The sequence below is a fragment of the Lentzea sp. DG1S-22 genome, assembly GCF_036321065.1.
GTDB classification, from domain to species: Bacteria; Actinomycetota; Actinomycetes; order Mycobacteriales; family Pseudonocardiaceae; genus Lentzea; species Lentzea jiangxiensis.
Genome location: NZ_CP143276.1, coordinates 740,615 through 1,201,987 on the forward strand (window position 1 = coordinate 740,615; position 461,373 = coordinate 1,201,987).

401 protein-coding genes, 10 pseudogenes and 1 riboswitch (2 of these 412 only partly in view) are annotated in these 461,373 nt (G+C 71.3%); of the genes and pseudogenes, 215 read left to right on the top strand and 196 right to left on the bottom strand.

Annotated features, from left to right (window positions below; translation table 11 throughout):
* A protein-coding gene (locus tag V1227_RS03245; RefSeq protein WP_329790960.1) for a trypsin-like serine protease crosses the window boundary here: on the bottom strand, positions 1–404 show its start. The gene continues 448 nt to the left of window position 1, outside the view; only the first 404 of its 852 coding nucleotides appear in the window; it begins with the start codon at positions 402–404; the stop codon falls past the left edge of the window.
* A 124-nt stretch (positions 405–528) separates the two neighbouring features.
* On the opposite strand from V1227_RS03245, the gene V1227_RS03250 reads away from it, so the two are divergent.
* Positions 529–1,545, top strand: a complete 1,017-nt coding sequence (locus tag V1227_RS03250) for a Ppx/GppA phosphatase family protein (protein WP_329790961.1) — start codon at positions 529–531, stop codon at positions 1,543–1,545.
* Here V1227_RS03250 and V1227_RS03255 read toward each other — a convergent pair whose 3' ends face one another.
* From V1227_RS03255 to V1227_RS03265, 3 genes are all read right to left on the bottom strand, one after another.
* Positions 1,546–1,758: a hypothetical protein gene (locus tag V1227_RS03255; RefSeq protein ID WP_329790962.1), complete on the bottom strand. Its 213-nt coding sequence runs from the start codon at positions 1,756–1,758 to the stop codon at positions 1,546–1,548.
* An 80-nt stretch (positions 1,759–1,838) separates the two neighbouring features.
* On the bottom strand, positions 1,839–3,176 hold the full coding sequence (locus V1227_RS03260; protein WP_329790963.1) for an alpha/beta hydrolase family protein: 1,338 nt from the start codon (positions 3,174–3,176) through the stop codon (positions 1,839–1,841).
* A gap of 54 nt (positions 3,177–3,230) precedes the next feature.
* Positions 3,231–3,503 (bottom strand): helix-turn-helix transcriptional regulator, encoded by a 273-nt coding sequence (locus V1227_RS03265; protein WP_329790964.1) that lies wholly within the window; start codon positions 3,501–3,503, stop codon positions 3,231–3,233.
* 26 nt (positions 3,504–3,529) lie between these two features.
* Between V1227_RS03265 and V1227_RS03270 the strand changes: the two genes are divergently transcribed.
* Entirely contained in the window at positions 3,530–3,703 is a 174-nt protein-coding gene (locus V1227_RS03270) for a hypothetical protein (protein WP_329790965.1), read from the top strand.
* Positions 3,704–3,953: 250 nt separating this feature from the next.
* Here the strand turns inward: V1227_RS03270 and V1227_RS03275 are convergent, their stop codons facing one another.
* Both V1227_RS03275 and V1227_RS03280 read right to left on the bottom strand, forming a co-directional pair.
* Entirely contained in the window at positions 3,954–5,294 is a 1,341-nt protein-coding gene (locus tag V1227_RS03275; protein ID WP_329790966.1) for an endo-1,4-beta-xylanase, read from the bottom strand.
* Positions 5,295–5,617: 323 nt separating this feature from the next.
* Positions 5,618–6,232, bottom strand: a complete 615-nt coding sequence (locus tag V1227_RS03280; protein WP_329790967.1) for a TetR/AcrR family transcriptional regulator — start codon at positions 6,230–6,232, stop codon at positions 5,618–5,620.
* A gap of 471 nt (positions 6,233–6,703) precedes the next feature.
* Here V1227_RS03280 and V1227_RS03285 point away from each other — a divergent pair, with 471 nt between their 5' ends.
* From V1227_RS03285 to V1227_RS03290, 3 genes are all read left to right on the top strand, one after another.
* Positions 6,704–7,855, top strand: a complete 1,152-nt coding sequence (locus V1227_RS03285) for a pyridoxamine 5'-phosphate oxidase family protein (protein ID WP_329790968.1) — start codon at positions 6,704–6,706, stop codon at positions 7,853–7,855.
* Positions 7,856–8,066: 211 nt separating this feature from the next.
* Entirely contained in the window at positions 8,067–8,318 is a 252-nt protein-coding gene (locus V1227_RS40520) for a 2Fe-2S iron-sulfur cluster-binding protein (protein ID WP_442916516.1), read from the top strand.
* A gap of 123 nt (positions 8,319–8,441) precedes the next feature.
* The gene (locus V1227_RS03290; RefSeq protein ID WP_329790969.1) at positions 8,442–9,248 is read left to right on the top strand and encodes an SAM-dependent methyltransferase; all 807 of its coding nucleotides are present in this window, start codon (positions 8,442–8,444) and stop codon (positions 9,246–9,248) included.
* 45 nt (positions 9,249–9,293) lie between these two features.
* Here the strand turns inward: V1227_RS03290 and V1227_RS03295 are convergent, their stop codons facing one another.
* A complete protein-coding gene (locus V1227_RS03295) occupies positions 9,294–10,742 on the bottom strand; it encodes a hypothetical protein (RefSeq protein WP_329790970.1) in 1,449 nt (482 codons plus the stop codon).
* A gap of 138 nt (positions 10,743–10,880) precedes the next feature.
* Positions 10,881–12,305: an FAD-dependent monooxygenase gene (locus V1227_RS03300; RefSeq protein ID WP_329790971.1), complete on the bottom strand. Its 1,425-nt coding sequence runs from the start codon at positions 12,303–12,305 to the stop codon at positions 10,881–10,883.
* A gap of 144 nt (positions 12,306–12,449) precedes the next feature.
* Here V1227_RS03300 and V1227_RS03305 point away from each other — a divergent pair, with 144 nt between their 5' ends.
* On the top strand, positions 12,450–12,851 hold the full coding sequence (locus V1227_RS03305; protein ID WP_329790972.1) for a PGPGW domain-containing protein: 402 nt from the start codon (positions 12,450–12,452) through the stop codon (positions 12,849–12,851).
* Here V1227_RS03305 and V1227_RS03310 read toward each other — a convergent pair.
* From V1227_RS03310 to V1227_RS03335, 6 genes are all read right to left on the bottom strand, one after another.
* Positions 12,840–13,490: a uridine kinase family protein gene (locus V1227_RS03310; RefSeq protein WP_329790973.1), complete on the bottom strand. Its 651-nt coding sequence runs from the start codon at positions 13,488–13,490 to the stop codon at positions 12,840–12,842. The genes V1227_RS03305 and V1227_RS03310 overlap by 12 nt on opposite strands.
* Before the next feature lie 13 nt (positions 13,491–13,503).
* Positions 13,504–14,988 (bottom strand): family 43 glycosylhydrolase, encoded by a 1,485-nt coding sequence (locus V1227_RS03315; protein WP_329790974.1) that lies wholly within the window; start codon positions 14,986–14,988, stop codon positions 13,504–13,506.
* Between the two features lie 154 nt (positions 14,989–15,142).
* Positions 15,143–15,880: a D-Ala-D-Ala carboxypeptidase family metallohydrolase gene (locus tag V1227_RS03320; RefSeq protein ID WP_329790975.1), complete on the bottom strand. Its 738-nt coding sequence runs from the start codon at positions 15,878–15,880 to the stop codon at positions 15,143–15,145.
* A gap of 118 nt (positions 15,881–15,998) precedes the next feature.
* The gene (locus V1227_RS03325) at positions 15,999–17,204 is read right to left on the bottom strand and encodes an RNA polymerase sigma factor (RefSeq protein ID WP_329790976.1); all 1,206 of its coding nucleotides are present in this window, start codon (positions 17,202–17,204) and stop codon (positions 15,999–16,001) included.
* Positions 17,201–17,524 carry a YciI family protein gene (locus V1227_RS03330; RefSeq protein ID WP_329790977.1) on the bottom strand — a complete coding sequence of 108 codons (324 nt, stop codon included), beginning with the start codon at positions 17,522–17,524 and terminating at the stop codon, positions 17,201–17,203. The genes V1227_RS03325 and V1227_RS03330 overlap by 4 nt, the downstream gene beginning before the upstream one ends.
* A gap of 21 nt (positions 17,525–17,545) precedes the next feature.
* The gene (locus V1227_RS03335; protein ID WP_329790978.1) at positions 17,546–18,160 is read right to left on the bottom strand and encodes a dihydrofolate reductase family protein; all 615 of its coding nucleotides are present in this window, start codon (positions 18,158–18,160) and stop codon (positions 17,546–17,548) included.
* Between the two features lie 212 nt (positions 18,161–18,372).
* On the opposite strand from V1227_RS03335, the gene V1227_RS03340 reads away from it, so the two are divergent.
* Positions 18,373–19,284, top strand: coding sequence for a hypothetical protein (locus V1227_RS03340; RefSeq protein ID WP_329790979.1), 912 nt, complete (start codon positions 18,373–18,375; stop codon positions 19,282–19,284).
* 48 nt (positions 19,285–19,332) lie between these two features.
* On the opposite strand, the gene V1227_RS03345 is transcribed toward V1227_RS03340, so the two are convergent.
* Complete coding sequence (locus V1227_RS03345) at positions 19,333–19,644, bottom strand: transcriptional regulator (protein WP_329790980.1); 312 nt, start codon at positions 19,642–19,644, stop codon at positions 19,333–19,335.
* Positions 19,641–20,489 carry a hypothetical protein gene (locus V1227_RS03350; protein WP_329790981.1) on the bottom strand — a complete coding sequence of 283 codons (849 nt, stop codon included), beginning with the start codon at positions 20,487–20,489 and terminating at the stop codon, positions 19,641–19,643. Before V1227_RS03350 ends, V1227_RS03345 begins: the two co-directional genes overlap by 4 nt.
* A gap of 17 nt (positions 20,490–20,506) precedes the next feature.
* Here V1227_RS03350 and V1227_RS03355 point away from each other — a divergent pair, with 17 nt between their 5' ends.
* Complete coding sequence (locus V1227_RS03355) at positions 20,507–20,893, top strand: MmyB family transcriptional regulator (protein WP_442916456.1); 387 nt, start codon at positions 20,507–20,509, stop codon at positions 20,891–20,893.
* Here the strand turns inward: V1227_RS03355 and V1227_RS03360 are convergent.
* On the bottom strand, positions 20,859–22,268 hold the full coding sequence (locus V1227_RS03360; RefSeq protein ID WP_329790982.1) for a sensor histidine kinase: 1,410 nt from the start codon (positions 22,266–22,268) through the stop codon (positions 20,859–20,861). The two genes, V1227_RS03355 and V1227_RS03360, sit on opposite strands and share 35 nt — an antisense overlap.
* Positions 22,265–22,935, bottom strand: a pseudogene (locus V1227_RS03365) (response regulator). The gene V1227_RS03360 and the pseudogene V1227_RS03365 overlap by 4 nt, the downstream one beginning before the upstream one ends.
* 494 nt (positions 22,936–23,429) lie before the next feature.
* Between V1227_RS03365 and V1227_RS03370 the strand changes: the two are divergent.
* The 7 genes from V1227_RS03370 to V1227_RS03400 all read left to right on the top strand — a co-directional run bounded on the left by V1227_RS03370 (position 23,430) and on the right by V1227_RS03400 (position 30,987).
* Positions 23,430–24,938 carry a sugar ABC transporter ATP-binding protein gene (locus V1227_RS03370; protein ID WP_329790983.1) on the top strand — a complete coding sequence of 503 codons (1,509 nt, stop codon included), beginning with the start codon at positions 23,430–23,432 and terminating at the stop codon, positions 24,936–24,938.
* Complete coding sequence (locus V1227_RS03375) at positions 24,935–25,966, top strand: ABC transporter permease (RefSeq protein ID WP_329790984.1); 1,032 nt, start codon at positions 24,935–24,937, stop codon at positions 25,964–25,966. The genes V1227_RS03370 and V1227_RS03375 overlap by 4 nt, the downstream gene beginning before the upstream one ends.
* A gap of 45 nt (positions 25,967–26,011) precedes the next feature.
* Positions 26,012–27,037, top strand: coding sequence for a substrate-binding domain-containing protein (locus V1227_RS03380; RefSeq protein WP_329790985.1), 1,026 nt, complete (start codon positions 26,012–26,014; stop codon positions 27,035–27,037).
* 47 nt (positions 27,038–27,084) lie between these two features.
* Positions 27,085–28,221, top strand: a complete 1,137-nt coding sequence (locus tag V1227_RS03385; protein ID WP_329793950.1) for a Gfo/Idh/MocA family protein — start codon at positions 27,085–27,087, stop codon at positions 28,219–28,221.
* A 14-nt stretch (positions 28,222–28,235) separates the two neighbouring features.
* The gene (locus V1227_RS03390) at positions 28,236–29,243 is read left to right on the top strand and encodes a sugar phosphate isomerase/epimerase family protein (protein ID WP_329790986.1); all 1,008 of its coding nucleotides are present in this window, start codon (positions 28,236–28,238) and stop codon (positions 29,241–29,243) included.
* Between the two features lie 53 nt (positions 29,244–29,296).
* Positions 29,297–30,520: an ROK family transcriptional regulator gene (locus V1227_RS03395; protein WP_329790987.1), complete on the top strand. Its 1,224-nt coding sequence runs from the start codon at positions 29,297–29,299 to the stop codon at positions 30,518–30,520.
* A gap of 167 nt (positions 30,521–30,687) precedes the next feature.
* Positions 30,688–30,987 (top strand): LuxR C-terminal-related transcriptional regulator, encoded by a 300-nt coding sequence (locus V1227_RS03400; protein WP_143022578.1) that lies wholly within the window; start codon positions 30,688–30,690, stop codon positions 30,985–30,987.
* Positions 30,988–30,990: 3 nt separating this feature from the next.
* Here the strand turns inward: V1227_RS03400 and V1227_RS03405 are convergent, their stop codons facing one another.
* Positions 30,991–31,560 carry a TetR/AcrR family transcriptional regulator gene (locus V1227_RS03405; protein ID WP_329790988.1) on the bottom strand — a complete coding sequence of 190 codons (570 nt, stop codon included), beginning with the start codon at positions 31,558–31,560 and terminating at the stop codon, positions 30,991–30,993.
* Positions 31,561–31,668: 108 nt separating this feature from the next.
* Between V1227_RS03405 and V1227_RS03410 the strand changes: the two genes are divergently transcribed.
* Positions 31,669–32,106: a DUF6069 family protein gene (locus V1227_RS03410; protein ID WP_329790989.1), complete on the top strand. Its 438-nt coding sequence runs from the start codon at positions 31,669–31,671 to the stop codon at positions 32,104–32,106.
* Here the strand turns inward: V1227_RS03410 and V1227_RS03415 are convergent.
* Positions 32,103–32,939, bottom strand: coding sequence for a hypothetical protein (locus V1227_RS03415; protein WP_329790990.1), 837 nt, complete (start codon positions 32,937–32,939; stop codon positions 32,103–32,105). The two genes, V1227_RS03410 and V1227_RS03415, sit on opposite strands and share 4 nt — an antisense overlap.
* Before the next feature lie 178 nt (positions 32,940–33,117).
* Here V1227_RS03415 and V1227_RS03420 point away from each other — a divergent pair, with 178 nt between their 5' ends.
* Positions 33,118–35,007, top strand: coding sequence for a serine/threonine-protein kinase (locus tag V1227_RS03420; RefSeq protein WP_329790991.1), 1,890 nt, complete (start codon positions 33,118–33,120; stop codon positions 35,005–35,007).
* Positions 35,008–35,103: 96 nt separating this feature from the next.
* Here V1227_RS03420 and V1227_RS40525 read toward each other — a convergent pair.
* Positions 35,104–35,426, bottom strand: a pseudogene (locus V1227_RS40525) (DUF4387 domain-containing protein).
* A 209-nt stretch (positions 35,427–35,635) separates the two neighbouring features.
* Between V1227_RS40525 and V1227_RS03435 the strand changes: the two are divergent.
* On the top strand, positions 35,636–35,890 hold the full coding sequence (locus V1227_RS03435; protein ID WP_329790993.1) for a hypothetical protein: 255 nt from the start codon (positions 35,636–35,638) through the stop codon (positions 35,888–35,890).
* 27 nt (positions 35,891–35,917) lie between these two features.
* On the opposite strand, the gene V1227_RS03440 is transcribed toward V1227_RS03435, so the two are convergent.
* The 3 genes from V1227_RS03440 to V1227_RS03450 form a co-directional block, all read right to left on the bottom strand.
* Positions 35,918–36,733, bottom strand: coding sequence for a helix-turn-helix domain-containing protein (locus V1227_RS03440; protein ID WP_329790994.1), 816 nt, complete (start codon positions 36,731–36,733; stop codon positions 35,918–35,920).
* Between the two features lie 73 nt (positions 36,734–36,806).
* Positions 36,807–37,208 carry an SsgA family sporulation/cell division regulator gene (locus V1227_RS03445; protein ID WP_236223943.1) on the bottom strand — a complete coding sequence of 134 codons (402 nt, stop codon included), beginning with the start codon at positions 37,206–37,208 and terminating at the stop codon, positions 36,807–36,809.
* Positions 37,209–37,526: 318 nt separating this feature from the next.
* Positions 37,527–38,468, bottom strand: coding sequence for a pirin family protein (locus V1227_RS03450; RefSeq protein ID WP_329790995.1), 942 nt, complete (start codon positions 38,466–38,468; stop codon positions 37,527–37,529).
* A 32-nt stretch (positions 38,469–38,500) separates the two neighbouring features.
* On the opposite strand from V1227_RS03450, the gene zapE reads away from it, so the two are divergent.
* The 4 genes from zapE to V1227_RS03470 all read left to right on the top strand — a co-directional run bounded on the left by zapE (position 38,501) and on the right by V1227_RS03470 (position 42,460).
* Positions 38,501–39,439: a cell division protein ZapE gene (gene zapE / locus V1227_RS03455; protein WP_329790996.1), complete on the top strand. Its 939-nt coding sequence runs from the start codon at positions 38,501–38,503 to the stop codon at positions 39,437–39,439.
* Positions 39,440–39,503: 64 nt separating this feature from the next.
* The gene (locus V1227_RS03460; RefSeq protein ID WP_329793951.1) at positions 39,504–40,277 is read left to right on the top strand and encodes an ion transporter; all 774 of its coding nucleotides are present in this window, start codon (positions 39,504–39,506) and stop codon (positions 40,275–40,277) included.
* A 247-nt stretch (positions 40,278–40,524) separates the two neighbouring features.
* Positions 40,525–41,379 (top strand): geranyl diphosphate 2-C-methyltransferase, encoded by an 855-nt coding sequence (locus V1227_RS03465; protein WP_329790997.1) that lies wholly within the window; start codon positions 40,525–40,527, stop codon positions 41,377–41,379.
* A 7-nt stretch (positions 41,380–41,386) separates the two neighbouring features.
* A complete protein-coding gene (locus V1227_RS03470) occupies positions 41,387–42,460 on the top strand; it encodes a family 2 encapsulin nanocompartment cargo protein terpene cyclase (RefSeq protein WP_329790998.1) in 1,074 nt (357 codons plus the stop codon).
* Between the two features lie 187 nt (positions 42,461–42,647).
* Here the strand turns inward: V1227_RS03470 and V1227_RS03475 are convergent, their stop codons facing one another.
* The 5 genes from V1227_RS03475 to V1227_RS03495 are packed head-to-tail and all read right to left on the bottom strand — an operon-like array spanning position 42,648 to position 48,166.
* The gene (locus V1227_RS03475; RefSeq protein WP_329790999.1) at positions 42,648–43,481 is read right to left on the bottom strand and encodes a carbohydrate ABC transporter permease; all 834 of its coding nucleotides are present in this window, start codon (positions 43,479–43,481) and stop codon (positions 42,648–42,650) included.
* Positions 43,471–44,358, bottom strand: coding sequence for a carbohydrate ABC transporter permease (locus V1227_RS03480; RefSeq protein WP_329791000.1), 888 nt, complete (start codon positions 44,356–44,358; stop codon positions 43,471–43,473). The genes V1227_RS03475 and V1227_RS03480 overlap by 11 nt, the downstream gene beginning before the upstream one ends.
* Positions 44,355–45,551, bottom strand: a complete 1,197-nt coding sequence (locus V1227_RS03485) for an ABC transporter substrate-binding protein (RefSeq protein ID WP_329791001.1) — start codon at positions 45,549–45,551, stop codon at positions 44,355–44,357. Before V1227_RS03485 ends, V1227_RS03480 begins: the two co-directional genes overlap by 4 nt.
* 15 nt (positions 45,552–45,566) lie before the next feature.
* On the bottom strand, positions 45,567–47,162 hold the full coding sequence (locus tag V1227_RS03490; RefSeq protein WP_329791002.1) for an FAD-dependent oxidoreductase: 1,596 nt from the start codon (positions 47,160–47,162) through the stop codon (positions 45,567–45,569).
* Positions 47,163–47,176: 14 nt separating this feature from the next.
* On the bottom strand, positions 47,177–48,166 hold the full coding sequence (locus tag V1227_RS03495) for a LacI family DNA-binding transcriptional regulator (protein WP_329791003.1): 990 nt from the start codon (positions 48,164–48,166) through the stop codon (positions 47,177–47,179).
* A 134-nt stretch (positions 48,167–48,300) separates the two neighbouring features.
* Between V1227_RS03495 and V1227_RS03500 the strand changes: the two genes are divergently transcribed.
* From V1227_RS03500 to V1227_RS03510, 3 genes are all read left to right on the top strand, one after another.
* Positions 48,301–48,438, top strand: coding sequence for a hypothetical protein (locus V1227_RS03500; RefSeq protein ID WP_329791004.1), 138 nt, complete (start codon positions 48,301–48,303; stop codon positions 48,436–48,438).
* Between the two features lie 347 nt (positions 48,439–48,785).
* Positions 48,786–48,962, top strand: a complete 177-nt coding sequence (locus V1227_RS03505) for a hypothetical protein (RefSeq protein WP_176959647.1) — start codon at positions 48,786–48,788, stop codon at positions 48,960–48,962.
* An 80-nt stretch (positions 48,963–49,042) separates the two neighbouring features.
* Positions 49,043–49,870, top strand: a complete 828-nt coding sequence (locus V1227_RS03510; RefSeq protein ID WP_329791005.1) for a mechanosensitive ion channel family protein — start codon at positions 49,043–49,045, stop codon at positions 49,868–49,870.
* 49 nt (positions 49,871–49,919) lie between these two features.
* Here the strand turns inward: V1227_RS03510 and V1227_RS03515 are convergent, their stop codons facing one another.
* A complete protein-coding gene (locus V1227_RS03515; RefSeq protein WP_329791006.1) occupies positions 49,920–50,276 on the bottom strand; it encodes a DUF6401 family natural product biosynthesis protein in 357 nt (118 codons plus the stop codon).
* Positions 50,277–50,389: 113 nt separating this feature from the next.
* On the opposite strand from V1227_RS03515, the gene V1227_RS03520 reads away from it, so the two are divergent.
* The 4 genes from V1227_RS03520 to V1227_RS03535 all read left to right on the top strand — a co-directional run bounded on the left by V1227_RS03520 (position 50,390) and on the right by V1227_RS03535 (position 52,053).
* Complete coding sequence (locus V1227_RS03520; protein ID WP_329791007.1) at positions 50,390–50,731, top strand: hypothetical protein; 342 nt, start codon at positions 50,390–50,392, stop codon at positions 50,729–50,731.
* 57 nt (positions 50,732–50,788) lie between these two features.
* A complete protein-coding gene (locus tag V1227_RS03525) occupies positions 50,789–50,977 on the top strand; it encodes a DUF3072 domain-containing protein (RefSeq protein WP_308102927.1) in 189 nt (62 codons plus the stop codon).
* A gap of 116 nt (positions 50,978–51,093) precedes the next feature.
* On the top strand, positions 51,094–51,549 hold the full coding sequence (locus V1227_RS03530) for a general stress protein (protein ID WP_329791008.1): 456 nt from the start codon (positions 51,094–51,096) through the stop codon (positions 51,547–51,549).
* A 3-nt stretch (positions 51,550–51,552) separates the two neighbouring features.
* Positions 51,553–52,053 carry an MSMEG_6728 family protein gene (locus tag V1227_RS03535; RefSeq protein WP_329791009.1) on the top strand — a complete coding sequence of 167 codons (501 nt, stop codon included), beginning with the start codon at positions 51,553–51,555 and terminating at the stop codon, positions 52,051–52,053.
* Here the strand turns inward: V1227_RS03535 and V1227_RS03540 are convergent.
* Positions 51,987–52,907: a sensor histidine kinase gene (locus tag V1227_RS03540; protein ID WP_329791010.1), complete on the bottom strand. Its 921-nt coding sequence runs from the start codon at positions 52,905–52,907 to the stop codon at positions 51,987–51,989. The two genes, V1227_RS03535 and V1227_RS03540, sit on opposite strands and share 67 nt — an antisense overlap.
* A gap of 58 nt (positions 52,908–52,965) precedes the next feature.
* Here V1227_RS03540 and V1227_RS03545 point away from each other — a divergent pair, with 58 nt between their 5' ends.
* Positions 52,966–53,451, top strand: coding sequence for an STAS domain-containing protein (locus V1227_RS03545; RefSeq protein ID WP_329791011.1), 486 nt, complete (start codon positions 52,966–52,968; stop codon positions 53,449–53,451).
* A 75-nt stretch (positions 53,452–53,526) separates the two neighbouring features.
* Here the strand turns inward: V1227_RS03545 and V1227_RS03550 are convergent, their stop codons facing one another.
* From V1227_RS03550 to V1227_RS03570, 5 genes are read right to left on the bottom strand one after another with little or no spacing between them, the layout of a single operon-like run.
* A complete protein-coding gene (locus tag V1227_RS03550) occupies positions 53,527–53,910 on the bottom strand; it encodes a VOC family protein (RefSeq protein WP_329791012.1) in 384 nt (127 codons plus the stop codon).
* A 29-nt stretch (positions 53,911–53,939) separates the two neighbouring features.
* Positions 53,940–54,344, bottom strand: a complete 405-nt coding sequence (locus tag V1227_RS03555; RefSeq protein WP_329791013.1) for a PRC-barrel domain containing protein — start codon at positions 54,342–54,344, stop codon at positions 53,940–53,942.
* Positions 54,345–54,379: 35 nt separating this feature from the next.
* Positions 54,380–54,808, bottom strand: a complete 429-nt coding sequence (locus V1227_RS03560) for a hypothetical protein (RefSeq protein ID WP_329791014.1) — start codon at positions 54,806–54,808, stop codon at positions 54,380–54,382.
* A 38-nt stretch (positions 54,809–54,846) separates the two neighbouring features.
* Positions 54,847–55,395 carry a DUF305 domain-containing protein gene (locus V1227_RS03565; RefSeq protein WP_329791015.1) on the bottom strand — a complete coding sequence of 183 codons (549 nt, stop codon included), beginning with the start codon at positions 55,393–55,395 and terminating at the stop codon, positions 54,847–54,849.
* Positions 55,380–56,234 carry a lytic polysaccharide monooxygenase gene (locus V1227_RS03570; RefSeq protein ID WP_329791016.1) on the bottom strand — a complete coding sequence of 285 codons (855 nt, stop codon included), beginning with the start codon at positions 56,232–56,234 and terminating at the stop codon, positions 55,380–55,382. The genes V1227_RS03565 and V1227_RS03570 overlap by 16 nt, the downstream gene beginning before the upstream one ends.
* Positions 56,235–56,486: 252 nt before the next feature.
* Here V1227_RS03570 and V1227_RS03575 point away from each other — a divergent pair, with 252 nt between their 5' ends.
* Complete coding sequence (locus tag V1227_RS03575) at positions 56,487–56,732, top strand: DUF2630 family protein (RefSeq protein ID WP_236223922.1); 246 nt, start codon at positions 56,487–56,489, stop codon at positions 56,730–56,732.
* 1 nt (position 56,733) lies between these two features.
* Here the strand turns inward: V1227_RS03575 and V1227_RS03580 are convergent, their stop codons facing one another.
* Positions 56,734–57,222: a GtrA family protein gene (locus V1227_RS03580; RefSeq protein ID WP_442916458.1), complete on the bottom strand. Its 489-nt coding sequence runs from the start codon at positions 57,220–57,222 to the stop codon at positions 56,734–56,736.
* Positions 57,223–57,296: 74 nt separating this feature from the next.
* Positions 57,297–58,217, bottom strand: coding sequence for an AraC family transcriptional regulator (locus tag V1227_RS03585; protein ID WP_329791017.1), 921 nt, complete (start codon positions 58,215–58,217; stop codon positions 57,297–57,299).
* A gap of 70 nt (positions 58,218–58,287) precedes the next feature.
* On the opposite strand from V1227_RS03585, the gene V1227_RS03590 reads away from it, so the two are divergent.
* The 3 genes from V1227_RS03590 (at position 58,288) to V1227_RS03600 (ending at position 61,699) form a co-directional block, all read left to right on the top strand.
* Complete coding sequence (locus V1227_RS03590) at positions 58,288–58,914, top strand: class I SAM-dependent methyltransferase (protein ID WP_329791018.1); 627 nt, start codon at positions 58,288–58,290, stop codon at positions 58,912–58,914.
* Between the two features lie 268 nt (positions 58,915–59,182).
* Positions 59,183–59,950, top strand: a complete 768-nt coding sequence (locus tag V1227_RS03595; protein ID WP_329791019.1) for a hypothetical protein — start codon at positions 59,183–59,185, stop codon at positions 59,948–59,950.
* A gap of 51 nt (positions 59,951–60,001) precedes the next feature.
* Positions 60,002–61,699, top strand: coding sequence for a cation:proton antiporter (locus tag V1227_RS03600; RefSeq protein WP_329791020.1), 1,698 nt, complete (start codon positions 60,002–60,004; stop codon positions 61,697–61,699).
* Here V1227_RS03600 and V1227_RS03605 read toward each other — a convergent pair whose 3' ends face one another.
* Complete coding sequence (locus V1227_RS03605) at positions 61,700–62,464, bottom strand: GntR family transcriptional regulator (protein ID WP_329791021.1); 765 nt, start codon at positions 62,462–62,464, stop codon at positions 61,700–61,702.
* A 179-nt stretch (positions 62,465–62,643) separates the two neighbouring features.
* Here V1227_RS03605 and V1227_RS03610 point away from each other — a divergent pair, with 179 nt between their 5' ends.
* The 6 genes from V1227_RS03610 (at position 62,644) to V1227_RS03635 (ending at position 68,682) form a co-directional block, all read left to right on the top strand.
* Entirely contained in the window at positions 62,644–63,879 is a 1,236-nt protein-coding gene (locus V1227_RS03610; protein ID WP_329791022.1) for an extracellular solute-binding protein, read from the top strand.
* A complete protein-coding gene (locus tag V1227_RS03615) occupies positions 63,876–64,820 on the top strand; it encodes a carbohydrate ABC transporter permease (protein WP_329791023.1) in 945 nt (314 codons plus the stop codon). The genes V1227_RS03610 and V1227_RS03615 overlap by 4 nt, the downstream gene beginning before the upstream one ends.
* Entirely contained in the window at positions 64,817–65,638 is an 822-nt protein-coding gene (locus V1227_RS03620; RefSeq protein ID WP_090096437.1) for a carbohydrate ABC transporter permease, read from the top strand. The genes V1227_RS03615 and V1227_RS03620 overlap by 4 nt, the downstream gene beginning before the upstream one ends.
* Positions 65,635–67,038: a beta-N-acetylhexosaminidase gene (locus V1227_RS03625; protein WP_329791024.1), complete on the top strand. Its 1,404-nt coding sequence runs from the start codon at positions 65,635–65,637 to the stop codon at positions 67,036–67,038. The genes V1227_RS03620 and V1227_RS03625 overlap by 4 nt, the downstream gene beginning before the upstream one ends.
* Positions 67,023–68,390, top strand: a complete 1,368-nt coding sequence (locus V1227_RS03630; protein ID WP_329791025.1) for a cellulose binding domain-containing protein — start codon at positions 67,023–67,025, stop codon at positions 68,388–68,390. The genes V1227_RS03625 and V1227_RS03630 overlap by 16 nt, the downstream gene beginning before the upstream one ends.
* A 121-nt stretch (positions 68,391–68,511) precedes the next feature.
* Entirely contained in the window at positions 68,512–68,682 is a 171-nt protein-coding gene (locus V1227_RS03635) for a hypothetical protein (protein ID WP_329791026.1), read from the top strand.
* Positions 68,683–68,688: 6 nt separating this feature from the next.
* Here V1227_RS03635 and V1227_RS03640 read toward each other — a convergent pair whose 3' ends face one another.
* Both V1227_RS03640 and kstR read right to left on the bottom strand, forming a co-directional pair.
* Complete coding sequence (locus tag V1227_RS03640; RefSeq protein ID WP_329791027.1) at positions 68,689–70,098, bottom strand: hypothetical protein; 1,410 nt, start codon at positions 70,096–70,098, stop codon at positions 68,689–68,691.
* 35 nt (positions 70,099–70,133) lie between these two features.
* On the bottom strand, positions 70,134–70,709 hold the full coding sequence (kstR, locus tag V1227_RS03645) for a cholesterol catabolism transcriptional regulator KstR (protein WP_236223994.1): 576 nt from the start codon (positions 70,707–70,709) through the stop codon (positions 70,134–70,136).
* 159 nt (positions 70,710–70,868) lie between these two features.
* On the opposite strand from kstR, the gene V1227_RS03650 reads away from it, so the two are divergent.
* Genes V1227_RS03650 through V1227_RS03675 form a run of 6 tightly spaced genes read left to right on the top strand, consistent with a single transcriptional unit; the run spans position 70,869 to position 77,243 of the window.
* Positions 70,869–72,770 carry an acyl-CoA dehydrogenase family protein gene (locus V1227_RS03650; protein ID WP_329791028.1) on the top strand — a complete coding sequence of 634 codons (1,902 nt, stop codon included), beginning with the start codon at positions 70,869–70,871 and terminating at the stop codon, positions 72,768–72,770.
* Positions 72,771–73,733 carry an acyl-CoA dehydrogenase family protein gene (locus tag V1227_RS03655; RefSeq protein ID WP_329791029.1) on the top strand — a complete coding sequence of 321 codons (963 nt, stop codon included), beginning with the start codon at positions 72,771–72,773 and terminating at the stop codon, positions 73,731–73,733.
* A complete protein-coding gene (locus tag V1227_RS03660) occupies positions 73,723–74,850 on the top strand; it encodes an acyl-CoA dehydrogenase family protein (RefSeq protein WP_329791030.1) in 1,128 nt (375 codons plus the stop codon). The genes V1227_RS03655 and V1227_RS03660 overlap by 11 nt, the downstream gene beginning before the upstream one ends.
* Positions 74,850–75,734 (top strand): bifunctional MaoC family dehydratase N-terminal/OB-fold nucleic acid binding domain-containing protein, encoded by an 885-nt coding sequence (locus V1227_RS03665; protein WP_329793953.1) that lies wholly within the window; start codon positions 74,850–74,852, stop codon positions 75,732–75,734. Before V1227_RS03660 ends, V1227_RS03665 begins: the two co-directional genes overlap by 1 nt.
* The gene (locus tag V1227_RS03670; RefSeq protein WP_329791031.1) at positions 75,721–76,104 is read left to right on the top strand and encodes a MaoC family dehydratase; all 384 of its coding nucleotides are present in this window, start codon (positions 75,721–75,723) and stop codon (positions 76,102–76,104) included. Before V1227_RS03665 ends, V1227_RS03670 begins: the two co-directional genes overlap by 14 nt.
* On the top strand, positions 76,101–77,243 hold the full coding sequence (locus V1227_RS03675; protein ID WP_329791032.1) for a lipid-transfer protein: 1,143 nt from the start codon (positions 76,101–76,103) through the stop codon (positions 77,241–77,243). Before V1227_RS03670 ends, V1227_RS03675 begins: the two co-directional genes overlap by 4 nt.
* Here V1227_RS03675 and V1227_RS03680 read toward each other — a convergent pair.
* From V1227_RS03680 to V1227_RS03700, 5 genes are read right to left on the bottom strand one after another with little or no spacing between them, the layout of a single operon-like run.
* Positions 77,223–78,056 carry a MaoC/PaaZ C-terminal domain-containing protein gene (locus V1227_RS03680; RefSeq protein WP_329791034.1) on the bottom strand — a complete coding sequence of 278 codons (834 nt, stop codon included), beginning with the start codon at positions 78,054–78,056 and terminating at the stop codon, positions 77,223–77,225. The genes V1227_RS03675 and V1227_RS03680 overlap by 21 nt on opposite strands.
* 10 nt (positions 78,057–78,066) lie before the next feature.
* Positions 78,067–79,035 (bottom strand): ferredoxin--NADP reductase, encoded by a 969-nt coding sequence (locus V1227_RS03685; RefSeq protein WP_329791035.1) that lies wholly within the window; start codon positions 79,033–79,035, stop codon positions 78,067–78,069.
* On the bottom strand, positions 79,028–79,234 hold the full coding sequence (locus V1227_RS03690) for a hypothetical protein (protein ID WP_329793954.1): 207 nt from the start codon (positions 79,232–79,234) through the stop codon (positions 79,028–79,030). The genes V1227_RS03685 and V1227_RS03690 overlap by 8 nt, the downstream gene beginning before the upstream one ends.
* A 29-nt stretch (positions 79,235–79,263) precedes the next feature.
* Complete coding sequence (locus tag V1227_RS03695) at positions 79,264–80,400, bottom strand: Rieske 2Fe-2S domain-containing protein (RefSeq protein WP_329791036.1); 1,137 nt, start codon at positions 80,398–80,400, stop codon at positions 79,264–79,266.
* Positions 80,397–81,968, bottom strand: a complete 1,572-nt coding sequence (locus tag V1227_RS03700) for an FAD-dependent oxidoreductase (protein WP_329791037.1) — start codon at positions 81,966–81,968, stop codon at positions 80,397–80,399. The genes V1227_RS03695 and V1227_RS03700 overlap by 4 nt, the downstream gene beginning before the upstream one ends.
* 131 nt (positions 81,969–82,099) lie before the next feature.
* Here V1227_RS03700 and V1227_RS03705 point away from each other — a divergent pair.
* The 8 genes and pseudogenes from V1227_RS03705 to hsaB all read left to right on the top strand — a co-directional run bounded on the left by V1227_RS03705 (position 82,100) and on the right by hsaB (position 89,605).
* Positions 82,100–83,556: pseudogene (locus V1227_RS03705) on the top strand (FAD-binding protein).
* Positions 83,550–84,320, top strand: a complete 771-nt coding sequence (locus V1227_RS03710; protein ID WP_329791038.1) for a 2-keto-4-pentenoate hydratase — start codon at positions 83,550–83,552, stop codon at positions 84,318–84,320. The pseudogene V1227_RS03705 and the gene V1227_RS03710 overlap by 7 nt, the downstream one beginning before the upstream one ends.
* A 9-nt stretch (positions 84,321–84,329) precedes the next feature.
* Positions 84,330–85,208: an acetaldehyde dehydrogenase (acetylating) gene (locus V1227_RS03715; protein WP_329791039.1), complete on the top strand. Its 879-nt coding sequence runs from the start codon at positions 84,330–84,332 to the stop codon at positions 85,206–85,208.
* A complete protein-coding gene (dmpG, locus tag V1227_RS03720; RefSeq protein WP_329791040.1) occupies positions 85,174–86,184 on the top strand; it encodes a 4-hydroxy-2-oxovalerate aldolase in 1,011 nt (336 codons plus the stop codon). Before V1227_RS03715 ends, dmpG begins: the two co-directional genes overlap by 35 nt.
* The gene (gene hsaA, locus V1227_RS03725) at positions 86,181–87,347 is read left to right on the top strand and encodes a 3-hydroxy-9,10-secoandrosta-1,3,5(10)-triene-9,17-dione monooxygenase oxygenase subunit (protein ID WP_329791041.1); all 1,167 of its coding nucleotides are present in this window, start codon (positions 86,181–86,183) and stop codon (positions 87,345–87,347) included. The genes dmpG and hsaA overlap by 4 nt, the downstream gene beginning before the upstream one ends.
* 10 nt (positions 87,348–87,357) lie before the next feature.
* Positions 87,358–88,167, top strand: a complete 810-nt coding sequence (hsaD, locus tag V1227_RS03730; protein ID WP_329791042.1) for a 4,5:9,10-diseco-3-hydroxy-5,9,17-trioxoandrosta-1(10),2-diene-4-oate hydrolase — start codon at positions 87,358–87,360, stop codon at positions 88,165–88,167.
* Entirely contained in the window at positions 88,167–89,069 is a 903-nt protein-coding gene (gene hsaC, locus V1227_RS03735) for an iron-dependent extradiol dioxygenase HsaC (protein WP_329791043.1), read from the top strand. The genes hsaD and hsaC overlap by 1 nt, the downstream gene beginning before the upstream one ends.
* Positions 89,033–89,605 (top strand): 3-hydroxy-9,10-secoandrosta-1,3,5(10)-triene-9,17-dione monooxygenase reductase subunit, encoded by a 573-nt coding sequence (gene hsaB, locus V1227_RS03740; RefSeq protein WP_329791044.1) that lies wholly within the window; start codon positions 89,033–89,035, stop codon positions 89,603–89,605. Before hsaC ends, hsaB begins: the two co-directional genes overlap by 37 nt.
* Here hsaB and V1227_RS03745 read toward each other — a convergent pair.
* Complete coding sequence (locus V1227_RS03745; RefSeq protein ID WP_329791045.1) at positions 89,591–90,406, bottom strand: class I SAM-dependent methyltransferase; 816 nt, start codon at positions 90,404–90,406, stop codon at positions 89,591–89,593. The two genes, hsaB and V1227_RS03745, sit on opposite strands and share 15 nt — an antisense overlap.
* A gap of 42 nt (positions 90,407–90,448) precedes the next feature.
* Here V1227_RS03745 and V1227_RS03750 point away from each other — a divergent pair, with 42 nt between their 5' ends.
* Entirely contained in the window at positions 90,449–90,868 is a 420-nt protein-coding gene (locus tag V1227_RS03750) for a helix-turn-helix domain-containing protein (RefSeq protein ID WP_329791046.1), read from the top strand.
* 9 nt (positions 90,869–90,877) lie between these two features.
* Here V1227_RS03750 and V1227_RS03755 read toward each other — a convergent pair whose 3' ends face one another.
* From V1227_RS03755 to V1227_RS03775, 5 genes are read right to left on the bottom strand one after another with little or no spacing between them, the layout of a single operon-like run.
* Positions 90,878–91,900: an acyl-CoA dehydrogenase family protein gene (locus tag V1227_RS03755; protein WP_329791047.1), complete on the bottom strand. Its 1,023-nt coding sequence runs from the start codon at positions 91,898–91,900 to the stop codon at positions 90,878–90,880.
* Complete coding sequence (locus V1227_RS03760) at positions 91,897–92,700, bottom strand: acyl-CoA dehydrogenase family protein (RefSeq protein ID WP_329791048.1); 804 nt, start codon at positions 92,698–92,700, stop codon at positions 91,897–91,899. Before V1227_RS03760 ends, V1227_RS03755 begins: the two co-directional genes overlap by 4 nt.
* A complete protein-coding gene (locus V1227_RS03765; protein ID WP_329791049.1) occupies positions 92,697–93,788 on the bottom strand; it encodes an acyl-CoA dehydrogenase family protein in 1,092 nt (363 codons plus the stop codon). The genes V1227_RS03760 and V1227_RS03765 overlap by 4 nt, the downstream gene beginning before the upstream one ends.
* Positions 93,788–94,618: an enoyl-CoA hydratase gene (locus V1227_RS03770; RefSeq protein ID WP_329791050.1), complete on the bottom strand. Its 831-nt coding sequence runs from the start codon at positions 94,616–94,618 to the stop codon at positions 93,788–93,790. Before V1227_RS03770 ends, V1227_RS03765 begins: the two co-directional genes overlap by 1 nt.
* On the bottom strand, positions 94,615–96,135 hold the full coding sequence (locus V1227_RS03775; protein WP_442916459.1) for a FadD3 family acyl-CoA ligase: 1,521 nt from the start codon (positions 96,133–96,135) through the stop codon (positions 94,615–94,617). Before V1227_RS03775 ends, V1227_RS03770 begins: the two co-directional genes overlap by 4 nt.
* Here V1227_RS03775 and V1227_RS03780 point away from each other — a divergent pair.
* From V1227_RS03780 to V1227_RS03795, 4 genes are read left to right on the top strand one after another with little or no spacing between them, the layout of a single operon-like run.
* On the top strand, positions 96,134–97,207 hold the full coding sequence (locus V1227_RS03780; protein WP_329791052.1) for an acyl-CoA dehydrogenase family protein: 1,074 nt from the start codon (positions 96,134–96,136) through the stop codon (positions 97,205–97,207). The genes V1227_RS03775 and V1227_RS03780 overlap by 2 nt on opposite strands.
* Positions 97,204–97,947, top strand: coding sequence for an SDR family oxidoreductase (locus V1227_RS03785; protein WP_329791053.1), 744 nt, complete (start codon positions 97,204–97,206; stop codon positions 97,945–97,947). The genes V1227_RS03780 and V1227_RS03785 overlap by 4 nt, the downstream gene beginning before the upstream one ends.
* Positions 97,948–97,961: 14 nt before the next feature.
* Positions 97,962–98,558 (top strand): TetR/AcrR family transcriptional regulator, encoded by a 597-nt coding sequence (locus V1227_RS03790; RefSeq protein WP_236223885.1) that lies wholly within the window; start codon positions 97,962–97,964, stop codon positions 98,556–98,558.
* A gap of 13 nt (positions 98,559–98,571) precedes the next feature.
* On the top strand, positions 98,572–99,717 hold the full coding sequence (locus V1227_RS03795; protein ID WP_329791054.1) for an acetyl-CoA C-acetyltransferase: 1,146 nt from the start codon (positions 98,572–98,574) through the stop codon (positions 99,715–99,717).
* Here V1227_RS03795 and V1227_RS03800 read toward each other — a convergent pair.
* The 4 genes from V1227_RS03800 to V1227_RS03815 are packed head-to-tail and all read right to left on the bottom strand — an operon-like array spanning position 99,701 to position 102,996.
* The gene (locus V1227_RS03800; RefSeq protein ID WP_329791055.1) at positions 99,701–100,750 is read right to left on the bottom strand and encodes an NAD(P)H-dependent flavin oxidoreductase; all 1,050 of its coding nucleotides are present in this window, start codon (positions 100,748–100,750) and stop codon (positions 99,701–99,703) included. The two genes, V1227_RS03795 and V1227_RS03800, sit on opposite strands and share 17 nt — an antisense overlap.
* Entirely contained in the window at positions 100,747–101,460 is a 714-nt protein-coding gene (locus V1227_RS03805) for a CoA-transferase subunit beta (RefSeq protein WP_236223882.1), read from the bottom strand. Before V1227_RS03805 ends, V1227_RS03800 begins: the two co-directional genes overlap by 4 nt.
* Positions 101,457–102,254 carry a CoA transferase subunit A gene (locus tag V1227_RS03810; protein WP_329791057.1) on the bottom strand — a complete coding sequence of 266 codons (798 nt, stop codon included), beginning with the start codon at positions 102,252–102,254 and terminating at the stop codon, positions 101,457–101,459. The genes V1227_RS03805 and V1227_RS03810 overlap by 4 nt, the downstream gene beginning before the upstream one ends.
* Positions 102,229–102,996, bottom strand: coding sequence for an enoyl-CoA hydratase family protein (locus V1227_RS03815; RefSeq protein WP_329791058.1), 768 nt, complete (start codon positions 102,994–102,996; stop codon positions 102,229–102,231). Before V1227_RS03815 ends, V1227_RS03810 begins: the two co-directional genes overlap by 26 nt.
* Before the next feature lie 63 nt (positions 102,997–103,059).
* Here V1227_RS03815 and V1227_RS03820 point away from each other — a divergent pair, with 63 nt between their 5' ends.
* The 3 genes from V1227_RS03820 to V1227_RS03830 are packed head-to-tail and all read left to right on the top strand — an operon-like array spanning position 103,060 to position 105,627.
* Positions 103,060–103,821 carry an SDR family oxidoreductase gene (locus V1227_RS03820; protein WP_329791060.1) on the top strand — a complete coding sequence of 254 codons (762 nt, stop codon included), beginning with the start codon at positions 103,060–103,062 and terminating at the stop codon, positions 103,819–103,821.
* On the top strand, positions 103,818–104,672 hold the full coding sequence (locus tag V1227_RS03825) for an SDR family oxidoreductase (RefSeq protein WP_329791061.1): 855 nt from the start codon (positions 103,818–103,820) through the stop codon (positions 104,670–104,672). Before V1227_RS03820 ends, V1227_RS03825 begins: the two co-directional genes overlap by 4 nt.
* Positions 104,673–104,682: 10 nt before the next feature.
* Positions 104,683–105,627, top strand: a complete 945-nt coding sequence (locus V1227_RS03830) for a hypothetical protein (RefSeq protein WP_329791062.1) — start codon at positions 104,683–104,685, stop codon at positions 105,625–105,627.
* On the opposite strand, the gene V1227_RS03835 is transcribed toward V1227_RS03830, so the two are convergent.
* On the bottom strand, positions 105,611–106,738 hold the full coding sequence (locus V1227_RS03835; protein ID WP_329791063.1) for a steroid 3-ketoacyl-CoA thiolase: 1,128 nt from the start codon (positions 106,736–106,738) through the stop codon (positions 105,611–105,613). The two genes, V1227_RS03830 and V1227_RS03835, sit on opposite strands and share 17 nt — an antisense overlap.
* Before the next feature lie 126 nt (positions 106,739–106,864).
* On the opposite strand from V1227_RS03835, the gene V1227_RS03840 reads away from it, so the two are divergent.
* The gene (locus V1227_RS03840) at positions 106,865–108,091 is read left to right on the top strand and encodes a cytochrome P450 (RefSeq protein WP_329791064.1); all 1,227 of its coding nucleotides are present in this window, start codon (positions 106,865–106,867) and stop codon (positions 108,089–108,091) included.
* A 54-nt stretch (positions 108,092–108,145) separates the two neighbouring features.
* Here the strand turns inward: V1227_RS03840 and V1227_RS03845 are convergent, their stop codons facing one another.
* The 5 genes and pseudogenes from V1227_RS03845 to V1227_RS03865 form a co-directional block, all read right to left on the bottom strand.
* The gene (locus V1227_RS03845) at positions 108,146–108,586 is read right to left on the bottom strand and encodes a nuclear transport factor 2 family protein (protein WP_329791065.1); all 441 of its coding nucleotides are present in this window, start codon (positions 108,584–108,586) and stop codon (positions 108,146–108,148) included.
* Positions 108,583–109,443, bottom strand: a complete 861-nt coding sequence (locus tag V1227_RS03850) for a TIGR03619 family F420-dependent LLM class oxidoreductase (RefSeq protein ID WP_329791066.1) — start codon at positions 109,441–109,443, stop codon at positions 108,583–108,585. Before V1227_RS03850 ends, V1227_RS03845 begins: the two co-directional genes overlap by 4 nt.
* Positions 109,440–110,582, bottom strand: a complete 1,143-nt coding sequence (locus V1227_RS03855) for a thiolase domain-containing protein (RefSeq protein WP_329791067.1) — start codon at positions 110,580–110,582, stop codon at positions 109,440–109,442. Before V1227_RS03855 ends, V1227_RS03850 begins: the two co-directional genes overlap by 4 nt.
* Positions 110,582–111,636, bottom strand: a pseudogene (locus V1227_RS03860) (thiolase domain-containing protein). Before V1227_RS03860 ends, V1227_RS03855 begins: the two are co-directional and overlap by 1 nt.
* Positions 111,637–111,643: 7 nt before the next feature.
* Positions 111,644–112,588: a Zn-ribbon domain-containing OB-fold protein gene (locus V1227_RS03865; protein ID WP_329791068.1), complete on the bottom strand. Its 945-nt coding sequence runs from the start codon at positions 112,586–112,588 to the stop codon at positions 111,644–111,646.
* A gap of 45 nt (positions 112,589–112,633) precedes the next feature.
* On the opposite strand from V1227_RS03865, the gene V1227_RS03870 reads away from it, so the two are divergent.
* The 5 genes from V1227_RS03870 (at position 112,634) to V1227_RS03890 (ending at position 117,944) form a co-directional block, all read left to right on the top strand.
* The gene (locus tag V1227_RS03870; protein ID WP_329791069.1) at positions 112,634–113,662 is read left to right on the top strand and encodes an LLM class F420-dependent oxidoreductase; all 1,029 of its coding nucleotides are present in this window, start codon (positions 112,634–112,636) and stop codon (positions 113,660–113,662) included.
* 25 nt (positions 113,663–113,687) lie between these two features.
* Positions 113,688–115,202 carry an acyl-CoA synthetase gene (locus tag V1227_RS03875; RefSeq protein WP_329791070.1) on the top strand — a complete coding sequence of 505 codons (1,515 nt, stop codon included), beginning with the start codon at positions 113,688–113,690 and terminating at the stop codon, positions 115,200–115,202.
* Positions 115,195–115,647: a pyridoxamine 5'-phosphate oxidase family protein gene (locus tag V1227_RS03880; protein ID WP_329791071.1), complete on the top strand. Its 453-nt coding sequence runs from the start codon at positions 115,195–115,197 to the stop codon at positions 115,645–115,647. The genes V1227_RS03875 and V1227_RS03880 overlap by 8 nt, the downstream gene beginning before the upstream one ends.
* On the top strand, positions 115,644–117,350 hold the full coding sequence (gene kstD / locus V1227_RS03885) for a 3-oxosteroid 1-dehydrogenase (protein WP_329791072.1): 1,707 nt from the start codon (positions 115,644–115,646) through the stop codon (positions 117,348–117,350). Before V1227_RS03880 ends, kstD begins: the two co-directional genes overlap by 4 nt.
* 111 nt (positions 117,351–117,461) lie before the next feature.
* Positions 117,462–117,944 carry an RICIN domain-containing protein gene (locus V1227_RS03890; protein WP_329791073.1) on the top strand — a complete coding sequence of 161 codons (483 nt, stop codon included), beginning with the start codon at positions 117,462–117,464 and terminating at the stop codon, positions 117,942–117,944.
* Between the two features lie 45 nt (positions 117,945–117,989).
* Here V1227_RS03890 and V1227_RS03895 read toward each other — a convergent pair whose 3' ends face one another.
* Positions 117,990–118,781: a crotonase/enoyl-CoA hydratase family protein gene (locus V1227_RS03895; protein ID WP_329791074.1), complete on the bottom strand. Its 792-nt coding sequence runs from the start codon at positions 118,779–118,781 to the stop codon at positions 117,990–117,992.
* A 73-nt stretch (positions 118,782–118,854) separates the two neighbouring features.
* Here V1227_RS03895 and V1227_RS03900 point away from each other — a divergent pair, with 73 nt between their 5' ends.
* Complete coding sequence (locus V1227_RS03900; RefSeq protein WP_329791075.1) at positions 118,855–120,441, top strand: acyl-CoA synthetase; 1,587 nt, start codon at positions 118,855–118,857, stop codon at positions 120,439–120,441.
* On the top strand, positions 120,422–121,510 hold the full coding sequence (locus tag V1227_RS03905; protein ID WP_329791076.1) for an NAD(P)H-dependent flavin oxidoreductase: 1,089 nt from the start codon (positions 120,422–120,424) through the stop codon (positions 121,508–121,510). Before V1227_RS03900 ends, V1227_RS03905 begins: the two co-directional genes overlap by 20 nt.
* Here V1227_RS03905 and V1227_RS03910 read toward each other — a convergent pair.
* Both V1227_RS03910 and V1227_RS03915 read right to left on the bottom strand, forming a co-directional pair.
* Entirely contained in the window at positions 121,494–122,408 is a 915-nt protein-coding gene (locus V1227_RS03910) for an acyl-CoA dehydrogenase family protein (protein WP_329791077.1), read from the bottom strand. The two genes, V1227_RS03905 and V1227_RS03910, sit on opposite strands and share 17 nt — an antisense overlap.
* A gap of 9 nt (positions 122,409–122,417) precedes the next feature.
* Positions 122,418–123,578, bottom strand: a complete 1,161-nt coding sequence (locus tag V1227_RS03915; protein ID WP_329791078.1) for an acyl-CoA dehydrogenase family protein — start codon at positions 123,576–123,578, stop codon at positions 122,418–122,420.
* A gap of 45 nt (positions 123,579–123,623) precedes the next feature.
* Here V1227_RS03915 and V1227_RS03920 point away from each other — a divergent pair, with 45 nt between their 5' ends.
* From V1227_RS03920 to V1227_RS03955, 8 genes are all read left to right on the top strand, one after another.
* Positions 123,624–123,815, top strand: coding sequence for a ferredoxin (locus V1227_RS03920; protein WP_329791079.1), 192 nt, complete (start codon positions 123,624–123,626; stop codon positions 123,813–123,815).
* 78 nt (positions 123,816–123,893) lie between these two features.
* Positions 123,894–124,979 carry an alcohol dehydrogenase catalytic domain-containing protein gene (locus tag V1227_RS03925; protein WP_329791080.1) on the top strand — a complete coding sequence of 362 codons (1,086 nt, stop codon included), beginning with the start codon at positions 123,894–123,896 and terminating at the stop codon, positions 124,977–124,979.
* 10 nt (positions 124,980–124,989) lie between these two features.
* Positions 124,990–125,838, top strand: a complete 849-nt coding sequence (locus V1227_RS03930; RefSeq protein ID WP_329791081.1) for an SDR family NAD(P)-dependent oxidoreductase — start codon at positions 124,990–124,992, stop codon at positions 125,836–125,838.
* Between the two features lie 100 nt (positions 125,839–125,938).
* Complete coding sequence (locus V1227_RS03935) at positions 125,939–127,351, top strand: aldehyde dehydrogenase family protein (RefSeq protein ID WP_329793955.1); 1,413 nt, start codon at positions 125,939–125,941, stop codon at positions 127,349–127,351.
* A complete protein-coding gene (locus V1227_RS03940; protein WP_329791082.1) occupies positions 127,352–128,098 on the top strand; it encodes a glucose 1-dehydrogenase in 747 nt (248 codons plus the stop codon).
* A gap of 53 nt (positions 128,099–128,151) precedes the next feature.
* Positions 128,152–129,270, top strand: coding sequence for a MalY/PatB family protein (locus V1227_RS03945; RefSeq protein WP_329791083.1), 1,119 nt, complete (start codon positions 128,152–128,154; stop codon positions 129,268–129,270).
* A 67-nt stretch (positions 129,271–129,337) separates the two neighbouring features.
* Complete coding sequence (locus V1227_RS03950) at positions 129,338–130,288, top strand: ATP-binding cassette domain-containing protein (protein WP_329791084.1); 951 nt, start codon at positions 129,338–129,340, stop codon at positions 130,286–130,288.
* Positions 130,285–131,058: an ABC transporter permease gene (locus tag V1227_RS03955; protein WP_090096495.1), complete on the top strand. Its 774-nt coding sequence runs from the start codon at positions 130,285–130,287 to the stop codon at positions 131,056–131,058. Before V1227_RS03950 ends, V1227_RS03955 begins: the two co-directional genes overlap by 4 nt.
* Before the next feature lie 21 nt (positions 131,059–131,079).
* Here V1227_RS03955 and V1227_RS03960 read toward each other — a convergent pair whose 3' ends face one another.
* The 4 genes from V1227_RS03960 to V1227_RS03975 all read right to left on the bottom strand — a co-directional run bounded on the left by V1227_RS03960 (position 131,080) and on the right by V1227_RS03975 (position 136,980).
* Positions 131,080–134,109 (bottom strand): BTAD domain-containing putative transcriptional regulator, encoded by a 3,030-nt coding sequence (locus tag V1227_RS03960; RefSeq protein ID WP_329791085.1) that lies wholly within the window; start codon positions 134,107–134,109, stop codon positions 131,080–131,082.
* A gap of 30 nt (positions 134,110–134,139) precedes the next feature.
* Positions 134,140–134,994, bottom strand: coding sequence for an aminoglycoside phosphotransferase family protein (locus V1227_RS03965; protein WP_329791086.1), 855 nt, complete (start codon positions 134,992–134,994; stop codon positions 134,140–134,142).
* A gap of 67 nt (positions 134,995–135,061) precedes the next feature.
* A complete protein-coding gene (locus V1227_RS03970; RefSeq protein WP_329791087.1) occupies positions 135,062–136,066 on the bottom strand; it encodes an LLM class flavin-dependent oxidoreductase in 1,005 nt (334 codons plus the stop codon).
* A 41-nt stretch (positions 136,067–136,107) separates the two neighbouring features.
* Positions 136,108–136,980, bottom strand: a complete 873-nt coding sequence (locus tag V1227_RS03975; protein WP_329791088.1) for a LysR substrate-binding domain-containing protein — start codon at positions 136,978–136,980, stop codon at positions 136,108–136,110.
* A 76-nt stretch (positions 136,981–137,056) separates the two neighbouring features.
* On the opposite strand from V1227_RS03975, the gene V1227_RS03980 reads away from it, so the two are divergent.
* The 4 genes from V1227_RS03980 (at position 137,057) to V1227_RS03995 (ending at position 141,250) form a co-directional block, all read left to right on the top strand.
* Positions 137,057–138,286, top strand: coding sequence for an aspartate aminotransferase family protein (locus V1227_RS03980; protein WP_329791089.1), 1,230 nt, complete (start codon positions 137,057–137,059; stop codon positions 138,284–138,286).
* 134 nt (positions 138,287–138,420) lie between these two features.
* Positions 138,421–139,374 (top strand): sensor histidine kinase, encoded by a 954-nt coding sequence (locus V1227_RS03985; RefSeq protein ID WP_329791090.1) that lies wholly within the window; start codon positions 138,421–138,423, stop codon positions 139,372–139,374.
* Positions 139,371–139,997, top strand: coding sequence for a response regulator transcription factor (locus tag V1227_RS03990; RefSeq protein ID WP_236223844.1), 627 nt, complete (start codon positions 139,371–139,373; stop codon positions 139,995–139,997). Before V1227_RS03985 ends, V1227_RS03990 begins: the two co-directional genes overlap by 4 nt.
* Positions 139,998–140,137: 140 nt before the next feature.
* A complete protein-coding gene (locus V1227_RS03995; protein ID WP_329791091.1) occupies positions 140,138–141,250 on the top strand; it encodes a glycosyltransferase 87 family protein in 1,113 nt (370 codons plus the stop codon).
* Between the two features lie 172 nt (positions 141,251–141,422).
* Here V1227_RS03995 and V1227_RS04000 read toward each other — a convergent pair whose 3' ends face one another.
* Positions 141,423–141,965, bottom strand: a complete 543-nt coding sequence (locus V1227_RS04000; protein WP_329791092.1) for an SMI1/KNR4 family protein — start codon at positions 141,963–141,965, stop codon at positions 141,423–141,425.
* Between the two features lie 283 nt (positions 141,966–142,248).
* Here V1227_RS04000 and V1227_RS04005 point away from each other — a divergent pair, with 283 nt between their 5' ends.
* On the top strand, positions 142,249–144,573 hold the full coding sequence (locus V1227_RS04005) for a DUF7617 domain-containing protein (RefSeq protein WP_329791093.1): 2,325 nt from the start codon (positions 142,249–142,251) through the stop codon (positions 144,571–144,573).
* Here V1227_RS04005 and V1227_RS04010 read toward each other — a convergent pair.
* A complete protein-coding gene (locus tag V1227_RS04010; protein ID WP_329791094.1) occupies positions 144,550–145,809 on the bottom strand; it encodes an APC family permease in 1,260 nt (419 codons plus the stop codon). The genes V1227_RS04005 and V1227_RS04010 overlap by 24 nt on opposite strands.
* A 111-nt stretch (positions 145,810–145,920) precedes the next feature.
* On the opposite strand from V1227_RS04010, the gene V1227_RS04015 reads away from it, so the two are divergent.
* Positions 145,921–146,394: an Lrp/AsnC family transcriptional regulator gene (locus V1227_RS04015; protein WP_329791095.1), complete on the top strand. Its 474-nt coding sequence runs from the start codon at positions 145,921–145,923 to the stop codon at positions 146,392–146,394.
* A 7-nt stretch (positions 146,395–146,401) separates the two neighbouring features.
* Here the strand turns inward: V1227_RS04015 and V1227_RS04020 are convergent, their stop codons facing one another.
* The gene (locus V1227_RS04020) at positions 146,402–146,569 is read right to left on the bottom strand and encodes a PaaX family transcriptional regulator C-terminal domain-containing protein (protein ID WP_329791096.1); all 168 of its coding nucleotides are present in this window, start codon (positions 146,567–146,569) and stop codon (positions 146,402–146,404) included.
* Between the two features lie 217 nt (positions 146,570–146,786).
* On the opposite strand from V1227_RS04020, the gene V1227_RS04025 reads away from it, so the two are divergent.
* The 3 genes from V1227_RS04025 to V1227_RS04035 are packed head-to-tail and all read left to right on the top strand — an operon-like array spanning position 146,787 to position 149,787.
* Entirely contained in the window at positions 146,787–147,854 is a 1,068-nt protein-coding gene (locus V1227_RS04025; RefSeq protein WP_329791097.1) for a helix-turn-helix domain-containing protein, read from the top strand.
* The gene (locus V1227_RS04030; protein WP_329791098.1) at positions 147,851–148,447 is read left to right on the top strand and encodes a transcriptional regulator; all 597 of its coding nucleotides are present in this window, start codon (positions 147,851–147,853) and stop codon (positions 148,445–148,447) included. The genes V1227_RS04025 and V1227_RS04030 overlap by 4 nt, the downstream gene beginning before the upstream one ends.
* Positions 148,441–149,787 carry a PEP/pyruvate-binding domain-containing protein gene (locus tag V1227_RS04035; protein WP_329791099.1) on the top strand — a complete coding sequence of 449 codons (1,347 nt, stop codon included), beginning with the start codon at positions 148,441–148,443 and terminating at the stop codon, positions 149,785–149,787. Before V1227_RS04030 ends, V1227_RS04035 begins: the two co-directional genes overlap by 7 nt.
* Positions 149,788–149,790: 3 nt before the next feature.
* Here V1227_RS04035 and V1227_RS04040 read toward each other — a convergent pair whose 3' ends face one another.
* Together V1227_RS04040 and V1227_RS04045 are read right to left on the bottom strand one after the other, a co-directional pair.
* Positions 149,791–150,621 (bottom strand): ion transporter, encoded by an 831-nt coding sequence (locus V1227_RS04040; RefSeq protein WP_442916517.1) that lies wholly within the window; start codon positions 150,619–150,621, stop codon positions 149,791–149,793.
* A 90-nt stretch (positions 150,622–150,711) separates the two neighbouring features.
* Complete coding sequence (locus tag V1227_RS04045; RefSeq protein WP_329791100.1) at positions 150,712–152,040, bottom strand: TIGR01777 family oxidoreductase; 1,329 nt, start codon at positions 152,038–152,040, stop codon at positions 150,712–150,714.
* A gap of 126 nt (positions 152,041–152,166) precedes the next feature.
* Between V1227_RS04045 and V1227_RS04050 the strand changes: the two genes are divergently transcribed.
* From V1227_RS04050 to V1227_RS04060, 3 genes are read left to right on the top strand one after another with little or no spacing between them, the layout of a single operon-like run.
* Positions 152,167–152,763 carry a lipocalin family protein gene (locus tag V1227_RS04050; RefSeq protein ID WP_329791101.1) on the top strand — a complete coding sequence of 199 codons (597 nt, stop codon included), beginning with the start codon at positions 152,167–152,169 and terminating at the stop codon, positions 152,761–152,763.
* Positions 152,764–152,787: 24 nt separating this feature from the next.
* A complete protein-coding gene (locus V1227_RS04055; protein ID WP_329791102.1) occupies positions 152,788–153,141 on the top strand; it encodes a hypothetical protein in 354 nt (117 codons plus the stop codon).
* Between the two features lie 50 nt (positions 153,142–153,191).
* On the top strand, positions 153,192–154,103 hold the full coding sequence (locus V1227_RS04060) for a helix-turn-helix domain-containing protein (RefSeq protein WP_329791103.1): 912 nt from the start codon (positions 153,192–153,194) through the stop codon (positions 154,101–154,103).
* A 3-nt stretch (positions 154,104–154,106) separates the two neighbouring features.
* Here the strand turns inward: V1227_RS04060 and V1227_RS04065 are convergent, their stop codons facing one another.
* The 3 genes from V1227_RS04065 to V1227_RS04075 all read right to left on the bottom strand — a co-directional run bounded on the left by V1227_RS04065 (position 154,107) and on the right by V1227_RS04075 (position 156,188).
* Positions 154,107–154,463, bottom strand: coding sequence for a hypothetical protein (locus V1227_RS04065; protein WP_329791104.1), 357 nt, complete (start codon positions 154,461–154,463; stop codon positions 154,107–154,109).
* 16 nt (positions 154,464–154,479) lie between these two features.
* Positions 154,480–154,983 (bottom strand): TetR/AcrR family transcriptional regulator, encoded by a 504-nt coding sequence (locus V1227_RS04070; protein WP_329791105.1) that lies wholly within the window; start codon positions 154,981–154,983, stop codon positions 154,480–154,482.
* A 284-nt stretch (positions 154,984–155,267) separates the two neighbouring features.
* Complete coding sequence (locus V1227_RS04075; RefSeq protein ID WP_329791106.1) at positions 155,268–156,188, bottom strand: LysR family transcriptional regulator; 921 nt, start codon at positions 156,186–156,188, stop codon at positions 155,268–155,270.
* Between the two features lie 97 nt (positions 156,189–156,285).
* Here V1227_RS04075 and V1227_RS04080 point away from each other — a divergent pair, with 97 nt between their 5' ends.
* Complete coding sequence (locus V1227_RS04080; RefSeq protein ID WP_442916518.1) at positions 156,286–157,116, top strand: aldo/keto reductase; 831 nt, start codon at positions 156,286–156,288, stop codon at positions 157,114–157,116.
* Here V1227_RS04080 and V1227_RS04085 read toward each other — a convergent pair.
* From V1227_RS04085 to V1227_RS04105, 5 genes and pseudogenes are all read right to left on the bottom strand, one after another.
* Positions 157,111–157,773 carry a Type 1 glutamine amidotransferase-like domain-containing protein gene (locus tag V1227_RS04085; RefSeq protein ID WP_329791108.1) on the bottom strand — a complete coding sequence of 221 codons (663 nt, stop codon included), beginning with the start codon at positions 157,771–157,773 and terminating at the stop codon, positions 157,111–157,113. The genes V1227_RS04080 and V1227_RS04085 overlap by 6 nt on opposite strands.
* A 78-nt stretch (positions 157,774–157,851) precedes the next feature.
* The gene (locus tag V1227_RS04090; RefSeq protein WP_329793957.1) at positions 157,852–159,798 is read right to left on the bottom strand and encodes an ABC transporter ATP-binding protein; all 1,947 of its coding nucleotides are present in this window, start codon (positions 159,796–159,798) and stop codon (positions 157,852–157,854) included.
* A 20-nt stretch (positions 159,799–159,818) separates the two neighbouring features.
* Positions 159,819–160,391 (bottom strand): TetR/AcrR family transcriptional regulator, encoded by a 573-nt coding sequence (locus tag V1227_RS04095; RefSeq protein ID WP_329793958.1) that lies wholly within the window; start codon positions 160,389–160,391, stop codon positions 159,819–159,821.
* 136 nt (positions 160,392–160,527) lie between these two features.
* Positions 160,528–160,740 (bottom strand): hypothetical protein, encoded by a 213-nt coding sequence (locus tag V1227_RS04100; RefSeq protein WP_329791109.1) that lies wholly within the window; start codon positions 160,738–160,740, stop codon positions 160,528–160,530.
* Between the two features lie 38 nt (positions 160,741–160,778).
* Positions 160,779–161,099: pseudogene (locus V1227_RS04105) on the bottom strand (response regulator); the annotation flags it as partial.
* 44 nt (positions 161,100–161,143) lie between these two features.
* On the opposite strand from V1227_RS04105, the gene V1227_RS04110 reads away from it, so the two are divergent.
* Together V1227_RS04110 and V1227_RS04115 are read left to right on the top strand one after the other, a co-directional pair.
* Positions 161,144–161,404, top strand: a complete 261-nt coding sequence (locus tag V1227_RS04110; protein ID WP_329791110.1) for a UBP-type zinc finger domain-containing protein — start codon at positions 161,144–161,146, stop codon at positions 161,402–161,404.
* Positions 161,405–161,519: 115 nt separating this feature from the next.
* On the top strand, positions 161,520–161,696 hold the full coding sequence (locus V1227_RS04115) for a CsbD family protein (RefSeq protein WP_090096525.1): 177 nt from the start codon (positions 161,520–161,522) through the stop codon (positions 161,694–161,696).
* 36 nt (positions 161,697–161,732) lie between these two features.
* On the opposite strand, the gene V1227_RS04120 is transcribed toward V1227_RS04115, so the two are convergent.
* Positions 161,733–161,891 carry a hypothetical protein gene (locus V1227_RS04120; protein WP_329791111.1) on the bottom strand — a complete coding sequence of 53 codons (159 nt, stop codon included), beginning with the start codon at positions 161,889–161,891 and terminating at the stop codon, positions 161,733–161,735.
* 133 nt (positions 161,892–162,024) lie between these two features.
* On the opposite strand from V1227_RS04120, the gene V1227_RS04125 reads away from it, so the two are divergent.
* From V1227_RS04125 to V1227_RS04140, 4 genes are read left to right on the top strand one after another with little or no spacing between them, the layout of a single operon-like run.
* The gene (locus V1227_RS04125) at positions 162,025–162,798 is read left to right on the top strand and encodes a DUF7662 domain-containing protein (RefSeq protein ID WP_329791112.1); all 774 of its coding nucleotides are present in this window, start codon (positions 162,025–162,027) and stop codon (positions 162,796–162,798) included.
* Positions 162,799–162,850: 52 nt separating this feature from the next.
* Complete coding sequence (locus V1227_RS04130) at positions 162,851–163,978, top strand: sensor histidine kinase (RefSeq protein WP_329791113.1); 1,128 nt, start codon at positions 162,851–162,853, stop codon at positions 163,976–163,978.
* A complete protein-coding gene (locus tag V1227_RS04135) occupies positions 163,975–164,688 on the top strand; it encodes a response regulator transcription factor (RefSeq protein ID WP_329791114.1) in 714 nt (237 codons plus the stop codon). The genes V1227_RS04130 and V1227_RS04135 overlap by 4 nt, the downstream gene beginning before the upstream one ends.
* A 53-nt stretch (positions 164,689–164,741) precedes the next feature.
* Positions 164,742–165,410 (top strand): DUF2306 domain-containing protein, encoded by a 669-nt coding sequence (locus tag V1227_RS04140; protein ID WP_329791115.1) that lies wholly within the window; start codon positions 164,742–164,744, stop codon positions 165,408–165,410.
* 16 nt (positions 165,411–165,426) lie between these two features.
* Here V1227_RS04140 and V1227_RS04145 read toward each other — a convergent pair whose 3' ends face one another.
* Positions 165,427–165,768, bottom strand: a complete 342-nt coding sequence (locus V1227_RS04145) for an MmcQ/YjbR family DNA-binding protein (protein ID WP_329791116.1) — start codon at positions 165,766–165,768, stop codon at positions 165,427–165,429.
* Positions 165,769–165,897: 129 nt separating this feature from the next.
* Here V1227_RS04145 and V1227_RS04150 point away from each other — a divergent pair, with 129 nt between their 5' ends.
* Both V1227_RS04150 and V1227_RS04155 read left to right on the top strand, forming a co-directional pair.
* Complete coding sequence (locus tag V1227_RS04150; protein ID WP_329791117.1) at positions 165,898–166,947, top strand: TerC/Alx family metal homeostasis membrane protein; 1,050 nt, start codon at positions 165,898–165,900, stop codon at positions 166,945–166,947.
* A 163-nt stretch (positions 166,948–167,110) separates the two neighbouring features.
* On the top strand, positions 167,111–168,301 hold the full coding sequence (locus tag V1227_RS04155; RefSeq protein ID WP_329791118.1) for an MFS transporter: 1,191 nt from the start codon (positions 167,111–167,113) through the stop codon (positions 168,299–168,301).
* A gap of 15 nt (positions 168,302–168,316) precedes the next feature.
* On the opposite strand, the gene V1227_RS04160 is transcribed toward V1227_RS04155, so the two are convergent.
* The 5 genes from V1227_RS04160 to V1227_RS04180 all read right to left on the bottom strand — a co-directional run bounded on the left by V1227_RS04160 (position 168,317) and on the right by V1227_RS04180 (position 172,044).
* Positions 168,317–168,565 carry a hypothetical protein gene (locus V1227_RS04160; RefSeq protein ID WP_329791119.1) on the bottom strand — a complete coding sequence of 83 codons (249 nt, stop codon included), beginning with the start codon at positions 168,563–168,565 and terminating at the stop codon, positions 168,317–168,319.
* 272 nt (positions 168,566–168,837) lie between these two features.
* Complete coding sequence (locus V1227_RS04165) at positions 168,838–169,407, bottom strand: GNAT family N-acetyltransferase (protein ID WP_329791120.1); 570 nt, start codon at positions 169,405–169,407, stop codon at positions 168,838–168,840.
* Between the two features lie 31 nt (positions 169,408–169,438).
* On the bottom strand, positions 169,439–169,771 hold the full coding sequence (locus tag V1227_RS04170; protein ID WP_329791121.1) for a hypothetical protein: 333 nt from the start codon (positions 169,769–169,771) through the stop codon (positions 169,439–169,441).
* Between the two features lie 93 nt (positions 169,772–169,864).
* A riboswitch (cobalamin riboswitch) is annotated at positions 169,865–170,007 on the bottom strand.
* A 30-nt stretch (positions 170,008–170,037) separates the two neighbouring features.
* Positions 170,038–171,174, bottom strand: coding sequence for a serine/threonine-protein kinase (locus V1227_RS04175; protein ID WP_329791122.1), 1,137 nt, complete (start codon positions 171,172–171,174; stop codon positions 170,038–170,040).
* Between the two features lie 120 nt (positions 171,175–171,294).
* On the bottom strand, positions 171,295–172,044 hold the full coding sequence (locus tag V1227_RS04180) for a GH12 family glycosyl hydrolase domain-containing protein (RefSeq protein WP_329791123.1): 750 nt from the start codon (positions 172,042–172,044) through the stop codon (positions 171,295–171,297).
* A gap of 314 nt (positions 172,045–172,358) precedes the next feature.
* On the opposite strand from V1227_RS04180, the gene V1227_RS04185 reads away from it, so the two are divergent.
* On the top strand, positions 172,359–173,264 hold the full coding sequence (locus V1227_RS04185) for an AAA family ATPase (protein WP_329791124.1): 906 nt from the start codon (positions 172,359–172,361) through the stop codon (positions 173,262–173,264).
* 30 nt (positions 173,265–173,294) lie between these two features.
* Here V1227_RS04185 and V1227_RS04190 read toward each other — a convergent pair whose 3' ends face one another.
* Positions 173,295–174,251: an alpha/beta fold hydrolase gene (locus tag V1227_RS04190; RefSeq protein WP_329791125.1), complete on the bottom strand. Its 957-nt coding sequence runs from the start codon at positions 174,249–174,251 to the stop codon at positions 173,295–173,297.
* A 62-nt stretch (positions 174,252–174,313) separates the two neighbouring features.
* On the opposite strand from V1227_RS04190, the gene V1227_RS04195 reads away from it, so the two are divergent.
* Together V1227_RS04195 and V1227_RS04200 are read left to right on the top strand one after the other, a co-directional pair.
* Positions 174,314–174,754, top strand: coding sequence for a helix-turn-helix transcriptional regulator (locus V1227_RS04195; protein ID WP_329791126.1), 441 nt, complete (start codon positions 174,314–174,316; stop codon positions 174,752–174,754).
* A complete protein-coding gene (locus V1227_RS04200) occupies positions 174,691–175,260 on the top strand; it encodes a helix-turn-helix transcriptional regulator (RefSeq protein WP_329791127.1) in 570 nt (189 codons plus the stop codon). Before V1227_RS04195 ends, V1227_RS04200 begins: the two co-directional genes overlap by 64 nt.
* 62 nt (positions 175,261–175,322) lie before the next feature.
* Here V1227_RS04200 and V1227_RS04205 read toward each other — a convergent pair whose 3' ends face one another.
* Both V1227_RS04205 and V1227_RS04210 read right to left on the bottom strand, forming a co-directional pair.
* Positions 175,323–176,141, bottom strand: coding sequence for an SDR family oxidoreductase (locus tag V1227_RS04205; protein ID WP_329791128.1), 819 nt, complete (start codon positions 176,139–176,141; stop codon positions 175,323–175,325).
* A gap of 40 nt (positions 176,142–176,181) precedes the next feature.
* Positions 176,182–176,880, bottom strand: coding sequence for a nitroreductase family protein (locus V1227_RS04210; RefSeq protein ID WP_329791129.1), 699 nt, complete (start codon positions 176,878–176,880; stop codon positions 176,182–176,184).
* Positions 176,881–176,966: 86 nt separating this feature from the next.
* Between V1227_RS04210 and V1227_RS04215 the strand changes: the two genes are divergently transcribed.
* Positions 176,967–177,440 carry a winged helix-turn-helix transcriptional regulator gene (locus V1227_RS04215; protein WP_329791130.1) on the top strand — a complete coding sequence of 158 codons (474 nt, stop codon included), beginning with the start codon at positions 176,967–176,969 and terminating at the stop codon, positions 177,438–177,440.
* A 187-nt stretch (positions 177,441–177,627) separates the two neighbouring features.
* On the opposite strand, the gene V1227_RS04220 is transcribed toward V1227_RS04215, so the two are convergent.
* Positions 177,628–177,759 carry a hypothetical protein gene (locus tag V1227_RS04220; protein WP_329791131.1) on the bottom strand — a complete coding sequence of 44 codons (132 nt, stop codon included), beginning with the start codon at positions 177,757–177,759 and terminating at the stop codon, positions 177,628–177,630.
* A 26-nt stretch (positions 177,760–177,785) separates the two neighbouring features.
* Between V1227_RS04220 and V1227_RS04225 the strand changes: the two genes are divergently transcribed.
* Entirely contained in the window at positions 177,786–177,974 is a 189-nt protein-coding gene (locus V1227_RS04225; RefSeq protein WP_329791132.1) for a hypothetical protein, read from the top strand.
* 716 nt (positions 177,975–178,690) lie between these two features.
* Here V1227_RS04225 and V1227_RS04230 read toward each other — a convergent pair.
* From V1227_RS04230 to V1227_RS04275, 10 genes are all read right to left on the bottom strand, one after another.
* Positions 178,691–179,521, bottom strand: a complete 831-nt coding sequence (locus V1227_RS04230) for a MerR family transcriptional regulator (protein WP_329791133.1) — start codon at positions 179,519–179,521, stop codon at positions 178,691–178,693.
* 120 nt (positions 179,522–179,641) lie between these two features.
* Positions 179,642–188,170 carry a non-ribosomal peptide synthetase gene (locus V1227_RS04235; protein ID WP_329791134.1) on the bottom strand — a complete coding sequence of 2,843 codons (8,529 nt, stop codon included), beginning with the start codon at positions 188,168–188,170 and terminating at the stop codon, positions 179,642–179,644.
* Positions 188,171–188,186: 16 nt separating this feature from the next.
* Positions 188,187–189,416 carry an MFS transporter gene (locus V1227_RS04240; protein WP_329791135.1) on the bottom strand — a complete coding sequence of 410 codons (1,230 nt, stop codon included), beginning with the start codon at positions 189,414–189,416 and terminating at the stop codon, positions 188,187–188,189.
* A gap of 14 nt (positions 189,417–189,430) precedes the next feature.
* Positions 189,431–190,606: a cytochrome P450 gene (locus V1227_RS04245; RefSeq protein WP_329791136.1), complete on the bottom strand. Its 1,176-nt coding sequence runs from the start codon at positions 190,604–190,606 to the stop codon at positions 189,431–189,433.
* Entirely contained in the window at positions 190,587–191,354 is a 768-nt protein-coding gene (locus V1227_RS04250) for a thioesterase II family protein (RefSeq protein ID WP_329791137.1), read from the bottom strand. The genes V1227_RS04245 and V1227_RS04250 overlap by 20 nt, the downstream gene beginning before the upstream one ends.
* Positions 191,351–191,641, bottom strand: coding sequence for a phosphopantetheine-binding protein (locus V1227_RS04255; protein WP_329791138.1), 291 nt, complete (start codon positions 191,639–191,641; stop codon positions 191,351–191,353). Before V1227_RS04255 ends, V1227_RS04250 begins: the two co-directional genes overlap by 4 nt.
* A 1-nt stretch (position 191,642) precedes the next feature.
* Positions 191,643–191,837 (bottom strand): MbtH family protein, encoded by a 195-nt coding sequence (locus V1227_RS04260; RefSeq protein WP_090096553.1) that lies wholly within the window; start codon positions 191,835–191,837, stop codon positions 191,643–191,645.
* A 34-nt stretch (positions 191,838–191,871) separates the two neighbouring features.
* On the bottom strand, positions 191,872–196,275 hold the full coding sequence (locus V1227_RS04265) for an amino acid adenylation domain-containing protein (protein ID WP_329791139.1): 4,404 nt from the start codon (positions 196,273–196,275) through the stop codon (positions 191,872–191,874).
* Positions 196,272–200,906 carry a non-ribosomal peptide synthetase gene (locus V1227_RS04270; protein ID WP_329791140.1) on the bottom strand — a complete coding sequence of 1,545 codons (4,635 nt, stop codon included), beginning with the start codon at positions 200,904–200,906 and terminating at the stop codon, positions 196,272–196,274. Before V1227_RS04270 ends, V1227_RS04265 begins: the two co-directional genes overlap by 4 nt.
* A 45-nt stretch (positions 200,907–200,951) precedes the next feature.
* The gene (locus tag V1227_RS04275) at positions 200,952–201,074 is read right to left on the bottom strand and encodes a hypothetical protein (protein ID WP_329791141.1); all 123 of its coding nucleotides are present in this window, start codon (positions 201,072–201,074) and stop codon (positions 200,952–200,954) included.
* 23 nt (positions 201,075–201,097) lie between these two features.
* Here V1227_RS04275 and V1227_RS04280 point away from each other — a divergent pair, with 23 nt between their 5' ends.
* Genes V1227_RS04280 through V1227_RS04290 form a run of 3 tightly spaced genes read left to right on the top strand, consistent with a single transcriptional unit; the run spans position 201,098 to position 204,578 of the window.
* A complete protein-coding gene (locus V1227_RS04280) occupies positions 201,098–202,138 on the top strand; it encodes a TauD/TfdA family dioxygenase (RefSeq protein ID WP_329791142.1) in 1,041 nt (346 codons plus the stop codon).
* Positions 202,135–203,805 carry a non-ribosomal peptide synthetase gene (locus tag V1227_RS04285; protein ID WP_329791143.1) on the top strand — a complete coding sequence of 557 codons (1,671 nt, stop codon included), beginning with the start codon at positions 202,135–202,137 and terminating at the stop codon, positions 203,803–203,805. The genes V1227_RS04280 and V1227_RS04285 overlap by 4 nt, the downstream gene beginning before the upstream one ends.
* Positions 203,806–203,813: 8 nt before the next feature.
* On the top strand, positions 203,814–204,578 hold the full coding sequence (locus V1227_RS04290; RefSeq protein WP_329791144.1) for a thioesterase II family protein: 765 nt from the start codon (positions 203,814–203,816) through the stop codon (positions 204,576–204,578).
* Between the two features lie 72 nt (positions 204,579–204,650).
* On the opposite strand, the gene V1227_RS04295 is transcribed toward V1227_RS04290, so the two are convergent.
* Complete coding sequence (locus V1227_RS04295) at positions 204,651–207,476, bottom strand: AfsR/SARP family transcriptional regulator (RefSeq protein ID WP_329791145.1); 2,826 nt, start codon at positions 207,474–207,476, stop codon at positions 204,651–204,653.
* Positions 207,477–207,643: 167 nt separating this feature from the next.
* Between V1227_RS04295 and V1227_RS04300 the strand changes: the two genes are divergently transcribed.
* From V1227_RS04300 to V1227_RS04320, 5 genes are all read left to right on the top strand, one after another.
* Positions 207,644–208,009, top strand: coding sequence for a nuclear transport factor 2 family protein (locus V1227_RS04300; RefSeq protein ID WP_329791146.1), 366 nt, complete (start codon positions 207,644–207,646; stop codon positions 208,007–208,009).
* Between the two features lie 100 nt (positions 208,010–208,109).
* Complete coding sequence (locus V1227_RS04305; protein ID WP_329791147.1) at positions 208,110–208,547, top strand: cobalamin B12-binding domain-containing protein; 438 nt, start codon at positions 208,110–208,112, stop codon at positions 208,545–208,547.
* Entirely contained in the window at positions 208,544–209,779 is a 1,236-nt protein-coding gene (locus tag V1227_RS04310) for a methylaspartate mutase (protein WP_329791148.1), read from the top strand. The genes V1227_RS04305 and V1227_RS04310 overlap by 4 nt, the downstream gene beginning before the upstream one ends.
* 29 nt (positions 209,780–209,808) lie before the next feature.
* On the top strand, positions 209,809–210,801 hold the full coding sequence (locus tag V1227_RS04315; protein WP_236221414.1) for an asparagine synthetase A: 993 nt from the start codon (positions 209,809–209,811) through the stop codon (positions 210,799–210,801).
* The gene (locus tag V1227_RS04320) at positions 210,798–212,060 is read left to right on the top strand and encodes a glutamate synthase-related protein (protein WP_329791149.1); all 1,263 of its coding nucleotides are present in this window, start codon (positions 210,798–210,800) and stop codon (positions 212,058–212,060) included. Before V1227_RS04315 ends, V1227_RS04320 begins: the two co-directional genes overlap by 4 nt.
* A gap of 64 nt (positions 212,061–212,124) precedes the next feature.
* Here V1227_RS04320 and V1227_RS04325 read toward each other — a convergent pair whose 3' ends face one another.
* A complete protein-coding gene (locus V1227_RS04325) occupies positions 212,125–212,478 on the bottom strand; it encodes a hypothetical protein (protein WP_329791150.1) in 354 nt (117 codons plus the stop codon).
* Between the two features lie 121 nt (positions 212,479–212,599).
* A complete protein-coding gene (locus V1227_RS04330; RefSeq protein WP_329791151.1) occupies positions 212,600–213,751 on the bottom strand; it encodes a helix-turn-helix domain-containing protein in 1,152 nt (383 codons plus the stop codon).
* Between the two features lie 232 nt (positions 213,752–213,983).
* Between V1227_RS04330 and V1227_RS04335 the strand changes: the two genes are divergently transcribed.
* Positions 213,984–214,121 (top strand): hypothetical protein, encoded by a 138-nt coding sequence (locus V1227_RS04335; protein ID WP_329791152.1) that lies wholly within the window; start codon positions 213,984–213,986, stop codon positions 214,119–214,121.
* A gap of 22 nt (positions 214,122–214,143) precedes the next feature.
* On the opposite strand, the gene V1227_RS04340 is transcribed toward V1227_RS04335, so the two are convergent.
* On the bottom strand, positions 214,144–214,455 hold the full coding sequence (locus V1227_RS04340; RefSeq protein WP_329791153.1) for a hypothetical protein: 312 nt from the start codon (positions 214,453–214,455) through the stop codon (positions 214,144–214,146).
* A gap of 73 nt (positions 214,456–214,528) precedes the next feature.
* Between V1227_RS04340 and V1227_RS04345 the strand changes: the two genes are divergently transcribed.
* Positions 214,529–215,323: a DNA-formamidopyrimidine glycosylase family protein gene (locus V1227_RS04345; protein ID WP_329791154.1), complete on the top strand. Its 795-nt coding sequence runs from the start codon at positions 214,529–214,531 to the stop codon at positions 215,321–215,323.
* An 86-nt stretch (positions 215,324–215,409) separates the two neighbouring features.
* Here the strand turns inward: V1227_RS04345 and V1227_RS04350 are convergent, their stop codons facing one another.
* The gene (locus V1227_RS04350) at positions 215,410–215,652 is read right to left on the bottom strand and encodes an acyl carrier protein (protein WP_329791155.1); all 243 of its coding nucleotides are present in this window, start codon (positions 215,650–215,652) and stop codon (positions 215,410–215,412) included.
* A gap of 391 nt (positions 215,653–216,043) precedes the next feature.
* Between V1227_RS04350 and V1227_RS04355 the strand changes: the two genes are divergently transcribed.
* The 3 genes from V1227_RS04355 (at position 216,044) to V1227_RS04365 (ending at position 217,537) form a co-directional block, all read left to right on the top strand.
* Positions 216,044–216,682 carry a DedA family protein gene (locus tag V1227_RS04355; protein WP_329791156.1) on the top strand — a complete coding sequence of 213 codons (639 nt, stop codon included), beginning with the start codon at positions 216,044–216,046 and terminating at the stop codon, positions 216,680–216,682.
* 176 nt (positions 216,683–216,858) lie between these two features.
* Positions 216,859–217,104 carry an isoamylase gene (locus V1227_RS04360; RefSeq protein WP_374237228.1) on the top strand — a complete coding sequence of 82 codons (246 nt, stop codon included), beginning with the start codon at positions 216,859–216,861 and terminating at the stop codon, positions 217,102–217,104.
* A gap of 226 nt (positions 217,105–217,330) precedes the next feature.
* Positions 217,331–217,537, top strand: a complete 207-nt coding sequence (locus tag V1227_RS04365; protein WP_329791157.1) for a hypothetical protein — start codon at positions 217,331–217,333, stop codon at positions 217,535–217,537.
* Positions 217,538–217,541: 4 nt separating this feature from the next.
* Here V1227_RS04365 and V1227_RS04370 read toward each other — a convergent pair whose 3' ends face one another.
* Entirely contained in the window at positions 217,542–219,554 is a 2,013-nt protein-coding gene (locus V1227_RS04370) for an ATP-dependent Clp protease ATP-binding subunit (protein ID WP_329791158.1), read from the bottom strand.
* Positions 219,555–219,839: 285 nt separating this feature from the next.
* Here V1227_RS04370 and V1227_RS04375 point away from each other — a divergent pair, with 285 nt between their 5' ends.
* On the top strand, positions 219,840–220,505 hold the full coding sequence (locus V1227_RS04375) for a hypothetical protein (RefSeq protein WP_329791159.1): 666 nt from the start codon (positions 219,840–219,842) through the stop codon (positions 220,503–220,505).
* 25 nt (positions 220,506–220,530) lie between these two features.
* Here the strand turns inward: V1227_RS04375 and V1227_RS04380 are convergent, their stop codons facing one another.
* Complete coding sequence (locus V1227_RS04380) at positions 220,531–221,715, bottom strand: epoxide hydrolase family protein (RefSeq protein ID WP_329791160.1); 1,185 nt, start codon at positions 221,713–221,715, stop codon at positions 220,531–220,533.
* 102 nt (positions 221,716–221,817) lie between these two features.
* Here V1227_RS04380 and V1227_RS04385 point away from each other — a divergent pair, with 102 nt between their 5' ends.
* The 6 genes from V1227_RS04385 (at position 221,818) to V1227_RS04410 (ending at position 224,735) form a co-directional block, all read left to right on the top strand.
* A complete protein-coding gene (locus V1227_RS04385) occupies positions 221,818–222,447 on the top strand; it encodes a TetR/AcrR family transcriptional regulator (protein ID WP_329791161.1) in 630 nt (209 codons plus the stop codon).
* A 9-nt stretch (positions 222,448–222,456) separates the two neighbouring features.
* The gene (locus V1227_RS04390; protein WP_329791162.1) at positions 222,457–222,849 is read left to right on the top strand and encodes a TIGR03618 family F420-dependent PPOX class oxidoreductase; all 393 of its coding nucleotides are present in this window, start codon (positions 222,457–222,459) and stop codon (positions 222,847–222,849) included.
* 225 nt (positions 222,850–223,074) lie between these two features.
* Positions 223,075–223,284: a hypothetical protein gene (locus V1227_RS04395; protein ID WP_329791163.1), complete on the top strand. Its 210-nt coding sequence runs from the start codon at positions 223,075–223,077 to the stop codon at positions 223,282–223,284.
* Positions 223,285–223,329: 45 nt separating this feature from the next.
* Positions 223,330–223,884, top strand: coding sequence for a hypothetical protein (locus V1227_RS04400; protein WP_329791164.1), 555 nt, complete (start codon positions 223,330–223,332; stop codon positions 223,882–223,884).
* Positions 223,881–224,207, top strand: coding sequence for a hypothetical protein (locus V1227_RS04405; protein WP_329791165.1), 327 nt, complete (start codon positions 223,881–223,883; stop codon positions 224,205–224,207). Before V1227_RS04400 ends, V1227_RS04405 begins: the two co-directional genes overlap by 4 nt.
* 111 nt (positions 224,208–224,318) lie before the next feature.
* The gene (locus V1227_RS04410) at positions 224,319–224,735 is read left to right on the top strand and encodes a DUF6892 domain-containing protein (protein WP_329791166.1); all 417 of its coding nucleotides are present in this window, start codon (positions 224,319–224,321) and stop codon (positions 224,733–224,735) included.
* A gap of 43 nt (positions 224,736–224,778) precedes the next feature.
* Here the strand turns inward: V1227_RS04410 and V1227_RS04415 are convergent, their stop codons facing one another.
* Complete coding sequence (locus V1227_RS04415) at positions 224,779–225,963, bottom strand: fumarylacetoacetate hydrolase family protein (protein ID WP_329791167.1); 1,185 nt, start codon at positions 225,961–225,963, stop codon at positions 224,779–224,781.
* Between the two features lie 419 nt (positions 225,964–226,382).
* Between V1227_RS04415 and V1227_RS04420 the strand changes: the two genes are divergently transcribed.
* The 4 genes from V1227_RS04420 (at position 226,383) to V1227_RS04435 (ending at position 229,632) form a co-directional block, all read left to right on the top strand.
* A complete protein-coding gene (locus V1227_RS04420) occupies positions 226,383–227,162 on the top strand; it encodes a 3-keto-5-aminohexanoate cleavage protein (RefSeq protein ID WP_329791168.1) in 780 nt (259 codons plus the stop codon).
* 78 nt (positions 227,163–227,240) lie between these two features.
* Positions 227,241–228,041, top strand: a complete 801-nt coding sequence (locus tag V1227_RS04425; RefSeq protein WP_329791169.1) for an alpha/beta fold hydrolase — start codon at positions 227,241–227,243, stop codon at positions 228,039–228,041.
* Positions 228,041–229,264 carry a SpoIIE family protein phosphatase gene (locus tag V1227_RS04430; protein WP_329791170.1) on the top strand — a complete coding sequence of 408 codons (1,224 nt, stop codon included), beginning with the start codon at positions 228,041–228,043 and terminating at the stop codon, positions 229,262–229,264. The genes V1227_RS04425 and V1227_RS04430 overlap by 1 nt, the downstream gene beginning before the upstream one ends.
* The gene (locus V1227_RS04435; RefSeq protein ID WP_329791171.1) at positions 229,261–229,632 is read left to right on the top strand and encodes an STAS domain-containing protein; all 372 of its coding nucleotides are present in this window, start codon (positions 229,261–229,263) and stop codon (positions 229,630–229,632) included. The genes V1227_RS04430 and V1227_RS04435 overlap by 4 nt, the downstream gene beginning before the upstream one ends.
* Positions 229,633–229,733: 101 nt before the next feature.
* On the opposite strand, the gene V1227_RS04440 is transcribed toward V1227_RS04435, so the two are convergent.
* Positions 229,734–229,934, bottom strand: a complete 201-nt coding sequence (locus V1227_RS04440; RefSeq protein WP_329791172.1) for a hypothetical protein — start codon at positions 229,932–229,934, stop codon at positions 229,734–229,736.
* Positions 229,935–230,531: 597 nt separating this feature from the next.
* Positions 230,532–230,759: a hypothetical protein gene (locus V1227_RS04445; RefSeq protein ID WP_329791173.1), complete on the bottom strand. Its 228-nt coding sequence runs from the start codon at positions 230,757–230,759 to the stop codon at positions 230,532–230,534.
* 144 nt (positions 230,760–230,903) lie between these two features.
* Here V1227_RS04445 and V1227_RS04450 point away from each other — a divergent pair, with 144 nt between their 5' ends.
* The gene (locus V1227_RS04450; RefSeq protein WP_329791174.1) at positions 230,904–231,311 is read left to right on the top strand and encodes an ATP-binding protein; all 408 of its coding nucleotides are present in this window, start codon (positions 230,904–230,906) and stop codon (positions 231,309–231,311) included.
* A gap of 179 nt (positions 231,312–231,490) precedes the next feature.
* Complete coding sequence (locus tag V1227_RS04455; protein WP_329791175.1) at positions 231,491–232,828, top strand: FAD-dependent oxidoreductase; 1,338 nt, start codon at positions 231,491–231,493, stop codon at positions 232,826–232,828.
* Here V1227_RS04455 and V1227_RS04460 read toward each other — a convergent pair.
* The gene (locus tag V1227_RS04460; RefSeq protein WP_329791176.1) at positions 232,825–233,226 is read right to left on the bottom strand and encodes an arsenate-mycothiol transferase ArsC; all 402 of its coding nucleotides are present in this window, start codon (positions 233,224–233,226) and stop codon (positions 232,825–232,827) included. The two genes, V1227_RS04455 and V1227_RS04460, sit on opposite strands and share 4 nt — an antisense overlap.
* Positions 233,227–233,346: 120 nt before the next feature.
* Between V1227_RS04460 and V1227_RS04465 the strand changes: the two genes are divergently transcribed.
* The 3 genes from V1227_RS04465 to V1227_RS04475 are packed head-to-tail and all read left to right on the top strand — an operon-like array spanning position 233,347 to position 235,733.
* A complete protein-coding gene (locus V1227_RS04465) occupies positions 233,347–233,676 on the top strand; it encodes an ArsR/SmtB family transcription factor (protein ID WP_329791177.1) in 330 nt (109 codons plus the stop codon).
* 25 nt (positions 233,677–233,701) lie between these two features.
* A complete protein-coding gene (gene arsB / locus V1227_RS04470; RefSeq protein ID WP_329791178.1) occupies positions 233,702–234,775 on the top strand; it encodes an ACR3 family arsenite efflux transporter in 1,074 nt (357 codons plus the stop codon).
* On the top strand, positions 234,762–235,733 hold the full coding sequence (locus V1227_RS04475; protein ID WP_329791179.1) for an ArsO family NAD(P)H-dependent flavin-containing monooxygenase: 972 nt from the start codon (positions 234,762–234,764) through the stop codon (positions 235,731–235,733). Before arsB ends, V1227_RS04475 begins: the two co-directional genes overlap by 14 nt.
* 3 nt (positions 235,734–235,736) lie before the next feature.
* Here the strand turns inward: V1227_RS04475 and V1227_RS04480 are convergent, their stop codons facing one another.
* The 8 genes from V1227_RS04480 to ctaD form a co-directional block, all read right to left on the bottom strand.
* On the bottom strand, positions 235,737–236,093 hold the full coding sequence (locus V1227_RS04480) for an ArsR/SmtB family transcription factor (protein WP_329791180.1): 357 nt from the start codon (positions 236,091–236,093) through the stop codon (positions 235,737–235,739).
* Positions 236,094–236,304: 211 nt separating this feature from the next.
* A complete protein-coding gene (locus V1227_RS04485) occupies positions 236,305–236,841 on the bottom strand; it encodes a hypothetical protein (RefSeq protein WP_236221375.1) in 537 nt (178 codons plus the stop codon).
* A gap of 29 nt (positions 236,842–236,870) precedes the next feature.
* Positions 236,871–237,269: an AfsR/SARP family transcriptional regulator gene (locus V1227_RS04490; RefSeq protein ID WP_329791181.1), complete on the bottom strand. Its 399-nt coding sequence runs from the start codon at positions 237,267–237,269 to the stop codon at positions 236,871–236,873.
* A 105-nt stretch (positions 237,270–237,374) separates the two neighbouring features.
* Positions 237,375–238,973 carry a cytochrome bc1 complex cytochrome b subunit gene (qcrB, locus tag V1227_RS04495; RefSeq protein ID WP_329791182.1) on the bottom strand — a complete coding sequence of 533 codons (1,599 nt, stop codon included), beginning with the start codon at positions 238,971–238,973 and terminating at the stop codon, positions 237,375–237,377.
* The gene (gene qcrA, locus V1227_RS04500) at positions 238,970–240,091 is read right to left on the bottom strand and encodes a cytochrome bc1 complex Rieske iron-sulfur subunit (RefSeq protein WP_329791183.1); all 1,122 of its coding nucleotides are present in this window, start codon (positions 240,089–240,091) and stop codon (positions 238,970–238,972) included. The genes qcrB and qcrA overlap by 4 nt, the downstream gene beginning before the upstream one ends.
* Complete coding sequence (qcrC, locus tag V1227_RS04505; RefSeq protein WP_329791184.1) at positions 240,088–240,879, bottom strand: cytochrome bc1 complex diheme cytochrome c subunit; 792 nt, start codon at positions 240,877–240,879, stop codon at positions 240,088–240,090. Before qcrC ends, qcrA begins: the two co-directional genes overlap by 4 nt.
* Before the next feature lie 97 nt (positions 240,880–240,976).
* On the bottom strand, positions 240,977–241,264 hold the full coding sequence (locus V1227_RS04510; RefSeq protein ID WP_329791185.1) for a DUF3040 domain-containing protein: 288 nt from the start codon (positions 241,262–241,264) through the stop codon (positions 240,977–240,979).
* A 3-nt stretch (positions 241,265–241,267) separates the two neighbouring features.
* Positions 241,268–243,022, bottom strand: a complete 1,755-nt coding sequence (gene ctaD / locus V1227_RS04515) for an aa3-type cytochrome oxidase subunit I (protein ID WP_329791186.1) — start codon at positions 243,020–243,022, stop codon at positions 241,268–241,270.
* A gap of 198 nt (positions 243,023–243,220) precedes the next feature.
* Here ctaD and V1227_RS04520 point away from each other — a divergent pair, with 198 nt between their 5' ends.
* Positions 243,221–243,379, top strand: a complete 159-nt coding sequence (locus V1227_RS04520; RefSeq protein ID WP_329791187.1) for a hypothetical protein — start codon at positions 243,221–243,223, stop codon at positions 243,377–243,379.
* A gap of 49 nt (positions 243,380–243,428) precedes the next feature.
* On the opposite strand, the gene hflX is transcribed toward V1227_RS04520, so the two are convergent.
* The 4 genes from hflX to V1227_RS04540 all read right to left on the bottom strand — a co-directional run bounded on the left by hflX (position 243,429) and on the right by V1227_RS04540 (position 246,526).
* Positions 243,429–244,577, bottom strand: a complete 1,149-nt coding sequence (hflX, locus tag V1227_RS04525; RefSeq protein ID WP_329791188.1) for a GTPase HflX — start codon at positions 244,575–244,577, stop codon at positions 243,429–243,431.
* 141 nt (positions 244,578–244,718) lie between these two features.
* Positions 244,719–245,084, bottom strand: a complete 366-nt coding sequence (locus V1227_RS04530) for a hypothetical protein (RefSeq protein ID WP_329791189.1) — start codon at positions 245,082–245,084, stop codon at positions 244,719–244,721.
* 58 nt (positions 245,085–245,142) lie between these two features.
* Entirely contained in the window at positions 245,143–246,000 is an 858-nt protein-coding gene (locus V1227_RS04535) for a metallopeptidase (RefSeq protein WP_329791190.1), read from the bottom strand.
* A gap of 70 nt (positions 246,001–246,070) precedes the next feature.
* The gene (locus V1227_RS04540; protein ID WP_329791191.1) at positions 246,071–246,526 is read right to left on the bottom strand and encodes an Hsp20/alpha crystallin family protein; all 456 of its coding nucleotides are present in this window, start codon (positions 246,524–246,526) and stop codon (positions 246,071–246,073) included.
* A 150-nt stretch (positions 246,527–246,676) separates the two neighbouring features.
* Between V1227_RS04540 and V1227_RS04545 the strand changes: the two genes are divergently transcribed.
* Complete coding sequence (locus tag V1227_RS04545; RefSeq protein WP_329791192.1) at positions 246,677–246,937, top strand: DUF3253 domain-containing protein; 261 nt, start codon at positions 246,677–246,679, stop codon at positions 246,935–246,937.
* 60 nt (positions 246,938–246,997) lie between these two features.
* Here V1227_RS04545 and V1227_RS04550 read toward each other — a convergent pair whose 3' ends face one another.
* Positions 246,998–247,567 carry a TetR/AcrR family transcriptional regulator gene (locus V1227_RS04550; protein WP_329791193.1) on the bottom strand — a complete coding sequence of 190 codons (570 nt, stop codon included), beginning with the start codon at positions 247,565–247,567 and terminating at the stop codon, positions 246,998–247,000.
* 57 nt (positions 247,568–247,624) lie between these two features.
* Here V1227_RS04550 and V1227_RS04555 point away from each other — a divergent pair, with 57 nt between their 5' ends.
* Positions 247,625–248,038, top strand: coding sequence for a DUF3995 domain-containing protein (locus V1227_RS04555; RefSeq protein WP_329791194.1), 414 nt, complete (start codon positions 247,625–247,627; stop codon positions 248,036–248,038).
* A gap of 14 nt (positions 248,039–248,052) precedes the next feature.
* On the opposite strand, the gene V1227_RS04560 is transcribed toward V1227_RS04555, so the two are convergent.
* Positions 248,053–248,718, bottom strand: a complete 666-nt coding sequence (locus V1227_RS04560; RefSeq protein ID WP_329791195.1) for a TetR/AcrR family transcriptional regulator — start codon at positions 248,716–248,718, stop codon at positions 248,053–248,055.
* Positions 248,719–248,819: 101 nt separating this feature from the next.
* Here V1227_RS04560 and V1227_RS04565 point away from each other — a divergent pair, with 101 nt between their 5' ends.
* Together V1227_RS04565 and V1227_RS04570 are read left to right on the top strand one after the other, a co-directional pair.
* The gene (locus V1227_RS04565; protein ID WP_329791196.1) at positions 248,820–249,734 is read left to right on the top strand and encodes an SDR family NAD(P)-dependent oxidoreductase; all 915 of its coding nucleotides are present in this window, start codon (positions 248,820–248,822) and stop codon (positions 249,732–249,734) included.
* A 694-nt stretch (positions 249,735–250,428) separates the two neighbouring features.
* Positions 250,429–251,226, top strand: coding sequence for a hypothetical protein (locus tag V1227_RS04570; RefSeq protein WP_329791197.1), 798 nt, complete (start codon positions 250,429–250,431; stop codon positions 251,224–251,226).
* 85 nt (positions 251,227–251,311) lie between these two features.
* On the opposite strand, the gene V1227_RS04575 is transcribed toward V1227_RS04570, so the two are convergent.
* On the bottom strand, positions 251,312–252,928 hold the full coding sequence (locus V1227_RS04575) for a RecQ family ATP-dependent DNA helicase (protein WP_329791198.1): 1,617 nt from the start codon (positions 252,926–252,928) through the stop codon (positions 251,312–251,314).
* Positions 252,929–253,248: 320 nt separating this feature from the next.
* Between V1227_RS04575 and V1227_RS04580 the strand changes: the two genes are divergently transcribed.
* From V1227_RS04580 to V1227_RS04590, 3 genes are all read left to right on the top strand, one after another.
* Positions 253,249–253,620: a hypothetical protein gene (locus V1227_RS04580; protein WP_329791199.1), complete on the top strand. Its 372-nt coding sequence runs from the start codon at positions 253,249–253,251 to the stop codon at positions 253,618–253,620.
* Between the two features lie 22 nt (positions 253,621–253,642).
* Positions 253,643–254,026 carry a hypothetical protein gene (locus V1227_RS04585; protein ID WP_329791200.1) on the top strand — a complete coding sequence of 128 codons (384 nt, stop codon included), beginning with the start codon at positions 253,643–253,645 and terminating at the stop codon, positions 254,024–254,026.
* Between the two features lie 73 nt (positions 254,027–254,099).
* Positions 254,100–255,338 carry a hypothetical protein gene (locus V1227_RS04590; RefSeq protein WP_329791201.1) on the top strand — a complete coding sequence of 413 codons (1,239 nt, stop codon included), beginning with the start codon at positions 254,100–254,102 and terminating at the stop codon, positions 255,336–255,338.
* A gap of 6 nt (positions 255,339–255,344) precedes the next feature.
* On the opposite strand, the gene V1227_RS04595 is transcribed toward V1227_RS04590, so the two are convergent.
* From V1227_RS04595 to V1227_RS04620, 6 genes are all read right to left on the bottom strand, one after another.
* On the bottom strand, positions 255,345–257,552 hold the full coding sequence (locus V1227_RS04595; RefSeq protein WP_329791202.1) for an ATP-binding protein: 2,208 nt from the start codon (positions 257,550–257,552) through the stop codon (positions 255,345–255,347).
* Positions 257,549–258,337, bottom strand: a complete 789-nt coding sequence (locus tag V1227_RS04600) for an AfsR/SARP family transcriptional regulator (protein ID WP_329791203.1) — start codon at positions 258,335–258,337, stop codon at positions 257,549–257,551. The genes V1227_RS04595 and V1227_RS04600 overlap by 4 nt, the downstream gene beginning before the upstream one ends.
* Positions 258,338–258,754, bottom strand: a complete 417-nt coding sequence (locus V1227_RS04605) for a hypothetical protein (RefSeq protein ID WP_329791204.1) — start codon at positions 258,752–258,754, stop codon at positions 258,338–258,340.
* A gap of 228 nt (positions 258,755–258,982) precedes the next feature.
* Positions 258,983–259,345, bottom strand: coding sequence for an STAS domain-containing protein (locus V1227_RS04610; protein WP_329791205.1), 363 nt, complete (start codon positions 259,343–259,345; stop codon positions 258,983–258,985).
* 128 nt (positions 259,346–259,473) lie between these two features.
* Positions 259,474–259,821, bottom strand: coding sequence for a hypothetical protein (locus V1227_RS04615; RefSeq protein WP_329791206.1), 348 nt, complete (start codon positions 259,819–259,821; stop codon positions 259,474–259,476).
* Between the two features lie 183 nt (positions 259,822–260,004).
* A complete protein-coding gene (locus V1227_RS04620; protein ID WP_329791207.1) occupies positions 260,005–260,736 on the bottom strand; it encodes a ZIP family metal transporter in 732 nt (243 codons plus the stop codon).
* 297 nt (positions 260,737–261,033) lie between these two features.
* Here V1227_RS04620 and V1227_RS04625 point away from each other — a divergent pair, with 297 nt between their 5' ends.
* The 7 genes from V1227_RS04625 (at position 261,034) to V1227_RS04655 (ending at position 266,632) form a co-directional block, all read left to right on the top strand.
* On the top strand, positions 261,034–261,405 hold the full coding sequence (locus V1227_RS04625; protein WP_329793959.1) for an STAS domain-containing protein: 372 nt from the start codon (positions 261,034–261,036) through the stop codon (positions 261,403–261,405).
* A gap of 54 nt (positions 261,406–261,459) precedes the next feature.
* The gene (locus tag V1227_RS04630) at positions 261,460–261,636 is read left to right on the top strand and encodes a hypothetical protein (protein ID WP_329791208.1); all 177 of its coding nucleotides are present in this window, start codon (positions 261,460–261,462) and stop codon (positions 261,634–261,636) included.
* A gap of 80 nt (positions 261,637–261,716) precedes the next feature.
* Positions 261,717–262,712 (top strand): non-homologous end-joining DNA ligase, encoded by a 996-nt coding sequence (gene ligD, locus V1227_RS04635; protein ID WP_329791209.1) that lies wholly within the window; start codon positions 261,717–261,719, stop codon positions 262,710–262,712.
* 120 nt (positions 262,713–262,832) lie between these two features.
* Positions 262,833–263,378 carry a hypothetical protein gene (locus V1227_RS04640; RefSeq protein WP_329791210.1) on the top strand — a complete coding sequence of 182 codons (546 nt, stop codon included), beginning with the start codon at positions 262,833–262,835 and terminating at the stop codon, positions 263,376–263,378.
* Positions 263,379–263,385: 7 nt separating this feature from the next.
* Positions 263,386–264,651 (top strand): ATP-grasp domain-containing protein, encoded by a 1,266-nt coding sequence (locus V1227_RS04645; protein ID WP_329791211.1) that lies wholly within the window; start codon positions 263,386–263,388, stop codon positions 264,649–264,651.
* Positions 264,644–266,050 carry a pyridoxal phosphate-dependent decarboxylase family protein gene (locus tag V1227_RS04650; protein ID WP_329791212.1) on the top strand — a complete coding sequence of 469 codons (1,407 nt, stop codon included), beginning with the start codon at positions 264,644–264,646 and terminating at the stop codon, positions 266,048–266,050. Before V1227_RS04645 ends, V1227_RS04650 begins: the two co-directional genes overlap by 8 nt.
* A gap of 45 nt (positions 266,051–266,095) precedes the next feature.
* A complete protein-coding gene (locus V1227_RS04655; protein ID WP_329791213.1) occupies positions 266,096–266,632 on the top strand; it encodes a hypothetical protein in 537 nt (178 codons plus the stop codon).
* Positions 266,633–266,695: 63 nt separating this feature from the next.
* Here the strand turns inward: V1227_RS04655 and V1227_RS04660 are convergent, their stop codons facing one another.
* On the bottom strand, positions 266,696–267,334 hold the full coding sequence (locus V1227_RS04660; RefSeq protein ID WP_329791214.1) for a carbonic anhydrase: 639 nt from the start codon (positions 267,332–267,334) through the stop codon (positions 266,696–266,698).
* Positions 267,335–267,418: 84 nt separating this feature from the next.
* On the bottom strand, positions 267,419–268,276 hold the full coding sequence (locus tag V1227_RS04665; protein ID WP_329791215.1) for a YihY/virulence factor BrkB family protein: 858 nt from the start codon (positions 268,274–268,276) through the stop codon (positions 267,419–267,421).
* A 224-nt stretch (positions 268,277–268,500) separates the two neighbouring features.
* On the opposite strand from V1227_RS04665, the gene V1227_RS04670 reads away from it, so the two are divergent.
* Complete coding sequence (locus tag V1227_RS04670) at positions 268,501–269,142, top strand: hypothetical protein (protein ID WP_329791216.1); 642 nt, start codon at positions 268,501–268,503, stop codon at positions 269,140–269,142.
* Between the two features lie 51 nt (positions 269,143–269,193).
* On the opposite strand, the gene V1227_RS04675 is transcribed toward V1227_RS04670, so the two are convergent.
* Positions 269,194–269,610 carry a DUF2231 domain-containing protein gene (locus V1227_RS04675; protein WP_329791217.1) on the bottom strand — a complete coding sequence of 139 codons (417 nt, stop codon included), beginning with the start codon at positions 269,608–269,610 and terminating at the stop codon, positions 269,194–269,196.
* Positions 269,611–269,625: 15 nt separating this feature from the next.
* On the opposite strand from V1227_RS04675, the gene V1227_RS04680 reads away from it, so the two are divergent.
* Positions 269,626–269,748, top strand: a complete 123-nt coding sequence (locus V1227_RS04680; protein WP_329791218.1) for a hypothetical protein — start codon at positions 269,626–269,628, stop codon at positions 269,746–269,748.
* Positions 269,749–269,837: 89 nt separating this feature from the next.
* On the opposite strand, the gene V1227_RS04685 is transcribed toward V1227_RS04680, so the two are convergent.
* Positions 269,838–270,728: an alpha/beta fold hydrolase gene (locus V1227_RS04685; protein ID WP_329791219.1), complete on the bottom strand. Its 891-nt coding sequence runs from the start codon at positions 270,726–270,728 to the stop codon at positions 269,838–269,840.
* Positions 270,729–270,833: 105 nt separating this feature from the next.
* On the opposite strand from V1227_RS04685, the gene V1227_RS04690 reads away from it, so the two are divergent.
* The 4 genes from V1227_RS04690 (at position 270,834) to V1227_RS04705 (ending at position 272,791) form a co-directional block, all read left to right on the top strand.
* Positions 270,834–271,388, top strand: a complete 555-nt coding sequence (locus V1227_RS04690; RefSeq protein WP_329791220.1) for a TetR/AcrR family transcriptional regulator — start codon at positions 270,834–270,836, stop codon at positions 271,386–271,388.
* A 99-nt stretch (positions 271,389–271,487) separates the two neighbouring features.
* Positions 271,488–271,925 carry an SPW repeat domain-containing protein gene (locus V1227_RS04695; RefSeq protein ID WP_329791221.1) on the top strand — a complete coding sequence of 146 codons (438 nt, stop codon included), beginning with the start codon at positions 271,488–271,490 and terminating at the stop codon, positions 271,923–271,925.
* A gap of 70 nt (positions 271,926–271,995) precedes the next feature.
* On the top strand, positions 271,996–272,400 hold the full coding sequence (locus tag V1227_RS04700) for a four-helix bundle copper-binding protein (RefSeq protein WP_329791222.1): 405 nt from the start codon (positions 271,996–271,998) through the stop codon (positions 272,398–272,400).
* A gap of 13 nt (positions 272,401–272,413) precedes the next feature.
* The gene (locus V1227_RS04705; RefSeq protein WP_329791223.1) at positions 272,414–272,791 is read left to right on the top strand and encodes a sensory rhodopsin transducer; all 378 of its coding nucleotides are present in this window, start codon (positions 272,414–272,416) and stop codon (positions 272,789–272,791) included.
* Positions 272,792–272,833: 42 nt separating this feature from the next.
* On the opposite strand, the gene V1227_RS04710 is transcribed toward V1227_RS04705, so the two are convergent.
* Both V1227_RS04710 and V1227_RS04715 read right to left on the bottom strand, forming a co-directional pair.
* Positions 272,834–275,056, bottom strand: coding sequence for an MMPL family transporter (locus V1227_RS04710; protein ID WP_329791224.1), 2,223 nt, complete (start codon positions 275,054–275,056; stop codon positions 272,834–272,836).
* Positions 275,057–275,315: 259 nt separating this feature from the next.
* The gene (locus tag V1227_RS04715) at positions 275,316–275,441 is read right to left on the bottom strand and encodes a hypothetical protein (protein ID WP_329791225.1); all 126 of its coding nucleotides are present in this window, start codon (positions 275,439–275,441) and stop codon (positions 275,316–275,318) included.
* A 158-nt stretch (positions 275,442–275,599) separates the two neighbouring features.
* On the opposite strand from V1227_RS04715, the gene V1227_RS04720 reads away from it, so the two are divergent.
* Positions 275,600–276,430: a S1 family peptidase gene (locus V1227_RS04720; RefSeq protein ID WP_329791226.1), complete on the top strand. Its 831-nt coding sequence runs from the start codon at positions 275,600–275,602 to the stop codon at positions 276,428–276,430.
* A gap of 441 nt (positions 276,431–276,871) precedes the next feature.
* Here V1227_RS04720 and V1227_RS04725 read toward each other — a convergent pair whose 3' ends face one another.
* Complete coding sequence (locus tag V1227_RS04725) at positions 276,872–277,579, bottom strand: B3/B4 domain-containing protein (protein WP_329791227.1); 708 nt, start codon at positions 277,577–277,579, stop codon at positions 276,872–276,874.
* Between the two features lie 336 nt (positions 277,580–277,915).
* Between V1227_RS04725 and V1227_RS04730 the strand changes: the two genes are divergently transcribed.
* Both V1227_RS04730 and V1227_RS04735 read left to right on the top strand, forming a co-directional pair.
* Positions 277,916–278,692: an arylamine N-acetyltransferase family protein gene (locus tag V1227_RS04730; RefSeq protein ID WP_329791228.1), complete on the top strand. Its 777-nt coding sequence runs from the start codon at positions 277,916–277,918 to the stop codon at positions 278,690–278,692.
* A 64-nt stretch (positions 278,693–278,756) separates the two neighbouring features.
* Complete coding sequence (locus V1227_RS04735) at positions 278,757–279,578, top strand: 2OG-Fe(II) oxygenase (RefSeq protein WP_329791229.1); 822 nt, start codon at positions 278,757–278,759, stop codon at positions 279,576–279,578.
* A 46-nt stretch (positions 279,579–279,624) separates the two neighbouring features.
* On the opposite strand, the gene V1227_RS04740 is transcribed toward V1227_RS04735, so the two are convergent.
* Entirely contained in the window at positions 279,625–280,356 is a 732-nt protein-coding gene (locus V1227_RS04740; RefSeq protein ID WP_329791230.1) for a class I SAM-dependent methyltransferase, read from the bottom strand.
* A 155-nt stretch (positions 280,357–280,511) separates the two neighbouring features.
* On the opposite strand from V1227_RS04740, the gene V1227_RS04745 reads away from it, so the two are divergent.
* Both V1227_RS04745 and V1227_RS04750 read left to right on the top strand, forming a co-directional pair.
* The gene (locus tag V1227_RS04745; RefSeq protein WP_329791231.1) at positions 280,512–282,272 is read left to right on the top strand and encodes a CocE/NonD family hydrolase; all 1,761 of its coding nucleotides are present in this window, start codon (positions 280,512–280,514) and stop codon (positions 282,270–282,272) included.
* Between the two features lie 76 nt (positions 282,273–282,348).
* The gene (locus tag V1227_RS04750) at positions 282,349–284,844 is read left to right on the top strand and encodes an excinuclease ABC subunit UvrA (RefSeq protein WP_329791232.1); all 2,496 of its coding nucleotides are present in this window, start codon (positions 282,349–282,351) and stop codon (positions 284,842–284,844) included.
* Between the two features lie 49 nt (positions 284,845–284,893).
* On the opposite strand, the gene V1227_RS04755 is transcribed toward V1227_RS04750, so the two are convergent.
* From V1227_RS04755 to pabB (V1227_RS04770), 4 genes are all read right to left on the bottom strand, one after another.
* The gene (locus V1227_RS04755) at positions 284,894–286,678 is read right to left on the bottom strand and encodes an ABC transporter ATP-binding protein (RefSeq protein ID WP_329791233.1); all 1,785 of its coding nucleotides are present in this window, start codon (positions 286,676–286,678) and stop codon (positions 284,894–284,896) included.
* Positions 286,675–288,354, bottom strand: coding sequence for an ABC transporter ATP-binding protein (locus tag V1227_RS04760; RefSeq protein WP_329791234.1), 1,680 nt, complete (start codon positions 288,352–288,354; stop codon positions 286,675–286,677). Before V1227_RS04760 ends, V1227_RS04755 begins: the two co-directional genes overlap by 4 nt.
* Before the next feature lie 217 nt (positions 288,355–288,571).
* A complete protein-coding gene (locus V1227_RS04765; protein ID WP_329791235.1) occupies positions 288,572–290,035 on the bottom strand; it encodes a 4-hydroxyphenylacetate 3-hydroxylase family protein in 1,464 nt (487 codons plus the stop codon).
* Positions 290,032–291,930, bottom strand: coding sequence for an aminodeoxychorismate synthase component I (gene pabB, locus V1227_RS04770; protein WP_329793960.1), 1,899 nt, complete (start codon positions 291,928–291,930; stop codon positions 290,032–290,034). Before pabB (V1227_RS04770) ends, V1227_RS04765 begins: the two co-directional genes overlap by 4 nt.
* A gap of 456 nt (positions 291,931–292,386) precedes the next feature.
* Here pabB (V1227_RS04770) and V1227_RS04775 point away from each other — a divergent pair, with 456 nt between their 5' ends.
* The 4 genes from V1227_RS04775 to V1227_RS04790 are packed head-to-tail and all read left to right on the top strand — an operon-like array spanning position 292,387 to position 296,585.
* Positions 292,387–293,289, top strand: a complete 903-nt coding sequence (locus tag V1227_RS04775) for a thiamine pyrophosphate-dependent dehydrogenase E1 component subunit alpha (RefSeq protein WP_329791236.1) — start codon at positions 292,387–292,389, stop codon at positions 293,287–293,289.
* Entirely contained in the window at positions 293,286–293,516 is a 231-nt protein-coding gene (locus V1227_RS04780; protein WP_329791237.1) for an acyl carrier protein, read from the top strand. The genes V1227_RS04775 and V1227_RS04780 overlap by 4 nt, the downstream gene beginning before the upstream one ends.
* Entirely contained in the window at positions 293,513–295,561 is a 2,049-nt protein-coding gene (locus V1227_RS04785) for a 2-oxo acid dehydrogenase subunit E2 (protein WP_329791238.1), read from the top strand. Before V1227_RS04780 ends, V1227_RS04785 begins: the two co-directional genes overlap by 4 nt.
* Positions 295,562–295,574: 13 nt before the next feature.
* Positions 295,575–296,585 carry a 3-oxoacyl-ACP synthase III family protein gene (locus V1227_RS04790; RefSeq protein ID WP_329791239.1) on the top strand — a complete coding sequence of 337 codons (1,011 nt, stop codon included), beginning with the start codon at positions 295,575–295,577 and terminating at the stop codon, positions 296,583–296,585.
* A gap of 57 nt (positions 296,586–296,642) precedes the next feature.
* On the opposite strand, the gene V1227_RS04795 is transcribed toward V1227_RS04790, so the two are convergent.
* From V1227_RS04795 to V1227_RS04815, 5 genes are read right to left on the bottom strand one after another with little or no spacing between them, the layout of a single operon-like run.
* Positions 296,643–305,843: a non-ribosomal peptide synthetase gene (locus tag V1227_RS04795; protein ID WP_329793961.1), complete on the bottom strand. Its 9,201-nt coding sequence runs from the start codon at positions 305,841–305,843 to the stop codon at positions 296,643–296,645.
* Positions 305,844–305,885: 42 nt separating this feature from the next.
* Entirely contained in the window at positions 305,886–306,527 is a 642-nt protein-coding gene (locus V1227_RS04800) for a class I SAM-dependent methyltransferase (RefSeq protein WP_329793962.1), read from the bottom strand.
* A gap of 5 nt (positions 306,528–306,532) precedes the next feature.
* Positions 306,533–308,527 carry an amino acid adenylation domain-containing protein gene (locus V1227_RS04805; RefSeq protein WP_329791240.1) on the bottom strand — a complete coding sequence of 665 codons (1,995 nt, stop codon included), beginning with the start codon at positions 308,525–308,527 and terminating at the stop codon, positions 306,533–306,535.
* A gap of 31 nt (positions 308,528–308,558) precedes the next feature.
* Positions 308,559–309,635 carry an ornithine cyclodeaminase family protein gene (locus tag V1227_RS04810; protein ID WP_329791241.1) on the bottom strand — a complete coding sequence of 359 codons (1,077 nt, stop codon included), beginning with the start codon at positions 309,633–309,635 and terminating at the stop codon, positions 308,559–308,561.
* Between the two features lie 21 nt (positions 309,636–309,656).
* A complete protein-coding gene (locus tag V1227_RS04815; protein WP_329791242.1) occupies positions 309,657–311,600 on the bottom strand; it encodes an AMP-binding protein in 1,944 nt (647 codons plus the stop codon).
* 296 nt (positions 311,601–311,896) lie between these two features.
* On the opposite strand from V1227_RS04815, the gene V1227_RS04820 reads away from it, so the two are divergent.
* The 16 genes and pseudogenes from V1227_RS04820 to V1227_RS04890 all read left to right on the top strand — a co-directional run bounded on the left by V1227_RS04820 (position 311,897) and on the right by V1227_RS04890 (position 335,599).
* Positions 311,897–312,670, top strand: a complete 774-nt coding sequence (locus V1227_RS04820) for a thioesterase II family protein (RefSeq protein ID WP_329791243.1) — start codon at positions 311,897–311,899, stop codon at positions 312,668–312,670.
* Positions 312,667–315,750, top strand: coding sequence for a condensation domain-containing protein (locus V1227_RS04825; protein ID WP_329791244.1), 3,084 nt, complete (start codon positions 312,667–312,669; stop codon positions 315,748–315,750). Before V1227_RS04820 ends, V1227_RS04825 begins: the two co-directional genes overlap by 4 nt.
* Positions 315,751–315,794: 44 nt before the next feature.
* Positions 315,795–315,998 (top strand): MbtH family protein, encoded by a 204-nt coding sequence (locus tag V1227_RS04830; protein WP_329791245.1) that lies wholly within the window; start codon positions 315,795–315,797, stop codon positions 315,996–315,998.
* A 40-nt stretch (positions 315,999–316,038) separates the two neighbouring features.
* Complete coding sequence (locus tag V1227_RS04835; RefSeq protein WP_329791246.1) at positions 316,039–320,496, top strand: non-ribosomal peptide synthetase family protein; 4,458 nt, start codon at positions 316,039–316,041, stop codon at positions 320,494–320,496.
* A 72-nt stretch (positions 320,497–320,568) separates the two neighbouring features.
* A complete protein-coding gene (gene gntD / locus V1227_RS04840; RefSeq protein ID WP_329791247.1) occupies positions 320,569–321,627 on the top strand; it encodes a guanitoxin biosynthesis L-enduracididine beta-hydroxylase GntD in 1,059 nt (352 codons plus the stop codon).
* A 129-nt stretch (positions 321,628–321,756) separates the two neighbouring features.
* A complete protein-coding gene (locus V1227_RS04845; protein WP_329791248.1) occupies positions 321,757–324,216 on the top strand; it encodes an amino acid adenylation domain-containing protein in 2,460 nt (819 codons plus the stop codon).
* Positions 324,213–325,472, top strand: coding sequence for a hypothetical protein (locus V1227_RS04850; RefSeq protein ID WP_329791249.1), 1,260 nt, complete (start codon positions 324,213–324,215; stop codon positions 325,470–325,472). The genes V1227_RS04845 and V1227_RS04850 overlap by 4 nt, the downstream gene beginning before the upstream one ends.
* A 294-nt stretch (positions 325,473–325,766) precedes the next feature.
* Positions 325,767–326,096: pseudogene (locus tag V1227_RS40530) on the top strand (prephenate dehydrogenase dimerization domain-containing protein); the annotation flags it as partial.
* 61 nt (positions 326,097–326,157) lie between these two features.
* Positions 326,158–326,298 carry a hypothetical protein gene (locus V1227_RS04855; protein WP_329791250.1) on the top strand — a complete coding sequence of 47 codons (141 nt, stop codon included), beginning with the start codon at positions 326,158–326,160 and terminating at the stop codon, positions 326,296–326,298.
* A 92-nt stretch (positions 326,299–326,390) separates the two neighbouring features.
* Entirely contained in the window at positions 326,391–326,720 is a 330-nt protein-coding gene (locus V1227_RS04860; RefSeq protein WP_329791251.1) for a chorismate mutase, read from the top strand.
* Between the two features lie 500 nt (positions 326,721–327,220).
* Positions 327,221–329,224, top strand: a complete 2,004-nt coding sequence (locus V1227_RS04865) for an AfsR/SARP family transcriptional regulator (RefSeq protein WP_329791252.1) — start codon at positions 327,221–327,223, stop codon at positions 329,222–329,224.
* Positions 329,208–329,798, top strand: a complete 591-nt coding sequence (gene ssuE / locus V1227_RS04870) for an NADPH-dependent FMN reductase (RefSeq protein ID WP_329791253.1) — start codon at positions 329,208–329,210, stop codon at positions 329,796–329,798. Before V1227_RS04865 ends, ssuE begins: the two co-directional genes overlap by 17 nt.
* Positions 329,791–332,103, top strand: a complete 2,313-nt coding sequence (locus V1227_RS04875; RefSeq protein ID WP_329791254.1) for a M28 family peptidase — start codon at positions 329,791–329,793, stop codon at positions 332,101–332,103. Before ssuE ends, V1227_RS04875 begins: the two co-directional genes overlap by 8 nt.
* Positions 332,104–332,150: 47 nt before the next feature.
* Positions 332,151–333,545: an aldehyde dehydrogenase family protein gene (locus V1227_RS04880; RefSeq protein WP_329791255.1), complete on the top strand. Its 1,395-nt coding sequence runs from the start codon at positions 332,151–332,153 to the stop codon at positions 333,543–333,545.
* Between the two features lie 59 nt (positions 333,546–333,604).
* Positions 333,605–334,195, top strand: a complete 591-nt coding sequence (locus V1227_RS04885; protein WP_329791256.1) for a hypothetical protein — start codon at positions 333,605–333,607, stop codon at positions 334,193–334,195.
* A gap of 789 nt (positions 334,196–334,984) precedes the next feature.
* Positions 334,985–335,599, top strand: coding sequence for a hypothetical protein (locus V1227_RS04890; protein WP_329791257.1), 615 nt, complete (start codon positions 334,985–334,987; stop codon positions 335,597–335,599).
* 205 nt (positions 335,600–335,804) lie between these two features.
* Here V1227_RS04890 and V1227_RS04895 read toward each other — a convergent pair whose 3' ends face one another.
* The 4 genes from V1227_RS04895 to V1227_RS04910 form a co-directional block, all read right to left on the bottom strand.
* Positions 335,805–336,794, bottom strand: a complete 990-nt coding sequence (locus V1227_RS04895) for an RNA polymerase subunit sigma-70 (RefSeq protein WP_329791258.1) — start codon at positions 336,792–336,794, stop codon at positions 335,805–335,807.
* A gap of 64 nt (positions 336,795–336,858) precedes the next feature.
* Positions 336,859–337,608 carry an isocitrate lyase/PEP mutase family protein gene (locus tag V1227_RS04900; protein WP_329791259.1) on the bottom strand — a complete coding sequence of 250 codons (750 nt, stop codon included), beginning with the start codon at positions 337,606–337,608 and terminating at the stop codon, positions 336,859–336,861.
* Positions 337,609–338,130, bottom strand: a complete 522-nt coding sequence (locus V1227_RS04905) for an MFS transporter (RefSeq protein ID WP_329791260.1) — start codon at positions 338,128–338,130, stop codon at positions 337,609–337,611. It abuts the gene before it with no gap.
* Positions 338,055–338,981 carry an MFS transporter gene (locus tag V1227_RS04910; protein ID WP_329791261.1) on the bottom strand — a complete coding sequence of 309 codons (927 nt, stop codon included), beginning with the start codon at positions 338,979–338,981 and terminating at the stop codon, positions 338,055–338,057. The genes V1227_RS04905 and V1227_RS04910 overlap by 76 nt, the downstream gene beginning before the upstream one ends.
* A gap of 387 nt (positions 338,982–339,368) precedes the next feature.
* Between V1227_RS04910 and V1227_RS04915 the strand changes: the two genes are divergently transcribed.
* The gene (locus V1227_RS04915; RefSeq protein ID WP_329791262.1) at positions 339,369–339,929 is read left to right on the top strand and encodes an EF-hand domain-containing protein; all 561 of its coding nucleotides are present in this window, start codon (positions 339,369–339,371) and stop codon (positions 339,927–339,929) included.
* Positions 339,930–340,360: 431 nt separating this feature from the next.
* On the opposite strand, the gene V1227_RS04920 is transcribed toward V1227_RS04915, so the two are convergent.
* Together V1227_RS04920 and V1227_RS04925 are read right to left on the bottom strand one after the other, a co-directional pair.
* Positions 340,361–340,723 (bottom strand): hypothetical protein, encoded by a 363-nt coding sequence (locus V1227_RS04920; protein WP_329791263.1) that lies wholly within the window; start codon positions 340,721–340,723, stop codon positions 340,361–340,363.
* Between the two features lie 14 nt (positions 340,724–340,737).
* The gene (locus V1227_RS04925) at positions 340,738–342,114 is read right to left on the bottom strand and encodes a helix-turn-helix transcriptional regulator (protein ID WP_329791264.1); all 1,377 of its coding nucleotides are present in this window, start codon (positions 342,112–342,114) and stop codon (positions 340,738–340,740) included.
* Between the two features lie 360 nt (positions 342,115–342,474).
* On the opposite strand from V1227_RS04925, the gene V1227_RS04930 reads away from it, so the two are divergent.
* From V1227_RS04930 to V1227_RS04950, 5 genes are all read left to right on the top strand, one after another.
* Positions 342,475–342,858, top strand: a complete 384-nt coding sequence (locus tag V1227_RS04930; protein ID WP_329791265.1) for a hypothetical protein — start codon at positions 342,475–342,477, stop codon at positions 342,856–342,858.
* Positions 342,855–343,082 (top strand): hypothetical protein, encoded by a 228-nt coding sequence (locus V1227_RS04935; RefSeq protein ID WP_329791266.1) that lies wholly within the window; start codon positions 342,855–342,857, stop codon positions 343,080–343,082. Before V1227_RS04930 ends, V1227_RS04935 begins: the two co-directional genes overlap by 4 nt.
* A gap of 300 nt (positions 343,083–343,382) precedes the next feature.
* Entirely contained in the window at positions 343,383–343,823 is a 441-nt protein-coding gene (locus tag V1227_RS04940) for a glycine-rich domain-containing protein (protein ID WP_329791267.1), read from the top strand.
* 89 nt (positions 343,824–343,912) lie between these two features.
* Positions 343,913–344,548, top strand: coding sequence for a methyltransferase domain-containing protein (locus V1227_RS04945; RefSeq protein WP_329791268.1), 636 nt, complete (start codon positions 343,913–343,915; stop codon positions 344,546–344,548).
* Between the two features lie 84 nt (positions 344,549–344,632).
* Positions 344,633–345,118: an NUDIX domain-containing protein gene (locus V1227_RS04950; RefSeq protein ID WP_329791269.1), complete on the top strand. Its 486-nt coding sequence runs from the start codon at positions 344,633–344,635 to the stop codon at positions 345,116–345,118.
* A 557-nt stretch (positions 345,119–345,675) separates the two neighbouring features.
* Here V1227_RS04950 and V1227_RS04955 read toward each other — a convergent pair.
* The 5 genes from V1227_RS04955 to V1227_RS04975 form a co-directional block, all read right to left on the bottom strand.
* Entirely contained in the window at positions 345,676–346,797 is a 1,122-nt protein-coding gene (locus V1227_RS04955) for a hypothetical protein (RefSeq protein ID WP_329791270.1), read from the bottom strand.
* Positions 346,798–346,825: 28 nt separating this feature from the next.
* Entirely contained in the window at positions 346,826–347,194 is a 369-nt protein-coding gene (locus V1227_RS04960) for a hypothetical protein (RefSeq protein WP_329791271.1), read from the bottom strand.
* A 64-nt stretch (positions 347,195–347,258) separates the two neighbouring features.
* Positions 347,259–358,142, bottom strand: coding sequence for a hypothetical protein (locus V1227_RS04965; protein ID WP_329791272.1), 10,884 nt, complete (start codon positions 358,140–358,142; stop codon positions 347,259–347,261).
* A complete protein-coding gene (locus V1227_RS04970; protein WP_329791273.1) occupies positions 358,139–361,489 on the bottom strand; it encodes a hypothetical protein in 3,351 nt (1,116 codons plus the stop codon). The genes V1227_RS04965 and V1227_RS04970 overlap by 4 nt, the downstream gene beginning before the upstream one ends.
* A 13-nt stretch (positions 361,490–361,502) precedes the next feature.
* Complete coding sequence (locus V1227_RS04975; RefSeq protein ID WP_329791274.1) at positions 361,503–362,207, bottom strand: hypothetical protein; 705 nt, start codon at positions 362,205–362,207, stop codon at positions 361,503–361,505.
* Positions 362,208–362,789: 582 nt separating this feature from the next.
* Here V1227_RS04975 and V1227_RS04980 point away from each other — a divergent pair.
* From V1227_RS04980 to V1227_RS04990, 3 genes are all read left to right on the top strand, one after another.
* Positions 362,790–365,576 carry a toll/interleukin-1 receptor domain-containing protein gene (locus tag V1227_RS04980; RefSeq protein ID WP_329791275.1) on the top strand — a complete coding sequence of 929 codons (2,787 nt, stop codon included), beginning with the start codon at positions 362,790–362,792 and terminating at the stop codon, positions 365,574–365,576.
* A gap of 236 nt (positions 365,577–365,812) precedes the next feature.
* On the top strand, positions 365,813–366,073 hold the full coding sequence (locus V1227_RS04985) for a hypothetical protein (protein WP_329791276.1): 261 nt from the start codon (positions 365,813–365,815) through the stop codon (positions 366,071–366,073).
* 85 nt (positions 366,074–366,158) lie between these two features.
* The gene (locus V1227_RS04990) at positions 366,159–366,587 is read left to right on the top strand and encodes an STAS domain-containing protein (RefSeq protein ID WP_329791277.1); all 429 of its coding nucleotides are present in this window, start codon (positions 366,159–366,161) and stop codon (positions 366,585–366,587) included.
* Between the two features lie 656 nt (positions 366,588–367,243).
* Here V1227_RS04990 and V1227_RS04995 read toward each other — a convergent pair.
* The 6 genes from V1227_RS04995 to V1227_RS05020 form a co-directional block, all read right to left on the bottom strand.
* A complete protein-coding gene (locus V1227_RS04995; RefSeq protein WP_329791278.1) occupies positions 367,244–368,473 on the bottom strand; it encodes a cytochrome P450 in 1,230 nt (409 codons plus the stop codon).
* Between the two features lie 191 nt (positions 368,474–368,664).
* A complete protein-coding gene (locus tag V1227_RS05000) occupies positions 368,665–369,636 on the bottom strand; it encodes an aldo/keto reductase (RefSeq protein WP_329791279.1) in 972 nt (323 codons plus the stop codon).
* 222 nt (positions 369,637–369,858) lie between these two features.
* Positions 369,859–370,758, bottom strand: a complete 900-nt coding sequence (locus V1227_RS05005; RefSeq protein ID WP_329791280.1) for an SDR family NAD(P)-dependent oxidoreductase — start codon at positions 370,756–370,758, stop codon at positions 369,859–369,861.
* A gap of 218 nt (positions 370,759–370,976) precedes the next feature.
* Positions 370,977–375,695, bottom strand: coding sequence for an SDR family NAD(P)-dependent oxidoreductase (locus V1227_RS05010; protein ID WP_329791281.1), 4,719 nt, complete (start codon positions 375,693–375,695; stop codon positions 370,977–370,979).
* Positions 375,692–378,595: an SDR family oxidoreductase gene (locus tag V1227_RS05015; RefSeq protein WP_329791282.1), complete on the bottom strand. Its 2,904-nt coding sequence runs from the start codon at positions 378,593–378,595 to the stop codon at positions 375,692–375,694. The genes V1227_RS05010 and V1227_RS05015 overlap by 4 nt, the downstream gene beginning before the upstream one ends.
* A complete protein-coding gene (locus V1227_RS05020; protein WP_329791283.1) occupies positions 378,592–379,914 on the bottom strand; it encodes an acyltransferase domain-containing protein in 1,323 nt (440 codons plus the stop codon). Before V1227_RS05020 ends, V1227_RS05015 begins: the two co-directional genes overlap by 4 nt.
* 933 nt (positions 379,915–380,847) lie before the next feature.
* Between V1227_RS05020 and V1227_RS05025 the strand changes: the two genes are divergently transcribed.
* The 3 genes and pseudogenes from V1227_RS05025 (at position 380,848) to V1227_RS05035 (ending at position 385,621) form a co-directional block, all read left to right on the top strand.
* Positions 380,848–382,602 (top strand): aminotransferase class V-fold PLP-dependent enzyme, encoded by a 1,755-nt coding sequence (locus tag V1227_RS05025; RefSeq protein ID WP_329791284.1) that lies wholly within the window; start codon positions 380,848–380,850, stop codon positions 382,600–382,602.
* A pseudogene (locus V1227_RS05030) lies at positions 382,601–382,877 on the top strand (ATP-binding cassette domain-containing protein); the annotation flags it as partial. The gene V1227_RS05025 and the pseudogene V1227_RS05030, both read left to right, overlap by 2 nt.
* 1,436 nt (positions 382,878–384,313) lie before the next feature.
* Complete coding sequence (locus V1227_RS05035) at positions 384,314–385,621, top strand: alpha/beta hydrolase (RefSeq protein ID WP_329791285.1); 1,308 nt, start codon at positions 384,314–384,316, stop codon at positions 385,619–385,621.
* Between the two features lie 302 nt (positions 385,622–385,923).
* On the opposite strand, the gene V1227_RS05040 is transcribed toward V1227_RS05035, so the two are convergent.
* Both V1227_RS05040 and V1227_RS05045 read right to left on the bottom strand, forming a co-directional pair.
* Complete coding sequence (locus V1227_RS05040) at positions 385,924–386,724, bottom strand: hypothetical protein (protein WP_329791286.1); 801 nt, start codon at positions 386,722–386,724, stop codon at positions 385,924–385,926.
* A gap of 79 nt (positions 386,725–386,803) precedes the next feature.
* Positions 386,804–387,367, bottom strand: a complete 564-nt coding sequence (locus V1227_RS05045) for a papain-like cysteine protease family protein (protein WP_329791287.1) — start codon at positions 387,365–387,367, stop codon at positions 386,804–386,806.
* 649 nt (positions 387,368–388,016) lie between these two features.
* Here V1227_RS05045 and V1227_RS05050 point away from each other — a divergent pair.
* The gene (locus tag V1227_RS05050) at positions 388,017–388,268 is read left to right on the top strand and encodes a hypothetical protein (protein ID WP_329791288.1); all 252 of its coding nucleotides are present in this window, start codon (positions 388,017–388,019) and stop codon (positions 388,266–388,268) included.
* Between the two features lie 235 nt (positions 388,269–388,503).
* Here V1227_RS05050 and V1227_RS05055 read toward each other — a convergent pair whose 3' ends face one another.
* Both V1227_RS05055 and V1227_RS05060 read right to left on the bottom strand, forming a co-directional pair.
* Positions 388,504–389,973 carry a hypothetical protein gene (locus tag V1227_RS05055; RefSeq protein WP_329791289.1) on the bottom strand — a complete coding sequence of 490 codons (1,470 nt, stop codon included), beginning with the start codon at positions 389,971–389,973 and terminating at the stop codon, positions 388,504–388,506.
* A gap of 84 nt (positions 389,974–390,057) precedes the next feature.
* Positions 390,058–390,666, bottom strand: a complete 609-nt coding sequence (locus V1227_RS05060; protein WP_329791290.1) for a TetR/AcrR family transcriptional regulator — start codon at positions 390,664–390,666, stop codon at positions 390,058–390,060.
* 83 nt (positions 390,667–390,749) lie between these two features.
* Between V1227_RS05060 and V1227_RS05065 the strand changes: the two genes are divergently transcribed.
* Both V1227_RS05065 and V1227_RS05070 read left to right on the top strand, forming a co-directional pair.
* Positions 390,750–391,901, top strand: coding sequence for a DUF418 domain-containing protein (locus V1227_RS05065; protein WP_329791291.1), 1,152 nt, complete (start codon positions 390,750–390,752; stop codon positions 391,899–391,901).
* 44 nt (positions 391,902–391,945) lie between these two features.
* The gene (locus V1227_RS05070) at positions 391,946–392,740 is read left to right on the top strand and encodes an APH(3'') family aminoglycoside O-phosphotransferase (protein ID WP_329791292.1); all 795 of its coding nucleotides are present in this window, start codon (positions 391,946–391,948) and stop codon (positions 392,738–392,740) included.
* Positions 392,741–392,913: 173 nt separating this feature from the next.
* Here the strand turns inward: V1227_RS05070 and V1227_RS05075 are convergent, their stop codons facing one another.
* Together V1227_RS05075 and V1227_RS05080 are read right to left on the bottom strand one after the other, a co-directional pair.
* Positions 392,914–393,051, bottom strand: a complete 138-nt coding sequence (locus V1227_RS05075) for a hypothetical protein (RefSeq protein WP_329791293.1) — start codon at positions 393,049–393,051, stop codon at positions 392,914–392,916.
* Positions 393,052–393,182: 131 nt separating this feature from the next.
* Positions 393,183–400,703: a type I polyketide synthase gene (locus tag V1227_RS05080; protein ID WP_329791294.1), complete on the bottom strand. Its 7,521-nt coding sequence runs from the start codon at positions 400,701–400,703 to the stop codon at positions 393,183–393,185.
* 454 nt (positions 400,704–401,157) lie between these two features.
* Here V1227_RS05080 and V1227_RS05085 point away from each other — a divergent pair.
* The 3 genes and pseudogenes from V1227_RS05085 to V1227_RS05095 all read left to right on the top strand — a co-directional run.
* Positions 401,158–406,332 (top strand): annotated as a pseudogene (locus V1227_RS05085) (type I polyketide synthase); the annotation flags it as partial.
* An 86-nt stretch (positions 406,333–406,418) separates the two neighbouring features.
* Positions 406,419–410,612 (top strand): annotated as a pseudogene (locus tag V1227_RS05090) (SDR family NAD(P)-dependent oxidoreductase); the annotation flags it as partial.
* A 99-nt stretch (positions 410,613–410,711) separates the two neighbouring features.
* The gene (locus V1227_RS05095) at positions 410,712–411,641 is read left to right on the top strand and encodes an ACP S-malonyltransferase (RefSeq protein WP_329791297.1); all 930 of its coding nucleotides are present in this window, start codon (positions 410,712–410,714) and stop codon (positions 411,639–411,641) included.
* 4 nt (positions 411,642–411,645) lie between these two features.
* On the opposite strand, the gene V1227_RS05100 is transcribed toward V1227_RS05095, so the two are convergent.
* The 3 genes and pseudogenes from V1227_RS05100 to V1227_RS40535 all read right to left on the bottom strand — a co-directional run bounded on the left by V1227_RS05100 (position 411,646) and on the right by V1227_RS40535 (position 414,899).
* The gene (locus tag V1227_RS05100) at positions 411,646–412,431 is read right to left on the bottom strand and encodes an IclR family transcriptional regulator (protein ID WP_329791298.1); all 786 of its coding nucleotides are present in this window, start codon (positions 412,429–412,431) and stop codon (positions 411,646–411,648) included.
* Between the two features lie 1,154 nt (positions 412,432–413,585).
* Positions 413,586–413,813 carry a hypothetical protein gene (locus V1227_RS05105; RefSeq protein ID WP_329791299.1) on the bottom strand — a complete coding sequence of 76 codons (228 nt, stop codon included), beginning with the start codon at positions 413,811–413,813 and terminating at the stop codon, positions 413,586–413,588.
* Positions 413,814–414,231: 418 nt separating this feature from the next.
* Positions 414,232–414,899 (bottom strand): annotated as a pseudogene (locus V1227_RS40535) (winged helix DNA-binding domain-containing protein).
* A gap of 66 nt (positions 414,900–414,965) precedes the next feature.
* Between V1227_RS40535 and V1227_RS40540 the strand changes: the two are divergent.
* Entirely contained in the window at positions 414,966–415,247 is a 282-nt protein-coding gene (locus V1227_RS40540; protein WP_442916460.1) for a hypothetical protein, read from the top strand.
* On the opposite strand, the gene V1227_RS05115 is transcribed toward V1227_RS40540, so the two are convergent.
* Positions 415,218–417,479, bottom strand: coding sequence for a hypothetical protein (locus V1227_RS05115; RefSeq protein WP_329791301.1), 2,262 nt, complete (start codon positions 417,477–417,479; stop codon positions 415,218–415,220). The two genes, V1227_RS40540 and V1227_RS05115, sit on opposite strands and share 30 nt — an antisense overlap.
* Positions 417,476–418,117 (bottom strand): peptidoglycan-binding protein, encoded by a 642-nt coding sequence (locus V1227_RS05120; protein ID WP_329791302.1) that lies wholly within the window; start codon positions 418,115–418,117, stop codon positions 417,476–417,478. Before V1227_RS05120 ends, V1227_RS05115 begins: the two co-directional genes overlap by 4 nt.
* Before the next feature lie 398 nt (positions 418,118–418,515).
* Here V1227_RS05120 and V1227_RS05125 point away from each other — a divergent pair, with 398 nt between their 5' ends.
* Complete coding sequence (locus V1227_RS05125) at positions 418,516–418,824, top strand: hypothetical protein (RefSeq protein ID WP_329791303.1); 309 nt, start codon at positions 418,516–418,518, stop codon at positions 418,822–418,824.
* A gap of 1 nt (position 418,825) precedes the next feature.
* The gene (locus V1227_RS05130; RefSeq protein ID WP_329791304.1) at positions 418,826–418,990 is read left to right on the top strand and encodes a hypothetical protein; all 165 of its coding nucleotides are present in this window, start codon (positions 418,826–418,828) and stop codon (positions 418,988–418,990) included.
* 101 nt (positions 418,991–419,091) lie between these two features.
* Here the strand turns inward: V1227_RS05130 and V1227_RS05135 are convergent, their stop codons facing one another.
* From V1227_RS05135 to V1227_RS05160, 6 genes are all read right to left on the bottom strand, one after another.
* Positions 419,092–419,511: a DUF1761 domain-containing protein gene (locus V1227_RS05135; RefSeq protein WP_329791305.1), complete on the bottom strand. Its 420-nt coding sequence runs from the start codon at positions 419,509–419,511 to the stop codon at positions 419,092–419,094.
* 392 nt (positions 419,512–419,903) lie between these two features.
* A complete protein-coding gene (aroF, locus tag V1227_RS05140; RefSeq protein WP_329791306.1) occupies positions 419,904–423,020 on the bottom strand; it encodes a 3-deoxy-7-phosphoheptulonate synthase in 3,117 nt (1,038 codons plus the stop codon).
* Positions 423,020–423,949 carry a GHMP family kinase ATP-binding protein gene (locus tag V1227_RS05145; RefSeq protein WP_329791307.1) on the bottom strand — a complete coding sequence of 310 codons (930 nt, stop codon included), beginning with the start codon at positions 423,947–423,949 and terminating at the stop codon, positions 423,020–423,022. Before V1227_RS05145 ends, aroF begins: the two co-directional genes overlap by 1 nt.
* Positions 423,946–425,463 carry an argininosuccinate lyase gene (locus V1227_RS05150; RefSeq protein WP_329791308.1) on the bottom strand — a complete coding sequence of 506 codons (1,518 nt, stop codon included), beginning with the start codon at positions 425,461–425,463 and terminating at the stop codon, positions 423,946–423,948. Before V1227_RS05150 ends, V1227_RS05145 begins: the two co-directional genes overlap by 4 nt.
* Positions 425,460–428,669: an amino acid adenylation domain-containing protein gene (locus tag V1227_RS05155; protein ID WP_329791309.1), complete on the bottom strand. Its 3,210-nt coding sequence runs from the start codon at positions 428,667–428,669 to the stop codon at positions 425,460–425,462. Before V1227_RS05155 ends, V1227_RS05150 begins: the two co-directional genes overlap by 4 nt.
* A 144-nt stretch (positions 428,670–428,813) precedes the next feature.
* Complete coding sequence (locus tag V1227_RS05160; protein WP_329791310.1) at positions 428,814–430,043, bottom strand: MFS transporter; 1,230 nt, start codon at positions 430,041–430,043, stop codon at positions 428,814–428,816.
* A 143-nt stretch (positions 430,044–430,186) separates the two neighbouring features.
* Between V1227_RS05160 and V1227_RS05165 the strand changes: the two genes are divergently transcribed.
* Positions 430,187–430,729 (top strand): GNAT family N-acetyltransferase, encoded by a 543-nt coding sequence (locus tag V1227_RS05165; RefSeq protein WP_442916461.1) that lies wholly within the window; start codon positions 430,187–430,189, stop codon positions 430,727–430,729.
* Between the two features lie 15 nt (positions 430,730–430,744).
* On the opposite strand, the gene V1227_RS05170 is transcribed toward V1227_RS05165, so the two are convergent.
* Positions 430,745–431,740 carry an ATP-grasp domain-containing protein gene (locus tag V1227_RS05170; protein WP_329791312.1) on the bottom strand — a complete coding sequence of 332 codons (996 nt, stop codon included), beginning with the start codon at positions 431,738–431,740 and terminating at the stop codon, positions 430,745–430,747.
* Between the two features lie 2 nt (positions 431,741–431,742).
* Positions 431,743–433,431 (bottom strand): class I adenylate-forming enzyme family protein, encoded by a 1,689-nt coding sequence (locus V1227_RS05175; protein WP_329791313.1) that lies wholly within the window; start codon positions 433,429–433,431, stop codon positions 431,743–431,745.
* 202 nt (positions 433,432–433,633) lie between these two features.
* Between V1227_RS05175 and V1227_RS05180 the strand changes: the two genes are divergently transcribed.
* The 6 genes from V1227_RS05180 to V1227_RS05205 are packed head-to-tail and all read left to right on the top strand — an operon-like array spanning position 433,634 to position 443,503.
* Positions 433,634–434,983: an AMP-binding protein gene (locus V1227_RS05180; RefSeq protein WP_329791314.1), complete on the top strand. Its 1,350-nt coding sequence runs from the start codon at positions 433,634–433,636 to the stop codon at positions 434,981–434,983.
* A gap of 17 nt (positions 434,984–435,000) precedes the next feature.
* Positions 435,001–435,300 carry a chorismate mutase family protein gene (locus tag V1227_RS05185; protein WP_236224526.1) on the top strand — a complete coding sequence of 100 codons (300 nt, stop codon included), beginning with the start codon at positions 435,001–435,003 and terminating at the stop codon, positions 435,298–435,300.
* A 32-nt stretch (positions 435,301–435,332) separates the two neighbouring features.
* Positions 435,333–437,417: an aminodeoxychorismate synthase component I gene (gene pabB, locus V1227_RS05190; protein ID WP_329791315.1), complete on the top strand. Its 2,085-nt coding sequence runs from the start codon at positions 435,333–435,335 to the stop codon at positions 437,415–437,417.
* Positions 437,414–439,546, top strand: coding sequence for an aminotransferase class I/II-fold pyridoxal phosphate-dependent enzyme (locus V1227_RS05195; protein ID WP_329791316.1), 2,133 nt, complete (start codon positions 437,414–437,416; stop codon positions 439,544–439,546). Before pabB (V1227_RS05190) ends, V1227_RS05195 begins: the two co-directional genes overlap by 4 nt.
* A complete protein-coding gene (locus V1227_RS05200) occupies positions 439,543–440,409 on the top strand; it encodes a N5-glutamine methyltransferase family protein (RefSeq protein WP_329791317.1) in 867 nt (288 codons plus the stop codon). Before V1227_RS05195 ends, V1227_RS05200 begins: the two co-directional genes overlap by 4 nt.
* Before the next feature lie 7 nt (positions 440,410–440,416).
* Complete coding sequence (locus V1227_RS05205) at positions 440,417–443,503, top strand: amidohydrolase family protein (protein ID WP_329791318.1); 3,087 nt, start codon at positions 440,417–440,419, stop codon at positions 443,501–443,503.
* Between the two features lie 38 nt (positions 443,504–443,541).
* Here the strand turns inward: V1227_RS05205 and V1227_RS05210 are convergent, their stop codons facing one another.
* Positions 443,542–444,657 (bottom strand): helix-turn-helix transcriptional regulator, encoded by a 1,116-nt coding sequence (locus V1227_RS05210; protein WP_329791319.1) that lies wholly within the window; start codon positions 444,655–444,657, stop codon positions 443,542–443,544.
* 1,428 nt (positions 444,658–446,085) lie between these two features.
* Here V1227_RS05210 and V1227_RS05215 point away from each other — a divergent pair.
* Positions 446,086–446,550: a hypothetical protein gene (locus V1227_RS05215; protein WP_329791320.1), complete on the top strand. Its 465-nt coding sequence runs from the start codon at positions 446,086–446,088 to the stop codon at positions 446,548–446,550.
* A 116-nt stretch (positions 446,551–446,666) separates the two neighbouring features.
* Here V1227_RS05215 and V1227_RS05220 read toward each other — a convergent pair whose 3' ends face one another.
* From V1227_RS05220 to V1227_RS05230, 3 genes are all read right to left on the bottom strand, one after another.
* Positions 446,667–446,855: a hypothetical protein gene (locus tag V1227_RS05220; protein WP_329791321.1), complete on the bottom strand. Its 189-nt coding sequence runs from the start codon at positions 446,853–446,855 to the stop codon at positions 446,667–446,669.
* A 243-nt stretch (positions 446,856–447,098) separates the two neighbouring features.
* On the bottom strand, positions 447,099–447,755 hold the full coding sequence (locus V1227_RS05225) for a response regulator transcription factor (RefSeq protein ID WP_329791322.1): 657 nt from the start codon (positions 447,753–447,755) through the stop codon (positions 447,099–447,101).
* Positions 447,743–448,957: a sensor histidine kinase gene (locus tag V1227_RS05230; protein WP_329791323.1), complete on the bottom strand. Its 1,215-nt coding sequence runs from the start codon at positions 448,955–448,957 to the stop codon at positions 447,743–447,745. The genes V1227_RS05225 and V1227_RS05230 overlap by 13 nt, the downstream gene beginning before the upstream one ends.
* Before the next feature lie 272 nt (positions 448,958–449,229).
* Between V1227_RS05230 and V1227_RS05235 the strand changes: the two genes are divergently transcribed.
* Positions 449,230–450,363, top strand: coding sequence for a serine hydrolase domain-containing protein (locus tag V1227_RS05235; RefSeq protein ID WP_329791324.1), 1,134 nt, complete (start codon positions 449,230–449,232; stop codon positions 450,361–450,363).
* 119 nt (positions 450,364–450,482) lie between these two features.
* Entirely contained in the window at positions 450,483–451,697 is a 1,215-nt protein-coding gene (locus V1227_RS05240) for a serine hydrolase domain-containing protein (RefSeq protein ID WP_329791325.1), read from the top strand.
* Between the two features lie 603 nt (positions 451,698–452,300).
* Here V1227_RS05240 and V1227_RS05245 read toward each other — a convergent pair.
* The gene (locus V1227_RS05245) at positions 452,301–452,540 is read right to left on the bottom strand and encodes a hypothetical protein (RefSeq protein ID WP_329791326.1); all 240 of its coding nucleotides are present in this window, start codon (positions 452,538–452,540) and stop codon (positions 452,301–452,303) included.
* 302 nt (positions 452,541–452,842) lie between these two features.
* On the opposite strand from V1227_RS05245, the gene V1227_RS05250 reads away from it, so the two are divergent.
* From V1227_RS05250 to V1227_RS05270, 5 genes are all read left to right on the top strand, one after another.
* Positions 452,843–453,115 carry an SAM-dependent methyltransferase gene (locus tag V1227_RS05250; RefSeq protein WP_329791327.1) on the top strand — a complete coding sequence of 91 codons (273 nt, stop codon included), beginning with the start codon at positions 452,843–452,845 and terminating at the stop codon, positions 453,113–453,115.
* A gap of 179 nt (positions 453,116–453,294) precedes the next feature.
* Positions 453,295–455,220: an FAD/NAD(P)-binding protein gene (locus V1227_RS05255; protein WP_329791328.1), complete on the top strand. Its 1,926-nt coding sequence runs from the start codon at positions 453,295–453,297 to the stop codon at positions 455,218–455,220.
* A 15-nt stretch (positions 455,221–455,235) separates the two neighbouring features.
* Positions 455,236–456,951, top strand: coding sequence for an AMP-binding protein (locus V1227_RS05260; protein WP_329791329.1), 1,716 nt, complete (start codon positions 455,236–455,238; stop codon positions 456,949–456,951).
* A gap of 49 nt (positions 456,952–457,000) precedes the next feature.
* Positions 457,001–457,420: a cupin domain-containing protein gene (locus tag V1227_RS05265; protein WP_236224483.1), complete on the top strand. Its 420-nt coding sequence runs from the start codon at positions 457,001–457,003 to the stop codon at positions 457,418–457,420.
* A 95-nt stretch (positions 457,421–457,515) separates the two neighbouring features.
* Positions 457,516–458,808, top strand: coding sequence for an MFS transporter (locus tag V1227_RS05270; protein WP_329791330.1), 1,293 nt, complete (start codon positions 457,516–457,518; stop codon positions 458,806–458,808).
* A gap of 139 nt (positions 458,809–458,947) precedes the next feature.
* Here V1227_RS05270 and V1227_RS05275 read toward each other — a convergent pair whose 3' ends face one another.
* The 3 genes from V1227_RS05275 to V1227_RS05285 form a co-directional block, all read right to left on the bottom strand.
* Complete coding sequence (locus V1227_RS05275; RefSeq protein WP_329791331.1) at positions 458,948–459,157, bottom strand: hypothetical protein; 210 nt, start codon at positions 459,155–459,157, stop codon at positions 458,948–458,950.
* 136 nt (positions 459,158–459,293) lie between these two features.
* The gene (locus V1227_RS05280) at positions 459,294–460,103 is read right to left on the bottom strand and encodes an isocitrate lyase/PEP mutase family protein (protein WP_329791332.1); all 810 of its coding nucleotides are present in this window, start codon (positions 460,101–460,103) and stop codon (positions 459,294–459,296) included.
* Positions 460,104–460,110: 7 nt separating this feature from the next.
* Positions 460,111–461,373 carry the 3' portion of a class-II fumarase/aspartase family protein gene (locus tag V1227_RS05285; RefSeq protein WP_329791333.1) on the bottom strand. It continues 162 nt past the right edge of the window, so only the last 1,263 of its 1,425 coding nucleotides appear in the window; its start codon lies off the right edge, out of view; the stop codon is at positions 460,111–460,113.

Here is a 461,373-nt window from a genome sequence, read left to right on the forward strand (position 1 = left end):
ATGTCGTGCGTGTCGGCCGCCGTGCCGGGGTAGGCCGGGTGGTTGTGCGCGGTGCCGGGGACGCCGACGGCCGCGGCGATCTGCGCCGGGGTGCCGGTGGCGTTGTCGAGCGCGGACTGGACGTCCTGGTGCAGCGAGACGTAGAACTTCACGTTCGCCGGCCAGTCGCTGGTGCAGTGCGCGGCGGTGAGGAAGGTGTCGGCGTCGGCCATGGTGCCGCTGCAGACCCAGTCGACGCGGTCCGGGGTCGCCGGGTCGTCGTCGTTGTCCCAGGTGGCGACGAGTGCGCCGACCTCGGTGCGTTCGGGCGCGGGCGTGGCGTTGTAGGAGTTGATCGCGGACGCGGGAAGCGCTGCTGCGACGAGGATGGCGGCGGTGGCCGCGGTTGCCCTGATCAGACGCATGGAGTTGCTCCTTCGACGGCTGCGCGGATTCAACCTCCGCGCGCGCCGTCCCGGAAGCGTTCACAGATGACTGGCATGGCCGCCGCGGGCGAATAACACCCTCGAACGCGGGTACGCGCTCCCCATGCGTCTTGGTGTGCTGGACATCGGGTCGAACTCCGCGCAGCTGCAGGTCGTCGACGTCCGCCCCGGTGCGCCACCCCTGCCCGCGCACTCGGTGAAGGAGCCGACGCTGCTCGGTGAGGAGATCGAGCCGGACGGGTCGGTCAGCCCCGCCGGGGTCGAGCGGGTGGTCCGAGCCGTGGCGGACGCGGTCGGCGCCGCCTACCGGCACGGCGTCGACCAGCTCTACACGTTCGCGACCTCGGCGGTGCGCGACGCCACCAACCGCGACGAGATCGTCGACCGCATCCACGCCGACGTCGGGATGCGGCCGCAGTTCCTGTCCGGCGAGCACGAGGCACGCCTGACGTACCTCGCCGCGCACCGCTGGTACGGGTGGTCGGTCGGGCGGTTGCTGGTGCTCGACATCGGCGGCGGGTCCATGGAGATCGCGCTCGGGCGGGACGCCGACCCGGAGCTCGCCCTGTCGCTCCCGCTCGGAGCGGGTCGCCTGACCAGGGCGTTCCTGCCGAGCGACCCGCCGCGGCCCCCGGAGTTGAAGGCGTTGCGGCGCCACGTGCGCGAGACGCTGGCCGAGGTGGTCGACCGGCTGCGCTGGGAGAGCGTGCCGCGCAAGGTCGTCGCCACCTCCAAGACGTTCAAGCAGCTGGCCCGGCTCGCGGGGGCGCCGCCGCAGCGCGAGGGCCCGTTCGTCGACCGGGACCTCACCGTCGAGGACGTCCGCCGCTGGATCCCGCGGCTGGCCAGGATGTCCGCGGCGCAGCGGGCGAGGTTGCGCGGTGTGTCGCAGCCCCGGGCCAGGCAGATCCTGGCCGGTGCCGTGGTCGCGCACGCCACGATGAGCGCGCTCGGTGTGGAACGGCTCCAGGTCTGCCCGTGGGCGTTGCGGGAGGGGATCATGTTGCGGCACCTGGAAACCACGGCGGACAGCGCGGTCGCCCTGCCGTTGCAGCCGCTCGTGCGCCTGCCCGAACAACCCGATGCCACGGTGACCCCGTTGCACCAGCCCTCGGAGTAGTCACGGCACGGGCGGGGAGGGCGTTCCGCACTCCTTCGGTGGTGAACGCCCGGGCCGATCAGCCGTGGCCTGCGGCCCCGGGGCCGAGGTGGGGGACAGCAGCAGGTGCAGCGCGCCGAACGCCGGTTCGGACTCGACGCCGGCACCGCGCACCACCCGCATGCCGGGGACACGGGCCGCAACCGCTGGGAGGCCGAGCTCCTCATCGGGCATCGGTGCCGTAGTCGTACCACCGGCTCCCGGTCGTGCTCTCACGCCACCGCCGCCGGGAGCCGGACCGCGGGGAACTCCTCTCAGGGACAGGCGGAGAACAACTTCCGGGTGCCGGGACCCGCGTACGCCGCCCGATCGGTGAACCGGCACCCGAACGTCTCCGAGGCCACCGCGGACCGGTCACCGACGGCGTCACCGGCGGGCTTCCTGCCGCGGTCGGTCCACGCCACCAGGTCGTCCCAGGCCGCACCGACCTCCGAGGGCGAGAACTCGCAGTGGTCCACCGTGCGGATCGCCCGCTGCACCAGCCACCTCGACTGGCCGTTGCGGGCGACGTCGCCGCGGTACTCCTGCTCCATCGAGAACGGCACGAACAGGTCGCCCAGACCGTGCAGGGAGACCACCGGCACCCGCGGCTTGCCCGCGATCCTCGGGACCTCGGTGAGCGCGGGGGACAGGCGTGAGCGCCAGTCGGCCGGCAGGACCCGTTGCACCGCGCGGTTCAGGTCGACCGGCGAGCTGGGCTGGTAGCGGGTGCCGAGGTTGGTCGCGAGGCGGCCGGGGTCGAAGGCGAGCGGCGCGTCCGGGGCGGGCGGGGAGGCGAGGCCGAAGAGGAAGTTCTTCCAGAACGCGAACGCGGGGGTCGCGCCGGGACGGGGGCCGCCGCTGCGTTCGACCGTGACCGCGCGGAACTGGGCGCCGCGGGCGGTCACGGTGTCGGGGCCGCCCGGTACGAGGGTGGTGAGCCCCAGTTCCTCCTGGATGCGCGGCACCACCGCGGTGAGGTAGTCGGCCGCGACCGGGTAGGTGCCGATGCCGGAGAGCTTCTGGGCCGTCAGCTGGTAGTCGAGGAAGAAGTCGAACAGCTCGTGGTCGCCGAGCACGCCGCACATCGGCAGGGCGCCGTCGTAGAACCCGGGGTACTGCTCCAGCGAACGGCCGATCACGTGGCCGCCCATCGAGACGCCCGCGATCAGGACCTGCTCCGGCCTCGCCACCAGCGTGCCGAAGTGGCGAGCCAGGTCGTGCGTGGCCTGGACACCGGCGCGGACGTCGTACCCGTTGCCGTAGTAGGAGGACGCCGCCCACGCGTAGCCCTGGCCGAGCAGGCGGGTGCGCAGTCCGTAGGCGGGCGGGTCCACGGTGAGGACGGTGCCGGTGCCCCGGTAGCCGTGTGCCCACATGGCCAGCCGGCCGTTCCAGTTCGGGGGCACCTCGACGATGTACGCGGAGTGCCTGTGCACGCCCTGCAGCACGCGCGTCGGCTTGCCGCCGACGACCTCGGGCTTCAGCGGCGGGTTCGAGATGGTGTAGCCCGGCAGGGGCTGGTCACCGGGCGTCGGTGGTGACGCCAGCGCGGGAGCACCACCCGCGAAGAGCACCAGTCCGAGCAACGACACCACGAGCCGTGTACGCATGCCACACCTCCGTCGGGCTCCATTCCACCCGCCGGACGCGTCCCGGTCACCCCCTCAACGGCCGAATGACGAACCGGTCCGGTCGTCGCCGAGGAGGCCGGGGTGGTCCTTGAGCCGGCGGCGCGAGGCCACGCCGAGCTTGCGGAAGATCGCGCGCAGGTGCGCGTCGACCGTGCGCTTGCTGATGAACAGCTGGGTGGCGACCTCGGTCGACGTGGCACCGGCGGCGCAGCCACTCGCCGTGGAGCAGGTGCGCGCGGCCCTGGTCCGGGCGCAGCGGCGCCTCCGCCAGGCACTCGACGGCTTCGCGGTAGTCGTCCTCAGCACCGGTCACGAGGCCGCGGGCGTACGCCGTGACGCCCCGGCCGGAGCTCGCCTGGTCCGGTGACGTCGCCCGCCGCGCGAAGGAACTCGAGAAGGGCAACGGGGGTGCGCGGGTGATCGCCGCAGCGGTCCTGAGGATCACCGCGGCGATCACCGCGTCCACCGCCGCGGTCACGGCGGTCGTGGTGACCACCGTGACCTGACGGCTGCCGGGCGCTCGGAACACGAGCGCGGGCAGGGGGTGCGGTTCGAGCCGCGGGAGGGTGGTGCGGTCGAGCCGCGGAAGCGGGCCGGGCGGTGCCGTGGCAGTGCTTGCCACTGCCACGGCACCGCCCAATGCCGCAGCGCCTTCCACGCGCTGGGGCTGCGGGCATCACGGCCACCGCCGTCAGCCGCGATGCCCTGCCCGGTGCGGGAGGTCCCCGACGGGAGCCGGGGACCTCCCGCCCCCGATCACGCGGCCTGGCAGGAGATGCTCGGCCAGTTCCAGTTGCCGCCGTGCTGGATCGTGAACCCGAACGTGTTGCCGCTGCCGTTGGGCCGTGCGGTCATGACGTTCGCCGACGGCCAGGTCGCGCTGGTGTTCCAGGTCGCGATGATCCGCTGCGGTGAGCTGACGGTGACCGTGACGACCCAGTTGTCCGTGCCCGAGACGGTGACGTTGCCGTTGAAGCGGTCATTCCACTTCTCGCCCTCGGAGTACGTCGCGGTGCAGCCCCCGCCGCCGGGGTTGCTGGACGTGGTCGTCGTCGTGGTGGGCGGCGTGGTGCCGGTGCCGCTGTTCAGGGCGTTGAGGACCGAGTTGTACGCGGCCTTCTTGTTGCCGCTGCCGTCGAACAGCAGCGGGGTGCCCGAGGCACGCCACGAGTCGGTGTCGCGGATGCCCCACACCGTGATGCCCGTGCAGCGGGCGACCGCGAGGCACGCCTGCGTGACGCCCTGGTACTGCTGGGCCTGCGTGCTGCCGGAGCCCTCGATGTCGAGCTCGGTGATCTGCACGTCCACGCCGAGGTTCGCGAAGTTCTGCAGCGTGGTGTGGTAGTTGGACGGAACGGGGTTGCCGCTGTTGAAGTGGGCCTGGAAGCCGACGCAGTCGATCGGCACGCCGCGGGACTTGAAGTCCTGCACCATCCGGTAGACGCCCTGGGTCTTGGCGTGCGACCAGTTGTCGGTGTTGTAGTCGTTGTAGCAGAGTTTGGCGCCGGGGTCGGCCGCGCGGGCGGCGCGGAACGCCGCCTCGATCCAGTCGTTGCCGGTGCGCTGGAGGTTCGAGTCACGACGGCCGCCGCTGCTGCCGTCGGCGAACGCCTCGTTCACCACGTCCCAGGCGTAGATCTTGCCGCGGTAGTACGTGGCGACCTGGGTGACGTGGTTCAGCATCGCGTTGCGCAACGCCGTGCCGGACATGTTCTGCATCCAGCCCGGCTGCTGCGAGTGCCACGCCAGCGCGTGGCCGCGGATCCGCTTGCCCTGGCCACGGGCCTGGTTCACGATCCGGTCCGCGTTGCCGTAGCTGAACTGGTTCTGGTTCGGCTCGGTCGCGTCCATCTTCATCTCGTTCTCGGCCGTGACCATGTCGAACTCACGGTTCAAGATCCCGACGTAGGTGGAGTCGCTCAACTTGTTCGCCGCGACGGCGGTGCCGAAGTACCGGCCGCTCTGCTGAGCGGCGGCGGCGAGGGTGGAGGCGGCACCACTGGCGGGCGAGGCCGCGAGGACCGCGGCACCCACGGTCGCGGCGACCAGGGTCGACACGAGCGATGCTCGTGCAACTGACTTCGCTGTCAGCGTCATTTTCGGCGCTTTCTGGAGAGCACCCGCGAAAATACGGGTGGAAACGGTATTCGGGCGAGGAGAACCCGGTTCGAGCGGGCGGATCGCGCCAAATCCGCTCCCCGCTCGACTCAGGTCCCCAGCAGTATCAGCAGACGCGCTCGGCCCGATCAAGGCCTGTTCACCCGGCTGGTCTCCCGTCGCAGGGGATCGGGAACGGGTGAACCGGAGTCGAATCACCGTCGAACGCGCAAGTCGGCGGGTCGATCGGTGTCAGGCCGTTCGACGCGGTGGTTGTGAATGTTTCGAAAACTTCCGGGCCGTGGATTCACCACCCGGTTCTGTCAGGAGGGACCGGCGAGGTAGCGGGTCACCATGTCGACGAGCTCCTCCTCGATCTTGCCGACGGGCTGCTCGAACGCCGCCAGGCGGTGCGTGTTCAGCTCCACCGTGAAGACGACGAGGTCGACGGCCGCGTCGAGGTCCCGCACGCGCACGTCCGGGTGGCGGGCGAACACGGCACGGACCTCGGCGGTGCGCTGCTCGCCGTGCCGGGTGATCGTCTCGCGCAGCTCCGCGGAGAGCTGACCTTCCTCGATCATGATCCGCAGCAGCCGCGGGTCGTCGCGGTGGTTGTCGATCGCGTCGCGGACCAGCGCCCGCACGACCGACTCCAGCGAGCCCGGTGAGAAGTCGAGCCGGTCGGCCCGCGTCCAGGTGCCGCGGTCGATGTGGCGGACCATCAGCTCGGCGAGGATCGCGTCCTTGTTCGGGAAGTACTGGTACAGCGACCCGATCGACACGCGGGCCTGCTCGGCGATGCGGTTGGTGGTGCCCGCGGCGTACCCGTGCTCGGAGAAAACGTGAGCAGCCGCGGTCAGGATGCGGTCGCGGGTCAGCTCCGCGCGCACCTGCCGGGGCTTGCGACGTGGCTCGACATCGCGGTTCGACGACGGCATGGCGTCCTTCCCGAAGGCAGGGCGAAAGCGAGCACCCAGAACATGAGCAAAAGCTCATAATAGCGCGATGAGCTGCGGAAACGAGGTGACACACCGGCTCGGTACCGTGGAGGAGGTCGAAGCCGTCATCGGACGCCCGGCGTCGGTGGTCGTGCTGAAGCAGCTCTCCGCGCTCGACGACGGCTGCCTCGACGTCCTCGCCCGCAGCCCGATCGCCGGCTTCGGCCACCGGGACTCCGCGGGCACGAGCAGGACCACGTTCATCGGTGGCGCCAAGGGTTTCGTGCGCTTGCACTCGCCAACGCGGATCTCCTTCCCGCTGGACGGGGCCGCCGACGGCCCGGCGTCGCTGGTCTTCCTCCTGCCGGGAGCGGGGGAGACGTTGCGGGTCAACGGTGTCGTGCGCCGAGGCGGTTTCGACGTCGAGGAGGTGTACGTGCACTGCGCCCAGGCCGTGCTGCGGTCCGGGCTGTGGCAGGCGCCCGCCGCGGCACCGCCCGCCCCGAGGTGGGGGACGGGCCGCTCGCGGCGCCCGGCGTCGCGGACTTCGTCGCCGCCGCACCGTTCCTCGTGCTGTCCACCTGGGACTCTTCCGGCGGGAGCGACACGAGTCCGCGCGGCGACCAGCGGCAGGTGGCGCGGATCGTCGACGGCCGCACGCTCGTCATCGCGGACCGCCGGGGCAACCGGCGGGCGGACACGCTGCACAACCTCTTGAGCGACAACAGGATCTCGTTCGCGGCGCTCGTGCCGGGACGCAACGGCGTGCTGCACGTCCGCGGCAGGGCGACGATCACCGTGGACCCGGCCGTGCTGGAACCGTGGTCGCTGCGCGGCGTCCCGCCGCACGCCGCCTTGCCGATCGACGTCGAGGCCGCCGAGTTGACCGCGAACGACGCGGTGACGCGTTCCCGGCTGTGGAACCCGGCCGCCCGCGGGGAGGTCCCGGACCTGATGGCCCTCGCGAGCCGGCACCTCGCCGCGAACTCCCCGAAGGGGCGCTCCGTGCTGCTCGGGATCGCGGCACGGGTGCCGGTGCGGTGGTTGCGGGCGTTGGTGAACCTCGCCTACCGCTCGGGCCTGCGCAAGGAGGGCTGCGAGGTCGCCCCGCTCGAAAGCCGGGCGACCGCACCGGAAGCCGATCCGGTGCGGGAGGTGCGCGTGGTCGAGGTGCGGCACGAGACACCGAGCGCCGTGACGCTGGTGCTGGAGGACGGCAGGCCGTTCGACTTCCTGCCCGGCCAGTTCTTCACGCTGGTGACCGACGTCGACGGCGAGCAGGTGCGCAGGCCGTACTCGGCGTCCTGCGCACCGGGTGGCACGCGCCTGGAGGTCACGGTCAAGCGGGTCGGCCGGTTCTCCACGCACGTCCGCTCGCTGCGGCCCGGCGACCGGCTGGGCGTGCGCGGCCCGTCCGGTGCCTTCCGGGTGGGGATCGGCCACGACGTCGTGCTGGTCGCGGCGGGCAGCGGCATCACGCCGGTGATGAGCGTGATCCGCACTCTGCTGGCCGGACCGGGCGGCGACCGGATCGCCCTGCTCTACAGCAACCGGACCGCCGAGGACACGATCTTCGCCGCCGAGCTCGCCGCACTGGGGGAGGAGCACCCCGATCGGTTCTAGGTCACGCACGTGCTGACGTCCCGCGACGGACGCCTCGACGGCCCTCGTTTCCGGAGCTGGACGCGAGAACTCGCGCTCGGACCGACCGCCCGGTTCTACCTCTGCGGGCCCGAACCCCTCGTGGAGAGCCTGCGGCGAACGCTGGAGCAGCTCGACGTCCCGGACGACCACATCACGCCGAGAGCTACACCAGCGCCTCAGCCTCGGCTGGATCCGCCACGCCGCAACGGATGCGGGTCGAGAGCGGTGGCCGCGCCGTCGGCACGGCGGTGGTCGAACCGGGCCGGACGCTGCTCGACGCCGGCCTCGCCGCGGCCTGCCGATGCCCTGCAGCTGCACGGTCGGCAGCTGCCGGGAGTGCGCGGTGAAGCTGCTCAGAGAACAGGTCTCCCACCAGACGCCGGACGGCCGTGTGCTCACTTGCACGAGTGCACCGCTGACGGACGTGACGCTGGAGGTGTAGCCCTCGTCCGGTTCGCCCAGGTCCCCGGTCTGGCGGAGCTCGGGGTCCACGGCCCGTGGGTTGATCTTTTCGCGGCAGCGGGTAGCGTGCGCCGCACGACTGCGAGCAACGTTGGGGGCGTGGATGACGGACGAGACTGCTGCTCCGGGCGGGGTGGACCTGACCCGCCCGAGCGCGGCGCGCGTGTACGACTACTACCTGGGCGGCGCGCACAACTTCGCCGTGGACCGGGAGATGGCCGAACGGGCGATCGGGCTGTGGCCGGACCTGCCGCAGATCATGCAGGCGAACCGGGCGTTCCTGCGGCGCGCGGTGCAGTTCTGCGTCGACGCCGGCATCCGCCAGTTCCTCGACCTGGGTTCCGGCATCCCCACGGTGGGCAACGTGCACGAGGTGGCGCAGAACCTGGCGCCCGACGCCAGGATCGTCTACGTCGACAACGACCCCGTCGCCGCCGCGTACAGCGAGAACATCCTGCGCGGCAACGACCGCACGGCCGTCGTCCAGGCCGACCTGCGCCGGCCGGACCAGGTCCTGGACCACCCGGCGGTGCGGTCGCTGCTCGACTTCGACGAGCCGGTCGCGGTCATGATGGTCGCGGTGCTGCACTTCGTGCCGGACAGCGACGACCCGGCGGGCATCATCGCCCGGTACCGCGAGGTGATGGCGCCCGGCTCCTACCTGGTGCTGTCCCACGCGAGCCAGGACGGCCAGCCGGGGCAGGCGGACTCCCACCAGGACCTGTACCGCCGCACGGCGACCCCGATGACCATGAGGTCCAAGTCGCAGGTCGCCGCGCTGCTGGAGGACTTCGACGTCGTCGAGCCGGGAATCGTGTTCTTCCCGCAGTGGCGGCCCCTGTCGCCCGAGGACGTCGACGACAACCCCGAGCGCTTCACCGGTCTCGCGGCGGTCGGCCGCAAGGCCTGACCGGTCCGGGCACCGTCCTGTGCGGACGGTGCCCGGCTCCCGCCACTACCGCGCCACGACCACGGTCGTCTCCGCCACCCGCTCGTTGTCGGTGGGGTTGTTGTCGTCCCGGCCGTCGAGGCGCACCCGCGCCTTGAGCGTCGCCTTGCCCAGCGCCGCGTCGTCCGCGGAGTAGGTGTAGGGGAACGCCACGACCTCCGTGCCGTCCTTCGCCACGGTCCGCCGGGTCGTGCCGACGACGGTGTGGTAGCCGTCCGCCCTGCGGCGCAGCAGCTCCACGACCACGGCCTCGTCGTAACGGGTGTTGGTCACCGACACCACGACCTGGCCGGTCTCGCCGGCCTTCGCGGAGGCGGGTGCGGCGATGTTCGACACCGTGACGTCGTGCGTCTCGATCTTCACCTTCTGGGGCGTGGTGCCGGTGCGGCCGTCCGCCGTGTACCCGGTGATCGTGAGCTCGTACTCGCCGTCGGCGGCGTAGCGGTGCGACACCTCGGCCTGGCCGGGAACCGCGGGGATCGGTGCCGACGTGCCGTCGCCGAAGCGGACCTCGCCACCCGCGAGCCAGCGACCGGCCGGGTCGCCGGGGTCGATGCCGAAGCGGACCTGGTCGAAGACGCCGGGCTGCTGCGGCAGCACCCACGACGCGAAGGGCTTGACCTGCGGCGCTTCCTCCAACCGCACCGTCAGCGGTGCCGAGCCGTACACGTCGTCCGAGACCCGGACGTAGTAGGTCTCGCCGGGCGTGACGGCGAAGACCACCGGGTGGTGCGAGGTGTGCCGGCAGTCCACTTCGGACAGCGAACCGAGTGCGGTGCCGCGGAAGACGGCGACGGCCGCGCCGCTGCCGGGCTGGGTGACCTTCGCCGCGAGGAACCCGCTGCCGCCCGCGGTGTGGCGGTACCACACCGACCGCGTGGAGGGGTACTGGCACGCGGGCTTCGGCTCGCCCGGCTCGAGCGTGGAAGGGCTCGGGTCACCGGCGACGTCGGTGTTCAGCGGCAGGTCGGCGGCCGACGCGAAGTCGTCGTTCGCCGCTCTCGGCACGAGCTCCAGCCCGAACGTCACAGGCCCGGCGAACGTCGTGTCCTGCACCAGGAAGTGGTAGGTGGTGCCGGCGGTGACGGCCAAGGTGGTGGAGCCGCCGCCGTGCGGGGCCTGGCAGGCGTCCGTGACCCACGTCAGCGCGCCGCGTTCGCCCGTGTGGGCGGAGATGGCGGGCTTCTCACCGTCGGGCCGGTCGGTCGACATCTTGACGAACCCGTCGACGGGCGCGGTGTAGCGGTACCAGACGCTGCTGGTGCCCCACCAGCAGTGCGACGGGTCGTCGCTGCCCGTGGTGGCCCCACGCGTGTCCACAGTGGACGCGAACGGCAGTGAGGTGACCGCCGTGGCGTCGGCGAAGTCGTCGTTGGACGGTGGTGCCGCGTGGGCGGCACCCGGTGCCAGCGCGGCGGTCAGCAGGACCGCCGCACCGATCATCAATGCGCGCAAGGAAGAACCCCAGTGTCCGTGGGCCGCTCCGGCGCGGCCCCTCATGGGCAGAAACGCGCGCCACGGCACCGGGGATGGCTCCCCGCGCAAATTCGATCATCCGCACCAACGGCGCGGGGCCAACGGGAGGCGTCCCGCCTACGCCGCGCCGAACCAGCGGGCGAGGTGGTCGTCGAGGTCCTGCTGGAGCTCACCGGCCCAGGCCACGTACCCGTCGGGCCGCACCAGGACGGCCGGGACGTCCAGCTCCGCGGCGGGATCGGTGACGAGGTCCACGCGGTCCCGCCAGGCCCCCGCCGCCAGCCGTCCGGTCCGGTCGAGCACCAGGCCGCGGCCCCCGCGCAGCCGCTCGTGGAGCCGGCCCTCGTCCAGGGTGACGTCCGGCATCCTGCGTCCGACCAGGTCGTGGCCGGAGCCCAGGTCGTAGCGGATCCCGAGCCCGGTGATCTTCTCGGTCAGGTGCCGGTTGACCTCCTCGAAGCCGACCAGTTCGGTGAGCAACCGCCTCAGCGCCCGCGCGCCGGGTTCGGGGGAGTGCAGCGCCACCTGGGCGCGGGTGTTGTCGAGGACGTCCGCGGCGACCGGGTGGCGTTCGGCGTGGTAGGTGTCGAGCAGCGTCGCGGGCGCCCACCCGCGGACCTGCGCGGCGAGCTTCCAGCCGAGGTTGACGGCGTCCTGCAGGCCGAGGTTCAGGCCCTGGCCACCGGCGGGCGGGTGGACGTGCGCCGCGTCGCCCGCCAGCAGCACGCGTCCGACCCGGTACCGGTCGGCCAGCCTCGTCGCGTCGCCGAAGCGGGACAGCCAGCGCGGTGAGTGCACCCCGAAGTCCGTTCCGGCGACGGCCCGCAACTCCCGGCGGAAGTCGTCGACGGTGGGCGGTTCCGCGCGGTCCTCGCTGACCGCCGCGCAGGGGACGACGACCCGGTAGATCCCCTCGCCGAACGGCGCGAAGGAGAACACCCCGCTCGCCCGGCTGACCTCGGCGGCTCGGGCGGCGATCTCCTCCGGCGGCGCGCTCGCGGCCATCTCGCCCATCAGCGTGTCGTTGCGCGAGGGTTCGCCGGGGAAGCCGACACCGAGCAGCTTCCGCACGGTGCTGCGCGCGCCGTCGCACCCGACGAGGTAGCGCGACCGCAGCCGCTCGCCGCCCGCCAGTGCGACCGTGACGCCCTCGTCGTCCTGCTCGACACCGGCGACCGCGTCGCCGCGCCGGACCTCCGCGCCCAGGGCGAGCGCGTGGTCCTCGAGCAGGCGCTCGGCGACCGGCTGCGGGATGCCGAGCAGGTGGGCGTGCTCGGAGTCGAGGCCTTCGGGCGCCGGCGCCGGGATGGCGGCGAAGAGACCACCGGCCGGCCGCCGCCTCCCGCGTTCCAGGAAGCGGTCCAGCAGGCCGCGCATCGCCAGGATCTCCAGGCTGCGCACGTGGAGGCTCACCACGCGCACGAACGACGACGCGGGCTCGGGCTCCTTCTCCAGGACGAGCACCCGCACGTCGTGCAGCCGCAGCTCGGACGCGAGCACCGCGCCCGTCGGCCCGCACCCGGCAATGATCACATCGAACATGAACCACCCGTTCGCACAGAGTTCCCCTTGATCACGGCGGCCGATTGTTCGGCAGCCCGGTGACCGGTCGCAACCGATATCGCGCGGTCCGGCGTGCGGGTCCGGGCCACACCGGAGATCCTGGACACGACGGGGGAGGTCACCGTGAAACGCGTGGGCGTGGTCGTGCTCGGAACAGTGCTGCTCCTCGTGGGGATCGCGCTGCTCGTGCTGCCCGGACCCGGCCTGCTGCTCGTGCTCGCCGGCCTGGTCACGCTCGCGTCGGAGTTCCCGAAGCTGGAGCGCTACGTCGACCCGGTCCGCGACCGCGCGATGAAGGCGGCGGAGGACAGCGTCTCCACGCCGCTGCGCATCGCCTTCTCCGTGGCGGCGGGCCTGGGGCTGATCGCGGCGGGCGTGGTGTGGGGCGTCGTGGAGTGGGTGCCCCTGGCGGGGTGGAGCACCGGCACGAGCCTCATCCTCTCCGGGCTGGTGCTGCTGGGCCTGCTGGGGTGGAGCTACCGCAAGGTCCGCGCGCGGCGGGGCACCGCGAGGTCACGCGGCTGACCGGTCCGGATCACCGACGACGACCTCGGTGGCGGGGTCGTGCCGCAGCCGCGCCGTGCCGTCCACCACGAGCGTCGCCCTGCGCCAGGGCTGTTCGCGGAGCAGGAACGGCAGTTCCTCGGCCAGCCACGCGGCGACGTGCCGCCGTTGTTCGGGGGAGTCGCCGTCCCGCGCCACCAACCGCCGTTCCTGCTCGTCCAGGTCGCCCTGCACCCAGAGAGCGGCGTCGAACCACGGCGCGAGCGCCTCGCGGACGACCCCCGTGCCCTCCACCCACACGACGTCCACGCCCGCGGGGACGCCGATCGCGCCGGGTCGGCCGTGCGCGGCCCAGGCGGGCGGCCGGAACCGCACCGCCTGGCCCCGGTGCAGCGGCCGCAGCACGTTGTCCGCCAGCAGGTCCGCCCAGTCGAAGAACGCCTGGTTCCACGCGATGTCGTCGGTGTGCACCACCGCGGACGAGGTGACGACCGACCGCAGCCGCCGCACGAGGGTGGACTTCCCGGCGCCACCGCGGCCGTCGACGGCGATGAGCACCGGCCGTCCCTCCACGCCGGGTGGGCGCAGCCGGGCGACCACGTCGGACAGCCGCTCGACCCGCCAGCCCGTCGCCTCGGTCTCCCCGGGGTGCAGCCGCACGTCACCCTCCCCGTCAGCGGTGGGCGACGGCGAAGTCGTCGAACGCCGCACCGGTGTTGAAGACGCGGACACCGTTGGCGCCACTGGCGAAGCTGGTGTCCGTCACGGAGATCCTGGGTGTCGTCAGGTCACCGGCGTAGACCTTGATCGACGAGCCGATCGCCTCGACCCGCAGGTGGTGCCGGGCGTTCGGCCGCACGGTCACCGGCGCCGACGCCAGCTGCGTCCAGCTGCCGTCCGCCTTGCCGAGCACGACCCGCCCGTTGCCGGTGATGCCCGCGTAGTAGCCGCGGTAGGCGTCGGTTCCCGTGCTCGCGGCCGTCGCGCGGAACACGACGCCGCTGTCCCCGGAGGCGGACCTCGGGATCACGGTGACGTCCTGGACGAAGTCCGAGAAGTTCGTGTCCAGCAACGACTTCCCGCCGAAGGAGTGGCCGGTCTCGTACCGGCCGGTGCTCGCCGACCAGGTGCCGCCGTGCGTGGTCCAGCCGAGGGCGTTGCGGTCGTCGAAGTCGTCCTGCACCCGCATGGTGACCGGCTGGATGGTGCCGTCGGCGTTGAACGTCATGCGGTCGTAGGCGAGCTGCCGGTCGTTGGCGCCGGTGCGGCTCAACGGCCTGCGGTGGTAGACGATGTACCAGATGTCCGTGCCCGGCACGTTGATCACGGAGTTGTGGCCGGAACCCCGTGCCACGGCGGCGTCCTGGGCGAGCACCCGGCTGATCTTGGTGAACGGGCCGGTGGGGGAGTCGGAGATCGCGTAGGACACCGCGTAGTTCGGGCCGGTCCAGCCGTCCTCTGACCACATGAAGTAGTACTTGCCGTCGCGCTTGAACATCTGCGAGCCCTCGGTGAAGTTCGCCGGGGTGATCTCCTTGTACGTGCTGCCGTCCGGGAACTGGCCCAGGCTCGTCATGTCCGCGTTGAGCTTGACAACGTTGGCATGGCCCCAGCCGCCGTAGTACATGTACGCCTGGCCGTCGGTGTCGATGAAGACGTCCTGGTCGATCGGTTGCGCGCCGTTGACGAACTGGCTGATCAGCGGCTTGCCGATCGCGTCCCGGTACGGGCCCTCCGGCCGGTCGGCGACCGCGACGCCGATGCCGCCGAGCTCGGAGTTGCTCTGGATGTCGTTCGCGCCGAAGTACAGGTAGTACTTGCCGTTGCGCTGCACGGGTGCGGGGGCCCACACGGCCCGGCGTGCCCATGAGACGTCCGCCTTGGTCAGGACGTTGGGATGCTTGGTCCAGTTGACGAGGTCGGCCGAGGAGAAGGCGTCGAGGTAGGTCTGCTCGTCGTAGGGGCGGGACGAGGTGGGGAAGACCCAGTACCTGCCGCCGTAGACGGCCACGTCGGGGTCGGCGTACCACCCGTCCACGAAGGGGTTGCCGGCCTCCGCCGTCGAGAAGTCGGGCACGGCCGCCGCAGAGGAGGCCACGGCGGGCGCACCGCCGAGCAGCAGGGCGGCCAGAGCGGCGCTGATCAGCCTTGACGTCAACGTCTTGTCCAATCTGCAGGGTCGGACAGCTTTACAACGTTGTAAGCACGCTGCGCATCGATCCAAACACCCGCCGTGCGGTGCTGTCCAGGCCGGAGAACGACAACGCGGTGGCCGGCAGCCCGCCGGTCACCGCGTCGTGGGTGCTCCGGCGTCAGATGCCGCAGCTCGGGGCGGACCAGAAGCGGGATGACCTGTGCGCGACGTGCACGTGGTCGTTGTGGCCGGTGTAGCCCGGGCCGAGGATCTCGTTGAAGCCGTGGTTGCGGGCCTGCCGCGCCAGCGCGCAGAAGCCCTGGGCGCCGGCGCCCAGGTCGACGGCGTCACCGTAGAGGTGGCGGCTGCCGGCCGCGCCGCCGACGGCGTTGTTGCAGGAGACGCTGCGGAAACCGCCGTTGACGTCGATCGGGCGGTCGCCCATGGCGTGCCGCATGGCCTGCAGCTTCCACATCGACACCAGGGCGTTGGCGCGGGCGGTCGCGGCGGAGACGTTGCCGCCCGACCAGTCGGAGTTGCAGTTGTTCAGCTCGTCGTAGGAGAAGTTGACCGGCGTGCAGTCGTCGTCCTGCAAGGCGTAGAGCTTCGAGAACGTCGCCGACCCGGCGATGCCGTCCGCGCCGAGGCCGTAGGCCTGCTGGAACCGCGTGACGGCGGCCTTCGTGGCGGGCCCGAACTGGCCGTCGATGCCGAGCACGGCGCCGTAGCCCGGGTAGCCCGCCACCCGGATCTGCAGCTGGCGCACGTCCTCGCCCGACGCGCCTTCCGACAGGGTGCGTCCCCAGGTGTAGCAGGCGTCGGCGGCCGTCACCGGGTCCGCCTGTGCTGTCGCGGCGGGGGTGACGACGACGGCGGAGAGCAGGGCGACGACCGGTAAGAGGAAGCGGAGTTTCATGACAAGCGGCACCTTTCGATCACAGGGAGGTGCAGCTTTTCGAGTCCGCGCCGGATCTGTCAACGAGCCACCAAATGAACTCTGAGTTCGACGAAGAGAAACCACCTGGATGGCCCTGTCACGCCGGCTGGTCGCGGCGCCGGACCAGGTGCGCGATCTCCGCCGTGTTGCCCGTCAGCTCGACGGCCCGGTCGTAGGCCGCCCGGGACTCCGCCGTGCGTCCCAGGCGGCGCAGCAGCTCGGCGCGCGTGGCGTGGAACGCGTGGTAGCCGGCCAGTTCCGGCTCCAGGCGGTCGACGACGGCCAGCGCGACCTCCGGCCCGTCCAGCTCGGCCACCGCGACGGCCCGGTTGAGCGCGACCACGGGGGAGGGGTCGATGCGGACGAGCTGGTCGTAGAGCGCGAGGACCTGAGACCAGTCGGTGTCGTGCATGTGGCGGGCCGAGGTGTGCACGGCGTTGATCGCGGCGAGGACCTGGTAGCGGCCGGGAGCCACCCCGGCGGCGAGCCGTTCCCGCACCAGTGCGTGCCCCTCGGCGATCAACGCGTGGTCCCAGGCGCCGCGGTCCTGTTCGTCCAGCGGGACCAGCTCGCCCCCGGCGAGGCGGGCCGGGCGGCGGGCTTCGGTGAGGAGCATCAGCGCCAGCAACCCGGTCACCTCGCCGTCGTGCGGCAGCAGCGCGTGGAGCAGCCGGGTCAGCCGGATCGCCTCGGCGGTCAGGTCCGGCCGCACGGGGCCGGTGCCGGGCCCGGTGGCGAGGTAGCCCTCGTTGAACACCAGGAAGAGGACGGTGAGCACGCCCGACACGCGGGCGGGCAGGTCCTCGGCCGACGGCACCCGGTACGGGACGCGCGCCGCCTTGATCTTGGCCTTCGCGCGCGTGATCCGCTGTCCCACGGCGCTTTCCGCCACCAGGAACGCGCGCGCGATCTCGGGCACGGTCAGCCCGCAGACGAGGCGCAACGTCAGCGCCACCCGCGCCTGCACCGCCAGCGCCGGGTGGCAGCACGTGAAGACGAGCCGGAGCCGGTCGTCGTCGACGGCGCCGACGGGCTGCGGCTCGTGCACCACGAGTGCCTCCCGGTGCTTGTCGTCGCGCTTGGCCTCCCGCCGCAGGCGGTCGACGGCCTTGCGCTGAGCGGTCGTGGTCAGCCACGCGCCGGGGTTGGGTGGCACGCCGTCGGCCGGCCACCGTTCGACGGCGGTCGCGAACGCCTCGGCGGCCGCCTCCTCGGCGAGGTCGAGGTCGCCGAACCGCCTGGTGAGCGCGGAAACCACCCGCGCCCACTCGTCGCGGTGGGCGCGGGTGACCGCCTCGGTCACCGAAATGGCCGGACCTCGACCCTGCGGTGGCAGCTGCGCGACCCTTCGGAGGCGAGCGCCAGCGCCACGTCGAGGTCGGGCGCCTCGACGATCCAGAAGCCGGCGAGGTACTCCTTGGACTCGAGGAACGGCCCGTCGGTGACCAGCGCCGCGCCGTCCCGGTTGTCGACGACGGTGGCCGCCTCCGGCGAGGCCAGCCCGCCCGCGAACACCCAGTGGCCCCCGGCCCGCAACCGGTCGTTGAAGACGTCGATCGCGGCGTCCACCTCGGGGGTGGTGATGCCGGTGCCGTCGTCGACCACGGAGAACAGGTACTGCATCGAACGATCCTCTCCTGTGCTTCAGCGGCCCGCGTACCGCGGCCGTCCGGCGGGCCGGTACACCTGCGTCACCACGCCCTTCGAGTCGGCGCGCGACCGCACGAGGTCGAGCGCGAGGTCCGGCCCGTCGTCCGGGAACAGCCGAGCGCCCTGACCGACGACGACCGGGACCACGACCAACGTCATCTCGTCGACCAGCCCGTTCGCCAGCAGCCACCGGACCAGCGTGCCACTGCCGTGCACCTGCAGCTCGCCGCCGGGCTCCTCCTTGAGCTCCGCGATGGCGTGCGCGTCGGACAGCACGGTGGTCCCCGCCCACCGCGCGCTGCCGAGCGTCTTGGACACCACGTACTTGGGCCGCGCGTGCAACGCCCGCCGCACGGGTTCCCAGTCCCCGGCGTCCTGCTCGGTCATGGACCCCCACGACGCGGCGAACAGGTCGTAGGTCCGCCGCCCGAACAGGAACGCGTCGGCGCGTGCGTAGGTCTCCTTGATGAACGCGTGCGTGTCGGCGTCACCTTTCCCGAGGGCCCAGCCGCCGCGCTCGAACCCGCTCGCGCGGTCCTCGTCGGTCGCGCCGCCGTTGCCCTGCACCACACCGTCGAGGGTGATCTGCGTGGTGGTCGTCAGCTTCATGGTCGAGTGGTCTCCTGTCCGGGTGCCGTCCGTTCGTGGACGGCCTCACCCTTGCTACGAACGCGGCCGGCCCGATCCGACACCGCCTCCGGGATTTCTTCGGCGACCTTCCCGCGGCGGCTGCTGGAGGACGACACCGGACGACTCGCCTCCAGGTCGCGATCACTGCCAGGATCGGAAGCCGGTGACGCGACCATCCGGAGGGGCAAGTGGTGCGGAACAAACGCCGATCGGCACGCGCGACCAGGAGGGCGGCGGCCGTCCTGGCGGCGTTCGTGGCGATGTCCTCGTCGGCAGCTGCGCCGGCACGAGCGGCGACCGGCTCGGTCGAGTACCTCCCGGCGACGCCGGTGGTGGTCGCGCCCGCCGGGGAGGCGGTGGGCACGGCCGCGGAACGGTTCTGGGAGCTCCAGCTGAACCTGTGCAACAGCGGGATCGCCGGCTGCTACTCGCAGGGCCGGGCGATCCCCGAGGCGGCGAACCTCATCCGCCAGGTGCGCCCGAACCTCGTGACGCTCAACGAGATCTGCTCCGGCGACCTGCCCGCGCACCTGGTCCCGGCGATGGTGCAGGCGTGGCCGGGCGACGTGGTCTACCAGGTGTTCGCCCCGGCCGTCCGGCGCGACACCGGCACGCCGGTGAAGTGCACCAACGGCCAGGACTACGGCAACGCTGTCGTCGGTCGCGTGGCGGCGGCGAACCACCGGGGCGTGAAGGCGTGGACCGGCCGCTACACCAGCCAGGACAGCGGCAACGAGCAGCGCACGTTCGCCTGCGCGTACGCCGTGGGGGACCACCTGGGCTGCGCGACGCACCTCTCGGCGAGCAGCGAACCGGTCGCGCTGGCCCAGTGCCGGGCGCTGCTGTTCGACGTGGTCCCGGACATCCGGTCCGCCGAGGGCCTGAGCGGGAAGACGGTCGTGGGCGGCGACTTCAACCTGGAGTACGACACGTCCGACCCGGAGAACGCGCAGAACTGCGTCCCGCCCGGCCACGTCCGCAAGGGTGACGGCGACGTGCAGCACGTGGTGTTCTCCAACGACAACGCGTTCGTCGGCACCTCGAAGTACGGCCTGGCCCACACCGACCACGACGGCTGGCTGGTGCGGCTGACCAAGCCGTGACCCCGGGCGTGTCAGTCCATTTCGGACTGACACGCCCACCCCCAGGGGTCATCCGCGTTTGCCGTGGCGGTCCAGCAGCGCGCGCAACGCGGACATCTCCTCGGACAGCGCGGTGCGTCCCGCGGCCGTGATGCTCACCCAGGTCCTCGGACGCTTGCCCTCGTACCCCTTCTCCACCACGAGCAGCCCGGCCTCCTCCAGCACCGCGATGTGCCGCGACAGGTTGCCCGCGGTGAGGCCCAGGGTGGACTTCAGGTACCCGAACTCCACCTTCCCGGCCTCGTCCGCGATGGTGAGGATGCCCAGCCGGTGGCGCTGGTGGACGACGTCGTCCAGCGCCGCTGTGGGGTGCTCGCTCATGCGGCGCCCCGGCGCGCGGCGAGCGCACCCAGGCCGCCGAGCACGAGCACCGTCGCGGGGAGCAGGACGTCCTGGGCGAAGCCCAGCGCGGGGAGGGTCACGGCTGAATTGTTGACGATCAGCACCGTCGCCGTGAACACGGCAGTGATCACGGCGCACAGCACGCTGCGTTCGAGCCACGCCAGGGTCGCGAGCCCGAACGCCATCACCGTGAACTGCGCCATGCCGCCCATCCCGAGATCGACGTCGACGTCAGGCACCTGCAGCAACGACAACGACATCGACAGCAGCAGCAGGCCCACCGGGACGAACAGCGGCCTGCGGTGCCGGGCGCGCAGGGCGAACACGGCCGGCACCAGCAGCAGCGCCATCGCGATCGCGACCACGAGCGGTGTCGGGTAGACCGGGCTGTACTCGTAGAACAGCGTGAGGCTGAGCGGCAGCCCGAACAGCACGGCGATCATGCCGAACACCGCGGCGAGGACGTACGTGCGGGTCGGGGTCTCCACCCCGACCCGCCGGGCCCGCCACCGGTACCACCAGACGGTGGCGACCACCCCGACGACCAGGACCGCGAGCCAGTACAGCGAGAGCGGCAACGGGTGCAGCACCTCAAGTTCAGACCTCGGTCCGAGATGGACCAACGGGTTGAGGAAGCTCCACGGATCGCCCTGCGTCATGTGGTCGGTCGGGTTCGGATCGGGCCGCGTGAGCGGGATCGCGCCGAGCGACAGGACACCGAGGAGCAGCAACGGGAACCAGTACCCGTGCCGGTCGTCGCGGGCCCGTCTGCGCAGCCCCGCCAGTTCGTCGAGCAGTTCCGCCGGATCGCCTGCCATCGTCATCCCCCAAGTTGACTGTGATGCCATCAGGTTTGCATCGCAAACCTGATCCGTCAACCCGGAGGAGCGCGGCGAGCGCGGAGTTCACCTCGATGTGGGCCGACCACCGCGTCCAGGCCTGCGCCACGGCGGTCTACGGCCTGCGGCACCCGGTGGTGGGGCCGCTGGCGGTCACGCAGCAGACCCGGGCAACGGAGCTGGGCCGAACGCCGTGGTCGCCCCCGCTGTGCCGGGTCACCCTCCCAAGGCCGCGCTGGATCACCACTTGTCACTATTACTTCAGTGTTGATCAAAATCAAACCTCTGCCGAGGGACGCCCACAGCAGCGCCCACCGGTCACTGAGCTGCCACGACGAAGGACGCCGGCTGACGTCAGGTGGACACCGGCCGGTGCTCGCCGAAGATGAGGTCCCAGTCCAGTTCCGGCACAGGCGCCGGGCGTGGTTCGGGGAGGTGGCCGTGCGCCGGGACGATCGAGCCGTTGAGGAACTGCCACACCTCGTCACCGACGCGCTGCTGCGCGAGGACGGCGGCCGTGCGCTGCTGGGGGATGCCGGTCGGGATCGTCGCCACGAAACGGATTCCGCGGAACCCCTCGGCGTCGGTGGCCTCCAGCGTGCCCTGGTGCCGGGTGGCGATGCGCCGGGCGATCGCGAGCCCGAGGCCCGCGCCGCCCGCGGCACGGGTGCGGGCCTCGTCGAGGCGGGTGAAGCGGTCGAAGACGCGTTCGCGGTCGGCCTCGGGGATGCCGGGGCCGTCGTCGATGACCTCGAGCGTCGCCGTGGTCCCGCCGCGCAGCCGCACGACCACCGCGGCGCCGGCGTGGCGTTCGGCGTTGTCCAGCAGGTTGCCGAGCAGGCGGGACAGCTGGGCGCGGCGGCCGGGGACGAGCACGTGCTCGTCGGCGTCCAGGGTGACCATGGCCCGGCGGGAGACCTCGCGTGCCACGACGGCGCTGAGGTCGACGGTGTCCTGCTTGTCGAGGGCGTCGGCGTCCAGCCTGGCCAGCAGCAACAGGTCGGTGGTCAGCTCCTGCAGCCGTTCGGCGTCCTCCAGCGCGGCCTTGACGACCGTGGGCCAGTCCGCCATGTGCGGGTGCGACAGCGCGATCTCCAGCTCTGCCCGGAGTGCGGCCAGCGGGCTGCGCAGCTCGTGCGAGGCGTCCGCGACGAACCTGCGCGTGTCCTCGACGCCGCGGTGGACCCGGTCGAGGGTCTCGTTGAGCGTGGCGCCGAGGCGGGCGATCTCGTTGTCGGCGGACGGCACCGGGACGCGGCGGGTGAGGTTGTGCTCGTTGATCTCGGCCAGTTCGGCGCGCATCACCTCCACCGGCCGCAGGACCCGCACGGTCGTGGCCAGCACCGTGATCGACACCAGGGCGGTGACGGAGGCGAGCACGCTGAGCAGGGTCAGCGCGGCGCGGTTCAGTTCGTCCTGGGCCTGCGACGCGATCGACCGGGCGTTCTCGGCGACGGGCTCCGGTCCCTCCCCGGCCACCTGGTACGGGGTCCCGGCCGGGTCGGAGAGCGGCCACAGCGACAGCTTCGGCCGTATCTCGGTGCTCGCGTAGTGGACGGGCGACACGGGCGTGGTCACCGGCGTCCGCGTGTGCAGCGGGACGCAGACCACGACCGAGCACATGTAGTGCCGGCGCGAGCTGTCCGCGGTCTGGGCGGTGATCTGGTCGCGCTGCGCCACGAGCATCAGCGACCCGGCGAGGGCGATCAGCAGCGCGGTGATCACCGTGGCCAGCGCGGTGACCTTGAACTGCAGCGACCTCACCGGTCCACCAGCCGGTAGCCGACACCGCGCACGGTGGTGATGCTCCGCCGGTCGAACGGGGTGTCGATCTTGCGGCGGAGAGAGCTGATGTAGACCTCGACGAGGTTGGGGTCGGGGTCCTGCGCCGAGTCCCACACGCCGTCGATGATCTCGGACTTGGTGACGACCTCGTTGGTGTGCCGGAGCAGGAAGTTCAGCACCGAGAACTCCTTCGCCTTCAGGTCGATCCGCGTGGTTCCCCGGTGGCACTCGCGGCTGACGGGGTCGAGCACCAGGCCGCCGGCCCGCAGCAGCACCGGCTGGGCGGTGCGCGACCGCCGCGCCAGTGCCCGCAGCCGCGCCACGAGCACTACGTAGGAGAACGGCTTGGTCAGGTAGTCGTCCGCGCCGGTGTCGAGGCCCTCCGCCTCGTCGAACTCGCCGTCCTTCGCCGTGAGCATGAGGATCGGCGTCCACACGCCCGCGTCCCGCAGTTCCTGGCAGACCCGGTAGCCGTTGAGGCCGGGCAGCATGATGTCGAGGACGATGACGTCGTACGGGTGCTCGCGCGCCCGCCACAGCCCGTCGGTGCCCGTGCGCTCCACGTCGACGGCGAACCCCTCGGCGGTCAGGCCGCGGGTGAGCAGGTCGGCGAGGCGGGGTCATCTTCCACGACGAGCACGCGCATGGGAGCAGGGTGCCGCATCGATCATGATCGCGTCCTGAAATCCGGTTCAGGATCGTTCAGCGTCCCTTCAGGTTCACCCTGGCAGGCTCTGCACCGTGGACGAGGGGGGTCCACGATCGGGGGAGGAGGTGGCGGCGCGGTCCGGGGGGAAGAGGCGCCGCCACCTCCTGGTCGTCGGCCGGGGGCCGGTGACCGGATGCGTGCGCCCGTCTGCCGCGTCCGGCTCGCCCACCACCTCGCCGCGGCCTGCGCTCGCTTCCGCGGCTCCGCCCGAGGCGGCGGACTGGCCTCCGCCACCCCTTCCGGTCAAGGGAAAAGATGGCCGATATGTGCCACTTCAACTACCTTGACCGGCCCGAAACCCGCTCCTACCGTGAGTCCTCGTAAGGCCGAATTCCTTCTGGCACAACGGTTGCCAGTCCCCCGGAGGACTCAATGGCGAGCTCACCCGCGCGTTGCCGCGCGCTCGACCGGCCGTGGACGGGAGTGTCCCGATGACGGCCGCCGCACTGCTGTCCGTCCGGGGGGTCGTGAAGCGCTTTCCCGGCGTGACGGCCCTGGGTGGCGTGGACTTCGAGGTCCGCGCCGGCGAGGTGCACTGCCTGCTCGGGCAGAACGGTGCCGGCAAGTCGACGCTGATCAAGGTGTTGTCCGGTGCTCATCGGCCCGACGAGGGGGAGATCCGCTGGCGGGGCGAGGTCGTCGAGTTCGGCAACCCGACCGCGGCGATGCGCAGCGGTGTGGCCGCGATCTACCAGGAGCTCGACCTCGTCTCGGGGTTGTCCGTGGCGGACAACGTCTTCCTCGGGCACGAACTGTCCACGGCGGGCTTCACCAAGCGAGCCGACGCACGGCGCAGGACGCGGGCGTTGCTGCGACGGCTCGGGCACCCGGAGATCTCGCCCGACCGCGACGTCGGCCGGTTGTCGGTGGCGCACCAGCAGATCGTGAGCATGGCGCGGGCGCTGTCGCTGGACGGGCAGCTGCTCATCATGGACGAGCCGTCCGCCGTGCTGGACCCGGACGAGGTGCGGGTGCTGTTCGGGATCATCAGGGAGCTCACCGCCCAGGGGGTGGCGGTGATCTACATCTCGCACCGGCTGGCCGAGATCAGGGAGATCGGCGACCGGGTGACCGTGCTCAAGGACGGCCGCACCGTCGCAACTGGACTGGACGCGCGTGAGGTCAAGACGGCGGAACTGATCGCGTTGATGACCGGCCGGGTGCTGGAGAACGTGTACCCGCCGCGGAAACCGGTCGATCCGGCCGCGCCCGTGGTGCTGGAGGTGCGCGGACTCGCCGACGGGGACCGCTTCCGCGAAGTGGACCTCACCGTCCACGCCGGGGAGGTGGTCGGGCTCGCGGGCCTGGTCGGGTCCGGGCGGTCGGAGATCCTCGAAACCGTCTACGGCGCGAGGAAAGCAGCCGAGGGAACCGTTGCGGTCGACGGCAGGAGGCTGCGGCGCGGCAGTGTCGGCGCGGCCGTGCGCGCGGGAATGGGCTTGTGCCCGGAGGAGCGCAAGAGCCAGGGGCTGCTGCTCGACCAGGCCGTGTACCGCAACATCACCGTCAGTTCGATGTCGTCGTTCGCCCGCTTCGGGTTCCTGGACGACCGCGCCGAACGCGCCCGTGCGGCCGCGCTCACCGAGTCGCTCGACGTGCGGCCCGCCGGCGTCGACCGCGTCGTGCGCGGGCTGTCGGGCGGCAACCAGCAGAAGGTCGTGCTCGCGCGGTGGTTGCTGCGGGAGTGCCGGGTGCTGCTGCTGGACGAACCCACCCGCGGCGTGGACGTGGGTGCGCGCAGCGAGATCTACGAGCTCATCCGCGCGCTGGCGGACTCCGGTGTGGCCGTGGTCGTCGTGTCGAGCGACGTCGAGGAGGTCCTCGGCCTGGCCGACCGGGTCCTGGTGGTGCGCGAGGGACGGGTGGTCCACGACGGCCCGGCCGACGAGATCGACGAATCCCGGGTCCTCGACCTGGTCATGGAAGGACACGCCGCATGAGCGAGGACACCGCCGCCGTGCCCGCGCAGCAAGTGAAAAGTGCTCCGGCGAAGAAGGAATCCGGCATCTCGGCGCTGCTCGGCTCGCCGGCCGGGCGCAACACGGGCCTCGTGGTCGCCCTGGTCCTGCTGTGCCTGGGCGGTGTCGTCACCGCCGGGGACCGGTTCGCCGACGTGGACAACCTGCTCACCATCCTGCGGCTCGCCGCCGTGATCGGGGTCGTGAGCGTCGGCATGACGTTCGTGATCACCGGTGGCGGGATCGACCTGTCGGTGGGCGCGATCGTCGCGCTGTCCTCGGTGTGGGCCACGACCCTTGCCACCCAAGGCATCGCGAACGACTCGCACTGGATCGTCATGGTGTTCACCGCGTTGCTGGTGGGCGGTGCGTGCGGGCTGGTCAACGGCGCGCTCATCGCCTACGGCCGGGTCGTGGCGTTCATCGCGACCCTGGCGAGCCTCGCCGCCGCACGCGGGCTGGCCGAGATCATCTCCAACCGCAAGACGCAGATCGTGAACGTGCCCGGCTTCACCGCGTTCTTCGACGCGTCGGTGCTGGGGGTACCGGTGCTCGTGGTGATCTTCGTGCTGGTCGCCGCCGGTGGCTGGGTGCTGCTCAACCGCACCACCTTCGGGCGCCGCACGTTCGCCGTCGGCGGCAACCCGGAGGCGGCGCGCCTGGCCGGCATCGACGTGCGGCGCCACACCGTGATGCTCTACACGCTGCTCGGCCTGTGCTGCGGGCTGGCCGCCGTGATGCTCATCGCCCGCACCACCACCGGAAGCGCGACGCACGGCGGTCTGTACGAGCTCGACGCCATCGCGGCGGTCGTCATCGGCGGCACGCTGCTCTCCGGCGGGCGCGGCACGATCGCCGGCACCGTCTTCGGCGTCCTGATCTTCACCACGCTGTCGAACGTCTTCACCCTCAACAACCTCTCCATCTCCGCCCAGGCCGTCGCGAAGGGGGCGATCATCGTCGTCGCCGTCCTCCTGCAGCAGCGGCTAGCCCGACGCAGCGGCGCTTGACGCCGCACCTCACGACCGCTGCCACCCGAGGAGACAAAGAAACCCATGCAGCTCAAGAGAATCAGCCTTCTCGTCGCCGCGTCCGCGCTCGCGCTCACCGCCTGCACCGGCAACACGCCGCAGAGCCAGGGCGGTGACCAGGGCGGCGGCGCGAGGGTCGCCAACGACGAGCCCGGCGACAAGGTCGTCATCGGCTTCTCCGCCCCGGCGGCCGACCACGGCTGGATGGCCGCGATCACCGACGCCGCGAAGAAGGAGGCCGGCAAGTACTCCGACGTGGAGCTGCGCGTCGTCGAGGGCACCAACGACGTCAACCTCCAGATCAGCCAGGTCGAGACGTTCATCAACGACAAGGTGGACGCGATCGTCCTGCTGCCGTTCGACGGTGCCGCGCTCACCCCGGTCGCGCTGAAGGCCATGAAGGCCGGCATCACCGTGATCAACGTCGACCGGCAGTTCGACAGCCCGTTCGCGGCCCGCTCCACGGTGCTGGGCGACAACTACGGCATGGGCGTCTCCGCGGGCACGTACGTCTGCGAGCGGCTCAAGGACAAGCCGAACGCCGTCGTCGCCGAGATCGCGGGCATCGACTCGCTGCCGCTGACGCAGGAGCGCAGCAAGGGCTTCGCGGAGGCGCTGTCGGGCTGCGGGCTGAAGGTCGGCAACCGCGTCGCCGCCGAGTTCACCGTCGAGAGCGGTGAGCGGGCCGCCGCGAACCTGCTGCAGGCCGCGCCCAAGATCGACGCGCTCTGGAACCACGACGACGACCAGGGCGTCGGCGTCACCGCCGCGATCAAGAACTCCGGCCGCAGCGAGTTCTTCATGGTCGGCGGCGCGGGCTCGGCGAACGTGATGCGCGAGATCAAGGCGGACAACGGCCCGCACAAGGCGACCGTCATCTACCCGTCCACCCAGGGCGCGGACGGCATCCGCCTCGCCCGGCTCGCCGTGCAGAACAAGAGCCTCGGCGACCTGGTCGAGGTGGAGATCCCGCGCCAGGTGCAGCTCTACGCGCCTGTCGTGACGAAGGACAACGTCGACCGCTACCTGCCGACCGCCTTCGAGTCCTGAGAACCTGAGAGGACCGCATTGTGACGACGCAGGACCTTGGCATCGCGATGATCGGCCACGCCTTCATGGGAGCCGCGCACTCCCAGGCGTGGCGGGTCGCGCCGCGCTTCTTCGACCTGCCGCTGCGGCCGGTCATGTCCGTGCTGGCCGGCCGCGACGCGGACCGCACCGCGGCGGCCGCCGAGCGCCTCGGCTGGGCGGAGGCCGTGACCGACTGGAAGGCCGTGCTCGACCGCGACGACGTGCACGTGGTGGACATCTGCACGCCGGGCGACACGCACGCCGAGATCGCGATCGCCGCGCTGGACGCGGGCAAGCACGTGCTGTGCGAGAAGCCGATGGCCAACAGCGTCGACGAAGCGGTCGCGATGGCCGAAGCCGCCGCACGCGCCGCACAGCGCGGTGTGCGCGCGATGGTCGGCTTCAGCTACCGGCGGGTTCCCGCCCTGGGCCTGGCCCGCGACCTGGTCGGGCAGGGCAGGCTCGGGCGGATCCACCACGTGCGCGCCCAGTACCTGCAGGACTGGATCGTCGACCCGGCCGCGCCGCTGTCGTGGCGGCTCGACAAGGACAAGGCCGGTTCCGGCGCGCTCGGCGACATCGGCGCGCACATCGTGGACGCGACCCAGTTCATCCTCGGTGACACCATCGGCGAGGTGATGGGGACGCTCGTGACGTTCGTGCCGGAGCGCCCGCTGGCCACCAGCCACTCCGGGCTGTCCGGCACGGCTTCCGACGAGACCGGGGCGGTCACCGTGGACGACGCCGCGTTGTTCCTGGCGCGGTTCGCCGGCGGAGCGCTCGGCTCGTTCGAGGCCACGCGGTTCGCCAACGGCCGCAAGAACGCGCTGCGCATCGAGGTCAACGGCTCGGCGGGCAGCCTGGCGTTCGACTTCGAGGACATGAACGTGCTGCAGTTCTTCGACGGCACGGAGGACTCGTCCGTCGCCGGGTTCCGCCGGATCGTGGTCACCGAACCGGAGCACCCGTACGTCGGTGCCTGGTGGCCCGCCGGGCACGGGCTCGGGTACGAGCACGCGTTCACCCATCAGGCCGTCGACCTCGTGCGGGCCATCGCCGAGGGCACCGACCCCGCACCGACGTTCGCCGACGGGCTCCAGGTGCAGCGCGTCCTCGCCGCCGTCGAGGCGAGCGCGGAGTCCCGCACCTGGCAGCAGCTCTGAGGAGGAGACCCCAGATGGCACGTCCGATCACGCTGTTCACCGGCCAGTGGGCCGACCTGCCGTTCGAGGAGGTCTGCCGGCTCGCCTCGGGCTGGGGCTACGACGGTCTGGAGATCGCCTGCTGGGGCGACCACCTCGACCCGTGGCGCGCGGCGGAGGACGACGACTACATCGCCGGCAGGCTCGCGATCCTCGCCAAGCACGACCTGCGGGTGTGGGCGATCTCCAACCACCTCACCGGCCAGGCCGTGTGCGACGACCCGATCGACGAGCGGCACCAGGGCATCCTGTCCGCCCGCAACTGGGGCGACGGCGACCCCGAGGGCGTGCGGCAGCGCGCGGCCGAGGAGATGAAGATGACCGCGCGGGCCGCGGCGAAGCTCGGCGTCGACACCGTCGTGGGCTTCACCGGCTCGTCGATCTGGAAGACCGTCGCGATGTTCCCGCCGGCGCCCACGTCGATGATCGACGCCGGCTACCAGGACTTCGCCGACCGCTGGAACCCGATCCTGGACGTGTTCGACGAGGTCGGCGTCCGGTTCGCGCACGAGGTGCACCCGTCGGAGATCGCCTACGACTACTGGACCACCGTGCGCGCGTTGGAGGCCATCGGGCACCGGCCGGCGTTCGGGCTGAACTGGGACCCGTCGCACTTCGTCTGGCAGGACCTCGACCCGGTCGGGTTCCTGTGGGACTTCCGCGACCGGATCTACCACGTCGACTGCAAGGACGCCCGGCGTCAGGTCGGCAACGGCCGCAACGGCCGGATGGGCTCGCACCTGCCGTGGGCGGACCCGCGGCGCGGCTGGGACTTCGTCTCCACCGGACGCGGCGACGTGCCGTGGGAGCAGTCGTTCCGGATGCTCAACACCATCGGCTACTCGGGGCCGATCAGCGTCGAGTGGGAGGACGCGGGCATGGACCGGCTCGTCGGCGCCCCCGAGGCGCTCGAGTTCATCCGCCGCAACGCCTTCGCCCCGCCGTCGGCGTCGTTCGACGCCGCGTTCAGCTCCGGCGGCTGACCGGGGCGCGGGACGAGAGCCCCGCCGCGCGGAGCCGATGGGACAATTGATCGATGGAGAGCACCTTGGGTGTCGAGGCGGGATCGCCGGCCGCTGTGCTGCGCATGCTGATGGACGGCGGCCCGAGCACCCGTGCGGAGATCGTGGCCGCGACCGGCCTCGCCCGGTCCACGGTGCGGGCGAGGCTGGACCTGCTCGTGGCCGCGGGCCTGGTGACCGGCAGCGGTACGGGGGAGTCGACCGGCGGCCGTCCCGCCGGCCGGTTCGGCTTCAACCCCGGCGCCCACCTGGTGCTGGCGGCCGAGGTCGGCGCCACCCACGCCACGGTCGCGGTCTCCGACCTCTCGTGCCGCCTGCTCTCGGTCGAACAGGTGGACCTCGACGTCGCGGACGGGCCGGAGGCGATCCTGCCGCTGCTCGTCGCCACCTGGCGCTCGTTGCTGAAGACCGTGCCCGCCGCCGAGGTGGCGGGCGTGGGCATCGGCCTGCCCGGCCCCGTCGAGCACTCCACCGGCCGCCCGAACAACCCGCCCATCATGCCCGGCTGGGACGGCTTCGACGTGCCGGCCGCCATCACGGCGGAGTTCGGCGTGCCGGTGCTCGTCGACAACGAGGTCAACCTGATGGCGCTGGGCGAGCACACCGCCTCGCACCCGGACGTCCGCCACATGATCGTGGTGAAGGCGGCGACCGGCATCGGCGCCGGCCTGATCAGCAACGGCGTGCTGCACCGCGGCGCGGCGGGTGCGGCGGGCGACCTCGGGCACATCAGGGTTCCCGACGACGGCGAGGTGCTCTGCCGGTGCGGCAACACCGGGTGCCTGGAGGCGGTCGCCGCCGGTCCCGCGCTGGCCGCGAAGCTCCGCGGTCTGGGACATCCCGCGCACTCGACGGCCGACGTGGTGAACCTGGTCCGCGGCGGCAACCTCGAGGCGGGCCGCGTCGTGCGGCAGGCGGGCCGTGACATCGGCGAGGTGCTCGCCGGGTGCGTGAGCATGTTCAACCCGTCGCTCGTGGTCATCGGCGGTCTGCTCGCGGAGGCCGGTGAGATGCTGCTGGCGGGCGTGCGCGAGTCGATCTACCGCCGCTCGCTGCCGCTGGCCACCGAGAACCTGCGGATCGTCGCCTCGGGCGCCGGGGTGACGGCCGGGGCGCTGGGGGCCGCCGCGATGGTGGTGCGGCACGTGCTGTCGCCCGAGGTGCTGGACGCGCGGCTCGGTGAGGTCGCGGCGGGTGTCGCGACGCGCGAGGTGCAGCTGTCGTCCCACGCCACCTAAGACGCGTTGTTGCTCGTCCAGGAAGGCCTTCGTGCACCCGCACGGAGGCCTTCCTGGCGTTCGCGCACCTGGGTAATGACGGCGATCATCCTTAAGATCGGTGCTATATGACAACAAGCCAGCGACTTTTGATTGACAGTCGCCAATAGTCTGCCTACGGTCACCTCATGACTGTGACCCGCGCTACACCGGGGGTGGCCGCACACCCCGCTGGGCGAACGCGCGCGCTCGTGGCAGCCGTGGGCAAGGAGCCCACGACGGCGACCCAGCACCTTCTGGGTCTCATGCGCACCGGCGCGACGGACCGGGCGATCGCCCGTGAGCTCGACGTCAGCCTGCGCACCTTGAACAGGCGGATCTCGCGACTGCAGTCGTTGCTCGGCGTGCAGTCGCGGTTCCAGCTCGGCGTGCTCGCTGCCGAGCTGGACTGGCTGTCCGCGGTGCCGCCGCGGGCAGTGGGGGAGTAGGGCTCAGGTGCCCGCCGGCCGGTGGCCGTCGAGGAACCGCCGCACCACGGTCACGGGGTCGGCGGGCGCCTGGGTCGCCCGCCGGTCGACCCGCCGGGCCAGCGATCGCATCATCAGCGGGCCGACCAGCGCGAAGAACGTGTGCCGCGGCGGCTCCACGACCAGGGCGCCTCGCCGCTGGTGGTGCAGGATCACCTCGTCGACCCGTTCGAGCAGCTTCTCCGGCTCGGCGAGCACCGCCGCCACCTCGGGGCTGAACTTCGCCTCCCGCATCAGGGTGAGCACCACGCCGCCCCGCGTCTCGTAGAGCCTCGCGTAGTAGCTCACGATCGTGACGAGGTCGGCCTCCACGTCGTCGCCCGGTGAGCCGAGGTCGAGCGCGAACCCCTTGAAGTTGCCGCGCACGGCTTGGCGCAGCAGGTTCTCCTTCGAGGTGAAGCGCCGGAAGAGCGTGGCCTCGTTGATCCCGGCGGCGTCGGCGATGGCGCGCGTGGTCGCCCGCTCGTAGCCCTGCTCGGCGATCACCGCCAGCACGGCGTCGAACACCTTCTCGTCGGGCACCCGGCCGGCCACGCGCTCCTCCTCGCTCAAATGCAAGTGGGCACTTGCGCAAGTGTGGCCGGGATGGCTACGTTGGTTGCAAGTGACCGCTTGCAATTCAGCCTATCGAAGGACAGGGCCATGGCCGACACCAGCCTCCCCGCACGCTCCTCAGTTCTCGCGCCCTCCGCCGGCGAGATCGCCGTCAGCCTCCTGGGCGCCGCGGTCGTTGCCGTGGCCGTCAACGCACTGATCGCGTTCGTCGCGGGCAGGTTCATCCCCGAGGGCACCGAACGCGTGGGGCTCGCGCTGGCGGAGTACGCGCCGGCCACGGTGATCGGGATCCTGCTCGGCACGCTCGGCTGGTACCTCGTCCGGCGGTTCGCCGTCCGCCCGCGCCGGGTGCTGCGGACGGTCGTGCCCGCGGTCGTCGTGGCCTCCTGGATCCCGGACCTCGGCATCCTCGCGGGAGGCGCGAGCATCGTGAACTCGCTCGCGCTCATCGCCATGCACGTCGTCGTCGCGGCGGTCGCGGTGCCCACGCTGTCGCGCGTTCTGCCGCTCGGCAACAGGAGCTAGCCGAGCAGGCCGGCGACGTCCTCCTGGCCCGGCGGCTTGGTGCCCACCCGGTGCAGCCAGCTGTCGAACAGGTCCCGGTAGCGCGCCGCGCGAGGGGAGGGGTCGTCGGTGCCGATGCGGTCGTAGAACTCGAACGGCCGGATGCGCCCGTTCTCGGTCCATTGCAGGTACGACAGGAAGACCGTGCCGTCACCGAAGCGGAAGCCGTGCACGACGGGCACGCACGCGTAGGGCTTCAGCTCCACGGTGATCTTGCGGCGCGCGAGGTCGTCGGCCTCGTCGGCGAGGAACGACCGGATGCGGTGCTGGCTGCGCCGCGCCTCGGCGGCCCAGTCCGCGGGCAGTTCGCCGGACCGTGCGAGGAAGTCCGGGTCCAGGCAGTGCAGCGTCACCTTCCAGCCGTGCGGAGGGTCGTTCGAGGTGAGCCACGCGGCCAGCGCGGGCCACGTCGTGTTCAGCGTCAGCCCCAGCACTTCCACCTGCCGCGCCCGCCGCCCGGTCCCGGTCGCGCCCATGACCGCCAGCACGTCGGTGAGGGAGTGCGTGACGTCGCGCCGCTCCCGTTCGGTGATCAGCGCCCGCAACGCGCGGACGTCCCTGCCGTGCTGGTAGATCGCGATGGTGGCGATCTCCAGCATCACCGCGACCAGCGCGACCAGCCCCTGCAGGTCGAGCTTGCCGACGTAGCGCTCCAGCACGATCCGCGTCGGCTCGATGGTCGTGAGGACCAGGTAGACGCCGGCGAGCAGCGCCAAGGTCGTGGTGACGAGCTCCCACCCCCGCCGAACCCGAGCCGAGATCGCGCCGCGGACCCGCCGTCTCTTGATCGCCACCGTCGCATCCTCACCCACCCGGCCGCGAGGCACGACGCCCGAACGGATGAGACGGGTTCTCGCACTCCGCCACCTCGGCGGATCACGACTTTGTAGGCTGCTCCCCGCAGGTTGCGGAACCCGAGCCGGTCGGCGCGCGTCGACACGGACGGACATGGCGCTCGGGACTACGAGGACGATGACGGAAGAGACGTTCGGGCCGTACCGGATCGAGGAGCTGCTCGGTCGCGGCGGGATGGGCGAGGTGCACCGGGCCTACGACACGGCGCACGACAGGATCGTGGCGCTCAAGAGGCTGTCGCCCGGCTACCACGACGACGAGGAGTTCCGCGCCCGCTTCCGCCGGGAGGCGCAGATCGTCGCGCGGCTGCGCGAGCCGCACGTCATCCCGATCCACGCCTACGGCGAGATCGACGACCGCCTCTACCTCGACATGCGACTGGTCGAGGGCGCCGACCTCTCGGACCTGATCAGCGACGGCCCCATCGACCCGTCCCGCGCCGTGCGCATCGTCGAGCAGGTCGCGAGCGCCCTCGACGCCGCGCACGCCGACGGCCTCGTGCACCGCGACGTGAAGCCGTCCAACATCCTCGTGACCTCCGGCGACTTCGTGTACCTGGTGGACTTCGGCATCGCCCGCAGCGCCTCGCCGGCCGCGACGAGCCTGACCGCGTCCGGTTCCGTCGTCGGCACCCTCGACTACATGGCCCCGGAACGCTTCGAGAGCGTGCCGGTGGACGGCCGCGCCGACGTCTACGCCCTGGCGTGCGTGCTGTTCGCCTGCGTGGCGGGGCGGCGCCCGTTCACCGCCGAGGGCACGGCGGCGCAGATCTGGGCGCACATGAAGGAGGAGCCGCCCAGGGCCTCGCCGTTGAACCCGGCGGTCCCGGCGGCCCTGGACGACGTCATCGCGAAGGGCATGGCGAAGGACCCGGCTGATCGGTACGCCACGGCCGGGGAGTTCGCCCGTGCGGCGGCGTTCGCCCTGACGGCTCCGGCCGCGGGGTTCGGGTCGCCGGGCGCGCCGGTGACTCCGCCCGGTGGGCAGCCGGGGTTCGGCGCTCCCGGGACTCCGCCGGGGTTCGGCACGGCGGCACCGTTCGGCGCTTCCGCTCCCGGCCGGCCCGGTGCTCCCGCAGGACCGCGTGGGCCGTCGGCCCCCGGCACGCCACCCGGCGGTCAGCCGATGCCCGGCGGCCCCGGCACCCCGCCCGCGGGACTCGCCACCCCGCCAGGCGGCCAGTTCCCGCCCGCCGGCCGACCCCCGCTGACCGCTCCGCCGCACCCCGCGACGACCGGTCCGCAGCACCAGCCCTCGTGGCTCCCGCCCGGCTTCGGGCACACCACGACCGGCCCCCGGCCCCAGTACCCGCCGGCCCGGTCCCAGCCCGGCTCCCGCTCCCGCGCCAAGCAGCTCGCCCTCGTCGGCGGCGCCCTCGCCGTCGTGGCGGCGGTCGTGACAACGCTGCTGATCGCCGCGAACGGCGACAGGAAGCTCGGCTCGGGCACCTCCAGCACCACCCCGACCAGCTCCACGACGACGACCACGACCACCACGAGCGCGTCGAGAACCACCACCACGACCCGCTCACCCCAGGACGACACCCTGATGAACGCCCTGCCGGGCGTCTACAAGACCGCCAACTCGTGCGTGTCCGCCACCCCGGAGAACGGCGTGGCCGCCGCGGTCCGCTGCGGCAACCCGAACACCGCCGACGACCCCAGGCTCGCCACCCCCGAGGTGGCCGAGTTCCGCCTCTTCGCCGACCGCGCCGCCCAGGACGCGTACTTCCAGGCGCTGGTGACGAGCCGGGGCATCCCCCGCAGGGACGACCGCGGCGGCTGCCGACCGCAGGACGACCCCGTCCACTACGCGCTCTTCTGGCGCGACACGTCCGGCCCGCTGCCGGGCGAGTTCACGACGTGCTTCCTCGAGGCCGGCACCGCCCAGGTGTGGTGGGTCGACTCGAAGACCCTCACGATCGGTGCGCTGAAGAAGCCGGGCGACATCAACGTCCTCGACAAGCTCGGCCTGTGGTGGAACACCTCGATCCTGACGAAGTACTAGGGCCGCGTTCCTCGCACCGCACCTGGCCCGCTCACTCCTCGGCGGCGGGTACGCGCATGTCATCACCGTCCGCAGTGCAGCCTGCGCAAGGGTTTCTCAGGCCCCGGTCGCCAGCGCGGCCAGCGGGACGTGGTGCTGCCCCGCGTGGACGTCCCGGTCGAGCAACCCGCCCTGCGCGACGGGCCGGGGGAACGAGATCTTGACGACGTTGAGCGACGGGATGCGGAAGATCTGCACGTCCCCGGCGGGCACGCCGTACAGCCGGGCGACGACCTCCTCGTCGAGGACGCGGGGTCGGCGGCGAGCGCGTAGCCCGCCTCGTCGCGCAGGAACAGCTCCATCGTGACCCAGAACGGGCCCGCGTTCTTGGAGCGGACCTCCAGCGCGAGGTCGCCAAACCTCTGCGCGGACTCAGTCATGGGCCGGGGCCTTCCGGTGCTCGATGCGGAACACCTCGGCTGGGGGTGCGGGTACCGACGACGTGGCAGGACGAACTCGTGGACGGGGCCGCGCTCGGTCTCCGCCTGCTGATCGTCATCAAGCAGCGCGACGCCGAGGGCCGGTCCGTCGAGAAGCACCTCGACGCGCTGCTGGACACCATGCAGCGCTTCAACGACGCCGTGGCGGAGTGCGCGGGCACGCCGTCCTGGTCCGGCTCCTCGACCAGACCAGGGTGTTCACCCGCGCGGAACGCCGCACGCGGACGGTGGAACGGGTGCTCGCGGACCACCGGCACGGGCTCGACCGCTACACGAAGCACCGCGCGTTGGTGCGGGCGTTGCGCGCGGGGGACTCGGTGGCCGCGGAGCAGATCGCCCTGGACGACGTCCGGGGCGGGCTCGAGGACCTGCGGCGGGAGCCGGGTCAGGTCTCGGCGCGCTGACGGCGGGCGTGGTGCCGCCGCGGGCGGCTACCGAGTCCTGGCCAGGGCGCGCAACGGCGTGGGCCCGCGGTACTCGGCGAGCCGGCGCCGCGACTGGTTCTCGTCCAGCGCGACGGAGTCGAGGAGCTCGAAGAGGTTCCTGGTCCGCTCCACGGCCGCCTCGTCCTGCGCGAACACCTTCGCGAGGTCGGACTCCGCGTAGACCAGCGGCGTCGCCTTCTCGAACTCGAACAGCGTGCACGTCGACTGGAACGCGGCCGTCGAGGCCTCCGCGGGCACGATGCGCACGAGGTTCGAGTTCGCCATCAGCCACGCGCACTGCTCCGCCATCACGTGGGCGTCCCCGAGCCGCAGCCGCAACGCGAGCTCGTGGAGGTAGAAGACGCAGTCGGGCCGCGTCGGCCGGCGCAGCACCGCCTGCCGGTCGACGTCGTCGGGCGTGGCGCCCGTCGCCGCCTGCAGGGCCTGCGCGTAACCCGGTGTCTGCAGGAGGCTGTTCACGGTCAGCACGTCGTACGCCGTGATCTTGGTGGCCATCGCCTCCGTCATCACGAGCGTGCGCGGGTTGTCCGGCACCTGGGCGAGGTAGGGGTCGAAGGCGTTGCGGTAGCGGCGGAAGAAGTCCTCGATGAAGTCGATGTCCTTGCCGCAGGCCGTGAGGTACTGCACGAGGTCGATCTCGCTCGCCCGGACCTTGCCGTGCTCGATGTTGGACACCTTGCTGGGATCCCAGCCGAGCTGCACGGCGAGCCCGCGGCCCCTCAGCCCGGTGAACCTCTGCCGGAGCCGGCGCAGTTCGTCGCCCAGATCCCTGCTGTACGCGGTGGAAGTCGTCACGGTCACGACCTCGAACGTATGGGTTGGAAACAGTCCAAGGTACGCGCTCGTTCGGGTGAAAACGACCTTTCGTGACGCCCTAGTCGAGCAGCTTGCGCAGCTCCGCGTCGAAGTCCACGAAGTCGTTCTCGCAACCGGGGGCGACCACGTCGTAGGTGGAGTTGAGGAACTCCTGCAGCTCGGACGACCGCACGTGGAACACCGCGTGCGACACGTCGGACTGCAGCTCGAGCACCGCGGTCGTCGAGTTGTGCGGACGCAGCCGCACGTCACCCGCGCCGCTGGTGGTGATCAACCCGTCGGCGAGCAGGTCGCGGCTCACGAGCCACACGGTCTCCTGGCGGCCCATGCGGAACGTCATGGTCACGGCGTGCGGGTCGTCGGCGCGGTAGCCGAGCTCGACCTCGACGGGCATGGGGCGCCCGGAGGGGGCGATGAAGGCGAAGACCGACTCGGCACCCACTCGTGTCACGTTCGTCATGCCCCCTTGGACGCGCGGCACCCTTCGTGGATGCCTCGATCAGGAAAAGCGATCGGAACGTGATTTTCAATGGTCCCGAAGTATGACTTTTGACAACCGGGGCCGAACACCGGGTGAGACGGGTCGCCTCACCTGGCCTGACCTGGTGCTTTCGCCACTTTGCGCTGGTGGTGTTCGGTCATCTGTGGATGGGATCACGGCCTCGGTTGCCCGAATGTCGAGACCGTGGGATGACGCCACCTTAGATTCGACTTAAGGAATTCGGCGCTTTCCGTAGGTGATTCGGCACGGAAAGTGAGGGGTGCTCAGGTGGCGCTGTCAGGCCGGGTTGCCGCGCGGCCGCAACCGCCCGCCCGGCAGCGGCGGCGCCGGCAGCCGGTCACCGGGGTAGCCCTCGACCCGGCCGAACCGGTCTGCCCCCGCCTGCCACTCGTCGCGGAACACCACGATCTCGTCGTGCGTGCGGCCGACGAAGTTCCACCACATGACGATCTCCTCGCCGAACGGCTCGCCGCCCAGCAGCACGATCCGCGCGCCCTCGGCCGACGACAGGGTGAGCGTGGAGCGGCCCGTGCCGACGTACCCGAGGTCTCCCGGCCGCAGAGGCGTCTCACCGACCGCCACGTCGCCCGTGTCGAGCAGGACGCCGTGTTCGAACGCCGGGTCGACGTCCAGGGTCAGCTTGCTCCCGGCCGGCAGGACGACCTCGGCGCCGAGCAGCGGGGTGAACGTGCGGACGGGGGACGTCGAGCCGGCGAGCGAGCCGAGGAACACGCGGACGGCGGCGCCGTCCACCTCCACGGCCGGCGGGGCGTGGTGCTGGAAGTCGCGCGGGGCGTCGCGGTGGGCGTCGGGCAGGGCCAGCCACAGCTGGACGCCGTGCAGCACGGTGGAGGACGGCGTGGACACCTCGGAGTGGGCGATGCCGTGGCCGCCGGTCATCAGGTTCAGCTCGCCGGGGCGCACGTGCGCGTGGACGCCGAGGCTGTCGCGGTGCTCGATCTCGCCGGTGAAGAGCCAGCTCACGGTCTGCAGGCCGGTGTGGGGGTGCGGGGCGACGTCCATGCTGACCTCGTCGGGGCCGTAGTGGTCGCAGAAGCACCAGGCGCCGATCAGCGAGCGCTGCTTCTGCGGCAGCGTCCGGCGCACCGTCATCGCGCGCGGGCCGCCCAGCGGAACGTCGCGCGGGCCCAGGACCTCCACGCCGCCGGGGGTGGAGGTGCACGTCACTTCTGCGGGCTCGGCCTCGACATTGCTCACGGGTCCGATCGTAAGCTGGCGCGGGGGTGGCGGTGGATCTTCGGGCACACGTGTCGAGCAGCGGGTACGTGCTCGACGAGGCGCAGCTGGCGGTGGTCGCGCGGCTGGAGGAGCTGGGGGAGCGGCGCCGGGGCGTCTACCTGCACGGCCCGGTGGGGCGGGGCAAGAGCTTCCTCGCGGACGCGTTGTTCGACGTGGTTCCGGGCCCCAAGAAGCGGGTGCACTTCCACGCGTTCTTCCGGGAGCTGCACGCGCGGATCTCCGAACGGCTGCACCGGCGCGGCGCCGTCGAGAAGGCGGTGGAGGAGCTCGTCGGCAAGGCCGAGGTGCTGGCGTTCGACGAGTTCCACCTGCACGACGTCGGTGACGCGATGCTGATGACCCGGCTGCTGGAGGTCCTGCGGCGGCGGCGGGTGATGATCATCGCCACCTCCAACTACCCGCCGGACGGCCTGCTGCCCAACCCGCTCTACCACGACCACTTCCTGCCCGGCATCGCGCTGCTGAAGGAACTGGTGGACGTCGTCGAACTCGACGGCCCCACCGACTACCGGCACCTGCACGGGACACCGCGGTCGCGGTTCGAGACGGGGGAGATCCGCAGGCACGCCGAGGTCCCCGCCGCACCCGTCGCGCTCGACGTCCACGGCCGGGCGATCACCGCCCTCGGCGTCGAGGGGTCGCGGGTCTGGTTCGACTTCGGCGACCTGTGCGAGAAACCGACGTCCACGCACGACTACCTCGCGCTCGCCGCGCGTTTCGACGACTGGGTGCTCGTCGGCGTGCCGCGCATGAGCACGTGCGACCGCGAGGCGCAGCAACGGTTCGCGAACGTCGTGGACGTCCTCGTGGACGCCGACGTGCGGCTGACACTGGTGAGTGACCACGCCCTCGCCGAGATCATCGGCGGCGACGCCCTCGACCTCGCCCGCACCGCCAGCCGGTTGGAGCTGATCAACTCGACCGGGTGAACAGTTGGGCCGCTCCCACCGCCGATAGGGAGCAAAACCCCTGTCGTAGGAGCAGCAAGTGAAGATGGTGCGCGCCCGCGTCGGTGAGCTCGTGGAGAGCAACCGGTTCCAGATGTTCGTCATCGGCGTGATCGTGGTCAACGCGATCACGCTGGGAGCCGAGACGTCGACCGTGCTGCAGGCGGAGTTCGGGCCGCTGCTGACGACGATCGACCACCTGGCGCTCGCGATCTTCGCGTTCGAGCTCGCGGCGAGGCTGTACGCGTCCGGCTGGAGGTTCTTCAAGGACCCGTGGAACGTCTTCGACTTCGTGGTCGTCGCCATCGCGCTGATCCCGACCGCGGGTCCGCTGTCGGTGCTGCGCAGCCTGAGGATCCTGCGCGCGCTGCGGCTGGTGGCGATGGTGCCGAGCATGCGCCGCGTGGTGGCGGCGCTCGTCCGGTCCATCCCCGGCCTGCTGTCGCTGTCGGGCCTGCTGGTGCTGCTCGTCTACGTCGGCGGCGTCATCGCGAGCAACCTGTTCGGCGACACCGGCGACCCGCGCTTCTCCGGCCTCGGCCCGACGCTGCTCACCCTGTTCCAGATCACCACCGGCGACGGCTGGTCCGACGTCCTGCGCGACCTCATGGACCAGAAGCCGTTCGCGTGGATCTTCTTCCTGGTCTACCTGATGGTCGGCTCGTTCACGATGCTCAACCTGTTCATCGCGGTGGTGTGCAGTGCGATGCAGGAGGAGATCACGGTGCCGGCACCGCGGTCGGCGTCGCACGACGACCTGCTGCTGCAGGAGGTCCGCGCGCTCAGGGAGGAGGTGCGGGCGATCCGGCAGAACGCCTAGGGCCCGTTCTTCTCGAACCGGCGCCGGATCCCAGGCCGTCCTGTCATCCGGTAGAGCGCGGCAACCCCACGAAAGTGGGGCTCCTAGACCCGTCGGCCAGGTTAAGGGACCTGTACGCAGAAGCATTCCGGCCTACCCGTTCGTGGCCGAACCAAGCCTGAACGGCGGATCGCCCGTTGGGCCGGAAGCTGCAAAGGTCAGTTGCTGTTCGGCAGTAAGTGTTCCAACGAACAGGAGCCACCCAGGTATGGCGAGCCCCACTGTGAAGCCGGTCCTGCGCACCGACTACCAGCGTTCCGTCGCGGACTACTGGAACAGGGAGAAGGACCCGGTCAACATCAAGCTCGGCGAGGTCGACGGGCTCTACCACCACCACTACGGGCTCGGCCAGTACGACCCCGCGGTGCTGGAGGCCCCGCCCTCGGTGCGCGACCAGGTGGTGATCGCCGAGATGCACCGGCTGGAGACGGCCCAGGCGGAGGTGCTGCTCGACGCGTTCGGCGACCTCCCGGCCAACCCCCACCTGATGGACGGCGGCTCCGGCCGCGGCGGCACGAGCTTCATGGCCAACGCCCGGTTCGGCGCCCGCATCGACGGCGTCAGCATCTCCGAGGAGCAGGTGGCGTTCGCCAACAGGCAGGCCGTCGAGCGCGGCGTCGCCGACCAGGTGAAGTTCCACTTCAAGAACATGCTCGACACCGGCTTCGAGACCGGCTCGTTCAACGGCATCTGGACCAACGAGACCACGATGTACGTGGACCTCCAGCAGCTGTACGGCGAGTTCGCGCGGCTCATCGCCCCCGGCGGCCGGTACGTCTGCATCACCGGCTGCTCCAACGACCTGACCGGCCTGCGGTCGCGCGCGGTCAGCCAGATCGACCAGCACTACATCTGCAACATCCACCCGCGCAGCGAGTACTTCCGCGCGCTGGCGGACAACGGGTTCGTGCCGATCAGCGTCGTCGACCTGACGCCGGACACCATCCCGTACTGGGAGCTGCGCGCCCAGTCGTCGGTCGCGACCGGGGTGGAGGACCCGTTCCTCACCGCCTACCGGGAGGGGTCGTTCCACTACCTGCTGATCGTCGCCGACAGGATCTGACGCCACCGTGTCCGACTCGAGGGATCTCCTCACCAGGCCGTCCGGGCTGGGCACCTCCGCTGCCCGGTTCGGACGGCCCGCGGCCGTCGAGCTGTCCGCGGACGCCGGCTACGCCGAACGCCCGTGGGGTGACGGCACGGCGCCGCCGCTGTACGTGCCGGTGCTCGAGCGCGAGGACGCCCTGCTGGCGGCCGCCGTGGACGAACGGCTGGTCGCCTGGGCGCGGGAGTGCGGCTTCGAGGAGCCGGAACGGTTCCTGGCCGGCCTTTTCGGCCGGCTCGCGGTGCTCACGCACGTGGACACCGACGACGTCGACCAGCTGCTGATCGCGGCGAAGCTGAACGCGGCCTGGTGGGCCGCGGACGACCTGTACGCCGACGACACCGAGATGGGCGCCGTCCCGGCCGAGCTGCCGCCGCGCCTGGCGCTGGCGATGGCCGCGATGGACCCGGTGGCCCCCGCCGCCGAGTTCACCGAGGACCTCGAGGGGAGGATCGGGTCCGACCCGGTGCTGGTCGGCCTCAGATCGGGCATCGCGCACCTGGCTTCGCGCAGCACGGCGACCGTCGTGCAGAGGGTCTGCTACTCCACGTTCGCGATGTTCGTGTCGTGGGGCGCCTACGCGGCCTGGCGTCACACGGGCGACTACCCGCCCGCGTGGCAGTACCTCGCGACGAGGCAGCACGACACCTTCTACACGTCGATGACGCTGATCGACGCCGTCGGAGGCTACGAGCTGCCCGCGCCGCTGTACTACGACCCTCGCGTGCGACAGCTGCTCACGGCCGCGGGCACGGCGTCGGTGGTCGTGAACGACCTGGTGTCGGTGGAGAAGGACGCCGCCGACGAGAAGCCGGTCTGCAACATGGTGCTGCAGATCGCCGCGGACAGGGGCTGCTCGATCGCCGAGGCCACCGCGCGGACCGTCGAGCTGCACAACCAGCTGGTGCGCGACTTCGAGGCCGGGCACAGGGCGCTGCTCGCCGTCCCGTCGCCGGAGCTGCACCGGTTCCTGAAGGGCACCAAGGCCTGGATGGGCGGCGGCTTCGAGTGGCACACCACCCACCCGCGCTACCGGTAGCCGCCACGCCCCTCGCGGGTACCCGCGAGGGGCTCGGGCGAGGGAGCAGACCCACGCACCGGCCGGCCGCAGCACGAGCACCGGCACGCCGTTCGCATGCCCTCGGTGAACGTCGCCGCACCACCCCGGGGTAGCTCGGCGTCGGTGACCACCCGCCCGGAGGCTCACCCTTCCGCGACGGGATCGATCACCCCTTCACGCCCGTGTGCGCGAGACCCTCGATGAACTGCCGCTGCGCCAGCACGAACACGACCAGGATCGGCACCGCCGTCATCGTGGCGGCGGCCAGCTGCACGTTCCACATCGGGCCGCCGTAGATGTCCACGAACTGGGTGAGCGCCTGCGGCAGCGTGAACATGTCCGGTGTGGACAGGTACACGATCGGTTCCAGGTAGAGGTTCCACGAGTGCAGGAACGTGAAGATCGCGACCGCGCCCAGGGCGGGCCGGGACAGCGGCAGCGCGATCCGGTAGAAGATCCCGGCGCGGCCGAGGCCGTCCATCCGCGCGGCCTCCTCGAGCTCCGGTGGCAGCGCGATGAAGAACTGGCGCATGATGAAGATCGCCAGCACGCACGGCGCACCGAAGACCGGCACGACGATCAACGGCCAGTGCGTGTTCGTCAGCCCCAGCGTCTGGAAGAGCTGGAACAGCGGCACGATCGTGACCTCGCTCGGGATGAGCAGACCGGTCAGCACCACCACGAACAGCACGTTCTGGCCGGGGAACCGGATGCGGGCGAACGCGTACCCCGCCATCGCCGCGACCGCCATCGTCCCCGCCGTGACGATCACGGCGATGTAGAGGCTGTTCCAGTACTGCTGCCCGAAGGGCTGCATGCGGAACACCTGCTCGTAGGTGGAGAAGGTCCACTCCGACGGCAGCAACGACTCCGAGAAGATCTCGCTGATCGGCTTCATCGACGAGGTGACCATCCACCACGTCGGGAACACGAACGGCACGCACAGCAGGCACAGCAGCCCGTAGAGCGCGACCTCCCGCTTCGAGGCGCTACGACTCATGGAGCACCCACTTCCGGCGCATCCGCCACTGCAGCAGGGTCAGCGCGGCGACGATGGCGAACAGCAGCACCGAGATCGTCGCGCCGTAGCCGAAGTGGTGGAACTGGAACGCCTGCTGGTACAGGTAGTAGATCAACACGGTCGTGGACGTGCCGGGTCCGCCCTGGGTGAGGACGGCGATCTGCGCGAACACCTGAAGCGAGCCGACGATCGTGATGATCGACGTGAGCAGGATCGTCGGGCTGATCAACGGGATGGTGATCCGCAGGAACCGCGTCCACGCGCCGGCACCGTCGATCTTCGCCGCCTCGTGCAGCGGCGCCGGAACCCCCTGCAGCGCCGCGAGGAACAGCACCATGTTCAGACCGACGTTCTTGATCACCTGCACCACGACCACGGAGATCATCGCGGTCGACTCGCCCCGCAGCCAGTTCGGCCCGTCGACGCCGAAGAACCCGAGCAGCCCGTTCACGCTGCCCTCCGGTTGCAGCATGAGCTGCCAGACCAGCGTCCAGGCCACCAGCGACACCAGCACGGGGGAGAAGAACAACGTGCGGAACAGCGTGGTGCCGCGCAGCTTCTGGTTGAGCAGCACCGCGAGCAGCAACGCGAGCGACAGGTTCAGCACCACCAGCCCGGCCGCGAACCAGGCGGTGGCGACGAGCGACTCGCGCAGCTTCTCGTCGTCGAGCAGCTGCTTGTAGTTGTCGGCGCCGACGAACTCGAACGTCCCGCCGAGCACGTTCCACTCGTTGAGGCTGTACCAGCCGACCATCGCCAGCGGGACCAGCACGAACGCGAGGCTGCCGAGCAGAGCGGGCGTGACGAACAGGTACCCGACCAGGGCGTCGCGCCTGCGATACGTCCAGAACGTCACGAGCGCTCCAGCAGCGGCTTGATCTTCGCGCACACCCCGTCGAGCACCTCGCCGACGTTCGCGTCCGGCTTCCACAACGGGTCGAGCGCGGCGCGGATCGTCTGGTTCAGCTCCTCCTGGCCCCGGTGGCTCGGCTTCACGACGCCCTTGCCGATGCCGTCGACCACCACGGACTGCAGCTGCTCGGGCTTGATCAGCGGGTTGCTCTTCGCCAGCGTGTCCGCGTTGAGCAGCGACCGCCGCGCAGGCGGGAAGAACTGCGCGAGCTTCGCGGAGTTGGCGGCGTTGGTGAAGAAGCCGAGGAAGTCCGCGGCGGCCTCGGCGTTCTTCGAGCGCTTCAGCACGCCGACGCCCGCCTGCCCGATCACCGCGTAGTCACCCTTCGGACCCTTCGGCAACGGCAGGAGCGTCCAGCCGAACTTCGCGTCCTTCAAGGCACCCGCCCGCGAGATCTGGCTGATCGCCATCGCCGCGTCGCCCGCGAAGAAGTCGACGGTCGTGCCGGGACCGGGGATCGCCTTGTCCGTGAAGATCGCCTTGTGGATGAACGCCATCGCGTCCTTCATCTCGGGGCCGGCGAAGCCGCACTGCCTGCCGTCCTCGCTCCACGCGTTCGCGCCCCAGCCGCGCCAGATCGCCGACAGCACGGCCCAGTTCTGGTACTTGAAGTCCGGCAGCACGAGGTTCTTGCCGGCCGCGGCCGCGACCGCCTGCTCCCAGGTGGCCGGCAGCTCCTTCACCAGGTCGGTGTTGACGAACAGCCCGAACGGCGAGGTGGAGAACGGGTAGGCGTAGAGCTCGCCGTCGGACTCCCACAGCTTCGTGGCGGACGGCACCAGCTCGTCGGCCTTCTCGACCTCGCCCCTGATCGGGACGAGCGCGCCGGAGGAGACGAAGTCCGGTGCCGACTCCTCCAGGATCCACGCGAGGTCCGGCGCGTTGCCCCCGGCGATCTGCGTGGTGAGCGTGGTGGTGTAGCCGTCGGCCGGGATCGTGTCGAACTTGATCTCGGTGACGTCCGGGTGCGACGCCCTGTACTCGGCGGCGATGTCGCCGAGCAGCTTGAGGTGTGCCTCGTTGGCGGTCCACACGGTCATGCGCAGCGACTTCGGACCGGACCGGCCGGAGGACCCGCCGCCGCACGCGGTGAGGGCGAGGGCGGCGGTGATGACGAGCGCGAGAAGTCGGGACATCGTTGTCTCCCAGGACTAGTAGCCGGACACGTCCGGCCAGCGGAGCTCGACCCCGTCGCGTTCCAGGCGGTGCTGGAAGTCCGCGAGCAGGCCGGGGGTGTTGCGCACCGCGCGAGGGGTGACTCGGTGCGCCAGGCAGAAGTCCGCGAGCGCGCCCGCGACCTCGCCGACGTTCCACTCGACCGGGTGCAGCCGGTGGGAACCGTTGGTGATGTGGGTGGTGCCGATGTTCTTGCCCGCGGGCAGGAGGTTCTCGACCCGCTGGTGGACGAGCGCGCCGAGCGGGATCTCGAACGGGCAGCTCGCGACGTCGAGGTAGTTGTCGCCGCCGGTCGAGGGGTGCAGGTCGATGCGGTACATGCCGACACCGACGGCGTCCGCGTGCCGCACCGCGCCCTTGCCGCCGCGCACGGCGAGCGAGAGGTCCTGCTCGACGATCGTGTACTCGGTCCTCATCCGCCGCGACTCGCGGATGTAGGGCGCCTGGGCGAGGCCGTCCGCGCTGCCGGTGACGTCACCGCGCAGGCGCAGGCCGGGGAAGCCCGTGCCGCCGTCCGCGCGGGGCGCCTCGGTCTGCAGCCAGTACAGGACCGATCGCGACAGCTCCCGTGCCGCCGCGACGTGGGCGTCCGCGTCCGGGACGTCGATCACGGGCGACTCGAAGTAGTCGATCATCGGCCAGTTCACCAGGCAGATGTCGCTGTCGTAGGCGCCCTCGACGAAGTTGCGCCGCGCGGCGATGCGGCGGAACGTCCACAGGTTGCTGTCGCCCGCGCTGACCCGCTGGTCGGAGACGACGCCGAGCGGGTCGTCGTCCGGGTTCGGGGTGAAGGTGCGCTCGGCGGTGGTGAGCGTGCGCGGGTCGGGGGAGCGGAACGACAGCATCCGGTCGCCCCAGTAGTCCGGCTGGTACTCGCGCCAGAAGTCGTACCGCGCGGGCTTGTCGATCGTGTGGTCGCCGTCGACGTGGTCGATCGCGAAGCACACCGACATCGCCTGCATGTTGGCCGGTTGGGCGACCTCGGGCGCGCTGGGCTCACCGGTGTCCAGGGTGGACTCGAAGCCCGTCACGTACTCCGCGCCGGACAACGGGAGCAGCTCGCCGGTCTCGGTGGCGTCGAGGACGTACGGCGCGTGCAGCTCGACCTGCTCGCCGTGGTGCTCGACGGTGACGGACACGACCCGGTCGCCGTCGGTGCGCGCGGCCACCGGCCTCGCGGGCTGCAGGACGGTGAGCCTGCCGCTGCCCCGGTACGGCGCCAGCATCTCGTCGATGACGGCGACGGCGACGCGGGGTTCGTGGCAGAGCCTGCTCACGTTGCCCGCGCCGGGGTTCAGCTCCCGCCACGCCCGCGCCCGCGGGGTCAGCGGGTAGTGGCGGCGGTAGTAGTCGCGGATGCCGTCGCGCAACGCCCGGTAGCTCGCCGTCACGCCGAAGCGCTCGACCCAGCTGTGCTCGTCCGGCGGTACCGCCTGGCTGGTCAGCTGACCACCGAGCCACTCGAACTCCTCGGTGAGCACGACCCGGCGACCGGCGCGCAGCAGCGCCAGCGCGGCGGCGACCCCGCCGAGTCCGCCGCCCACTACGACGACGTCAGTGTTGTGCAGCAACAGGTTCCTCCTGGTCAGCCGAGCGTCGAGCCGGCGACGGGCTCGCAGGACAGCAGCTCCTGCGGGGTGGTGCCGTTCTCCAGCACCTCGGTCAGCGCCTGCACCGCCCTGCGTCCCATCTCGCGGCGTGGGATGCGGAACCCCGTGAGGTCCACGTCGTCCGGTGCGGGCCGGGTGGCGGCGCCGAGCATCAGGACGGACAGGTCACCGGGGACCGACAGGCCGCGCTCGCGGGCGGTGAGCACGAGCGCGGCACCATCGGAGACCTCCTCGGTGAGCACGCACGTGACGCCTGCGTCGAGCAACTGGTCCAGCTCGCCGAACGGCACGTGCGTTCCTTCGGCTCCGTGCGCGGCCACGGCCTGCTTGAAGCCGCGCAGCCTGTCGGCCGAGGACTCCGCGCCCACGCCGGCGCCGAGGTAGGCGAACCGGCGGTGACCGAGGGCGGCCGCGCGGTCCACCAGGTCCCGCACGGCCGAGACGTAGTCGGCGCCGACGTGCGGTACCGGGCCGCCCGCGTCGTCGCGCCGGCCGATCGAGACGAACGGGATGCCCTCGCTCACGAGCTGAGCGAGGTCGTCGCGGTCGACCGTGCGACCGAGCAGCACGCACCCGTCCGCGAGGCGGATCCTGCTGTCGTCGCTGAAGATCCGCCGTCGGCTGCCCGCCGCCTTGGCGCTCGTGAACAGCAGCAGGTCGCAGCCCGCCTCCTCCGCCTGCTCCTCGATGCCCTCCAGGAACGGCTGGTAGAAGTCGGCGCGGGTGCTCGGGAAGACGGCTTCGTAGGTGAACACGCCCAGGATGCGGTTGCGCTGGTCGTGGAGCCTGCGCGCGATCGGGTTCGCGACGTAGCCCGTCCTGCGGATGACCTCGAGCACGCGGGCACGGGTCTCCGGCGCGATGCGGACGCCGCTGTCGGTCCGGTTGTTGAGCACCAGCGACACCGTGGCCTGGCTGACGCCTGCCATCCGGGCGATGTCCTGCTGGGTGAGCCTCTTGGCCATGAGCACCTGCCAATTCGAATTGGCACGGAGTCTGCGACACCACGCCGCAGGCAGTCAACCCTGTAATAATTCGAATTAGCATCGTGACGGGCGCGGGCGGCGGGAGCGAAGGTCCTCCGGCGAGGGGTAGACCCGTGATCGCGTTCCGCCGTCGCAGCCCGGCCACCGGTGCCGCCGCGATCGGACTGCTCGCCGCCCTGCCGTCGTCCGCGCGCCGTTCCGCGGTCCCGCCCGGCAGGCAGCGGTGGCGGGGACGTCCGTGCAGTCGTTGAACAACAGCTACGCGTGCTGTTCCCGGCCAGGACCCGGACTCGGACGGGCCGCGGCGGTCGAAGTTCCTCGGCGGTGAGCCCTACCGGTTCCGCTGTCGCACGCCGTCCGGCTCACGCGGCCTCACGTTCACCTGAGGACGCGTCCTCGTGCCGCGCGGCGGGACCTCCACTCTTGCGATCACGGCGAGTTAGTCCACTGTGGACGGATAGGTTCACTCTGATGTCGCAACGGCAAGACGCATGTTCGCGCAGCTCACGGGGTATTCGATGGTCCCAAACCCCAGGTCCCCCGTTCGGGTAACTGCCCGGACGCGTGTGTCCTCCGTCGGTCGTGAGGAGTGGTTGTCATGGCACACGTGCGTCATCTCGTCGACGTTCGCACCGGTGACGAGTTCGATCAGCCGGTTCCCTTCGGCCTGGTGTACCCCGTGTGCACCGCGGACGGCTCCGCGCCGCCCAGCCAGCGCGGGCGGACCTGGGAGCACCTCGTGGCGAGCGACCGCGAGCTGCGCCAGGTCTCGTGAAAATCGTGTGAAGTCCACCCTCGCCGGGTACTGCCTGGTGAGGGTGGCCCCGCCGGGCGCCCGTGCGAAGGGAGCTCGACATGGACTTCCAACAGGGGCTGACCGACGCCTGGCGCGCCGTGGCCACCTTCGTGCCGAAGCTCGCGGCGTTCCTGCTGATCCTGCTGATCGGCTGGTTCGTCGCGAAAGCGGTCTCGAAGCTCGTCGACAAGGTCCTCGAACGGGTCGGCTTCGACCGGCTCGTGGAGCGCGGCGGTGTGAAGCAGATGCTGGCGCGCAGCAAGTACGACGCGTCCGACCTGCTCGCCAAGCTCGTCTACTACGCGCTGATCCTCATCACGCTGCAGATCGCGTTCGGCGTGTGGGGCCCGAACCCCGTCTCCGAACTGCTGACGGGCATCGTGGCGTGGCTGCCCAGGGCCGCGGTCGCGATCATCATCGTCGTCGTGGCTGGCGCCGTGGCCACCGCGGTGAAGGACTTCATCGGTGGTGCGCTCGGCGGCCTGTCCTACGGCCGGATCCTCGCCAACATCGCCTCGGTGTTCATCTGGGCGCTGGGCATCATCGCCGCGCTGAACCAGATCGGCGTCGCCACCACGGTGACCACGCCGGTGCTGATCGCGGTGCTCGCGACGGTCGGCGGCATCCTGGTCGTCGGTGTGGGTGGCGGTCTCGTGCGGCCGATGCAGCAGCGCTGGGAAGGCTGGCTGGGTCGTGCGGAGCAGGAGCTGCCCCAGGCGCAGGCTCAGGCGCAGGCCTACCAGCGCGGACGTGAGGACGCCGTGCGCGGTGGGGTCCAGCCGGCCCCGGCCGCGGCCGAGCCCATGACCGAGCCGGTCCCGGCGGTGGGCCGGCAGGTGCCGGCGGAGGACCCGGTGCTCGGCACGCGCAGGCCTGAAGACCGCTGACCGAGGTTCACCGGACGAGGCGCATCCCGCTCGGGGTGCGCCTCGTCGTTCAGGTGAGGCGAGGGAGCGCCGCGACGTCGTCGTTCAGCGGCTTCACGTCGTGCAGGTGCGCGAGCTGGCAGACGGCCATGAGCCGGACACCGAGCCAGGACGTCGGCGTCCAGTCCGCGTCGGTCACGTCGGCGAGCAGACCACGTCCGTACGCCGCCAGGAGCACGACCGCGCCCACGGTGCCGGCGCCCTCGACGCCGAGCAGCAGGATGTCGCGCACGGCCGCGCCGTGCTGGTCCACCTCGGCGGCGAGCGCGGGCGTCATCGCCAGCGCCGTCCACCCGGCCAGCCCGATCCGGCCGGACAGTTCCGAGATCCACTGTCGCGCGTTCTTCTCGCGCCAGGTCGCACGCATCCCGCCACGGTAGCCAAAGTTCCTCCAGCGTCGGTTTCGGGGTGCTCGAAAGGGGGTGTCCGGTCCAATTGCGTCAAGCAGTCGGCGCGTACCCACGGCTGTGAAGGCGGGCGATGACCATGACCACGGAACTCGACGACACATCACTGCGGCAGATCCGCGTGACCGCGCTGGAGAAGCTGGACAACGCCGTCTGCTCGGCGCTGGCCGACGTCGAGGGGGACGATGCGCGAAGAGGCCTCAGGGAGGCCGTGGCCGCGTGCACCGCTGCCGGGGCGGTGATGTCTCCGCAGGTCATGGGGTGTGTCAAGGCTGCGGAGGAGCACCTGGGCTACGGCGAGCGGATGGAGGCGCGAATGCTCCTGACCGTCGCGCACCGCCTGCTCACCGGTGTGCGGTCCGCGATGGTCGTGCCCGGTCCGTCCACTCCGGGGGACGTCGTCCTGGGCCGGTGATTGAGCCACCGCCACCCCGGGTATCTCGAACGGGCGTTCGAGTGAAAGGGGACGGCAGTGAACCGCACGCCCGAGAAGGACCCGCAGGACTGGACGACCGGTGACGAGCCGATGACCGGTCCGCAGGAGTCGTACCTGCACACCCTCGCCCAGGAAGCGGGCGAGGAGGTGCCCGCCGAGCTCACCAAGGTCGAGGCGTCGCAGCTCATCGACCAGCTGCAGGAGAAGACCGGCCGGGGGAACTGACCACCCGGACGGACCTGGCCCGACAGCGCCGGGCCGGACGGGCGTCGCCTCGTCCGCCCGGCGGGGCCGCGGCCCCGCCGCCGTTTGCTCTGCGTGATCGGGGGAACCCGGTCCGCGTGGACATCAAGCACGAAGTGACCAGGACCGAGTCGAGCCTGCTCGCGACCTTCGCCGACTACCTCGGCGCCCAGCAGCTCGTCGACAGGATGTCCGACGACGGCTTCCCCGTGGAGAGCGTGCGGATCGTCGGCGACGGCGTGCGCACCGTCGAGCAGGTGACCGGACGGCTGACCAGGGGCCGCGCGGCGTTGGCCGGCGCGGCCAGCGGTGCGTGGTTCGGCGTCTTCATCGGCCTGCTGTTCGGGTTGTTCTCCGCCGACACCACCTGGGTGTGGTTCGTGCTCATCAGCCTCGTGATCGGTGCGTTCTGGGGAGCGGTGTTCGGCTTCGTCGCGCACTGGAGCACGCGCGGCCGGCGCGACTTCTCCAGCGTGATGACGCTGGAGGCCCAGCGGTACGAGGTGCACGTCGACCGGGAGCGGGCCGCGGAGGCGGCGCGTTACGTGCTCTGAGCCGTGCAGACCTTCTTGCCCTACCCCGACTTCGCCGCTTCAGCCCGTGTGCTGGACCGGCGGAGGCTCGGCAAGCAGCGGGTCGAGACCCTTCAGGTGCAGCGGGCGCTGGTGGTGCCGGGCCACGGCTGGCGCCACCACCCCGCGGTGAAGATGTGGGTCGGGTTCGAGGAGGCGCTCGTCCGGTACGGCGTCGAGATCTGCGCGGAATGGCGTGCCCAGGGGTTCGCCGACACCTGCGAGGCCACGATGCGCACCGACCTCGCCCGGGCCAGGGGCATCGCGGTGGTGCGCACGCAGGCCGAGCTCGCCGCCGCGGGTGAGCTGCCGGGGTGGCTCGGCGACGAGGCGGTGCACCGCAGCCACCAGTCGGCGCTGGTCCGCAAGGACCCCGGGCACTACCGCCGGTTCTTCCCGGACGTGCCCGACGACCTGCCCTACGTCTGGCCGCCCACGCTCACCCGCACGGTGAACCCGTCGGTGTCGCGGCCCATCGACACGTAGTCGCACGTGCGGTGCAGGATCCACAGACCGAGCCCGGCTGACAGGGTCTCGGTGGTAGGCACGAGACCGGCCAACGGGTCGGACGGTCCGCTTCCCTGATCGGTCACCGAGACGACCACGCGCTTCTCGTCCGCCCACAGGCGGAACCGCACCGGAGCGGCGCCGTGCGTCAGCCCGTTCGTGACGATCTCGCTGGACGCGTAGACGACGTCGTGCGCCTCGTCCGCGCCCAGGCTCAGCCGATCGATGACCGAGCCGACGGCCTCGCGCACCGCACAGGCGGTCGGGTCGACGAGCTCGACCAGCGGACTGCGCCGCTCCAGCAGGTCGGGGACCTGCGCCGAGCCGGGGACGCCTTCGCGGTAGCCGGGGTTGACCTCGTGCGTGCCGGGTGCGGTGGCCACGTTCGGGTGCGTCCTGGTGACGTCGGCCAGCACCTCGGGCGGGGTGGTCCTCGTGTCGTACGGGCACAGGCCCCACACCGGGAACTCCGCGTAGACCTGGTTCACGGCGGCCTCGTACCGGGCCCACCAGTCCCACCGCACGCCCACGCCGGGGTGCGGCACGTCGCCGACCACGCGCATCTGCCGCGAGCCCGCCTCGGTGTGCTCGCGGAACAGGGCGCGGTACTGCGAGATGGCCTCGGACGGCCGCGAGTACTGGTCGGCACCGGACAGGTAGAGAACAGCCGTGTCACGGCCGAGAGCACCGCGCACCAGGGAGGTGTTCCACTCGCCGCACGCCACCACCGACGGCTCTCCCGCGCGCAGCCCGTTCTCGAGGAACGGAACGACATGCGCGAGGAAGTCGTCGTCTGAGCCGTAAAAGGCGGTCTCGTGGAAGAAACCGGTCACGACGACCGATGGTACCTCGGAATTCCACCGTCCAATCGCGGCAGCCGGGGCGCGGTCGATGTCGGAGAACCGGTCGCACCGCGTGCACACGGGGACTGCGCTACGGTCGGGGCGGGTTGAGCAACCAGCCCGTGCGACGGCCGTTCGCGCCGGTCCGACTGGAGGTTGCCTCGTGCTCAGCGACGGTGAAGTCCCCTTCCGAGCCACCCGCGAGCGCGTGGGCGACGCCGTCCTCGTGCACGTCGCCGGCGAGGTCGACTGCACGACGGCCGACCACCTGTCGGAGTGCCTCGCCGAGGCGGTGGGTGCCGTCGTGCCGCCCGCGCCGGTCGTGGTGGACCTGACGGGCCTCGCGTTCCTCGGCGCCCAGGGCATCGGCCTGCTGCTCGACCACCAGGACCTGAGCCTGCGCCGCGGCAGCGCACTGGTGGTCGTGGCGAACTCCGCCGCGGTGCTGCGGCCGTTGCGGGCGCTGGAGCTGACCGGCGTGCTGGGGGTGCGGTCGTCCGTGAGGGACGCGCTCCTGCCGCCCGCCGTGGCCTGATCCCGTCGGGTTCGGCGTTCTTCCCCTGCGTGCAGGAGGTCGGCATCCCCGCCGTGGTCCGGGGTGGCGAGGACGTCAGGCCTCGGTCCTGGCCCGTTCCTCCGCGCTGCGCAGCACGCAGAACTCGTTGCCCTCCGGGTCGGCGAGGACCGCCCACCCGGTGCCGTCGGGGTTGCGGTGGTCGCCCACGAACGTGGCGCCGAGGCCCAGCAGCCGTTCGACCTCCTCGTCCCGCGTGGTCTCGGGCCGCAGGCACAGGTGCAGGCGGTTCTTGACCTGCTTGGGCTCCGGAACCTGGTTGAAGTACAGCACCGGGCCCCCGGCGAGCAGCACCTCGGTCTCCGCGTCACCCGGCTCGGCGTCCGGGTGCATCGGGCGGCCGGTCACCTCGCTCCAGAACCGGGCGAGCTCGTAGGCGTTGGCGCAGTCGATCGCCACGTTCTGCAACACCGAGACCATGCGGGACAGACCAGAACTCCTGCGGAGGACTAGAGCATCGGCGGCATCAGCCGGTAGCTGTCGGCGTAGTACTCGTCGGTGCGGCTGCGGTAACCGTCGTGGTCGTCGGCGTCGTACTCCGGAGCGTTCTTGATCTGCTCCTTGGTGCGGTCGACGTGGACCTTCCGCTCGGCGTGGTCCACGTGCCGCACGGTGCCGACCGGCAGCACCACCTTGCGGCCGAAGATCCACGGACCGGTGTCGACCATCAGGCAGTCGTGCGGGACCTTCGCGTTGTCCTCGTCGACCTTGCCGATGCCGCCGTCGGTGGCCTCGACCTCGTAGCCGATCAGGCCGGTGTCCGGGCGGTCGGCGAGTCCGTCCTGGTCGTGCTCCGGCGGGTCCACCCAGGACGGGTCGCGCCAGACCCACGGGATGAACGGGACGGGTTGCATGTCGGCCTCCTCGCTCAGGCTGGTGGTGTCGGGGCTCAGCGGTGGTCGGAGCGCGGCACGCCGTCGATCACGAGGGACAGGCCGATGCCGAGCAACCACACGTCCTTCGCGAGCCCGGTGCCCTCGTCAGTCGGCCAGATGCTGCCCTCCTGCCGCATCCCGGGCGTCTTCGCGTAGAGGCCGAGCAGGGCCCCGGCGAACCCGGTGAGCGCCAGGCCGGCGACGGCCGCCGGGACGAAGGGCGCCAGCAGGACCGCGCCGACGGCGATCTCACCCGCGGACAGCAGCTTCGCGAACCGCTGCGCGTCGATCCCGCGCAGCACCGGGTAGGTGCTCGACGCCCAGCCGTGCATGCGTTCGGCCGTCTCCCGGTCGGCGCCGCGCTTGCCGAGTCCCGAGTGCAGCACGAACGCCCCGGTGACGGCCCGCACGGGCAGTTGCCTCAGCAGTGAGCGGCTGATCATGGCCCGACCTCCTCGGTGGCGTGACCACCGAGTACCCGTCACATCGCGCCGAGGAACTTCTTCATCATGCCGATCTGGGCCGTGCGGGACTTCTCGATCCGGTCCGCGAGGTCCTTCACCTCCTGGTTCGCACCGCTGCCGACCTCCCAGCGCGCCATCTGCACGGCGTCGTCCTGGTGGGCGATCATGACGTTGAGCAGGCGTTCGTCGAACTCCGCCCCGCGCAGCGCCGACAGCCGCGCGACCTCCTCCGGGTCCGACTGCCGCATGCCGCCGTGACCCGCGTGCGAGTCCGGCGGTGCCGTCAGCGGCTCTCCCCACGACGTGAGCCAGTTCCTCATCGTGTCGGCCTCGGCCACCTGGGTCTTCTCGATGGCGGCCGCGAGCATGCGGAGCTCCTCGTTCCGGGCGCGGTCGCGGGCGAGCGCGACCATCTCCACTCCCTGCCGGTGATGGGGGAGCATCATCTGCAGGAACATCACGTCGAGCGGATCGCCGCGCAACACGGCGTCCGGCTGCGTGGTGGCGCAGCCGGACGCCACGAAGGCGAGCACCAGCAGGAACAACCGCATCAGAGGCGTCGCCACAGGGCGGGTGTGTTCGGCGGTTCCCAGCCGGCGAGGGCGGTGTGCGCGAGCTGGCACTCGTAGTTCACGCCGCCGTAGGTGACGCGGTTGCCGACCGAGTACGTCGTTCCCGCGGCCCACGCGCCCCCGGCGGGCGGGGGAGTCGTCGTGGTGGTCGTACCCGGCGGGGGTGTGGTGGTCGTCGTGGTCGGGGGCGGCGTGCCGCCACCGCCGTAGTCGACGTCCGAGCAGGTGTAGAAGGCCTCGTTGCTGCCGACCACGCGCTGCCAGATCGAGTAGAGGACGTGGCGACCGGAGCGCTGCGGCAGGTTCAGCGTCCAGTTGGTGAACGTGCTGGGGTTCTGGTTGTTGAACGTCTGCAGGTGCACGAGGTCCGACCACCGCAGCGGCTGCGTCGGGTTCCAGCCGTCCCTGGTGATGTAGAACTCGAAGTTGCTGTTCGAGTGCGGCGCGGACGCGTGGTAGGTCACCGTCAGCGGTCCGGCGGAGACGCGCTTCGCGGGCCAGTCGGCGCGTTGCAGGTCGAGGCCGCGGTACTTGTCGCGGCCCGCGCTGCACAGCTTGCCGTCGGGGATGAGCTGGCGGTGCCGGCCGTCGGCTTCGAGCAGCGACACCTCGTTCCAGTCGTAGTACGCCTGGGTGCCACCCGCGGCCACGGCCGCCTTGCACGCGTCGGACTTCGGCGTCTCGGGGCCCTCGTTCTTGCACGTGTAGACCCGGCTCGCCGGGTCGGACATGGTGCCGTGCGCGATGGCGGGGGTGGTGGGGACGATGAACGCGACGACCACGGCGGTGGTGGTCGTGAGGCTCGCAAGGGCAAGCCGATTCCGTGTCTTCACAACGCCTCCTGGCAGGCGGAGGTGGGCGAACACCCCACGGGGAGGTGGTCGCGCGTCGGGTTCGGCGGCCCTGTTCACGAGTGTAAAACAGGTGGTTGAACCATTTCACTGCACCGACCGGACGAATCGCCCTCGCTCGGACACCGTCCACAACGCACTCGCGGTGTGCGGCACACCGAGGTGCTTCGACGACCTGCCGCAGCCGCGCCCGTCCTCCCGCGAGCGCGGCGGGATCGTCGTAGAGTCGGGCAGATGAGCGACGAGAACGTGCTGGGCCGCATCAACGAGCTGGTCGACGAGGAGCACAGGCTGCGTGAGCAGCTCGCGGCCGGCGAGATCACGTCCGACGAGGAGCACGCCCGGCTGCGGTCCGTCGAGGAGGCCCTGGACCAGTGCTGGGACCTGCTGCGCCGGCGCCGGTCGGCACGGGCGCGGGGCGAGGACGCCGACGACGTCCCCGCCCGCTCGGTCGGCGAGGTCGAGGGCTACCTGCAGTAGGTCAGGCCTTCGCGTCGCGGAAGACGACCCACCGCATCACGCTGTACATGAACGCGGCCTCGCACGCTCCGGCGGCGATCCGGGACAGGTGGTACTGCAGGCCGAGTCCGGTCAGCGCGCTGCCGACGCCGAGGACGAACGCCAGGTAGTTGACCAGGATCGCGACCGCGTAGAGCCCGGCCTGCGGCCCGACCGGCGCGTGCGAGCGGAAGTTCAGCGCGCGGTTGAGCACGAAGCTCAGGCCGAACGCGATCACGTAGGCGACGGTGAACGCGATCGGCACCGGCAGGCCGAGGCCGCCGCGGAAGAGCGTGAGCAGCAGCAGGTCGACGCCGAACGTGAACCCGTTGATCAACGCGAACCCGAGGAGGCTCGGCGCCACGACGCGGGAGAGGCCGAACGGCAGCCACCTCACGACGACTTCCATCAGGTCGTGGAACCTCGCACCGAGGTCTCGTCGGCCGTCGTGCACGGTGGTGGTGCCGGTCATGTCCGCGACAGTGCCATGCCGCAACGGGACGAATCCGGCGAACCGCGGGTGCTCGACAGGCCGTCCCCAGGAGTTCAGCGCCCGTTCAGCTGGTTCGACCCGCGCCACCGCGTCGGGCTCGTCCCGTGCACCTTGCCGAACGTGCGCGCGAAGTAGCCGGCGTCCGGGAAGCCGACCTGCCGCCCGATGTCGCCGATCGGCAGGTCCGTGACGGCGAGCAGCCGCCGCGCCTGCACCATCCGGCGCTCGGTGATCCACTCCTGCACCGTGCGGCCGGTCCGCCTGCGCACCGTCGAGGTGAGGTGACCGGGGGAGAGGCGCACCGCAGCGGCGACCTCGCGCAGCGACAGCGGTTCCGGGTAGCGCCGTTCGATCACGTCGAACACCTCGGCCAGCAGCGGTTCCGCGTTCTCGCGCAGGTCGCCGACGACGTCCGCGGCGAGCCTCGACACCGCGACCAGCAGCAGGACGAGGTGCGCCGAGACCGCCTCCCGGTAGCCCTCGCGGCGGTGCCGCAGCTCGTCGTGCAGCGCCTCGAGGCGGGCGGTCCACTCGTCGCGCTGCCGCTCGGGAACCTTGAGCCGCAAGGCGTCGACCGCCCGGCCGTGGACGAACGGGAACAGCAGCGGGTGCGTGCGCCAGGCCAGGTGCGCGCCGGGGGTGTCGGGGCCGAGCGCGTCGGCGGTGAAGAAGACGCCCCAGCCGTGCGCGTCGAGCAGGTCGCCGCTGTGGGCCCGGCCCATCACGTCGCCGGGCGCGATGACGAACAGGTCGCCGGCCTCCACGTGGCGGACCTGCTTGCCGGTGCGCACGACGCCACCCGGCTCGGCGAAGTACGCGAGGCCCGGGAAGTCGTGGGCGTGCGCCTCGTGAGCGCCGTTGACGTCAGCGCCGTGGCCGAGCCGCATGGCCGCGACCGCCAGCTCACCGGGGGCGGGCTGCCAGGTGTAGGTGGCGGGCTCGTCGGCGTTCGGTGCCGATCGTCGGGTGCGCACCGTCAAATCATCCCACTCAAACCGTCAATCGACGCAGAAACCTTGCTGTCATGCGCGCCAGAATGGGTTCATGACCGAAACATCGTCCCAGGAGCGGGACTACCTCCCCGGCATGGGCAAGCACTACCTGCTGCCCTTCTACGAGGTCGTGCACCGGGTCTCCGGTCTGGGACGCGTGCACGGCAAGATGGCCGCGGCGGCGGGGCTGCGGCCGGGGCAACGTGTTCTCGACGTCGGCTGCGGCACGGGGAACCTGTTGCGCACCATCGGCAAGCAGCACCCCGGTGTCGAGCTCACCGGCGTGGACCCCGACCTGAAGATGCTCGCGAGGGCGGAGAGCAAGCTGCGCCGCGCCGGCCTGCGCGTGCGGCTGGACCGCGGCTTCGCGCAGGAGCTGGACTTCCCCGACGACTCGTTCGACGCGGTGTTCTCCAGTCTGATGCTGCACCACCTGGACACGTCGTCGAAGGACGAGATGCTGCGCGAGGTGCACCGCGTGCTGCGGCCGGGCGGGGTGCTGGTGCTCGCCGACGCCGTGTTCCACGACCACGGGCACATGAGGGAGCACCTGCGCGACAACGTCGGTGACGCGGTGCCGGAGCGGATCGCCGCCGCCGGCTTCTCCGTCGAGCCCACTACGCGGCACCGGCTGCGGCTGTTCGGCGAAGTCGGCATCGAGGTCGCGACGGCCCGCTAGCGACAAGTCCGCTGTGGACCGGTTGATGGATGCGGCACCGGCGGCATGGGCCGGGCGTGACTCGGCCGCGAGGTGGCCGTGCAGGCCGGATCAAGAGGGGTGGCCTTCTCGCCGGACGGCAGGGGAGTCGCCGCCGGTGGGAACGACGAGGTCACCCGGATCCGGACGCCGGGAAGCCGGAACGCCGGGACACCGGTGAACACAGCGTCATCGTCCGGACACAAATGGTGCGACCGCGCGAAACGAGCGCTTCCTGGCGTCGAGGCCCATGACCGTTGACCAGGTTGTGGATCGCGCGTCGGTCCCCGCGGCGTCCAGGGAGACGCTCGAGGACTACACCCTGCGGTTCGCCCCGAGGACGTACCGGCGCTGGACGCCGGCCGTCGTCGGGGCGTCCGCGCTGGGGGGCATCGCCTACATGGCGGACTTCTCGATCGGTGCGGGCATCGGCCTCACCCACGGCCGGCTGGTGTTCGTGCTGGTGAACCTCGCCATCGCGCTCGTGCTGATGGAAGCGGACATGTTCAGCTTCCTCAACAACCTGCTCAGCTTCTACTCCAACTGCGCGATGGCGTGGGTCGTCACGGTCGCCGCGGACATCGCGATCAACAAGTACGTGCTGAAGCTGTCGCCCAGGCAGCCCGAGTTCCGGCGCGGCATGCTGCACGCGGTGAACCCGGTGGGCGTCGGCTCGTTCCTCGCGTCGTCGGTCCTGTCCATCTCGGTCTACTTCGGACTCTTCGGTGCGGCGGTCCAGCTGTGCTCACCGCTGGTCGCCGTCGGCATCCCGGTCGTGCTGGCGCCGTTGCCGGCGGTGCTCACGCGCGGCCGGTTCTACCTGCGGCGCACCGACGACGGCATCGCGGAACCGGTGCTCGACGCGGACGGCAACCCGAGCGGCACGCGGTACGAGTGCGTCGTCTGCCGCGAGTCCTACGAGCGGCCGGACATGGCGGCCAGCGCGGAAGGAGGGGAGATCTGCTCGCTGTGCCTGAGCACCGACCGTGACGGCCGCCACGTGCTCCCCGCTCCCTGACCGGCGTGGCTGCACGGGTGAAGTCCGTCCTGATGGGACAAACTGCACGTCATGCAGGAATGGGCCTTGCTCGCCGTCGCGGCCGTGCTGATCATCGTGGTGGTGTCGTACGCCGCGCCCAGGCTGGGCGTGGCGGCGCCCGTGCTGCTGGTGCTCGTCGGCATGGGGTGCAGCCAGCTGCCCGGCGCGCCGCACCTGGTCGTGGAACCCGAGTGGATCCTCGTGGTCGTGCTGCCACCGATCCTCTACTCGGCGGCCGTGAACGTGCCGGTGGTCGACTTCCGGCGCGACTTCGCCACGATCGGCTCGCTGTCGGTGCTGCTGGTGGCGGTGTCGGCGTTCGGCACCGGCCTGCTGATCTGGTGGCTGCTGCCCGAGATCGGCTTCGCGGCGGCGCTGGCACTCGGCGCGGTGATCAGCCCGCCGGACGCGGTCGCCGCGACGTCGATCGGCAAGAAGCTCGGCCTGCCGCCCAGGCTCGTCACGATCCTGGAGGGTGAAGGCCTGGTCAACGACGCGACCGCGCTCGTGCTGCTGCGCACGGCCGTCCTGGCGATCACGGCGAGCGTGACGTTCGGCGGCGCGCTGGGCGACTTCGCGTACGCGGTATCCGTCGGTGTCGTGGTCGGCGCCGCCGTCGGACTCGTGTCGGTGTGGGCGAGGTCGAGGATCCAGGGCCAGCCGGTCCTCACGACCGCGATCTCCTTCGTGGTCCCGTTCCTCGCGTTCATCCCGGCCGAGGAGCTGCACGCGTCGGGCGTGATCGCCGTCGTCGTGGCGGGACTCATCACCGGTCACCTGAGCGCCCGCCGGTTCAGCGCGCACGACCGCATCTCCGAACGCACGAACTGGCGCACCGTCCAGCTGCTGCTGGAGAACGGCGTCTTCCTGCTGATGGGCTTCGAGCTCACCTCGGTCGTCGGTGCCGTGGCCGGCGACGGCGTGACGAGGGCCCTCGTCATCGGCGTCGTGGCCACCGCGGCTCTCGTCGTGCTGCGCGTGGCGTTCATGGTTCCGCTGATCGCCTTGCTGCGCCGCCAGCAACGCCGCGCCGACGCGGTCACCGGCAAGCTCGACTCCTTCGTGGACCGCTTCACCGCCCGCGGACCGCGGCCCGGTGAGGAGCGCAGGTACGACCGCGGGATCCGGATGCTGCGGCGCAAGCAGGCCGACGTCGCCTTCTACGCGAGCGAAGGCCTGAGCTGGCGCGGTGGTGCGGTGCTCGCCTGGTCGGGCATGCGCGGGGTGGTGACGGTCGCCGCCGCGCAGACGTTGCCCGAGGACCTGCCGTTCCGCTCCGAGCTGGTCCTGATCGCCTTCACGGTCGCGATCCTGACCCTGGTCGTGCAGGGCGGCTCGCTGCCGCTGGTGATCCGCTGGCTCGGCATCCGCGGCAACGACGCCGAGCACGAGCGCCGCGAGTACGCCCGCCTCGCCGGGGAACTCGTGACGGCCAGCAGGACGCTGCTGGAGAGCTCGGCGCTGTGCCGCGAGAACGGCGAGCCGTTCGACGACGAACTGCTGGAGCAGACGCTGGAGCGGACGATCGCGATGAGCGAGAGCATCGAGAAGAAGCTGGTCGAGCAGGACGGGGACAGCCGGCTGCACCAGCGGTTCGAGCTGCAGCGCCTGATGCTGGACGCGCAGCAGAACGCCCTGCTGGACGCGCGGGCGAGCGGGACCTACGCCTCGCACACGCTGGAGAAGGCGCAGAACTTCATCGACAGCCAGAGCGCCCGCTTCACGTGATCAGAACGGGTCGGAGCCGCCGATCCGCGCCTGCACGTCCACGGTGCCGCGCGGCGACGCCCCGAGCGTCAGCCGCGACATGATCCGGTACCGGTCCCCGCGGTAGATCGAGTGCACGTACTCCACCTGGCGCCCGTCGGCGTCGGTGGTCAGCCGCTCGAACAACAGCGCGGGCGCCAGCACGGGCACCCCGAGCAGCGACGCCTCGGACTCGTTCACCACGGTCGGCTCGATCGACTGCACGGCCTCAAGGACGTGCACCCCGTGCTCCCGCAGCCGGTCGTAGAAGTCGCCGGACTCCATGTCGTGCAGCGTCAACGACGGCGCGACGGCGGCGGGGACGTGCAGGTGCTCCAGCGCCATCGGCTCGCCGTCCACGAGGCGCAGCCGGGCGATGTAGTGGATCTCGGCGGCGGGGGAGAGGCGCAGGCGCCGGCCCACCCGTGCGCCCGCCGGGATGCGGGCGTGCTCGAGCACGCGCGACGCCCAGGTGCCCGACGCCCTGGGCAGGGACATGGACCCGGTGCCGGAGACCATCTCCTGGGTGATCTTGGCGCGGGCCACGAAGGTGCCGCGGCCGTGCTGGCGGACGAGCAGGCCGGTGTTGACCAGTTCCTCCACGGCCGAGCGGACGGTCGGGCGCGAGACCGAGAGCTGCTGGCACAGCACGCGTTCGGCCGGGATGGGGGCGCCCGCCGGGTGGGTCTCGATGAGTTCGAGCAGGTAGTCGCGGACCCGCTCACGCTTGAGGATCGCCTCGCCCATGCCTCCCCGCTTCGTCGGCGGCCAGTATGGCATACCACTGGTAAGTAACCAGACTGATGAAGTGCGGAAGCGCTCTCACGCATCCAAGCAGGGGATTGACCTGAGAAGTGGTCTATGCCACTTTCTAGTTCACCCGTCGAGACCTGACCAATTGGTCATATCCCAGCGAGAGGTGAGTCGTGCCGCGCTCCGCTGCCCTGTTAGTCCTCGCGCTCACGTTGTCCGCCTGCGGCACGTCCGCGGGAGGGGGTGAGAAGCAGGAGATCACCGTGTGGCTGATGAAGGACACGGCCACCGAGGAGTTCGTGTCGAAGTTCGAGAGCGAGTTCGAACGCGATCACGCGAACCTCGACCTGAAGATCCAGATCCAGGAGTGGAACGGCATCACGCAGAAGGTGACCAGTGCTCTGGCCAGCACGGATCCGCCCGATGTGATCGAGGTCGGCAACACCCAGGTCGCGCAGTACGTGGCCAGCAAGGGCGTCACGGACCTGTCGGCGCGCAAGGCCGAGCTGCGGGGTGAGGACTGGATCCCCGGCCTCGCCGAGCCCGGCGCGGTCGACGGCAAGCAGTTCGGCATCCCGTTCTACGCGGCCAACCGGGTGGTGATCTACCGCAAGGACCTGTTCGAGGCCGCGCAGGTGACGCCGCCGAAGACGCGCGCGGAGTGGCTCGCCGCCACCGCGAAGCTCGACCAGGGCGACCAGCAGGGCATCTACCTGCCCGGCCAGAACTGGTACACGCTGTCCGGGTTCGTCTGGGACGAGGGCGGTGACCTCGCGAAGAAGGACGGCGGCAGCTGGAAGGGCTCGCTGAACACGCCCGAGGCGTTGGCGGGCATGGACTTCTACAAGCAGCTGCAGGCGCTCGGCGACGGCCCGAAGGACTCCGACGAGGCCAAGCCGCAGCAGACCGACGTGGTGGCGGGCGGCAAGGTCGCCCAGTTCATCGCGGTGCCCGGTGCGGCCAAGCTCGTCACGAAGGCCAACCCGGAGCTGGAGGGCAAGATCGGCTTCTTCCCGATCCCCGGCAAGACCGCGGACAAGCCCGGCGCGGTGTTCACCGGAGGTTCCGACCTGATCGTGCCGCTCGCGTCCAGCAGGCAGGACGGCGCGTACGAGGTCGTCAAGGCGCTCGCCGGCGACAAGTGGCAGGTCGAGCTCGCGAAGGCGATGAACTACGTGCCGAACCGCAAGTCCCTGGCGTCCTCGGTGGGCGACGACCCCGGCACGGCGGCGATGGCCGTCGGCGCGGCCAACGGCTTCGCCACCCCGAACTCGCCCAACTGGACGGCGGTCGAGGCCCGCAACCCGATCAAGGAGTTCCAGACCGCCGTGCTGACGGGCGCCGACCCGAAGACCGCGGCCGCCAAGGCCGACGAGGTCATCACCCAAGCGCTCAACTCGGGCAAATGACGTTGCTCGCCGAACGGCCGGTGCGGGAGACCGCGCCGACCGCCCCGAAACGCCGCAAGCGGCCGGTGCTGCCGTACCTGCTGATCGCACCGACCGTCCTCACCACCGCCTACCTGCTGCTGTACCCGTTGGTCCGCAACGTGGTCATCTCGCTGCAGGAGTTCGGGCTGCCGCAGCTCGTGCGCGGGGACGCGAGGTTCGTCGGCCTCGCCAACTACGCGCGGGTGCTGTCCGACCCCGAGTTCTGGGCGGTGGTGAGGCGGACGCTGTGGTTCACCGCGATCAACGTCGTGCTGATCATGGTGCTGTCCACCCTGGTCGCCCTGCTGCTGACCCGCCTCGGGAAGTGGCTGCGGCTGCTGGTAATGGGCGGGCTCGTGCTCACCTGGGCCACGCCGATCATCGCCGCCACCACGGTGTTCCAGTGGCTCTTCCAGTCCCGGCTCGGCGTCGTGAACTGGGCGCTGGTCGCACTCGGTTTCGAGGAGTACCGCGACTACACGTGGTTCGCCGACGGCGAGGCGACGTTCGGCATCCTCGTGGCGCTGATCGTGTGGCAGTCGATACCGTTCGCCGCGCTGTCGCTGTACGCGGCGATGATCACCGTGCCGCAGGAGCTGTACGAGTCCGCGCGGATCGACGGCGCCGGGGCGTGGAGGGTGTTCACCACCATCACCTTCCCCCTGCTGCGGGCCATGTTCGGCCTGATCACGTGCCTGGAGGTGATCTGGGTCGTCAAGGCGTTCGTGCAGATCTGGGTGATCAGCCAGGGCGGCCCGGGTCAGGCCACGACGACGCTGCCGGTCTACGCCTTCCAGGTCGCGCAGTCGTTGCAGCGCTACGACCTCGGCGCCGCGGTGTCGATGCTCATGGTGCTGCTGCTCGTGCTCGCCCTGCTGGCGTACTTCCGCCAGCTCTACCGGCAGGAGCGGGAAGCATGATCGGACGGATCTCCCGCACCACGGCGGCGCTGCTCGTGTTCGCCGTCTCGGTGTTCCCCGTGTACTGGATGGTCCTCACGGCCTTCAAGCCCACCCGGGACATCCAGAGCGCCACCCCGACGTTCCTGCCGATCCCGATCACGTTCGACCACTTCGGCACCGCGGTCGCCGCGAAGGGGTTCTTCTCCTTCTGGCGCAACAGCCTGCTGGTCGCGGGCGGGGCGGTGCTGCTCGCGCTGCTCGTGGCGCTGCTGGCGGCGTTCGCGATCGCCCGGCTGCAGTGGAAGGGGCGCAGGGGGTTCGTGCTCATGGTGTTCATCGCGCAGATGACGCCCTGGGAGGCGTTGCTGATCCCGATCTACGTCATCGCCAGGGACACCGGCATGCTCGACACGCTCTGGATCCTCACGCTGGTCTACTTCATGATGACGCTGCCCTTCACGATCGTGACGCTGCGCGGGTTCCTCGCGGCCATCCCGGTCGACCTGGAGGAGGCGGCGCAGGTCGACGGCTGCTCGCGCGGGCAGGCGTTCCGCAAGGTCGTGTTCCCGCTGCTCGCGCCGGGGCTGCTGGCGACGTCGCTGTTCGGGTTCATCACCGCCTGGAACGAGTTCGCCTTCGCCAACGTGCTGATCATCAAGGACCAGGACGACCGCACGCTGCCGGTCTGGCTGTCCTCGTTCAACAACACCTTCGGCACCGACTGGGGGGCCACCATGGCCGCGTCGACGCTGTTCATGCTGCCCGTGCTGCTGATCTTCATCGTCCTGCAGGGCCGGGTGACGACCGGCATCGTCGGAGGGGCGGTGAAGGGGTGATCGTCCCGCTTCCCAGCAGGATCGTGCGCCGCGGCAAGGGGTTCACGCTGGACGCCGGCACCGGTGTCCGGGTGACGCCGGGCGCCGAGCCCGCCGCGAGACTGCTGCGCACGCTGCTGCGGCCCGCCACGGGCCTGCCGCTGCCCATCACCGACCACGGCCAGGTCCTCGTCACCCTCGACGCCAAGCTCGTCGGGCTCGGCGCGGAGGGCTACGCGCTGACCGTCACCGAGCACGGAGTCCTGCTGCGGGCCGGCACCGCGGCCGGCCTGGCGCACGGCGTCCAGACGATCCGCCAGCTCCTGCCGGTCGAGGCGCTCCGGTCGCAACGCGTGTCCGACGTGGACTGGACGTTGCCCGGCGTCGACATCCGGGACCTGCCGAGGCTGCCGTGGCGCGGGTTCATGCTCGACGTCGCCCGGCACTTCCAGCCGGTGCCCGTGCTGCGCCGGTTCATCGACCTCATGGCGTTCCACAAGCTCAACGTCCTGCACCTGCACCTGACCGACGACCAGGGCTGGCGCATGCCGGTCCCGAGGCACCCGCTGCTCACCTCGATCGGCGGATGGCGCACCGAGACCAATGGCGACGGCGTCCCGCACGGCGGCACCTACTCCCGCGCCGAGCTGGAGGGCCTGGTCGCCTTCGCCGCCGAGCGCGGCGTCCGGATCATGCCGGAGATCGAGATGCCCGGTCACGCCCGCGCCGCGCTCGCCGCCTACCCCGACCTGGGTGTCGCGCCGGAACCGCTGCCCGTCTGGACCCGCTGGGGCATCAGCGATGCCGCGTTCGGACTGCACGCCCTGGGGTTCGTCCGCGAGGTGCTGGACGAGGTGCTGTCCGTCTTCCCCGGCGAGCACGTCCACCTCGGCGGCGACGAGTGCCTGCTGCCCGAGGACGTGCACGGCAGCTTCCTGCGCCAGGCCGCCCAGTACCTGCTCGACCACGGCCGCGTCCCCGCCGCCTGGGAACCGACCGGTGACCCGCGTTCGGTCGTGATGCCGTGGAAGGACGAGACCCAGGCGGAGAAGGCCCTCGAACGCGGCCAGCCGGTCGTGATGACCCCGCACACCTCCACCTACCTCGACTACCCGCAGTCGGACGGCACGCACGAACCGCCCGGCCAGCCCGGGTACGTCGTGACCAGCCGCGACGTTTACCACGTGCCGCTGCCCGACGGCGTGCTCGGAGCCCAGTGCCAGCTGTGGACCGAGCACGTCCGCACCCGCAACCACCTCGAGTACCTGGCGTTTCCCCGCCTCGCGGCGCTGGCCGACACCCTCTGGTCCCAGCGTCCCGAGTGGGAGGGCTTCACCACCCGGATGCGCTCCCACTCCTCCAGGCTCGCCGCCCTGTCCATCCCTGCCGAAATGAGGAGAGAACGTTGCGAGCACTCCTAGCCGCGTCCTGCGCGGCGCTCGCCGTGGGGGCGCTGGCCGTCGCGCCGAACGCCTTCGCCGCCGACGCGATCACCGCCCAGTACCGGACCAGCGCGTCCGGTGCGACCGCCGACCAGGTCGAGCCGTGGCTCAAGCTGGTCAACTCCGGCACGACCAGCGTGCCGCTGTCCGACATCAAGGTCCGCTACTACTTCAAGAGCGAGACGCCCGACGTCGGCTACCGCTTCGCCTGCTCCTGGGCGGTGCGCGGTTGCGGCAACGTCACCGGCCAGTTCGGCACGTTCACCGGCGGCCCGGCCGACCGCTACCTGGAGGTCGGCTTCACCTCCGGCGCCGGCACCCTGGCCCCCGGCCGGGACTCCGGTGACCTCCAGCTGCGGTTCTACCGCACGAACTGGGGCCCCATCACGCAGACCGACGACTACTCGTTCCGCGCCGACAGCTCGTACACGGCGTGGAACCGCGTGACGGTCCACCGCGGCGGCACGCTGCTGTGGGGCACCGCCCCCGGCGGAACCCCGCCCACCACCACGACGACGTCGTCGACCCCGCCGAACCCCAACGGCCCCAAGATGTTCGACGACTTCGCCTACACCAACTCGAGCGACTCGCGGATCAGCCAGCGCGGCTGGACCGTCCGCTCGGGCGCGGGCGGCCCCGGTGTGCCGGGAGCCGAGTGGGACGCGTCGCGCGTGACGTTCCCGACCGTCGACGGCCAGAAGGTCCTGCGCCTCGACTCGTGGAACAACGGTTCCGCCGCGAAGCAGACGGAACTGTTCCACCAGCGCAAGTTCTTCGAAGGCACCTACGCCGCCAGGGTCAGGTTCAGCGACGCGCCGGTCTTCGGCCCCGACGGTGACCACGTCGTGCAGACGTTCTTCACCATCACGCCGCTCGACGCGCCGATGGCCCCGAACTACGGGGAGATCGACTTCGAGTACCTGCCCAACGGCGGCTGGGGCGAGCAGGGCAACATCATGTTCGAGACCACCTGGGAGACCTACCAGAACGAGCCGTGGGTGGCGGACAACATCCACAACTCCCAGCGCCAGAGCTACAACGGCTGGCACGACCTCGTGTTCCAGGTGTCGAACGGCCGCGTGAAGTACTACATCGACGGCACCCTCGTCGCCGACCACGGCGACAAGTACTACCCCGAGACGCCGATGTCGATCAACTTCAACCTGTGGTTCATCTCGGGCGGCCTGCAGGGCAGCTCGGCCGAGCGCGCCTACCAGCAGGACGTCGACTACGTCTACTTCGCCAAGGACCAGGTGCTGAGCCCGGCCCAGGTGAGGACGGCGGTGCAGGACTACCGCAACTCCGGTGTCACGCACGTCGACAACGTGTGACCGTCCGGGCGCCCCGGTAACCGGGGCGCCCGTTCACCCGTCGGGTTTGACCCGGCACGCCACCGCGAACCCCGGGGGAGTCGCCGGCCGGTGCGGCCGGCCCGGGGGAAGGGGCGGCTCCGTGCTGCGCAAGATCCGCGTGTGGGAAGTGCTCGGCCTGGTCCTGCTCGGGTTGGTCCTCGGGATGGCGATGGCGCTGCTGGGCGTCGAGCCGCCCTGGACCTACGTCGTGGTGGGAGTGGTCGTCGTCATCGTGGTGCCGGTGCTGCTGCGGCGGCAGGAGCGCCGGTGACCAGGCCTAGGCGCCGCGCTCCAGGTACTTCTTGATGCAGTGCACGACCCCCTGGCGGCTCGCGAAGGCGTTGAAGTCGCCCAGCCGGTGCACCGTGAACCCCAATCCCGTCCACAGCCGGTCCATCTCGTCGTCGATCGCGGTGAGGTCGGCGTTCTCGCCGTGGCCGAACGTCGGCAGGTAGACGTTCTTGCCTGCCTCGGCGCTGTTCTCGACGAGGCAGTTGTTCCAGGTGATGTGGTGCCACGCGCGCACGTTGATCGTCGTGTCCGGTTGCGCGCCCGCTGCGGCGAACTCACCGACCACTTCGCGCAGTTCGGCACCGTCGGGCGTGTCGGCGAACGCGCGCAGGGCTTCGAACGACAGCCGCTGGGAGATGTGCGGCCGGTGCACCAACGGGTTGCGCACGACCTCGAAGCCGCGCGTCTCGAAGTCCGCCGCGATCTCGTCGTAGGCGTTCTGGAGCCCGAACGGCGAGGTGGTGCCGAGAACGGCGTCGGCGAGCGCGGGACTGCCGACCAGCACCCGGAAACGCCCGTCCTCCCGGCCCGCGAGCGTCACGAACATGTCGATGTGGAAGATCGGCTGGACGTCACCGACACCGCCGCCCGGGATGTCGAGGTGGTACTCGCCGGCCTCGGCGGTCGCGTAGTACGGCTTCAGCCCCAGCGGCCGCTTCGTGCCGACGAGAACCAGCTCACGCGCGCTGTCGACGTGCCGGCGGAACAGCTCGCCGACGAACTCCACGGCGGTCCGGCCCGGCGGCACCGAGATCGGCAGCTCGCCGCTCTGCACCAGCTCGAGCGTGTCGAGGAAGTAGTCCGTGCCGAGCAGCCAGAAGTCGTCGCCCACCAGGCAGTTGCCGCCCTGGAACACGAGCGGCGCCTGGGTCGCGCGCACGGGGCCGTGCTCCTCGACGGCGTCGGCGATCAGCGAGTCGCCGGAGCGCGGGAACGACCACGGCTCCAGCAGGTACGTCCCGGTCTCGCCCTGGTCGGTCAGCGCGAGGTAGCCGTCCTCGGCCCAGTCCGTGAAGTCGACGTAGTCGGGCATCGGGACGAGCTGGGCGCTGTGCCCGGCCTCGCGGAACCAGCCTTCGACGGTCTCGCGGTCGCTCTCGTGGTGCACCACCACGAACCCGGTGCCCGGCCGCAGCGCGCCGATCACCGAGCGGTAGCCCGCGGCCAGTTCCGGGCTGTGCACGCCGTAGGACGGGAACGCGAGCAGCACCCGGTCGATCGACCCCGACCAGGAGGAGACCAGGCTCGGGTTCACGATGCCGGGCGTGGTGCGCAGCTGGTTCAGCGTGCCGATGCGGGACGGCGCCAGGGCCGGGGCACCGTCGCCCTCGGTGCGCCGGTGGCGGGGAGCGTCGGGAACGAGGAACCGGAAGGCGGCGTCGCCGTGCAGACCCATGCCCCGATCCTAGTGACCCGGCCGGTGCGGCGAGGTCACTTCAGCAGCAGGCGGACCGTCAGCTCCAGGCGGTTCGCCACGTCCGTCGCCGTGGCCCGCCGCGTCACCCACGCCACCAGGTTCGACAGCCACACGTCGCCGATCACCCGCGCGATCGCCTTCTGCTCGTCGGTCGGCTCGTCGTCGCTCATCGCCTTGGTGAACATGCTCTCCATCAGCAGCGAGACGCGGTCGATCTCGGCGCCCGCGGAGGCGTCGGCGAACGTGAACGCGCGCGTCATCGCCTCGGTGAGGTGCGGGTTGCGCTGCAGGCCGCGGGTGATGCGGCCGAGGACGAACAGCACGCGCTCGTACGGCGACTCGCCGGGAACGGTGGTGCGGTCCATCTTCTCCTGGGCGCGCTCCAGCTCCACGGCGAGGCTCGACACGAGCAGGTGGACCTTCGACGGGAAGTAGCGGTACAACGTGCCCAGCGCCACGTCCGCCCGGTCCGCCACGGCGCGCATCTGGACGGCGTCGAACCCGCCCTTGGACGCCAGCGCGATGGTCGCGTCGACGATCCGCTTGCGACGTTCGCGCTGCGCCGCCGAGCTCAGCTCTTCGCCCGCCATCAGCGCGTCCGCGCGCGACTTCGAAGGTGACACGGAGATGATCCTCCTGGAACGTGTTGCAGCGGCGCGCTCATCGTACTCGATCGGTTTCGCGGCCATGATCTGTTGCCCGAAATAGAACACGTTCTATAAACTTCTTCACGTACTGGAGGAGGCCGCATGCCGATCGCCACGACCGGGGACCAGCGAGCGTTGCGCGACAGCGTGGACGCCGCCAAGGGCGAGTGGGCCGATCTGGTTCGGGTCGGGTTCTTCGAGATCACGCGGGAGGGCGGCACGGTCGCCGATCTCGCGGTGGTGCTGGAGCGGGCGGCCGAGACCCTCGTGCCGGGGCCCCTGCTGCCGACTGCGCTGGTGTCGGTGCTGTTCCCGGACTTCGAGGGCGTCGCCGGGTTCGGCTTCACCTCCCGGCACGTGGTCGGTGCGGCCGAAGCGACGCACCTGTTGCTCAGAACGGACAGGTGGCTCCTCGTGCCGGCCGCCCAGGCCGAGATCACGCCCCTCGAAGCCGTGGACCACTCACGTTCGCTCGCTCGGGTGGTGGTCACGGGGTCCGGTGAGGAGACAGCGGACCCGGCCGACCTCGCGATCACGCTCATGGCCGCCGAGGCGAGCGGGGTCGCCGCGTGGTGCCTGAACACCGCTGTGGAGCACGCGAAACAGCGCCGGCAGTTCGGGCGTGCCATCGGGTCGTTCCAGGCCGTCAAGCACCTGTGCGTCGAGATGCTGTGCCGCGCGGAACAGGCGTCCTCGGTCGCGTGGGACGCGGCGCGTTCCTTCGGGGAGGACGAGCACCCGCTGGCGGCCGCCGTCGCCGGGGCGGTGGCGTTCGACGCGGCCGTGCGCAACGCCAAGGACTGCATCCAGGTGCTGGGCGGCATCGGGTTCACCTGGGAGCACGACGCGCACCGGTACCTGCGACGGGCGCTCGCGTTGCAGCAACTCGCGGGCGGTGTCGCGCGGTGGCGCCGGCGCGTCGCGGAACTGGTCCTGGCCGGCGCGCGGCGTTCGCTGTCGGTCCGGCTCGACTCCGATCCGGACGTGGCGGCGTTCGCGCGGGAGATCGCCGGGCTCGACCCGGCCGCCCAGCGGGAACGCCTGGCGGACAGCGGGTACCTGGTGCCGCACTGGCCGAAGCCGTTCGGGCGGGACGCCGGTCCCGCGCGGCAGATGGTTCTCGACGCCGAGTTCGCCCGCGCCGGGGTGCGCAGGCCGGACCTGGTCATCGGCGGCTGGGCGGGGCCGACGATCCTCCGCCACGGCACGCCCGAGCAGCAGGAACGGTTCGTGCGGCCAACGTTGCGCGGCGAGCTGACCTGGTGCCAGCTGTTCAGCGAACCCGAGGCGGGCTCGGACCTCGCGTCGTTGCGCACCAGGGCGGTGGAGGTCGACGGCGGCTGGAGGCTCACCGGGCAGAAGGTGTGGACTTCGCTCGCGCACGAGGCCGACTGGGCGATCTGCCTGGCCCGCACGGACTCCGGCGTCCCCAAGCACAAGGGCATCACGTACTTCCTGGTCGACATGCGGTCCGACGGCGTCGAAGTGCGGCCGTTGCGGGAGATCACCGGGGAAGCGCGGTTCAACGAGGTGTTCCTGGACGACGTGTTCGTGCCGCACGACTGCGTGGTCGGCGAGGTGGGCGACGGCTGGCGGCTGGCCCGCACGACTCTGGCCGACGAGCGCGTCGCGATGGGGTCGTCGCTCGGCGAGCCGTTGGAGAACGTGCTGAGGTCACCGGCCGCCGCGGACCACGCGGAGCGGCTGGGGGCCTTGGTGGCGCAGGGACTCGCCGTCTCGGTGCTCGACCTGCGCGCGAGCCTGCGGGTGCTGAGCGGGCAGGAGCCGGGCGCGGAGTCGAGCGTCCGCAAGCTCGTCGGTGTGCGGCAACGGCAGGACGTCGCGGAGTTCGCCGTCGAGCTGCTCGGCCCGGACGGTGCCGTGGACGGCGGCGAGATCCACGAGTTCCTGCTGTCGCGGTGCCTGAGCATCGCGGGCGGGACGACGCAGGTGCTGATGAACCTGGCGGGAGAGCGGATTCTCGGCTTACCGAGGGAGCCCTAGATGGACTTCGAGCTCGACGAGACCCAGCGCGAGATCGCCGCCCTGGCGGCCGACGTGCTGGGCAGGGAGAGCGACACCCCCTGGAAGGCGCTGGGGGAGGCGGGGCTGCTGGCCCTGGCCGTTCCGGAACGGCTCGGCGGTGACGGGCTCGGCGTGCTGGAGACGGCCGTGCTGCTCACCGAGGTCGGCAGGCGGGCGGTGGACGTCCCGGCGCTGGCCACGCTCGCGCTCGGGGTGCTGCCGATCGCGCGGTACGGGACGGCCGAGCAGCAGGACGCCTTGCTGCCGTTGGTGACGGAACAGCACGGGGTGTTCACGGCGGCGTTGAGCGAGCCGTCGAGGCCCCTGCCAGCAGCGCCGCTGACCACGGCGGGACCGGACGGCATCTTCGGTGTGAAGATCAACGTGCCGCACGCCGCCGACGCGCGGCGGATCCTGGTGAGCACCGGCAGCGGCGTGTTCATCGTCGACCCGGCGCAACCTGGAGTGTCCACATCGGACGACATGGTGCGCTTCGAAGGCGCGCGGGGCGAGCTGCTGGAAGGCGCCGAGGAGGGGATCCGCCGGTTCGCCCTGGCCGGGGCTTGCGCGGTGGCCGACGGAGTGCTGGCCGGAGCCCTCGACCTCACCGTCCGGCACGTCGGCACCCGGCACCAGTTCGGCAAGCCGCTGGCGGCGTTCCAGACCGCCGCCTGCCTGGTCGCCGACGTCCACATCGCTTCCCGCACACTGCACCTGGCCGCGGTGACCGCCTGCTGGAGCCTCGACGACGCCGACCTCGGCACCGCGGCCTACTGGCTCGCGGCCGAGGCGCTCCCGGCCGTGCACACCTGCCACCACCTGCACGGCGGGCTCGGGCTCGACATCACCTACCCGCTGCACCGCTACTACGGCATGGCCAAGGAGCTGACGCGGTTCGTCGGCGGGGTGGAGCACCGCTTGGGGGCCATCGATGTTCATTGACCTCACCGACGACCAGCGCGAGCTCCGCGACGAGCTGCGCGAGTACTTCGCGGGCGTCATGACCGCCGCCGACCGCGAGGTGATGCTGACCGAGCGGCACGGCGAGACCTACCGCGCGCTGGTGCGCAGGCTCGGCCGCGACGGACGGCTCGGCGTCGGCTGGCCGCGCGAGTACGGCGGCCTCGGCTTCGGCCCGGTCGAGCAGCAGATCTTCGTCAACGAGGCCGCGCGCGCCGACGTCCCGCTGCCGTACGTGACGCTGCAGACCGTCGGCCCGACGCTGCAGTCGTACGGAACGCAGGAGCAGAAGGACTTCTTCCTGCCGAAGATCCTGAGCGGCGACCTGCACTTCGCCATCGGCTACACCGAGCCGGACGCCGGCACCGACCTGGCTTCGTTGCGCACCAGGGCTGTTCGGGACGGTGACCATTACGTCGTCAACGGCCAGAAGACGTTCACGACCGGTGGCCACGACGCGGACTACGTCTGGCTGGCCTGCCGCACCGGAGCGCCGGACTCGCGGCACAAGGGCATCACGATCCTGATCGTCGACACGAAGGACCCCGGTTACTCGTGGACGCCGATCATCACGTGCGACGGCGCGCACCACGTCAACGCCACCTACTACAACGACGTCCGGGTGCCTGAGAACCGCAGGGTCGGCGAGGAGAACAGCGGCTGGCGGCTCATCACCACGCAGCTCAACCACGAGCGCGTGATGCTCGGCCCGTCCGGCCGTCTCGGCGCACTGGTCGAACGCGTCCGAGGCTGGGCCCGCGAGCGCGGGCTGCTCGACGAGCCGGACGTGCGGCGGGCGCTGGCCGAGGCCCGGGCCGTGGTCAGGGTGAACGAGCTGCTCAACTGGCAGGTCGCGAGCGGTGAGCTGGAGGTCGCGGACGCCAGCGCCACCAAGGTGTTCGCCGCCGACCGCACCCAGCGCGTCGGCAGGCTGCTGGAGGAGCTCGTCGGACGCCACGGCGCCGACGCGGAGCTGGTGCGGTGGCTCGACGTGCAGGCCCGGCGCAACCTCGTGCTGACCTTCGGCGGGGGAGTGCAGGAGATCCAGCGCGAGCTGATCGCGAACATCGGACTGGGTCTGCCACGGGTGGTGCGATGATCGACATCGAGAAGGAAGCCGCACGCGTCGCCGAGCAGGGCGAGAGCGCACCGCGCCTGGCACGCGACCCGGTCAACCTGCCGATGATCCGCAACTGGCTCGAGGCACTCGGCGACGAGCACCCCGGCTACACCGAGGTCGCGCCGCCCGCGATGGTCCAGGTGTGGACGATGGCCGGCCTGCACGGCCAGCGGTCGGCGGACGACCCGCTCGGGCAGATGATGGCCATCCTGGACGAGGCCGGGTACACGTCCGTGGTCGCGACCAACAGCGACCAGACCTACCACCGGTACCTCAGGGTGGGCGAGCAGCTGTCGGTGACGACGAGCCTGGAGGACGTGACCGGGCCGAAGAGGACCGGGCTCGGCGAGGGGTGGTTCGTCACGACGCGGAGCACGTGGTGGGTCGGCGACGAGGCCGTCGCGGAGATGCGCTTCCGGGTGCTGAAGTTCAAGCCCGCGCGAAAGCCCGAACCGCGGAGGCAGGAGCCGGGGGCGCAGGCGATCAGACCGACCGTCAACCGCGACACCGAGTACTTCTGGGAGGGCGCACGGCGGGGCGAACTGCGCGTCCAGCGCTGCGGCGGCTGCGGCCTCCTGCGCCACCCGCCGGGCCCGATGTGCCCGGAGTGCGGCGCCACCAAGCCGACTTACCTCGTCTCGGACGGCTGCGGCGTTGTCTACAGCTACGTCGTGCACCACCACCCGCAGGTGCCCGGCAAGCAGACGCCGTTCGTCATCGCCCTCGTGGAGCTGGACGAGGGTGTGCGGATGCTGGGCGAGCTCGACGGCGAGCCGAGCATCGGGCAGCGGGTCGAGGTCGTGTTCACGAAGGTCGACGACGAGCTGACGATGCCGAGCTGGAGGCCCCGTGCGGATCGGTGATCCCCTGCCCGAGTGGCACGTCGAGGCCACGCCGACGTTCGTGATCAGCACCGCGCTGGCGACGCGCGACTTCCAGGACGTCCACCACGACCGCGACCTCGCGGTCCGGCGCGGTTCGAAGGACATCTTCATCAACATCCTGACCACCACCGGCCTCGTGCAGCGGTACGTGACGGACTGGGCCGGCCCGCACGCGCTCGTGCGCCGGGTGGACATCAGGCTCGGCGCGCCCTGCTTCGCCTACGACACCCTGAAGTTCTTCGGCCAGGTCGTCGGGCGTGAGCAGCAAGAGCTGACCATCGAGGTCATCGGCCGGACCGCCCACGGCGACCACGTCACCGGCACCGTGAGGATCGAGGTGCCCGCGTGAACGCCGCGATCGCCGGGATCGGCGCGACCGACTTCTCCAAGTACTCCGGCCGCAGCGAACTGCAGCTCGCCGCCGAGGCCGTGAGAGCAGCGCTGGAGGACGCCGGCCTCGAACCGTCCGATGTAGACGGACTGGGCAGCTTCACCATGGACACCAACGCCGAGATCGCGGTCGCGCGCGAGCTGGGCATCCCGGAGCTGACGTTCTTCAGCCGCGTCCACTACGGCGGCGGGGCGGCGTGCGCGACCGTCCAGCAGGCCGCGATGGCCGTCGAGACCGGTGCCGCGAAGGTCGTCGTCTGCTACCGGGCGTTCAACGAACGCTCCGGGCACCGGTTCGGGCAGGTGCAGACCGCGGCCGCCGCGAACGTCGACAACAGCTGGTCGTACCCGATGGGCCTCGGCACGCCGGCCGCGATGGTCGCCATGTTCGCCCGCCGGTACATGCACGAGTACGGCGCCACGAGCGAGGACTTCGGCAGGATCGCGGTGATCGACCGCAAACACGCCGCCACGAACCCGCACGCGTGGTTCCGCAACCGGCCGATCACCCTGGAGGAGCACCAGTCGTCGCGCTGGATCGCCGAGCCGCTCCGGCTCCTCGACTGCTGCCAGGAGAGCGACGGCGGCGTCGCGCTCGTGGTGACCTCGGCCGACCGGGCGGGGGACCTGCCGAACAAGCCCGCGCACGTCAGGGCCGCCACCCAGGGCAGCGGCCCCGGCCAGTTCACGATGACGAGCTACTACCGCGACGACCTGACCGGGCTGCCCGAGATGGGCGTCGTCGCACGGGGCCTGTGGGAGAGGTCCGGCATCGGTCCGTCCGATGTGGACGTCGCCGTGCTCTACGACCACTTCACGCCGTTCGTGCTGGTGCAGCTCGAAGAACTGGGTTTCTGCGGCAGGGGCGAGGCCGCGGACTTCGTCAGGACGGGCGCGCTCGAACTGGACGGGAGCCTGCCGCTCAACCCGCACGGCGGCCAGCTCGGCGAGGCCTACCTGCACGGCATGAACGGCATCGCCGAGGGTGTTCGCCAGATCAGGGGCACCGCGGTGAACCAGGTTCCGAACGTGGACCACGTCCTCGTCACCGCCGGCACCGGCGTCCCGACGAGCGGCCTAGTCCTCGGCCGGGGTTAGCACCGCGTCCGCGAGAACGGGACGGTCCCCGGCCGAGGTGGTCAGCACGAGCCGTGGACCGTCCCGCCACACCCGCGTCGTCAGCGTCTCGCCGGGGAAGACCACTCCGGCGAACTTCGCCCCGAACGTCGACACCCGCTCCGGCCCGTCGAGCACCGCGTCGACCACCGCCCGGCACACCACGCCGTAGGTGCACAGGCCGTGCAGGATCGGCCGGTCGAACCCCGCGCGCCGCGCGAAGGCGGGATCGGCGTGCAGCGGGTTGCGGTCACCGCAGAGCCGGTAGAGGTAGGCCTGCTGCGGCAGGGTCGGGGTCTCGATCACGAAGTCGGGCTCGCGGGAGGGCGGCTCCACCTTTCCCGACGGCCCGCGGTCGCCGCCGAACCCGCCCTCACCCCGGGTGAAGATGCTCGACCGCGTCGTGAACAGCGCCGTCCCGTCCGGGGTCACGGCCGTGGCCTCCTGGACGATGACCGCGGCCTTCCCCTTGTCCCACACGTCCGCGATCCGCGTCCGCAAGACCGCCTCACCGGAGGCGGGCAGAGGCGTGTGCACGGTGATCTCCTGCGTTCCGTGCAGCACCCGCGCGAGGTCGATGTCGACTCCGGGGAACGACACGACCGGTGGCGCCGTCTCGTGGAACCGGGGTGCGACCACGCCGAACGTCGGCAGCACCCGCAGGCCTTCCTCGTAGACGTAGCGGAGTTCCGCGGCGCCCAGGGCCAGGTGGTAGAGCAGCACGTCCGAGTGCGTCCAGGCGAACTCGACCTCGGGCAGTTCCGCCCCGATCGCGACGGCGGGATCGATCGGCATCAGGCGCCTCTCACTCGTAGGTGATCTTCACGGTGTCGGTGACCGGAACCGCCTGGCACGCCAGCACGATGCCCTCGGCGACGTCCTCGGAGTCGAGCACGTCGTTGTTGAGCATCTTCACCTCGCCCTCGACCAGCCGGCACGCGCACGCGCTGCACGCGCCCTCCCGGCACGAGTAGGGCGCGTCGATCCCCCTCTCCAGCAACAGGTCGAGCAGCTTCGTCCGCGCGGGCCACGCCAGCCGGTGCTCCTCGCCGTCGAGGGAGACCTCGACCACCGCGTCCGGCCGGTCGCCGGCCACCGGCACCACCTCGGCGAACGGATCGCTCGACAGCGACACGAACTTCTCGACGTGGACGATCGGGACGTCGTGCAGCGCCTTGCGGGCGACCTCCATGAACGGCCCCGGACCGCACACGAACGCCTCGTCGCACGACCGGACGAACGCGCGGAGCCCGGCCGCGGAAGGCAGCCCCTGCACCGACTCCAGCCAGTGCACGACGGTCAGCCGGTCCGGGTGGGACCGGGCCAGCCCGGAGAGCTCGCGCGCGAAGATCACCGAAGCCTCGTCCCGGTTGGCGTAGCACAGGAACACCCGTCCCGAGCCCCCGGCCAGCACGGCCCGGATGATCGACATCACCGGCGTGATCCCGCTGCCCGCGGCGAACGCCAGCAGCGAGGAGTCCAGCGACGACGGCGTGAACACTCCGGCTGGCGCCAGCACGTCGAGCTCCATGCCCGCCCTCAACGACGAGCACATCCACGCCGAGCCGCACCCGTCCGGCGTCCGCTTCACCGTGATCTTCAACGGCTCACCGGGCGCGCTGGACAGCGAGTAGCAGCGCGCCACGTCACCCGCCCGCACCGTCAGGAACTGCCCCGGCTTCACGTCGAACGACGCGCCGGACAGCACGAACGAGCGCGCGTCGGCGGTCTCCTCGATCACGGCGTCGACCCGGAGCCTGTGCACCTCAGCCATCGGCGACCTCCAGCGTCCCGTCGCGCACGGCCTTCTCGATGCTGTCGCGCAGCCGCAGGCACGTCGGCACCAGCGCGGCCCGCGCGCCGCACAGCTCGGGGCAGTCGCGGGTGTCGGACAGCCACTGCACGCTCGTGTGCCGGTGGCTGTTCTTCTTGACCAGCACCCGGTTCCCGCAGTCGCAGCCCACGGGGACCATGCCTCCGGCGAGGAACTCGTCGCGCTCGCTCACGTGGCCTGCTCCTGGGGCTGCTGCCTGGCGAGGTTCTCCGCGACCTCCTTCTCCCACACCTCGATCGCGCGGCTCGTGTCGACCTCGAACTCGAAGCGCCGCACCATGTCGTCGGTGACGTCCTCGACGTCGACGTAGAACTGCTCGTACCAGCGCCGGAGCTGGTAGACCGGCCCGTCCTCCTCGCACAGCAGCGGGTTGTCGACGCGGGTCTTGTTCTGCCAGATCTCGACGTCCTGCAGGAACCCGACGCCGATGCCGCGCGCGAACTTGGCCGCGATCCTGTCGGCGTGCTCGTCGTCCACACCCGGCAGCTTCTTCACGATCGCGCCCCACTGGAGCTTGAACGACGTCGGCGAGATCGGGTAGTGGCAGTTGATCAGCACCGTCTCGATCTCGAGGCCCTTGTAGTCGTTCCACAGGTAGTCGATCATGTAGGACGGCCCGTGGTAGGCGGCCTCCGACCGCACCTCGACGTCGCCGGTGTAGTTCGAGCCCATCGCCACGTCCGGACGGCCGCGCGTCGTCAGGTACTGCGAGGCGACGTGGCCCTCCATCACGTTCTTGAAGTACGTCGGGAACGCGAAGTGGATGTAGAAGAAGTGGGCCATGTCGACGACGTTGTCGATGATCTCGCGGCAGTTCGCGCCGTCGATCACCACCGAGTCCCACGTCCAGTTGCTCCACTCGTCGCTGAACGCGGCGTCGATGCGCGGGATCGTCACGTGCTCCGGCGGCGGGTTGCCCTGCGGGTCGTTCCACACGAAGAGCTGCTTGTTCTCCTCGAGCGTGATCCACGACCGGGTGCGCGCCCGCAGCGGAACCCTCTTGGCGTAGGGGATGTCGACGCACCTGCCGTTGCCCGCCCAGCGCCAGTCGTGGAACGGGCAGGCGATGGTGCCGCCCTTGATGGTGCCCTGGGTGAGGTCGCCGCCCATGTGCCGGCAGTACCCGTCGAGCACGTTGATCTTGCCGTCCCCGGTCGCGAACACCACCAGCTTGGTGCCGAACGCCTCCACGGCGTGGGGTTCGCCGTCGCGGAAGCTGTTCGCGAGCCCGAGGCAGTGCCAGCCGCGCGCGAACCGTGCCGGCGGCGTGCCCGCGTCGATCGTCCGCACGCTGTCCTGCGTCATCGCTCTCCTCCAGAGATGTCGAGGCCGGCGAGGTACCCGAACGTCATCGCCGGTCCGAGGGTGGCGCCCGCGCCCGCGTACGTGTGGCCCATGACCGAGGCGCTCGTGTTGCCCGCCGCGTACAGGCCGTCGATCACCGAACCGTCCTCGCGCAGCACCCGCGCCCGCGCGTCGGTGCGCAGGCCACCCTTGGTGCCGAGGTCACCGGGGACGATCCTGACCGCGTGGAACGGGCCGGTGGTCAGCGGTGCCAGGTTGGGGTTCGGCTTGTTCCGGGGATCGCCGTAGTAGCGGTCGTACGCGCTGTCGCCGCGGCGGAAGTCGGTGTCCCGGCCGTCCACCGCCATCGCGTTGAAGCGCCGCACGGCCTCCGTCAGCTCCGGGAGTCCGGCCTGCCGGGCGAGCTCCTCCAGGCTGGGAGCCGTCAGCACGGAGTCCTTCCAGCGCCGGGGAAGTGGGCGGCGGGGCGGGATGCCGCAGAACGGGTAGCGGCCGCGGTAGGTGTGGTCGAAGACGAGCCAGGTGTCGCCGGTCATCGCGTTCACCACGTCGATGTAGGGCGCCGCCTCGTTCACGAACCGGCGCCCGGCCCCGTCGACGAGCACGCAGCCGGGCAGGGAGCGCTCGGCGAGGAGGAAGAACGGGCCGCGCGGCAACGGGACCGACGGCCCCCACCAGGCCTCGTCCATCAGCCCGACCGCGGCACCGGCCCGTTGGCCGGCCTCGATGCCGTCGCCGGTGTTGGCCTTCGCGCCGACCGTCCACTCGGTACCGGTGTTCTGGTGCCGCTTGCGCATCTGCTCGTTGTGCTCGAACCCGCCGCAGGCCAGCACCACGTGCTCGGCCAGGACCAGCCGGTCGCCGGTCAGAACCCCCGCCACCCGGCCGTTCTCGTGGTGCAGGTCGGTCATCGCGGTGTTGAGGCGGACCTCGACGCCGAGCGCCTTCAGCCCGGCGCGCAGTCCCGCGACCAGCGCCTGGCCCATCGTGAGGCGGCGGCCGGGCAGGAACCGGCGGCCGAACACCTTGGCGGCGGTGAGGACGCCGCGCGGGTGGCGGCCGATCAAGGTCAGCCAGCGGTAGTCGGTCTGGGTGATCACGATGCCCGCCGGGGTCGGCACGTACGGCGGTTCGAGGTCCCGGACCTCCTCGCCGAGCAGCTTCACGTTGAACGGCAGCGGTTCCACGGAGCGGCCGCGCGGCTGCCCGCCGGGCGCCTCGGGGTAGTAGTCGGCGTAGTCGCGCACCCAGCGGAACCTCAGCGGCGTGTGGTCCTGGACGAAGGCGAGCATCGCCGGGCCGGCGTCCAGGAACGCCTGCCGCAGTTCGGCCGGGACCTCGGGAGCGATGTGCGCCAGGTAGGTGGCGGCCCGCTCCGGCGAGTCGGCGATGCCGCCGGTAGCGACCACGGCGTTGTTCGGCACCCAGATGCCGCCGCCGGACCGCGCGGTGGACCCGCCGTAGTGCCCGGCCTTCTCGACGACCAGGGTCCGCAAGCCGTGCCGAGCGGTGCAGAGCGCGGCTGTCATGCCCGCCGCGCCGCTGCCGACGACGATCACGTCGTACATCGCACCTCCCCGAGGCCAGGACTAGAACAGGTTATAGTTCTGAGGCGGTTTGGCGCTATGGTGTAGGAGTTCCAGGCAAGCCGACTCACCAAGAACCTGTTTCTGGCAAGAACCTGTTCCAGGAGGGTTGCGTGGAGGTCACCGCTGACGTGGTCGTCGTCGGGTTCGGTGCGGCGGGTGCGTGTGCCGCGATCGAGGCCGCGACGGCCGGTGCGTCGGTGGTGGTGCTGGACCGGTTCGCCGGAGGGGGCGCGACCGCGTTGTCCGGCGGGGTCGTCTACGCGGGTGGCGGCACGCGGCAGCAGGTCGAGGCCGGGATCGGCGACTCGGTGGACGCGATGGTCGCGTACCTGCGGCACGAGGTCCGGGACGCGGTGTCGCCGCAGACCCTGCGGCGGTTCTGCGAGGACAGCGCCAAGTCGCTGGCGTGGCTGGAGGACCAGGGCGTCCCGTTCGACGCGCGCGTGTCGCCGTTCAAGACGTCGTACCCGACAGACGACTACTACCTGTACCTGTCCGGCAGCGAGGACGCCTGGCCCGACCCGGCGCCGCGCGGGCACCGGACCAGGGCGAAGGGCACCTCGGGCAAGGTCCTCTTCGCCCGGCTGGCCGAGGCGACCCGGCGCGCGGGCGCGCGGATCATGCCGCAGACGCGGGCCGTCGACCTGGTGGTCGAGGACGGCCGGGTCACGGGCGTGCGGTGCCGGACGCTGACCGGACTGCCGCGCGTCCTGCACCGGGCTCTGTCCAGGGCGGGCGCCAAGCCGTGGCTCTACCACCCGCCGTTGGGCAGGAGGCTGTTCGGGCTGGCAGCGCGGCTCGAAAGGTTCAGCCGGCCGCTGGTGGTCCACGCCGGGCAGGGCGTGGTCATCGCGGCCGGCGGCTTCATCGCGAACCGCGCCCTGGTGCACGAGCACGCTCCGGCGTACCGCGGCGGACTCGCCCTGGGCACGCCCGGCGACGACGGCAGCGGGATCCGGCTCGGTGTCGCGGCCGGGGGAGGACCGCGCGGATGGACAGGATCTCGGTGTGGCGGTTCGTCACGCCGCCCAGCGCGTTGCAGCGCGGCGTCTTCGTCGACCCGGCCGGGCAGCGGTTCGGTGACGCGACCCGGTACGGCGCGGCCAACGGGACCGAGATCGTCGAACGCGGTGGCAGGGCCTGGCTGCTGGTCGACGACGAGATCCTCCGGGTCGCCCGCGCCCAGGTGAAGACCCAGACCGCGCCGTTCCAGCGCTGGCAGGTCCGCCACCTGCTCCGCCGCGGCCTGGTCACGGCGCCGACGATCGAGGAGGTCGCGGCGAAGGCGGGCATCGCGACGCCCGAACCGTTCGGGACGCCGCCCTACTCGCTGATCAACGTCTCGGTGCGCGCGGGGTTCGGCTACCCGTGCCCGATGCTCACGCTCGGCGGGCTCGTCGTGGACGAGGACACCGGTCAGGTGCGGGGCGTGCCCGGCCTGTACGCGGCCGGGCGGTCCGCGGTGGGTGTCTGCTCGGAGTCCTACGTCAGCGGTCTCGCGCTGGCCGACTGCGTCTTCTCGGGCCGCCGCGCCGGGCACCACGTCGTGAAGGAGGTCAGGTGCTGACGAGCCAGAACCGGGAGGCGGCCGCCGAGCTGCTGCGGGCCGCGGAACGCGACCGCGTGCCGATCAAGCCGCTGGTCGAGCTGTACCCGGACATCGACGTGGTCGACGCGTACGAGATCCAGCTGCTCAACGTACGCCACCGCAACCGGGACGTCATCGGCCACAAGGTCGGGCTCTCGTCGCTCGCGATGCAGCAGATGATGGGCGTGGACGAACCGGACTACGGCCACCTGCTCGACGACATGCAGCTCGCCGGCACCGCGGACGCGTCGGCGTACCTGTACCCGCGCGTCGAGGTGGAGATCGCGTTCCTGCTGGCCCGCGACCTGCCCGGTGAGGGGTGCACGGTCGAGGACGTCCTGGAGGCCACGGAGTTCGTCGCCCCGGCCATCGAGCTGATCGACAGCCGGATCGAGAACTGGCGGATCGGGTTGCAGGACACCATCGCCGACAACGCTTCCTCGGCCGGGTTCGTGCTCGGCTCCGGACGCGTTCGTCCCTCCGAAGTGGACATCGACGCGGTCGTGGCCACCCTGCGGCGCAACGGCGAGGTCGTCGCCGAAGGACGGGGTGACGCCGTGCTGGGCGACCCGGCGATCGCGGTGGCGTGGCTCGCCGCGAAGGTCGCGAGCTTCGGCGTCCGGCTGCTCGCGGGCGACATCGTGCTGCCCGGCTCGTGCACGCGGGCCGTCGACGCGAGACCCGGTGACGAGTTCCACGCCGAGTTCGCCGGACTCGGCTCCGTTGACCTGAAATTCGAATGAGGTGACTGGGTGAAGGCGGCCATCGTCGGCTCCGGCAACATCGGCACCGACCTGCTCTACAAGCTCCGGCGCTCGTCCGTGCTGGAACCCCGCTGGATGGTGGGCGTCGACCCGGCCAGCGAAGGGCTCCGGCGCGCGGCGGACCTCGGGCTCGAGGTCTCGGTCGACGGCGCGGACTGGTTGCTGCGCCAGGACGAGCTGCCGGACGTCGTGTTCGAGGCGACCTCCGCGGCGGTGCACCGGGCCAACGCCCCGCGCTACGCCGAGGCGGGCGTCCGGGCGATCGACCTGACCCCGGCCGCGGTCGGCCCGTACGTCGTCCCGCCGGTGAACCTCGGCGAGCACCGGGACGCGCCGAACATCAACCTGATCACGTGCGGTGGCCAGGCCACGATCCCGATGGTGCACGCGGTCTCGCGGGTGGTCCCGGTGTCGTACGCGGAGATCGTCGCGAGCGTGGCGTCGGTGTCGGCGGGACCGGGGACACGGGCCAACATCGACGAGTTCACCCGCACGACCAGCCGCGGCATCGAGGCGATCGGCGGTGCCGCGAAGGGCAAGGCGATCATCGTCCTGAACCCGGCCGACCCGCCGATGATCATGCGCGACACGATCTTCTGCGCGATACCGGAGAACGCCGACCCCGATCCGATCACCGACTCGATCGCCCGGATGGAAACCGACATCCGGTCGTACGTCCCGGGATTCCGGCTGCTGCGCGAACCGCAGTACGACCCCGGCCGCGTCGCGATCTTCGTGGAGGTCGCGGGCGCGGGCGACTTCCTGCCGGAGTACGCGGGGAACCTCGACATCATGACCGCCGCCGCGACGAGGGTGGGGGAGGAGATCGCCCGTGCAGCTCAGGTTGACCGACACGTCACTGCGTGACGGCTCGCACCACAAGCGGCACCAGTTCACGGCCGGCGACGTGCGCTCGATCGTGGCGGCGCTCGACGGTGCCGGCGTGCCGGTCGTCGAGGTGGCGCACGGCGACGGGCTGGGCGGGTCGTCGTTCAACTACGGCTTCAGCCGCACGCCGGAGCAGGAGCTCATCAAGGTCGCGGCCGAGACGGCCACGCGGGCCAGGATCGCCGTGCTGATGCTGCCCGGGGTCGGGGTGAAGGACGACATCCTGGTGTCGCAGGACAACGGCGCCTCGATCGTCCGGATCGCCACGCACTGCACCGAGGCCGACGTGTCCGTGCAGCACTTCCAGCTGGCCCGCGACCGCGGTCTGGAGACCGTCGGCTTCCTGATGATGGCGCACTCGCGGCCACCGGAGGCCCTGGCGAAGCAGGCGCGCATCATGGCCGACGCCGGGTGCCAGTGCGTCTACGTGGTCGACTCGGCCGGAGCCCTCGTCCTGGAACAGGTTTCCGAGCGCGTCGAGGCGCTGGTCGCGGAACTGGGGGACGACGCCCAGGTCGGCTTCCACGGGCACGAGAACCTGGGGCTGAGCGTCGCGAACTCCGTGGCCGCGGCACGGGCGGGCGCGAGGCAGATCGACGGCAGCGTACGCGGGTTCGGTGCGGGCGCGGGGAACACGCCGCTGGAGGCGTTCGTCGGCGTCTGCGACAAGCTGGGTTTCACCACCGGCGTCGACTTCTTCAAGATCGTGGACGCGGCCGAGGACGTCGTGCGGCCCGTCATGCCCGAGGAGTGCCTGCTCGACCGGATGGCGCTGATGATGGGTTATGCGGGCGTCTACTCCAGCTTCCTCAAGCACGCGTACACGCAGGCCGAGCGCTACGGCGTGTCCGGCGCGCAGATCCTCGTGCGCGCGGGCGAGCGCAAGCTCGTCGGCGGGCAGGAGGACCAGCTGATCGACATCGCACTGGAGCTGAGCAGGGAGAACGTCCGATGAGCGAGGAGATCCTCGGCAAGGTGCGGGAGCTGCTGCCCTCCCTGAGGGAACGCGCGGCGGAGGCGGAGGAGCTGCGCAGGGTGCCGCCGGAGTCGGTGAAGGCGTTGCAGGAGACCGGGTTCTTCCGGATGCTGCAGCCCGCCCGGTACGGCGGCTTCGAGTCGCACCCGCTGGACTTCTACACCGCCGTCCGGCTGATCGGCAGCGCCTGCGGGTCGACGGGCTGGGTCGCGTCCGTGCTGGGCGTGCACCCGTGGCACGTCGGGCTGTTCGACGTGAAGGCGCAGGACGAGGTGTTCGGCGAGGACCAGGACACCCGGATCTCGTCGTCCTACGCGCCGACGGGCCGGGCGACGCCGGTCGAGGGAGGGTTCCGGTTCAGCGGCAAGTGGAGCTTCTCGTCAGGCTGCGACCACGCCACGTGGGTGCTGCTCGGCGGTCTGGTGATGAACGACGAGGGCAAACCGGTCGACTTCCGGACGTTCCTGCTGCCGATCTCCGACTACCTGATCAACGACGTGTGGGACGCGGTCGGCCTGCGCGGCACGGGCAGCAACGACATCGTGGTGGAGGACGTCTTCGTGCCGGAGCACCGGGCGCTGAGCATGGTGCACACCGCGCGGTGCAGCTGCCCCGGCCAGGAGGTCAACCCCGGCCCGCTGTTCCGCATGCCGTACGGGACGATCCACCCGTACGCGATCACCGCGCCGATGATCGGCATGGCGACCGGCGCGTACGAGCTGCACGTCACCGCGACCCGCGAACGCGTCCGGGCCGCCTACCTGGGCGAGAAGTCGGTGGACGACCCGTTCGCGCAGGTGCGCATCGCCACGGCGGCCGCCGACATCGACACCGCGTGGTGGCAGCTGGAGAAGGACATCACCGAGGAGTGGGAGCACGCCGTCGCCGGCACGAAGATCCCGGTCGAGCTGCGCCTGCGGGCGCGGCGGGACCAGGTGCTGGGCAGCGCGCGGGCGATCTCCGCGATCGACCGGCTCTTCGAGAGCGCGGGCGGCAAGGCGATCAACGCGGGGCTGCCGCTGCCCCGGTTCTGGCGCGACGCGCACGCCGCACGCGTGCACGCGGCCAACGACCCGGAGCGCGTGCTGGTGCTGTACGGCAAGAACGAGCTCGGCATCCAGGTCCGCGACGGGTTGTTCTGAGAGGGCGTCGATGAGCGTGCGGTTGCACTACCACGAGGCGGGTGCGGACAACGCCGAGACGCTGGTCCTGCTGCACGGCGGCGGGCCCGGTGCGTCGGCGATGTCGAACTTCCGCGCGAACATCCCGGTGTTCGCGAAGTCGTTCCGGGTGCTGGCGGTCGACCTGCCGGGCTACGGCCAGTCGGACAAGCCCGCCGAGCACGACCAGTACTTCTCCTTCGCCGCCAAGGCGTTGAAGGACCTGCTGGACTCGCTGGAGGTCGAGCGGGCCCACCTCCTCGGCAACTCGCTGGGCGGCGGCACCGCGGTCCGGTTCGCGCTGGACAACGGCAAGCGCGCCGGGCGGCTCGTGCTGATGGGGCCGGGCGGGCTGTCGTTGAACGTCTTCTCACCGGACCCGACCGAGGGGGTGCGCAAGCTCGGCGCGTTCGCCAGGACACCCACGCGGGAGAAGATCGAGGAGTTCCTGCGGATCATGGTCTTCGACCAGTCGCTGATCACCGACGAGCTGGTCGACGAGCGGTTCGAGGCCGCGTCGAACCCGGAGTCGTTGCGGGCCATGGCCGCGCTCGGCAGGTCGTTCTCCGGCGCGGACTTCGAGCAGGGCATGCTCTGGCGCGAGGCGTACAGGCTGCGTCAGCGGGTGTTGCTGGTGTGGGGCCGTGAGGACCGGGTCAACCCCCTGGACGGCGCGCTGGTGGCGCTGAAGCTGATCCCGCGCGCCCGGCTGCACGTGTTCGGCGGCTGCGGGCACTGGGCGCAGCTCGAGAAGTTCGACGAGTTCAACAGGCTGGCGCTCGACTTCCTCGGGGAGGCGTGATGGGCATCCGTTCACTGGGCTACCTGAGGATCGAGACGACCGACATGGCCCGGTGGCGCGAGTTCGGCCTGAAGGTCCTCGGCATGGTCGAGGGCAAGGGTTCGGCGGAGGGCGCACTGCACCTGCGCATGGACGACTTCCCGGCGCGGCTGGTGGTCGTGCCCGGCTCGCGGGACCGCCTGCAGGTGTCCGGCTGGGAGGCCGCCACCGAGGCCGAGCTGGAGGACGTGGCGAAGCGCCTGGCCTCGGCCGGGGTCACCTACGTCGAGGGCATGGCGGAGGACCTGGCGGAACGGCGGGTGAACGGACTGATCCGGTTCGACGACCCGTCGGGCAACACGCTGGAGGTCTTCCACGGCGCCGCGCTGGAGCACCGGCGGGTCGTCTCGCCGTACGGGCACCGGTTCGTGACGGGGGAGCAGGGGCTCGGGCACGTCGTGCTGTCCACTTCGGACGACGAGGCCGCTCTGCACTTCTACCGCGACGTGCTGGGCTTCCGGCTGCGCGACTCGATGCGCCTGCCGCCGCAGCTCGTCGGCAGGCCCGAGGACGGCCCGCCCGCGTGGCTGAGGTTCTTCGGCTGCAACCCGCGCCACCACAGCCTCGCGTTCCTGCCGATGCCGACTCCGAGCGGGATCGTGCACCTCATGGTCGAGGTCGAGAACACCGACGACGTGGGCCTGACGCTCGACCGCGCGCTGCGCCGCAAGGTGCCCCTGTCGGCGACCCTGGGCCGGCACGTGAACGACCTGATGCTGTCGTTCTACATGAAGACACCCGGCGGGTTCGACGTCGAGTTCGGTTGCGAGGGACGGCAGGTGTCCGATGAGGACTGGATCGCACGGGAAAGCACGGCGGTGAGCCTGTGGGGACACGACTTCAGCGTGGGGGTCCGGAAGTAGCGGCCCGCTACCGCTCCGTCCTCGGCCACTTCTGCACGGGGGTGGCCGTGGTGACCGGCACGTCCCCGGACGGACCGGTCGGGTTCGCCTGCCAGGCGTTCGCCGCCCTGTCGCTCGACCCGCCGCTGGTGCTGTTCTGCCCGCAGCGGACCTCGCGCAGCTGGGCCGCGATGGCGCCGGCCGGCTCGTTCTGCGTGAACGTGCTGGCCGAGGACCAGCGCGAGGTCTCGACGGTGTTCGGCAGGGCGGGCGCGGACAAGTTCGCCGGCATCTCCTGGACGCCGTCGCCCACCGGGGCCCCGGTGCTCGACGGCGCCCTGACGTGGGTGGACTGCCGCGTGACGGCCGTGCACGACGAGGGTGACCACCACGTCGTCATCGGCTCGGTCGTCGAGCTGGGTCCGGTGCGCGAGGCGCGGCCGCTGCTGTTCTACCGCGGCCGCTACGCCTCGCACGCCGAGCTGGACCCGCGCGGCTGGTCCGGCGAGGTCCTCGACAACCTCCTGACCTGGCAGCGCCAGTCAGAGTGGAGCTGACGCCGTGACGTGCCAGCACGCGCCCGGGATCCGCACCTCGTCGTCGTGCACGAACCCGTCGAACGCGCTCCGCACGCCGGCGAGGATCCCGGCCCGGTCCTCCTCCGGCGCCTCCCGCAGCGCGCGGGCGATCGGGCCGAGGTTGCCCAGGTACGTGCCCAGCAGCTTCTCGGGCATCGTGCAGGTCCGGTCCACCGGGCTGAGACCGACCTCGCCCCACCCGGCCCGTTCGAGGATCTCGCGGGTCCTGCCGGCGTCCGCGAGCGAGAACGGCCCCGGCCCGTCCGGGTCCGGCGCGGGCGCGTCGGGCACCAGCTCCGCCGCGGCCTTCGACGCGGTGGTCATGAACGGGTTCTCCTCCGCCGTGCGCCAGACGACCAGGCTGAGCTCACCGCCCGGCGTGGTGGCGTCGAGCAGGTTGCGGAAGGCCGCCTCCGGATCGGCGAAGAACATGACCCCGAACCTGCTGAGGACCAGGTCGAAGCTCTCGCCGAACGCGTGCACCTGCGCGTCGGCCTCGACGAACCGCGCCACGCCGTGCTCCCGTGCCGCGGCGAGCATCGTCGAGGAGATGTCGACGCCCAGGCAGTCCGCCCCGGTGGCCTCGGTGACCGCCCTGGTGACGCCGCCCGTGCCGCACCCGACGTCGAGGACCTTGACGCGCGGCCGCTCCAGAGCGTGCCGCACCAGCACGTCCTGGAACGGCCGCAGCACCATCTCCACGACGTCCTGCGCGTTCGCCCAGCCCCGGCCCGCCGCGTTCCACCAGGCCGCCTGCTCGCTGTTGACCTCAGATGTCATGCTCACACCGTCCTACTTCAAGTCGGCTTGAGGTCAAGTGTCGTGGACTTCGCGGAAATCGGCATCGGTGAGGTCGTCCGCCGCTCCGGCGTGCCCGCCTCGACCCTGCGCTACTACGAGGAACGAGGCCTGATCGCGTCCCTGGGCCGCCGCGGCCTGGCCCGCGTGTTCTCGTCGGCCGTGCTGGAACAGCTGGCGCTGATCGCCATCTGCCGCTCGGCGGGGTTCTCCCTCGACGAGATCACGCTGATGTTCTCGCCCGACGGCCGTCCGTCCCCGAACCGCGCGATGCTCGCGGCCAAGGCGGACGAGCTGGACGCGACCATCCGCAGGCTCACCTCCATGCGCGACGACCTGAGGCACGCCGCGGCCTGCCCGGCGCCGTCGCACCTGGAGTGCCCGACGTTCCGCCGCGTGCTGAGGGAGGGGTTCAGGCGGCCGGACGGCGACGCGGGTCCGTGACCGCCGCGATCACCCGCGGGTGAGGCGGGCGAGTCTTTCCAGGTGGACCTGCGGACTGCCGAACAACTGCCCGCTCCCGTGCGCCCGCTTCAAGTACAGGTGCGCGTCGTGCTCCCAGGTGATCGCGATACCGCCGTGCATCTGCACCATCTCGGCCGCGACCTTGAAGAAGGCCTCCGAGCAGTACACCTTCGCCACCGCCGCCGACACCTCGTCCACCGCCGCGAGCGAGGCCGACCGCGCCGTCTCCACGAGCACGTGCAGATCGGCCATCCGGTGCTTCAGGGCCTGGAACGACCCGATGGGCTTCCCGAACTGGACCCGCGTCCTGGTGTGCTCGACGGTGAGCTCGAGCGCCCGTGCGGCAGCACCCACCTGCTCCGCGCTCAACGCCGCCAGCGCGATGTCGCGCACGCCGGGGGACCACGGCCCGAGGTACGCGGCGGCACCACCGGTCAGCCGGACGGAGGCGAGGCGGCGCGTCGGGTCCATCGCCGGGGTGTGCGAGCGGGTGACGCCGGCCGGGTCGGCCTCGTACAGCGAGACGCCGTCCGTGACGAGCAGGATCTCGGCGGTGTCCCCGTCCAGGACGTAGCGGACGCTGCCCTCCAGCGGACCCCCGGAGGCCGCCGTGGTGATCTCCGGGTGGTCGGGCGGCGCGGCGGTCACCCCGTCGCCGGCGGCCCACGGCCAGGCGAGAGCGGCGATCTCCCCGCCGGCGATCCGGGGCAGCAACCGGGCGCACGCCTCGACGTTCCCGCTGGCCAGCAACGCCTGCGAGGCGAGCGTCGAGGCGAGCAGCGGTGCCGGGGTGAGCGTGCGGCCGAGTTCCCCCAGCGCCACGCGGGTCTCCGGCAACCCGGCGCCGGAGCCGCCGTACTCCTCGGGGATCGGGAGCACGCCGATGTCGCACAGCCGCGCCCATAGCGCCTTGTCGTGGCCGTGCGGTGCCTCGATGGCCGCCCGGACGTCCGAGTGCCTGTCGAGCATGCCGCGGACGGCGTCGCGCAACGCCAGTCGTTCCGGTGTCACAACGCCTCCAGCACTCGGGCCCGGTGCGTCGACGGGCTGCCCCACGCCGTGCGCAGGGCTCGGGTCTGCAGCAGGAACCTGCCCAGCTCGTGCTCGGCGGTGCAGCCGATGGCCCCGTGCACCTGCAGGGCGGTGCGGGCGGCTCGCCAGGCGGCGTCGGAGGTGGCCACCTTGGCGGCGGACACGTCCCTGGAGGTCAGGGTGACCGCGGCGCCGAAGACCAGGGGCCGCGCCATCTCCAGGCCGACCAGGACGGTCGCGAGGTGGTGCTTGACGGCCTGGAACCGGCCGATCGGCTGGCCGAACTGCGCGCGTGCCCCGGCGTACGAGGTGGTCATCTCGAGCATCGCCCGGCCCAGGCCGAGGAGCTGCGCCGAGCAGGCCAGGACGCCCAGGTCGAACGCGCGGGCGGCCTGCGCGCCGGTGGCGACGACCGGGCCCGCGGCCAGTTCGGCCAGGCGGCGGGACGGGTCCACGGACCGCAGGAACGAGGTGGGGGACGCCTCGTGCACGTCGGAGCCCTGGACCAGGAAGTACCGATCGGCCTCGACGGCGTGGGGCACCAGGGGCGGGAAGGCGACGGAGCCGGGACCCACCCCCAGGGCGGGCAGCACCGCGAGGGACTCGACCAGGGGCCCGGCCGACGCGTGGTGCCCCAGCTCCTCGAACACCACCACCAGGTCCACCGGGTCGGTCACCTCGTCCAGACCGAGCGCACCGAGGTCGGTCCGGCCCGCGGCCAGGAAGTCGTGCAGCACGGAGGCGAGGTCCGCCTGCTCGGCGGACAGCGTGAACATCATCGCGGCAGCCCCAGGAGTCGTTCGGCGATCACGTTGCGCTGGATCTCGTTGGTGCCGGCGTAGATCGGTCCCGCCAGCGAGAACAGCCACCCGTCCCGCCAGCCCGGCGCCACCTCGCCGAGCAGGTCGAGCGCGGTCTCGTGCAGGGCCACGTCGAGCTCGGACCAGAACACCTTCGTCACGCTCGCGGCAGGCCCGCTCACCGGCTGCGCCAACGCGCCGAACGTGTGGAGGCGGTAGGCCTGCGCGCCGATCCACGCGTCCACGACCCGGTCGCGCAACGCCGGATCGGGGTTCTCGCGGTACAGCTCCACCAGGCGCGCGGCCGCGGCGGTGAAACGGCCCGGGCTGCGCAGGGTGAGGCCGCGCTCGTTGCCCGCGGTGCTCATCGCCACGCGCCAGCCGTCGCCGGGTTCGCCCACGACGTCGTGGTCCGGCACGAACACGTCGTCGAGGAAGATCTCGGCGAAGCCCGGCTCGCCGTCGAGCTGGGCGATCGGCCGGACCGCCACGCCGGGGGCGCGCAGGTCGAACAACAGGTAGGTCAGGCCCCGGTGGCGTTCGCCGGGGCCGGTGCGGAAGAGCCCGAACGCGCGGTCCGCGAACGCCGCCCGGGAGCTCCAGGTCTTCTGGCCGCGCAGCAGCCAGCCGCCGTCGCGGCGGACGGCCGTGCTGCGCAGCGACGCCAGGTCCGACCCCGCCTCGGGTTCGGACCAGGCCTGCGCCCAGACCTCGTCGGCGCGTGCCATGGCGGGCAGGATCCGAGCGCGTTGCTCGTCCGTGCCGTGCGCGAACAACGTCGGTGCGAGCAGGAAGATGCCGTTCTGCGAGACGCGGCCGGGTGCGCCGGAGGCGTGGTACTCCTCCTCGAACACCAGCCACTGCAGCAGCGAGGCCTCCCGGCCACCGAACTTCTCGGGCCACGAGACGACCGACAACCGGGAAGAGGCGAGGAGACGTTCCCAGGAACGGTGTTCCTCGAAGCCCTCCGCGGTGTCCATCGAGGACAGCGGACGGACGTGCGCCGCCAGCCACGAGCGCACCTCGGCCTGGAACTCGAGGGTCGACGCGTCAAGGGAGAGGTCCATCAGCCGGAGGCCTTCTTCATCGTGCGGGCGTCCATGCCGGCCAGCGCGTCGGTGCCGACCTCGGCGTTGTGCGCGTGCGCGAAGTGGTGCAGCCCGAACACCGAGTCCATCCCGGCACGCATCCCCATCAGGTCCTCGGCCTGGTTGACCGCCTTCTTCGCGAGAGCGAGCCCGAACCGCGGCATCGCCGAGATCCGTCCGGCCAGCTCGAAGACGGTCGCCTCCAGCGACTCCCGGGGCACGACGCGCGACACCATGCCCCACTCGTGGGCGCGCTGGGCTGAGAACCGGTCGCCGGTGAACAGCACCTCCTTCGCGGCACGAGGGCCGAGGACCCACGGGTGCGCGAAGTACTCGACACCGGGAATCCCCATGCGCACCACGGGGTCGGCGAAGAACGCGTCCTCGGAGGCGACGACCAGGTCGCAGACCCACGCCAGCATCAGGCCACCGGCGACGCACGCGCCCTGCACCATCGCGATCGTCGGCTTCGGGATCTCCCGCCACCGCCGGCACATCCCGAGGTAGACCTCCATCTCGCGCGCGAACCGGAGGTCGCCGCCCTCACGGCCGACGTGGTCCCACCACAGGACTGCCTTGCGCTCGAACGAGGTGTCGACGTCACGCCCCGGCGAGCCGATGTCGTGGCCCGCGGAGAAGTGGTCGCCGGCACCGGCCAGGACGACCACCTTGACCTCGTCGTCGTCGACCGCGCGGGTGAAGGCCTCGTCCAGCGCGTAGGTCATCGCCGAGTTCTGCGCGTTGCGGTACTCCGGGCGGTTCATGGTCACGACGGCGACCGCGTCCCGCCGCTCATACGACACAGTCACGCGTTCTCCTCGCGCAGTCGGGTTTTGAGGACCTTGCCCATGGCGTTGCGGGGGAGCGCGGGGTGGAACTCCACCGCACGCGGCACCTTGTAGTTCGCGAGCCGCTCCCGGCAGAACGCGATCACCTCGTCCGCCGTCAGCGCGGAACCGGGCGCTGTGACGACGTGCGCCACGCCGACCTCGCCGAGCCGCGCGTCGGCCGTCCCGACCACCGCCGACTCCGCGACCCCCGGCAGGCGGGCCAGCGCCTGCTCGACCTCCGCCGGGTAGACGTTGAACCCGCCGCAGATGTACATGTCCTTGAGCCGGTCGGTGATCGAGAGGTACCCGTGCTCGTCGACCGTCCCGACGTCACCCGTGTGCAGCCAGCCGTCGGCGTCGACCGCGGCAGCCGTGGCCTCGGGATCGTCGAGGTAGCCGAGCATCACGTTCGGGCCGCGCAGCAGCACCTCGTCCCGCTCGCCCAGCCGCAGCTCGAACCCCGCCAGGGGTCGCCCGCACGTGTGCGCGACGGTCTCCGGCGAGTCACCGGGCCGGCACATGGTGGCGACGACCGCCTCCGTCAGCCCGTAGGCGGTGAGAACGGTCAGCGACAGCTCCGACCGCATGCGCTCGACCAGCGCCACCGGGACGACCGCGGCACCGGTGACCGCCAGCCGCAGGCTCGACAGGTCGAACGAGTCGCGCCCGGGGTGGTCCAGCAGCGCCTGGAAGATCGTCGGCGGCCCCGGCAGCACGGTGATCCGCTCCCGCTCGACCAGCCGCATCGTCTCGACGACGTCGAACACCGGCTGCGGCACGATCGTGGCGCCGCTCGACAGGCACGCCAGGATCCCCGCCTTGTAGCCGAAGGTGTGGAAGAAGGGGTTGACGATCAGATAGCGGTCCGCCGAAGTCAGTTCGCCGCACGAAGCCCACGCCTCGGCCACCCCGAGCGACTGCCGGTGCGCGCTCATCGCCCCCTTGCTGCGCCCGGTGGTCCCGGACGTGAACATGACGTCGCACAGCTGGTCCCCGGTCAGGGCGGGCAGGCCGACGTCGGCCGGGACCCAGGACGCCGGCAACCGCACCACCTCCGGGAGGTCCGGCGACAACGCCCGCAGCTCCGCCTCCCTGTCACGCCCCAGGAACTCGCCCTCCACGACCAGCACGCGGGCGGCGCTGCGCCGCAGCACGTCCAAGGTCTCCACCGCGGTGAACCGCGTGTTGATCGGCACGAGCGCCGCGCCCGCGTGCAGCGCCCCGAGCCCCGCGACCACCCACTGAGCCGAGTTGGGCGCGCACAGGGCGACCCGGTCACCCGGCCGCACGCCCATCCCCACGAGCGCGCGAGCGGCGTCCAGCACCGCGGAACGCAGCCCCGCCCAGCCGATCCGGACCTCGCCGTCCACCAACGCCTCCGCGTCGGTGTACGAAGCAGCGGCCCGGTCGAGCACGGCTGAAACCGTGTGCCTGCTTGGATCTACGGCCACAACGCCCTCCAAAGCAAGTGCTTGGTAGGTTAGAGTATGGCGCATGGAGTCCTTCCGGCGCGAGGTGCGGGAATGGTTGTCCGCCAACCTCGTCGGTGAGTTCGCTGAGCTGCGCGGCCTGGGAGGACCGGGCCGCGAGCACGAGGCGTTCGAGGGGCGGTTGCGCTGGCACCGGCACCTCGCCCGGAGCGGGTGGACGTGCCTCGGCTGGCCCGGCGAGCGCAGCGTCGAGGAACAGGTGGTCTTCCACGAGGAGTACGCGCGGGCCGACGCCCCGGCGAAGGTCGACATCGTCGGCGAAGGCCTGCTGGGCCCGACGCTCGTCGCGTTCGGCACGCCGGAGCAGAAGGAGCGCTTCCTGCCCAAGATCCGCACCCTCGACGAGCTGTGGTGCCAGGGCTACTCCGAACCGGGCGCGGGATCCGATCTGGCGTCCGTGCAGACCAAGGCGCGGCTCGAAGGCGGCCGATGGGTGATCGACGGCCAGAAGATCTGGACGTCGAACGCGCACCACTCGGACTGGATCTTCGTGCTGTGCCGCACCGAACCGGGCTCGCGGCGGCACCGGGGCCTGTCGTACCTGCTCGTCCCGCTGCGCCAGCCGGGGATCGAGGTGCGGCCGATCCGCCAGCTCACCGGCACGTCCGAGTTCAACGAGGTCTTCTTCGGCGGCGCGGTCACGGCGCGGGAGAACGTCGTCGGCCGCCCCGGTGAGGGCTGGAAGGTCGCGATGGCCACCCTCGGCTTCGAGCGCGGTACGGCGATGCTCGGCCACCAGGTCGCGTTCCGGCGTCAGCTCGACGCGATCACGGCGCGGGCCCCGGACGACGAGAGGCTCACCAGGGCGTGGGTGGAGCTGCACGTCATGCGCTCGCACACGCTGAGGACCCTGAACGACGAACCGGGCTCGGAGGCGTCCGTGCTGAAGCTGTTCTGGGCGGGCTGGCACCGCAGGCTCGGCGAGCTCGCCGTGGACTCGCTCGGGCCGGAATCGATGATCGACGACAACGAGTGGCAGCGCCTGTTCCTGTTCAGCCGCGCGGAGACCATCTACGGCGGCTCGGACGAGATCCAGCGCGAAATCATCGCGCACCGGATCCTGGGGCTGCCGCGATGACCGGCCACGACCTGCTGACGGGCAAGGTCGTCGTGGTCACAGCCGCGGCGGGCACCGGCATCGGCTCGGCGACCGCGAAGCGGTGCCTCGAAGAAGGCGCCACGGTCGTCATCAGCGACTGGCACGAACGCCGCCTCGGGGAGACCCACGAAGCACTGGGCACCGCCCACGCCATCCCGTGCGACGTCACCGACGAGCAGCAGGTGCAACGGCTGGTCGACGAGACGGTCGAGCGCTGCGGCCGCATCGACGTGATGGTCAACAACGCCGGTCTCGGTGGCGAGAAGTCGGTCCTCGACATGTCCGACGAGGAGTGGTCGCGGGTCCTCGACGTCACGCTGAACGGCACCTTCCGCTGCACCAGGGCCGCACTGCGCCGAATGGTCGTCCAGCGAAGCGGTGTCGTCGTCAACAACTCGAGTGTGATCGGCTGGCGCGCCCAGAGGGGTCAAGCCCACTACGCCGCAGCGAAAGCGGGCGTCATGGCGCTCACCAGGTGCGCCGCGATGGACGTCGCCGAGCACGGCATCCGGGTGAACGCCGTCGCGCCGAGCTTGGCGGCGCACCCGTTCCTGGCCAAGGTCACCAGTGAGGAGTTGCTGACCGAACTGGCGTCCCGCGAGGCTTTCGGGCGCGCCGCCGAGCCCTGGGAGGTCGCGAATGTGATCGTGTTCCTCGCCAGCGACTACTCGTCCTACCTGACGGGCGAGGTCGTCTCGGTGAGCAGTCAGCACCCGTGAGAGAGGAACGACCGATGAGCACCCGGAGGGCCGAGCTGCTGGAGCTCGCCGCGAAGATGTTCGCCGACCGAGGCTACGGGCAGACCACGGTCAGGGACATCGCGGATGCGGCCGGCATCCTGTCCGGCAGCCTCTACCACCACTTCGACTCGAAGGAGTCGATGGTGGACGAGATCCTGCGGACGTTCCTGGACGGGCTGTTCACCCGGTACCGGGAGATCGTCGAGGCCGGCGCCGGTCCGAAGAAGACCCTCAAGGCGCTGGTCGTGGCGTCGTTCGAGGCGATCGACACCCGGCACGCCGCGGTCGCGATCTACCAGAACGAGGCCAAGCACCTGGCGCCGCTGGAGCGGTTCTCCTACATCGAGGACCGCAGCGCGGAGTTCCGCAAGCTGTGGACGGTGCTGCTGGAGGAGGGCATCAGCGCGGGCGTGTTCCGCGCAGACCTCGACGTCGACGTGGCGTACCGGTTCATCCGCGACACGGTGTGGGTGGCCGTGCGCTGGTACCGGCCGGACGGCGACCTGTCCGCGGAGACGGTGGCCGACCAGTACCTCGCCATCCTGCTCGACGGCATCGCCACGGGACGCCGGACGAACTCGAAGACGTAGAAGGAGGGCCCTCGTGGCCGAGGCGTACATCATCGAGGCTGTGCGGACCCCGGCGGGCAGGCGCGGTGGCGAGCTCAGCCACGTGCACCCCGCCGATCTCGGCGCGCACGTGATCACCGCACTGCTCAACCGGGTCGACGTCGACCCCACGGACGTCGACGACGTGATCTTCGGCTGCGTGGACACCGTCGGCCCGCAGGCGGGCGACATAGCGCGCACGTCGTGGCTCGCGGCGGGGTTCCCGGAGCAGGTGCCGGGCGTGACGGTCGACCGGCAGTGCGGCTCGAGCCAGCAGGCGCTGCACTTCGCGGCGCAGGCGGTCATGAGCGGCACGGCCGACGTCGTGGTCGCGGGTGGCGTGCAGAACATGTCGCAGGTGCCGATCGGGTCGGCCATGACGGCCGGTCCACGGGCAGGCGGCCCGTTCGAGGGCTGCGAGGGCTGGCAGCACCGCTACGGCGACGAGGAGGTCTCGCAGTTCCGCGCGGCGGACCTGATCGCCGTGCGGTGGGACCTGTCGCGGCGCGAGATGGAGGAGTTCGCGCTGCAGAGCCACCTCCGCGCGATCACCGCGATCAAGGAGGGCCGGTTCGACCGCGAGATCGCCCCGGTCAACGGGGTGGCGGCCGACGAGTGCCCGCGCCCGGACACCAGCGCCGAGAAGATTGCGAAGCTGGCGCCGTTGCGGCCGGGCGGCCGGACCACCGCCGCGCTGTCGTCGCAGATCTCCGACGGCGCCTCCGCGGTGCTGGTGGTGTCGGAACGGGCCGTGCGCGAGCACAGGCTGACGCCGCGGGCGCGCGTGCACCACCTGTCGGCGCGCGGGTCCGACCCGATCTACATGCTGACCGCGCCGATCCGGGCCACCCGGTACGCGCTGGCACGCGCCGGGATGTCCCTCGCGGACATCGACCTGTTCGAGATCAACGAGGCGTTCGCGTCGGTGGCGCTGGCGTGGGCCAAGGAGCTGGAGATCGACCTCGGCAGGGTCAACGTCAACGGGGGAGCGCTCGCGCTCGGCCACCCGATCGGCGCGACCGGCACGAAGCTGCTCACGACGTTGCTGCACGAGCTGGAGCGGACGGGCGGCCGGTTCGGGTTGCAGACGATGTGCGAGGGCGGCGGCCAGGCGAACGTGACGATCATCGAACGGCTCTGAGCCGGTCGATCGCCGCCTCGGCGTCCCGCACGATCCCCTCGACGAGGTCCGCGCACGTCGGCAGGTCGCCGAGCAGTCCGGCGACCTGGCCGGACGCGAGCACGCCCGCGTCGGTCCTGCCCTCGACCAGGCCCGCCTTGAGCAGCATCGGCGTGTTCGCGGCCATGACGACCTGCGACCACGTGAGGTCCCTGCCGTGCCTGAGGGCCAGGCCCTCGCGGATCATCGCGCGCCACGACAGCCCGGTGTGCCGCCGGAACCGGGCCGCGTTGGCGACGGCCCTGGCCAGGCCGCTGATCGGGCCGGACCTCTCGAGGTGCTCGACGAGGCCGGACCGCAGGACCCGGTGCGGCAGGCCGTCGACGCGGGTGGTCACGACCGTGCCGTTCAGATCCCGTCGCAGGTAGGCCTGTTTCACCGCGTCCGGCACCGTGCTCTCCCGCGTGAGCAGGAACCGGGTGCCCATCGCGATGCCGGCCGCGCCGTACGCGAGCGCGGCGGCCAGTCCGCGTCCGTCGAAGAAACCGCCGGCCGCGACCACCGGGATGTCCACGGCGTCCAGCACGCTCGGCAGCAGCAGGGTCGTCGCCACGCCGCCGGTGTGGCCACCACCCTCACCGCCCTGGACGATCACGGCGTGCGCGCCCCACTTCGCGACCTTCTCGGCGTGCCGGGCCGCGCCGACCGACGGGATCACGACGACACCGGCGTCGTGCAGCTTCGCGATCATGTCCGGTTTCGGGGCCAGCGCGAAGGAAGCGACCCGGACCCGTTCGCGGATGAGCAGGTCGACCCGCTCCGGTGCGTCGTGGGCGTCCGCGCGGAGGTTCACGCCGAACGGCGCGGTGGTGCGCGAGCGGGTCTCCCTGATGGCGGCTTCGAGCTCCGGGTAGGTCATCGTGGCCGAGGCGAGGATGCCGAGCCCGCCGGCCTCGGCGGTCGCGGACACGAGCCGCGGTCCCGCGACCCAGCCCATGCCGGTCTGCACGACCGGGTGCCGCACGCCGGCCAGGTCGGTGAGCGCGGTCCTCACCGCGGCACCTCCCCGTCGCGCGTGCCGTGCGGGTCGAGCCTCGTCCTGATCAGGTCGAGCTCCTCGCCGGTCGGGAGCCTGGTCTCGGTGACCCCGTCGGCGGCCAGGGGGAACGACGTCTGCCTCCGCACCTCGTCGACGGACACGCCGGGGTGCGCGGACACGATCCGCATCGAGCGGTCCGGGGTGGCGAAGTCGAGCACGGCGAGGTTCGTGACGACGCGGTGGACGTCGTGGAAGGGCCCCACGGCCCGGTCGTAGCCGACTCCGGACACCACGTCGACCGCCTCGACGAGCACGCGCGGGCTGTGCCGCGGCACCCAGTAGCTGGTGCGGTGGTTGATCGTGTTGCCCGGCGCGCCCCGGAAGCCGAGGAGCTGGCGCGTGGGCCGCGCGTGGTCGCCGATCGCGGAGATGTTCTGGTTGCCGAACCGGTCGACCTGGTTCGCGCCCATCACGACGTGCCGGCGGCCGTGCGCGACGACGTCGAACACCTTCCGGTACGGCAACCAGCCCTCCACCGCGGACTCCGGCGTGAGCAGGAACGCCTCGCCGTCGCTGAGCAGCAGGCCGGGTTCGGTCGTCAGCCGGGCGAGCTTCGCGCCGAGGGACGGGATGAGGCCCATCGGGCTGGCGAGCGTCTCCCCGGCGCCGAGGAACAGGTCGGCGCACGCGGCGACGCAGACTTCGGCGCGCGTGATGTCGCTCAACCGAGGAACCTCTCGTAGAAGTCCGGCCACTGCTCCGGGTCCGTGGCGGCGTTGGCGTACTCGCGCTGGAGGGCCTCGTCACGGCCGTAGTCGGGCACGCAGCTCGTGAACCCCGCGCCACCTGGTGCCTCCACCACGCCGTCGACCATCATCCGGTTGAGCAGCAGGGTTTGCGGCGGTCCGTCGAACGTCTCGACGACCTGCTCGCACGAGACGTACCTCCTGTCCGCGGCCAGGCAGAACAGGTCGTCGAAGTACGGGTCCGGCCCGAGGTACTGGGCGTTGCCGTGCCTGTCCGCGCGGTTGAGGTGCACGAGGGCCACGTCGAGCTTGAGCGCGGGCATCGCGACCAGCTCCTCGCCGTCGTCGTAGGGTGATCGCACGGTCTTGAGCTCCGGCGCGTACGTCAGCACGTCCGACCCGAGGCCCGCCCGGATGGGCAGGAACGGCAACCGGTGCCCGGCGGCGCGCAGCCCTGTCTGGAGCATGCCCTCGTCGAGCTCCAGCACCTCGATCGCACCGGTCTCGCGCGCCCGCTTGAACCACGGGTCGTACGGGATCGAGTCGAGCGAGACGAAGCCGTAGACCAGCTTGCGGACCTTTCCGGCCGCGCACAGCAGACCGGCGTCCGGGCCGCCGTACGTGACGACGGTGAGGCCGGTGACGCCGGACCGCAGCAGAGCCTTGACCAGGGTCATCGGCTTGCGCCGCGAGCCCCAGCCGCCGATGCCGACGGTCATCCCGTCCTCGATCTCGCCGACGGCCTCGTCAGCCGTCATTCGCTTGTCGCGCATGGTCTCCGTCCAGGAAGGCCTGCCGGGCGTGGTCCGACACGCCGGTGAGGTTCAGCTCGAAGGTGAAGCCCTGCTCGAAGCGGTAGCTCCGGTGCACGCGCTGCGGGTCGATGCCGTTGATCGCCTCCTTGGCGGCGCGGATCACCGTGGTGTCCTTCCTCGCGATCTCCTGCGCGATCTCGCGCGCCGCGTCGTCGAGCTGTGAGCGGGGCACGACCTCGACGACGCTGCCGTGGTGGTGCAGGGTCTGCGCGCTGACGTTGCGGGCCGTGTAGTAGAGCGTGCGCATGAGGTGCTGCGGCACGAGCCTCGCGAGGTGGGTGGCCGCGCCGAGCGCACCGCGGTCGACCTCGGGCAGCCCGAACGTGGCGTCGTCGGACGCGACGACGACGTCCGCGTTGCCGACCAGTCCGACACCGCCGCCGAGGCAGAACCCGTTGACGGCGGCGATCACCGGCACCTCGCAGTCGTAGACGGCCGCGAACGCCTTGGCACACCCGCGGTTGGCCGCCACGAGCGCGTTGTAGTCCTCCGCGCGCTGGATCTCCTTGAGGTCGACGCCCGCGCAGAACCCGCGGTTCTCCGCGCGGAGGACCACCACCCGCGCTCGCGGGTCCTCGCCCGCGGACGTGACCGCCGCGGCCAGGTCGAACCAGCCCCGAGAGGGGACGGCGTTGACCGGGGGGTAGTCGATGGTGACTTCGACGATGCCGTTTTCGGTGTGGCTGCTGGAGATCCCCATCACGCCGCCTTCCGAACCAAGCGATTGCTTGGTAATTTAGCAGTGCCGGAGCGACCGGGGTAGGTGCTGGTGGAACTGGACCTCGACTCAGCGGTGGTCCTGGTGACGGGCGGCGTGCGGGGTGTCGGTCTCGGCATCACCCGCGCGTTCCTCGCCGCCGGAGCCGTCGTCGTCACGTGTGCGCGGCGTCCCGCGGAGGTCGACGGCGCGTCGTTCGTGCCGTGTGACGTCCGCGACGCGGACCAGGTGGCCGGCCTGGTGTCCGGGGTCGTGGCCGAGCACGGCCGGCTCGACGTCGTGGTGAACAACGCCGGCGGAGCGCCGTTCGCGTGGGCGGACAGCGCCTCGCCGCGGTTCCACTCGAAGATCGTCGAACTGAACCTGCTGGCGCCGCTGCTGGTCTCCCAGGCGGCGAACGCCGTGATGCAGACCCAGGGCTCCGGTGGCGCGATCGTGAACGTGAGCAGCGTCAGCGGCCGGCGTCCGTCACCGGGAACCGCCGCCTACGGTGCCGCGAAGGCCGGGCTCGACAACCTGACCTCGACGCTGGCCGTCGAGTGGGCGCCGCGGGTCCGGGTCAACGCCCTGGCCGTCGGCATGGTGCGCACCGAGCAGTCGCACCTGCACTACGGCTCCGAGGCGGGGATCGAGGCGGTCGCGAAGACCGTGCCGCTGGGGCGCCTCGCCACGCCGGACGAGGTCGGGGCGTGCGCCGTGTTCCTGGCCTCGCCGCTGGCCTCCTACGTGAGCGGCGCGACCTTGGTCGTCCACGGCGGGGGAGAGGCACCCGCGTTCCTGACCGCAGCCGAGGGGGGATCTGCATGAGCCGGGTCGTGATCGTGACGGGGGCCGGCCGGGGCATCGGCCGAGCCCACGCGCTGGCGTTCGGCGCCGCCGGAGCCAGGGTCGTGGTGAACGACCTGTCCGCGGCGGTCGCGGGCGAGGTGGCGGAGCTGATCGGGCCGCGGGCGGTGGTCAGCACCGACGACGTCGGCACGTGGGCCGGTGCGCAGCGGCTCGTCCGGACGGCGGTCGAGACGTTCGGCGGGCTGGACGTGCTCGTGAACAACGCCGGCATCGTGCGCGACCGCATGGTCGTGAGCTGCGGTGAGGACGAGTGGGACGAGGTCGTCCGCGTCCACCTCAAGGGCCACTTCGCGACGCTGCACCACGCCGCCGCGCACTGGCGGGCCGTGCACAAGGCCGGGGGCGCGGTGAGCGGCCGGGTCGTCAACACCTCGTCCGGCGCGGGCCTGTTCGGCAGCGTCGGCCAGGCGAACTACTCGGCGGCCAAGGCGGGCATCGCGGCGATGACCCTGGTGGCGGCCGCCGAGCTGGCCCGCTACGGCGTCACGGTCAACGCCATCGCGCCGGCCGCGCGCACGCGGATGACCGAGGCGACGTTCGCGGAGGAGATGGCCGCGCCGGAGGACGGCTTCGACGCGATGGCACCGGAGAACGTCTCGCCGCTCGTGGTGTGGCTCGGCAGCGAGGAGGCCGGGGACGTGACCGGGCGGATGTTCGAGGTCGACGGCGGACGCGTCTGCGTGGTGCACGGCTGGCGGCGCGGCCCGGAGGTCGACAGGGGTGAGCGCTGGACGCCGGACGAGCTGGGCGACGTCGTGCGCGGGCTGGTCGCCGACGACCACCCGACCCCGGTCTACGGCGCCGGGTAACGTCGGCCGCGTGACCCGTCCGGCCTCCCACGCCGCCGTCTCGGCCGCGTTGTCCCAGCTCGGCGACGACGACCTGCTCGCTCTGCTGGAACGGGCCAGACCGGCGGGAAGGGGCATCGGCGGGCCGACGGCGGTGCTGGAGGTCGAGGGCACGCCGGTGTTCGTGAAGCGGTTGCCGCTGACCGACCTCGAGCTGCGCGACGCCGGATCGACCGCGAACCTCTTCGGCCTGCCCGTGCACACCCACTACGGCGTCGGGTTGGTCGGGGCGGCGGGCTTCGGGGCGTGGCGGGAGCTGGCCGTGCACACGATGACCACGAACTGGGTGCTGGAGGGCGAACACCAGGGCTTCCCGCTGATGTACCACTGGCGCGTCCTGCCGCACCCCGGCCAGACCTTGCCCGGGGAACTGGAGCAGGCGGTCGGCTACTGGGGACCGGAGATCGCTCCCCGCATCGAGGCGCTCCGGGCGTCCACGTGGAGCATCGCGCTGTTCCTGGAGCACTTCCCGCACGACCTGCACGACTGGCTGAACGGCGTCGCCGACCTCGAAAGCGCCTGCGAGATGGTCGAACGGGAGCTGGCGGCCGGGGTGGAGTTCATGAACTCCCGCGGCCTGCTGCACTTCGACGCCCACTTCCGGAACGTGCTGACCGACGGCGAACGCCTCTACTTCGCCGACTACGGCCTCGCGATCTCCTCCGCGTTCGACCTGTCCGAGGAGGAGATCGCGTTCTTCGCCGAGAACGTCGACTACGACCGCTGCTACACCGTCACGCACCTGGTGATGTGGTTCGCCCACGCCCTGCGGGCACGGGGGGTCCCGCCGCGGATCGCCGCGGTCCTGAACCGCCACAACGAGGTCGCGGCGGTGATGAAGGACTTCTACCGCCGCTTCCAGCACGAGAGCAGGCGCACGCCGTACCCGGCAGGGGACCTCAGAGCCGTTCGATGATGGTGCCCGTCGCCATCGCCCCGCCCGCGCACATCGTGATCAGCGCGGTCGACGCGTCCCGGCGTTTCAGCTCGTGCAGCGCGGTCGTGATGAGCCGCGTCCCGGTGCTGCCCACGGGGTGCCCGATGGCGATGGCCCCGCCGTTGACGTTGACGCGGTCGAGGTTCGGCCGGTGCACCGCCGCCCACGACAGGACCACGGACGCGAACGCCTCGTTGACCTCGAACAGGTCGATGTCGGCCATCTTCATGCCGCTGCGCTCAAGGAGCCTGGTCGTGGCGTCCACCGGCCCGTCCAGGTGGTAGTACGGGTCGGAGCCGACCAGGCACTGCGTCACGATCCGGGCGCGTGGCCTGAGCCCGTGCGCCCGCGCGAACTCCTCGCTGACGACCATGACCGCCGAGGCGCCGTCCGAGATCTGCGACGACGTCCCCGCGGTGTGCACGCCGTCCGGGACGACGGGCTTCAGCGCCGCCAACGCCTCCAGCGACGTCTCGCGCAACCCCTGGTCGGTGTCCACGAGGTCCTCCCCGGCCTTCACCGGCACGACCTCGGCGGTGAACCGCCCGGCCGCCCAGGCCGCCCGCGCCCGGTTCTGCGACTGCACGCCGAACCGGTCGACCTCCTCGCGCCCGATCCCGCGCCGCGCGGCGACCCGTTCGGCGGCGACGAACTGGTTCGGCAGGTCGACGGCCCACGACTCGGGCCGCGGCGTGCCGGTCTCGCCGATGTTGCTGCGCAGCGGGACGCGGCTCATCGCCTCGACCCCGCAGGCGATGCCGGCGTCGATCGCCCCGGCCGCGATCAACCCGGCGACGAGGTGCGTGGACTGCTGCGCCGAGCCGCACTGGGCGTCCACGGTGGTGCAGCCGGTGCCCTGCGGGAGGCCCGCGTGCAGCCAGGACGTCCGGGTGATGTTGGTGGACTGCTCACCCGCCTGGGTGACGGTGCCGCCGATGACCTGTTCCACCGTGGACGGATCGACGCCGGTCCGGTCGAGCAGGCCCCGCTGGGCCGCGCCGAGGAGCTCGGCGGCGTGCACCCCGGCCAACCAGCCGTTGCGCCTGCCGATGGGGGTGCGCACCGCTCCCACGATCACCGGACTGCCCACGCGAGCCTCCTCGCCTAGAAAGTAGAACACGTTCCTGAGTTGCTCCAGATTGGCCGCATGGGGGCTTCAACACAAGGCGCAACCGTGTTTGAATCGGATAGAACGCGTTCCACCAAGGAGGTGCCCGTGGGCAAGCCCCGCATCCCGGAAGGCTTCGACTTCACCGACCCGGACATGTACGCGACCCGGCTGCCGTTCGAGGAGTTCGCCGAACTGCGCCAGACCGCGCCGATCTGGTGGAACTCCCAACCGCTGGGCCGGGGCGGGTTCCCCGACGAGGGCTACTGGGTGGTGACCAAGCACCGCGACGTCAAGGAGATCTCGCGCAACAGCGAGCTCTTCTCCAGCCGCGAGAACACGGCGATCATCCGGTTCAGGGACGACATGCCGCGCGACAACATCGAGATGCAGCGGCTGCTGTTGCTGAACATGGACCCGCCCACGCACACCAAGCAGCGCGGCATCGTCTCGCGCGGGTTCACGCCCAGGGCGGTCAACAGCCTGCGCGAGGCCCTGACCGAACGCGCCGAACGCATCGTGTCCGAGGCGCTGGAGAAGGGCAGCGGGGACTTCGTCACCGACGTGGCGTGCGAACTGCCCCTGCAGGCGATCGCCGAGCTGATCGGGATCCCGCAGGAGGACCGGCGCAAGATCTTCGACTGGTCCAACCAGATGATCGCCTACGACGACCCCGAGTTCGAGATCGAACCGCTCGCCGCCGCCACCGAGCTCCTCGGCTACTCGTGGACGATGGCGGAGGACCGGCGCAGGTGCCCGCGGTCCGACATCGTCACCAAGCTCGTCCAGGCCGATGTGGACGGTGCGGGCCTCGCCTCGGAGGAGTTCGGCTTCTTCGTGCTGCTGCTGGCCGTCGCCGGCAACGAGACCACCCGCAACGCGATCACGCACGGCATGAAGGCGTTCTTCGACCACCCCGAGCAGTGGGAGCTGTTCAAGGACTCGAGGCCCGCCACCGCCGGGGACGAGATCGTCCGGTGGGCCACGCCGGTCGTGTCGTTCCAGCGCACCGCGATGGCCGACACCGAGCTCGGCGGCGTCGAGATCAAGCAGGGCCAGCGGCTCGGCATGTTCTACTCGTCGGCCAACTTCGACGAGGAGGTCTTCGCCGAGCCGGAGAAGTTCGACATCCTCCGCGACCCCAACCCCCACCTCGGGTTCGGCGGCAGCGGCGCGCACTTCTGCATCGGCGCCAACCTGGCCCGGCTGGAGATCGACCTGATCTTCAACGCCATCGCCGACGCCATGCCGAACATCAGGCAGGTGGCCGAACCGCGGCGGCTGCGGTCCGGGTGGCTCAACGGGATCAAGGAGTTCCAGGTCCAGTACGCGTGAGAGACGACCGAGGCCCCTCCACCCGCGGATGGAGGGGCCTCGTGCTGTGCCGGGTCAGGATTCGACGCGGAACGTGGCCATCGCGCGTTCGGTCTCCCAGAACGCGCGCACCGACCTGATCAGGCCGTCTTCGCGCACGTCGTAGACGAACACGCCCTCGGTGTCGACGCGTGCGCCACCGGGCAGGAACGCGCTGATGGTGCCGACGTTCGCGCACTCGGAGCCCGCCGCGAACGAGTCGTGCACAGCGAACTCGAAGCGCTCCACGTTGGCGATCGCAAGGTCCCAGAAGGCGGCGATCGCCTCCTTGCCGTGGTGGCCCTTGCCCTCCTCGTCGAACATCGAGGGGCCCACCGGGTCCTCGACGACGGCGTCCTCGGCGAACAGGGCGAGCCACTCGTCCTTGGCGCCGCGCGTCACGCAGTCCATCGAACGCCACGAGGCCACGCGGGCGGGCGTTTCGGTCTTGGAGGCCGTCCAGGTCACCGCGGTCATGCGAACTCTCCGATCACCTCGTCGGCGAAGCGCCGAAGTCCGTCCTTCTTGGCCTGGAGGCTGCCGTCGAAGCCGACGCCGTAGAACAGCCAGGGCACCACGATCGTGTCGGTCACGCCGATCTCGGCGAGCTGCCGGTAGCCGTCGAGGCCGAAGCGGTCGACGCACACGGCCTGGATCTCGAACGGGCGCTCGAAGGCCCCGAGATCGGTCAGGTCGGCGATGACCTGCTTCAGGTCATCGAACTTGATCATCGCCGAGGTCCAGCCGTCGCCGGCGCGGGCCGCGCGCCTCAGCGCCGCGGGGGAGTGGCCGCCGACGTAGAACGGCACCGGCTCGGTGGGGGCCGGCGACATCTGCAGGCGGCCGAAGTCGAAGTAGTCGCCGTGGTACTCGACCATCCCGCCGCCCAGCACCAGCTTCAGGACGTCGATCATCTCGTCGACGCGCGGCCCGCGGTTGCGGTACGGGACGCCGCACCACTCGAACTCCTCGGGCGACCAGCCGAGACCCACGCCGAGACCGAAGCGGTTGCCGGTCAGGTGGGCGACCGAGCCGACCTGGCGGGCGAGCAGCAGCGGGTTGCGGGAGCCGAGCTTGAGGACCTGCGTGTAGAAGTGGATGCGCGACGTCACGGCGCCCATCGCGGCGGCGGCGACGAACGGGTCCACCCACGGGGTGTCGGCGTTCCACATCCGGGAACCGTCCGGGGTGTACGGGTAGTCCGCGGACACCTTCTCCGAGAAGAACAGGGAGTCCGGGAGCGCGATCGAGGAGTAGCCGCACTCCTCGGCGCACCGGGCGAGCTCGGTCAGCTGGTCGAGCGGGCTCATGGCGATGCCGACGGTGAACTTCATGGCTCCTCCGATCCGACCACCCACATGGCGAAGAACTGCGACCCGCCGCCGTACGCGTGGCCCAGCGCGACCCGGGCACCGTCGACCTGGTGCTCTCCCGCGGTGCCCATGACCTGCATGGCGGCCTCGGCGAAGCGCAGGAGCCCGGACGCGCCGATCGGGTTCGAGGACAGCACGCCCCCGCTCGGGTTCACCGGCAGCAGCCCGCCGATCTCGGTTTGGCCCGCCTCGGTGAGCTTCCAGCCCTGGCCGGCGTCGGTGAAGCCGAGGTTCTCGAGCCACATCGGCTCGAACCACGAGAACGGGACGTAGATCTCGGCGGCGTCCACCTCGGACAGCGGGTCGGTGATGCCCGCCTGCTTCCACAGCGCCTTCGCCGCGTCCCTGCCCGCCCGCGGGTTGACCTGGTCGCGGCCGGCGAACGTCGTCGGCTCCGTGCGCATCGCGGTCGCGCGGATCCAGGCGGCACGCCCCGACGTGGGTGCGGAGGAGATGACCACGGCGCAGGCGCCGTCCGAGGACGGACAGGTCTCGTCGTAGCGGATCGGGTCCCACAGCATCGTGGACGCCCGCACCGACTCGACGGTGATGTCCGGCTGCTTCAAGTGCGCGTAGGGGTTCTTGGCGCCGTTGCGGCGGTCCTTGGCGGCGACCATCGCGCCGACGTGCTCCGGAGCGCCCGCACGGCGGATGTAGGAGCGGACGTGCGGGGCGAAGTAGCCGCCCGCGCCCGCGTGGACGGGCATGGTGAACGGCGTCGGCACCGACAGGGCCCACATCGCGTTCGACTCGGACTGCTTCTCGAAGGCCACGGCCAGCACCCGCTCGTGCACACCGGACTGGACGAGGCTCGCGGCCACGTTGCCGGTGCTGCCGCCGACCGAACCCGCGGTGTGCACGCGCAGCAACGGTTTCCCGACGGCGCCCAGCGCGTCGGCCAGGAACAGCTCGGGCATCATGACGCCCTCGAAGAGGTCCGGCGCCTTGCCGAGGACCACGGCGTCGATGTCCGGCCAGTCGACCCCGGCGTCGGCCATCGCGCGGTCGACGGCCTCGCGGCACAGGCCCGCCATCGACACGTCGAGGCGCTTGGCGGCGTGGTGCGTCTGGCCGGTGCCGACCACTGCTGCCGGTCGCATCACTCACGCCCTTCCATCACGCAGACGAGGTTCTGTTGCAGGAGCGGCCCGCTGGTGGCGTGACCGAGGACCTTCGACGCGGTGCCGTCGTGGACGCGCCTCGCGGCCTCGCCGATCCGCGCGAGACCGGCCGAGAACATCGGGTTGCCGGCCAGCACGCCCCCGGACGGGTTCACGTTCACGTCGTCGCCGAGCCCGAGGGCCTGGCGCAGCAGGATCTCCTGGTGGGTGAACGGCGCGTGCAGCTCCGCGACCTCGACACCGTCCGCCCCCGCGGCCTTGCCCGCGGCCACGGCGGACGGGGAGGTCGTGAGGTCGCGCGTGCCGAACGACGGCGAGTCGGTCCGGTGCTCGAACCCGGTGATCCACGCCGGGCGCTCGCACAGCTCTCGTGCCCGGTCACCCGCCGCCAGCACGATCGTCGCGGCACCGTCCGTGATCGGCGCGCAGTCGTGGCGGCGCAACGGGTCCACGACGTACGGCAGGTCCAGCAGTTCGTCGGCGGAGACCGTCCCGGACAGCTGCGCCAGCGGGTTGGACAGGGCGGCGGCCCGGCTCCGCGCGGCCACGGCGGCCATCGACCGTTCGTCCCAGAGCCCCGCCTCGATGCCCATCCGCGCCTGGATCCCGGCGAGGCCGAGCGTGTCCGGCCACAGTGGAGTGACGAGGTAGGGGTCGAGCTGCATCGCCAGGACGCGGCGCAGCTGACCGGCCGACGACTTGCCGAAGCCGTAGACGAGAGCGGTGTCGACCTCGCCGCACAGCAGTTTCACCCACGCCTCGTAGAGCGCCCAGGCCGCGTCCATCTCGACGTGCGACTCGGTGATCGGGGGAAGGCGCCGATGGCGTCGACCGCCGAGACGAACGAGAACGCGCGTCCCGCCAGGTAGTCCGAGGAGCCCGAGCACCAGAACCCGATGTCGGTCTTGGTGAGCCCGAGGCCGCCGAGGACCTCGTGGAAGATCGGCACCAGCATCTCGACGCCGTTGGTGGTGCCGTCGGTCTCGCGCACGCAGGGCGTCTGCGCGAAGCCGACTACCGCGATGTCACGCACGTGAGCCTCACAGGTGCTGGGAGTAGGAGTCGAACGGGGCGTCCGGTTCGCCGGAGGGCTTGAAGTGGTCGATGTTCTGCATCGTCGGGCCCCACTCCTCGCGCGGCTTCCACACCGCCTCCACCCGCATGCCCATCCGCACGTCCTCCGGCGCGACGCCGAGCAGCAGGTGCAGGAACGGGATGTCCGCGCCGTCGAGCAGCACGTACGCCGAGACGTACGGCGGCGGGATGCGCTGACCGAGGAACGGCACGTTGACCACGCAGAACGTGGTGACGGTGCCGCGGTCGGCCAGTTCGACCCGGTCCGTCGTCGGCACGCCGTCGGTGGGGCAGGCCGGCCGCGGCGGGAAGTAGACCTTCTCGCACTCCGGGCAGCGCTGCGCGATCAGGCGGCCCTCCATGAGCCCGCGCAGGAACGGGTCCTCGGTCGGTGACGCCGAATGCGTGTAGTGGAGGTTCACGGGCGTGGTGACCATCGTGACGTCGTCCGCCTCGGCCGGTGGGTCGGCGGGGGCGTCGGAGATCTCGAAGCACTCGATGTCGGTGATGGCGCCGGCGCGGTCGCCACGCCACCTGGCCCGCACGCGTGCTCCCGTGGAGATCCCCTCCGGAGAACCGGCGTCGACGGCGTGCAGCAGCGAGGTGTCCGCTCCGTCGAGCTGGATCAGCGCCCACGCGAACGGCCGGTCGAGCGGCTGGCCCTCCAGGGGTTCGGGGATCCACGACCAGCCGCGCACGACGCCGGTCGCCGCCACCTCCACGAACTCCGACAGGCGTTCGGCGGTCACGGGGTCGTACTCGAGCGGCGGCACGTGCACGCGCCCGTCGCTGCCGCGGATGCCGGTCACCCTGCGGCGGCGCAGATCGGAGAGGAACCGGCCCAGCGTCGGGCCGAGGGAGCGCGTGTAGTCGAAGCCAACGTCGAGCGGAGCACTCAGCGGCCGAGTCACAGATCAAAGTGAAACAGGTTCTCGAAATGGTGGCAAGATGGGTGCATGAAGCTCGGTTTGCAGCTCGGGTACTGGGGCGCCGGTCCGCCCAGGAACGCCGCCGAACTCGTGGCGGCGGCGGAGGAATTCGGCTTCGACGCGGTGTTCGCCGCCGAGGCGTGGGGGTCGGACGCCTTCACCCCGCTGGCGTGGTGGGGGCCGGGGACGCGGCGGGTGCGACTGGGCACGTCCGTCGTGCAGATGTCGGCGCGCACGCCGGCGGCCTGCGCGATGCAGGCGCTGACGCTCGACCACCTGTCGGGCGGCCGGTTCGTGCTGGGTCTCGGCGTCTCCGGGCCGCAGGTGGTGGAGGGCTGGTACGGCAGGCCGTTCGCGAAACCCCTGGCGAGGACCAGGGAGTACGTGTCGATCCTGCGGCAGGTGATGGCGCGGGCGGCGCCGGTGGTCAACGACGGCCCGCACTACCCGTTGCCCTACCGGGGTCCCGGCTCGCTCGGCCTGGGCAAGCCGCTGAAGCCCATCACCCACCCGCTGCGCGCCGACCTGCCGATCTGGCTCGGTGCCGAGGGTCCGAAGAACGTCGCGCTGGCAGCGGAGATCGCGGACGGGTGGCTCGCGATCTACTACGCGCCCCGGCTCGCCGGCATGTACGACGAGTGGCTCGCCGAGGGGTTCGCGAAGTCCGGCCGGAGCAGGGAGGACTTCGAGGTCGCGGCCACCTGCCAGGTCGTCGTGACGGACGACCCGGCGGCGGTCAGGGCGGTGCTCAAGCCGTTCGTCGCCCTCTACATCGGCGGGATGGGCGCCCCCAGCATGAACTTCCACGCCGAGGTGTTCACCCGCATGGGGTACGGCGAGGTCGTGCGGGACGTCGGCGGACTCTTCCAGGCGGGTCGAGAGGAGGAGGCGGCACGGGCCGTTCCGGACGAGTTGGTGGCCGAGATCAGCATCGTCGGGACGGCGGACCACGTTCGGGCGGAGATCGGCCGGTGGGAGAAGGCGGGCGTCACGATGCTGCTCGTCGGATGCCGTGACGTCGCCTCGATCAAGGCCGTCGCGGAGGCTTGTCAGTAAGTGAAACGCGTTCTACTTTGAGGGTGTGGTCACAGGACTCTGGAACATCGCCGCCGATCAGCCGGACCTGACCGCGCTGGTGGATCCGAGCGGCCGGGAGATCAGCTACTCCGGGCTCGCGGACGCCGCGAACCGCTACGGGCGGGGGTTCCGGTCACTGGGGCTGCGACCCGGGGACAGCATCGTGCTGATGCTGCCCAACAGCGCCGAACTGGTGGCGGTGTACTTCGCCGCCTACCAGACCGGCCTCTACGTGGTGATGGCCAACTGGCACCTGACCGGGGCCGAGGTCGCGTACCTCGTGCAGGACAGCGGTGCCAAGGCCTTCGTCGGCCACGAAAGCTTCGCGGCGGCGGCCGTGGAAGCCGCGGCTAGCCTGCCTGCGGGAGCGCGGTTCGCCGTGGGCGAGGTCGACGGGTTCGAGCCGCTGACCGCGCTCGGCGAGGGCGAGGAGGGCAGGCCCGACGGCCGCACCACCGGTTCGCCGATGCTCTACACCTCGGGCACCACGGGACGGCCCAAGGGCGTGCGCCGGCCGTTGACCGGAGCCGACCCCGACGTCGTCCCGCCGTCCGCGGCCTGGTTCTTCGGCATCTTCGGGATCAAGCCGCACGACGGGCACGTGCACCTGTGCGGTTCTCCGCTCTACCACACGGCCGTGCTCAACTTCGTCACCATCTCCGTCCAGTTGGGCCACACCGCGGTGCTCATGGACCACTGGGCGCCGGAGGAGATGCTGCGGCTGATCGAGCGGTACGGGGTCACCCACAGCCACATGGTGCCGACCCAGTTCCACCGGCTCCTCGCGCTGCCGGACGACGTGAAGTCCAAGTACGACATGGGTTCCCTGCGCGCGATGATCCACGGCGCCGCGCCGTGCCCGGTGGAGGTCAAGCGCCGCATGCTCGACTGGTGGGGGCCGGTCGTGATCGAGTACTACGCCGCCACCGAGGGCGGCGGCACCGCGATCACCGCCCGGGAGTGGCTGCGCAAGCCGGGCTCCGTCGGGCTGCCGTGGCCGACGTCCGAGATCAAGATCCTCGCCGAGGACGGCACGGAGCTGCCGGCGGGCGAGCCGGGTCTCGTCTACATGCGGATGGGCGACTCGACGTTCGAGTACCACAAGGACTCCGAGAAGACCCGCGCCGCACGCGTCGGCAAGCTGTTCACGTTGCAGGACATCGGTCATCTGGACGAGGACGGCTACCTGTTCCTGTGCGACCGCAAGAACGACATGATCATCTCCGGTGGGGTGAACATCTACCCGGCGGAGATCGAGGGCGAGCTCGTCTGCCACCCGAAGGTCGCGGACGTCGCCGTGTTCGGCGTCCCGCACCCGGACTGGGGCGAGGCCGTCAAGGCGGTCGTGCAGCCCGCGGACGGGGTCGCCGGCGACGACGCGCTGACCGAGGAGCTGCTGGAGTTCGCCCGCACGCGTCTCGCGAAGTTCAAGCTGCCGCGCACGGTCGAGTACGTGGCCGAGCTGCCGCGCGACCCGAACGGCAAGCTCTACAAGCGGAAGCTGCGCGAGCGTGCGTGACGCGATCAGGATGACGGCCGCCGAGGTCGAGGACTTCCTGCGCGGGCAGAGGACGTTGGTCGTGGCCACCATCGGCCGCACCGGGCTGCCGCACCTCGCGCCGATGTGGTTCGCGTGGGTGGACGGCGAGATCGTGTTCTGCACCGACCGCAAGTCGCAGAAGGTCGTGAACCTGCGGCGGGACCCGCGCTGCAGCGTGCTCGCCGAGGCGGGGGAGTCCTACGAGCAGCTGCGCGGCGTCCACATGGAGGGCGTCACCGAGTTCACCGACCTCGGCCCGGTCGTGGACGCCGTGGTGGAGCGCAACTTCGGCGAGGTCGGCGACGACCCCCGGGCCCGTGACGCCCTGCGCAAGGCGATGGCGAGGCGCGTCGCCGTGATCTTCCGTCCGACCAGGACCGCCAGCTGGGACCACCGCAAGACGATGCCGGGAGCGACCCCATGACCGTGAACCGCCGCCAGGTGCTCGCCGGAGCCGGCCTCGCGCTGGCCTCCGGACTGGCCAGACCCTCCAGCGCTGCTGCCGGCCTCGGCGAGTTCGACGTCGTCGTGGTCGGAGCGGGCGCGGCCGGCATGACCGCCGCCCTCACCGCCGCGAAGCGCGGCCTGAGCTGCGTGGTGCTGGAGAAGGCGCCGACCTACGGCGGGTCCGCCGCCCGGTCCGGCGCGGGCATCTGGATCCCGAACAACGAGGTGATCCTCGCCGCCGGGGTGCCCGACACCCCGGCCAAGGCCGCCCAGTACCTCGCGGCGGTCGTCGGCGACGTCCCGGTGGCGCGCCAGCAGGCCTTCCTGGCGCACGGGCCGCGGATGATCTCGTTCGTCATGCGCAACAGCCCGCTGCGCTTCCGGCACATGGACGGCTACAGCGACTACTACCCGGAACTGCCCGGCGGCATCGCGAAGGGCCGGTCGATCGAACCGGAGATGATCGACGGCCGCATCCTCGGCGCCGAGCTCGCGAACCTCAACGCCCCCTACCTCGCCACCCCGGCCGGCATGGTCATCTACGGCGCCGACTACAAGTGGCTCGCCCTCGCCCTGGTCAACGCGAAGGGCGCCGCCACCGCCGCCGCCGCTCTGGCCCGGGGCGCCGCCGCGGCCGTGGCGGGCCGGAAACCGCTGACGATGGGCCAGGCCCTGGCAGGCGGTCTGCGCGCGGGCCTGGTGCAGGCCGGGGTGCCGGTGTGGCTGAACACCGGCCTGCTGGACCTGGTGGTGGAGAACGGCGCGGTCAGGGGAGTCGTGACCACCCGAGGCGTCGTGCGCGCCCGCCGCGGCGTGATCATGGGCTCCGGCGGCTTCGAGCACAACGCGGCCATGCGCGCCCAGTACCAGCGCCAGCCCATCGGTACGCAGTGGACGGTCGGCGCCGCGGAGAACACCGGCGACGGCCACCTCGCGGGCGAGCGCGCGGGTGCCGCCCTCGACCTGATGGACGACGCCTGGTGGGGTCCCGCGATCCCGACGCCCGGCTCCCCGTACTTCTGCCTCGCCGAACGCACCCTGCCCGGCGGGCTGATGATCAACGCGGCCGGTCGCCGCTTCGTCAACGAGGCCGCGCCCTACAGCGACGTCGTGCACGTCATGTACGACAGGAACCCCGCCGATCCCTGCATCCCGGCCTGGCTGGTCGTCGACCAGAACTACCGCAACAGGTACCTGTTCGCCGACGTCGCCCCCGCCCTGCCGCTGCCGGACGGCTGGTACCGGTCCGGTGCCGTGGTGAGGAGCTCCTCGCTCGACGGCCTGGCGTCGGCGATCGGTGTGCCCGGCGCCGCCCTGAAAGCCACCGTCAGCCGCTTCAACACCCAGGCGCTGACGGGCCGCGACACCGACTTCCGGCGCGGCGACAGCGCCTACGACCACTACTACACCGACCCGGCGGTCATCCCGAACTCGTGCCTCGCGCCGCTGTGGCTGGCGCCGTACTACGCCTTCAAGATCGTGCCCGGTGACCTCGGCACCAAGGGCGGGCTCGTGACGGACGCGCGGGCCCGTGTGCTGCGGCCGGACGGGTCGGTGATCCCGGGGTTGTACGCGGCGGGCAACGTGAGCTCCGCGGTGATGGGGCGGAGCTACGCCGGCGCGGGGTCGACGATCGGGCCGGCGATGACGTTCGGGTTCATCGCGGCCAACGACGTCTGAAGGCGATGGTGGACTGAAACCCTTCTTCGCTACGGTGGTGGGCGAGGGCCCCGTCGATCGGGGCTCACCTGGGGGATAGAAGGGTTTCACGTGAGCAATCGATGTTTCGCCATGCGCGTTTTCGGCTTGCTGGCCGCAGTGGCGCTGTTGCTGGGACTGTCATCGGGGATCGCGGCGGCGTCGCCGGGGCACCAGGGTGACCCCGTCAACGCCGCGGCCTTCACGATCTGGCGCAACGCGGGCTTGCCCAACATGTGCATGGCCAACCACGATCCGAAGGTGTTCATGCACTACGGCCCGAGCACGGGCTCCGGCTTCTGCGGTCAGTACGACGACCAGTTCTGGTCCATCGGCAGCAGCGGCATGGTCCAGAACCTGTTCAGCGGCAAGTGCCTCGCGACCCACGGAGCCGAGGTCTTCACCTCGACGTGCGACTCCGGCTACCGCGACCAGCGCTGGATCGGCTACCCGCCGGACCCGGGGCTGCTGGAGAACCGGCAGTACCCCGGCATGTGCCTCGCGGCGCACGCCAACGGGTACGTGTTCGTCTCGGCGTGCAATTCGAACTACGAGGACCAGCGCTGGATCAGGTAGGTCCTCGGTGGAGCACCCGGCCCGCGAGGCCGGGTGCTCCACCGCCTAGCGGCCCTTGAACTCCGGCTTGCGCTTCTCCGCGAACGCCCGCGGGCCCTCCTTCGCGTCCTCGCTGGAGAACACCTCCATCCCCAGCCGGGCGTCCACTGTGAACCCGTCGTTCTCGTGCATCGCCTCGGTCTCCCGCATCGTCCGCAGGATGTTGCGCACCGCGATCGGCCCGTTCGCCGTGATCAACGCCGCCAGCTCCATCGCCTTGGCCAGGGCTTGGCCGTCCGGTACGACGTGCCCGATCAGCCCGATCTCCCTGGCCTCCGCGGCCCGGATGTGCCGTCCGGTCAGCAGGAGGTCGGCCGCGACCGTGTAGGGGATCTGGCGCGGCAGCCGCACCGCCGAGCCGCCGAGGGGGAACAGGCCCCAGCGGGCCTCCGAGACGCCGAAGCGGGCGCTCTCGCCGGCTACGCGGATGTCCGTCGCCTGGAGGATTTCCGTGCCACCCGCGACGGCGGGTCCCTCCACCGCGGCGATGAGCGGTTTCGTCAACCGGCGACCTTTGAGCAGTGGTTCGATGACGGAGAAGTCGAACTCGCCCGCGTGCTCGCCGGGGTGGTGGGACGTCATGGCCTTGAGGTCGGCGCCCGCGCAGAACGAGCCGCCCGCGCCGGTCAGGACGCAGACGCGGACGTCCGGGTCGGAGTCGACGCGGTCCCAGGCCTCCCGCATGATCGCGAGCATCGGACCGGACAGCGCGTTGCGGACCTCCGGGCGGTTCATCGTGACGACCAGAACGTTGTCGACCAAGTCCACCAACGCGTGTGGTTCCGTCGTGGTCGTCATTCGCGCGCCTCCTGGATCGAGTCTGACCGCACGGGGGATTGTCGAGAACAGTAACACGTTCTACTTTCGTGCTATGGCCCTCAACGTCGCAGACCTCGTTGAACACGCCGCAGACACCGTGCCCGACCGGACCGCGCTCGTGTGCGGGGCCAAGAGGGTCACCTACGCCGAGCTCGAGGCGCGAGCCAACAAACTGGCTCACCACCTGGCGAAGAACGGCGTGACGCAAGGTGCGCACGTGGGGCTCTACGCGCGCAACTCGATCGAACTGGTCGAAGCCATGATCGCGGTCTACAAGCTTCGGGCCGTGGCCATCAACGTGAACTACCGCTACACCAAGAACGAGTTGCAGTACCTGTTCGGGGAAGCGGACCTGACCGCTCTCGTGCACGAACGGCGGTACTCGCCGTTGGTCGCGGAGGTCGGCGTGCCCGGCCACGCGGTCGTGATCGACGACGAGACCGAGGAACCGTTCGAGGGCGCGGACTACGAGACCGCGCTGAGCGAGGAGTCCGGTGAGCGGGACTTCGGGCCGCGCAGCCCGGACGACCTCTACATCCTCTTCACCGGCGGCACGACCGGCATGCCCAAGGGCGTGATGTGGCGGCACGAGGACGTGTGGCGCACGCTCGGCGGCGGCATCGACTTCGTGACCGGCGAGCGGCTGACCGACGAGTGGCACCAGGCGAGGTCCGGCAAGGACTTCGGGCTCGTCCGGCTGTGCCTGCCGCCGCTGATCCACGGCGCCGCGCAGTGGGCCGTGCTCGGCGCCCTGTTCTGCGGCAGCACGGTGGTGCTGGTGCCCAAGTTCGACCCCGCCGAGATCTGGCGGGTGATCGAACGGGAGAAGGTCCAGGTCGCCGCGATCACGGGCGACGCGATGGGCCGGCCGCTCATCGAGGAGTTCCAGCGCGGCGACTACGACGGCTCCTCGCTGTTCATCCTCAACAGCAGCGCCGCCCTGTTCTCCTACCCCGTCAAGAAGATGTACCAGGAGCTCCTGCCGCACACCACGCTGCTGGAGTCGATCGGGTCGAGCGAGACCGGGTCCACCGGCATCGGCGCGGTGCCCAAGGAGATCGTCAAGACCGACGGCACCAAGGTGAAGCTCAACGAGGACACCATCGTCATCGACGAGGACGGCACCAAGCTCGAACCGGAGCCCGGTGTCGTCGGCAGGCTGGCGCGCGGCGGGCACATCCCGCTCGGCTACTACAAGGACCCCGAGAAGACCGCCCGGATGTTCGTGGAGGTCGACGGCAGGCGGTTCACGGTGCCCGGCGATTTCGCGCGGTTCGAGGAGGACGGCGACATCACGTTGCTGGGGCGCGGCAACACCTGCGTCAACACCGGTGGCGAGAAGGTCTTCCCGGAAGAGGTCGAGGGCGTGCTGAAGTCGCACCCCGACGTGTTCGACGCGCTCGTGATCGGTGTGCCGGACGACCTGCTCGGTCAACGGGTCGGCGCCATCGTGCAGCCGCGCGACGGGGCGACGCCCACGCTGTCCGAACTGGACGCCCACGTCCGCGAGACGCTCGCGGGCTACAAGGTGCCGCGGTCGCTGTGGCTCGTGGACGAGATCGGCCGCACCCCGAGCGGCAAACCCGACTACCAGTGGGCCCAGCGCCACGTGGAGGACCATGCGCACCAGCCTGTGTGACGAACTGGGCATCGAGCACCCCGTCTTCGGCTTCACGCCCTCCGAGCACGTGGCGGCGGCGATCAGCCGGGCCGGGGGACTCGGTGTCCTCGGGTGCGTGCGGTTCAACGACGCGGAGGACCTCGACCGCACGCTGACGTGGATGGACGAGAACACCGGCGGCAAGCCGTACGGCGTCGACATCGTCATGCCCGCGACCGTGCCGGAGGAGGGCACGCAGATCGACCTCGCCGGGCTCATCCCGCAGAGCCACAAGGACTTCGTGCAGCAGACGCTGCTGAAGCTCGGCGTGCCACCGCTGCCGGACGGTGAAGGTGGCGAGGGCGTGCTGGGCTGGCTGCACAGCGTCGCCCGCTCGCACGTCGACGTGGCGCTGGAGCACCCGATCCGGCTGATCGCGAACGCCCTGGGCTCGCCGCCCGCCGACGTGATCGAACGCGCGCACGCCCGCGACGTCCCGGTCGCCGCGCTGGCCGGGAAGGGAGAGCACGCACGACGGCACGTCGCCAACGGCGTCGACATCGTGGTGGCGCAGGGCTACGAGGCCGGGGGCCACACGGGTGAGGTCGCGACGATGGTGCTGGTGCCGGAGATCGTCGACGCCGTGGACGTCCCGGTGCTCGCGGCCGGTGGCATCGGCTCGGGCCGCCAGGCGGCCGCGGCGATGGCGCTCGGGGCGTCCGGCGTGTGGATGGGCTCCTGCTGGCTCACCACCGCCGAGTACACCCTGGGCAACTCGAGCACCCAGGAGGCATTGCTGGCGGCCGGGTCCGGCGACACCGTCCGCACCCGCATCTACACCGGCAAACCCGCGCGGCTGCTCAAGACGCGGTGGACCGAGGCGTGGGCCGCCGCCGAGGCTCCGGAACCGCTGCCGATGCCGTTGCAGAACCTGCTGGTGAGCGAGGCGCACCTGCGCATCGCCCGGTCCGAGGACCCGTCCGTGGTCTCGATGCCGGTCGGGCAGGTCGTCGGGCGGATGAACGAGGTCCGCCCGGTCGCCGCGGTGGTGGCGGACCTGCTGGCGGAGTTCGACGCGACGGTCGAGCGCCTCACCAAGCTGCGCTGAGCGCGAGGAGCTGGGCGGTCGCCCCGCCCAGCTCGAACTCGTGGCGCTTGGCCGCGGTGAAGTACCGGTGCACCTCGTGGCTCAGGTCGATGCCCGTGCCGCCGTGGACGTGCACGGCGGTGTGGGCCACGCGGTGCCCGGCGTCGGCGGCCCAGAACTTGGCCGTCGCCACCTCCTCGTCCGCGTCGAGGCCCTCCGACAGGCGCCAGGCGGCCTGCCAGAGCGTCAACCGGATCGCCGCGACGTCGATGTACGCATCAGCGAGGCGTTGCGCCACGGCCTGGAAGCTGCCGATAGGACGATCGAACTGCACGCGGGTCCGCGCGTGCTCGGCCGTCAGCTCCAGCGCCCGTTCGGTCACACCGAGCTGCAACGCGCACAACCCGAGCGTGTACCGCGTGATCAGCCAGCCGGGGGAAAGTCCGGGCACCACCTCGCCGGTGCCGCCGAACTCGAAGCAGCCCGCGTCCGAGCCGTCGACCAACTCCTGCGGGAGGACCTCCAGCCGGTCCGCTTCGACGAGGAACACCTGCTCCTCGTGCGCGACGAGGAAAGCGGCCGCGGTGCCGGCGAACGGCACGGTCGTCTTCACTCCGTCGGCCTCGGACAACGCGACCGACAGGACGGTTCCGGGCGTCAGCCAGCGCGACCGCTGCTCCGGCGTCCCGAACTCCACGAGCGCCGACGACGCCACCGTCGTGGGCAGGTAGGGGACGGCCGAGACCGCACGGCCCAGTTCGACGAGCACGGCGCACTGCTCCAGCACGCCGAACTCCTCGGGCCGCTCCGGCACGACGCCCGACTTCACGAGGTCGGACCACGGCGCGTCCGACGACTCCAGGATCTTGCGGGTCAGGGCGGTCAGCTCGCGCTGCGCCTCGGTCAGCGTGAAGTCCACGGAGTCTCCCTACCGGGGTGCGGCGGGCAGTCCGAGGCCCGCCCGCGCGATGATGTCCCGCTGGATCTCGTTGGTGCCGCCGCCGAACGTGAGGATCAGCGACGACCGGTGCATGCGTTCCACCCGGCCGTGCAGCACCGCTCCCGGTGAGCCGGCGCGCACGATCCCGTTCGCGCCCAGCACCTCCATCAGCAACCGGTAGCCCTCGGTCGCGAACTCGGTGCCGAACACCTTGGTGGCGGAGGCCTCGGCGGGGGACGGCGCCTCGTCGGAGCCGGACGCGATGCGCCAGTTGACGAGCTTCAGGAACTCGGTCTTGGCGTGGACTCGGGCGAGGTGCAGCCGCACCCACTCCTGTTTCACGGCACCGGTTTCGGTCGCCCATTGACGAACATCGCGCAGCGCTGCCTGCAACGGCGCGGCCGAGCACAGCGCGACGCGTTCGTGGTTCAACTGGTTGGTGATGAGCTTCCAGCCCTGGTGCTCCTCGCCGATGAGGTTCCCGGCCGGCACGCGCACGTTGTCGTAGAAGGTGGCGCTGGTCGTGGGCCCGGACATGGTCGGCACGGGCGTCCAGGAGAAGCCGGGGGAGGTGGTCGGCACCATGATCACGCTCAGGCCGCGGTGCCGCCGCGAGCCGGGATCGGTGCGGCAGGCGAGCCACACGTAGTCGGCGTACTGGACGAGGCTCGTCCACATCTTCTGCCCGTTGACCACGTACTCGTCGCCCTCGCGGACGGCCCGCGTGCGCAGCGCGGCGAGGTCGGTGCCCGCCTCCGGCTCGGAGTACCCGATGGCGAAGTGCAGCTCGCCGGACGCGATCTTCGGCAGGTAGAAGGCCTTCTGCTCGGGCGTTCCGAGCGACATGATCGTGGGCCCGATGGAGTTCAGCGTGAGGAACGGCACCGGCGCGCCGGCCGCGGAAGCCTCGTCGAGGAAGATCAGCTGCTCGAGCATCGGGCGGTTGCGCCCGCCGTACTCCTCCGGCCAGCCGATCGTCAGCCAGCCGTCGAGCCCCATCTGCCGGACGGTGTCCTTGTAGACCGCGGCGTCGCCGTAGTCGCCGCCCCCGGCGAGGCCCGCCCTGCGTTCCGGCGTCATGAGCGCGGCGAAGTACGCCCGCAACTCCTGGCGCAACTGCTCCTGTTCGGGCGTGAAACCGATGCGCATGCCCGCTACTCTAGAACAAGTTCTACTTGCTGTCAGGAGGCCGCGATGAAGGTCGGCGTAGACCCCTCGCTGTGCGAGGCGCACGGGGAGTGCGTGTCAATCCTGCCCGAGGTGTTCGACCTCGACGACGACGAGGTTTTGCAGATCCGGGACGGTGAGCTGACGTCGGCGGAGGAGGTTCCGGCGCAGCGGGCCGTCGTCGCCTGCCCCAAAGGCGCACTGCGCCTCTCACGCTGATGGGCCTTGTCAAGAACAGGAACAGATTCTAGTGTCCGTCGAGTACGTCGACCGTGCGCTCAGCGAGGAGTGATACCGGTGAAGGCTGCCGTGCTCAACCAGGTAGGCGACGACAAGCTCGAGCTCCGCGACGACGTCACGACCACACCCGTGGGACCGCAGGAGATCCGCATCAGGATCAAGGCGTGCGGGGTCTGCCACAGCGACCTGTCCGCAATGGACGGAACCCTGCCCGCGCTGGCACCCGGTGTCGTCGGGCACGAGGGCGCCGGTGAGGTCGCGGAGGTCGGAAGCGCCGTGACCTCGCTCGCGGTCGGCGACCACGTGGCGATCACGTTCGTGCCGCCCTGCGGCAAATGCGCTCAATGCGTCACCGGTCAAGCACATCTGTGCCTCGTGCACACCATCTCCGCTTTCACGTCACCGCGGTTCGTCGTCGGGGGCAACCCGGCCTTCGGCTACGCGGGGCTCGGGGCGTTCGCCGAGGAGATGGTCGTGCCGGCGGACGCGGCGGTGAAGATCGACGACGACGTGCCGTGGGACGTCGCCGCGCTGCTGTCGTGCGGCATCCTGACCGGCGTCGGCGCCGTGCTCAACACCGCGAAGGTCGAACCGGGCTCCAGCGTCGCGGTCATCGGCTGCGGTGGTGTCGGCGTGGCGGTCGTCCAGGGCGCCCGGCTCGCGGCCGCGGCGCGGATCGTCGCGGTCGACCCCGTCGAGGAGAAGCACGAGGTGGCGCTGAAGTTCGGCGCGACGCACGCGACGTCACCCGACGGCCTCGCGGACCTGAACAACCAGCTGAACATGGGGATGGGCTTCGACTACGTGTTCGACGTCGTCGGCATCCCCGCCACGATCCGGCAGGCGTGGGACCTCACGCGGCGCGGTGGCCACACGGTCGTCGTCGGCGCGGGCCGGGCGGACGCGATGGTGTCGTTCAGCGCCCAAGAACTCTTCCTGCACGACAAGACGCTGCACGGGTCGTTCTACGGGACGGCGAACTTCCGGCGGGACGTGCCGCGCATGATCGCGTTGTGGCGGCAGGGCCGGCTCGACCTCGAGGGCATGATCTCCAAGCGGATCAAGCTGGAGGACGTGAACGAGGGCCTGCAGGCGTTGCGCGGCGGCGGATCGCTGATCCGCCAGGTCATCCTGTTCGACTAGGGAGTCTCCTGTGGACCTCGCGGGGAAGGTCGCCGTCGTCACCGGCGCCGGCGCCGGGCTCGGCCGCGCGGAAGCGCTCGAGCTCGCGCGGTCCGGTGCCTCGATCGTGCTCAACGACCTGCCGGGATCGGCAGGCGCCGCCGCGGCCGAGATCGAGGAACTGGGCGCGAAGTGCGTCGTGGTGGAAGGGGACGTGGGCGAGCGGAGCACCGCCGACGCCCTCGTCGCCGCCGCCGTGGAGCAGTTCGGCGGGCTGCACGTCGTCGTGAACAACGCGGGCGTGCTGCGCGACCGGATGCTGTTCAACATGACCGACGAGGAGTGGGACCTGGTCGTGCGGGTGCACCTGCGCGGCCACTTCCTGCTGTCGCGCAACGCCGTCGCGTTGTGGAAGCAGCAGTCCAAGGCCGCGGGCGAACCGGTCTACGCCCGGATCGTCAACACCTCGTCGGAGGCGTTCCTGCTCGGGTCCGAGGGGCAGGCCAACTACGCGGCGGCCAAGGCGGGCATCACCGCGCTGACCGTCGCGACGGCCAGGGGGACGAGCCGGTACGGCGTGCGCGCCAACGCGATCTGCCCGCGCGCCAGGACGGGGATGACCGCGCACGTGTTCGGTGAGGCGCCGGAGGGAGACGACCCGCTGGCCCCCGGACACGTCGCGAAGTTCGTGGCACACCTGGCGGGACCGTCCGCCGAGAAGATCAACGGGCAGGTCTTCGTCGTGCACGGCGGCAAGGTCGCGCTCATGGCGCCGCCGACCGTCGAGCAGGAGTTCGGCTCGTTCACCGATCTCGACGGCCACTTCGCCGACCGGGATCCGCAGAGGACTTTCGCCTGTACGGAAACGATGGCCCTGTAGGAGGAGCTGTGACGCTCACCGTCCAACCGCACCGCGAGACGCTGGGACTCAAGGACGGCCGGCTCCTCATCGGAGGCGAGTTCCGCGAGGCGGGCAGGACCTGGACCCACCGCCACCCGGCGACGGGGAGGAGGTCGGCAGCTTCGCCGTCGCGTCGGAGCAGGACGTCGACGCCGCCGTGCGCGCCGCGCGCAAGGCGTTCGACGAGGGCCCGTGGCCGCGGTCGAAGGCGGGCGAGCGCATCAAGGTCCTGCGCCGCTACGGCGATCTGCTGCGCGAGCACGCCGACGAGCTGAAAGGCCTGCAGGCGCTCGACAACGGCGTGCCGCTGTCGTTCGGCCAGATCTACGCGACCTCGGTGAGCATCGCGGCCGACATCTTCGACCACCACGCGGGCTGGATCGACAAGGCCGGCGGCCAGACCCTGCCGCCGTACCAGGGCGGCGACCACCTCGCGATGACGTTCCGCGAACCGGTCGGCGTCGTCGCGGCCATCCTGCCGTGGAACGCGCCGTTCGTGCTGTTCGCCCAGAAGCTCGCCCCCGCGCTGGCGGCGGGCTGCACGGTCGTGGTGAAACCGTCGGAGTACGCGAGCTTCTGCGTGATCCGCATGGTCGAGCTGCTGCTCGAAGCCGGCCTGCCCGGAGGTGTCGTCAACCTCGTCACCGGCCCCGGCACCCCGACCGGCGAGGCGCTGATCACCCACCCGCTGGTCGACAAGATCAGCTTCACCGGCAGCCGCGCCGTCGGCCGCCGGATCGTCGAGGCCTCCGCCGGCACGATGAAGCGCGTCTCCCTGGAGCTGGGCGGCAAGTCGCCCGCCATCGTGTTCGCCGACGCCCCCAACGTCGGTCTCGCCGCGATGACCTGCATGGGCATGGTCACCATGGGCCTGTCCGGCCAGGCGTGCGTCGCGCACACCCGCGCACTCGTGCAGCGCGACGCCCAGGAAGAGTTCATCTCGATGGCGCAGGTGCTCGCGGGCGCGGTGACGTTCGGCGACCCGTTCGACCCGGCGGTGCTCGCCAGCCCGCTGATCAACGCCAAGCAGCTCGACCGCGTCCTCGGCTACATCGAACGCGGCCAGGAGGACGGCGCCCGCCTCGTCACCGGCGGCACGAGGCTCGAGGGCGACCTCGCGTCCGGCAACTTCGTCGCCCCGACCATCTTCGCCGACGCCAGCAACGACATGGCCATCGCCCGCGACGAGATCTTCGGCCCGGTGCTGACGGTCGTGCCGTTCGACACCGAGGAAGACGCCATCCGCATCGCCAACGACACCGAGTACGGCCTGGGCGCCGGCGTCTACACCAACGACGTCCGCCGCGCGTTCCGCGTCTCGAAGTCGTTGCGCGTCGGCATGGTCGGCATCAACGGCTTCCAGCTCGAACCGCACATCCCGTTCGGCGGCTACAAGCAGTCGGGCCTCGGCCGCGAGGGCGGCCAGAGCGCCTACGAGGCCTACACCGAGCTCAAGACCGTGATGATGCCGCTGACCGACGAGATGATGTAGATGCGCCTGAACGGGAAGGTCGCCCTGATCACCGGCTCGGCGCGCGGTCAGGGCGCGGCCGCGGCACGCCGGTTCGCCGCCGAGGGCGCGCGGGTGGTCATCACCGACGTCCTCGACGAGAAGGGCAAGGAGCTGGCCGCCGAACTGGGCGCCGAGTACTGCCACCTCGACGTGTCGTCGGAGGAGTCGTGGGCCGAGGCGATCGCGTTCACCACCTCGGCGTTCGGTGACATCACGGTCCTCGTGAACAACGCGGGCGTCCTGCACTTCTCCACGCTCGCCGAGACCACGCTCGCCGACTACCGGCGGGTGGTCGACGTCAACCAGGTCGGCACGTTCCTCGGCATGCGCGCGGTCGTGCCGTCGATGAGGCGGGCGGGCGGCGGTTCGATCGTGAACGTGTCGTCCGTCGAGGGCCTCGGGGGAATGCCTTATCTGGTGGCGTACACGGCGTCGAAGTTCGCGATCCGCGGCATGACCAAGGTCGCCGCGATGGAACTGGGACAGCACGGCATCCGCGTCAACTCGGTGCACCCCGGCGCGATCGACACCCCGATGGTGAGCGAGGCGCTCGGCCGGCCGATCGACGTGTCGCCGATCGGGAAGAAGCTGGCGCTGCGGCGGATCGGGCAGCCGGAGGACGTCGCGAACGTCGTGCTGTTCCTCGCCGGCGACGAGAGCGCGTACTGCACGGGTGGCGAGTTCGTGGTGGACGGAGGGGCTACGGCGACGCACGCGCTGAGCTGATCAGCGCGCAACCGAGCGGCCGCACCCCCCGGGCTTGGCCTACGTTGGGGTGCATGCGGAACCCGTTGAGCACCCTGTCGCTGGACCGGCTGCGGCAGCGCACGAGCGTGAAGTGGCGGGAGTTCCCCGACGACGTGCTGCCGCTGTGGGTGGCCGAGATGGACGTCGACCCGGCCGAGCCGATCAAGAAGGCCCTCGTCGACGCCCTCGAACTGGGCGACACCGGCTATCCGGCCGGCACCGCCTACCAGGAGGCCCTCGCGGCGTTCGCGAAGAAGCGCTGGGACTGGGACCTGCCCGTGGACCGCACGGCTCTCGTGCCGGACGTGATGCTCGGCGCCGTCGAGCTGATCAAGCTGGTGTCCGGCCCTGGCGCTCCGGTAATCGTCAGCCCGCCGGTGTACCCGCCGTTCTACCTGTTCGTCCGCAGCGCGGGCCGTGCGGTCGTCGAGGCGCCGCTGCACGACGGGCGGCTCGACCTCGACCTGCTGGAGCGGACGTTCCGGCACGTCAACGCCGACCGCCCGGTGTACCTGCTGTGCAACCCGCAGAACCCCACCGGCACCGCCCACACCGCCGAGGAGCTGACGGCCCTCGCACGACTGGCCGAGGAGCACGGCGTTCGCGTGGTCGCCGACGAGATCCACGCCCCGCTCGTCGCCACGACCTCGAAGTTCGTGCCGTACCTGAGCGTCGACCCGCGCGGCCTGTCGCTCATGTCCGCGTCGAAGGGCTGGAACCTCGCGGCCGTGCGCGCCGCCGTCGCCATCTCGAACACCGACGAGCTCGCGGCCCTGCCCGAGGAGGTGAGCCACGGGCCGAGCCACTTCGGCACGATCGCGCACGCCGCCGCGTTGCGGGAGGGCGGCGAGTGGCTCGACGCGGTGCTGGCGGGCCTCGCCGAGAACCGGGTGCTGCTGCGGGACCTGCTCGCCGAGCACCTGCCCGAGATCGGCTACACACCCTCCGAGGCGACCTTCCTCGCCTGGCTCGACTGCCGCGCGATCAGCGACGACCCGGCGGCGTTCTTCCTCGAACGGGCGCGGGTCGCGCTGATGCCGGGCGCCGACTTCGGAAGCGGGGGAGAGGGGCACGTGCGGTTCAACCTCGGCACGTCACCCGAGATCATCACCGAGGCCGTGCGCCGGATGGCGGCCGCTGCCAGGGGCTGACAGCGCGCTGTGCGCGGTCTGCCAGCGCGGCGGCGCAGACTTCCTCGCGGAACCACAGGGAGGAACGATGGCGCTCGCGATCAGGGCAGAAGGCCTGGTCAAGCACTACGGGGAGACCAAGGCGCTGGACGGCGTCGACCTCGAGGTGCCCCAGGGGAGGGTCGTGGGGGTGCTCGGGCCGAACGGCGCGGGCAAGACCACGGCGGTGCGGGTGCTGGCGACGTTGCTGCGCCCGGACGCGGGGCACGCGACGGTCCACGGGCACGACGTCGTGAAGGACCCGCGGGCGGTCCGGTCGCTGATCGGGCTGACGGGGCAGTACGCGTCGGTGGACGAGGACCTGTCCGGCACGGAGAACCTCGTGCTGCTCGCGCGGCTGCTCGACCACTCGCGGGCGGGGGCCAGGGCGCGGGCGGCCGAGCTGCTGGAGCAGTTCGAGCTCACCGACGCCGCCGGGAGGGCCGCGAAGACGTACTCCGGCGGTATGCGCCGCCGGCTCGACCTCGCCGCCAGCCTGGTCGGCAACCCGTCCGTGCTCTACCTGGACGAACCGACCACCGGACTCGACCCGCACGCCCGCAACGAGGTGTGGGCGGTGGTGCGCAAGCTCGTCGCGAACGGCGTGACGGTCCTGCTCACCACGCAGTACCTGGAGGAGGCCGACCAGCTCGCCGACTCCATCACGGTGTTCGACCACGGCCGGGTGGTGGCCGAGGGTCGGCCGGACGAGCTGAAGCGCCGCGTGGGTGGGCAGACGCTGCAGGTGCGGCCGACGTCGCTGAGCGATCTCGACGTCGTGCACCGGATCCTCGGTGACCTGACCGGCGCGCGGCCGACGCGCCACGACGACACCGGACTGCTGACGGCGCCGGTGAACGACCCGGTGCTGCTGTCCACCCTGGTCCGCAAGCTCGACGACGCCGGGATCACCGCGGACGAACTGGCGTTGCGGCTGCCCTCGCTCGACGAGGTGTTCCTGGCGCTGACCGGCAAGCAGACCGAGGGGAGCCCGGCATGAGCACGATCGCGCTGGACCGGGGCGTGCGCCACGGCTTCTCGCTGGCCTGGCGGGGAATCCTCAAGATCCGGAAGAACCCCGAGCAGCTGATGGACGTCACGCTCGCGCCGATCATCTTCCTGGTGATGTTCACCTACCTGTTCGGCGGCGCGCTCGCCGGCAGCACCGACAGCTACCTGCAGATGCTCGTGCCGGGGATCATGGTGATGAACATCCTGCAGGCCAGCATGACCGCCGGCGTGCAGCTCAACACCGACGTGTCCAAGGGCGTGTTCGACAGGTTCCGCTCCATGCCGATCGCGCGTTCGGCGCCGTTGGTCGGGGCGGTGCTCGCGGACGTCGTGCGGTACGTCGTGTGCATCGTCGTGCTGCTCGTGGTGGCCACGATCATGGGCTTCCGGGTGCAGACCGGGCCGGTCGAGCTGCTGGTCGCGGCGGGACTGACGATCGCGTTCGGGCTGTGCTTCTGCTGGGCCTCGGTCTTCGTGGGCATGCTGCTCAAGACCCCGCAGGCCGTGCAGGGCATGATGTTCGTGCTGATCATGCCGTTGACGTTCGGCAGCAACGTGTTCGTCGGCACCGACACGATGCCGGGCTGGCTCAAGGCGTGGGCCGACATCAGCCCCGTGAGCCTTCTTTCCGACGCGCTGCGCGGCCTGCTCAACGGCGGCGCGATCGCCGGGCCGCTCACCGGCTCGCTGGTCTGGATGGTCGCCGCCGTGGCGGTCTTCTTCCCGCTGGCGACGTGGGCCTACCGCAAGCGCGTGTGAGCCGAGGGGGACGGGCGGGCTTCAGCCGGTGCTGAAGCCCGCCTCTTCGCGTATCCGCCGCAGCGCCTCGGCTTTGGTGATCGCCAGGCGTTCGGGCTCGCCCAGCTCGGCGACCAGCCGCCGCACGTCCGGGTCGCCCATGTCGAGGCGTCCTCGGATGACCTGGGCCAGGGCGAGCAACCGCGCGGCCGCACCGGCGCGGCCCTGGGAGTGCCGGACGAGCGCGAGCAGTTCGGTGACCGTCGCGAGGTCCGGCATGTCGGCGCGCTCCGACGTCGTCCCGACCGCCACCGCGGCGAACCCGGCGGCCTCGTCGAACCGGCCGTCGGCGAGGGCGATGCGCGCGTCGAGCATGGCCACCCACTCCGCGATGAACGACCCGAGCACGGTCGGCGTCGCGGCGCGCTGCCTGAACGCCGTGCTCAGCGCACGTGCCTCCTCGACCCTGCCCGCGCGCAGCCGGACCTCGGCCTTGGCGTAGTCGAGCATGGTGGACAGCTGCTCGTTGCCGACCGTCCTGACGAACTCCTCGGCGCCGGTGATCTCACGCTCTGCCGCGGCGTGGTCTCCCATCCGCGCGTACTCGACCGCGAGCCGCCACCGCTGCTGCACGGCGTCGTCCTGGGACCGCAGCTCCGTCGCGACCGCCAGCCCGCGCTCGTACAGGTCGATCGCCGCCTGGTTGTCGCCGGTGTGCGAGACGAACGCGGCCTTCATGCCGAGCGTCATCGCCGACCCCCACCGGTCACCGATGGCGGTGAACTGGTCGTACGCGCGGTCACGGGCCCGTTCGGCGCCTTCGAGGTCGCCCTCGTCGACCAGCATGAAGCTCAGCGCCCACTCCGCACCCGCCCGTGCCCACGGGTCCTCGCTCTGGGCGGCCCGCTTCACCTCGCGCCGGGCGAGCTCGAAGTTCTGGCTCAGGAAGCCGAGCATGGGCAACGCGATCGCGAGCGACGGGTACTTCTGCACGGCGCCGCTGCTGACGCAGTGCTCGATGACCGCCGCGGCCTCGGCGGCGTCCGTGACACCGGGCACCGCGGCCATGATGAGCTGCATCGCCCGGAACGTGGCGTAGCGGTCGGGCGGCAGCAGGTCGCCGAGCGCGAGCACGTCGCGCACCGACATCTCCGCGCGTTCGTTGTCGCCCTTGACGAGCCAGTACCAGAACGTGCCGCCGAGCAGGTCCGCCGCCAGTTCGACCTCGCGGTCGTCGATCGCCCCGCGCAGGGCCGCCACGACGTTGTCCTGCTCCGCCTCGTACACGTCGATCGCCTCGAGCTGGCGCGCGGTGCGGGTGAGCGGTTCCCACCGCTGGGTCAGCTCGCGGTAGTGGCGCCGGAACCGGCCGACGACCTCCGGCTTCTCGCCGGACGCGTCGAGCTGCTCGTCGGCGTAGACCCTGATGGTCTCCAGCATCCGGTACCGCGGTTCGCCCGCGATCTCGACGACGTCCACTATGGACTTCTCCACCAGGGACGTCAGCACGTACAGCGCGTCCGGCAGGCAGACCGCCTCGATCGCGGCGAGGTCGGCGCCGGCCGGGAAGACCGCGAGCCGCCGCGCGAGCCGCAGCTCCTCCTCGGTCAGCAGGTCCCAGCTCCACTCGACGACCGCGCGCAGCGTCCGCTGGCGCGGCAGCGCGGTGCGGCTGCCCGAGGTGAGCAGCCGGAACCGGTCGTCGAGGCGCTGCGTGATCTGCCGGACCGTCATCGACCGCAGCCGCGCCGCCGCGAGCTCCAGCGCGAGCGGCATGCCGTCGAGCCTGCGGCAGATCAGCCGCACATCGTCCACAGTGGACTCGTCGAGCCGGAACCCCGGTCTCACGGCGCTCGCGCGGTCGAGGAACAACCGCACCGCGCCGAAGCCGGACAGGTCCGCCTGGCCGTTCGGCACGGCGAGCGGGCCGACCGGGCACAGCGACTCGCCGTCGATGGCGAGCGGCTCGCGGCTGGTCGCCAGCACGCGGAGGTTCGGCACCCTGCGCAGCAGCTCGGTGGTGAACTCGGCCGCCGCGCCGACGAGGTGCTCGCAGTTGTCCAGCACCAGCAACGACTCCCCGGCACCGAGGACCTCGGCGATCCGGTCCATGCCCTCGCCCGCCCGCCGCCGCGGGTCGCCGGCGAACGTCACCTCGAACGCGCTGAGCACCGCACCGGCCAGGTCCTCCGCCGCCCGCACGCTCGCCAGCGCCGCGAACCACACGCGTCCCTTGCCGTGCAACGGATGCCGCGCCGCCACCTCGGTGGCGAGGCGCGTCTTGCCCGCCCCGCCGGGCCCGACCAGCGTCACGAGCCGGGACCGGCCGAGCCGCCCGGTGATCTCCGCGAGCTCGTCGTCACGCCCGACGAAGCTGGTGAGCCGCACCGGCAACCGGTCGACGACGGGCCGCGGCCCGAGCTCGCCGCGCAACGCCGCGAGGTGGACGTCCTGCAGCTCCTGCGAGGGGTCGACGCCCAGCTCGTCCGCGAGCCTGCCGCGCACCTCGGCGTAGAGGCGCAGCGCCTCGGACTGCCTGCCCTGCGCGCACAACGCCCGCATCAGCAGACCCGCCAGCCGTTCGCGCAGCGGGTGCTTCTCGTGCAACGCCGTCAGCGCGGCGACGTCCAGCTCACCGCGGTCTTCCTCGGCGGACAGCCGGGCTTGTTCGAGACGGGCGGCGGTGGGCCCGGCGAACGGCGCCTCCCGCACGTCGGCCAGCGCGTCACCCCGCCACAGCGCCAGCGCCTCGCCCGGCCGTCCGGCGGCGCGCAGCCGTTCGAACCGGAAGACGTCGACGTCCTCGGTCGCGACACCCAGCCGGTACCCGCCGGGTTCCAGCGCGACCGGGCAGACCTTGCGCAGCCGCGACACGAGCGACTGGAGGGCGTTGCCGGCGTCGGCCGGCGGCTGCTCGCCCCACAGGTCGTCGATCAGCGTCGTCGTCGGCACCGGCCGGCCGGGGTCGAGTGCGAGACGGGCCAGGAGCATGCGGACGCGGGCACCACCGATGTCCACCGGTGTGCCGTCGTCGGTCTCGACCGCCGTGGGGCCGAGCAATGCCACGCGCACAGGTCCAGCTTCCCAGATCACGTGCCGAGGTCAGGCGAGAACGCCGAGTGCGCGCTTGAGCGCGTCGGTGATCATCGTCTCGAACCCGGCGTCGGCGGTGCCGCGCGGCACCCGTTCGGTGAGCATGATCGAGTACAGGTAGGCCTGGTAGGCGGCCAGCCGGACGCGGGCCGAGTCGGTGAACTCGAAGCCGTACGACGTCAGGAAGTCCTCGTCGTCCTCGATCGTCCCGAAGAGAGCGAGCGACACGAACTCGGCGACCGGATCACCCCAGAACGCCCGCTCCCCGTCGACGAGTCCGGTCAGCCCGGTGCCGGCGAGGACGTTGCCGTCCCACAGGTCGAAGTGCACGAGCGCGGGCCGCCGCACCTCGTCGAACGCCTTGGCGTGCTTGCCCAGGTCGGCGGTCGGCAGCCGCACCCCGTACCGTTCCGCGTCGGCCAGCACGGCCTCGAACATGCCGGAGAACGCCCCGGTCCACGTGTCGTGCAGCCCGAGCTGCGGATAGCCGAACCCGGGCCCGGTCACCTCGTGCAGTGCGCGCGTCGTCTCGCCGAGCCGGCGGCGGAGCGACGGCCGGTCCAGGTCGGACCGGCCGAAAACGGGCGTGCCCGGCAGGAACGTCGTGAGGAGGAACGTGGCGTTGTCGGTGTGCACGACCTGGGGCACCGGCGCGACCGGCGAGGCGAGCGTGCAGAACATGGCCTCGGTGCGGATCAGCTGCCGTTCGTAGGTCAGGCCGGGCTGCTCACCGGGTGCTACCTTGAGCACGAACTCGCCCTCGTGCGCCGAAACCCGGTACACCGAGTTGTACGTGCCGCCGCCCAAGGGGCTGGTCCGGGCGCCGGTGAGGCCGGCGGCGGCCAGGATCCGCTCCACAGTCACTCCCGCGAATGTAGACGGGTGCGGGGCGATGGGGCGGGGAACCGCCGAGGCCGCGTGGTGGTGGGTGCTAGGCGTGCGACCAGCCCAGCTCCGGGCCGAGCTTCGTCGCGATGTCGGTGAGGATCTGCACGTAGTCCTCGTGCTCGAAGCTGAACGGCAGCGCGAACGCCACCTCGTCGACCTCCCGGAACGCCGCGTGCGCGTACAGCTGCTCGGCGATCTCCGCGGACGTGCCGATGAGGTCGCGCTCGAACATCATCCGGCGCGGCCCGAACGTCTTGCCGATGCGCCCGGCCCGTCCCTCGACGTACGCCCGGTACTTCGCGCGCTGCTCGGGCGTGGCCGAGTCGGTCGGGATCACCACGAGGCCCTGCGACACGCGCCCTCCGCCGTGCTCGCGGAACGTCCGGATGTGCGCCAGCTGGGTTTCGGCGAAGTCCTCGGAGCCCTCGGACTGGGCCACGTTGCTGGTGAGCAGGTTCAGGCCGTGCTCACCCGCCCACGTCGCCGACCGCAGGCTCCCGCCGCCGTACCAGATGCGGTCGCGCAGACCGGCGGAGTGCGGCTGCACGCGGTCCGACCAGACCTCGATGCCCTCGACGCCGCTGAACGACGCGACCTTCTCGCCGCCGACGAAGTCCAGCAGCCGCCGCACGCGGTCGTAGCCGAAGTTCTCGACGTCGGCCGTCTCCGGGTAGAGCGCCTGCTTCACGTCGTCCCAGTGCATCGGCGGGCCGACGCTGACGCCGGGGTTGAGCCGCCCGCCCGACAGCACGTCGACCGTGGCGAGGTCCTCGGCCAGGCGCAGCGGGTTCTCCCAGCCGAGCGGGATGACCGCGGTGCCGAGCTGGATGCGGCTGGTCCGCTGGGACGCCGCGGCGAGGACGGCGACCGGCGACGAGATGCCGAACTGCAGGTGCCGGTGCCGCACCCACGCGCTGTCGAACCCCAGCTGTTCGCCGAGCACGATGACGTCCAGGGTGGCCCGGTGACCGGCTCCCGGATCGTGCTCGTCGAAGAGCCCGATGGTGAGAAAACCCAGCTTCCGCAGCGGCTCTGTCTCGCGGGGCACGGAACCCTCCTCAGTCGTCTGCCCCCAGTTTAGATGACATCTCAACTAGTTCCAGATGCTGGAACCACCGCGTGCAGGGCGTCGAGCACCACGGTGATCGCGGCGCGCGAGTCGCGGCGCACGGCGGCGGTGATCCTCCGCGTCACCGGCAGTTCCTTCGCGACCACGTCGAACCGCCGGTCGACGGCGAGCGCGGGCAGCACGGCGACCGCCAGCCCGGCCTCGACGTGCTCGAGCGTCAGCATGTAGTTGCTGAACCTGCCCACGACCCTCGGCTCGAACCCCGCCTGCCGGCACAACCGGGTCGCGAGGTTCGCCATGTAGGAGCCGGGGACGTCGAACGCCCACGGCTCCTCCGCGCACGCCGCGAGGTCGTTGCGCGGCTGTCCGGGCGGCGAGAGCAGCACGATCGGGTCCTCGCCGAGCGGCACCACGTCGATGTCGCGCGGTACCGGCTGCTCCACGAAGTCCGTGGTCGTGATGATCACGTCGACCTCACCCGCCAGCAGCGCGGGCATGCTCGCGTGCGGTTCCAGCTCGATGAGCTCGACGTCGAGGTGCGGATGGCCGAGCCGCCGCACGGCGGGCACGGCGAGCGTGTGGATCGAGCTCTGGAACGCGCCGAGCCGGATGAGGCCGGACGGTTCGTCGTTCAGGCCGCGCAGCTCGGCCTCGACGGCCTCCATCTGGTCGAGGATCGACCGCGCCCGCCGCGCCAGGATCAGCCCGGCCGAGGTGAGCCGGACGCGCCGCCCGGTCCGTTCGATCAATTGCGTGCGCGTCTCGCTCTCGAGCACCGCGAGCTGCTGCGACACACTCGAAGCACTCAGGTTCGCGGCCTGCGCCACGGCCCGCACGGTGCCCAGCGCGTCGAGCTGGCTGAGCAGGCGCAGGCGCCACGGGTTGAGCGTCATGCTGTGCAGTATTTCCGAACAGCGAGCGTGGAATCGTGAGATGGACCTGATGCTCGGAGCGTCCTAGCGTTTCCGCATGGACAACTTCTGGGACGACGTCGACCGCCACCTCGTCCGCTACGGCGGCACGTTCACGCGCGAGATCATCGACAGCGCGTCGGGGAGCTTCCTCTTCACCGAGGACGGCCGCCGCGTCCTGGACTTCACGTCCGGGCAGATGAGCGGGATCCTCGGCCACTCGCACCCGCGCGTCGTCGAGACGGTGCGGCGCCAGATCGCGAACCTCGACCACCTGTTCAGCGGCATGCTCAGCCGCCCGGTGGTGGACCTGGCGCGGCGCCTGGCGGAGACGCTGCCCCCGTCGCTGTCCAAGGTGCAGCTGCTCACCACGGGAGCCGAGTCGAACGAGGCCGCGCTGCGCATGGCCAAGCTCGTGACCGGCAAGCACGAGGTGGTGGCGTTCGCGAGGTCGTGGCACGGCATGACCGCCGCCGCGGCCGCCGCGACCTACAGCGCGGGCCGCAAGGGCTACGGCCCCGCCGCGCCCGGCAACTTCGCGATCCCGGCGCCGTCCGCCGGTGACTGGCAGGCGCGGCTGGACCTGGCGTTCGACCTGGTCGACGCCCAGTCCGTCGGCTCGCTGGCCGCTTGCATCGTCGAACCGATCCTCTCCTCCGGCGGCATCCTGGAACCACCGCCGGGCTACTTCGCCGCGCTGCAGCGGAAGTGCCGCGAGCGCGGGATGCTGCTGATCTTCGACGAGGCCCAGACCGGACTGTGCCGCACCGGCACCTGGTACGCGTTCGAGCGCGACGGCGTGGTGCCCGACATCCTGACGCTGTCGAAGACCCTGGGCGCCGGCCTGCCGCTGGCCGCCGTGGTCACCTCCGCCGAAATCGAGGCCGAGGCGCACGCCCGCAACTACCTGTTCTTCACCACGCACGTGTCGGACCCGCTCGTGGCCGCCGTCGGCAACACGGTGCTGGACGTGCTGATCGAGGAACGGCTGGACGAGCGGGCCGCGAAGCTCGGCGCGGTCCTGCGCAACGGCCTGACCGACATCGCCTCCCGCCACCCGCTGGTCACCGACGTGCGCGGACGCGGCCTGCTCGTCGGACTGGAGATCGCGGACGAGTCGCTGTCCGCGCCGATCACCCAGAGGTGCCTGGAGCTGGGCCTGCACATGAACATCGTGCAGATGCCGGGGATGGGCGGGGTGTTCCGGATCGCGCCGCCGCTGACGGCCACGGAGGAGGAGCTGGCGCTCGGCGTGAGCATCCTGGACGAGGCCATCGGCTCCTTCTGACCACATGGCCACCCGGCCTCGGTCAGCCAGCCGAGGCCGGGTGGCACCCGTGCTCCTACGATCGGCCGGGTGGGGGACTTCGCCGCAGATCACTGCTCATCGCCACCGCGGTCCTGTGCGTCAGCGGCTTCGTGGTGACCGGGCGGATCATCGGCTTCGAACGGGCGGTGCTGCTGCGCAGCAGCCAGGGCGTGGGCGCGGACACCTTCGTCGACCACCCGGTCTACGCGATGGTCGAAGGCGCCGTCGTGCTGGTCGTGGTGTTCCTGCACGCGTGGCGAACACGTCCGACCGTGGCCGTGCTCTCGATCGCGGCACTCCTGGTCGTCTTCGAGCACGCCGCGTTCTACCGTCCGCACACCATGCTCAGCCGTGCGGACTCCGTTCAGCTGATGCTGATCCTGAGCGCCATCATGGTCGCGGGCGGGATGCTGCTGCGCTTGCGGGAACGGTCGCGCGAGGCGCTCGCGGCGGCCGCGGAGGAACGGGCGCGCCGCGACGAACGCCTCGACATGGCCCGCGAGCTGCACGACGTGGTGGCGCACCACGTCACGGGCATGCTGGTGCAGGCGCAGGCCGCACTGGTGGTGGCGGAACAGGACAAGGACCAGGCGTGCGCGATGATCCCGGGCATCGTGGAGGGCGGCACGGAGGCGCTGGGGGCGATGAGCGCGATGGTCAGGACGTTGCGGGACAACGGCGCCGCGACCGCGACCACCGACCTCACGGCCGACCTGCACCGGCTCGCCGAGAGGTCGGGGCTGCCGGTGCGCACGACCGTCGAGCTGACCGAGGACGTGCGGCCGGAGCTGGGGCGGTCGGTGCTGCGGCTGGTGCAGGAGGCGTTGACCAACGTGCGCAAGCACGCCTTCGACGCCACGAGGGTGGAGGTGGACGTGCGGCTCGGCGCGAGCGCGGTGCAACTGTCCGTTGTGGACAACGGACGCGCGCGACCGGCGCACTCGGGCGGGTTCGGGCTCGTGGGCATGCGTGAACGCGTGCACGAGCTGGGCGGGCGGTTCTTCGCGGGCCCGACCGGGGAGGGCTGGCTCGTCACCGCCGAGCTGCCGCTGGAGGTGCGCGCGTGATCTCCGTGCTCATCGCCGAGGACCAGGACATGGTGCGGGCCGGGTTCCGGCTGATCCTCGAGGCCCAGCCGGACATCAGCGTCGTCGCCGACGTCCCGGACGGGGTCAGCGCCGTGCAGCGCGCCCGTGAGCTGGAGCCGCAGGTGTGCCTGGTCGACGTGCGGATGCCGGGCCTCGACGGCCTGGAGGTCACCCGCCGGCTCGCGCCGCACACCCGCGTCGTCGTGGTCACGACGTTCGACAGCGACGAGGTGCTGGACAAGGCGCTGGACCTCGGCGCGTGCGGGTTCCTCACCAAGGACGCGAGCCCCGGCCTGCTCGCCGAGGCCGTCAGATCGGCCGCGCGAGGCGACGTTCTCGTGTCGCCCCAGGTGGTGCTGCGCGTGCTGCGGCGTTCGGTGCCGCCCGTGCCGAACGCCGACGCCGGCGTGCTGAACCCGCGCGAGCTGGACGTGGTGCGGCACGTCGCACAAGGCCTGAGCAACAACGAGATCGCCGCGGCGATGAAGGTCTCCGTGTCGTCGGTCAAGGCCTACCTCGCCTCGGTGCAGACCAAGGTCGGCGCCCGCAACCGCGTGGAGATCGTCGCGTGGGCCTTCCGCGCGCACGTGGTGGCCACCTGACCATGACCGTCCGGCCAGTCCGGGCGTCGCGGCTGCCCCTCCGGCCATGATCTCGCGGCTGCCGGGCCGATCCGCCCGCACGTCCGCGCGCACCAGGCTCGTCCACATCGGATTCCGTTGTGGACGAAGGGTTCTGGCCTGTGAACGACGTGCTCGCGCGCCGCCTCTGGGGTGCCGTGGTGGCCGGTCTGCTCGCCTGGGTGGTCGTGCGGAGCTTCGGCAGCGGTGTCCTGGACCTGCGCGTGTACCTCGCGGGCGGTGAGGCGTGGCGTGCGGGCACCGACCTCTACACCGCCGATTTCCACGGTCCGAAGGGACTCCCGTTCACCTACCCGCCGTTCGCGGCACTGCTGTTCAGCGGCCTCTCCCCGTTGCCGCTGCAACTTTCGGCCCTGCTGTTCACCGCCGCCGCCATCGCACTGTTCACCGCGGCCTGCCACACCGCCGCGCCGTCCGGCTTCGGCCTCGCCGCGCTGTGCCTGCTGCTCGAACCCGTCCGCATCAGCCTGGACCTCGGCCAGGTCAACCTGGTCCTGCTCGGCCTGGTCGCCGCCGACTGCCTCCTGCCGCGCACGCCGTGGCCGCGCGGCCTGCTCGTCGGCCTCGCCGCCGCGATCAAGCTGACGCCTTTGGTCTTCCTGCTGTTCTTCCTGTCCCGCAAGCGGTGGCGGCCCGCGCTGACCGCCGTGGCGGCGTTCTCGTCGTGCGGCCTGCTCGGCTGGCTGCTCGCACCGGAGCAGTCCGAGCGGTTCTGGTTGCACGCGGTGCTCGACCCCGGCCGCGTGGGCGGACTCGGCTTCACCGCGAACCAGTCGTTGCGCGGCCTGCTGTTCCGCCTCGGTCTCCCGGAGGTGGTGTGGCTCGTGGCAGCGCCGGCAGTGCTCGCTTTCGCCGTGGCGGTGCTGCCGAGGCTGCGCGACGACCTCACCGCCCTCGTCGCGGTCGCGGTGACGGGCCTGCTCGTCTCGCCGGTGTCCTGGTCGCACCACTGGGTGTGGATCGCACCCGCACTGGTGCTGCTGCGCGGCCACCTCCGCACCGCCATCGTGGCGGTGTTCGCCGTCGGCCCGCACTGGTTGCTGCCGAGCGCCGGCGACCGCGAACTGGCCTGGACCTGGTGGCAGCACCTCGCCGGCAACACCTACGTGTGGCTGGGACTCGCGTTCCTCTGCTGGTGCGCCGGCAGCTTGCCGATCAGCGCACGGGTCAGGCGCCGGATGTCGGCCTCCTCGTGGCCGAAGTCCGAGAGGTAGTGGCGCAACGCGTGCCGGAGGAGCACCAGTTCCTCCTGGGTCAGCTCCAGGGTCGTCGTAGTACCCATGGACCCATGTTAGGCCTGCTCACGGCGTTCTGCGCGCCAGAGCGAAGGTGAAGGAGCGCGGACCGCAGGGGAACCGGTCCTGGTCCCGGTTCCCCGCGTGGTCCTCAGCGGCACCAGGACTGCACGGTCTCCTCGAAGTCCGGGAACTCGGCCCGCGCCTTGGCGAGCACCTCGGTGGGCGTCCGCGGCTCGACCCCGGAGTGCTCCTCCGCGATCGCGCGGAGCTCCGGGTGGGGCACGCCGCTGTCCGTCCCGAACTCGACGGCCTCCTGCGGCCCGACCCCGCCCGCGAGCAACCACAGGAACTCGCCCAGGTTCGCCGCGACGGGCCCGACCTCGCCCTCGGAACCGAAGAACACCACGGGCTGCTCGGTCAACGGCCCCTCCCGCACCAGCCACAGCACGGCCATGCCACCGGTGCCGTCCTTGCCGAAGAGCCGGAACCGGTCGCCGTCGAGCTCCTGGTTCCCGGTCCACGCCCGGATCCAGTCGGTCGTGTCCTCGGCCGACGCGAACTCGTCGTACGGCTCGTAGTCGATGTTGGTCGGCGCCGGCCCGTCGCCCTCCTCGTCGTGGTCCCAGGGGAACTCGACGCCGCTCAGGGCGGTCAACACGGCGGGGAAGGCGCGGTCGTCAGTGATCTCCACGCGCGCACGCTACTTCACGGGTCGCGCGTGGACGGAACGTCAGTCCGGGAGAGGGGGAATGGGGAGATCAGGGTTGTTGATCGGCACATTCGCGCGTTCAGGTGAAACTCCATTCGGGACCGATGTGGAATGTCTTGCCAGGTCACGTGTTCCGCGAGGAATGGCTGCTCTGATGGTGCGGACATCCGTCGCACGCGGGTGACGGCGGTTCGACCGGTCGGCGGGGCCCCTAACGTCGGCGGCCTGTTCCCGAACCGCATCCGCCCCAGAAGGGATACTGCCCGTGCGAAGACGCTTGCCGGCGATGGCGCTGGCGACGGTGCTCGCCGGTAGCGCGCTCACCGCCGCCCTCCCCGTTGCTGCCCAGCCATCCGTTTCGACGCTCACCAAGTCCGTCCAGGGCGTGGCCGACCCCGCCGCCCACGGGGACGTCGCCACCTGGGTCGTGTCGTACTCCAGCGGTGCCAACGGTGCCGCGACCATCACCGACACCATCGGCGCCGGCCAGACGCTCGTGTCCGGCTCGCTGCGGGTGCCGCCGGGCTGGACCGGCACCGAGGGCAACCCCGTCAGCGCCACGAACCCGAACGTGCGCAACGGCGGCACCGCCCTCTCGAGCCTGCTCACCCCGCCCGTGCAGGCCAGCGCGAGCAGCACCGGCGGTGACGGCTTCACCCCGATCCTGCACCGGACGCCGGACGGGCGCCTGCAGGCGTGGAACGTCTACCACCACGTGGCCGAGGCCGGTCCCAAGCTCGTCTGCACCGACCTCACCACCAGCGCCCTCTGCGCCGGCGGTCCGTGGCCGAAACCGCTGAACACGGCCCCCGGCCCGTTCGGCGCGGGCAACACCGGGGACATCGCGAGTCCCCTCGAACCCCAGTACGTCCGCGACCCGGCCAACGCCGCCAGGGTCTACTACTCCGCCACCACCGCCTCCTCGATCGGTGTGGCCTGCCTCGACCTCGCGGCGCCCGGCAACTGCGGGTACTGGCCGCTGATGCCGCGCTCCGGGGCGACGTTCGAGATGGCCGGGCTCGTCGAGACCGGCGGGAACCTTTACGGCGTAGCGACTTCCGGGCACGTCGTGTGCTGGACGATCGCGACCCAGAGCGCCTGCGCGGGCCAGCCGTACGCGCCGGTCGTGCCGCCGACCAACCACGGCGGCTACTACCTCGGTGCGCTGGCGGTGGCCGGGGGCAAGCTGTTCGCGTCGTCCTCGCAGCAGGGCGCCAGGGCACCCGCGCTCGGCTGCTTCGACCCCGCCACCGCGGCCGCGTGCGCGGGCTGGCCCGCCCCGAAACCGCTGGGGCCGTTCGGGAACTTCAGCTACAACGCCTACACCGCCTACAGCACGACGGGTGCGGAGGTCGGCGCGTGCTCGAGCACGACCGGCGGCCTGAACGTCACCACCTGCTACGCGATCGACGGGTCCCCGCTGCCCGCACCGTCGGCGCCCGCCGGGCTGGAGTCCAACGTCATCTCGTTCAACCCCGAGGTGATCCGCACCGGTGACCGCGTGCGCAGCTACATCGGCATCTGGGGCGGCCCGTACTCGGGTGCCGCGGTGTGCCACGACTGGAGCACCGGGGCGTCGTGCGCCGGTCTGCCGTCGCGCATCACCCACCCGACCGTGAACGGTGGCGACACGAGGGATTACGGCTACGCCCACGACGCGCCCACCGGGTGCCTGATCGGCCTCGGAGACGCCGGCGTGCTGTTCTCGATGGATCCTGACACGGGGGCGTCGCCGTGCGTACGCAGTGGCGCCTCCGTGTCGCTCAACCCGTCGCAGTTCTACTGCGACGGCAAACCGCACAACGTCACCTACGGCAAGGCGCGGCTCACCGGTGTGACACCGGCGAACGTGAACTTCGGCGCGTCGACGGTCAAGGTCGCCGACCAGGGCGGGAACCCGGTCAGCACACCGGGTTTCGCGCCGGACGGCACCGTCGACCTGACCGGGGTCTCCGCCGCCTCGCTGACCGTGACGGCGTCGATCGTGCTGAACAACGCGTCCGACTTCGGCGGCGGCAACCAGCCGGCGCTGGTCGTGGAGTTCACCGGTGACGCACCGCAGATCTGCTTCCGCACCACCATCTCCGCGGAGTGCTCGGTCACGTCCGTCGCCAACGCCGCCGGCGGCACCGACGCGACCGGCGGGTTCACCTCCAACACCGTGACGCGGCAGGTCGCACCCGGTGCGTCGTGCCTGCCGAACGTGGTGGTGAACAAGGAGATCTGCGGCTCGCACACCCCCGCCAACTGCAAGGCGGGCGGTTCAGGACCGTGGGTGAAGCAAGCACCCGTGGGCGTGCTCGGACTGTTGCACGCCACCGCGTACTGGCGGATCACCGTGACCAACAACGGCCCGATCGCCGTCACCGACGCCTACGTGCTCGACGACGTGGAACCGTCCTGCCACACCGGCCCGTTCTCGCTGCAACCGGGTGAGTCGAAGCAGGTGCACTGCTCGACCTACGCGTTGCTCTCGCTCTTCCCCCTGGTCAACGAGGCGAAGGCGAAGTACACGCCGGTGAACGGCACGAGGCTCTACACCACCTGGTCGTCCGCCAAGGCCTGTTCACTGCTCTGCGCGCTGAACTGACCTCCGCGGACTCGCCGCGGCCGGGCTGGAACCACCACCAGCCCGGCCGCCCCGGGCGGCCATCGCCACCAGTGCCACCACGACCGCGGGAACGGCGGCGGCACCGGTGAAGGCCAGCACCACCAGCACGACCACGAACGCGGCCGCCGCGGCGACGCGCACCCCGCCGTCCAGCAGCCGCCACGCCGCCGCCGTGCACCCGAGGTACACCACCAGGAACAACGCGCTGGGAACGGTCACCAGTGACTCGAGCTCCAGCACCCCGCCGGCGAGCAGGCCGATCAGCACGCCGCCGGAGGCGAGGATCGCGAGGTTCAGCCACCGGGGCGGCGTGTCCGCGTCGTCGTGGGGCTTCGTCAGGGTGCGCGCCAGGTTCGCGGCACCGGAGACGTAGGCGTTGATCGTGCCCATCGTGAGGACGACCGCGCACACCGACGCCAGCACCACACCGGCCGGGCCGACGGCGAGCACCAGCAGTTTCGCGACCGGCGTGGAACTCCCCGCCCGCGGCCCCAGCGCCGCCACGGTCACCGCCGCCAGCGACAGGTAGAGCACGCTGGTGACGACGAGCGTGATGGCGACGATCCTCGGCAGCTGCCGGCGCGGGTCCGCGAGCCTCGCCGTGAGCGGTGCGGCGGCCTCCCAGCCGACGAACGACAGCATCAGCGGCGCCGCGGCCGTCCCGATCGCGGCCCACCCGTGCGGTGCGAAGGGCGTCCAGTTCGCGGCCTCGGCGCCGGTCGCCCCGCCGACGATGCTGATCGCGACCACCACGAGGAGCAGCACCACGAGTCCGAACTGGACGGTCGACGACGTCCGCAGGCCGCGGGACGTGATCGCGAGGACCGCCACCAGGATCGCGGCGGCGAGGAGGCAGGCGGTGACGCGGCCGACGCCGGCGAGCTCGGCGACGTAGCCGCCGCCGATCACGCAGACGATCGGGGCACCCGCGACGATCCCGGCGAGGAAGCACCACGACGTCGCCGCCGAAGCCCGGCGGCCGAGCCCCAGCGCCACGTAACCCCGGACCCCGTCCGCGGACGGCAGCCGGATGCCCAGCGCGGCGAAGACCCAGCCCAGCAGACCGGAGAGCACCAGCAGCGCCGCCCAGGTCACGACGGACGCCGGACCGGCCAGGGCGGCGGTCAGCCCCGGCAGCATCAGCAGGCCGGGACCGAGCAGGGCGCCGACGTACATCGCCGAGCCGCGGGCCACGGACAGGGGAGAGGAGGACATGGGCGAATTCTGTGGCGCGGAGCATGACAGCCGCTGCGAAGTTCAAGCGCCTGAAACTGGTTGTGTGCAACTCAGTTGTGCAGAATCTCGGAACAGTCAAATATTCTGCACATGGAAAGGTTCGACGCCGTCGACAGGGCGATCCTGCGGAGGCTCCAGACCGACGGCCGGGTGCCGAACAACGAGCTGGCCGAAGCCGTGCGCCTCTCGCCGTCCGCCTGCCTGCGCCGCGTCCGCGCACTGGAGAGCGCCGGGATCATCGCGGGCTACCGGGCCGAGCTCGACCGGGCGAAGGCGGGCCTCGGCCTCACGGTGTTCCTGGAGCTCAAGGTGACCGGCCACTCCGCCGAGGCGGCGCGCGAGGTGGAGGAGGCGTTGCTGGCGATCCCGGCGGTGGTGGCGTGCCACCTCGTCACGGGCTCCGCCGACTTCTTCGTCGAGGGCGTGCTGCCCGACCTGCCGTCCTACGAGCCGTTGCTGCTCGAGCACGTGCTGGCGATCCCCGTCGTGGTCGACGTGCGCAGCTCGTTCGCGATCCGGACGATGCGCTCGCGCGGCCCGCTGCCGGTCGACCACCTGAGGTGAGCGGGCGTCACGGCCGCCTGATCACGGCCGGCGCGTGCTCGCGGGCCGGGGCGCTCAGCCGGGTGTTCAGCTCTTCGAACAGCGCCTCGGCCGTCACCCCGTTCCAGCCGGGCGGCAGCAGCGACAGGGGCAGGCCGCGATCGCTGTAGGGCAGGCGCCGCCACTGGGTCAGCATCGGCACAACATTCCGGCGAAGAGCGGTTGTAGGAATGTCAACATTCCGACAAGCGGCTCGCCACGCTCCAACGGCACGTGACACCAGCTGAGGCGCTAAGCGTCACCACTTCCGCCCTCCCGCACCTCCAGCGGCCGCCTGCCGAGCAACCCATCTCAGACGTTCATGTAATCTGGATGATGTCATCATCTGAAATCGGCGTCCGAGAGGAGCGGCCATGGTCCGGCTGACCAGAGCACAGCAGCAGGCGCGCACGCGTGCCGCTGTGCTGGCCGCGGCGAGGGAGGAGTTCGCCGAGCGTGGCTTCGTGCAGGCGAAGGTCGACCGGATCGCCGAGCGGGCTGAACTCACGCGCGGGGCGGTGTACTCCAACTTCCCGAGCAAGCGCGCGCTGTACCTGGCGGTGCTGATCGACCTGATCGAGAGGTCGGCGGAGGGGGAGCCGCGGGCGACGGTCTCGCCATCATCGCGGCTGGACGCACTGGGTGTGTTCGCCAGGGTGTGGTTGGAGCGGTTGCCGCTCACCGCCGGCACGTTGTCCGGCGGGCGGCTGCAGTTGCGGTCACTCGACGGCGTCCTCGACGACGAGCACGGGCCTGCCGTGCTCGCGCAGGTGGCGCGGCTGGAGGCGTTGTTGCTGGCCGTCGCGCTCGAACGGGGTGCGCCGTACCGGCATGTGCGGCTGGCCGAGTTGGCGTTGACGCTGCTCGACGGCGCCGGTCACCGGGCGGAGACGGCGCCGGGCTTCGGTGACCCGTTCGACGTTGCGCTCGCGTGCCGGCACCTGGCCACCCTCGACCTCACGGACACGTGGTCGCCGCCGCACCTGCCGTACGTCGCTCCGGCGCGCACGTGCAACGACGAGTGGACCGCGCCCACGGGGCTTGTCGACCAGATCAGTGGCGCCGGGGTCGACTTCGAAGACGGGCTCGTCGTCGTGCTCGGTGCGAACCGGCTGGGTGCCGCCGAAGAGAGCGTCAGGTCAGGCAAGCAGGTCACGCTCGTGGTCGTGACGAGCGCTCCGGAGGAGACCGGCCGCCTCGTGCGCCTCAAGGTGACCGACGCCGTGAGCTGCCTGCGGAGGGTGTTCGCCGCTGAGGCCTTCGCCCGGGTCCGCCTGGTGCTCGACGACGAGGCGGTGGTCGCGGCGGCCCTCGGGATCGCCGACGCCGGTGACGACACCGAGGCCGCGGTCGAGGTCCGGAACGGTGCCGTCACCGCTCGGGCGCTGGGCCGGGGGGCGGGGCACGCGGTGGGTGTGCGCAGGCGGGAGGCCATGCCGTGAGCCACGACCTGCTGGTGTTGCACGCCTTGCGCTGCGTGGGCGCGGCCGGGCTGGCGCGCGTCGCGTCGTTCACGGGGCTGTCCGAGGCCGAGGTGGAGTCCGAGCTGATCGGCCTGGCCGTCGCCGGTCTCGTCACGCACCACCGGGAGTTCGGCGGCTGGGCGCTCACCGGGGCCGGGAAGGCGGCCGACCTCGAACGGACCACCGCGGAGCTGGACGCCGCCGGCACGCGGCGGGAGCTCGCGGAGGCGTTCGACGACTTCCTCGTGCTCAACCCGGAGCTGCTCGACCTGTGCACGGCGTGGCAGATCCGGTCCACCGACGGCACCCTCAACGACCACGGCGACGCCACCTACGACGCCCGCGTCCTCGGGCTCTTCGAGGACTTCCACGGCCGTGCGGTGAAGGTCATCGCGGCGCTGTCCACCGCCCTTTCCCGGTTCGGGCGCTACGAGGACAGGCTCGCGCGGGCCCTCGGCCGGGCGCGGGCCGGGGAGCTCGGGTACGTGGCCGACGAGATCGGGTCGTTCCACTCCGTGTGGGCGGAGCTGCACGAGGACCTGCTGGCCACGCTCGGGATCCAGCGGTGGTGAGCCGCGACGCGCCGCGGTGGGTGAGGCGGCTGTCCGCGGACCTCGACGAACCGCCCGAGGTGATCGGCGGCAAGGCGCACGGGCTGGTCGTGCTGCACCGGCTCGGGCTGCCGGTGCCCGCCGGGTTCGTCGTCACCACGGCGGCGTGCCGGGCGTTCCTGCGCGACGGCCGGCTGCCGGACGGGCTCCGCGACGAACTCGCTGCCGCGACGCTGCCGCCGGTGGTGTCGGTGAGATCCGGGGCCGCGGTGTCGATGCCCGGCATGATGGACACGGTCCTCAACCTGCGCCCGGCTCCCGACGCGCTCGAGGACGCGCTGCAAGCGGTGTTCTCCTCGTGGAACACGCCCAGGGCACGCACCTACCGCACCCTGAACGGCATCCCGCACGACCTCGGCACCGCCGTGGTGGTGCAGCAGATGGTGTTCGGCGACCGGGACGAGCGCAGCGGCTCCGGTGTCGCGTTCAGCCGGGACCCGAACAGCGGCGAGGACGTGCCGTTCGGTGAAGTCCTCTTCGGACAGCAGGGTGACGCCGTCGTCTCCGGCCGGTCGCTGACGCTGCCGCTGGAGGCGCTGGCGGAACGAGAACCGTTGGTGTGGCGGGGTTTGCGCGACGCGTTCGGCAGGATCGAGCAGCACTACCGCGACGCCTGCTACGTCGAGTTCACGTTCGAGTCCGGTGTGCTGTGGCTGTTGCAGGTGCGGCGGGGCAGGTTCGGCGGGGCGGCCGCCGTGCGCGTCGCCACCGATCTCGCCGACGAAGGCGCGATCGACCGGGGAGAAGCACTGCTGCGGGTGTCGGCGCAGCACCTCGCACACGTCCGCACGCCCCGGATCGCACCCGGCGCGGAGGTCCTCGCCCGAGGCCTGGGCGTGTGCCCCGGCGTGGCGGCCGGGCGGGTGGCGCTCACCGCCGACGCGGCGGTGCGGATGGCCGCGGACGGGCCGGTGGTGCTCGTGCGGCCCGAGACGTCACCGGAGGACATCCGCGGGCTGGCGGCGGCGACCGGCATCGTCACGGCACGGGGCGGGCCCGCCAGCCACGCCGCCGTGGTCGCGCGGTCGATGGGCAAACCCGCTGTCGTGGGTGTCACCGACCTCGTCGTCGGTACCCACTCGGTCTCGCTGCGCGGGCACGAGGTCGGCGCCGGCGCGGTCATCGGCCTCGACGGGACGGGCGGTGAGGTCGTCCTCGGCACACCGCGCGTGGTCACTGGGGCGGCGGACGCGCACCTGGGCCGCCTGCTGGAGTGGGCAGACGAGGTGTCCGGTGACCGCTCGGAGCGCGACGAGGCCGCGCGGCTCGAAGCAGCACACGCGGTGCTCCGCCGGCGATGACAGCTAGGCCTTGGACCGCAACGCCTCGACGTCCTCGCGCAGCCTGCGGACCTCGGCGAGGATCTCCATCGTCGCGGCCATCTCCTCGCGGTCGTGCTCGGCGTGCTCCTCGGCCATCTGCGTCTGCATGGCGCTGACGGCGACCGCGATGAACAGGTTGAGCACGGTGAACGTCGTGACGGCGAGGTAGCCGACGAAGAAGATCCACGCGAACGGCTTCTCGGCCATGACGTGCCGGGCGACCTCCGACCACGCCTCGCCCGTCATGACCTGGAAGAGCGTGAACAGCGAGTCGCCCAGGTCGCCGAAGTACCCCGGCGCGACACCGCTGAACAGCTTGGTGGCGATCACCGAGGACACGTAGAGCACCAGCGCCAGCAGCGCGGTGATGGACGCCATGCCCGGCAAGGCGGTCAGCAGCGCGGACACCACCCGGCGCATGCTCGGCACGACGGACACCAGCCGCAGGACCCGCAACACCCGCAGGGCGCGCAGCACCGAGAACATCCCCGACGCCGGGAGCAGCGTGACGCCCACGACGATCGTGTCGAACCAGTTCCACGGGTCGCGGAAGAAATCCCTGCCGTAGGCGCCGAACCGCAGTGCCAGCTCGACCACGAACACGGTCAGCGCCAAGCGGTCGACGAGGTGCAGCACGTCCCCGTACGACGCCATCAGCTCCGGTGAGGTCTCGGCGCCGAGCGTCACCGCGTTGACCAGGATTATCGCCGTGATCACCTTGGTGAACCAGGGGGCGTCCACCAGGACGCGCAGCCGACCACTCGGGATCAACGGGAACTCCTGGCGCGGCGAGAAGGCGGAGAGGACGAAGATCAACCTATCGAGTGACCTCCGCCGCCGGTCGCTTCGCCCGTTCGGACGCTGCCCGCGCCGGTGACCTCCGCACGGGGGCCCCGGTCGGCGCTACGCGTTCGGGGTCCGACCGAGCAGGTGCCGCAGCGCCGGTTCCAGCTCGGGGTACCGGAACCGGTGCCCGAGCTTCGCGAGCGCCGCGGGCCGGACGAGCTGGCTCGCCTCGGCCAGTTCCCCGGCGCCCTGCTCGCCCAGCAGCACGCGGGGCCCGAACGCCGGCACCGGCAGCAGTGCGGGACGCCGCAGCACCTTCGCCAGGGTGGCGGTGTAGGTGCTGTTGCGCACCGCGCCGGGGGCGACGGCGTTGACGGGGCCCGAGACCGCCGTGTCGTAGAGCGCGCGGTGGTAGATGTCGACCAGGTCGTCGATGCCGATCCACGACTGCCACATGCGACCGTCGCCGAGCCTGCCTCCCAGGCCCGTGGAGAACAACGGGTAGAAGATCCTGAGCGTGCCGCCGGCGGGTGACTGCACCAGTCCTGTCCGGACGGTCACCACCCGCATGTCCGCGGTCGCGGCGGAGGTGGCCGCGGCCTCCCAGTCGGCGACCACGTCGGCCAGGAACCCCTCGCCGCGCCCGCTGTCCTCGGTGAGCTCCTCGTCGCCCCGGTCGGGCCCGTAGATCCCGATCGCCGAGGCGCTGACGAACACGCGGACCCCCGCGGCGGCAAGCCCGGCGAGCGCCCTGGTCGGTCCCACCCTCGACTCCCGGACGGCACGCCGGTGCGACTCGGTGAAGCGCCCGGCGATCGAGGCGCCTGCCAGGTGCACCACCGCGTCCACACCGGACAGCAGGCCGGGGTCGGGCGCGTCGGGGTCCCACCGCCGCTCGTCCGGTCCGGCGGGGTCGCGGCGGACCAGCCGGACCACCCGGTGCCCGGCCGTGGTGAGGAACGGGCCGAGCGCCTTGCCGACGAAACCGCCGCTGCCGGTCAGGGCGATCGTCATCGGCGCGTCCCCGGCCTGCCGCGCGGCGGCCTGCGCGGCGAGATCGGCCGCGACCTGCCGGTGCCGGTAGGCGAACATCTGCCGGAGGAAGGCCGCGGGAACGGGCGTGTCGACCCGGTCGGTCATCCGCGTCCCGCCGCCCTCGGCCGCGAACTCGTGGGAGTGCTTCCAGCGCAACACCCAGCCCAGCGGCGCGGAGTCGAGCTCGTCGACGAACCTGTGCGGCGGCTCGTAGCCGCTGTGCCGCGCACCCCAGCGCAGCCCGAGCGGGAAGCTCAGCACGGCGCGCCCGTCGTCGAGGGACTCCGCCTCCCGCACCACGCCGATCGGCTGCCACGGCGGGGAGAGCCGGTGGATCGCCCCCGGTCGTTCATGCCACGCGAACACCTCGTCGAGCGGAGCGTCGACGACGCTCGAGTAGATCAACGACATGGTTCAACGCTAGGTGAGCCGGTGCCCGGACGCTCAACGGGAGAAGAACCGTCCGCCATCATGCAGACGCCATCGGGCGGCCATAGCGTTGTCCGCAGTGACCCCGGAGACGCGAAAGGTGATCTCATGCGCCGCTTCACCGCCCCGGTGGCCGCCCTCGTGCTCGGGCTCTCCCTCGTTCCCGCACCGGCTTCGGCGCAGGCGCCGGGCGCCGAGGTGCGCCCCGCGCGCTCGGTCGACCTCGAGCGCTACCAGGGCCGCTGGGCGCAGGTGGCGGCGATCCCGCAACCGTTCCAGGCGCAGTGCGCCCGCAACGACAACGCCGTCTACACCCTGCTGCCGGAAGGGCAGGTGCGGGTCGTCAACTCGTGCACGCGCGCGGACGGCGGGACGACGTCGCTGGAGGGCCGCGCACGTCGGGAGAGCCCCGATTCGACGTCGAGGCTGCAGGTGTCGTTCGTGCGGACCGCCGAGGGGTGGAACTTCGACCGGCCGGGGACCTACTGGGTCATCGGCCTCGACCGCGACTACCGCTGGGCCGTGGTGGGTGCTCCGGACCGCAGGTCGGGGTTCGTGCTCTCGCGCACGGCGGCTCCGTCCGAGAAGGACATCGGCGGTATGGCGAAGGCGTTGCTCCGCAACGGTTACGACCTGTGTGATTTCAAGATCACGACACAGGACGGCGGTGCACCGGAGTCCGTTCCGCTGTGCCCGGCCGGGTAGCGCCGTGGGGAAGCCGAGGGCCTCGTGAACTCACCACCCCCGCCGACCGGCGTGCGGGACGACCCGCCCGCCCGCGGTGGCTCGTCCTCGGCGTCCGGCCTGGGGCACCTGATGACCGCCGTCGCACGAGGTGACCGGACCGCGTTCGGCCGCGTGTACGACCTGCTCTCGGGCCCGTTCTACCGCCTGGTCCTCGTCAGCCTGCGCGCCGGGGACCAGGCCGAGCGCGAGGCGGTGGCCGAACAGGCCGCGCTGGACGCGTGGACCGGCGTCTGGCGCGACGCCCCGCAACTCCTCCGCCGGCGGGGCGGGGCGCTCACCTCCGCCGAGGCCACGGCCTGGGTCCTGACCAGGGCGACCGGCTCCTCAGCGGCCTGACGAGAATCGCGGTTGACCTTCCAGCGGCTGCAAAGTCCAGGATTCACCCCATGGACACCAGCACCGGCCTGCTCACCATCGGCCAGCTCGCCCGCCGCACGGGCGTCTCGGCGCGCACGCTGCGCTTCTGGTCGAACGAGGGGGCGATCGAGCCGGCGGCCCGCTCGGCGAGCGGCTACCGGCTCTACGACGCCGCCTGCGTGACGCGCGTCGAGCTCGTCCGCACCCTGCGCGAGCTCGGCCTCGGCCTCGACGACGTGCGCCGCGTGCTCGAACGCCGGGTCACGGTGGCCGAGGTCGCCGCGGCGCAGGTGGCGGCGATCGACGCGCAGATCCGTTCCCTCAAGGTGAGCCGTGCCGTGCTGTCCACTGTGTCCGAACGGGGATCCACCACTGAGGAGACAGCACTGATGAACCGATTGGCACGGCTTTCCGCCGCCGAACGACTTCAGATCATCGACGACTTCAAGGCCGAGGTGTTCGGTCGCCTCGACCTCGAGCCACGGCTGCGCGAGCGCGTGCGGGAACTCGCCATCGACCTGCCCGACGACCCCACGCCCGACCAGGTGGACGCCTGGATCGAACTGGCGGAGCTCGTCCAGGACGAGGGTTTCCGGGCGCGGATGAGGACCTTCCTCGCCCTGACCACCCCGTCGCCGGGGCAGCAGGCGCCACCCGGTGCGGGCATCTGGTGGGCCCGGCAGGTGGTGAACAGGGTGGCGCAGGTCAGGGGAGAGGGCGTCGCCCCCGACGACCCCCGCGCGGCGGAACTGGTGTCGGCGCTGTGCGGCGACGCCGAGCCGCGCGCGGTGCTCACGTCCCTGGAAGTGGGGATCGAGGCGGGAGCGGAACGGTACCGCTTGCTCGTCGGCCGCGTGAAGGGACAACGCAAGGCGCCGGACGCCACCGAAGAGCTGCTCTGGCTGGCCGCGGCTCTTCGGTCCGCGGTCGCGCGGAGCTGAGCCTCACGACCCGCGCGTGGCCGACTCGATCAGGGCGACGGTGACGCGCGGGTCTTCGACCTCGACGACGAGGCGGGCGTAGCGCTCGTCCGCCAGTTCGATCACCACGGCCTTGGCGGCGTCCCGCACGTCCCAGAAGATCCTCTCGCCCTCCTGGTGGAACGTGCCCGCGGTGATCACCCCCGGCAGGTGGGTGCCCGGCGCGCGGATGCCCTTGCTCTCCTTGACGATCCCGGGGTCGACCGTGGCGCCGCGCACGTTGCGCAGCGGGATGGTGAGGCTGCTCTTCAAGGCCCAGAGCTTGTCCAGGCCTTCGATGGTGACCACCAGGTCGTTCTCCTGGACGGTGACGCGTGCCATTCGTGTTCCCCTGTTCTCACTTGCCCAGCCGGTCGGCCAAAGCCGCGGCGAGGTCTTCTGTGGACGGTCCGGTCGCCCTGGCGCGCAGGCGCACCCCGAGCAGCGCGGCGGTGAAGGCGCTCGCCAGCGGAGCGGGCAGCAGGGCGGCGAGAGCGCGGTCGAGCTCGCCGAACGCCCGGGCGACCACCTCGGCGACCCCCGGGTCGTGCGGGGCTCGTTCGACCGCCGAGACCAGCAGCAGGTCCAGCGGCGCCGCCGTGATCAGGCGTGCGGCCTGCTCCAGGCCGGCGGCACCGGCGAGCGCCTCGGCCAGCGGACGCACGTGGTCGTCCGCGTGGCGGCGCAGCGCGACCAGGTAGAGGCCCTTCTTGCTGCCGAACGTCTTGTAGAGGCTGTTGCGGTGCACGCCCAGGTGTGTCACCAGGTCGTCCACCGAGATCCCGTCGTAGGCGCGGGTGGCGAACAGCTCCACCGCCGCGCGCACCACGGTGTCCTCGTCGAACTGCCTCGGCCTTCCCATGCGGCCACCCTAGGCGATTCAGGAACGATCGGTCAAGAACGATCGTTCCTGAATTCGATGTGGCTGTTGGGGACCGGACCCGGTGACACATGCGTAGAGCAGGCCGGTGACCTCCGCCGGGTGCGCGGCCGGGCCGGCGCACGCGGCGCCGTTGTTCCAGCCGAGGTTCTCGTGCCAGCGCGGCACCGGGCTGCGGCCGGTGACGACCTGACCCGCGTTTCGGCCGGTTCGGCCTCGAACACGCCGAGGAGCGTGAGATCGCGCTGTCGAAGAAGTGGTGTGGCTCAGCCAGCCACGTGGCCGGGGTCGCACCGTTGCGCGGCCTCCTGCAGGGCGCGCAGCGCGGCCCGGCACGCGGGGCGGTTCGTGCTGCTGTCGCGCCACAACGCGAAAACCCGTCGCCGGGGCGTCGGCAGCAGCGGCACGAACCGGACGCCCTCCGGCGCCCGGCCGCGGCCGAGCCGGGGGATGATCGCGACGCCGAGCCCCGCCGCCACGAGCGCGAGCTGGGTGGAGTGCTCCGAGGCGGTGTGCCGGACCCGGCGGCCGATCCCGCTGCGGCGCAACGTGTTCTCGAGCCAGCCGTGGCAGAGCTCGTCGCTGGGCCAGCCCACCCAGTCCTCGTCGCGCAGCTCCTCCAGACCGACCGCGGCCCGGTCGGCGAACGGGTGCCGGTCGGGCAGGGCCACGTCCAGGACGTCTTCGAGCACCGGGGCGCACGAGAGCCCGTCGAGGATCGCGAGAGGTTCCTCCGGCCAGTCCTGCACCACCGCGAGATCGACGTCGGCGTGCCGCAGCTGCGCGATCGACTCGACGGGCTCCAGTTCCACGAGCCGTGCCACCAGGTCCGGGTGCCGCTGCCTCAGCGCGTGCAGCATCGGCGGCACGAGGCCCCGCGCGGCCGTGGCGAACGCGGCCACGGCGAGGGTTCCGGTGACGGCTCCTCGGTGCCGGGCCAGGTCGGTCTCGACGAGTTCGACCTGGCGCAGCAGCCTGCCCGCGTGCTCGGCGAGCAGGTCGCCGACGTCGGTGAGCCGGATGCCGCGGCCCTGCTTCTCCAGCAGGCGCTGCCCCACCTCGCGCTCCAGCCTGGCCAGTTGCTGCGACACCGCCGAGGTGGTCACGTGCAGCGCCTCGGCGGCGCCGCGGACCGACCCCGTGGTGGACACCGCGTGCAGCGTCCGCAGGCGTTCGAGGTTCAACACATTAGCGATGCTACGCGGTTGTTCCAAGAATGTTTCGATTGTCTTAGCAAAGTCGGGTCGGCAGGGTGGGCGCTGAAAGAACCGACACTGCAAGGAGATCCCCGTGCGTTCCGATCGGCACTTCATCCTCGGTGGCGACCTTCCCGTGCACCGCCTGGGTTTCGGCGCCATGCGGATGCCCGCGCACGACCCGGCCGCGGCGCACACCCTGGCCCGTCGCGCGGCCGACCTCGGCGTCACGCTCTTCGACACCGCCGACTCCTACGACCTCGGCCGCAACGAGGAACTGCTGGCCGAGGCGCTCCACCCGTACCCGGACGGCGTCGTCGTGGCCACCAAGGCCGGGCAGTGCCACCCCGGCGACGAGTGGATCCCGCTCGGGCGGCCGGAGTACCTGCGCCAGCAGGCCGAGCTGAGCCTGCGGCGGCTGCGGCTCGACCGCATCGACCTGTTCCAGCTGCACCGCATCGACCCCGAGGTGCCCTTGGCGGACCAGATCGGCGCACTGCGGCAGCTCCAGGACGAGGGGAAGGTGCGCCATGTCGGGCTGTCCGAGGTCTCCGTCGACCAGATCGTCGAAGCCGGCCGGATCACGCCGGTCGTGAGCGTGCAGAACCGCTACAACCTCGACGACCGGCGGTGGGAGGACGTGCTGGTGCACTGCGAGCGGCACGGCATCGCCTTCCTGCCCTGGCTGCCGATCGCGCCGAGCGTGCGGCCGGGCTCACCGGTGGCCGAGGTCGCCCGGCGGCTCGGTGCCACCGCGGCGCAGGTCGCGCTGGCGTGGCTGCTGCGCCGCTCGGAGGTCGTCCTCCCGATCCCGGGCACGTCCTCCCAGCGCCACCTCGAGGAGAACGTCCGCGCGACCGACCTGGAACTGTCCGATGAGGACTTCGCGCTCCTCGACCGGCCCGCCGCGCTGCTATGACCCGAACTTCCGCCAGCGTCCTTCGGAGACCACCTCGACGGAGCCGCCGTCGACCTCGATGGCGGTCTGCTCGTCGATGGCGTACGCCGGGACGCCGAGGCCGGCGGCCCACTCCTCGGCGTGCGCCAGGGTGTTGGTGGGGAAGGCGTCCAGGTGGGGGAAGATCGAGAAGTCGACGACGCCGAGGGTGCGGTCGTCCGGTGCGGACGGCCACTCGACGAAGTACGTGCCGATCCTCGGCGTCAGCACCATGCTCCCGGCGCTCACGCCCACCCACACCGTGTCGGGCAGCGAGGGCAGCAGGCCGGCCAGCCCGGACTCCCGCAGCCAGTGGCAGAGGTAGGTCGCGTCGCCGCCGTCGACCAGGAGCACGTCCGCCTCCCGCACCCAGGGCACCCAGCGCTGCGGGCCGATGCTGGGCAGGGCGGTGAGCTCGAGGACGCCGAGCGACGCCCAGCCCAGGCCGGAGAGGTGCCGCGACCCGGCCTCGGCGGCGACGAACCCGCGCACCGATCCCGGACCGCACAGCGGGTGGCCCCACTGGGCGGTCGGGACGCACAGGGCGTGGCACTCGGAGATCGGTTTGCGCAGGAGCCGCACGAGCGCCGAGTGGATGCTGGGGTTCGTGACGCCACCCGAGGTGAGCAGGAGCTTCACGGCAGGCCTCCGGAACGGTCGGGGAGGGGAACGTCCCGGTAGACCTCCGGCCGGGCCGGAACTCATCGCGGCGCCGGCTCAGCCGGGCACCTCGTCCAGGTAGGCCTTCGCCTGCAGCGTGAACAGCTCGGCGTACCCGGCCCCGGCCGCCATCAGCTCCTCGTGCGTCCCGTACTCGGCGACCTTCCCGTGCTCCAGCAACAGGATCCGCTCCGCCTGCCGCACGGTGGAGAACCGGTGCGAGATGTAGAGCGTGGTCCTGCCCTCCGACAGCTCCCGCAGCCGCGAGAACAGGTCGTGCTCCGCCCGCGCGTCCAGCGCGGACGTCGGCTCGTCGAGCACCAGTATCGGCGCCTCGCGCTGGAACGCCCTGGCCAGCGCGATCTTCTGCCACTCACCGCCGGACAGGCTGACGCCCTGGTCGAACCAGCGGCCGAGCGGGCTGTCGTAGCCCTGGGGCAGCCGCTCGATCCGTTCGGCGGCGCCCGCGCGGCGGGCCGAGTCCTCGATGTGCGGCCGGTCCTCGAGGCGGGTCAGGTCCCCGAGGCCGATGTTCTCCGCGGCGGTGCCCTGGTACGTCACGTAGTCCTGGAACATCGCGCTGATCCGCGTGCGCAGCTCGACCGGGTCGTACTCGCGGATGTCCACGCCGTCGAGCAGGATGCGGCCTTCTGTCGGGTCGTAGAGCCGGCAGAGCAGCTTGAACAACGTCGACTTGCCCGCGCCGTTGCGGCCCACGACCGCGACCGTCTCGCCGGGCCGGATCTCGAAGCTGACGTCGTCGAGCGCCGGTTCGTCCGAGCCCGGGTAGCCGAAGGTCACCGAGTCGAACTCGATGTGCCCCTCCACCGAGGACGGCATCGGCCGCGGCGACGGCGGGGCGGTGATCTCGGGCTTCGTGTCCAGGAACCGGTAGAGCGTGTCGAGGTAGAGGTTGTTCTCGTACATCCCCGAGAACGCCGTGAACAGTCCGGACACCGAGGTCTGCACCGAGGCGGCCGCGGCGGTGTAGAGCGCCAGGTCGCCGAGCGTGAGCCGTCCGCCGACCGCTTCCAGCGCGATGTACAGCGTGATCGCCGAACCGGCCAGCGTGCTCAGCAGCCCCCAGGACGTCGAGCTGATGTTGCGGTTGACCGTGAGCTTGCGCTGCCGCTCGTAGGAGACCGTGCCGAGCCGGCGGAACCGGTCGACGAAGTACGGGCCGAGCCCGAAGAGCTTGGTCTCCTTGGCGTAGGTGTCCGTCGTGACCAGGGAGGACAGGTAGTCCATGCGCCGCTTGATCGGCGACATCACGAAGGTCAGCCAGAACGCCCGCGTGCCGTACTTCGACTGCGAGATGAACGCCGGGATCGGCGCCACGAGCGCGACCAGGGCCAGCAGCGGGCTGATCGAGACGAGCAGCGCGACCATGCTGCCGAACGTGATCAGCGTCCGCAGCAGTCCCAGCGCGGAGTTCATCATCGACAGCGGCCGGGTCGGTGCCTCCTGTGCGGCCTGCCGCAGCACGTCGTACGACGCCGAGCCCTCGAAGTAGGCGAGGTGCAGGTCGCTGGCGTGCGCCATCACCCGGTGGCGGATCGTCAGCGTCATGCGTTCCTGCAGCAGCGACTGCGCGATCGACGTCAGCGCGCTGCTGACCGCGGTCGCGGCCAGCACGCCGAACTGCAGCAGCGCGACGTCCACGATGTCGCGCGTGGTGCCGGTGCCCTGGATCGCCGCGACGACCGAGTCCAGCAGCAGCTTCGCGATGTAGGCGGTCGCGGTCGGCAGCAGACCCGACAGGAGCGTGATGAGCGCCAGGACGACGGTCAGCACCGGGCTCGCCTGCCACGTCAGCTTCGCGACCTTCGGCAGGCCGCGGACGGTGCCGACCACGGACGTGCTCACGCGCTTCAGCCGGGAGCGCAGGTCCTTCGGCCCGTCCTCCGGCTTGGCCTCGGGGATGTCGACCGGCCCGGTGAGCCCGCTGTCCGGCACCGTCGTGGCACGCCGCCGGCGGCCGCGCCTGCTCAGCACGAACTCCAAGCCGCCCCCGCCGCCCGGCATCATCCGGCCTCCACGGCGCCGTGCAGGAAGAAGTCGACCACCTGGCGCGTGGTGAGCGGGTCGTCGGACGCCATCCGGCGCCTGCCGAACAGCAGGGCCAGGAAGAGGGCGGCGAGCTGCTCGGGCGGCAACCTCAGGCGGTCGGCGTCCGGCGCGAAGAGCTCGGCCAGCGCCTCCCGGATGGCGGCCATCGACTCGCGGCGCCCACCCTTCCAGGTAGCGCGCTGGTCGGAGCCGCGGTGCTCGAGCCGCCCGGAGGCGCGCAGAGCGCCCATCAGGGCACCCATCCGCTCGAGGTGCGCGCCGAGGGTGCCGGCGGCGTCGACGAGGCGGTCCTCCAGGGGGCGGTCGAGGGGAATCCCCGCGATCGCGTCGAGCACGCGGTCGGGCTTGAGCGCCTCGGCCGTGCAGGCGTCGAACAGCTCGTCCTTGTCCTTGAACGCGCGGAAGACGGTGCCCTCGCCGATGCCGGCGGCGCGGGCGATCTGGCTGCTCGTCACGGTGGTGCCGTGCTCGACGAGGAGCGGCAGCACCGCGTGCACGATCATGGCGCGCCGGTCCTCGGCGCTCATGCCCGGCGCTCGGCGCCGGGTCTCGGGTGCTGGTGTCATGCACCCATCGTTCGGAGTGAGCGCTCACTCCGTCAAACGAGTTGAGGTCCGCCCTGGTGCGCACCCGTGCGGGCACGCACCAGGGAGACCCTTCCGGTCAGTCCGCCAGATCGACCCGCGCGTGGGGTGCGCAGAACCCGGTGACCCGGTCGAGGACTGCGCGCAGCACCTCGGCCGCGTCGTCGTCGGCACGCTCGACCCCTGCCGACAGCTCGGCGATCAGGGCGGCGCGCCCCCTCCCGGCGACGGTGGCGGACCTCAGCTCCGCCACCAGGCTTTCGACGTCGCCGCCGGACGCCGTGGCGTCCACCAGCGCTGCCCGTTCCTCTGCGTCCAGCGGCTCACCTCCGCCCGGATCGCCGCCTCGGTGTCGGCGTACGCCGTGAGCAGCACCCGGCGGGCCTGCGGGAACACGTCCATCGCCTGCTCGAGGAACTTGACGCCGCTCATCTGCGGCATCCGGTGGTCCGCGAGCAGCGCCGCGACCTCCCCGCCTCGCAGCTTGATCTCGTGCAGCGCCTCCAGCGCCTGGGGCCCGGACTCCGCCCGCACGATGCCGTAGTGCTCGCCGTACTTGCGGCGCAGGTCCCGCGCCACCGCCCGCGACACGGCCGGGTCGGCGTCCATCGTGAGGATCGAGGGCCGCGCGACGCGACCAGCAGTCGTCATGCGCCCAGTCGGACACCGGTGCCCGCCGGAGGTACCGTCTGGCCGTGACAACCTGCGAACACGTAGCGGACCTGGGCCCCGACCCCGCTCCCGCCACCCCGGAGGGGTGCGAGGACTGCCTGTCCACCGGCGGCAGGTGGGTGCACCTGCGCCTGTGCCTCGGCTGCGGCAAGGTCGCCTGCTGCGACTCCTCACCCGCCAAGCACGCCTCGAAGCACTTCGCCGACGAGGGCCACCCGGTCATCCGCTCGTTCGAGCCGGGGGAGAACTGGCGCTGGTGCTTCGTGGACGACGCGGTCGTCTGATCCTCGCGACCGGCCCTTGTGCGGGGAAGCTGTGGCCCGATCGAAGGTTGGCGTCCCGCCGGGCAGGGCATCCGGGTGCAGATCACCGGAACGTTCGCCGTCGAAGGAGGACCACGTGGGCACCGACGACAAGATCGACGCCAACGCCGACCAGCTCAAGGGCAAGGTCAAGGAAGGCGTCGGCTCCCTCACCGACGACGAGGGCCTGGAGGCCGAAGGCCAGGGCGACCAGGCCAAGGGCCACCTGAAGGAAGGCGTCGAGAAGGTCAAGGACGTCTTCAAGAAGGACTGAGCAGGTCGGGATGAGCACCCAGGCCCGCGTGGGACGTCAGCACAGGACCCGGTAGTCGTAAGGCGACAGATCGGGGTCGGCGTCCCACTCGGCCTGGGTGAGGCCCCGGCGGACGAGTCCGCAGGGGATCGGCTGCCGGGAACCGATCAAGTCCCACGACGTGACGACGCCGTTGAGGGAACCGGTGGCCGGCAAGGATTCTGGTCGGCGAAAACACCGCCACCACCTGGTCCGTCGGGTCGGGCACCGCGCCCGTTCTCACCGCTGTCCGCCTTTCTGCCGGAATACTGTCACGCGTCCAGGACGCGATTGCTGTGGCGGGAGAGCGATGGCAGGCAAATACGCACCCCTGACGGCATACCTCGTGGATGCGGCAGGGCACGGTCGAGAGAGCGTTGAGCTGTCGTTCGCCGAGCTCGCCGAGCTCGCCGAGCTCGCCGACCTCGTGGGCGGTCTTCCGCCGTCGGCGTTCGAGCACCGGGCGTGGTGGGCCAACGGCATGTTGTCCCAGCAGACGGCGTGGCGCGGCGCCGGGTGGTCGGTCGACTTCGTCTCCCTGCACCGCCGCCGCGTGCGGTTCGTTCGACATGCCGCTCCGTTGACCACATCGCGTCGGAACCCGCGGCAGGTCGGAGCGGTTGAGCTACTCCTCGACGAAGACACCCCTGCTTTGGACGTACGCGTGCGTTGCATGTGGAGGATCGCCGGTGAGGTCGAGTTGTCGGGCGGCAAGCTGGTCTTCCCGAGCCTGCCCGGCGTGGCCGCGATCTACCGCTTGACGCTGAACGGCCTGACGGGGAGGCCTCGGATCTACGTCGGCGAGACCGACAACCTCCGCCGTCGAGCCGGCAACTACCGCAATCCTGGACCGACGCAGCAGACGAGTCAGCGGCTCCATGACGAACTCGTCCGGCATCTGGCGTCGGGCGGCACGGTCAGCCTGTCCGTGGCCACCGAGGCCGAGATCGAAACGGGCGGCCTCCGCTCCGCGTTGCCGCTGACGCGCAAGACGGCCCGCGTCCTCGCAGAACACGCTGTGCTCGCTCTGGCCTACGTCGACGACGCGGTGGACATCCTGAACGCTGATCGAGGCGCGGAGTGACGGGCCGCTGCTCGTCGTCGAGGCCACGCACCGCCTCTCGTACGATGACGCCATGTTCGCCCTCCTGCGGTCGGTGTGGGACGAGCCCCGGCCGGCTCGAGGCGCGGCACGGCTCTGGTGGGACTGGGCGCTCGTCGTCGTCCTGCTGCTGATCGCGGCACTCGAAGCGGTGCTGCGGCCCGGCCTGGAGACGAGGGCGGGCTCGCTCGCCGTGGCGGTGGCGTTGCTGCCGTTGCTGCTGATACGTCGGACCAGGCCACTGGTGGCGGTCGCCGGGGCGTTCGGGGTGGCCGCGGTCGCCTCGCTCGTGTTCGGAGGCGAGCCCGAGCTCGGCGTGCTGGTGTTCATGGTGCTGTTCCCGTACTCGCTGTTCCGGTGGGGGTCGGGTCGTGAGGCCGTGATCGGGCTGGCGGTCATGCTCGGCAAGGTCGTGGTGTCGGCGGTGCTCGGGTACGTCGGCGCGGGTGAGACCGTGGCCGGGGCCGCGGTGCTCGGGGCCGCGTGTGCCGCCGGGGCCGCTGTGCGGTACCGGGGGCGGGCGCGGGCTCGGGAGTTCGAGCAGGTCAAGTTGCTGGAACGGGAGCGGCTGGCTCGGGATCTGCACGACACGGTGGCGCACCACGTGTCGGCGATGGCGATCCGGGCGCAGGCGGGGCTGGCGCTGGCTCCGGCGCGGCCCGAGGCGGCGGTCGAGGCGCTCGCGCTGATCGAGTCGGAGGCGTCGCGGGCGCTCACCGAGATGCGCACGATGGTGAGAGCATTGCGCCGCAACGACTCCGCGGACATGGCGCCCAGTCCCGGCGTTGCCGACGTCGCGCTGCTCGCCAGCCCCGGGACGCCCGGGCCCGAGGTGGACGTGCGGATCGACGGGCCCGTCGGCGACCTGTCCCGGTCGGTGGGGACCGCCGTCTACCGGCTCGCCCAGGAGGCCGTCACCAACGCGCGGAGGCACGCCCGGCACGCCACCCGCGTCGAGGTGCGCGTCACCGTCGGCGGCTCGTCGGTGCGCCTGCGGGTGAGCGACGACGGCGACTCCGGCACGACAGCGGGGGAAGGGCACGGGCTGATCGGCATGAAGGAGCGTGCGAGCCTGCTCGGCGGGACCTGCGAGGCGGGACCCGGCGCCGGCCGGGGCTGGACCGTGACCGCCGTGCTGCCGCTGACGGGAGCGGGCCGGTGAGCGTGCGGGTCCTGGTCGCCGACGACCAGGAGATCGTCCGCACCGGGCTCGCGATGATCCTCGGCGCCCAGGAGGGCATCGAGGTCGTCGGGATGGCGCCGGACGGGCGGCAGGCCGTGGAACTGGCCCGGCGCCTGCGGCCCGACGTGTGCCTCTTCGACATCCGGATGCCGGAGGTCGACGGCATCGAGGCCACCCGCCTGCTCACCGCGTCCGGCGCCGCCGACGCACCGGCTGTCGTCGTGATCACCACGTTCGACCTCGACGAGTACGTCTACGCCGCCTTGCGCGCGGGCGCCAAGGGATTTCTGCTCAAGGACGCCGGTCCCGCCCTGCTCGCCCAGGCGGTCCACGCGGCGGCGGCCGGTGACGCCCTGATCGCGCCGAGCGTCACGGCGCGGCTGATCGAGGCGTTCGCCGACACCGGGCCCGCGGGACCGGACGCGCGGCCGGCCGAACCGCTCACCGAACGCGAGGAGCAGGTCCTCGCCGCCGTCGCGGGCGGGCGCACCAACGGCGAGGTCGCCCAGGAGCTGCACATCACGCTCAGCACCGTGAAGTCGCACATCGCCAGCCTGATGGCCAAGATCGGCGCCAGGAACCGTGTCGAGATCGCCATTTGGGCCTACGAGACCAGACGCGTCCGGAGCGGTTTCCGGACGCGATCAGCCGAAAGTACGACGACGGCGCCCGACCATCGGCCAGGATGATCGAAGCCCTTCCGCCGATGAGGTGACGGCCCGCGCACGCCACGATCTGGTGCATGACCTCCACCAAGCGGGACGTGCTCATCCCCGCCGCGATCCTCCTCTTCAGCGTCGTCCCGGTGCTCGGCGGCGTCCTCCGGCTGGCCGAGCTCGGCGCCGGCGCGCAGATCACGCCGGACAACGCGCGGTTCTTCGCCTCACCCGTTCCCGTGGTGGTGCACGCCGTCACCGTCAGCGTCTACTGCATCCTCGGCGCTTTCCAGTTCGCTCCCGGGTTCCGCCGGCGCAGACCCGGCTGGCACAGGGTTTCCGGACGGCTCCTGGTCCTCTGTGGACTCGTCGGGGCGTTGTCCGGTCTGTGGATGACCGCCTTCTACCCGAAACCCGCCGACGTGGGCGCCTTCCTCACCGGCACGCGGCTGGTGTTCGGCACGGCCTGGGCGGTGTTCCTCGTCCTCGGCCTCGCCGCCGTTCTCCGCCGGAACGTCTCCGGGCACCGGGCGTGGATGATCCGCGGGTTCGCCGTCGGGCTCGGCGCCAGCACGCAGGCCGTGACGATGGGACCGTGGATCGCGCTCGTCGGCCCGCCGGACCGGCACAGCAAGGCGGTGCTCATGCTCGCCGCCTGGCTCGTCAACCTCGCCGTGGCGGAGTGGATCATCCGCCGTCCCGCTCGCACGGCCGGTCCGCTGCGCGCCCGGCTCGCGGTGGGGGAGAGCCGGTGAGGGCGGTCGTCCGGCCTCACCGGCGGTCGAACGCCTCCAGCAGCTTCGCCGGTGCCTTGAGCCGCCACGCCTGCTCCACCAGCTCGGCCAGCTGCCCGGAGTCCACTTCGGCCAGATCGACCAGGATCGCGCCGTACCCGTCGTAGTGCGGTGTCGTGAAGAACGCCGGGTCGCCGGACGCGAGCAGCGCCGCCTTCTCGTCCAGGCCGCACAGCAGCACGAGCCCGCCCTCTGCCTCGCTGCGCAGCCGGGCGAAGCTCCTGCCCGCCACCTTCAGCGCCGGCGTCCGGTACCAGGTCGCCTCCTCGACCTCCGGCAGTCGCGAGGCCAGGGTCACCACGTCGTCCCAGGTCGTCATGGCCGTCATCGTCGCAGCGGTCCGGCGTGTCCGGCTTGGACGAAGGGAAACTCGCCGAAGGGTGACCAACGGCGCGCGACGGGGTACTCGTGAGCGGCCGGAGCGCACGCTCCGGCGCCGGGAGGTCACATGAGTGCGCAGCTCGACATCAGCCTGCTGACCTGGCTGCTGACGATCGGCCTGGTCGTGGCGCTGCTCGCGGTCGACCTGGTCGTCGCGGCCAAGCGCCCCCACCACGTCGGGATCGGCGAGGCGACCGCGTGGTCGGTGGGGTACGTGGCGATCGCCATCGGGTTCGGCGTCTGGTTCACGCTGCACTACGGCGGCGGGCCGGGCACCGAGTTCTTCGTCGGCTACCTCGTCGAGAAGAGCCTCTCGGTCGACAACCTGTTCGTCTTCGTGATCATCATGTCGACCTTCTCGGTGCCCGACCGGCACCGGCACAAGGTGCTCACCTTCGGCATCGTGCTGGCGCTGGTCATGCGGGGGATCTTCATCGCGCTCGGCGCCACGCTGCTGTCGCTGTTCTCGTTCGTGTTCCTGCTGTTCGGCCTGCTCCTGATCTACACGGCGGTGCAGCTGTACCGGCACCGGGACGAGGACCCCGACATCGAGGACAACGTCGTGGTCAAGACCTCGCGCCGGGTGCTGCCGGTGACCGACGACTACGCGGGCGGCGACCTGTTCACCCATGAGGGTGACAAGCGGATGGTGACGCCGCTGTTCGTCGTGCTGATCGCGATCGGGACCATCGACCTGCTGTTCGCGCTCGACTCCATCCCGGCGGTCTTCGGCATCACGTCCCAGCCGTACGTCGTCTTCGCCGCCAACGCCTTCGCCCTGCTGGGCCTGCGCGCGTTGTTCTTCCTCGTCCAGGGCCTGCTGGACCGCCTGGTGTACCTGTCGGTCGGGCTGTCGCTGATCCTGGCGTTCATCGGGGTGAAGCTGATCCTGCAGTGGGCGCACGAGGACGTCAGCAAGAGCGTGCCCGAGATCCCCACGCTGCTCAGCCTCGCCGTGATCGCCGTCGTGCTCGCGGTCGTGACGGTGGCGAGCCTCGTCAAGACCAAGCGGGACCCGTCGGTCAAGGCCCACCCGGGCTCGCTGCGGACGCGCAGGGCGTCCGCCGGGCGCTCGGGGAAGGGCCAGCCGCAGGCGGCGGATCGCCGGTCCTCCTAGCCGAAGCGCCACCGACGGGTGTCCTGCCCGGTCCGGCCCGGCGGCACCGCCCGCCCACAGGGTGAAAACCGGCTGCGCCACACCGGGCCGGGTGTTTACCTGGTCGGCATGACGAGCTGCGGCCGTGCGCCGACATCCCCGTCCCGCGAACGGGCCTGGTCCGGTGCCCGCTGACACCGCGACGACGCGACCCGATCTCGGTACCGGGCTGCGCCGCGTGCTGGTCGTCCTGTGCACCACCGAGATCATCAGCTGGGGAGTGCTGTACTACGCCTTCCCGGTGCTGCTGCCGACCATCAGCGCCCGGACCGGGTGGTCGCTCGCGGCGATCACGGCCGGGTTCTCCGCGAGCCAGGTCGTCGCGGGCCTGGTGGGCATCCCCGTGGGCGGGCTGCTCGACCGGCACGGTCCGCGCGCCGTCATGACCACCGGCTCGGTGGTCGCCGTGCTCGCGCTCGTGGCGCTGGTGAGCGCGAGGTCGTCGGTGTGGTTCACCGCGGCGTGGCTGCTGGCCGGTGTCGCGATGGCCGGTGTCTTCTACGCGCCCGCGTTCGCCGCCCTGACCCGCTGGTACGGGCAGCGCCGGGTGACGGCCCTGACCGCGTTGACCCTGGTCGCCGGTCTGGCGAGTACCGTGTTCGCGCCGCTCACCGCGGTGCTGAACGACCGGCTCGACTGGCGCGGCACCTACCTAGTGCTCGCCGCTTTCCTGGCGGTCACCACGATCCCGCTGCACCTGTGGGGTCTGCGGCTGCCGTGGCCCGCGATCGAGCACGAAACCGTCCACACGCCGTCGGCGGTGGCGCGCAGCAGGCCGTTCCTGGTGCTCGTGGTCGCGATGAGCCTGGCCGCGTTCAGCGTGTATGCCGTCGTGATCAACCTCGTCCCGCTGCTCACCGAACGCGGCATGACCACCTCGGGCGCCGCTGTCGCCCTCGGCCTCGGCGGTGTGGGCCAGGTGCTCGGGCGCCTCGGGTACGCCAGGCTGGCCGCGAGGACGTCGGTGTGCACCCGCACCCTGGCGGTGCTCCTCGTCAGCGCGGCGGTGACGATCCTGCTGGGGCTCGTTCCCGGACCCGCGCTCCTGCTGATCGCGGGCTCGGTGCTCGCCGGCGTCACGCGCGGGATCTTCACCCTGGTGCAGGCGACCGCGATCACCGACCGGTGGGGCGCCGTCCACTACGGACAGCTCAACGGCCTGCTGACGGCACCGGTCATGCTCACCGCGGCCGTCGCGCCGTGGGCGGGCAGCGCACTCGCGGCGGCACTGGGCGGCTTCCCGGCGGTGTTCGTCGTGCTCGGGCTGATCGGGGTGCTGGCGGCCGCGCTGTCCACCGCGAGCGTGCCGCGTTAACTCACCGGTCCTCGGTCAGTTGCGGTGGCGGATCCCGGCGTAGAGGAAGGTGCCCCCGGCGAAGGCGACCGCGAGGCCCGCCCACCCGCGCTGGTTCGCGGCCATCACCGACTCGTACCGGTCCTCGGTGAGTTCGCGGACGACGGCACCGCCCTTGGACTCCACGTACTTGCCCTCGCGCTGCTCGAAGGTCCCGGCGGTGGTGTCGGTCAGCAGCGCGTAGGCGAAGAGGAAGGCCCCGCCCAGCAAGGCGATCGCCGCCACCACGACCGACCACGCGGACAGCGTCGGGTTCTCGAAGTTGTACCCGCGGTCAGCAGCGCCGCCGCCAGCACCAGCGCCAAGGAGATCACGGTCAGCACGACGTTCGCCGACCGCGGCAGCAGCGGGCTGCCGGTCACGAACCCGGACAGGATGACGACGGCATCGATGGAGATCACGACGAGCGAGGCCCACTGCAGCGGCACCAGTCTCGTGCGTCGTCACAGTAGGGCCGGGAGGCCGTTCCCGGGCCACAACGGCGATCTCCGTCCGCGTCAGCGGGACAGCGACATGATGAGCATCTGCTGACGGCCGTCCTCGCACTGGCCGATCACGGTCCAGCCGGCCGACTCGTAGAGCCGCCGCGCGGGTGCGTCGGGGTGGGTGCCGAGCCAGGCCGTGGCGTGCCCTTCGACGATGCGATCCAGCAGCAGCCGGCCCAGCCCGCGCCGCCGGTGGGCCGGGTCCACCACGAGCTCCACGACCTCGAACGCCGGCGGCCGGAGCAGGTGGTGCAGGTGGGGCGCGACGCAGCTGTGCACCAGGGCGTAGCCGCGATCTCCGGGCACTTCCCCGCGAGCGGGCCAGCCGTAGACCAGCCCGGCGACGGTCTCACCGCGCCACGCCACGAACCCGTGAGCGCCCGGTGTGGCCATGCTCCGGTCGAACCGCCCGTCCGTGAAGCGGGCGATCTCCTCCTCGGTCTCCGAGTAGGGCGGCCCCGCGAAACCCGAGCGGTACAACCGGAACACCTCCGATCGCAGGCCCAGCAACGCCTCCGGGTCCGCGAACCGCACCTGGTAGCCCACGGCGACCAGGATGGCGGCCTGCCGGGCTTCTGTCACGACACCCGTGCGGCGGCTCGTCCGCCGGAGCTCACCTCGGTGTGGCGACGATCCGCTCGGCTACCAGGGGCGGCGGCGCGGCGGCACCGGGACCGCCCGCGTCGACCCAGTCGGCGACGCCGTGCACCGCGTCGTCGTCCAGGACCGATCCCACCCACACGGGTTTCGCTCCCGCGGCGCGCGCGGCCGGGCTGGGCTGGACCACGACCACGTTCGACACCTCGCAGGCGTCGAGGCAGTCGGCCACGCGCACGGACGGGAGCCGTTCGCGCAACAGCTCCAACTGGCGGTCGTGGTCGACCTCGGGGTGCTTGCGCGCGGTGCCGCAACAGCAGCCGCGGCAGACGGTGATCCGTGACGTCATGACGTTGTTCCACCCGCTTGTGCGCTGGAGCGAGGACAGCGGCGAGCGCCGGACGCGTGCATCGGAACCCTTCCCGCACATCCACGACAGGAGTTGGTGACACCGCGCGGAACGGGTGATCGGGCTCGCCTCGCGAGGAGGCACACCGTTGCGGGACAGCGCCGGATTCCCACCGGACTTCCCCCACGCCGCGCTGAACGTCCCCAGGCTCTCACGTCCCGGGCGGAGATCCGATGTGGGGAGGAACACCGCGTCCCGGACGACGTTCAGCCCTTGCCGGGGTGGCCCTTGCCCTTGGCGGGCGGCACGGGCTTGTCGTGCGCCGGCTTCTTGGCGGGCTCCTCGCGGTGCGGGCTCACCTCGGCGACCAGGACCGGGGCCGGCGTCTGCGTCCGGGGTGAGGCAGTGGCCGGTGCCGGGGCGGCGGTCGTGGACGTCGGAGGAGGTGCGGTGGTGGTCTGGGCGGGTGCGGACTCGCCGGGAGGTGACGGTGAGAGGACCGCGAAGGCGACGCCCGCCGCGGCCATCACGGTCGCCGCGGCCGACGCGGCGAGCACACGTGTCGTGCGACGTGGTCGCGCGGGAGGCAGGACGTGGGTGATCGGCCGGTCCGGATCGCGCAGCACCCGCGCGCACTCCGCGGCGCTGGGGCGGCGGCGTGGGGACAGGGACGTCATCAGCATCAGCAGGCGTTCGAAGTCGGGAGGGAGGCCTTCGGGGATGAAGGGTTGCCGGTGCAGCCGCGCCACCGCGGCCTCGATCTCGCTGCCCTCGTACTCGCGGTGGCCGGTGAGGCATTCCAGCAGCACCAGGCCGAGCGCGTAGATGTCGACCGGCTGGCCGAACTCGTCTCCGCGCACCTGTTCCGGGGCGAGGTAGGCGGCGGTGCCGACCACCTGGTCGGTCCTGGTGAGCCGCGTCGAGCCGATCAGCCTGGCGAGGCCGAAGTCGGCCAGGTGGGCGTTGCCGTGCCGGTCGAGGAGGATGTTGGACGGCTTGATGTCGCGGTGGACGACATCTCGTGCGTGGACGTACGCGAGCGCATTGGCCAGCTGGGCGCCGAGGTGCCGCACGTCGTCCACAGCGAGCGGCCCGTCGGCGAGGCGTTCGCGCAGAGTGGGACCGTCGATGAGCTGCAGGACGACGAACGGGGCGCCGTCGGCGGTGCCCGCGTCGTGCACCCGGACCAGGCCGGGGTGGGACAACGCGGCGAGGGTCTTGACCTCGTTGGCGAACCGGCGCTCCTGCGAGAGCTCGGACCCGGCCCGGAAGAGCTTGACCGCGACGTCGCGGTGGAGCCTGGTGTCCCGGGCGCGGCGGACCTCGGCCACGCCGCCGGTGCCCAGCAGCTCGGCGATCTCGTAGCGGTCGGCGAGCCTGCGGTCGTGAGCGGACGAGGTCATCGCAACCCTTCTCCGGCGGTCGGTCGCCCCGTGTGTTCCCTCCTCCCGGGAATCCCAACCACCCGATTCCGCCGGGCGGTCGCCGACGACGACCGCCCGGCGGCTGGTGGGTGCCCCGGCTCAGCCGCTGACCGAGGCCGAGAAGTTGTCGACCGCCAGGCCGACACCGCCGTTCCACGGCTCGAACCCGGCCTGGATGCTGGTCAGGTACCAGGAGCTGGTGATCGCACCACGGGCGCGCACGTCGTTGATGAAGTCGAGCACGTTGAACGACCACGAGGTGATCGCCGACGGCGCGACGTAGGAGATGACGTTGTTGGAGCCGTTGCTGCCGCGCCACACCTGCCAGGTGCGCCCGCCGATCGTGGTGGTGCCGACCGCGCTGCCGATGGGCTGGATCGAGCCCTGGCGGTGGAACCAGATCATGATCTCCATCTGGTTCACGCCGTTGGTCTTCGGCGTGGGGTCGAGCCAGATGTCGTACGAGGCGTTGTAGGTGCCGCCCGCGTACCGGTAGTTGATCGACGACGTGGCGCTGCGGATCCGGCTGACCTGCATCGGCAGGGTCGAGCCGGGGGAGCAGTTGGTGTAGTGGCAGCCGAGGAACACCGACGGGTACGACACCGGCGCCCCGTTGGTCGGGGCGGAGCCCTGCTGGGTGGTGATCTGGAAACCGGACGACGTGGCGTTGATGCACTGCTGCGCCGAGGTGCCCCACCGGTTGTTCTGGACCACGTAACGGCCCTGGATGGTGGTCGAGCCGTACTGGTCGCAGATGGTCACATCGGCCTGGGCCGGACCCGTCGTCGCGATCAACGTGCTCGCGACGAGGAGGCCGGCGGCAGCGACGGCACGGATGGTCCTTCGCATGATGACTCCTACAGGAGATTATGGGAGCGCTCCCAATGTACCGGCGTGTCAATGAGCGGGCGAATTCGTCGAATGAGTGCGTGAATGGTCGAGTGGTGGAGAAATCCCTGGCAGCACGTGGTTTCGCGGCTATCTCCGGGTGTCGAACGACAGGTCGAATCGACGGTGCCATTCGGCGGGGCTGCTTTCTGGATTCGTGCCGTTCCCGGATCTCGGCAACGGTCTTTTCAGTCGTGGGTGAACTTCCGGCCTGTGCCCGTGTGGGCTCGCTAGGCTCGATCGACTCGACTCGACCACGTCGCCCGGGGGAACCAGTGCACCGTTTCGCGGCCAGTCCTGCCCTGGCGAGACTGGAGTGGATCCTCGACGGCCTGGACGGCACACCCGGCTGGGGAGCGGACGCGTCCGACGTGTTCGCGGCTGCGTTCACCGCCGCGGTCACGCCCGAGCGGTACGTCGAGGTCACCCGTGGCCGCGCTGCCCACTACGCGCCGGTCGTCGTGGTCGGTCTCGACGTCGGCGAGACCACCGCGCGGGCGCGGATCCTCCGCCACGACGGCACCGTCGACGTCGTCACCTGCGTCGTCGAGACCGCACGGCCGCATCGGATCGCCACCACGTGGGTCGAAGGGCTGGTGCCGGCCGGTCTGACGCCGGGGTTGCCGGCCGATTTCACCGACCACGACCTGCCCTCCGCCGCCACGGGTGCCCGGCTGGTCGTGTTCTCCGGGCTGCCCGGCAGCGGGAAGAGCACCCTGGCCGACGCCGCGGGCGCCGAGCTGGGGATCCCGGTCTTCGCCACCGACTGGCTGCTCGGCGCGCTGACCCCGTTCGGAGGGCGCCATTTCGAGGACCCGCTGGCGATGGCCGAGGAAGTGCTCACCACGCTCGCCCTGCGGCAGCTCCTCGCCGGACAGTCCGCCATCCTGGACCACCCCACCGAACTGGTCGCGACCAGGGAGCGCTGGCGCAGCCTGGCCAGCCGGGCCGGTGCGGAGTTCCGCGTGGTCGAGTGCCGGTGCTCCGACCCGCGGGTCCACCGTGCGAGGCTCGAAGGCCGCAGCCGCGGAATCCCCGGCTGGCACGACTCGGGCGACTGGTCCGACGTGCGGCAGCGGCTCGCGAGCTTTCCCTCCTGGCACGGGGAGGCGCTCACCGTGGACACCGTGCAGCCGCACGAGCTCGCCCTGGCCGCGGTCCTGCGGCACATCACCGCCTGACCGGCTTGCGCGCCACGGCGGTGACGGGTGCTACAGGGCGGCTTCCTGCTGCTCCAGCCACTTCAAGACCGCCCGGTTCAGCTCTTCCGGCCGTTCCTGCTGGATCCAGTGACCGGCGTCGAGGCTGATCACCTCCGCGCGGGGCACGAACTCCGCCAGCCTCTCCGACCTGGCCACCGGGTCGCGGTCGCCGTGGACCACCAGCGCGGGCTGCCGCAGGACCGGGTCCGCGTCCGCCAGCAGGTGCCAGTTGCGGTCGAGGTTCCGGTACCAGTTGATGCTGCCCGTGAACCCCGTCGCCTCGAACGCGGAGACGTAGACGGCCAGCTCGTCGTCGCTCAGCAGGGGGTCGCCGAGCGGCGTTTCGGCGGTGGCGAGGGCGATCATCACCATGCCCGGCCCGGGTTCACCGGGGGGCACGTTCTTCCGGTAGAGGTTGCGCAGGAAGCGGGACGTGTTCGCGTCGAGCACGGCGTCCGCGACGCCGGGCTGCCGGGCGAAGTGGACGAAGTAGAAGTCGCCGCCGAGCGCGGCTTCCATCGACTCGATCCAGGGGCGGTCGCCGCGCTCCTGGTAGGGCAGGCTCAGGTTGACCAGCTTGCCGACCCGGTGCGGGTGCAGCAGGGCCAGTCCCCAGACGACGAACGCACCCCAGTCGTGGCCGATGAAGGTGGCGTCGGAGTAGCCGTAGTGGTCGAGCAGTCCGACGAGGTCGCCCGTGAGGTGTTCGAGGTCGTAGTCCGCCACGTCGGCCGGGCGGGACGAGTTCCCGTAGCCCCGCTGGTTCGGGACGATGACGTGGTAGCCCGCCTCGACGAGGGCGGGCAGCTGGTGGCGCCAGGAGAAGGCGTGTTCGGGCCAGCCGTGGCAGAGCACGACGGGCTTTCCCGCGTTGTGCCGCCCTGCCTCGAAGACTTCGAGCCGCACGCCGTTGACCGCGACGAGGGTGGGCTCGGGGAAGGCGGTGGAGTTCGCCGGTGGTGTCATGGCGCGATCATGCTGACCGAAAGCGGTCACCCCGTGACCGCTTTCCCCGGGAACCTTGTGACGTGCGCACTGATCGGCTCCTGGCAGTCCTCCTCCTGCTGCAACGACGCGGGCAGGTGACGGCGGCGGAGGTCGCCCGCGAACTGGAGGTCTCCGAGCGCACCGCCCGCCGCGACCTCGACGCCCTGGCCACGGCCGGGGTGCCGGTGTACTCGCTGCGGGGCCGGGGTGGCGGCTGGCGTCTCGTGGGGGGCGCCCGCACCGACCTGTCCGGGTTGACCGCGAGCGAGGCGCGCGCCCTGTTCCTGGTCGCCGGCCCGGCCGCGGCCGCGACACCGGCCGTGAAAGCCGCTCTGCGCAAGCTCGTCCACGCCCTGCCGGAGCCCTTCCGGGAGCAGGCCGAGGCAGCGGCGGCGTCGGTGGTCGTGGACCCGCGGCGGTGGGGGTCGGGTCCGGACGGGCACCGGCCGCCCCCTTCCTCGACCAGCTGCAGGACGCGGTGATCCGCGGCGTCCAGGTGCGGCTCGGCTACGTCGACCGCGAGGGCGCCGAGACCGGGAGGACCGTCCACCCGCTGGGCGTCGTCGCCAAAGGCCCGTCGTGGTACCTCGTGTCCCACACCGAGGCCGGCCGCCGGACCTTCCGGGTCGACCGCGTGTCGTCGGTGGACCCGACCGGCGAGCCCGTGCACCGGCCCGAGGGCTTCGACCTGGCCGAGAGCTGGCGCGCCATCGCGGACGAGGTGGACCGCGGGCGAACGCCCCTCGAGGCCCGGGCGCTGTGCACGCCCGGTGAGCTCGGCGTGCTCCGGATCGCGTTCGGCGGCCGTCTCGAGGTGGGCGGTGCCGCGGCGGACGGCCGCATCGAGGTCGTGGTCCGCGGCCACGACGAGCACCTTCTCGCCGGCGAGCTGGCCGCGCTGGTCGACTGGGTCGAGGTGACCGGTCCCGCCGGTGTGCGGGACCGCCTGGCCTCGATCGGCAGCGCACTCGTGGGCAGATACGCCTGAGACAGCGGCAGATCGCCGAGTTCGCCCATCACGGTCATGAGGGTGAGGTGACAGCGCGCGGCTCAGTCCCGCAGGCCGCGCGCCGCGAGCTTGCGTTGCGTCCGGCGGCCCTGCGCGACCATCACCGGGATCGCGCGCAGGCCGAAGCGCGGGAAGGTGTCGGCGAGCCGGGCCAGTGCTCCGCGCCACCGCGGCACGGTGGTGACCGGTTTCGGTCTGTCGAGCACCTTGGCGACGGCGGCGGCGATGTCGGCGGGCCGCAGCAGCGTGCCGGAGAACGACAGCGCCGCCGCCGGATCGTCGAGCTTGTCGTACAGCATCGGGGTCCAGATGCCGTCCGGGCAGACGCACGAGATGGCGACGTCCCGCACGCCCGCCTGCCGGAGGTCGGCGAGGGTGCTGAGGCTGAAGCCGATGGCCGCGTGCTTGGAGGCGGCGTAGACCGCCTCGCCCACGACGGCCGTGATGCCCGCGAGGGACACGACGTTCACGACGTGGCCGCCACCGCGACCGCGCATGGCCTCGATCGCGGCGACCGTCCCGTTGATGGTCCCGAGGGCGTTGACCTCGACCATCAGCCGCCGGGTGGCGGCGTCCTGCTCCCACGCGGGTCCGGTCACGAGGACGCCCGCGTTGTTGACCCAGACGTCGAGCCGGCCGGCGCGGGCGACGATCTCGTCGCGCGCCGCCGCCACTGCCTCGTCGTCACGCACGTCGAGCACGCGTGCGATCGCGCCGAGCTCGGTGGCCGTCGCGGTCGCCGTGGCTTCGTCGACGTCGGTCACCAGCACCGTGTAGCCGCGTTCGACCAGCATCCGCGCGACCAGCTTGCCCACGCCGCGTCCCGCTCCGGTCACGACCGCGCCCGCTTTCGCTGTCATGGCAGGAGTATCGCGTTCTTCCGCGCCACCGCGGGAGGCATCAGGCGGAGTGCCACGTGACGGCACCCGCGGTGTCCGCGCGGCTGGTGCGGAAGCCGTTGGCCGGGTGCGTCGTGTCGGGGTGGCCGAACGAGACCCCGACGACGACGCGGCGGGAGTCCGGGAGCCCGAAGTGCTCGCGCAGGAAGCCGGAGTACCCCGCGAGCGCGGCCTGGGGTGCCGCGCCGAGACCGAGGCTCTGGGCGGCGAGCAGGAACGAGTTGAGGTAGAGCCCGCAGTCGATCGCTCCGTAGACGCCGAGGTCGGCTTCGGTGGTGATGATCGCGACGTGCGGTGCGCCGAAGAACTCGAAGTTGCGCAGCATCTGCCGTGCGGCGCCCTCGTGATCGCCGCGTTCGATGCCGAGGCTCGTGTAGAGCTGCTTGCCGCACTCGCGCCGGCGTTCCTGGTAGGCGCCCGTGTACTGCGCGGGGAAGGGGAAGTCCGGCTGGCCGGGATTGGTCCGCAGGTGGTCGAGCAGCCGGGTGCGCAACCTGTCCGTCGCGGCGCCTTCGGTGACGATCACCTGCCACGGCTGGGTGTTGCACCACGACGGGGTGCGCTGAGCGAGGGTGAGCATCTGCTCGATGGTGTCCCTCGGGACCTGCTCGGGCAGGAACTGCCGGCAGGTCCACCGCTCGGCGAGCAGGCGGTTCAGCGCCTCGTGCAGGTCTGGGGACGTGACGGTGGCCGTGCTCACGGGAACCTCCAACGCGGTCTCGGTCCGGGCCCGACGCTAGCACGAACCAGTCTCGAAAAGAGACCACCTTCGGTAGGCTTCCGCGCATGCGGTACGAACAGCTCGCCGACCTGCCCTGCTCGATCACCCGCCCGCTGGTGGTGCTGGGAGACCGGTGGACGCTGCTGGTCCTGAAGGAGGCGTTCGCGGGGGTGCGGCGGTTCAACGCGTTCCAGAGCAACCTCGGGATCCCGCGCAGCCGCCTGCAGGACCGGCTCGGCAGGCTGGTGGACCACGAGATCCTGGTGCGGAGGCAGGCCGACGACCGGGACCACGTCGAGTACCGGCTCACCCGCAAGGGGCACGGCCTCTACCCGGTCCTGATGGCGATCAAGGACTGGGGCGACGCCCACATGGCACCGGACGGTCCGCCGGTGCGCTACCGGCACCGCGAGTGCACCGGCGAGGCACGGGTCGCGCTGGCGTGCGACTGCTGTGGAGAGCTGATGACGGCGCACGACGTCCAGCCCGAGCCCGGACCCGGTCTTCTGCCGTACGTGGAGGCGGGTGCGCGGAACTAGTCCTCCTGCGGTCGCGGTGGCGACGACTGGAGGAAGGCGTTGCCCGTTTCCTCGCGCAACAGGAAACGGCGCGGCTCACTTCCGCCGTGCTGCACGCGGGGGTCTCAGGTTCCAAGGCGCGACAAGCTCGCCGACGCGCACGGCGATCCACTGGGTGCACCGGACAGGGCTCACCCGCGTCACCGGTTCACGGCGTCCCGACCCGCTCGGTCACCGCGGCGAGGCGGCGTGAGTTGACCGGGTCGGGTGCCCGGAAGTGCAGTTGCCGCGCCAATTCGAGTGCGCGGCGCGCTTCGCTGTGCGCCAGGCCCTCGGTCATCTTGTTGCCAGCTCCCGGAGGGTGACGTGAAGAAGAAGCTCTCGAAACGGATCGCGGCCGCGAGCGCCGCCGTCCTGCTGCTCACCTCGGCGCAGGCGGTGGTGCCACCGGCGGGGATCCCGATCACGGTCGCCTCGGCCGACAACAGCCTGGAGTTCCGGGTCTGGTGGTACGGCTCGAGCCCGCTCGACGTCGCCGAGATCCGGGTGCGCTGACGAAGTCGGCTCGGCTTTCCGGTGACCGCTCCTCGGAGCGGTCACCGGTTCGCCGTGTCCGGGCGTTGCTGCGGTGGGAGTCACGAGCGAATGGGGGTTCGAACGTGACAACACATCTGTCCTATGTGGACGATATCGTCCGTCTGGTCGGTCAGGACGCCGGTGAGTTCCGGCCGGAACTGACCTGGGACACCGTGGAGCGCGAGTTCGGTGTGCGGTTCCCGTCGGACTACCGGGCCTTGATGGAACGGTTCCCCTCCGGCGGCTTCCGCGAGTGCGTGGAGGTGCCGAACCCGGTGGAGAACGCCGTGGAGCTGGCGGATTTCAGGCGTAACAACACCGAGATGGTGGAGATCTACGCGGACGAAGGCAACGGCTACCTGAACGGCGTGCCACATCGGATCTTCCCCGAGCCGGGCGGGCTGTTCCTGTGGGGGCACAACGACTCGGGCGGCTCGTTCTGGTGGGTCACCGACTCCGAGGACCCCGACACGTGGAGGGTCGCCTGCAACGACAGGGACGACTGGCACGAGCACCCCGGGCCGATGTCGAGGGTCCTCCACGAACTCCTGGTGTGCACCGGCGAGGACAACCTCCCGAGGTGGGACCTGTCGGCCGTGCCGGCCGAGTTCTCCAGGTACCTGCGCGACTTCTGGCGAGGCCGGGCAGCGGTGCGTGAGGCGGCCTGGCGCGGACGGTGCACCACCGCACGGGCGTCAGCCGTCGGCGAGGTCCTGCCCCATGAGCCGGCCCGCGAGCTCGACGCAGCGCATCCGGGCGGGGGAGAAGTCGTACGGCATCTTGGTGAACGCTTCGTAGGCGCTCATCTCCCCGTCCTGCTCCCCGTCGTCGTCGAGCGCGAACAGCTCCTCGTCGGCGGCGGCCGGCCCGGCGGCCTCGATGGCCCGCTCCAGTGCTTTGTGGTGGGCGAAGCGCTGGGCGGCCAGTTCGTCGACGCGCGGGTCGTCGGGTGCGACGCCGTCGTCCAGGGCGGCTTCGGCCGCGTCGAGGCGGTCGTCCTCGGCCCGGAGCCCGGGGTGGGTGGCCAGCACGACGAACACACCCGCCTGGACCGCGGCGGCCCGCGCGCCGAAGATCCGCTCCGTGACCATCAGCGCGTCCACATCGGACGGACGCAGCGCTCCGGGAGGCAGGTGGCGGAGCCGGTCCGCCACCAGGTCCGAGAGCAGGCCCAGCGGGCTGCCCACCGCGCGCAGGCGCTGGACGGCCGCTCGCTGGCGTCGGATGGCGGCTTCCCGGGCGGCGAGCGCCTCCTCCAGGCGGTCCAGGTTATCCTCGACGTCGTGGCTGCCGTCGAACGCGGCCCGCATGTCGTCGAGCCTGATGCCGGTCTCCGCCATCTTGCGGATCCACAGCAGCCGGATCATGTCGTCGTGGCCGTAGCGGCGACGGCCGTCCGCGCCCCGCTCGGGCTCCGGGAGCAGGCCGATCTGGTGGTAGTGGCGCACGGCGCGCGGGGTGGTGCCGGCGAAGGCGGCGGCGTCGCCGATCTTGACGTGGCGGGGAGGCGTGAACGAGAGGTGCATCGCGGGCGGTGCCTTTCGAGCTGGGGTACCTCGAAGGACAGCACATGCCGCTGCGTCAGGTGCAACTCCCCACCCGTCGAGCCCGGCCCGGCCCGTCGGGTGACGGGCCGGGCCGGTGGGTCAGCCGGTGAGGTGGCCCGCGATCGTGCCGGCGATCTCGGCCATCGGTACCGGGTGGGTCATGTCGCCGTGGGTGGTGGCGACGGGGTGGACGTGGAGGGTGCCGGTCAGGTGCGGCGTCCACGCGTCGGGGTGGGGTGAGGAGTCGGTGCGGCCCTCGGTGGCCAGGAAGAACAGGGCGTCGCCGCGGTAGGGGATCGTGGGGGTGTGAGTGTCGGAGAGGTGGCGGTTGTGGGCGAAGACGGCCGGGAGGGCGGCCACGGCGCGGGCACCGAGGACGGGGACCAGGTCGTCGAGGGAGGTGCGGCCCAGGGAGGCCAGCAGGTCCGCGGTGGGGTCGACGTCGGCGGAGGGGGAGGCGGGGTTGCCGGGGTAGCCGTCCAGGAGCGCGAGGAACGCGACCTCCGCGTTCTCCGCCTGGAGGCGGGTGGCGACGGCGTGGGCGACCTGGGCGCCGAAGGACCAGCCCAGCAGGTGGTAGGGGCCTTCGGGCTGGACGGCGCGGATCTCGGCCACGTAGTCCTTGACCATCTCGTCCAGGGTGCCGTTCCACGGTTCGGTGAGGGCGCGGGACTGCAGGGCGTGGACGGGGCGGTCGTCGAGGTGGCGGAGCAGTCCTGAGTAGACCCAGCCGATGCCGGCGGCGGGGTGGACGCAGAACAGCGGTGCCCTGGAACCGGTGGAGCGCAACGGGAGCAGGACGTTGAGGGGATCGGTGCCGGCCTCCTCCAGGCGCGTGGCCAGTCCCGCGGGGGTGGGGGCGTCGAAGACGGAACGGATCGTGGCGCGCACCCCCAGGGCACGGCGGACGCGGTCGACGAGGCGGGTGGCGAGCAACGAGTGGCCGCCCAGGTCGAAGAAGTCGTCGTCGACACCGACGGAGTCGAGGCCGAGGACGTCGGCGAACAGGGCGCAGAGAACGCGTTCGCGGTGGTCGCGCGGCGCACGGGTGGGCTTGCGGGTGAAGTCGGGGGCGGGCAGGGCCCTGCGATCGAGCTTGCCCGACGGGCTCAGGGGCAGTTCCGGCACCGTGACGACGGCCGCCGGGACCATGGCCTCGGGCAGCGACCGCGCCGCGAACTCGCGCACCGCCACCGGGTCGAGGTCCGCCGAGGGGACCGCGTAGACGACCAGGCGCTTGTCGCCGGGACGGTCCTCGCGGACCACCGCGGCCGCCTGGACCACCGACGGGTGCGCGGAGACGGCGGCGGCGACCTCGCCCAGCTCGATCCGGACACCGCGGATCTTGACCTGGTCGTCGGTGCGGCCCAGGTACTCCAGCACGCCGCCGTCGTGCCAGCGGACCAGGTCACCGGTGCGGTACATCCGCTCGCCCGGCCGGTGGGGGTGGGGGACGAACCGCTGGCCGGTCGTGGCGGGGCGGTTGAGGTAGCCGGTGGCCAGCTGGGTGCCGGAGAGGTAGAGCTCACCGGTCGCGCCGGCGGGCACCGGGGACAGGGCCGGGTCGAGGACGTAGACCTGCGTGTTCCACACCGGGCGGCCGATGGGGACCGACGGCGTCGCGTCGTGCCCGAACCGTTGCCAGGTCACGTCCACGGACGCCTCGGTGGGGCCGTAGAGGTTGTCGAGGTGGGCGGCGAAGCCCGCGGTGAAGCGCTCGGCCAGCGGGGTGGGCAGAGCCTCGCCGCTGCAGACGACCTGGCGCAGGCCGGGACAGCGGCCCGGCGCGACGGAGGCGGTGAAGACCTCCAGCATCGACGGGACGAAGTGGGCGACGGTGACGCCCGCGTCCTCGACCAGGTCGGCCAGGTAGGCGGGGTCCTTGTGGCCCTCGGGCCTGGCCACGACCAGGACCGCGCCCGTGATCAACGGCCAGAAGAACTCCCACACCGACACGTCGAAGCTCGACGGCGTCTTCTGCAGGACGCGGTCCGCCGGGGTGAGGCGGTAGCGGTCCTGCATCCACAGCAGGCGGTTCACGATGCCGGAGTGGGGGACGACCACGCCCTTGGGCTTGCCGGTCGAACCCGAGGTGTAGATGACGTACGCCGCGTCGTCCGGGGTCGCCGACGGCAGCGCGACGTCCTCGGCGACCGCGGGAAGGGCGGCCAGCGACTCCGGCGTCAGGACGAGCACCGGGTCGGCGTCGGCCACCATGTGCGCCACCCGGTCGGCCGGGTAGCCGGGGTCGACGGGCAGGTAGGCCGCGCCCGTCTTGTGCACGGCGTACAGCGCGACGATCAGCTCCAGCGACCTCGGCAGCGCCACACCGACCGTGCGGCCGGGGGCGGCACCCGCGCGGTGCAGGGCACGGGCCAGCGCGGTGGCGCGGTCGTCCAGTTCGGCGTAGGTCAGACCGGTGCCGTCGAACTCGACGGCGGGGGCGTGCGGGGTCCGGGCGACCTGGGCGGAGAAGAGGGCGGGCAGGGTCGTGGCGGGCACGTCGGCGTCGGTGTCGTTCCAGTCGCGGAGGATCACCGCGCGCTCGGCCGGGTCGAGGACGTCGATCTCGCGGGTGCGCAGGCCGGGATCGGCGGCGACGGCGGCCAGCACGCGGACGAACCGGTCGGCGAGGCCGCGGGCGGTGCCGGCGTCGAACAGGTCGGCGGAGTAGGCCAGGGAGCCGTCCAGCCCGCCGGCGGGGTTCTCGGCGAAGCCCAGGCCCAGGTCGAACTTGACGCTCTGCGCGCCGATCTCGTGCTCGGCGACCGCCAGGCCCGGCAGGGACAGGTCGGCCTGGCCGGTGTTCTGCAGCACCAGCGACACCTGGAACAGCGGGTGCCTGGCCAGGGAGCGGGCCGGGTTCAGCTCCTGCACGAGCCGTTCGAACGGCAGGTCCTGGTGCTCGAACGCGCGCAGGTCGGTCTCCCGGACCCTGGCGAGCAGGTCGGTGAACGCGGGGTCGCCCGCGGTGTCGACGCGCAGCACGAGGGTGTTGACGAAGAACCCCACGACGTCGTCGAGCGCGCGGTCCGCGCGACCGGCGACCGGGGTGCCGATCGGGACGTCGGTGCCCGCGCCGAGGCGCGTGAGCAGGGTGGCGAGCGCGGCCTGCAGGACCATGAACAGCGTCACCCGGTGCTCCCGGGCGAGCTCCAGCAGCCGGGCTTGCAGGGCGGCGCCGATCTCGACGGGCACCGTGCCGCCCCGGTGGGTGGCGACCGCGGGGCGGGGGCGGTCGGTGGGCAGCGCCAGCTCGTCGGGCAGGCCCGCGAGCGCGCCGCGCCAGTGCTCGACCTGGCCGGTGAGCAGCGAGTCGAGCAGGTCGCGCTGCCACAGGGTGTAGTCGGCGTACTGCACGGGCAGCGGCGCCCAGCCGGGCTCGGCGCCCGCCAGCCGTGCGGCGTAGGCGGTGCGCAGGTCCCGCACCAGCGGCCCGAGGGACGCGCCGTCGACGGCGATGTGGTGCAGCAGCAGGAGCAGCACGTGCTCGTCCGGGCCGACGGCGAACAACGTGGTGCGCACGGGCGCTTCGACGGCCAGGTCGAACTCCTCGCGGGCGGCGTCGGCGAGCGCGGTGTCGAGGTCCGCCGGTGCGAGGCCGACGACGTCCAGCACGGGCCGCCAGCCGTCGAGGACGACCTGGCACGGGGTGCCGTCGACCTCGGGGAAGACGGTGCGCAACGCCTCGTGCCTGCCCACCACGTCGTGCAGGGCCGCCTCGAGCGCCACGAGGTCCAGCGCACCGGTCAGACGCAGCGCGTACGGGACGGCGTAGCCCGCGCCCTGGTTCTCCAGCCGGTTGAGGAACCACAGCCGGGACTGGGCGGGCGACAGGGGCAGCACCCCCGGCCGGGGCCCGGCGACCAGCGGCGGGCGGACGGGCCTGCCCGCTGCGCGGTCGACGGCCGCGGCGACGCCCTCGACGGTGGGGTCGGCGAAGAGGTCGGCCAGCGCGAGCTCCACCTCGAACGTGGTGCGGACGCGGGCGATGAGCTTGGCGGCCAGCAGCGAGTGGCCGCCGAGGTCGAAGAAGCTGTCGCGCGCCCCGACGCCGTCGACGCCGAGCAGGTCGGCGAAGAGACCGCAGAGGATCTCCTCCCGCGCCGTGCGCGGCCGGGCCTGGTCGGCCGGCGCCTCGGCCGACGGGGCGGGCAGGGCACGGCGGTCGAGCTTGCCGTTGGGCGTGAGCGGCAACGCGTCGAGCACGACGAACGCGCCGGGCACGAGGTAGTCGGGCAACGCGGCGGCGGCGTGCCGGCGAACAGCGGCGACGTCGAGCGCGCGGGCTCCGTCGGCGCCGGACGTGTGGGCCGCAGCAGTGCCGGGCGCGCCCTCCCCGGCGGTGTCGAGCGCGCGCACCTCGGCGGTGCCGTCCGAGGCCACCAGGTAGGCGACCAAGCGCTTGTCGCCGGGCCGGTCCTCGCGGACGACGACGGCGGCCTGGGCGACGGCGGGGTGGCGGGTGAGCACCGCGCCGACCTCGCCCGGCTCCACCCGGAAGCCGCGGATCTTGACCTGGTCGTCGGTGCGGCCGACGTACTCCAGCACGCCGTCGGCGCTCCAGCGGCCCAGGTCGCCCGTGCGGTACATGCGCTCGCCGGGGCCGTCGAACGGGCTGGTGACGAACCGGCCCGCGGTGAGCCCGGACTGGCCGAGGTAGCCCTCGGCGAGACCGAGGCCGGACAGGTACACCTCGCCGACCACGCCGGGCGGCACCGGCTGGAGGGCCGCGTCGAGCACGTGGGTGCGCTTGTTGGCGAGGGAGCGTCCGATCGGCACCGACCGGCCGAGCGCGTCGGCCGGTGCCACGGCGTGGCTCGTGCCGATGATCATGTTCTCCACCGGGCCGTAGCCGTTGACCAGGCGCACGTGCGGGTGGCGGCGCAGCAGTTCGCCGACGTGGCGGGTGGAGGCGGCCTCACCGCCGGTCATCACCTGGTGCAGCCCGGCGAAGACGTCCGGGTGCTCGTCGACGAGGTGGTTGAGCAGGCTGGCCGACAGGTAGGCGGTCGTGACGCCGTGCCGGGGGATGAGCCGGGCGACGATGGCGGGTTCGGGCCGCGAGCCGGGGTGCAGCACGCAGGCGGCTCCGGTCAGCAGCGGTGAGAACAGCTCCAGCACGAAGGCGTCCCACGACGCGGGCGAGCACTGCAGCCAGACCTGCTCCGGGCCGAAGTCCAGGAACGACTGCGACAGCAGGCTGGCCACGATCGAGCGGTGCGAGCCCAGGATGCCCTTGGGTCGCCCGGTGGAGCCCGAGGTGAACATGACGCAGGCCGCGTCGGTGGGCGCGCCGAAGACCTCGACTGGCGCGGCGGACAGCCCGGCGGCCTCCGCCAACCGTTGCGGTGTGAGGGTTTCACCGACGCCGGCGTCGGCGCTGATCTCGCGGACGCGGTCGGCGGGCAACGCCGGGTCGAGCACCGTGTAGGCGGCGCCCGCCTTGAACGCGCCGAGCACGGCGGCGACGAGGTCGACCCCGCGGTCCAGCGCGATGCCGACGACGTCCCCGCGCCGCACACCGCAGTCGCGCAGGTGGCGGGCGACGCGGTTCGACCGCTCGTCCAGTTCGCCGTAACTGATCTCGGCGTGGTCGGTGATCAGCGCGACGGCGTCCGGGTGGGCGGCGGCGCGGGCGGAGAACAGGGCGTGCACGGTCGAGTCCGGGAAGGGCGTGCCGGTGTCGTTCCACTCGTGCAGCACCAGCGCGCTGTCGGCGGGGGAGAGCACGGGCAGGCGGTCGACGGCCCGGCCGGGGTCGGCGGCGACGGCGTCCAGGACCAGGGTGAGGGCGGTGAGCAGGCGGCGCGCGGTGGCCGGGTCGAACAGGTCGGTGCTGAACTCGAGCGTGCAGTCCAGGCCTCCGGCGCGGGGCTTCTCGTCCACGGTCAGGGTGAGGTCGAACTTGGCGTTGCCCTGCGTGCCGTCGGCGAGGCGCACGTCGAGCCCGGCCAGGCGGGGACCGTCCCCCTCGCCGCCGGTCAGCGACAGCGCCACCTGGAACAGCGGGTGGCGGGCGAGCACGCGCGGCGGGTTGAGCTCCTTCACCAACCGGTCGAAGGGCACGTCGGCGGCGGCGTAGGCGGCCAGGTCGACGTCGCGGACGCGGGCCAGCAGGTCGGTGAACGCGGGCCCGCCGCCGGTGTCCACGCGCAGCACCAGCGAGTTGACGAAGAACCCGACCAGGTCGTCCAGGACCTCGTCCGGGCGGCCCGCGACGGGCGTGCCGACGACGACGTCGGTGCCCGCGCCCATGCGGGTCAGCGCGGCGGCGAGGGCGGCGTGCACGACCATGAACAGCGTGGCCTGGTTGGCGCGCGCCAAGTCGGTGAGGGCGGCGTGGGTGCCGGCCTCGACGCGGGCGGTGACGGCGTCCTTGGCGTGGGTGGGGTCCGCCGGGCGGGACCGGTCGTAGGGCAGGGACAGCTCCTCGGGCAGGCCGTCCAGCACCGTCTTCCAGTGCTCCACGCGGCTGTCGAGGTCCAGTTCCCGCTGCCAGAGCGTGTAGTCGGCGTACTGCACCGGCAACGGTGCCCAGCCGGGCTCGCGGCCGGCCAGCCTCGCCTCGTAGGCGGTGCCCAGGTCGCGCAGCAGCGGGCCGCTCGACACGCCGTCGCCCGCGATGTGGTGCAGGGCCAGCACGAGCACCGACCCGGTGTCGCACGTGGACAGCAGGGTGGCGCGCAGCGGGAGGTCGGTGGCGAGGTCGAACGAGGCGCTCGCGGCCTCGTCGACGAGGCGGTCGAGGTCGCCGGCGGAGCAGCGGTGCGAGGTGAGCACGTCGCCGAACTCCGCGAGGACGTGCTGGCGCGGCTGTCCGTCGACGGCGGGGAACACCGTGCGCAGGCTCTCGTGGCGGGTGACGACGTCGCGCAGGGCGGCGGCGAGGGCGGGCACGTCGACGCGCCTGGTGAGGTGCAGGGTCAGCGGGATCGTGTAGGCGCGGTCCTGGCCGCGCACGCCCGCGAGGAACCACAGGCCCTGCTGGGCCGGCGAGAGCGGCACCACCTCCGGGCGCGGGCGGGCCGCCAGCGGCGGGTGGACCGCGCCCGAGGCCTTGTCGAGAGCGGCGGCGACCCCGGCGACGGTGGGCGCGCGGAAGAAGGCGCGCAGGCCCAGTTCGGCACCCAGCGCCGCGCGGACGCGGCTGATCAGTCGCGTCGCGAGCAGGGAATGCCCGCCCAGGGCGAAGAACCCGTCGTGGACGCCTACCGACTCCAGGCCGAGCACGTCGGCGAACAGTCCACAAAGGATGCGTTCGCGTTCGTCGCGCGGTTCCCGGCGGACCGGTGCCTCTTCCTCGACCTGTTCCGGCGCGTTCTCGTGCGCCGGGGCGGGTGCGGTGGGCAGGCCCAGCCGGGACAGCGGAACGTCCGGAGTGGACAGTGCGAGGTCGAGCAACCGGACCAGCGTCTCGCCGAGGTGCGCGACGAAGGCGCGGTCGAGCCGGTCGGCGGCGTACTCGAGCTGGCAGTCCATGCCGCCGTCGGCGCGGTGGGCGAACACCACGCTCAGGTCGAGCTTGGCCGCGGCGAGGTCGAGCGGTTCCACGGCGACGTCGAGCCCGCCCAGCCGTGGCGGGGCCGAGTCCTCCTGGAGCACGATCATGACCTGGTAGACCGGGTGCGCTCGGGAACCGCGGTCCACGCCGAGCCGTTCGACGACCCGTTCGAACGGCACGTCCTGGTGCGCGTAGGCGTCGAACGCGGTCTCCCTGGCCCGGCGCAGCAGCTCGGCGAAGCCGGGGTCGCCGGAGAGGTCGGTGCGCAGCGCGAGGGTGTTGCCGAAGAAACCGACCAGGTCGTCCAGCGCGGGGTCCTGCCGGCCCGAGACCGGCGTGCCCAGCACGACGTCCGGCCCGGCGCCGTTCAGGCCGAGCACGGCGCTGATCGCCGCCTGCAGGCCGACGAACGGGGTGCAGCCCGCCGCACGGGTCGCGTCGGCCAGCCGTGCGCGGAGCGCCGCCGGCAGCTCCACCTCGACGATCCCGGCCCCGGTGCCGCGTCCGCCGGCGGGCAGCGCGATCCGCTCGGGAAGACCGGCGAGCGCGTCCTCCCAGTACGCCAGCTGCTCGGCGAGCAGGCTGCCCGGGTCGTCCTCGGCTCCGAGGACCTCCCGCTGCCACAGGGCGAAGTCGCCGTACTGGACCTCCAGCGGCTCCCAGTCCGGGGCGGTGCCCGCCGCACGGGCGGTGTAGGCGGCGTCGAGGTCGCGCAGCAGCGGACCGAACGAGCCGCCGTCGGCCGCGATGTGGTGCAGCAGCACCAGCAGCACGTGCTCGTCGGGCGCGACCCGGAACAGCGTGGTGCGCAACGGGATCTCGGTCGCGAGGTCGAACGGCCGCGTCGCCGCCGCGACCAGCGCCGCGGGCAGCTCGGCGTCGACGACCTCGAACGGCGGCCTCGCGTCCTCCACGACGAGGTGCCCCGGCGTCCCGTCCACGACGGGGATGACCGTGCGCAGCACCTCGTGCCGGTTCGCCACGTCCGCGACGGCGGCGCGCAGGGCGGTGATGTCCAGTGGTCCGCGCAGCCGCAGGGCGACCGGGACGTTGTAGGCGGAACCGGGACCGTCGAGCTGGTCGAGGAACCACAACCGTTGCTGGCCGAACGACAGTGCGGACATGGCAGGGCTTTCCTTTCTAGGCGGACGGGATCCGCAGCGCGCGGGCGGCCGTGATCGGCCCGCCGAACGCGACCAGCGCGGTGACCGCCCAGGCGAGCTCGGGCGAGGTGAGGCCGGCGAGGGCGCCGGAGAGGGCGTAGGCGAAGGGGGCGCAGCCGATGCCCGCCAGCGCGAGCATCGCCATGGCGGTGCCGAGCCGGTCGGCCGGGGCGGCCTTCTGGTAGAGCGTGACGGCCGCGGGCCCGTTGAGCCCGGAGCAGACGCCGAGGGCCGCCGACAACACGGCCATCACCGCCAGGGACGGGGCGAGCACCATGCCCACCAGCAGCACGCCGATGCCGATGCCGCTGCCCACCAACCGGATCGAGAGCGGTACGCGTTCGCCGACGACGGCACTGATGCCGGCTCCGGCCAGCGCGCCGCCCGCCCAGCAGGCGATCACCAGACCGACGGCGGAGACAGCCCAGCCGCGGTCGATCACCAGCACCGGCAGGCCGGGGTTCATCGGCCAGGCGAAGGCGAAGTCCAGGCACAGCGCGGAGAGGAACAGCAGGCGCAGCTTGCGGTCGGAGCGCAGCAGCTTCAGCCCGTCGCCGGTGCGCTTCCACATCGGCACCCCGCTGGGCGCGCCGGTGGGGGCGGAGATCTCCTTCGTGACCGGTGCCAGGCACAGCAGCGCGACCACGCAGCCGACCGTCACCACGCCCAAGGCGACCGGGAGCTGTCCCTCGGCCACGAGCCACGCACCGAACGGTGAGCCGACGATCGGCGCGAACCGGGCCACCATGGTGCGCACGGAGTTCGCCCGGCCGAGCTGCTCGCCGTCCACCATGCGCGGCATGAGCGTGCCGAACGACGGGGTGCCCAGGCCCAGCAACGCGCCTTCCAGCGCGGCCACGACCACGAGCAGCCACACCGACGGCGAGGTCAGCGCGATCACCGTGGCGACGGCGAGCACCGCGATCCGCACGGAGGTGGTGCGCAGCAGCACGACCCGCGGTCCCAGCGCGTCGCACAGCACCCCGCCGAAGATCATCGCCAGCGCGCGGGGCACCGACTCGGCCAGGGTGACCAGGGTGACGGCGGTGGTCCCGCCCATCTGCGCGGCCGCCCACACCGCGGCGATGAAGAACACCTGGTCGCCGATCAGCGACACGCCCTGGCCGCCCAGCACGACTCCGACGCGGGACCAGGGAGGCCTTCTGCGTGGGGACGGGCGTGCGTCGCTGACAGTCGTCTGGGACATGGGAAGGACCTCTCTCAGCGCGCGTGCAGGGTGACGGGCAGGTGGTCGAAGCCGAAGTTGATGATCGACTGGTTGTGCACCGGCTCCCCGGTCACCTCGATCTCGGCGACCTGGTCCAGCAGCGCCCGGTAGACGGCGCCGAGCTCGGCCTTGGCCAGCGGCGCGCCGATGCAGTAGTGCGGGCCGACGCCCAGCGCCAGGTGCCGGTTGGGCGAGCGGTCCAGCCGCAGCTCGTGCGGGGCGTCGAAGGCGGCCGGGTCGTGGTCGGCGGCCCACGTCCACACCGCGACCTTGTCGCCGGCGCGGACGTCGGCCCCGCCGAGCCGGGTGTCCCGGGTGGCGGTGCGCAGCACGTGCAGGCCGACGGAGGTGTAGCGCAGCAGTTCGTCGGTGGCGGAGTCGACGTCGACGGCGCCCTCGCGCAGCCGCTGGAACTCCGCGGGGTTGTCCAGCAGCGCCATGATGCTCATCGCCGCGGTGTGCCGGACGGTCTGCACGCCACCGACGATGATGTTGTCCAGGTTGAGGACGACGTCCTCGATCGGCAGCGGCCTTCCCTTCACCCGGTGGGTGGCGAGGACGCTGATCAGATCGTCGGCCGGGGCCGTCCGGCGCCGCATCGCCTGGTCGAACAGGTAGGGCAGCAGTCGCTGGTGGGCGGCCCTGCGGTCCTGCGGCGTGGTGCCGAGGAACGCCGCGTCGCACACCGACACGACCATGTCCCGGTCGGCCTCGGGGATGTCGAGGACGTCGCACATGACGACCAGTGGCACCGTGGCCATGACCTCGACGAGGTCGACCTGACCGCGGGCCACCGCGTCGGCGACCACCTGCGCGGCGAGGTCGTTGATGCGCTCGGTGCTGCCGCGCACGCCCTTGGGGGAGAAGAACGGCAGCAGCGGCGCACGCAGCTCGCGGTGGTGCTTGCCGTCGGTCAGCGCCATCATCTTCCCGGCTCCGGCGGGTGAGCCGCCGGTGCCGAGCAGGGAGCCGCCGGCGGAGGTGTAGGTGGCGGCGTCGGTGAGCACGGCCGAGGCGTGCTCGTAGGACAGCACCGACCACACCGGACCGTCCTCGGCGGTGTGGGTGAGCTGCACCGGCGCGAGAGCGCGCAGGTCGTCGACGAGCGCGCCGGTGCCGGGGTCCGCCCAGAGGCGGGCGTCGGTCAGGTCAACGGTCGTGGTGGTCACTGCGCGCTCCCAGGCAGAGGGTTCGGAGGAGGTCGGCCGGTCCGCGGTCGCCGGGTGCGACGAGCAGGTGCCCGCCCGGCAGCACCGCGGAGGTGAACGGGCCCGTGGTGCTGCCCGCCCACGTCTGCGGCGGGCTCGCGCCGGGGTCGGCGGCGCCCGCCAGGGCGTGGACGGCGAACCGGGCGGGTGGGCCCGGCCGGTGCCGGTAGGTCGCGCCGACGGCGATGTCGGCGCGCAGCACGGCCAGCACCAGGGCGCGGACCGCGTCGTCGTCGGGCACGGTCAGCCCGCACTCGGCGAGCAACCGCTCCGCCCCGGCGGCCGGGTCCGCCGCGACCGGGAGGACGGTGCGTTCCCAGTCGGCCGGGGCGGGGGCCGAGGCGGCCACGACCGCCGCCGGCCCGCCGCGCCCCAGCGCCACCGCCACCTCGTAGGCGAGCAGGGCGCCGAAGCTCTGGCCGTAGAACACCGCGCCGGGGCCGAGCCGGGGGCCGATGCCCGCGGCGACCGCGGACGTCAGCTCGGCGAACGTCCCCGGCAGCGGGTGGGTGAAGCGCCCGCCCCTGCCGGGCAGCCGGACGGCGAGCACCTCGACGTCCGGTCCGACCGAGGCGGCCAGTTCCGCGAACGTGCCGACGTCGCCGCCCGCGTGCGGGAAGCACACCAGGCGCCGGGCCCCCGGCCCTCGCGGACAGGGCAGGTAGGACCAGTCGTCCAGGACGACCGGGCGGGCGACGGCGGTGGTCATCGCGTGCCGCGCCGGCCGGTCAGGCGCACCACCGGCCGGGCGGGCGCGCCCGCCTCGGCACGGGCCCGCACGGCGGCGGTGAAGTCGGCGAGCGTGGCCGCCGACATCAGGTCGCGCAGGGTGACGGCCACGCCCAGGCGGTCCCGCAGCAGGTGCACGGTGCGCACCGCCTGCTGCGAGTAGCCGCCCAGTGCGAAGAACCCGTCGGTCGGCGCGACCCGCTCGACGCCGAGCACGTCGGCCCAGACAGCGGCGACCACGGCCTCGACGTCGGTGGTGGCGGTCATGTCAGACCCCCAGCGCGGTGCGCAGGCTCAGCGGGCGGATGTCGGTCCACACCTCGTCGATGTAGTCGAGGCACTCCTGCTGCGGGCCGCTCTTGCCGACCGTGTGCCAGCCAGCCGGCACGTCCAGCTCGGTCGGCCAGATCGAGTACTGCTCCTCGTGGTTCATCACCACGGCGAAGTCGGTGAACGCGTCCATGGGTGTTCCTTTCTCCGATGGGGACAAACGGGGGCTAGCGGGCGAACGCCGGGACCCGCGGGTCCGTGGTGGCATCGCCGGCGAGCACGTGCAGCGCCTCGGCGTAGGCGTCGGCGTAGGCGTCGGCCACCTCGTCGGGGACGACGGAGGGCAGGTGGTCGACGGCGAGGAGCACCCGCGCCGACGACGGGTCCTGCACCAAGGCGGCGCCGAGGGCGAAGTTGGTCGGCTCGTAGCGCATGGTCGGCTCGCAGCCGATGCGGTCGTCGAGCAGCTTGGTCGGGGAGTCGGCCAGCCTGCCCAGCGAGTGGAACCGCAGGAAGGCGAAGCAGGCCTCCAGCCGGGTGTCGGCCAGGTGGCGGGCGATGCGGGCGAACGGCATCCGGCGGTGGGGCAGCATCGCCGCCTCGGCCTCGTGCATCGCCCTGATCAGATCGGCGCCGTTCTCGGTGAAGTCGACCACCAGGGGGACGGTGTTGAGGAACAGGCCGTACGCCTCGGTGCCGCCGTCGGTCTCGAGCCTGCCGTTGACCGACAGGCCGGTGGTGAAGCGCGGCAGACCGGTGATCCGGTGCAGCGCGGCGACGTGCGCGGCCAGGCCGACGGTCTTCACCGTGACGCCGTGCCGGCGGGCGGTGTCGCGCAGCACCTCGTCGGCGCCGGGGATCACGCGTTCGATCGTGCGGGGGATCTCCGGGTCGCTGAGCTCCGGTGGGCCGCTGGACCAGATCGCGCCGCTCGCTCCGTCCAGTGTGGACTTCCAGTACCGCTCGCTGTCCTGCGAGGCCAGCGCTTCCCGTTCGACGGCGACGAACTCGCGGAAGGTGGACCGGGGTGCGGGCAGCGGGTCCCGGCCGGGCGCGCTGTGCCGTTCCAGGACCTCGGTGAGCAGCGAGGTGAAGCTCCAGCCGTCGAGGATGGCGTGGTGCTCGGCGACGGTGAGCTGGAACGCGTCGTCGGCCAGGTGCTGGGCGGTGACCCGGAACAGCGGGGCGGTGCGGAGGTCGAACCGGGCGGCGACGTTGTCGTCGAACACGTCGGCGACGGCGTCGGCCTGCTCCTCGGGGCTCAGGCCGCGCAGGTCCTCCACGAGGACCGGAATCGGGGCTTCGGCGTGCACCAGCTGCAACGGCTCGCTGTAGCGGGAGACGTCCAAGGTGGTCCGCAGGACGGGGTGGCGGTTCATGGCGTCGCCGACGGCCTGGCGCAGCGCTGTCTCGTCGAGCGTGCCGGCGACCCGGTAGCTGTTGACGTTGTGGTAGCCGCCGGCGTCGTCGGACAGCTCCATGTGGTAGATCATCGACATCTGCATGGCCACCATCGGGTAGGCGTCCACGACGTCGGCGGGCAGCTCCGCACGGTCCTCTTCGGACACGAGGTCGAACGGCTCGGACCGCTTCGCGGGGCCGGTGCAGGCCTTCAGCAGCGGACCGAGCTCGGCCGGCGTCGGCGCGCCGAAGAGGTCCGGCAGCGACAGGGTCCAGCCGCGCTCGCGCAGCTTCCCCGCGAGGTGCACGGCGCGGATGGAGTCGCCGCCCAGGTGGAAGAAGTTGTCCCCGGCGCCCACCCCGCCGACACCGAGCACGTCGGCGTAGACCTCGGCGAGCGCCTGCTCCTGCGGCGTGGAGGGATCCACGTGCGCGTCGGTGTCGAGCACGGAGCCGAGGTCGGGTGCGGGCAGCGCGGCCCGGTCGACCTTGCCGTTGACGGTCAGCGGGATGACGCCGAGCACGGTCGCCGTCGCCGGGATCATGTGTTCGGGCAACGTCTCCGCGAGGAACGCGCGCAGTTCGGCGTACGACGGCGGCGTGCCGTCGACGGTGACGTACGCGGCGAGCCTGTCGTCGTGCACGGTCACCACGCAGGAGGTGACCGCGGGGTGGGCGGTGACGGCGTTCTCGACCTCGCCGAGCTCGATGCGGAAACCGCGGATCTTGACCTGGTCGTCGCAGCGGCCCACGTACTCCAGGCCACCGCCGGGCAGCCGCCGGGCCACGTCCCCGGTGCGGTAGAGCCGTCCGCCGGGCACAACGCCGTACGGGTCGGGCAGGAAGCGCCGCGCCGTGAGCCCCGGACGGCCCCAGTACCCGTTGGCCAGCGACCCTCCGCCGATGTGCAGCTCGCCGGCGACGCCGATCGGGCACGGCTGCAGGCGTTCGTCGAGCACCAGCGCCGACAGGTGCGGCATGGGCTCGCCGATCAGGCTGCGGCCGAACGCCTCCGCGTCGGGCAGGTCGAGCGTGGTGACGTGCACCGTGGTCTCGGTGATGCCGTAGAGGTTGCACAGGACCGCGGGCGGGCACTGCTCCAGCGCGAACCAGCGGCGCACCACGGCGGGGTCGAGCGCTTCGCCGCCGAGCATCACCGTGCGCAGCGCGGGCAACGGGAGCGGCCAGGTGCGCAGGACTCCCTCGAGCGTCCGCAGCGCCGACGGCGTCAGGCACAGCCGGGTGACGCGCTCGGTGGCCAGCAGGTCCGCGAACGCCTCGGGCGAGCGGCTGACCACGCGGGGCACCACGACCAGCCGGCCGCCGTGGTGCAGCGGCCCCCACAGCTCCCAGACCGTCCAGTCGAAGGCGTAGGAGTGGAACAGGGTCCACACGTCGGTCTCGGCGAAGGCGAAGTGGTCGTCGCCCGAGCGCATCAGCCTGCCGACGTGCTCGTGCGAGACCGCGACGCCCTTGGGCCTGCCGGTCGAGCCGGAGGTGAAGATGACGTAGGCGAGGTCAGCCGGGTCGACGTGCACCTCCGGCCGGTGCGACGGCGCTTGCGCGAGCCGCGGGTCGGCCAGGTAGTCGTCGGTGACGACCACCTCGGCGCCGGTGTCGGCGAAGACGAACTCGGCGCGGTCCCGCGGGGTGGCCAGGTCGACGGGGACGTAGGCGGCGCCCGCCTTGAGCACGCCCAGGATCGCGGTGACGACGCGCTCGCCGCGTTCCAGCAGCACGCCGACCCGGTCACCCCGGCGCACGCCGTCGGCGGCGAGGGTGTGGGCGACCCGGTTGGCGGCGGCGTCGAGCTCCGCGTACGTCCAGGACCGGTCGCCGCACGTCAGCGCGAGGCGGTCGGGGTGGGCGCCGGCGGCGGCCTCGAAGGCGCGGTGCAGCGGCAGGGGAGCGTCCGGCACGGCTCGCGGGGGCGCGAGCGCGGCGGCCGTCTCGGCGGCGTCGAGCGGGCTCAGCCGCCACAGCGGGAGGTCCGGCGCGTCCAGCGCGGCGCCGAGCAGGGTGCGCCAGTGGCCGACCAGGCGCAGCACGGTCTCCCGGTCGAACAGGTCGGTGGCGTACTCCACCTCGCCGCGCAGCTCGCCGTCGTCGAAGGTCGACCAGGTCAGGTCGAACTTGCTGGTGCCGTTGTGGTGCATGCGCCGGGTCGCGGTGGCAGCGCCGAAGCGCAGCGGTGCCGGGTCCTCGGCGTGCGCGCCGAAGACGACCTGCACCAGCGGTGCGTGCCGGGCCGAGCGCTCCAGCGCCAGCGCGTCCACGACCTCGTCGAAGGGCACGTCGAGGCAGGCGTAGGCGTCGAAGGCGGCGTCGCGGACCTGCTCGACCAGGTCGGCGAACGTGGCGGCGGGGTCGATGCTCACGCGCAGGGCGACGATGTTGACGAAGTAGCCGACCACGTCGGCCAGCTCGGGGCGGTCGCGGGTGGTGACCGGCGTGCCGACCACCAGGTCCCGGGCGCCCGTGCAGCGGTGCAGCAGAGCGGCGAACGCGGCGACCTGCACCACGAACGGCGTCGCGCCGAGGTCGGCGGCCAGGTCGCGGACGCGGGCGGACGTGCCGACCGGCAAGCCGAACACCTCCGTGTCGCCCGCGAACGTCCGGCTGGGCGGGCGGGTGCGGTCGGCGGGCAGCGCGAGCTCGGCGGGAGCGCCGGCGAGCCGCTCGGTCCAGTAGGCGAGCGAGTCCTCAGTGGACACCGCGCTGTCGTCGACGGGCCACAGGGGAGCCAGATCGGGTTCCCGGTCCCGCACGAGGGCGGTGTAGACCTCGGCCAGCTCGCGCTCGAACACGCCGGCCGACCAGCCGTCCCACACGATGTGGTGCACGACGAGGACGAGGGTGTCCGCCACCCCCGGCCCGGTGGCGAGGGTGGCTCGCAGCAGCGGCCCCTCGGCCAGGTCGAACCCGGTGCGGGTCTCGGTGTCCAGCAACGCCCGCAGGGCGTCCGGACCGTCGACCACGACCTCGGCGAACGGCAGTCGCACTCCATCGTGGACAGTCCTGACCGGACCGTCCTGACCGAGGTCGAAGGTGGTGCGCAGGGCGTCGTGCCGTCCGACCAGCAGCAGAAGGGCGCGGTGCAGGACGTCGGCGTCCACGGGGCCGTCGAACTCGAAGACCCACGGCACGAGGTAGGCGGCGTTTCCGGGGTTCCAGCGGTCCATGAACCACAGGCCGCGCTGCAGGCCGGAGACCGGCGTCGTGGTGGTCACTGTGCTGCTCCAGTCGTCTCGAGCGTGCGGGCGAGGGCGCTCACGGTCCGCGCGGCGAACACCTGCCGGGGCAGGACGCGGGACCCGGTCGCGCTGGACAGGTGCATGGCGACCCGCACCGCGGCGAGGGAGTTGCCGCCGACGCGGAAGAAGTTGTCGTCCGGGCCGACCTCGGCGAGCCCGAGCACCTCGGCCCAGACCCGCGCCACCAGCCGTTCGGCGTCGGTCCCGGCCGTCCCGCCGGAAGGAGGGGCGACGGTCCCGGTGGGGGCGGGCAGCGCGGCCCGGTCGAGCTTGCCGTTGGCGGTCAACGGAAGGGTGTCGAGGACGGTCACGCTGGACGGCAGCATGTAGTCCGGCAGCAGGCCCTCGAGGTGCTGGTGCACGCCGGCGAGGTCCGGGACGACGTCTCCGCGGGCCGTGACGTAGGCCGCGAGCCGGGGCCGGCCGGGCTCGGGCTCGTGCGCCACGACGGCGCAGTCACCGACCCCGGGGCACCCCGCCAGCGCGTGGGCGACCTCGCCGGGCTCCACCCGGAACCCGCGGATCTTGACCTGGTCGTCGGCGCGGCCGGTGATGGCCAGGGTGCCGTCGGGGTTCCAGCCGCCGATGTCACCGGTGCGGTACATCCTCGACCCCGGCGGGCCGAACGGGTCGGGCAGGAAGCGCCCGGCGGTGATCCCGGGCTGGGCGACGTAGCCCAGGGCGAGGCCCGCGCCGGTCACCCAGATCTCGCCCGGCTCGGTGCCGCCGACGGGCTGGAGCTTGCCGTCGAGGACGCGGACTCCCTTGTGCGCCACGGCCCTGCCGATGGGCACCGCCGCGGTGGGGTCGGCGTCGGTCACGTCGTGGGTGGTGGTGAAGCCCATGCTCTCCACCGGCCCGTAGCCGTTCACGACCCGCACGTGCGGGTAGCGCTCGGCGAGACGGGCGATGTGGGCGGCCGAGGCGCGCTCCCCGCCGGTGAACGCCACCCGCAGGCCGGCGAAGACCTCCGGGAGGTCGTCGACCAGGAAGTTGAACAGGCTCGACGACAGCTGCAGCTGCGTGACCCCGTGCCGGGAAACCAGCTCGGCCATGGTCTGCGGGTCGGGCCGCTGACCGGGGTGCAGCACGCAGGTCCCACCGAACAGCAGCGCCCCGTAGAGCTCCAGCCCGAACGCGTCCCACGACACGGGCGAGCACTGCAGCCACACCTCGTCGGGGCCGAACCCCGCGTAGTCCTGGCCGCTGTAGGTGGCCGCGAGCGCCCGGTGCGTGGCGGCGACGCCCTTGGGCCGACCGGTGGAACCGGAGGTGTACATGACGCAGGCGACGGCGTCGGCGTCGACCGGCACCGCGAAGCCGGCGGTGTCGCCCGTGGCCCCGGCCACGGTCTCGGCCGTGACGACCAGGCGCACGCCCGCATCGGTGATCACCTGGTCCTGCCGTGCGGCCGGCAGGTCCGGGTCGAGCAGCGTGTAGGCCGCGCCGGCCTTGAGCACGGCGAGCAGCGCCACGACCAGGGCGGTGCCACGGGGGATGCGGACGGCCACCACGTCGCCGGGGCGGACCCCGGGCCCGGCGAGGTGCCGGGCGGCGCGGTTGGCTGCGGCGTCGAGCTCCGCGTAGGTCAGCGACTCCTCGCCGGACACCAGGGCGGTCGCGTCCGGGGTCCGCGCGGCCTGCTCCGCGATCCGGACGTGCACGGGGGTGTCGACGTCGACGGGCGCGGCCGGTGCGGGCAGCTCCGCGTCGAGGTCGGCGACCAGCTCCCCGACCACCGCCCGCCACTGCGCGCCCAGCGCCGCGGCGGTGGAGGGGTCGAAGAGGTCGGTCGCGTACTCGACGCGGCCGTGGAGGCCCACCCCGTCGTCCTCGACGGACCAGGACAGGTCGAACCGGGAGAACTCGTTGGCGTGCAACCGCTTCTCGACTGTCACCGGGCCGTACGGGGCCGTCCCGGCCTCGGCGGTGTGCATCTCGAAGACCAGCTGGAACAGGGGAGTGCCCCCGCCGTCGCGCTCACCGGACGCCGCCGCGACGATCTCCTCGAACGGCACGCCCTGGTGGCGGAAGCCGTCCAGCGCCACCGAACGCACGTGGTCGAGCAGGTCTCGGCCGGTCAGCTCCTCCTCGTCGGGCCGGAAGCGCAGCGGGACGAGGTTGATGAAGTAGCCGACGAGCGCGTCGAGCTCGGCGCGGTCGCGGACGCTGACCGGCGTGCCGATCACGACGTCGGAGACCCCGCGGCGCCGGTGCGCCTCGACGAGGGCGGCCAGCAGCACCAGGTACGGCGTGGCGCCGGCGGCACGGGCGAGGGAGCGCACCCCCTCGGCGAGCTCCGGTTCGAAGGCGAAGGGCAGGACCCCGCCCCGTCCGGTGGCCCCGGTGCCGTCGCGGTCGGGGCGGATGGCGGGCGCCGACGGTGCTCCGCGCAGGTGCTCGACCCAGTAGTCCACATCGGACTGGTCCTCCGCGGACCACCGGGCGTAGTCGCTGTACTGGACGGCCAGCTCGGGCAGGCGGGGTGCGCGGCCCTCGACGGCGGCGAGGTAGCACTCGCGCAGTTCGCGGTCGAGCACCCGCAGCGATCCCTCGTCCCAGACGATGTGGTGCACGACGAGCACGAGAGTCGCCTCGCCGGGGCCGGTGTGCACCAGGTGGGCGCGCAACAGCGGCCCTTCCGCCAGGTCGAACGGGCGTTGCGCCACGGCGGCGACCTGCTGGTCGAGGTCCGCGTGCGACTCGGTGAAAGGGACTTCGACGCGATCGTGGACGACCAGCACGGGTGCCATGTCCGCGTCCGTGCCGACGGTCGAGCGCAGCGCGTCGTGCCGGTCGGCCACCGACTGCAGGGCTCGGCGCAACGCGGCCGTGTCGAGCGGGCCGGAGAACTGGAACAGCCAGGGCACGTTGTAGACCGAGCCGCCGGGCTCCCAGCACTCCCGCAGCCACAGACCGCGCTGGAACCGGGACAACGGCGCCGGGGCACCGGGGCGGGCGACCGGACCGGGCCGTGCCGGCGTCGATCCGGCCCGCAGCGCGGCGGCGAACCCGGCGAGCGTGGGCGCCTCGAACACCAGGTACGGCGAGACCGGGCCGAACGCCTCGAACACGCGGCTCGCGACCCGGACGGCGGTCAGCGAGTCGCCGCCGAGGTGGAAGAAGTTGTCGTGCGCGCCGACCCGGCGGACGCCCAGGACGTCGGCCCAGATCCCGGCGAGCAGCTGTTCGGTGTGGTCACGGGGCGCGTCGTCGTCGGCCACGGGTGCGGAGGCGGCCGGTGCGGGCAGTGCGGCGCGGTCGACCTTGCCACCGCCGGTGAGGGGCAGGCGGGCGAGCGCGGTCACCGAGGCGGGGACCATGTGCGCGGGCAGCCGCCGGGCGAGGAAGTCGCGCACCTCGGCGGTGTCCACCGCGCCGGTGACGTAGGCGGCCAAGCCGGTGCCGTGCGGCACGACCGCGCAGGTCTCCACGTCCGGGTGCGCGGCGAGGGCGTGCTGCACCTCGCCCAGCTCCACCCGGTAGCCGCGGATCTTGACCTGGTCGTCGCCGCGGCCGACGAAGTCGAGCACGCCGCCGTCGCCGCGGCGGACGGTGTCGCCCGTGCGGTACATGCGCGATCCGGGCGGGCCGGACGGGTCGGGCAGGAAGCGCGCGGCCGTCAGCGCGGCGCTGCCCAGGTAGCCGACCGCCAGTTCGGGGCCGCCGAGGTACAGCTCGCCCTCCTCGCTCGGGCGCAGGCCGTCGAGGACGTGCGCGCGCCGTTCGCCGACCGGCGTGCCGATCGGCACCGAACCGGTCTCGCCGGCCGTCTCGTGCACGGTCGCGGTGATGACGGTCTCGGTGGGGCCGTAGGCGTTGAGCAGCCGCACCCCGGTGCGCCGGGTCCACTCGGCCGCCGCGGCCGGCGACAGCCGGTCGCTGCCGGAGACCATGACGCGCAGCGACGGCGGCACCCGGTCCAGGGCGGCGGTGAAGTCGTGGAAGTAGCCTGCGGGGAGGTTGGCCACGGTGACCTGCTCGTCCTCGACCAGGCGCAGCAGCTCGTCGACCGACAGCAACCGCCGCTCGGGCAGCACCAGGCACGCGCCCGAGGTGAGCGCGGTCAGCACCTGCTCGACGGCGACGTCGACGGACGGGCCCGCGAGCTGCAGCACCACGTCCCGTTCGGTGATCCCGAAGCGCTGCGCGACGGCCGGCACGTGCGCGGCCAGCGCGCCGTGGTCGACGGCGACGCCCTTGGGCCGGCCGGTGGTGCCCGAGGTGTAGATCAGGTAGGCCAGTCCGGCGGTCGCGCCGCGGGCGGTGACGCCGGTCTCGCGGACGGTGCCGTCCTCGACGACCAGGGCGGCGCCCGAGTCGTCGAGCATGTCCTGGTTGCGCCCGGCGGGGGCTTCGGGGTCGAGCGGCAGGTACACGCCGCCCGCCCGCCACACGGCGAGCATCGCCGTCACGTAGTCCGACCGCGAACGGCTGCGCACCGCGACGACGCCGCCGGGCCGCAGCCCCGCGCCGGCGAGTGCCGCGACCAGCTCGCCCGCCGTCCGGTCGAGCTCGGCGTAGCCGGTCGACCTCCCGCCGGATCGCACCGCGGTGCGATCCGGCGTGGCGGTCGCGATGCGGCCGACCTCCTCGTGCAGCGACATGTCACCCTCCGGATCGGTGTGCGCGGTGGACGTTCGAGTCGAAAGCTAGGCGCGCGCCGACGGCCGGATCGGCAGGTCGAGCGGCACCTTGGCGGAAGCCCGCACCTGCCCCAGCAGCTGCCGCACCGCCTGCCGCACACCGGATCGCGGCCTCCCTAGCGTCGGCACCACGCCAGCAGAGAGGAACTGCGATGAGCCCCACCGCTTTGTCAGGAACGACGCCGTTGGTGTGCACGATCGAGCCCGGCGCGCCCGCCACCGTCGACGCCGAGGACGTGCACTCGATCGAGCAGGCCGCGGAGTGGTTGCGGGCCAACGCCGACGCCCTGCGGGACCTGCTGCACGAACACGCCGCGGTGTACGTGCGCGGCCTGCCCGTGCACGACGTCGACGACTTCGCCCTCGTGCGCGACACGCTGATGCCCGAGCGCACCCCGTACCGGGAGAAGGCCACTCCGCGCAGCGACTTCGGCAACGGCGTGTTCTCCTCGACCGACCTGCCCGCCGCGCAGCCGATCCACATGCACAACGAGAACAGCTACACCCTGACGTTCCCCGGCCTGCTCATGTTCGCCTGCCTGATCGCCCCGCCGGAGGGCGGCGCGACGCCGGTGGCCGACTGCCGCAAGGTGCTCGCGTCGCTGCCGGCGGAGCTCGTCGCGAAGATGCGGGAGGTCGGCTGGCTGCTCAACCGCAGCTACTCCGAGCACATCTCGACCTCGTGGCAGACCGCGTTCGCCGCGGCCACGAAGGACGACGTGGAGGCCTACTGCGCGGAGAACATGGTGTCCTGCCAGTGGCAGTCCGACGGCCACCTGCGCACCACCCAGCTGCGCCCGGGGATCATCTCGCACCCGGTGACCGGCGCGGAGGTGTGGTTCAACCACATGGCGTTCTGGAACGAGTGGGCGCTCGACGAGGAGCTGCGCGACGCGCTGGTCGACGAGTTCGGCGTCGAGGACCTGCCGTTCAACACCGCCTTCGGTGACGGCACCGTGCTCAGCCGCGAGGAGCTCGCCACCGTCCAGGCCGCCTACGAGGCCGCCACCACCCGCCGCCGCTGGGGCCGCGGTGACCTGCTGCTGGTCGACAACGTCCTGTCCACGCACGGCCGCGACCCGTTCCGCGGCGACCGCAAGATCGTCGTCGCCATGGGCGAGCCGGTCTCCGTGCTGGACTGCGCGCCCACCGTCGCCCCGTCGGCCACGCCGGTGAGCGGAGGGGACCGATGACCGGCCGGGACCTGCTGTCCCGCTTCCACGACGTCGTGCGGACCGCGCCCGGACGGGTCGCCGTGCGCGACACCGCCGGCGCGCTGACCTTCGCCGAGCTGGAGGCCCGCACGGCCGCGCTGGCCGCCGTGCTCGCCGGGCGCGGGGTGCGCCGCGGTGACCGCGTGGGCGTGAGCGTGCCGCGCGGCAACGGACTCCTCGTCGCGCTGCTCGCGGTGTGGCGGGCCGGCGCGGCGTACGTGCCGCTCGACCCGGCCTACCCGGCTGACCGCCTGGCGCACATGGCCACCGATGCCGCCGTGCGCACGACCGTGACGCCGGACGACCTGGCCGGTGCTCTTCAAACCGAGCACACCGACGTCGCCGTGTCGGCCGGCGACTCGGCCTACGTGATCTACACCTCCGGCTCCACCGGACTGCCCAAGGGGGTGCTGGCCACCCGCGGCGGCGTCGCGTCCCTTGTGGATGGACTGGAGCAGATGGCCGTGTACGCGGCCGAACCCCGGGTCGTGGCCTGGAACGCCAGCGCGTCCTTCGACGCGTCCGTGCAGCAGTGGGCCCGGGTCTGCCGCGGTGACACGATCGTCGTCCTGGAGGACGCTCACCGCACCGAGCCCGCCAAGCTCGCCGCGTGGCTCGACGAGTGCGGTGTGTCCGATGTGGACATGACGCCGACGCACTGGGAGATGCTGCGCGAGCACCTGCTGCCCGGACGCCCCGACGGCAGGCGGCTGCGGCTGTTCATCGGCGGCGAGCCGATCAGCGTTCCGGTGTGGCGGGAGCTGGCCGCCGCCCGCACGGTGGAGGCGTTCAACCTCTACGGCCCGACCGAGTGCACCGTCGACGCGACGGTCGCCGTGGTCGAGGGCGACCACCCCGGCATCGGCGACCCGCTGCCCGGCAACCGGCTCCTGGTGCTCGACACCCGGCTGCGCGAGGTCCCCGACGGTGAGATCGGCGAGCTCTTCGTCGCCGGGCCCCGCGTCACCGACGGCTACCTCGGCCGCTCCGGCCTGACCGCCGGCCGCTTCCTGCCGGACCCGTCCGGAGAGCCCGGCGCGCGCATGTACCGCACCGGCGACCTGGTGCGCCGCACCGGTGACGGCCTGCTCGAGTTCCACGGCCGCGCCGACCGCCAGGTCAAGATCCGCGGCCACCGGGTCGAGCTGGGGGAGATCGAGACCGTCGTGCGGTCGTCCCCGGCCGTCGCCGCGGCCGCCGTCGTCGTCCGCGACGACCTGGCGGGCCAGCCCGTCGCCTACTACGTGCCCTCGGGCCTCGCGGGTGCGCGGGAGCTGCGCGAGCACGCCGCGGCCTCCCTGCCGGAGGTCATGGTCCCGGCCGCGTTCGTCGAGGTCGCCGCGCTGCCGCTGACCCCGGGCGGCAAGCTCGACACCGCCGCCCTGCCCGCGCCGCCGGTGGCAGCCGGCACCGCTCCGGAAGGCGAGTTCGAGCAGTTCATCGCCCAGGTGTGGGCCGAGGTCCTCGGCCGCGACGCGGTGAACGCCGACGACGACTTCTTCGCCCTCGGCGGCCACTCCCTGGTCGCGCTGCGGGTGGTGTCGAGGGTGAAGAAGACCTTCGGCCTCAAGATGTCCCCCCGCGACGTCTACCGCCACCCCCGCCTGACCGATCTCGCCCGGCACGTCGAGTCCCTGCGCGTCTAGGAGGACTGGTGGACAACATCGACAACGTGGTGGTCCGCCCCCGCCGCAAGCCGGAGGCCACGAGGTCGCTGGTGTGCCTCGGGTTCTGCGGCGGCGGCGCGGGTCCCTACCTGCCCTGGGCCGACGTCCTGCCGGACGACGTGGAGCTCGCCGCGATCTGCTACCCCGGACGGGACGGGCGGTTCCTCGAGGACCACGCCGAGGACTGGCAGGCCCTCGCGGCCGACGCCACCGAGGCCGTGCTCGCGGCGGCGACCCGGCCGTACGTCCTCTTCGGGCACAGCATGGGCGGGTGGATGGCGTTCGACGTCGCCGCCCGCATCGAGCAGTCGGGCGGGCGCCGCCCGGACGCCCTCGTGGTGTCGTCGGCCAACGCGCCGAGCCGGGGGCTGACGCCGCGCGACATGTTCCCCGCCCAGAGCGACACCGACGCGGGGCTGCTGTCGTGGATGACGGTCAACGGCCTGCTCGCGGACTACGTCCTCGGCAACGAGGAGCTGCGGGAGATGGCGCTGGAGCTGATGCGCGCCGACATCCGCGTCCGGGACACGTTCGCCTACACCGACGGGACCGCGGTCGGCGTGCCGCTGCAGGTGCTGACGGGGGCCGACGACGACGTGATCGTCGCGGACACGGCGGCGCAGTGGCGGGCGCTGGCCGGCGGCGAGTACCGGCACGTGGAGCTGCCGGGCGGCCACTTCTACACCGAGGAGGTGTGGCGGACGCTGCCCCGGTTCATCCCGGCTCTGGGGTCCGTCCCCGCCGGGGTGTGATCGTGGTGCGGGCGGGCGTGGAAGCCTCGGCTTCCGCGCTCACCACGCGGCAGGGCGCCCTCGTCGTTCCGCTCAGCCTGCCGGGACCAGCTCGGGTGTCTCCCGCACCGGTAACGCCGCCAGCTCGGCGCGGATCGTGGCCGCGGCTCTGTGGTCCAGGATCCGCTCGCGCACGGCGAGCGCCTCTTCGAGGTAAGAGCGGGCTTCGGCGTAACGACCGGCGGCGGCGCTCACCTGGCCCAGGTTGCGCAGGAGCTGGCCCTCGCCGATGACGTCACGGGCCTCGCGGACCATGTCGAGGACGCGGCGCATGGTCGAGGTGGCCTCGGCGTGCTCGCCCGCCACGGCCTGCACCTGGGCGATCCGGTTGAGCGTGCGGGCGGCGCCTCCGGTGTAGCCGACGGACTCGTGGACCGCCATCGCCTCGGCGAGGTCGGTGCGGGCACGGGAGATCTCGCCGTTGCCGGCCAGGATGAAGGCCCGCTGGGTGAGGACGATCGCGCGGCCCACGACGTCGTCGACCTCCGTGAAGCCCGCGAGGGAGCGGTCGTAGAGGCGCAGCGCGGCGGTGTCGTCGCCGGTGTTGCGGGCGATCAGGGCCAGGTCGCGGTGGCACAGCGCCAGGCCGTGGGTGTCGCCCAGCTCCTCGAACAGCTCCCTGGCCGGGAGCAGGGCGTCGCGGGAGGCGTCGAGGCGGCCGCGGTTGATGTGCAGGGTGCCCAGCGAGCTCAGGACCGCCGCGGTGCCGCGGGTGTTGCCCGCCGCGCGGACGGCGGCGAGGGCCTCGGCGTGGGTCCGCTCCCAGTCGTCGAGGTAGCCGCGCGACTCGAACAGGGTGACGGAGGTGACCGCGAGGTCCCAGCACACCTCGTCGAGACCGGCGGCGGCCGCCTGGTGGACGGCCGCGCACAGGTTCTCCAGCTCGCCGTCCATCCACTCCAGGGGGTCGGCGGGAGCGCCGCCGGACGGGGGCCGCCAGCGCGGCGCGGTTCCGTGCAGCGAGGAGTAGTCACCGCCGTAGATGTCGCGGTGCGCCTGGTCGGCCAGCGCGAGCCACCCGCCGAGCAGGCGGGACACGGCGGCGGCGCGGTCACCGGCGGGGATCTCCTCCGCGGCCTTCTCGCGGGCGAACAGGCGCAGGATGTCCTGGTAGCGGTAGCGGAACTCGCCGCTCGGCTCGACCGACACCACGTCGAGCACCTGCACGTCCACCAGCGGTTCGAGCAGGTCTGAGGGGAACGGCCGGTCGTCGTCGAGCACGGCGCCCGCGACCCAGCCGGGGACGGCGGGTCCCTCGGCGAGGCTCAGCAGCCCGAACAGCAGCCGGGACCGGCGGTCGAGGCCGTCGTGGGTCAGCGCGAGGCTGGCGCGGATGGTCAGCTCACCGTGCGCGAGCTCGTCGAGCCGGTGCCGCTCGCTGGCGAGCCTCTGCACCATCGACGCGAGCGTCCAATGTGGACGTGCGGCCAGGCGGGCGGCGATGATCCGCAGCGCCAGCGGCAGCCCGCCCACGGTGCGCACGAGTGCCTCGGCGGCCTCGGGTTCGCGGTGCACCCGGTGTTCCCCGACGACCAGGCCGAGCAGCCGCAGCGACTGCGCGGTGCCGAGGACGTCCAGCTCGACCTGCCGGGCGCCGGGAAGACCGGTCAGCCGCGACCGGCTGGTCACCACCACCGCGCACGTGCTGCTGCCCGGCAGCAGCGGCAGGACCTGGCCCTCGGTGGCCGCGTCGTCCAGCACCACCAGCACCCGCCGGTCCGCGAGCAGCGTCCGGTACATCTCCAGCCTGGCGTCGACGCCGTCCGGGATCACCGGGCCGGGGATGCCCAGGGCGAGCAGGAAACGGCCCAGCACGTCGTCCACGGTGGACGGGTTGCCGGTGCCGTGCAGGTCGCAGTAGAGCTGTCCGTCGGGGAAGTGCTCCTGCGCCACCCGGTGCGCCAGGTGGGCGGCCACCGTGCTCTTGCCGACCCCGGGCCGCCCCGTGATCACGACGACCCCGACGGCCGAGCGCCCGGCGTCCCCGACGAGGACGGACTGCGCGCCGCGCAACATCTCCTCGTCGCCCACGAAGTCGGCGGTGTCGGCGGGCAGCTGCCGCGGCCGGGCCGGCTGCACGGCCTCGGCCGCCCGCGGTGCCGGTGCCACCGCGTCGGCCTGGGGCCGGGTGGGGGTCTCGCCGGCGAGGATCGCCGCCTCCAGCTCGCGCAGCCGTTCTCCCGGCTCCAAGCCGAGCTCCTCGACCAGCAGGGCACGGCCGTCGCGGTAGGCGTCGAGGGCCTCGGCCTGCCGGCCGGAGCGGTGCAGCGCCAGCATCAGCAGGGCCCGCGGCCGTTCCCGCAGCGGGTGCTCGTGGACCAGGCGCGTGACCTCCCCGACGAGCCGGTGGTGCTGACCCAGCTCCAGCTCCAGTTCCAGGTGGTCCTCGACGCAGGTGAGCCGCTCCTCGTCCAGCCGCAGCGCGCGGGTCCGCAGCGACCGGTTGGGGGCTCCGCCCAGACACGGCCCGCGCCACAGCGCCGCGGCCTCCCGCAGCAACGCGGCCGCCTCGGCGATGCGCCCCTCCTTGACCAGGACGCGGGCCTCGGTGGTGCTGGTGAGGAAGTCGGCGAGGTCCAGCGCGTCCCCGTTGAGCCGCAACCGGTAGCCGGGCGGACGGGTGTCGATCACCGCGGACAGGCCCGCTCCGTCCAGGGTGCGGCGCAGCCGGGAAACGCAGATCTGCACCTGCGTGCGGGCCGTGTCCGGCGGGTTCTCGTCCCACAGGGCGTCGACCAGCGTCTCGGTGCTCACCACCCGGTTGGCCTCCACGAGCAGCAGGCCGAGGATCACCTGCTGCCTGCCCGGCGGGATCCGCGCCGCACCACCGGGACCGTCGACCTCGACCGGGCCGAGCACCCGAAAACCTCCTGGTGACATAGCGTGCGGCCGCCTTCCCGGGTCTGAGGTGCCCCGAGAGTAAGCACACGGTCACGCAGGAGGACAAGCCCCCGCGATAGCGAGAAGATATCGGCAGGTTGCCGTGCGGCGGGACGGTTGCCGTTCAGCGCGTGAGGAGAACCGCCATGAGCACCGCCGCAGGCGTCGACCACGTCCGCCTGTCCTACCACTACCTCGACACGGGGGACCTGGACGGGTACGCCTCTTTGTTGCACGAGGACATGCAGCTCAAGCGGTGCGACGCGCCACCGGGGCACGGCCGCGACCACACCGTGCGGCTGCTGAGCACCTCCCCGGCCCTGCACGGCCGGCACCACCTCCACAAAGTGGTGGCGGACAAGGACACCGTGGTCGTCGTCGGCCGCTACACCCCGCCTCCGGGGGCGGAGCGCCGCACACCGTCCGAGTTCGCCGACGTGGTGACCCTTTCGGACGAGGGGCTGCTGCTGTGCAGCCGACGCTTCTACTACCTCGATCCGCCGTCCCTATAACGGCAACTGCCGGACGGCTGCCGTCGCCGCTGCCTGGCGACGTGGTACGCGGCTTCTAGTTTCGGGACAGGGAAACACCCGCGACAGAGGAGCTCGCCCCATGGAGTTGGACGCCGCCCTGCCGGACGCAGCCCGCCTCGACATCGTGGTCTCCGGGCTCGCCTCCGACGCGCACACCTGGAACCTCGTCTACCTGCAGCTGGTGCTGGAGGAGATGGGACACCACGTGACCAACCTCGGTGCGTGCGTCCCCGACGGGCTGCTGACGTCCCGGTGTGAACAGGCGGGACCGGACCTCGTCGTGCTCAGCAGCGTCAACGGGCACGGGCTCCAGGACGCCAGGCGCGTCATCGGACCGCTGCGCGCCCGGCTGGCGGGCACCCCGGTCGTCGTCGGCGGCAAGCTCGGCGTCGACGGCGCGGGCGGCCGCGCGGAGGCGTTGCTGGCCGCCGGCTTCGACGCGGTGTTCGAGGACGCCGACGCGATCGCGGCGTTCCGCCGTTACGTCGACCGGCTCGCCGCGGGGGTGCGGTCGTGACCGGTGGCTCGTTCGGCGGCTACGTCGCCCGCGCGGCCGCCGCGGGTGAGCTGGTCGTGCAGCCCAGGATGGGGGTGGCCCACCCGGCGCGGATGCGGGCCGGGCTCGCCGCGGTGCGCGGGGCCGGGGTGCGGGCGGCGGGCACGATCACCGTCGACAGCTTCACGCGCGTGGGCGACCACCACGCGGTGCGCAAGGCGCTGGCCACCGGTGCCGACCTCAACGGCTACCCCATCGCCGCGCACCCGCCCGAGATCACCCGGGCCGTGCTGGACGGGCTGCACGGACCGGACTTCCCGGTTCAGGTGCGGCACGGCTCGGCGTGCCCGCAGAAGATCGTCGCGGCCCTGCTGGCCGCCGGACTGGACGCGACGGAAGGCGGGCCGCTGTCGTACTGCCTGCCCTACAGCCGGGTCCCGGTCGCCGAGTCGGTGCGCGCGTGGGCCGAGTCCTGCCTGCTGCTGTCCGACGCCCGCGAGCGCGGCGCCCGGCCGCACCTCGAGTCCTTCGGCGGCTGCATGATGGGGCAGCTGTGCCCGCCGGGCCTGCTGGTGGCGATCAGCGTGCTGGAGGGCCTGTTCTTCCGCCAGCACGGCGTCGACAGCATGTCGCTGAGCTACGCCCAGCAGACCGACCCCGGCCAGGACGCCGAGGCCGTGGCCGCCCTGCGCGCCCTCGCCGCCGAACACCTGTCCGATGTGGACTGGCACGTCGTGCTCTACACGTACATGGGCGTGTTCCCGCGCACGCCGCACGGTGCGACCGCCCTGCTGGAACGCTCCGCGGAGCTGGCCGTGCGCACCGGCGCGGAGCGGCTGATCGTCAAGACGACGGCCGAGGCGCACCGCATCCCGACCGTCACCGAGAACGTCGCCGCGCTGGTGTCCGCCGCGGCCGCCGCGGCGCGGGCCGAGCCCCGCGGCGCGGTCGAGGACACCGGCGTGCTCGCCGAGGCCCGCGCGCTCGTCGACGCCGTGCTCGACCTCGCACCCGATGTGGGCATCGCCCTGGTCCGCGCGGTCGAACGCGGCTACCTCGACGTGCCCTTCTGCCTGCACCAGGACAACGCCGGACGCACGCGGGCGTTCGTGGACGGGGACGGGCGGCTGCAGTGGTCGCGCCTCGGAGCCCTGCCGCTGCCCGCCGGCCGCGCCGTTCCCGCCGCCGAGCCCACCGCCGACGAGCTGCTGCGCTCGCTCACCCACGTCGAACGCACCTTCGACCGCGCCTGACCCCGCCCCGTCCCCAAGGAGTGACCACGATGGACACCACCACGCCGGCGCCGGCGGATCCGCGCGCCCACCTCACCTCACCGGCCACCCGCGCGGTGCTGCGCGTGCAGCACCGGGTGCTCGACGCCGTGCGCGAGCACCTGGGCGGGCAGGGCTTCACCGAGATGCTCCCGCCGGTCATCGGCCCGGTCACCGACCCCGGCGCGCGCGGGGCCAAGCAGGTCGACGTCGATTACTACGGCCACCGCTACAAGCTGATGACCAGCGCCATCCTCTACAAGCAGGCGTCGCTGACCGCGTTCGACCGGATCTTCTGCATCGCCCCCAACGTGCGCCTGGAGCCGTTGGAGACCAGTTCCACCAGCCGCCACCTCGCCGAGTTCCACCAGATCGACGTCGAGGTCGCCGGCGCCACCCGCGACGACGCGACGCGGGTGGCCGAGAACCTCGTCGTGCACGTCGTGCGCCGGGTCGTCGAGCGCTGCGCTCCCGAACTGGAGGTCCTGGGCCGCGACCCGGACGCCTTCACCGACCTGCTGTCGGGCCGCGCCTTCGAGCGGCGCACCCACGCCGCCGCGGTCGCCGACCTGCACGAGACCGGCCACGCGCAGAACCCCGACGCCGAGATCGACTGGGAGGGGGAGGCGCTGCTGTCGGCCAAGGCCAGCAGGCCGTTCTTCCTCACCGACTACCCCAAGGGGTCGCGCGGCTTCTACGACCGCGAGAACCCGGCGGCCCCCGGTCGGCTGCTCAACTTCGACCTGCTGGCCCCCGAGGGCTACGGCGAGCTGTGCAGCGGCAGCGAGCGCGAACACGAGTACGCCGCCATCGTCGCCCGGATGCGCGAAACCGGGGAGAACCCGGCGAAGTACGCCTGGTACCTGAAGATGGTGCGCGAAGGCGTCCCGTCCAGCGCGGGCTTCGGCATCGGCCTGGAGCGGCTGGTCCGCTTCCTGTGCGGGCTGGACGCGGTCTGGCAGGCCAGCGCCTTCCCGAAGATCCCCGGCGTGGTGTCCCCGTGACCGCCCTGCGCGCGGACACCTTCCCGGAACAGGCCGTCCGGGAACGGGCCCGCGGCGGTGCGGCGGCGGTGTTCCCCGCCCTGTCCGACTACGGCGCCGCCCTGCTGGGCGAGCCGGTGGGCCCTCCGCCCGCCGACGCCCTCGACGCCGCCCGCCTGGTGCCGCCGGTGTTCATGCCGCTGCGCCTGGAGAAGCTCATCGACTTGGCCCGCGAACCGCTGCACGGCGACGTGGACCTCAACACCACCGTCGGCGGGTTCACCGCACACCTGCCGCTGTACCTGTCGGCGTTCGGCTCGACCCGTGCCGTGGGCACCGACCTGGGCCGTGCCGCCGCGGCCCAGGCGGGCGCCCTGGGCATCCCGATGGTCGTCGGCGAGAACGTCGTCCCGGTCGACGGCTACACCGGCGAGCGGTCCCTGCTGGCCAGGATCACCGCCTACGCCGACCACGCCCCGGACGGCGCGGGTGGGCTCGTGGTGCAGCAGAGCACCGAGGACGCCGACGCCGAGGTCTGGAACCGCGTCTACAGCGACCCGGCCACGCGCCCGCTGCTCGAGTCCGGACGGCTGGGGTTCGAGCTCAAGGTCGGCCAGGGCGCCAAACCCGGCCTCGGCGGACTGACCGTCGTCGACCGCGCCCAGGCGGACCGCCTCGCGGACCAGTTCGCGCTGGAACCGCTCGTCGACCCCGCGGGGGACCGGGTGCTGCGCTGCGCCAGCCCGGGGACGTTCACCGAGGAGATCCTGCGGCAGCAGGTCCGCCTGATGCGCAACAACTACCCGCGGGCACGGGTGTGGGTGAAGCTCCCACCCGGACGCGACGTCGCCGCGGCGGCGGACGTGGCGTGGCAGGCCGGAGCGGACGCGGTCACCGTGGACGGTGCCGAGGGCGGCAGCGGCTGGGCTCCCACGGCGTCACTGGCGGGAGTCGGCCTCCCCCTGGCGGAATGCCTGCGCCGCATCGGTTCCCCGCGCGGCTGCCTCCTCGCGTCGGGCCGCGTCTGGGAGGGGTTGCGCGCCGTGAAGTGCCTGGCCGCCGGGGCCACCGCCACGGGCCTCGGCCGGGCCGCGCTGCTGGCGGTCGACGAGAACCCCCGTTCGGGTCTGACCCGCCTGGTCGAGGCGATGATCCTGGAACTGCGCCTGCTGATCAGCGCACTGGGCAAGTACCACCCGTCCGCACTGTCCACTGAGGACCTGTGGTCTCCGGCGGGCTGGGAGGTCCCCACCAGTCCGATGACGGCGGCACGGGGCTAGCGATCACCGTCCTTCGAACGCCCTGTGCCCGCACCGATGCCCGGTGCGGGCACAGGGCGTTCACTCAGGCCAGCCCCGCGGCGGCCCGGAGGCCGCACAGGTGGACCGGGTCGGCCCGCAGGCGGACCGCCAGGTCCGGTGGTGGCCCCGGTCGCCGGTGCCCGCCGGCCGCGGCGTCCGCGACGGCGAGAGCCGTGGCGAGGCATTCAGCGAGGGCGTCGGGGGAGGGGGAGATCAGGCAGATCAACCCGCCGACGTGGTCGTAGCCCAGCGCTCGCAGCGCCCACGCCGCGGCCCGGCGGGCGTGCGGGGTGGGCGGCCACACGATGAGGAGCTCCGGGCCGGCGGGAACGAAGAAGGCGTGCACGGGGGATTCCGTCGCCGCGCCTATCGGACCGTTGTCGGTCATGGGGTCCATCGGTCACGCTCCCGGGCTAGGCGAGGCACCCAGTCCACCACGAGGTGGGCGGTGTCCTCGGCAGTCGCGCAGGCAGGCCGGGGGCGTGCGGGAACACACCCCGTGGCCGCCCGCCGACCGGTCAGGGCGTCGGCGGCGTGGCCGCCAGCACCGAGCGGACCAGGGGAGAGACGGTGAAACTGCGCCCTGTCTCCGTCTCCACGGGTCGCACCAGACCGCGTTGCAGGAGGTCGCGCAGCAGACGACCGGTGTCCGCCGACGGCCCGAAGCGCGGCGGCAACTCCTGCAGCACCCGGCGGTAGGGCTCGGCGGCGCCGGCCAGGGAGCGCAGGAGGGTGTCGTCGATCAGGCAGGCGGGGTCGGTGGCGGCCAGTTCCTGCAACGGGTAGACCGCCAGCCACGAGCCGACGGCGGCGAGCGCGGCGGGCAGTCCGTCGAGGGCACGGCACAGGCGGCCGACCTCCACCGGGTCCGCCGCACCGGGGTGGTCGGCGAGCAGCAGCCGGGCCGCGTCGTCGGACTCCAAGCCGGACAAGAGGAACACGCGTTCCCCGGCGAGCCCGCACGGCGTCGGCGCGGTGATCAGCACCCGCACACCGGGGCAGTCGGCGAGCAGCCGCAGCACGCTCTCGCCGCACACCGGCCCGTCGACCCCGTCGAGCACCACCAGTGCGGAACGGGCACCGATCACCTCGGCCAGGTCGTCGTCGACCCGCCCACCCGCGCGCACCGCCGACGACCACGCCATCACCAGCCCGGCCAGCCGCGGGTCCCGCAACGGCGTACCGTCCGCCCCCGCCCACAGCACCGGCATCCGGGCGTGCAGCACCCCGGCCACCGCCGCCGCGAACCGCGTCTTCCCCACGCCGGGCAACCCGACGACGGTCGCGAGCCGGCACCCGTCCGCCAGCTCGGCGGCCAGCCCACCGGTCTCCAGTTCCCGCCCCACCTGCACGGTCAGCGAGGTGGGCGGCACAGCGGCCGCCGCGTCGACCTCGGTGCGCCGGTCCGGGTCCGCGGCCACCTCCAGGTCGTGCCGGGCACGGCTGCCCAGCCGCAGCCCTTCGGCGATCAGCCGCACCGTGTCCGGCCGCGGCCGCAACGCCCGCCCCTGCTCCAGGTCCCGGATGGCCCGCACGCTCACCGTCGACAGGTCGGCCAGCTCCCGCTGCGTCAACCCGACCCGGCTGCGATGCCTGCGCAGCAGCTGGGCGAAGGGCGGGAGTCCGGGGTCCAAGGCGGGCGGAACGGCCATCTCGGCATCCTCTTTCACGCAGGGTGATTTTGTCGGGCCAATCGTGTGCGCCGCCGCTATCACGCTGCCATCCCCGCGGATATCCCGGCCGCAAAACAGCGGTTCCTCCCGGCTTCTTCGCAGTTCAGGGCCTGTCTGATAACGCCATCACCGCCGCGATAGCGCCGGGATAAACCGCGCGATAGTCCGGAGATCAGCGGGCCTCATAACGTTCGTCCCATCACCGGAAAACATTCCCGAGGAGCCCTGAATGATCCGCACCCTCATCACCAAGATCGCCGCCGTCACCCTCGCCGCAGCGGCCCTCACCACGGTCGCCGCCACCACCGCCCACGCCGTCACCGACACGGCCCCCGTCACCGCGTCCGGCAGCAACCCCTGGGAGTGAAGCCGGTCGTCACGCGGGTTCCTCAGGCGTCGCGCCGGTCCAGCGCCTCCAGGCCCTCCTGCCACCGCTGCCGCCGCTGGCTCGCCGTCTGCTCCCACCACGGCGTGCCGCGCTCACCGAGAGCCACCTTCGCGAGCTGGACCCGTGCCCGAGCCTCATGCTCCGCCTCGGCGTTCTCAGCGCGGAGGGCGGCGCCGACGTCCCGGCGAGCCGCCATCAGCAAGCTGCGCAACCGCGCGGAGGTCTCGGGCGGGATCTCGGGGTCGGTCGCCCGCCACCGCCGCCCGTTGATGATCACGAAGCGCCCGTCCGGCGTGTGCTCCGGCTCAGCCATCGCACCAGCATCGCACTGATCGACAGGCCGGGCGTGCTCTGCCGCGCCGACCGGTGTGGACGATGATGGGACGATGGCCGAGGGCGACAGCGTGGCGCGGATCGCGGCCCACCTCGACACCGCCACCGCGGGCTCGCTGATCGTCCACAGTGACGTCCGGCATCCCCGTTTCGCCACCGTCGACCTGGCGGGACAACACATCCTCGAATGGCGTGCGCGGGGCAAGCACCTGTTGTGTCGCACCGACGCCGGCCTCACGGTGCACTCCCACCTCAGGATGACCGGCACGTGGTCGGTGCTCCGCCCGCACAAGCGGTTGCCCGCACGGGTCGTGCCCGACCTGCGGATGGCGTTGCGCCTGGACGACGGCCGCACCCTGGTCGGGGTCGCGCTGCCGGTGCTGACCGTGCTGAGGACGCGTGACGAGCACACAGTGGTGGGACACCTCGGCCCGGACCTGCTCGGCGCGGACACCACGGGCATCGACAGCGTCATCGTCGCGGCGAAGCGGGTCGCGGCCGCGGGCGACGAGACGATCGTCGCGGCGTTGCTGGACCAGCGCCGGGTGGCGGGTCTGGGCAACATGTGGGCCCAGGAACTGCTCTTCCTGCACGGCGTCAGCCCCTGGCGGGCCGCCGGCACCGTCGGCGACCTCGAGGTGGTGCTCACCGACGCCCGGCGGCGGTTGGAGCACGCGGTCCGCGCGAACCCGGCGCAGAACACGACCGGCATGCCGAGACCCCGCCATTGGGTGTACGGGAGGGCACGACGCCCGTGCCTGCGTTGCGGCACACCGATCGCGTTCCGTCCGGCCGAACGCACCTCGCACGGCCGCGAGACCTGGTGGTGCCCGGTCTGCCAGGTTTGACGCGCGAGGTTCGGGTCCCGGACGCGCCAAGGCCGTCCACGCCCTGTTGCGGGCACGGACGGCCGTGGCGCGATCTGACCGATGCGTCAGCTGACCGCGGGTCCCGATTCACTCGACCCCGACAGCTCCGCGATGAACGTGTGGCACTGCTTGGCGCGCGCGGAGTCCTCCTCCATGACGCTGCGGAAGAAGTCGGCGATGTCCTGGCGGCCGGCGTTCTCCGCGTCGCGGACGTACTGGCCGTAGTCGTGCCCCGCCTTGAGAGCGTGGTACTGGACGGAGATCAGGTCGTAGGTGACGTCGTCGAACCCGGTCTCACCGGTTGCCATCGCTACCTCCTGTGGTTGTGGGTAACGGTGTAGTAGCCACGGGAGGGCGGATCAAACCGATGCCGCCGACATTGCCGCGTTCCACCGGACCGCGACCGGGGTGATCACCGGTTGGACGGGTGGTGCGTGCTCCACCTCGGAACCGGTGGCTGAGGGCAGCCGCCGCGTTTTCGCCGGCGTGCGCTGCTTTCCCCACCTGGCAGGAAAAACCGGGGGTGGGGGCACCAGTAGGGTGTTCCCCGTAGTCCTCGAGAAGGACAGGCAAGTCAGACCACGGGCCGATGTGCGAGCTGAGCCCGTTCCGGTCAACTGTCTGCCAGAAGAGGCGTGATGCCGGGGGCATCGGTGCGCCGTCGAGACGAACTTGCGCTTTGCCGACTGGGGAGAGTCCATGTCCTTCCTGACCGACGCCCTCGAAGGGCTGGCCGGTCTGCCGCAGCCCGCCGTGCTCGCGGTGACGGGTGCGTTGACGCTGGCGGAGTGCACGCTCGGCGTGGGTTTCCTGGCGCCGGGTGAGAGCGCTCTGCTGCTGGCCTCGACGACGGTGACGAGCGTGCCCCGGTTCCTGGTCATGTGGCTCGTGGTCTCGGTGTGCGCGATCGCGGGCGACAGCATCGGCTACCACCTCGGCCGCCGGTTCGGCGACCGGCTGCGGGACAGCAGGCTGGTCCGGAAGGTCGGGCGGCAGCACTGGGACAAGGCGGCGGAGCTGCTGCGCACCCGCGGCGCCTGGGCGGTGTTCGCCGCGCGGTTCATGCCCGTGGTGCGGACGCTGGTCCCCGCGTCGGCGGGTGCGTCCGGAATGGAGTACCGCCGGTTCCTGCCCGCCTCCATTGCGGGCGCGGTGTGCTGGTCGGCGCTGCACATCGGCATCGGCTCGGCCGCGGGCGCTTCGGCGAAGTACATCGAGTCGGTCTTCAACGGGGCGATGTGGGTGCTGCTGGCCATCGCCGTCGTGATCGGCGCGGTCGTCGTGCTGCGCCGCCGCAGGCAGGCCGCCGACACCAGGGAGCTGGAGGAGGTCGCCTGAAGCGGCCGGCCGGGCGGTAAACCTCTCGCGGCGAAAACCACCCGATCCGGGGCATCTCACGGCGCGTCGGCTCGTCAGCGGTGGCGTTCGTCGGCAGGCTGCCACGGCACGGCGACCGAGGAACGCGAAGGGATGACGACTCGATGATCCGGATCGTGCCTGCGAAGGACCAGCAAGTGCGAGTGACGTGGGCGTTGCCCCGGCACGAGCCGCCCGGGCCCGTCAGCGTGGTGGGCGACTTCAACGACTGGACGCCGGGAACGACCGAGCTCCGCCCCCGCTCCAACGGCAAGCGCACCGCGGCGGTCGTCGTGCCGCGGGGCACCACCCTGCGGTTCCGCTACCTCGGCCCGGACGGCCACTGGTTCGACGACGAGGACGCGACCGCCCACGACGGCCAGGGTGGTCTGATCAGCGTCTGAAGAGGCTCAGCCGACGGACGCGGTCCAGGAAGCCAGGAGCGGCAGGACGTGCGCGGTGGGGGAGCCGGGTTCCACGGTGTAGACCACCAGCGGCTGGTGCGGGGCGTGCGGCACGGTGACCGCCTCCGCCCGGTGTGGACAGCGTCCACGAGTTCGGCGACGCGCGAGAGGCGTTCGCGCACCACCAATGCGGAGGTGTGGTCGGCAAGGTCGTCATCAGGGTGCCGTGACCGCGAGCCCGGCGGATGACGGCAGCCGGGAGTCGCGTGGGCGCCTGCGGATCAGCGTCCCCGATGCGACGCGCCTGGGCGTGACGACCGGGGATCGCGTCAAGTTCACCACCCGGCGCACCGCCGCCGAGGACCGCGACGAGCGGCCGGCACGCCGTGGCACGTGCCGGCCCGGCTCGAAGCCGTGCGCCTTGACCGGGTGAGCGATCAGTCCGCGGGATCGGTGACCGTCAGCGCGAGGTCGGCGTCGACGACGGTCACGAGGACGTGGTGCCCGGCGCGCAGCTCGCCCGCGAGCAGCGCGCGGGACAACCGGCGGTCGAGCTCCTTGGCGATCGTGCGGCGCAGCGGCCGGGCACCGTACTCCGGCGCGTAGCCGCGGGCCGCGAGCCAGTCGACGGCCTGGTCGTCCACCTCCAGCGTGATGCCCTGCTCGCGCAGCCGGCGGCGGGTGCGCTCGAGCAGCAGCGCGGTGATCTGGCGCAGCTGGCCGGAGTCGAGGCCGCGGAACAGGATGATCTCGTCCAGGCGGTTGAGGAACTCCGGCCGGAAGCACCGGCGGACCGCGGCCATCAGCGGCCCGCGCACCTGGTCGACCTCGACCCCCGAGGCGCCCGCGGTGAGCAGCTGGTCGGCGCCGATGTTGCTGGTCATGATGATCACGGTGTTGGCGAAGCCGGCGGTGCGCCCCTGACCGTCGGTGAGCCTGCCCGCGTCCAGCACCTGCAGCAGGGTGTTGAAGACGTCCGGGTGCGCCTTCTCGATCTCGTCGAGCAGCAGGACCGAGTACGGCGCGCGCCGGACCGCTTCGGTGAGCTGACCCGCGTCCTCGTAGCCCACGTAGCCCGGTGGTGCGCCGATCAGCCGGGACACCGCGTGCTGCTGGCCGAACTCGCTCATGTCGAACCGGATCAGCCGGTCCTGGGACCCGAAGAGCGCCTCCGCCAGCGCCCGTGCGACCTCCGTCTTGCCCACGCCGGTCGGGCCGAGGAACAGGAACGAGCCGACGGGCCGCTGCGGGTGCTTGAGACCGGCCCGCCCCTGGCGGACCGCGTCGGCCACCGCCTCGACCGCCTCCTCCTGCCCGACGATCCGCTGGTGCAGCAGGTCCTCCAGGTGCAGCAACCGGTGCCGTTCGGCCTCGGTGAGCTGGGCGACCGGGATGCCCGTGCTGCGCGAGACGACTTCGGCGACGTCGTTGGACCCGACCTCGGGCGCGTCGGCCAGCGCGGCGCGGGCGGCTTCCAGTGCGACCGCGGCGCGGCGGAGCTCGTCGTCCAGGAACGGCACCTCCTCGGCCGGTGCGGTGTCCCTCTCCCGCTCCAGGCGGTGCACGCGCTGTTCGAGCTCCGCCGGGTCCGGGGGCATCGGGGCCTTCTCCCGCAACCGGACGCGCGCGCCCGCGCGGTCCACCAGGTCGACCGCCTTGTCGGGCAGGAACCGGTCGGTGACGTAGCGGGCCGACAGCTCGACGGCCGCCACGATCGCCTCGTCGGTGATCCGCACCCCGTGGTGCGCCTCGTAGCGGGCGCGCAGGCCGCGGAGGATGGCGATCGCCTCGCCGGGCGACGGTTCGGCGACGAGGACCGGCTGGAACCGCCGTTCGAACGCGGCGTCCTTCGCGATGTGGCGGCGGTACTCCTCGGCCGTGGTGGCCCCGATCACCTGCAGCCGTCCGCTCGTGAGCACCGGTTTGAGCATGTTCGCGGCGTCCATCGGCGAGTCTTCGGCACTGCCGGCGCCCACGACCGTGTGCAGCTCGTCGATGAACAGGACCACCATCCGGTTGGACGCGGCCACCTCCTCGATCACGCCCTCGAGCCGTTCCTCGAACTCGCCCCGGTACTTCGCCCCGGCCACCATGCCCGCGAGGTCGAGGGAGATCAGCCGGCGGTCCCGGAGCGTGGCGGGCACGTCGCCACCGGCGATCCGCGCCGCGATGCCCTCGACGATGGCGGTCTTGCCGACTCCCGGGTCACCGATGAGGACGGGGTTGTTCTTGGTGCGCCGCGACAGCACCTCGAGCACCTCGTCGACGACGTCGTCCCGGCCGATCACCGGGTCGAGCAGGCCGTCGCGCGCCGCCGCGGTGAGATCGCGACCGTAGTGGTCCGTGCGCCTGGTCGCGGACGGCGGCCCGCCCAGCCCGCCGAACAGCTTCCCGACGACGTCCTCCCACGAGTTGGACCCGAAGCCGAACACCCAGTCGTCACCGCGCACGGCCCGCCACCTCCACCCGATCGAGGGACTTCCCTTCTCGATCCTGCTCTGCGTGCGCGGTGAGCACAGATCGGACATCCGGGACGATCACGATCGCTCACACCGCCTGCCGGGGCCGTGACCTCGACGGACGGCCTGCGGCGCCGGTCTGTCGTCACCTGCTGTAGCAGGGCGCTCACCAGCGGCTATGTGACGATCAACACTCATCCGTGACGTTCTCGTGTTCATTTCGTAACGTGGCGGGCCGTGTGAGCATGCCCTGTCCCCAACGCAAGGTGTTCTGAATTGCCGGGCCGACATAGAACGCAAGGCACACCCAACCGGAAGCTGCCCATCGCGGTCGCCGCCACCCTCACCGCGGGCCTCGTCGCGACCTTCTGGGTCGTCCGCGACTCCGACCAGCCGGTCGACCCCACCGGAGCCGCCGCCCTGCTGACGGCGCCGTCGACCTCCGTGAGCCAGAGCCAGTCACCTGTCACGTCGACCACCGCGTCGTCGTCGCCGGCTCCGGTGACCACCACGCCGCCTCCGGTGACCACGACGACGCCGGAGACGACCGCGCCGCCCCCTCCGCCGCCCCCGCCCCCTCCGCCGCCCTGCCCGACCACGCTGAACGGCGTGAAGCCGCACGTGGCCCAGGTGGGCCACCACGTCGGGGGCAAGTTCGGCGTCGAGGACATCGGTGGCGCCGCAGGCAGGGCCGGCGGCGGTGACCACCCCACCGGTCTGGCGCTGGACTTCATGGTCGACACGGCCACCGGCAACCAGGTGGCCGAGTACGTGCTGGCCAACCGCAAGGCCTTCGGCGTCACCTACGTGATCTGGCGCCAGCGCTACAACGACGGCAGCGGCTGGTCGGTGATGGAGGACAGGGGAAGTCCCACGGCCAACCACATGGACCACGTGCACGTGTCGTTCCAGGCGAACGCGACCGTCAAGGTCACCTGCTGATTCCGCCGCAGTCGGCCGACCCGTCCTATGTGGACTGAACTCGTGGGGCTCGCAGTGACCGGAAGGTCTTGCGGATCTCGCCGGTGAGGACCTCCGGTTGCTCGAGCGCGGCGAAGTGGCCGCCCCGCTCGAGCCGGGCGTGGTGCAGCACCGTCTCGTAGCGCCGCTCGACCCAGCGCCGGGACGCCTGCACGGCCTCGCCCGGGAAGATGCTGAAACCGGCGGGAACGGGGTTCGGCGGCGGGGAGCCGGCCATCGCGCCGCCCCAGCCCTCCTCCCAGTACAGCCGTGCGGAGGACGTCGCGGCGTTGGGCAGCCAGTAGAGCATCACGTCGTCGAGGATCTCGTCGCGGTCGATGACGTCCTCGGGGTTGCCGCCGCTGTCGGTGACGTCCTCGAAGAGCGTGTAGATCCAGGCGGCGAGCCCGGCCGGTGAGTCCGCGAGCGAGTAACCGATCGTCTGCGGCCGGGTCGCCTGTTCCTGGGCGTACGCGCTCTGGCGGCTCTGGTAGTGCTGGGCGCGGGCGACCATCCGCTGCTCTTCGTCGGTGGCCTCGGCGATCTCCTGAGCGGTCGGGAACACCAGGGGCAGGTTGAAGTGCGCGCCGAGGCACCGCTCCGGCGCCTTGCGGGTGATCTGCTCGACGACGGCCGCGCCCCAGTCGCCACCCTGCGCGAACCAGGTGCCGTAGCCCAGGCGCCGCATGAGGGTGATCCACGCATCGGCGATGCGCGAGGTGTTCCACCCCGTGGTGGTGGGCTTGCCGGAGAAGCCGAAGCCCGGCATCGAGGGGACCACCACGTGGAACGCGTCGCGGGCGTCGCCGCCGTGCGCGACCGGATCGGTCAGCGGTCCCACGAGGCGGCGGAACTCCAGGACCGAGCCGGGCCAGCCGTGGCAGAGCAGCAGCGGCACGGCATCGGGCTCGGGCGACCTGACGTGCAGGAAGTGGATGTCGACGCCGTCGATCGCGGTGCGGGACGAGCCGAGGCCGTTGATGTCCCGCTCGGTGCGCCGCCAGTCGTAGCCGGTGGCCCAGTGCTCGCACAGGGCGCGGAGGCGGTCCAGCCCCGGCCCCTGGCTGCCGTCCTGGACGGTTTCCCGGTCCGGCCAGCGCGTGTCGCCCAGACGGCGTCGCAGGTCCTGCAGAGCAGCTTCGGGCACGGCGATCGGGAACGGTTCGACCGCGTCGGTGGGTGCGAAGGGCACGGGTGCTCCAAGGCTGGGGGGAACTGGACGGCACGATCGTAGGCAGAAGTGGAAGAACTCTTCAACTTGGAATTTCTCTTCCGCTTGTCTAGGGTCAGATAGGTGACCGAAGCTCCTCCTCTGCGCCGGGACGCCGAGCGCAACCGCCAGTTGTTGTTGCGCACCGCGTACGAGCTCATGGCCTCGCAAGGGCTTGACGTCTCGTACGAGGAGATCGCCCGTGCCGCCGGTACCGGGATGGGCACGATGTACCGCCGGTTCCCGCAGCGGCAGGACCTGCTGAACGCCCTGTTCAGCGAGCACGTCGACATGGTGACCGACCTCGCCGAGCAGGCCTCCCGGTACGACGACGCGTGGGCCGGGCTCACCTGGTTCCTCGAACGTCAGCTGGAGGTCGAGGCGCGCAGCAGGGGGCTGGGGGAGCTGCTGCGAAGCCGAAGCCAGGCCACCGAACTGGTGCAACGGGCGCACGACCGGATGACCCCGCTCGTCGCCGGTCTCGTCGACCGCGCCGTCCGGGCGGGCCGGCTGCCGGCCGGGGCGACGCCCGCCGACTTCGCCGCGGTGCACGTGATGGTGGGCAGCGTCATGGACGCCTCCCGCCAGAACTCCCCGCAGCTGTGGCGCCGCGCCCTGAGGATCGCCCTCGCGGGCCTGCGTCACGCCGACCTCTCCGGCGACCGGCCGGACGAGACGGTCATCGACCACCTCTACAACGACCAGGCGAAGTGAGGCCGGCACATGACGGCTCTGCCCGACGATCTGATCGGCGTCCTCAACGACAGGGCGATCTGCTTCGTGACCACGCTCATGCCGGACGGATCGCCGCAGATCTCCCAGACCTGGGCGGGCACGGACGGCGTGCACGTGCTCATCAACACCGTCGACACCCACCGCAAGACCCGCAACGTGCGGCGTGATCCGCGGGTCGCCCTCGGCATCGCCGACCCCGCGGCGCCCTCCCGGTACTGGGCCCTGCGCGGCAGCGTCGTGGACGTCACCGAGGCCGGCGCCCGCGAGCACATCGACGAGCTGTCCCAGAAGTACCTCGGCCGGCCCTACCCCGGTTTCGGCGGCAGTGGGCAGCGGCGCGTCGTGCTCACGGTCAAGGTCGACCGGATGCACACGCCCTGACGTCCGCTGAGCGTCGCATTTCGCGAGGACGAAGTCGGAGAAGAATTTCCTCTATCGCCAGGAATAGGTGCGAAAACGGCGACAACTCGGGATGTCGACCGCGGGACGAACCCCCTTTTCGTTCCACTCGAAAGGGTGAGGTTGAATCCGTTGTGGAGCGTGGTGGGGGTTCCTGTAGTCGAAATCGGCCTGTCTCTCGCGTTTCAGCCTGGAAGGTCTTCTTTCGTGAAGTCAACAGTGGCATTTATGGTGTCCGTGGCCGTGCTGGGGTTTTCTTCCGGTGCTCTTGTGGAAGGGTTCTTGGCTGATTCGGGAAAGGGTGCGCGATTCGGAGCGGAGTGGAGTGGAGCGGAGTGGAAAATGCTTCCCGCTCTGGACCCCGATTACGAGGTGGTTCAGCTCACCACCTCCAAAGCGCTCGACGACAAGTCGTAACTCGACGTGAACCCCTACGTCCCCTCGCTGCATTCCGTCGTGCTCATGTCGGAACGGGACGGGCACGAGAACCTCTACCTCATGTCGCTAGACAACGGGAAGTTCGTGCAGATCACGGACTCCGACGACATCGACGGCGAGCACGCCAACGTCTCGCCGGCGACCGAGGAGGCGTTCTACGTCGAGGACCGGACGTTCACCAGCGTCAGCCTGCGGGCCCCGTACCGCGAGAAGAAGATCCGCACCGTGCCGGACAGGTACGGCATCAAGGGAATTCCCTCTCTGGCCTCGGACGGAGGGACGATCGCCGCGTCGCTGCACGACGAGGACGAAGACCGTTCCTCACTCGTCGTCATCGACGTGAGAACGGGCGGGATGGAAACGGTCAAGAAGATCGACGGGAAAGTCGACCACGTGCTGATCAACCCGGTGCACGGGGACACGTTGCTCTACCACCTGTTCTCGCGAGGACCAGATCGGCCTGGTCGACATCACCGGCGGGAACAGGACGGTGCTGACCGATTCCGGCGACCACGGCGGGCACCCGTTCTGGCTGTCCAACGGCAGGGACGCCGCATTCGCGCAGCGGGAACAGGGTGACGCCCCGGAGCGGTCGTGACTACAACATCCGCAAACGCGAGTTCCTCAGCTACGACATCCGGGAGTACGGCAACCACTTCGCCATGAACCCGGCGCGGACGATCATCCAGGGGGACGGGAGGGACGGCTCGGCGCCCTTCATCTACTTCTACTACATCAAACCGGGAACGAACAGGGTCGACACCGTGAAGATGTTCAAGCACCGCAGCACCTCGAACACGGAGGCGGTGCACCCGCACGCCTCGTTCATCAACGACGCGGATCTGATCTTCAACAGCGACGCGGACGGCAACGGCAACGTCTACCTGCTGAGGGAGAAATAGGCTTCACGAACAGGGTGTGCGGCGCCGGGTCCCGGCGCCGCACACCCGGCCCACCCCGCCCGGCTTCAGCCCGTCGCGTGCCGACTCGTCCCGCGCCGGTACGGTGCGGCCATGAGCCGGCCGATCCCGTTCACCGACGCCAACTTCAAGCTCGCCGTCGTGCAGGAGCTGATGTACAACCAGGAACTCCTGCCGAAGTTCGACCTGCGCGAGTACGCCGCCGAGAAGGGCTTCACCTACGACGACGGCAGCGTCGAGGCGGTGCCCGAGGCCCTGGCCTACTTCGAGGCGCTCGAGGTGCCCGGCGAGCTCGCGGAGAAGATCACCGAGATCGAGATGGACGGCGGCAACGAGATCTACCTCGAGATCGCGCCGAACTGGGACGGCGAGGACGGGCTGTTCGACGTCCACGAGTTCGCCGACGTGCGGCACTTCCCCAACCTGAAGTCGATGACGCTGTTCTACACGGGCGACGAGCAGGCCCTGGAGGCGTTGCGTGCCCGTGGGATCGAGGCCGACTGGCTCTGACCCGCGAGCTGTCCGGGAGGGGAGAACCGGACCTCGAACCCGATCATGAGGTCCGTGGGCCCAGCAGACCCCGGGCAGCGAGGTTCTCCATCATCGCGGTGATGCCGAACGTCCAGTCTTCGGCGTCCTCGGCCGTGTTCACGACGTTCGTCAACGCGCCCAGGCGGGGCGAGGAGATGCGGACGACGTCCCCGACCTTGTGGGTGAACCCCTCGCCGGGCCGGTCCCGGTCCTCGGTCGGGGCGAACATCGTGCCGGTGAACAGCGCGAAGCCGTCGGGGTAGCGGTGGTGGGCGCCGAACGCGTGCGACACGAGGTCCTCGAGTTCCCGGCTGATCTCGGACACGGGGTTCACGCCGTGCAGCTCGAAGCCGTCGGGGCCGGTGATGTCCAGGGCGATCTCGGTGGCTTTGGCGTCCGCCAGGGTGAACCCGTCGTCGAACAGCCGCAGGAACGGCCCGATGGCGCAGGAGGCGTTGTTGTCCTTCGCCTCGGTGAGCAGCAGAGCGCTGCGGCCCTCGAAGTCGCGCAGGTTGACGTCGTCGCCGAGCGTCGCGCCGACCGGGGTCCCGCGCGAGTTCACCACCAGGACGAGCTCGGGTTCGGGGTTGTTCCAGGCCGAGCGGGCGAGAACACCGATGTCGGCTCCCGGTCCCACCGCCGAGAGCACCGGGGCCTTGGTGAAGATCTCGGGGTCCGGGCCGATGCCGACCTCGAGGTACTGCGACCACAGGCCCTCGGCCTGCAGGACCTTCTTCACCTCCGCGGCCTCGGCGGACCCCGGTTCCAGGTTCGAGAGGTGGCCCTGGACGATCGCGCCCACCTTCTCGCGCACTTCCTCGGCTCGCGCGGGATCGCCGTCGGCGCGCTCCTCGATGACCCGCTCGAGCATGCTGCGGACGAAGGTCACGCCGGCGGCCTTGAGCACCTGCAGGTCGACCGGTGCCAGGAACCGGGGAACAGCGCCGGTCGGGTTCGTGGTGGCGGCCAGGACCTCCTCGAACGGCCACGACGTGCCGCCCTGGTGGTTCTTGACGATCTCCAGCGGGTCCGGCCGTTCGAGCAGTGACGACACGGTCGGTGTCACGTGAGACAGGTCGACGACCTCGTCGCCGCGGATCGCCACGACCGAGGGACCGCCCACGGACGGGTCGAAGACCCGTGCGACAAGGGCGGCGTCCGCCGCGTCTCGGGGGAGAACGTCGGCGGAGTTCAGCGAGATCCCCATGGAAGTCCTTCCTGCGGTTCAGCTCGAAGTCGACGGCGCCCACGCACTGCCGTGCGACGAACTCGGCAATTCTCGCGGACGAAGTGCGGGTAGGTCACGGGTGCGTGGCCGAGTACCGCACCGACCTGTTCGCCCCGGCCGCGGTCAGCCGCCCGCTGGCGGGCGTGGACGACGTGCCGTGAACCGCTCTGTCCTGTGTGGACGCCCCGATCACCGGGCTGACGGCGGCGAGCGGCGAGGACCGGGCCGCGATCGAGTCGTGGCAGGGACCGCCGTGCCCGACCTGGCCCGCGACGTCGGGCGGTGCCTGTTAGCCGCCCTCGACCACCAGGACGTGCCGCTGCCCGACGACGAACCCGCGCGGTTCGCCCGAGTGGATCAGCTCTGCGCGCCGCGCGTTCCTGTGCCAGCATCGGGCCGTGCTCCAGGTGTGCCTCAACGGGGCCTTGCCCCGCTCCGCGTCCGCCCATCTGCCGTTCACCCCCGCCGAGCTGGCTGAGGCCGCACGCGCCGCGGTGGCGGCGGGGGCGCAGGACGTCCACCTCCACCCGAAGGACCCCCGCGAACAGGACACGCTGTCACCCGAGCACGTCGGCGCCGCGGTCGAGGCCGTGCGCGCCGCCGTGCCGGGTGTCGCGGTCGGCGTGACGACGGGCGACTGGATCGACCCGTCACCGCGGCGCAGGGCCGCGCTCATCAGGTCGTGGACCGTGCTGCCCGACCACGCCTCGGTGAACTGGCACGAGGACGGCGCCGAGCTCATCGCGGAAGCCCTGCTGGACAAGGGCGTCGGCATCGAGGCCGGGCTGTTCTCCGGCACCGGGGGCACCAAGCGGTTCCTCGACTGGCCGCACGCGCACCGCGTTGTGCGCGTGCTCGCCGAGATCACCGACACCGACCCGGAGACCGCGCCCGCGGCCGTGGAGACGGCGCTGCAAGACCTCGCCGGCTTCGACCGTCCCGTGCTGCTGCACGGCGAGAAGGACGCCGCGTGGGTGGTCCTGCGCATCGCGCTCGCCCGCGGCCTGGACACCCGCATCGGCCTGGAGGACACCCTCGTCCTGCCCGGTGGTGAGCCCGCGACCGGCAATGTCGCGCTCGTCCGCGCCGCCCTCGCCGGCGACCTGCCCGCAGCACCTGGAGAACGACCCGGAGTGGGCGCGGGCTCGGGTGACCAGCACCGCGGACACCGACTGTGACCGTGACCGGCATCCGGGCACGCCGTGCCCCGGGACCGGCGCCGTGGCATTCGGCGCCGGAGGTGGCAGGATCGCCGGGTGGACGTCATCGGCAGGAACAACGTGGTCGTGACCGGCAACGAGACGGGACCGACCGTTCTGCTCGCGCACGGGTTCGGCTGTGACCAGAACCTGTGGCGCCTGGTGGTTCCCCTGCTCGCGGAGAGACACCGGGTGGTGTTGTTCGACCACGTCGGTGCCGGCCGGTCGGACCTGTCGGCGTGGACGGCCGAGCGTTACGGCTCGCTCGAGGGGTACGCCGACGACGTGCTGAGGATCTGCCGCGAACTGGACCTGCGCGACGTGGTGCTGGTCGGGCACTCGGTCAGCGCGATGATCGCGGTGCTCGCGGCGAACCGCGAGCCGCGGTGGTTCGCGAAGCTGGTGCTGCTGACGCCGTCACCGTGCTATGTGGACGATGGTGACTACCGGGGTGGGTTCAGCCGCGCGGACATCGATGAGCTGCTCGACGCGCTGGAGTCGAACTACCTCGGGTGGTCGGCGGCCATGGCGCCGGTGATCATGGGCAACCCCGGGCGCCCGGAGCTGAGTGAGGAGCTGACGAACAGCTTCTGCCGCACCGATCCCGTCATCGCGCGGACGTTCGCCCGGACCACGTTCCTGTCCGACAACCGCGCCGACCTGACCGAGATCTCGGTGCCCACGCTGGTGGTCCAGTGCGCGCGTGACGCCATCGCGCCGCGTGAGGTCGGTCAGTTCGTCCACGAGCAGGTGCGGGGCAGTCGGCTCGTGACGCTGGACGCGGTGGGTCACTGCCCGCAGCTCAGCGACCCAGGGCCGACCGCCGAGGCGATCACGGCGTTCGTCGGTGCTCATTGATGCGGGCGGCGGGCGAGTGGCCCGGTGGTGGGACGGGATCCCCGTTCTCGGGGCTACCGCAGGAGAACGTCGAGGACCTGTACGACAACGCGCCGTGCGGGTATCTGTCGACCTCGCTCGACGGCACGATCGCGAAGATCAACGCGACCCTGCTGCGCTGGCTCGGCTACGAGCGGGACGCGCTGGTGGGGCGCAGGAGCTTCTCGGACCTGCTCACCGTCGGCGGCCGGATCTACTACGAGACGCACTTCGCGCCGCTGTTGCAGATGCAGGGCGACCTCGGCGGTGTCGCACTGGAGTTGAAGACCGCGGACGGCACGCGGTTGCCGGTGCTGCTGACCTCGACCGTCAAGACCGGCGCGGACGGCCGGCCGCACTCGATCCGGACGACGGTGTTCGACGCGCACGACAGGCGGGCGTACGAGCAGGAGCTGCTGCGTGCGCGCGAAGAGGCCGAACGCGAACGCGATCGGGCGCAGCGGCTGGCCAGGACGCTGCAGCAGACCCTGTTGCCCCCCGCACTGCCGGTCGTGCCCGGCATGGAGGTCGCCGCCTACTACCACCCCGCGTCGCTCGACCAGGTCGGCGGCGACTTCTACGACCTGTTCCCGGTGCCCGGCAACACCTGGGGGTTCTTCCTCGGCGACGTGTCCGGCAAGGGGGAGAACGCGGCCGTGGTGACCTCCCTGATCCGGTACACGCTGCGGGCGGCGGCGGTCTACGACCCGGACCCCGCGAGCGTGCTCGGCCACCTCAACACCGTGCTCTACCAAGCCCACCAGGGCGAGTACCCGCGCTTCTGCACGGTCATCTACGGCAACCTGCGCCCCGACGGTGACGGCGCCGTGATGACCGTGGCCGGTGGAGGCCACACGCCGGCTCTGGTGCTCCGCGCCGACGGGACCTCGTCGTTGCTGCACCTGCGCGGCGGACAGCTGGTCGGAGCGCTGGAGGAGGCGCGGTTCGTCGTCGACGAGGTCCGGCTGGGGCCCGGTGACGCGATCCTGCTCTACACCGACGGCCTGACCGAGGCGCGGACCGGCGCGGACCGCTGGTACAGCGAGGAAGACCTGCGGGACGACCTCAGCGGTCTGGTGCCGGCGACCGCGCCGGTCGTGATCGACGCCGTGAGCCGGCTGTTGGAAAGCCTCGGTGACGGTGTCGAGGACGACACCGCGCTGCTGGCGATGAGCGTGCCTTCACAGGACGGTGCCCGAACATGAGCGACGATGCCTTCTCGATGTCCGTTCGTCCTGTCACGGCCGGTGTGGTCCTCGACCTCAAGGGGGACGTCGACGCGCACACAGCGCCCGGAGTGCTCGCGGAGATCCGCGAGCTCGTGCTGCACGAGGGGCAGTTGCTCGTCCTGGACGTGTCAGGGATGCGCTTCTGCGACTCGAGCGGCATCTCGGCGTTCATCGCGGCCCGCAACCACGCGGCCGCCGCCCGCGCCGAAGTCGTCCTCGTCGGCGTTCCGCGTCAGACGCTCAGGGTTCTCGGGATGATCGGCCTGGACGCCCTCTTCACCTTCCGCCCCGACCTGGACGACGCGCTTTCGTCACGCGATGCGAGCCGCACGGGAGGTGCTTGAGCGACGTCCCGCCCCCGTCTGCGCGCTGGATGGGCGCACCTCGCGATGCGTCCGTCAAGGGAGGTCGGCTGGCCGGGACACGTCGAGCGCATCCGGGGACGTCACGTCCGCGGGGTGCGCCGCGGTCGGCGCGAGACCTGACAGCCCGGCATCGAGAGCAGGTCCAGGCAGTCACCGGCGTCGCGGGCGTGCTCCGCGACCCTGCGGGCGGCCTGTCGCTGCTGGACGAGCTCGGACTGCTCCGCGGCGATCCGGGCGTTCGCGAAGCCGGCAGCGGCTCCCGTCGTCCGGCGGTGCGTCACGGGCGGCGTCGTGAGGCCACCGGTCCCTGGAGAGGGAGGCGAACTCACCGAGGGGCAACGAGAAGTACGGGCGATCCGGCTGCAAGCCGGTGCTCCTGTCCCGGCCGGAGGAAGAAGCCCGGACCGGATCGGATCGGGAACCGCGGCGGCCGGATGCCGGCAACTGAAAACCCCAACGCCTCCGACTCCGCCGCAACGACGAGCGGCACCGGGCAGCACGTCGATCGCCGGAGCCCGGGGCGGGTCGCCACCCGGTGCTCACGGTCTTCACGCCTTCACCTGATCAGGTGGGAGTCGGTTCTCCTCGCAGGCGTTCGAGGCGTTCAGCTGTCCGAGGAGCGCTGAACCGGCACCGGCTCCTGGAACAGGCCGAGCCAGGACGGCTGGTGCGAATCGGGTGAGCCCGTCGCGGCGGAGGGGTCGTGGGTTTCCGGGTGGCTGAAGAGCGCGTCCGGGGAATGCAGCGGCACAGATGGTTTCCGTTCGGAAGAAGAAGGCGTGGTGCGGGCCGGACCGGCTGCGCCACGCGCGGGAGACGCAGAGCGCGTCCATCCCTCGACCCGATACTACGCCCTTTCCCGATCGCGTGCGCGGCGTTCAGCGGTTCGACGAGGGGAACTGCCCATCCGCGCTGCCGAGCGCGATGAGATCGGTGTACTGGTCCTGCCACGACCGCTCGGTGGCGAGCAGGTCTGCGAGGCGCTGGACCCACCTCCCGTCGACGGGTGGCGTGCCCGCGGCCAGGTGCCGCGCGGTCTCCTCGCGTGCCTTGAGCCACTCGGACAGCGTCGGCCGCAGCGCGGGGCCGCCTTGTTCGTCGGTCATCAGGTGAAGGTACTGCGCTTCGGGGCCGTGGACCGGGCTGCGCGCTGCGAGAGCTAGGGTGCGTGTGTCTGGCCTAGCCGCTGGTCGCAGGTAGCGTCGTCGGAGCCCGTTGGTGGAGCCGGACGTGCTCATCCGGAGGCGCCAGTGACGACGATCCGCGAAGACTCGATGCCCGTGGTGCTGGACTGCGCCATCGACCCCACGACCACGACCCCGGCCGTGCGCCGCCGTCTCACCGCCGCTCTGGATCTCGGGGACGACCACCGCTACGACGTCTCGCTCGTGGTCACAGAACTGGTGGGCAACATCCTCGACCACGCGTCCGGCGTCGGACGGCTCCGCGTGCGGTGGAGCGCGGTTCCCTGCACGGTCGTCGTCGAGGTCGACGACACCTCACCGCTGCCGCCGGTGCACGGCCGTTCCCGGCTCGAAGGCGCGAGAGGCCGCGGCATCGTGATGGTCGACGCCCTCTCCGGTCGATGGGGAACCCGGGCCCTGGCCGACGGCGGCAAGACGGTGTTCGCCGTGGTTGGCTGCAGGCCGCCGCAGTGAAGGCAGGGAGCCGTCGACCGGCCCCTCCACCGTTCGCGCGAATGCCCAACGCGGCGCGAAACCCGATCGGCACGCACGCAGACGTGAAGTATCGACGTGGATCGATGGTTGCGTCAATCGATGCACGTCGATAGAGTCCGCACTGTTGATTCGAAATTCATCGATACAAGGGGTGTGCGGTGAACGAGCTGCCGGTGGTCGTGGTGGGTGCTGGGCCCGCGGGGTTGTCCGCGGCGGCGCATCTGGTCGAACGGGGCGAGCACGTGGTCGTGCTGGAGGCCGGGGACCAGGCCGGCGCGGCGGTGGCGCAGTGGCACCACGTGCGGTTGTTCTCGCGGTGGAGTGAACTCGTCGATCCCGCTGCTCAGCGCCTGCTGGAGCCGACGGGGTGGGCCCGTCCCGCCGGCGACACCTACCCGACCGGGGCCGAGTGGGCGGAGCGGTACCTGCGACCGCTGGCCGAGGTCCTGGGCGACCGCGTGCGCCTCGGTGCGCGGGTCGTCGGAGTCGCACGACGTGGCCGGGACCGCGTGGTCGACGCCGGTCGCGAGGACGAGCCGTTGACGGTGCACGTGCGGACCGCGCGGGGGGAGGAGCGGCTCACGGCTCGGGCGGTGATCGACGCCTCCGGCACGTGGGGCTCGCCGAACCCGCTGGGCGGCGACGGCCTTCCCGCGGTGGGGGAGCGGGCGGAGGCCGCGCGGATCAACTACCGCGTGCCCGACCTGGCGACCGAACGGGAGCGGTACGCCGGCAAGCGGATCGCCGTGGCGGGCAGCGGGCACTCGGCGTTGACCGCGTTGGTGGCGCTCGCCGGCCTGGCGGAGCAGGAGCCCGGCACGAAGGTCGTGTGGCTGTTGCGGCGCGGTGCCGTGGGCACCGTGTTCGGCGGCGGGGAGGCGGACCAGCTGCCCGCGCGCGGCGCACTCGGGCTGAGGGCCGAGGAGGCCGCGGAAGCCGGGCACGTCGAGACGGTCACGGGGTTCCGCACGTCCGCCGTCCGGCGTTGCGAGGACGGGAGCCTCGCGCTGGAGTCGTTCGACGGCCACCGGGTCGAGGGCGTCGACGAGGTCGTGGTGCTGACCGGCTTCCGGCCTGACCTGTCGTGGCTGTCGGAGGTCCGGCTCGACCTGGACCCGGTGCTGCAGGCGCCGTCGAGGCTCGCGCCGCTGATCGACCCGAACGTCCACTCCTGCGGCACGGTCTACCCGCACGGCGTGGCCGAGCTGCGCCACCCCGAGCCGAACCTCTACCTGGTCGGCATGAAGAGCTACGGCCGCGCGCCGACGTTCCTGTCCCTGACCGGCTACGAGCAGGCCCGCTCCGTCGCCGCCGCGATCGCGGGCGATCACGAGGCGGCCGGCCGGGTCGAGCTCGTGCTGCCCGAGACCGGGGTCTGCGGTGGTGCGGGCGTGTTCGACGCTCCGGAAGAGGAGAAGAGCAGCGGGGGTTGCTGCGCCGCGCCGGTCGAGCTGTCGATCACGCGCGGCGTCACGACGACGGCGGGGCCGCGTTAGTCGAGCAGTTCGGCGACCAGGCCGCGCACGCGGCGGTCGATGTCGTCGCGGATCGGCCGCACCGCGTCGACGCCCTGACCCGCGGGGTCGTCGAGCTGCCAGTCGAGGTAGCGCTTGCCGGGGAACACGGGGCAGGTGTCGCCGCAGCCCATCGTGATCACCACGTCCGAGGCCTCGACGTCGGAGCGGGTCAGCTTCGACGGAACCTCGGCGGTGATGTCGAGACCCCACTCGGCCAGCGCCGCCGCGGCGGCCGGGTTGACCTCGTCGGCGGGTTCGGAACCCGCGGAACGGACGTTGATCCGGCCCATGCCGTGGTGCTGCAGCAGCGCGGCGGCCATCTGGGAGCGGCCCGCGTTGTGCACGCAGACGAACAGCACCTCGGGGGTGGCGGACACGGTGTTCTCCTTCTGCGCGGCTCGATCCCGGTCGGCAGGTCTTCCCGGACCGGAGCACTTCGGTGCAGATCACACCCGCTGCATCGACTTTTGTCAATCCAAGCGGCTAGGGTGCTCGTCATGACGAGCCCGGACCGGACGCTGCTCGACTCGACGGCCGCCGCACGCCTGTTCAAGGCGCTGGGCGATCCCGTCCGCGTCGAGCTGGTCGGCCTCGTGCGCCGGACCGAGGGTCAGGAGGCGTGCTTCTGCGACCTCGCCGACCAGTTCGACATGCCGCAGTCCTCGCTGAGCCACCACCTCAAGATCCTGGTGCGGGCGGGCGTCCTCAGCCGCGAACGGCGCGGGACCTGGAGCTGGTACCGCATCGACAACGCCGCCATCGACACCCTCGCCGCCGTGCTCGCGCCAGGAGGACCGCTGCGCGGCAGCAGCGCCTGCTGTGACTGATCGTCCGCCCGAACCAGGAGAAGCTTTGAGCACCACGGAAACCGCGGCACCGGACGTGCTGCACCGACTGTCCTTTCTGGACAGGTTGCTGCCGGTGTGGATCGGCGTCGCGATGGTCGCGGGCCTGCTGCTCGGCCGGTTCGTCCCCGGCCTGCAGGGCGCGCTGGACGCGGTGAAGATCGGCGAGGTGTCGCTGCCCATCGCCTTGGGCCTGTTGCTGATGATGTACCCGGTGCTCGCGAAGGTCCGCTATGACGAGCTGGGCACGGTCACCCGCGACCGCCGCACGATGCTGTTGTCGTTGGTGCTGAACTGGGTCCTCGGGCCCGCGCTCATGTTCGCGCTGGCGTGGCTCTTCCTCGCGGACCTGCCCGAGTACCGCACCGGCCTGGTCATCGTCGGCCTCGCCCGCTGCATCGCCATGGTCATCATCTGGAACGACCTCGCGTGCGGTGACCGTGAGGCCGCGGCGGTGCTCGTCGCGCTGAACTCCGTGTTCCAGGTCGTCCTGTTCGGTGTGCTCGGCTGGTTCTACCTCGAGCTGCTGCCCGGCTGGCTCGGCCTCGACGCCGCCTCGGCCGACTTCTCCGCGTGGGAGATCGCCAGGTCGGTGCTCGTCTTCCTCGGGGTCCCGCTGGTGGCCGGCTACCTGAGCCGCAAGCTCGGTGAGCGGTCGCGCGGCAGGGACTGGTACGAAACCCGGTTCCTGCCCCGGGTCGGCCCGATCGCCCTGTACGGCCTGCTGTTCACGATCGTCGTCCTGTTCGCCCTGCAGGGCGGGAACATCACCGACCGGCCGCTCGACGTCGTCAGGATCGCACTGCCGCTGCTGGTCTACTTCGCGATCATGTGGGCCGGGTCGTACGCGCTGGGCAAGGCGTCGGGACTGTCCTACGAGCGCACCACGACACTCGCGTTCACCGCCGCGGGCAACAACTTCGAGCTCGCCATCGCCGTGGCGATCGGCGTGTTCGGCGTGACCTCCGGCCAGGCGCTCGCGGGCGTGGTCGGCCCGCTGATCGAGGTGCCGGTGCTCGTCGCGCTCGTCTACGTGAGCCTGTGGCTGCGCCGCCGGTGGATGACCCGTGCTCGAGGCTGACGTCGTGGTGATCGGCGGTGGCCAGGCGGGTCTGGCCGCCGCCTTCCACCTGCGCCGGGCCGGCGTCGACCACGTCGTGCTCGACGCGCAGCCGGTGCCCGGCGGGGCGTGGCCGCACGCGTGGAACTCGCTGCGGCTGTTCTCCGTCGCACGTCACAGCTCCCTGCCCGGCTGGCCGATGCCGCCCTTCCCGGACGGCTACCCGACCGCGCGGCACGTCGCCGACTACCTCGCCGCCTACGAGAAGCGCTACGACATCCCCGTCCTGCGCCCCGTCCAGGTCACCTCGGTGACCCGTGACGAGGACGGGTTGCTGGTGCACAGCGACGCCGGGACCTGGGCCGCGCGGCACGTCATCAGCGCGACCGGCACCTGGTGGCGTCCGTTCCGCCCGCTGGTGGACCTGCCCGGCCGCCGGCTGCACACCGTCGACTACCGCGACCCGCTCGAGTTCACGGGCCGGAAGGTCGTGGTGGTGGGCGGTGGCAACTCCGGCGCCCAGATCGCCGCCGACCTCGTCCCGCACACCGACCTGACCTGGATGACCCGCAGACCGCCGCGCTACATGCCCGACGAGATCGACGGCAAGGCGCTGTTCGACATCGCCACGCGGCGCGGCGACCTCAGCCGGCTCGGTGACATCGTCGCGGTTCCCCCCGTCCGCGAGGCACGCGACCGCGGACTGCTCGTCGCGACCCCGGTGGACGCGGAAGCACTGGCCGGCGCCGACGTCGTCGTGTGGTCCACCGGCTTCCGGCCGGTTCTCGGCCACCTGACCGCGCTGCACCTGCGCAACACCGAAGGGCGCGTCGCCGTCGAGGGCACGACCGCGGTCGGCGAACCGCGCCTGCACCTGCTCGGCTACGGAAGCTGGACCGGACCCGCGTCGGCGACCCTCATCGGTGTGGGACCGGCCGCGAAGGCCACGGTCGCGAAGATCGCCGCGGCGCCGGCCTGACGCTCACACCGCGACGGCACGCCGTTCAGCGGCAACGCTGCTCAGCATCGCGGCCATCCGGCCGGCCGTCTCCGGCCGCGCCCGGTAGTACACCCACGTGCCCCGCCGTTCCGAATCCACCAAACCCGCCTGGCGCAACAGCTTCAGGTGGTGCGAGATCGTCGGCTGCGACAGCTCGAACGCGGGCGTCAGCTCGCACACGCAGACCTCGCCCTCCGGTCGGGAGGCGATCATCGAGAACAACCGCAGGCGCACCGGGTCGCCGAGCGCCTTGAACATCAGCGCCAGCTCCGCCGCCTGCTCCACGGCGGGCGGTTCCTGCGGCGGCGGCTCGCAGCAGCCCGGCTCTTGCTTCGACATGTCTCAATGTTGGTCGCGCCACGGGCTCGGTGCAACCGAGTCATCGAGTTGGTGTCCCGGACTCGACGGGGAGGCCCCTGGCAGAGCCAGACGTCGAAGGTACCTCCTGCTGTGACGCTTCAGGCCGGGCTCGGCGGCCAGTTCGTCGCGGAGCGCGGCCGCCTCCGGGTGCGCGATCTCGACCAGCACCGCCGCCCGCTTCTCCTCCCCGCTACCGCGCGTGGGCCTTGCGGCGGGGCAGCGGACCGACACCGGCGCGCCGGCCGGGTCGCATCGCGGCATGGCGTTGTCCGGGCCCGGGACCGGAGCGGGCGGCCAGGGCGTCGGCGACGACCCCGGTGGCGAAGGCGTAGACGCCCTTGTGCAGCAGGTCCACCACCAGTTCCCTGCGGGGCCAGGTGGGCGGCGGCGCCCCGACACCGGTCGCGTTCTCCAGGATCTGGTCGTTGGTCACCCGGACCACGGCGAACTTCGCCGAGGACCACGGCCCGCGCAGCCCGGCGTGCGCCATGACCGAGCGGAGCACGCCGAGCACCATGCCCTGACCGAAGTGCATCGCCAGGTTGAGCGGCACGGGCTGGCGGCCACCGGGCCGTTCCCGCAGACCGGTGAGCCGTTGCAGGACCCTCGCCGGCACGTGGGAGTCGGGGCGGCCGGTCAGGCGTTGCTCGGCCTTCTCGCCGAGAGTCATCACCAGCACCCCCGTCGTGCCGGCCAGCAGACCCTCCCACAAAACGCGTTTCATCATGTCGCCACGAGTACCCGGCTCCGGGTGACCTATCCACGGCCTCGAGTCGATCGCGTCGCAGCACTTCTCGTGGGCTGTCGCGCACTGCGCAGAAGTGGCCGCATCAGGTCGTGGATGTGGGCGGACGGTTCGAGGCCGAGTTCGACGCGCAGCAGGGTCCGGTAGCTCTGGTACTGGTGGACGGCCTGGGCCGGGTTGCCGTCGGCGAGGTGCAGTCCGACGAGGGTGCGGTGCGCGCTCTCCCGCAGGGGGTCGGTCTGCACGGCTGCCAGCGCGGCCTGATGGGCGTGGTGGTGATCGCCGCGGGCCCGGTACCGCTCGCTGAGCGTCTCGAGGGGGAGTGCGCCGGGATCGGTGGTGAGCGCGCAGGCGCGGTGGAAGTCGACGTCGAGTTCCGGGTCCAGGGTGAGCGCGTCGTCCACCGCCACGATCAGCGGCGTCGGTGTGCCCAGCCGCCACAACGAGGACCGCAGGCAGGCGGCTGCCCGGTGGTTGACCGATCACACATCGCCGAGGGGAGCGTTGGAGGGGATCTACTTCGGACTGTCCTCGCCGCTCAGCGCGCCCTCGGACGCGCCGTTGGCCGAGCGGGCGTCGCCCAGTGCCGCGACTTCCTCCGGGGGGTCCGGTCGCAGCAGGGTGCCGGAGACCGGCCGTCCGGCGTAGCCGAGGTCGTTCATCCGCTTGGGCAGGGGAGTGCCCTGGTAGGTCAGGGGCTTGTCGGACAGCGGCTGGTGGACCTCGATGAACTGGCCGTGCGGCAGCCGTTTGATCGTGCCCGTGGCGATGCCGTGGTCGAGCACCTCGCGGTCGGAGCGCTGCAGCCCGATGCAGGCGCGGTAGGTGAGGAGGTAGGCCAGCGGCGGCAGCACCAGCATGCCGATGCGGCCTGCCCACGTCATGGCGTTGAGCGAGATCTGGAACCTCTCGGCGATGACGTCGTTGCCACCCGAGACGAGCAGGACGCAGAAGAACGTGATCGCCATGGCACCGAGGCTGGTGCGCACCGGCACGTCCCTGGGCCGTTGGACGAGGTGGTGGTGGGCGTGGTCGCGGGTGAGGCGGCGCTCGATCCACGGATAGGCGCCCGCGAGCCCGAACATGACCAGCGGCAGGACCACCGTGGGCCAGAACTGGGCGGGGATGCGGTAGTCGCCGAGGAAGAGCTCCCACGCGGGCCACAGGCGGGTCGAGCCGTCGAGCCAGCCGATGTACCAGTCCGGCTGGGAACCGGCCGAGACGTGCGCCGGGTTGTACGGGCCGAACAGCCAGATGGGGTTGATCTGGAACAGCCCGCCCATCAGCCCGAGGAGGCCGACCACCGCGGCGAAGAACGCGCCGCTCTTCACCGCGAAGATCGGCAGGATGCGGACGCCCACGACGTTGTTCTCGGTGCGGCCGAGGCCGGGGAACTGGGTGTGCTTCTGGTACCACACCAGGGCCAGGTGCACGGCGACGAACGCGAGGATGATCGCGGGGACGAGCAGCACGTGCACGAGGTAGAGCCGCGGGATGATCTCGGTGCCGGGGAACTCGGAGCCGAAGATCAGCCAGTGCATCCAGGTGCCGGCGACCGGGATGGACTGCACGATGCCGGACATGATCCGCAGGCCCGTGCCGGAGAGCAGGTCGTCGGGCAGCGAGTAGCCGGCGAAGCCCTCGGCCATGCCGAGGATGAACAGCAGGACGCCGATCACCCAGTTGATCTCGCGGGGTTTGCGGAAGGCGCCGGTGAAGAACACGCGGAACATGTGCACGACGATCGCGGCCATGAAGATGAGCGCGGCCCAGTGGTGCACCTGGCGGACGAACAGGCCTCCCCGCACCTCGAACGAGATCTCGAGCGCGCTTTCGTAGGCCCGCGACATGTCCATGCCGCGCAGGCCCTCGTAGCTGCCCGAGTAGGTCACCTCGGTCATCGACGGGTCGAAGAACAGGCCGAGGTAGGTGCCGGACAGCAGCAGCACGACGAAGCTGTAGAGCGCGACCTCGCCGAGCAGGAACGACCAGTGCGTCGGGAACACCTTGTTGATCTGCCGCCGGACCGCGGCGGCCATGTGCAGGCGGTCCTCGGCGAACCCGGCTGTTCCGGCGACGACGCGGCGCGGTGCCTTGGTCGGACGCGCGCTCATGGCTTCAACTCCCAGAATCCCGGTCCGACGACCTCGGCGAAGTCGCCGCGGGCGGTGAAGTACCCGTCCTCGCCGACGGTGATGGGCAGTTCCGGCAGCGGACGGGTGGCGGGACCGAAGATCGGCACGGCACCCGCGAACACGTCGAACTGCGACTGGTGGCACGGGCACAGCAACCGCCCGGTCTGCTGTTCGTACAGCGACGCCGGGCAGCCCAGGTGCGTGCACACCTTGGAGTAGGCGTAGAAGTCGCCGTGGTGGAAGTCCTCCCGCCCCGGACGGCTCGTCACCGTCGTGCCGGGGCGGAAGCGGAACAGCATCACCGCGCTGTCGGCCCTGCGCAGCGCGGCGTGCAACCGTTCGGGCTCCTCGCGGTCGGTTTCCCGGAACGGGAAGACCGTGACGTACCCGCCCGCGCGGAGGTCCTCCGGCCGGACGAGCACGACCTCGTCCGGGTCGCCGGTGTCCAGCCTCAGGTAGACCGTTTCGCCGTTGATCGGATTCCAGCCTGTGCGCCACAACGAGTCCGGGCTGTCACCGTGCTTCCACGGGTCCCGCACCAGAGGGCCGATCGCCATGACCCCGAGGCCGAGACCGAACAGGCCGGCGGACGTCGCCGCGACACGCCGGAACAAGGTGCGCCGTTGCAGGCCGCTGCGGGTGCCGGCGTCGCGGAACTCGGCGGCGACCGTCCGCTTGTCCGCCTCCGAGGAGCTGCCGGAATGTCGCTGCTGCACGGCGAGCTCCTGTGGCAGGAACTTCTTGGCGTAGGCGACGGAACCGACCGCCAGGCCGAGCAGCGTGAGCCCGAACGTGAGGCCGACCATCGGGGTGTAGAGCGTGCGGACCTGGTAGCCGGGCGCGCCGGGCGGCAGGTACTCGTACGGCCAGAACACGAACACGCCGATCAGGGCGAGCGCCGACACTCCCGCCAGCACGAACCAGCCGGTGACGTGCCGCAGCGCCCGCCGCTCCATCTTCGTGCCGGGCACGGGCCAGCGTTCGGCGTACTGGACGAGCCGCACGTCGTCGAGGCGTGTCCCGAGCCGGACCAGCTCGTCGTCGGACATCCGGTTCAGCTCGTCGGCCGAGATGTCGTCCTTGTCGCGTTCGCTCATGCCCGCGCCCCGATCCACAGGGTGAGCAGCACGAGCGCGACGATGCCGACCACCCACGCCACCGCGCCCTCGGACACGGGCCCCAGCGAGCCCAGCGGGTGCCCGCCGTAGTTGTTGCGCTCGTGCTGCACCGACTCGACGTAGGCGATGATGTCCCGTTTCTCCTCGGGGGAGAGCTGCCGGTCGCCGAACACCGGCATGTTCGACGGACCGGTGAGCATGGCCGTGTAGATCTGCTCCTCGTTCGCCGGGTCGAGGCTCGGCGCGAACTTGCCCGAGGTGAGCGCGCCTCCGCGGCCGGTGAAGTTGTGGCAGGCGGCGCAGTTGAGGCGGAACAGCTCACCACCGCGCGCGACGTTGCCCCGCAGCGCCTCGCCGCGTTCCTCCGGCATCTTGGCGCCGCCGCCGCCGAAGCTGTCGACGTACGCCATCAGCGCCCGGATCTCGTCCTCGCTGAACTCGACGGGCTTGCGCTGCCCCTGCGCCTGCTGGCGCGCCAGCGGCATCCGCCCCGTCGACACCTGGAAGTAGACCTTCGCCTCGCCCGCCCCGATCAGGCTCGGCCCCCGGCCCTCCACCCCTTCCAGCCGGGGGCCGTGGCAGGTCAGGCAGGTGTTGAGGTAGATCTGCTCACCCTGCCGCTGCGTTCCCGACTCCTGGGCCACCGCCGTCTGGCGTTGAGGGGTCAGCAGGCCGGCGAGGGTCCCGGCGGCGACGAGGGCCAGCAACAGGAAAGCCCACCGCCGCAGCCGGCGTCGTCGTGGAGAGGTGCGCCGTTGTTGCGACATAAGCACTCCCGTGCCGTTGAACGGGCGGTGGGTCACGCCGGGCTACCACTGCAAACGCACTTCAACCCGGTCCCGCGCAAATGCCCCCGAAGGTCTTTCACGGCGATGCCCGGCGTCGGCGGTGTTGCCGTCGGCACGTGGTGTGCAGGCACGCGCCGGTCATCAGCACCAGCACCCCGAGGAAGGCGACGGTGAACAGGCCGGTGAGCATCCCGATGACCACCGACACCGCGCCCACCGCGTCCACCGTGAGCCGCACCCAGCGGTGTCCCGGCCTTCCCGAGACGCCACCGTGCGCGGTCAGCATCGCCGCCAGCTCCGGATCGTTGACGGTGAGCCAGCGCTCGATTCGCCGGAGTTCTCTGAGTTCGCGGGCGGCGTCCACGGGTCAGTGCTCCGTGTCGCGGTCCGTGGGAGCGAGCACCTTCTCGGTCGTCTTGTCGACGCCGGCGGCCCCGGGTTTGGTGATGGAGACGTGCGACTCGGCGCGCATGCGTTCGACCATGTGCGGGTAGTGCAGCTCGAACGCGGGCCGCTCGGACCGGATGCGCGGCAGTTCGTGGAAGTTGTGCCGGGGCGGGGGTGAGGTGGTGGCCCATTCCAGCGAGTTGCCGAAGCCCCACGGGTCGTCGGCGCGCGCGGGCTCGCCGTAGCGGTAGCTGCGGGCGATGTTGTAGAGGAACGGCAGGACGGAGGCGCCGAGGACGAAGGACGCGATGGTGGAGATGGTGTTGAGGGTGGTGAAGTTGTCGCTGGCCAGGTAGTCGGCGTAGCGGCGGGGCATGCCCTGGTTGCCGAGCCAGTGGTGGACCAGGAACGTGCCGTGGAAACCGAGGAAGGTGGTCCAGAAGTGCAGCTTGCCGATGGGTTCGCTCATCATGCGGCCGGTCATCTTGGGGAACCAGAAGTAGATGCCGGCGTAGGTGGCGAACACGATGGTGCCGAACAGGACGTAGTGGAAGTGCGCGACCACGAAGTAGGTGTCGGTGACGTGGAAGTCGAGCGGCGGTGAGGCGAGCAGGATGCCCGAGAGGCCACCGAACAGGAACGTGACGATGAACCCGAGGCTGAACAGCATCGGTGTCTCGAACGTCAGCTGGCCCTTCCACATCGTGCCGATCCAGTTGAAGAACTTGATGCCGGTGGGGATGGCGATGATGAACGTGGTGGCGGAGAAGAAGAGCAGCAGCACCGCGCCCGTGGCGTACATGTGGTGCGCCCACACGACAACCGAGTAGAGCGCGATCGCGATCGTGGCGTAGACGAGTCCTTTGTAGCCGAACAGGGGTTTCCGGCTGAACACCGGGAAGATCTCGGAGACGATGCCGAAGAACGGCAGGGCGACGATGTAGACCTCGGGGTGGCCGAAGAACCAGAACAGGTGCTGCCAGAGGATCACGCCGCCGTTGGCCGGGTCGAACACGCGCGCGCCGAAGTGCCGGTCCGCGAGCAGGCCCAGCAACGCCGCCGTGAGGATCGGGAACGCCAGCAGCACCAGGATGCTGGTGATCAGGATGTTCCAGGTGAAGATCGGCATCCGGAACGCCGTCATGCCGGGGGCGCGCAGGCACACGATCGTGGTGATCATGTTGACCGCGCCGAGGATCGTGCCGAGACCACCGACGACCAGGCCGGAGATCCACAGGTCACCGCCGATGCCGGGGGAGTGGACCGCGCTCGACAGCGGTGTGTAGGCGGTCCAGCCGAAGTCCGCGGCGCCGGCCGGGGTGAGGAACGAGCCGACGACGATCAGCCCTCCGAACAGGAACAGCCAGTACGAGAAGGCGTTGAGGCGGGGGAACGCGACGTCCGGCGACCCGATCTGCAGCGGCACGATGAAGTTCGCGAACCCGAACACGATCGGCGTCGCGTAGAGCAGCAGCATCACCGTGCCGTGCATGGTGAACAGCTGGTTGTACTGCTCGTTGGACAGGAACTGCATGCCAGGCCGCGCCAGCTCGCCGCGCATCAGCAGCGCCATCACACCACCGACCATGAAGAAGCCGAACGACGTGATCATGTACATGATCCCGATCAGCTTGTGGTCGGTGGTGTTGAGGACTTTGAGGAACTGGGACCCCTTCAGGCCTCGGCCCGCCCGCGTCGGGTGCGGGATGACCGGGCTGGGCTTCAGCGTGGTCATGATTCCCCTTCGGCACCGCGCGACAGGTGCCGCGCAGCGTCCCGGCTACCCCTCGAAGGCCCTCCGACACCGGCGGCTTTACGTCCGTTCGGGTGAATTACCGCTGGAACACGGCTGCATGACGGACTTCGCGGTCCGGGTTCGAAGCCCCGGCGCCGGGTATGCCGCACGGACCAGGACGCGTCCAGGAGGTGTGCCGTGACGGAACCGACCGAGTACGAGCAGACGGAACGTGGTGCCGCCGAGGAGGCGAGCGGGACACCCCTCACCGAGACGGAGGTCGAGGTGTCGAAGCGACCACCGAGTGATCCGCCGAAGAACGACGGCATGGGCTTGAGCGACGACGACGTCGAATGAGCTGTGCGCGCTGTCCGGACCGGTAGCCCGGCCGGACAGCGCGCTCCGGTCAGTAGGTGTGCTCCCGCGCCCAGTCCACCAAGCGCGTGCGCAGCGCGGTGACCTGGTCGCCGGTGAGCGCGGAGACCCCGATGGCGTCCGGATGACACCGGCACAGCGCCGACACCCACTCGGCGGGCGCGATGTCGGTCTTGTTCAGCACCAGCTGCTCCGGCACGTCACCCGCGCCGATCTCGTGCAGGACGCCGTGGACCGTGGTGATCTGGCCCAGCGCGTCGGGAGCCGAGGCGTCCACGACGTGCAGGACCAGGTCGGCCTGCCGGACCTCCTCCAGGGTGGACTCGAACGCGTCGACGAGCTGGTGCGGCAGGTGCCGGATGAAACCGACCGTGTCGGTGAGGGTGAACGTCGCCTGGTCGGCGCTGATCCGCCGCACCGTCGGGTCGAGCGTCGCGAACAGGACGTCCGCGGAGGAGACCTCCGCGCCGGAGAGCCGGTTGAGCAGCGCCGACTTGCCGGCGTTGGTGTACCCGATGATCGCCACCGACGGCACGCGGTTGCGCGCACGGCGGTCGCGGGTGCGTTGCCTGCGCCGGGTGAGTGCCGCGACCCGGCGGCGCAGCTCGGTGGCGCGACGACGCAGGGTGCGGCGCTGCGTCTCCAGGCGCATCTCACCGGGGCCGCGGACACCGATGCCCGCTCCACCGGCCACCCTGCCGCCACCGACCCGTGACAGCGCCTCTCCCTGCCCCCGCAGGCGCGGCAGCTGGTAGGCGATCTGGGCGAGCTCTACCTGAAGCCGCCCTTCGCTGCTGCGGGCGTGCTGGGCGAAGATGTCCAGGATGAGCGCGGTGCGGTCGACGACGCGCACACCGGTGCGCTCCTCGAGGGTGTGGGCCTGACGCCCGGTGAGCTCGCCGTCCGCGATGATCAGGTCGGCACGGGCCTGCTGTGCCGCGCTGGCCAGCTCACCGGTCTTGCCCGACCCGACGTAGGTGGCGGGATCCGGCCCTTCGCGCGACTGGACGACGGTGTCGACCACCTCCAGCCCGTCGGTGTCCGCCAACCGCCGCAGCTCGGCCAGCGACAGCTCCGTACCGGAGGCACCCGCGGCCCGGTCCCGCTGCACCGCCACCAGCACCGCACGGGGAGCCGCCGTCCGCTCCCCGTCCTCTCCCAGCAACCACGCGCCTGCCATGGGGCCTCCCTCGTCATGAGGTCGTCGGCTACCCCGAGGGCGGTGCCTCATGCGCGGCGTCGTCACGGTGGTCAGCTGGTCCGCCGACGGCCACGGGCCGCGATCCGGCTCGACCTCGGTCGGGTGCCCGCGACCGCCCGATCAGCCAGACGCCTCCCGGCTGCCGGCGGAGCTTTCCGGCGGCTCGACCTGCATGATGTTCGCGGTGTCGAGCACGGAGATGGTGCTGTCGGGCAGCAGCACCGGTATCCACAGGTGAGAGGTCTCCGGATCGACCACGTGGGCGCCGAGCACCACGCCGCTCAAGACGGCGACGGGATGCAGTACGTCCGGGTTGAGGTAGGTGATGACCGCGCCGCGGCCGGGGCAAGGTGTCAAGGGCATGGCGGTGTCCGTGAGGTCGGGGCCCGCACCCGCCTCGAGCGGGTGCGGCCACAGCGGTGTGGATCGCCGGTTGCTCGACGTTGCGCCTCGGATACCCCCGCCGATCCGGTCGAACCCCGTCACGCACGGGGGAGCGAGCTACCGCGGCGCACGAGGCGCAGTGGACAACCCAGTCGGACGGTCAGCAGGCAACGGGTTCGCGGGAGCGCTGATCATCGTGGATCACCTCCATCGTCACGATGCCCTCCTCGGGCAGCGGCTGCAGCACAGGCTCGATGTCGGCCAGAAGTGCCTGGGCGGCACGCAGTTCCTCAGCGAGGCGCCGGCGGTGGCGGCGCAGGACGTCGACGCGGTGCTCGGCATCGGCGACGATCCGGTGTGCGTGCTCGGTGGCCTCGTGGACGATCTGGTCGGCACGGGCCTGGGCGGAGCGCTGTTGCTCGGCCAGCGCGCGCATCGCTTCGGCGCGGCGTTGCGCCATGGCCTGCTCGAAGTCCGCCTCGATCTGCCGGCGGACCTGCTCGGCCTGGTCGTCGAGCTCGCGGCGGCGGCGTTCAGCCTGCCGGGTCATCTCCTCCACCCACTGGTGAGCACGGTCCATGAGCTCGCGGTGCTCGGCCTCCATGTCCGCGCGACGCCGGTCGAGCTCGGCCACGAGGTGCTCGGCGCGCCCCCGCAGGCGGTCGGCGGCCTGACGAGCGTTCGCCCAGTCCTGCTCGGCGGCGGTCCGCGCACGGGTGGTGATCTCCTCGGCTTCGGCGTGCGCGAGCTCGACCCTGCGTCGCAGCCGTTCGGTGAGCGCGTCGGGATCCACCGGAGCGCGGCAGATCCGGTCGACGCGTGCGTGCAGCTCGGCGTTCTCCCTGCGGAGGACCTCCAGTTGCCGGGCAAGGGACTCAGCGCGAGCAAGGGCGGCGTCCCGGTCGGCGGTGAGCACCGCCAGCTCGCCTTCCACCTCGTGCACGTAGTGCTGCACCTGTTCGTGGTCGTAGCCGCGCCAGCGCACGTCGAAGTCGGTTCGCAGCGGCAACAACTCCACTTCCCCCAGCTCCTTTCCGGTAGGGCAGCGCCGGCCGCGGACCGGGGACCGCGGCCGGCGCAGTCACGTGTTACTTGCCTTTGATCGCGATGCGGCGCGGTGTGGCAGCCTCGGTCTTGGGCACGCGGACGGTCAGCACGCCGTCGGCGAGTTCGGCCTGGACCTCGTCGGCGTCGACGTCCCGCGGCAGCGTCACCCGGTAGGAGAACTGCCCGACGCGGCGGGTGCGATGGCGGAACAGGCCCTGCCGCTCCTTCTCCTCGACCTCACCGTTGATCGACAACTCCGTGCCGGCCAGGTCGACGGTGATGTGGTCGCGCTTGACGCCCGGCACCTCGACCTCCACCAGGTAGGCCTCGGCGGTCTCGGTCACATCCGCCGAGGGGGCCCAGGCCCGCACGCTGTCGCCGACGGTGCCCGCGACCGAGTCCATCCACCTGCCCAGCTGACCGTAGAGGTCCTCGACCTCGCGGAACGGGTCCCAGCGGCCCAGCGGGGCCGACGATCGCACTGCAGGCAGTGCCATGACTTCCACCTCCCTGAGAGCCACAACGAACACTCGTCCTGAACGACGAACTTGAGCCCGCGATTGTTCCCGAACCTGAGCCTATCGCACTCAATTATGTCGGTCGGACGCCTCGGGTTCAGCTTCGCGGGAACCGGGTAGGCCGTCTTGGTGAGCAGGGTCGAACAACGGCTGGAACGCGTGATCCTCGACTTGGCCGGCGCCCGCGGCCCGGCGAAGTCGATCTGCCCGTCGGAGGCGGCGCGCGCGGTCGGTGGCGAGGGGTGGCGCGAGCTGATGGACCCGGCCCGTGCGGTGGCCAGGCGACTGGCCGCGCGGGGCCGGGTCGTCGTGACGAGCCGCGGGCAGGAGCTGTCCCCGGCCGAGGAGTGGCGCGGCCCGATCCGGATCCGCGCGGCGGAATCCGGCTGACCTGCTTCCAGTGCTCCGGTGCGGTCAGCACGGCCGTTGCGAAGAGGACACCCGACGTTGTCACATGGTGGATCCCGGCACGAGCTGCTCCACGAAGTGGGTGAGCGCGTCAGGGTCGTCCGCGATCTCCGGGAGCACCGAGGGCATGGCGCGCTTGAGCTGCATCCAGCCGACGTAGGCCGAGTACGCGGATATCGCCTGGTAACGGGCTTTCGCGGCGGGCAGGCCGATTTCGGCGTAGACCTCGGCGAGAAACGCGACGCGGCGCTGGGTCACGCGGTGCAGCGCCGGCGCCACCGCCGGATCGCCGGCGTGCGCCACGAGCGCGGGCTCCAACCCGCTGGTCGGATCCTCGACGATGGCGATGTGCAACAGCGTCCGCAGCCGCTGCCGGGGGTCCGTGATGGCGTTCACCCGCTCGATGACCATCTCGGTGCCCTGCAGCTCCCACCACTCGAGCGCTTCGCGCAGCAGAGCGTTCCGGTCGGCGAAGTGCCAGTAGAAACTGCCCCGGGTGACGCCGAGCCGCTGGGCGAGCGGCTCGACCGCCACGGCCGCGACCCCGCCTTCCGCCAGCGCGTCGAGTGCCGCGTGTAGCCAGTCCTGCTTGGAAAGTCGCTGCTTCGCCACGATCCGTACAGTACTGTATGGAAGACCGTACAGTGGTGTACGGAAGAGGGGGTTGTGATGACAGGGTTGGCAGTGTTGACAGCGGTGGTGCTGCTGCTCGTCGGTGCGCTGCACGTGGTGTGGACGTTCTCGCCGTGGCCGCTGCGCACGCGTGAGGAGTTCGCTCGCCGCGTCGTCGACGTCCCCGTCGACAGGTTGCCGACGCCGGGAATGACGCTGGTGGTGGCGCTGCTGCTTGCCGTGGCCGGCTATCTGGTCGCCGCCCAGGGCGCACTCGTCGCAGTGCCGGGACCGACCTGGCTCCCGGTCGTGGGGACGGGTGGCGTGGCGGCCGTGCTGCTGCTGCGCGGCGCTGTCGGCTTGGCGCTGTCGCTTCGCCGGGACACCGAGTTCGCCAGGCTCGATCGGCGCTACTACTCGCCGTTGTGCCTGGCTCTCGCCGGCTGTTGCGCGCTCCTCGTGGTGCTGTAGGCCATTCTCCGGACTCAGGGGCGCGGCAGTGCACCCACGAGCGATGTGATGATCGCGAGCCGCAGGGCCGTCGGCAGTTCGATGCGGTGGACCGCCAGCGCGGGCTCGGACTCGTAGACGGCCAGCAGGCTCGGCGGCGGCGTGGTGTAGGTCGACAGCGCGCCCGCCACCAGCAGCACGGTCAGGCAGAAGTGCTCGGCCCGGTCGCCGACCTCGGGCAGGTGCCGCCGGACGAGCCCGGTCATCACCGCGAGGTTGCTCAGCGAGGCCCGCTTGTGCCGGCGAACCGCCTCGACCGAGACGTTGCGCTCGAGCACTCCGCCTTGCGCGCCGTAGAGGTCGCAGAGCGCGCGCTGGGCGGCGAGTGACCGGCTGAGCACGCCGGCCACCTGTTCGGCCCGTTCCACCGCGGGCCGTCCCGGGTCGACGTCGCGGGCCAGCTCCTGCTCCAGTTCGGCCAGCCAGGTCGCCGTCCGGTCGTCCATCAGGTCGAGCAGCACCGCTTCGCGGGACTCGAAGTAGCGCAGCACCGCCGTCTTGGCCAAGCCGACCCGGCGGCTCAGCTCGTTCAGGGTCACCTCGGCCACCGGCATCTCGTCGAGCATCGCCGAGGTCGTCTCGAGGATCGCCCGGCGACGGACCTCCCGCTGCTCTTCGGTGCGCGCCCGCTGGAACGTCATGACACCGATCCTAGCTTGGGTACCGCCGGTACCTTGACAGTGTACCGGCGGTACTTTATTGTTCCGACTATAAGTTACCGGCGGTACATTATGAGCACCCGATGAAGTGGACCGAGCAGCACATCCCGCGCCAGGACGGCCGCGTCGCCGTGATCACCGGCGCGAACACCGGACTGGGCTTCGAGGCCGCCCGGCGGCTCGCCGAGCGCGGGGCGGCGGTCGTGCTGGCCGTGCGCGACACCGCCAAGGGCAGGCAGGCCGCCGCCAGGATCAACGGCGACGTCTCCGTGCGGGAACTGGACCTGACCTCGCTGGACTCGGTGCGCGCCGCCGCGGCCGACCTGCGCGCCGCCCACCCGCGGATCGACCTGCTGATCAACAACGCCGGGGTGATGTACACCCCCCGGCAGACCACCCGCGACGGCTTCGAGATGCAGTTCGGCACCAACCACCTGGGCCACTTCGCGCTCACCGGGCTGCTGCTCGACCTGCTCCTGCCGGTGCCCGGCTCGCGGGTGGTCACGGTCAGCAGCACCGGTCACCGCATCCGCGCGGACATCCACTTCGACGACCTGCAGTGGGAGCGTTCCTACAGCCGGGTCGGCGCCTACGGCCAGTCGAAGCTCGCCAACCTGATGTTCACCTACGAGCTGCAGCGCCGGCTGGCCGCGCACGGCACCACCGCCGCGGTGGCCGCGCACCCCGGTGTCTCCAACACCGAACTGGTCCGCAACACCCCGCCGCTGGCTCGCCGGTTGATCACCCGGCTCGCTCCGCTGGTCACCCAGTCCGCGGCGGCGGGCGCGCTTCCCACCCTGCGCGCCGCCACCGACCCGGCCGTCCTCGGCGGGCAGTACTACGGGCCCGGCGGTCTGGCCGAGGTCCGCGGCTACCCGAAGCTGGTCAGCTCCAGCCCCGGCTCCTACGACCTTGCCGTGCAGCAACGCCTCTGGGCCGTTTCGGAAGACCTCACCGGCGTGCGGTTCCCGGTCGGTCAGGCCGCCGCCGTGGCGTGAGGCCCGTTCCGGGTGGCGGCACGGCGTGAACCTCGCAACCACAGGTGCGTCTCGCCGCTGAAGGACGCACCCGTCGGAGCGCTGGGACAGCGTCGACCTCGGGTTGCTGCTGTGGTTGCTGCGCAACGAAATCGTTCTACGCACATCGCCGACACGGGGCGTGCGGGCGACGGTGAGCTGGCAGATCTTTTCGGGCGGACTGCAAGGGTGCCGCCATACGGGGATGCCGGCCACCCGGTTCACCGGATCGCGGGCACCGCCCGAAGGGGCACGTCATCGGCGAGATCGACCGTCAGCTCTCGTGGTGTCGTTGCGCGCGGCGGGCCTGTGCACGCGCTAGCCGCCGCTGGCGGGGAAGCGGCTGATCTTCTTGTCATCCACGTGGACCAGCTCGCTCGGCTGGTGTCGTTCGTGGCGGATCGCGGTGGTCTTGCTCGATCGGACACAGCGTCCGAGTTCGGCACTGGTGCCCCTACGGTGGAAGCCATCACCAAGGCCGGATTGCCGTTGCACCCGGAGTTGTGGCTCGGCGGCGGCGGACGCTGCTCTCAGTGCCACAGCGGATGCACCAACTGCGGCCGAGGTGACGACCCCCAGTAGCAGACCGAGGCAGAGGAGCCCGACGATCAACCGCCTCAAGTGGAGTGACCTGCCCGCAGGCGTCACCGCCGCTGTCAGCGAGCACACCGGACATGTGACCGAAGTGGAAGAGGCCTCGGCCGGCCGCAACTCCGCGGTCGCCGCGTCCCTCATGACGGAAGACGGCTGGGTGTTCTGCAAGGGCATCCAGGCGGATGATCGCCAGGCCTTCATGCACCGCAACGAAGCGGCCGTGAACCCGTTCCTGCCGAGGGACGTGGCTCCACGACTGCTGTGGCGGGTTGACACCGATGGCTGGCTGCTGCTCGGGTTCGAACACGTTCCCGGGCAGCACGCCGACTTTTCGCCGGGCTCATCCGACCTGCCGATGGTGGCGGACGCGGTTCGGACGATCACCACCACCGACGCGCCCTCCGCCCTCGCCATGAAGCGAGAGATGGGAAAGCAGTGGGCGGCGGCACTGGACAGAGAACTGAACCTGGAAGTGCCTGACGAGGCGCACGCGTGGTCGAAGAAAAACTCGACGGTGGTGGCGGAATGGGCTCGTCGGGCACCGGCCTCCATGGACGGTACGACCCTGATCCACTCCGACTTGAACCCGTTCGACTTCCTCATCGCGGACAAGGCTCGCGTGGTCGATTGGGCGTGGTGGAGGTCGGGCGCTGCCTGGATCGACGTCGCTCAGGTGACGGCTCGGTTGATCGCTGCGGGCCACCAGCCCCCAGACGCCGAAGCCTGGGCCGAACAGCTCGACGCATTCCGCACAGCCGATCCCGACGCGATCACGGCGTACACCGCGTCTCTGGTGCGCATGTGGGAACGGAAGTTCGCCGGGACGGACGCCACCGAAGGAGCGCGTCGTTGGTTCGAGTACAGGCTTGGCAGTTGCTGAAGCTGACGCTCACGAGAGGCCTCGCCGAAGCTCGGCGAGGCCTCTGCTTTCGGAGGAGGATGCTCGACCGCCGTGCCGCTGGTGCTCACATCGGCGTGAGCACCCCGTTCTCCCGCAAGGCGGTGAGGGAGAGCGTTTTGTAGCCGACGTCGTCGAACAGCACCATCACCCGGTCGGCCTCGTGGTGCACGACCACGCCACGGCCCCATTGTTCGTGGTGCACCGGGGAGTTCGGCGGGTACTCGCTGCTTCCGGAGTCTTCGCCGGACGAGCCCTCGTCGCAGTTGTCGCAGTGGCCGCAGGGCTGGTCGAGCTCCTGACCGAAGTAGCCGATCAGGAACCGCCGGCGGCAGTCGCGCGTGTCGGCGTACTGGTGCATGACCTCCAGCCGCGAGCGGTCCCGGTTCTCCTGCCGCTCGGCCTCCTCCGCCACCGCCGCGACGGCTTTCGCCGGTGGGGGAGCGCCTTCCGCGTACCGCACGTGGTCGTGACCGGTGCGCACGACCTCCACGCTCTCCAGCAGGTTCACCACGGCGGTGACCTTCCGGCGTGACCGGTCGAGCTGCCGCACCAGGTCGGTGATCGCCATGCCGGACCGCCGGCGGCGCACAGCGGCGGCGACCTCGCGCACGCACTCGCGGTCCAGCGTCCTGCCGGTCAGGAACCGTTGCAGGCTCTGGTCTTCCGGCCGGTGGAACAACACCACGTCGGCAGGTTCGCCGTCGCGGCCCGCGCGGCCGATCTCCTGGTAGTACGCGTCCAGCGAGCCGGGCGTCGCGGTGTGCGCGACGAACCGCACGTCCGGCTTGTCGATGCCCATGCCGAACGCGGAGGTGGCCGCGACCACGCGCACGTCACCCCGCATGAACCCGTCCTGCACCCGCTTGCGGTCAGCGGCCTTCATACCGGCGTGGAAAGCCGCGGCGGCAACGCCTCGCGCGGCCAGGTCGTCGGCGTACCGCTCGGCGTCCTTGCGGGTGGGCACGTACAGCAGGCCGTGCCCGGTGCGGTCCGCCGCCCAGTCGACGACCGCCCGCCTGCGCTGGTCGTCGTCGGTGCAGAACCGCACGGCCAGGTGCAGGTTGGGCCGGTCGAACCCGGCGACGATCACCGCCGCGTCACGCAGGCCGAGGTGCTCGACGACGTCCGCGCGCACCGGGCCGCTCGCGGTGGCGGTGAGCGCGAGCACGGGCGGGTGGCCGAGCCGCTCGATCACGTGCCGCAGCCGCAGGTAGTCGGGCCGGAAGTCGTGTCCCCAGGCCGACACGCAGTGCGCCTCGTCGACGACGAACAACGAGGGCTTGGCCTCCCGCAGCCGCTCGAGCGTTGCGGCGTCGGCGAGTTGTTCGGGGGACAGGAACAGGTACTTCGTCCCGCCCTCGGTGAACTCCTGCCAGGCCTGCTCGGTGACCTCCGCGGTCTGAGCGGAGTTGACCGCTGCCGCCGCCGGCGCACCGGCCGCCCGCAGCGAGGCGACCTGGTCCCGCTGCAGGGCGATCAGCGGCGACACGACCACGGCCGGGCCGTCGAGCAGGATCGCCGGGACCTGGTAGATGGCCGACTTGCCGGCACCGGTCGGCATCACGACCAGCACGTCCCGGCCGTCGAGGAGGTGCCGCATGGCGAGCTCCTGCTCCTCGTGCAGCGTGGTCCAGCCGAAGACCTCCTCCGCCGTCCTGAGGAGCTGATCGTCAGCCGACATGGCACTGGCACATTCGTGTCGTCTCCGCTCGTTGCGTCGTCCGGTGTGGAGGATTAGCCCGGCTGCGTGTCGGCAAACACCGGCAGCGTCACATTCGGCGGTACGTCGTGGGAGCTGTGCACGAGCGCTTGAAGCGCCCCTCCGGCCACTTGCGACGAGCCGCGCTCCCGCACCGGCCGAGATGACCTCGTGCGCGCTACCGTCGCAGGTCCACCTCCTCGGGAAGCGGAGTGGAAGCGAATCGGAAGCACGGTGGCGCACGGTGTTGCCGCACATGCACCGGAAGTCAAGTGCAGGAGGTCAGGTTGAGGAATTCCTGGGTGAGCCGTGCCGGGATCACGGTCGCGGCGGCCGCCGCGGCTCTGCTCGTCAGCGCCGGGGTCGCCAGCGCGGGCGACGGGAGCGTGAGCGTCGCGGACAACAGCGGCTACGCGGACTGGGTCGAGAACGGTGACACGCTCACGGTCTGCGACCAGAGGGCGGACGGGTGGGGCGTCCGCGGGTACATCTACCGCCCCTATGCCGGCGACCCGGCGAACGGCACCGTGCTGATCAAGGCGAGCGACCCGTCCTACAACGGCGAATGCGTGTCGGTGTCGGAGAACATCGACGAGTCCGTCGCCATCTCCATCAAGGTCTGCAACTACAAGGACTCGAGCATCATCTACTGCCAGCACAAGCGCCTGCGCTGACGGCCGGACGACAGGAGGAGCCATGCTCCGCAAGACCATCACCGCCCTGGCGATGACCGCGACGGCGGTCCTGCTCGCCACGGGCACCGCCCAGGCCGCCGACGCGTACGTGGCCACCGCGGCACCGGCCGAAGGACACGGCAGCGCGTACTGGGCCGAGAACGGCGACACGCTCACCGTGTGCGACAACGAAGCCGACGGCTGGGGCACGAGGGCGTACATCTACGTGCCCAACCAGCCGAACCCGGCGAACGGCACCGTGCTGATCAAGGGCAACGACCCGAAGTCCGCCGACGGTTGCTACGCCTACTCCGAGAACATCAGCGAGACCACGGCGCTGTCCATCAAGGTGTGCCTCTACTCCGGCGCCACGGTGGACTTCTGCGACTACCGCCGCATCCGCTGAACCACCCGGGTGGTGGTGGCCGGACCACCGGCCGCCACCACCCGGCCCCGACCACTTCCCGCGGAGGTCTTCCGTGACCGCACGCATCACCCGTCTGCCCGCGGTGGCCGCCCTGGTGGCCGCGGCACTGACCGGGGTGGCGGCCCCGGCCCAGGCGGCCTACTCGGACCCGCTCACCACCATCGGCACCGCCGGCCTCGGGCTCACCTACGTCGCCACGCCGCAGTCCGCGATCACCGCGCTGGACGCCGCGCTGCCCAACGCCGGTGTCGCACAGGTCCTGCAGAGCGCGAACCACCCGATGGCCCCGTGTGGCAGCGACGAGACAGCCGCCTTGCCGATCAGCCCGAAGGCGACCAGGTCGATGTGCTGGGACGCGGGCGACGCGAACACCAGCGCCTGGAACCCGCAGGGCATCACCGGCTCGGGCGACGCCGATGACGACGGCTCCTGGGGCGCCAACAGGCTTCTGCTGTCCGGCTGGAACAACACCGACACCGGCGACAGGAGGAACGACGCACGGGTCGCGTTCATCGACTACAACGATCCCGCCAACCCGCGGTACCGCTGGGTCTACCTCGTCGACCCCAACGACGCGGGCACGAACTTCTCCGCCGCGAAAGCGCACGTGGGCGGCATGGTCTGGTACGGCGACAAGCTGCTGGTGTCCGCGGTGGGCAACAGCAGGGTCGCCATCCGCGTGTTCGACCTGGACCACGTCCTCCAGGCCACCGACGACTCCGCCACGATCGGGCGCACCGGCAGCGGCTGGGCCGCCTACGGCTACCAGTACGTCATGCCGGAGGTCGGGAGGTACGAGTACACCGCCGGCACGTGCACGATGGCGAACAACACCGGCACACCGTGCTTCTCCTCGATCTCGCTGGACCGCAGCACCAGCCCGGACACCCTCGTCACGGCCGAGTACTTCGCCGACGGCACAGGCAGCAGGCTGGTGCGATACCCGTTCGGTGCCGACTTCCTCCTGACGGCCGGCTCCTCCGGCGCGGTGACCGCGTCTGCCGCACACCGCAGCGGCGTCGCCAACGCGCAGGGAGTGCTGTCCTGGAACGGCCGCTGGTACGTCGCCCACAGCTCAAGCACCCTGCACGGTCAGCTGTGGCGGGTCACCACCGGGGCCACCGGCGTCTCCCGGACGTGCACCAGCCCGGGCACCACGGCCAAGGTCATGTGCTGGGCGTTGCACCCCGAGGCGCTGACCCACTGGTACAGCGACGGGCTGGTGTGGTCGCAGTCCGAGGCGCCGGGCCGGCGAGCGGTGTTCGCCGTTCCGCTCGCCGACCTGCCCTGAGGGTGATCAGCCGCCCGATGCCGCCAGGGAAGCCGAGGCGGTGAGGAAACGGGCCGCGCGGCCCGCACCGATCCGGTGGCCCGCGGCCTGCCAGATACCGGACGCCACGCGCGCCGCCTTCTCGGCGCGCGTGTGTTCGGCCGCGGCCGAGAGGACGACGGCGGTGCTGAACAGCGCCTCGGCCTCGTACAACCGGAAGCCACCCTCGCGCGCGAGGGTGAGCGCCTCGCCCGCGAACGCCCGTGCCTCATCCGTGCCCGCCAGCACGAGGGCGAGCGCCGCACCCGCCTCGATCCGGAGCGCGCGCAAGCCCGCCTCCTCGGTGATCTCCAGCGCCTCCCGCAGGTCCGCGGCAGAGCCCGCTGCCCGTCCGAGCGCCGTCAGCGCCGTCGCGAGCGCCTGCCGGTCACCGTCCTGCCGGGCGCACTCGACCGCCTGCTGCGCAAGCCGCACCGCCGCGCAGCGTTCGTCCGAGGCGAGCCGCACCCCGCTCAACGCGGTGAGCGCGGTCGCCTCACCGAACCGCGAACCCAAGGCGCGGAACGACTCCAGCGCTGCACACGCCGTGCGCCCGGCCTCCTCGACCCTGCCGGTCCAGTGCTGCACGACGGCGAGGTCGGCCAGGTTCGCCGCCTGCCAGAACCGCAGCCCGTCGGCCCGGCACAGCGCTATCGCCTCGTCGAGGTGCCGCTCGGCCTCCGCGAGCTCACCGAGCTGCCTGTGGTGGCAGCTCAGCGAGTTCAGCGCCAGGGTCTCCCCGGTCCGGTTGCCCGATTCCCGGAAAAGGTCACGGGCGCGCGTGCTGTGCGCGACGGCCTCGGTGAGCCTGCCGGTCCACTCGAACATGGAGCCGAGGTTCGCCACGGCGGTGGCCTCGCACTCCCGCCAACCGCAGGTGCGAGCCGCCCGCACGGCGCGGGTGGAGTGACGGACACCGTCCTCGTAACGGCCCTCCCGGAAGCACGCTCCGCCCAGGCTGAGCTGCACCAGCGCCTCCGCGGCGTGGTCGCCGCGCTCCTCGGCGGCCCGCAGCACGACCGGCGCTAGGTCGAGCCACTCGTCCCGCCGGCCGTGGTCGTGGAAGAACCGCCGCAGCGCGTCCGCGAGGTACCAGGCAGCCGGGTACGGCCCCTGCGTCGCGGCCCGGCGCAGCGCGGCCGTGAGCACGGGTGTCTCCACGTCCAGCCACGCCGTGGCCTCGGCCCGATCCACGAATGCGACGGGCTCACGAGGCACGGGCACCGGCGTCGTGCGGGGCAGCGTGACGATCCGGGCGTCGAACAAGGCCACCGCGGCGTCCGCCGCGGCCAGGTACCAGGCCAGCAGCCGGTGCCACGCCTGGTCGCCCTCCGGCTCGTCGGCGCGCAGCCGGTCCTCGGCGTACTGGCGCACCAGGTCGTGGAAGCGGAACCGGCCGGGGGCGTGCGGCTCGACCAGGTTCACCGCGACGAGCCGGCGCAGCAACCGCGACGCCTCGGCGCCGGGCACGTCGAGCAGTTCGGCGACCGCCGCCACCGTGAAGTCCGGTCCGGGCACCAGCGACAGCAGCCGGAACGCGCGCCGCTCGACGTCGGCCAGTGCCTGGTAGGACAGGGAGAAGGCGGCGGCCAGCACGCTCTCCTCACCCCCGTCGACCGTGAGTCCGGCGAGCGGCGAGCGGCGCAGCTCGGCGACGAGCTGCGCAATCGTCGTGGTGACGTTGGCAGCGGCGACCCGCAACGCGAGCGGGTGGTGCCCGCACAGCCGGGCCAGCTCCCGCACCGCGTCCGGCTCGGCGGCGACGCGCCGCGCGCCGAGCACCGCGGCCAGGACGGCGTGCGAGTCCGCCGGTGGCAGCGGCGCCAGGTCGAGCACCCGTGCCCCGGTGCGCGCCACCAGCTCGCCGAGCCGGTGCCTGCTGGTCACCAGCACCGGGCCGGAGGAGGGCAGCAGAGGCAGCACCTGGGCGGCGTCCCGGGCGTTGTCCAGCACCAGCAGCACGTCGCGGTCGGCCAGCAGTGTGCGCAGCGACCGGCCCTGGTCGTCCTCGCGCAGATCGGCGCCGAGAGCCCGCAGCAGCTGCGCGAGTGCGCCGCTGGACGTCAGGGGCTCGTCGTCGGCGTCGAAGCCGCGCAGGTCCACGTAGAGCTGGCCGTCCGGGTAACGCTCCCGGGCACCGTGCGCCCACCGCACCGCCAACGCGGTCTTGCCGACACCGGCCGTGCCCGTGATCACCCAAACGCCGTCGCCGTCCTCGTCGAGCGCCTCCAGTTCGCTGTCGCGCCCGGCGAACCCCCGGACGTCGAGCGGGAGCTCGGCGGGGACGACGCCCGTCCCTGCCCGCGCAACACCCGCAGCCGGACCTCCTGCAGGTCGCGGCCGGGCTCGATGCCGAGCTCCTCCACGAGCACGTCGTGCGCCTGGGCATACACGTCCAGCGCTTCAGCGGATCGACCACATCGCTGCAACGCGAGCATGAGACACGCCCGCAGCCGTTCCCGCAGGGGGTGCTCGTCGACGAGCCCGCGCAGCTCGGCCAGCACCTCGGCGTGCCTGCCCGCCGCGAGCTCCAGCTCGGCCAGGTCCTCCAGCACGACCAGCCGCCGTTCCTCCAGCGCCGGTCGCTCCCGCGCGGCCAGCGCCTCGCTCACCCCACCCAGCGGCTGCCCGGTCCACCACGTGAGCGCCCTGCGCAGGTCCTGCGGCGTGGTGGCTTGCCGCACCTCGTGCTCGAACACGTCGAGGTCGCGCTCCATCGCTCCGACTTCGGCGACGTACCCACCGCTGCGGTGCGTGATGACGTCCGCGCCGACGACCTTGCGCAACCCGGACACCAGGACCTGCAGCCGCCCACGAGCGCTCTTCGGCGCCGCCTCGCCCCAGGTGAGATCGATGAGCCGGTCCTCCGGCACGACCCGGTTGGCACTGAGCAGCAGAGCGGCGAGCACGGATGCTTGCTTCGGCCCGGCGAGCGCCGGCGCTCCGGCGACCGAGACGGGCCCCAGCAGGCGGTAGCGCATCTACCGGATCCGCCTCTCAGCCGTGCAGCCGAACTCGCCGGCGCTGAACCAGACCCGGACAGAAGCGGTCCCGTCCGCGGGCACCCGCGTACCCGCGGGGAAATCCACCGGGTGGTCGAACCCGGCCCAGAGCCCGTCGCGCGTCTTGTCGAACACCGCGCGCTCCGTCAGCCCCTGCCGGTACGAGACACGCACGCGCATCGTCCCGGAATCGCCGATGTAGGGCCCGGCCCCGCCACGGCCGTCCAGCACGGAGTGCAAACCCGACACGGTGTCGTAGCGCAGCACGAACTTGCCGGTGTACTCACCGTCCGCACAGGAGGTGGTGATGGTGGTCGACGCCGCGTGCGCCGGCACCGACGTCAACGCCAGCACCGCCGCAGCCGCGACCGCCGTCCAGACCTGCTTGTGTCCCACCGTCGAACTCCCCAGTTGACTCGATGGTGGCGCGCCGGGCGCGCCCGAACGCAGAGGGATATCACCCGGAGGCCACCTCGGCCAATGTGGAAGATCACGTCGCGACCGTGCAACCCATCCGCTGCCACCGGCGTTGTCGCGGTTGTCGCCAAGGCGGCTCGGCGGTGGTGCGGCCTCTACGGCGGATCACACGTACACGCTTTGCCGCACCGCGACTTTCCGCCCGACTCAGCGCGTGGACATCGCGCTGGGCAGGTCGGTGTGCAGGTCGAGCATCTGGTGCACGCCGGCGGTCCTGAGCACCCGGGACGCGAAGCTCTGCTCGGGCACGACGACCGCGAGTCTCGTGCCGTGGTCCTCGGCTTCCATCTGGCTGTGCACGAGCAGGTGAACGCCTGCCGAACCGATGAACTCGACAGCGCTCAGGTCGAGGACCAGCACGTCCGGCTTCGCCGCGAGCCGAGCGTGGACCTCGTCCCGGACGAGGTCGGCGGTGCTCATGTCGATCTCGCCGGCGACCGCCGTCACGGGCACGGTTTCGTCTTGGCTGGTCTGCACCGAGATCGGTGCATGGTCGTTCGGCTCGGTCATGGTCATCGTTCTTCCCACTGGGGTGTGCTGCCCGGCACAGCCGCCCCCGCTCGGACCGCCGGCGGCTCGTCACCGAGACGGGCAACACTCCTGACGCTGCAGTAGCTCCGACCAGAACAAGGGCGAGGCTACTCAGCACAGCGCAGCCGGGCGAGTTGACGCAGCAACGCCTGGCGGACGGGCTCCACCTCGGCGACGAGCTCGGCGAGCTCGGCGAGGCCCACGACGTCCGGATGAGTCCGGCGCCACTGCTCCAGCTGCGCCGCCATCGCCGCCTGACCGGCACCGGCGTCGTGGTATTCCTCCGCGAGCTGATCACACCACGACCTGTCGACCTGCGCGGGAGTCTCCCCTTCGAGCCTGCGAGCCAGATCGCGGGCCTCGGTGAGCTCGGCGCGCAGACTCGCTATCGCGATAGGCAGCATCTCGATGCCCAGCTCGGAAGGCTCCTGACCCTGTGCGCGTTCATCTCCCACGCCTGCACGATACGAACGGAGCTGCCGGCACGAACGAAAGACACACACACGTTCGTGCAAGTTCGCCGGTCCGTGCGACTTCCTGCCGATGTGCTCACCGATTGCGACGACGGCCACCCCGGCTGCGCACCGGGACATCAGTGTCCACACTGGACGTCACGGTCGCAGGTCTGACGGGGACCGTCACGCGGCGAGGATGAAAGACAGGAAGAAGCCGCCGGCCGTGGCGAACGCGTTGAGCGGCCTGCCGTGCTCGAACGCCTCGGGCATCAGCGTGTCGGCCAGTGACGCGATCACGGCGCCACCGGCGAAGGACAGCGCGATGGCGAGGACGGCGTCGCTGAGGCCGCCCGCGACCACCCTGCCGAGCACCACCGCGCCGGCCAGCAGCAGCGCGCACGCCACCCAGGTCATGACCACGCTGCGCTTGCTCTGACCCGACTCGCGCATGGCGACGGCACCGACCAGCGCCTCGGGGAGGTTGGAGAAGAAGATCGCCACGAGCAGGGTCAGCGACACCCCGCTGGCCAACGACACCCCCAGCGCCAGGTTCTCCGGCACGCCGTCCAGGGTCACCGCGGCGAGCAGCGCGAAACCGACGCCGCCGCGCGCACCGGCCTTCGTCACCTCCCGCTGTTCCGGTCCGGCCTTACCGGTGACGTAGCGGTCGAGAGCGGAGTCGACCAGCACGAACGTGGCCGCACCGGCCAGCAGGCCGAGTCCGGACCGCACGGCGCCACCGAGGTGGAACGCCTCCTCGAACAGCTCGAACGCCAGGGCCGAGATCAACGCCCCGCTGGCGAAAGCCAGCAGGACCCCCGTCAGCCACCGCGGCGGACGCCACATCGACCCGGCGATCGCACCGACCACCAATGCGCTCGATGCGGCCAGGCCGTACAGCACAGCGGTCAGCATGCCCCTGATTCTGCCGTCTGCGGGGTGTCCGCACCACACGACGAAGATCGCCGCGGTCGTGTGCTCCTCCGGTCACCTCGTTCTGGCGGAGGCCGCGTGCAAAAGCTCCCCGTGCGGTCGCTGTGGTTGTGCATATCGGTGTACTGGCATACGGTGGGAGGTCGTTTTCGAGCCACCGATTTTTCCAGTCGAGGTGTATCTACAGGGTTTTCCGGGTTGGGCAGCGGCTTACGTCGGCGCTTTTCGCGGTGGGCCGATGGGAGTGCGATGAACGACCAGCACAACGGAGCTTTGGACGTGCTGACCACTCAGCTGGTGGAGGATGCGGGCGTCGTGGTCGTCGTCATGACCGGCGAAGTCGACATGATGACGGAGCATTCGCCGCTCTCGAAGGCCGTCGAGGCGTTGGAACGCGCTCCGGCCGGGCTCGTCATCGATCTGCAGGGCGTGACCTTCTTCGGGTCGTCGGGAATGGCTCTGCTGCTGACGGTGCAACAAGACGCCCAGCAGCGGGAGATCCCGTTCGCCGTCGTCGCAGCGCATCACGCCGTGTTGACGCCTCTTGCCATGACGGGGACCGACGTGTTGCTCCCGTTGTTCGCGAACTTGCCGGACGCACTCGCTGCCGTCCGCGCCACGCCGATGGTGCCACCGCAGCAGCGGCGGTAGGAGAACCGGTCAGCCGTCGCGCCCCTTGCCCTCCTGCCGTCGCGGTCGACGAGGATGTCGGACGGCTTGATGCCGCGGTGCATCACACCCCACGCGTGCACCCGTCGACGTGATCTCGTCGTCGAACCGGCGCGCGTCACCCAGGTCGGATCCGGCCCGGAACAGCTCGACCGCGACCTGCCGCCGCAACCGGGTGTCCCACGCGCGACGGACCTCGACCACGGCGGCTGACTGCCTGGCGGGTTCGTCGCGCTGCGAACCGAGCCGTTCTCACCGACCATGTCCGGGGGAGGAGCGGAGGAGGTGGTCACGTGGGAAACGCGGCGCCCGCGGCCGAACCGCTGGGCATCGTCCGGCCGATGCTCGCCTCCCCGGGCAACCCACCCGACGGCGACGGGTGGGCCGTCGAGTTCAAGTGGGACGGCTACCGGGGTGTCGCCCATTGCCAGGGCCGCGGTGTGCGGGTGTTCAGCCGCAACGACATCGACTTCCTGGGCCGGTTCCCCGAGCTGGGCGTCCTGCCTGAGCTGCTGCACCACCGCACGGCCGTGCTGGACGGCGAGATCGTAGCCCTCGACCAGGAGGGACGCCCGAACTTCGGCCTGCTGCAGCAGCGCAACAAGATCGGCTCGGGGGTGCGGGAGCTGCGGCGCACCCGGCCGCCCATCGCCTACTTCGTGTTCGACCTGCTGCACCTGGACGGGCGATCACTGCTGAACAAGCCCTACCACGTGCGGCGCGCCCTGCTCACCGAGCTCGCGCTGCCCGGCAACCACGCCGTGCAGGTGCCTCCGTCCTTCCCGGACACCGACCCGGCGGACGTCCTGCACGTGGCGAGCCAGTACGGGTTCGAAGGCATCGTCTCCAAGCGCGTCAAATCCACCTACGAGCCCGGCCGACGGTCGCCCTCCTGGGTGAAAACTCCCCTCCGGCACACCCAGGAAGTGGTCATCGGCGGATGGCGGGCGGGGCAGGGCAACCGGTCAGGCCGGATCGGATCCCTCCTCCTCGGAGCCCACGACGCGGGAGGACGCCTGGTCTACGTCGGACACGTCGGCACCGGCTTCAGCCGGGAGATGCTCGCCGACCTGCACCGAGACCTGGAGCGGCGAGCGCGGCGCACCAGCCCGTTCGACGTCGAGGTGCCACGTGAGCACGCCCGCGACGCCCACTGGGTCGAGCCGGGACTGGTGGGCGAGGTCGAGTTCCGGCAGTGGACCTCCGACGGGCGCCTGCGGCACCCGGCGTGGCGAGGACTGCGTCCCGACCGCGACCCGTCCGGCGTCGTGCTCCCCGGCGAGCGATGACAGAAGGCGGCTTCGCGGGTGTTCGAGTGCGGGCGGTGCGGAAAGTCCACCCGATCCGGTGATCACGCGCATCGCCTGGTGATCAATAGGATCCGCTCACCGTCGTGGTTCGAGATCTGGATGCGTGAACAAGTGGCTCCCCTCACCAAGTCCTGCCGTGCGCTCGGCGTCATCGGCACCGTGCTCTTGTCCACCGCGGTTCCCGACGCGGTCGCGCTCGCGAACGAGCCGACCGCCGTGACGTGCACGACGTCGTCGACGTGGACCTACTCGCCCGGTGTCGTGCTCGTGCCGCGCCCGGTGCGCACGACGGTGAGGGACCAGTACACCTCGTGCACCGGTGTGGGCGGGGCAGTCGCGCAACGCGGGACCAGCGAGTTCGTCGTCGACCGCAGCGCCGGCTGCCTGGAACCTCTCGCCGCCGTGGCGGAGAGCCGTCGCATCAGCTGGGCGGACGGAACGACCAGCACCTTCTCCTACACGGTGACGGTCACGTCCGCCCCCGGCGCCGACGTGATCACCAAGATCGGCACCATCACCGACGGCGTGTTCGCCGGGCGTTCCGCTCAGGCCGTGCAGGCGGCTCCGGCGGTCGACCTGGTGCGGTGCCTGACCGGGGAAGGGATCGTGCGGCAGTCGTCGCTGGGCACGTTCACCGTTCTCTGAGCGCGTCGTGCTGACCATCAGCGGTGTGCCGCTCGACGAGGGCGTGAGGCTGTTGCGGCAACACGCACCTCAGCTGATCTGGCACGACCGATCGCCGTTCCTCGGTGCGGCAGCCGCGCCGGCGATCCCGTGGTTGCGCTTCGCCCACCGGGACCACCGGCGCGAGTCCGGTCTCGTGTTCCCCGCGGATCCGCCGGCGCCGCAGGGCCTCGCGGTGAGCTTCGCACCCGAGGACGGGACCGGTGCCCACGTCTGGGCGGCCACGGCAGGCCTGCGGCTGCTCGCCGCCGAGCCGGCTGCCGCCGCGGCCGCGGCGGACAAGATCACGTCGCTGGAGCTGTTCACCGCCGCCGGAGTGGACACGCCCCGCACGTGGGTCGTCGACGGCGAGATTCCCGATGCCGCAACGGGTCCGCTCGTGGTGCAGCGCCGGGCGAACAACCTCACCGGCAAAGGCACCCGCCTGGTCACCACACCACGGCAACGGGACGAGGTGCTGCGTGAGTGGGGCGGCGAGACGCTGCGGGTCTCGGCTCATGTCAGCGGGCTCACGGTGACCGTGAGCGGGTGCGTGACGCGATGCGGCACCGTCGTGTCGGCGCTGTCGCACCAGTTGGTGGGAATCCCGGCTCTCACCTCCTACTGGGGCGCGCACTGCGGCAACCAGCTGATCGCCGACAACGCCCTGCCGCCCGGTGCCGCGTCGCGCTGCCGCGAGGTCTGCGCGCTCGTGGGCGACCGGCTGCGCGAACTCGGCTTCCTCGGCGCCTTCGGGCTCGACCTGCTCGTCACGCCCGATGCGGCGGTGCTCGCCATCGAGATCAACCCGAGGTTCCAGACCGTGGTGTCGCTGGTGCAGGCGCAGGAACGCGCCGCAGGCCTGCTTCCCACTCTCGGCACGCACACGCTGGCCGCGCTGTTGCCCTCGCTGCCCGTGAGGGAGGTCGGCACGACGCACCTGCGGCTCAGCCAGCTCGTCATCACCGCGGACCGGCACGGCGTGCTGAGGGAGCGTGCCGAGCCGGGCCGGTACAGGCTGGAGACCGGTCGGCTGCGCCAGCAGGCTGAAAGCGACCTCCTCGCACTGCGTCCCGGCGAAGCGCTGCTGTGGTGCCACGCCCACCCCGGCGACGCCGTCCGGCCGGGGGAGGAGCTCTTCCTGCTGCAGCTCGCCGGACCGGCCGCCTCCCTCCAGCCGGAACCGGAGCTCACAGCGGAGGCAGGGGAGTGGGTGCGGGCGGTGCGCCGTTCGGTGGTGCTCGACGGTGCCTGACGAAGCCGGGTGGCTCGACCTGCCACCGGACCGCATGCGCGAGCTCGGACACCGGGCAGTCGACCTGGTCGTCGACCACCTCACCGGCTTGCGCGCACAACCGGTCAGAACACCCGCGACACCGGCTGACCTGCGGCACGTGCTCGGCGAGCCCGTGCCGGAGCACCCCACCGACCCGGACCTGCTCCTCGAGTTCCTCACCCGCGAGGTCCTGCCGCGCTCCCTGCGGCTCGGGCACCCCGGCTGCCTGGCGTTCATCCCCAGCGCCAACAACTTCCTGAGCGTGCTGGGTGACCTGCTCGCGTCCGGGTTCAACACCTCTCCCGGCGCGTGGCCGGTCGGAGCGGGACCCGCCGCCGTCGAACTGGTGACCGCGCGCTGGCTCGCCGAGCTGCTCGGCCTGCCGCAGGGAACGGGCGGGGTGTTCACCCCCGGCGGCACGCTCGCCAACCTGACGGCGATCGCGGCCGCACGGGACGACCGCCTCGGCGCCGACTCGACCGGTGGCGTCCTGTACTGCTCGGACCAGACCCACCCCGCCGTGCTGAAGGCGTGCCACGTCCTGGGCCTGCGCCGGGAGCAGGTGCGGCTGCTGCCGGCGATGGACGCGGAGCCCGTGCGGCGGGCCGTCCACGCCGACCGGGCCGCGGGCCTGCGCCCGTTCCTGCTGCTGGCGAACGCGGGCACGACGGCGACCGGTGCGATCGACCCGCTGCCCGAACTCGCCGAGCTCAGCCGTGCCGAAGGCCTCTGGCTGCACGTGGACGGAGCACACGGTGCCGCCGCGGCGCTGACCGAACGCGGCCGGACCGCCCTGCGCGGCCTGGCCGAAGCCGACTCGGTGGTGATCGACCCGCACAAGTGGCTGTTCCAGCCGTACGAGATCGGCTGCGTGCTGGTGCGGAACCCCGACGTGCTGCACAGGGCGTTCACGATCGACCGGTTCCGCGCCGCAACGGACTACCTCACCGTCTCCCGGCCGGCGGCCACCGAGACGAACCTGTCCGACCACGGCGTGCAATTCACCACCGCGGCCCGCGCGCTGAAACTGTGGTTGTCGCTCAAGGGTTTCGGCGTGGCGGCCTTCCGCGCGGCGATCGACCGCGGCCTGGACCAGGCCGAGCACGTCGCGAACCGCGTCGCGGTCAGCCAAGAGCTCGACCTGGTCGCCGGCCCGAGCCTCGGCATCGTCTGCCTGCGCTACCGCGACGGCTCGGACGAGACCCAGGCGGCGATCTGCCGTCAGGTCAACGAAAGCGGCGACACGTTCATCGCGACGACCACAGTGGACGGTCAGCTGGCATTGCGGCTGTGCACGATCAACCCGCGCGCCACCCGGGCCGACCTCGACCGCGTGCTCACGGCGATCGTGACCGCCGGTCGGTCCGCTGCCGTCTGACGCGGTGACTCGCCCGGCCACAGGGCCACGGGTACTGTGGGCTGCGTGGTTCAGGTCGTCATCCAACCCTCCTACGGCACTCCTGGTGCCCGCAGGCATTGGGCGGACACCTTGGCGCAAGCGGTGCCGTTCGAGCCGGTCCGTCCGAGTCCGGCGGACCTCGTCCAGTTGAACACCGTGCACCCCGGCGGCCGGGCGAGGTTCTGGGGTGCCACCGCCAAGCACGACAAACGCATGGACAGCCTTGCCCTCGGTGACGTCGTGCTGCTCACCGGCCGCAAGCACGTGCTGGCCATCGGCGAGGTCGGGCACGCGTTCCGGGACCCGGCGTTCGCACGACGTCTGTGGCGCCCCGATCCGGCGAAGTGCCTGTGGAGCAACGTCTACAGCTTCCGCCGCTACTGGCCGATGCGGATGCCCTACGAGGAGATCTGGGCGTTGCCTGGGTTCACCACGGGCGACAACTTCATGGGGCTGCGCTTTCTCGCACCCGAGAAGGCCGCCGTGGTGCTGGCATACACCGCCGCGGACCGCCGGAGCGCGCCCGCGGCCGACGACGAGATCTGCCACGCCGCGGTCTGATCCGGCAGGACTCGACGTTCCTTCCGCGGCGGCTCGGCATCACCTCGCCGCTGAGGCGGGCGTTCACGTCGCGGTGACGGGCACGTCCAACCCACGGGCCGCGACAACGCGCGCGGTGCCGTCAGCCAAGTCGTAGCAAAGGCCGACCACAGCGGTTGCGCCGGCGGCCACGCGCTCGGCGAGCAAGCGCGAACGGTCGAGCAGCAGGTCGACGGTGTGACTGACGTGCTCGGCGAGGATCTCGTCGGCCCGCACGCGTCCGGCGGCACGTGCCATCAGCACGCTCGGCGTCACCCGCTCCACGACGTCCCGGATGTACCCGGCCGGCACCATCCCGTCGTCCAACGCAGCGCATGTCGCGGCGACGGCGCCGCACGCGTCGTGGCCGAGGACCACGACGAGGGGGCAGTCCAGCACGTCCACGCCGTACTCGACGCTGCCCAGCACCTCTGTGCCGATGACGTGACCGGCGGTGCGCACGACGAACAGGTCTCCCAGGCCGCGGTCGAAGATGATCTCAGCGGCCAGCCGGGAGTCGGAACACCCGAACAGCACCGCGAACGGGCGCTGGACGGGTGCGATCTGGGTCCGCCGCGTCGCGTCCTGGTTCGGATGCTCGGGTGTACCGGCCACGAAGCGCTGGTTGCCCGAGAGCAGCAGATCGAAAGCTTCCGCAGGAGTCAGGGACGTGGACTCGGCCATGATCACATCCTAAGGCAGGTCGTCGTGTGGCGCGCGGGTCGACCGGCTCCGGATGCCGAGCGGCTTGCCGTGCCCTGAGTCGCTTCAGTCCATCGCCCTGGTGTCACGGGGCGGGGCGACCGGGTCTTCTCCGTTGGACTCGCCGATGGCCATGCGCCGGCCGCGTTCCAGTTCCGCGTCCAGTTCCGCGCCGAGCAGCAGGGCGAGGTTCGAGATCCACAGCCAGACCAAGAAGACGATGACACCGGCCAGTGAGCCGTAGGTCTTGTTGTAGGAGCCGAAGTTGGCGACGTAGAACGCGAAACCCAGCGACGCGGCGACCCACACCACCACGGTGAGGAACCCGCCGGGGGTGAGCCACAGGAAGCTCGGTTGCCTCACGTTGGGCGAAGCCCAGAACAGCAGGCCGATCGCGGCGCTGGCGAAGAGGAACAGCACGGGCCACTTGGCGACGTCCCACACCGCGACGAACGTGGAACCCAGGCCCAGCAGCCCGCCGAGCCACTCGGCGACCCCGCCGGTGAGCGTCACGCCCAGCGCGACCAGGGCCAGCAGCACCACCACGCCCACGGTCAGAGCCAGCCGCAGCGGGATGACCTTCCAGAACGGGCGGCCCTCCCCGACGTCGTAGATCGAGTTCGCGGCCCGCATGAACGCACCCACGTAACCCGACGCCGACCACAGCGCGGTGACCAGGCCGACGACCGCCAGCAGTCCGCTGGCCTCGGACTTCTGCAGGTTCTCGATCGCACCCGCGATGAAGTCCTTGGCTTCGCCGGGTCCCAGCGCGTCCAGACTGTCCACGATGGTCTGGGTCGCGCCCGGCCCGAGCAGGCCCAGCAGCGAGACCAGCAGCAGGATGCCGGGGAACAGCGACAGCACGGCGTAGTAGGTCAGCGCCGCGGCCCAGTCGGTGAGGTTGTCGTCGTCGAACTCCTTCACCGTTCGCTTCAGGACTGCCCACCAGGAACTCCCTGGCAGTTGCGTGGGTGCGTCGAGTGCCTGCGCCATGCGCGACGGGTTTCCCCCGAACATCGGGCGTACACCACCGGCGTTCTGGGTAGAGGTGGATCAAGCTGGGGAGGATCGCAGGGCTCGTGCCGCCAGGCCGCCGTCGTCGCGAACCTCGACCAGCGCACCGCCACCATCAGTGAAAGGGCACACCGATGAGCGACAAGAACGTCCCCGCCGACGCGGGCGAGCTGCGCGCCGGAACCGCACAGACGCGGCGGGAGCTCGGTGACAGCGCGGAGGCGCCGGCGCCCCGGAGGAACGTGCCCGGACCGGTCGAGCCCGGCGTGCAGGCCGGAGCGGCACCGAAGCAGAACGGCACGTGGGCCGGGAAGCCGGCGACGGCGACGGCCGAGAAGACGACCGGCGCGGCGGGCAAGGCAGAGGAGAAGCCCGACGAGTCCGGTGCCGCCGAGGCGGCGGGTGCGGCTCGCGAGAAGGTGATCGCCGCGGCCGCCCAGGTGAGCGAGAAGGCGACCCAGGCCGGCCAGAAGGCCGGTGCGGTTGCCGGCCAGGTGGGCGAGAAGGCGACCCAGGCCGGCCAGAAGGCCGGTGCGGTCGCCGGCCAGGTGGGCGAGAAGGCGACCGCCATCGCGGGCCAGCTCGGCGAGAAGGCCGACGTCGTGGCCACGCAGGTCGGCGTCACCGCCCTCGAGGCGGTCGACGCGCTTCCCGAGCCCGTGCGGCAGCGCGTGGAGCAGGGTGTCCGCCAGGCCCGTCAGCACCCGGCGGTGGTCGCGGCCGGCGTGGCGGCGACCGTGCTGCTGCTGTGGAAGCTGCTGCGCCGAGGGCGGTGAACCCGACCGTCGGCAGGCACTGAACACCTGCCGACGGCCGAATCCTTTTGGTCACACGGGAACCGCTGCGCTGGGGCTGGGACGCGCGGTGCCGTCTTCCGCGGGGCGTTGCCAGCGGAACATCCCGGCGCCCTGGGCGTAGGCGAGGTGGCCTCCGAGCGCCCCGCCCACGCCCATCGCCGTCAGTCCGAGCAGGCTCAGCAGCTTCCCCCGCACGTGAGCTTCCTGTCGTCGTGCGGCGTAAGAGGCGGTGAAGCAGGCCAGCGCGGCGGTGTTGGCGATCGCGTGCACCACGCCGACGCGCTGTTGCCGCCTGCTCAGCCGGTCGTAGTCGGCCAGTCCGAGCAGGACGGTCGGTGGCGCCGCCGCCAGGCCGATGCCGGTGAGGCGGCGCGCTGCGTCCTCGTTGCCCGCACGGGCGTCCAGAACCGATGCGCAGACCCACGCCCCGATGGGCACGGTGATCATCAAGGGGTGCAGCGGATGGCCGAGCCACGATCCTCGCAACGCCCGCTGGAGGCGGGGCGGCCGCAGCAACCGCCGGGCCACCGCCGCAACCGCGGCTGCCGGCCGGTCAACGGCACGAAGGTCTTCGGCGGCTCGTAGCGCCTCATGAAGGTTCATGTGTGCGGTTACCCCTGCCGCCCACCACCCATCCCGATGACTTGGCCCTACCGGTGGCGCGTTCGATCCGGTCATCCGAGCTTGCGCGCCAGGAAGTCGTGGATGAGCGGGAACACCTCGCTCGCCCTGTCCTCCAGCAGGAAGTGGCCGCTGTCGAAGAGGTGGAACTCGACGTCGGTCAGGTCGCGCCGGTAGGGGTGGGCTCCGGCGGCCGGGAAGATGACGTCGTTGCCGCCCCAGACGACGAGGGTCGGTGGCTGCTCGGTGCGCAACCACTCCTGCACGGCGGGGTAGAGGCCGGGATTCGTGCCGTAGTCCAGGAAGTAGTCGAGCTGGATCTCGTCGTTGCCGGGGCGGTCCAGCAGCGCCTGGTCGACGATCCAGTTGTCCGGGGAGATCCGCTCCGGGTGCGCCATGCCGTCGGTGTACTGGAACCTGGTGGTGTCGATGGTGAGCAGGTGGCGCAGGGCGTCGCGGTTGTCCTGGGTCTGGTCCGCCCAGTACCGCTTGATCGGCTTCCAGAAGTCGTTGTCGATGCCCTCGTCGTAGGCGTTGCCGTTCTGCACGATCAGCGCGGTGATCGCGTCCGGCGTCGCCAGGGCGAGCCGCCATGCCGTGGGGGCGCCGTAGTCGAAGACGTTGACGGCGTAGCGCGTGATTCCGAGGCGGGTCAGGAGCTTCTGCACGAGCTCGGCCGCGCTGTCGAACGTGTACGAGAACTCGGTGTGGTCAGGTGCCGCGCTCTGCCCGAAGCCGGGCAGGTCGGGGGCGATGACGTGGAAGCGGTCCGCGAGGAACGGGATGAGGTTGCGGAACATGTGCGACGAGGTCGGGAAGCCGTGCAGCAGGAGCACGACGGGCGCGTCAGCCGGTCCGGCCTCGCGGTAGAAGAGCTCGAAGCCGTCGAGGTCCTCGACTTTGTGTTCGACGACGGGGTACGCGGCGGTGACTGCCTTGGTCACAGTGGTGCTCCTCAGAAGCGCTGAAGTGGATGCCGCGAACATACATACCTCTAGGTATGGCAGCAATACCTAGAGGTATGTATGGGCCTCGCGTAGGGTTGTGCCGTGGACAACAGGCAGAAGATCGTGACCTCCGCCAAGGAGATGTTCTGGCGCCATGGCTACTCGACGACGAGTCCGCGCCAGGTGATGGAGGCCTCCGGGGTCGGCCAGGGCAGCTACTACCACCACTTCCCGGCCAAAACCGACCTCGCACGTGAGGTGGTGGTGGCGAACGGTCGCGACCTGCTCGAGAAGACCCGTGCGGCGATGCGGGACCTCCCGACCGGCCGGGAGCGGCTGGCCGGTGTGCTCTCGCTGGCCGGTGACGCACTGGCCGGCTGCCGGGTCGGAGGGTTCACCTACGACGCCGGGATGCTGGCCGAGCCGGAGCTCCGGGAGGCGATCGGCTCCGTGTTCGCGGCGCTGGCGGAGGTGGTCGAGGAGGCGGTCCGCGACGGCAAGGCGGACGGCTCGTTGTCGTCCGAGCTGGTACCGGAGGAGACCACCGCGATGTTGCTCGCGGTGCTCCAGGGAGTGTTCGTGCTCGCACGGGCGACGGGGAGCCAGAAGTCGGCCGACGCCGCCGTGGCCGGTGCTCTTGCTCTGCTCACGCCGTAGCCCCAGGAGCGGCACGTGCGTGCCGACGTGATCTCGTGAACGGCGGGTACCCGGCCGGTGGTGCGACCCGGACGGTGGTCGCCGGTCCGAGGGAGTGAGATGAACGCACGAACCAGGAGCTCGCCGGCCAAGGGCAACCAAGCGCTGGCCAGCGTGCCGAGCAGCCTGAACGTCCTGGCCGGGATCTGGCTGATGGTGGCCGCGACGCTGTTCGGCCCCCGCGGGAACGTGGCGGGTCTCGACACCCGCTGGATCGACCTGGCGATCGGGCTCGTCATCGTGGTGGTGGCGTTGACCCGCGCCATCGCGCCGCGAGCGGTGGCGCGGGTCGGCTGGGGCGTCAACGTCGTGCTGGGCACGTGGTTGGTGGTGGCTCCTCTGGTGCTCGACTACGGCGGTACGCCGGTTGTCGTCAACGACGTCGTGGTCGGTGTCGTCGTGGTGGTGCTGACCTGCGCGAGCCTCGTCCTCACGAAGCGGGCGCGGCCGGAGCGGGACATCGATCGGCAGGTGGGCGACTCGGCCCGGTTCCAGTGAGCGCTCGCGGTTCGCGGGCACGTGCCGGGGTAGCCGTCACGGAACCGGATCCCCGTCGAGGAGGGCTGACGTGACCACGACAATGCCGATGCTGGAGAGCTACCCCGCTGAGATCAACCTCGATCGCGGCAAGCTGGCGGCGACGATCGACGCGCTGATCGCGTGCGCCGAGGCGTGCACGTCCTGTGCCGACGCCTGCCTGAGCGAGGACTCGGTGGCGGAGTTGACGAAGTGCATCCGCACCGACCTCGACTGCGCGGACATCTGCGGTGCCACGGCTCGGGTGTTGTCGCGGCACACCGGCTACGACGCCAACGTCAGCCGGGCGTTGCTCGAGGCGTGCGCGGTGGCGTGCAAGGCGTGCGGTGACGAGTGCGAAGGCCACGCGACCATGCACGAGCACTGCCGCATCTGCGCCGAAGCCTGCCGGGCGTGTGAAGCCGCCTGCCGCGACCTGCTCGCCACGATCAGCTGACCGGGAGGTGACCGTGCAGAACGCTCTCGGACAGCGCACGTGGGTGATCGCGGAGGGGCACATCCCGGGTGGTGGCCACGGCGACAGCCCGGCCCTGCAAAGCCACGAGACCGCGTGCATCCTCAACACCTCCGACACGGACGCGCACGTGGAGATCACCGTCTACTTCACCGACAGGGAACCCGTGGGTCCCTACCGCCTGACGGTGCCCGCTCGCCGCACGCGGCACCAGCGGTTCAACGACCTCACCGATCCCGAGCCGGTCCCGCGGGACACCGACTTCGCCACGGTGCTGCACAGCGACGTCCCGGTCGTCGTCCAGCACAGCCGTCTCGACTCCCGTCAGGCCGAACTGGCGTTGCTGTCGACGATGGCCTGGCCGGCGAGCTAGTCACGGCCGATCCGCCATCAGCGGTGTCGGGGTGAGCGCGCACTACCGGGCGGCTTCGGGCAGAGGATGAAGTGCCGGGATCTTGTGGGCGGGCGCGTCCGGCGCCTCGCGAAGACCGACGCGCCGGTGCAGGCGGCGCATCGGCGCGGGAGCCCACCACGCATGGCGGCCGAGCAGCCGCATGCCGACCGGCATCAGCACGCCGCGGATGAGCGTGGCGTCCAGCAGAACGGCCAGCCCCGCTCCGACGCCGAACATCTGGACGAAGCTCACGCCGCTGATGGCGAAGGCGAAGAGGCTGACCGCGATCAGCGCCGCGGCGGTGGACACGAGCCGCCCGGTGCGCGACATCCCGTGGATCACCGCCGCGTGGTGGTCGGTGCCCTGGTCGTGGGCCTCCTTGATCCGGCTCACCACGAACAGCTCGTAGTCCATGGACAGTCCGAGGATGATGGTGAACATCAGCACCAGCATGCAGATGTTGAGCGGTGACGGGGTGAAGCCGAGAACCGGCGACAGCCATCCCTCCTGGAAGACCAGCACCAGCACGCCGATCGTGGCCGACAAGCCGAGCACGTTGAACGCCACCGCCCGCAGCGGCTGCAGCAAGCTCCCGGTGAACAGGAACAGCAGGAGGAACGTGGTGATCGCGATCAAGGCGATCGCCAGTGGCAAGCGGCTTCCGATCGCGTCGTGGCTGTCCGCCAGGAGCGCCGCCTCGCCGCCGACCACGACCGACGTGCCGGTCGGCTCCGGCAGCGCGCGGATCGCGCTGATCAGGTCGCGAGCCTGCGCGGAGCTGGGTTCGGGTTGGGCTGCCACGAGGAGCCGCTGGCTGTCGGCACGGACGAGCGTGGCGCCGGCGGGAGCCGGTCCGCTGTCGTGACCGCGGACGAACGCTCCCGCGCTGGACGTCACCCGCAGCACACCGGGAAGCTCGGAGATCCGGCGCGCGTGACCGGCGACCGCGGCCGGCTCGGCGGTGCCCTGCATGACGACCTGGATCGACCTGCTGTCCTCGTTGCCGAAGTGTGCGCGCAACACGTCGCCCACCACCCGGCTCGGGGCCGAGCTCGGCAGCACCCGGTCGTCGGGCATGCCGAGGTCGGCCCGCAGCAGCGGCACCGCCGCCAGCAGCAGCAGGACGACCACCGGCGCCCCGGTGAGCAGTGGCCGCCGCATGGCCGCGCCGGCCAGCCTTCCCCAGAAAGCCGAACCGGAGCCGAGGGGGTACCGGTGCGCCCACGGCAGGCGACCCGCGTTGACCTTCGGCCCGAGCACGGTCAGCAGCGCGGGCAGCACGACCACCGCGCTGATCATGGAGGCGGTGACCACCCCGATCCCGGCGTAGGCGAACGAACGCAAGAAGTACATCGGGAACAACAGCAGCGCGGCCAGCGCGACGGCCACCGTGACGGCGCTGAACACGATCGTCCGACCGGCGGTCTGCACGGTGCGGACCACCGCGGCGGAGGTGTCGAGCCCGGCGGCCAGCTCCTCGCGGAACCGGCTCGTCATCAGCATCGCGTAGTCGACGGCGAGTCCCAGGCCCAACCCGACGGCCATGTTGATCGAGTAGATCGACACGTCGGTCAGCGACCCGATGACCGACAACTCGGCGATGGTGCACACGATCGCGATGCCACCCATGAGCACAGGCAGTACTGCGGCCACGATCGTGCGGAAGGCCAGCACGAGCATGAGCAGGATCACCGGAACGGCGATCAGCTCGGCCAGCAGCAGATCAGCGGCGAGCTGCCGGTCCGCGTCCAGTTCGACCGCCGCCGTCCCGCCGATGTGGACGGTGATCGCACCTCGGTCGCCGGCATAGCGCTCACGCAGCCGCTCGACGGTTTTCTCGTTGTCCGCGAAGTCACCGGCGAACTGGCCGAGGGCGAGCGCGTGCCGGCCGTCGTCCGAGCGCAGCTGCGGCGCTCCGGTGGCGAAGTAGGAGGTCACGTCGGACAGCACGGGGTCGGCCGCCAGGTGCGCGGTCAGCTCGCTGCCGGCCTGCCTGACCGCCGCGTCGTCGACCGTGCCGTCGCGGGCGGTGATCAGGACCAGAGCGTTGGCGCGACCGCCGAAACGCTCCTCGATGAGGGTCTGCGCGCGCCAGGACTCCGAACTCGGATCGCCGAAACCGGACGTCGTCAAAGCACCGGACGCGGAGAAACCGAGTATTCCGGCGCCGATCACCACCACCACGCCGGCCATGAGGACGGCTCGTGCATGTCCGGTGACGAATCTGCCGAGACCTCTGAACACGCAACGACTCCCTCTGCATCGGATGCCGGTGGACCGTCCTGCCTGTCGCACCGAAAGCTATTGCCACCCGGTTTTGTGCGCTCGTTTGTCGCCCGATCGAGCGTCCCTCAGAGGGTGCGCGCAGAGGAGATCAGCCAAAAACGTGACCGTGTCATGTGGCGTAAATTCGCGCCCATCGTCGACATGCTCTATATAGCGCCAGATGCGGCATCGGCAGGTGGAGTCCCAGGGCACTTGTGAGACCGGGCCACCGTGCAGATCAGCCGATGCTGTCGACGACCGTGGTGGTGATCGCCACCGACGTCAGGACGGTGCCCTCGGCGATCCAGCTGTGGCTGTGCTCCGCGCCCCCGATCGCGCGGTTGGCCGCAGCGGAAGGGGCCACCGTTCGCGCCGGAAGGCCGTCCTGGTCTTCGGTGGTGCGGGCTCCACCCCCGATGGTCGAGCACTCTCGACGCCGACAGGCGGGCTGCCTGCATGGTTCCGTCCACAGTGAACGGAAAGGATTGGTCTCGTTCGTCATTTTCGTTGTGAAGGAAGAGCATGTCGAGACTGAAGTCCGTGCACCGCGGAGTGGTTCGGGTGGCCGGCGTCCTGCTGGCGGGTGCGTTCGCCACCACGGCGTTCACCGGCACGGCCGGTGCGATCATCAACGGGGAGAACTCCGCGGAGCGCTACGAGTTCATGACCTCGATCCCGTTGACGGTGCCCAGCGCGGGCAACGCCAAGGGCGTGTGCGGGGCGTCGCTGATCCACCCGCGGTGGGTGGTGACGGCAGCGCACTGCGTCGGCCAGAGCGAGGAGGGGGCGGTGCTGGACGGCACCGTGCGCATCGGCAGCGACCGGCGGACCTCCGGTGGCACCGTCAGGGCCATCGACCGCGTGGTGCGCCACCCCGGCTACGAGGTCCTGCCGGGCATGCAGCCCAACCGCAACGACATCGCGCTGGTGCGCCTGGACCGCCCGGTCGCCCGGCAGCCGATCCGGATCGCGGACCGGGCAGGCACGCCCGGCACCCGGACCCGGCTGCTGGGGTTCGGCACCACGGTCGAGGGGGCGGGCCCGGACGAGTGGGAGTTCGCCGAGCGACTTCAGCAGCTCGACACCCGGCGCGGCGCCGAGTCCGAGTGCGCGCCCGGCTTCGCCGATCGCACCCGGCTGTGCACGGTGAGCCGGAAGGCGGGCGCGATGGCGTGCTCGGGCGACTCCGGCGGGCCGCAGCTCCAGCGCGGGAAGTGGGGGCGGTGGGAACTGATCGGCGTCACCTCCGGCCCCGGTGACGAGGACGTGCCCTGCGCGAACGGACCGGGCCTGTACACCAACGCGACCGCGTACACCGGCTGGATCCAGAAGACGATCAACACCAACCGCTGAACCCGCGCCGGAGTGTCCGGCGTGACCGGGTGCCGCCGCGATCCCCTCCCGCGGCGGCACCCGGTGCTTTGCGCTCCTGACCGAGGCGCGGGTGACCGGGCTGTTCGGTTGGCACCTCGAAATGAGGTCGGCAAGGCGTTGGTCAAGCTGCGGATCGACGCGTGCAGTCCCCAGGGAGAACGCGTGCGAGGCTGAACGGCCGAATCCACACCGGCGTCACCGCGCCATGAAGTCGCTGAACGAACGTTTCGTCTCCTCGAAGGGAGGGCGCGACTTCGCCGGACCGAGCGGAAGGCGCCCCGCCATCGCATCTCACGTGACCGCTCTGCCGATAGCGGGAGCGTCCGCAGAACCGTGCCGAACTCGCGCAGCGCTGCTCGTCGCTGAGGAACAGGCGGCTGCGGTCCGGAGTGGTTCGGAACGATGAGCGCCAGCGGGTGCTCAGACAACGGCCTCGGGCTGTGCAGGGGTCAGGTAGTCGATGGTGATCTGCCCGGCGTGCGGCTCCAGCAGGTTCTGCAGTTGCCCGGCTGCGGACTTCAGGAGTTCGCCGTCGCGCGTGGCGTGAACTGTTTCGAGTGCGAAGGCGACATGGGTCGAGTCCTCGGTGACGCGCGTCTGGTGTGCGTCGCGGTGGTTCCAGTGGCGTGTCAGCACGATGCTGGCGTCGCTGTAGATGATCTCGCCGGGTTTGGGGTTCTCGACGGTGTCCGGTTCACCGAGTGGCGTGAAGTTCTCGGTGCCGTCCGCACGGCGGATGTCGATGTCGCCGGTGACCTGGTCGAGGTCGAAGGCGCCGGCGGGCAGGCCGTGGCGGACGGAGACGAAGTTGTAGGAGTCGACTGCCGGATTGATGCGCGGCAGGTTGCCCTTCTTGGCGAATCTACGACCGAGTGCGTCGACGCTGGGACGAATACGGCGTGGGTTGGTGCCGAAGGAGCGGTACGCGGTGTGCCACGCATCGATGCGTGGGTCGGTCTCATCTGCGGGACGCCAGGTGCCTACGGCGAGTTGGTGTTCCAGGTCGTGCACGGCGGAGGCGGTGTCGGGCCATTGCTCACGGCCACGTAGGCCTGTGGCTACCACCAGGGCGATGAGCGTGTCGGGGAAGGCTTCCGTGACGGCGGGGGCGATGCGGAAGGCGGTCACCTGCTGGAGTTCCGTTCTGTACGTGGTTGGCGGAGGTCAAGGTTTCCACATGCGGATGCGGTCCAGTCGGCGGCGTCGCCGGTGGGCGGCGGACATGTGTTCTCCACGCCAGGCCGCCGATCAGACCGTTGTGCCATTCGGTCGGTCGGTGATCTCTGCACTGCACGCCACGCTCGCACTTCAGTGTTATCGGAGGCGGAATTCTCCGGTGACGTGATTCGGGAACTTCCGGAGTCGTGGGCGATACCAGGATGAGAACGCCCCGTCCTAGCCTCGTTCGTGTGGTCGGCCTGCGGCTGCCACCGTCCGAACTGATTTCCGGAAAATGGAGCAAGCGTGGATGACGAGACCGTCGACGCGTACCTGGAGCGCATCGGCGCCAAGCGGCCGGAGCGGCTCGATCCGGCGGCGCTGAGGGAGTTGCACGAACGCCACCTGCTGAGCGTGCCCTTCGAGAACATCTCGAGGACCGAACGGTCTCCCTTCGACCTCGTCGAGGCGGAGCTCGTCGACAAGATCGTGCACCGGCGTCTCGGCGGGTTCTGCTACGAGCTCAACGGCACGTTCGGCCTTCTGCTCCGCGCGCTCGGGTTCGACGTCACCATGTGCGCCGGCCGTGTGCTGCTCGGGACCGAATCAGGGCCGGTGGAGTGGGACCACCTGTGCCTGCGCGTCGACTTCGACGAGCCCTACCTGGTGGACATCGGCCTCGGCTGGTTCAGCCGGCATCCGTTGCGGCTGAACTCGACCGAGGTGCAGACGGATGCTGCCGGTGAGTTCCTGATCGAGCCCTCCGAGAACGGAGAACGGATCGTCCACCACAACGGCAAGCCGTTGTACCGCCTGTGGCCGCAGGCGCGGGAGCTGGAGGACTTCCGTGAGAGCTGGTGGTGGCACCAGACGTCACCGGAGTCGCACTTCACCCAGGAGTCGACCTGCTGGCTGCCCACGCAGGACGGGCGGTTGCTCATGCTCGGCAACCAGCTCGTTTGCCAGAAGGGCGACCAGTGGACCGACGAGTTCTTCAACGACGACGAGAGCCTTCTCGCCGCGTACAGGCAGTACTTCGGCCTGGAGCTCGAACGGGTCCCGCCGCCGGCCGTGCAGAGTTGACCCGGCCCCGATCCACCGGCTGCGACCACCGCAGTCAGGTCCAGTTGAATGGAGGTCGCACGACATGACCAACACCGACACGAGCTTCGTGTACGACGCGTCGGTCGAGTCGATGACCGTGCACACGCTGTTCGACCCGGTGGTCACCGATCAGCTCACGCGGGCCGACCTGGTCCGGCTGGCGGCGGGGGTGGCCGCGGTGATCCGGGTGCGGAACTTCCTGCCGGTCGAGGTGTGCGCCGAGATCATGGAGAACCTCGAGCGGCACAAGATGGGCAGGTACGACTTCACGCCGCCGATGGCGAAGCTCGGCTCGGCCGCGTACGACCACTACAAGACCGGCGAGCTCGGCCCGGAGTACTTCGAGCAGGCCGAGGCCGACATCGCGGCCCGCCGGTCGCTGCTCGCGGACGCGGACCCGCTCGACCTCGTGTTCGACAAGCTCGCCGCGGCGTGGGATGACGAGGTCACTCTCGCGACCGCGAACGGGAGGCCCCTGTTCGCGGGCATCATCCGGGAGATCAACAACGGTGCGCGCCTGCACTTCGACGAGATCGCCCGTGAGTGTCCGACCGCGCTGGACGTTCCGCCGGTGAGCCAGTTCGCGTTCAACTGCCACATCGCCATGCCCCCCACCGGCGGCGAGGCGGTGGTGGTCCGCAGGCGGTGGCGTCCCAGCGACGAGCAGCACCGCGACGGGTACGGCTACCAGTCCTACCTCGCCGACGGGGAGCCGACTGTGGCGATCCGGCCCGAGGTGGGCGACGCCATCCTGTTCGACCCCCGCAACTTCCACCGGGTGGAGCCGATCGCCGAGGGGCGGCGCGTGTCGCTGTCGTTCTTCCTCGGGGTGACCGGAGCGGGTCCGCTCATCGCCTGGTCCTGAACCCGTGCACGGTGTCGGGCCGGGTGGTCGCCCGGCCCGACACCGTTCAGGCGGCTACGAACACCGAGATGCTGCGGCCCTTCTCGCTGTAGGGCGCCCGGTCCCAGTCGGAGTAGCGGTCGCGAAGAACCAGACCGGCCTCGGCCGCCATCGCGTCCAGCTGGTCGACGTCGAAGTAGCGGAAACGGACCGGGTAGAGCTGGATGCCCTGGTTCGAGATCATTATGCTCTGCTGGCTGATCACCTGCTCGCCGGGATCGAGCTGTGCGGCCGACAGGACGACGAAGTTCGCATCCAGCAGCGACGTCTCGACGTACTGGTTGTCGACGAACCGCTCCGGCTCGGGCTCCCAGGACTCCAGCACCAGACGGCCACCCGGTCGCAGCTGGCCCACGGTCTGACGCAGGTACTCCACCTGCTCCTTCTCCGACAGCAGGTTGCCCAGACCGTTCTGCAGCAGGTAGATGAGGTCGTACTGCAGCGGCGGCCGCGTGCTCATCATGTCCCCGACGATCACCTCGACCAGCTCACCGCCCGGCTTGCCGCGCAGTTGCTCGGCCATCGCGGCGCTGACCTCGATGCCGTGCACCGAATAGCCGGCCTGGGCCAGGGGAATGGCGATGCGCCCTGTTCCCACGCACGGCTCGAGCACGTGCTGCCCGGCCGCCTCGGAGGAGAGGAACTCCACGGTCTTCCGGTTTTCCTCCTCGTCGACGTTGAGGAAGTCGAACACCGGGGCCATCGTGTCGCCGTAGGAACTTGGAGTGTAATTCTCCATGGCAACTCCCTCTCCTGTTCGCGCGCAGAGTTTCCTGTGGTGTTCGGAAGCGTAACAACGTGCACTCTTAATCCGGTATCTGCTTGGAATTGGAAAGAGCTGCGCGGCTTGCGGGGGAAATCGTGGAGTTGCTATGAAGAGTTGTGCGGAAAACAGTGGTTTCGTTCCTGGTGGCCTCCCTGGCGGGGGCGAGCTTCTCCGTTCCCGCGCCCGCGGAGGCGCAGGCCGGCGGCTACGCGGAGGCGGTGCGCGAACTGGTCCAGGTCGAGACGTCGGTCGACACCGACGCCGACGGCGCACCGGACCGCGTGGCTGCCTACGTGATCCGTCCCCGCAGCACCGAACGCGGCCACCGCGTTCCGGTGATCATCGAAACCGATCCCTACTGGGCAGGGCTGGTGGACGTCACACCACACCCGGCCGAGGTGCGGACGGTGCCGGAGTTGGCGCCGTGGCAGCCTCCGGCAGGCGGCGGCCCGAGCGACTACTCCGGTGGCTACTACGACAACTACTTCGTGCCTCGCGGTTACGCGGTGGTCGAGATGGCCTCGCTCGGCACCGGGGACTCCGGCGGCTGCCCGAGCACCGGGGGCAAGGCAGAGAGCGAGGCCGTGAAGGCCGTCGCGGAATGGCTCAACGGCCGGCGAACGGCATGGCGCACGGACGGCACGATGGTGTCCGCGAACTGGTCGACCGGCGCGTCGGCGCTGGTGGGCTTGTCCTACGGGGCCTCGCTCGCACTGGGCGGAGCCGTCGCTGGCGCTCCTGGCGTGCGTGCGGTGGTGGCGTCTGCCGCCGTCACCGACTGGTACCGCTACTACCGCGCCAACGGTGCACACGTCGCAGCTCGCGGATACGCGGGAGACGACGCCGACCAGCACTCGAAACTCCTCCTCACCGGCAGCGACCCGCGGCGGTGCGAGAGCCACATCCGCCGCATGGAACAGGAGATGGACCACATCTCCGGTGACCGCAACACCTTCTGGGACGACCGCGACCTGACGCGTGACCTGCGGAAGCTGAAAGCCGCTGTGTTCCTGGTCGCGGGCCTCAACGACGACAACGTCCGTGCGGCGCACAGCACCCGGATGTGGCAAGCCCTGGAACATGCGGGTGTCGAACGGCGCATGTGGCTGCACCTGGGCGGGCACGACGACCCCGTCGACGTGCGGGGCGCCGAGTGGCTGCGCACGGCCGAACGCTACTTCGACCACCACCTCAAGGGACGCGACAGCGGGTGGGAGCGGTCTCCGGTGGTGTCGGTCGAGACCGCACCCGGCCGCTGGGCGGACCACCGGCGCTGGCCCGCCCCCGGCGTGCGGGAGACGCCCCTCACCGGCTCCGGCAGCGCGCTCTTCGTGGACGACCCGGCGCAGTCGGCCGCGGACCTCGTCACCGCCGGCGGCGTGCAGGTCGCGGTCACCGAGCCGCTGTCGCGTCCCGCTCGGCTGTCCGGCAGCGCGGACGTCACCGTGCGCGCCTCCGTCGACGGTCCCGCGCCCTACCTGACCGCGCTGCTGGTGGACCTCGGCGACGCGGACCGCGTCGTCGGACGCACGACGACCGACCAGCGGTGGTGTTTCGCCCCGGTCACCGCCGAGGACGGCTACGGATGCCGTCAGAGGACACGGCCGGTCGTCGAACGAGCCCCGTTCCGCATTCTCAGCCGCGGATGGCTGGACGTGCGCAACCGCGTCTCGGAGTACCGGGAAACCGACGTCGACCCGAATCGCCGCTACACGTTCACCTGGCGAACGGAACCCACCGATCACGTGGTTCCGGCCGGGCACCGGATCGCAATCGTGATAATCGGCACCGACCGTGAGCACACATTGCACTATCCGGGCGGGACCCGGATCACGGTTGACCTCGAAAGGAGCAGTGTCCGCGTACCGCTGGTCACCGGGCATTGGTGAACGTGCCGGGTTCCATCCGATATGTTGGGTTCATTCCCTTTTGAGAACCCATCTGTCGAGGACGGGAGACCCCCACGTGACCCTCAACGACGCCGAGAATCCCTGGCAGAACCACCCCGCTGGCTTTGTCGAGATCCGCGGCGCCCGCACGCACAACCTGAAAGGGGTGTCACTGCGCATTCCGCGTGGACTCGTGGTGGCGTTCACGGGTGTCAGCGGCAGCGGCAAGACATCGCTGGCGATCGACACGATCCACGCCGAAGCACAACTGCGCTACCTGGAAGGCCTTTCGCCGTTCGTACGGCAGTACATCAGCGTGCGAGACCGCCCGAAAGCGGACCGCATCACCGGCCTGGGTGCCACCCTGGCGGTCGACCAGCGCAAGCTCAACCGCAACCCGCGGTCGACGGTGGCCACCCTGACCGGCGTGGACGGATACCTCGGTTTGCTGTTCTCCCGGCTTCCCGGCCTGTCCGACCCGGCCGCCGCGGAACTGACCGCCGCGCACTTCGACCGGTACTCACCTGAAGGCCGCTGCCCCGGCTGCCACGGCATGGGCGGTCTACTGCGCGCCGCCCAGGAACTGATCATCACCAAGCCGGAGCTGCCGCTGACCGAAGGCGCGTCGCCGTGGTTCGAGAAGTGGCGCTCCAACGAGCAGGTAGCGGTACCGGCGCTCGCCGCCAAGCGCGGCGTGGACCTGAAACTGCCGTGGCTGGAACTGCCCGAGTCGTTCCGGCACGAAGTGTTGTACGGCACCGGTGACGAGGTCATCGAAACGAGCGCGACCGTCGCCATGCGCAAAGAGGACTCGGAAGTCACGTTCTCCTGGAAGCAGCCGATGCGGGGTGCGCTCGCGGAGATCGAACGGCTCTACGGCGCAGCAGGCACCGAGTCGGCCAAGCAGCGCTACGCCAAGTACATGAAGTTGCTGCCGTGCACGACGTGCGGCGGCGACGGCATGGGTGAGGCCGCACACGGCATCAGGCTCGGCGCCATGACCTACGACCAGGTCGTCGACCACGAGATCCGCGACGTCCGGCGCTGGTCGGCGGACCTGCCCGCGCAGCTCGACGCGGCACAGCGCGAGGTCGGCGGCCCCCTGTTGCAGGAGCTGGACAAGCGGTTGCGGCTGCTCGACAGGCTCGGCCTGGCGCACGTGCAGCTCGGCCGCAGCGCGACATCGTTGTCCGGCGGCGAGCTGCAGCGCACGCGACTCGCCGCGCAGCTCGGCACGGACCTGGCCGGCATGGTGTTCGTCCTGGACGAACCCGGCGCCGGACTGCACCCGGCCGACAAGAGCCACCTGGTCGACATCACCGCGGAACTGCGCGACGCGGGCAACACTGTCCTGCTGGTGGAGCACGACCCGGAACTGGTCTCCCGCGCGGACTGGGTGATCGACATCGGTCCCGGCGCCGGCCGGCTCGGCGGCACCCTGGTCGCCGCCGGCACACCCGCCGAGATCGCGGCCACGCCGGAGTCGGTCACCGGCCGCTTCCTGCGCGGTCCAGGCCAGCGGGTGTCCCGCGCGGCGAGGCCGGTGGACGCGTCCACACGATGGTTGTCGTTGCGCGGCGTCAAGGTGCACAACGTCGACGTCGAAGAGGTGCGCATCCCGCTGGGACGCCTGACGTGCTTCACCGGTGTCAGCGGCAGCGGCAAGTCCAGCCTGCTGCACGAGGCACTCGGTGAGGGGATGCGCGCGGCGCTGGCCGGGGAGCCGTGCGAGGCCGTGCGGGAGGTGAACCCCGCCGGGATCTCCTGGGTCGCCGTGGTCGACCAGGAACCGATCGGCCGGACCCCTCGCTCCAACCCGGCCACCTACACCAAGGCGTTCGACCACATCCGCACGCTGTTCGCCGGCACCGCGGGCGCGAAGGAGCGCGGACTCAAGGCGTCGGCGTTCTCGTTCAACGCCGCGGGCGGTCGTTGCGAGGACTGCACCGGCTACGGCCGGCGGCTGGTCAACATGCACTTCCTACCGGACGTGTGGGTGACCTGCGAAACGTGCGACGGCAAGCGGTTCAAGCCCGAGGTCCTCGAAGTCACCTACCGGGACCTCACGATCGACGACGTGCTGGCCATGACGGTGGAGGAAGCCGCAGAGCACTTCACCGCCCCGGCGGCGCTCGCCGGTGTCCTCACAGCACTGCGCGACGTCGGACTCGGCTACCTGCAGCTCGGGCAGAGCGCCACCGAGCTCTCCGGCGGTGAGGCGCAACGGCTCAAGCTGGCCGCGGCGATCCACCGCGGCAGCACCGGCCGCTCGCCGGGATTGATCGTGCTGGACGAACCGGTGTCCGGGCTGCACCCCGCGGACGTGCAGCGCATGGTGGACGCGTTCGACCTGTTGCTCGACGCGGGCAGCACGGTCGTCGTCGCCGAGCACGACCTGCACGTCGCGGCCGCGGCCGACTGGCTCGTCGACATGGGGCCCGGCGCCGGAGGCGCCGGTGGCCGCGTCGTCGCCGAGGGCACGCCACACCAGGTGCGCGGCGCCGACAGCTCCACGGCGGGCTATCTGCGGCGCATCGCGGAGAACCGGCCGATGCTGGATCTGCCCGAGTAGCACCGGTGGGTGGGCCCGGACGTGTGCCGGGCCCACCCACGGGCCGTTCTCACTCCTTGCGCCGCCCGTAGCGCGAACGCAGCTCCGGCGAGTTCGCCAGCAGCTCGGCGAACGTGCCCCGGGCCTCGATCCGGCCGTCCTTCATCAGCAGCACCTGGTCGGCCCTCTCCATCACCGCCGGCCGGTGCGACACCGCCAGGCAGGTCGCACCCGTGGCGAAGACGCGCTGCCACAGCTCCCGTTCTGTCTCGACGTCGAGAGCGCTCGACAGGTCGTCCATCACGAGCAGTTCGGGCTCGCGGGCGAACATGCGCGCCGCCGCCGTCCGCTGGACCTGCCCACCCGACAGCCGTACGCCCCGCACCCCGATCTCGGTCTCCAGGCCCTCGTCGAACTGCTCGAGGTCCGGCTCCATCACGGCCGTGTGCACGGCGCGTTCGAGCCTGCCGTCGTCGGGCAGGCCCAGCAGGACGTTCTCCCGGATCGTCCCCGACAGCAGCGCCGGGTTCTGCGGTGTGTACGCCACCCGAGGCGGAACGAAGAACTCGCCGGGGGAGTCCACCGCCTTGCCGTTCCACAGGACCTCACCGGCCTGTCGCTCGTACAGGCCCAGAACCGCCCGCAGCAGCGTCGTCTTGCCCGACCCGACCTCGCCGGTCACCACGGTCACCGTTCCCGCGCGCAGCTCGAGCGAGACGTCCCGCACGCCCTGGGTCGAGTCGGGGAACACGTGGCTCAGCGAGCGGATCTCCAGGGACCGGAAAGGCTCTTGGACCGGCGCCGGAACAGGCGCCGGCGGCGGGTCTTCGCGCAGGTGCAACTCGGCGCGGTCGACCAGGCTCATCGGCGGTGCGCCTCGAAGCAACGACACCGCACGGGAGAACGCCACCCCGGACTGCTGGTACGTGCGCACCAGATAGCCCATGAACCCGGTGTAGTCCGACACCTGCATCAGGTAGGTGGAGAACAGCACGAAGTCACCGATCGTGAACTCGCCGGTACGCATCTGCCCAGCGGCCACCAGCAGCGTCAACCCGGCACCGAGGCTCGCCGTCGAGTTGAACACCGAGTCCAGTGCGAGGCTCTGCACCTTGTCCCGGATCATCGCGCGCTTGCGCAGGGCGTTGTGCTCCCGCAACCGGGCCACGACCTGCTGTTCCTTGTGGGCGGCCTTGATTCCCCGCACGGCCACGACGATCTCGCCGATCGTGCCGGTCACCTGGGCGGTGGCGGCACGGCTCTGCTCGCGGATCTTGTACGCCTTGGCTCGGGCCAGCTGCGCCAAGGCGAGCACGAGCGCCAACGGCACCATTACCACCAGCGTGATCTGCACGTCCACCGACAGCAGGATGATCAGCCCGCCGCCCGCGAAGATCAGCGCCGACAGCATGTCGAAGCCCCAGCCACCCATCATCGCGATGGCGTCGCTGTCGTCGCGCACCGTCGACACCGTCTCGCCCACCGAGCCCGAGGTCGCACTGGCTCCCGGACGGCGGAAGATGCGGTGCAACATGTTGTGCTGCACGAGTCCTCGGGCTCGCAGGTACCAGCCGGCCCAGGCGACGGTGGCGCCGAGGATCGCCACGCTGCGAGCGAGACCCGCCGCCACCACGATCGCGACCACCGTCCAGACCGTGAAGCCGAGCGTGGCGCGTCCCTCCAGGACGTCGAACAGCGCCTTGCCCAGCAAGCCGGGCAACAACGGCCAGAGGTGGAACACCATCCACCCGAGCGCGGCCAGCAGGTAGCGCCACGGGCTGTAGGCGATCAACCGCGCGAGGAACTTCAGGGTGGGCGGAGCCGCTGTCTTCACGGCGTCGGTCTTGGCGCTCACCTGGTCACCTCCCCAACGCGGTGCAGCGCGGCCAGGTGCGATGCGGGATCGGCGAGCAGCTCGAGCGTCGCGCCCCGCTCCAGGACCGTCCCGCGGTCGAGCACCAGCACCTGGTCCGCCCTGCGGATGGTGTCCAGCCGATGCGCGATGATGATCACCGTCCTCCCGGCGAGCAGCCGGTCCAGGGCCCGCTCCACCATCGCCTCCGTGGCCAGGTCGAGCTTGCTCGACGGTTCGTCCAGGATCACCAGCCCCGGGTCCTTGAGGAACACGCGAGCCAGGTTGATCAGTTGTGCCTGTCCCGACGACAGGGCTTTCGGTGAGATCGGCGACGACAGCCCGTCCGGTAGGCCGTCCAGCCACGGCCGGAGCTCGAGCGCCTCCAGGATCTCCAGCAGGCGCTCGTCCGGCACCGCGGGGTCGAAGAACGTCAGGTTCTCCCGCAGCGTCGCCTCGAACACGTGAACGTCCTGCGTCACGAACCCGCACTGCGACCGCAGCGACGACAACGACAACGACCGCGCGTCCATCCCGTCGAGCAGCACCCTGCCGTGCACCGGGTCGTACATCCTGAACAACAGATGCGCGATCGTGCTCTTGCCCGCGCCCGTACGGCCCACCAGCCCCAGCGTGGTGCCCGGCTCCAAGCGGAACGACAGGTCGTCGAGCACCTTCTTGCGTTCCACCTCCCCGTCCTCGCCGGTGCCGGTGTACTCGAACCCGACGTGGTCGAACTCGACTGACAGCGGGCCTGCGGGAAGCGCTTTCTCCCCGTCGACCAGCTTGGAGGAGAACCCGAACATCTCGGAGATGCGCCGGATCGCCGCCTTGGCCTGCTGCAGGCCCTGCACCTGTTCGCGCAGGACCTCGATCGGGGTGTTGAGCATGGTGGCGAAGGCGACCACGAGGTACGTGTTCGCCAGGGAGATCTCGCCGTTCTGGTAGAAGAAACCGCCGTAGCCGAAAGCGAACGCGGTGCTGGCGGTGAACACCAGCGACATCACGATCCAAATCGTGCTGCTCCACGCCTCGGCTCGGACCTTGACCGGCAGCCATGAACGCAACCGGCGGTGGAACCGGTTCATGGCGTGTTGCGTCGCCGCTGAGGACCGCAGGTCCTCCGTCGCGCGGATCGACTCGCTGACGTAGCCGATCAGCTGGGCGCTCTGCTCCCTGTCGTCCTCCCACTTGGCGGTGGCCTTCGCGGTCACCTTGCTCAGCAGGAAGAACCCGACGACGTTGATCGCGGCGAAGGTCAGGCCGATGCGCCAGTCGACGACGGTCATCGCGATGATGAGGCCCAGCACCAGCAGGGCGTTGCCGACCAGCTGGACGATCAGGCTGGAGAAGAACTCGGCGACCTGGTTCACGTCACCGTCGATGCGCTCGATCAGCTCGCCGGGTGAGCGGGACTCGTGGAAGGTCAGGTCCAGGTCGAGAACGTGAGCGGAGAGGTCTTCCCTCACCGCGTTGGTCGCCGTCCACGACACGCGTTCGCTCGCGTAGGCGGCGATGACCCTCGTGATCTGACGCAGTGCCGCGACCCCGAGGAAGATCAGTGCGATGGTGATCAGGGTCTGCTCGGCGAGACCCAGTTGGATGGACTCGATGAACCGCGCGACGATGAGCGGTTCGGCTATCTCCAGGGTGATCGAGGTGACCAGCAGCAACGCCATGGCCAGAACGCTTCCGCGCTGCGGCCCGAGGTATGAGCGCAGAAGGCGCCACGGCGTCGTGGGGGACGCCGACTTCACAGCCCCGTTCCCCTCACGGCGCCTGCGGCGTGGTGAAGCGGTGTTGGTGGAAACATGGGTGTCCCGTCAGTACGTGGTGGGTTTGATCAATCGGACTATAGCGGTCCGTTATCAACCGATTACTGCCCGCATGACCGGTTCACCGTTCGACGAGGTCATAGCCGTCCAGACACTTGCCGGCCAGCGCCGCGCACGCCTCGGTGTCACTCTCACGGACGATCGCGGGCAGGTAGACGTGCGGTGAACCGTGGTAGAAGCGCTCGTACTGGTCGTGCCGCCCGGCGAACTCACTGCCCAGCGCGTCCCACGCGAGCTTGAACAGCTTGATGCGCCGCTCCGAGTCGTGCCCCGGCGAGCGCACGTACTTGCCCAGCAGACCGGCGACCTCCGGCTGCAGCAGATCGCGGTACGAGGACGGCAGCTGGATGAGCCCGCCACCCGCCAGCAGCTTGATCTCGTTGAGCACCTTGGGGTACAGCTCGGGGCCGATGGCCAGCTGTGCGTGCGCGATCTCCCGGTTGGGCATCACGCCCTCGCCGTCCGGCACGGGTTCGCAGTTCTCCTCCATCGCCACGACGAGCGCCTTGGCGGTGTTGAGCCATGCCATGAGCTTTCCGATCTGCATCCGGACGGGAGGCAGGTCGTAGGTGTTGTTCGCGCGCGCGATGAGGATCGCGATACCTGTCAGGAACTCGAGCTTGGTCCAGAACCGGGTGGCACCGTGGTGGATGAACGACAGGAACGCCGGCGTCTTCCAGAACTGGTGGTGGCACACCTCGGGATCGCGGTAGGCGAATACCCGCTCCCAGGGCACGAACACGTTGTCGTACACCACGAGTGCGTCGTTCTCGTCGAAGCGCGAGGACAGCGGGTAGTCGAACACGCTGCCGGCCTTCGCCTCGTAGGAGGCGCGGCTGATGAACCGCACACCCGGCGAGGACACCGGCACCGAGAAGCTCAGGGCGTAGTCGGCTTCGGACGGGGCCATCCTCTGCGTGACTCCCACGAAGATCTCGTCACCGAGCGCCGCCGCGGTGCCGATCATCTTCGCGCCGCGCACGACGATGCCACCGTCGCGTTCCTGCACCACGCGCAGGTACAGGTCGTCCTCCTCCTGCTCGGACGGTGCCTTCGTGCGGTCGATCTGAGGGTTGACGAGGGTGTGCGCCTGGTACAGGTCGCCCTCGGCCATCCTCCGCCAATGCGCGAGCATGTTGGCCGAGCCGTCGAACGAGGCGCCCTCGAGGATGCCGGGCGCGGCGGCGAAACCCGCGACCGCCGAGGCCATGTAGTCCGGTGAACGGCCCAGGAAACCGAAGCTGGCCTCCGACCACTGCTTGAAGGCCTTTCCCTTGGCGCGCAGCTCATCGCGGGTGAGGGGGATCTGGTAGGCGCGCGACACCGGTTCGTCGAACCCTTGCAGCGCAACGGTCAGGGCCTCGGAGTGCAAGGGCTCGTGCGTCATGTCGTACAGATCCGCGATGGAACGCACCGACCGCCGGAACGCGGGATGCGTGGTGAGGTCTTCCACGCGCTCGCCGTCGAGCCAGATCTCGCGGCCGTCCCTCAAGGCCTGGAGGTAGTCCTTGCCGGTCCTCGTCACGTCGCTGTCCTCCGGGAATCGGTCGCGGGAATCTGTCCGGCGAGACCGCGCAACGGCGTCCGCGCCTTGAGCAACATCTCCTCGAACTCCTCGTCGGGCACGGAGTCGAGGACGATCGCACCGCCCGCGCCGACGGTGAGCGTGCCCGCGTGCGCGACCGCCGTCCTGATCACGATGTTCAGGTCTGCCGTACCGGTGCGGGAGAGGAACCCGAGCGCGCCGGAGTACACACCGCGGGCGGTGACCTCCAGCTGGTCGATGATCTCCATCGTGCGCAGCTTCGGCGCCCCGGTCATCGAGCCGCCGGGGAAGCACGCCCGCACGCAGTCGATCAGGTCGACATCCGGGCTCAGCCTGCCGCGCACGGTGGACACCAGCTGGTGCACCGTCGTGTAGCTCTCCACCGCCATGAACCTCGGCACGTGCACCGAACCCACCTCGCACACCCGTCCCAGGTCGTTGCGCAGCAGGTCGACGATCATGAGGTTCTCGGCGAAGACCTTGGGGTCGCTGGTCAACCGCGCACGGTGCTCCTCGTCGCGCACGGGATCCGGATCGCGGGACGTGGTGCCCTTGATCGGCTTGGCCTCCACGGTGCCGTCACGGCCGACGCGCAGGAACCGCTCCGGCGACGAGCACAGCACCGACATCTCACCCAGCCGCAGGAACGCCGCGTACGGGGCGGGGTTGGCGCGGCGCTGCGCGAGGTAGAGGTGCAGCGGGTCCGCGTCGGGGGCCGCCAGCCTGCTCTGCGTGGTCAGGCAGATCTCGTAGCTCTCGCCCGCGCGCAACTGCCGCCGGCACTCGTCGATGTCGGCGAGGTAGCCGTCGCGCTCGCGCAGCAGGCCTGCCTCGGGGTCGAGGCCCGCCTCGTCGTGCTCCCCGCTGTCGAGGGCGCCGAGCCGGTCGAGCACCAGCTCGGCCTCGTCGAGCCAGGTCTCGACGTCCTCGCCGGACCGCGTGAGGGCCAGCAGGTGGGTCGTGTGCTCCTCGTGGTCGACGACGACGAGGCGGGTCGCGGACAACCACATCGCGTCGGGGGTGTCGGCTGTGTGCCGGTTGTGCGAGCCCAGCTCTGCCTTGAGCTCGTAGCCCAGGTAGCCGACGTATCCGCCCATCAGGTCGAACGGGACGTCGGGCGGGTTGAGCACCGGTTCGGCAAGCCGCTCACGCAGTGCGTCGAACACCGAGGTCGCCGATGTCCCCGTGCCATCGGAGGTGAGCACCGACAGACCCGTACCGAGCCGGTAGGTCAGCACCTCCGCGTCGCGCCCGTCCGGAGCGCCCAGGAACGAGAACCGCGACAGGCCGGCGTCCACGCGGCTGCTGTCCAGCCAGAACGCGTGTCGACGGTCGGAGAACAGGGCGACGAACGCCGCCGCGGTGTCCACCTCCCGGTCCAGCCGCCGGTGCACCGCCCGCCAGCCCACGCGCGGCTTCCCGGGCGCCGCGGGCGACGCCGGCCGGTGGACGCTGATCGGCTTGGACGCCGCACGCTCCACGCCACGGCCTCGTTCCGCGGAGACCTTGCCCGCGAGCCGGCCGAAGTTCTCCACGATCCGTGCGCCGTGCTCCGAGGAGATCGACTCCGGGTGGAACTGCACTCCCCACAACGGCCGCGTGCGGTGCCGCAGTCCCATGAGCACACCGTCCTCCGCCCACGCCGTGGCCACGACATCGGGCGGAAGATGGTCCGCAGGCACGCACAACGAGTGGTAGCGAACCGCCACGAACTCCTGCGGCACCCCGTCGAACAGGTCCTCGCCGGTGTGACGCACCCTCGTGAGGTGCCCGTGCCTGGGTGCGGGGGCCTCGACCACCTCCGCTCCCGCGAGCAGCCCGATGGCCTGGTGTCCCAGGCAGACGCCGAGCAGGGGAACAGTCGTGTTCTCGATGACCGCGCGGGCGGCGCCGAGGTCCCGGTCCCTGCCGGGGTGCCCCGGTCCGGGGAGACGACGACAGCGTCGAAGTCCTCGACGTCGAGCACACCGAGGCGGGGATCGTCATTGGTCAGCACCACCGGTGACATCTCGAACACCCCTGCCATGAGCTGGAACAGGTTGTAGGTGTAAGAGTCATGGTTGTCGATGAGCAGTGTGCGCATGCATCTCCCCATTGTCGACCACGGCGCGACGTGGCACCGAGTGGTGTCGGCACATTGTCAGTAAATGGCGCTTCCGCAAGGCCGGTCAATGCCCGGAGACCGGCGTGAGAGCAGGTCAAGAGTGCGGAACCAGGTGGATACCGAGGTGAGAACCAGGTCCGTTAAGGTCGGGTGCGCACTGTGTTGTTGCAATTCTCTGCGCATTTGAGGAGTGGTGACGGCATGACCGCCGATCAATGGGGGACGGGTGTCTATTTCTGATGAGGACCTGACGTCGCTGATCGGGATCAGGCATTTCGAATCAGCTCTGCTGCGCATGTTCGGCGCGGGTGAGTTGAACGGCACCACGCACACGTGCCTCGGCCAGGAGCACGTCCCCGTCGCTCTCGCGCCGCTGCTGCACGCGGACTTCGTGCTGAGCAACCACCGCGGGCACGGGCACTACCTCGCCCGCTACCGCGACCCCGAGGGTCTGCTCGCCGAGATCATGGGCCGTGAAGGTGCCGTCTGCTCGGGTGTCGGCGGCAGCCAGCACGTCCACCGCGACGGCTTCCTCTCCACCGGCGTGCAGGGGCAGAGCGTGCCGCTGGCGGTCGGCATCGCCTTGCGGTTCAAGCAGTCCGGGCAACAGCGGATCGCCGCCGCGTTCATCGGGGACGGGACCTGGGGCGAGGGAGCGGTGTACGAAGGGCTCAACATGGCGGCGCTGTGGCAGGTGCCCGTCCTGGTCGTGGTGGAACACAACGGGATCGCGCAGTCCACGCCGACCGAGCTCCAGCTCGCCGGCACGATCGGCGCCCGCGCCGCGGCGTTCGGCGTCGACTTCACCGAGGTGACCTCCCAGGACGTCGACGAGGTGAGGGCCCTGGTGCGGCCCGTGGTCGAACGCGTCCGCCGCGAACACCGTCCCGCCGTCGTGCAGTTCGCCGTCAACCGGCTCGGACCGCACAGCAAAGGCGACGACACCCGCACCGCCGACGAGATCGAGGCCCTGCGGCAGCACGACTGGTACGAGCGGCTCGCAGCCTCGCTCGGGCAGCGGTTCCACACCATCGACGACAGGGAACGTGCCGAGGTCGAGCGGGTCGTGGATCGGGTGCGCTCCCGTCCTGCCGCCACGTGGGCGGCGCTGACGGGAGCATCCCGATGACCGCATTGATCTCCCTGGTGGCCGACGTGCTGCGGGTGCCGTCCACCGAGGTGGACTGGGACACCGGTACGTCGACGTCGGCGGCGTGGACGAGCCTGCGGCACGTGGAGCTCGTCATGCGCGTCGAACGCGAGTACGGCATCAAGCTGACGGCACGGGAGGCGAGGACCTGCCGTTCGGTGCGCCGCCTGCACGACGTCCTCGTGGAGAAGGGGGTGCAGGTGTGACCACGCCCGAACCGCGGGTCGTCGAAGCTCTCAACCGGGCACTGCACCGGCTGTTCGCCGAACGTCCCGGCCTCCACCTGCTGGGCGAGGACGTCCTCGACCCCTACGGCGGCGCCTTCAAGGTGACCAAGGGCCTGTCCACCGCCCACCCCGACCGCGTGCTGAGCACACCGCTGAGCGAGGCCGGCATCGCCGGGGTCGCCGCAGGACTGGCGCTGGCGGGCGGCGAGGTGGTGCTGGAGGTGATGTTCGGCGATTTCGCCGCACTCATGTTCGACCAGGTCCTCAACCTGATCTCGAAGTCCGTCACCATGTACGGCCACGTCGTGCCGATGCCGGTGGTGCTGCGGTGCCCGGTCGGGGGTGGGCGCGGGTACGGGCCCACCCACAGCCAGAGCGTGCAGAAGCACTTCCTCGGAATTCCCAACCTGGCGTTGTACGAGACCACGCCGTTCCACGACCCGCACGTCCTGCTGACGCACGCGCTGGACGAAGGTCCGGCCGTGCTCTTCGAGGACAAGGTCCTCTACACGCGGCGCATGTTCACCGGCGACGACCTCTTCCGCGTGACGACCACCGGTCCCTCACCGGGCTGGGCGCACGTGACAGGTCCGGGACCGGCGGACGTCGTGCTGCTGTGCCCCGGTGGCGTCGCCCACCGCGCTCTCGCCGCCGCACGCACCCTGCTGGACCAAGGGGTGCACCTGCACCTGCTCGTGCCGGGGCGGCTGCACCCGCTCGACCTGGACGACGTCCTGCCGCTGCTGCGGCAACCACGGCTGGTCGCCGTGGCCGAGGAGAGCACCGCGGGCGGCACGTGGGGCGCCGAGGTGGCCGCGCAACTGCACGAACGGCTCTGGCACGACCTGTCCGCGCCGGTGCTGAGGTTGTCCTCGAAGGACTCGATCATCCCGTCGTCCCGGCATCTCGAGGACCAGGTCCTGCTCGGCGAGCACGACATCGTCAGTGGAGTCCTCGGAGCGCTCCGGTCGCCCGTCCGCACGCACGTGGCGGAGAAGCCGGCCGCCGCGTCCACCGGTGTCGCACGACCGGCGGCGACCATCACCGCGCCGAAGCTCAACAACAACGACGAGACCTACCTCGTCCTCGCCTGGCTCGTGCAGGACGGCGACGAGGTCGAGCCGAGCACGCCGCTCGTGGAGCTGGAGACCTCCAAGGCGGTGGAGGTGGTCGAAGCCGGCGTGACGGGTCGCGTGCGGCTGCTGGTCCAGGAAAACACCGAAATCGGCGTCGGTGCCGTCCTGGCGGAAGTGGTGGACGCCGACGCACCAGAGCCACCCGCTACCACCGCGAACCCCACCGTCGTCGCGGCCGAACCCGCCACGGCACCGGCGGACGCCAGAACCCACGTGCTGAGCAGAGCTCAGCGCGGCACCGCGGCCGTTGTCACCCGCGCGCATCGCGAGGTGCCGGCCGCGTTCACCGCCGTCGAGGTCGTGGTCGACGTGCTCACCGACCGCCTGCGCCGGTACTCCGACGACAGCGGTGCCCAAGTCGGCCTCCCGGAGGCGGTCGTCAAGGCCGTCGCCGGCGCACACCCCGACTTCGCCCACCTGTTCGGCACCCTGACCGGTGACCACGTGGTCAGCCTTCCGGACGCGCCGCACGTGGCCGTGACAATGGATGTGGGCAACGGCCTCTACACGCCCGTGGTCCGCGACTGCGGCCAACGGTCGATCGCCGACATCGCGGACGATCTGATGGACTTGCGGATGAAGGCCTACCGCGGTGAGTTCACCGCCGGTGAGCTCACCGGCGGCACCATCACCGTCTCGCTGAACCTCGACGAAGGCGTCCTGCTCGTCCAGCCGATCGTGATGTGGCCGCAGGTCTGCATGGTGTCGGTCAGCGGACCCCGGGCGAGTATCGCGATCGAGGACGGTGTGCCGGTGCGGCGCAGCGTCGTGACCCTCGGGCTCGCCTACGACCACCGGGTGGTCAACGGCCGTGACGCGGCAGCGTTCCTGCGGGCGGTCGCCGAGTCGCTCAGCGATCCGCAGCGCCTGGACAAGCTCGTCGAGTGAACGGGGAGTGACCGTGGATTACGGCTTGGTCGCGTTCGGCACCGCGCTCGGCGAAAGGGTGGCGGTCAAGGACATCGTCGTCGACCGCACCGAAGACGTCGAGCGCGTGCTCGGTTACGGCTACGACTACCTGCACCTGGCGCCGCACGACGTCGGGGTCACCGATCTCGCCGCGGAAGCGGCGGCGAACGCGTTGGCGGCAGCCGGCATCGCACCGTCCGAAGTGGACCTGGTGGTGCTGGCGCTCACGGACCTGGCGGAGTACCTCTACTGGGACGCCGCGGCGGCGGTGCAGGCCCGGCTGGGCGCGCGGCACGCGGAAGCGGTGCTGGTCGACCAGGGGTGCGTTGGCGGGGTGACCGCTCTCGACACCCTCGCCGGCCGCTTCGCCACCCGTCCCGAACACCGCGTCGCCGTCGTGATCGGCGCGAACCGGACCGCGGACGCCTACTGGAACCGGCTGGACACGCACTCGCTGCTGTTCTCCGACGGCGCCGTCGCAGCCGTGGCGGTCCGCGGCGCGGACACCTTCCGCTGGCGTGCTTCCCACGCCGAGTCGGACGGCCGGTACGCCGACTTCTTCCGCATGGACGTCGGTGGTGCCGCCGCGCCGTTCTCGCAGGGCGCCGCGACGCCGCGGGCCCGCGACGCATGGGACGTCATGGAGCACTTCGGGTACGACTCGGCCAAGGTCAACGACTTCGCAGACGAGATCGACAACCGCACGGCCCGGTCGGTCCACCGCGTCTGCAAGCGCCTCGGACGGTTGGAGGAGGATCTCGCCTGGTTGTTCCTGCTCAACGACAACACCCGCGTGCTGACGGCGCAGGCGGACCTCGTCGGTGTGCCCCTCAGTCGCACCAACCACCGGCTGGCCGTCGAGCACGGCCACTTCGGCGCCGCCGACCACCTGTTCGCGCTGTCGTGGCTGCACGACTCCGGAGAGGCGCGGTCCGGTGACCTCGTGTGCCTCGCCGCCAACGGACGTGGGATGCACTGGGCGAGCACGATCCTCGAACGCTGACCCACACGCCGAAACGGGCGGGCTCCTCGGACCTGAGGAGCCCGCCCGTTTCGGCGTTCATCGGCCGTCGGCGCCCAACGTGCGGCGCAAGCGCGGGATGGCCGTCGGTGCCGCGTCCGCGGAAACCTCGGGCAGGTGGCGGGCGAGGTCGGCGAGGGTCGGGTGGTCGAAGATCACGCGCAACGGCAGTGGCGTCCCGGTGCGCGCGGTCAGCCTGCTGACCACGCGGCTCGCCAGCAGCGAGTGGCCGCCGAGCGCGAAGAAGTTGTCGTTCGCACCGACCCCGTTGTGCTCCAACAGGTCTTCCCAGATCTCCGCCACCAGCTTCTCGGCCGTGGTGGTCGGCGGGCGGTTGTCCGCAGCGGTGCTGGGCATCGGCGCCGGCAACGCGCTGCGGTCGATCTTGCCGTTGGGAGTTCTGGGCAGGTGCTCGAGGTGGACCACGTGGTCGGGGACGAGGTGGTGCGGGAGTGTGGCTCGAAGCCAGCTGAGGATGTCGCCTGTCTCGACCGGGCGGTCGGTGGTGACGTAAGCGGTGATCTGGTCGTTGGTGGTGACGGTGACGTCGGTGACGTGGGCGTGCCGCCGGAGCGTGGCTTCGATTTCGCCGGGTTCGATGCGGTGGCCGCGGATCTTGGTTTGGTTGTCGGTGCGGCCGTGGTAGTCGAGTTGTCCGTCGGTGCGCCAGCGTGCGAGGTCGCCGGTGCGGTAGAGGCGTTGGCCGGGGCCGGGGAGGTAGCGGTCGGCGGTGAGGTGTGGTTGGTCGTGGTAGCCGCGGGTGATGCCGTGTCCGGCGAGGTAGAGCTCGCCGATCGCGCCCAGGGGGAGTGGCCGCAGCGCCGAGTCGAGGATGTGTGCGGTGGTCCCGGGGAGCGGAACGCCGATGGGGGTCCGTTGGTCGAGCGGGTCGGTGATGGCGTGGGTGCTGTAGGTGGTGTCTTCGCTGGGTCCGTAGAGGTTGTGCAGGGTCTTGATGGTGGGGTGCTGGTGCAGTCGTGCCACGAGGGTGGGTGGTAGTGGTTCGCCCGCGAGGTTCATCGTGTGTGCGTTGGGCGGGATGGAGTTCGTGGCCAGCAGTTCTTGTGCGATGGAGGGGACGGTGTTGATGAGGGTGATGTGCCGGTAGCGCTGTGGGTCGTGGATGAGGTCGAGCGCGTTGTTGGGGGTCAGGGTGACGGTGGCGCCGGCGATGAGCGGTGTGAAGATCTCGTAGATCGACAGGTCGAAGCAGATCGAGGTCGAGGCGAGGGTGTGGGCCAGTTCGGCGGGGCTGAAGGTCTGCACCGCCCAGGTGAGCATGGCGGCGGTTTGGCGGTGCTCGATCATGACGCCCTTGGGGCGGCCGGTGGAACCGGACGTGTAGATGGTGTAGGCGAGGTTGTCGGGCGAGGCCTGGTTCGCCGGTCGTGACGTGGGGCCGTCGAATGAATCCGGTGCGATGACGGTGCCGGTGGTGTGCACGTCGTTCGCCGCGACCAGGACGTGGGCGTTGGAGTCGTCGACGATGTGGTTGATGCGTTCGGCGGGGTAGGCCGGGTCGATGGGAACGTAGCTGCCGCCGGCTTTGAGAACGCCGAGGATAGTGACGATGAGATCGGTGGTGCGCGGCAGGCAGACACCGACACGGGTCTCCGGGCCCACTCCCAGACCCCGCAGGTGGTGAGCGACGCGGTTGGCGCGCTCGTCGAGCTCCCGGTAGGTGAGTTCGGCATCCGCGGCGATCAGGGCCAGCGCATCGGGCGTGCGATCCACCTGCTGCTCGACCAGTTCGTGCACGCACAGCTCGGGAACCGTGATCGCCGCGCCGGTCGACAGTTCGGCCAGCCGTGCCCGTTCCGCGTCGGTGCGCACATCGAGGTCCGGCAGCGCGGTATCCGGCTCGGTGGCCATCAAACGAACGACCAGTGCGACGCGGTCGGCGATGAGGCGGGCAGTCGGTTCCTCGAACAGGTCTGTGTTGAACACCAGCCGGCCGGTGATCGAGTCAGGCCGTTCGTCCACCTCCAGAACCAGGTCGAACTGGGAGGTCCGGCGAGGCAGCGTCACCGGGCGCAGTTCGCTGTGCGCCAACCGGTACTCGGGCGGTGTCCCGTTGACGGCAAGCATCGCCTGGAACAGAGGACTGCGGCTCTGGTCGCGTTCCGGCCGCAGTTCCTGCACCAGATGCGCGAACGAGACGTGCTCGCGGCGCAGAACGTCCACAACAGATTCCGCGACACCCCGCAGCGCCTCTGCGAGCGTGCCCTCGGACGGCAGGCGCAGGTGAAGCGGGATCGTGTCGGCGAGGAAGCCGATGACCCCGGTGGACTCCGGGTGCTCCCGCGCGGCGTTCGGCGTGCCGATGACGACGCTCTGCTGCCCGGCGAGCCTGCCCAGCACGATGGCGAAAGCCGTGGCGAGGACGGAGAACGTCGTCGTTCCCCAGGTCCGTGCCACTTCGTGCACGACCTCGGTGTCGAGAGGTGCGGCGATGGCGGTGCCGTTGTAGGTCTGGTGCGCCGGCCTCGGGTGGTCCGTGGGGACGTCGAGGGTCGGCGCTGCGGCCAGGTGGTCCCGCCAGAACGCGAGGTTCTCCTGAGCAACGCTGTCCGCGAACTGGGCGACATCGGTGAACTGCGCGCGTCCGGGCGGCGGGACCGGTGCGTCGCCGTCGGCGGCGAGGGCGGTGTAATGCTCGGAGATCTCGCGCAGCAGCACGTCGAGCGACCAGCCGTCGGAGATCACGTGGTGCATCGACAACAGCAGGATGTGGCGGTCGTGGGCTGCGTGCACGACGGTCACCCGGAACAGCGGGCCTTGGGCGAGGTCGAACGGCTCGTCCGCGAACCGCGCCGCCACCTCCTGCCAGTCGGCCGTGTCGACTTCGGCGAAGGGTACGACGGGGTCCGGCGAGATCACCTGCACGATCTCCTCGCCGACCTCGCGCACGGAAGTGCGCAGGCTCTCGTGCCGGAAGGCGGCCCTGCGCAGGGACTCCCGCAACAGCGCAACGTCGAGCGGTCCGCTGATCTCGGCCGCGCCGGTGATCTGGTAGGCAAGACCTGCTTGCGGGTCCAGTCGGCACAGCAGCCAGAGCCTGCGTTGTCCGGAGGATGCGGGCAGGACCACGGAGCCGTCGGCTGCGGCGCGCCTCGGTGTGAGCGGCAGGGCTTCCGGTCGGCCGTTCTCAGGCAGTGCGCGGGCGAGATCGGCGAGCGTGGGGTGGTCGAGGAGGAGCCGCAGCGGTACGTCTGCTTGGAGCTCGGCGGAGAGCCGGTGGGTGACCCTGGTCGCGAGCAGCGAGTGTCCGCCGAGGGCGAAGAAGTTGTCCTCGGTGGTGACGGTCTCCAGTTCGAGCAGTTCGCACCAGACCCGCGCGACGAGCTTCTCCGCGGCGGTGCGCGGCGCGTGTCCCGCGGCCACCTGGTCGAGGCCCGGTTCCGGCAACGCGTTGCGGTCGATCTTCCCGTTGGGTGTGCGGGGCAGCCGGTCCAGGGTGACGAACGTGCCGGGGACGAGATGTTCCGGAAGCCGGGTGCGCAGCCACGTGGTGATCTCCTCCGTGGCCGTGGATTCGCTGGTGGTGATGTAGGCGACGAGCTGGTCACGACGGGTGGTGACGGTGACGTCGGTGATGCGGGGGTGGCGGCGCAGCGTGGTCTCGATTTCGCCGGGTTCGATGCGGTGGCCGCGGATCTTGGTTTGGTTGTCGGTGCGGCCGTGGTAGTCGAGTTGTCCGTCGGTGCGCCAGCGCGCCAGGTCGCCGGTGCGGTACAGCCGTTGCGACGGCTGATCGGGATCCGGCAGGTAACGCGCGGCCGTGAGTTCCGGTTGGTCGTGGTAGCCGCGGGTGATGCCGTGTCCGGCGAGGTAGAGCTCGCCGATCGCGCCCAGGGGGAGCGGGCGCAGTCGAGAGTCGAGGACGTGTGCGGTGGTCCCGGGGAGCGGAACGCCGATGGGGGTCCGGCGATCTTGAGGCTTGGTGATGGCGTGGGTGCTGTAGGTGGTGTCTTCGCTGGGGCCGTAGAGGTTGTGCAGGGCCTTGATGGTGGGGTGCTGGTGCAGTCGCGCCACCAGGTCGGGGGAGAGCGGTTCACCCGCGAGGTTGAGCGTGTGGGCCTTCGGCGGGAACGAATCGGTGGCCAGCAGTTCTTGTGCCACGGAGGGCACGGTGTTGATGAGCGTGATGTGCCGGTAGCGCTGCGGGTCGTGAACCAGGTCGAGCGCGTTGTTCGGGGCAAGCGTCATCGTGGCCCCGACGATGAGCGGTGTGAAGATTTCGTAGATCGACAGGTCGAAGCAGATCGAGGTCGACGCGAGCGTCTGGCCGAGCTGGTCGCGGGTGAACGCCTCGGACGCCCACGTGAGCATGGCGGCGGTTTGGCGGTGCTCGATCATGACGCCTTTGGGGCGGCCGGTGGAGCCCGAGGTGTAGATGGTGTAGGCGAGGTTGTCGGGCGAGGCCTGGTTCGCCGGTCGTGATGTGGGGCCGTCGAACGAGTCCGGTGCGATGACGGTGCCGGTGGTGTGCACGTCGTTCGCCGCGACCAGGACGTGGGCGTTGGAGTCGTCGACGATGTGGTTGATGCGTTCGGCGGGGTAGGCCGGGTCGATGGGAACGTAGCTGCCGCCGGCTTTGAGAACGCCGAGGATAGTGACGATGAGATCGGTGGTGCGCGGCAGGCAGACACCGACACGGGTCTCCGGGCCCACTCCCAGACCCCGCAGGTGGTGAGCGACGCGGTTGGCGCGCTCGTCGAGCTCCCGGTAGGTGAGTTCGGCATCCGCGGCGATCAGGGCCAGCGCATCGGGCGTGCGATCCACCTGCTGCTCGACCAGTTCGTGCACGCACAGCTCGGGAACCGTGATCGGCGCGCCGGTCGACAGTTCGGCCAGCCGTGCCCGTTCCGCGTCGGTGCGCACGTCCAGATCCGCGACGACGTCATCCGGCGCAGTGGTCATCCGGTGCACGACAAGGGCGATGCGGTCGGCGATGAGGCGCGCGGTCGGCTCCTCGAACAGGTCCGTGTTGTAGGTTAGGCTCCCGCCGATGTGGTCGGTCCGCTGCTCGAGGTGCAGCGACAGGTCGAACTGCGTGCCCGACGGCGGCAGGTCGCAGCGCTCGAACTCGAGACCCGGGATGTCGAGGTGCCGCGGTGGCTCCGCGTCGAGCGCGAGCATGACCTGGAACAGCGGCGCCCTGGACTGGTCGCGTTCCGGGCGCACGCGCTGTACGAGACGCTCGAACGGCACGTCGTGGCTGTGTGCTTCACCGAGCGCGTGATGTGTGTCGGCCAGTGCCTCGGCTAGGGTTCGCCGGCCTCCGGTCGCAAGCCGCAGCGGAAGGCTGTTCGCCAGGAATCCCACGACGCCCCGGGTATCCGGGTGCGAACGCCGCGCGGTGGTGATGCCGATCGTGACGTCGTCCTGACCGCTGGCCTTGCCGAGCACGATCGCCAGCGCCGTGGCGAGCACGGCGAACGGCGTGGTGCCGGTGGACCGGGCGAGCTGTTCGACCGGGCTCACCGGCAGCGACAACGGCAAAGCGGCTCCGCGATGGCTTTGGTGCGCCGGCCGGGGCTTGTCGGTCGGCAGGTCCAGCGCGGTGGCGCCGCTGAGCTTCTCGTCCCAGTAGGCGAGGTCGTCCTCGTCGTCGGCGGTGGCCTGCTCCCACGCCGCCACGTCGCCGTACTGGACCTCGGCCGGCGGCAGCGGTTCGCGACCCGCGGCCAGAGCGGTGTAGCACTCGGCGATCTCGCGCAGCAGCAGGTTCACCGACCAGCCGTCGGCGATGGCGTGGTGCAAGGACACCAGCAGCACGTGCTCGCGTTCACCGCGACGCACCACCCGCGCCCGGAACAGCGGTCCACGGTCGAGGTCGGTGGTGCTCCGCGCCCACTCTGCCACCACGGCGTCCACTGTGGACTCCGTGCTCGTCGGCTGCTCCTCCCACGACGGGTGCACAACCTGGACGAGTTCGCCGTCCACGAGCCGCAGAGTCGTGCGCAGAGCCTCGTGCCGTAGAGCCACCGCGCGCAGTGCGCCTCGCAGCGCCTCCTCGTCCAGCTCGCCGACGATCCGGGCTGCCCCGGTGATGTGGTACGCGAGATTGGCGTCCGGATCCAGTCCGCACAGGAACCACAGCCGCTGCTGACCGGTCGACGCCGGCACGGTCACCGTTCCGTCCTCGTGCTCGGCCCGTGGCGCCCGCGGGATCGGGGCGATGCCGTCCTGCCGGGGGAGGTGACGGGCGAGCTCGCCGAGGGTGGGGTGGTCGAACACGAGCCGCAGGGGTACGTCCGTCCCGAGCTCCGCCGCCAGTTGGTGGACCAAGCGGGTGGCCAGCAGCGAGTGTCCACCGAGGGTGAAGAAGTTGTCCTCGGTGCCGACCTGCTCCTGCTCCAGCAGGTCGCGCCAGATCCGTGCGACGAGCACTTCGTCGGGGGTGGTGGGCGGTGTCTTCCGCCCGCCGGAGGTCGGTCGCGGCAGCGCGTTGCGGTCGATCTTGCCGTTGGGGGTGCGGGGGAGCCGGTCGAGCTGAACGACGTGGTGCGGGACGAGGTGCTCGGGTAGGCGGGTGCGGAGCCAGGCCGTGACGTCGGCGGCCGACGTGGCGCGATCGGCGGTGATGTAGGCGACCAGCTGGGGGTGGTCGCCCTGGTGGTGAAGGGCGACGGCGGTGTCGGTGACACCGGGGTGCTGGTGCAGGGTGGTCTCGATTTCGCCGGGTTCGATGCGGTGGCCGCGGATCTTGGTTTGGTTGTCGGTGCGGCCGTGGTAGTCGAGTTGTCCGTCGGTGCGCCAGCGTGCGAGGTCGCCGGTGCGGTAGAGCCGTTGTGACGGCAGGTGGGGGTCGGGGAGGTAGCGGTCGGCGGTGAGGTGTGGTTGGTCGTGGTAGCCGCGGGTGATGCCGTGTCCGGCGAGGTAGAGCTCGCCGATCGCGCCCAGGGGGAGTGGCCGCAGCGCCGAGTCGAGGATGTGTGCGGTGGTCCCGGGGAGCGGAACGCCGATGGGGGTCCGGCGATCTTGAGGCTTGGTGATGGCGTGGGTGCTGTAGGTGGTGTCTTCGCTGGGTCCGTAGAGGTTGTGCAGGGTCTTGATGGTGGGGTGCTGGTGCAGTCGTGCCACGAGGGTGGGTGGTAGTGGTTCGCCCGCGAGGTTCATCGTGTGTGCGTTGGGCGGGATGGAGTTCGTGGCCAGCAGTTCTTGTGCGATGGAGGGGACGGTGTTGATGAGGGTGATGTGCCGGTAGCGCTGTGGGTCGTGGATGAGGTCGAGCGCGTTGTTGGGGGTCAGGGTGACGGTGGCGCCGGCGATGAGCGGTGTGAAGATCTCGTAGATCGACAGGTCGAAGCAGATCGAGGTCGAGGCGAGGGTGTGGGCCAGTTCGGCGGGGCTGAAGGTCTGCACCGCCCAGGTGAGCATGGCGGCGGTTTGGCGGTGCTCGATCATGACGCCCTTGGGGCGGCCGGTGGAACCGGACGTGTAGATGGTGTAGGCGAGGTTGTCGGGCGAGGCCTGGTTCGCCGGTCGTGACGTGGGGCCGTCGAATGAATCCGGTGCGATGACGGTGCCGGTGGTGTGCACGTCGTTCGCCGCGACCAGGACGTGGGCGTTGGAGTCGCTGACGATGTGGCTGACGCGCTCTGCCGGGTAAGCGGGGTCGATGGGCACGTAGCTGCCCCCGGCCTTGAGCACGCCCAAGATCACTGTGATGAGGTCGCCGGTGCGCGGCAGGCAGACACCGACACGGGTCTCCGGGCCCACTCCCAAGCCCCGCAGGTGGTGAGCGACGCGGTTGGCGCGCTCGTCGAGCTCCCGGTAGGTGAGTTCGGCATCCGCGGCGATCAGGGCCAGCGCATCGGGCGTGCGATCCACCTGCTGCTCGACCAGTTCATGCACGCACACGTCCGGCATCGCGATCGGCGCACCGGTGGACAGAGCGGCCAGCCGCGCCCGCTCCGCCGCCGTGCGCACATCCAGATCCGCCAGAGCGGTGTCCGGCTCACGGGTCAGGAGTTCGAGCGCCAACGCGAACCTGTCGGCCATCAGCCGAGCAGTCGCCTTGTCGTACAGATCGCTGTCGTAGCCGAGGAAACCGGCCACGCCGTCCTCGCGCAGCCACAGGTACAGCTCCCAGTCGTGCTGCACCGATGCGGGCGCCCGCACCAACGGCTCCAGCGGTGACCCGCCGAAGGTGAACGCGGGCATCTCGTCCTGCAACACGCACAGCACGCGGAACGGCGGTGCGCCACCGGTCTCGGCCTGGCCCGCCACGGCTTCGAACGGTGTGTGCGCGTGCCGATACGCCCCCAGACAGGTGTCGCGCACCGCCCTCAGAAGGTCCCGCCCTGTGCCGAGCCCCGCCGAATCAGTCCGCAGCACCAACATGTTGACCAACGGGCCGAGAGCCATGGGCGCACGCTGACGCTCGCGGGTCCTCGCAGGTGACCCGACAGCCACGTCGGACCGGCCCGACACCGCCGACACGACCAGGTGCAGCGCCGAGAGCAGCACCATGAACGGAGTGGCACCCTCCTGCGCAGCCAGGTTCCTGATCCGTTTCACCGCGTCCGGTCCGAGCGACACCGGTACCGCCGCCGACGCGAACCGAGGCCGCCCGGCACGAGGCCGGTCCGTCGGCACCTCGGCGGCCGCGTGGCCTCGCAGCCGATCCCGCCAGTACCGCAGGTCGTCCTCCGTGGTGGGCACGGCCGGCGGCGGCAACGGCTGGGCCGGCGGAAGCACGCCCCCGCCGTAGAGGACCGACAACTCGTGCAGGAAGACACCGAGCGACCAGCCGTCGGCGATGATGTGATGGGCGACGAGCTGCAGAACCGACTCCCGCTCGTCCACCCGCCACACCGTCACCCGCCACAGCGGAGCGGTCGTCAGATCCATCGGACGAGCCGCCCGCTCCTCGGCCTGGGCGAGCGCCGCGTCCCTGCGCTGCTCCGCCGGCAGTGAGGTCAGGTCCACGACCTCCAGCGGCACGGGCACCGAGTCCTCGGCGATTCTGCGCACGGGTTCGGTGGCGCTGAAACAACTGCGCAGCACCGAGTGCCGCTCCGCGAGCGTGGCCAGCGCCGCGCGCAGCAGCCGCTCGTCGAGCGGCCCGCGCACGGACCCGACGAACGACAGCACGTTGACCGCCGTGCCGGGATGGATCTGCTCGAACATGCGGATCCCCAACTGCGCGGGATGCACGTCGACCTCGGTCGTCGCGGTGGCGGCCCTGGCCCGCCACCTGGTGACCAGTTCCCGGCCGCTGTTGGCCATGTCGCCCACGGTGAAGCTCCTCGATCGCTCGGTTCGGTGGGGTCAGGCGGAGGTGGTCGACCTGCGCAGCTCGTAGCGACGCGCCCGGTAGGTCCCGTTGACCAAGGGGCGTTTGGCGAAAGCCGGTCCATCGACGTAGCGCACGATCTCGGCCACCGGCACCGCCGCACGCGAGGTGATCTCCCAGCCGGTGAAGGCCGACGCCACCTCGTCCTCGCTGACGTCCCAGCCCTTGGTGTTCTGCTGTTCGAAGGCGATGAGGATCATCAACGCCCCCGGCGCGGCCGCCGCCGTCACCTCGCGCACGTAGTCGGCGCGCAGCTCGACCGGCAACGCGTGGTAGCAGCCCGCGTCCACGACCAGCGAGTAGCCGCCGCCCACCCCGAGCTCGGACAGCTTGGTCACGTCTCCGTGCAGGAAGCGGACCGCCACCCGTGCGTCGGCGGCCCGGCGGCGAGCGCGGCGCACGGCATGCCCCACGAGCTCGACGCCGGTGACGTCCCACCCGTTGCGAGCGAGGTAGACGGAATTGCGCCCGGGACCGCACCCGAGGTCGAGTGCCCTGCCGGGAGGCAGCGCGCCGGGGCCCTCGACCAGCTGGACGAGCCGGTCGTCCGGCACGGTCGACGGGGAGATGTTGAACGGCAGCCGGTGCTGCACCTCGTAGGCGAGACGCAGCAGCATGTTCGTCACCTGTGTTCTCCTTGCTGGGTGTGGGAGGTGCCCAGGGCCGCAGCCAGCTCCTGGGGCGTGGGGTTGTCGAACACGGTCTGCATGGCCACCGGCACCGCGAACTCCGACCGCACGCGGTTGAGGAGCTTCACCGCCAGCAACGAGTTGCCGCCACGGGCGAAGAAGTCGTCGTCGGCCCCGTACTCGGTCTCACCGAGCAACTCGCCGAACAGCACGCACAGCGCGCGTTCGGACTCCGTCGCCGGGGCGCGTCCGGCAGAGGTCTCGTCCGGCTCCGGCAGAGCGGCGTGGTCGACCTTGCCGTTGACCGTGCGCGCCAACGACTCCACACGGACGAATCGCGCCGGCACGTGGTGCGAGGGCACGCGCTGCGAGAGGAACCGCCGCAACTCCTCCACCGCGACCTCGCCCACCACGTAGGCCACGAGCTCCGCACCGCGTGCGCCAGACCGCGCGAGCACCGCGGCCTGGGCGACACCGGGGTGCAGCAGCAGCGCCGCCTCCACCTCACCCGGCTCCACCCGGAAACCGCGGATCTTGACCTGGTCGTCGGACCGGCCGAGGAACTCCAACTGCCGCTGTTCGTTCCACCGCACCAGATCTCCGGTGCGGTACACGCGTCCGCCGGTCACACCTGTGGGGTCGGCCACGAACCGCGCCGCCGTCAGGCCCGGCCGGTTCCAGTAACCGCGGGCGACCTGGGCGCCACCGACGTACAGCTCACCGACCACACCGGGCGGCACGGGCAGCAGCCGCTCGTCCAGCACGTGCGCCTGCACCCCGGGGATGATCGGGCCCAGCGGTGCGACGGCGGGCCAGGCCTGGACGTCCTCGGGAGCCGTCCAGAACGTCACCACGTTGACCTCGGCCGGGCCGTAGACGTTGTGCAGGCGGAACCCGCTGCGCCGGCCGAACTCCCGGATGCAGCCGTCGACGTGCAACGCCTCCCCGCCCTGGAAGACGTCCCGCAACGACCGCAGATCACTGCCCCGGTCGACAGCCGCGGAGAACAAGGCATCGAGCACGGCCGTGGGTGCGTACAGCTCATGGATCTGCCGGCGGTCGATCCAGTCCACGAAGGAATGCAGGTCGCGCCGCAGTTCCTCGGTCGGCAGCACGAGGGTCTTGCCCAGCAACAAGGTGGACAGGATCTCCTCGACGGAGAAGTCGAACCCGATCGCCGTGAACTGGGCGGTCCTCGTGCCGACCGGCGCCGGCAGTGCCGCGCAGTGCCAGTCGAGGAGGTTGGCCAAGCCGCCCACCGTCATGCAGATCGCCTTCGGCGTACCGGTCGAGCCGGAGGTGAACACCACGTAGGCCGGACTCTCCAAGCGCACGGGCGCGATCCGGTCCGCATCGGTGATCGCGTGCTCCGCCGCCTCCACCACCGATCTCACGAAGTCGGGATCGTCGACCAGGACCTGCTGGCCTTCGAACGGGCCGAGGCGCTCGAACCGTTCGACGGTGGTGATCACGGCGTGCGGTGAGCAGGCGGCGAGCATGTCCCGCACGCGCGTGTCCGGGTACTCCGGGTCGACCGGCAGATAGGCCGCGCCCGCCTTGAACACCCCGAGCATGGCCACGATCAACTCCACGCCCCGCGGCAGCACGAAGGCCACCACGCTCTCCGGACCGATCGCGGCGGCGATCAGGCGATGAGCGAACCGGGTCGCCCGGCGGTCCAAGTCCTCGTAGGTCAGCTCGACGTCCTCGAACAGCAACGCGGTCGCACCGGGATCGCTGCGGACCCGTTGCTCGAACAGGGCCGCCACCGAACGCGGCGCCGCAGTGCCGCCCCGGTGGCTGAGCACACTGGGGCGCATATCAGTCCAGTAGCACTCGACGTGTTCCTCGCAGGCCTGTCGCGTCGCAGGGCCGAACGCGACGCGCCACCCCGCGGGCACGGCCAGTCCGTCAGGCCACAGGGAGTGCCTGCCCTCGTCGTCGACCAGAACCCAGAACTCGCTGTCGACACGGTCGAACGGATTCATCGCACCTTCCTCGCAGATGTCCGGCGCGGCCTCAGCGGCCTTCGGCGACCCGCGCGGCGGGCGCGGAGGAACCGACGTGCTGCGAGTAGGGGTCGAGAGGATCGGCGGGCTGGTACTCCAGGCTCACCCTCGAGCCCACACCGGCTTCGAGCGCCGCCTCGATGAACGTGTCGAGGGCCAGGTGGTCCTCCAGAGCAAACCCCGTCGAGTCGAAGACGGTCAGGGTCTCGCGCGCGTGCCGGTAGGCCGCCGGGTCATGGCACAGAACCGCGAGACCGGGGCCGATCTGATCGGACGTCAGCTGCTGGCACTCGCCCTCCATCAGTGCCTGCGCCGGGTGGTCCGGGATGACCAGCGCGCGTTCCAGCAGCGACTTGGGCAGCTCGGTCTTGCCGATCAGGTCTGAGCCGACGGCATTGAGGTGCAGATGGGGACGGCAGGCGCCGTCGGGCACGACCGGGCCCTCCCCGACGCCGACCGAAGTGGCGGTCGTGATGACGTCCGACTCGGCGAGGATGGTCTGCGGATCGGACTGGACCACGTCGATGCCCAGGAAGTCGGTCCGGCGGGCGAGGCTCGTGCTGTGCCCGGGATCGAGGTCCCACACCAGGGCACGGCGGATCGGCAGCACGAGGCTCAGCGCGTGCAGCTGCGTCACCGCCTGGGTGCCGGTGCCGATCAACCCCACCGTCGAGCTGTCCGGGTGCGCCAGGATGCGCGAGGCGACCGCCGATGCCGCACCGGTGCGCATCGCGGTCAGCACCACGCCGTCCGCCAGCGCGATCATCGTTCCGGTCTTGTCGTCGAAGCGGGCGACGGTGCCGGTGATCGTGGGGAGACCGAACTTGCGCGGGTTGGCCGGGCTGTAGGAGATCGTCTTGATGGTGATCGACTCACCGACGTCGTGGTGCGGCATCCACTCCGTGACGCCGGGCAACGGGTCCTGGCGCACGAAACCACCCCGCGGCGGTGACGGTTCCCGGCCCTCCGCGTGCGACCGCGCGAGCCCCTGGTGCAGCCGGCTGATGATCCGGCCCATCAGCTCGGTGCGGCCGACCCTCTCGATGACCGCGAGCACGTCAACTGGGGTGATCAGCAAGGTGTCCAACGAACTGGTGTCCTTTCCTCGTCACGGTCGCGAAGCTGGTCCGTCTGCGGAGAGCGCACCGATCCGGTCGACGACCTTGGCGCCCGTGATCCCCTCCTGGGCCCACACGGCCAGGAGGTGCGCAGTTAGCGCACGGGGCGATTGGGTGCTCAGCACGGCGTCGACCGGGACCGGCAGCGTCAGCGCCTCCTCGGTCACCGCCGCGATCTCGGCGGCCCGGATGGAGTCGCCGCCGATCGCGCTGAGCTGTTGTGTGGGCGGGCATTCGGGCACCTCGCACACCGCCGCGAACACCGAGGCGAGGAACTGTTCGACCGTGTCCGACTCCGCGACCGCGGAGGTGCCGGTCCGGCCGACGAGACGGCCGTTCAGCTCGCCCGCCACGTAACGGGTCCGCGTGAGGTTGCGCTGCACCTTGCCGCTGGTCGTGCGCGGGATTGCCCGCGGCGGGCACAGAACGACGGTGTCCACGCGGGCGCCCGTTGCCGCCAGGACACGCTCGCGGACCCGTGCCGCCACGGCTTCTGCGTCGACGTCGCGAGTGGCGGTCTCGACGACGAGCACGACCTCCTCGTGGTCGCCTTCGACCGAGAACGCCGCCGCGGTGGGCCGCAGCGCGGGCTCGTCGTCCACCGCGGCGGCCTCCAGGTCGTGTGCGTGGTGGTTGACGCCGTTCTGGATCACCACGTCCTTGCTCCTGCCGGTCACGAACAGGTGCCCGTCGCGCAGGTAGCCGAGGTCGCCCGTGCGCAGGTAGCGGTTCCCGTCCAGCTCGCCGAACAGTTCGTCCTCGGTCTGACCGGTGTCGTTCCAGTAGCCGCGGCTGATGCTCGGTCCGCGCAGCCAGAGCTCGCCCTCCTCGCCTTCCCGCACGCGGGTCGCGTCCGGTGACACCACTGCGAGTTCGTGGCCGGCGATGACCGGCCCGCAGTCCACCCGGTTGTGCGCGTCGACGCCGCTGGAGGGCGACCAGTGGTGCCCCGTCACGATCAGCGTTGCTTCCGCCAGGCCGTAGCACGGCAGGAAGGCCGACTCGCGGAAACCGTGGGCAGCGAACCGTTCGGCGAACGCCGTGAGCGTCCTGGGCCGGATCGGCTCCGCGCCGTTGAACGCGAGCCGCCAGCTGCTCAGGTCCACATCGGACAGATCGGCGGTACGGGCGCGGCGCACGCACAGGTCGTAGGCGAAGTTCGGTCCGCCGGTGTGCGTGGCGCGCAGCTCGCTCACCTGCCGCAACCAGTCCAGGGGGTTGCGCAGGAAGTGCACCGGCGACATCAGGCGCACCGGAAAACGGCCGTGCACGGGGGTGAGGATGAAGCCGATGAGGCCCATGTCGTGATATGGAGGCAGCCAGGACACCACGTTGGTGTCGTCGTCGAGGGTGAACACCTCACTGATCGCTCGCACGTTGGCAATCAGGTTGCCGTGCTCCAGCACGACACCCTTGGGCTGGTTCGTGCTGCCGGAGGTGTACTGCACCAGCGCGACATCACCGGGCGCGGGCAGAGCGAGGTCATCGGTGATCTCGGGGCCGTCGAGCGGCACCACCGGCGGCAGCGGTGGGAGGTCGGGGAACGCCTTCAGCACGCCGAGCACGACGGGGTCCGCCATCAGCACCGTCGCCCGCGAATCGGCCAGGACGCGCGCGAACCGCCGCGTGATCCGGTCCGCCGGACCGAACAGCGGGGGATAGGCGGGCACTGCGGGAACGCCGGCGAGGAAACAGGCCCAGACCGCGACCACGAAATCCAGGCCCGGCGGGTACAGCAGCAGCGCCGGACCACCGCCGGTGTTCTCGGCACGCAGCCGGTGCGCGGCCGTGCGGGCCCGCGCGAACAATTCCCGGTACGTGATCTCCTCCACGCGGCCGTCGTCGTGCAGGTACTCGTACGCTCGCTGGTCTCCGTGATCTGCCACGTGGTCGAGCAGAACGTGCACCAGCGTGCTTCGGCCGGCCAAGGGCATGTGCGGACTCCTCGCTGCTCGCGTCGCGCGGGTTCGGCTTGCTTTCGCGCGGTCCCTGAATAGCGCATGGCGATTTACGCCGGGCTGCCCACCTGAATGTAAAGGTGCTCCCTCTCGGGGTGGTATCACCTGCGTATTCGGCTTCTCTCGCCTTTTCGGAATTGCTTGACGTGCCCACCTGCGTTGCTGGTAAGCATTGATTGCACCGGGTTGGCGATTGTGAAACGGGGTCGTCACCCGCCTGTGTTCGACGTCCGAATCCGGAATCAGTTTCCCGTCCGAGCGATCGTCTTCCGATGGAGGTGCGCGTGCGCGCGGCCAACGCCAGGTCGACCTGGTTGATGTCCTTCGCCGAGGTGCCGGCCCCGGCCTACGAGCTGGTGTGCTTCCCGCACGCTGGCGGCGGTGGCTCCGCCTTCGGCACCTGGCAGCAGCACACCGACCGGCTGCGGGTGTCCGCGGCGCGGTTGCCCGGACGGGAACGACGTTTCGCCGAACCCGCCATCGACGACCTCACGGAACTGGTGGGCTCGCTCGCGGGCGCCTTGGTGGACGTGACCGAGCGGCCCTATGCCCTCTACGGCCACAGCATGGGCGCGCTGGTCGCCTTCGAAGTGGCCCGCGAACTGCGTCGGCGGGAGCTCCCCCTACCCGAAGCCCTGTTCGTGGCTGGGTGTGAGGCGCCGGACATCGTCGACTTCGAACGCGTCCACGACCTGCCCCGCGAAGACCTCGTCGCCTGGCTCAGGACCACCGACGGCCTGGACCCGGAGGCGTTCGAGTACCCAGGGCTGATCGACCTGATGCTGCCGACGATCCGCGCGGACCTGGGCGCCGCCGAAAGGTACACCTACCGGCCGGAACCACCGCTGCCGGTGGCGATCCACCTGCTGCGCGGCCGGCAGGACCACCAGGTGGAGGTCGCGGGCGACTCGGGCTGGGGCACGCACACCTCGCGGGTGTGCACGGTCACCGACTTCGACGGCGGGCACTTCTTCGTCCGCGACCACGAGCGCGAAGTCGTCGCTCTCATCGAGACCGAGCTGTGCGGCGAAGGGAACACCAGGTGAGCAGCTCGTCCTACGTGGGCGGCGTCGGCAGCGGGCCGGTGCGCGACTACAGCGCCTACTACGTCCTGCCCGCGGCGCCGGCGCAGCGCCAGCTGTGGTTCCTCTGCCAGCTGGAGGAAAGCTCCAACTCCGCCTACAACGTGGTGAGCGCCGTCAGCTTGACCGGCACGCTCGACACCGTCCTGCTCCAGCGTGCCCTCAACGCCGTGGTGGCCGCTCATGAGAGCCTGCGCACCGGTATCGGTCTGGTCGACGGCGAACCGCACCAGCTCGTGGTGCCCGAGGCGCTGGTGTCGCTGCCGATCGTGGATTTCTCCGCAGTCCCCCCGGCGCAGGCCGGGGCACGGCTGCGCGCACTGGCCAGGGAGCAGGCGGAAAAACCGTTCGTCCTGGACGAACCGCCACTGGTCAGAGTGGTGCTGGTCCGCGAGTCGCAGCAGCGCCACACCCTGGTCACCGTCGTGCACCACGTGGTCTGCGACGGGTGGTCGACCGAGATCTTCTACGCCGACCTCGCCCGCGCCTACGCCGCCCAGCTCGACGGCCGCGCGGCGACGTTGCCCGAACCGCCGATCCAGTACGCCGACTACGTCGCCTGGCAGCAGGAGTCGCTCGCCGGTGATCGGCTCCGCGACCTCACCGCGCACTGGCAGCGGGAACTCGCCGGCACCACCCCGCTGAACCTGCCGGTGGACCGCCCCAGGGGCAGCGTGCACCGTCGCGCGGCAGGCGCGCGGGTGGAGGCGTCGCTGAGCGCGGGCGAGGTGGCCGCGCTGGCGGTCCTGACGCAGGAGCGCGACGCCACGCTGTTCATGGTGCTGCTGGCCGCGTTCAAGGCCACCTTGGCACGGGTGACCGGACAGTCCGACATCGCCGTCGGCACACCGGTGGCGGGCCGTCACCACCCCGACGCCGAAAAGGTGATCGGCTTCTTCGCGAACACGCTGGTGCTGCGCACCCGCCTGCCGATGACGGGCGACTTCGGCGACGTGGTCGGTGCGGTGCGGGAGACCTGCCTCAGCGCCTTCTCCCACCAGCAGATGCCGTTCGACCGGCTCGTCGAGGCGGTGGGGCAGGCACGGGCACTGGACCGCAACCCCTTGTTCGACGTCATGTTCTCTTTCCAGAACACGCCCGGTGTCGACCTGCAGCTGCCCGGCCTCAGCCTCGCACCGGTCGACTTGGACAACGGTGCGGCGAAGTTCGACCTCTGGCTGACCGTGCTGCCCGAGGGCGACGGACTGCTGCTGCGCCTGGACCACGACCGCGACCTCTACAACACCGAGACCGCACGACTGCTGCTCGACCGCTACCTCGACGTGCTCGCAGCAGTCCGCGACCGGCCGCGTTCACCCGTAGCCGCACTCCCCGCGGCCGACGACGCCGGACTCGCCGCCATCGAACAGTGGGCACACGGCCCGCAGCTCGACTGCCCGGACGACGTGCTCGCCCTCCTCGCCGCCCGAGACGGCGGCCTCACGGCCGTCTCCGACGGAACGCGCGACTGGACCCACGCCGAACTGCGTTCCCGCGCCGGTGCACTCGCCGAGCGGTTGCGCGCCGAAGGCGTACCGCCCGGCACCGTCGTCACCGTCACGCCGACACCTTCGGCCGATCTGGTGGCCGTGGTGCTCGCGGCCTTCGAGGTGGGCGGCGTCGTGGCCTATGGCAGACGTCCCGACCGCACCGGCGTTCTCGTCCGCGTGGATGAGGACGAGCCGGACGGCTGGTCCGTCACCACCGGCCCCAGGTTCGATCCGGAACCGCACGGCCGTCACGCGCCCGATCTACCCTGCTGGCGGCTGGAGTCGCCAGATTCGCCCGACACGGCTGTGCTGTCGCACCGGCACCTCGCGGCCGCTGTCACCGCTGTCGCCGAGCGGCTGCGACTGTCCTCGCAGGACAGCGTGATGCTCGTGGGTGACGTCCCGCCACACCCAGTGGAGTTGTTGCTGCCACTGGCCTTCGGTGCGGTCCTGGTGTTTTCACCCGACGGGTCGGCGAGCGGCTCCGTGGCGATGGCGACCGCCCCGACGTGGCGAAAGGTCCTGATCGGCAACTGGACGGCTCCGCCCGGTGTGCGTCTGGTGTGCCGCGGTGCGGCGCTCCCGGACGACCTGGGCCAGGCACTGGAGCGCACCGGCAGGGAGGTGCTGTTCTGGCGCGAGATCGCCGGCACCGCCATGCCCGCCGGCCTCGTCGCAGCTGCATCCGCGCGCCTGCGCCGGCTCGGAGCACCCTTGCCGGGAGCGACCCGGCGGGTGCTCGACCCCACCGGCGCGCCCGCCGCCGTCGGCACGACGGGACAACTCCTCGTCGCGGGCCTGGAACGCGGCACGGGCGTGCTGTGCCGCTACACCGCAGCCGGTGAGCTGGAGGAGGTCGGCTACGCCGACGACCGCGTCGCGATCGGAGACCAAGTGGTCTCACCCCGGCGCATCGAAGAATTCCTGTCCAGTGTGGACGGTGTGCGTGCCGCGGCGGTCGTGCCGGGGGAGAGCGGCGGTGAGACCAAGCTCGTCGGCTGGCTGGTGCTGGAACCAGCGCTCGCGGGCACGAACCCCCGCGAACGCGAAGAGTTCGCCGACACCGTACGCGCCGCGGCCGCCTCCGCACTGGCACCACACGAGGTGCCGGCCCTGTACGGCACGCTCGACGCCTTGCCCCTGCTGGCCGACGGCACGCTTGACCGCGCCGTGCTGTCCGCGCTTCGGGGCCCCGCGCTGCTGGGCAAGCTGGACGACACGGCGCCGCGCAACCGCACCGAACAAGCTGTGATGGCCGTGCTCCACCAAGTTCTGCCGGTGCGCGGTTTCGGCGTGCACGCCGACTTCTTCGCACTCGGTGGGCACTCCCTGCTCGCGGCGAAGGTCATCGGCCGCGTCCAGAACGAGCTCGGAGTCCTCGTCCCGGTGCGCGACTTCTTCGCCCGGCCCACCGCCGCCGGTCTCGCCGAAGCCGTCACCGCGGTGCAGGCAGCTCAGCGGGACCGGTCCGCCACCAAGGCCGGAGCTGTGCGCGGGCAACTCGCCGGCATGAGCGACCACGAGGTCGAGCAGCTGTTGCGGCAGCTCGGCTGACCCACCCAGGCGAATCCGGAAATCCCACGAGGAAAGAGGAACAGATGGGCATCGACGACGCGGACACCGTCTTCCAGGTCGTGGTGAACGAACAGGACCAGTACTCGATCTGGTTCGCCGGCCGCGACCTCCCGGACGGCTGGACCGCCACCGGCACCAGCGGCACGAAGCAGGAGTGCCTGCAGCACATCGAGACCGTGTGGACCGACATGCGCCCGCGGTCGGTCCGCGAACGCGTGGCCGGCTGATCATCCCGCCCTGACGGCATCTACTAAGGAGTCTTCGAGTATGAGCCAGCAGCACGAGCTGGAATCCATGTCGGCAGAGGAGAAGCGCGCGCTGCTCGCCCAGCTCCTGGACGGCTCAGCCGAGGCCGCGCCGAGCAACCTCTCCCTGGAACAGCGTCGCCTGTGGGTCTTGCTCCAGCTGGACGAGAGCAAGCCGTGGCAGGTCAACTCCGCTGTCCGCCTCTCCGGCCGGGTCGACCCGGCCACCATGCAGCAGGCACTCAGCGCTGTTGTGCAGCGGCACGAGGTGCTGCGCAGCACGTTCCGGGAAGTCGACGGGCACCCGCTCGCCACCACCGCGCCCGCCGTCACCCTGCGGCTCCCGGTCGTCGACATCGAGGCCGACGCCCTGGAGGCAGAACTCGCCCGCGTCCTCACCGCCGACACGCGCACGCGGTTCGACCTCGCCAAGGGCCCGCTGGTGCGCGCCTCACTTCTGCGCCTCGCCGAGGACGATCACGTCTTGCTGCTGACCCTGCACCAGATGGTCGCGGACCGGCGCTCGGCGAAGCTGCTCACCGAGGAACTGCTCGCCCGCTACACCGCTCTGGCCGGTGGCACGAGCGTGGACGCCGCCGTCGCCTCGACGGACTTCCACGACCTCGTGGTCGCCCAGCGGGAGTGGGTCAACAGCGACGACGCCGTCAAGGACGTCGAGTTCTGGCGCGACCGCCTCGCGGCGCTGAGCCCGCTGGAACTGCCCACCGACCGGCCCCGGCCGTCGATGAAGACCATTCACGGCGACGCGGTCACCGTGCCGGTGCCGGACGAGGTGACCCGTGCCGTCACGGCCTACTGCGATCAGAGCGGTCACTTCGTGTCTGAGGTGCTGCTCGCCGCCTACGTCGGCGTCCTGTCGCGCTACTCCCAGCAGCACGACCTCGCGGTCGGCATCAGCGTCCCGGCCGCATGGCACACCGACGGCGACAACCTCGTCGGACCGCTCGAGAACACCCTGCCGCTGCGGTTCGAGCAGGGTGAGGCCGACTCGCTGAGCCGCCTGACCGACCTCGCGCGCACCGTGCGGTCCGAGGCCATGGCGCACGCGAGGCTGTCGTTCGACCGCATCGTCGAGGCGGCCCAGCCGCAGCGCGACCTGAGCCACACGCCGCTGTTCCAGGTGTCGTTCACCTACGAGGACGAGACGCCTTCGCGTCAGCTTCCCGGCGCCGTCGCGACCCCGCTCGACCTGCCGGCGACCTGGACCACCCACGACCTCGACCTGTTCGCGATCCGCCGCGGTGACGCGCTGACGCTGCGGGTGCAGTACAACACCGACCTGTTCGACCGGTCCACGGCGGAGCGGTTCGTCGGCCACGTCGTGCTGCTGCTCCAGACCGCCGCCGCGGAGCCGGACCGGCCGCTGTCGTCGATCCCGCTGGTGACCGCCGACGAGAGCTGGCTGCTCGACCAGTGGAACGAGACGGCCGCCGAGCACGACCGCTCCCGCACGCTGCACGCACTCGTGGAGCAGGCGGCGCGGACCACCCCCGGCACGGTCGCCGTCGCCGCCGGCGACGACGAGGTCACCTACGCCTCCCTCGACGCCCGCGCCGAAGCGCTGGCCGCCGAACTCGCCTCGCACGGCGCCGCACCGGGAACGAAGATCGGCGTGCTGGTGGACCGTTCCGTCCACGCGGTCGTCGGCCTGCTCGGTGTGCTCAAGACCGGCGCGGCCTATGTGCCGCTCGACCCGAGCTACCCGGCGGACAGGCTCGAGTTCATCGTCGGCGACGCCGGGGTCACCCTGCTGGTGGGCCTTCCCGCGGCGCTCGCCGAGGTGCCCGCCGCGTTGGGCGCGGTCACCGGCGTTCCGGTTCCGACCGCGGACCCGGCCCGCAGCGCCGACCGGCCGGCCGTGCGCGTGCAACCGGACGACCTCGCCTACATCATCTACACCTCGGGATCGACCGGGCGGCCCAAGGGCGTGGCGGTCGAACACCGCCAGATCGTGCACGCCACGGCCGCACGCACCGCCTGCGAAGGGCCGGGTCTGCCGCAGCGCTACCTGGTGCTGGCGCCGCTGACGTTCGACGCCTCCGGTGGCGGTCTGTACTGGACGCTCAGCCGCAGCGGCACCGTCGTCCTCCCCACCGAGCAGCAGGTGCTCGACCCGCGCCTGCTCGGCAAGCTCATCCGCAGCCGCGGCATCACCCACGTGGACGGCGTGCCCTCCCAGTACGCGGTGCTGCTCGAGACCGACCTCGAGGCCTACGACGAGGTGCGCACGACGATCCTGGCCGGCGAGACCCTGCCGCCCAACCTGGTCGCCGAGCACTACCGGCGTTCCCCCGACGCGGTGCTGTTCAACGAGTACGGCCCCACCGAGGCGACGATCTGGGCGTCAGTGCACTACGTCGGTCCCGAAGAGGCGCAGGCGCAGCGGGTTCCCATCGGCCGGCCCGTCCCCAACGCCCGCATCCACCTGCTGGACCGCAGTTTCAACCCGGTTCCGCCGGGTGTGCCGGGCGAGCTCTACATCGGCGGCGAAGGCGTGGCCCGCGGCTACGTCAACCGGCCGGCGATGACCGCCGAGAGGTTCCTGCCCGACCCGTTCTCCGCGCGACCGGGTGACCGCCTCTACCGCACCGGTGACCTGGCCCGCTACCGGGCCGACGGCGCGATCGAGTTCCTGGGCCGGGTGGACAAGCAGGTCAAGATCCGCGGCTTCCGCATCGAGCTCTCCGAGGTCGAGAACGTCCTGCTGCGCCACCCGCTGGTGGCCGAAGCGGTGGTGACCGTACGCGAGGACCAGCCCGGAATGCCACGACTCGTGGCTTACGTGGTCCCCGTCATCGGACGCGTGCTCACCCAGGAAACGCTCGTGAGCCACGTGCTGGGGCAGATCCCGGACTACATGGCGCCCAGCCACTTCGTGACGCTGGAGCGGATGCCGCTCACGCGGCACGGAAAGATCGACACCAACGCCCTGCCGGCACCCCAGGAGATCGCGGTCAGCGGCTTCGTCGAGCCGCGCGACCAGCTCGAGGCCGAGATCGCCGAAACCTTCGCCGCCGTGCTGGGAATGCAGCACATCAGCGCCACCGCCGACTTCTTCTCCCTGGGCGGCAACTCCCTGCTCGTCGCGAGGCTGGCGGCGCAGCTGTCGCGCGAACACGACGTCGAACTGCCGATCGACGAGATCTTCCGCGTCCCGACCGTCGAGGGCATCGCCCGCGCGGTGGAGACGCACCAGCGCGAACGCGACAACGTCGACAGTGCGGCGCTGTACGCCAAGCAGGTCGCGGAACTGGTCGCCGACGTCAAGCTCGACCCGGCGATCAAGCCCGACGGCCTGCCGCACGCCGACTGGTTCTCGCCCAAGAACGTCCTCGTCACCGGCGCCACCGGCTACCTCGGCGTGTTCATCGTCGTCGAGCTCATCGAGCGCACCGACGCGACCGTGCACTGCCTGGTGCGCGGCGGCAGCCCCGACGAGTGCTGGGACCGCCTGGAGGAGACCATGCGCAAGTACCGCGCATGGGACGAGTCCTACCGCGACCGGATCAAAGTCGTCCAGGGCGACTTGGCCAAGCCGTACCTCGGACTGTCCAAGGAGGATTTCGAAGGCTACGCCGCCTCGATCGACTCGATCTACCACAGCGGCGCGATCGTCAACTTCACCTACCCGTACGAGGCCATGAAGGCCGCCAACGTGCTGGGAACCGAGGAACTGCTGCGCCTGGCCACCAAGACCACGCTCAAGGCTTTCCACCTGGTGTCCAGTGTGGACGTCTTCATGGGAACCGGTGCGCTGCGACCCTTCACCGAGGAGGACCTGGGCGACCGGCCGGTCAAGGTGCCGACCGGGTACCCCCGGACCAAGTGGGTCGCGGAGAAGATCGTGGTCATCGCCCGAGACCGGGGCGTGCCCGTCACCGTGCAGCGACCCTGGATGATCACCGGCCACACCAAGACCGGTGCGTCGCACGACACCGACTACCTCTACGTCTACCTCAAGGGATTCCTCGACCTCGGCGTCCTGCCGCTCTACAACGACGTGATCAACGCCGTGCCGGTGGACTACACCGCCCAGGCGATCGTCTACACCTCGCTGCGCGAGGAGAACCTCGGCAAGAACTTCAACATCACCAACCGTGAACCGACCACCATGCAGCAGTGCTACCAGTGGTTGCGCTCGTTCGGCTACGACCTGAACGTCGTGGACGAGGAAGAGGCCCGTCGCCAGGCGCTCGCCGTGGACGAGGACCACATCCTGTACCCGCTCACGCCGATCCTGAGGGTCGCGTCGATGCGGCACGCCGCACTCGACCCGGACCTTCAGCAAGAGGTCGATCCGCTCGACGAGTGCCGCGTGCTCAACGAGGCGCTGGAGGGCTCGGGCATCGTCTGCCCGCCGGTGAACGAGCAGTGGGCGCACTCCTGCTTCCAGTTCCTGGTCGACAACGGATACCTGCCTTCGCCCGAGGAAGTGGCAAGGGAGAAGGCGCACAGCTGACCGACGCTCCGTCCGCCCGCGGGTGCCTGCCCGCGGGCGGCGGGCCGGACCGCACCTCCGAGAGGCATCACCATGAAAGGCACCTCCACGACGGCACGGTCCGAGGCCGTGCGCGACTCGTCGGACACCATCCGCTACGTCGACCTGACCCCCGCTGACGCCAACCACATCGACACCTACACCCGTGCCGTGCTGCGCGACCACGGATCGGGCACCGCGCCGTCACTGCTCGCCGCCGCTGCCGGCCTGGCACACCGGCTGCCCGTGAGCCTGGTCGACGAGATCAGGACGCTGCGGTCCACCGAGAACGCCACCGCGCTCGTGCTGCGCGGTCTACCCGTCGACGACGAGGAGATCGGCCCGACTCCGCTGGACTGGCGCATCCAGGAAGACCCGCGCAACACCGGCCACCTGGAGACCTGCCTCGTCCTCGTCGGCTCCCTGCTCGGCGACATCTTCGGCTGGTCGACCTTGCAGGACGGCAAGCTCGTCCACAACGTCGTGCCCATGCCGACCGAACAGCAGGAACAGAGCGGGCACGGCACGGTGAAGCTGGAGTGGCACACCGAGGACGGCTTCCACCCGTACCGGTGCGACTACCTGCTCCTGCTGGGGCTGCGCAACCACGACTCGGTACCCACCACCATCGCGAGCATCGACGCCGTCGACATCGACCCCAGGCACGAGGAAGTGCTGCGGCAGAAGCGTTTCCTCATCCGCCCCGACAACGAGCACGTCACCAGGGCACGCGCGCTGACGGCTGGCACCGCAACACCGCACGTGATGCAGCGGATGCAAGAGAACCCCGAACCCAGCGCCGTCCTGTTCGGCGGCCAAGACGCCCCGTACCTGCGCATCGACCCGGCGTTCATGAACGCCGTCCCCGGCGACCGGGAGGCCGCCGAAGCGCTCGAAGCGATCATCGAGTCCTTGGACGCCCAGCTGACCGACGTGGCGTTGAACGCGGGCGACCTGCTCATCGTCGACAACTACAAGGCCGTCCACGGACGGGCTGCGTTCGAAGCGCGCTTCGACGGCACCGACCGCTGGCTCAAGAAGGCCGTGGTCACGCGTGACCTGCGCAAGTCGCGCGAGTTCCGGGCCGGCGCGGACGGACGAATCCTGCTCTAGCGAGGCCATCCGGACCGGCTGGGCGACCCGCGCCCGGCCGGCCCGGACCACGGCCGCACGACCCCGAGCTGACCCGGCCCGTTGCGAGCCGGGGCCACCAGCCCGCAACGGATGACAGGAGGAGTGATCGTGACTCAGGCGACGCGACCGGCTGCCGCGGCGTGGGTGGTGGAGGGCTGGCCGGAGTCCCTCCGCGATCACCCCTCGCTCACCGTGCACACGAGCGACGTCGCCGTGCACGACGACGCGCAGCGCGACGACCTCGTCCGGGACGCGGTGGCGGCGGCGTGGATGGACTCGCGGCCCTTCCGCGTGGTCGTCGCCGAGCTCGGCACCGGGCACGCCCTCGTCATCGTGACCACCACGGACGGCTCCGCGCCTCGCGACGTGCTGTCGTGGCTCGCGGACCCGGACGCGCCGTTCCCGCGGCCGGTGGACCCCGAGGCACACGCAGGTCCCCGGGTGGACCTGCCGGCCGCGTTGCGGGACGGCGGCACACCGTCGTGGTCGACCGCCACCGTGCGCCTGCCTTTCGACACCGCCGCGGTGGACAGCTACGCCGGTGTGACCGGCGCGTCGGCCGAGGCGGTTCTGGCGACCGCGGTGGGCGTCCTGCTGGACCGCTACCGCTACGAGGCGGACGTCGACCTGCTGGTGCTGACACCGCGACCGGTGGCCGTGGTGGTCAGGACCGGCACCGCGACCCGCTTCAGCGAGCTCGTCCGGCAGGTCGAGAAAGACCTCGCCGCCGCCACACCCGCCCCCGACGGCGTCCACGCCACCGTGGCCGTCCGCCGCGAAGGGGCCTCCGAGCCGGAACGCGTCGGACAGTGCGTCGCGTCGCCGGTCAGCCTGCCCGACGGCACCACCCGGTACGAGCTGGACGTGGCGCTGGTCGACGCGGGTCTTCGCGTCGACCACGACGCCAGCCTGTACTCCGAGGCCGCGGTGACGGCGTTCGCCTCCCGGCTGGCTGCGGTGCTCGAGGCGGCGCAGTCCGATCCGGTGGTGGACGACATGCCGGCCACCACCGCGCTGGAACGCGAGGCCCTGGCTCGATGGGCGTGTGGCGAGACGCAGCAGTTCACCGACGCGTGCCTGCACACGCTGGTGGAACTGCAGGCCCGCGCCCGGCCATCCACCGCGGCCATCGTCTGCGGTGGTGTCGAACTGACCTACGCCGAGCTGGACGCCAAGGCCAACCAGGTCGCGCACCGCCTGCTCGCCGAGGGCATCGCCACCGGCGACCTGGTCGCCCTGCTCGCCGACCGCGCCGCGGACTCCGTCGTCGCCATGCTCGGCGTGCTCAAGGCCGGCGCTGCCTACGTACCGGTGGAGCCGTCGTATCCGGCCGAGCGAATCCGTCACATCGTGACGGACTCCGGCGCGCGGCTGGTGCTCGCCCGCCGCGACCAGACGGTTCCCGATCTCCCCGTCCCGGTCGTGGTGGTGCAGGACGTCGCGGACCAGCCCGACCACAGCCCTCGCGTCGCCGTCACCCAGGACGATCTCGCCTACGTCATCTACACCTCCGGCTCCACCGGTCTGCCCAAGGGAGTCGCGGTGCACCACCGGGCGATCGTGGTGTCCACGCACGCCCGCGGCGTCGGCGGGCCGCCGCCGCAACGCGATCTCGTCACCATGCCCCTGTGCTTCGACGGGGCCGCCGGAGGCTTGTACTGGACCATCACCGGCGGCGGGACCGCGGTGCTGCCCACGGAGACCGAGGCGCACGACCCGTCGGCACTGGCCAGGCTCCTGCGCCGGCTACCGGTCACGCACATCCACTCGGTGCCCTCGCACTACGGCCTAGTGCTCGAAGCAACGGCGGGAGCGGGTCTCGAACACCTGCGCCTGGTGTCCGTCGGCGGCGAACCGATGCCGCCGCAGCTGGTCGCCCGCCACCTGCTGGAGCACCCCGATGCCCTGCTGCTCAACGACTACGGCCCGACGGAATGCGCGGTCTGGGCGTCGGCCCATCCCTGCGACATCGTCGACGCCACCCGCAGGAAGATCCCGATCGGGCCACCGCTGCCCAACTACCGGCTCCACGTTCTCGACGAGCACCTCCGTGAAGTTCCGCCCGGTCTGCCCGGTGAGATCTACATCGGCGGACCGGGGGTCGCGCGCGGCTACCACCGCAGGCCGGGGCTGACGGCGCAACGGTTCCTCCCCGATCCCTTCGGTGGACCGGGCGACCGCCTCTACCGCACCGGGGATCGCGGCCAGTGGACCGCCGAAGGCGAGCTGCTGATCACCGGCCGCGTCGACAACCAGGTCAAGCTGCGCGGGTTCCGGGTCGAGCTGGGCGAGATCGAGGCGGCCGTCCGCCGCCACCCATCGGTGTCGGAATGCGTGGTGCTGCTGCGCACCGCCCCCTCCGGTGCGGACATCGTGACCGCGTTCGCCGCGTCGGCGGACGAAGACCTCGCCGAAGATCAGCTGCGCGCCGAAGTGGAGCGGATCCTGCCCGCCTACATGCAGCCCGACCACTACGTTCTCACTCGGAGACTGCCCAGGGCCCCGAGTGGAAAGCTCGACGTGCAGGCGATGCGGGCGCTGGAACCCGGTCAGCATCCCCGGCCATGACCACCCACAGCGATCACGTCACGTTCGAGAGCTCAAGGGCACTTCGAGCCGCATCGGCCAGAACCGCGCCGTACGGCGTGCGGGTGTGCCGGCGTTCCGACGGCCGACTCGACCTGGTGCCGGAAGGAGCCGTCGTCTGGGGTCCGGTGCGGGCCGCGCTGCTCGCGCACGGATCCGTGGCCCAGGTGGTTGTCCGTCAGCACAAGGGACGCCTGGTGGCCGTGGTCCTGGCGCGGGCCGCTGAACCGGTGCGGTGGAGGCCCACCACCGCCATCGGACTCGCCTTGGACCGGCTGGCCCGGCTGGCGCCCCAGCGCGCGCTGCACCTTGGGATCGGCGACATGGACCTGTCGGCAGCGTTGTCCGCTCATTGCGCCGACTACGAGCTCGCGGACCCGTCCGTGGACAAGATCTGCGAGGTGCTGGCCGGGCGGCCGGACCTGCGGCAGCGCGTGCGGCTGTCCGCAGCGCACCCCACAGTCGACGTGTTCGCCGCGAAGAAGCCCTACGACGTCGTGCTGCTGGACGCGGCGGCTCCGTCACTGTCCTCGCTGGACGTTCCGGAAACGGCCGTCGACCTGCTGCGGCTGGTACACGGCGACGGCGCGGTGTGCGTGGTGAACCTGCGAGATCCCCGATTGGAGCGGCTGGCGAACCTGCTGCGCACTGGACGCGCCGAGTCCACTCCGGATGCGGCGGGCTGGTCACCGCCCGCGGTTCGACGTGCGCTCGCCGGCCGGGCCCCGTGGGCCGACTGGCAGGCGCATGTGCTGCTCGGACCGCTGCCGGCGGCCGCCACCTACCACTTGCTGCTGCGGCCCGCGCGCACGACCACGAAAACGCCGTTGCTCAGGTGGGGACGGGATCTGCACTCACCGGCGCAGCTGGACCGACTGCTCAGCGGGCGCGGCGTGGCGCGTCTACGCCTGATCGGCCTGCCCGCGGCGGGCGTCGCCGACGTCGTGCCGCCCGGCTGGGCGATGTGCGGACGGCCGAGGACCGCCGTGGACTGGTGGGACATCGACACCGTCGCGGCCGAACACGGCTACCGGACGACGCCGCTGGCCTCACTGACCGAGGCTGAGGAACTGTTCGACGTGCTGGTCGAGCGGCAGGACTCGCCGGGCCGCCCCTCGCCCGGCGGGGGACTGGCCGCGCGCCTGCGGGCGTGGCTGGCGGTCCGGCTCCCCGGACTCGCCGCTGAGGTGGACCTCGTCGTGCTCGGCGAGGACGAGAACCCGGAGGCTGTGCCGTGAGCGGTCGAAAGGCCGTCGTGTCGGGTGGAGCGGGTCGGGTCGGCGGGTTGTTCGTCCGCCTGCTGCGGAAACACCTCGCGGCCACCGCAGTGGACCGACCACCAGCTCTGTAGCTGTCCACTGTGGTCTGTGACGAGCCGATCCGCCGTCGGACGTGCTCGAGGTCGTCGGCACAGCGGACATCGTCGTGATCGCGCTTCCCGAGGACGTCGCCCTGTCCACGTTGGACGCGTCGTGGACACGTTTGGCTGGAATCGGGTCGAACGGGGAGTCGAGGCACTGAGCCTGAACCCGATGTTCGCTCCCGCGCTGGGATTCCGGGACCACGCCGTCGCGGCGGTACCCCTTGTGGCCGGTCGCCGCGGACGGTGGCTGCTCGAGCTGATCACCGGAGAGGGAGCGCGCGTGGTGGAGCTGAGCGCCGAGGAGCACGACCGCGTCACCGCCGTGATCCAAGTCGCAACGCACGCGGCAGTGCTCGTGCTGAGCAAGGTGACCGCGGAGCTGGGAATCGGTGTCGACAGGGTCGTGGACCTGGCCCCGCCGCCGCATCGGACGCTCCTGGCGCTGCTCGTCCGCATCGCCGGGGCAAACCCGGAGGTGTACTGGGACGTGCAGGCGTCCAACCGGGCCGCACCCGCCGCGCGCCGCTCTGGCAGGCGCACCGGTCGACCTCGATGCGCAGGTGACTGCCGGCGATCGCAGCGGGTTCGGCCAGTGGCCGGGCGAGCTGGACGCCTGGACCGACGCACGAGGCGGCGAGCTGCGGGCCCAAGCCGTTCGACAGCTGCAGGCGGTGAACCCGGACCGGCACCAACAGGCGTGAGCTGATACTGCGTTGAGACCCGGCCCACCTAATGTGCATTGCGTGACCATTTGACTGCTTTTGGTGTCCGATTGGGAGAGAGGTCTTCGGACGTGGATTCGTTGCGCCCTTTTCGTTCGCGGATCGAGAAGCTGGACGAAGCGCTCGCCGAAATCGTGGCCGACCGACTTCGGGTGTGCGCCGAGGTCGCGGCGGTGAAGAAGGCGGAAGGCATTCCCATGATGCAACCGCAGAGAGTCGCCGCCGTCTGCGACGCCTACGCGCGACGCGGTCGGGAGTCGGGTGTTTCCGAATCCTTCATGCGCGACATGGCCATGCTCATCATCGGTGAGGCGTGCCGCCTGGAAGACGAGATCATCGAGGACGAGCCATCAGTCGATCATGTGACCCACGGTAGCAGCGCTGTGCATCACGTCGAGTGACGGGGCGCCCGAATCGCCTCCAATCAGCACGCTGAGTAGCGGTTTTTGTCCGAATTCTCACTGCAGTGTCCACTTTTGTGTACATGACTGTTTGCGTACAGTAGCGAGGTGTGAGAGTTTCCAACGTAGCGGCACCGCGGTTCGTGTCCTCGGGAGAGGGCGGTGCCGTGACCGACCGGGCAGCCCGGCCAGGTCGCCCCGCTCCGCGGAAAAGTAGTTCGCGGGCGCCCTCGCGGTGATCCCACTACGGGTGGAAATGGTCCTTACTTCCAGTTTTATTTCTTGGGGGTTCTTCCTGTGGTCTTCTCTCGTGAAGGCAGAGTTCCCTTTTGCCGTGGCGCTATCGCGCGCGGTTGACGTCGGATCCCGTGAGCGATCCTCTCGTACACCGACTTGGGGGCTTCAAAGTGCTTGTTTCGAACGGGGAAGAACGTGAGGCCAAGATCTACTTCAAGATTCTGGGGCCGTTGAGCGTTTCAGTCGGCCGGAAGCAGGTGAAATTGGGCAAGAACCGCCAGCTGAACGTGCTGGCGCTGCTGCTGATCAACGTTGGAAAACTCGTTCCGGTGGGCAGGCTCATCGACGCCGTGTGGGGAGCCTCCCCACCCGCGACCGTGGAGAAGCAGATCCAGACCTGCGTCTGGCGCCTGCGCAGGGCCTTCGAAGCCGCCGGCGCACCTGCCGACATCATCGAGACCGGCCAGGGCGGCTACCGCCTGCACCTCGCCGGGGGAGTGCTGGACGCGCAGCTGTTCGAAGAGCACGTGCGCCGAGGACGCGCACGGGTCGAAGCGGGTGACCTCGCCGGTGCCACCAGCAACTACTCCGAAGCGCTGGCACTGTTCGAAGGTGCGCCGCTGGCCGAGTTCACCAGCGGACCGGTCCAGGCCGTGGCGGCGCACTGGGAGGAACGACGGCTCGCAGTGCTCGAAGAGCAGCTCGACATCCAGCTGGCGATGGGCCAGCACGCGGAACTGGTCAGCGAACTGAAGATGCTCGTGGCCGAATACCCGCTGCGCGAACAGCTGCGCGCCCAGCTGATGACCGCGCTCTACCTCTCACACCGGCGTGCCGACGCACTCGCGGTGTACCGCTCGGGCCGTGCCATGCTGATCAACAGCTTGGGGCTCGAACCCGGCGCGCGCCTGCAGGAACTGCACCGCCGGATCATCGCGGGCACACCTGTCCCGCCGACCCCGCACCAGCGAGGGCGGCGAGTCGCGAAATCTCCCGCCCAGCTCCCGCTCGACGTCGGCGACTTCACCGGCCGCTGGGAAGAGCTCGAGTGGCTCACCGGCCTGTTGTCGCAGGACTCCGCCAGGCCGCAGGTGGTGTCCCTGGTCGGGCGCACCGGTATCGGCAAGACCGCGCTGGCGCTGCACGCCGCACACCGCGTGCGGAACTGGTTCCCCGACGGCCAGCTCTACGCCGACCTGCGGGGAAGCGCGGCGTCCCCGGCGTCCCCCATGGAGATCCTGCAGTCCTTCCTGCACGCGCTGGGCATGTCCGACCAGTGGATCTCCGACGACCTCACCAGCCGCGCCGCGCAGTTCCGCAGCGCCATCGCGGGCCGCCAGATCCTCATCGTCCTCGACGACGTTCCCGACGCCGCGAGCGTGGAACCGTTGCTGCCCGGCGGAAAGGACGCCGTGGTGGTGGCGACCGGCCAGGTCGGGCTGATGGAGCTGCCCGGCGTGGTGAGCCGACGCCTCGACGACCTGGAGACCGACGACGCCGTGCAACTGCTCGCCAGGATCATCGGCACCGAACGGGTCGAACAGGAACGCGGCGCGGCCCGCACCATCGCGGGGTTGTGCGGCCGGCTGCCCCTCGCCCTCCGCGCGGCCGGCGCACGGCTGCACGCCCGCCCGCAGCTGCGCTTGGACCGGTTCGTCGAACGCCTCGCCGACGAGAACCGGCGTCTGGCCGAGCTGTCCTACGGCTCGCTGGACCTGGCTGCCCGGCTCGACGTGGCAGCCGACCGCCTTCCGCCACGAACACGAACGCTGTGGCTGATGCTCAGCCTTCCCGACCTCGTCCACATCCCCGCCTGGGCCGCCACGGCGGTGGCGACCCTGTCGGACAGCGAAGCTCAGCGCGACCTCGACCTCCTGGTCGACCACCAAGCCCTGGACATCGCCGGAGAAGGGGTCGGCGGCGGAGCCTGCTACGTCTTCCACCCGCTGGTCCGCATCCACGCCCGCCGGCTCGCCCACGCCGAGCTCGACCACCAGACCAGGACGCGCGCCATGGCCCGGCTGGCCGACGCCGGGCGGGAACTGCAGGACTACGCCAACCACTTGCTGGAGAACAGGATCCCCGCTCAGATGACCTCCCACGTTGAAGGTCACGTCGGCCACTGGACGCTGCGGAAGGTGGCCGACCAACCCCTCGCCTGGCTCGACCAGGAAGGCTCCAACATCGCCGCGCTGGCCCGAGCCGGGCAGTGCAGGGGAGTGATCCCGGACAACGACCAGGTCGGTCACCATGTCCACAGCGCCTGAGCCGGGTACCGTTCTCGTGCTCTCCGCCAGTCCGCGCGCCGGCTCGCGGCCGGACTGGCTCGGCGACCACGTGACGCGGCTGCTGACCGAGGCAGGATGTCGCGCGCGGCACCTGAAGGTGCGCGACCTCCCCTCGGAAGCGCTCGTGCACGCGGAGGCCGGCGACCCGGAGCTCGCACGAGCCTGCGCTGCGGTCGACTCCGCGGAGGGGCTGGTGCTGATCACGCCCATCTACCGGGCCGCCTACTCCGGACTACTCAAGCTCTTCCTGGACGCGCTTCCCCGGCATGCGCTGGCGGGCAAGACCGTGATGCCCCTGGCCACCGGCGGCAGCGCGGCCCACGTGCTGGCGCTGGACTACACGCTGCGCCCGGTAGCCCAGACCATGGGGGCGCGGCACGTCGTGCGGGGGCACTTCGTGCACGACGAAGAGCTGCCCCGGCTCCAGGGCCGCATCGAACCCGTAGCGCGGACCGAGGCCGCGGTCGGGGCCGCGGTGTCGGTGTTCCACCGGGCACTGCTGCAGGGTGCGCAGCCCACACCCACCGTCCAGCCCTGGAACGTCGGTGCGTGACCGGGTGCCCGCGCGGTGGTCGGTCCGACTCACGGTCGTGCTGCTGGGCGTGGCGGCCCTCGCGCTGACGTTGTGGGTCTCACGACCACCGTCGGCGATGCCCGCCGACGCACCAGCCGACCGGTTCTCCGCCTCCCGGGCCGTGCAGCACCTGACGACCATCGCCGAAGGTCCGCGACCGACCGGCACCCAAGCGCACGCCAGGACCCGGCAGTACCTGGTGGACACGCTGACCGCGCTCGGCATCGAGACACGCGTGCACACCGGCGCGGCCGTCTCCCTGCTCGGGCCCGCGCAGCTCGGCGGCGAGGCGCGCTACGCCGGCGCGCAGCTGCAGACCGTCATCGGCCGCGTGCCCGGCACGGCGAGCACCAGGCCCGTGGCCCTGGTAACGCACTACGATTCCGTCGCCGCAGGCCCTGGCGCCAACGATGCCGGAGTGCCCACCTCCGCCTTGCTGGAGACCGCACGTGCCGTGATGGCCGGTCCGCGCCCCCGCAACGACCTGCTCTTCGTCTTCACCGACGCGGAGGAGATCGGTTTGCTCGGCGCGAAAGCGCTCGTCGAGGATCCCGAAGGCCTTCCGGACGCGGCACTGGTGCTCAACTTCGAAGCGCGCGGCAGCTCCGGTCCGACCTTGATGTTCGAGACCGGCACGGACTCGGCGTGGCTGGTCGACCTGCTCGCCCGGCACAGCGTGCGCCCCCAGACCAGCTCCCTGTTCGCCGAGGCGTACCGGTACCTGCCCAACCTGACCGACTTCACCGTGTTCGCCGCGGCAGGCCACCAGGGGATGAACTTCGCCTACCTCGAGGGGTACACCCACTACCACGGTCCGCACGACACCGTGGCGAACGTCGACCCCGCGACAGTGCAGCACCAGGGGGAATACGCCTTGGGCCTGGCAAAAGCGTTGGGCACAGCCGACCTCACCGCGCCACCCGCCGGCGACTCGGTGCACTTCACCGCCCTGTGGTGGGTGGTGTCCTACCCTGAACCGTGGGCCTTGCCACTGGCCTTGGTCGTGACGCTGGTGTGCGCGGCCGCGCTGGTCGCGGCACGGCGACGCGGTGAGCTGTCGGTGCGTCGGGTGGCCGGCGGTGCCCTCGTCGCCGTCGCGCACCCGATCGTCGTCGGCGCGGCAGTCTGGCTGACCGCACCTCTGGTGGCGACCAGGCATCCGGAGACAGCTGACTACGGCGACATCCCCGCGAACTGGCTGGCATTGGCGGCTTTCGCTCTTCTCACGCTCGCACTCAGCGCGTGCATGGCACTGCTGCTGCGGCGGTGGGTCGACCTCCGGCACCAGGCCTTCGGCGCCATCGTCGTGTGGGCCGTCGCGGCATCGGTCACCGCCGCCCTGCTGCCAGGTGTCAGCTACGTGTTCACCTGGCCTGCTCTCGGCGCGCTGGCGGCGTGGTGGCTGACGCGACGGGAGCCCGGACCAGCCGCCCAGATCGCCGCTGCCGCTCTGGCCCTCGTGCCGGTCGTGGTGATCGTGGTCCCGCTGGTGGTGCAGCTGTCCACTGCCCTCGGAGTGGTACTCATCGCCGTCGCCGCCGCGGTGCTCGCCCTGGGGTTGACCTTGTTGCCGCTCATCGGCACCATGCTCGCGCCGCGCCTGCCCCGCGGTGTGCCCGCCCTGGCCATGTCGGCGGCGCTGGTGATCGGTGTCGTTGCGTCGATCCCCACCGGCCAGGCTCCCGCACACCGAGCAGTGGCCTCCTACTTCCTCGACGCAACTTCCGGAACAGCGGCCTTGTTGTCGACCGAGCAGGGCGGTGTGCCGTCGGCCGACGAGAGACCCGCAGTCGCCTCCGACCTCTGGCCGGCCTGGTCAGCCCAGCTTCAACGTGCGCCCGCCGCAGCCCTGCCGTTACCACCCCCCACCGCGGCCGTGCAGGTGCTGTCACAGGGACGCGTGCACATCACCGCCGCATCGGCCCGAGGCGCGACGGAACTCGCACTCGTCGTCACCGGAGCGAGGGTCCTGAGCTACCGCGTGCAGGGCGCGGAGTCCGGCGAACTGAGCCTCGCCTCCGACGGGCCACGTGAGGACGCGTGGGAGTTGTGGGTGTGGTGCGTGCCGCCCGAAGGCGTTGTCGTCGAGCTGGAAGTCGAGCCCGGCGAGGGAGAACCGGTTCTCCGCGTGGCCGACAGGACCGGCGGTCTTCCCGGCGAGGTCGCGGGACAGTTCAGAACCACCACCGCCCCGGCAGTGGGAGAGACCCTGCTCGACAACGCGACCTTCGTCAGCGCACGCCAGCCGTTGCGGGAGATCGGGAAACCAGGAGGAGACCGGTGATTCGAGTCGCCAACGTCGTCGCGGGCCGACGCGACGAGTCTTCGCCGATGTGGACAGAACTGGTCGACCCCTGCACCGGCCAGACCGTCGGCCACGCGCCCGAATCCACCCCTGACGAGGTCTCCACCGCCGCGTCGGCCGCACGCCGGGCGGCGCTGTCCTGGAGCGCGGCCACCCCGGGACAACGCCAACGTGCTCTGCTGCGCCTGGCCGACGTGGTGGAGGCCGAGGCTGACCGGTTCGTCCGGGCAGAGGTGCTCACCACGGGCAAGCCGTTGGTCAGCACCCGCGAGGAAGAGGTTCTGGCCGCCGCGGACCACCTCCGGTTCTTCGCGGGTGCCGCCAGGCTCCACGACGGCATCGGCGCTGCCGAATACCTGCCTGGTCACACGTCCTACGTGCGCCGGGAACCGATCGGGGTCACCGGCCACCTGCTGCCGTCGAACTACCCGTTGCTGATGGCCGTGTGGCAGGCGGCCCCGGCCCTGGCAACCGGCAACGCGGTGGTCCTCAAACCCGCACAGCCCACCCCGACAACCGCCTCTCTGCTGGCCGAAGCGGCGGCGGAGTTCCTGCCCGCGGGCACCCTGTCGGTGGTCTGCGGTGGTGCGGGGACCGGCCGCGCCCTCATCGCCCACGTCGACGCGGTAGCGCTCACCGGCACCACGCGTGCCGGTGTCGAGGTCGCCCGCGCCGCAGCCGCCTCGGTCACCAAGGTGCACCTGGAACTCGGCGGCAACGCGCCGGCCGTCGTGTTCGCCGACGTAGATCCGTCAGCTGCGGCGGAAAGCATCGCAGAAGCGGCCTTCTTCAACGCAGGACAGGACTGCACCGCCGTGACGCGCGTGCTCGTCGAGGAGTCGATCGCCCCCGAACTCACCCAGGCACTCGCGGCCCGCGCCGAGGCGACGGTCGTCGGCCCACCCTCGCACACGGATGCCTTCTGCGGCCCGTTGATCACCAAGGCCCACTTCGAGCGGGTGCTCGCGGTGCTCGGCCGGCTACCCGCACACGTGAGGGTCCTGGCGGGAGGAAAGAAGGTGCACGACGCGGGCTACTTCCTGGCGCCGACAGTTCTCGCCGGGGTGCAGCAAAGCGACGAGGTCGTCACCGAAGAACTGTTCGCCCCGGTCTTGACCGTGCAGACGTTCACCGGCGAGCAAGAGGCGCTGGCACTGGCCAACGGTGTGCCTCAAGCACTGACCGCCAGCGTGTGGACGTCGGATCACGGCCGCGCACACCGGTTCACCGCGGCGCTGGAAGCGGGCTGCGTCTGGGTCAACACCCACATGCGGTTCACTCCGGAGATGCCGCACGGAGGCTTCAAACACTCCGGCTACGGCAAAGACCTGTCCCGCTACGCCGTGGACGAGTACACCCGCGTCAAACACGTGATGCATCACTTCATCGAGACTTCCGGCGCTCATGTTGCGCACGGATGAGGCTGATGGCACAACGAAAACTCCTTCTCCGCTCCACCGCAGCTTGTATAACCGACAGAGTGGATCAATCCGAAGTTGAGGAGTTGCAACAGATGGCATCGAGGTCACCGGCTGTCGAGGTGCTCGCCGACGTGGTCGGCTGGTCCGGACTGCCGAAGTGGCAACCCGACTGGAAGCTGACCGAGGACCTGCTCGGCACAGCACTACCGGACGACTACAAGGCTCTTCTCGACACGATCCCGTTCGGCGAGTACGTGGGCACAGTGCTGGTCGGACCACCTACCGTAACCGGGCGCGAAGGCGATCATCTCGCGATGTTCCGAGAAGTCATGCTGACGCTGACCGACGGTGAAAGGCACCCGTACGACGCATACCCCAAGCTCCCGGGCCTGATCCCGTGGGCAGTGTTCGACTACCCGGTGAAAGGCCAGCTCTTCTGGCTGGCTGATGACGGAAACCCGAACCAGTGGCCGGTCATCGTCAAGGGTGCTGACGGGACATGGGAGCGGCACGACCTCGGCGCCGTTGCTTTCCTCATCTCCTTGGTGCGCGGAAAGCTGTCGAGCAAGACCGTGCAGCGAAACCCCGGCGCCGAGTTCTACCGGACGCTGCAGAACCTGCCTGGTGCACCGAACAACACCGGAAGGTAGCTGCCGGCCGCAACGGTCCCTCGGCGCGTCGGCTGCCACGGCATCGATTGTCCGGGGCATCTGCTTGGCGGCGTGGCGTTCGGACGGATAGCGACCGCCGGCGCCGACCGTCTCTTCCGGATCGGGAGTTGGACGTCGACCACGCCGAGATGACCGCCTGCCAGGTGCGGCCCCGGACCAGTCGAGCCGAGTGGGAGAAGTACCTGCAGGGCGGCGACTACCAACCGCCCTGCGGCAGGTGATCGCGTGGCGGCCCAACTCGCTCCGCAACACTGCCGGATCAGCTCCGGCGTGAGCGGACCTCCCTCGGAGTGCGTGACGATCAGTCGGAGCCCTTCACTCTTCGCCGTTTCCAGCAGTTCCTCGGGAAAGCACTCCGAGCGCCACGGCGGGTAGCGGATGCCGTGCACTGCTGTGGGATTGCGCTGGAGGTGGTCCGCGATGCTCGGATAGCAGACCCGCAGGATGCTACCTCGTCCGCCGGGCTCGTCGTTGCGAATGCCGAGGCGACCCGGCTCGTGGATTTTGCGCCATTGGGGCAGGACTTGTCTCGCAACGCACTCTCATACGCGCTTGGTGATGTCCAACGCTGTCGATCGAACTGTCGAAAGCGAGGAGCCATATGGAGTGCGTTCACGGTGAACGAAGCGAAGCGGAAGCCGCGTCTTCGAACGAACAGGAGCGTCGCATGAGTGCCAAGGTGACACAATTGTTTGTAGTCAAAAGTGATCCAAGCAGCGCGCATTGAGTTCGCTCCGATCCAGGCTGGCATCCAACAACGCAAGCCGGTTGACCGGACGTCTGGATGTGCGCACCGTGTCGCTGAAGAAGTGCACGCTCGCCCTGGACGGCGTGCCCTCACGTAGTCTGCGGTACCCGGATGCTGATCACGCGCCATGGCCAACTGCGCGGTCCAGTCATACGGCGGCCCTGTCGTTTGAGACCTACGGAGAGGACGGGTGCAAGCGGAATCAAGTCGCGTCTCGTCTGCGGTTTGCGTCGCTCTATCAAGGGCATCCATCGGCAGGCAATGCAAGTGTCGTCGATCTGGACAGGAGAACCGACATGACCAGCGCAGCAGGTCCGATGGGCGGCGACATATCCGGAAGTTCCGGCTGGCAAGGTGGCAGGGTCGCAGGCGACCTCGCCACCGGAGCGCCCGCGGCGCACAGAGCGGATCCGGAGACCAAGTCGTCGTTCAAGACCACGGAGTTCTTCGTGTTCCTCGCTGCGGTGGCCGCAGTGGTGGTCACGGCATTGATGGTGAGCGGTGACGCAAACACCGCCGACCCGTTCAACGCCGAACAGGCGTTGCGCTACATCACCTTCCTGGCCATCGGTTACATGATCAGCCGTGGACTGGCCAAGGCCGCCAGCCGTCGGCGCGACGGCGCCGACCGCTGAACAAAGGGGACGAACCAGGTGAAGATCCGTCCCCTCGGTGGGCGTCTCGGCTGCCTCCTGATGATCGCCTTTTCGGTGGTGGCCTCCGTTGTGCTGACCCTCCTGCTCAACCTGGTCTTGTGAGCGTGTCCCTGCACAAGCAAAAGTTCGTCTCACTTCGAGGGTCGCGCGACCTTCCGAGCAAGCTTTCCGGTCGGTCGTGCCGTTAGGGCGTGAGCTGTTCCGGGAAGCCGGCGGCGACGACCAGGCCGGGGCCCTCGAACTTGACGGAGCGCGAGATCCGGTCGCCGGTCACGGTCAGCACCCACAGGCAGTCGGCGCGCAGGACCCCGGAGCCGTCGCGGCGGTACCCGGCCGCGGCGGGCTGGCCGTTGGCCCTCGTCGGCAGCATCCTGACGTCTTCGTTCCTGGCGGCGAAGGTCTTCTCCAGGAACGGGACGCACACCCGCACGCCCCGGAACCAAACCGGGTGCGGCACGGCCTCGAGGCTGAAGTCGTCGTGGATGACCTCGCGGATGGCGGCGGAGTCGCCCGCCTCGAACGCGGTGACGTAACGCGCGAGCAGCGCGCGTTCGAGCTCGAGGTCCGGCTGCCGGGGCCTCAGGTCCGTCAGGTCCAGCTCGTCGAGCCGCCTGCGGGCCCGTTGCAGCAGGCTCTTCACCGCGGGAACGCTGACGCCGAGCGTCTCCGCGATCTCGGCGGCCGACCACGACAGGACTTCCCGCAGCAGCAACGCCGCCCGTTGCCGCACCGGCAGGTACTGCAGTGCCGCGATCAGCGCGAGCCGCACGGACTCGCGCAGCACGGCCACCTCGCCCGGCTCGTCGTCGCGGTGGTGCAGCAGGGCGTCGGGCAGCGGTTCGAGCCAGGCGATGGACTCGTCGGAGTGCACACGCACGTCGGGATCGGTCTCGGGCGCTCCGAGACCGGCGGGGAGCACCCGGCGGCTGCGGTGGGACAGCGCGCTGACGCACGTGTTGGTCGCGATCCGGTACAGCCAGGTCTTGACCGACGACCGCCCTTCGAACCCCGCCATGCCGCGCACCGCCCGCAGGTACGTGTCCTGGACGACGTCCTCGGCGTCCTGGTACGACCCGGTCATCCGGTAGCAGTGCGCGACCAGCCCCGGTCGCAGCAGGTCGAACTCGTCGTGCAGCCGCACGCTGGTCAACGGTGGGAGCACCTCGGCAGACACGTCACGCTCCTGGTCGCGGGTCGTCAACTACCCATTGGACACCGCCGGCCGCGAAAAGGAATCGCTATCGCGCACCCAGTTGCTCCAAGGCGTCGCGCATGGTCGCCAGACCCCCTCCCCGGTAGAAGCGGGGACCGAACGACACCCTCGCCACCCCCAGCGACCGCAACGCCTCCAGGTCGAGCTCGTCGGTCGTGTTGCCGTTGACCGGACCCTCCGCGACCAGGGGCGGGAGGGTGGTCCTGGCCGACCCGCCGATCGGGTAGACGCAGTCGACGCCCGCCGCGCGGTAGAGACGCGCCCGGCGGAGCGCCTCCGGCAGCCGGTCGGCCTCCCCGATGCCGCTCGACGGCAGGAACACGTCGATCCTGGCGTTGACCACGACCGGGACCCCGGCGGCGTCGGCCGCCGCGCGCACCCCGGCGAGCCGGTCCGCCTGCTCCCGGGCGTCCAGGAGTCCGCCCCGCCGGTGATCGGTGTCCTCCAGGTTGCACCCGACGGCACCCGCGTCGAGGAGCGCGGCCACGAAATCGTCGGGGGACAGGCCGTACCCCGCCTCCGCGTCCACGGTCACCGGGACGGGCACGGTCCGCGCGATCCGGGCGACCGCCGCGAACATCTCCCGCCACGGCGCCTTCTCGCCGTCCGCGTGGCCGAGCACGTCCGCCACGGCCGCGCTCGACGTCGCCACGACCGGGAAACCCAGCTCCACGACCAGCTCCGCACTGGGTTCGTCCCACGCGTTCGGCAGCACGAGCATCGAGCCGTGGTGCAGTTCGCGCAGCAGGTCGGCGTGCACTTCGAGGTCGGACATCTATCGCACCTTTCGCGGGATGAGTGATCCGGCCAGGGCGCCCACGACCGCGAGCGCCGCACCGGTCAGGACAGCGGCGGTGAAGCCGCGGGAGAACTCCTCGCCCGACGCGTAGCTCCCGGCCTCCGAGAACCCCACGACGAGGAGCGCGACACCGAACGCCCCGCCGAGCTGCCGCATCGAGCTGAACGAGCCGGAGGCCTTGCCGAGGAACCGCGGCTCCACCGAGGTGAGCACGGCGCTCTGCGCTGCGGGCAGGCACAGGGCGATGCCCGTTCCGGAGAGCACCATCGGCACCACGATTGCCGCGTACCCGGTCGCCGGGCCGGCGACCAGCGCGAGCCACACCATCGCGAAGGCGTGCAACCCGAGCCCCGCCACGACGAAGGGCCGTTCACCGAACCGGCCGATCCTGCGCCCCACCCACTGCGGGACGACCACCGTCGTCAGTCCCCACGGCGCCAGCGCGAGTCCCGCGGCCAACGGCCCGTACCCGAGCCCCGTCTGCAGGAACTGCGCCATGAAGAACACCACCCCGAACGCGGAGCCCAGTGGAAGAAGATCACGACGTTGGCGGCGGAGAACCTCCGCGAGCGGAACAGGTGCAGCGGCAGCATCGGGTGGGCGGCACGGCGTTCCCGGACGACGAACGACACCAACGCGGCGACCCCGGCCACCGCGGGCACCACACCGCCCTGGACCAGCGCCCACATCAGCCCGAACGTCCCCGCGCCCGCGAGCACCAGCCCCGGCACGTCGACGGCGCCGTCCGGTCCCCTGCTCTCACCGATCTTCGCGAGGGCGAGGAAGGCCAGCGCGGCGCCGATCGGCACGTTGATCCAGAAGATCCACTGCCAGGACACCCCCGCGACCACGGAGCCGCCGACGAGAGGCCCCAGCGGGACGGCCACACCGCTCACGCTCGCGAAGACACCGAGCGCGCGCGGCCGGAGCTGCCCCGGGAAGGCCGAGCTCAACAACGCGAGGGCGAGCGGCATGACGAACGCGGCCCCGGCACCCTGCAGCAGCCGCCCCGCGATCAGCGTCCCGACGTCCGGGGCCGCGGCACACACCAGCGACGCCCCCGCGAACACCGCCACCCCGGCGGCGAACACCTTCCGCCGCCCCCACCGGTCCCCGACGGCCGCAGCCGTCATGAGCAGCACGGCGAAACTCAGCCCGTAGGCGTTGACCGTCCACTCCAGTTCGGCGAGCGAGGCACCGAGGTCCGTCCTGATCGCCGTCAGGGCCGTCGCGACCACCAGCGCGTCGAGCACGACCATCAGCGACGCGACCGAGGTGATCACGAGCACCCGGGTCCTGGTTCTTCCCTCGACCGCCGGTTCGCCCGCGGTCCTCGTGTGGGTCGGCACTTGGTCCTCCTTCTGCGCTCCTCGGAGGTGTGGACCCGAAGAGGGGGCAGGAGGAATCGGTGCCGAGGACAGGAGTTGATCCGCTGCTCCAGCTTGAGCTCGGCGGAGTCGCGGTGTGCACGGTCGCGATGACCGCGACACCTGCGCGCCCACGTCGGCAAGGAGAGTGATGTCCGCCGTGATACCGGCTCCGGCAGGTTCGTAGGCGCGCCGGTCACGTGCGCGAAGTCTTCTGCGGGTCCTGGCCACGATCCCTTCGGACCGCTCACCCTCCGCTTCCACCCGGCAGTGTGGTGACCCGACCCGATCGGAGCTACCCGACCGTGCCCGACCCTCCGATGTTGTGAGCAGGCCCAGGTACCCCACCACACCAGTCCGGAGGATGCAGTGCCTCTCACCGACCTGCTCAAAGCCAAGATCAACCACGGCTTCGCCCACCTGGACGTGGACGGCGACGGCCTGTTGACCGAGCAGGACCACGTCCTGATGGGCCGCCGCGCCGCCGAAGCCCTGGGTCACGCCTCCGGATCGGCAGAGGAACAGCGCATCGTCGACGCCTACGTGGACATCTGGCGCGACCTGCACGAACCCCACATCCCCGACGGCGGCCAGGCCATCAACCGCGAGCAGTTCCTCGCCTCCACCGGCAGCCTCGCCGACGACCCGCAGGCCGCCTCCGCCACCGTGGGAGCGATCGCCAGGGCGTTTCTGGCGATCGCCGACACCGACGCGGACGGCAACGTCAGCCCGGCCGAGTTCCGGAAGTTCCAGCAGGGGCACTTCCCGAACCTGACCGAGGAGGAGTCGGCGAAGGCGTTCACCCACCTCGACCTCGACAGCGACGGGTTGCTGACGGCGGAGGAGTTCGTCCGGGCGTGCGTGGACTACTGGACGAGCACCGACCCCGACTCGCCCGGAAACTGGTGGGCAGGTCAGGCCCTGGGCTGAGGACCCCGTCCCTGTCGGACCCGGCTTCGCGCACGGACCGGGCGAGCCCAGGTGTCGGAGTCGCACAATGCCCGCGGTACCGTCGACCTGGGCGTTGACACAGCCGCCAGGTTCTTTGCCACCATCGCCAAACCCGCGCCTCAAAGCCTGGTCACCACACGATTGGCCGGCCTGCTCGACCTCGCAGCGGCAGACGTGACCGGTTTGGGCGGGCCGGTGCTCCCCGCACGCGCTGGGGTGGTCCCGCGGCTCGAGCACTGGTCTGTGGCCAAGGCATCACACCCGTGATCGCCCGCCGCCTGAAGTTCGGCAGCAGCCGCCGTGGGTTAGCGCGATCTGTTATAGCGGCCCAGCGGTCGACTCCCTCGAAAGCTCATGGAGGGAGCCAAGGGACGAGTTCGTCGACGATCGCAAGGACATCGACTTCGCTGCTACCGGTTGATGTGCCGTTCGATCGTCTCGAAGATGTCGCAGTCGATCTGCCGCCACCACTCAGGCATGTCGTCCCAGGCGGGGATGTGGGAAGGTTTGGGCTCTGCGACGTGCTTGCGGACCTGCTCGCGCCAGCACACCGCGACGAACTGTCCTTTCTGCACGCGGCTCAGCTTCGCCATGTCATCACCGGCTTTGATGAAGTCGGCGACGTAGTCGTAGACCGCGGTTGCGCAGGCCTTCTCCCACTCCGGGGTCTGGTCCCAGGGCGTGATGTAGCTGTCCTTGGGGGTGCCGGGGAAGTGCTTGGCGATGCCGGCGATCCAAGCTTCGCGGAAGATGCGGCCGCGGTCGTCCTGCACGTCGTGCTCCTGTCCTATCGGGACGAAAAACTTGTCAGGGCCTTGATCTCACCGCTGAGGCGTTGCACCTGCTTGTCGGCGAGCAACGGCACCAGGTGCCGCTGGAGGCCGGTGAGTTTGCGGCGGATGACGTCGGAGCCAGTGTTGCGGGCCTCGGCGAGGACCGCGTTGGCGTAGCTGATGACGCGGTCGGGATCGCACCGTTGGGCGCCGATCACGGCCAGATCGGTGAGCACGCTGGCGCGCCGTCGGGGAGTGAGCTTTTGGCGCAGTGCGGCGGTGAGCGCGGCTTCGGCAAGGTCGTGGCGGCCGAGAGTGGCGTAGCAGGTGCCGCGTTCCTCGGCGAGCCTGGCGCCGTCGAACCGCAGCCATCCGCCGTTGTGGATCGTCCCGGTCAGTGCGCGCACTTCTTCGGCGGCGTCGAGCGCGCGCTGACAGGCGGCCAGGTCGCCGAGCCCGGCGTGGGTTTCGGCTTGGACGACCGCGACCCAGTGCCGGGTGGAGAGGCTGGGGTCGCCGCGGTGGGCGAGCTCGGCGGCGAGGTCGAGCATGGGCGCGGCCTCGCCGAACCGGCGCTCGTAGACCGACAGGAACGAGTGCCGGGTCATCGCGCAGGCCCACAGGTCGAAGTCGCCGGCGGTTTCGCTGGCGTGGGCGGCGAGGCTGTAGCTGTCGGCGGCTGCGGTGTAGTCGTTGCCGTCGAAGTGGATTTCGCCTTTGAGCTGGTAGAGGTCACCGGCGGCGGCGCAGATGCGCCGCTTGGCCGTCAGGCTGCGGCTGCGCTGCAGCTCGGTGTTCAGCACGCCGAGCTGGGTGCGCACGACCGGCAGGACCTGCGCTTTGGATGGGGCGAGTGCGTAGACCTGCCAGAGGTGACTGTTGAGCTTGGTGTAGTCCTCGGCATCGAAGTCGGTGGCGACGGACGTGTCGCTGTCGGCCGACCACAGTGCCAGCATGGTGCCGACCATGCTGAACGCGCGTAGCGCTTCACGACGGTGCATATCGTCAATCTCCGCGGGGTCCTGCTGGCGGCGGTAAGCAAGAGCCAACTCGGGGTCATCGAGGTTCTGTTCGCCGCCTCGTTGTGCGAGGCGGCCGCTCGGGTCTTGCTCCCGAAACGCCGCGCCTGCGCCGGGTGCCGTCCCCCAGTCTGCCTGCCTGCCGCCTGAACGTATAGCGCCGGGCGTCCCAGTGAAGAGAGCGTCGAGCTGGTTCCTGTTCAGTCGCAACACTTTCGCGAGCATGTTGCGTGTCAACAGCTGTGGCACGCGCTCCCCGGCTTCCCAGCGTTGAACTGTCCGGCGGTCAACGCCGGTTTGTTCGGCGAGGCCTTCCTGCGTGAGATCGAGTTCGCGGCGGCGACGCGCGAGAGGGTGCTGCTCTTCGGTCATCCCTGCGCCTTCCGTACCGCCCGCCCGATTACTTCGGTCGAGTCACCGCTGGTCAGGCGCGCGCATGTCGCCTGGTGCCGCCATCCTGCCGCATTGCGGTCGTGGTGCTCGCACGCCGTTACCGGTTGTGTGCACCTAGCAACGTGACCCGAGTCTCAACATAACCGAGGAGGCACCGATGACCAGCATGCATACCCCTTTTGCCGTACTTGGCGACGGCTACGGGTTACGCGGCGGACCGAGCGGCGATGTCGCGGTTGGTGACCTCCCTGACGGTCCCGGCCGCCGAATCGCGTCCACAACGCCGTACTCCACTTCCCCTGCTGTGCTGCATGCGCCGAGCCCGAAGGACACCCGATCATGCCCGTCTTGCTCGCCGAGCCTCCTGACGATCGCGAACCACGTTGGCAGCCCGTTGTTCCGTCGGACGCGATCAAAGCTGACCGGCCGGTCGCCGAGCCTGTCTTGCGGACTTTCGGCGCGCATGCTCGCCACCGCCATGCTGGTGCGGCAGGAGCTGTGGTGGTGAGCGAGTTCGTGTGGTGGGTATCGCCGCACGACGGCGAGTCCCACGCGATCCTGCGCAGTCAGGCCGAGGCTGGTGCCAACGACGGCACTGTGGACACCGAGTGCGACAAAGTGTTGCTGATCGAGCATGCGCAGCACTGCTCGAACGGCAGGTTCTGCCAGAAGTGCCTGGTGAAGGTGGGGCAACGCGTCATCGACTGCAGTTGGTTCGTGTGACGGTGGTGGCGCAGCACGTCTACCGCGACGGAGACCGGTGGGGCGTCACAGTGCACGAGCTGATCCAAGCCGCGGTTGATGAAGGACGCCCGGTGCGGCTGCACTGGAACGAGGCCGGAACTGAATGGGATTGGCAAGGCAACGAGTTTCACACCATCGTCATGCCCGCCGTCGGCGAGCAGCTGCTCGCTGACCACAACAGATGGTTGAGCCAGGCAGGTTAGCCGCAATGACGCCCTCGCAGCTCCTGCGTGGCGTGATCGCTCGATACCGGCACACCATCGACAGCGCCGCCTCGCTCACGGCTCGCATAGATGAGCGTGCGCTACCGGCGTTGTGTGGGGAGATCTGCAGGCCCAACCCATCGCCAGCACGTACGCAGCGTGTCGCTGGCTGATCTGCGACACCTGCCGCACCGCCACGACGCATTCCGTCGTGGCCCCACTGACTGGTGCGTCCCGCAGGCGCACCAGCCGCGCATGCACGCGACCTGAGAAAATCGCACCACGTGAGGAGAAGTAATCATGACCACTGCAACGACCCTGCGCGACCCGCGCACTTGTGTGTCGGCTGAGGTGTGGGACCGCGAGGTTCGGCTGATCATGCGCGACCACGACATGGATCGCGACCTGGCCGAGCGCACCTTCGGCCAGACCGTCGCCTACCTCGTCGTCGCGGGCGAGAACCCGAACCTTCCGATGGGACCCACGCCGGCCGTCGACAAGGGCGTCCACAGCTTCACTCTCGACACGCCCCACTACTTCACTTTCTGTGAGGAGAACGCGGGCCGCTACATCCACCACATCCCGCACCTGCCCGAGGACGGCAAAGAAGGCCCGCTGGTCCTGAACAGCACGATCCACGCCATCCGCGCGGCCGGGTTCCCGCTCGACACCGAGCTCTGGAACGCCAAAGCCGCCGATTGCAACCAGTGCTACGCCGGCTGCCACGACAGTCCCAAGTAGCACCGGTGTACCCGCGCGACCGCTGATACGGTCCCTCGTCCTGTGCCCTCTCTAGGGCGGGACGAGGGACTCTCCAAGGAGGACCGTTGGTGAATAGCCCCCAGGCAGAGGTATGGGAGCGGTATGCCGCCAAGTACACGCCGCGTCGAGCGTTGAACGCCGCAGGAGCATCGACCTGGCTGAATTGGACCCAGTACCCCGATCACGGGCCAGACGAGTCCGTGCTCGGAAACCTCAAGGGCAAGCGCGTACTAGAACTTGGCTCCGGAGCTGGCGCCAACCTCGCCCACCTGGCGACCCTGGGCGCTATCTGCACCGGCATCGACATCGCCCCCAGCCGCGCCCACACAGCACAACAAACGTGGGGCCACTTGGGCGACATCACGTTCGCCACCGCCGATGCTGTCGAGTACCTCGCCACCACAACCACGACGTTCGACATCGTCTACTCGATCTTCGGCGCCGTTTGGTTCACCGACCCGACAATCCTCTTTCCCCTGGTGCGCAAACGAATCAGTGATGAAGGTGTTTTCGCGTTCTCGCACCCCCCAGCCAGCCCTCACGAATACAAGCCCGGCCAGGTCATCCGACAGTGGCACCTTCCTCCCACCCGATGGACCAACCTGCTCATCGGCACGGGCTTCGCCGGCGCCGCCGCCGAGGTTATTGACGCACCCGAACCCGGCGAGCCCGGCACCGTCCTCGTGTACGCATCCGCTACCTGATCCCAAGATCGCCAGCACGGCTGCTTCGGCATACGCGACCTCATCATGTTGCCGACAGTCGGCCGACTGCGAGGAACCCACCGGATGTCTACTGCCGTCACCCCACGCATCGGCGCTCGGGTGCTGCTCGACGCTCGCGACCACGTGCTGCTCATCCACGCCTGCGACCCGCACGACCGCCACTATCATCGGTGGGAGGTACCCGGTGGAGACCTCGAGCAGGGCGAGCAGCCAGAGGATGCCGCTGTGCGCGAGGTCGCGGAGGAGATCGGACTCATCATTCCGTCCCTGGGCCAGAAGCTGTGGATCCGCGAATCGCGCTTGCACTACAAGGGACGCGACCACCACCGCCAGGACCACGTCCTTCTCCGCCGCATCATCGACGCCGTGCCAAAGGTGGCGCTCAAGCCGACCGAGAACGAGAAGGCCGGACTGATCGAGCGACGCTGGTGGTCAGCAGCCGAGCTACGCCGCCGCATCGACAAGCTGATTCCCGCTCAATTGCCCAGTCTGCTCGACAAGTTCCTTGCGGGCACTCTCGACGTCACGCCGCTGAGCTTGCTCGACTGACACCGCCTCAAGATCACCGCCGAGGTCAGAGGCCACGCTCGGGCGATCCGCTACAGGGCCGCAGCCGCCTCAGCGAGAAGCTCCAGCGGCTTGTCCTCTTCGAACGCCATCGCCCACTGGACGCCAAACCGCTCCGCGACTTGCCGACCTGGTCGCAGTCCTCCACGTACTCGGACCGTGTGAACGGGCACCCCATCGTCGGATAGGCCCCTGCTGAGTTCGGATTACCCGGAGGGATGTCACCCCAGGTCTGTGATCCCTTGCCGCGTATCCCACCTCCGACGCGCCCGGTCCGCTAGCTGTAGTGACTAATTCGCACCTAATGACGGTCACCTGGGGCGGGACGACTCCCCCAGGTTGGCAGGCTCGATCGGTAGAAGCCTCAAGAAGCGTTCACGTCGCTCGTGACCAGCTGGTCGCTTCGACGGATCGTGCGTGCACTACTCGCCATGACGGTCAGCACACCGCCGCGCCGGCTCCTGATCCGACAGATCGCCGCAACGTCTGCAACACCAGCACCGATGCGGCGATCTCGGGCCTCCACTGCCGAGCGGTCGTCACGCGGGCAGACGGTCGAGGAACGCGGTCAGCAGCGCGTCCAGTTGCCCCGGCTCCGCACGGCCACCCAGCAGGCCACGCAGGCGTGCCCACTCGGGCAGGTCGAACGCGCCGCCGAGGCTCGACACGGGCTGCGGGTAGCGGGCCTGGTGCGGGGCCACGAACAGGCCCCGCAGGGTCTCGCAGTCGCGGTCGGCGGCGGCGAACAACGCGTGCGTGAACCGGTCGGCGAGCCGGTAGCAGCCGAAGTCGACCAGCCGGCGGTCCGTGGTGACCTGCACGTTCACCCCGTCGATCAGTACTTCCCGGCCGTCGAAGCCGACCGCCGCCGCTACCCGCGCGAGCCGTCGCGGCCCGAGCGGCACGACCACGCCGTCACGCACGACCTCCGGGCCGCCCGCCCGGTGGCGCAGCAGGAAGCGGATCGCGCCGGAGGAACTCGCGGTGATGCCGTACCGGCGCAGGGTCAGCTCGACGTCCAGCAGTTCCGCGGCGGTGCGCGTGCCCGGGTCGCGATCACCCCACTGGAACTCCGGCCGGGTGCGGGCCTGCCGCACGAGCAGCACCGCCGGCTCGCCGGGCCGGCCCGCCCGGTCCAGGACGTCCACGCCCAGGTCGACGATCGCGTAGTGGCCGATCGGGCTCATCGGGTGGCCGGCGCGGCGCAGGGCCGTCCGGGCCAGCCGGGCCAGGACGACCTCGTGCACCGCCGCGCCCAGCCCCAACAACCCGTGCGCGCCGCCGGGGACCGGCCGGTACCCAAGCCGCACGCCGCAGCCCTTGACGTCGAACAGCACGGTGGCGCCCGCCGGCAGGACGACCGGGACCAGCGCCGCCCGCGTGTAGCGGGGCGGGCGGTGCACCCGCCGTTCCGGGCCCACCGCCCGCAGCCGGGTCTGCGCCCGGTCCTGGGCCGCCTGCGTCCGGGACAGCACGCCGACCTGCCGGGTCAACCAGCCCAGGTCGGTCAGGTCTCCGGCGGTGACCAGGTCGCCGAGGTCGCGGGCGAGGGCGTCCCGGTCGGCGTGCAGCAGGCGCGCGCCGGGGACGGTCACCACGTTCTCCGGCCGCCACTCGCGGCCGTAGAACTCCTCGAACTCGTCGAGTCGGGTGACCGCCACCGGCGTGGCACCGCTCACTAGGCCGTGCCTACTTGCACTTGTCCTCCTTGCAGCCCTGGAGGATCTCGCACGGCACGCCCCGCAGCACCTGCACGGTCCGCGTGGGGGAGACGTCGTCGCCGGACCCGGACCGGTGCAGCCGCCACATCGTGCCCTTGAACTCCTCGAGGGCGGCGATCGGTTGCGGCGTGGAGGTCAGCGTGCGCGTCGCGGGGTCGTTGGTCTCCATCAGCAGTTCGTCGCGCTGGACGGGGAAGTGGTCGTGCAGCAGGCACAGGCCGAAGCGGTCGATGTTGCCGTGCCGTTCGAGCAGGTCACGCAGTTCGGCGATGAACTCGGCATCGCGTTCGCCGAGGGCTTCGGCTTCGGTGAACCCGGGCAGTGTCGACTCCAGCATCTCGTTCACATCTCCTTCGCGGTCACCGCCGCCCGGCGTTGTCCGGGAGCGGGGCTTGAGGGGGTCAGTGCTGCGGGTGGTCGGTCCAGTCGCGCCAGGCCAGCTCCAGCCGGTCGAGCACGAGCAGCGGGCTGGGCGGCACGTCGCGGCCGGGCGAGCTGGTCAGCACGGTGAAGGTGAACCTCAGCGGCCCACCGGGGGTGGGGTGGGTGGCGTCGAACCACGCGAGCGCGCCGGCCGAGACGACGGCGGGCAGGTCGGTCGTCGCGGGGTCGCAGGCCAGCGGCGGCAGGAACAGCACCGGCGCGGCGGGCGTGGCCGCGACGGGCAGGGCCGGGTTGAGCGCGATCGCGTAGGTGGCGCTCACCTGGACCAGCTGTGGTCCTTCCGGCGCGGTGGCGAACAGGGTGGCCAGCAGGTTCTCCCACTGGCCCCGCAGGGTCCGCGGCACCGGGCCGGTGCCGCCGATCGCCGCCATGTCCAGCGGGTCCGCGACGGTCACGGTCGGCCGCAGCGGTGTGGGGAACGCCGCCGGCGCGGTGCGGTAGACGAACGCGTCCGCGGTGGTGCGGTCGTCCACGAGGTGGCGGTTGCGCTCGGTCCACATGGTCGTCGTGGCGTTCTGCGCGGCCATGATGTCCAGGCCCGCCAGCGCCACCACCCGGTCGGGGATGGCCTGCCCCTTCGCTGCGGTCAGGGGGGTGCCGTCGGCACCGCGGTAGGTCCAGGCGTACCGGTAGCCGGGCGGGGGCGTGTGGGGCACGGCGTCGTAGCCCGGCACGTCGATGACGGGCGTGTCGTCGATGCCCGCCGGCACGGCGTCCCGGGCCGCCACCACCAGCGCCTCGGTGGCGTCCCTGGTCACCGACTCGGTGACCACGGTCTGCCAGGGCAGTTGGCCGCGCGTGGACGCCTCCGGCGCGGCACCCGCCCCGCCGGCGGTGAACGCGGTCAGCGAGGCCGCCGCGCGTTCGCACAGCCGCACGAACGCCTCCAGCACGACCGCCGCCCGGTCGATCCGCTCGACGTCGGAGGACTCGGTGACGGTGGCGACCAGGTCGAGCAGGTCCGTGCGCACCTGCGGGTAGACCAGCGCGAACTCCGCCAGGTCGGGGACCGGGTCGGCGGTGCCGGCAAGCGCGCCGGAACCGTTGACGGACACGTTGAACGCGGCGGTGAGGTGCAGGTCGTCCTGCGGGTAGTGGAACTGCTCGGCGTAGGTGACGAGGTAGTCCCAGCGCAGCACGTCCGCCCACGCGAACCGCGCCGACGGGGGCTTGCCCGCTCGCTGGTCGACCATCGTCGGCGGGCCGGGAAACGCCCGCAGCGGCAGCGGCACCTCGCAGGCGGGCAGCTCGCCGTCCAACGGCCACGGGTCATCCACTGTGGACGGTGGTAGGACGAACGCCAGCCACGACGACGCGAGGTAGTCGGTGATGCCCGGCAGCGGGCCGATCCGGTGCTCGACCGACGCGCCGCGGAAGGTCACGTCGAGCTTGGCGTTCTTGCGGACCGCGCCGTTCGCGCCCGTGCCCGACGCGGTGACGGTGAACGTCAGCGGCGTGACGCCGTCGACCAGGGTGATCTTGGCCGCCGACACGGCCATGTCCGGATCGGAGCCCGGCCCGGGCAGGAACGTCCCGTACAGCTGTGGCGGGTGGGCGGCCTCGCCGAGGTCGGCGTGGACCGAGGCCATCACCTGCATGACCGCCGTGATGGCGTAGTTGTTGGACAGGGCGATCAGGAGCTGTTGGCGGAACTCCTCCTGCGCGGCGGCGAGCTGGTCGGCGGCGGGCGCCTCGTCCTGGAACACCGGCACGACCAGGCGGGACAGGGCGTCCGCCAGCGACTCCTTGACCTCGCGCAGGCGCTCGTCCCACGCCAGCGGCGCGGTCGCGAGCCGGGTCACCAGGGTGGTGGCCACCAGCAGGTCGGGCGCGAACGCCGCGTCGACGGCGGCCAGCAGCCGGCGCAGCCAGACGTCGGTGTCCACACCGGTGAACGAGCGCACCCCCGACGGCCGGCCGAAGTCGATGCCCGTCGCCGTCCGGTACTCGTAGTACGGCACGTCCGCGCGGGATTGCAGGCTGGTGTAGAGCGGGCGGGCCGCGTACACCAGTGGCGCGACGTGGGCCGGGACGTCGAACCCGAACCCGCCGGAGCTCTCGTCGCCGACCCGCAGCACCCACAGCCGCGTGGTGCCGCCCCCGTCGCCGACCTCTTGGCGGTCCACGCCGGAGGCCAGTTTGCGACCGGGCAGGCACGCCTCGAACGCCGTCGCGAACTCGACCAGGCTGTGCGTGCTGTCGCCGGCTTGAGCGGGCGCGACCACGGTGTCGTCCGCGCCGACGGACGTGCCGGCGAACCGCGGGTCGACCAATGCCGCAGGCCTGGCCAGACGCAACACCACCGACAACTCGACCGCCTGCGCGGGATCTACCTGGTCGGCGGTGAACCCGAAGTCCACCACCAGCGGAGCCGGCGGCACGGCCGAACGGTCACCCGCCGCCCGCGCCACCAGGAACGGCAGCACGCCGTCCGCCCCGACCAGCCACGCCACCAGCGCGGCCCGCCGGTCGGCGTCGAACCCGAGGTCCACCTCGGGCAGCAGGGCGGTGACCAGCGCGACGGTCGGCGGCGGCGAGGCGGCGAGCTGGTCGCCCACCCGCTGGTAGACCGGCACCGCCTGGCGGGCCTTCTCCCGCCACGCGCCGTCGTCCGGGCCGGCGGCGGGCGGCGAGTACGCCGAGGCGTCCAGGGACGCGGTGAACCGCAGCGCCGGACCGGATCCGGCGTTCAGCACGCGGTAGGCGGCGGCCACGCCGGGCCACTGGCTCAGACCCACCAGCGGATCGGTGTAGGCCACCGGCATCGGCGCGCGCCGGGCGGGTGCCGGGTCGCCCAGTTCGCCGACCACGCGGTTGCCGAACGGGTCCACCCAGAACAGCTCCGGCTGGGCAAGCCCGCCGACCCCGGCGTAGGGGCTCGCGTTCGCCGACGGCGTGGTGTCGGCGGGTGGCGTGGCGTTGGCGGCGACCGGAACCACGCGGTGGAACCGCCACGGCTCGCCCTCCGGCGGGGCGGCCGGGGTGCGGGCGCGGTCGGCCAGCGTGGCGCCGGGCACCGGGGTGTCGTGGCTGATGGGCAGGCCCAGGCCGGTCGCCTCGAACCACGCGTTGCCGGTCAGCCGGTAGCCCAGCAGGCTGAACTGCCGTTGCAGGTACAACCGCGCGAACCCCGGGTCCGTGGGCGGTGGCGGCGGCGCCGGCGGGGTGCGCGTCGCGGCCAGACCGAGACAGCCCGGCGCCGTGGTCGGCACGCGGCTGGTGGGACCGGTCGGCACCCTCAGCGCTTGGCCGGCCGCGAACAGCGGCGCCACCGCGGCGTTGTCGGCGGCCAGGGCGGCGACGGTGGTCCCGTAGCGGCCCGCGATGGCGGCCAGGTCCGTGCCCACCGCGCCGGTGCCCACGGCGAGCGTCAGCGCGGGCAGCAGCAGGGCGGTGCCCACCGGCAGCGGCCCCCACGAGGTGATCTGCGGGTTGGCGCGCTCCAGGTCGGCGGTCGTGGTGCCGAAGTGCGCGGCGATGCGGGCCGGGTCGCCGCCGGGGTCGGCGGCGGTCACCAGGTAGTCGCCCCGGGCGGACCGCAGTGTCGTGCCCCTGACCAGCGGCGCCGTCGAGTTGGCTTCGGCGATGGTCGTCGCCCGCGTGTAGTAGCGGTGCGCCAAGGCGTCCAGGGACGGGTTGTCTCCGTCCACAAGGGACACGTCAACCACTGCGGGAACGCTCTGCGCGTACACCGTCGCCGAGGACGTGTCGAACGGCGCGACGGTGGCCAACGTGTTGACGTACCGGTCGGCCGACTGCGTGTCCCACACGACGAGCACGCTCAACGCGGCCTCGCCCTTGTCGTTGAACAGGTAGTCGGGCAGCCCGTGCCCGTCGTCCTCGTAGTACAGGTAGTAGCCGCCCGAGCGGGTGATGCCGCCCTCCCAGAGCAGGCGCAGGAAGTCGTACGGCGAGGTGAGGTTTCCGGCCCGCTCGGCGTCGGCGAGCGTCGGCGGCGCCGTGGTGGTGGTGAGGTTGGCTTGCAGGAGGCCGAAGGTCACCGTGTCGGCAGCGCCGGACCGCAGGCCGGCCGGTGCGCCCGCGACGGCGTCGGCCGGGAACACCAGGGTCAACCCGGCCACTGGGGCGCTGCTGCCGTCCAACGCGGCCAACGCCCGTTCCAGCAGCACGATGTCCGCCTCGCCGACGGTGAGCAGCTCGCAGGCCGGCACGTCGGGCAGGCGCTTGACCGTGAAGCCCACCAGGGTGGCCCAGCCGTAGCAGTCGATCTGGGACTCCACGAGCGTCCCGCGCGCCTCGTCGTAACGGCCCAGGACCGGTCGTACCCGGGGCGGGGCGTAGCGCAGCGGGTCGGCCAAGCCGGTCAGCGTGCCGGGCAGGGACCACAGCCGCGGTTCCCGGGTGCCGGCCGGCGGTGCGCCGTGGGGCAGCACGACGGGGCCCGCACTCAGCCACGGTGTCACCCCCGTCGTCGGGTACGTCGTGGGCTGGTCCGCGTAGGACGGTTCGACGCCGACGGTGGTGCCCGGTGGGGCGAACCGGTAGCCGGGGGAGGCGAGGAACTCCTGCAAAGCCGTGATGGTGGGCCACAGCGAGTCGGGTGCCCCGTCCGCGATCGACACGGTGAGCTGGTCGCCGCCGCCGAAGTCCACCCACGTCAGCCCGGCCGGCCGCACCAGCGAGAGCGTCAACGGCTTGTCCTTCTCCAGCGCGGGCAGCGGGATCTGCTGGCCGGTGAGCGCGTACAGGCCCAGGTCCGGTTCCGCCGGGGCGGGCGTGACGCCCCGGGTGGGCAGGCGCAGGCCGTGCAGCGCGTACCGGCCCGCCATGCCGCCGATGCGGGACAGGCCGTTGGTGGCGGCGATGTCGTCCAGCAGGGCGCCGAGCGTCAACCGGCCCAGGTGCGGCAGGTCCAGCGGGGTCGCCGGGTCGAATCGGACCGCGTCGAGGGCGGGGTTGGCCAGCGCCGCGACGGGCAGGCCGAAACGCGCGGCCACGCCCGCCGGGGTGTCACCGGCGGCGGTCGGGTAGACCAGGTCGGGCAGCAGCAGCACCGAGGGCGCCACCAGCAGACCCGCCTGCGTCAGGAGGCCCGGCGCCCGGTCCAGCAGGGTGGGAAGGTCGACACCGAAGTGCGCGGCGACCTTGTCCAGCGTGTCGTCGGGTTCGACGACGTAGGGCTGCCCGTCGGGTCCGGTCAGCACGGCCGCGGGCCGCAGCACGTCCCGCTTGTCGTGGTTGGCCAGCGCCAGCCCGCGCGCGGTCACCAGGTCACCGGTCGCCCGCGCCAGGGTGGTGAACGTGTCGGTCGCGCCGGCCTGGACCAGCGCGCCCCGCACGGGGATCGGCTGCCCGGCCACGAACGGGTGCTCCCGGTTGCCCTCCACCAGGTCCGCCGCGGTGAAGTCGGTTGCCCCGGCGCCGGTCGCCCACGTCACGACGTCGCCGATGCTCTCGCCGGCCCGCAGCGGGTAGCGGTAGGAGCGCAGCGCGTCCCGGGCCGCCTCGCACGCCTGCTGCGCGATGAGCCGGAAGTAGTCGGCGAAGGCGAAGCTGCCCACCGACTCGCCGTCCCCGCCGCCGAGGTCCGCACCCACCTCCGCACCCACCTGGACCGACAGGTCGGCGAAGTACTCGCGCAGCGACGCGAGGTAGTCCGCGCTCGTGGCGTTGAAGTCGGCGAACGTGTAGTCCAGCGCGGGCGCGCCGCCGTACGCGGGCATCCGCAACGCCAGCGGCGGTGGCATCGGCAACGGCGCCGCGTCGACCCGCCCCGCACCCGACGGCACGCTCACGTCCAGCCGGAACTGGGCGGCCAGGAACGCGCAGATCGCGTCGACCGGCACCGGGGTGGCGGTGGCCCGGTCGGCGAGCACGGCCGTGACGGCGGCCAGGTCGTCGTCGGAGAACACCGCCGCGTCCACCGCCGCGACGCTGTAGGGCGCGCCCGAGACGGGCAGCGCCGCCGCCGCGACCCACCGCAGCACCTGCCGGGCCAGCAGGTCGAAGCCGCTGTCCGCGGTCTCCGGGCCACGCGGGACCGCCGGGTTCGCGGACTCGACCGCCAGCAGCACGACCGCGCACACGGCCTGCTCGGCGGCGGTCCGCGCCCCGTCGGCCGACACCGTCACCGACGGCACCAGGTAGCAGGTGAGGCCCTGCGGTTCGACCGCCGCGGCCAGGTTGTCCCAGTGCAGGTCCGCGACCGCCGAGACCGCGGGCAGCGCGCGGCGGCCCGCGTCGCGCAGCCGCCAGCGGTGGGCGTCGGCCAGCGGGGAGGACACCCGCCACGGCGCGGTGCCGCTGTTCTTGATCACGAAGGTCTCCTTCACCGTGACGGAGAAGGAGAAGTGCAGGGTGATCGAGAACAGGCCGAAATCCAGTTCCAGCGACGCCCGTGCGTCCACGGCGGCGACCACCGAGATCGGGATGTCGTGGTAGGCGATGTAGGTGATCTGCGCGTAGGCCCTGATCTTGATGTCGACCGACGCCTTGATCACGGCGAAGTCAACGGCCCCGTACAGCTCGCCGATGATGCCGAACGTGCCGTCCAGCGAGAAGAAGTACCCCTCCTGCAACTGGCCGGCCGCGCCGTCGCCGCCCGCGCGTGAGTTGGGGTGCCACTTGGCCAGCACGCCCTGCACCACGCCGAACACGGTGATCGCGATGCCCGCCTTGAGCGCGCCGTACTGCACCTTCTTGCCCACGCCGACCTGGACGCCGAGCCCGAACACGATCACCGGGTCGAACCGGCCGTTGGTCGCGGCGGGCACCTTCGAGGACGTCTCGCTGCTGAGCTTGCCGAAGTAGAACCCGGCCGCGCCGAGCACCGGGATGCCCGGCGGCACGATCGCGCTCACCGCGAAGGACCGGCTGAAGTCGTTGTTCCAGGGGAACCCGAAGTCCACCTGGAAGTCGCCGTTGGTGTAGACGGCCAGGCCCAGCGCGGGCATGGTCACCGAGAACGCCCCCAGCTCGACCGTGCGCATCGCCTCGGGCAGCACCAGTTCGGTCTGGTAGACGCCGACCGTGTCGCTGATCCGCCGGTAGAGCACCTCGAACGCCAACCCCGCCAACACCTTCGCCGCCGGACCGGCCAGCGCCACGCGCAACCCGTACAGCACCGGGTCGTTGAACACCGCCGACAGCTCGACGGTGTACCCGCCGGTCTCCTCGATGCGGATGAGGCCGAAGTTCGTCGCCACCAGCCACCCGCAGTCGGGGTCGAACGACACCCCGCCCACGGGTCCGGCGATCGGCGCGTCGCCCGGGCCGAGCTTGCGCAACGCCTCGATGACCTTGCGCACCGTGCTCAGGTCACCGGCCACCCGCACGTGCTGGCCCAACGCCGCCAGCCGCAGGTCGAGCAGCTGGTTGCCGCCGCCGGGCGGCGCCGGGGTCTGCTGCGGCCGGGTGGCGTCCCAGTTCAGCGTGTCGCCCTGCTGCCACGCGAACGACCCGGTGAGCCCGATCAGGACCTTGCCCCGGGCGGCGTCGTAGCCCACGCTGATCGACTTGATCGTGCAGAACCCCAGGTTCACCGGGCCGACGTCCACGACGAACCCGACCGCCTTGGTGGTGAAGTTGAACGTCACGTTGACCTTGGCGAGGGTGATCGACTCCAGCAGGTTCCACGGCGCGGCCAGCCCGTAGCGGCTGCCCGTGGCGTAGGAGATGAAGTCCTCGACCAGCTTGCCCAGCGTGACCGTGCGCAGCGAACCGGTGGCGACCCACTCCTTCTTCTCGTTCTGCTTCACCTCCGCGTGCAGCGCGCCCCAGTCCAGCAGGTACACGTACTGCTCACCGAAGCGGCACTCCAGCACCAGGTCCATCCCGCACCAGTGCACGGTGGCCTTCAGCTCGCCCGAGTAGGCGTTCTTCGCGTACGCCAGCCGCATCGCGGCCTCGATGGTGAGCGAGTCGAGGAACGGCACCCGCCACGGTTGCGCGGTCCGGCCGCTGATCTCGTAGGAACCGGTCGTCGGCTCGGCGCGCAGCGCCAGGGCGGTGATGCCGTAGTCGTCGGGCGGCGCGAAACCGTCCAGGTACCGGCGCATGAGCTTCGTCAGCGACAGCTCGCCGCCCGTCTTGCCGACGAACCGCCACCCCTTCTCCGCGCCCAGGTAGGCGGCCTCCAAGGTGAGCTTGAGGGCGTTGTCCGGGTCGTCGGGCAGCAGGGTGGCCGAGCCGGTGAGGGTGCCGGTGGTCACGCCGGTCGCGCGGTCGACCAGCAAACCGATGCCGTCCAGCCGGATGATCGGCAGGTCGCGGGAGGGGATCGGCCACGCGAAGCCCAGCGCGCAGCTCAGCGTGAAGTCACCGGTGGCCTTCGTGCCGTCGAGGGAGAACTGGGTGATCGCCGGCGGCGACGGCGGGTCGAGGGTGACACCGGGCAGGAACAACGCCAGCAGGTCGGTCAGCTCGATCCGGCCGTCGACCAGCGCGCCCCGGTAGGCCAGGTCGGGCGCGGCCACGCTGACCTCGACCACGCCGGTGCCGATGGCGAACCGGCCGGTCATGGTGCCGCGCACGGTGCGGGCCTGGCCCGGGTCGCGCACGGTCAGCCCGATCGTCAGGTCCTTGAGCAGCACGCGGGGCAGCAGCTCCCAGCCCGCCGGGTCGTGCCAACCGAGGCGGAAGGCGAAGTAGTCCACCGCGAACGAGGTCGGGTCACCGTCGGCGGTCAGGCCGAACTCGGCGTGCTCGACGGCCAGCGCGGCGACCACGTCCAGCGGCTTGGGCAGCACCGACACGAGGTCGACCCCGCCGACGAGCTGGTAGAAGGCGTCGATCGACACGCCCGTCACGCGGTCGGCGGTGAACGCCGCGCCCCGCATCGTCGGCGGGACCGGTGCGCTGAAGTCGAGTTCCACGCCGCCGCACCGCAACCGCCCGCCGAGCAGCCCCGCCACGCCCGCGCCCGCGTCGGCCACCAGGAACCCGATGAACGGCGCGGCGAAGCCGATCCACGGCAGGCCGTCCGGCCGCCAGTCCAGCGGTGTGGTGAACCGGAAGTCCAGCACCACGCCATCACCGGTCTGGGTGAACCGTGCGGTGACCGGCGAGGCCAGCGGCCCGAGGGTCCCCTCGCCGGTGACCAGCACCTCGGTGATCTTCCCGGCGGCGGGCTGCCTGGTCACCGTGGCGCCGGCTAGCGTCAACCGCCCCTGGAACGCCGACTGCAACCGGGCGATGAACTTCCCGATCCCGCCCGCCGGGTTGAGCTGCGCGGCGAAATCCACCGGGCCGCTCGCCGCGGCGGCGGAGAACTTCTGGTGGAGACCGGCCAGCGTGTCCGGCGGCTGGGTCGGCAGGGTGGAGTCGAGGTAGGCCACCGCCATGTTCAGCTTGTCGTTCTCCGGTTTGCCGTAGAAGTCGCGCACCCCGGTGAAGTAGTCGTAGTAGGTGCCCCACTTCGCGCGGACCTGGTCGAGGTAGGTGCTGATGAACGCCGGGACCGCCGTGGTCGGGCTGTCCCCGCGCAGCGGCCAGTCCTTGGGTTGCAGGTTGAACCAGTTCGCGACCCGCTGGACCCGGCCGGCGACGGCACTGGTCCCGCTCGGCGACAGGATGCCGCTGGGGTAACCGGGGTTCGCGTCGCCGGCGCGGCGCAGCGGCACGTGGTCGACCAGGAAGTACGCCTTGCCGGTGGTCATCATCAGGTTGGCGCTGCCCTGGTCGGCGAACACCGGGGGCAGCGTCGACCGGGTCAGCACGTGGTCGCACAGGATCGGCGCGACGGGCGCGGCCGTGCGGCCCAGCTGCACGTACAGCAGGCGGTGCTGGACCTGGTCGGCCAGCAGCCACCGGTCCACGGCGTCCTGGACCCTGGCGAGGTTGTCCTCGCGCGCGGGCAGGTAGTCGAGGACCTTCAACCGCGACGCGGAGTTCAACGGAGTGAACGCCTGCTCCGAAGCCTTCCGCCGCACGGGTGAGCGGTCGTCGGGGAAGTGCGCGCGGCAGGCCAGCACGTCCTGCACGAACGCGAACGTGTTCTGCGGGAACTCCTGGTCGTCGCCCTCGTAGGCGTCGAGGTTGACCACGACCAGCGGCTTGGCGTCGCGCCGCAAGCCCTGCGCCAGGTAACCGGCCAGGGTGACCGCCAGGACCTCGCCCGCCGTGCCGATCTCGCACTCACCCGGGTAGCGGATGCCCCGCACCGCGCACAGGTCGGCCTGGTCCAGCAGCGCGTCACCGGTCAGGTACTCGACGATCGCGGACTGCTGCCCCTGCCCGGCGCCCCACGTCGGCGCGGGCGGCGACAGGCGGTAGGCGCGTTGCGGGAACCCGGCACCGCCCAGCAGCGCCACCTTCGCCAGGTCCACTGTGGACCCGTCGGCGTTCTCGATCGTGTGGGGCGCGGGGGAGCGGTAGGGCTGCAACCGCAGGAAGTGCTCGACGTTGAGGGCCTTGGCGTAGTCCATGTCCTCGACCGCGCCACCGGTGAACCCCAGCGGCACGCTCTGCGCCGGCGGGGTCGCGCCGCGCCGCAACTCCGGGAAGGTGACCGTGGCGCCCTGGTCGCCGCCGAACCGGTAGGTGCCCGGCGAGCCGGTCACCGGCACCAGTTCGGGCAGCAGGAGCAGCATCGCGGCCAGCCGGGCCGGGTAGCCGCCGTCCGCGGTCAGCAGGTACACCTCGACCGCGCCGGTGTAGCCGTAGCCCGGGACCGTCCCGCTCGGCGGCGTGCACAGCCGGCGCACGACGTTGGCGCTGGACGCCTGGTACTCCGGCCCGCCGCCGTCGTCGACCAGGACCCGCGTGCCGGGGCTGCCCGCGAGGCGCTTGCGGAAGGCCTCGAACGCGGCGCCGGTGCTCGCGGTGTTGCCCGCCTCCATCACGTCGAACAGCAGGTGCAGGTTGGCCAGTGGCGAACTCATCGGATCCCCGCCTTGGGCTTGTCCTGGTTGTAGACCGCGTACCAGCCGATCCCGCGCGGGTCGCCGCCGGCGTCCGGTCCGCCGAAGCAGGCGAACCCGACCGCGCCGTTGGGCGGGATCTTGAGCAGGCCGAGGAACTTCAGCGCGATGTCGTTGAGCCACAACACCCAGTACCGCGACGCCGAGGGCGGCGCGGGCTCGTAGGTCAGCCGCAGGTCGCCGACCGACAGCTTCAGCACGCTCTGGACGGTCAAGCCGCGGCTCTTGCTGGTCACCCCCGGCAGTCGCAGACCCGCCATCGCGTCGTAGGGCACCACGGTCGTGCTCGACCGGTCGCGCACGGGTCCGGACGACCACGCGGCGATCAGCCCGGCGCTCAGGCCGACATCGTTCGCCAGCGCGCCGATCGTGCCCAGGTCGAGCTGGAACTCCAAGGCGTACCAACGCTTCCCGGCCACCCCGGACAGCGGCGCGCTCGTCGGCACCGGGAGGTAGTCCTGCGCGGACGGGTCGTCGGTCGTGTCGCCGTGCAGGAGGTCCTTCAGCCGCAGGCCGAACGCCTGGTAGAGGCTGCCGGGCCGGGACGTGGACCGGGACGGGTCGAAGGTCAGCGCCCCGACGTCGAAGCCGTACGCGGGCGGGTCGACCGAGGTGTCCATGACGACCGACAGACCGGAGAAGCTCAGACCGGCACGTGAACGAGGCCCGTCGGGCGGACTGCCGAAACCGAACAGGTCGAACGGCACGTCCTGCACCCCCGGCACCGCGCCGACGGCGCGCAGCACACCGAAGTCGAGGAAACCCCACAGGTCGAACCGCACGGTCGTGGCGTCCGTGGTGACCATCTGCGCCTTGGTGACCTCGACCCGACGCAGGACGTCCCCGTCGAGGGTGAACACGCTGTCGTCGGTGTTGTCGAGCACGAACGCGCCCACGTCGCCCTGGAGCTGGTAGGCGCACTTGAGCAGGATCGTGTGGTAGACGTCGTCCGGGTCGTCCATGCACAGCACCCGGTCGCCGAAGAACTCCGACAGGGTCAGCTGGGCCAAGCCGTCGAACCCGCGCACGGAGGTGTTCTCGAACAACGCCCGCAGCGTCAACAGCCGGAAGTCGTAGGGGCCGGGACCGGCAGGGGGCAGCGGTGCCACCGGGTCCGGGTCGGGCAACGCCGGGTTGGCGTAGTCGACGAGCTGGAACAGCGAACTGGAACCGGTGATGTCCAGCCGGCGGTCGCCGGTGATGCCGATCGGGCTGATCGCGACGCCGAGGTGGTGGGCGTAGGAGTCCTCCCGGTCGATCACCGCGAGCAGCCCGGCGAGATCGCCCGGTAGCGCGGTGAGCGAGGCCTTGAGGACCAGCACACCGGTCCAGGCCGGGTCGGTGGCGATGGCCCGGAAGTTGTCGAACCACACGCCGGGCCGATCGATGCCCGCTCGGACGTAGTCGGCCAGCCACTGGGCCAGCACCGGCAGTTCCGCCTCGTCGCCACCGTCGGCGCGCAGCGCGAAGTCCGCCGCCTGGGTCCACGCGGTGGGCTTGGCCACCAGGTCGACCAGGCGGCCCCGGCAGCCCTTGACGATCAGCACGTTGCGGTAGTCGCCGTAGGTGTTGTCGCGGCCGACGTCGATGGTGGTCTCCCACCCCTCGATCGACATCCGGTTGTAGAACGCCGGCGTGCCGTCCGGCGGCGGCGGGCCGGCGCCGGCGGGGCTGGGCCTGCCGACCCCGAGGTGCTTCGGGTCGACCGCGACCAGGAACAGGTCCGAGGTCTGCAACGCCTGTCGCAGCACCGGGTCCGGGTCGGTGAACGCCAGCCAGCAGCCGGTGGCGCGGTTGACCCCGAGGACCACGGAGGTGAACGCCCCACTGGCCGGGTCGACCGACGCCAGCAGCCCGGTGGGCGTGGTCGTCCACTGCAGGTCCGCGGCGCTCGGGGAGGCCGGTCCGGGCGGGCCCAGGCACGCGCGGCGGGTCGACGCCACGGCGAACTGCTCCACCCCGGCGATGTCCTCCTCGCCGAAGCTGATCACCGGGCCGTACTCGCACGGCACCGCGAGTCCGTACGGGACCAACGGGAACGGGTCGGTGTGCGGCACGGGCACGGCGGGCCGGACCGGGCCGAGCAACTCGTCGCTCGTCGGCCGGACGACCGTGTCGAAGCCGTAGAGCGGCGAGCCCTGGGGTTGGGCGCTGTAGCGGGCGGTGCCGCCCGCCGCCGGGACCACCGCGGCCCACGCCGTGCGGTAGCGGTCGTCCAGCGCCGGCGCCGCCGGGTCGATCGGCACGCCGAGCGTGGTCGCGACCGGCGGCGGGTAGTCGCCCGCGAAGGCCGGCCGGTTGGCGGTGAACCGCAGCCGGTCCCCGGACGGCCCGCCCCGGAGGAACACGGTCTCCGTGGGGCTCAAGCCGCACAACAACTCCGTGTCGGCGTCGACGGTGAAATCGCCCTCCGGGCCGAACGCGAAGCCGGGCGGGCTGGGCGTCCTGGGGCTGCCCAGCGCCAACGTCAGACCGGCCGGGTGGTCGCCCGAGGTGACCGGCACCAGGGTGACCTTCCCGCCGTGCGCGGTGCGGAACCCCGAGACCAGCCCGGTCGCGGTGGTGAAGCCCAGGCGGGTCCGGCCGGCCAGCCGGGTGTTGGTCGGGTCGCTCGGGTCGACCGACGCGGCGAACGGCACGACGTCCAGCCCGGTGGCCTCCGCCAACGGGTACCACTGCGCGCGCACGCCGCCCACACCTGGGCACAGCAGCTGAAAGCCCCACCGCAGGTCGGTCAGCAGCTGCTTGCGCGCGATCGACACGCCGAACACGACCGATCCCGCCCGCGTGCCGCTGAACGGCAGGGTCACCGGCCCCTCGACCACCGCCGACGACGGCGCGGCGGCCCCCGTGAACCCCAGCACGGCGCCGGCCACCGGGGTCAGGGTGACCACGTCGCCGTCGAGCGCGACACCGACGCCGTTGCCCACGGTCAGGAACAGGTTGCCGGGCACCAGCGGCAGGTCACGACCCGGGCTGACGACCGTGCCGCCGGGGAAGGTGCGCAGACCGATCACCTGGGCGCCCTCACCGGCGCGGCGCGGGTCTGTCAGCCACACGACACCCCGGTCGACGTGGGCGTCGCGCAGCACGAGCGGCACGGCGTCCACGATGGCCCCGGCGTAGTGGTCGAGGTCCAGGCCGGGCGCGGCGGAGAACACGAACGTGCCGGGGCCCGCGAAGGCGTCGGCGAGCGTGATCGAGGCGGGCGGCGGGTCGGGCGGGTCGGGCAGGTAGAGCGCGACCCAGACGCCCGGCGTGGGCGCGGCGTACAGGTGGGGCGAGTCCGTCGGGCTGAAGGCGACCATGCTCCCGGACCCGTCAGGTGGAGAACGTGCAGGTGGCGGCCAGGGTGGTGAGCGACTTCCCGGTGAAGTAGCCGATGGTGTAGGTGGTGTCGCGGGTGTAGGTGCCGTAGACCGAGATGCGCCCGGTCGCACCGGCCGGCGCGTCGGCCCGGAACTTGGGCGGGTTGGTGAACGAGCCGGTCGAGGCGACCCAGATGCCCGCCCAGTCCTTGTTGGCGGCGGCGTCGTTGCCGGCCGGGGTGCTGTACTTGACGACGACCACGTCCGACGTGACACCACCGGGCACGGGCGCCGTCGTGGTCGAGAAGTACTGGAAGCCCTCCTCCTGCGGTGGGATGTAGGCCCACGAGGCGATCGACTCGACGGTGCCGCCGGTGGAGTAGCCCAGGACGTAGTCGAGCCCCACCTTGACGTCGAACTCCACCGACGTCGTGCCGCTCGGGCTGTTGCCCTTCAGCGGCGTGGTGGCCAGCGGGGGTGCGCCGTAGGGGATGGCGGCTTCGTTCTGCCAGACGAACACGGCGTTGCCGTAGGTGCTGGGGTGGTTGCCGTTCAGCCCGGTGTACCCCAGCGTCACCCCGTTGGCGCCGACGGCGATGACGTTCAGCGAGATGGAGGCCGCCTGGGTCGGGTCGGCGTCGAGGCGTTCACCGGGTAGTTCGCCCAGGCGGTCGCGGTCGAGGGGGGTCGCGATGAACTTCTTCTCGGTCCTGGTCATGAGCACTCCGTCCAACTGGTGCCGGAGTGCACAGAGTCCATCCGAACCAATGGGGCTTATAACCCCATTCACCGGAACGAGTTGGATCGGCAGAATCGCAACGACCGGGTGGCCCATGTCCTCTCATCGGGTGGACTTCGCTCTGGTCGCCGCCGGAGCCGGCCGCCGCGGTGTCCCTTGTTCAGCCCAACAACTCCGAAAAATACGGAGCCGGTGGCGCGGCACGAGCACCCCGAGTAGTGAAAGGTGCACTCGTTCGACGAGCTGTCCCAACCCCGGCCGGGGGACGCGCTCGCAGCCCAGGCGCACACCCACCGCGCCGGTACCCGGCCTGGACGAGGCGACACCGGCCGCGCGGATCGAGGCGGGGTGAGGCCGTGTTGGGCGCGGCCGGGTTCACCTTGTGGTTTCCAGAACGCACATCGAGGCCAGGTGGCTTGCGACGATGACTTTCGAGCGGCACACGGTGCCACACAACACGAGGCCGTACGGGCGTCGTGCCGCTGAACCGCTGCGGTGATCAGGAGGGCTCTCCTACACTCGGCGGCTCGGTCGACCCCTCGATGCGGAGACTGGTGTCTGGTGAGCGGGACGGACTACGACAGCTTCATCTCTTACAGCCACCGCGGGGACCGACCGGTCGCCAAGGCGCTCCAGCGCACGTTGCACCGGCTGGGGCGGCGTTGGTACCGGCCGTCGGCGCTGCGGGTGTTCCGCGATGACACCACTTTGGCCGCCGCGCCCAACCTGTGGACGGCCATCGAGCGTGCGCTGCTGCGGTCGCGCACGTTCGTGCTGCTCGCCTCACCGGAGTCCGCCGCGTCGGCGTGGGTCGGCAAAGAGGTTGCGCTGTGGCGCGAGAAGTGTTCGCGGGACGACTTCTTCATCGTCCTCACCGCCGGCGAGTTGGTCTGGGACGCCGAAGCGGGCGACTTCGACCATGACCGCACCACCGCGCTGCCCGAGGCGGCGCGCGGGTGGTTCGACGCGGAACCGCTGTGGATCGACCTGCGCGGCCACCGGGACCGGATCGAGCGCACGGGTTTCCGCGACTCGGCCGCGGCGGTGGCGGCGGCGATCCACGGCGTGGCCAAGGACCGCCTGCTCAGCGAGGACGTGCGGCAGCAACGCCGGCTCGTCTCGGTGCTGTCCAGCTTGCTCGTCATCGCGCTGGTCGCCGGTGGTGTCGCGCTGTGGCAGCGCAACGCCGCGCTGGAGCAACGCGATCGCGCAGACTCGCAGGCCCGGGTTGCGCTGTCCCGGGCGCTGGCTGCGGAGTCCGACGTGCGCACCGCCACCGACCCGCAGCTTGCCGCGCAGTTGGCTCTGGCATCGCGTGCTTTGGCCGGAACGGCGGAGTCGGGTGGCGCGCTGCTGCGCAGGCTGGACGAGAACCGCCACGTCCTGGCCTACCTCCGGCGTGGTAGCGACCAGCCCAGCACCTTCATGCACGCGTCCTCCGGCACAGCATCCCGAGTCGCGGTCACCGGTGATGGGGCGGTCGTGGCGTTCGCCCACGAGGGCGACCCGGAGGTGACGATGTGGCACGTGCGGGAGCGTCGAGAGGTGGGACGGCTGCGCACCGGAAAGCCGGAGCCCGAGTTCGGCATGACCTGGAACGGCCTTTCGTTCGACCGCACCGGGTCGGTGCTCGTCGCCTCCGACGGCCGCGACCTCATCGTCTGGAACACCGCCGACCGGAGGGTCATCCGCACCATCCCAGGTGCTGGCTCGGTCGACGACTTCGATCTTTCTCCCGATGGCCGGTGGATGACGCACGTCGACTCGGATTCGGACGTGCGGAGAGTGCGGCTCTGGCGCGTTGACACGGGGCAAGAGGTGGCCGTGCCCGCTCGGCCTGTGCTGCCATCGATGCCGATGGTGGAGTTCGACGGTGACAGCAGGCACTTGTACGTGTCGTTCCCCGACGGCATCCACGCCCTGCGCCTGGAAACCGCCTCCTGGTCGAGCGCTCCGGTGATGGTGCCGAAGGAGGGGCGGTTGGACGCTGTTGCGCACGATGCGCGCCAGCTCTTCCTGGTCGGGGAGGGCGTCGTCCAGCGGTGGCAGGAGAACGGAGCACGGCTCGACGACGTGCCATTGGCCGGCATGACCCCTGGCACCACGGTGGACGTGTCCGCTGACGGCAGGACCATCGCAGCGACGTCGGGAACGCGGCTCGTCGCGGTCGACACGACGACCGGCCGCAGCACCGACCTGGTGACCCACCGTTCGGGCGCGGTGGATTTCGCGCTGTCCGAAACGGGTGACGTGGTCGTCTCGATCAACATGAACGGTGACGTCGTGGTGTCCACGCCGACCGTCGACCACCGGTCGCCGACGAGCGCACAGGGTTCACGGCGGATCCTGTCGACAGCGGTCGCGGCACGGGCACCGGTGGCGGCGTTCGGCAGAAAGGACGGGATTGACGTCGTTGACCTGTCGACCTTGAGGACGCTCCGGCAGTTCCAGACCGGCGTGTCGCCGGAGGAACCTGGGATGGCGCTCAGCCCAGACGGTCGGCGGCTCGCCGTGCTGGAGGAACGGTCAGTTCACGTCCTCGACGCCGAGACCGGCGCCACCATCGCGCGGTGGCCGAGGGTGTGGCCGGGGGCGGTGCTGGATGGCGGAGTGGGTGTCGCATTCGCCGGTGACGGCACGCGGCTGCTCTTCGAGTCCGACGGCGGCCCAGGTCTCCTGGACGTCGCGACAGGCGAAGTCGTGCAGGTCCTCCCGGTGAGCGAGACCAGCGGCGGCGGATTCGTCACCACCTCCGATGGCCGCTTCCTCGCGCTGTCACTCAGATCCGTCTCACCCGAGGTCAGCAACGGTGGCTCGGTCGTGGAGATCTGGCGTTGGGATGGCAATCGCTACGTCGATCCGGTGCGCGTCTCCGAACCGGCCATCGCCCGAGCCCTGGCGATCACCGAGGACGGAACAACCCTGGGAATCGTCGACATCGACAGGCGGGTCGTCCTGGTCGACCTCACCCGTCCAGAGGAACGCCGGTACCTCCAGGGCGGGGGCGCGTACAGCTCGATCGCCTTCACCTCCGATGGTGGCACGGTGGTCCAGGCGGATTGCAGGTCCGGCGGGGTGATCTCCTGGGACGTCGCGGAGGGTGTGCAGGGAGCGGCGTGGCACCGTCCGCCCACCCCCAGCGAGCTGACCTGCCCTGACACCATGCTGCTGGAACCGGTACCCGACAACGGGGTCCTCGTAGGGGACGCGGAAGGCGGGATGACGCTTTGGCGGATGGATGTTGCCGCTGCCGTGAGGGCACTGTGCTCCACCAACGGCGCTCTCGACGAGGCGAATGCGGCCCGACATCTGCGCGGTCTGATCGGCTCGGCTCCCGCCTCCTGCTGATGGTGAGCCGTGATCTTCTCAGGGCTGGTGCGGTCTCGGGTGAGACGCGCCAGTCTCGAGGGTGGGCCGTGCCGCGTTCGGCACGGCAGCGGACGGCGGCGTAGGAGTTGTTGGTGGCGGCCAGGTTGTGTAGCCGCGCCCACCGTGGCCAGGCTGGCCTGCGGCTACGACGTGGGCAAGAAGATCCAGGGACGTCAGCGTCATATCGCCGTGGACACCCTGAACTGCTGGTCGCCGTGCTGGTGAGCCCGGAATCCACAGTGGACAGGATCGCCGCCCGCTCGCGGTTGCGGCGATTCGCCGCAGGCGAACGAGTCCGGCTGTTTTGGGCCGACGACGGCTACACCGGCACCCTGCTCGACTGGGTGCACAGGACCCTGGCGCTGGCTGCATGGATCACCAGGCACCGCCGACGGTCAGGCCGCGGCGGATCGCTCGCCAGCCTGGACCAGCGCCACGGCAACACCGTGTCGACCGCAACCATCACCAGCAGGTAGGTCGCGCAGGTGTCAGCTGAGTTCCGAATGGGTATGAGCGGCAGCAGGAGTGAATCGGGCGTGTGTCTGTGGGGCGAGGAGCAGAATGCGCGGTGAGGTCGAGCAGCCGTCGGTCATGGTCGAGGTCACTACCACTGAGGATGTGGTGATCGCCGTTGTCCGTGGCGATGTCGACCACGACACCTTTCGAGAAATCCGGAGCGCGCTGTTCACCTGCATGGCCGGCCGGGCCGCCGCGTTGGTGGTCGATCTCGACGACGTCGGGTTCTTCGGTTCGATCGGCATCGCCGTGCTGCTCGAGACACGGCAACGCGCCGACCAGATGGGCATGAGATTCGCCGTTGTGGCGGGGCGGCGAACGGTGGCACGACCCATCCGGTTGACCGACACCCAGGACCTGCTCCACGTGCAGCGCACTCGTGAGGACGCGCTGGCCGCGGTACGTCGTCACCCTCGCTTCACCGGCCACTTGGACGACCCGACCGACACCGGTCCCGCGCGTTCATGGCCGTAAGCCCCGCCATGCACCCGCATGCGGACAGGCGACGCCTCGACAGTCTTGTCCTCAATGCATTCGAGTCTCCCGCGAGTACATCGTCGCCTGGTCATGCATGCTCACGAGGAAGACTCGGATCCCGCCTAGGTTTGGCTGGTCCTGCCGTCGGGTGAGCGGTTCTCCATGCCGCATCTGTGCTGCGGCTGTGTCCCATGAGGCTCGCACGCCGCTCGCTCGGCAACATTCGTCCTTGAACACGTCTCCAGCCACATCCTGCCAACAGCAGCACGGCGACGGAGCGGTCATCAGCAGCGCTCCGGCGACCATCACGTGTCGTTCGCCGAACCGGTCGGTCGCTGTCCCGAGGGTCTCGTGGGGAAGACGCGCTGCTCGCCGGGATGACTGCCCTCAGCACGGGACCACCCCCGCCCCGCTCGCGCGGGGAGGACATTGCATGACCAGTGAATCTAAGCGTGCCCTGGACATGTTCGAGTTTCCGTTGCTGCGGAGCGGCCACCTGATCTCGAGGCACGGCTTGCCCGCGCGTGGGCGTGGACGGTGTGGCCGCACCTGGTGTCGGGGTCGAAGATGAAGGCGTTCACGGCCGACGACTCGATCCGGCTGCTGCTCTGCAACCTGTACTCCAGCGCTGTCAACTATTGCGCGGTAAGATCTCATCGGCAGATGACGGGAAAAGTGTCTGCTCGTCGCATGAACATACCTGGGCGCCAGACGAGCTGGTCGGGGGAGACGGCCAGGCTGATGTCTTCGAAACGGTCCAGAAGCGCAGCGATTGCAACTGTGGTCTCCAGCTTGCCCAGCTCGATCCCCAGGCACCGGTGAGGGCCATGACCGAATGACATCGAGCCGTGCGAACGGCGCGCTATGTCGCAGGCATCGGGGTTGGGGAACAGGTCCGGGTCGCGATTCGCGATGGCGGGCGAGGGGACGATGAACTCTCGCGGAGGAATCACGATGTCGCCGAGCTCGAAAGGTTCATCGCTGAACCGCGGTGGAAGCATGCGGAACGGTGATTCCAGCCGGATGCCTTCATCAACGGCTGACGCCAGCAACGACCTGTCTTCGCGTAGCCGCATCAGCTGGTCGGGGTTGCGCAACAGGACCAACAGCGTGTGGACCATGGCGTTGATCGGCTCGCAAGAACCCACGAGCAGCACCATGAAAGTCGAGGCCAACTCGTCCTCGTCGAACTTGCCTTCCTCGTCGCACTGCCGGATCAGCCGGGTGAACAGATCATCTCCGGGCTCGCGACGCTTGCGTGCCACCACCTGTTCGGCGAATCGGAACAGTTTCAAACTCGACTCTTCGATCTGAGCGACTGAGTTGCCGGTGACCATCAAGTTGGCCCACGTGGGGAATTCGTCCAGTTCGTCGTCGACGAGTCCGACGATCCGGGCGATCGTGCGTACGACCAGCGGCCGGGCAAAGGAGGTGACCAGGTCAAACGGTTCGCCGGTGGGAAGTGCGGCCGTCAGTTCCCGCGCTGTCGCGATGATCTCCTGCTCGTACTGCGCGATCGTCGCCGCGGACATTTCGGGGTCCAGCACCGCGCGCATCCGCCGGTGGTCGGCCCCGTCGCGTTCGAGCACGCTGCGGCGCGAAGAGTGCAGCATCCGTGCGGTCTTGCCGGGGAGCAGAACGGTTTGAGCCGACAGTTCTTTGCGTCTGGGCAAGAGGTCTTTGTAGAAGCCGCGCCCGGCCAGCACCCGTTTGATCTCTTGATAATGGGTGATCACCCACATCCGGTAGCCGTTCGCCTCCACCGGTACCGCCGGCGCGGTCTCGCGCAGCGCTCGCAGCATGGGGTACGGATCCCGTACGAAGCGGCTGGTGAGCAGATGCATGGGGCATCGGGGATCGGTGGTCGGAACATTGTCGGCCATCGCGCACCGCCTCGGGGTCAACAAGCCTCACGTCGGCTTGAACTCATCAATCGACTTGCGAACACGGATGACCACATGAGCGATCTGTCTTGGGAAGCATTTGCGATCATCCGCAGTCGAGGCGCGCCAGGCTGGTCGCGCTGCCGTCCCCACGTGGCGCCCCGAGAACCTGGGAGCCGCGCATCACATCGTCAGCCGAGTCCTCGCTCGGGATAACCCATGCGCACCGCGGACACCTTGTTGAGCCGGTCGGTGATCTCGGGAGGAAGTTCCAACGCCTCCGAGGACAGCGATGCGGAAAGCTGTTGCACCGTTCGTGCTCCCACCAGCGGTGCGCACACGCCAGGTCGGTCACGCACCCATGACAACGACACCTCGATCGGACTTGCTCCGAGCTCGCGTGCGCACTCGACGACCTCCGTGACGATTCGCGCCACGCGTGGACTCTCCGCGTAGTCCTGCACGTACCACCGGTAGAAGCCGCTATCGCGCTTGCCTTCCGGGACACCGTTCAGGTACTTGCCCGTGAGCACGCCTCTGCCGAGCGGTGCCCAGGGGAGCAGGCCGATGCCGAGAGTTTTCGTGGCGGGGCGCACCTCGCGATCGATTCCGCGCTGTACGAGCGAGTACTCGAGTTCGACGACCGACAGAGGAGTGGCGCCGCGAAGTTCCTGGATCGTCGCCGCTCGCGAGGTCTGCCAGCCCGAGTAGTTGCAGGCGCCCGTCGCCCGCACCTTGCCCGCCGCGACCGCGGCGTCCATCGCGGCGAGCGTCTCCTCGATCGGAACCTTCCGATCCCAGGTGTGCACGAGCCAGAGGTCGATGTGGTCGACCCGCAGGTTGCGCAGTGACTGCTCCAGCTCCGCGAGCATCCGCGTCTTCGACGCGTCGACGGTCGGTGGTCTCCCGATGACCATCCCCGCCTTGGTGGCGATCACGAAGTCCTCGCGGCGGAAGTGGCGCGCGAGCGCTCGGCCGATGATCCGCTCGCTTTCACCGTCGCCGTAGATGTTGGCGGTCTCGATCAATGTGCCACCCGCGTCGGCGAAGCTCCGCAGCTGTGCCACTGAATCGGTGTCGTCGGCGTCGAAGCCCCAGGTGGCGGTACCCAAACCGAGGCGGGACACCGAGATGTCGCTGTTGGGCACCGCTCGCTTTCGCATCTCGCTCCCATCGTCCCAGCCGAATCGAGGGCCAGAATGCCGGACGGCAAGCGGTGACGGTGGTGTCGTTCCGGGCTGCGGAACGCGCAGTGCGTCTCCGCACCTGCAGGGCGGCCTGATTGCGGAATTCTTCGACGCGATCGGCTTGTGGGGTGGAGGGTGGGCTGACGAATCGACCGCGCACCGCTTGCTTCCGGTGCCGTGTGAACACGACGCCCCTGATCACACGTGTTCCTGAGTGATCACACCCCCGGACAGGTCGTCGAACTCACCCTCCGCGATGCGGGCCAGAAGGGCGGCCGACTGCTCGACCGGGGTGAACTTCCCCTGGTCTTGCAGAGACTGTGCCCACCGCGAGAGCCGAGGCCAAACCGGGTCGTCCGCAGTGCGCGGGTCAGCGCTCCGCTCCATGCCACGGCGCATGAGGCCGATGTCGAGCAGGCCGGGGTCGTAGCACAGCACCGCGAGCGGCCTGTCCTTCACCTCGATCGCGAGGTTCTCGGTCAGCTTGATCACGGCCGCCTTCGACACCGAGTAGGCCGTGAGGTAAGGCCACCTCTTCACACCGGCGTTGCTGATCACGTTGATGATCCGGCCCCGCGTCATCCTCCGGATCGCCGCGTTGGTGGCGAACGCGGTGCCTCGGAGGTTCACCTCGAACGTGTGCCACCACTCGTTTTCGTCGACCTGCCACGTCGGCCCGACAGGTCCACCGAGCGCGCCGTTGTTGACCAGCACGTCGATGCCGTCCAAGCTCTCGATCAGCTTCGGCGTCGCGAGCGGGTCGCCCAGGTCCGCGACGTGGGTCTCGACCTGCACCCCTGCGGCGGTCAGATCGGCTTCGACCGCGTCCAGAGCTTTTCTGTCGCGGCCGGTGATGACGAGTTCATGGCCTCGGGCACCGAGCTCTTCGCTGAACGCCCTGCCCAACTCCTTGGCGCCGCCGGTCACCAGAATTTTCACGTGGTCGCTCCTTCCCCGCCGCCGAACGACCTCGCAGGCAACGGGTTTGAAAATATCAGCACCTGATGGATCTGACACGGCATCGCCGGCGACCGCATTCATCGCCACGACGAGCATTGGTGCACCCGCCGCCGTCCGATTGGGTGGCTTGCTGTTCACCTCGTATCTCCTTCTCCGGCATTGCCAGGATTCCGCGAGGACAATGAACAGGCCATCTCCTCGGGCTGGGAGACCGGATGCGCGGTTTTGTGCGGCAGCAACTCGACACCTGCACTGCCGGCAGGGCCGGCTGTCGCGCATGCACCGCCCAGACGTCGCGGAGGGAGAGATCCGCGTGCGTCCCGTGAGGTGGTCAAACCGGGCAAGGCAGGGGCGCTTCAGGTCACGGCCACCCCGGTCAGGCGCAGAACCGCACGCCCGCCCGCGACGGCGAAGCCCTCCTCTGCCGTGCCACCGACCGCGTCGGCCGACCGGCAGTCCGGGGCGGCGGCAAGACCGCGCACGGTCAACCGCTTCGCCGTCTCCGGGAGCGCCAGCAGCGCGTGCAGCGCCGGGTGGGGCAGGCAGGCGACCGGGGCGGGCGCGCCGCACCACAGGTCGGCATCGGTGTGCACGGGCACCGCCTGGGTGGCGCCCGGTGGCCGCGCGGGCAGGTCGGGGGCCTGGTCGCGGTAGTGCAGTACCGCCGTGGCCACCTCACCCTCGGTGCCGGTGACGACTACGCGGACCTGCCAGGTGTCCTCGCGCCACCGGCCGGTGGCCGTGAAGTCCAGCACCAGGTCGCCGTCGAGCCGGAGGCCGGCCAGTGTTATGTCCACTGTGGACACTTCGGTGAGGTGCTGGCGGGGATGTCCTTCCGGCCGCACCCAATCCCCGGCAGCCAGCAGGTACTCCAGCAGCACGGGTACGGACAGCGCGCCTCCGGCCAGGTGCGGTTCCCGCGCCGGGGACCAGCGGTGCCGGGTGGCGAACCGCTGGTGTTCGGTGAACTGGAGCACCTCGCCCAGCAGCAGCCGGGTGGTGCGGATCCTGGGCCAGTCCGGGCTGCCCTCGGGCCACGGCCAGGCGCGGATGAGGTGCGGCCGGGCCATCACCCCGAGCCTGCCGAAGTAGCTCACCGTGCCGGTGCCCTCGGCCAGCTCGGCGAGCCAGCGGGTGGTGGCCTCCTCCGGGCGTACCGTGCTGCCGTAGCGCGCCGCGCCGTGGTAGCTGACGATGTTGCCGGTGCGTTCCCAGGTCGGCCAGCGCACGACGTGCACCGGTACGCCCGTGTGGCCGGCCGTCCACCGGCCGAGCCTGCTCAACGCCCCGCTACCCGCCGCGTAGGCGGTGTGGCCGATCATGCCGCCGAGTTCGGAGATCGACCCGGCGCAGCTGATCAGGCGCAGCGGCCGGTCCTGGCTCGCCCGTGCGGTCAGCGCCGAGACCAGGGTGGTGAAGCCGGTGACCCGGACGGCGACCGTGTCGATCACCTCCTGCGGGGTGAGGCGGGCGAAGCGGACCCCTCGGTAGGTGGCGGCGTTGTGCACCAGGACGGTGGGGGAGTGCGGGAGTGCGGCGAGCATCGCGTCCACCTGTGCACGGTCGGTGACGTCACAGGGCAGGTAGCGGATGGGCAGGCCGTCGGCGAGGTTGTTCCGGGTCTGCCGGACGAACTCCTGGGCGGCCACCGTTTCCCGGCCCTCGGCCAGTCCGCCCGGAGTGCGCGCTGCCGCGACCAGGGTCTGGGCGCGCCAGGCGGCGAAGGCCTCCTCGTCCAGGTCCGCCCCGGGGCCGCACAGCTCCCGCCGCCCGGTCACCACGACTTCCGCGCCGGTCGCCGCGAGTGCCTTGGCCAGCTCGAAGCCCACGCCCCGGCCGCCCCCGGAGATCAGCACGCAGTCGCCGGGACCGACCGGTCGGGCGTCCGCGGCAGGTGGTGCGATCCGGGCGTGCGGCACGTACCGGCCGCCCTGCCGGTAGCCGACTTCCAGGCAGTCCCATTCGGTGGTCTCCGCGTCCACCGCGTCCGCGATCAGTGCCGCGTCCACCCGGTCCAGGTCGACGGTTTTGGCACGTGTTCCGGGCAGCTCGACCATCAGGTTCTTGGCCAGTCCCGCCCAGGCCCCGCTCAACGGCTGCGGCACCGCCTCCCCGGAGCTGCCGAACAGGCCGTCGCCGTGGCTGATCGTCAGGTAGAAGTGCCGGTCGGCCTCCGGGGTGGCGAGCCAGCGGTCGTAGACGGTGTGCAGGGCGGCCGTGGTGGTCAGCAGCGCCGCCCGCCAGGCCTCCTCGCCCAGCTGGTAGTCCGGTGCGCCGGTGAGGGTGAGGTCGACGATGCCGTCCCAGTCCGCCGCGGTGATCTCCGCAGCGGTACGGGCGACGGTGACGTGCGCGCCGCGTGTGCTCAGCAGCCCCGCGACGGCGGTGGTGAGCGGTGTGTCCAGGCCGAGCAGCAGCACGTGCCGCCCGCGCAGCCCGCCCACCCCCTTGGGCCGGGGCACCGGTACCGGCTCCTCCACCCAGCGCTGCACCGGGCGGGCGAAGTCCAGCTCGTGGTAGGCCAGCAGCTGTGGCCGCAGCGCGGGTTCCTCCGCCGGCCACCGCACGGGTGGCGCGGTGGCCGGCCGGGGGTGTTCGTCGACGGTGCGGAACTCCCCGGTGTGCTGGTGGACGTACCCGATCACCTCGCCGGTGACGTCCAGCATCCGCACCAGCAGCCTGCCGTCCGCGTCGAGCACCCCGCCCCAGGCCCCGTCCCGGGTGCCGAGCACGGTCAGTTCACCACCGGCGTGCGCGAGATCGTTGCCGCCGCCGTAGAAGTCGATCCGCCCGATCGATCGCGGTACCACCACGGGGCTCCACTCCGCGGGCGAGACCGCACACACCTGGGCGAGCGTGTCGCACAGCACGGCGGGCAGCAGCGCGCCGCCGAACCAGCGCCCCAGCACGGGACCGTCCAGCACCACCCGCGCCCGGTTCGCGTGCGCCCCCGCGTCCACCTCCGAGCAGCTCGCGAAGATCCCGGACAGCGCCGCGACCGGGTTGGGCAGCTGATAGGGACTGCGCCGCGGGACCGGTGCGGTGACCACGGGCAGCCGGTCCGGCACCGGACAGTCCGGGGCCCGGTCCCGCAGCACCACCGACAGGCGGAAGTGCTCCCGGTCCCGGACCAGCACCGTCCCGCCCGGCGCGACCACGTCGGTGAGGATGCGCACCAGCACCACGGACTCGCCCTCGGTGCCGGCCGTCAGCTCCGCGACGATCTTCTTGCGCGCGGGCTGGCCGGCGTACACCCGAAGGAAGTGGCTGAACGACACCTCGCGCACGGCGACCGGTACGCGTCCGGGCACCAGGGCGGCCGCGGCCTGTGCGGCGATCTCCACGGCCAGCAGGCCGGGCAGCGTCGGATGGCCGCCGATCAGGTGCTCGCTCAGGTAGCCGTCACGGTCCAGGTCGAAGACCCGGTGGGCCACCAGCCTGGCTTCGGTGCGTTCGGTGATCTCGTCCAGGAAGAACGGCCGCTCCCGGGGCGCCCAGACCGCGGTGCGCCGGGGCAGCTGGGCCGCGGTGACCCGGCGTTCGACCTCGCCGAGGTAGGCGAGCGCGGACTCGGTCCGGTCCTGGGCCAGCTCGGTGAGGAAGTGCGCGAAGCCCTCCTCGGCGGGCATGAGGGACAGGTGCCGGGTCAGCACCTGAGCCACCAGGGGATCGGCTGCGCGGGGCGTGCCGTCCCACAGACCCCAGCCGAAGGTGGTCTCCTCGGTGCCGGTGGCCCGCGCGGCGGCGGTGAACAGGAAGTCGTTGGCCGAGCTGTAGTCGGTCTCGCCGTGGATGCCGAGCAGCCCGGCCAGCGAGCCCGCGTTGACCCAGCGGCGCGGCGGCTGCCCGGCGAAGGCGAGCTTGAGCGCGCGGTAGGTGTGCACCTTGACATCGCGCACGAGCTGGAAGTCGGCCAACGACTTGACGGGCAGCTCCGCGGTGCGGTTGAGGCCGGAGAAGTTCAGCAGCAGGTCCACCGGCCCGGCAATCGCGGCCCGTACCCGTTGTACCGCGTCGGCGTCGCGGGTGTCGCACACGTGGTAGTGCACCCTGCCCTCGCCGCAGATCTCGGTGAGCCGCGCCAGGTTGGCGTGCACCTCCCGGGCCCGGGCGAGCCGTTCCAGGTGTTGCCTGGCCGCGGCGAGCCCGCCCGTCGCGGTGAGCAGGACCTGCCGCCGCCGGGCCTGGTGCGCCGCGTGGTCCTCGGTCAGCGCGGTGTGGTCGTGTGCGGCGAGATCGGTGGTACCGAGCACGTGCAGCACGGGGCGGGCGTGCGCTGCCAGGCCGAGCAGGGTGGTCATGCCGATGCCCCGGCCGGCTCCCGCGCCGACCACCACGGCGTTCTCGGCGAGCACCGGCCGCGCCGGGGCCAGCGGGACCGCCTCCGCGCGCTGGGTCAGCCGCAGCCCGCCCGCGCGGACCACCCCGGGCAGCACGTGCCGCGCGGCGGCTTCTTCGGCCAGCTCGGCCGTGGCCTGGGCGGGGCCGGCCGAGGTGAGCAGCACCCGGCAGTGCGCTCCGGCGAGCGCGGGTTCCATTTCCATGGCCTTGACCAGCCCGGTGAACAGCCCGGCGTAAGGGTGCACGCGGCCCTGTTCGTCGGCCCCGCCGCAGAGCACGACGTGGAAGCTCAGCAGCCCGGCCGCCGACTTGGCCGCCAGGAAACAGGCGTCGTGCAACCGCAGCACGGCCTCGGGTGAGGAGGCCGGCCACTCGTCGGCCGGGGGCAGGCCGGCGAGTACCCGCACATGCCGGTGGCCACCGGGAATCTCGGCGCCCGGTCGCAGCACGGTGGTGTCCGGCAACGGGTCGAGCAGCCCGTCCGGCACACCCTCGCCGAGCACGATCAGGGTGTGCTCGGGGACCGGTGGCCAGGGCGCGGGCTCGGCCACCCGGGGATCGGGCCGCCAGCACACCACGTGCCGCTGGAGCACGGTGGCCCGTCCGGGTGCGGCGGCCCGCAGCCGGGAGGTCCGTCCGCCGGGCAGGGCGGGCCGGGTGATGACCTGTCCTTCGGACCTCCCGGTCAGCACCTCGAGCAGTTCGCGGGCACCCTCGGCGCCGGACAGCCTCATCTCGCCTCCGCTCGGTCGAGCTCGGCGAGCACCGGGACGTGCCAGGCCCGCGCCAGCTCCGGGGTGGTGACCGCGAACAGGTAGGCCCCCTCGGCGCCCGCCCGGTACGGGTTGGCGCTGACCCCGCCGACCAGCGCCAGGGTCAGCTCGCCGTCGTCGAGGTAGCAGCCCGCGCTCTCGAACGCCTGGAGCAGCGAGGCCTCTCCGCCGTCCACGACGAGGTTGAGGCCGTGCAGGTCGGCGAGGTTGGCCACCCGCGAGGCGATGACGTTGGGCATCACGCCGGGCTGGGTGTCCGCGTTGATCTCGGGCCAGGTGCGGTCGAGCTCGGCCCGCAGCCCGGCCAGGAACGCCTCGTCGCGCACGGTGTCGCGGAGGTCGTCGAAGTGCACGCGCAGCTGGGCTCCTTGCATCGCGCCGGTCTGCCCGAGCTGGCCGAACAGCACGCCGGTGGTCTCCCGGTGGGTCTGGCACAGCGCGCGCACGGGTTCGGGCAGCAGCCGCCAGCACTCGATGGCCAGCACCTGGGCCCGGTCGATCCGCCGCAGCATGGGCTTGGGCAGCGGGACCCCGGGCAGGTCCGGGATCGGGTACACCGGGCCGAAGCGCGCCGCGCCGTCCGCCGGTTCCCGCGCCGCCCACCCGATGACGGCCAGCCGTTGCGGGGGGACCGGTTCCCGCGCCTGGACCTGCCACTGGTCCGGGAGGTACTCCGAGACCACGGCGGTCGCGTTGGTGCCGCCGAAACCGAAGGCGGAGACCGCGCCGGTCCGCGCTCGGCTGGTGGGCAGCCAGTCGACGGGCTGCCGGGGCACGCGCACCATGGGCGCGTGTTCGACGAGGTGTGCGGGCAGCCGGGTGAACCGGTGCTGCGGCGGGATCTTGTGGTGGCGCAGGCACAGCAGCAGATGGATCAGTGAGACGACACCCGCGGGCCAGCCGGTGTGGCCGATCACCGACTTGTTGGACACCACCGTCAGCGGCCGGTCCGCCGGGTAGACCTCGGCGATGCCCAGCAGTTCGGCGCTGTCCCCGGCGGGGGTCGCGGTGGCGTGCGCGACGACCACGTCCACCTCACCCGGTTCGGTACCGGCTTTGGCCAGGGCGCGGCGTGCCGCCAGGACCTGGCCTCGGCTGGCCGGGGCGTTGATCGCCTTGCCCTTGCCGTCAGCGGAGAGGCCAACGCCTCGGAGCACGCCGAGCACGGTGTCCCCGTCGGCTTGGGCGCGGGAGAGCTTCTTGAGCACCACCAGGGCCGCGCCGTCGGCGAACAGCACTCCGTTGGCGTCCTCGTCCAGCGAGCGGACCTGGCCGGTGGGGGACAGCCCGCCCATCTTGGCGAAGGCCACCATGTAGGTGACCTGCATGGCCGCCGCGCCACCGCAGACGGCGACCTCGCAGCGCCCGGCCCGCAGCTCGCGGATACCCCGGTCCAGGGCGTACAGCGAGGAGGAGCACGCGGTGTCCACCACGTGCACGGCCGAGTCCTCGGGCAGGATGCCCCGGATCGCCCCGGCCGCGATGGCCGGTGGCAGCGAGTCCGCCGGCTCGCCCGTGCCCCGGCGGAACCGGGTCCGGGCCCGCGTCCGGATCGCAGCTTTGTCCTCTGTGGACAGGTGCTGACCGAGTGGGCCGTCCAGGGTCTCGGACAGCGCGGCCAGGACCTGGGCCTCGGAGTGGTGCTGGCTGCCGTCGGCGGTCAGGCCGACGCAGAAGGCGAAGCGGTCGGTCGCCCTGGTGGTGGTCTGTTCCAGGGCCTGGTGGAGGCTGTGCCGCAGCCACAGCAGGCCGAAGTCGGTGGCCGGGTCGTCGGGGAGGCCTTCGGCGGCGAGCTTGGGGTGTGGCTGGAAACCGGTGATCAGGCCGCAGACCGGCTGGCTGCCCTTGTCCGGGACGTCACCCCGGCCCGGGGTGAACGCGGCGGTGACCCAGCGCTCCGGCGGCGCCTCGGTGAACAGTTCCGGGCCGTCGTTGAGCACCTGCCAGAACTCGTCGGGGCTCGACGCGCCCGGGACGGCGAGGCCCATGCCGACCACCACGATCGGGTCGCCGATCTCGGGCTCGGGCAGGGGGACGGGCTCGGGCACGGGTGCGGGCTCGGGCCGGGGGACGGGCTCGGGTTCGGGCTCGGACACCGAGCCGCACATCAGCCGCACCCCGCCGTCGGCGTCGATGGTCTGCCCGGTGATCCACCGGGAGCGGGGCGAGGCCAGGAACGCGACCAGCTCGGCGAACTCGTCCGGCTCGCCGATGCGGTGGCCCAGCGGGGTCCTGGCCACGATGCTGCGCGCGAAGGACTCGTGGCCGGGAAACATCCGGCCGCCCGGGGTGTCCAGCAGACCGCCCGAGGCCGTGTTCACCCGCACGCCCGCCGGCCCCAGCTCGACTGCCAGGTACCGGGTCATCGCCTCCAGGGCAGCCTTGGTGACCCCGATCGCCAGGTAGTCCGGGAGCACCATCCGGGCGCCGGTGGAGGAGATGTTGACCACGCTCGCCGAGCCGCTGGCCAGCAGCAGGGACCGGGCCGCCCGCACGCACCGCAGTGGCGCCAGGAAGTTGACCGCCAGCACCCGGTCCAGGTCCTCCTCGGCGAGGTCGAGTCCCGGTGCGAACAGGCCCAGCGCGGCGTTGTTGACGAGGACGTCCAGCTTGCCGTGCTCCCGGCCGATGGTCGCCATGATCGACTCGACGTGCTCGGGCTTGGTGACCGAACCCCGGGCCAGCCGCACGTCCAGGCCCTCGGAGGTGAGCCGGGCCGCGATCTCCTTGCCCTGCGGGTAGGAGTGGAAGCAGTTGAGGTAGACCACCGCGCCCCGGCGGGCCAGCAGTTCGACCACCGCGCTGCCCACCCCGCCGGCGCCCCCGGTGACCAGGGCGATCCGGCCGTCGAGTTCGGTCATGGCCGCGCGGCCGTGATGTAGTCGGCGATCTTGCCGAGCGTGTCCAGCTCGGTGCCGCGGAAGCCGGGCGGCGGGGCGGGCAGGTCGAACAGGGTGCGGATCTGGGTCATCAGCTCGGTCTGGCGCATGGAGTCCACGCCGAGATCGGCCTCCAGGGAGGCGTCCTCGGTGAGGACCTCCACCGGGTATTCCAGGGTGTCGGCGTACAGCTCCCGCAGCCGGGCGAGCGCCGCCGTGCGATCCGGTGCCGGTGCCGGTGCCGCTGTCGGCTCGAGTGCCGGCGCCGGTGCCGCTGTCGGCTCGGGTGTCGCAGGCACCAACGGCCGGGGTGCTTCCACGCGCGGCACCGGGACACCCGCGAGGTGCGCGGCCACCGCGTCCAGGTCCGACAGGGGCCCGGGGGCGGCGAAGGTGGGTACCACCGAGGCCAGGGGCAGGGCTCCGCGCACCAGCTTGGTGAGCACCTCGCCCGCGCCCAGTTCGACGAACACGCGTGCGCCGTCGGCGGACAGCCGGGCCAGCGTCTCGCGGAAGCCGACCGGTTGGGACAGCTGGAGCCCCAGCAGCGCGGCCAGGTCGTCGCCGTCCCGGTAGCGCCTGCCGAGGATGGGGGAGTGCACCGGCACGGCGAACGGGTGCCGCCGGTAGCCGGCCACCCGCCGGGCGAGCTCCCGTCCGGCGGGGACCAGTGCCGGGTGGTGGAAGCCGTACGGGGAGCCGAGCGGGCCGGCACTGATCCCCAGGGCCCGCGCCACCTCGGCCGCGGACGCGAGCGCCTTGGCCGGGCCGGACAGCACGCTCTGCTCCTCGGCGTTGTCCACCGCCAGGACCAGATCGGGTGCGGCGAGGAGGGTCACCAGGAGCTCGGCCCGGTCCCGTCCGCAGCGCAGCGCCAGCATGCCGCCCTCAGGGGCGTGCGCGCGCAGCACCTCGTTGCGGTCACACACGATCGCCGCGCCGTCCGCTACCGAGAAGACCCCCGCCGCGACCAGTGCGGAGATCTCCCCGAGGCTGTGCCCCACCAGCAGATCCGGGGTGGTGCCCCTGGCGGCCAGTGCCCGGTGCGCGACCACCGCGGTGGCGTAGATCGTCAGCTGGAGCTCGTCGGCGTGGTGCGCCACCAGGTCTTCGAGGGAGGGTGCGGGGTCGGCGAACACCACGGCACTGACCGTGCGACCCGTGCGGGCGCGGTGGGCCTCGTCCACGGCGGCGAAGACCTCGCGGACCACCTCGTCCCCGCCGGCCCACGCCTGGCTGAGCACGCCAGGCCGGTACGCGCCCTGGCCGGGGCACAATCCGACGATCGGCTCTCCGTACATCAGATGTCACGCACCCCGTCGTTCTTGGTGGTCGTCGGCGAAAACCAGCGCTTCCGCTCCCGGTTCGACGTTCTAGCACGAGAACGACCGTCAGGATGAGGGCAGATTCCGATCCGTGGAACGGTGCCATCTGCGCACTCCCTCAACGTTGGTCGATCTCGTACGCAGAAGACCTGGCTCAGTCCATGACCGCGGTTTGCCGCTTGAGCAGCTCGACCTCGCCGCGTCGCCCGGTGCTGCTGACACTCTGTTCTCTGCGTCCAGCACGATCGATTCGATTCTCGGGGCGGCTCGCAGTTGACTGGAGAAATGGTTCTTCACGTCGACCGTCGGCTCGTCGCTGATTCAGAACCGTCCGACGTATTCAGTGCCATCGACATCGTCGTGAACCTGGGGGCTGGACTCGTCGGCAGGCTTGCGCCGACCGGCTGTCGCAGAGGTTCCGACACCAGCCTGTCGCCCATGCCCTGAATGTCGCCGTTGGCCATGACGCAGGCAGAGACGTTGTGATCAGGCGCCAGGGCGAGACGGGACTGCTGACCGCACGTACGGCCGATGTGACCGGCGATCCGCGGTTCGAGGTGGTCGACCGCTCGTTCCGCACCGCGGGACGGCAGGTGGTCGGCACCGTGAGTTCTGCTTACGGTGAACCCGAGTCCGGGCCGCCGCGCCGGCACATCGGTGAGGTCCAGCGGACTGCAGCCGAGTTGAGCGACGACCGTTCTCCTCGGCATCGCGAGCGCAAGCGGCACGTTCGGGGACGTCCAGTGGCGGAAGAACTTCCCGAAACGACACTGGAACGGAAAAGAGAAATCGGGTCGAGCGGGATTCCCTTGCGTGTCGGATCTTTGTGGCCAAGCCATCTCGCAGGCGTCTTGACTGGTTCTCGGCGGAAACCCGGGTTGTGTATTCTTCGCTCGTCATGAAAAACTTGTGCAGGTGTCTTTGATGATAAATCTCCGCCGCCTAATGGGATTCCGCAACGGGAAGACGACCGGCGACCATTCTGGTGAGCCGGGCGAGTCGCTGCTCGGCAGTATCCGGCGTGGAATCATCGGCGACAACCAGGTGCTCGGCACCCCTTATGGCGCAAGGAGAATGGTCTACGCCGACTACACCGCATCGGGACGGGCGCTCGACTTCATCGAGGATTTCATTCGTGCGGAGGTGTTGCCCTACTACGCCAACACGCACACCGAGAGCTCGAGCACCAGCCGGCGCACCACGATGCTGCGGGAACAGGCGAGGCTGCTCATTCGCCAGTCCGTCGGAGGAACGGAGGACGACCTGGTGCTGTTCTGCGGTTCCGGTGCGACCGCGGCGATCACCAAGCTCGTGGGAATGCTGGAGATCCGGCTCCCGGCCGGTCTGGACGAGAAGTACTCGCTCGCGGACCGGATCCCGCAGGAGGAACGTCCGGTCGTCTTCGTCGGACCCTACGAGCACCACTCCAACGAGCTGCCCTGGCGCGAGTCCGTCGCGGACGTCGTGGCCATCGGCGAGGACGAGTGGGGCCGCGTCGACACCGCCGAACTGCGCCGGCAGCTGATCCGCCACTCCCACCGCCCGTTGCGGATCGGCAGCTTCTCCGCCGCGTCGAACGTGACAGGTGTGCTGACCGACACCGACGGCATTGCCGCGCTGCTGCACGAACACGGTGCACTGTCCTTTTGGGACTACGCTGCGGCCGGACCGCACGTGCCCGTTCGCATGCGTGAGAGCGCACCGGGACAGGGTGACCACAAAGACGCCGTTTTCCTGTCACCGCACAAGTTCGTCGGCGGCCCGCAAACGCCCGGTGTGCTGGTGGTGCGCCACGAACTCGTCACCAACAGCGTTCCCACCGTGCCCGGCGGCGGCACGGTGGCGTTCGTCCACCCGGGAGGTCACCGCTACCTCGACGACCCGGTGGCCAGGGAGGAGGGCGGCACGCCCGCGGTCGTCGAGTCGGTCCGCGCCGGTCTGGTGTTCGCGCTCAAGGATGCCGTGGGCGCCGAGGTGATCCATGCCCGCGAACAACGGCTGTGGCGGCACGCCGTCGCCGAGTGGGAACAGGAACCCGGTATCGAGATCCTCGGCAACCGCACCGCGGACCGGTTGTCGATCGTGTCGTTCCGCATCCGGTCCGGACAGCGGTTCCTGCACCACAACTTCGTGGTCGCCGTGCTCAACGACCTGTTCGGCATCCAGTCCCGCGGCGGGTGCTCCTGCGCCGGTCCCTACGGGCACCGGCTGCTCCACATCGACGGCGAGCAATCCCAGGGCTACGACCGCAACTCCGCGATCGGCTATCACGGGGTGAAGCCCGGCTGGGTGCGCCTCAACTTCAACTACTTCATCACCGACGCCGTCCGCGATTACCTCGTCGAGGCCGTGCGGCTGGTCGCCCGGCACGGCCACCGCCTGCTGACCGACTACGTCTTCGACCCGAGAACCGGGTTGTGGCGGCACCGCGGCACGGCCCTCGTTCCCCGTGAGCTGCCCGATCTGCGCTCCGTGGTGACCACGCGCGCGACCGCGTCGCCGATTCGCGCCGATGACACGATCCTGACGAAGTACCTGGAGGAGGCGCGGCGCCTGCTCGCTGCTCGCGCTGACGTGGTCCACGACGAGGCCACCGGTCTGCCGGGCGACTTCGAGGAGCTGCGCTGGTTCGTCCTGCCGCAACTCTGCCTCCCCGCTGAGTGAGAGGATCGGCTCCGTCTTCCAGCAACCCGACCTGCTGCTCGCCCTCACCGCCGCCGAACAACTCAAGGTCATGGCCCACATCGGCGGCCGCTCCCCGGCCAAGGCCCGCACCCGCGCGATGGAACTGCTCGACGCCCTGGGCCTGACACCGCAGGCGGGGCGTCGCCCGCACCAGCTCTCCGGCGGTCAACGTCAACGCGTCAACATCGGCCGCGCCCTGGCGAACGACCCCACCGTCCTCCTGGTCGACGAACCCACCAGCGCCCTCGACCACGAACGCGGCGCCGCCGTCATCGATCTCATCACCCGTCTCACCCACCGGCAGGCCACCGCCACCGTCCTGGTCACCCACGACCGCACCCACCTCACCGCCGTCGACCAGGCCGCCCCACCGTGGAAGCAGGCCACGAGGGCGGGCCGGGCGGCCTTGCGCGTGTCGCGGGTGGTGAAGACGAACCGCCCCTCGGTGACGGTGACGAGCGCGATCCCGTGGGTCCTGGCGAACTCGACGGCCCCGGCCTGGAACGCCGAAGTCGCGACCAGCACCCCTTTGTGCGCACCCACCTCTGCACCTTCTGCCGCAACACCTGCACCAGCTCGCGCTTGATCGGGTTGCGGTGCAGCTTCGCCTCGACCACCACCAAGAACTCCATTCCGGCGAACCGGTACCGCACGGTCGCGTCGAACTCGTAGACCCCGTCCACGCCGGTGACCTTCTCGTGCGCGCTCACCACAAGCCCGTCGACCTGGGACCTCGCGGCCCCAACAGTTCTCCGGCGACGTACTCCTCGAACTCACCCGGCGTGATCCCCGGGTACGGATACCGCCCCACCACCCGCTCGTCTTGCACCACCAGGCCACGCTACCGCGGATGATCACTACCAGTGGCGGGTCCTTGGACGATTCGGTGTCGTGACCGCACGATCACGAACCCATACGCGTCGAGCCGACAGGCGATCGTGGGCGCCGGCGTCCCGGATGCCGAGGCCGTGATGATCCGCAGCAGCGTGCGACCCTCGCCCTCGGTAGCCGCCGTCGCGGTGCCAGCGCGGCACCGTTTCAGCGCGAGTCACCGGTCGGAACCGGTGAAGCGCCCCGATCGGCAGTCGGTGCGACAGCGCCGCGAGGACGTCCGGTCACCGGGGGAGGAGCGCGGCCGAAGTTTCGCCTGCGCGTTCCAGGACGGTGATCTGGTGCCGCAGCAACACCATCCTCACGTCCTTGTCCCGATCGCTCATGAGGACAACAGGCGAGGACAGCACCGGGGCGCCGGCCCAGCCGGCCGCGAGCCGTTGTCCCCCGTGAGGACTACACAGATGTGTCCACGACAAGGGGATTCGTGATGTCCTGGTCTTCCTTAGGTTTCGTTGGCAACGGCGTTGGTGCGTCGCGGTATGTCGAAACCTGAAGGGCAAGGGCGTTGAAGACAATGCAACGGTCAGTGGGAACCGGTATCTCCCGGAGGTTCGTCAGGCTGGTGTGCGCGGTGGCGCTCACCGTCACCGCGGTGGCGGCCTGTGACACCGACTCGGCAGGAGACGCGGCAAGTGAACACGCAGCAACGAATACAGCCGAGACGGCCGCCACGCCGCCGATCGCCTGGGGCGCCTGCCCGGCGCCGGCCCAGGGTGTCAGTCGCGACCCCCGGCTCGTCTGCGGAACGGTGGAGGTTCCGCTCGACTAACGCAACCCCGGTGGCGAGAAGATCGAGGTGGCCGTCTCGAAGCTGCCGGCGGCGCAGTCCCGCGACCGCCGCGGTGTGCTGCTGCTGAACCCGGGCGGGCCGGCGTTGTCCGGTTTGGACACACCGGGTGTCGTGGCGCCGACTCTGCCGCCGTCGGTGCTGGCGGCCTACGACCTGATCGGCTTCGACCCGCGCGGGGTCGGGCACAGCACCCCGCAGAGCTGCGGCCTCGACGACCCGTCTCTGGCCGGTCTGTTCCCGTACCCGGCGGCGGACGGCTCGATCACCGCGAACGTCGAGCACGCCCGTACCCACGCCGGACGGTGCGCGACGAACGCCGGCGAGAAGCTCCGGTACTTCACCACCGCCAACACGGCCCGCGACCTGGACCGCATCCGCACGGCGCTCGGTGAGGAGAGGATCTCCTACTGGGGTCAGTCCTACGGCACGTACCTCGGCACCGTCTACGCGTCACTGTTCCCGGAGCGCGCCGACCGGGTGGTCCTCGAGGGCAACGTCGACCCCACGAAGGTCTGGGCCAACGCCAAGGACAACTGGGGCAAGGCCATGTCGGAACGCTTCCCCGACGCGGCAAGGGTTGCCGCGGCGCAGCACGCCACGCTCGGGCTCGGTCGCACCGTCGACGAGGTGACCCAGAAGTACCTCGGACTCGCCGACCGCCTCGACCGCACCCCCGCGCCCGTACCCGGCACCCCGCACGCCCTGACGGGTTCGATGCTGCGCACCGTCACCTACAGCCTCCTGCTGGACAACAAGACCCTTCCGGTGCTCGCGCAGTTCTGGAAGGCGACCGTCGGGCTGGCCGACGGCAAGCTCACCGAGGCGGACGGCCAGGTGCTGCGGCAGGTGTTCACCGCGCCGCCGCCGACCCCCGGCGTGCCGGCCGACAACCAGGCCACCATGTTCCTCGCACTGACCTGTGGCGACGCCCGGTGGTCCGACGACGTCGACGAGTACGCCCGCCGCACCGCCGAGGACCGCGCTGCCTGGCCGCTCACCGCGGGGATGCCCGCCAACATCTGGGCGTGCGCGTTCTGGCCCAAGCCCGTCGAAGAACCCGTCCGCGTGACCGGCAAGGGACCGCGCAACACGCTGATCCTGCAGAACCGCAGGGACAACGCCACACCGTGGGAGGACGGCTTGGGACTGCACGAGGTCCTCGGCGGGCGAGCGGCGTTCGTCGGCGCGGACAACGGCGGGCACTACGTCTACAACCAAGGCTCCCGGTGCGTGGACGAGGTGACGGTGACATTCCTGACCACCGGCCAGTTGCCGGACAAGAAGGTCAACTGCACCGACATCGCTTCGAAGTGACCGTGGTTGCTCGCGGTCGGTGTCGGAAGGCTGGAAAATCCTGGCGGCTCGGCTGGTGGTGGACCGGTGCCCGATAGCGCACAAAAGAGTGCGGCCCGCGGATGCGGGCCGCACTCCACCAACCGACAGAGCAGGCCGGCCATGCGTTCGTTTGGCGAGAACGGCTCCGGCGGTGACCAGGACTTCAGGACGTCTTGTTGTTCGCATTCCCACCGTCATCCTGACGGAGCGGCGTGCGCGGACCCGCTGCACGGCTTCGCCCCGACCCCAGCAGGTGCCGGGTACCGGGCGAAGCGGAAGATTCAGCCGGTGGTGTTGCGTCGGCGGCGGAAGAGGAAGAAGGCGCCTGCCACGAGCACGAGCGCCGCACTTGAACCGCCGACGAGCGCCGGCGCCGTGGACGACGCGCCCTCCGCCCCGCTCGCGCTGCCGTAGCCGCTCGACATTCCCTTGGTGTCGTACTCCGATGCGGGCAGCTTGTCGGCATAACGGGCCTTGACCAGCTTCTGGTAGTCGCTCAGCGACATCGACGACCTGCCGCCCAACCCTTCCCGTGCCTGGTCGTTGAGCGGCTCCACCGTGACGAGCTTCAGCAGGTACCAGCCGCGGATCTGCGGCTCGGCGAACACCAGGGTCCCCACACCGGCCTTGTCGGCGTACGTGGCGTCGTCGTCACCCTCGCGCACAGCCGCCAGGTGCCAGCCGCCGCCCTGCGTAGGAGCGAGCATGACGGTGACCTGGCGGTCGTTGACGGTGGTGCTCAGCGAGGACACCAGACGGGTCAACTTGACCGCCTCGGCAGCGATCGGCTGGGACGTGCCCGCGACGAAGCCCGGCGTGATCTCGCTGACCGGCAGCGGATCCTTGATCGTGAAGGCGGGCATGCCTTCGCACGGATCGGCCTTGTCCGGGATTGTTTGCACCGTGTCGGACCCGCCCTGGGGCACCGGCACGCTGAGGAAGCGGCACACGGCGTTGCGGATGTCGGTCGACCTCACAGCGTCGAGAGCGGCCTGGTAGTCGGGGATGTCCACCGGGAGCGGGTCGTTGACCGGGGCCGCGTGGACGGGTCCGGTGGCGGACAGCAGCACGGATGCGCCCATTGCCAGCACAGCGGTCAGGCGGGAAAGGCGCGAAGCGGCCCACCGTCCAGACGTTCTTGGTTCGCGCATGATGCCTGCCTTAACGGGAGATGCCGATCCGGGAGTGGGTCCACTTGAACGAGCTGTTGTTGACGTAGTCGCTGTAGTTCCACCACGTGTAGGTGGCGGTGTCCGGCCACGGGTCAGCGACCGCGATGGTGTTCTTCGACGTGTCGAAGCCGTAAACGACGTTCATGTGGCCCCCGCCTGAAGTCCACCCGATGCGCGCACCAACGGGACGGGCGGCTTTGACGTCGGTGTAGACCTGGTTGAACGAGGCCGCGCTGCTCAGGCCCGAGCCGGGGTGGGCCATGCCGAGGCTGCTCCAGCCCCTGGCCATGTCGTCGAGCGTGGCCGGCTGGTTGTTGCAGCCGTAGTAGGGCTGGGCCCGGTTGCAGAAGTCCGCCTGCGTGCTACCGAGGCCGTGGTACTTGGAGATCGTCAGGCCGGAGGCGACCCAGCACCACTGGGTCTTCTCCTGCTTGTACATGCTGATGTTGTCGTACCCCGACTCCGCTTGAGCCGCGCCTGCTGCGGCCACGAGCAACCCCGAGGTCGTCAGCGCGATGGCCGACGCCGTGATCGCGAATCTGGATCCACCCATTTCCCTGTCCTCCTGCATGTGATGAGTACCGGGAGACCTGAGGACATGAAAGCGCGAAATTTCGCCGCCATGCAGAAGCGACGTACAAATACGCTCACAAGAGTGAACTCCATGAAATGTGAATCGCCATGTCGAAGTCATGAATCGCCGAACATCAACAACGAGCTGCCGAGACTTCCACTGATTCCATCCTCTTCCGTGCAAGTTGCAGAACTGCACTCTTTACGGTGTCAAGGGTGGTCGAAAAGGCCACCGTCCGCTCCCGTCCGCGGGAATGCGAGGGTGATTTGAACACTTTGAGGTGAAGGCGCGAGGTTCCCCGTGATCGCAGGCTCTCCGGCAACAGCAGCGATCCCCGCGCTGGGCTGCGGCCTGTCCTCGGTGCGCGCCACACGCCGATCCCCACGGCCGGAGTCGCTGGTCAGCCACCCGCGCACCTGCCGGTGGTCCGCGGCCGAGATCCCGCTGTCACCGACGACGGGGACGCCTAATGACGCATCTCAGGTCAGCGAACCGACGCCTCGCTTCCCCGGACGCTCCCTGACATGAACGAGACCACGGAAGTTCCGCTCATGCCGATGAGCGGGCAGATCAGGCGGCTGACGAATCATGTCAGGTAGGGGTAGACCTTGACCTTCTCCGGTGCGAGGTGAAGTTCGACCCACGAACCAGCCAGGCCTTCGGGCAGGGCGTCTACATGACCGAGAAGGATCAACGCACCGGCAAACTCCAGGTGCGCGAATGCCGACACCTGATCAGCTGCTGCGAACCCCAGTCGGCCCGGGAAGAAGATCCCGCGCTCGTTCTGCCGCACAAGCGGTTCCTCGACCTCAACCTGCGAGCAGTCGACTCCCCGCCGGAACTCCTCGTCCAGTTCCCATTCGACGTGGTGCGCGCGTAGACCAGCACAACATCATCCGGAGAGCAGACGACCCTCTCCACCTGAACCAACACCAGATCATCGTGCCGCACGCCGACTGCCGCGGAAGTGCAGCGTCGCGGGGCGACCGTCGTGCACCACCCGACCGTCCGCTCATGCCGCAGAGCGCGTTGCTTGAGCGTGATGATGCCGAACAGCGGACGTTCTGGGCACAGCGCGAACAGCCTCGGCGAAGAGTGCCACCCTCGTGATCAGCTCAGCCGCTCTGGGCGTGGTCTCGTTCGCTTGCCTCGGCCAAGTCGGGAAGTCCCGCGGCGAAAGCGGTGAAGCGACGTTGACGGCGATCGATGGGAGCGGTGGAAAGCAGGTCCGTGATGCGCCGCTGCTGCGTGGCGGTCGGCCGCGAGTACATCGGCAGGTCGCGTTGCCGGCCCAAGCCGACCAGTCGCGGGTCGGAGTCGTGGAGGAGCTCGAGATCAGCGATGACCGCTTCCCACCCGCCGCGGCGGCGGTGGATCCACCAGGCCCGGCGGCGGAGTTCCGGGTCCTCGGCCGCCTTGAGCGGCGCCAGTTCGGTCAGGGTCCACAAGCGAGGGTTGTCGACGAGGACCTCGCCGGCCAGGCGAGCCACTCGCGAGTGATCGCCGGCTACCGACTGGAGCAACATCGGGACGTCCTCCGCGGTGGCACGGCTCCGCAGCAACGACAGGCCGACTTTCCGCAGCGGAAGCTCCGTGCTGCGGGCGAGAGCGACGACCTCCCGGCGTTCGATGGCGGTGCGGGTCTCGGCGAGGCCGATGTAGGCGCGAGCGCGCACGACCGGCGTGGCGGTGGAACGCGCGGACGCGGCATAGACGACGGCTGGATCGCGTCCCATCTCCTGCCAGCGACGACGAGCCCACATACGGGTGAGCACAGAGGAATCGAGCAGAAGCCGCTCCACGTCGGCCGGGTCGAGCTGCGCGGCCGTCAGCTTCACCAAGGCCAGGGTGCGGCTCTCGGCGGACCGGTCCCGCAGCAGCACCCCGGCGATGGTGTCGGGAGCCGCCGAGCCGGCGATGACCGCGAGGAGCCGCCGCCGGACCACCTGGTCCCTCTCGCCGGGCAGCAGCACGATCGCATCCGGCAGCCCGAGCAGGCCGGAGTCGAAGCTGTGCCGGAAGGCGGCGCGCCGGAGGTCGTGGTCCGCGGAACTCCGCAAGCGGGCCCACACGTTCGCCTCACCGTGCTCGGTGACCAATGCGCGCAGGTACAGGTCCGAGACCTCGAAACCCCGGCCGCGCTGCTCGATCCGGTGCAACAGCGGCACCACGCGGTCGGCGTTGTCCAACGTCCGTCGTCGCAGCACCTCACGTACAGCCACTTCGCGGATCGCCTTGATGTGGTCGCTGACCCGGACTGCCAGCGCGCGATCGCTCAACGCATCGGGCGAGGTGACCAACGACCGAACGGCGCGCTCACGCACGTATCCGTTCGGGTGCATGCTGGCCAGCACCGCGACGACAGGCACCGGGCTCGCCAGAACCTCGCTCGTCCACTTCTCCGGCTCTCCCAGCGCCGGCCCCTCGTAGCGGAACTGACGAGCGTTGTGGTCGATCCGCAGCAACTCACGTGCGGTCACCGAGGTGAGCCAGGACGCGGTCTCGTCCAGGACGAACCGGTCGCCCTGCCAGGCCGCTGCGGCGCTCTCACCCAGGCGGCTGCGGATCTGCGGCGGATTCAGCATGCGGCAGATTCTGACGGCTGCACGTCCAACGGTCATCTGAAATGAACCGGCGCTGGCCGTACCGGGCTCCACACCACTGGAACGTCAGGATTCGGCTTGGGCCGTAGGGCGCAGAAGCCGGGTGAGAACCAGACGTAGTGTTTCGCGTTCGCGCTCCGGTGCGAAGCTCGCGTCCACCGCGACGCGGTTGAACAAGCCGTCCACCAGGGTGGCGAGCCAGGTGGCGGTCGTCACCGGGTCCAGCCCGGGGTCGATCCGGCCAGCCTCGGTGGCTCGCTCGACCAGGTCGGCCAAGCCGGACCGCACCGACCGGTCGTTGGCCGCGACCAATTCCGCGATCTGTTCGTCGCGGTGGGCTTGGGCGGAGATCTCGAGGACGAGGCGGGCGTACTCCGTGTCCGAGGCCAGGTCGATGACCAGGTCGAAGAACTTCGTCAGCGCGTCCCAGGGCTCGGCGGTCGACAGGTCGGCGAACAGTGCCGAGGTGTCGTCGCCGTCCTGTTCGACGACCGCCGCGAAGATCTCCTGCTTGCTGCCGAAGTAGTAGAACAGGTTGCCAGGGCTCATGCCCGCCTCGGCGCAGATGTCGGCGGTGCGGGTCTGGCCGAACCCGGTCCGCGCGAAGCACCGCGCCGCGGCCTCCAGGATCTGGAGTCGCTTCGCCTGGCGCTTGGCTGGGTCGACGGTGCGCATGGCTCGATTCAACCAGGAGGTTGACGGGGGAGGGTCACCGCCATCAATATTAGACCGACTGATCGATCTATGAAAGGTGTGTCGTGACGACCAGCTCCCGCCTTGTGCGGTTGGACGCGCTGCGCGGGTTCGCTTTGCTCGGCATCCTGGCTGTGAACGTGTGGGCGTTCGCGACCGGCTACTACGTCTCCGGGATCGCCGACCCGGCACGCGATCCGGTCATCCAGTGGATCGTCTCGATGTTCTTCGAGACCAAGTTCTACCTGCTGTTCTCGTTCCTGTTCGGGTACAGCTTCACGTTGCAGATGAACTCCGCGGCCCGCGCGGGCGCCGCGTTCTGGCCGCGGATGCTGCGACGGCACGCCGGGCTCATGGCGATCGGCTCCGCGCACGCCGTGCTGCTGTTCCACGGCGACATCCTCACCACCTACGCAGTGCTCGGCCTCGTACTGCTGACGCTGCGCGGCATCTCTCCCAGACGCGCGGTGTGGCTGGCGGTGAGCCTGCTACTCGTCAGTGGCGTGTTGTGGACACTGTTGGGAGTCCTCGACGTGTTCACCCACACCCCGATCGACGCCACCGCGGTGTCCGCACGGGTCGCCGAGACGGTGGCCGCGTATCAGGGGACTCCTGAGACGGTTGTCGCCGAACACCTGCGACGACTGCCCGAGACGCTCCAACTCGTGGTGTTCGTGCAGGCTCCCAGCGCGATGGCGATGTTCCTGCTCGGGTTCGCGGCAGGCAAGCGGCAGGTGCTCGCCGAACCTCGGCGGTACCGGGCACTGTGGTCGTGGCTGCTGCGTGCCGGTGCGCCGATCGGACTCACCGGCGCCGCCTTCTACGCCTACGTCGTGGTGAACCACCCGGGAAGCGGCGCCGAAACCCTCGCGATGGGCGTCAGCATCCTCACCGCGCCACTGCTCACCGGTGCCTATGTCGCCGCACTGCTGCGCCTGTTCGACACCCGTGTCGCCGAGGTGTTCGCCCCGGCGGGCCGCGTCGCGCTGTCGAACTACATCCTGCAATCGGTCATCTTGGGCGTCGTCTTCACCGCGTACGGGTTCGGCTTGGTGGGCCGCCTGTCCTACGGCGCGGTCGTCGGGGTCGTCCTCGGCATCTACGCGGTCCAGCTGGTACTCAGCGCGCTGTGGCTTCGCAGCCACCGCTACGGGCCGCTGGAATGGCTTCTCCGCTCGGTGACCACAGGTAGATGGCGTGCTGTCGTTCGCAGGTAGTCTCCGTCTACATCCGCTCGAGGCCGAACAGGCCTGCCACTACGATGATCTTCATGTCTGGGTGGTCACCGGTTCGTGAGTGGGAGCCCGTCACGAGCGGAGAGTCGGGCGCTCGTGTTTTCCGCAGTGCTGACGGCTCGCGCTACGCGAAGTGCGTACCGGGAGGACAACAGGATCTCCTGGCACAGGAACGAGATCGGGTCGACTGGCTCAGCGCCAGCGGTGTTCCCGGGCCATTGGTGCTCGACTGGACCGCCGACGATGACGGTGCGTGTTTGGTGACCAGCGCTGTCTGCGGGGTGCCCGCCGACAGCGTGTCGGCTGGAGCGCTTCGGCAGGCGTGGCCGTCCATTGCCGAGGCTGTGCGCGGGTTGCACGCGTTATCCGTCGACGACTGCCCGTTCGTCCGAGACTTGGGGCAGATGTTCGCCATCGCCCGGGACGTCGTCGCGAGGGGTGCGGTCAACCCGGAATTCTTGCCGGTCGAGCAGCAGCAGGCGGCGCCTGCCGAACTGCTCGCGAGGCTTGCCGTGCAACTCGACCGCCGCCTTGGGCAGGAGGCGGCCGACACCGTCGTCTGTCACGGTGATCTGTGCCTGCCCAACATCATCCTGAACGCTGACACGTTCGACTTCGTCGGATTCATCGATCTCGGACGGCTTGGCCGGGCAGACCGGTACGCCGACATCGCCTTGCTTCTCGCCAATGCCCGGGAAACGTGGGACGACGAGAACCAGGCGATCGTCGCCGACGACACCTTCGCCGGTGACTACGGCATCGCGCTCGATGCCGATCGGCAACGGTTCTACCTCCACCTGGACCCGCTCACCTGGGGATGACGCACCGAACTTCGAGCTCTGCGATCCTTCGATCTTGAAAGCGCACGTCGCTGCCTGCTGCGGTAACGCGTTGGGTCGTGTCGTCTGTCCACTTTGGCCTCAGCATCGCGGATCTGCTCCATGAGGTCGGCGATGTGGTCGCGCTGCTTCACGATTTCCGAGTGAGCCGCACTTCAGCAGTCCACGACGGCATCGACCGCCTGATGGCCGGCCGGACGGTCGTGATGGTCGCGCATCGGATGCGGACGGTCCGACGCGCCGATCGCATCGCTTTTCTCGACGGCGATCGGATAGTGGAAGAAAGCTGCCACGACGAGCTGTCGCGCCCGCTGCACCCGCCGTGGAGAGCGGATCGCCCAACCGGCGCCGTGCGGCCTCCGGCCCGGCCACCCCACAGGGTGACCGGGCCGGCATCGAACGTTCTCGCTACGGGAACCGCCGATCAGGAGCTGCCGTGTTCTTCCTCGGAGGCCAGGCCGTTCGCGGGGGTCTCGAACGACAGCTCGCCATCGATGAGCTCGAAGAGCTCGTCGTCGGTGGCGATGTCGAGTCCACCGCCGGGCGCGGGGGTCTGGCCACCCAGCCGGGTGAGCAGCCCCTGCAGACGCGTGACCACGTCGGGCAGGTGGTCCGGGTTCGCGGCCAACGCGGCCTCGAGCTTGCCCAGGACCGCCAGGACGTCCTCGTCCTCGCCGCGGAGCTCCTCACCGAGGTGACGGGCGAGCGCCTCGACGGTGGGGTGCTCGAACACCAGCGTCCTCGCCAGCGCCAGGCCGGTCGCGGTGGCCAGCCTGTTCCGCAGCTCGACCGACATGAGCGAGTCGAAGCCGAGGTCCCTCAGCGCCTGGTCCGGCGGGATGAGGGCGGCGTCGTCCTCGCCGCGGACGGCCGCGGCCACGCGCTTCACGAGGTCGAGCAGGTGACCGTGGCGCCTGTCCGCCGGCAGGGCGGCGAGCTGGTCGGCCAGCTCGGTGCCGCCCTGCGTCGTGGTGTCGGCGGCGGGGGCGTCCAGGAACTCGTCCAGGAGGTGGCGTTCCCTCTCGGAGGAGAACAGCGACGCGAACCGCTGGCGGTCGATGTCGGCGATGGTCAGCGCCGGCTCGTCCGCGGTGAGCGCCTCGTGGAGCGCTCGCAGCGCCGGTTCGGGTTGCAGGGCGCGCATCCCGGACCGGGCGAGCCTGGTGGCGAGCGCGTCGTCGGCGCCCATGCCCTCGCCGGCCCACATGCCCCAGGCGATCGAGGTCGCGCGGTGGCCCTGGGCGCGCAGGCTCCCGGCGAGTGCGTCCAGGCCCGCGTTGGCCGCGGCGTACGCGCTCTGCCCCTTGCCGCCCCAGACACCGGCGGCCGAGGAGAACAGGACGAGCTCGTCCACCTGGCCCGCGACCAGCAGGTCACCGAGCACCTGTGCCCCCACGACCTTGGCCGCGAGCACCGCGGTCAGGTCGGCCTCCGAGGTCTCGGCCAGCGGGCGGGTGACGTTCACCCCTGCCGCGTGCACCACCGTGCGCACCGGCCGTCCCTCCGCCGCGAGCTCCGCGATCAGGTTCTTGACCTGCGCTTCGTCCGTGACGTCGCAGGACGCGGCGGTCACCCGGTCGTCCTGGTGCGCGAGACCACCGGACGGCACCGCTGCCGCACCCCGCCTGCTGGCCAGCACGACGTGCTCGGCGCCTTCGGCGACCAGCCAGCGGGACAGGTGCGCGCCGAGCGCGCCGGTGCCGCCCGTGACGAGCACGGTGCCCTCGGGACGCCAGCGGCGGGAGCGGTTCGCCCGCTCGTGCCGGACCGGAACGACCCGTCGTACCAGCACGCCATCGGCGCGCACGGCGAACTGGTCCTCACCGGCCGGATCCGCCAGCACCGCGAGCAGGGAGTCGACCGCGTCCGCGGTGGGTTCGGCGGGCAGGTCGACGAGACCGCCCCAGGACTCCGGCTGCTCGAGAGCGGCCACCTGGCCGACGCCCCACACCTGCGCTTGCCGCGGGTTGCGCACGGGGTCGCCCGCCGAGGTCCCGGCCGCGTGCTCGGTGAGCAGCCAGACCGGAGCTCCCAGGGTGCCGGCAGCGCGCAGCAGGGCGAACGTCGAGCGGAGCCCGGCGGGAACACCCGAGACCTGACGATCGGCCAGTCCGAGCAGCGAGACGACCCCGGTGACGGGGCCGATCCCACCGAGTCGCGCCGGAAGGCCGTCGAGGCCGTCCTCCTCTAGCAGCAGGTGTTTGACGTGTGCACCGCAGTCGATCAACCCGGAGGCCACCGCCCGCGTCCACGCCTGGTCGTGACGCGCGTCCGCCAGCACCAGCCAGGTGCCCGCCGGGCGCGCCGCCGACCGGGCCGGGGCCTGCTGCCAGGCCACCCGGTAACGCCAAGCGCGCGTGTCCAGCTCGGCGGCGTCCCGGCTCTCCCGCACGGCGTTCGCCCAGTAGTGCTTGTGCTGGAAGGGATACGTCGGCAGATCGACCATCGGAGCCAGTTCGAGACCGTTCACCCGCGCCCAGTCCACCTCGGCCCCGCGGACGTGAGCGGAAGCGACCGCGGTCACCGCCGCCCGGGCCTCCTCCCGGCCTCGACGCAGCAGGGGAGCGAACAGGCAGTCGTCCGCCGACTCCAGACCGGCCGCGGCCAGGGCGCTGAGAACCCCGTCGGGACCGAGCTCCAGGAAGGTGCGCGTGCCCTCGTCGGCCAGGGTCGTGACGGCGTCGTGGAACCGCACGGCGTTCGCCGCGTGCCGGACCCAGTAGTCCGCCGAGCGCAGGTCGTCTCCCGAGGCGAGGCGACCGGTCACGGTCGACACCACCGGAATCCGCGCCGGGAGGTACGTGAGCCCCTCGGCCACCCGCCGGAACTCGGCGAGCATCGGCTCCATCAGCGGCGAGTGGAACGCGTGGCTCACCGCCAGGCGCTTGACCGGACCGAACCGCTGCGCGACCGCGACAACCGCGTCTTCCGCACCGGAGAGCACCAGCGACCGGGGGCCGTTGACCGCCGCGATGGCCACTTCGCCGGTGAGCAGGGGAACGACGTCCTCCTCCGCGGCCCGCACCGCGGCCATCACGCCACCGGCCGGAAGTGCCTGCATCAAACGCCCCCGCGCGGTCACCAGGCGGCACGCGTCCGGCAGCGACAACACACCCGCGACGTGCGCGGCGGCGATCTCGCCGATCGAGTGACCCGCCACGAAGCCGGGCGTCAGGCCCCAGTCGCGCAGCAACCGGTACAGCGCCACCTCGATCGCGAACAGGGCCGGCTGGGCGTGCTCGGTCCGGTTCAGCCGGTCCTGGTCCTCCGCGATGATCCCGGGCAGCTCCGGGTCGAGGTGGGCGAAGGCCTCCCGCAGGGCTTCGGCGAACACCGGGAACGTCGCCGCGAGCTCGACGCCCATGCCGGCGCGCTGGCAGCCCTGGCCGGGGAACAGGAACGCCGTGCCGCCGCCGGTCACGTGGCCGCGCACCACGTCCTCCGCCAGGTCGCCGGCACCCAGCGCCGCCACGGCGGGCAGGAGCGCCGCCCGGTCCTCGGCCAGTACGACAGCGCGTTCCCGCAACGCGCTCCGTCGGCGGCCGAGGGCCGCACCGACCGCGGACAGATCGCCACGGCCGTCCGCGAACTCGTGCAGCTGCCTGGCCCGGGCCTGCAGGGCCGCCGGCGTCGCGGCGGACAACGGCCACGCGACCAGCGCGGTTCCGCCGGGCTCCGGCACCGGGGCGTCCGTGGCGGGAGCCTCCTCGACGATGACGTGGGCGTTGGTGCCGCTGATGCCGAACGCCGACACCGCCGCGCGGCGCGGGGACCGGCCCGCGGGCCACGCCACGGCCTCGGTCAGCAGCCGCAGCGCGGCGGGCGACCAGTCCACGTGGGGCGTCGGCTGCTGCGCGTGCAGCGTGCGGGGGAGCAGGCCGTGGCGCATCGCGAGCACCATCTTGATCAACCCGGCCACACCGGCCGCAGCCTGCGCGTGCCCGATGTTGGACTTGAGCGACCCGAGCCACACCGGTCGTTCCGCGGAACGCGCGCGGCCGTAGGTGTCCAGCAGTGCCTGGGCTTCGATGGGGTCTCCCAGCACCGTGCCCGTGCCGTGCGCCTCGACGGCGTCGACGTCGCTCTCGGTGAGCGCCGCCGCGGCCAGCGCGTCGCGGATGACCTCGGCCTGCGCGAGACCGCTCGGCGCGGTGAGACCGTTGCTGGCGCCGTCGGAGTTGACCGCGCTGCCCCGGACGACCGCGAGCACCGGGTGCCCGTTGCGCCGGGCGTCCGACAGGCGCTCCAGCAGGACCAGCCCGGCACCTTCGCCCCAGGCGGTGCCGTCGGCCGCGGCCGAGAACGGCTTGCAGCGGCCGTCCGGTGCGAGACCGCCCTGTTTCTCGAACTCCACGAACAGGCCCGGTGTGGCCATGACCGTCGCCCCGCCGGCGAGCGCCAGGGTGCACTCGCCCGCCCGGAGCGACCGCGCGGCCATGTGGACGGCCACCAGGGAGGAGGAACAGGCGGTGTCGAGGGTGATGGCCGGGCCGCGCAGCCCGAACGTGTACGCGATGCGACCGGAGGCGACGCTGGTGGCCCCGCCGGTCAGCAGGTGCCCGGTCAGCTCCTCGGACGGCGCGTGCATGCGGGGTCCGTAGTCCTGCGCCATCACCCCGGCGAACACCCCGGTCCGGCTGCCGCGCAGCGCCGTGGCGTCGATGCCCGCGCGTTCGAACGACTCCCACGCGAGCTCCAGCAGCAGACGCTGCTGCGGGTCCATCGCGGCGGCCTCCCGGGGCGAGACCCCGAACAGGTCCGCGTCGAACTCCGCCGCGTCGTCGAGGAAACCTCCGCGCGCGGTGGCGATGCGCACCGGGTGGTCGAGGTCCCAGCCGCGGTCGAGCGGAAGACCGCCGGTCTGGTCGGAGCCGTCGGAGAGGATCCGCCAGAGCTCGTCCGGCGAGTCGGCGCCGGGCAACCGGCACGCCATCGCGACGACAGCGATCGGGTCGTCCTCCTCGACCGCCGTGCCCGCGGACGGCGCCGCAGCGGCTGTCTGTTCGCCGCCGAGGCGCGCGTGCACGGCCTCGGCCAAGCGGGCCGGGGTCGGGTGGTCGTAGACCGCGCCGGTGGGCAGCCCGGCGCCGGTGGCGTCGTTGAGGCGGCCGCGGAGCTCGACGGCCATTCGCGAGTCCAGCCCCATCTCCTTGAAGGTGAGGTCCGGCTCCACCGAGGCCGCGTCGGCGTGGCCCAGGACGATCGCGGTGTGCGCCCGGACCAGCTTGAGCAGCTGGCGGACGTCCACCACCGGCTCGTCGGCGGCGGGCTCCGGCGGCTGGACGTCCCGGTGTGCGGCGACGGGCAGCGCGGCCGGAGCGGACGAGAGCGGGAGCCAGTGGGCCTTGCGCTGGAACGGGTAGGTCGGCAGCCGCAACCGTCCGCCGGTGGGCTCGGGGAGGGCTCGCCGCCAGTCGACGGCGACCCCGGCGGTGTGCAGCGTCGCGGCGGAGCCGAGCACCCGCGACCAGTCGCCGTCGTCGCGGCGCAGGGTCTCGGAGACGACGAGCCCGGTGCCCGCAGCCTCCGCGATCTCGCCCACCGCGCCGGTGAGGACCGGGTGTGGGCTGATCTCGACGAAGACCGAGCACCCCTCGTCGAGCAGGGCCGTGACGGCCGGGGCGAACAGGACGGGACGGCGCAGGTTGTCGAACCAGTAGGTGGTGTCGACCAAGCGCGAGCCGAGCCCCTCGCCGGTGACCGTGGAGTGGAAAGCGATCTCGGGTTCGCGTGGAGCCACGTCCCGCAGGTCGTGCAGCAACTGCTCGCGCATCGCCTCCACCGCCGAGCAGTGCGAGGCGTAGTCGACGGCGATCCGGCGTGCGCGGAGGTCTTCCGCCTGGCACACCGCCACGAACCCGTTCACGTCGTTCTCCGGGCCGCACACCACGGTGGAGGTGGGGCTGTTGAGCGCCGCGACCTCGAGGCCGGGGAAGGCGGTCAGCCGGGCCCGGACCTCTGCCTCGGGCAGCGACACCACGGCCATCGTGCCGGTGCCCGCGAGCACCGTGAGCGCACGGGACCGGAGCGCGACGATCTTCGCCGCGTCGTCGAGGGTGAGCGCTCCCGCCACGCAGGCCGCGGCGATCTCGCCCTGCGAGTGGCCCACCACCACGTCGGGGCGCACGCCGAGCGACTCCCAGACCGCCGCCAGGGACACCATGACGGCGAACAGAGCCGGCTGGACGACGTCGACGCGGTCCAGCCCCTCGCCGGTGGTCAACGCGTCGTGCAACGACCAGTCGGTGAACGGTGCCAGCGCCCGCGCGCAGTCGTCGACCCTGGCGCGGAAGACCGGCGAGGACTCCAGCAGCGCCGCGGCCATGCCGGCCCACTGCGAACCCTGGCCGGGGAAGACGAACACCGTCCGGCCCGGCGCGCGGACCCGGCCCTGAACGACCCGCTGGTCCGGCAGGCCGTCGGCCAGCGCGCGCAACGACGGCACCAGCTCGTCGCGGTCGGCGGCCACCACGACGGCACGGTGCCGGAACGACGTGCGGGTGAGCGCCGCGGCCCGGGCGACCTCGGCGACGCCGGCCTCCGGTGCCGCGGCGAGGTGGGAGAGCAGCCGGTCGGCCTGGTCCCGCAGCGCCTGCTCCGTCCGCCCCGACAGCAGCAGCGGCACGGCGCCACCCGGCTCCGCCGAGGTGCCGCCCGCGGCCTCGGCGGTAACCGGCGCGGCTCCGAGCACGACGTGGCAGTTCGTGCCGCCCATGCCGAACGAGCTGACCCCGGCCAGGCGCCCCCGCTCCGCCACGGGCCAGGGCTCCGCTGCCGTGACAACGCGCAGGCCCAGCTCGTCCAGAGCGATGTCCGGGTTGGGGCGGTCGTGGTGGAGGCTGGGCGGGATCTCCGCGTGGCCGAGGCTCAGCGCCGTCTTGATCAGGCCGAGGATGCCACCCGCGGCTTCGAGGTGGCCGATGTTGGTCTTGACCGACCCCACCGCCAGCGTGCCCGCGCCCGCGCGGGCCGCTCCCAGCGCCGCTGCCTCCAGCGGGTCGCCGACCCTGGTGCCGGAGCCGTGCAGTTCGACGTACTGGACGTCGCACGGCGCCACCCCGGCGTCGGCGCAGGCCGCGCGCACGACGTCCGCCTGCGCTTCGGCGCTGGGCACCGTGAGGCCCTCGGTCGCCCCGTCGTTGTTGACCGCGGTGCCCAGGAGCACGCAGTGCACCGGGTCGCCGTCCGCGATCGCCTTGTCCAGCGGTTTGAGCACCACCACACCGGCGCCTTCGCCGCGGACGAAACCGTTGGCCCGCTCGTCGAAGGTGAAGCACCGGCCGTCCTCGGACAGGCCGCCGAACCGCGAAGCGGTCACCGCGGCGGCGCGCAGCAGGTTCAGGTTCACGCCCGCGACGACCGCCAGGTCGGATTCGCCGGCGCGCAGGCTGGTCGTCGCCAGGTGCACCGCGACCAGCGAGGAGGACTGCGCGGTGTCGACGGTGAGACTGGGACCGCGCAGGCCGAGGAAGTAGGAGACGCGGTTCGCGATGACGGCCCGTTGGGTGCCCGTCATGGTGGTGGGCGAGATGGAGTCCTCGTGCACGTGGCTGAGCACGGCGTAGTCGTCGCGCAGGGCGCCGACGAAGACACCGACGTTGCGGCCCGCCAGCGTCGCGGGCACGATGCCGGCGTTCTCCAGGGCGGTCCACGAGAGCTCGAGGACGAGACGCTGCTGCGGGTCCATCGCGGCGGCCTCGCGCGGCGAGATGCCGAAGAACTCGGCGTCGAAGCCCGCGACGTCGTCCACGAAACCACCGAAACGGGCCGCGGCGTCCCGGGGCGCGAGCGTGGCGTCCCAGCGCTCCGGCGGCACGGTCGAGATGGTGTCCTCACCGCTGCGCAACAGCCGCCAGAACTCGTCGAGGTCTCGCGCACCGGGTACGCGGCACGCCATGCCGACGACGGCGATCGCACCGCGCGGGTGGCTCTGGGCGGCCTTCATCAATGGGCCCTCGTCAATCTCGCTGGGCAGGGGTGTCGCCCGATGTAAGACGACGGCCGGGCGCGGCGGCCAACGACCGTTCCGAATTTCGGGACCCGTGGCCGTCTCCGCGTCGAGCCGGGTCTCGCGCGTACCGAAAAACGGAACAGCTGTTTGGGAGGCGTCGCGGGACCTCCCTACCTTGGCGTCGGCACACCCCTGCCACTCGCCGTGGAATGCGCTTCCCCAGCGCCCTTCGCGGCGGGGCCCGTCAGGACGTCGTACCGGCGCGCGCCTTCACGGCACGGCCGGGCGGAACGCGTCAGGGCGGTGATCACCGCACCGAGCACCCGAAGCCGGAGAAATTCCCCGTGAACCGCGACCCCGACGTCACCCCGCGACGGCAGGCCTTCGGTGCGAGCACCGAGCTGCCGGGCCGGCCCGCCACCGCCAGAACCGAAAAGGGCGACCCCCGATGACCGACGAGAGCAAGCTCCGCGACTACCTCAAGCGCGCCACGGCGAACCTCCAGCAGGCGCGCGAAAAGCTGACGGCCGCGGAGAACCGCAACCACGAGCCGGTCGCGATCATCGGCATGGCCTGCCGCTACCCCGGTGGGGTGTCGTCCCCGGACGGCCTGTGGGAGCTCGTGCGCGAAGGCGTCGACGCGGTCGGGGAGTTCCCCGCCGACCGCGGCTGGGACGTCGGCTACGACCCCGGGGGCGAGACGCCCGGCACGACCAGCACTCGCCGGGGTGGTTTCCTGGACGACGCCGCGGGGTTCGACGCGGACTTCTTCGGCATCAGCCCTCGCGAAGCCCTCGGCATGGACCCGCAGCAGCGGCTCCTGCTCGAGGTCAGCTGGGAGGCGCTCGAACGCGCGGGACTGGTGCCCGGCGAGCTGCGCGGCACGTCCACCGGCGTGTTCGTCGGTGCCGTGCACAACGACTACGAGTCGCTGCTGCGCGGGGTGCGGGAGACCGAGGGCTACCTGCTCACCGGCAACGCCACCAGCGTCGCGTCCGGCCGCATCTCCTACACCCTGGGCCTGCGCGGACCGGCGATGACCATCGACACCGCGTGCTCCTCGTCGCTGGTCGCCATCCACGAGGCCGTGAACGCCCTGCGCGGCGGTGAGTGCGGGCTCGCGGTCGCCGGCGGTGCCACGGTGATCGCCACGCCCGGCACCTTCGTGGAGTTCAGCCGGCAGCGCGGGCTCGCCCCCGACGGGCGGTGCAAGTCCTTCGCCGCCGGAGCCGACGGCACCGGGTGGAGCGAGGGCGCCGGGATCGTCGTGCTGGAGCGGCTGAGCGACGCGATCGCCCACGGCCACCCCGTGCACGCGGTCATCCGCGGCTCGGCGATCAACTCCGACGGCGCCAGCAACGGGCTGACCGCGCCCAGCGGTCCCGCCCAGGAAGCCGTCATCAAGCAGGCCTGCGCGAACGCCAGGCTCACGACGTCCGACGTGGACGTCGTGGAAGCACACGGCACCGGCACCACGCTGGGCGACCCGATCGAGGCGCGCGCCCTCGCGGCCACCTACGGCCGGGGACGCGAGCACCCGCTGTGGCTGGGATCGCTCAAGTCCAACATCGGTCACTCCCAGACGGCCGCCGGCGTCGGCGGCGTGATCAAGATGGTGCAGGCGCTGCGCCACGGCGAGCTGCCGCGGACGCTTCACGTCGACCGGCCCACGCCCGACGTGGACTGGTCGGGCGTCGCGCTGCTCACCGAGAACGTGGCCTGGCCGCGCACCGGGCGGCCCCGCCGGGCTGGAGTGTCGTCGTTCGGCATCAGCGGCACGAACGCCCACCTGATCATCGAGGAAGCACCCGAGCAGGCAGCCGCGCCCGCGGCCTCGACGTCATTCCCGGCCACGCCCTTCGTGTTCTCCGCGAAGACCGACGACGCGGTGCGCGCGCAGGCCGAGCAGCTCCGCGCGTTCGTCGCCGGCCACCCCGAGGCGGACCTGACCGATCTGGCCGCGGCCCTGGCCACGACCCGCACGCGGTTCACCCGCCGCGCCGGGGTGACGGCCTCGAACCGGGAGGAGCTGCTCGAGGAGCTCGCGCAGGTCGAGCCGAGCGGCCGCGACGGCGCCTTGGCGTTCCTCTTCTCCGGACAGGGCGCGCAGCGGCTCGGCATGGGAGCCCGCCTCTACGAGAAGTTCCCCGTCTTCACCAAGGCGCTGGACGACGTCTGCGGTCAGCTCGACGTGGACGTCAAGTCAGTGATGTTCGGTGACGACCCGGACCTGCTGAACCGGACGGGGTACACCCAGCCCGCCCTCTTCGCGTTCGAGACCGCGCTGTACCGGCTGTTCGAGGACTTCGGCGTGGTCCCGTCCCACGTCCTGGGCCACTCGGTCGGCGAGATCACGGCCGCCCACGTGGCGGGTGTGCTGTCGCTGACGGACGCGTGCAGGCTCGTCTCCGCACGGGCCCGGCTCATGCAGTCGTTGCCAGAAGGCGGCGCGATGCTCGCCGTGCAGGCGGCCGAGGACGAGATCGACCTGTCCGGGCTGCAGGACCGGGTCTCCGTCGCGGCCGTCAACGGCGAGCGCTCCGTCGTGCTGTCCGGGGACGAGCAGGCCGTGGCGGGCCTGGAGGAGAAGTGGCGGGCCGAGGGCCGCCGGACCACCCGGCTCAAGGTCAGCCACGCGTTCCACTCGCCGTTGATGGACCCGATCCTCGCCGAGTTCGAGGACGTGGTGCGCTCGATCGAGCACTCCGCCCCGATCATCCCGCTCGTCTCCAACGTGACCGGCCGTCCCGTCACGGCCGAGGACCTGGCGAACCCGCGCTACTGGGTCGACCACGCGCGTGGCGCCGTGCGGTTCCACGAAGGCGTTCGTTCGTTGGTGGACAACGGGGTCACGACGATTCTGGAAATCGGCCCGAGCGCGGTGCTGACGCCCCTGGCCGCCCAGACCGCTGACGGCACGGTGGTCGGCGCGGTGAAGGCCGGACAGGCGGAGGACGCCGGCGTGGTCGGCGCACTCGCGGTGATGCACCGGCACGGGCACGACGTGGCGTGGGAGCGCCTCTTCCGGGAGCGTCCGGCCGCTGTGCCCGGCCTGCCGGTCTACCCGTTCCAGCACCAGCGCTTCTGGCCGTCGGGCCAGGCGCGGCCCGGTTCCGCGGCCGGCCTCGGCCAGGACTCGTCCGACCACCCGCTGGTCCGCAGCGTGGTCGAGCTGCCGGACGGGACGACGGTCTTCACCGGTGTGCTGTCGCTCGACACGCCGGCCTGGCTGCCGGACCACTGCGTGCACGGCAAGCCGATCCTGCCGGGCACCACGTTCGTCGACATGACCCTCTGGGCCGCACGCCGGCTCGGCTGCAGCCGCATCGACGAGATCAACCACCACGTGTTCGTCTCCGGTGAGCCGGGACGGGTCCGCCAGCTGCGGCTCGTCGTCGACCCCGCCGACAACACCGGCCTGCGCGCCTTCACGGTCCACTCGCGCTTCACCGACGAGGCCGCACACGAGTGGATCCACCACGCCACCGGGGCCATCGCCCGCGACGGCGCCACCCCGAGGCCCGTCGAGCAGTGGCCGCCGACCGGAGCCGAGGCCATCCCGATCGCCCCGTTCTACGAGCGGCTGGCCGACGCCGGGCTCGGCTACGGGCCCTACTTCACCGGCATCCGGGCCGGGTGGAAGGACGGCTCGACCCGCTACGCCGAGGTCTCCCTGCACGCCGAGGCCGACCTCGACACCTACGGCGTCCACCCGGCACTGCTCGACGCCACGCTGCAGCTCGCCGCCGTCGGCTCCGAGCCCGGCACCGAGCACCAGGTCCGCGTTCCCTACGCCTGGTCCGGTGTCACGCTGCACACCACCGGTGTCAGCTCGGTGCGCGTGCGGCTGACCCAGCAGGGCGTCGACACGATGGCCATCGACATCACCGACGTGGAGGGCAACCCCGTCGCGACGGTCGACTCCATCACCCTGCGGCCCGTTTCGTCCGAGCAGCTGCGCGCCTCGACCTCGACCAGCGGCGGGATGCTGCAGGAGCTCGACTGGCAGCCCGTGCCGGTGGGGGAGGCGCCCGCGGGTGAGGTGCCGCCCGTGGTGCGGCTGTCCGCCACGGGAACCGATCCCGTGGCGCGGACCCGTGAGGTGCTCGACCTCGCGCTCCACACTGTGCAGAACGCCGACGGCCCGGTCGTGTTCCACACCACCGGTGCCGTGGTCACCGGCTCGGACGACGGTCCGGCCGACCCCGCCGCGGCCGCGGTGTGGGGCATGGTCAGGTCCGCCCAGTCGGAGAACCCCGGCCGGTTCGTCCTGGTCGACGCCCCCGGCGACGAGGAGTTCCACCGGAGCCTGCCCGCCGCGCTGGCGACCGGGGAACCCCAGCTCGCGCTGCGCGCCGGCCGCGTTCTCGTGCCCCGGCTGACGCCGGCCCGCACCTCCGCCGCGGACGGGACGCTGCTCGACCCCGACGGCACCGTCCTCATCACCGGCGGTTCCGGTGGCCTGGGCCGCCTGCTGGCCCGCCACCTCGTCGAGCGCCACGGCGCCCGGCACCTGCTGCTGCTCAGCAGGCGTGGCGAGGCCGCCGACGGGTTCGCCGAGCTCAGGACCCGGCTGGCGGAGGCCGGTGCGACGGTCACCGCCGCCGCCTGCGACGCGGCCGACCGCGAGTCGCTCGCCGCGGTGCTGGCCGCGATCCCGGCGGAGCACCCGCTCACCGCTGTCGTGCACGCCGCCGGCGTCGTCGACGACGGTGTGGTCAGCGACCTGACGAACGAGCGCGTCGACGCGGTGCTGCGTCCCAAGGCGGACGCGGCCTGGCACCTGCACGAGCTGACGGAGGAGCACGACCTGCGCTCGTTCGTGCTGTTCTCGTCGGCCTCCGGACTGCTCGGCATGCCGGGACAGGCGGCGTACGCGGCCGCGAACACGTTCCTCGACGCGGTGGCCCACCACCGCCGTGCGCAAGGACTGCCCGCCACCTCGCTCGCGTGGGGTCCGTGGGCCGGCACCGAGCAGGACGGCGGCATGGCCGCCCGGTTGAGCGAGGTCGACCGCAACCGCCTGCTGCGGCTGGGCGTCGTCCCGATCTCCGGTGAGGAGGGGCTGCGGTTGTTCGACGACGCGGCCGGCTCCGGCACCGCGCTCCTCGTACCCGCCCGGCTCTCCGTGCCCCAGGACGGCACGGCCTCCCCGGTGCTGCGCGGTTTCGTCCGCGTGAAGCGGGCACCTGCGGGAAGGGTGGTGACGGCGGAGGGCCCGACCCTGGCGGGACGCCTGGCCTCGGCGCCGCCGGAGGACCGCGTGGACCTCGTGGTGGCGGTGGTGCGCGAACACGTCGGTGCCGTGCTCGGCCACGCGTCGCCGGGCTCGGTGGAACCGGACCGCGGCTTCATGGAGAGCGGCTTCGACTCGCTCACCGCTCTGGAGCTGCGCAACCGGCTCAACAGCGCGGCGAAGCTGAAACTGCCCGCGACCGCGCTGTTCGACCACTCGACGCCCAGGGCGCTGGCCGAGCACCTGGTCGGCCTCCTGTGCGCGGACGAGCAGACCGCGCCCGCCGCGCCCGCGCCCGCCGCGAGCTCCCTCGCCGACGAGATCGACTCGTCCTCCGACGACGAGCTGCTCGCCCTCATCGACCGCGAATTCGGGGTGTCCTCATGAGCAACGACAAACTCAGGTCCGCGGTCAAGAAACTGGCCGTCGACCTCCACCAGACGCGTGAGGAGCTGCGCGCGGTCAAGGACCGCGCGAGCGAACCGATCGCCGTCGTCGGCATGGCGTGTCGCTTCCCCGGCGGCGTCCGCTCGCCCGAGGACCTCTGGCAGGTGCTCGTGCAGGAGCGCGACGTCACGAGCGAGTTCCCGGACGACCGCGGCTGGGACCTGGAGACGTTGTACGACGCGGATCCCGCGAAGTCGGGTAGCAGCTATACGCGCCGGGGCGGGTTCCTCGACGGTGTCGCCGACTTCGACGCGCCGTTCTTCGGCATCTCGCCGAAGGAGGCCCTGGCGATGGACCCCCAGCAGCGGCTGCTGCTGGAGACCTCCTGGGAGGCCGTGGAGAGCAGCGGCCTCGACCCCCGCTCGTTGCGCGGCAAGCAGGTCGGCGTCTACGCCGGCGTGATGTACCACGACTACGGACCGCCGTCGCACCTCGCGCCCCCGGACGTCGAGGGGCAGCTCACCATCGGCATCGCGGGGAGCATCGCCTCCGGTCGCGTCTCCTACGCCCTCGGGCTGGAGGGCCCCACCTCCACGGTCGACACCGCCTGCTCGTCGTCACTGGTCACGCTGCACCTGGCCGCCAGGGCGCTGCGGTCCGGCGAGTGCACGATGGCACTGGCGGGCGGCGTCACGGTGATGGCGACACCGGGCTCGTTCACCGAGTTCAGCCGCCTGCGGGCGCTGGCGCCCGACGGCCGCTGCAAGCCGTTCTCCGACGACGCGGACGGCATGGCGTGGGGCGAGGGCGCGGGCATGCTCCTGCTCGAACGCCTCTCCGACGCCCGGGCCAACGGCCACCCCGTGCTCGCGGTCGTGCGTGGCACCGCCATGAACTCCGACGGTGCCAGCAGCGGCTTGACCGCACCGAGCGGCCCCGCCCAGCAGCGGGTCATCCGCGCGGCGCTGGAGGACGCCGGGCTGACCAGCGGTCAGATCGACGCCGTGGAGGCGCACAGCCCCGGTACCCAGCTGGGCGACTCCATCGAGGTCCAGGCGCTCGACGCGGTCTTCGGGTCCAGCCGGGACCGGCCGGTCCTGCTGGGCTCGGTGAAGTCCAACCTCGGCCACACCCAGGCCGCGGCCGGGGTGGCCGGAGTGATCAAGATGGTGCAGTCCCTGCGCCACGGCGTGCTGCCGCGCAGCCTCCACATCAGCCGCCCCACCTCCCACCTCGACTGGTCCACCAGTCAGCTGGAGCTCCTCACCGAGGCGAAGCCCTGGCAGCGCGGAGCCGAACCGCGCCGGGCCGGTGTGTCCGCGTTCGCGATCAGCGGTGCGAACGCCCACGTCGTGCTGGAGGAGGCGCCCGAGGCCGAGGGTGAGCAGCCACCGGTCGAGCGCGTCGCGACACCGCTCGTGCTGTCCGGGCGCACCGCGGAGGCCCTGCGCCTCCAGGCCGCCCGCCTGCGCGAACACCTCACCGCACACCCCGGCCTGCATCCCGGCGATGTCGCCGTGTCGCTCACCGGGCGGACGCCGTTCCGGCACCGGGCACTCGTGGCAGGAGAAGACCCCCTCGCGAGCCTGGGCGCGCTGGCGGCGGGGGAGACCGCGCCCGGCGTCCGGACAGGGGTGAGCGGGTCGGCGCCGGTCGAGGTCGTGTTCCCCGGACACGTCCCGGACCTGGAGCTCGGACGCGAGCTGCACGACGCGCATCCCGTGTTCGCCGAGGCGTTCGACACCGCGTGCCAGGCGTTCGACGCACTCCTCGGCCGGCCTCTGCGTCCGGTCGCCCTGGAGGAGCCCGAGCAGGTGCGGGAGATCAGGTTCGCCCTGCCCGTGCTGTTCGCCTTCGAGGTGGCGCAGTTCCGGCTCCTGCGTTCGTGGGGGGTGCGGCCCGGCCGGCTTCGGGGTGAGGGTGTGGGCGAGATCGCCGCCGCTCACGTCGCGGGGCTGCTGGCGCTGCCGGACGCCGCTCGTCTGGTCACCGCCATGACGGTGTCCGCGGCGGAGTTCGTCCGGACCAGCGAATCGGTGGGCTACCCGGGGCTTTCGTCCCCGCTGGTGCGGGACCTCGCCAGTGCCGCGGGCTGGAGCGCGGTGGCCGAGCCGGACGCGCCGGCCAACCAGGTGGAGCTCGGTCCGGCAACCGCGCGGCGGGCGCGGCTCTGCGCTGCTCTGGCCACGCTGTTCGTCGACGGTGCCGAGGTCGACCTCGCGGCCGCGTTCGCCGGTACCGGAACCGCGGTGCCGCTGCCGACCTACGCGTTTCAGCGACGCCGCTACTGGATCGACGGCGGTGCGGCGGTCGGCGCCTCCGCCCTCCTCACGTCCTCCGTCGACCTCGCGACGGGCGGCAGCCTGCACACCGGCCACGTGTCGGTGGAGCGCCAGAGCTGGTTGAGCGGCCACCGCGTCGGCGGCGAGGTGGTGGTTCCCGGCACCGCGCTGCTCGACCTGGTGCTGCGGACCGACCCGTCGGCGCGCATCGCCGACATGGTGTTCACCGCCCCGATCACCGCTCCGGCCGAGGTGCAGCTGCAACTGTCCACACCGGAAGAAAATGGCGACCGTGCCGTTGCGGTGCACTCGCGGACCTCGGAGAAGTCGCCGTGGACCCAGAACGCCCGTGCCACGGTGACCGGGGCGAGCGCGGCCCCCGCACCGCTCGCCGGTGCCTGGCCTCCGGCCGGCGCCGTGCCCGTCCCGGTCTCGGGCCTGCACGACCTGCTCGCCAGGCGTGGTCTGTTCTGCGGACCTGCCTTCCGCGGTCTCGAAGCGTTGTGGCGCCGGGATGACGAGCTGTTCCTGGAGGTGCGTTCGCCGCTGGGGGCGGGGGAGCACCTGGTGCACCCCGCGCTGCTCGACGCGGCCCTGCACCCGTTGGCGCTCGGCTTCCTGCTCCCGGATTCCGCCGGCGCGCGGCTGCCGCTCTCGTGGAGCGGTGTCGAGGTGCACACCCCGGGTGCCACCGCGCTGCGGGTGAGGATGACGGCCACCGGCGAGGACTCGGTGTCCCTGACCGCCTGGGACGGCACCGGAGCTCCCGTGCTGACCGCGGACGAGCTGGTCGCCCGGCCGGTCGTCCTCACGACGGCCGGTACCGGCGCCGAGGTTCTGCCGACCGCCGCGGACGCCTCCGTGCGACCGGAGCCGGTCCTGTCCACTGTGGACGCCGCCGCGGTCCGCACCGCCCCGGGCGCCACGACGCCCCGGCTGACCGGTCTCGGCGTGGACGAGCTCGTCGACGCGATCACGGCAACCGCCGCGGACCTGCTCGGCTGTGCCGTCGAGGACATCTCGCCGGACGTGGCCCTGTTCGAGATCGGGCTCGCCTCGCTCAGCGCACTGGAACTGCGCAACTGGATCGAGCGGGAGTCCGGCCTGTCCCTGCCGGTCACGACGATCTTCGACCACCCGGCGCCGCAGGCGCTCGCCAAGCACCTGCGCCAGCGGTTCGAGGCGTCCGCGGCCCCCGCCACCTCCGCTCCGGTGTCGCTGGCGGGAACCACCGTCCTGCTCACCGGGGCGACCGGCGGACTGGGCCGCCTGTTCGCCGAGACCCTGGCCGAGGCCGGCGCGAACCTCGTCCTGACCGGCCGCGACGGCACGGCACTGGCCGGTGTCGCGGAGCACGTCAGGGCGCTGGGTGGCCAGGTGCGGCACGAGATCGTGGACGTCATGGACGCCGAACGGATGTCCGCCGCGGTGCGGCGTGCGGTCGACACGTTCGGCAAGGTCGACGTGCTCGTCAACAACGCCGGTGTCTCCGGCCCGATGGGGCCGATGTGGGAGACCGACGAGGACGAGTGGTGGCGGGCCATGGAGGTCAACGTGCGCGGCACGTTGAGGGTTTGCCGTGCGGTGCTGCCCGGCATGGTGTCCCGTGGTGCGGGCCGCATCATCAACGTCGTCAGCTCCGCGGGCCGGCACCGCTGGCCGAACCTGTCGTCCTACTCGGTGACGAAGGCGGCCCTGATCAAGGTGGCCGACAACCTGGATCCCGAGCTGCACGGCACCGGCGTCTCGGTCTTCAGCTTCCACCCGGGCCTCGTGGACCTCGGGCTGACGAAGCAGCACCTGGACCGGGGACCGACCGGGGACAGGTGGGGCGACCAGGTGCACGACTGGTTGAGCGAGCAGCGCGAGCACGGCCGGTTCTCCGCGCCGGAGCAGGCGGTGCGGCTGCTGCTCACCCTCGCTTCCGGAGCCGCGGATTCGTTGTCGGGCCGCTACCTGACGCCTGATGACGACCTCCGGGCACTGCTGGGCAACTAGAGGTGGGCCGGGTCCGGTGCCGGCCGGACCCGGCCTCCGGGGACCCGCGCGGATCCCGGACCACCACCGTCGACGAGCCGGAGACCAGAGGACGACCTCATGAACCGAGCACCCGCCAACCCGGTCTTCCTGTTCCCGGGCCACGGTGGCTATCTGCCGGGAGGCCTGCAGGAGTTCACCGACGACTTCGCGGGCCTGCCGTCCGTCCTGGAACGGATCACCGCGGCGTCCCGCGCAGTAGGCGGCCCCGACATCGCCGAGCTGCTCACCGACCGCGCGGCCCCGACCCTGCGCAGTCTCGTCGACGACGATCCCGGCAGGCTGCACCTGGCGATCTTCGCCACCGAGCTCTGCCTGCACGAGATCTACACCCGGAGCTGGGGAGTTTCCCCGGCGGTCCTGGTGGGCCACAGCCTGGGGGAGTTCGCGGCTCTCGTGGCCGCCGGGTGCCTGTCGCCGGAGACCGGTGTCCGGCTGATCGTCGAGCGCGACGAGGCACTGCGCTCCACCGGGCTGCGGCAGGGCGGCATGGTGGCGTTGCGCGCCGATCGCCGAACCGCCGACCGGCTGCTCGCGGGGCTGGACGACGACCACACCGTGCTCGCCGCCGACAACGGGGAGGACCAGGTCGTCGTGTCCGGTCTCGCGGAACCCCTGCGACGGCTTGCCGATCGTGCCGCCGACGAAGGGGTGGAGGTGACCTGGCTGCAGGTGCCCTACCCGTTCCACAACGCGTTGCTCGCCGACGCGGCGGCGCGGTTCTCCGCCGTCGTGGACACGATCGACTGCCGGGCGCCGGAGGTTCCCGTCCACTCACCGGTGCTCGGACGCGAGGTGCGGCGGCCGGCGGACGTCCGCGAGGTGCTCGCGGGCCACCTGGTGCGTCCGGTCGGTTTCCTCGACGCGCTGAAGTCGCTGAACGCGCAGGGCCACCGCGTCTACCTGGAATGCGGCGGGAAGGCGGTGCTGACGAACCTGGTGCGGTCGGCGCGGGAACACGACGTCGCGGCGGCGCCCGGTGCGGCGTGAGCGCTCATCCCGCCGGTCGTTGCTCGACCGGTCCGCAGGGCTGCGCGGTGGCGATGGCTCCGGCCGTCGCCACCGCCCGCCGCAGGGCGAGGGTAGTGCGCGGGAGGTCGATCCGGCCGGGGTAGGCGACCCCCAGGCTGATGAAGGGGCGGTCGTCGCCGATGCGGATGGGCATGGCCACGGCAGCACCGCCGTGGGCGGAGTTCTCGGTGACTACCGCGATTCCGCGTTTGCGCACGGACTGGAGATCGACCAGCAGCCGCGTGGGTGACGTCCCCGTGCAGGCGGCGAACTCGTCGACGCGGTCCAGCAGGTCCGGCCGGAACGCGAGGAGCGCCTGCCCGGTCGCGGTCGCGGACGCGGGTTGCAGGAGCGGCTGGCTCTGCACGTAGTCGCTGAGCTCACCCCGGTAGAGCAACTCGACGTAGCGGACGTGCGTTCCGTCGAGGACCCCCATGAGGACGACTCCGCGGGTGCGGTCCTGGAGGTCCATCAGCAGCGGCGTGAGAGCCCGCCGGAGCTGCTCGGCTCTGCCGTGGTCGCTGTGCCGGGTCATGTCGGAGAGGTAGTCCCCGACCACGAAACCGCCGTCGGCCTGGGCCGCGAGGTTCAGGTCGGTCAGCACCCCGAGGATGCGGTGCACCGACGACTTGGGTTCCCCGGTGCGGCGGGCCAGGTCGGACAGCGACATCGGCCCGTTGGCCCTGGCCAGCACCTCCATCAACGCCAGTGCCCTGCGCAACGGCCGTCCGGCGGCGGTCTCGAGCTTCGGCAGCGGCTCCGCGATCACCCCTGTGGACCGGTGGACGCCGCATGACCGTGCCGATCGTAGTTCGTGCCTCACCCTGCAACGACCTCACTTTCGAGAGGGAACTTCCTGATGAATCGGCGTACTCGACCGAGCGGGTGCGCCGCGCAGCCGACGAGTTCGGAGTTCGCGGCCGGTGGCGCTGCGGAGCACAGCTCACGCGAGGCCATCACGACCTGCCCGGTGCCCAAACCGGTGCCGCCGTACCGGTTACGTCGCAGGACCACTGACCGTGGCCGGAGGCGATCCCGCACCTGCGTACGGTCCCGCGGCAGTGCAGTGCGGCGGCAGCGGACCGCGGAACCACGGACCGCCTGCCGTGCACAAGTGCCGCAGTGCCGCAGTGCACCTGTCGCCGCAGTGCGCCGTGAGGCCTCGGGATCGTCGGGCCTCAGCACCGCCTTCACGGCGGGCGGTTTTTCGACGCATGGTGGTTCGACGATCAAGGCACCCTCCCCGTCCATCGGTCGCTCCGACGATATGGGCGTTGTGGTCGGGCTTTACTGCGGGTTTCCGTAACGTCCGCGAACGCTCGTGTGTGAGTCGCCACAGCCAGGAGTGCGATCACACCACGGGTTTCCGTGGTTGAACCAGATCTTGTGCGACTTCTCGTCGCGGGAGCGCAACCACGACTCGGCATCCCTGACATCAGCCGACGCCTGTGATTCCTCCGACACAGCGAACGGCGTTGCTGCCACATCTGGCCCGGCAAACACCAGTCCGCCGGAACGATGATCCGGACATGCTCTGCGTTCGAGCACATTGCCCATCAGGAGAGGAGCAGTGTCATCCGTCCAGCGTGGACGGTGGTGTCGATTCAGGCGCCGAGTCCCGCAAAGAGCTGTGCTCACCTGGGACCCCAGTCCCCTTCCGGAGGTGCCGGCGCAAGGTCAACCGCGCTCCGCGGACCTGCGAGACGGCGAAGCTGAACGATCCCGCAGGACGTTGTCCGCGCCTCATCTCGGAACGATCTGCCGTTGAAGCGGAACCCCTTGGTGGATCTGCGATCCTGGTCGGCTTGGGCGCCGTTGCGAGCCGGGGAGCGTGCGGCCGACGGTGTGCCGGAGCAGGGGCTCGCGCGAGGCGATCTCGGCGGTGCGGTTGACGCGCGGCGTCACGGCGTCAGGCGGGTCCGATCACGGAGATGGCTCCCGGCAAAATCCGTCCGGGTCCCGCACCACTGCGGCCACACCGGTGATGTGACCGTCGCAGTAGCCAAAAGAGTGCAGCACGGACAGCACTGTGGTCGCCGCGATGCGGTGCGCTGTGGCCATGGGGTCGTCGGTCCTGAGCGCCGGGTCCACAGCGGCAAGCGGGTCTTCGTCCTGCGACAGCTCGGCGATCAGGGGTTCTTCCTCATCCACCAGCTACCCGGTAATATGAGAGTCACCGTCAGCTCGCACTGTGGGTTTCCGCAGGAACCTGCTCAGCGCCTGGTGCGAGTGGTCACAACCGCGGATCGATCACTGCGCGGTGCGAGCGCCGCCGGAGTGATCGCCCTGCTGCTCGAATAGCCCCTGATCATGCTGTTCCTCGGCGCGTACTTGGCGGGCACATACCTGGTGAAGCAGTCTTTGCGTCACCGCTGACGGCGGCGACGCTCCAGCGGCCACACTCACGCAGCGGTGTGAACCACCGACGACGTCGGCCGCTGGGCACCTTCGCAGACGTCACGATGCCGAGCCACGCCGGGGATGTCGGTTCGTCGTTGAGCGCAGGTGCGCGTGGAAGTGCCGTCAGTGCCGGGTGTTGCTCGAGCCTCGACCAGGCTGACTGTGGCGATCAAGGACGGGTGGGGAAGGACACACTCTTCGCGGCCACGAACGGCAGCAGGCGTTGAGCCTCGTCCTCGAGCGCGGCCCGGTCGTCGGCCGTCAGCGGTCGGAACGGCGTCAGCCGCAGCTCCCCGGCGGACAGCGACCAGCTGCCGTGCACGCGGCCGTCGCCAGGAACGCAGGCAGGACCAGCGCCCGGCCGGGCATGATCCGCCTCCGGTCTTCGTCGGCGATGATCCGGGTCCGGTCGGCGTGCCCGAGCAGGGCGTTGTCGAATGCGGGCAGAAACCGCACAGGAGCCGGGGTGTCGGCGTGGGGCAGCTGGGCATCGGCCAGGTCGACCAGCTCCCTGCCGTGCGGATCCCGGTAGCGGCGCAGCTCGCCGCTCATGTTCGCGACGACCTCGCTCAACCGGGTCAACCCGCTCCACGCCTGCACGTCCTTGACACTGGCCGGCCCGAACGCCGCGAGATACCGGCGGATCAGCTCCCTGGCGTTCGCCGGCTCTCCGACACCGAAGGCCGTGACCGACACGGACGGCCGGGTCCCCCAGGTACCCCATCCAGTGGTGGCCGGACCGGCTGACCGACCCCCGCCCGACCGGGGCACGGTTCCTGCCGCGCAAGCTGCCCGCCGAGGACGCGGCGGCCTTCGTGCACACCAGCGTCGGCGCACCCACTGCTCACACGGTCCGGCTCTGGTTCATGCACCCGAGGCGCGGGTACGGCAGATGGTCGGCCAGTGGGGGACTGTCGAGCCCGCGGAGAAGACCGCTGCCACCTCACCATGGTCTCGGCCCGTCTGGACTGGCCAACACAGGCGCTGGGCAACATCGGCGCGGACTTCGAGGTGCTCGAGCCACCTGAGTTCACCGCGCACCTGCTCGAATGGGGCACCCGGTTCGTGCGGGCCAGCGGGCCGACCGCAGCAACGCCCGAAGAGCCGACGGCGACCGGTTCCGGCTCGCTGTCGGCTCTTCGGGTGCGACCGGGGTCAGGGGGAGGGGACTGCGCTGGGAGCTGACGTGACCGTGGTCGTCGGCTCCACGGACGACGGTGGCGTGGTCGTCGCGGTGGTGCTCGGTGGCGTGGTCGTCGTGGGTGCGTCGGACGAGGTGGTCGGACGGGGACTTTCCGCCGACGTGGTGCTGGGCGGTGGTGTGGTGGCCGGCGCGGTGCCGGGCAGGGGGACTCCTTCCTGCCGGAGCACGTCGAGGATGCGGGACTTCGCATCCTCCAGGGCCTGCTGGATCTGTTGCGCGGTCAGGCTCGGCACGTCCTCGGCCAGTCGGGACAGCTCTGCCCACACCGCTTCGAGCCGGGCTTTCGCCTGGGGGCTCAGATCTTCGGGAAGGCTGACGACCAGTTGTGAGGCCAGCGCGTACGTCACGCACTCGACACACGAGTGGTTGACGGCGACGGCGACGTTCTGCGGCACCACCACGTTCGCCTGGCCCACCACGAGGACCACCTGGAAAGCGACCGCCACCGTCGTGCAGCCCTGGCACGAGGCCAGCGCGTATGCCTCGTTCCTGTTGTCCACCACCCCATCGGTCTCCCACACCAGGGCGAAGGACACCTTGTAGCGGATCGCGCCGTCGGTCGTGTTGACGACCAGGACCTGGTTGTCGTCCGGACCCGGGGGTTCCGGTCGGTCGAACGGGAAGACCCACGTCGGGGCGCCCGGCGAGACCGGTTCCAGGACCATCGCCAGGACCGGCCTGTCCCTGTTGGGCAACGGTTTGCCGGCGGGCCACACGGTCTGGGCGGACACGGGGCGCGCCGGTCGGACGGGAGCCGGCCCCGCCGCGGCGGCGGACGCGACATCGGTGATGGTGCCGCGCTCGTCGGGCCGGATCGGCCGGTACCGGTCGGGTTGTGGCCACCACGCCCACGCCAGGCCCGCGATCACAGCGATCCCGCACAGCACCACGAGCGCGCGCCGGCCGGGCCTGCCCTCGGTGGAGTGCCAGGAACGGGCGACCAGCCGACCCGTGAGGCGGGTCAGCAGCAGGCCGATGCCGAGCACGGGCAGCGCGATGGCGGCCACCCCGAGCACCCGCACCAGCACCAGCGCGAGGTCCCCCTCACCCAGCGCCGCGTGCGCCGACCGCCACTGGTCACCGGCGCCGTGCCACGCCGTTCCCACCACTCGCGGGAACGCCAGCACCAGCAGAACCGTGCTCGCCAGCAGGACCGGCACGACGACGAGCACCCACGTCGTCACGACCGCGCGCGCCCACGGCTTGAGGACCTTCGACTCCGGCTTGCCCCAGCGGTGCGGCAACAGGCCCAGCAGCGTGGGCTTGATGTGGTGGAACAGGTCGGGGACACCGGTCAGGTCGGCGAGCACGTGGTAGCCGTCGTAGCGCACCAGGGGCGCGAGTTGGCGCACCATCTGGAGGATCTGCGTGGCGATCACCAGCAGCAGCGCGTCCCAGCCGGTCAGCCACCAGACACCGTGGACGGCGACCGCGACGAGCGCGTTGAAGTACAGCCCGCCCAGGTCGGTGCGCAGCCGGCCGGCCCGGCCGAGCCGGTAGCTGTCGGTGACATCGGTGTAGAAGGCGGGCCACAGCAGGTAGAGGCCGAAGCCCATCGCGCCGGGTGTCGCGCCGCCGTACCGCGCGGCGGCGGCGTGGCCGAACTCGTGGAAACCCGCCGAGAGCACTGACACGCCGAACACGAGCAGCAGCAAGGCGGGTTGGTGGAGCGCCTGGTGCGTGGCGCCGGCCAAGCCCTTGACGAACAGCACCCAGAACGACACCGCCGCGAACGCCACCAGCACCGAGGCCACCACCAGCGGGTGGAACAGCCGTGCGAACGGCGCGGTGACCCGCCGGGTGACGCCGGGTTCGCTGATCACGCGGCGCAGGCGCAGGCCGAGCAGCGGTTCGGCCTTGCGGTGCGCGGGTTGGGAGCCGTCGGGGAGTTCGAGCACCCCGAGCGGGCGCAGCCTGGTCTCCAGCAGGACGCGCACGTCTTCCGCGGTGACCGAGCGGCCGATGGCCGGCCCGACGGCGGCGGCGATCCCGGCGTGGTCGGTGCGCCCGTCCACGGCCTCGAGAACCCGGTACAGCAGCGGGGTGAGTTGGAGGACCTGGCCGTCGGCGCGGCGGACCAGGGCCGGCGGGCGGCGGTAGCCGGAGCCGCGCATCTCGCCGATCAGTTCGACGTCGCGCGCCCGGCGCGGTGGGGTCGTGGTGAGCACGTCCCCGCCGGCCGGGTCTGGTGAGGCGTTCACGAGATCGCTCACTGGTCGATGTCGGACCTCTGCTCGGCATTCGCCTCGGCGGTGCCGTCGATGGTCTGCTGGATGATCGCCTGCTGCTGCGCGACGGCGGTCGCCTCCGAGCCCACGGAGCCGAGGTTGGCGGCCACGGCGGCATCGATCGGGGCGGCCACGTTGGCGTTGAGGGCCACCGCGCCGTTGATCGGGGCGGCCAGGTCGAGGTCGGCGGCGAGGTCGACGTCCACGTTGAGCAGACCGCCGTCCAGCGCGCCGGTCAGGTCCGTGGGCGTCGGGACCTGCGCCCCGCCGGTCGGCGGCTGCGGGACAGGGGCCGGGGACGTGCCCTGGCCGATGGCGCTGTCCTGGTCGGAGTTGGCCACGGCCTCGCCGGTGATGCCCTGCTGGATCGCGACGCCCTGGTCGGCCATGGCCTGCGCGGTGGACCCGTCGGACAGCACGTTCGCGCCCACGGCGGCGTCGATCGGGGCCGCGATGTTGGCGTTGCCCGCGACGGCCAGGCCGATCGGCGCCGCGAGGTCGAGGGCGAGGTCCAGGTCGACGTTCAGGTCGAGCAGCGAGTACACCTCCTTGTCCGGCAACGCCGTGCCACCCTCGGCGGCCAGCTCGTCCATCGACAGCGGGGGCAGCTTCGCCTCGCTCATCCGTCACTCCACTCCGTCGGCACGCCGACCGGACCTCGGTCGGCTGGTGGTCCGGACCTTTGCCGCTCTTCGTGGTCCTGAAACGGCAGGAGCCCGTTGTGAGGATGAAATCGTCCTGGTGGCGGCTGTTCGTTGAGCCGAATGGCCGACGGTGGAAGTGAAATCCTTTCAGGACAGCGCGATCCGGATCCAGGGCGGTTCGAAACTCGCTTCGCGGTTCAGGATTCGGGATCGAGACGTCGCGGATCTCCCGGCAGATCCGCAGGCGGCGGAACCAGTGCGGCAGCACGAAGGTCTGCTCGACCACCCAGCGGTGCGCGCCCACGCAAGAACTGCTCATCAGGTTGAAAGGCGGCGCCTCCGCCCGGCGCGGGGCAGTCACCGACCACCAGGGCAGCGTGATCGGTCTGGTGGACATGCCGCAAGAGGCGGCTCAGCAGCCCCTGCTAGGGACAAAGTCCGTGCCGTACAACGGGATGGTCATCTGCGAGACCTTCGGGACCGGCCGAGCGCTCGGTCCCGCCGGGTGCCACGACGTCGACCGCGACGCTGATCGAGCCTTTCACCGGACGGCACAACGACTCCGCAGCGGCTACCGCCGAGTCAATCGCGCGGAACGCCGCCGCAGAGCCATCGGGTTCAACGAGCACGGTCGCTCGAACCAGGACGGAGCCAGTGAGTTCAGGTGGTTCGAGCACGAGGAGTGAGATGGATTCCAGGAGTCGCAACGGCATCGTGGGCATGTTCCTTGCGGCTGCCGCCTCGCTGGTCACCCTGCTGCTCGAACTGCCGTTGGTCGTGCCGATCCTGCTGCTCCTCGGCGGATGTCTGCTGGGTGTCCACGTGGTGAGGAACTCACTGCATCGCCGCTGACGTGGAGCCGGGGGAGGGGACTGACGGATCATGGCCTACGTGAAAATCTCCAAGATGGCTCGTGACCGACCCGGAATGCCTGGCCGGGGTCCCTCACCTGATCAGAACGCCACCAGGATCAGCGCGGTGATCACGATGCCCACGAGGTGGTAGGCACCGGAGATCAGGCTGTAGGACAACGGCCGCGGCATGTTCGGGTTGATGGCGATGATGACGGTGTTCGCGGCCAGGTAACCGATCCCGACCACCAGTGCGAACACGACCGCGTCGACGACGGTCTCGATGCCCAGTGCGGACATCAGCGCCGCCGTGGTCGTCACGACGAACAACGTTGCGACGGCCGGACCGCCGAAGAACAACGCGGGCTGGGTCGGCTTCGGGGTGCTCTCCCTGCCGAGGGCCGTGGCGTACGGCTTGGCGAACAAGCCGGCGAACCAGACACCGCCCAGAACGGTGTACACGACAACGGCGAGGAGCACGGCGATCCAGTTGACCGAACCCAACGCACTGACCACATTCATGTCCGCTTTTCCTTTGATAACAACGGCCTGGTGCCGTGTGCGGGTCTACTCTCGCGACCCAGGAGGACAGGGTTCGTCCTCTACCCCCAGGAGTTCTGCAGTGTCCTGAGACACAGCCGTCCGGGTTGTTCCTGCGCAGAGCGGTGGCTGTGGGAGCGGACGTGAGCGAAAGCCTGAACGAACGCACAGCGGAGGTACGCCGCGTGCCGCGGCGGGTGGGTACCAGTCCTCGATGTAGTCGAAGATTGCCCTGTGCGCCTTGGCTTTGGGTCAGCCCGCCGCCATCGCCGACCGGGTCGACCACGTGCAGCGTGACCGGCTCTCCGGCCTGGGCGCACAGGCGCTCCACGACGAAGACGCCGTGGAGGCCCGCGCCTCGACGCAGCGCCGCGTCACCGCACCGCCCCGCGCTCCGGGTCGAGCAGCTGCCGGGGCAGGCGGCCGGCCAGCGCGGCCCAGTCCTCCAGTTGCCCGGCCAGGCCGGACAGGTCGGATGCGGTGAGCGCCTGCGGGCCGTCGCACAGCGCCGACGCCGGGTCCGGGTGGACGTCGATCATCACGCCGTCCGCGCCCGCCGCCACGGCGGCGCGGGCCAGCGGTCGCACCAGCTCGCGCCGGCCGGCGGCGTGCGAGGGGTCCACCACGACCGGCAGGTGCGAGCGGGCCTGCGCGAGGAGCACCGCCGACAGGTCCAGGGTGTTGCGGACCGAGGGTTCGAAGGTGCGGATGCCGCGCTCGCACAGCACGATGTCACTGTTGCCGCGCAACGCGATGTACTCGGCGGCCAGCAGCCACTCCTCGACGGTCGCGCTCATGCCGCGCTTCAGCAGCACCGGTTTCCCGCTGTCGCCGACCGCTTCGAGCAAGCCGAAGTTCTGCATGTTCCTGGTGCCGACCTGGAGCATGTCGGCCCAGTCGGCGACCAGCTCCACGTCGCGGCTGTCGACCACCTCGGTGACCACCGGCATCCCGGTCTCCGCGCGTACCTCCGCGAGGATGCGCAGTCCGTCGGCGCGCAGGCCCCGGAAGCCGTAGGGGGAGCTGCGCGGCTTGTACGCGCCGCCCCGCAGCAGCACCGCGCCCGCCGCCTTGGCCAGCCTCGCCGCCTCGATCGTCTGCTCCGGCGACTCGACCGCGCAGGGGCCGGCGACGAGCGTGAAGGTGTCCGGTCCGATGGCGACCCCGCCGACCTCGACGGTGGAGCGGGTCTCCCGCGCGGTGCGGTCGACCAGCGGGTAGGCCGACACCGGGCGCGCCTGCGGTTGCCGCAGCCGGAAACCGATCAGCGCGGCGGCCCGGTCCAGGGTCTCGACCAGCTCGGCGCGGGTGGGCGCGGTGGCGATCACGTACCCGGCCCTGCCCCGGAAGTCGACAGGCGGGGCCACCTGCTGCCCCGGCTGGACGGTGATCGTCACCGCTCGCACGCCGGGCAGCGCCTCGACCAGCGCCACGCCGGTCACCTCGTCGAGCACACCCGCTTCCGGCGGCAGCAGGAACTGGATGCCCGCGTGGCCCTCGACCGACTCCGGCAGCTCGACCTCCGCGCCCGCCGCCGCGCGGACCTGCGCGTCGAGCAGGTCGACGCCGGTGGTCAGCCGGAACAGCTCGGGGATCATGCCGCCCGCCAGCCTCGGGTTGATCTCGACCACGGACGCTCCGTCCGGACCGATCTTGACCTCGGTGTGGCTGGGGCCCGCTTCCAGGGCGACCGCGGCGAGCGCGGCGCGCACCGTCGAGGCCACCTCCTCGGCCACCGGCGCGGGCAGCGCGGCGGGCAGGACGTGCCGCGTCTCGACGAAGTGCGGGCCGGGGGTGACGGTCTTCTCGACGATGCCGAGCAGCCGCTGCTCCTTGCCGGTGCCGAACATCTCGACGCTGTACTCCGGCTGGTCCAGGTACTGCTCGACCAGCGCGGCCCGCCGGGTGGCCTGGCCCCGGACGTTCGCGGTGACGGCGAGGATCGTGGCGGCCTGGGCTGTTGCCTCCGCCGTGGTCGCGCACCGCAGAACGTTCGTCGACCCCGACTCGCCGACCGGTTTCACCACGCACGGCAGTCCGGCGACGGCGACGGCCTCGCCGGTCGTCGTGGCCTCGGTGACCACGGCGAAGCGGGGTTGCCGCACCCCCGCGTCGGCGAGCGCGCTCCGCAGCGCGGCTTTGTCCCGGCAGCGCTCGACGGCGTCGGCGTCGGCGGCGGGCAGGCCCAGCCGGGCGGCGAGCCGGGCCGCCGTGGCGAGGTAGAACTCGCTGGTCGTCGTCACGGCGGCCACCGGGTCCCGGCCCGAGACCCTGGCGACGGCGAGCGCCAGCGCGTCCTCGTCGTTGGTGTCGCAGGTGACGACGGTGGCACCGGTGTCGGCCAGCCCGTGGTAGCGCTCCGGCTGGTTGGTCACCAGCACCGCCCGGTAGCCGAGCTCGCGGGCGACGCCGAGGGCCCGCATGCCCGTGCCCGTGGTGTTCGCCTCGACGAACACGAACAGCGGCGGCCGGTCGCTGTCGTTGACCCGGTAGGACCAGCTGGACACCTGGGCGCCCGCCGCGACCCGGCGCGGGGTGGTCGCGAGCGGCAGGTCGGGCAGGCCGCGCTCGGCCCAGTACGCCTCGTCGTGCACGGTGTCGGAGTACCTGTCGCCCCGGTCGGGGAGGATGCCGACGACGCGGGTGCCGGGCAGTGCGGTGGCGGCGAGCCAGGTGAGCACCCGGTACACCGAGCCGGAGGTGTTGCCGCCGAAGAGCTTCTCCTCCCTGGTCAGCGCCCTGGTCGCCTCGAACGCCTCGCGGTCGTTGAGCCAGTGCACCTCGTCGATGACCTCGTGGTCGAGGTTCGGCGGGTGCAGGCTGTTGCCCAGCCCGCTCTGGAGCCGCTGCGGCCAGTCGTGCTGTCCGAACAGGACGCTGCCGACGCAGTCCACACCGACCACCCGCAGGTCGGGCAGGCGCTCGCGCAGCGCCCGCGAGGTGCCGCAGAGCGAGCCGCCGCTGCCGACCGCGCCGACGAGCACGTCGACCTCGCCCAGTTCGGCGACCAGCTCATCGGCCAGTGCCCGGTAGGCGGCGGGGTTCTCCGGGTTGGAGTACTGCCTCGGCCAGAACGCGCCGGGCAGCGTGGTCATCAATTCGTCCAGTTTGGACAGCCGGGCGCCCTGCCAGCCGTTGCCGTCCATCTCGGACACCACGTGCACGGCGCACCCGAGACCGGTCAGCTTGGCCATGGTGATCTTGTCGATGCGCGGGTCGGTGACGATGTGCACCGGGTGCCCCAGCAGGGTGCCGACCAGCGCGACGCCGAGCGCCATCGTGCCGGAGGAGCTCTCCACGATCGGCGCGCCCTCGGCCAGCTCGCCGGACCTGCGAGCGCGGGTGATGATGTTCTTGGCGACCCGGTCCTTCATCGCGAACAGGTTCTGCATCTCCAGCTTGGCGTGGACGAGCACGCCGCGCTCGGAACCGGTCCGCAGTCGCACCAGCGGGGTCCCGCCGATCGCGTCGATCAGGCTCTCGTTCAGCATCAACGCCGCTCCAGTCCGTCGAAACTCAAACACCGGTACACCGCGACGTTGCCCGCGATGGACGAACACGCGCCCGCCGCCGCCGCGACCTGCTCCGGGTAACCCGGAACCGCCGGGTCCAGCAGCACCCCCAGGCTGGTCCCGCTGTGCGCGGCGACCACGCCCAGCCCGCCGACCTCGCGGCACACCTCGAGCACCCGCTCCAGCAGCGCCTTGGGCCGCAGCACCTGGTTCATCAGCGCGCTGCGGGTGGCCACCCGGCCCACCTCGGCGAGGTCCCCGCGGCCCACCGCGTCGGTCACCCGCGCCAGCAGCCCGGCGTACTCGCGCCGGTCGGCAGGGGTGAACGGCTTGGGGATGCGGTTGAACTCGACGGTGTCGACCTGCCCGCCCTCGTCCACCCCGACAACGGTCATCGCCGGCAGCGAGCCGAGCACCGAGTGCAGCGCCACCCTGCGGTGGTAGAAGGCGACCACCCCGGGGTAGAGCACGCCGTCGGTGGGTTCGATGCCCGCCAGGTAGGTCTCGAGGCGCCGGGGCGGCAGGCCGATCCCGAAGGCGGTGGCCACGGCGCGGGCGGTGGCCACCAGGTCCGCGGAGGAGCTGGCCATGCCCTTGCCCTCCGGCAGGCCGCTGTCGATCCGGATCTCACCCGCGACCGGGCGGCCCGCGTCCCGCAGGAGCATCCCGGCCAGCCGCAGCGCCTTGGTCTTGTGCGGGGGCCACACGGTCAGCTCGCCCGCTTCGGCGCTGCCCCGGAAAGTCGCCACGGACCAGCGCGCGATCGGCAGCGTGACCAGGAAGTCGCCGTCCTGCTCGGGCAGCACGCCCTGCAGCAGTTCGCCGAACACGCCGAAAGCGGTGCCGACGCCGGTGACGCCCCGGTAGAGCGGGCGGGGACCGGCGATACTGCCCACCGCCCCGGTCACGACCGCACCCGCGTGTCCTGCCGCGCCTCGGCGAGTGCGGCCGCGAGTGCGGTGTCGGCGTCGGCGACACCGGCGCGGCGCGCGGCCCAGTCCGCCGCCAGCCGGTCGAGCTCGGCGTCCTGCGCGGCGAGCAGGTCGCGCACCGGCCCCGGCCCCGTGGACCCGGCGGTGCGCTTGGCCGCGAGCGCGGTGGTGACGTTCATGGACTCGCGCAGGATCGCGGCCGAGTGCGGCGTGCGGTACCCGTGATCGGCCAGGGCGGCCTCCAGCAGTGCCGGGTCGGGGTCGGTGGGCGCTCGGCCCGCGCCGACGGCGGCGACGACGTACCGCCCGGCGACGACCTGGGCGGTGCGCCACGGCACCTCCGCGCGCAAGGTCAGCTGGTTGGCGAGGGTGAAGCCGCCGAAGTACTCCGCCGCGCACGCCGCCGCGAGGCGTTCTTCGGCGAACGAGAGCCGGTCGAGCACGCCGGTGAGCAGCCGCGCGATCGAGGCGAGGTTGTCGAACGCGGCGGGCACCTGCGCGCTCGCCTCCTTGGACACCTCGACGGAGTTGCTGTAGGACGTGGCGCGCTGCGCGGTGGCGATGCCGTGGTACGCGGCGTGCAGGTGCGCGGTGCGGCCCCGGATCCGCTCCAGCACGGGGAAGTTCTTCTTCTGCGGCATCGCCGAGGAGATGCCGGACCAGTCGTCCGGCAGGTCGATGAAGCCGTAGCCCGTGCCACCCCAGGTCATCAGGTCGGTGACGAAGCGGCTCAGCGCCACGCCCAGCATGGAGAACTCCGCGCACGCCTCCAGCGCCCAATCCCTTTGGGACACCGCGCGCAACGCGTGCCGCTGGGCGCTGTCGCACCCGAGCAGCCGTGCCATGCGTTCGCGGTCCCAGGCCAACTCCTGACCCGCCATCGCGCCCGCGCCCATCGGGCAGGTGTTCGCGGTGCGGTACACCGGTTCGAGCCGCGACAGCGTGTGCAGCAGTTGCTCGGTGAGCGCCGAGAAGTAGAACGCGGGGCTGACGAGCTGGGCGGCCTGGGAGTGGGTGTACCCCGGCATCACCAGGTGCGCGGTGCGGGCGGCGAGCCTGCTCGCCGCCCGGCCCAGCTCGACCAGGAGGTCGGCGGTGTCCAGCAGGCGGGCGCGGCCGTGCAGCAGTTGCGCGGACGCCTGGAGGTCGTTGCGGCTGCGGTCGACGTGCCAGGCGGGCGGTGTTCCGGGCAATCGCGCGGTCACGAACCGCTCCAGGCCGAACGCCAGATCGCTCATGGCGGCCCCGGCGACGCGCCCCACCGCCTCCGGTGTCGCCGCGTCGAGCGCGGCGTCGATGTCGCCGACCTGCGCGCCGGTCAGCAGGCCCATTCGCGCGTACTCGACGAGCAGGACCTTCTCCAGCCGCACGTACTGCGGCAGCAGGTTGGCCAGCTCGAAGCGCAGCTGCGGTTCGAGGACCTCGGTGCGCAGCAGGTCGTCGGGCCCCGCCGAGATCCGGCCGGTCAGCTCCACGTGGTCGGTGCTCACACCAGGCTCCTCGGGCTCGTCGGGCGTGGACAGGCCCCCAGCACGATCCGGGCGACCTCGGCGGCCCGGCTGCTCGGGAAGTAGTGGCCGCCCTCCGGCAGTTCCCGCAGGGTCAGCACGTCGCTGAGGCCGGCCCAGGCGGGCAGGCGCTCCCGCGCCCCGGCGGTGTGCGGGTCGTCGGCCGCCACGACGACGTCGACCGGTGCCGCCACCCGGTGCGCCCTGGGCGCGCGGAGCACGTCGCGGAAGAACCGGTTGGCGGCGCGCACGTCGTGGCGGTAGGCGGCGCCGACGACGCGGGCGCGGCGCGGACTGCCGCCGTCGACCTCGATGTAGCCGCTGTCCTCCAGCATCGCGGTGACCAGGTCGCGCTCGTCCAGGGCGGCCACCCGCACGTCCTCCGCGCGCAGCTCCGAGTCGGTGGCGGGCCGGACCGCGCCGAGGAACACCCGCCGCGCCGGCTCGCCGTCGTGGTCGAGGAGACGGGCGAGGGCCAGCGCGGGCGCGGCGCCGCTGCCGTGGCCCCACAGCAGCAGCGGGGCGTCGGCCCCCGGGTGGGTCCGCAGTTCCGCCCGCACCGCCTCGGCGATGGCGGGCACCTCGGCCAGCTGCCCCGGTTCCGCGTCGAGGTCGTGCCCCGGCAACTCGACCGCGAGCACCCGCACCCGGTGCTCGCGCAGCTCGCGGGCCAGCTCGTGGAAGTTGACCGAGTTGCCGCCCTCGTGCGGGAAGCAGACGAGCGTCGCGACCGGTTCGTGGTCCACATCGGACAGTTGGTGCAGCAGTGGCGGCGCAGGCGTCGGGCGCTGCTCGTCGATCACCGCCGCCAGCTCGGAGAGCACCGGGTGCGCGAGCACCTGGCGCAGCGACACCAGCCCGTCGAGCCGCAGCAGCAACCGCACCACCGACAGCGAGGTGCCGCCGAGCCGGAAGAAGTGGTCGGCGTGCCCGATCCGCTCCAGCGGCACGTGCAGCACCTCGGCCCAGGCCGTGGCGAGGGCGCGTTCGGTCGGTGTGACGGGCGCCGCGTACGGCCCGTCGGCGTGCCCGAGCGTCGCCGCGACGGTCGCCAGGACCACCTTGTCGATCTTGCCGTTCGCGGTGAGCGGCAGCCGGTCCAGCCGGTGCACGTAGGTGGGCACCAGCTGGTCGGGCAGTTGTTCGGACAGCCGCGCGCGCACCGCTCCACCGTCGAGCGCGCCGGACCCGGTGAAGAACGCCACCAGGATGGGCTCGCGCCCCGCGCCGCTGTCGACCACGACCGCGCCCGAGGTGACCCCGTCGATGCCGGCCAGCCGGTGCTCGATCTCGCCGATCTCGACCCGGACGCCGCGCACCCGGATCTGCTCGTCGCGGCGGCCCAGGAACTCCAGCCGCCCGCCGGGCAGCCAGCGGCCGATGTCCCCGGTGCGGTAGAGCCGCCTGCCCGGCCGGTGCGGGTCGGGGACGAAGGCCCGCGCGGTCTGCTCCTCGTCGTCGAGGTACCCGCGACCCACGCAGACACCGGAGAAGGCGATCTCGCCCGGCGCACCGAGCGGCAGCAACGACTTCGTGTCGTCCAGGATGGAGACCTCCACGTTGCGCACCGGACGCCCGAGGGTCACCTGCTCGTCCGCGTGCCGCAGCACGGCGTGGGTGGTGTCGTCGGACAGTTCGGTGGCGCCGTAGGCGTTGACCAGCGTGGTGCCGGGGCAGCAGGCGAACCACCGGCGCGCCAGGTCCGGGCGCAGCACCTCGCCGGTCACCGACAGCGCCCGCACGGCACCCAACCCTCCCGGCCCGTTCTCCAGCCGGTCCAGCAGCACCTCGAAGTAGGACGGCACCAGCTGGGCGACCCGCACGCGCCCGGTGGTCAGCTCCTCGACCAAGGCGTCGGCGTCGAGCAGCACCTCCGCGTCCACGATCCGCGAACTGCCCCCGCACAGCAGCGGCGCCAGCAGCTGCCACAGCGAGATGTCGAAGCTCTGCGCGGCGGTCTGGGCCACCACCTCGCCCGCCACGAGCTCCATGTCGGCGATCTTGGCGAGCAGGTGGTTGAGCAGGCCGCCGTGCTCGCACATCACCCCCTTGGGCGTCCCCGTGGAGCCGGAGGTGAAGTAGACGTAGGCCAGGGCACCGGGGGAGACGGGGACCGGGTCGGCGCGGGCGCCGGTGCCGAGGAGCCCGTCGATCGGCAGCACCGCGCGCCCTGCCGCCCACGCGCCGGGCTCGACCCCCGGCCCGGTCAGCACCACCCGGCACCCGGCCCGGTCGAGCACGGAGGCGATCCGCCCCGCCGGCGCCCCCGGGTCGACGGGCAGGTAGGCGCCGCCCGCCCGCAGCACGCCGAGCACGGCGGCGGCCCAGCCGAGGCCGCGATCGGTGACGACGGCGACGATCTCGCCGACCGCCTGCCCGCGCTCCAGCAGGGCGGCGGCCACCTCGGCCGACCGCGCGTCCAGTTCCCCGTGGGTCCAGCTCCGGTCGCGGTGCGAGACAGCGACCTCGTCCGGCTCGCGCGCGGCCTGCTCGGCGATGAGCTGAGCGGTCATCCGGTCACCGAGGGGGACGCGCGGCCCCGACAGCTCGTCGAGCTGGTGGCGGATCTCCGCCGCGTCCAGCAGGTCCTCGACGCGGTGGACGGAGTCCGGATCGGCGCACAGCAGCCGCACGGCGGCCAGGTGGTACCCGGCGATCCTGGCCACCGCGTCGGCGGAGAGCAGGTCGGAGCGCGAGGTCACGGTGAGCGTGCCCGCGGTGAAACGCACTCCGAGCACGGCCTCGTGGCGCGCACCCTCCGGCGACAGGCCGAGCACGGTCTCGACCGGCAGCTCCCCGCGTGGTGCGCCTCCGAGTGCCTGGCCACCGGGCGCGCCGCGCACCTCGGTGGCGCCGCTCACCAGTTCGGTCCAGCGCTTGCCGGCGACCTGCGCCGAGACCGCGCGGACGGCCGCACCGGTGATGAGTCCGGTGACGGGGGCCGGTTCGGCGGTGATCGCCCGCAGCACGGCCAGGTGCGCGGCCAGCAGCAGCGCGTCGACGGTCGTGTCCAGGGCGTCGGCCGTCGCGCCGAGCCGGTGCCGCAGCGGCGCCGGAACCTCCCGGTGGCAGTCGACCGGGACGGCGGGGCCGGGAGCGGGCCAGCGCGGCACGGCGGTGACGACCCCCGGTGACGGGCCGGTGCTCGCCACCCGCTCCGAGGCCGGATCAGGCGAACTCAGGTACACGTGATCTCCCTGCGCAGCACGCGGTCCGCGCCGGAGACGACAGCGCGGATCCCCCTTTTCCCTTCCACACTAGGCATCACGCGGACGCACCGAACCGGCTTTGTTGCGCACGGACACAGCGGTTCTTGCGGACTGCACGTCCTGTCAGCCCGGCGCATCGACGCCCTGCGCGGCCGGCACGTCGTCCATCTGCCGCCACACGGGGAAAATGAAGGGACACAACGCGGCCAACAGGCACAACCCGCTGAACGCGTATGCCGCGCCGTGTGGGCCGATGCCGTCGAGCAACACCCCCGCCACCAACGAGCCGATCGGCATCGCCGCGCTGCCGACGGCGTGCAGGGCGCTGAAGACCCTGCCGCGCAACGGTTCCGGCACGCGGTCGTACTTGACCGCCGCGATCACCGGGTTGATCGCGCCGTTGGCGAGCATGCCGAGTGCCAGCAGTCCGATCAGCACCACCGGCGCCGGGTCGAGCGCCACCACCAGGTACACCGGTGGCCCGGAGACCAGGCCGCAGAACGCGAAGGTGCGCCAGCGGTGCGCGCCGGAGCCCCAGAGGGCGTAGCAGGCGGTGCCGAGCACGCTCGCGCCGCTGGCCGCGCCGATGATCACGCCGACGAGCGTGCTGTTATGCCACACCAGCACACCGAAGGCCGGCAGCAGCACCGAGAGCAGGCCGGTGGTCAGCGCGTTGGCGCTCGCGTTGCTCGCGCCGAGCACCACCAACAGCCGATCGCGGCGCAGGTACACCAACGCCTCCCGCAGTTCTTGGAGGTAGCTGGTGCCACCGCTGCCCCGCGTCCGGGGCACGCGCACGAACAACGCCACCAAAACGGCCGCGACCAGCAGCGCTCCGCCATCGGCCAGCAACACCGCGGTGGGACTGGTCGCCGCGATGAGAAGACCACCGAGCACCGCGCCGAGCAGGTCGCCGACCCGTTGCGCCGCCTCTTCCGCGCCGGTGCCCCGGGACACCTTGGTGCCGGTGGCGGCCAGCACGGCGGGCATGAGCACCTGCTTCGCGCTGCGGGACGGTGCGCGTCCGGCACCGACCCCGAACGCCAGCACCACGAGCAGCCACAACGGCACACCGACCGCGTGGTGCACCAGCGGGATCGCCGCCACCGCGACGCAGGTGAACAGGTCGGCGGCGATGCTCGCGCGCCGGGCGCCGTAGCGGTCGATCAGCGGTCCGGCCAGGACGACCGACAGCACCAACCCGAGCGTCTCCGCGGCGGCGACGACACCCGTGGTGAGGCCGCTGCCGGTGGTCTGCAGCACGAACCACGGCACGGCGATCAGCGTCATCGTGGAGCCGACCGTGGCGATCGCGCCCGCGCCGATCAGCGCGACCAGCGGGGTCCTGCTCATCGGCCACACCCCGCCCGCGCGGCCGCACCGCTCCGCCCGGGACTGCTAGCATCGCACCGCCACGGCAGCGCCCGGGACCACCGCGCGCCGTGATTTTCTGGGCGAGCCAACGATTCGGAGCTACTCCAACCATGCCACCCGTTGTGACGGAACGACTTCTGCTCCGTTCGTTCACCGAGTCCGATCTCGACGACCTGCACGACATCCAGCGCCGCCCCGACGTCGCGCGGTACGTGTTGTGGCACGCCCGCTCGCGCGAGGAGGTCCAGGCCGCGCTCACCGCCAGGGTGGGCCAGACCGAGCTGCGCGCCGAGGGCGACAACCTGGCGATCGCGGTGGTGCTGCGCGAGACCGGCAAGCTGATCGGTGACTTCAACCTGGAGTGGATCAGCGCGGAGCTGGGCCGGGCCGAGATCGGGTTCGTGATGAACCCCGAGCACTCCGGCCGGGGCTACGCCACCGAGGCGGGGCGCGAGGTGTTGCGCCTGGCGTTCGAAGAACACGGCTTCCACCGCGTGGTCGGGCTGTGCAATGGCGAAAACCACAGCTCCCAGCGGCTGATGGAGCGCCTCGGCATGCGCCGGGAGGCGTTCTTCGTGCAGGGCGAGATGCTCAAGGGCGAGCGCGTCGACCTCGCGGTGTACGCCATGCTCGCCACCGAGTGGATGCAGGCCGCGCGCGGCTGAGCGGGGCATCCCGCCTCAGCCCCGGCTGCGCTGGTCGAGCAACCGGCCCGCCCACCGGAAGAAGGCGTCCGCCAGGTCCGTCCGCGCGGGCTCGGGGAACTGGGAGAAGTTGGCCATCACCGTGCACCACTCACCGAACACCGGACCGCGCTCGGTGATGAGGAAGTCCACGCACAGGTAGTCGGCGCCCAGCGCCCCGACCACGCGCAGGCAGTCGTCGAGCACCCCGGAGAGGTCGGTGTCGGGGGTGGCCTCCCCGCCCTGGGCGATGTTGGACAGGTACCGGCCGGCGACCTGCTCGCGCAGCATCCCGGTGACCACCTCGCCCTCCACCACCGCGACCCTCAGGTCGCCGGTGTTGGGCAGGAACTCCTGCACCAGGTAGCCCTTGCCGGTCTGCGCCGCGATGTCCACCGCGGACCGCAGCTGTTCGAAGGTGTCGACCTTGAGCACACCGAACCCGGTGCCGGACTCGCGGGCCTTGAGGATGTAGGGGCCGTCGCCGATCTCGCGGCGGACCACCGCCAGCCCTTCGCGGGCGTGCCTGCGGAACGGCAGGGCGACCGTCTTCGGCACGGCCAGGCCCAGCTGCGCCGCCCGCCCGATCATCGCGAGCTTGTCGCGCTCGAGCCATTCCGGCGCGGCCATGGCGTGGTTGAGCACCAGCGAGTCGCTGGCGTCGATGATCCGGGAGATCCCGTGCAGGTAGGACACCGCCTGCTGGTCGTTGCCGATGTCGTCGACGATGTAGCACTGCCGGGTCTCCAGCAGGTCGACCCCGCCGCGCCACAGCCGGGGCCGGTCGACGCAGGTCGGGGTGAGTTCGCTCGCCGGGATGAACCGGAAGCCGAACCCGTGCCGGGCTGCCTGGGCGTTCCACCGTTCGGTGATGTCCGCGATGATCTTGTCGAGGTGGCTGGGGTTGAAGTCGTCCGGGTTGTAGACCCAGTTGACGACCCGCTCCACCGGTGCGGTCGAGCGCGGATCGGCGGGGCGCAGTGGGGAGTACACGATCACGCCTCCGCGAGGGTCGTGGCGAGCTTCGAGGTCGAGCCCGCGGCCAGCAGTTCCTCCAGGGCGGCGTACTTGTCCCGCAGCTGCCGCTTGAGCACCTTGCCGGTCACGCCCTGCGGGATGTCGCCCTCGTCCGTGGCCAGCTCCAGCACGGCCAGCTCCAGCAGTCCCGCCGAGCGCAGCGCCCGGTTCGCGGTGTCCAGCAGGGTGTCCGGGGTCGGGCCCGCGTCGGCGGTGGCGACCACGGCCACCGGCACCGTCCGGCCCCGGTGGCGCCCGGCGACGACGGTGCAGTCGGAGATCACCGGAACCTCGCTGAGCAGGAACTCCTCCAGCCGCACCGAATGCGCGGTGCCGTGCTCGGTCTCGATCGCGTCCACCGCCCGGTCGACCTGGTAGAAGTCGCCGTCGGCGTCCTGGTAGGCGAGGTCTCCCGAGAGCCACCAGCCGCCGAGCCTGCTGCGGTAGGTGGCGTCGGAGTCGTTCCAGTAGCCCGCGGTGATGGTGGGGCCCTTCGCCCCGAACAGCCCGATCTCACCGGGCTCGGCGCGGGTGCCGTCGGGCCGCAGCACCGCCACCTCGGCGACCGCGTCGGGGCGGCCGACGCAGCGGTCGTTGCGCTGGGAGGCCAGGGACCGGGGCTGCACCATGATCCCCCAGCCCAGCTCGGTCGCGCCGAAGCGGTCGTAGAACACCGCCGGGGGCAGCTCCGGGTTGCGCTTGGCGAGGATCGCCCGCAGGTGCGCCTCGTGGATCGCGTCGCCCATGGTGACCCAGCCGTCCACCGAGTCGAGCGCGCCGTCGGCGACCTCGACCTCGGCCAGTTCGGCGAAGGCGTGCGCGAACGCCATCACCGTGGTGGGCCGGTACTCGGCGATCGCGCCCGCCAGCTCGGCCCCGGTCGGGTCGTAGAGCGGGACCAGCGGGGTGCCCGCCAGGATCGCGTAGTTGGCGTACATCACCGAACCCAGGTGCGACTGCGGCTGCGCGGCCATCATCACCGCCTCCGGCCCGTCGATGAAGTCGGTGAGCCTGAACCTCGGGCCGGCGATGCTGGAGTGGTGCGTCTGGATCACCGGCTTCGGGAAGCCCGTGGTGCCGGACGAGTGCAGTACCGACACCGGGTCTTCCGGCGCGTGCCGAAACCGGGCGGAGTCGGGCAACCGCGCCGGCGGTGGGGCGGGCAGGTCCTCCGCCGTGAGGGTCCACCGCAGACTGTCCACTTCAGACAACTCGGGACCGAGCGCGGCCAGTCGGGTTCGGGTGGTGTACAGGCCGACCGGCGTGGTGCGCCGGCACAGGTGGAGCGCCGATGCCTTGGGGGCCTTGCTGTTGACCAGCACCCCGATCGCACCGATCTGCGCCAGGGCGTGGAAGTGCACCGAGTAGGCGAAGGAGTCCTCCAGGTACACCAGCACCCGGTCCCTCGGCCGCACCCCGAGTTCCAGGTAGTGCACCGACCAGCTCTGCGCGAGCTCGTCGAGGTCGAGCAGGCTGAACTCGATCCGCCACGGCCCCTGAGGCGTGGCGATCGGCCTGCCGGAGCTGATGAAGGGCAGGTCCGGGTGCGCGGCGACGGCCAGCGCCGACCGCAGCACGTTCCCGCCACCCAGGTCCTGGTCCGCCGCGAGGGCCGCGCGGCCGTCCGGGGACAGCAGGGTTCTGGCGGACAGGGCCATCGCAGACATGGGGTGCGCCTTTCGGGTCCGTGTGCTCGCCCCGATCGTGCTCACCCGCACCCGCCGCCGCGAGGGATTTGTTGCGGTTGTACCCCGTCGCACCGGGGCACGCCGCGTTTGTTGCCGGTCACCGCCAGAACCGGTCCCGGCGTCGGGAGTGCGCGGTATATCTGGGAAACCCGATCACCGCAGCGCCAAGAGGAGCACGCCCATGAACGCGGCCGGCACCCCAGGAAGCCACCGGGCGTCGCGGATCCGGCTCGCCGTCGACCAGGACGTGGTCGACCGCACCGAGCTGGATCGGTTGCGGGAGCTCAACTTCACCGCGATGGTCGACGCCGCGCTCGCCACCCCGGCGGTGCGCCGCCGCTGGCCGGACCTCGCGCCCGGCATGACCACCGCCGACCTGCGGCGGCTCCCGTTGCTCAGCAGCCGCGAACTCGCCGACGGCAGCCCGCCGCACTCGCCGGAGTTCCGGCTCGGCGGCGACGGCCCCGGCATGGTCCTGCGTTCCAGCGGCACCGCGAGCAAGCCCAAGATGATGTACCACTCCTGGGAGTTCAACCACCAGGTCGGCACGCTGGGCGCGCGGGGTCTGCTCGCCGCGACCCGGTCCGCGCCCGCCAGGCGGATCGCCAACTGCTTCTACCCCGCCGAACTCAGCGGTGGCGCGTTCCTGTTCACCCAGGACGTGATCCGCCTCGCGGGCGCCCGCTCCTACCCGCTCGCGAGCCAGACCAGCCCGGCGGAGACCGCGGCGGTCGTGGCCGAGCACGCCGTGGACGCGCTGGCGGCCAACCCCGGCTACGGGGTCGAGGTGCTGACCGGGTCCTCGCCGAAGCTGCTCGCCTCCCTGCGGTACTTCTTCTACATCGGCGAACTGCTCGGCGAGGCGCGCCGCGCGGCGATCGCGGAGGCCGCGCCCCGGCTCACCGTCCGCTCGCTCGCCTACTCGACCTCCGAGACCGGCCCGATCGGCTACCAGTGCGAGCAGCTGTCCGGCGCGACGCACCACGTGCACGAGGACGCGGTGGTGGTGGAGGTCGTCGACGAGCGGACGGGGGAGCCGCTGCCCGACGGCGCCACCGGCGAGGTGGTCATCACCGCGCTCAGCGACACCGGGATGGCGCTGTTCCGTTACCGCATAGGCGATGTCGGCGCGTTCCGTACCAGCCCGTGCGCGTGCGGCAGCGCCGCGCGGCTGCTGACCCTGCACGGCCGCACGGCGACCTCGCTCAACATCGACACCGAGGTGGTCTCGTCCGACCTGCTGCTCGGCCAGCTCGGCAAGCTCGGCATCACCGAGCCCGCCGACTGCCAGCTCCAGGTGCTGCCCGAGCCGCGCGGCCACCGGCTGCGCCTGCTGCTGTCGAGCCGCACACCCGAGTGGATCACGACCCAGGCGGTGGTGGACTGCCTCAGCGACGCCCAGCAGCTGCGCGCGGTGCTCACCAGCGCGCAGTGCCTCGGCTTCAGCGTCGAGCGGGTGCCTGCCGAGCTGTTCGCGCGCACCGACCGGGGCAAGGTCCCCGTGCTCTACACCCACCCGAGTGCCGGATGACCCAGGAGGAGCGAGACATGTCCGATCCCGACGCCCGGCTGGAAGCACTGCGGGCCGAGCTCGACGGCATCGATCTGCGCCTGCTCGACGCGCTGCGCGACCGCATCCGGTTGTGCGTGCGCATCGCCGAGCACAAGCGCGAGTTCGACGTGCCGATGATGCAGCCGCACCGCATCGGCGTCGTGCAGGAGCGCGCCGCGCGCTACGGCGCGAGCCACGGCATCGACCAGGCGTTCCTGCGGTCGCTCTACGACCTGGTCATCGGCGAGACCTGCCGGGTCGAGGACGAGGTCATCGGCGCGCGAACGACACCGTGAGCCACGGCGGAGGATCTGGAGGACGGGCCGCGATGCGGACGCTGCTGATCGACAACTACGACTCGTTCACCTACAACCTGCACCAGTTGCTGGGCGAGGTGACCGGCCGGGCGCCGGTGGTGGTGCGCAACGACGAGGCGATGCCCGCCGGGGTGGCCAACGACTTCGACGCGGTGGTGGTCTCCCCCGGGCCGGGGCGGCCCGACCGGGGCCGCGACGTCGGCATCAGCGCGCAGGCCATCAAGGAGTCCGGCCTGCCGGTGCTCGGCGTCTGCCTCGGCCACCAGGGCATCGCGCACCTGCTGGGCGGCACCGTCGACCTGGCTCCCGAGCCGATGCACGGCCGCAGCTCGCTGGTCTACCACACCGGCACCGACGTGTTCGCCGGTCTGCCGTCGCCGATCTCCGTGGTGCGCTACCACTCGCTGACCGTCACCCGCCTCTCCGACCAGCTGGAGGCGTTGGCGTGGACCGAGGACGGCATCCTGATGGGACTGCGGCACCGCAGCGAGCCGCTGTGGGGCGTGCAGTTCCACCCCGAGTCGATCAGCAGCGAGTACGGCAGGCAGCTGCTCGCCAACTTCCGCGACCTGGCGCTGTCGTGGGGCTCGGCCGGCCCCGCACCGGCGGTGGCGCCGGAGCGGGCCGCGTGGAGCGTGCACGTGCGGGAGATCGACCGCGAGCCCGATGCCGCCGCGGCGCACCGCGAGCTCTTCGCGGGTGCGGAACACAGCTTCTGGCTGGACACCAGCGATGTCCGGCCCGGCCAGTCCCGGTTCTCCTTCCTCGGCGACGACCGCGGCCCGCACGCGGAGACGCTGACCTACCGGGTCGACGAGCGGACCGTGCGGGTGCGCCGCGCCGACGGCAGCGAGCAGCACGTCCGCCAGGACTTCTTCGGCTACCTGGACGAGCAGGTCAAGCGCCGGGCCGTGCCGACACCGCCCGGCCTGCCGTTCGAGTTCGACCTCGGGTACGTCGGCTACCTCGGCTACGAGCTGAAGGCGGAGACCTCCGGCTCCGCCGCGCACCGGTCGCCGACCCCGGACGCGGCCCTGCTGTTCGCCGACCGGATGCTCGCGATCGACCACGCCGACCACCGCTCGTACCTGCTCGCGCTCGCCACCGCCGAGACCGAGGCCGCCGCCCTGACCTGGCTCGACGAGACAGCGACGCGCCTGTGCGCGCTGCCGGCGGCCGGTGGCGGGAACTCGGTGGTGGAGGCGCTCGACGCCGAGGCGGGCACCGACATGGCGCGGCTGGACACCGTGCGGCCCAGGCACGACAGGGCCGCCTACCTCGACCGGGTGGCGACCTGCCTGGAGGAGATCCGGCACGGCGAGTCGTACGAGATCTGCCTGACCAACGCGGTCGAGGTCGACGAGCGGATCGACCCGCGGCGCACCTACGAGGCGCTGCGGCGGATCAGCCCGGTGCCCTACGGCGCCTTCCTCGACTTCGGTGACCTGGCGGTGCTCAGCGCGTCCCCGGAGCGGTTCCTGTCCATCGACGCGGCGGGCGTCGCGGAGTCCAAGCCGATCAAGGGCACCCGCCCGCGCGGCGCGACACCGCAGGACGACGAGCTGCTGCGGCTCGACCTGTCCGCGCACGAGAAAGACCGCGCGGAGAACCTGATGATCGTCGACCTGGTGCGCAACGACCTGAACCGGGTGTGCGAGATCGGCTCGGTGCACGTGCCCGTGCTCTTCGACGTGGAGACCTATGCCCCCGTGCACCAGCTCGTCTCCACGATCCGGGGCACGCTGCGGGCGGGGGAGACGGCGGTGAGCTGCGTGCGCGCCGCGTTCCCCGGCGGTTCCATGACCGGCGCGCCGAAGGTGCGCACGATGGAGATCATCGACCGGCTCGAACAAGGGCCGCGCGGGGTGTACTCGGGTGCGATCGGCTGGTTCTCCCTCTCCGGCGCCGCCGACCTGAGCATCGTGATCCGCACCCTGGTCGTGGACGGCGAGCGGTTGAGCTTCGGGGTCGGCGGCGCGGTGGTGGCCATGTCGGACCCCGTCGCGGAGTTCGAGGAGACCGTCGTGAAGTCCCGCGCCGTGCTGACCGCCGTGGCGGAGACGGCGCTGCGGCCCGCCGTCGGCGGCGCGCTGTGAGCGCCGTCCGGTCGCTGCGCCGCTGCCTCGTGCTCGGCGGCGCGGGCGCGGTGGGCGGGCTGTTCGCGCAGGCGTTGCGGGAAGCAGGGGCGGAGGTGGTGGTCGCCGACCCGGCGACCGGCGGCGGTGATGCCACAGCCCCGGACGCCGCCTTGCGCACCGAGATCAGCGCGGCCGACCTGGTGCTGCTCGCGGTGCCGGAACGGGTCGCGCTCGCCGCGCTGCCGGTGCTGGCCGAGCACGTGCGGCCCGGCGCGCTGGTCGCCGACACGCTGTCGGTCAAGAGTGCGGTCGCACCGGTGCTGACCGGGCTGCGCGAGGTGGAGGCGGTGAGCCTGAACCCGATGTTCGCCCCGTCGCTGGGGTTCGCGGGCGAGTCGGTCGCCGCCGTCGTGGTCCACGACGGGCCGAAGGCCACCGAGCTGCTGGCGCTGGTGGGGGAGTGGGGCGCCCACGTGGTGCGGCTGTCCGCCGCCGACCACGACCGGCTCGCGGGCGCCACCCAGGTGCTCACCCACGCCGCCGTGCTGGGCTTCGGCCTCGCGCTCGCCGACCTCACCGACGGAGTCGGCGAGGTGGCGCCGCTGGCGACGCCGCCGCACCGAACGCTGCTGGCACTGCTGGCGAGGATCGCGGCGGGCACACCGGAGGTCTACTGGGACGTCCAGGCCGCCAACCCGCGCGGGCGGGCCACCCGATCGGCGCTGGCCGACGGCCTGCGCCACGTGGCCGATCTCGTCGACCGGGGCGACGAGGCGGGTTTCGGGGCCGCGCTCGCCCGGCTTCGCGACTACTTCGGCCCGGAGCTGTCCCCGCACGCCGACCACTGCGCCCAGCTCTTCCGATCCACCCCCCAGCGGGGATCTACCGCCAAGCGAGGAAGCATGACCCAGCAATCGGCGACCCAGACCGCGAACTGGGTCGAGTCGAGGATCAGCCGGACCTCGGACGCCCTGGACCGCGCCTTCGAGCAGGGCCTGACCGGGCACACCATCACTGCCCGCCGCGGCAAGCGGGTGTGGCTCGCCGAGGGCGGGGAGGCGCTGGAGTTCGTCTCCTGCTCCTACCTCGGCCTGGAGGAGCACCCGGCGCTGGTCGAGGCCGCCGAGGACGCGCTGCGCCGGTTCGGCGTGCACTTCTCCTCCTCCCGCAACCGGATGCGGCCGCACTACCTGCCCGAGCTGGAGGACCTGCTCGGGCAGGTCTACCGGGGCAACCGGGCGGTCGCGTTCACCTCGGTGGGCACCGTGCACCTCGGGGTGCTGCCGCTGCTGGGCAGCGGCGCGCTGCCGAGCTACCCGATCGCGCCCGCGGGCGCGGCGTTCCTGGTGGAGAAGACCGCGCACTCGTCCATGCAGATCCTGCGCGGCCTGCTCGGCCAGATCGGCCCCGCCCGCCGGTTCGACCTGGAGGAGCCCGGCTCGATGGAGACCGCGCTGCGGGAGGTCGCGGCCACCGGCCGCACCCCGATCGCGCTGGTCGACGGCGTCGGCTCCATGGGCGGGCTGATCGACGTGGCCGGCGTGCTGGAGGCGCTGCGGCCGCACGGCGGGCACCTCTACGTCGACGACGCGCACGGCATCTCCATCGCGGGCCCGCTGGGCGCCGGGTACGCCTTCGACACCTTCGGCGACCGGCTGCCGGACAACGTCGTGATCGCGGGCTCGCTGTCCAAGGCGTTCGGTGGTTCCGGCGGGTTCGCCCTCGTGCCGGGCGAGGCGGACGTGCGCGTGCTGCGCAAGTTCGCCAACCCGCTGGTGTTCGGCCACTCGATCATGCTCCCGCTGCTCGCCGCGAACGTGGCCGCCGCGCGGCTGCACGTCGACGGCGAAGTCGCGCGGTTGCAGGAGCGGTTGTGGCGCAACGCGGACGACTTCGACGAGCTGACCGGGGGCCGGCTGGTCAACGCCGGGCTGCGGTCGCCGGTGCGCGGGGCGCACTTCGCCACCGAGGCGGAGGCGTTCGCCACCACGGCCGCGCTCAAGGACGCGGGTGTGCTGATCCTGCCCGCCTTCTTCCCCACCGTCGCCAAGGGCACCGGTCTCGTCCGCTTCGCGCTCTCGGCCCTGCACGAGCGCGCCGACCTGGAGACCGCGGCGAAGATCCTGGAAGGGACCCGATACGCATGACCGAGTCGCCGACACTGGCAGAGCTGCTCGACGACGCCGAGAAGGCGCTGGCCGACGCAGGGGCTTGGGCCCCGCGCGCGGACGCCGAGGCCCTCGCCGCGCACGCGCTCGGTCGTCCGGCCGGGGAGCTGCCCGGCGACACGCGGCTCGACGCCACCACCGCCGAACGGGTGCGAGACCTGGTGGCGGGGCGGGCGCGGCGGGTGCCGCTGGAGTACCTCACCGGCCGCGCGCGGCTCGGCGGCATCGAGGTCGAGGTGGGACCCGGCGTCTTCGTCCCGCGCAGGCACACCGAGCCACTGCTGGCGTGGGGGCTGGCGGCGATCCGGCAGGTGGCGGACCCCGTGGTGGTCGACCTGTGCTCGGGTTCGGGGGCCATCGCGCTCGCCGTGGCGCACGCTCGCCCGGACGCCAGGGTGCACGCGGTCGAGCTGTCCCCGGAGGCGCTGGTCTGGGCCAGGCGCAACGCGGCGGTCAGAGCCGAGGCCGGGGACACCCCGATCGCGCTGCACGAGGGTGATGTCACCGCTCCCGACCTGTTCGCCGAGCTCGACGGCGGGGTGGACCTGCTGCTGGCCAACCCGCCGTTCGTGGTCGACGGCCGGGTCCTCCCACCGGAGTGGCAGCAGCACCAGCCGCACCCGGCGATGTTCTCCGGGCACGACGGCCTCGTCGTCATCCGCGCGGTCACCTCGGCGGCGGCGCGGTTGCTGCGCCCCGGTGGTGGCGTGGCCGTCGAACACGACGACGAGCAGGCCCCGGCGGTGATGTCCCTGCTGGACGACCTCGGCGTGTTCGAGGACATCGCCGACCACACCGACCACAACGACCTGCCCAGGTACACCACGGCGCGGAAGGCGTAGGACGCACATGGAGATCTCTCGACGCGGAGCGCTGCGGCTGGGCGGAGCGGCCGCGAGCGCGCTGTGGCTGGCGACCGGGCCGGTCCCGGCGTCGGCGCGGCCGGACGGCGCCTCGAGGAGCCGCGCGGTGACCGTCTCGGACAGCGCCAACCTCGGCGTCGCGGTCTCCCCGGACGGGCGCACGCTCGCGATCGACGTCTCGGGCGGCATCTGGGTGCTGCCCGTGGCGGGCGGCGCGGCCAGGCTGGTCACACCGCTGGAGCACGACGCCTCGCGCCCGCAGTTCGCCCCCGACGGCCGCCGGATCCTGTTCCAGTCCTTCCGCGACGGTGCCTTCGACGCCTGGACGGTCAACGTCGACGACGGCGCGCTGACCCGGCTGACCTCCGGGCCCGGGTACGACACCGAGCCCCGTTTCAGCCCGGACGGCACCAAGGTCGCCTTCTCCTCCGACCGGGACCACGTCAGCCGGATCTACGTGCTCAACACCGCCTCCGGCGCGCTGACCGCCGTCACGGAGACCGACGAGGTGCACACCAGCCCCGCGTGGTCGCCGGACGGCACCAAGCTCGCCTACCTCGTCGGCGACACCGCCATCGAGGTGCTGGACCTGGCCTCCGGTGCCCGCACCCGGCCGGTCGCGGGTGAGGTGGTCCTCGCCGCGCCCGGCTTCACCCCGGACGGTGCCGGCCTCACCTACGTCCGCATCGACGGCGCCGCCACCGACCTGGTCGTCGGCGATCGGACCGTGGTCACCGGCGAAGACCTCGCCCCGCTGCCGGTGGCGTGGGTGTCGGCCCGCGAGTTCCTTTACAGCGCAAGCGGAAAGGTGCGCAGGCGCACGCTGGACGGCGCCGCCGTCGACGTCCCGTTCACCGCCGAGCTGGCCTTGGCCGCCGCCCCGTACCGGCGCGCCCCGCGCGACCTGCGGGCCACCGAAGCCAGGCAGGCCAAGGGGATCGTCGGCCCGGTGCTGTCCGCCGACGGCACGCAGATCGCCTTCCGGGCGCTCAACGCCCTGTGGCTGCTGCCTGTCGGCGGCACCGCCCGCAAAATCGTCGACGACGGCTACGTCGCCACCGACCCGGACTTCGCACCGGACGGCCGATCGCTCGTCTACGCGAGCGATCGCGCCGGAACGATCAACCTGTGGCGGCTCGACCTGGGCTCCGGCCGGTCCGAGCGGCTCACCGACGCGCCGAACGGCCAGTTCCTGCCCCGGATCTCCCCGGACGGCACCCAGGTCGCCTACCAGGACGAGTCCGGCGCGACCTGGGTGCTCGACCTCGCGGCCCGGACCACGCGCCAGGTGCTGCCCGCCCTCTACCAGCCGGGCAGGCCCGCCTGGTCGCCCGACGGCGGCAAGCTCGCGGTAGCCGCCCTGGTGCCCTACTCCCGGCGCACCGCGACCGGCCACAACCAGATCCTCACCGTCGACCTGTCCACCGGAGTGCTGCGCTACCAGGCCATCGCCCCGGAGCGCTCGATCTCCACCCGCGGCGACGACGGTCCTATGTGGACACGGGACGGGTTCGTCCTCGTGGCCGAGAGCCTCGCCTGGCGAGTGCCCGCCGACGCGGCGGGCACCATCACCGGAGCGCCGGTGCGGTTGACCGACGAGGTGACCGACTCCGTCGCGGTGACCCCGGACGGCCGCGCGCTGCTGCACCTGAACAACGGCGCCCTGCGGCTCACCCGCGGCGGCACCACCCGCACCCTGCGGGCCGACCTGCGGTACCAGCCGGCCAAGGCGCAGGGCAAGGTGGTGCTGCGCGCCGGGGCGGTGTGGGACGGCACCGCGAGCGCGCTGCGGCGCGACGTCGACATCGTGCTCGACTGCGACCGGGTGGCGACGATCGTCCCCACGGGCAGCCACGGCACGAGCGGCGCCCAGGTCGTCGACCTGTCCGGGCTGACGGTGCTGCCCGGCCTGATCGACACGCACAACCACTGGCACATGCGCGGGCGGCAGTGGGGTGACCGGCAGGGCAGGCTGTGGCTGTCCTACGGCGTCACCACCAGCCGGTCTCCCGGCGACCCCGCCTACCAGATGGTGGAGAACCGGGAGGCGATGGAGGCGGGCACCCGGGTCGGTCCCCGCTACCTCGGCTCGGGCGAGGCCCTCGACGGCACGCGCGCCTCGTACAACTTCGTGCGCACCGTGATGTCCGCGAAGGCGCTGGACCGGGAACTCGACCGCGCCGCCGCCCTGGACTACGACCTGGTCAAGCTCTACATGCGGCTGCCCGTGCCGTTCGAGCGCCAAGCCGTGCAGCGGGCGCACGCCGAGGGCATCCCGGTCACCTCGCACTACCTCTACCCGGCGGCGCACAGCGGCCTGGACGGCATGGAGCACCCCGGTGGTGGACACCGCCTCGGCTACTCCCGCACGCTCAGCCACAACGGGTACCGGTTGTCGGAGGAAGCCGTCACGGTGCTCGTCGCGAGCGGGATGTGGGTCTCCACCACGATGATCTTCGCCTCCGAGCTGCTCGCCGAGGACCGTTCGCTGGTGCTCGACGAGCGGACCAGGACGCTGTACCCCGACTGGGAGTACGCCCGGCTCGTCGCCAAGGCCGACGGCGCGGCGGGCCCGTACGCCCCGCTGTACCAGCGAATCACCGCGGGCATGGCCGACGCCCTGCTGCGCGTGCACAGGGCGGGCGGTCTGGTGGTGTCGGGCACGGACGCGCCACTGGACGACATCGGCATCAGCGCGCACCAGAACCTGCGGGCCCTGGTCAAGTACGGGTTCACCCCGCGAGAGGCGCTGATCACCGCCACCGGCAACGCCGCGAAGGCCCTCGGTTACGCCGGCACGCTCGGTGCGGTGGCGCCGGGGCACCTCGCCGACCTGATCGCCGTCGAGGGCGACCCGCTGACCGACATCCGCGCGGCGGCCGCCGTGCGCGAGGTGTTCGTGGGCGGGGTGAGGCACACGGTGCCCGGCCTGCTGGCGCCCTTCGCCGGCACGGTGAACGCGGCCGCGTCGGGTGGCGCGGTGACCACGGCCGCGCCGTTCGCCTCGGCCGAGGTGCGGCCGGAGCACTACTGGCACCGCCCGGAGTGGGCTCGGGAGCAGTGCTGCGACTGAGGTGGCCCGGGGGCGGCTCCCGGTCGGGAGCCGCCCGTCTAGTTCCCGGCGGCGGTGCGGTAGGCGGAGGCGGACATGCCGAAGCGCTTCTTGAACATGCGCTGGAAGTGGCTCAGCTCGCGGTAGCCGACGGCGCGGGCGACCTCGGTGATGGAGGTCGACGACTCGCGCAGCAGCAGCCGCGCCTCGTCCATCCGCAGCGAGGTGACGAAGTCGATGAAGCGGTGCCCGGTCTGCTCGTGGAAGCTGCGGGAGAAGTGGTAGCGGCTCATGTAGGCCACGCTGGCCACCCGGTTCAGCGTGAGGTCCGGGTCGGTGAAGCAGGTGCGCAGGTAGTCGACCGCGTATCTGATGCTGGGAGACAGACCGGACACGTCCGGTTCGGTGCCCGCTTCGGCCGCCGGGGCGGGTACCACGCGCAGGTGCACACGCTGCTTGGCGTGCCGGTAGCCGGGCAGCGCGTGCAGCAGCTTGCCCGGAGGGCTGATCACGATGTCGTCCACGCCCACCACGACGCGGCACTCGGGGAGGAACGGTTGCAGCCGCAGCCAGGTGAACCGCGTGTCCTCGCCGCAGAACACCGGGGTGAGCATCGCGCGGACACGCGCGGCAAGCGTTTTCCAGCGCGCCGGTTCGAGCCCCTGCGGGGGGTGCACGTCGCCGATGAGTTCGCGCAGCCGCCGGTGGACGGCGGGGTGCGTGCGGCGGTCCACCCGGACCGCGAACAGTGCGCCGATCACGGTGTCGTTCATGCGGTCCGCGTCCAGCACGACCACGTCCGCCGGGTCGATCCCCGGGTTGGGGCCGAAGTAGGTGGAGAAACCGGACACCCCCAGCGCCTGCCCGGTGTGGTGGGCCACCAGGTCCCGCAGCGGGTTGTCGCCCCGGTGCAGGTCCACCGCCTCGGGGCCGGGCAGCACGGCGAGCCGCTCCAGGACGTGGTCCACCTGGTCGTCGCTGGTCACGCACATCACGCTGCGGCCGCGCGCCATCGCGTCCGCGCCGATCAGCGAGGCCACCACCACCGGGTCGTGCCGCTCCGGCAGCGGCAGTTCGACGTCGGCCTCACCGCGGCGGGGGAAGTAGCGCTCCAGCGAACTGGCCTCCGCAGGCCGCCGCGACCAGCACGGTGCGTCCGGATGTACCGCGGTCATCGCTTCCTCCAGTTGGCGTGCGTGTTTTGCACGCCTCTACATGTGGCTGCATGGGTTCACCAGCGAGCACGAGGTCCACTGACGAGCGGGCGCGCTCGGGACTCGGACGCCGCGCGGCCGCGCACGACTACGTTCGACGAGCGCTCCGCGACGTCGCACGAACAGACCGCGCGCCGCGGTCCTCGCCGCGGCGGATACCCGTCCGCCCTGCCTCGCGCCGAGATCAGCCCGGAATGACCTGGGACGGACAACCAGCCCGTTCACAGAGATCGAAAATGTGAATCACCGCGCTCACGCTTCGCGCGCCCCCCGACACTCGCATGCTCCGAACACTAGGAGTTCACCCATTGAGGGTCAAGGTATTCTGGATCGTGTAGACATGTTCACCTGAGTGGACCAACGGCGCCAGATTCAGGCGGATTTGTTGCTCGCAGCGACCGGTTTTCATCGCCTTTGACCCGATTGGACCAGCATCAAGCTGATCTCAATCAGTTCAGCGAGTTGGCCGTGTCTGAAATGTGTGAGGCCGAGGCGGCTTTGACGATGTGGCCGAATTCGCGGGGTAGGTGGGTCGGCGTCCGGTGGGCAGGGTGTTGTAGGTGCAGGCGTCCTGATCGGCTGTTCCGCCAAAAGGGCTTATCGCGTACGGCTTCACCGAAAACGGAACTGCTTGAAGACGGTATGATCACCGCTCGGCCGTTCGGTTCGGCTACCTCGCCTTTTCCCATACTTCTGCGGCTCTTGCGCATGACCGAGTGCGAGAAGGGCGTCGAGATCCTCGCGTTACGCCCGCGGCTGAGACCTGAGGACAGGGCGTTGCTCGCTGTGTTGCTCGTGCTCGTGGCTCGGGTGGAAGTTGCGCCGGTTCCCGCTGCTGGTCAGCCCGGATGCGGTTGCTGAGGTGGCATCGCGATTCGGTCAAGCGGCGTCACACCCGTGCGGGCGTGAACCGGAGACCTGGACGTCCGCGCACGGTCGCTTCGAACGCTCTGCGCCCTTGTGGGTTGTCGACGCATCCACGGCAAGCTCGCGCTCTGGGGATCGCAACCTCGACGGTGTGGATGATCCTCCAGGCTGCGGGCGTCGATCCGGCCCCGCGCCGGGCAGCCGTTGCACGAGCGGACTTCCTGCGTTCGCCGACATCTGCCTGCGGACAAACGTGTATGCGCACTCGGCACCACCGCACACCCCGTCCATGCCTGGGCATTCAGGCTGTCCGCACCCTGCTCGGGGATGCTGGTCACCCAGCGCGGGCCAGGTTCCTGATCCGTGACCGCCCTGGACGGGGCTCAGGTACAGCGCATCCTCCCGGCTCGCCATCACGGCAAGCCAACTCGGACGTCGCCCAACGGTGCAGCAGCCCTCCGGTATGAGCCGGACCGATCTCGCTCAGGCACACCAAGAGCTGATGGACGAGATGCCGGAAGGGTGCCGAGCGATCGCAGGGGGCGCATCGAAGGCGCTCCGCACTTCGCGGCGATGCCGGTGCCGCAAATCGTCACATGCGAACCATCGTTGAAACGGCTGCAACTACACGTCAGTGCTACGCGCCACTACCCGGACACGCACGACGACAAAGTTTTTACCGCGTTCGAGGTGCTGACCTGTGCGTGCGGGGTCGCCGCCACGCCGGTGGTCTTCATCGGAGACCCGTCGACGTACGCGCATGATCGCTCACTCGTCAAGATCGTCACGTCTCCTTTGTGCACCGAAGAAGGCAGGGGATGGATCCGGGAGCGGGAAACGGCCGTCAGCGGCATGAACGCTCAGGTATCACGAATGTGTTCACCAGGTGTGCTTCCCATTTGCTCCCCGAACTATGGCAAGGATGTAGTGCTGACCTGCGGAAACAAGACTTCTGCAGGTCGGTGCGGTTCCTTTCAAGTCCATTGAGGACCGTTCTGGCGTGTTCAACGCGCAGAGCTGCTCTCGACCTGCTCCGGCACTGTGCTCTCAAAGCACGTCGGCTTTGCCTTGTGCGTTGTGGGTGAAGGGCATGGGCGGCTGGTTCAGTTCCGCTGATCTTTGTGGTTCCTGCGGTAGTCGGAGTAGAGCGCGATACCGCTGGCGATGGCGATGACTCCGAAGGCGGCACTGATGTAAAGGCTCATGCCCAAGACTTGAGTGGCGACGTTGGCTGCGATGCCGCCTACGAGAACCGTCGTGAGCAGAGCTCGATTGCGGATGAGCGAGTTCATGATGAAGAAGTTAGTTGTGTTCGCCGGCGCCGCCGATACCGCAGGCTTCCAAAACCGAGGTACAGCAGGCTGTACCTCGGAGCCGGAGAGGTTCACCTTCGACGGCCGAAGCCGAGGTCCCAGCAGTCACGACGTTCTCCGGTTCGGTAGTCGTGAGGCGCTCGACCGGGCAGCAGCGGTGCACGGTGGCAGCGGAGCCGAGCACACGCTGCACCGCGTCGTGACCATCTGCGCGGAGCCGTTCTAACGCGATCCGGTGCCCTCGAGGTAGCGCAGGACCGCGGTGACGCGCCGGTCGGCACGGTCGTCGGGTGCGAGGTCCAGTTTGGCGAAGATGCTGCGGATGTGCTTGTGCACTCCGCCTTCGGTGACGGTGAGGCGTTCGGCGATGGCCGCGTTGCCGAGCCCTTCGGCCATGAGCGCGAGCACGTCCCGTTCGCGCGGACTCAGCCGGCCGAGCGCGTTGGTGTGCGGGTTGCGCGCCAGCAGTTGGCCCACCACGTCAGGGTCCACGGCGGTGCCACCGCTTGCCACCCTGTGCAACGCGCTGAGGAACTCGTCGACCCGCCCCACCCGTTCTTTCAGCAAGTAGCCGAGCCGGTTGGCGCCGCCGGTCAGCAGTTCGGTGGCGAAGGTCTGCTCGACGTAGGCCGACAGCACGAGCACCGCGAGGTCCGGTCTGCGGCGGCGTGCCTCGACGGCCGCCACGATCCCCTCGTCGGTGTGCGTGGGCGGCATCCGCACGTCGACGATGGCGACATCCGGTTCGTGTTCGGCCACCGCGGCCAGGAACGACCCCGGGGTGTCCGCGGTGGCCACCACGTCGAGCGACTCGGCGCGCAGCAGCAACGCCAAACCCTCGCGCAGCAACGGGTCGTCCTCCGCGATCACGATCCGCACGGCAACTCCACTCGTATCGTCGTCGGCCCACCGGCCGGGCTGTCCAGGGTGAAACGCCCGTCGTACGCCTCGATCCGCCGGCGGATGCCGGTCAGCCCCGACCCACCGCGCTCGTCCGCGCCACCCCGGCCGTCGTCGGCGATCCGCAGCAGCAGCCGGTCGTCCTTCCTGATCACCTCCACCACGGCACTCGTGGCACCGCTGTGCTTGGTCACGTTGGAGAGGGCTTCCGCCACCACGAAATACGCGGTGGCCTCGACGGAGGCGGCGCACCGGCCCGGTACGTCCACCACCACCTCGCACGGCACGCCGCAGGTGCTCGCGAGGCCGGCCAGCGCGCCGGCGAGGCCGCGGTCGGCCAGCACCGGGGGCAGGATGCCGCGCGCCACGGCCCGCAGCTCGGAGAGCGCCTGTTCGGCGGCGTCCTGGGCCCGGTCCAGCGCGGCGTGGGCCGCGGCGGGATTCCGGTCCACGGCCCGCCGCACGGCGCCGAGCAGCACGTTCACCGCTACCAGCCGGTTCTGCGTCCCGTCGTGCAGCGACCGTTCGATGCGGCGCAGCTCGGCGGCGTGCGCGTCGAGAGCCGCGGCACGCGTGGCGGTCAGCTCGGCGATCCTCAGCGAGAGATCGGCCCCCGCGGGAGGCGTCAGCAGGTGCCGGCCCGGCCACTCCTGCACCCGGACGAGCGCCGGTCCGAGCATGGCGATGAAGACGGCGCAGAACACGCCGGACAGCGCCACGACCGACGCACCGGTCAGGTCCGTGGCGTCGTGGAAGACGTCCCAGAAGATGAAGGTGGGGGTGTTGTCCACGGGCGGCAACAGGCGGAAGTACAGCGGGTAGGTCGTGTTCTGCACCATCGTGGCCGGCATCACGAGTCCGACGAACCCGGCGGTGGTGCCGACCGTGGCGTGCAGTGGCAGCCAGGCCAGCTCCCGTCGCACGGTCGCGTCGCGCAGCGCAGCACGCGCCGAGCGCGGCACCGGAGCCGGCTCGAGGACCGAGAGCCGCGTCCGTTCCCGGTTGGCCACCGACCTCAGCGTGCGCAAGGTTGCGGGGAGCAGGAGAACACCGACACCGAGGAGGCTCAGCAGCATGACCGAGCCGAGCAGCACGAGGGCCGCCGCCGCGAGCAGTGCCGTGCCCAGGCCGCCGAGCAGGCGCGCGACGGCATCGAGCGCCATTCGCAGGCGTTGCCGCATTTGTGCCACGTCACCTCCCGGGCCGGGACCTTATCCGAATCGACGCAACCGCGACCGGGTGGGAAACGAACCTTTAGGAAGAGGGGTGTCAGCGCTACCTCGATCGTCCAGCAGGCTGGATTGTTCGTCTGGACGGGCATGCACAGACTCAGGCGGTTCATCGTGCGCGGGACCGATGTCCGCGCGGATCCCAGGAGTCGTGTTCCTTGTTCAGTTCCTTTGTTCCCCAGCCGAATCGACCCTTCCCCTCGCGATGTCGCCGGGTGGTCACCATGACGGCGGTGTTGGTGACCGCGGCCGGTGCTCTCGCGCTCGCCGGCCCCGTCCGGGGTGCTCAAGCGGAGCCTCGCCGTGACGCGTTCCAGCAGGGGTTGGACGAGGTTGTCGGTGCTGATCGGTATCCCGGGGCGCTGGCCGCCGTCCGGGACGGGAGTGGGCGGACCCGTCACTACACGGCCGGCGTCGGCGATCGGCGGACCGGTGCGGCGGTGCCGGTGAACGGCAGGGTGCGGATCGGTAGCGCGAGCAAGATGTTCGCGGCCGTGGTCGTGCTGCAGCTGGCCGGGGAGGGCGAGCTGGAGCTCGACGCGCCGGTCGAGAAGTACCTGCCGGGGCTGGTGCGGGCCGAGGGCGTGGACGCCACGAAGATCACGGTCCGCCAGCTGCTCCAGCACGACAGCGGCCTGCCCGACTACACCACCACGATGTTCGAGCCCTCGGAGGGCGACTTCTTCCCGTACCGGCACGCCTACCTCGAACCCCGCGAGCTGCTCGATCTGGCGAACGCCCGGGAGGACGGCAGGCCCGCCGGCGGCGGGTGGTCCTACAGCAACACCAACTACGTGGTGGCCGGGCTGATCGCCCAGCGGGTCACCGGCCGCCCGTTCAACGAACTGGTGACCGCCAGGGTCATCGAGCGGATCGGCCTGCGTGACACGTACGTGCCCGAGGTGGGCGAGCAGGACATCCGCGGCCGGCATCCCCGGGGCTACCAGCGCCACCGCGCGTCCGGTGAGCTGGTCGACTTCACGAGGATGGATCCGAGCTGGGGCTGGGCGGCGGGGCAGATGGTCTCCACGCCTGGCGACCTGAACACCTTCCTGCGCGCATTGCTGGACGGGAAGCTGCTCGCACCGGCTCAGCTGGCCCAGATGCGCACCACCATCCCGACGGAGCAGGGATCGCCGGTCGGTTACGGACTCGGACTGTTCAAGCTCCCGTTGAGCTGCGGGAAGGTCGCGTGGGGTCATGGCGGCGACATCCCGGGCTACTCGACCTTCAACGCGGCCACTGAGGACGGTCGCACGGTGACCTTCACGGTCACCTCGCTGAACGGTTCGTTGAAGGACAAGTCGGCTGCCGAGGACCGGTCCGTGCTCTTCGACGCCGTGCTGTGCGCGAAGTGACCTCCGGAGTAGTGCTGGCTGTACCAGAAGTCGTGCAGCGCACAGGATCGCATGGACACCGGGATGGTGACGAGACTGTGTTCGTCAGTGAGGACGTCCACTTTGGAGAGTGTGTCTTGGTGAAAGGTTCCAGCCGTCGGGCCAAGAGGGCCGCGGCCGCCGCCGGCCGGCGGCGTGGTGTGCTCGCCGCCGCGTTGGCCGTCGTGGCGGTCGCCGGTCTCACGGTGACCGCGGTCGCTTCGGAGGAGAGGTCGAGGCCGGCTCAGGACAGGACGCTGCAGGCGGGCCTGGAAGCGCTGGTGAAGGACGGAACGGTCCCCGGGGCGCTGATGTCGGTGCGGGACAGGAACGGGCGGGTGACGAACTACACCGCCGGGGTGGCGGACATCCGGACGAAGTCGAAGGTGCCGACGGACGGCTACGTGCGAATCGCCAGCACCACGAAGATGTTCACCGCGGTCGCCGTTCTGCAGTTGGCCGGCGAGGGCAAGCTCTCGCTGGACGACGCGGTGGAGAAGCACCTGCCCGGCGTGGTGCGGGGTACCGGTGACGGTGCGGCGATCGACGGCCGGAACATCACCATCAGGCAGCTGCTGAACCACACCAGCGGGATGACCCGTGAAATGCCTCTCATGCCCGAGGGCATCCTGCCGATCAGGGACAGGTACTTCGAGGCCAGGGAGCTGCTGGACGCCGCGTTGACCCAGGCGCCCACGTTCGCTCCCGGCCAGGAAAGGGTGTGGAAGTACAGCAACGGCGGGTACGTCCTGCTCGGTCTGGTGGCGCAGAAGGTGGCGGGACGTCCGCTGGCCGAGGTGATCACGAACCAGATCATCAACCGCGCCGGGCTCGAGGAGACCTACTACCCGGGACCCGGTGACCGTGAGATCCGTGCACCGCACCCGCGGGGCTACCTGTTCGCCAAGGACGACAAGGGCAACCCGGTTCCCGGCCGACTGATCGACATCACCCGGTTCGACCCGTCGATCGCCGGCGCCGCGGGGCAGATGATCGCCACCCCGAGCGACGTGAACAAGTTCCTCGTCGCTCTGCAGGAGGGCAAGCTGATCAAGCCGGCCCAGCTGGCGGAGATGCGCCAGACGGTCGATTCACCCGGCTTCCCCGAGGGGTGGCGCTACGGCCTGGGCACCATCGAGATGAAGCTGAGCTGCGGGATCACCGCGTACGGCCACGGCGGTGACGCCGACGGTTTCCAGTCCCGTGCCGCGATCACCCCTGACGGCCGCGCGGTCACCATCGCCGTGACGAACGACGAAGCCGGGGTGCCGGAGGTCCTCGCCTTCTTCGACAAGGCCCTGTGCGCGCAGAAGTAGAGATCGTCACAGGTGAAACCCCACCGGCCGGTGCGATGGAAAGCCATCGCACCGGCCGGTGGGCCTTCTCCTGGAAAGCGGTGGGAACCACCTTTCGAGAGGAGTCGAGGTTCTCCGGCGGGATGGGTGAACGGAAGGACGGCAGAGAGTGCCCGAGCCGATCGAGGCCGGGCTCGCCATGATGGCGACGGAGGTGTTGCAGCAGGCCGATGAGCTCGTGGCCGGGCAGTTGCGGGTGATCGGGTCTCCGCACTGAGGGGTGAGGGGCACCTGTCCGGCGGCGTGGCGGCGGACGAGCGGAAAACCGGGCGGCGCCGGGCTTTGCAGGGCGTACCCGGCGCGGACGTCCTGACCGCCCACCGGGGCTGTGTCGCGTTCCTGCGTGGTGTTCTCGGGCTTGCTCCAGACGGACCAGAGAGGTGTCCCCACCGTCGACGAGGTGCCCGGCGGGCGTCGGGATCGTGGGGAGACGATCGCGCGGGACGCGGATGGCAGCCGGCCCTCGTCGTCGGTGCGCCGGCGCAGGCGGTCTGCCGCGTCACGGTAGTAGTTCTGCACGGCGATCTGCCGCAGCGCCTGGACACGGGACCGACCGAGTCGAGCTCAGAGCCCGTTGGCTCCGTTCTGCATGTGGCGGTACTTCCGGGCGAGACGGAAGATCAAGGCGGCGATAAGAGCACCGACCAGTCCGAGCGCCAGGAACAGCCACCCGATTCCCTCACCGCTGGAGGTGACGATGCTGATGCCTGTTATCACCGATATGAGGGCCATCGCCGCCGTTGTCGCAGCTCTCCAGGTGAAGGGCGACCGGCTGTCGAAGTCCCTGGATGCGTCGGCTTCCATGGGTCTCCGTTACCCGGAAGCGACTTCCGTCAATCCCAGGTGCGTTTGACTCCACTCACCGGACCGGGCGTAGCTGGACATTCGCGGGTGGCCGGCGCGGTTGCCGCCAGACCCGAAGCTGCCGGGTTCCACGGTTCTCTTCTCGTCGGTTTCGGTGCTGAATCGGGTGGACGCCCCGACGGCCTTGCCTGACGCGTCCTCGCACATCACCACCGGCACGCCGAGGTAGACCTTCTCCGCGCCGAGCGGCGCTGTTCATGCCCGAGGCCGGGGTGCGAAGTCCGCGGAATCGCCAGGCCGCCGTGCCGGACGTGCGAGTGGTGTACGTCGACTACGAGCCGGTCGTCGTCGCGCACAGCCAGCTGCTGTTGGCGCACAACGACAACGCCGACATCGTGGAGGCCGGCACCACCCACCCCGAAGACGTGTTCGGTGCCGAGCCGACCCGCCGGCTGCTCGACTTCGACCAGCCGGTCGAGCCGCTGGCCTGTTCGCCCGCCATCCGCGGCGAGCAGGCCGTCAACACGGTGAAGTCCTCTGTCCCGAAAGCCCGTGAACCGGGGACCCATACCTGATCGATAGCGGGTCGACAGCCGGAATGCCCATGGTGGCAACAGAAAGCCCGACAGACACGGGGGAAGCGGAACGGGGACACCTCGTCACCTGCTCCTGCGTGGTCAGGGCCGGAGCCGTGTCGATAGGGCCGACTGCCGCGAACCTCCAGCGGACACGTCGGCCCCTGGAAAGGAAAGCCATGACTGACTTCATTCCGCGAGCCGACCTGGACGTGGTGATCGTCGGCGCGGGTCCGCGAGGACTCTCCGTGCTGGAGCGGCTGGTCGCGCGTTTGGCGGACACGCCCAGGGACGGAGAGGTGCGCGTGCACCTGTTCGACCCCGACGAGGCGGGTGCAGGGCGGATCTGGCGGACCTCGCAGTCGGTGTGCTTCCTGATGAACACCGCCGCCGGTGAGGTGAGCGTGTTCTCCGCCGGGCCCGACGGTGGCCCTGCCAGGGCGGGGTCCGGGCCTTCGTTCTCGGACTGGCTCTCGACCCATCCGCGCTGGTCCGGTGTCGGACCCGACGACTACGGTCCGCGGGCCGTGTACGGCGAGTACCTCCGGATGGCGTTCGAGGCGATCGTCGCCAATGCGCCGGACGGCGTGACGGTCCGGCACGTGGCGGAGAAGGCCGTGTCGCTCACCCGTGAGTTCGGGCTGACGACGGTGACCGGTTCCGGCGGCACGGTGGTGGGCGCCGACAAGGTGGTGCTGACCACCGGGCACCCGCGGGTCAGACCGGAGGACGGGGAGAAGGAGCTCCTCACGTTCGCCCGGCACCGGTCCGGCCTGACGTACCTGCGCGGCGACTCCGCGGCCGACATGCCGCTGGGCGTGATCGCTCCGGGGGAGCAGGTCGGTGTGATCGGCCTCGGGCTGACGTTCTTCGACGTCCTCGCGGAGCTGACCATCGGGCGGGGCGGCAGGTTCGTCGAGCGCGACGGGCAGACCGAGTACCTGCCCAGCGGACGCGAGCCCCACCTGGTCGCGGGTTCTCGCAGCGGGCTGGTGATGCTGGCGCGCGGCCGCAACCAGAAGGCCCCGACCTACCGCTACCGGGCCAAGTTCGTGACCGAGGCGGCGATCGTGCGGGCTCGGCGCGGCGCCCAGCGGATCACCGGCTCCGCGCAGCTCGACTTCGTGCGGGACGTGTTGTCGTTGCTGCGCCTGGAGGTCGAGCACGTCTACTACACCGCGCACGTCCGGCGCAGGCACGGGGACGAGGCGGCGCAGTGGTTCGCGGCCGGTCACCTGGCGTCCGACGACCGCGAGGAGCTGCTGGCGGCGTGGGACCTCGGGGACGTGCCGCCACTGGACCTCGAACAGATCGCGCGGCCGTTCGTCGACAGGGAGTTCGACAGCCCGGACGCCTTCCACGACGAGCTGCTGGAGCTGCTGCGGCAGGACGTCGCCGAGGCCCGCGAGGGCAACGTCGACAACCCGCTCAAGGCGTCGCTGGACATCCTGCGCGACACCCGCGGGATGGTGCGGCAGGCCGTCGACTTCGCCGGGCTGCGGCCCGAGTCGCACCGCGAGTTCGTGACGTGGTTCAACCCCATCAACACCATGGTGTCCGCCGGCCCGCCCTGGATCCGGGTGGACCAAGCGGCCGCCGTGATCCGCGCCGGGCTGCTGACGGTGGTGGGGCCGGGAACGTCCGTCAGGGCGGACCACTCGAGCGGCGCCTTCGTGCTGGAGTCCTCCTGTGTCACCGGCTCGCGGCGCGAAGTCTCCACGCTGATCGACGCGCGCATCCCGCGGTCGACGCTGTCGTCCAACACCGACGCGCTCATCGCGGGTCTGGTGTCCGACGGGCTGATCACGGAGATGGTCAACGCCGACCTGTCGAGCGGTGTGCGGTTCCGCGCCGGGAGCGTCGCGGTCACCAGGAGCCCGTTCCACGTCATCGACGTGCTCGGCAACCCCGACCCCGACCTGTACGCGCTGGGCGTGCCCACCGAGAACACGCGGTGGTTCACGCAGATCGGCACCGGCAGGCCCGGACCGATGACCGGTTTCCACACCGACGCGGACGGCATCGCCGAGGACGTGCTGCGCCACCGCACCGCCGTCCGGACGCCGAGGGCGTCCACCGCCACGCACCCGGCCGCCGCGATCTGAGGGGAAAGACCTGTCATGTCACCGAGAACTGCCACCGAGAAGTTCCGCGCCGCGCGGGACCTGCTGCTGGAGCTCCGCGACGACCACGACCGGGCCCACGCCGAGTTCAGGTGGCCGGAGTTCGACGAGTTCAACTGGGCGCTCGACTGGTTCGACGCCGTGGCGAGCGGAAACGACCGCACGGCGCTGCACGTCGTGGGCGGCCGGTCCGAGGAGAAGGTCTCCTACGCGGAGCTCTCGGAACGGTCCGACCGTCTCGCCAACGGCCTGCGCGCCGCCGGTGTGCGGCGTGGCGACCGACTGCTCATGATGCTCGACAACCAGCTCGCCGTCTGGGAGTCGCAGCTGGCCGCGATGAAGCTGGGCGCCGTCGTCGTCCCGACCTTCACCACCGTGTCCGGTGCCGACCTGGTCGACCGCGTCGAACGGGCCGACGTGCGGCACGTGCTCACGACGCCGGAGCTGACCGAGGGCTTCGACTGGTTGCCCGGCCACGTGACGAGGATCTGCGCGGGCCGGGTGCCCGGCTGGCTCGCCCTCGACGACCTGCGGTCGGCTCCGGCCGGCTTCACCCCCGACGCGCCCACACGGGCCGACGAGACGTTGTTCCTGTACTTCACCTCGGGCACGACCTCGCGCCCGAAGCTGGTGCGGCACACCCACGTCAGCTATCCGGTGGGGCACCTGTCCGGCATGTACTGGAACGGTGTCCGCCCGGGAGACGTCCACCTGAACGTCTCCGCGCCGGGCTGGGCGAAGCACGCGTGGAGCTCGTTCTTCGTGCCGCTCAACGCCGAGGCTTCGGTGCTGAGCGTGACCACCCCCAACGGCAAGGACCTGCTGGACCGCATGGTCCGGCACGGCGTGACGACGTTCTGCGCACCGCCGACCGTGTGGCGGATGCTCATCCAGGAGGACCTGCGGCACTGGCAGGTGTCGTTGCGGGAGGCGGGAAGCGTCGGTGAGCCGCTCAACCCCGAGGTGGTCGAACGGGTCCGCGCTGCCTGGGGCGTGACCGTGCGGGACGGGTACGGGCAGACCGAGACGACGGCGCAGATCGGCAACAGCCCCACACTGCCGGTCCGGCTGGGATCGATGGGAAAACCGTTGCCCGGCTACGACATCGTGCTCGTCGACCCGGCCACGGGCGCGGCGGGCGACGACGGCGAGGTCTGCGTGAGCCTCACGCCGCGGCCGCTGGGCGTGATGCCCGGCTACGTCGACGACGACGAGAAGAACGCCAAGACGTTCGCCGGCGGTTACTACCACACCGGTGACATCGCCCACCGCGACGAAGACGGCTACCTGCACTACCTGGGACGCACGGACGACATGTTCAAGTCCTACGACCACCGGATCTCCCCGTTCGAGCTGGAGAGCGTGCTCCTCGAGCACGACGCCGTGGCGGAGGCCGCGGTGGTGCCCGCTCCCGACCCGGTGGGTCTGGTGGTGCCGAAGGCCTACGTCGCACTCGCGGCGGGCGAACTGCCCGACGCCGGCACCGCGCGGCGGATCCTCAGCCACGCCAGCGCGAACCTGGCTCCCCACCAATGGGTTCGCCGCCTGGAGTTCACGACGCTGCCGAAGACCACCTCCGGGAAGATCCGCCGGAACGAGCTGCGGGCCCGCGACGTCGAGCGGGCGGCGGGGACCGAGTTCCCCGGCACGACCGAGTACCTGGCCGACGAACTGCTGGAGACCGCGCTGCCCGCGGCTCCCGGAATCGGCTGAGAGACACCAGTTCCACCACCCGCACCACGACACCGAGGAGAGAACTGCCATGCGTGACATCAAGATCTACTCGTCCCTCTTCGCCGGCGGCCTGCACAACGGCCAGATCAAGTGGGAGGAGTACGTCCAGCCGGGGCGCAACGAGGTGGACGTGGAATGGCTCTACACCGCGGCGGAGACCGGTCCGACCGGTGCCGAGGCCTACATCGCCCACTTCAAGCCCGGTTCGCACGGCGACCTGCACGAGCACCTCGGTTTCGAGCTGCTGCTGATCCTCGAAGGCGAGCTGCACAACGACAACGGCGACCGCTACCCGGCGGGGACGATGTTCATCGAGAAGCCGGAGAGCGTGCACCAGGTGTCGTCTCCGACCGGGTGCTACGCGCTCGTGGTGCGGGAGAAGGGCACCCGCCGGCTCACCGACGACGAGGTGAGCGCCACCGTCGCCGCGAGTGCCGCGGCCGAGTAGGTCCCCTTCGCGGTGGGGCCGGGCTCCGGCCCCACCGCACCACGCCCGTGTCCTCACGACCGGCGACCCCGTGCAACGACCCAGGAGAACCTCCGATGTCCCAGCAGACGCAGGACCGACCACAGACCACCCAGCCCCCGCGGACCGACGACATCGTCATCGGGCGCACCGGAAAGAGGCACTCGTCCCGCTACCGCTGGGGCATCCTCGGCATCGGGATCTTCGCCCAGGCGGCGTTCAGCGCCGCGTTCCAGGGCATCCCGACCTCGGGTTCCATCCTCGCCGCCGCCTACGGCTACTCCCTGTCCCAGCTGGGACTCGTGCTCGCGGCCGTGACGGCGGGCATCTTCGTCACCGACGTGTTCTGGGGGATCCTCTCGGACCGCATCGGTGAGCGCACCGTGCTGATCGTCGGCCTGGGCGGCACGACCGCCACCCTCGCCTACGTCACCGCGTTCCTGGTTCCCGGCGGTGGCGCGGCTCCCGCGGCGTGGGCGCTGGCCGCGGTGCTGTTCCTGTCCGGTGCGCTCGGCGGCTGTGTCAACGGAGCGTCCGGCCGCGCGGTCATGGGCTGGTTCCCGGCCAACAAGCGGGGCTTCGCCATCAGCCTGAGGGTCGCCGCAGTGCCGCTGGGCGGCGCGCTCGGTGCCGCCATCCTGCCCTCGCTCGCCCTGGGCGCCGGCTTCCGGTGGGTGTTCGCGTTCCTGACGGTGTTCATGCTCGCGGCGACCGTCGCCGTCGTGCTGTGGCTGGACGAGCCGCCCATCGCGCGCACCAAGGCGTCCGGCGGCATCGCGGCGACGACGACCACCAGCCCTTTGCGGCGCTGGGACATCTGGCGCGTCGCGATCACCGCGTTCCTGCTCGACCTTCCGCAGTTCACCGTCCTCACCTTCGGCACGGTGTTCCTCACCTCGGAGATCGGCCTGCCGATCGAAGGCGTCGTGGTGGCGCTCGTGGTGGTCCAGGTCCTCGCCGCCGCCTCGCGGGTGTGGAGCGGCCGGTGGACCGACAACCGGGGAGGCCGGTACCGCAGAACCCTCGTGCGCGGGTACAGCTGGGCGATCGCCGTCGCGTTCGTCGGGGTGGCGGGCTACTCGTTCGCGCCGACGTGGCTGGTGATCGCGCTCTTCGTCACCGCCGGGTTCCTCGCCTGCGGCTGGCACGGCGTGCACTACGCCGAGATCGCCACGATGGCGGGCGCCGAGCGGTCGGGTACCGCGCTCGGCCTGGAGAACACGATGGTGTTCGGCGGCGCGTTCGTCACCCCGCTGATCATCCCGATCGTGCTGTCGGTGTCGTCGTGGCCGGTGGTGATGCTCGTCGTGGGCGCGGTGCCGGCGGTCGCCTCCGCGCTGATGATGCCGAAGGAGCAGCCGGTCGGCTGACCTCGCCGATCCGGAACGGCCGGGAAGCAGACGCTTCCCGGCCGTTCCGGCTGTTCGGCCAAGGGGCGTGGAACACGAAAAACCCCCGTCCTGAGACTTCAGGACGGGGGTTCGTCAGGGGGTTCGCGGTGGTGCAGGTTCACCAGTGGGTGTCCTCGACGCAGACCAGGAGGTCGGTGCTCCAGTGGGTGTCCTCCGGGCAGTCGCCGGGGCCCTCGGTGGTGGTCGCCGGCGTGTTCCAGTGCGTGTCAGCCGCAGAGGCCGTGCCGCTCGCGATTCCGAGGACGGCGAGCGTGGCGATGATGAGCGAGATCAGGGTCGAGGCGGCGGACTTGCGGCTGGCGAACATCTTTACCTCCGGTGTTCTCGGGGGCGTTCCCCCTGGCTGACACCAGTTCAGCCACCGGCTCCATCGGTCCTCGATCGGTGCTCTGTCGGTCTGTGCAGGGTGGGTCGATAGCGAGTCGATAGCGGTGGAGGCGGGTCTATCGCCTTCGGAAAAGGGCGTTCAGCGTGCCGTAGTCGACACCCCCTTCCAGCTCCTCGCAGGTGCCTGTGGCCAGGAGTTCCGCGGCGGCGCGTTCGGCGACGGCGTACGCGGCCTGGGCGACGAGCGGGCCGACGCTGAGCCGGCGCACGCCCGCGGCCTCGAACTCGGCCGCGGTCGGTGCGCCCGGGAAGGCCAGCACGTTGAGCGGCAGTGCGGACGCCTCGGCGATGTGGCTGATCGCGTCGAGGTCGCTGAGCCCGATGACGTAGAGGCAGTCCGCGCCGGCGTCCGCGTACGCGGCGGCACGGGCCAGCACCTCGTCGAGCCGTCCCCCCGGTGCCCCGATGCCGAGCAGGTAGACGTCGATCCGCGCGTTGACCAGCAGTTCCGGCAGCCCTGCCGAGGCCGCCGCGGCACGAACCCCGGCCAGGCGCTCACCCTGTTCGGAGATGCCGAACAGGGTGCCGTCGTCCTTCGAGTCCTCGACGTTGACGCCGACCGCGCCGGCATCGATCACCTCGCTGACGGTGGCGGCCAGGTCGTCGTAGCCGCCTTCGACGTCGGCGGTGACCGGCACGCCGACCGCGGCCGCGATCCTGGCGACGGCACCGACCGCCTCGGCGCGGCTGAGTCCCTGACCGTCGCGGCGGCCGAGCGACCACGCCACACCGGCGCTGGTCGTCGCGATCGCTTTCGCCCCCGCCCGCTCGACGAGCGCGGCACTGGCGGCGTCCCACGCGTTGGGCAGGACCAGCAGGCCGTCGTCGTGCAGGCTCCGGAACGCCGTCGCTTTCTGGTTCACCATCATCGCCTCATTCGGTGTCTGTGCGGGGCCAGGCCAGAGCGGCCAGGGTGTCGTCGACCAGGCTGCGCGCCGCGCCCAGGTAGCCGCTGGGCCGGGTCAGGTCGGCGAGCTCCGTCGCGGTCAGGTGCGCGGTCACCGCGGGGTCCGCGGCGAGTACGTCGTGCAACGGCGTCCTCGTGTGGTGGGCGGTGAGGGACGCGGCGCGGATCGCCGTGACCGCCTCGGTGCGGCCGAGGCGCGGCACCAGGGTGGCGGACAGGCGCTCCGAGACGATCAGGCCGTGCGTCAGGTCGAGGTTGTCGCGCATCCGTTCGGTGTCCACGGTCAGGCCTTCGACCAGTTCCACGGCGGTTTCGGCGGCGCCCGCGGTGAGCCGGAGCAGCTCGCGCAGCGGGTGCCACTCGGCGTGCCAGGCGCCGGCGGGGCGCTCGTCCTCCGCGGGCAGGCACGACGCCAGGGTCGCGATGAGGCCCGGTGTCTGGGTGGCGGCCGCGCGGATGAGGGTGGCCAGCGCCGGGTTTCGCTTGTGCGGCATGGCGGACGAGACTCCGCGGCCTTCCGCGAAGGGTTCGGCGACCTCGCTGATCTCGGTGCGCGACAACACCTGCACGTCCACGGCGATCTTGCCGAGCACACCGGTGACGAGTGCCGCGGCGAAGCCGGTCTCGGCGATGGGAATCCTGTTGGTGTGCCAGGGGAGCAGCGGTGCCGACAGTCCCGTCTGCTTGGCGAACTCCTCACCGAGCAGCCGCGCGTAGTTCTCGGCGACCTCGCCGCCGGACTCGGCCTTCGCGCTCTCCAGGTAGCCGGCGAGGGTGCCCGCCGCGCCGCCGAGCTGGATCGGCAACGTCAGTCTGCTCAACCGTTTCGCGGCGTCGTGCACGGCCGTCGCCCAGCCCGCGGCCTTGAGGCCGAACGTGACGGGGACGGCGTGCGCGCCGAGGGTGCGGCCGGCCATGAGCGTGTCGCGGTGTGCCGCGGCGAGCCGCAGCGCGGCGGTCTCGACCCGCCGGAGGTCTTCGAGGATCTCGGTGCTGGTGCGGGCCACGACGAGCATGGCGGCGGTGTCGAGGATGTCCTGGCTCGTCGAGCCGCGGTGCACGTGCTGCGCGGCCGCGGGGTCGACCTCCGCCACGGCCGCGCCGAGTGCGCCCACCACGGCCACCACGGGGTTCGCGGCACCGCGGGCCGCCCTGGCCAGGGCGACGAGGTCGAACTCCGCGGTGCCGGCGACCTCCGTGATGACGTCGGCCGCGTGGCGCGGTGCCAC

Bases quoted from the DNA above. Each gene is read 5' to 3' on its own strand.
- V1227_RS05055 (WP_329791289.1), bottom strand. From the start codon at position 389,973: ATGCTGAATCCGCCGCAGATCCGCAGCCGCCTGGGTGAGAGCGCCGCA.
- V1227_RS04400 (WP_329791164.1), top strand. From the start codon at position 223,330: ATGTCGGAACGGGACGGGCACGAGAACCTCTACCTCATGTCGCTAGAC.
- V1227_RS03350 (WP_329790981.1), bottom strand. From the start codon at position 20,489: ATGACGATGGCAGGCGATCCGGCGGAACTGCTCGACGAACTGGCGGGG.
- V1227_RS05185 (WP_236224526.1), top strand. From the start codon at position 435,001: ATGTCCGATCCCGACGCCCGGCTGGAAGCACTGCGGGCCGAGCTCGAC.
- V1227_RS04850 (WP_329791249.1), top strand. From the start codon at position 324,213: ATGACCACCCACAGCGATCACGTCACGTTCGAGAGCTCAAGGGCACTT.
- V1227_RS03920 (WP_329791079.1), top strand. From the start codon at position 123,624: ATGAAGGTCGGCGTAGACCCCTCGCTGTGCGAGGCGCACGGGGAGTGC.
- V1227_RS05015 (WP_329791282.1), bottom strand. From the start codon at position 378,595: ATGACCGAACTCGACGGCCGGATCGCCCTGGTCACCGGGGGCGCCGGC.
- V1227_RS05040 (WP_329791286.1), bottom strand. From the start codon at position 386,724: ATGGGCGCATCCGTGCTGCTGTCCGCCACCGGACCCGTCCACGCGGCC.
- V1227_RS04620 (WP_329791207.1), bottom strand. From the start codon at position 260,736: ATGCTGACCGCTGTGCTGTACGGCCTGGCCGCATCGAGCGCATTGGTG.
- gntD (WP_329791247.1), top strand. From the start codon at position 320,569: ATGAAAGGCACCTCCACGACGGCACGGTCCGAGGCCGTGCGCGACTCG.
- V1227_RS05010 (WP_329791281.1), bottom strand. From the start codon at position 375,695: ATGAGGCTGTCCGGCGCCGAGGGTGCCCGCGAACTGCTCGAGGTGCTG.
- V1227_RS03745 (WP_329791045.1), bottom strand. From the start codon at position 90,406: ATGACATCTGAGGTCAACAGCGAGCAGGCGGCCTGGTGGAACGCGGCG.
- V1227_RS03785 (WP_329791053.1), top strand. From the start codon at position 97,204: ATGACCGGCCACGACCTGCTGACGGGCAAGGTCGTCGTGGTCACAGCC.
- V1227_RS04415 (WP_329791167.1), bottom strand. From the start codon at position 225,963: ATGGGGATCTCGCTGAACTCCGCCGACGTTCTCCCCCGAGACGCGGCG.
- V1227_RS03560 (WP_329791014.1), bottom strand. From the start codon at position 54,808: ATGATCAGCCGCTCACTGCTGAGGCAACTGCCCGTGCGGGCCGTCACC.
- V1227_RS04600 (WP_329791203.1), bottom strand. From the start codon at position 258,337: ATGCGCTACCGCCTGCTGGGGCCCGTCTCGGTCGCCGGAGCGCCGGCG.
- V1227_RS04965 (WP_329791272.1), bottom strand. From the start codon at position 358,142: ATGAGTTCGCCACTGGCCAACCTGCACCTGCTGTTCGACGTGATGGAG.
- V1227_RS05135 (WP_329791305.1), bottom strand. From the start codon at position 419,511: ATGAATGTGGTCAGTGCGTTGGGTTCGGTCAACTGGATCGCCGTGCTC.
- V1227_RS05245 (WP_329791326.1), bottom strand. From the start codon at position 452,540: ATGGAAGCCGACGCATCCAGGGACTTCGACAGCCGGTCGCCCTTCACC.
- V1227_RS05175 (WP_329791313.1), bottom strand. From the start codon at position 433,431: ATGTCTGCGATGGCCCTGTCCGCCAGAACCCTGCTGTCCCCGGACGGC.
- V1227_RS04995 (WP_329791278.1), bottom strand. From the start codon at position 368,473: ATGGCCGACAATGTTCCGACCACCGATCCCCGATGCCCCATGCATCTG.
- V1227_RS04010 (WP_329791094.1), bottom strand. From the start codon at position 145,809: ATGTCCTCCTCTCCCCTGTCCGTGGCCCGCGGCTCGGCGATGTACGTC.
- V1227_RS03845 (WP_329791065.1), bottom strand. From the start codon at position 108,586: ATGACCGCGGTGACCTGGACGGCCTCCAAGACCGAAACGCCCGCCCGC.
- V1227_RS03300 (WP_329790971.1), bottom strand. From the start codon at position 12,305: ATGTTCGATGTGATCATTGCCGGGTGCGGGCCGACGGGCGCGGTGCTC.
- V1227_RS03260 (WP_329790963.1), bottom strand. From the start codon at position 3,176: ATGCGTACACGGCTCGTGGTGTCGTTGCTCGGACTGGTGCTCTTCGCG.
- V1227_RS04975 (WP_329791274.1), bottom strand. From the start codon at position 362,207: ATGACCAGGACCGAGAAGAAGTTCATCGCGACCCCCCTCGACCGCGAC.
- V1227_RS05235 (WP_329791324.1), top strand. From the start codon at position 449,230: ATGACGGCGGTGTTGGTGACCGCGGCCGGTGCTCTCGCGCTCGCCGGC.
- V1227_RS04735 (WP_329791229.1), top strand. From the start codon at position 278,757: ATGACCAACACCGACACGAGCTTCGTGTACGACGCGTCGGTCGAGTCG.
- V1227_RS03850 (WP_329791066.1), bottom strand. From the start codon at position 109,443: ATGAAGTTCACCGTCGGCATCGCCATGAGCCCGCTCGACCAGCTGACC.
- kstR (WP_236223994.1), bottom strand. From the start codon at position 70,709: ATGGCGGGCGAAGAGCTGAGCTCGGCGGCGCAGCGCGAACGTCGCAAG.
- V1227_RS05205 (WP_329791318.1), top strand. From the start codon at position 440,417: ATGGAGATCTCTCGACGCGGAGCGCTGCGGCTGGGCGGAGCGGCCGCG.
- V1227_RS04675 (WP_329791217.1), bottom strand. From the start codon at position 269,610: ATGATCACCGTGCCCATCGGGGCGTGGGTCTGCGCATCGGTTCTGGAC.
- V1227_RS04835 (WP_329791246.1), top strand. From the start codon at position 316,039: ATGAGCCAGCAGCACGAGCTGGAATCCATGTCGGCAGAGGAGAAGCGC.
- V1227_RS04175 (WP_329791122.1), bottom strand. From the start codon at position 171,174: ATGACCTCGTCCGCTCACGACCGCAGGCTCGCCGACCGCTACGAGATC.
- V1227_RS05060 (WP_329791290.1), bottom strand. From the start codon at position 390,666: ATGCGCACCGTCGACCCAGCCAAGCGCCAGGCGAAGCGACTCCAGATC.
- V1227_RS03510 (WP_329791005.1), top strand. From the start codon at position 49,043: ATGGACTTCCAACAGGGGCTGACCGACGCCTGGCGCGCCGTGGCCACC.
- pabB (WP_329791315.1), top strand. From the start codon at position 435,333: ATGCGGACGCTGCTGATCGACAACTACGACTCGTTCACCTACAACCTG.
- V1227_RS03370 (WP_329790983.1), top strand. From the start codon at position 23,430: ATGACGGCCGCCGCACTGCTGTCCGTCCGGGGGGTCGTGAAGCGCTTT.
- V1227_RS05070 (WP_329791292.1), top strand. From the start codon at position 391,946: ATGATCTTCATGTCTGGGTGGTCACCGGTTCGTGAGTGGGAGCCCGTC.
- V1227_RS03465 (WP_329790997.1), top strand. From the start codon at position 40,525: ATGGCGAGCCCCACTGTGAAGCCGGTCCTGCGCACCGACTACCAGCGT.
- V1227_RS05230 (WP_329791323.1), bottom strand. From the start codon at position 448,957: ATGCGGCAACGCCTGCGAATGGCGCTCGATGCCGTCGCGCGCCTGCTC.
- V1227_RS03815 (WP_329791058.1), bottom strand. From the start codon at position 102,996: ATGGGGATCTCCAGCAGCCACACCGAAAACGGCATCGTCGAAGTCACC.
- kstD (WP_329791072.1), top strand. From the start codon at position 115,644: ATGACCGTGAACCGCCGCCAGGTGCTCGCCGGAGCCGGCCTCGCGCTG.
- V1227_RS03905 (WP_329791076.1), top strand. From the start codon at position 120,422: ATGCGCACCAGCCTGTGTGACGAACTGGGCATCGAGCACCCCGTCTTC.
- V1227_RS03655 (WP_329791029.1), top strand. From the start codon at position 72,771: ATGGACTTCGAGCTCGACGAGACCCAGCGCGAGATCGCCGCCCTGGCG.
- V1227_RS03275 (WP_329790966.1), bottom strand. From the start codon at position 5,294: ATGACGCTGACAGCGAAGTCAGTTGCACGAGCATCGCTCGTGTCGACC.
- V1227_RS03420 (WP_329790991.1), top strand. From the start codon at position 33,118: ATGACGGAAGAGACGTTCGGGCCGTACCGGATCGAGGAGCTGCTCGGT.
- V1227_RS05020 (WP_329791283.1), bottom strand. From the start codon at position 379,914: ATGTACGGAGAGCCGATCGTCGGATTGTGCCCCGGCCAGGGCGCGTAC.
- V1227_RS03485 (WP_329791001.1), bottom strand. From the start codon at position 45,551: ATGTCCCGACTTCTCGCGCTCGTCATCACCGCCGCCCTCGCCCTCACC.
- V1227_RS03385 (WP_329793950.1), top strand. From the start codon at position 27,085: ATGATCGGCCACGCCTTCATGGGAGCCGCGCACTCCCAGGCGTGGCGG.
- V1227_RS04335 (WP_329791152.1), top strand. From the start codon at position 213,984: ATGATCCGCACCCTCATCACCAAGATCGCCGCCGTCACCCTCGCCGCA.
- V1227_RS05000 (WP_329791279.1), bottom strand. From the start codon at position 369,636: ATGCGAAAGCGAGCGGTGCCCAACAGCGACATCTCGGTGTCCCGCCTC.
- V1227_RS04095 (WP_329793958.1), bottom strand. From the start codon at position 160,391: ATGAGCGCCGAGGACCGGCGCGCCATGATCGTGCACGCGGTGCTGCCG.
- V1227_RS04315 (WP_236221414.1), top strand. From the start codon at position 209,809: ATGGACACCACCACGCCGGCGCCGGCGGATCCGCGCGCCCACCTCACC.
- V1227_RS04960 (WP_329791271.1), bottom strand. From the start codon at position 347,194: ATGCTGGAGTCGACACTGCCCGGGTTCACCGAAGCCGAAGCCCTCGGC.
- V1227_RS04430 (WP_329791170.1), top strand. From the start codon at position 228,041: ATGCGGGCGGCGGGCGAGTGGCCCGGTGGTGGGACGGGATCCCCGTTC.
- V1227_RS04020 (WP_329791096.1), bottom strand. From the start codon at position 146,569: ATGCTGACCCAGTGGCGGCGCCTGCCCTACAGCGATCGCGGCCTGCCC.
- V1227_RS03595 (WP_329791019.1), top strand. From the start codon at position 59,183: ATGACCGTTGACCAGGTTGTGGATCGCGCGTCGGTCCCCGCGGCGTCC.
- V1227_RS05280 (WP_329791332.1), bottom strand. From the start codon at position 460,103: ATGGTGAACCAGAAAGCGACGGCGTTCCGGAGCCTGCACGACGACGGC.
- V1227_RS03600 (WP_329791020.1), top strand. From the start codon at position 60,002: ATGCAGGAATGGGCCTTGCTCGCCGTCGCGGCCGTGCTGATCATCGTG.
- V1227_RS04695 (WP_329791221.1), top strand. From the start codon at position 271,488: ATGAACGCACGAACCAGGAGCTCGCCGGCCAAGGGCAACCAAGCGCTG.
- V1227_RS03955 (WP_090096495.1), top strand. From the start codon at position 130,285: ATGAGCACGATCGCGCTGGACCGGGGCGTGCGCCACGGCTTCTCGCTG.
- V1227_RS03575 (WP_236223922.1), top strand. From the start codon at position 56,487: ATGAGCGACGAGAACGTGCTGGGCCGCATCAACGAGCTGGTCGACGAG.
- V1227_RS03605 (WP_329791021.1), bottom strand. From the start codon at position 62,464: ATGGGCGAGGCGATCCTCAAGCGTGAGCGGGTCCGCGACTACCTGCTC.
- V1227_RS04150 (WP_329791117.1), top strand. From the start codon at position 165,898: ATGAGTGCGCAGCTCGACATCAGCCTGCTGACCTGGCTGCTGACGATC.
- V1227_RS03390 (WP_329790986.1), top strand. From the start codon at position 28,236: ATGGCACGTCCGATCACGCTGTTCACCGGCCAGTGGGCCGACCTGCCG.
- ctaD (WP_329791186.1), bottom strand. From the start codon at position 243,022: ATGACCACGCTGAAGCCCAGCCCGGTCATCCCGCACCCGACGCGGGCG.
- V1227_RS03550 (WP_329791012.1), bottom strand. From the start codon at position 53,910: ATGGTCTCGGTGTTGCAGAACGTGGCGATCGACTGCGCCAACGCCTAC.
- V1227_RS04190 (WP_329791125.1), bottom strand. From the start codon at position 174,251: ATGACACCACCGGCGAACTCCACCGCCTTCCCCGAGCCCACCCTCGTC.
- V1227_RS05130 (WP_329791304.1), top strand. From the start codon at position 418,826: ATGGATTCCAGGAGTCGCAACGGCATCGTGGGCATGTTCCTTGCGGCT.
- V1227_RS05270 (WP_329791330.1), top strand. From the start codon at position 457,516: ATGTCCCAGCAGACGCAGGACCGACCACAGACCACCCAGCCCCCGCGG.
- V1227_RS04805 (WP_329791240.1), bottom strand. From the start codon at position 308,527: ATGAATCCGTTCGACCGTGTCGACAGCGAGTTCTGGGTTCTGGTCGAC.
- V1227_RS03680 (WP_329791034.1), bottom strand. From the start codon at position 78,056: ATGCCGATCGATCCCGCCGTCGCGATCGGGGCGGAACTGCCCGAGGTC.
- V1227_RS03980 (WP_329791089.1), top strand. From the start codon at position 137,057: ATGGACAACTTCTGGGACGACGTCGACCGCCACCTCGTCCGCTACGGC.
- V1227_RS03515 (WP_329791006.1), bottom strand. From the start codon at position 50,276: ATGCGTGCGACCTGGCGCGAGAAGAACGCGCGACAGTGGATCTCGGAA.
- V1227_RS03650 (WP_329791028.1), top strand. From the start codon at position 70,869: ATGCCGATCGCCACGACCGGGGACCAGCGAGCGTTGCGCGACAGCGTG.
- V1227_RS04680 (WP_329791218.1), top strand. From the start codon at position 269,626: ATGGCCGAGCCACGATCCTCGCAACGCCCGCTGGAGGCGGGGCGGCCG.
- V1227_RS04130 (WP_329791113.1), top strand. From the start codon at position 162,851: ATGTTCGCCCTCCTGCGGTCGGTGTGGGACGAGCCCCGGCCGGCTCGA.
- V1227_RS04140 (WP_329791115.1), top strand. From the start codon at position 164,742: ATGACCTCCACCAAGCGGGACGTGCTCATCCCCGCCGCGATCCTCCTC.
- V1227_RS03345 (WP_329790980.1), bottom strand. From the start codon at position 19,644: ATGAGCGAGCACCCCACAGCGGCGCTGGACGACGTCGTCCACCAGCGC.
- V1227_RS03760 (WP_329791048.1), bottom strand. From the start codon at position 92,700: ATGATGTTCACGCTGTCCGCCGAGCAGGCGGACCTCGCCTCCGTGCTG.
- V1227_RS04045 (WP_329791100.1), bottom strand. From the start codon at position 152,040: ATGTCGTTGATCTACTCGAGCGTCGTCGACGCTCCGCTCGACGAGGTG.
- V1227_RS04350 (WP_329791155.1), bottom strand. From the start codon at position 215,652: ATGGCAACCGGTGAGACCGGGTTCGACGACGTCACCTACGACCTGATC.
- V1227_RS04125 (WP_329791112.1), top strand. From the start codon at position 162,025: ATGGCAGGCAAATACGCACCCCTGACGGCATACCTCGTGGATGCGGCA.
- V1227_RS03915 (WP_329791078.1), bottom strand. From the start codon at position 123,578: ATGCGCATCGGTTTCACGCCCGAACAGGAGCAGTTGCGCCAGGAGTTG.
- V1227_RS05180 (WP_329791314.1), top strand. From the start codon at position 433,634: ATGAACGCGGCCGGCACCCCAGGAAGCCACCGGGCGTCGCGGATCCGG.
- V1227_RS04925 (WP_329791264.1), bottom strand. From the start codon at position 342,114: ATGACCGAAGAGCAGCACCCTCTCGCGCGTCGCCGCCGCGAACTCGAT.
- V1227_RS04780 (WP_329791237.1), top strand. From the start codon at position 293,286: ATGACCGCATTGATCTCCCTGGTGGCCGACGTGCTGCGGGTGCCGTCC.
- V1227_RS04970 (WP_329791273.1), bottom strand. From the start codon at position 361,489: ATGGTCGCCTTCAGCCCGACGGACTCGCCCCACCTGTACGCCGCGCCC.
- V1227_RS04950 (WP_329791269.1), top strand. From the start codon at position 344,633: ATGTCTACTGCCGTCACCCCACGCATCGGCGCTCGGGTGCTGCTCGAC.
- V1227_RS04905 (WP_329791260.1), bottom strand. From the start codon at position 338,130: ATGGCGCAGTTCCTGCAGACGGGGCTCGGGTACGGGCCGTTGGCCGCG.
- V1227_RS04070 (WP_329791105.1), bottom strand. From the start codon at position 154,983: ATGGGAAGGCCGAGGCAGTTCGACGAGGACACCGTGGTGCGCGCGGCG.
- V1227_RS05265 (WP_236224483.1), top strand. From the start codon at position 457,001: ATGCGTGACATCAAGATCTACTCGTCCCTCTTCGCCGGCGGCCTGCAC.
- V1227_RS03975 (WP_329791088.1), bottom strand. From the start codon at position 136,980: ATGACGCTCAACCCGTGGCGCCTGCGCCTGCTCAGCCAGCTCGACGCG.
- V1227_RS04565 (WP_329791196.1), top strand. From the start codon at position 248,820: ATGAAGTGGACCGAGCAGCACATCCCGCGCCAGGACGGCCGCGTCGCC.
- V1227_RS04465 (WP_329791177.1), top strand. From the start codon at position 233,347: ATGACGAGCCCGGACCGGACGCTGCTCGACTCGACGGCCGCCGCACGC.
- V1227_RS03945 (WP_329791083.1), top strand. From the start codon at position 128,152: ATGCGGAACCCGTTGAGCACCCTGTCGCTGGACCGGCTGCGGCAGCGC.
- V1227_RS03590 (WP_329791018.1), top strand. From the start codon at position 58,288: ATGACCGAAACATCGTCCCAGGAGCGGGACTACCTCCCCGGCATGGGC.
- aroF (WP_329791306.1), bottom strand. From the start codon at position 423,020: ATGCTGAACGAGAGCCTGATCGACGCGATCGGCGGGACCCCGCTGGTG.
- V1227_RS05220 (WP_329791321.1), bottom strand. From the start codon at position 446,855: ATGAACTCGCTCATCCGCAATCGAGCTCTGCTCACGACGGTTCTCGTA.
- V1227_RS03780 (WP_329791052.1), top strand. From the start codon at position 96,134: ATGGAGTCCTTCCGGCGCGAGGTGCGGGAATGGTTGTCCGCCAACCTC.
- V1227_RS04145 (WP_329791116.1), bottom strand. From the start codon at position 165,768: ATGACGACCTGGGACGACGTGGTGACCCTGGCCTCGCGACTGCCGGAG.
- V1227_RS05045 (WP_329791287.1), bottom strand. From the start codon at position 387,367: ATGGGTGGATCCAGATTCGCGATCACGGCGTCGGCCATCGCGCTGACG.
- V1227_RS04575 (WP_329791198.1), bottom strand. From the start codon at position 252,928: ATGTCGGCTGACGATCAGCTCCTCAGGACGGCGGAGGAGGTCTTCGGC.
- V1227_RS04670 (WP_329791216.1), top strand. From the start codon at position 268,501: ATGAGCGACAAGAACGTCCCCGCCGACGCGGGCGAGCTGCGCGCCGGA.
- V1227_RS04795 (WP_329793961.1), bottom strand. From the start codon at position 305,843: ATGGCCAACAGCGGCCGGGAACTGGTCACCAGGTGGCGGGCCAGGGCC.
- V1227_RS04830 (WP_329791245.1), top strand. From the start codon at position 315,795: ATGGGCATCGACGACGCGGACACCGTCTTCCAGGTCGTGGTGAACGAA.
- V1227_RS04740 (WP_329791230.1), bottom strand. From the start codon at position 280,356: ATGGAGAATTACACTCCAAGTTCCTACGGCGACACGATGGCCCCGGTG.
- V1227_RS04610 (WP_329791205.1), bottom strand. From the start codon at position 259,345: ATGACCGAGCCGAACGACCATGCACCGATCTCGGTGCAGACCAGCCAA.
- V1227_RS04065 (WP_329791104.1), bottom strand. From the start codon at position 154,463: ATGGCACGCGTCACCGTCCAGGAGAACGACCTGGTGGTCACCATCGAA.
- V1227_RS03690 (WP_329793954.1), bottom strand. From the start codon at position 79,234: ATGGTCCCCGTGGGCTGCGACTGCGGGAACCGGGTGCTGGTCAAGAAG.
- V1227_RS03895 (WP_329791074.1), bottom strand. From the start codon at position 118,781: ATGACGACCACGACGGAACCACACGCGTTGGTGGACTTGGTCGACAAC.
- V1227_RS04630 (WP_329791208.1), top strand. From the start codon at position 261,460: ATGTCGGACGGCTTGATGCCGCGGTGCATCACACCCCACGCGTGCACC.
- V1227_RS03335 (WP_329790978.1), bottom strand. From the start codon at position 18,160: ATGAAGCTGACGACCACCACGCAGATCACCCTCGACGGTGTGGTGCAG.
- V1227_RS04800 (WP_329793962.1), bottom strand. From the start codon at position 306,527: ATGCTGCTGCGTCTCGCCTACGAGGTGCAGCACCGGCTGCCGTTCAAC.
- V1227_RS04555 (WP_329791194.1), top strand. From the start codon at position 247,625: ATGACAGGGTTGGCAGTGTTGACAGCGGTGGTGCTGCTGCTCGTCGGT.
- V1227_RS03255 (WP_329790962.1), bottom strand. From the start codon at position 1,758: ATGCCCGATGAGGAGCTCGGCCTCCCAGCGGTTGCGGCCCGTGTCCCC.
- V1227_RS04880 (WP_329791255.1), top strand. From the start codon at position 332,151: ATGTGGACAGAACTGGTCGACCCCTGCACCGGCCAGACCGTCGGCCAC.
- hflX (WP_329791188.1), bottom strand. From the start codon at position 244,577: ATGGCAGGCGCGTGGTTGCTGGGAGAGGACGGGGAGCGGACGGCGGCT.
- V1227_RS05120 (WP_329791302.1), bottom strand. From the start codon at position 418,117: ATGAGCGAGGCGAAGCTGCCCCCGCTGTCGATGGACGAGCTGGCCGCC.
- V1227_RS03870 (WP_329791069.1), top strand. From the start codon at position 112,634: ATGAAGCTCGGTTTGCAGCTCGGGTACTGGGGCGCCGGTCCGCCCAGG.
- V1227_RS03395 (WP_329790987.1), top strand. From the start codon at position 29,297: ATGGAGAGCACCTTGGGTGTCGAGGCGGGATCGCCGGCCGCTGTGCTG.
- V1227_RS03475 (WP_329790999.1), bottom strand. From the start codon at position 43,481: ATGAGTCGTAGCGCCTCGAAGCGGGAGGTCGCGCTCTACGGGCTGCTG.
- V1227_RS04720 (WP_329791226.1), top strand. From the start codon at position 275,600: ATGTCGAGACTGAAGTCCGTGCACCGCGGAGTGGTTCGGGTGGCCGGC.
- V1227_RS04060 (WP_329791103.1), top strand. From the start codon at position 153,192: ATGGACACCAGCACCGGCCTGCTCACCATCGGCCAGCTCGCCCGCCGC.
- V1227_RS03765 (WP_329791049.1), bottom strand. From the start codon at position 93,788: ATGGACCTCTCCCTTGACGCGTCGACCCTCGAGTTCCAGGCCGAGGTG.
- V1227_RS03790 (WP_236223885.1), top strand. From the start codon at position 97,962: ATGAGCACCCGGAGGGCCGAGCTGCTGGAGCTCGCCGCGAAGATGTTC.
- V1227_RS04340 (WP_329791153.1), bottom strand. From the start codon at position 214,455: ATGGCTGAGCCGGAGCACACGCCGGACGGGCGCTTCGTGATCATCAAC.
- V1227_RS05095 (WP_329791297.1), top strand. From the start codon at position 410,712: ATGAACCGAGCACCCGCCAACCCGGTCTTCCTGTTCCCGGGCCACGGT.
- V1227_RS03445 (WP_236223943.1), bottom strand. From the start codon at position 37,208: ATGACGAACGTGACACGAGTGGGTGCCGAGTCGGTCTTCGCCTTCATC.
- V1227_RS03355 (WP_442916456.1), top strand. From the start codon at position 20,507: ATGCCATCAGGTTTGCATCGCAAACCTGATCCGTCAACCCGGAGGAGC.
- qcrC (WP_329791184.1), bottom strand. From the start codon at position 240,879: ATGTCGCAACAACGGCGCACCTCTCCACGACGACGCCGGCTGCGGCGG.
- qcrB (WP_329791182.1), bottom strand. From the start codon at position 238,973: ATGAGCGCGCGTCCGACCAAGGCACCGCGCCGCGTCGTCGCCGGAACA.
- V1227_RS04235 (WP_329791134.1), bottom strand. From the start codon at position 188,170: ATGTCCGCACTGTCGTTCGGCCAGCAACGGTTGTGGTTCCTCGACCAG.
- V1227_RS04410 (WP_329791166.1), top strand. From the start codon at position 224,319: ATGAGCCGGCCGATCCCGTTCACCGACGCCAACTTCAAGCTCGCCGTC.
- V1227_RS03810 (WP_329791057.1), bottom strand. From the start codon at position 102,254: ATGCGCGACAAGCGAATGACGGCTGACGAGGCCGTCGGCGAGATCGAG.
- V1227_RS03580 (WP_442916458.1), bottom strand. From the start codon at position 57,222: ATGACCGGCACCACCACCGTGCACGACGGCCGACGAGACCTCGGTGCG.
- ssuE (WP_329791253.1), top strand. From the start codon at position 329,208: ATGTCCACAGCGCCTGAGCCGGGTACCGTTCTCGTGCTCTCCGCCAGT.
- V1227_RS03375 (WP_329790984.1), top strand. From the start codon at position 24,935: ATGAGCGAGGACACCGCCGCCGTGCCCGCGCAGCAAGTGAAAAGTGCT.
- V1227_RS03640 (WP_329791027.1), bottom strand. From the start codon at position 70,098: ATGGGTCTGCACGGCGACGCCGCCTTCCGGTTCCTCGTTCCCGACGCT.
- V1227_RS03855 (WP_329791067.1), bottom strand. From the start codon at position 110,582: ATGCGACCGGCAGCAGTGGTCGGCACCGGCCAGACGCACCACGCCGCC.
- V1227_RS03685 (WP_329791035.1), bottom strand. From the start codon at position 79,035: ATGGCTGAGGTGCACAGGCTCCGGGTCGACGCCGTGATCGAGGAGACC.
- V1227_RS03615 (WP_329791023.1), top strand. From the start codon at position 63,876: ATGACGTTGCTCGCCGAACGGCCGGTGCGGGAGACCGCGCCGACCGCC.
- V1227_RS03250 (WP_329790961.1), top strand. From the start codon at position 529: ATGCGTCTTGGTGTGCTGGACATCGGGTCGAACTCCGCGCAGCTGCAG.
- V1227_RS04585 (WP_329791200.1), top strand. From the start codon at position 253,643: ATGCTCCGCAAGACCATCACCGCCCTGGCGATGACCGCGACGGCGGTC.
- V1227_RS04990 (WP_329791277.1), top strand. From the start codon at position 366,159: ATGCGCGGTGAGGTCGAGCAGCCGTCGGTCATGGTCGAGGTCACTACC.
- V1227_RS04355 (WP_329791156.1), top strand. From the start codon at position 216,044: ATGTCCTTCCTGACCGACGCCCTCGAAGGGCTGGCCGGTCTGCCGCAG.
- V1227_RS05210 (WP_329791319.1), bottom strand. From the start codon at position 444,657: ATGACCGCGGTACATCCGGACGCACCGTGCTGGTCGCGGCGGCCTGCG.
- V1227_RS04480 (WP_329791180.1), bottom strand. From the start codon at position 236,093: ATGTCGAAGCAAGAGCCGGGCTGCTGCGAGCCGCCGCCGCAGGAACCG.
- V1227_RS04300 (WP_329791146.1), top strand. From the start codon at position 207,644: ATGAGCACCGCCGCAGGCGTCGACCACGTCCGCCTGTCCTACCACTAC.
- V1227_RS04250 (WP_329791137.1), bottom strand. From the start codon at position 191,354: ATGACCACCGCCGTCGCCCGCCCGGTCGTCCTGGACGACTGGTCCTAC.
- V1227_RS04205 (WP_329791128.1), bottom strand. From the start codon at position 176,141: ATGACAGCGAAAGCGGGCGCGGTCGTGACCGGAGCGGGACGCGGCGTG.
- V1227_RS03695 (WP_329791036.1), bottom strand. From the start codon at position 80,400: ATGACGCAGGACAGCGTGCGGACGATCGACGCGGGCACGCCGCCGGCA.
- V1227_RS04015 (WP_329791095.1), top strand. From the start codon at position 145,921: ATGGAAAGGTTCGACGCCGTCGACAGGGCGATCCTGCGGAGGCTCCAG.
- V1227_RS03320 (WP_329790975.1), bottom strand. From the start codon at position 15,880: ATGAAACTCCGCTTCCTCTTACCGGTCGTCGCCCTGCTCTCCGCCGTC.
- V1227_RS03775 (WP_442916459.1), bottom strand. From the start codon at position 96,135: ATGCGCCATACTCTAACCTACCAAGCACTTGCTTTGGAGGGCGTTGTG.
- V1227_RS03520 (WP_329791007.1), top strand. From the start codon at position 50,390: ATGACCATGACCACGGAACTCGACGACACATCACTGCGGCAGATCCGC.
- V1227_RS03660 (WP_329791030.1), top strand. From the start codon at position 73,723: ATGTTCATTGACCTCACCGACGACCAGCGCGAGCTCCGCGACGAGCTG.
- V1227_RS05260 (WP_329791329.1), top strand. From the start codon at position 455,236: ATGTCACCGAGAACTGCCACCGAGAAGTTCCGCGCCGCGCGGGACCTG.
- V1227_RS03495 (WP_329791003.1), bottom strand. From the start codon at position 48,166: ATGGCCAAGAGGCTCACCCAGCAGGACATCGCCCGGATGGCAGGCGTC.
- V1227_RS04660 (WP_329791214.1), bottom strand. From the start codon at position 267,334: ATGGCCGAGTCCACGTCCCTGACTCCTGCGGAAGCTTTCGATCTGCTG.
- V1227_RS03380 (WP_329790985.1), top strand. From the start codon at position 26,012: ATGCAGCTCAAGAGAATCAGCCTTCTCGTCGCCGCGTCCGCGCTCGCG.
- V1227_RS04305 (WP_329791147.1), top strand. From the start codon at position 208,110: ATGGAGTTGGACGCCGCCCTGCCGGACGCAGCCCGCCTCGACATCGTG.
- V1227_RS04815 (WP_329791242.1), bottom strand. From the start codon at position 311,600: ATGCCCTTGGCCGGCCGAAGCACGCTGGTGCACGTTCTGCTCGACCAC.
- V1227_RS03950 (WP_329791084.1), top strand. From the start codon at position 129,338: ATGGCGCTCGCGATCAGGGCAGAAGGCCTGGTCAAGCACTACGGGGAG.
- V1227_RS04345 (WP_329791154.1), top strand. From the start codon at position 214,529: ATGGCCGAGGGCGACAGCGTGGCGCGGATCGCGGCCCACCTCGACACC.
- V1227_RS03545 (WP_329791011.1), top strand. From the start codon at position 52,966: ATGTCGGAGAACCGGTCGCACCGCGTGCACACGGGGACTGCGCTACGG.
- V1227_RS04940 (WP_329791267.1), top strand. From the start codon at position 343,383: ATGACCACTGCAACGACCCTGCGCGACCCGCGCACTTGTGTGTCGGCT.
- hsaA (WP_329791041.1), top strand. From the start codon at position 86,181: ATGAGCGAGGAGATCCTCGGCAAGGTGCGGGAGCTGCTGCCCTCCCTG.
- V1227_RS03825 (WP_329791061.1), top strand. From the start codon at position 103,818: ATGAGCCGGGTCGTGATCGTGACGGGGGCCGGCCGGGGCATCGGCCGA.
- V1227_RS04760 (WP_329791234.1), bottom strand. From the start codon at position 288,354: ATGGCGTTGCTGCTGGTCACCTCGATCACCCTGGAGATAGCCGAACCG.
- V1227_RS04220 (WP_329791131.1), bottom strand. From the start codon at position 177,759: ATGACCGAGGGCCTGGCGCACAGCGAAGCGCGCCGCGCACTCGAATTG.
- V1227_RS03890 (WP_329791073.1), top strand. From the start codon at position 117,462: ATGCGCGTTTTCGGCTTGCTGGCCGCAGTGGCGCTGTTGCTGGGACTG.
- V1227_RS05080 (WP_329791294.1), bottom strand. From the start codon at position 400,703: ATGAAGGCCGCCCAGAGCCACCCGCGCGGTGCGATCGCCGTCGTCGGC.
- V1227_RS03555 (WP_329791013.1), bottom strand. From the start codon at position 54,344: ATGCAACCCGTCCCGTTCATCCCGTGGGTCTGGCGCGACCCGTCCTGG.
- V1227_RS04390 (WP_329791162.1), top strand. From the start codon at position 222,457: ATGACGGCTCTGCCCGACGATCTGATCGGCGTCCTCAACGACAGGGCG.
- V1227_RS04930 (WP_329791265.1), top strand. From the start codon at position 342,475: ATGCCCGTCTTGCTCGCCGAGCCTCCTGACGATCGCGAACCACGTTGG.
- V1227_RS04560 (WP_329791195.1), bottom strand. From the start codon at position 248,718: ATGACGTTCCAGCGGGCGCGCACCGAAGAGCAGCGGGAGGTCCGTCGC.
- V1227_RS04025 (WP_329791097.1), top strand. From the start codon at position 146,787: ATGGTCCGGCTGACCAGAGCACAGCAGCAGGCGCGCACGCGTGCCGCT.
- hsaC (WP_329791043.1), top strand. From the start codon at position 88,167: ATGGGCATCCGTTCACTGGGCTACCTGAGGATCGAGACGACCGACATG.
- V1227_RS05275 (WP_329791331.1), bottom strand. From the start codon at position 459,157: ATGTTCGCCAGCCGCAAGTCCGCCGCCTCGACCCTGATCTCGCTCATC.
- V1227_RS03900 (WP_329791075.1), top strand. From the start codon at position 118,855: ATGGCCCTCAACGTCGCAGACCTCGTTGAACACGCCGCAGACACCGTG.
- V1227_RS04215 (WP_329791130.1), top strand. From the start codon at position 176,967: ATGCGGTACGAACAGCTCGCCGACCTGCCCTGCTCGATCACCCGCCCG.
- V1227_RS04285 (WP_329791143.1), top strand. From the start codon at position 202,135: ATGACCGGCCGGGACCTGCTGTCCCGCTTCCACGACGTCGTGCGGACC.
- V1227_RS03460 (WP_329793951.1), top strand. From the start codon at position 39,504: ATGGTGCGCGCCCGCGTCGGTGAGCTCGTGGAGAGCAACCGGTTCCAG.
- hsaD (WP_329791042.1), top strand. From the start codon at position 87,358: ATGAGCGTGCGGTTGCACTACCACGAGGCGGGTGCGGACAACGCCGAG.
- V1227_RS04445 (WP_329791173.1), bottom strand. From the start codon at position 230,759: ATGACCGACGAACAAGGCGGCCCCGCGCTGCGGCCGACGCTGTCCGAG.
- V1227_RS04640 (WP_329791210.1), top strand. From the start codon at position 262,833: ATGCGTGAACAAGTGGCTCCCCTCACCAAGTCCTGCCGTGCGCTCGGC.
- V1227_RS04270 (WP_329791140.1), bottom strand. From the start codon at position 200,906: ATGTCGCTGCACGAGGAGGTCGGCCGCATCGCGACCGCCACGCCGGAT.
- V1227_RS04485 (WP_236221375.1), bottom strand. From the start codon at position 236,841: ATGATGAAACGCGTTTTGTGGGAGGGTCTGCTGGCCGGCACGACGGGG.
- V1227_RS04260 (WP_090096553.1), bottom strand. From the start codon at position 191,837: ATGGACGCGTTCACCGACTTCGCCGTGGTGATGAACCACGAGGAGCAG.
- V1227_RS05200 (WP_329791317.1), top strand. From the start codon at position 439,543: ATGACCGAGTCGCCGACACTGGCAGAGCTGCTCGACGACGCCGAGAAG.
- V1227_RS04230 (WP_329791133.1), bottom strand. From the start codon at position 179,521: ATGCACCTCTCGTTCACGCCTCCCCGCCACGTCAAGATCGGCGACGCC.
- qcrA (WP_329791183.1), bottom strand. From the start codon at position 240,091: ATGAGCGAACGCGACAAGGACGACATCTCGGCCGACGAGCTGAACCGG.
- V1227_RS04325 (WP_329791150.1), bottom strand. From the start codon at position 212,478: ATGGACCCCATGACCGACAACGGTCCGATAGGCGCGGCGACGGAATCC.
- V1227_RS03290 (WP_329790969.1), top strand. From the start codon at position 8,442: ATGACGGACGAGACTGCTGCTCCGGGCGGGGTGGACCTGACCCGCCCG.
- V1227_RS04820 (WP_329791243.1), top strand. From the start codon at position 311,897: ATGGAGGTGCGCGTGCGCGCGGCCAACGCCAGGTCGACCTGGTTGATG.
- V1227_RS03505 (WP_176959647.1), top strand. From the start codon at position 48,786: ATGGCACACGTGCGTCATCTCGTCGACGTTCGCACCGGTGACGAGTTC.
- V1227_RS03620 (WP_090096437.1), top strand. From the start codon at position 64,817: ATGATCGGACGGATCTCCCGCACCACGGCGGCGCTGCTCGTGTTCGCC.
- V1227_RS04180 (WP_329791123.1), bottom strand. From the start codon at position 172,044: ATGCGAAGGACCATCCGTGCCGTCGCTGCCGCCGGCCTCCTCGTCGCG.
- V1227_RS04900 (WP_329791259.1), bottom strand. From the start codon at position 337,608: ATGTCCGACCTCGAAGTGCACGCCGACCTGCTGCGCGAACTGCACCAC.
- V1227_RS04240 (WP_329791135.1), bottom strand. From the start codon at position 189,416: ATGTCCCAGACGACTGTCAGCGACGCACGCCCGTCCCCACGCAGAAGG.
- V1227_RS04170 (WP_329791121.1), bottom strand. From the start codon at position 169,771: ATGACGTCACGGATCACCGTCTGCCGCGGCTGCTGTTGCGGCACCGCG.
- V1227_RS03700 (WP_329791037.1), bottom strand. From the start codon at position 81,968: ATGTACGACGTGATCGTCGTCGGCAGCGGCGCGGCGGGCATGACAGCC.
- V1227_RS04540 (WP_329791191.1), bottom strand. From the start codon at position 246,526: ATGGCACTGCCTGCAGTGCGATCGTCGGCCCCGCTGGGCCGCTGGGAC.
- V1227_RS04050 (WP_329791101.1), top strand. From the start codon at position 152,167: ATGCGCCGCTTCACCGCCCCGGTGGCCGCCCTCGTGCTCGGGCTCTCC.
- V1227_RS04280 (WP_329791142.1), top strand. From the start codon at position 201,098: ATGAGCCCCACCGCTTTGTCAGGAACGACGCCGTTGGTGTGCACGATC.
- V1227_RS03400 (WP_143022578.1), top strand. From the start codon at position 30,688: ATGACTGTGACCCGCGCTACACCGGGGGTGGCCGCACACCCCGCTGGG.
- V1227_RS03280 (WP_329790967.1), bottom strand. From the start codon at position 6,232: ATGCCGTCGTCGAACCGCGATGTCGAGCCACGTCGCAAGCCCCGGCAG.
- V1227_RS03410 (WP_329790989.1), top strand. From the start codon at position 31,669: ATGGCCGACACCAGCCTCCCCGCACGCTCCTCAGTTCTCGCGCCCTCC.
- V1227_RS04435 (WP_329791171.1), top strand. From the start codon at position 229,261: ATGAGCGACGATGCCTTCTCGATGTCCGTTCGTCCTGTCACGGCCGGT.
- V1227_RS05255 (WP_329791328.1), top strand. From the start codon at position 453,295: ATGACTGACTTCATTCCGCGAGCCGACCTGGACGTGGTGATCGTCGGC.
- V1227_RS03940 (WP_329791082.1), top strand. From the start codon at position 127,352: ATGCGCCTGAACGGGAAGGTCGCCCTGATCACCGGCTCGGCGCGCGGT.
- V1227_RS03330 (WP_329790977.1), bottom strand. From the start codon at position 17,524: ATGCAGTACCTGTTCTCCGTGGTCGACGACGGCACCGGCATCACCACC.
- V1227_RS04255 (WP_329791138.1), bottom strand. From the start codon at position 191,641: ATGACCGCCACCACCGACGTCGAGGCCGTGGTCGCCGCTGTCTGGGCC.
- V1227_RS05160 (WP_329791310.1), bottom strand. From the start codon at position 430,043: ATGAGCAGGACCCCGCTGGTCGCGCTGATCGGCGCGGGCGCGATCGCC.